The following is a 460,016-nucleotide window of genomic DNA, read 5'->3' on the forward strand; positions in this document are numbered from 1 at the left end:
GTTTATGTCTGGCGGCCATAGCGGTGTGGCACCACCTGAATCCATTCCGAACTCAGAAGTGAAACACACCAGCGCCGATGGTAGTGTGGGGTCTCCCCATGCGAGAGTAGGTCACCGCCAGACTACAAATAAATAACCCCAGCCCAATCGGCTGGGGTTTTTTATTTCTGGTGGTGACCTACTGAGAGTAGGGTGAAGCGGGTTCCCGGTAAAGCCAACCATTTGGCTTTACCCCGCTGAACAGGTTGAGCTCTGCGAAACCTTGTCGAGACTTTCATTCTAAGAAGCCCTCAGCTCACGCTGGGGGCTTTTTTTATGCCTGTTCGGTAGCCTGACGTTCACGTCAGGTGAGATACTTAGCGCCTCCGTACTTAGCTTCCTGCTCAGTTTATAGCAGCAGTGACGCGTGTCGGCCAGGACCCGCTCTGATAATATTCCCCGGGCTTACTCCCCAACCACCTCACCTGATGCAATAGCATCAGGCTACGACACAACAATATGTGCTGGTAAAGTAAGAAGGTGTACTTAGTTTTCGATGGTATATATCAAATCACCACCTTGGCCTTCAGTGGTGGAGGTCGATTCAAAAAGCAATCTTTCAGACAATGTGTAGCGCAGTATGAAAGTAGAGGTTGGTTCTAGTAAACCTATTCCATACTTAATATATAAACGAGGGGAAAGGTATTTACCGATATACAACGAGGTATCATTGACATCACTGGTTTCAGAATCCAGAGACACTTCATCTAAATCAAAAGTATCTTTTATACCTTCGGTTAAAAACTTGGCACTACGGCCACCAACTAATAACGCGGCCTGTAGCTCGAGGTTATTTGCATCTCCTTGACTGCCCGGTGGTTTCCCGAACAAAAGATACGAGAGTATAGTACTGTCCGGAAGAGACGGAGTCGAAAATAGGCTTAATTCAGGCCGGTCTATTGTACCGGTTACGCGGGCTCCTATCTTCTCTGGCGGACGTTGATCTATACCTGTCTGTTCGATATTGCGGGTAACTCTTAGATTCAGAGAAGGGGTATCTAAAGGCCCCCCATTAAAGAGCAAATCACCGCGTTCTATAGCCAATTTTTGTCCGTAAATTTCGTAATCACCAGAGACGACGCCAATACTGCCGTTACCTCGTGCAGCGGAATCAGGTTGTTGTGTAATCTGTAGTTTTCCTTTTAAGTTACCGGCAAACCCCAGGGCCTCGACACGAACTTGCTCTCCTAAACTTACCGTTATATCTGTATTAGTAGAAAACAGGGGAGGGTCTTTCGACTCGTTTTTTAGAGTGACATCAGCGGATTCTGTAACTGCCTGATCTAAATTCACAGGGGTTATGCGAGCCTTTGGTAGGTCTAAATTACCTCTGACAAACACAAGGTTTTTATCAAGCTCTAAAGTTATATCCGGTGAGGCAACCAGGAGAAGATCCGGCGTATCTAAAATTAAGAGTTCTTTACCATTTATGGTTAGGTTGCCTGATCGCTTAAATGCATTGAGCTCACCTTCAATAGTGACATCGCCTTCGCCTATTTTTCCGTTTGCGTTAACTGTGAATTCGCCAACATTTGCGTCCGCAGTTAGTTCTGCATTCAGTTTGGTAATTAGTGTACCACTGGCTAGTACAATGATTCTGTCGGCATTAAGGTTAACTTGTCCCGAAGCTGTTGGGTCATTTAAATTGCCTGCAATATTGAGTTCAGCGCGTGTACTGCCTTCGCCGATATCCACTTGCGGTGCAAATAAGTTTAGTAACTCTAAACTTTTAGAGTTTAATGAGACCTTTCCGGAAAGAGGGCTATCCGGGGCTACTTCTTCGATAGTAATTTGCCCTGATAGATTAAAATCTATTTCCTCAGCAACCGCCGTCATTCCTATATCGATACCTTCGTCATCGCGGTTTTTAGCGGTTACGTTAAGCTGATTTAAAGTCACTTTTTCTTCACCGGCCAGCACTTGGCTGTTATCGGCGTTAATAACTCCGTTAAGCTTCTGCAAGGTCATATTTTCAGAATCGAAAGCACCGGCAACCTCAGCCGATATAGCCCCCGTTAGCTTATAAGCTACGTCGGGTAATACAAGAGCCTGCAGCAAGTCGAGTGGAACTTCGCTGGCATTGGCATCGAAACTTATTACCTTGTCCTGCTGTTCTAACTTAAGGCAGAAGGGATTATCTATCCCTTCGTAAGTTAGACAAACGGGCGTAGTGTTGAACGTGACGTCCTCATAGTTAAAACCCGCTGTTATAGGTTGGTTTAAGCTAACGGTATTGTAGTCAGGGTGCTTGAGGTTAAATTTATTAACGCCTAATTCGAACTCTGGTTGATTTAATTGCCCACTAATATCACCGCTAGCTACAACCTCGCCTTTAACGCCAGAAAGCTCGCTTAAATCTTTAGACGTTACGTGCCAGGCGAGCTTTCTGCCAGGACTAAGAGCACCTTCAGCGATAAGAGACAGCACTCCCCAGTTGGCATTGAACTCATCAACAAATAAGTAGGGCTCTGACAAACGCAATTTCACTTCTGCATTGACCGTCCGCTGTTGATATTCACCCGAAATATCCGTAGTTAAAGATAGGTTGTCTTTCCAACTGATATCAGCCTTGCCACTGACAGTTTCATCATTATGAGTAAGTTCCAGGCTTAAGATACTTAGGCTGTCAGACTTAAGTTTAGCTTCAGTAACAAGCTGTAAGTCTTCTTCCAGTAGGCCAGACAGCTCGTTACTTAAGTTAATTGCAAGTTCATCCAGTTCGCCTTTGGCCTGTAAACGGCCTTCGTGGCTGCTGATACCCTTTGGTTCGTAGGTTATTTCTTCCCAGCTTACTGAAGTATCAATTACCGGAGTCGTAGATAGTGAAGAAACGTTTCCCTGCAAGGTTAACTGTCCCTGGATATCGCCTTTAGAATGCACATTGAGTGGTGCGAAGTTTATTATGTTGTCTTGATAGCTAACGGCTCCGTCGATATCCACTTTCTGCTGGTTAACTGTCACAGTTATGTCGGGCTCTATATTGGCTTGTGTTAATCCGCCTTCGCCACGTATATTTCCGCCTAAACTCAATTCAATCGGGTTAGCTCCGGCACTAGCCAGCCATTGGGCCAGGTTATTCTCCTGCCAACTGCTGTCAAACTGCCAACTAAGCTTGTTCAAAGGGTTATCGATTTTAGTGGTAATTGAACCGACAAGTCCCTCGGACAGCTCACTGTTTGTTGTCAGAGACCGAATGTCGCCAGTTATCTCAGTTTTTACTTTAAGAGAAGGGAAGTCTGGCGAGTGTACATGGGTGTTATTCTCAAGCTCGCTTTTAAAAGGGTAAGATAATTTGGTTTTTCCGGAAATTGCGGTGGTTAGATATTGGTGCTCCATACGAAGCTGTTTAATATTAAGCAGGCCATCAGTGTTAATCCTGGCTGATGCTTTAATCGTTAGTTCCTGAGAAGGGTTTTCTAGAATAAAAAAACGGCTTTCCTTAACCCGCAAGTTACGCAAGTTGACATCTAAAGGCAGCTCAATTTCTATGTCTTCAACTGAGGCTTCAGAATCAGCATCCTGACTCGAATTCTGAGTTGCACGAATACGGAGCTCACCGCCAAGGCTTTCGATTTTATCTATTCGAATAACACCGGACAACAAAGCTAGCGGATCCCAGTTTATGATTAGCTTGTCCGGTGTATAGGAAAACGCCTCGCTTTCAAAATGAAAATCTTCAAACTCAAACTCATTCAACAGGGTTCCATGAAATGTTTTGTACTGGATGTCTACCGGCAAATATTTTTGTCCCTGAGTGAGTATCCAGCGGCTGCCAGCTTCACTGCCAACCAGACTGATAGCCAGTAGTGGAACTAAAACAAGCACAACAAGAACTGCAATGGCTAGCCGACGATAAATGCTCATAAATCGGGGCCTAAAGTAAAGTGCAGGCGCCAGGGCTGATCGGGCTCATCTATTGCCTGAGCCAAATCCAGACGAACTGAACCTATTGGAGAAATCCAGCGAATTCCGAATCCAACACTTTGTTTCAGCTTTTCATTAGGTTCAATCATGGCATTACCAATATCCGTGAATAAAGCGACACGCCAATTTTCCTTAAAGCGATAATCAATTTCCGCGCTGGCAACAGCCAAATAACGGCCACCTAAAATGGTTCCTGTATCGTCTTCTGGTCCTAATTGCTGATAAGCGTAGCCGCGCACGCTGTTGTCCCCGCCAGCGAAAAATCGTAGCGAAGGAGGCAACTGATTAAAATCATCTATATAGGTAGCGCCGGCTTCGGCTCTGGCAAGAAAACGTATATTGTCTGTAACAGGGACAACGGTTTTAAAGCCAAGTTCCACGCTGGCTAAATCGGCATCAGACAAAACTGCTTCACTTGCTGCTTTTAGTGTTACATCAAAACGAAAGCCTTTGTCGATATTCAACCGTCCATCAGCTGTCACATAGTTCCAACTGGCTTGCGGAATTAAAAACTGACTGGTTCCCGAACTTTTACCAATTTCGAAGTCATCACGTTGCCAGTTTAACCCGTACTCGCGTCGCCATTTATCCATTGCAACAACGCTGGATGCGCCAAAGCGATATAATCGGTTAGTTTGTCCTTCATTGTCTTTATCGGAAGCTTCCGCCCGAATCTGGTAGTAATCTGACTGCGGATTTTTGCCCGGAATGATGTAATTTGCGCCAATTCGGCTCTCTACTTCAGATAATTGTGTCATTCCCCGAAGTTGATGCCCCTGCGTATTGACCCAACGGCGGTTGAGACTGGCACTAATACGAGCTCCTGTATCGGTGCCGTAACCCACACCATATTGGTACTGGTTTCTGAAGTTAGGCTCGGAGCTGACAGAGATAGGTACTGTGTGCTCTTCGGCATTTCCCCAGTCCGGACTGACCTGAACTTGAGAGAAATATCCGCTGTCACCTAATGCTACTTGTAATTGACTGAGTTCCTGTGTGCTGTAACCTTCGCCGTGTTCAAAAGGTACAAAGCGATGGAGTAATTCATCGTCAAGTATATCTTGTTCGAAAGTGACCTGACCGTACTGGTAGCGTTTCCCGGAATCAAAAACGACCTCTATATCGGCGGTGTTTTCTGCGATATCAATTTCGACATTGTGCTTTAGAAAGCGAGCATCGTGATAGCCGCGCTGACTGGCTAATGACAGCAACCTGGACTTAATTTGTTCATAATTACTATGAATAAAGCGTTGTTTTTCTTTGAGGTTATTATTCTCTATTATGTTGTCGAACGCCTTGTCTTCAGCGGCATCGCCTTGAATTTCCCACATGTTTTTAGCAATGTGTACCGGGTCATTCAGCTCAATTTGATAGGTGGCTGACCAACCCCCCTCAACGGTTTCTAGTTGAGCATTCACTTCAACCTGATAATATCCGTAAGGGCGAAGTGCTTTTCTAATATCGGCAGAGGCTTGTCGATGCAGATATCGAACTCTGTAGTCGGCGTAACTCTTGTCTTTATCCAGGCGGGCTATTTGCAATAGCGCCATAACATTGGCGTACTCATCTCCCTCAACACCGGAGACCTCAACTTCAACTGAAGCGAGAGCTAGTCCGCTGAAAAGTAAACTACAGCTAAAAAGAATACATCGAAAGTAACGCATTGAAGTGTTATACCAGACAAAAAGTTACGACATAATCGCATGCTTTAAGATTTCATGTAAATCCTTGGTTCAACCCGGAGACTCTATGGCGATAGAAATTACGACGGCAGAAAAACGATTGTTACAAAGAGTGAGTATTCCACCGCGCCCTGAAACTTTGCTAACTGTGAGTCGTGAAGCTAAAAAAAGTGAACCTGATGTTACCGTTATCGCTGAATCTATTTCGGCTGATATGAGTATAGCGGCCGCTGTTTTGCAGGTTGTTAATTCTGCCGCCTACCGCAGAGCAAGAGAAGTCGATTCAATTCAGCAGGCCGTCATGACCCTTGGTTTTCGTCGGGTTTTTCCGATTGTCCGGGCAGTTGCGCTTAAGTCGGCTTTGACATCTGACTATGACCTCAGCGAGTTCTGGCGTTATAACGAGTGGGTTGCCGGGGCCTGTGTGATGATCGCTGAAGCCATCGGGCGACCCGAGTTGAGAGATCATGCTTATATGCTGGGCCTTTTTCAAAGCTCGGGAATACCTGTGATGTTGGCTGAGTTTGATGACTATGCCGACTTACTCAATTCTGCAGAAAGCACACCTTGGCAGCAAGTTCAGGCCAAAGAGCTGGAGCTCTTCCAGACCACTCATACCACTATCGGTGCGCTACTGGCACAACAATGGAAGTTGCCGAAAATTGTAGTTGAAGTCATTTATTATTTGTTTGAAGACAGTTCAATTTTCAACCACTCCAGCGAACTCGACAATTTAACCCTCGACTTATTGGGAATACTAAAGATATCGCGGTACGCAATTGATTTGAGAACCCGTAGTTTGGCCGGGGAAAAAGAATGGCAGTATGTTCAGGATGGCGTACTTGAACACTTTCAAATCGATGAGTTTAAGGTAGATGAGATGCTGCAGATTGTTCATGAGGAGCTTTTTGACGCAGAAACCTAGCCGTAATTGTTTAATTTATCTGCAAACGGTCGGTTAAGCCGTAAATATCGCTTGTCTGAATACTGGGTGTCGGTATAATTCTTCGCTCAAGCGTTAGGGGCGTAGTTCCAATTGGTAGAACAGCGGTCTCCAAAACCGACGGTTGGGGGTTCGAATCCCTCCGCCCCTGCCAGTTTCTAACTGGCTATCCTTCCCAAGCTTGAGTAAACTGCACTTATCTGTTTTCAACGGTAATCGTTATGCTCCCAGAATGGACCAGTCAACAACGCGCCGCATTACAAGTTATGGGTATTCCCGTGTGGGAAAAGAAAAGTGCGCCGGCACCGGTATTTTATTATCGTCTGGGGTCACTCTATTTACGCGGCCAGAATGAGTTGCCTGTTTCTCTGCCCGGTTGGCTGGATGATCTTTGCCTGTATCTCGGGCAACGCCCGGTTGCTATAAAAGCCCCCTCTAAAACTCCAGATTTGTGTTTCGATTACACTGACAGTCTTAACGGTTCCGTTCCGGTTGAAACGAAAAAATCCCTCTGGCAGCAACTGGCACATGCAAAGCTTTAATATTGAGGATTTTCGCCCCAGTGAGCTTGAATTTTCGGTCGAAAAAAGAGCACATAGTACCCCCTGGTCCTGGTCTGTATTTAGCGAAAGTTATGGCGAACAATATCGTTGTCGGCGGCTATTGCACGGCTCTAGGGTTATTGGTTTTACTATTAGCCAGTTAGTTGCCGATGAATTGACGTTGCACAATATTGCTGTGGATCCTGACTTTCAGGGACAGGGCTTTGGTTACAAACTCATGCAGGACTTATTAGACTATGCTGAAAAGAAACACTGCGTTGTGTTTCTGGAAGTTCGTGCCTCCAATGCTGCCGCTATCCGCTTATATGAAGGCAATGGATTTGATACGGTAGGGCGCAGAGTCAATTATTATCCAGCCGTCGACGGGCGTGAAGACGCTTTAGTTATGCGTTGGGAAAGCTAATAACCAAATGGAGTAATTATGCCATCAACACAACAGGTACGGGCACTACAGGCTTTGTCCTTTATGGATTTAACCACGTTGAATAACGATGATACCCGAAAGGTTATTGAAGACTTGTGCCAACGTGCCTCGATAAATAATAAAAGTGTCGCTGCGGTTTGTGTGTTTCCTGAATGGGTGGCATTGGCTCGCCAGTTTCTTAACGAGCAGGGGCTGGATACCAAAGTCGCTACGGTTACTAACTTTCCTGATGGCAGTACCAATGTCGCCCGTGCCGCAGCAGAAACCGAGCGAGCTATAGCGGCCGGAGCGCATGAGGTTGACGTGGTTCTGCCTTATTCCGCTTTATTACAAGGTAATGAAAGCACCCCGGCTGAATTGGTAAGAGAGTGCAAGGATATCTGCGGTGATTCCGTTCAGTTAAAAGTCATTATTGAGTCAGGTGAGCTTCAGCAACACGATAAAATCGTCCTGGCCAGTGAGTTAGCTATTGCTAACGGCGCTGACTTTATTAAAACCTCGACCGGTAAAGTATCGGTAAATGCTACCTTAAAAGCGGCTGAAACCATGCTGGGGGTCATTAAATCCAGTCAAACAGATTGTGGTTTTAAAGCCGCAGGTGGAATCCGGACTTTGGATGATGCAGTGCAGTATATTGAGTTAGCCGAACGGATTATGGGTGAAGACTGGGTTACCGCTGATAATTTCCGCATCGGAGCCAGTAGCCTGTTGCAGGATCTCCAAAGTCTATTGGTTAAGGTTTAAGAATATGTTTTTGGCGCAAGAGGTTATTCGCAAAAAGCGTGATGCTGCGAGTTTATCCGACACCGATATTCAGCAGTTCATTAAGGGAATTTGCGATGACAGCGTCAGTGAGGGGCAAATAGCGGCGCTGGCTATGGCGATTTATTTTCGCGGTATGTCGGCGCAGGAAAAAACGGCTTTAACCGTTGCTATGCGAGATTCCGGCGATGTTCTTGACTGGCAAACGGAAAACTTAAATGGTCCGGTACTGGATAAACACTCAACCGGTGGTGTCGGTGACGTCGTTAGTTTAATGCTGGGACCTATTGTCGCAGCCTGTGGTGGCTATGTCCCGATGATTTCCGGACGAGGTCTGGGGCATACCGGGGGGACGCTGGATAAATTTGACGCTATTCCCGGCTACCAGACCGCGCCGGATAACAGGCGCTTCCGCGACACGGTTAAGCAGGCTGGTGTTGCCATTATTGGGCAAACAGGTCGTCTGGCACCGGCTGATAGCCGCTTTTATGCAACGCGTGATGTGACTGCGACTGTGGAATCTATTCCGTTAATTACGGCTTCTATTTTGGCTAAAAAGCTGGCGGAAGGCCTTGATGGTTTGGTTATGGACGTTAAAGCCGGTAATGGTGCATTCATGCCAGGTTACCGCGAGTCCAAAGAGCTTGCGCAGAGTCTGGTGAGTGTCGGGCGTAAATTGGGAGTGGAGACCACTGCGCTTATTACTGACATGAATCAGGCTTTAGGTTCCGCTGCCGGTAACGCGGTTGAGGTTCAGTTAGCTGTCGATTATTTAACGGGAAAGTGGAGAGATAAACGTCTGCATCAGGTAACAAAAGCGTTATCTGCCGAGTTGTTGGTTTCGGGGAAGTTGGCTAGAAATACTGACCAAGCTGAGGTTATGGTTGAAAACGCGCTTGAAAACGGTTTGGCGGCGGAACGTTTTGCAAAAATGGTCAGTTCTTTGGGCGGGCCTCACGACTTTCTGGAGAAAAGCGACCAGTACCTGCCTCAGGCAAGCCTGATAAAACCCTTAAAGCTTCCCGCCGAGTATCACGGGCAGTATTTATCTGGAGTGAAGACAAGAGAACTGGGAATGGCGGTTGTCTGTTTAGGCGGAGGCCGGCGCAAAGCTGATGACAAACTGGATTTAAGCGTTGGCATGACGGATATCCTGACCGTTGGCTCGAAAGTGGACTCAGAAAGTGTTATAGCGACAGTGCATGCCAACAGCGAGTCGGACTGGCAAGAGGCTGCCGATAGCATACTGAAAGCTTTGAGTTTTTCCTCTAACCAGCCGGAGCCCGACTCTGTTATCTATGAGCGCATAGCCGGAGAGACTGAATGAGCAGAGCTATTGTTCTGGTATTAGATTCGTTTGGTATTGGTACAGCCCCCGACGCTGATAAGTTTGGTGATGAAGGCGCTGATACTTTTGGCCATATTGCTGAATACAGGTATCAGCAGGGGAAGCTCCTGCAGTTACCTAACCTTACCCGGCTGGGTTTAGCTGAAGCCCATAAAGAAGCGACAGGCACCTATGCCAAAGGTTTTCAGGAAGTTGAAACTCATGGTACTTATGCCTGTGCCGCAGAACTCTCGTCGGGAAAAGATACGCCCTCTGGTCACTGGGAGTTAATGGGTGTTCCCGTACATTTCGAATGGGGGTATTTCCTCAATGAAGAAAATAGCTTCCCCAATGAATTATTAACTCAAATTCTCAAGGCCTGCGCACTCGACGGTTATCTTGGTAATTGCCACGCTTCGGGCACTGAAATCCTAAAGCAGTTAGGTGAGCAGCACATTCGTAGCGGTTATCCTATTTTTTATACCTCTGCCGATTCTGTGTTTCAAATTGCCGCGCACGAAGAACATTTTGGTCTGGAGCGTTTATATCAGGTGTGTGAGAAGGTTCGGGCGCTTATAGAGCCATATAATATTGGTCGTGTTATTGCGCGTCCTTTTATTGGTGATAACGCGGGCAACTTTGAGCGCACAGGCAACCGCAAAGACTACTCTGTTTCACCACCTAGGCCAACGGTGTTGGATAAGCTTCGGAGTAAAGGCGGGAAGGTTATTGCCATAGGTAAAATTTCGGATATTTTTGCCGGGCAGGGCGTTTCCGAGTCAGTCAAAGCCTCGGGGCTTAACGGGCTTTTAACGGCGACATTAAAGGCCATGGAGAAAGCCCCGGAGAACACATTAATTTTTACTAATTTAGTAGATTTTGACACCTTATACGGACACCGGCGGGATATTGATGGTTATGCCCGGGAACTGGAAGCGTTCGACCAATGGTTGCCTGTTATTGAATCGGCAATGAAACCGGATGATGTTTTGGTATTAACCGCTGATCATGGCTGCGATCCCACCTGGCAGGGAACCGATCATACCCGTGAATTTATTCCTTTATTACTGTCGGGTCATAGCGTGCAGGCTGGTAATCGTGGAAAACGACACAGTTTCGCCGATTTAGGGCAGACACTGTGTCGTCTATTTGACTTACCTCCGATGGAAGAAGGAAAAGCGATTAAGCTTAGCTAACTCGATACCGCTTAACGTTATTCTCGAGCTGTTCTGCGGTATCGCTGAGTTCTCTCATATGTTCTCCAGCTTGTTGAGTACCATCTGCGGTTTGCTTCGCAATATCGACAATTGCGGTCATATTTTGGTTTATGGTTTCCGAAACCGATGTTTGCTCTTCCGCGGCAGTCGCAATTTGTGCGTTCTGCGTGTTAATGGTGTTTACTGCCTCCAGAACTTTCGCCAAAGCGTTTTCCACTTCTGCCGCCTCGGCGACACTGGTTTCACTGCCCTGTTTTATGGAAGCCATAACATTAGACACTTTTTTACTGCCTTGCTGCAGTTGCTCTATCATGGATTCAATTTCGTGAGTGCTGTCCTGAGTTCGTTTTGCCAGAGTGCGAACTTCGTCGGCAACAACGGCAAAACCTCTGCCAGCTTCACCTGCGCGAGCCGACTCTATTGCCGCGTTAAGCGCCAGTAAATTGGTCTGTTCGGCAATGCCGCGAATAACATCAAGCACGGAGCCAATTTTCGCTGAATGCGCGTTAAGCTGTTCAACTTCTGATGCGCCGTTCTCGACTTTTTCTGCCAGGCCGTGAATGACATTAACGGCTTTGGTCAGCAGGTGATTACTGGAGTGCACCAATTCTTCTGCCTGTTCAGCTGCTGACGATGCTTCGCTGGCGCTACGGGCGACTTCATGAGAGGCCGTCGACATTTCGTTAATCGCGGTTGCCACCTGTTCGCTCTCGGCCTGCTGTTCGGTCACTCCCTCACGAGCGTCGATCAGAACTCTATCCAGCTTTTGGGTGGAACGACTGACTGAGCCTGCGGAGTCGCGAATATTGGTTACCATATCGGAAACCTGGTCGGCAAAATCGTTAAAGGCTTGCCCAAGATCGGCCATTTCATCGTTACTGGTCGTATCAAGGCGCTGGGTTAAATCACCATCGCCTTTTGCAATTCTTTCCATGGCGTTAAGGGCGTTACGCAGTGGACGTGTAATTCCTTTGACCACAAACAACGCCAGAGCGGCAATAATAAGTAATGCAATAATTGAGGCTATGATGGTTTCAATAACAGCATCTGCAAGCGCTTCATCAACATTATTTTCAATTCTGGCGGCTTCCTGCTCCATTCCGGCTGTCCAAAAGCCAGTACCTATCACCCAGTTCCATTCGTTTAGTAGCTTGGCATAACCGAGTTTCGGATTGACTTGCTGTTGAGTATTTTGCCAGTCATATTTGACAAAGCCGCCACCGCCTTCTGCTTCTTCAATAAGCTTTCTGATAAGGTAAACCCCATTAGGGTCCTGAAAGTCGAACAGGTTTTTACCTTCAAGGCTTTGATTAACGCCATGAGCAACACTGACACCCTGGCGGTCATAAACAAAGAGGTAACCCACATCGCCAGAATCATCAAAACGTAATTGCCGTAGTATTTGTTTTGCGCGCTCTTGTCTTTCTTGTAATGAGCCCAGGGAAGTATCTTTTACAAGGTGCTGGATAGAAGTAAATGCTAACTCCAGATAGTTAGAAAGCTCCTCTCGACTGTCTTTTTCCATTTGCGCAGTGAACTCTTCAACCGCGTTTTGGCCGACGGTCGTCGACTGAGACAAGTTATACCAGGTTAAGAATACAGCGATGAGTACCGGAGGTATTAGAGCCAGGGAAAATACTTTAGCTTTTATCGTCAGTTGCATGGGCAGGTTACTCTGGTTGTTCATATCAATTGTGTAGTCTAGTGCAGACTCGGAATCCTATCTCTTAGACGTTAGTAACGTATCTATCGCAGATTATAACGATCCATGGTTTGTGTATCGGCAGCAGATCAGCGAAAATAAGCAATATCGTTAAATTTAACCAATAAGAGTCTTGTTGATGTCTGAATCCAGCTTGCAGAATGAAGTCGCGAAACGTCGTACCTTTGCCATTATCTCTCACCCGGATGCCGGTAAAACCACGATTACTGAAAAGGTCTTGCTGCATGGTCAGCAGATCCAAAAAGCGGGAACGATAAAAGGCAAGAAGTCTGGTCAGCATGCAAAGTCGGACTGGATGCAAATGGAGCAGGAGCGGGGCATATCTGTAACGACTTCGGTTATGCAGTTCCCTTATAATAATGCTCTGGTGAATCTATTAGATACTCCCGGACACGAAGACTTTTCAGAAGATACTTATCGTACCCTGACCGCCGTCGACTCCTGTTTAATGGTTATTGACGGAGCTAAAGGTGTTGAGGACCGAACCATTAAGTTGATGGAAGTCACGCGTTTACGTGACACGCCTATTATCACCTTTATGAACAAACTTGACCGTGACATTCGCGACCCGCTGGAGTTGCTGGATGAAGTGGAAGATGTTTTGAAAATTATGTGCGCACCTATTACCTGGCCGATTGGTTCCGGCAAAAACTTTAAAGGGGTTTATCACCTTCTTAAAGATGAAACGATTTTATATAAAACCGGGCAGGGACACCGAATTCAGGAAGAAACCATTATAAAAGGTCTTGATAACCCTGAGTTGGATGAGAAGTTAGGCGTATGGGCAGATGAGCTACGTGAGCAAATTGAACTGGTGAATGGGGCATCAAACCCCTTTGATAAAGAACTGTTTCTTGCCGGAGAGTTGACCCCGGTGTTTTTCGGGACGGCGTTAGGTAACTTTGGTGTGGATCATATGCTGGATGGCCTGGTCGACTGGGCGCCAAGACCTCAGTCTCGCGAAACCGATCAGCAAGATAGTGTTAGTGCAGACAACAAAGACTTTTCTGGCTTCATCTTTAAAATTCAGGCGAATATGGATCCGCGTCACCGGGACAGGGTCGCATTTTTGCGAATTGTATCGGGCAAATATGAAAAAGGCATGAAAATGCGTCAGGTGCGTACAGGGAAAGACGTGCGTATCAGTGATGCATTAACCTTTTTAGCCGGTGATCGTTCGCACGTAGAAGAAGCTTACCCAGGTGATATCATTGGTCTTCATAACCATGGAACCATCCAGATTGGCGATACCTTTACCGCAGGCGAAGACTTCAAGTTTAGTGGTATTCCGAACTTTGCGCCTGAGCTTTTCCGTCGTATCCGTTTGAAAGATCCGCTTAAGCAGAAGCAATTATTAAAAGGCTTAGTGCAGTTATCTGAAGAGGGCGCCGTGCAGGTGTTTCGTCCGCTTATCAGTAATGATTTGATTGTTGGCGCTGTTGGGGTTCTGCAGTTTGATGTGGTTGTTCATCGCCTGAGAACAGAATACAAAGTCGATGCCATGTACGAAAATATTAACGTCGCGACAGCGCGCTGGGTGAGCAGCAAAGACGAGAAGAAACTGGATGAGTTTCGTCGTAAAGCAGAAGCGAATCTGGCATTAGATGGTGGTGATAATCTGACTTACATCGCCCCGACTATGGTGAATTTGAGCCTGGCAGAAGAGCGTTACCCTGATATTGAGTTTACTCACACACGCGAACACTAAAGCTTATGAATATGCTTTACGACACTCATTGCCATATTGATTTTCAGGCATTTGATGAGGACCGGGAGCAAGTTTTAGAAGTGGCCGCCGAAGCCGGAGTTGAGCGCTTTATGGTGCCGGGTGTTAGTGCTGAGCAATGGCCCCGGCTGCAGCAGTTAGTTAATCAGTTTTCAAGCTGGCGCTTTGCTTTAGGCTTGCATCCCTGGTTTATTCAACAACATAATCTGAACCACCTGCAAGAGCTTGAGCAAGCCTTAGATACTCCGCATGAGCGGTTACGGGCAGTGGGCGAGGTGGGGCTGGATGCTACCTGCGATAATTCCGAACTGCAGCGCGAGCTCTTTATTGAACAGCTGAAATTAGCGACGAGCTATCGCCTGCCTGTCATTATACATCATCGTAAAACTCTGGAGACAACTCATCCTTTAGTCAAACAATATGGCCCTGAGCAAGGCGTTATACACGCTTTTAGCGGCAGCTATGAGCAGGCTATGAAGTTTGTTGATTGTGGTTATAAGCTGGGTGTTGGCGGAGTAATTACTTACACTCGAGCACAAAAAACGCGACAGGCAATAGCCAAAGTACCGCTATCGGCTTTGGTGCTTGAGACGGATTCACCGGATATGCCTATTTGCGGACATCAGGGAGAACGTAATGAACCGGCAAGGATTGCAAAGGTTCTGGGCGTTTTAGCCGAGTTGAGAGAGGTTGATAAAGACTCACTTAGCGAAGCTTTATGGAAGAACAGTTGTGAGCTGTTTAATGATGCTCAACCTGCCAGTAACGATCACGTATCCGGTTAAAGCCAAGCATAATAAACACACCGGCCAGCATCGCCAGAAGAAGTAACAGTTTACCTTGTTGCATCAGGCCGTTATGAGCGGTCTGGCTTTGCTTCAATAATAAATTTTTATCGAAAATGACCTGTAAATAACCACTCACATTGTCTTCCAGGTTAATTTCTTCAACCAGTACCCATGGCTCAGAAGTGTCTTCGCTAGTGGGCCAGTCAATAATGGATGAATTAACACCACTGTGCACGAGCAGTTCACCAAAGCGGTTACGAATAGTTGCCGCCATAATTTCGGGGTGGCTGGCGATATTGTCGGTCAGAGCCGTTAAGCGCTCGGTATTTTGATGTTCAAGCCAATAATGTGCTTCGTGCTCGGCCTGATCCATCATAAGCCGAGTTACCGACTGAGTTTGCGAGAAAATTTGCTGTTGCGACTGGACACTGGCAATATTCCAGACATTAATAATGATTAGCAGTAATCCACCGGCAGCGGCTAAGCGCAGAGCACGTTTCGTCATAATACGAATAATGGCTTTGGTTTTGTTGTTAAGCAAAGTACTTTTTACTCTTTGCCATTGCCTGGATTCTGTTAGTCGCATGAGTTCAGCTCAGGAGTTTCCCGTTAAATGAAACACAGTTCTGGTTTAATTGTTTTCGACATGGATTCTACCTTAATTCATATTGAGTGTATTGACGAAATTGCACGATTAAACAACCGTTATACTAAAGTCTCGGCCATAACGGAAGCGGCTATGAGGGGCGAAATTGATTTCGCAGAGAGCTTAATCCAGCGTGTGGCCTGCCTTGAGGGCATTAAAGAGTCTGATCTGGAAAGTTTATTTTCACCTATTCCATTTAACCCCGGCGCTAAAGAACTTATTCAGGCGCTGCAAGCCGCGGGCTGGAAAACTGCACTGGTTTCCGGTGGTTTCACCTGGTTTGCAAACCGGGTTCAGGCGGCTCTGAATCTGGATGCGGCTATCGCTAACCAGTTGGAAGTAGCCGATGGCTGTCTGACCGGGAAGGTATTAGGTGACATTGTTGACGCTAAAGTTAAAGCTGAACAGCTTCAGCAACTGGCCGGGCACTGGAATATTCCGTCTGACCGAACCGTTGCGGTAGGAGACGGCGCCAACGACGCCTTAATGCTTAAAGCCGCTGCTGTTGGTATTGCTTTTAATGCAAAACCGGCATTGCAGGCTATTGCGGATTATTCTGTCAATTCCAATAACTTACTCGAGATACTAGGCTACCTTAAACAGTCAGAACTTATTGAGCCAGTTATTTAAGCGCTCCTGTTGTTCCTTAATGGCGTCGGTGCCCGATAAGGCAAACTCCAGTAAGCTTTCGGTCACATCAACCGTGTCTGCAATGGCGTATACCTGCCACAAGTCTTCTTCTATTTCCTGTGCTCGGTAAGCGGCATAGCGGCTAATGTAATTCAGTTCGGCCTGAATAAACTGAGTATCAGGGCGTCCTGTTCTGGAAAGAGTCACAGTGACAGCCCGAAAGATAGAATTGGGTATGCTTTGCTCAATAAAAGATTCAATAGCCTGGTTGTCATTACCCTCCAGCCATTGGGTCTGAACTATGTCCTCACCATTTTGACGATATAACCGCAGTAACAGCAATAAAGTGAAAGGTTCCGATGTACGATCCATCTCATTTAACCTGGGGAGAAGTTCTTCTGTTAACGAAGAGCCTCGCAGCAGCGGTTGTAAATTAATAGCACTTGGCTGACTGCCGGGAAATTTAGCTAATAATTTAGCCCATCCGGATGGCCAGTTAGAGAGACCGGCCCTGCGCACAGAAGTTTTACGTTTTTTATTTCTGTACAGAAATACCGGTAATGAGCCCGGAGCGTTACAGTACAAATTGCGCAGACATAGTTCCAGCCCATTTATTGAGGTGTTTTCCACTTGCAGCTTAAGAAGGTCACGCTGTTCACGAATTAAAAAGCGTATGAACTCCGAGCCCATGTGTTGTTCATTGTCACCTTCAATTTTCAAACGCAAGGTGGTGCGGGCATCGTCAACAGAAGCTATGGTGTAAGCTAAATGGTCTAACTTGGCTTTTTTGTAGAGCTTCTTAAAGCCGGTCAGCGAAATGTCGACGTTGTCACCTTTTTCTGCCGGTAAAGGTGTATCAATTTGTACTTGCAGACCGCTGACGGAGAGGTCAATGATCATGCCGTCACGAACCAGCTTGCCAACTTTAACCCGGCAACGACTGCGGTAGCTGAAGCGTTTCTCACTGCGTAAGTTAATAAACTCAAGGCGTGCTTCTTTAGTACGAATAGGTGTGGACGGTGGGTGCGCGAAAGCTTTTAATGATGATAACTGCTCTTTTTCAATACCGGTATTGAAAAAGCCCTGCAAACTATCCGTTATATCGTTGACCACTCCCATATATCGTAAGGGTGCTATCGCTCGTTTAACTTGTGCTGTAGGCGGGTTGATGCGAAACGGAACATTAATGTTCTTCGGTACGCTCTGGGGTTGCCATGCCTGATTCAAATCTACCCGACGTAAATCAATTTGATAAACTCGCCAGGACGCTTTTTTACTGCCAAAGGCAATATAGGTGTCCCATAAACCGGTTTTTTGCAGCTCTTCTGCGGTGGCAGAGTAGTTGTAAATTTTTCCGCGGGCGGTAATAGAAAAGGTCATTACCAGCAACCGAGTTTGCTCCTTTTGAGCTAAGTCGTGCAGTAACCAGCGGCTGCGGCGCAGATTAAAAATAGAACCGAAACTGATTTGATTCAGTTCATTAATCCAGTTACTTAAAATAAAGCGGTTGTTGTCGGTGGTTAATACGTAATCGGCTACCAGTTGTTTGTTTGCCTCAGAAAAGAACACCGGCAACTGCTGCATCCTGGGCAACAGGAATTGCTCGTGTCCTTTATTGAGTATGGTGTTGTAAGTATTATCAATATTAACGCGGTAGCGTTTTTTATAACCATTAATGAATCGATGAAAAAACTTATCCAGTTCGGCTGACTGATAGTCCGGATCTCGATTCAAGCTTAAGTAATGTTTACCGTCTACTTCCTGAACTCCGACAACGCGATAGGGAATTCGTGTTTCGGGGTTTACCGTGAACTCTTTCGCCAACCCGGTAAAATAAAGCGACAGTGAATCGCCGTATTGCAGATTATGTTCGTCGTTAACGCGCACGCGCATCCCGGTAATGGAAATATCAGCTGTTACCGCCTGATAATTTTTTCCTTTACTGTCTTCCAGCCCGACTTCGATGGTAAAATTCATTCGTTCTTCGGCGCGGTAAGGGTACTGGCCAAAGTGGAATGTCTCTAAAAGGTAAGATTCAGCCTCGTTGTCGTTGTTTAAAAATGGTGACTGGCCACTTAAGGGCTCGGCGTTGTGGTTCGCTAAACTTTGTGCGAAGGCTCTTTCTTCTTCGCGAGCCTGGCGTAAATGATTGTCTGCATCCAGTATTTGTTCAAAAGTATCCTGGGTGAAAACGCCTTTATAGGTTTCCAGACCCTGCTCAAAAATTTCAATAGCAACATCGTCAAGCTGATGCCTGCGCCCATTGTATTCGTAAGGACGGCACTCGCCATCGACCTGATTACGCAAATCAACAGTGCGATGACAGGGAGCAGCTAAACGTCTAAGCTCCATTTTAAGCTTGAACTTTGTGGGACCATCTTCGTTTTCAGTTAACGACTGAAATAAGGTGTCAAAGTCAGTATCGTAAACGACGGGTTTTAACTGATCGATAAGTTGGTCAAAATAAAGGTTCGGCATCAAAGTCTAATATTTTTTATAGTTATTCTTGAATAATACCTCATCATAAAACGAGAAGCAGACGAATGGCAAAAGCAAAAAGTGCGTATGTGTGTAATGACTGTGGCGCCGACTTCCCGCGCTGGCTTGGGCAATGCCCGGAATGTAAGGCCTGGAACACGCTAACTGAAATTCGTTTAACATCAAAAACAACTCCTACTTCATCTGAACGGCGGGGCTTCAGCGGTATTACCGAAGGCCGGGTGCAAACCCTGAACGAGGTGGACTTACAGGAAGTTCCGCGTTTTAGCTCGGGCTTTCAGGAGTTTGACCGCGTTTTGGGCGGCGGCGTTGTGCCCGGATCGGCCATACTCATCGGCGGTTCACCGGGCGCGGGAAAAAGTACGTTATTACTGCAGGCCTTATGCAAACTGGCAGAACGCATGCCTGCATTATACGTTACCGGCGAGGAATCTCTGCAGCAGGTGGCAATGCGGGCTCAGCGGCTTAACCTGCCGACGAATAAACTGCGAATGTTGTCCGAAACCTCAGTGGAAAGCATTTGCCAGCTGGCTGATAAAGAAAAACCTGCCATTATGGTCATTGATTCCATTCAGGTGATGCATATGGCGGATATTCAGTCGGCACCGGGCAGCGTATCTCAGGTGCGCGAATCAGCCGCGTTTTTAACGCGTTACGCCAAACAAAAAAATGTCGCCATTATTATGGTCGGACACGTGACCAAAGAAGGACATCTGGCCGGGCCAAAAGTGCTGGAACATTGCATTGACTGCTCTGTACTTCTGGATGGCTCATCAGATTCCCGTTATCGCACTCTGCGTGGCACCAAGAACCGGTTTGGTGCGGTAAATGAACTCGGAGTATTTGCGATGACAGGTGGTGGACTGAAAGAGGTCTCGAATCCATCGGCGATATTCCTGCAACGCGCGGAAGATCAAGGCAATGGCTCTGTGGTGATGGTGATCTGGGAAGGTACCCGACCTTTGTTGGTCGAGATTCAGGCATTGGTAGATTACTCGGCTCTTGCGAATCCTCGGCGGGTTGCGGTAGGACTTGAAGCTACGCGTCTTGCACTGTTGTTGGCCGTTCTGCACCGGCATGGCGGCTTACAGGTATCGGATCAGGACGTTTTTGTGAACGTCGTTGGCGGAGTGAAGGTATCTGAAACCTCTGCGGATTTAGCTTTATTATTAGCTATAGTGTCGAGTTTCAAAGGCGAACCCCTGGCACGTGAGTTAATCGTGTTTGGCGAAGTCGGGTTAGCCGGCGAAATACGCCCGGTACCTAATGGTCTGGAGCGTTTAAACGAAGCGGCTAAGCATGGTTTTAAAAAAGCTATTGTACCTATTGGTAATAAGCCCAAAACCTCGCCCAAGGGTATGGAAGTTATTGGGGTGAAAAATCTTCAGCAAGCGCTGGATGTCATGTAATTCGGAAATAAAAAAGGGGAGCGATAAAGCTCCCCTTTGCTATTCAGCTTATTAACCAATAGGTTTGTATTTAATGCGGTGCGGCTCCATAGCCTGTTCACCGAATTTTTCTTTCATATAAGCTTCGTAATCGCTGTAGTTACCTTCGTAGAATACCACTTCACCTTCGTCGCGGTAGTCCAGAATGTGAGTAGCAATACGGTCAAGGAACCAACGGTCGTGCGAAATAACCATCACAGAGCCCGGGAATTCCAGAATCGCTTCTTCCAGTGCCCGCAGGGTTTCCACGTCTAAATCGTTGGTGGGCTCATCGAGTAACAAGGTGTTGCCGCCGGCTTTTAGCAGCTTGGCTAAATGCACACGGTTACGCTCACCACCAGACAGCTCGCCAATACGTTTTTGCTGGTCGGTACCACGGAAGTTAAAGCGACCAACATAAGCCCGGCCGTTAACTTCAAAGTTACCAATTTTCAGAATGTCGTTGCCGTCAGTAATTTCTTCAAAGACGGTTTTGCTGTCATCCATGTTGTCACGGAACTGATCAACACTGGCTAACTGCACGGTTTCGCCCAATTCAACTGAACCACTGTCAGGTTGTTCCTGCCCGCTAATCATGCGGAATAAAGTGGATTTACCCGCACCGTTTGGACCGATAATACCAACGATAGCGCCTTTGGGGACGCTAAAGCTTAAGTTATCAATGAGCTGGCGCTTGCCGTAAGCCTTGCTTATAGCGTTAACCTCAATAACTTTATCGCCTAAGCGAGGGCCTGGTGGAATAAACAGTTCGTTGGTTTCGTTACGTTTTTGGTAATCGCCACTTTGTAGTTCTTCAAAGCGGTTAAGACGTGCTTTGCTTTTCGCCTGGCGGCCTTTCGGGTTAGTACGTACCCATTCCAGCTCTTGCTTAATAGTACGCTGGCGTGCTTTTTCAGAACGCTCTTCCTGCTCCAGGCGCTTTTCTTTTTGCTCCAGCCAGGAGGAGTAGTTGCCTTCCCACGGAATGCCGTAACCACGGTCCAGTTCAAGGATCCAGCCCGCAACGTTATCAAGGAAATAGCGGTCGTGGGTAATCGCAACCACAGTACCATTGTAGTCGTGCAGGAAGCGTTCAAGCCAGGCCACCGATTCTGCATCCAGGTGGTTGGTCGGCTCATCTAGTAACAGCATGTCAGGCTTCGACAGCAACAGGCGGCAAATGGCCACACGGCGTCTTTCACCACCTGACAAGTTACCGATTTTTGCATCCCACTCTGGCAGGCGCAGCGCGTCTGCCGCACGTTCAAGAATGTTGTCGATATTATGCCCGTCTTTTGCCTGCAACAAGGCTTCAAGCTCACCTTGCTCTTTTGCTAAGGCGTCAAAGTCCGCATTTTCGTCGGCATAAGCGGCATAAATTTCGTCAAGTTTAGCGAAAGCCTCTTTTACGTCGGCCACAGCCTCTTCAACGGTTTCTTTCACCGTTTTATCTTCATCCAACTGAGGTTCCTGAGGCAGGTAACCAATTTGGATGCCAGCTAAAGGACGAGCTTCGCCTTCGTATTCATTATCAACACCCGCCATAATTCGCAGTAAGGTTGACTTACCGGCACCGTTAACGCCTAAAACACCAATCTTAGCGCCGGGGTAAAACGAGAGAGAAATGTCTTTTAAGATAGTTTTCTTGGGTGGAACAACTTTGCTCACCCGCGACATTGAATAGATATATTGCGCCATAGCGACGTAAAATCCTTCTTATCAACAAAAAAGTTACTGCATAGTTTACTGTGATTTACGGACATCCCCAAACTTTGTTGTGCTGAACTAGGCACTCATTTGTGTTTTAAGGTAAAATAGCGGGCAAATTAAGACCATTTAATGATTTGGAGAGCTGTAATGCTGAAATCTGAGATGAACATTGCCGACTTTGACGCGGACTTATGGCAGGCGATGCAGGATGAAGTTGAACGTCAGGAACAACACATTGAGCTGATTGCATCGGAAAACTACACCAGTCCGCGGGTAATGCAGGCTCAGGGGTCACAACTGACCAACAAGTACGCAGAAGGCTATCCGCACAAGCGTTACTACGGCGGCTGTGAGTTCGTCGATAAAGTCGAGGACTTAGCTATTGAGCGCGCAAAAGAATTGTTCGGCGCCAAGTACGCAAACGTACAACCGCATTCCGGCTCTCAAGCTAATACCGCTGCCTTTATGGCTATGATGGAAGCAGGCGATACCTTCCTTGGTATGAGCCTGGCTCACGGCGGCCACTTAACACATGGCTCTGGTGTGAACTTTTCAGGCAAACTATACAATGCAGTTTCATACGGTCTGGACGAATCCACCGGTGAAATTGACTACGCTGAAGTTGAAAAGCTGGCGCAGGAACACAAACCGAAAGTTATCGTCGCTGGTTTCTCGGCTTATTCAGGCATTGTTGACTGGGCAAAATTCCGTGAAATTGCCGATAAAGTTGATGCTTATTTAATGGTTGATATGGCGCACGTAGCGGGTCTGGTTGCCGCTGGCGTCTATCCTAACCCGGTACCTTATGCTCATGTTGTCACGACCACTACGCACAAGACTCTGGCGGGCCCTCGCGGCGGCCTGATTATTTCCGGCAGTGACGATGAAAAGTTACACAAGAAGTTAAACAGTGCGGTATTCCCTGGCAATCAGGGTGGGCCACTTTGTCACGTTATCGCTGGTAAAGCGGTGGCTTTTCAGGAGGCGTTGCAGCCAGAGTTTAAAGACTACCAAAAGCAAGTATTAGTGAACGCCAATGCCATGGTAAAAACCATGCAGGCGCGCGGTTACAAAATCGTGTCGAACGGCACTCAGAACCACTTGTTCCTGGTGGATTTAATTGACAAAGATATTACTGGTAAAGATGCTGATGCGGCTTTAGGTAACGCGTTCATTACTGTTAACAAAAATGCGGTTCCTAATGACCCGCGTTCACCTTTTGTCACTTCAGGTTTGCGTTTAGGCACGCCGGCAATTACTCGCCGCGGCTTTAAAGAAGCGGAAGCTGAGCAGGTCGCCAACTGGATTTGCGATGTGCTGGATGACATTGCTGACGAAAGTAAAATTAATCAAGTTCGCGAGCAGGTAAAAGCGCTATGCGCTAAGTTTCCGGTTTACGGTTAATTGCGAACAGTTGTAAAGCGCACATAAAGGAGTCAGGCAATGCATTGTCCATTTTGCGGCACACAGGATACTAAGGTTATCGATTCGCGATTGGTTGCGGATGGAGCCTCAGTTCGTCGCCGGCGTGAATGTAATCATTGCAAGGAGCGCTTTACAACCTTTGAGACAGCTGAGCTGGTCATGCCCCGGGTTATCAAAACTGATGGTTCCCGCGAACCATTTAACGAAGATAAACTCCGAAATGGACTGCTGAGAGCACTGGAAAAGCGACCTGTGAGTCTTGAGTTGATGGAACAGGCCATTAACAAAATAAAATCCAGCATCCGGGCGACCGGCGAGCGCGAAATAAGCAGTAATTTCGTCGGCAGTCTGGTCATGGAAAACCTCAAGCAGATAGACAAGGTTGCTTACGTTCGTTTTGCTTCTGTTTATCGCTCGTTTGAGGACATTCGCGAATTTGGTGAAGAAATAGCGCGCCTTAATGACTGAATTAAACCCGCAGTACTTTGACCATCAAATGATGCACCGTGCGTTAATGCTGGCGCGGCGCGGACTGATGACGACCAGGCCGAACCCTGCGGTTGGCTGTGTCATTACTCTCGGGACTGAAGTTGTTGGTGAAGGCTGGCATCATCAGGCTGGCGAACCTCACGCTGAAGTACATGCTTTGCGCGCGGCAGGACAAAAAGTCAGGGGCGCAACGGCTTATGTCACGTTGGAGCCATGCAGTCATATTGGTCGTACACCGCCTTGTTGCGATGCGTTAATTGAGGCCGGAGTAAAACGTGTTGTGGTTGCCATGCAGGATCCAAACCCTAGGGTCAGCGGTAATGGTATTCAGCGTCTGAAAGCTGCGGGTATTTCTGTGGACGTCGGTGTACTGCAATTGGCTGCGGAGAGTCTGAATCCGGGGTTTATTTCCCGAATGACACGACAACGTCCATGGGTAACCCTAAAAATGGCAACCTCACTGGATGCAAAAACGGCGTTGTCAGATGGCCGCAGTCAATGGATAACGTCCTCTGCTGCCCGCAGTGATGTGCAGTTTTTTCGGGCACAGGGCGATGCCATACTGAGTGGTGCCGCAACGATTCTGGCTGACGATCCTAAATTGACGGTGCGTGTTGACCAGTGGCCAAAATCAAGGGCACTGCCTGAGCCATTAAAACAGCCGGTACGTATTATTATTGACAGTCAGCACCGGGTGAATGATGAGGCCAGAGTTTTTGACTCTCCGGCGCCGGTTTGGTTAGTGCGCACAACTCCCGGTAAACCCAGTCGCCACCCGCATTGTCATGAATTAATTATAGCCGCAGACCCTAACGGTAAAGTGAGTCTGCCGGCACTTATGGTTGAATTGGCTAACCGCGAAATTAACCAGCTATGGACTGAGTGTGGGGCAAATTTGGCGGGCGCTCTTATTCAGCAGCAATTATGCGACAGATTGATGATTTACAGTTCGGGTCAGTTATTGGGTCATCACGGACGTTCGGTTATCGACATGAACGAGCCGTTGAATTTAGCTTCAGCACCAAGATTTAAAATTATTGATCGTCGGCAGGTAGGCCCTGATCAACGCTTGGTAGCAGTACCTCATACACAAGATTAAAGGGTAAAGCGTTATGTCACTGCATAGCACAGAAGAGATTATCGAAGATATTCGTCAGGGTAAAATGGTTATCCTTATGGATGACGAAGACCGCGAAAACGAAGGCGATATCATTATTGCAGCCGAGTGTGTGACGCCGGAAACCATCAACTTTATGGCGCGTTACGGTCGTGGACTAATTTGCTTAACGCTGACTGAAGAACGCTGCGAGCAACTGAACTTACCGTTAATGGTGGATAAGAACAACGCACCATACGCAACAAGTTTTACTGTTTCGATTGAGGCTGCTGAGGGTGTAACCACAGGTATTTCCGCGGCGGACAGAGCGAAAACCGTGCTGGATGCTGTGAAAAAAGACGCCAAGCCCGAAGATTTAGTCATGCCTGGACATATTTTCCCGTTAAAAGCGAAGTCGGGTGGGGTATTGAACCGTGCAGGCCATACTGAGGCGGGTTGTGATCTTGCGCGTTTAGCTGGTTTTGAACCAGCCTCCGTTATAGTGGAAGTACTGAACGAAGATGGCACCATGGCGCGCCGCGCTGATCTTGAAGCTTTTTCTGAAGAGCATGGTATAAAAGTCGGCACCATTGCCGATTTAATCGAATATCGCTCGATACAGGAAAAAACCATAGAACGGGTAGCTGAATGTAATTTGCCTACGGCATTTGGCAAATTCCGGTTAATCACTTATCAGGACACTATTGATGAACAGGTACATTATGCTCTTGTTCATGGTGACCTCTCGCAAGATAAAGTGACTAACGTACGAGTTCATTTGCAGGACACCTTCCACGATACCTTTTTAACCGAGCGTGCAGCAAAACGCAGTTGGCCAATTCAGAAAGCTATGTCCTATATTGCTGAACACGATGGTGTGCTGGTTATTATTGGTCGTCAGCAGACGCCGGAAAGCATCATCGCTCAGGTATGTGAGTTTGAAGCTCAGGACAAAGGTGAACACAAGCCAACAACGTCGGCGTCAAATGCGTCCCGGAATGTCGGTTTAGGCTCACAGATCCTGGCAGACCTGAACATTCATAAAATGCACTTAATGAGCTCGCCAAAACGTTACTCTGCACTGTCGGGCTTTGGCCTGGAAGTGGTCGACTTTATTGAAGATAAAGACTAACCGCCGTAACTTCGTTGGAATTCATCAAGTAGTTGCTGGTGAGTCGGTGTGGCAAAACCCGCCGTCTTACCAGCGTTAATTAAATAACCGGTTAACTGCTGTATCTCGGTACGCCGTTGTTGTTGAATATCCTGCAGCATTGAAGAGTGGTTTAAGGCTGTTTCCTTTGCTACAAAAAGTACCTCCTTATAGCATTCCTCAGTTGTCAGCGACACGTTTTGACTTTTGGCTACAGCAACGGCTTCTGCCACAAGGCTGTATACTTGTGTCTGCCAGTTTTCTTTCAGTAATTCGCCATTTGCGCACTGATGAACTGCGGTCAGCGGATTAATAACGCAATTAATAATGAATTTTAACCAGCGCCTCTGACTGAGACCTTGTTCCAGAGTAAGCGGAGGAAAAGCCTGTTGCAGCACCAAGCCTGGGTCAAAGTCCGTCGGCTGATTCCGGACTGCAGGGCCAACTTCCAGCCAGCTTCGGCCTGCCCCGCGATGTTCTATACAAAGCTTGCCATTCTCATTTCGGCTTATCACTGCTCCATGAGTTGTCACCAATGGGTGTAAATTAAGTTCTTTTACCGGCTCCGGAAGTTTCACCATACCGTTGTGGCTTATTATTATGGGCATGGTTTTATTAAAGCCATGCAATGTTGTTATGCGGCGCAAGGCCTGAACCACATCAAAGGCCTTAACCGCAACAACGAACACTGCATTCACGGGAAGAGGTTGTGCAATAACCGGAGCACTGCAGTCAGCCTTAAATTGCTTGTGTGTGACTTGCCAGTTTATTTCTCTCGGCCCGCTCTTTCGCGGTAGTACCGACACAGACTGGCCGTGTTCCAGCAGAGCGCCGCCAATAAGCCCTCCGATGGCTCCGGGGCCAAGAATTACCCAGTTCAGGTTAGCCTTCGTCACGTTTTCGCTCCAGCTCGGCTATGGGTTTACGAATTACCCAGAGGAAGATAAGACTGGGAATGACCATTAAAGCGGTTACCACAAAGAACAGTGCCCAGTTACCATCCATATAATCGACAATTTTTCCGCTGGAGGACGACAATACGGTTTTTCCTAAAGCCCCCAATGATGCCATTAACGCATACTGGGTCGCAGTAAAGGTTCGGTTACAAAGTAAACTGATAAATGCAACGAAGGCGACAGTTGACCAGGCACTGGTGAAGCCATCAATTAAAACCGCGCTTAGAAAGAGGTTCGTATCCGGGCCTACCAGAGCAATCCACGAGAACATCAGATTAGAGGAGGCCATGGCTACGCCGCCTATGAGCAGGCCTTTAATTATGCCCAACCGCAAGTTGACAGCACTGCCCAATAGCGCAAAAACAATCGTTACCCACCAGGTAACTAATTTTGAATAGGTGCCGATTTCGGCATTAGTAAAACCAACTTCTTTATAGAAAACAATCGACATTCGACCCAGAAAAGCTTCACCAATTTTAAACAAAAAGATAAAGGCCAGAATTGAAAACGCAAGCTTAACGCCGTTGCGGGAAAAAAATTCACCAATAGGCTGAATAACCACAAGATTGACTCTTTCTTTCATTGCCGGCCAAAAGTGGGTCAGCTTTGTCTTTATGGTTGGATCCTGATGATAAGTGGTACGGCGCACAAAAAGTACGACGGCGGCAAGGACTAACATGATGCAACCCAAACCGAAATAAGCGTGTTGCCATTGCCAGTTTACGCCATCGACAAAAAAGAACGGCAGGGCACCTAAGCCACTGTAACCTGTCCACCACCCTGCGGTTGTCATTGCTGCGCCGGCGCTTTGCAGGCGGCCTTCGGTTTCTGCAAAAGACTCGATTCGGTAGGCGTCAATGGCAATATCCTGAGTTGCAGAACTTATTGCAATGCCCAGCGCAATTATTCCGGCCAGATGCAGGTTGCTGGTGATATCGAGGCTGGCCAATGCGAAACAGCCTCCGGCAATGAGCATCTGGCAGAGAAAGATCCAGCTTCTTCGTTGACCCAGCCAGCGCGTGAGCAGCGGTAGCTTGAAGTTATCGATAAGAGGCGCCCATAAAAAATTTATGGAGTAGGCGCCAAAAACCGCGCCGAAGTACCCAATTACCGAGCGGGTAAGCCCGACCTCCTGCAACCAGGCGGACAGCGCTGAGCCAATCATCACCCACGGAAAACCGCTGGCAAGACCCAGAACAAAAATAACTAAAACACGGGGCTGTTTGTAGACTTTAAGGTCTTGCCAAAAAGTTGGTTTGGTTAAAGCCATTAGTTTTGAGGAACAACCTCTATGCGTTTTAAAATAGGTGGTTCGACAGGTACATCGGCCCAGCCAATTTCATCGCTGTAAGCCTGAGACTCTAGTTCCGCCATAGCTTCCAGTACATCTAAGCCATCCACAATGCGACCAAAAACAGTATATCCCCAGTCACCATCGTCGGGGTCTAAAGAGCTATTGTCATTTAAATTAAAGAAAAACTGGCGGGTAGCAGAATGAGGACCGCGCTCACGAGCCATGGCAACAGTGCCATATTCGTTCTTTAAACCGTTACCAGATTCATTTACAACTTTCTCGTAAGAAGGCTTGTCCTGAAAGTCTTCGTCGTAACCTCCGCCCTGAATGACAAAGTCCGGCACCAGACGATGAAATATGGTGCCGTTGTATTGTGCTTTTTTCACGTAGCGGAAAAAGTTTTTAACGGTTAACGGCGCGGCATCGCGGTTAAGTTCAACCGTAATGTCACCCATAGAGGTGACTAATTTAACCCGGGGGAATGGGTTGTCCGGCTGAATCTCAGCGTGCCCGACGCTGATAAAAAAGGCCGCGGTAATGCCAATAAAGTATTTAAGGAATGTCATGGCTAAAAATCCTCTTGTTCACGTATACGCAGCTTAGGGTCATTGGCAATTTCCGTGAGTACTGAGTTCAACAGTTGATTAAACTGACGTTCTATAGTTGCCTGAGCAGGCTTCAGACCACCGCTCGAATTATAGGTTCCCGAATAAAAGTTACTGTACCGACGGTTCCCTCTGGTTGCCTCTACGCGGATAGTCACACTGTGCTCCAGTTCGTATTTCACTGTATGAAGCGTTGCGTCAATCAGCGCCTTTTCAATGGTGACATGCCAGGTAAGCCCGTTGTTGTCTGAAGCTCCTGTAACAGGCTGTAAAGCCTCTTCGATAATGTCGGTTAAAGGCCTTTGAGCGGGCGCAAACTGGGCCTTATCTTCATCTTTTTTATGACGGTACAGATAAGAGTAGGAACGTCGGTCGTCGACTTTTAGCTGATTAACCTTAGCACTGAGTTTATCAGTAACAGTGTCAGAGCTGATAATTAATGGATCAGGCTGGCTCTGACAGGCGCTGAGAATAAGTAAAAAACCTGCTGCTAATATTGTTCGGAACATTGGAGTTATCCTTTTTTCTGGCGGTCATTCACCTGACGTCGATTCGTGCTATCATACGGTGAAACCGTATTGTCATAAAATACCTTACCATTATGACGATACTAGCCGACAGAAGTAAAAGGTTTTGCCGTGACTAAATTTGCTGAAATTACCGGTTGGGGAAAATGTCTGCCACCGGCTGTAATGACCAATGATGATCTTGCCACTTTCCTGGAAACTTCGGACGAGTGGATTGTTTCTCGAACGGGCATCTCCGAACGTCGAGTAAGCCATGTCGGCACATCCGAGTTGGCGACGGTTGCTGCACGCAATGCCCTGGCTGCTGCCGATTTAGACCCCAGCGAATTGGATCTCATCATTGTCGGTACTTGTACTGCAGATGAACTTATTCCTAACGTCGCTTCTAAAGTACAGCAAAATATTGGCTCAAAAAGTGCGGCAGCGTTTGACCTGAATGCAGCTTGCAGCAGCTTTTTATACGCTATGCATGTTGCAACTCAAGGCATAAAAACCGGCGCACATAAAAAAGTTTTGCTGATAGGTGCTGAGCGCTTAACCCGCGTTCTGGACTGGACCAAACGCGAAAGTGCGGTGTTATTCGGTGATGGTGCGGGTGCTATGGTACTTGAAGCCTCAGATGAAGAGGTTGGTTTGCTGGCCAGCCATATTAGTTGTGATGCCGATGCCCGCGACGTGTTGAGCCTGAATTTTGGCTCAAGCTTTGACCGCTTTAATTTTGACGGCATCATGCAATTTGATTTTGTTGGTCAGGAAATATTTAAACGGGCAGTGAAGGGCATGAGCTCTGCTGTTGAAAAAGTTTTTCAGGAAACCGGCATGACTACCGACGATATCGATGCTCTTATTCCGCATCAGGCGAATAAACGGTTAATCGATTTCTTAGGTAAAATGTGTAAAGTGCCGAGCGAGAAAACCGTTATTAATATTCAGAATTACGGGAATACGTCCTCAGCGACATTGCCTATTGCTTTTGCTGAAGCCGCTGACAACGGTATTATCAAACCAGGCGACAGCATTATGTCAGCCGTGTTTGGTGGTGGACTCACTTGCGGTGCCGGATTGATTAAATGGGGTCAGCGAGTCACGCCAAAACGTCCTAATCAAATGGAACTACCGGCCGGCGATAAGAGTGCGCTGGAACTGATTGTGCCAATGCACGAAGCGACTAAAAAGGCCTGGAAAAATCGCGGTCAGTAATAATTGATGGGAGACAGATTTTGAATACTGAAGAGCTCGTACAAGTTTCGCAGGATAACGGTATTGTTCGCATACGTCTGAACCGACCGGCAAAGAAGAATGCCTTCACTCAGGACATGTACACAACATGTAATGACGCGTTGAAAGCGGCAGACAACGATAGCTCGATTCATGCTGTGCTTTTTGAGTCCAGTGGCGACAGTTTTTCTGCCGGTAACGATTTAAATGACTTCTTATCAATTGAAAACTTAGACGAATCGGCACCCCCGTTTCAGTTTTTACATACGTTGGCGCGTGCTGAGGTGCCTATAGTTGCTGCGGTTAATGGATTAGCAATAGGCATAGGCACGACGCTCCTACTGCATTGCGATATTGTTTACAGTAGTGACGACGCGGTATTTGCATTGCCATTTGTTCAGCTTGGGTTGTTACCTGAAGCCGCTTCAAGTTTGTTGTTGCCGCAAATTTGTGGTTACCAAAAAGCGGCAGAGCTGTTATTGCTTGGCGAAAGTTTTGACGCTCAATCGGCTCAACAGGCCGGGTTTGTTAATCATGTGGTTTCGCTTGAGCGTTTGCCTGTTGTGGTTGACGAAACTCTGGATAAACTGCGTAAGCAATCCAGCAAGTCATTACGAATTTCCAAGCATTTGTTAAAGCAGCCGGCGGAATCAGTAGCGGATCGCATCAGTCGTGAAGCGACGTTTTTTGCAAAAGCGTTAAGCTCAGATGAAGCTCGTCAGGCAATTGCTGCAAAGCTGCAGAAAAAGTAAGCAAAAGATAAACTGTGGGTTGTTTCAGCTGGGTAACTGGTTCATAATGCAGCCCGCTTTGAGTAAAGCGTTTATGGTGACTCTGCGGGTCCCCTCGCAACGCTAACTGGTGAACCCGGTCAGGCCCGGAAGGGAGCAGCCGTAGTCAGGGATGTGTGTGCCGAGGTGTGGCTGGTAGAGTCGCCACCCAATCTTTATTAATCTCCGTCAGGACGTTTTCTTCCTTTTAAAAACTCCAGCGCTTCCGCTATTGCTTTGTGTACCTGCATTTCCATGTCCAGCCGCTTTGACGGTGGTAAAAAGAAAGCCATATCAACTTCGTGACGAATATACCGCGGCGGCAACTGATTAAGTACCAGGCAACTGAGATCAGCAAGAAACTCCTGGCTGTGTTGCTTTTCCAGTTCCAGTTCTTCTATCCGGTCTGCAACTAAGCGCTCATAATAATTGTGAATGTCATCGTCAAACTTCATACCTTTATCCTTCTGTTAGCTCATTCTCAGTATAGACATAATAACTGGCTCTTAGTAGTTGGGCATGGGCTCTGACCAAACGTGGTAAATTACGTTGATACCCGCCGCCGATGACAGCGGCTAGAGGAGTCTGATGTCGTTTAGCAAAGCGTAGTACAGTAAGGTCTCTTTGAAAAATACCCGCCAGGCTAATATTCAGATGACCTAACTCGTCCCGCTGATAAATGTCGACACCGGCATCGTAAAGAATAAGATCAGGTTTGATTTCTTGGTTGATGTGTTCGAGAGTATTTTCAAGAGCAGCTAAGTATTCTTTGTCAGAGGTATGTTTAGCTAAAGGAATGTCCAGATTAGAGCTCACTTTGGAAAATGGAAAGTTGCGCTCTCCGTGTATTGAGCAGGTAAAAACTCTCTCGTCATTTTCGAAGAGCGTGGCGGTTCCGTCGCCTTGATGAACGTCGGTATCCAGTACCACTATTTTTAGCTTTGGGTGGCAAACTAGTATTTCATTGCAGGCTATTGCTAAATCGTTGAGTAAGCAAAAGCCGCTGCCCCAGTCTTTGTGAGCATGATGGTAGCCGCCGGAAAAGTGTATGGCAATTCCCTTCGTTAGTGCCAGCTCTGTCGTCAACAGTGTGCCTCCAGCGGAGGTGCGGGTGCGGTACAATAGTTGTTCTGACCAGGGAAAGCCTATGCGTCGCCAGCTGCTTTTATCCATGCTGTTCTGCCGCAACTGAGACAAATAACCGGGACAGTGCGTTCGCGCTGCCTGTTCCCAGCTAAGCGGCTCAGGTTGATGCCATTGATTATTGGTTGCTCCGTGCTTAACCGCCCAGTTTTTTAGTAGGCGATACTTCTCTATTGGGTAACGGTGTCTGGGAGGTAAATCTAATTCACTGTATAAAGGTGAGTAGATAAAAGGAACGTCAACCTTCTTCATAACGGCTAATCTTTTTCTCCAGAGTATCAATGGCCATTTGGCAACGGTTAAGGCGTTGCTGCGCGCTTTGAATCACGGTTGGGTTATTACCCGCAGCAGCCGTATCCAGGTTTTCTGTCAGTCGCCTTTCGTAGTCACGATAAGTCACTAATTGTTGATGCATCTGCTGTAGTTGGTTTTGCGCAGTAATGCGATGATCTTGCTGCTGTTTAGGTGGTCTATTAGCTCGAAAAGCTGTGTTTAATGCTTCTAGCTGCAGGCTAAGTTTTTCCGCGAGGTAACGTTGAGCCTGTTGATTGTCGCTTTGCCGGAGTTGTCGGAAAAGGTTGCGAGTCTCCGCAACGTAATCGACAGCCAGATTAGAACTCTGACTGAACAAAGAGGAACTAAACCAATTTTCGCTAAGTTGGCGATGTTTCTTTCTGTTTTCCCCATCAATTTCCTCAGCTCGCTCTTGTAAAGTGTTGAGCAGCTGTTCAATATGTTGTATTGAGGTTACATTTAATATCTCTCTCATCCCTCTATACTAAAGGATTTTGAAACTTAGGTCACGAAATTGGGTCTACCATTGCGTATAGGCTGGTAAATTATTTGTTTAAAAAACGTTGAAATTGAAATGTCAGTGTTGTTCGTCGATCAAAAAGTGATACTATTCAGGTAGGAGTAATATCCAAAGTTAGGTATACAAGTGCTGATACTGAGGGTATGAAAAGAGTTGACGACAGGATGTTGTCCGAGAAAACATCTGGAAATTACGCGACTCCAGATCCGTGTTCTGCACTGGATATAACGCGGCAGCTATAGCGCGGTTGACTCAGTTTACTTGGTTGACAGCGTATAGTCATCGTGGGAGTATTCGTTGGTATTGCTGTATTTCTGGCAATAATAATAAAAAGTGTAGAACTAGATCTTTTCGTCATTCAAACAACTGGTGTTTCGCGCCTTAGGCGTTGAAGCGGAAGTTAAGTCAAATTGGTTGGGAACTATGACCAAAGTAATCAAAAGAACCAAACTCGCTGCAACCCTGATGGGTGTGATGGCGTTTGCTGGCACCGGCGTTGCCGCTGCACAGCAAGTAGATGTAGCTAAGCTACAAAACGAAGAGCAAAAGATTTTGAACGCTGACGAACAGTCGCAGAAGAAAGTCGACTCTTTGTTCGAGCAAAGCCAGGATCTTCTTATCGAATATCGTTCGGTCGTTTCTGAGTACGAGAACTTGAAGGTCTATAACGATCACGTTCAAGGCTTGGTTAATGACCAGAACGCTACGCTTGAGTCTCTTCAGAAGCAGATCGACGGAATCGAACGCACGAAACAAGGCGTTGTTCCTTTGATGTATGAAATGATTGACTCGCTTGAGCAATTTGTGAAATTGGACATTCCAATTCACCGTGAAAAGCGTATGGATCGTGTAGAGCGTCTGCGCGATATCATGGATAGCTCAAGTGTTTCTACATCAGAGCAATTTCGTCAAATCATCGAAGCTTATCAAACAGAAATGGACTACGGTTCAGGCTTGATTTCTTATCAGGGCAACCTGGAAATCGATGGTGAAAAAATTGCCGTTGATTATTTTCACATGGGTCGTGTTGCGTTTCTGGCTCAGTCTCTGGACTTGAAAAATGCCTGGATTTACAACAACGAAACCGATGAGTGGACTGCTTTGGAAGACGAGTTTATCCGTCCTCTAACCCAAGCGATTCGTATGTCACGTAAGCAGCTTGCTTACGATCTGGTGAAACTTCCAGTATTCGCAGCGGAGAGTGCAGAATGAATAAATTAGTTAAATCGTTAATGATTGCAGCAGCAGTCAGCCTTTCTGCAGGTACGACTCTCGCTGCGCAAGCTCAGGAGCAATCTGAAGCCAAAAGTTTAGACGAGCTATTACAGCTTGTTGAGAAAAACCGTGTATCTTCTCGTGAATTGAACGCCGAACGTGAGCGTGAATTCACAGCTGCTCGTGCGGATAAGCAAGCTTTGCTTAATCGTGCAGAGAAGCAGTTAGAAGAAGAAAAAGCTCGTGGTAAGCGTTTACAGGAAGAGTTTTCTGAGAACGAAGTTGACCTCGCCAACAAAGAGCAAGAGCTTGAGAATGCTAAAGGCACCTTAGGTGAAATGTTCGGTGTTGTTCGTGGTGCTGCGACAGAAACTATCGGTCGTATTGCGACTTCTATTATCAGTGCAGAATACCCGGGTCGTGAAGACGTTCTGGAAAGCCTGTCTGAAGCAAAAGAACTTCCTACTCTGGAAGAACTTGAAGAGCTTTGGAAAGCCCTGCTGACTGAAATGGTGGAATCGGGCAAAGTGGTTAAGTTCAATACTGATGTAACTTTGCTTGACGGCGGTAGTGAAACTCGTGAAGTGGTTCGTGTTGGTACCTTTAACTTAATTTCTGATAACGAGTACCTGGTATACAACGACACGACGGAACAAGTTCAGCCGTTAGGTCGTCAACCAGAAGGTAGTGCGACTTCGCAAGCTAAAGAGTTTACTAACACTGAAGAAGGTTATGAAGGTGTATTTCTTGATCCTTCAAAAGGTCAGATTCTTAGCTTGTTAACTGGTAAAGCGACTTTGGAAGAGCGTTATCATCAAGGTGGTACTGTTGGTTATGTAATTACTGCAGTATTAATTCTTGGCTTGTTAATCTCTGTATTCAAACTGGTTACTTTGACCGCTGCGGCAGGAAAAATCCGTTCTCAGTTGAAGAACCCAGAGCAACCTAAAGACAACAACGCATTAGGTCGTATTCTTAAGGTTTATCAAGAGAATAAGAATGCAGATGTTGAAAACTTAGAACTGAAACTGGACGAAGCAATTCTACGTGAAACACCTAGAGTCGAAAGTGGCATTAACGTCATCAAGATTCTTGCGGCTATCGCGCCATTGCTTGGTCTGTTGGGTACGGTTGTTGGTATGATTGGTACTTTCCAGTCTATTACACTGTTTGGTACCGGTGATCCGAAGATCATGGCAGGCGACATCTCTATGGCGTTGGTAACAACGGCTATGGGTCTGATTGCAGCTATACCATTGATTTTGGCTCACAGTATTGTGGCTTCTCGCGGCAAGTCTATTGTCCATATTCTGGATGAGCAAGCAGCGGGTATCGTAGCCTCGCATTCGGAGAAGGAGTAACCCATGCTTTACCTGATGGAACTTTGGGAATCTATCAGGGATTTTCTGGCTACCGGTGGCGATGTACTGTACATCGTCATGGGGGTGCTCTTTCTAATGTGGGTACTGATGATTGAGCGTTATTGGTACCTTACAGGTGCTTTCCCTAAACTTCGCAATGAAATTATAGCGAAATGGGATGCCCGTAAGGACACCACCTCATGGTACGCCCATAGAATCCGTGAAGCATGGATTTCCGAAGCGAACGATAAACTGAATGCACGTATTCTGTTGATAAAAACTTGTGTTGCCTTATGTCCGTTAGTCGGGCTGCTGGGTACCGTGACAGGTATGATTGCGGTGTTTGAAATCATGGCAGTACAAGGGACGGGTAACCCTCGTCTAATGGCGTCGGGTATTTCGATGGCTACCATCCCGACAATGGCGGGAATGGTTGCAGCGTTATCCGGTATGTTTTTCGCAACGCGTCTTGAAAGTAGAGTGCGCAGAGCGAAAGAACGCCTTGTTGACAGTTTGCCACATCACTAAGAGAGTAAAACTATGGCACGTAATCGTAATCGAGAAGAGGAAGATGCGTCGATCGACATGACGCCGATGCTCGACATCGTCTTCATTATGTTGATCTTCTTTATCGTAACGACCTCATTCGTCAAAGAAGCGGGTATTCAGGTGAATAAACCTGAAGCCAGTAACACGACCAAGGAACCTTCAGCTAACATCTTTATCGCAATTCGTGATACTGGTGAAGTCTGGATGGATAAACGTCAAGTTGATGTAGAACGCGTAGGCGCGAACATAGAGCGTCTGCTTGCTGAACAGCCAACTGACGTTGTTGTTATCCAGGCCGACAAGAAAGCTGAACATGGTGTCGTTGTAGAAGTCATGGATCAGGTTAAGGAAGCGGGTATCGATAAGATATCCATAGCTGCGGAGAATAACTAATATGGTGCGCTTTTTAGTATCTTTACTACTAGGTGCCGCCGTTACGTTTGCTCTGTTTGCTTTCATGGCTTACTTAATCGGCGGAGGAGCGCAGCGCAACGAAGCGCCGCCTCCAACGCCGGTCATTGACATCGTAACGTCGCCACCGGAGTCTGACGTTCAGGAGCGTCGGCGTACGCCGCCGCCGCCACCGCCGCCACCGGAGCAGCCACCAGAAACACCACAGTCTGAGCCTGATACATCAGACAGTGGTATGAACATGAACATGGGTTTTGATGTTGATGTTGGTGGAGCTGACACTGGACTTTCAGGTCCTGGTGGAGGTTTAAGTTCTGATGGTGACGCAACACCAATAGTTCGTATTGAACCGCGTTATCCGCCGTCAGCTGCGCGAAATGGCACTGAAGGTTGGGTACAACTGCGATTCACTATCGACCAGCAAGGTGGTGTAACTGACGTTGAAGTCATCGATTCTGAACCTCGTCGAGTGTTTGACCGTGAGGCACGACGCGCATTATTGCGTTGGAAGTATAAGCCCAAGGTCGTTGACGGTAAGCCAATTCGTCAAGAAGGTATGACCGTTCAGCTCGACTTCACAATGGATGGGAACTAAGAAATGAAATATACAGTAAAAACATTTGTTAGTGCCCTGGCTTTTGCTTCGGTTATGTCGATGACAACGGTCCAGGCTGCGGCTCAGGACCTTGGTTTCAACATTCCGGATAAAGAGACCGTTGAGGCGCAGAAGAAAGCTCGTGACAATAAAGCTGCTTCGCAGAGCATTGGCCGGGCAATTATGGACGCGTTTGAGCTGTATGAAGAAGAAAAAATCAAGGAAGCAATAGCGGTTCTTGAAGATCAAGATCCTGACCCAGGCTACGATTCAGCGTATCTGGGACGCTTTCTTGGTAACCTTTATGCAGCAGATGAACGCATGGCTGATGCTTTACAAGTTTTGAAAAGCGCAGTTGACCAGGATGTGCTCGGTTGGAGTGACCAAGCGGCAGCGATGAAATTGGTAGGACAAATTAGTCTGCAAGAAGAGAAATATGAGCAAAGCCTTGAATACCTGAAAAAATGGGTTCAATTCACAGGCGAACGCGATTCTCAAGTATTCTTATACATGGCTAATGCACACTACCAGATGAAGAACTTCGCTGAGATCATTCCTTTCGCTCGAGTGGCCTTACAAGAGTCTGATAAGCCTGACAAGAATATCTATAACCTGATGATGGCGTCTTACTATGAACGTAAGATGTACTCAGAAGCAATTGGAGTTCTTGAAGAAGGCTTGAATAAGCTGCCGGAGCAAACAGCATGGTGGCCTCAGTTAGCGCAGTTCTATATGCTGGAAGAAGAATTAGGAAAGTCTCTTCAGACTATGGAAGTGGCGTATTTGGCAGGATACCTGGATAAAGAGAGTCAGTTTAAAATGCTGGTTCAGCTATATGACAATGAAGGTATTCCTTACAAAGCGGCATCGACTATGGAGAAGCATTTAGAAGCCGGTGATATCGAGAAAACCGCTAAGAACTACGCAACCATTGCGAACAGTTACCACCGTGCTAAAGAGTTCGGTAAAGCGGTTTCCTGGTATGAACGTGCTGCTGAGTCAACTGACGATAGCGACGACAAAGGTGAATACTACCGCAAACAAGGTAACTTGATGCTGACAAATGAGCAGTATATTGCGGCAGCAGAGCCTTTGAAAAAAGCGTTAGACTATCTTGAGCGTAAAGATGAAGGTCGTGTGTACATGTCTTTAGCAGAAGCGTATTTCTATGGTGGTGACTATCGCCAGGCAATGCGTTATGTTGATGAGGCTGCAACCTTCGATGGTCAACGTCGCAGCGCTCGTAGCTGGAGAGGTTATATCAAGTCTACGGCAAAACGGAAAGGTATCGATCTCGATTAACCACTTTTCGTTTTTATAACTGCATAGTAAAACCCGGCCACAGTGCCGGGTTTTTGTTTTTTGGGAGAGGAACATGAAATCTCATTCGGTTGGACTTGGCTTAAGAAATGAGTTGCTCGACGCAGCTTTAGCCGGAGATATTGATGCTGACTTTCTTGAGATAGCCCCGGAGAACTGGATACCTTTTAAAGGTTCCCGTTTGGACAAACTCGCCAAAATAGCTGGAAAATATCAACTGACCTGCCATGGGCTATCATTGTCCATTGGCAGCCAGGATTCGCTGAACCAAAGCTTTCTGAAAGATGTGAAACACTTTTTAAGCGACTTTGACATAGGAGTTTACAGTGAGCATTTAAGCTATTGTTCTCATAAAGGCCAGTTATACGATTTACTGCCCATTCCTTTTACAACTGATGCTGTTGCCTATGTTGGCGAACGAATTAAAGAAGTACAGGATAGGTTAGGGCAAGCTTTAATATTAGAAAACGTCTCTTATTACGCCAGCCTCTCGCCGGAAATGACAGAGTTAGAGTTTATTAATCAGGTGCTTGAAGCAGGAGACTGTAAGCTTTTGCTGGATGTGAACAATGTTTTTGTTAACAGCGTAAACCACAGTTATGACCCTTATGAGTTCATCGACGGTCTGCCTTCTGAGCGAATTGTCTACGGACATATAGCCGGGCACCACGAAGAATACGACGACCTTTATATTGATACTCATGGTGCCAGCGTAAAAGACGAAGTTTTCCAGCTTCTGGACTATGCTTATGCGCGGCACGGCGTTTACCCTACTTTGCTGGAAAGAGATTTTAACTTCCCTGCGTTGGAAGAGTTAAACCAGGAATTGAATAGAATAAAAGCGATACAGGCTCGCCATGAGTAAAATAACTTTTAAAGAAATTCAAAATCGCTTTGTTGAACAGTTAAAAGCGCCGGAAAAGTTCGTAGACGAGCCTTGGCTGGATGAGATAGAGGCACGGCGCTTGGCTGTTTATCAGCGATTGTTGCGCAATAATATTTTCCGTTTTATTGATAGTGCCTTCCCCGTACTTAAAAAGTTGGCTGCGGAGACGCAATGGACAGAAACCAAAGAACGGTTCTTTCGTACCTTTTCTTCTCAATCACCATATTTTACTGGTATTGCCGCAAGTTTTGTTGAATATCTGCAGTCTCATGATGAGTTGTTTATCTTTGCGGCTGAACTGGCTCATTATGAATGGGCAGAACTGGCGGTAGAGCAAAAGTCGTGGCCTGAAAATTATATTAATCCGGCAGAGGCGCTTGAAGGTGACTCTCTGATTGCACTTAACCCCACGGCTATCGTCTCGTCATATCAGTACCCTGTTGATGAAATAAGTACTGAGTTTCAACCTCAGGAGCCCTTGGCAGAACCGCGTTTTTTGATCGTGTTTCGCGATAGCAACGATAAGGTTCGCTTTATTCGCATTAATGCGATGACTTTTTTACTGTTAACAGAGCTTCAAAATAGAGAGAGTATTCAATTAAATAGCTTACTCGAGCTTTTACCTGAATTACTCCCTCAATGGCCCAAAGAACAATTACAGCAAGGGGCTGGGCAGACTTTAAACAGGCTAGCCGGGCAGCAATTGATATTGAAGGTAAAGAATTGAATTCAACTTTTATCGTTGTCGAGGATCGAGTATGATCAGCCCCGATTTCATCAAGAGGTAAAAGTTATGTCATCAGAAACCTTTAAAGAACCGGCAGGCAAACGATTTTTGCTTATTACGGCAGTGTTGTTTTTATTCTGGGCCTGTTTACCGCTGGTTCTGCGTTTAACACAAATTCTTTCTTCTTAAATACATCCTCATTAACTATCAGGTAAACGACATTTATGTCAGTCACTTTGCTCGTTGTCGAGGATAAAGACAAAACTCTGGAGTCTATTTGTAGCGCGATAAAGCCACTTGGCTTTGAGGTTACTGTAGCCCGGGATGGTTTAGATGGCTTAAGTAAAGCGAAAAAGAGCTACTTTGATATGGTTTTGCTTGACCACAAAATGCCGGTTATGGACGGCTTGTCTTTACTGAAAAACCTGCGCGATTTAGACGCTTATCACCGCACTCCGTTGCTGTTTATGTCAACTCAGGATTTGGTAGAGATAGAGCCAAAAGCATTAAAGGCCGGTGCAACTCAATGTCTGGCTAAACCTTTGAGCGAAGATTTCCTGTTGGATACGCTAAAATCCTGGGCGGTGCGCTTTGTCGCATAATGATGAGAATAATATTATGGAATCAGCCACGACTGATATAAGAGACTCTATCGGCTCCATTCCGGACTACCCTAAGCCAGGTATTATTTTCCGGGATATAACGCCTTTACTGCAAAACGCTGATGCGTTCAGATTAACCATTAATACCTTAAAGCAACGCTATGCAGGGCAGGGCATAACGCAAATTGCTGCCGTTGAAGCCCGTGGCTTTATTTTTGGTTCCGCATTGGCTTATGCCATGGGGTGTGGGGTCACTTTGTTAAGAAAACCGGGAAAATTACCCGGTAAAGTAACGCGCCAGAATTACGAGTTAGAGTACGGCTCAGACGAATTGCAAATGCATGAAAATGCTTTGACTGAAAACGACAGAGTGCTAATTGTCGACGATTTACTGGCTACCGGCGGAACGGTGGTTGCTGCAAGTCAGTTGATTAAGTCCTCAGGTGCAGACGTTGTTGAAGCCGCTTTTGTAGTCTCTTTGCCTGAGCTCGGTGGTGAAGATAAATTGCAGCAGGCCGGCGTTGCGTGCTATACCTTATGTCAGTTTTAACGAAACAGAGTTAATAATCCATCCTATGAGTTATCAGGTACTGGCAAGAAAATGGCGACCTTCGCAATTTGCAGAAGTTGTCGGCCAACAACATGTTTTGAAGCCGCTTGAGCACGCGTTAGACAAGCAGCGACTTCATCATGCTTATCTGTTTACCGGTACTCGCGGGGTGGGTAAAACCACCATTGCACGAATCCTTGCTAAAGCGCTGAATTGCGAAGAAGGTATTACGGCAACGCCATGTGGCAAATGCAGTGCCTGTCTTGAAATAGAACAGGGACGGTTTGTTGACTTGCTGGAAATTGATGCAGCATCAAGAACCAAAGTTGAAGACACTCGCGAGTTACTTGATAACGTCCAATATCGGCCCACCCGCGGCCGCTATAAAGTGTACTTAATTGATGAAGTGCATATGCTCTCACGGCATAGTTTTAACGCGCTGCTGAAAACACTGGAAGAACCACCGGAGCACGTAAAGTTTCTGCTGGCGACAACCGATCCGCAAAAGCTACCGGTCACCATTTTATCGCGTTGTTTGCAGTTTAATTTAAAAGCCTTGTCGAACGAGGATATTACGCAGCAGCTTAGCTATGTTTTATCGCAGGAACAGGTTCAGGCTGACTCCGAAGCGCTGCCTCTCTTGGCTCGTTCTGCCCGTGGCAGTATGCGCGATGCACTTAGCTTAACCGATCAGGCTATTGCCCAGGGTGGCGGCTCGGTTAGTATCGACAGTGTCAGACGTATGCTTGGCAACGTACCCGTGGCAGATATTGCCGCGTTACTGGAATGTGTTCTCGAAGGGGATGCAGAAGCCGTAATGCAACGTGTGGACAGTATGGTATCCATGGTACCGGATTTGAGTTCAGTTCTGGTTGAGCTACAAAGCTTATTGCATCAGTTGGCATTGGTGCAGCAAGTACCCAGTGCCGCTAACGTGTTCGAAAACAGCGATGTTGTGAAACCATTATTGCGACGCATGCCGGCCGAACTTATTCAGGTTTTCTATCGCACGGTTCTGGAAGGTCGCCGCGAGCAGGCTTACGCTATAGACGCGCGTAGCGGACTCGAAATGACTTTATTGCGGCTGCTGTGTTTCCGTCCGGCAGACAAGGGCGATTACAACATTTCAGAAGCGGACTCGTCTGCTGTTGATATGCCGGAGTCAAAGCTAACGGTTCCTGCGCCGGAAGTGACTGAGACTGAAACCGAGACGGCAGCAGAAGTAACACCGCAGGCAAAAGCAGAGCCGCAGCCTGAAGCGGAACTATCAGAGCCTATGCAACCGTCTTATAGTGAGTATCAAGAGCCTCCTGAATTTCATTACTCTGAACCGGATGATGATGCGGGCTTTTATCATATGGAAGAGGCCGCTAGGTCGGAGCCCGTACCTGAGCCAACAGCAGATCAAACAGCAGATCAAACAGCAGAACCGACGCCGGAGCCGCAGAGCAGTTCTGGCGTAGCCGATCTGTTACGCGTGCGAGAGCAACTGGCTGAAAAAAAAAATCCAGACAATAGCAACAAAACAATAAACAGCTCGACGATGCCGTTAACTGGTCCGGCAAAAGCTGAACCAGAAGCTCAACCCGAGCATCAGCCGGAAACAAAAGACGAATTAAACGAAGAGCTGCCAGAATTAAATGACGATATTCGCGAAGCCGCCGAAGTTGATAAATGGAGTGCGATGATTGCGGGCATGGACATTTCCGGTTTGGCTCGTCAGGTTTTGTTAAACTCCGAACTGCAAAAGCTCGGTGACGACGACTGGCTTATTCTGGTGGCTGAAGAACAAAAAAGTTTATTGAACGAATCAACCAGTCAGGCCGTCAGAGAGTCTTTGGCCGGGTTATTAGGGGCGACCGCAAGGGTAGAGTTTAAAGTTGGCGTACCCAGCCAGCCAACCCCTTTAATGGTGCAACAACATATCAATGAATACCGTCACCAGCGCGCATGTGAAATATTACATGGGGACGCCAGCGTGCAGGAATTACAGCAAAGGTTTCAAGCGCAAATCGATGAGTCATCAATTCAGGCGCGTTAATTTTTTAAAAGCTTAAACGAGGAAGAAAATTATGTTTAAAGGTGGAATGGGTAACATGATGAAGCAGGCGCAACAAATGCAGGAGCGCATGCAAAAAGCCCAGGAAGAAGTCGCCAATATGGAAGTAACCGGTGAAGCCGGCGCAGGCCTGGTTAAAATTACCATGCTGGGTAACCACAACGTAAAGCGCGTAAGCATTGACCCAAGCTTAATGGAAGACGACCAGGAAATGCTGGAAGACTTGATTGCTGCAGCTACCAACGATGCTGTGCGTCGCGTTGAAGAAACCAGCAAAGAGCGCATGTCTGAAATAACCGGCGGTATGGGTTTACCTCCGGGCTTTAAAATGCCTTTCTAAGTAGTAAGGTCAGTTAATGAGTATCAGTCCGGCAATCGATCAACTGGTCGAGAATTTAAAACGCCTACCGGGTGTTGGCCAAAAGTCAGCACAGCGTATGGCGTTCCATTTGCTTGAGCGCGATCGCGGTGGAGCCTCAAGGCTTGCCGAGTCTTTGCAGTCGGCGGTGGAAAAAGTCGGCCACTGCGAGTGTTGCCGGACCTTAACCGAAGAACCCTTGTGTCGTATTTGCAGCAACCCTATGCGACGCGAAAATGGTGTACTTTGCATTGTTGAAACACCCGCCGACGTATTAGCCATTGAACAGACTTCTCAATTTCAGGGACGTTACTTTGTGCTGATGGGACATTTGTCTCCGCTCGATGGTATTGGGCCGGCGGACATTGGTCTGGATGAACTGGAGCGGCAACTGCAGAGCGAGCCGGTGGAAGAAATTGTGCTGGCGACTAACCCAACCGTGGAAGGGGACGCTACCGCGCACTATATTGCCGACATTGCCGGGCAACTGAATATCAACACCACCCGAATTGCTCACGGGGTGCCAGTAGGCGGTGAGCTGGGTTATGTCGATCAAACCACACTGGGTCACGCCTTCAGTGGCCGAAAACAATTTTCCCGATGACTTGAAAATGTCTCCTGCGCCCCCATTGTTATTGCCATAGGTAATAACAGCAGGAGAAATATACTATGGCGGAAGCCGGTCAAATGGAAAAACATGGATTTCAGACAGAAGTAAAACAATTGCTTCACCTGATGATTCATTCTTTGTATTCCAATAAAGAAATTTTCTTACGCGAATTGGTCTCTAATGCGTCCGACGCAGCAGATAAATTGCGCTTTAAAGCTTTAAGCGACAACTCTCTGTACGGTGACGACAGTGACCTGCACGTTCGTGTTTCTGTTGATAAAGACAGCCGTACTATTACCATCAGCGACAACGGCGTTGGTATGACGCGCGACGACGTGATGAATAATCTGGGAACCATTGCCAAGTCAGGCACGGCTGAGTTCTTTGGTCAGCTGTCCGGCGACGAAGCAAAAGACAGCAAGCTTATTGGTCAGTTTGGTGTCGGCTTCTATTCAGCTTTTATTGTTGCCGATGAAGTTACCGTAAGAACCCGTTCAGCATTAGATAAAGACGCTCGCGGAGTTGAATGGCGCTCGCAAGGTGAAGGCGATTTCGAAATTGCTGATATTGATAAAGCCCGTCGCGGCACTGACATTATTTTGCACCTGAAAGATGATGCCGATGAATTCTTAGATGAAAACCGTCTGCGTGGCATTATCAACAAATATTCAGAGCACCTGAGTATCCCGGTTCAAATGTGGAAAGAACCGATACCTGAGTCAGAAGACGACGAAGGCAACAAAGTAGAAGGGCAGCCCGGCGAATGGGAAACCGTAAACTCAGGTCAGGCACTCTGGACTCGTGAAAAGTCCGACATTACTGACGAAGAATACAAAGAGTTTTACAAAACCGTAGCGCACGACTTTGATGAACCACTGCTGTGGAGCCACAACAAAGTTGAAGGCACAACCGAATACACTAACTTGCTGTACATTCCCAAACGCGCTCCGTGGGACTTATGGAACCGTGAACAACAGCACGGCGTTAAGCTTTATGTGAAGCGTGTTTTCATTATGGACGACGCCGAGCAGTTAATGCCAACGTACCTTCGCTTTGTGCGCGGTCTGGTCGACTCAAATGACTTACCGCTGAACGTTTCGCGTGAAATTTTGCAGGATAATAAAATTACCCGTGCAATGCGTAACGGCAGTACCAAAAAAGTACTGCAAATGCTGAAGAAGCTGGCAAAAGACGACAAAGAACAGTATCAACAGTTCTGGGATACCTTCGGCAACGTGCTGAAAGAAGGTCCGGCGGAGGATCACACCAACCGTGAGCGTATTGCCGAACTGCTGCGTTTTGCTTCAACGCACAACGACGGTGCAGTGCAGTCAGTTAGCCTGGACGACTACATTGAGCGTATGAAAGAAGGTCAGGATAAAATTTTCTACATTGTTGCTGACAGCTACGAAGCCGCCAGAAACAATCCTGCGCTGGAAATCTTTAACAAGAAAGGCATTGAAGTGTTGCTGCTTTCAGAGCGCATTGATGAATGGCTTATGAGCCATCTGACTGAATTTAAAGAGAAACAGTTGCAGTCAGTGACTCGTGGTGACCTTGACTTAGGCGAACTGGACGACGAAGAAGACAAGGCCGAGCAGGAAAAAGCCGAAGAAGCCTTTAAAGAAAACCTGGAACGCTTTGAAAAAGCTTTAGGTGATAAAGTGAAGAAGGTTCGTGTCACCAACCGTTTAACCAACTCGCCGGCTTGTATCATTACCGACGACAATGATATGAGCACGCAAATGGCTAAGCTGATGGAAGCAGCCGGTCAGCCGGTTCCTGAAACTAAGTACATCTTTGAAGTAAATCCGGAGCACCCCTTAGTTCAGCGCATGCTGACCAAAGAAGATGATACCTTCAAAGAATGGGCTGAAGTGTTATTAGATCAGGCCACGTTAGCGGAGCGGGGCAACCTGAAAGATCCGGCCTCCTTCGTTACTCGCCTTAACAAATTAATGCTTAACGCTTAATTTCTTACCTACCGCTGTGGGTAAGTCATTGCCTGCAGCGGCTTTCTGCGCTTGTAATAGCCCGCCTGTCAGGGTAAAGTTCGGGGCAGACTTTTGAATCATGCAAAGAGGTTTTCTATGCGCATTATTTTGTTAGGCGCCCCGGGAGCTGGAAAAGGAACTCAGGCACAATTCCTGATGAATACTTTTGGGATCCCTCAAATTTCCACCGGTGATATGCTGCGTTCAGCAATAAAATCCGGATCGGAACTGGGTAAAAAGGCCAAACAAGTTATGGATGCCGGACAGTTAGTGTCGGACGACATCATTATCGAGTTGGTCAAAGAACGAATTGCAGAGCCAGACTGCCAGAATGGTTTTTTACTTGACGGTTTTCCAAGAACCATTCCGCAAGCCGACGCGATGCGTGATAACGGTATTGAAATTGATTACGTGCTGGAATTTGATGTTCCGGACGAAATTATTGTTGATCGCATGAGTGGTCGCCGTGTCCATCCTGGTTCCGGCCGTGTTTATCACGTTGAGCACAATCCACCGAAAGTGGAAGGCAAAGATGACGAAACGGGTGAAGATTTGGTTGTTCGCCCGGATGATCAGGAACAGACGGTTCGTAAACGTCTTTCGGTTTACCACGAACAGACTGAGCCCCTGGTAGAGTATTATCAAAAGCTGTCTGAAGAAGGTAAGACGGAGTATCACAAAATTGATGGTACGCAACCCGTTGAAAGAGTCAGTGAGCAACTGGGCGATTTGCTCAGAAAGTAATTTTTTACTAAAAGGCTCACATGGTGAGCCTTTTTTAATGAAGCAAGGCCCCAACGAATAACAAGAGGCATTCCAATGACATCTCAACTAACAATCACTGGCTTTTATGCGGGCATTTTAACGCTTATTTATCTTGTTCTGGCTGTGAACATTATCCGCTTGCGCTGGAAACATCGGGTAGGTTTGGGCACCGGTGAAGCGGAAGAGCTCAACGTTGCAGTACGCATCCATGGTAACTTTATTGAGTACGTGCCTCTGGCGCTTATTCTGTTTGCTATGATGGAAGTACAGCACGCTCCGCTTGCTCTGCTCCATGGGTTGGGTATTGCGTTAGTCGTTGCCCGCTTATGTCATGCTATTGGGTTAACCCGTAGTGTCGGCGTGAGTTTGCCCCGCACCATTGGGGTATTAACGACTTTTGCCGTTTTATTATTAGCTGCTGGCTTTGGTATCGGTCAGTTTGTTGGTGTCAGTTTATTATAAAGTGAAGCTATGTCTGAATTAGAATCAGGTATCCATCTGTACGGTGAAAAACAAAACCCTCCGGTTGTTTTGTTGCACAGCTCGCAGAGCGCCAGTACCCAATGGCGGGCGTTAATAAAAGAATTAATCAGCACTCACTTTGTTATTGCGGTTGATTTGCTGGGCTATGGGCATGCGGCTAACGTTGAGTTTACGGCAAACTTTCGACTGGAGCAGGAACTGCCCCGTATTATTAACGCGGTTGAGCAACTTGCGTTATCCAGGCCTGTGCAACTGGTTGGTCACTCCTATGGCGGCGCTGTTGCATTAAAACTGGCATTGGAAAAGCCATTTAAAATTACCGATGTGGTTGTCTACGAACCTGTTGCCTTTCACGTGTTACCGGATGACTCTCCCGGAATGCTGGAAATACAGGAGATCAGTCACGCTATGCACGGTAAGGACGCAATAGAATGCACTCGCACCTTTGTCGATTACTGGAATGATGCCGGATATTTTGATGCTTTGCCTGAACGCATTCAGCAAATTATGGTCAGTCAGGCTGCCAAAGTGGCTCTGGACTTCGATGCCTTGCTTAACGAACCCCGACGCCTGGAAGACTACCGCGGCGTAGAGCAAAGCGTCCTGCTGCTACAAGGCGAACACACTCGTCGTAGTGCAAAAGCTGTCGCAGAGGCTTTATCGACGATACTTCCTGATGTCCAACGAGACTCTGTTGGTGCAGGTCATATGGGGCCTTTGACTCATCCAGCTGATGTGAATCAGCGTATCCTACAATTTTTGCGTAAGCAATCCTAACCCAGAGAAAACGCGCGTGAACTGGTGGACGAATAATAAAGGCGAATTTAATAAGCTAGCTAAACTGACCGGCCCTATTCTGGTGGCTCAGTTAACTCAAATGTTAATGAGTGTCGTGGATACGGTCATGGCCGGGCGTAAAGGCGCGGTTGATTTGGCTGCTGTGTCCGTCGGTGGCAGTATTTTTGTGCCGGCAACTTTATTGGTGTTTGGTCTGGCGCTGGCATTAGCGCCCATTATCTCGCACCTGGACGGATCAAATTCACACCGGCGTGTCGCTAACATATTGCAACAGGGGTTCTACGCTTGCGCCATTGTTGGTGTTATTACGTTACTGGGTATGTCATCAGCGCCCTGGTTGCTGGACATCATGGAAGTTGAGGACGACTTTCGCGCCATTACTCTGGACTATTTGTTTTACATCTCCTGGGGCATACCGGGCTTTGTTATTTACGCGGTACTGAGAAACTTCTGTGAGGGCTTGTCGAACACTATGCCGTCGCTGATCATTGGTTTTATTGGGTTGTTGATAAATATTCCGGCAAACTACATTTTTGTTTACGGCGAATTTGGTATGCCGGAGCTGGGTGGGGCCGGCTGCGGTCTGGCAACGGCTATTGTCTTGTGGGGTATGGCACTTTCAATGGTGGTTTATACCTTTACCGCCAAACGTTACAAGCGGTTGCGTCTGCTCCGTCGCTGGTACCGGCCTAACTGGGATGACGTTACCTACGTTATTCGTATCGGTTTCCCGATTTCGATGTCGCTCTTTTTCGAGGTCAGTCTGTTTGCTGCTGTGGCGTTATTAATTGCGCCGCTGGGGCCGACAGTGGTTTCTGCTCACCAAATTGCACTGAACATAAGTTCCTTAGTGTATATGGTGCCGCTGAGTATCTCTATGGCGGTAACTTTACGGGTTGGCTTTGCGCTGGGTGCGGGTAACCCGAAAAACGCCATGTTGAGCTTTAAACTCGCGATGCTGTTTGGTGGCGTGTTTGCGGGCGTTAATGGTTTAATTATGTATCTGGGCGGCGGTTGGTTAGCCAGCCTTTACACTCCTGACCAGGATATTATCAACCTGGCAGCCACGCTGATGGGGCTGGCGGCTATTTTCACTGTGTCGGACACCTTCCAGGCTATTTCTATTGGCACTCTGCGTGGTTACAAAGACACCAAATACCCAATGATATTGGCCTTTATTTCGTATTGGCCATTTGGTTTAACCGTTGGTTATATTCTGGGGCTGACCGACTGGGTCGTGCCGGCCATGGGCGCCGCCGGATTCTGGATTGGCTTTATCAGTGGCTTAAGTGTCGCGGCCGTACTCTTGTCACTGCGCTTACGCCGCGTATCTCGCCGATACGAGCGTAAGCACTTTCGTGAGCAGTTAAACAGCGCCGCTTAACCGCGGCGCTTCGCTAATACCTTCAGCACATCGTCCAGACTAAGCTCATTGGCTCGCAGCGCAACCAGCAAATGATAAAGTAAATCCGCGCTCTCATTAGCCAGCTCGTCTTTATCGGCAGTTGCCGCTGCCAGAGCGACTTCCACGCCTTCCTCCCCAACTTTTTGAGCCACTCGTTTTAACCCCTTAGCAAACAGGCTGGCAGTGTAACTTTCGTTGGTATCTGCGCCTTTACGGCTGGCAATGAGCGAGTCAAGTTCATGCAGCAAGGGTTTAGGTGCCTCGGCAAAACAGCTGCGGTTGCCTAAATGGCAGGTAGGGCCATCGGGTATAGCCTGAACCAGTAATGCATCGTTATCACAGTCTGAATAGATGCCCTCAAGCCGGAGGTAGTTGTTTGAGCTTTCACCTTTAGTCCATAAACGTTCTTTACTGCGGCTATAAAAAGTGGTTTTGCCGGAAGATAAACTTTCTTTAATGGCGTCGGCATTCATGTAAGCCTGCATCAGAACTTCGCCTGTTAAAGCATGTTGCACTGTGCAGGGCAGTAAACCTGACATTTTCTCCCAGGCCAGCTCGTCTATGTTATTCAAATCAATTTTCATCTCGTCTCCTGAAGCGCTTCAATGGGGCGAACCGCAATATCATTGGCGGCCATTGCGGCTTTGACGTCGCTGATACTGAATAGGTTTTTGTGAAACACCGAAGCCGCAAGTGCACCATCTACCTGCGCCTTTTGAAAGGCATCAACAAAATGTTGAATGTCACCGGCACCACCTGACGCGATTAACGGCACAGAGCAATGCTCGCGCAATGCCGACAGCTGTGCAATATCGTAACCTTGACGCACTCCGTCCTGATTCATGCAGTTCAACACAATTTCACCAGCGCCACGGGAAATGACTTCCTGTAACCAGTCTTTTGTCTGCCATGCCGATTTGTGCGACTTGCTCTCGTCGCCGGTAAACTGGTGCACTTCGTATTCACCGGACTGCTCGTTATAAAAGCTGTCTATGCCAATAACAATGCACTGCTGGCCGAACTCTTCAACCAGCGAGTTAATTAAATTGGGGTTAAGCAGGGCCGGCGAGTTAATGGAAATTTTGTCCGCGCCCATAGACAGCATGGTTTGTGCGTGCTCAACCGAACGAATACCGCCGGCAACGGTGAAGGGAATGTTGATTTCCCGGGCAACCCGCTCAACCCAGGACTTATCCACCGTGCGGCCATCTGCCGATGCGGTAATGTCGTAAAACACCAGTTCGTCGGCACCGCTTTCTGCATAGCGTTTTGCCAGCGGCAGAATATCACCAATAATTTCATGGTTACGGAACTTCACCCCTTTAACCACTTGTCCGTCTCGAACGTCCAGACAGGGGATTACGCGTTTTGCCAGCATGCTAATGCCTCCTGCATAGTGAAAACGCCGGTAAGTAAGGACTTACCTAATATAACCGAGTCACAGTTCACTGCTTTCAAATCTTTAAGATCGTCTAAGCAACTGACTCCACCGGATGCCTGCCAGACCACTTGTGGGTAAAGTGCTTTATAGCGCTTGTAGAGCTCGACATTGGTGCCGGTCATGGTGCCGTCTTTACTGATATCGGTACAAAGCACGTGGCGACAACCGAGATCCAGATAGCGGTTTAGAATATCATCCAGTGTATGCGTGCTGGCCTCTTGCCAGCCGTGCGTAGCCACCATTGCATTGCCATCTGCGTCAATATTGACATCCAGAGCGAGGACTATCTTTTCAGGTCCATAGGTCTCGAACCAGCGAGTGACTTTATCCGGATTATTCACCGCAGTTGAACCAATTACAGCACGTTCAATGCCGGCTTCAAATAAGGCTTCCAAATCTGCTGTTGTGCGTATTCCACCCCCTGCCTGACACCGCATACCTGACTCTGAGGCAAGTTTAGCCAACAAGGCCTGTTGTCGTCTGTCAGGATCTTTGGCACCGTCTAAATCAACCAGATGCAGCCATTTTGCACCTGCCTCAGCATAAAGCTGAGCCTGGCCTAAAGGTGTTAAATCAAATTCAGTTTTTTGTGCAAAGTCGCCCTGATACAGACGTACAACTTTTCCATCGATAAGATCCAGAGCAGGGATCAGCATAATTTTAACTCCAAAAAACGTTTCAACAGAGCTTCGCCGGTTTTACCTGAGCGTTCGGGGTGAAACTGCGCACCAAAATAGTTGTTGTGCCGTATCATAGAGGCAAACCGTTCACCGTATTCGCTACTGGCAATGGTGTACTCATCAACGGCTACAGCAAAACTGTGTACGAAATAGCAGTAGCTGTCGTTTGTGTCGACTAACGGGTTGTCCTCGGTTGGCTGCAGTGTATTCCAGCCCATGTGCGGCAACGGAAGACCATACTCGCGAAGGCGTTTGGTTTTCGCCGGAATCAGGTTAAGACAATCAACGTCACCTTCTTCTGAGTGCGAGGTCAATAATTGCATGCCCAGACAAATACCCAGCACGGGCTGGGTTAATTCCCGAAGCGGCTCTACGAGTTGCTTTCGCTGCAAGTTACGCATAGCCGCCGCAGCTGTGCCTACGCCGGGCAAAATGACACGGTCGGCGGCTCTTATTTTTTCTGCGCTATCGGTAATAAGAACCGAGTAGCCCAGCCGTTCCACCGCAAAGCGGACCGATGTCAGGTTGGCACACTCGGTATCGACAATCACCACATTCATGCCAGCATCCCCTTACTTGAAGGCAACTGTTGGTCTCCGGTTTTGGTAATGGCCTGACGCAGCGCCCGGCCAAATACCTTAAACAGGCTTTCGACCTGGTGGTGGGTGTTACCCTCGGTGGTCGATAAGTGCAGGCTCATTGCCATGGCGTCGGTTAACGAGCGGAAAAAGTGTTCCACCATTTCGGTCGATAACTCGCCGACTTTGTCGCGGGTGAAATCAGCTTCCCATTTCAAATAGGGGCGTCCGGATAAATCGATCAGACATTCCGCCCGGCATTCATCCATAGGCAGAGCAAAGCCAAAGCGACCAATGCCGCGCTTGTCGCCAAGTGCTGAGCGCAATGCCTGGCCCAGCGCCAGAGCGGTGTCTTCAATGGTGTGGTGATCATCAATGTGTAAATCACCCTTAACCTTAACCGAAAGCGAGAAACCGGCGTGTGTGGCTATTTGCTCAAGCATGTGATCAAAAAAGCCAATGCCGGTATCAAATTCGCGCGGTGCCTGACTGTCTAAATCCACCTTAATGTTAATATCCGTTTCCCGTGTGGTACGGGTAACTGACGCTGTACGCGGGTTGTCCAGTAGCTGGTGAACAATGGCATCCCAGTTGAGTTCGGTGCGGCTGTAACGCAGGCCTTCAATGCCCATGTTTTCAGCTAGCTGTAGGTCAGTTTCGCGATCGCCAATAACGTAGGAGTTGGTAAAGTCGACACGGCCTTCTTTCAGGTACGACTTTACCAGCCCAAGCGCAGGCTTACGGCAGCTGCAGTTATCACTGTCAAAGTGAGGGCAAATCAAAACATCGTTAAAGCGAATACCTTGTGATTCAAACACCGCCATCATCAAATTATGTGGTGCATCAAAATCGGCTTGTGGAAAGCTGTCTGTACCCAGGCCGTCCTGGTTGGACACCATCACCAGTTGATAACCAGCCTGTTGCAGTTTTAGCAAAGCCGGTACCACGTTCGGTTCAAACACCAGCTTCTCAATGCTGTCCAACTGCTTGTCCGTAACCGGTTCTTCAACCAGGGTGCCGTCACGGTCAATGAATAAAATAGGCTTCTGGCTCATGAAAAATAGTCCTTTAATTGTTGAATCAGTTCGTCATTTTCGGCGGCGCTGCCAATAGTTATGCGAACAACGTTTTCCAGTCCCCGCTGCGCCGACTGATTACGTATTAATAGGCCGTTATCGGCAAGTGTCTTCACTAAACCAGCGGCATCTTCACACTGATACAGTAAAAAGTTCGTGTCACTTTCTGATACCAGAGTCAGTGGGGTTTGCTTTAAGGCTGTTTGCACTCGGTCGCGCTCGGCTAATAAGGTCGCTACCTGTTGCTGAAGTCGTTCAAGCGGACTTGTCTGCAAAGCCTGAACCGCAATTTGCACTGTCGGGTCTGGCAAAGGGTACGGCGCCAGAACTTTCTGCAGTAACTCAATGATGTCGTCATTCGCCAGCAAAAAGCCGCAGCGAATGCCGGCCAGAGCAAAGGCTTTCGATAAGGTACGTAAAACCACCAAATTCGGATAACGTTCCAGCCAACTGACAACGCTGTCACCGGAGCTGAACTCAATATAGGCTTCATCAACTACCACAATAGAACGTGGCGAGTGTTGCAGCACTTGTTCAATATCATCGGTATTCAGCGCATTGCCCAGCGGGTTTGAAGGCGAACACAGGAAAACAACCTTGCACTCAGCGGATGCCTCGATGACGGCTTCAGTATCGAGTTGCCAATTGTCCAGCAAAGGAACCTCAGTAACACCAACCGCAAAGGTTTTAGCCGAAATAGCGTACATACCGTAAGTGGGCGGGCAAATCAGCACCTTGTCCTGCCCCGGCTCACAAAAAGCTCGTATCAGTAACTCGATACCCTCATCCGAACCACGGCTGCTTAACACCTGTGAGGCATCAATTCCGGCGTATTCAGCGTAGGCCTGGTTCAGCGGCTTAGACTGAAACTCCGGGTAACGGTTAAGTTTGCTGTCATCAACAGTGTACGAGTTACTGTAAGGAGATTCGTTTGCGTTCAGCCAGATATTGCCGCCACTCATGCTACGTCTTGCAGAGGCGTATGGAGTTAGCTGCTTCAGGTGCTGGCGCTGTATCTGCTCAACAATGCTCATAGTTTGCTCTCCGTACTTTTAGTCTCTGTACGAATAGTTACGGCACGTTTGTGCGCATCTAAACCTTCAACGTCAGCCAAAGTCGTAATGGCTTCCGCTAACTGGCGTAGTCCGTCCTGGCTGGCTTCCTGTACCGTATAGCGACGGTAAAAATCAACCAGCCCGAGACTGCTGTAATTGCGGGCATAGCCATAAGTTGGCAGCACGTGGTTGGTACCGGTGGCATAGTCACCGCCGGACTCCGGTGTATAATGTCCGACAAAGACGGAGCCTGCACGGGTTAACTTCGGTAGCAGCTCACGCGCGTTATCGGTCTGAATAGAAAGGTGCTCGGGCGCATAGGTTTCGCTAATGGCTATGGCTTCATTCATATCGGCAACCACCAACAGACGACTGGCCTGCAAGGCCTGCTCGGCAATATCGGCGCGACTTAATTGAGCGCATTGTGCAATCAGCTCCTGCCGTACGTTCTCTGCGACCGTCATTGACGGCGTAAGTAAAATAACCTGGGAGTCCGGGCCGTGCTCAGCCTGCGAGAGTAAATCTGCCGCCACATAGGCCGGGTTTGCACTGTCATCAGCAATAACCAACAGCTCTGAGGGGCCTGCCGGTAAATCCATGGCACAACCGCTGTCATTCTGGCTGACTTGTTGCTTGGCTTCGGTCACAAAACTGTTCCCCGGGCCAAACACTTTACCCACAGCAGGCGATGACTCTATGCCGTACGCCAGCGCGCCAATTGCCTGAGCGCCGCCACACAATAGGATGTCGGTAACGCCGCAGCGCTTAGCCGCATAGAGCAGGGCGGCTGGTAATTCACCCTGCTTATTAGGCGGGCTGACCATAACCACACGCTGACATCCGGCAATTTGCGCGGGCACGCCCAGCATTAAAGCAGTGGATGGCAAGGTTGCGCTGCCACCGGGAATGTATAAACCAACCGCATCTAAAGGAGCATAACGCAGCTCACATTGCACGCCGGGTGCTGTTTCAATTCTTAAATTCTGCGGGCGCTGTGCTTCGTGAAAGCGGTAAATGGTTTGATACGCGGTATCTATGGCGCGTTTTACTTTGTCATCTAAACTAGCTACGGCGGCTTCCACTTGTTGATCACTCATTCGCAGTGAGGTCGCATCCGGGTTGTCAAACTGGCGGGTATAGTTCAGCACCGCACGTTCACCGTTATCACGAACGTCACTCAGAATAACTGCAACCTTCTCTCGCAGTGACTCTGCCTGAGCCCGTCCGGGGCGCGCTAAACGTTGAGCTTGCTCCGCTTCTGACAGGCTCTGCCATTGTTCAATGGGTATTTGTAATTCACTCATGATCACCCCATCATTTTTTCTATAGGCAGTACGAGTATCGAACTGCAGCCCATAGATTTAAGATCTTCCATGGTTTCCCAGAATAGCTTCTCGGTGCTGACCATGTGCACGGCAACTTGTTCGTCGGTGTGGCTAAGAGGCAGAATAGTCGGTGTTTCTGCACCGGGTAACAACTCTACGACTTGCTCTAATTTGTTTTTTGGAGCGTGCAGCATAATGTACTTGCTTTCCCGCGCCATTTGCACGCCGTCTATGCGAGGCAGCAACTGATCTATCATGGCCTGTTTTTCTTCCGACAGGCTGTCAGCACGTTGTATTAACTGCGCCTGCGAACGGAATATCACATCTTTCTCTACTAACCCGTTTGCTTCCAGCGTAGCACCGGTGGAAACTAAGTCACATATCGCTTCGGCAAGGCCCGCACGGGGAGCAACTTCCACAGAACCGGTCAGCATAACCGTACGCGCATTCACACCGTTGTCTTTCAGGTAACGCTTAAGCAACTGCGGGTAGGTGGTGGCAACGCGTAAGCCATCTAGATCTTTCAGCGACTGGTACTGGCTTTCTCTGGGAACCGCCAACGACAACCGGCACTGACCAAACTCAAGTCCGCGTAATGGCTGATAGGCCGCGACAGAGTCGGTTGCAATGCGCTCTAACCGGGCTTCTTCCAGCACGTTCTCGCCAACCAGGCCTAAATCAACCACGCCGTCCATAACCAGACCCGGAATGTCGTCATCACGTACGCGCAGTAAATCGATAGGGTGACTGGTGCTGTGCGCAATTAAGCGTGCTTCGTTAACACTAAATTTCACACCGCAGGCATTCAGCAATGCCATAGATTCCTTACTCAGTCTTCCTGATTTCTGTATCGCAATGGTTAAACGGTCAGTCATAACAGCTCCTAAAATGAAAAACCCCCGAAGGTATATGCCTTTCGGGGGTTGTATAGTCAATCGAAAGGCTAGCGTTTATACGGCTAGCCCAAACATTAAGTTCACGGCTAGGCCATACAGTTCCAATGATGATGATGGTGGCTGTGAACAAAACGCATAATTAACACTCCAATAAAAATAGTTTTACTTCGTAAAGTTGTATAGCACTATAACAGCTGACAAATGTAATGCAAGAGTAAACTTATTGGTTATTTAGTCGATATAAGCTTATTATTTAACCAGTGGTTGTATAGTCAAATAACAGAATTCATTCTCTGCGAGGCGAAAGACAACGACAATGGCAAACTTTGATGCAATGGTTCCGTTGATCCCCAAAGACACTCGCGTGCCTGTGGACTTCGCCCGTGAGCAGATGAAAATAAACCAGGTGGAGAAAATACACGAGCTTCGCGCCGCCAGTGAAGAAGAAAACTCGACCATCAATGAAGATAAACAACGAGATGACAATCAGCATCATCAACCACAACAGCAAGCGTCGCCACAAACGGAACCTGAAGAGGCTGCTGACGACGATGAAACTCCTTCTTCAGGGCATATAGACACCTACGCCTGAGCAAACATCTATGTCATAATACGTGCCTATTTCTTCGGCGGTATAGGTTATGGCGACGGTTTTATCAGTATTTAAGCCAACAGGCGAGCTCGCACAAGCAATTACAAACTTCCAGCCACGAGCCGCTCAGCAGCAAATGGCAGAAGCCATAGCGGCTACCGTTAAGAAAAAAGGTGAGTTAGTGGTTGAAGCCGAGACCGGCACCGGTAAAACTTTTGCGTATTTGGCTCCTGTGCTACTGGGCAAAGGCAAAGCGATTGTTTCTACCGGCACTAAAAACCTGCAGGAACAGCTGTTCCACCGCGACTTACCCATGTTAAGAAAAGTGCTGGCGCCGGAAAAAGTTGTCGCTTTATTAAAAGGCCGTTCAAATTATTTGTGTCTGCACCGCATGGAGCAGGCAACCCAACAGGCCGGACAGTTCAGTAAAGACATTCAAAATCAGCTTATTACGGTAAAGCGCTGGGCGACATCCACACGCAGTGGTGACGTAGGCGAGCTGAACGCCTTAGCGGAAGACGCCTCGGTGTTACCGCAGGTAACCAGCACTCAGGACAACTGCCTGGGGCGGGACTGTCCGGTGTACGAAGACTGCCACTTAGTTAAAGCCCGCAAAGAAGCCATGGAAGCCGATATTGTGGTGGTCAACCATCATCTTTTCTTTGCCGATATGGCGCTAAAAGACACCGGTTTTGGTGAATTGATTCCCAGCGTGGATACGGTGGTCTTTGACGAAGCTCATCAAATTCCGGACATTGCCAGCCAGTACTTTGGCGAAACGGTTTCCAGTCGGCAACTGACAGAAATGTGCGAAGAACTGCAGCGTTTATGTATGACTGAGCTGAAGGACTTGTCGCAGGCCAGCGCTATGGCACGTACGTTATTACAGACTCTGAAAGACTGGCGGTTGTTGTTTCCGCGGGACCCTATGCGCGGCAACTGGCGAGACTGGCGCAAAAAACCGGACGTTGCCGAGGTGGCTGAGCGGGTGCAGGAGCGTTTAACCCTGCTGACCGATGTTATGAAAACCGCTATAGGCCGTAATAAAGATTTTGATAATCTACATGAACGCGCTGAACAGCACCTTTATATTTGGCGTCAGCTAATGGATGTCGACCGTACCGGCTACAGCTTTTGGTTTGAAACCACGCCCCGTCACGTCAGCTTGCATCAAACGCCGCTAAGCGTTGCCAAGACTTTCGGTGGCTATATTAAGCGCAACAAAATGAGCTGGGTATTTACCTCGGCTACTTTGGCGGTTAACGGTAAGTTTGACTACTTTACCAAGCGTTTAGGCATAGATGACGCCGATACCTTATTACTGGAAAGTCCGTTTGATTTTGCTAAGCAGGCCAAGCTGTGTTTACCGAGGTATTTGCCCGAAGCGAACAATCCGAATCGGCATCAGATGCTGACCGAAATTGCGGAGCAGTGCGTTAAGGTGAACCGGGGCGGCACTTTTCTGCTGTTTACCAGCCACCGAATGTTGCAGCAAATGGCTGCAATATTACGCGATCGGCTGGATCGCGACATTTTGGTGCAGGGCGAGTCCGGGAAAACAGAGTTACTGGAAACCTTCACCAAAAAAGGTAATGCCGTGCTGTTGGGTACTTCGTCCTTTTGGGAAGGGGTAGATGTGCGGGGTGAAGCCTTGCGTTGCGTTATTATCGACAAACTGCCGTTTGCCTCGCCGGACGACCCTTTGCTGAATGCGCGTGTTGAAGATGCCCGCTTGCGTGGTGTCGATGCGTTCAGCACGATACAATTACCGCAGGCAATAATTGCGCTGAAACAGGGCGCAGGACGATTAATTCGCGATAAAGACGACTCCGGTGTGTTAATTGTTTGCGACAGTCGTTTAGTAACGCGCCAATACGGTAAGCAATTTTTATCCAGCTTGCCTGCTATGTCACGAACCCGGGATTTAAATGAAGCGCTGAGTTTTTTAGCGCAGGTTGCAGAGAAAGATGAAACCAATAATGACGAACTTATTAGCAGTTGATACGTCGACTGAAAATTGCTCAGTGGCTATTCGCTGGCAGGATAATTTCTTTAGCGAAGCAATAGAAAGCCCGCGGGAGCACTCGCAGCGTTTACTGCCTTTTGTTGAACAAATGCTGCAGCAGGCAGAAACCGAATTAAGTCAGTTGGACGGGCTGGTCGTTGGCGTAGGGCCCGGCAGTTTTACCGGCGTACGCATTGGTGTATCTATGGCGCAGGGTCTGGCTTTTAGCGCCGAATTACCGGTATATCCGGTCAGTAGCCTGCAGGCGTTAGCGCAGCAAGCCATTCGTAAACACAATGCAGAAGCGGTTGTGGCCTGTATTGATGCGCGCATGGGTGAAATTTATTACGCCTTGTACCGTAATAATAATGGTCTTGCTGAACAAATAACGGAGCCCGCCGTTGCTGAACCCTCTGCTAGTTTATTCGCAGAGCATAATGTCCAGGGCTTTCATACTGCGGGAACTGGCTGGGACAACTACGCCGGTACTCTGGACCCTAAGCAGGAATTAAAGCACAGCATGGATTGCCGGTTACCGCTGGCGGAAGACATGCTGACAATAGCAACTAAAGGCTGTGTTTCTGCGGTCGATGCAGAGGACTTAGAACCTTTGTATGTTCGTAATGAAGTGACCTGGAAAAAATTGCCGGGTCGATAACTTGTAGAATGGCACTGAACTCGCCATAATAAAATCAGTCTTACTAACAGATGAGTCATCGTTGACGTGCGAATAAATCCGCAAGCGGTTCAGCCGCTAAACAGCCAGCAACAGGGGCCACAAAGGCCTGCGCCGGATGATCAGCAACGCCAGGAGCAGAGCCCGGCGAAAGTTGCTGATACCCGGCAGGTAGTGCCTGATGCCCGGCAAAGTCAGCGGCGCGCAGAACGGTGGGAATCACTTAATACGTTTTACGATGAGCCACCACAACGTTCTCAAAAAGCACTTAATGCTTATCAAAACATAGCGTTAAGCGAGAAAAGAGAGCAAATTACGTCAATGTTTGGTGTTGATGTTTACGCCTGAGTGAGGTCTGTTATGAAAACGATATTTGCAGTGTTAACAACACTGGTACTGGTTGGTTGCTCTTCAGTTCCTGATGAGCTTGCCACCGACAATGAAGAGGCTTTGGTGGGCTATAAGGTTGCCAAGCATCAAGGCGATGAAGTAGCAGGTGAGCCAGCCCGTTGGGGTGGTGTTATAGCCGACGTCCGCAACGCCGAAGATCATACCGTACTTGAAGTTGTCAGTTTCCCGCTAAAACGTTGGGGGCGTCCTGAGGTTAGCGATAACAGCGACGGGCGTTTCTTAGCCGTAGTTAATGACTTTGTTGACCCAGATGTCTATCAGCAGGGCCGGGCAATTAGTTTTGTTGGTACTATTGGTCAAACCCAGCAGGGCAAAATTGACGAATACGTTTATACCTATCCGGTTATTGAAGCAACGGGGTATCACCTGTGGAAGGTTGAGAAACAGAAAAGCCATGTAGAAGTTGACTATTCACCACTGTGGTTCCGCCATAACTTCTATTCACCTTATTATCCTTACCGTTATCCGGTTCCGGTACGTGTTCGTGTGCAGGACAACTCGGGTACTCCGGCTAAAAACCGCAACTAATTCGTCCTTTAATGGATTATCAAGAAGCTTTAGAGCAGGCTACCCCAGTCAGTTATACGCTGGACTGGGGGACAGTTCGGGGTCTGTGCTGGGGCGATCCTAACGACATAAGAGTTATTGCGACCCATGGTTGGTTAGACAACAGCCACAGCTTTTTACCTATAGCCCGGTACTGGTCACCTGACAAAGGTGGGCTTTTAGCGCTTGACTGGCCCGGTCACGGGCACAGTGATCACCGTCCGGTGGGAAACTATTATCATTTTATCGACTATGCTTATGACTTATGGCAGCTGATTCAGCAGCAGGGCTGGCAGAATTTAACCTTGCTGGGTCATTCTATGGGCGGTTTTGTCAGCAATGTGGTTGCGGCATTATGTCCGGAGCGTATTCAGCAATTACTATTAGTTGAAGCCTTTGGGTTGCTGGTGTCTGACGGAACAAATGCGCAGGAGCAACTGAAGCAGGGCTTTTTAAGTCGGAAAAAATTGCAGACACCGCGCTGGCGAAGCTACGCAGACTTCGACTCGGCGGTAGAGGCCAGAGCCGCTCAGGCTGACTTTTCAGCCAATTTAGTCCGGTTAATTGTTGAGCGTGGCTGCGAGCGTGGTGAAGATGACCGCTGGCATTGGCGAGCCGATGCCAGAGTAAAAACAACATCAGCCTATAGGTTACCGAGCTCGGCGGTGGATGACTTGTTTGAAAAATTAACTATGCCAGTGACCGTTGTGCGTGGAAATCGCGGTTATGATCAGTTAGACAGCGCATTTGAGCGATGGCAGGATAAAGTTTCTGGCTTAAGTTGTAAGACATTGGAAGGTGGACATCACGTACATATGGAACAACCTGAGAAAATAGCTGAACTGCTTAAATCGTACGTTTAGCGGCTGGTAACGACTAGGATTAACTGGTCGGATATGCGATGATTGCGCCACTGAAAATAACTATAAATAGTGAGAGGCGGAGCCTTTTATGGATAAAATTTGGTTGGAAAACTACCCAGCGGGAGTACCGGAAACAATTGACCCGGATCACTTTGCGTCGTTGGTTGATATACTTGAACAGTCCATTGAAAAGTACGGCGAGAAAACGGCTTTCGTAAACATGGACTCAGAAATGAGTTTCAAAGAACTGGGTCTGAAAACCCGCGACTTTGCCGCTTACTTGCACAGTACCGGCCTTAAAAAAGGCGACGCTGTTGCGGTTATGATGCCAAATTTGCTGCAATACCCTGTGGCGTTATTCGGTATTTTACGAGCCGGTATGACTGTAGTGAACGTCAACCCACTTTATACTCCGCGCGAGTTAAAGCATCAGCTGGTAGATTCTCAGGCAAAAGCTCTGGTTATTCTGGAAAACTTTGCTCAAACCTATGAAAAAATAAAAGAAGAAGCTCCGCTCGATTTAGTTATTACCACACAAATTGGCGATCAATTACCTTTGCTTAAACGCTATCTGGTTAACTTTGTGGTTAAGCATATAAAACGTATGGTGCCTTCTCATAAGCTAAAAGGCACGGTGAGTTTTAATCAGGCGCTGGCCAAAGGAACTATGGTTGACTATAAACGCCCTGAAGTGACCGGCGATGATATTGCCTTTTTGCAATACACCGGTGGAACAACGGGGGTGGCCAAAGGCGCTATGCTGTCGCACCGCAATATGGTTGCTAACCTCGAGCAAGTTTCCTCGGTTATTACTCCTATAATGAATGACGGCGAAGAGACCATTATTACTGCGTTGCCGCTGTATCATATCTTTGCGTTAACCGCGAACTGCCTTACCTTTATTAAGCACGGCGGCAAGAACGTCTTAATTACCAACCCGCGCGATATGCCTAACTTTGTGAAAGAGCTGAATAAGTATCCTTTCTCAATGATTTCAGGGGTTAACACGCTGTTTAATGGTCTGTTGAACACTAAAGGCTTTAAAGACGTTAACTTCTCTAATTTAAAAATTGCCCTGGGCGGCGGTATGGCGGTTCAGCGTGCAGTGGCCGAAGAGTGGGAGCGGGTAACCAAGTCTCGTTTGCTGGAAGGTTATGGTTTAACCGAGTGTTCTCCGGTGGTTACCGTTAACCCTTACGACATTGAACATTACACGGGCAGTATTGGTTTGCCGGTACCAAGTACCGACATGCGTATTGTTGACCCTGAAACGCGCGAAGAAGTGGCTTTAGGTGAACCGGGCGAGCTGGAAGTGAAAGGCCCGCAAGTTATGGTGGGTTACCTGAACCGTCCTGATGCGACAGCCGAATCAATTAAAGACGGCTGGTTTGCAACGGGGGACATGGCCACTGTTGATGAGCGTGGTTACTTCAAAATTGTGGATCGTAAAAAGGACATGATTTTGGTGTCGGGTTTTAATGTTTATCCGAACGAAATTGAAGACGTACTAGCTGACCATCCTAAAATTCTTGAGTCGGCAGCCATAGGCGTGCCGCACGAGTCGTCTGGTGAAGCGGTAAAAGTCTTCATTGTGGCAAAAGATAAATCACTGACCGAACGTGAAGTTATCGACTTTTCGCGCGAAAACCTGACCGGTTACAAAGTACCTAAACTGGTTGAGTTCCGTGATGAATTGCCTAAATCCAACGTCGGCAAAATAATTCGCCGTGAATTACGCGATGAAGAGGACGACGCTTGACTCTGCCGTTAGAATTACCCGAGTCGGTACAACAATACCGGCTCGTTACCACCACTGATGATTTACAATATCTCTGCCAGCAGGCCGTAAAATGCGGTTGGTTCGCTATTGACTCTGAGTTTGTGCGTGAACGCACTTACTACGCTCAGCTAGGCTTATTACAAATTCACGCTAACGGTACAACGGCTGTTATTGACCCGCTGGCGGATATTGATCTAGAGCCTTTATGGCAATTGATTTCCTGTGATGAAGTCGAAACCGTATTGCATGCCGGTGGCGAAGATATTGAACTGTTTTTTCAGCAAAGCAATGGCCGCCAACCCAAACAAATTTTTGATAGCCAGATAGCCGCCGGTTTTTGTGGCTTGGGTGACTCAATGGGCTATGCTCGCTTGGTCGATGCCTTATTTGACGGCGTTGAGCTGGACAAAAGCTTGTCACGCACCAACTGGCTTAAGCGTCCGTTAAGTGACGAACAATTGGACTATGCCGCTGCCGATGCCAGTTATCTGGCGATAATGTACCCGCACCTTAAAGCTCTGTGTGAAGAAAAAGGTGTGCTGGATATTGTGTACGAAGAGTCGCAAATTCAGGTACGTAAACGCACTCAAAGCTGGCCGGATGATCTGCTTTATTTAGGTGTTGGCAATGCCTGGCAACTGAACCCGCGTCAGTTAGCTGCGCTTAAAATTTTAACGCCCTGGCGTTTGCATAAAGCACGTGAGCGCGACATTCCCTTAGGCTTTATTGCCAAAGACGGGGTCTTGCTTGAACTAGCCCGAAGAATGCCAAAAAGCGACGACGAGCTAAGTCGAATTCCCGATTTGGCGCCTATGTCACGTAAGTATTCGGGGCGCGATATTATTCGCTGTATTCAGCAGGCTGAACAGGTGCCTGAAACGGAACTGCCGAAAACTCTTGAGCGCCTGGACGATATGGACGGTTATAAACCAACCTTTAAGGCTATTAAAAAAGCGGTTACCGAACTTGCTGAAAGCCTGCAGGTTCCGGCGTCGTTAGTGGCTTCGCGTAAGCAAATTAACGACATTATTAACTTTCACTGGCAGTATTCAACTCAACAACAGCAACGTTTGCCGCAACCTGACTTAATGGTGGGTTGGCGCAAGCAGGCAATTGGGGCAGAATTACAGGCTATAATTAGCAAGTAGCCCCATTCAGGAGAACTGCCATGCTGTGTGATGTTTATCGCAGCTCGAAAAAAGCCGATACCTATCTTTACCTGCCTCATGGTAACGAATTTACCGACGTGCCCGATGTGTTGTTGGGCCAGTTTGGTCGCGCCGAAAAAGTGCTGACAATTAACCTGGCCAACCGTGAACAGTTGGCGCGTTTAACGGTCGAAAAGTTACAACAGCATTTGCATAACGATGGTTTCTATTTGCAGTTACCACCGAAACGAGAGGAACTTCAAGTCAATGTTAACAAATAAAATAAAAGTGGCAGGGCTGGCTCTTTGTCTGGCTTCTTCATTTGCGCTTAGCGCACCGGTTTCTGCGTTTCAGGAAGCTGAGGATAAAGCGAAGAAAGAGTCCAGCGAAGAGGTTAATCAACAGTTTGCCACCTACGTTGAAGCTCTGAAAGCCGAAGCCATTGAAAGCGGCTATAAGCAGGACACACTGGATAAAGCTTTTGCCAAAGTTAAGTATTACGAGCGGGCAGTCGAGCTGGATAAAAATCAGCCGGAATTTAAGCTAACTCTGGATACTTACCTGCCACGTGCAGTACCGGACTGGAAAGCCGAAAAGGCACTGGAAAAGTACAACGAACACAAAGAGCTGCTGGAAAAAGTGGGCAAAGAGTACGGCGTACAGCCGCGCTTTATTGTGGCGTTGTGGGGCATTGAAACCAACTTTGGCTCGTTCACTGGTGGCTTTGATGTGGTATCGGCACTAACGACGCTGGCTTTTGACGGACGTCGCGAAGAGTTCTTTAAAAAGCAGCTTTGGGAAGCCTTAACCATTATCGAAGACGGCCACATTGAACCGGAGCAAATGAAAGGTTCATGGGCTGGCGCTATGGGTCAGACTCAGTTTATGCCCAGCTCTTTCATGAGTTACGCCGTAGACTACGATAACGATGGCAAAAAAGACATTTGGGGCAGCTACCCGGACGTATTTGCGTCAGCCGCTAACTACCTAAGCTCTGTTGGCTGGAAAGACGATGTAACCTGGGGACGTCAGGTACAACTACCTGAAGGCTTTGATGAGTCATTATCCGGGCTGGACACCAAGAAAAAATTAGCCGAGTGGGCAGATTTAGGTGTTACACGTTTTGACGGCTCTGAGTTGCCATCGCGTGGCGATATTGACGCCTCAATAGTGATTCCCGACGACAAAGAAGGCCGTGTTTACCTGGCTTATGCCAACTACGACGCCTTAATGCGCTGGAACCGTTCACATTACTTTGTGGCCGCCGTGGGCTATTTGTCCGACCGCATTCGTTTTCCAAGGTAATGCCTTGTCGGTATTAATGAAATGGTATGAGCAGCCGCTGCATACGCTCAGCCATGCACAGTGGGAAGCTCTGTGCGACGGCTGTGGGCAGTGCTGCTTAAACCAATTGCAGGACGAAGAAGACCATCTTTATTCCACCAATGTTGCCTGTCGGTTATTAGACACCGACACCGCGTGTTGCAGCGACTATGCTCACCGAAGCCAGCGCGTACCCGAGTGCGTTACTTTAACCCCCGACAACCTCGACGATGTTTACTTTATGCCAGCCAGTTGCTCGTATCGGCTGCGGGCAGAAGGGCAGCCTTTGCCTGAATGGCATCCGTTAAGGCACGAGGGCAGTAAAGAGCCAATGAAAAAAGCCGGCTATCATGTAGCCGGCCATTGCGTAAGTGAGGCGAAGTTCAAGGGCGACCTGGAAGACAGAATAGTAACCTGGCCCTTGTCTTAGCCCTGGCATTAAAACGGATTATTTGTGGTAAAGCACCAGTCCGTTTTTTTTCGTGAACGACGAAATAATGTGGCAGATAGTCACAATCACACCGATTAATAATAAGCCGGCAAAAATCACCGTCATCCAGCCCGGCATACCTAAGCCCAGCCATTGCCAGTCAATGTCACCGCATAACCCCGGCGCGGCAAACAGCCCCGGCATCCATTCGTGTAGTGGTGCCCAGTCAGGGAAATTAGGCGCGCTTTCACACACGGCAAAGAACGCGTTTTTCGAGGTTTGGAGATCCCAGTGGTCGTAGGCAATTAATAAGCCCTGATAACTGCTGTACAGCCAGCCAATTAAAGCCGCCCAGCGCGTTAACCAAAGCCCGGAACCAAACAGGCCGACAATAGCAGACAAGCCAATACCGGCAACCGCCATACGTTGATAAACACACTTTACGCAGGGCTCTAAGTTAAGAACCATCTGGAAGTAAAGCGCGGCGCCCAACAGGCCTGAACACCCTAAAAATAACAGTAACCAGGCAAAGGGTTTGTTAGGCCACTGACCCACAGACAGCATGATGATTTTCCTTAAGAAACTGTAAAAACGTAGAAACCATACCCAAATAGCGTGGTGTTGTCGATATAAAGGCAGAAGTTATCTTGTCCGACCTCACACAAGGCTGCTAGAATCCTTTTATTAGTTAGTTCACAGGCGGGAATATGATAATAAAAGCTAAAAGTCCGGCGGGTTTTGCCGAGGAGTACATCGTAAAATCTATCTGGAACGGGCATTTTGCGCCCGGCACTATTCTACCCGCTGAACGAGAGCTGTCTGAACTCATTGGCGTAACGCGAACCACCCTGCGTGAAGTGCTGCAGCGTCTGGCGCGCGACGGCTGGCTGACCATTCAGCACGGCAAGCCCACCAAAGTGAATAACTTTTGGGAAACCTCCGGCCTGAATATTTTAGAAACTCTGGCTCGCCTTGACGAAGACGGTATGCCGGAGCTAGTCGACCAGTTGTTGTCTGCCCGCACCAATATTAGCGCCATTTATATTCGCGCAGCTATTCGTCATAACCCTAAGCGAGTTCTGGAGCTACTGGAACCCACCAGCGAACTGGAAGACAACAAAAAAACCTTTGCCGAGTTCGACTATCAGTTGAACCACGACTTAGCTATGGCCTCCGGTAACCCCATTTATGTACTGGTACTGAACGGCTTTAAAGGCCTGTACTCGCGTATTGGACAATATTACTTTTCGTCGTCCGAAGCCCGCCAGCTGGCCCGCGACTACTATGAAAACTTAATAGCCGTAACCCACGAAGGTGACTACAACGAGTCCGTTAATCTGGTTCGCCGCTACGGTTACGAGTCCGCTGAAATTTGGCATAGCCTGCGTGGAGATATGCCGGATGATTTGGTGGGTTGATTAAGCTGGTTTTCCGGCTTTTCTGATAAAAACTGATTTTGTTAATTAATGCCTGATGGCTCTTTTTGAGTTATCAGGCATTTTTTGTTGTTGCTTTTCATTTTTAACCCGTTTAGTGTCAGTTACATACGTGAATTGTAAAGACTGATATTGCGCACTTTAAAATGGCTAAATGAGCATGCTCACTTTGTTTTTGTCTTTTACTGCTATTTTTTTGAGAAAAATTTGATTTATTAAATAGTTGCGAAGAAAAATCAGAGATTTAATGAATTACAAAGTGCGCATGCACAATATACAAATGTTAGGTGCCTTACATGACTACAACTTTAGACATTGTCGATACTGCAGTAAAAATCGGTCTGGGTGCACTTATTGCAGGCATTACCAGTTATGTAATTACTCTGCGAAACCAGGGCTTTGAACGGCAAAAGGAGATTGAAGTAGAGCGGAGAAATCTAAGTAAAGAATTGGCGTTGACGATAGAGAAGACAAATCACTTGATAGATGAATCAGCGTTTCATTTTCACCAACTTGATTACCAAGAATCTAAAAAATGCATAATTTCGGCTGAAAGAGAAATTAGTTCAGCCGGCGCACTCGCTAACCTTCTTGGCAGCGATGATCTCGTAAACGCCGTAGATGAAATGGCCGAATTGGTATTCGATATCTACAAAGAATTTAATAAAGATAGTCCAGATGAAGGCAGGCTTCACGATTTGGATAATGATATCAAGGAGAAGAAAAAGCTGGTCTACCCTCATATAAGAGATGCGTATTGTGCGGCCAGCACCTAACAAGGCGTTGCAGTGGACGACCAACACTCCGTGCCTTCATGCGCAATGTGCTTCGCACATTTTATCGCGCAAGTCGGCACTCCATTCCGGCCGCCACTGAACTTGGCGTTATAAATAGGAGCAGCAGTGATAGATCTTGTGGAATCGTGGATTGACGAAACGAATCATTCCTATCGGAACAAACGCAGATCCTGCTCCACTTTTGAGCAGGTTTTCAAAGGGTTTTATTCCCCTAAGTTTTTAAGCTCATCATATTTCGTTGTTGTGGACAGCCTTCCCACACCTGATTTTCAGCAGCTTCGGGATGAGGGGCTTGGCGACTTTCTTGATGGGGATTTTGACGGTATAACTTACAAGGACACGTACTATCTTCTTCCACATGCCGCCGAGAACATAAACATCCATTTTCACGAGCTTGTCCACGTCATTCAGTGGAGAGAGCTTACCGCCAAGGGATTTATTCAACGGTATATCAGCGAAATGCAGACATACGGCTACGGGAGGCAAGCACCTCTTGAGGGTATGGCATATGGCTTGGAAGATCATTTCAAAGACGGACGACCACCCTTGGATATTGAGAGGCACGTCCCGAGCAATTTATAACAAATTGTTGTAGTTCGTTTCGGCCTGCGGCCTCCACCGGACGCCCCTGTCGGGGCGCCGCTAAACAAAAGCGTTATACACACTTACTACGCACCAATGTAGGATCATAATTACAATGACTGATAATTCTGTTAATGATGTTCTATTGTTCAATGAAAAGGCTGAATTATTGGGGAATTCGAGCTTTGCCAAAGCGATGCTACAAGAGGACTCAGGCGTTCTCTTTGAGTGCAGCGCGGAACGGGCTTATGAGGTTGTTTTAGTTGGCGCAGAGGGGGAATCTGTCGACGCGGCATTTTTAACATTGCGTATGTTCCTACAGAACAATGACAGAATATCGATCCATAATATTTCCAAAATATATGCTAATAGCAATGATTTTTCTTCCCATCGTACGGAATTCGAAGCTGTTCGAATCCAAATAAACAATTATCTAGATTCCCCTAATGGAATAGATTTCTTCGGGGAAAACTATACTAATAGAGAAATAATCGAACTATTACTGTACGGTAGTAAAGGTCACTCGAATCGAGAGAAAGAAGCTGATTTGAAAACTTTAATGGCCTTTGAGCCAGTAGCGAATATGTTTTTAAATCAGGTTAATGCAGCATCAGCGAATCTGGTTAAAGGAATTTTACTCCTTTCTGAAATTAATAAGAAAGTTTTGACTATTATCAGCAGTCAAAGTGTATAACAAAGCCATCAAGATTGACGCCTTTTCCGTTGTTTGGTTTATGGCTTAACGCTACGCTACCACAATCCAATCAACTCCAAAGCCGCAACTTATGGCGGCGTTATACGGACGACGGTGGGCGTAGCAGGCCGAGCGCATGAGTATTTATTTTTCAACCATTGCAGGAATGCCTGCGGCTAAAACCTTCTCTAAGAAGCAATACAATCCACCGAGCTGGTTATGAAGAGTAAGCGAGTATGGAAAACCGAAAATATTTCAAACACAGAATAGTTGAACTCGAAGCCGTTTATGAAAGTGCTGATGGCAATTTCGCAGTTCTTGAAGAGCTGGAAGAAGAATTGGCGCATAGATCAACCCAACGTGCTCGCAAGCTCCTAAAAAGTGTTCAAGATAGCCTCAGCGGTGAAGTGGTAAACTTTAGTGAGGTAAAGCCCGCTAATCCAATAGCTTCAACAACCGTCTCAGCTAATGAAGCTATTAGCGATGACAAGCCGATAGATTGGGATAAAGTAATCTCATCAGCTCCAGATGTGGTCGCCAATCTGAGCGATGAGGAATTGGAGCAAAAGCCACTCAATAATAATCCGCTAGATATTCTCAGTACTTGGACTGCTCTAGAAGCACTCTCTCCTCAATCATACAAAAAGCCGAAAGATTTAGTTGTTGGCAGAGGATCTGTTGCTTATTTGCGGCCCGGGCAAGAGCCTTGGCTTAAAGGCGAAAAATCGATTCCTAAAAATAACTTATATTATCTTGTCTATCTTGGCGCGGTTGATATGGAGAAGGCGACAGCTCAGTTGCTCAGCGTCTACCAAGACAAGCGTATAGAAAAGCCGCAAGTGAAAGGGCTTGCTGCTCTAGGCGTGATTTTACTCGATAAAAAAGGCGTGCCCGTTCCAGATACCGGTTTAGCCATCTCTAGTTTTGGCTGGGCTTATATGATGGCAATGAAGCAACGGCTGAGCGAGCTAAAATATTGGGACGTTGCAGAAACCTCGTTAAAAGAGGGTTTGGAAAAGATCATTTACAAGCAGAATGAAGAGGGAGAGGTTTTACCTTTTTCACTAGATAAGGCTCAGCAAGCTTTCAACTGGATTATTAGTAACTGTGAAATTCCAGAAAGTGAGTGTGTTGTTCCAAGCTTTGCTATCCGTTTGTATCAGCCGTTTAACAAAGGCGAGCCGGAAGCGCCTTTGCTAAATAGTTTTTATCTCGATGATTTGCAGCGATCGAAACAGGCTGTCGAAGCCGGATTATGTGGAAATGCTCTCTCACAGTTACTGGGCATAAACGAGCCTGAAGCAAAGCACGATGTATTAGAAGATAAAACGTATATTGAAAAAGCGCTTCAGCCTAAAAATATGCCTCTTGCTCGGTGGCCGGGGAAAGGTCGTCACTCACTTGTCCTTTTACAGCAATCGGCTGTTAATCTTGCTTTGCAAGAACTTGAAGATGACGGGCTGTTCTCTGTGAACGGCCCACCTGGGACAGGAAAAACGACTCTGCTTCGTGACGTGGTTTCAGCCGTGCTTATTAAACGGGCAAAAGCGTTGGTGAAGTTCCAAAATGCGGAAGATGCATTTGAGCATGCAGGGAAAATGAAGCTAGGCGCTAGCTTCCTGCATCTTTATAAGCTTGATGAATCACTGCGAGGTCATGAAATTCTTGTGGCTTCGTCAAATAACAAAGCCGTAGAGAATATCAGCAAAGAATTACCATTAAAATCACAGGTAGCTGAGGATATTGGTGATCTCAACTACTTCAAAACAATCAGCGATACTTTGGCTGGTGACGGCGAGGATAACGAAACATGGGGTGCAATTGCTGCCGTTCTTGGAAACTCGAAAAATCGAGGCGCTTTCGTTGATGCTGCTTGGTGGGACAAAAATTCAGGTTTGCAAAATTATTTTAAGTACATCACTGGGCAATTGAATTTTGAGGTCGATGATGATGGAAATGATATTATTCCAAAGATCATCAGTGAGTGTGACCCTCCACAAAATTTAGAAGAAGCAAAAACTAGGTGGGAAAAGGCAAGGAAAGAATTTAGTGCAGCTCTCGACGCTTCTGAAGAAATGACCTCTTCTGCGCAGGGTGCTTATGAGAACTATCATCTAGCCGGAAAATTAAAGGATGATCTTGCAAACAATAAAATCAAGCAAGCTGAATTGCAGGAGTTAATCTCTGGCGCAAAAGAACAAGAGACTGTTTTGTCTTCTGATCTTAATTTAGCTAAAGCTGATGTTCGTTCACAGGAAGATCAAGAAAAATTATCTCTATCTAAAAAGCCCGGTTTCTTTAAGCGAATATTTTCTCGGTCAGATTGGCGATCATGGAAGGAATATCATCACGAAGTTTTGTCCAGGCTCGCCTTACTAAGGCAGGTATATAAAGATATATTGGTTAAGTGTGAAGAGGCGGCACAAAAACTGAAGCAGCTCGAAACGCAGTTCGTGGAAGCGCAATCAAAAGAGAAGTCGTTAGAAAGAAAATTAAGCGATGCGCTATTAGAGCTAGAAAAATACTCCAGCATTTGTGGCGGTAAATTGGTTGCACCAGATTTATGGCTGCACTCTCACGAAGAGCAACAAGTATTTACGCCTAACTTTACGGATCAAGCGCAGCGTTTGCGTGATGATGTTTTTGTCGCCGCAGTTAAACTACACAAAGCTTTCATTGATGCTTCAAGTAAAAAGCTTCGCCAAAACTTGGCGGTTTATTTTGCGTGTTTAAAGGGTACTTCGCTTCCCGAAGACAGGCAGCATTTGTTATCTCATCTATGGTCGAGCGCGTTCTTAACTGTTCCTGTGATGTCTACCACCTTCGCGTCAGTAGGACGAATGCTGGAGCGTTTGCCTAAAGAAAGTTTAGGTTGGCTGCTGATAGATGAAGCAGGACAAGCCCCGCCTCAGCAAGCGATTGGGGCAATCTATAGAGCGAAGCGCGTAATGAGCGTTGGCGATCCTCTGCAAATTGAACCTGTCGTTATGCTTCCGCCTTCCATTGTTGAAAGCATATCGAAACATTTAGGTGTAGATCCTGATGATTGGGCTGCGCCTGAAGCCTCCGTTCAAACATTATCGGATGCAGCTAATATCTATGGCACAACAATTCCGAGGGATTTAAGTGAAATCAGAATTGGAACGCCGCTACTTGTTCATAGACGCTGTGAAGATCCGATGTTTTCAATATCAAACAAATTGGCCTATAGCGGTTTGATGGTTCATGCAAACGTCAGAAAGGAATCCGAGATTACAGACCTTTTTGATAGCCAGAGCGCTTGGTTCGATGTAAGAGGTGGGGCGCAAGAAAAGTGGTGTCCTGAAGAAGGTGAGCACGTATGCAAGATGCTCCTGCAAGCATGTGAGCACTTTGCGAATGATCCCGACATTTTTGTTATTACGCCGTTCAAAATCGTTGCTGAGAAAATGCGTTGGCGGATGGAAAATGAAAAAGACACGCTTGCCCAATTAGGCATTAGTGAACCGAGTGATTGGATTAGTTACAATATCGGTACAGTGCATACTTTTCAGGGGAAAGAAGCTAAAGCCGTTATTTTACTGCTTGGTGCTCCTAGTCCTGCTCAAGATGGTGCTAGACGCTGGGCAACGGGTAGTGTGAATTTATTGAACGTCGCAGTGTCCAGAGCAAAGCAAAACTTTTACGTGGTCGGAAATAAAGCTCTTTGGGGTGAGCTTGGATATATGAAACAGATAAGCCGATATGTGAGTTGATAATATAGAAGGCTTATTGAAAATTTATTTTTACGATGTCGGTGGGTTAGTTTTAGCTGATAGCACCTTTCGACAGTTTTATTTTCTGAATGCCCGCTTCTGGCCGAACTTGGACATAGAGAATATGGTTCAGGTCACGTATAACAAGCGCAAGCATTCGGAGCAATTTTCCACTTCGCTCCAAATTGCCCGGTGTTGCGAGCGTTAATTTTTTTGCTGATCCTCGTTGCTTATGCTGTAATACAATGTAGTCATCGGAATTGGAGGTGCAATCATGGGCGTCACTACCGTTCGTCTTCAGGCAGAAGTTGAACAACACTTGGAAGCAATCGCCGGCAAACTTCACCGGAGTAAAGGCTGGGTAATCAATCAGGCACTATCAGAATACATTGAAAAGCAGCAACGTGAGCAGGAACGTTGGCAGCAAACGCTCGGGGCAATGGAGTCGGCTGCCCAAGGAAAGGTAGTCGATGCCAGCGAGGTCCATGGTTGGCTCAATAGCTGGGGAACCGAAAACGAGCAGGATGCGCCGAGGTCAGCTAAGTGAAACTGGTTTACACGGATGAAGCCATTGAAGATTTGAAACGTCTCAGGGAGTTTATCGCAGTTTACAATCCTCCTGCGGCAGGCAGGATAGCCGCAGAGCTGGTTAGCAAAATTGGATTACTACCAGACTTCCCCAGAATGGGAGCACCGGTTGAATTGGCGCCGATACCTGATTCCATCCGTGACATGATTTTTGGCAAGTATGTTGTCCGCTATTCAGTACATGTGAGTGCTATCATCATTTTACGGTTATGGCATGAGCTGGAGGGTGAACGGTAGCAATTTAACCAAGCCGCTGTTGACGGACAAATTTTCCATCGCTGCGTGGTTCCTAAATTGCCGCAAAGCTTTGCGTTGGTATGACTTCTTTTACCAACTCTGAGCGAGTACAGTCCTGAACTGGGGAAAATATGGCTTTAACTGAATTTGAGGTTAAGAAAATAGAGAAGGCTGGAGAAGCATTCCTTGCTAAGCACAGGCCACCGGCAAGTATAAGAAGTGAGCTAGATATTGGCTGGTGCGTGGAAAAGCAATCTATTTTTATTTTTGAAACTCGACCAGTTTGGAATAATCCATCGGAATATCAGAATTTGGATATCGCGAAATCAACCTTTGTTCGCAGTCAGGGTGTCTGGAAAATTTACTGGATGCGGAGTGATTTAAAGTGGCATGCCTATGAGCCCAAAAGCCAGGTAAAAACAATTGACCAGGTCTTTAAAGTTGTAAGTGAAGACGAGTTTTGTTGTTTTTTTGGATAAGCCGTATAGTAAACCGCTAAGTTCTCCATTAAACAAGGCCATCATGGGAGGATAATCTATGGCAATTGACGAAGATAAAATCGACGAGTCCGTTTTGGCTTTGCTATATCTAACACTGCATGATGGCAGTCGAGCTTGGAAGTCTTTTGATTGGGATGCAATGAACCGACTTCATGAAAAAGGACTTATTGGTAATCCGGTCGGTAAGGCAAAGTCTGTTGTGTTCACCGAGGAAGGGTTAAAAGAGTCAGAGCGTTTGTTTCGGGAGTTATTTAGCGCTTAATTACTAAATGTCCACTAAGTGTCCACCCGTATGTTCAAAGGTTATGAGTTAAGGAGCTATTATTGAACTCAATGGATCTTAAACGGGCGGAAAAACTGTCTTTCAACTTACTCTTAGCCTCCGCAGCATTGGCTGTTGTTATTTTTCTAGTAGTAAGTTTGACTGGTGACGGTTGGGCTAAAATTGCTGGTTTTTTTATGGGATTTTGTGTTGGCGGCTTTTTGGCTGTAGTTCCAGCCCTATATTCTGGTTATATTCTAGTAAAAACGAATGCGAATTCAGCTAACCTAAGGTCAGTTTTAGCACTCTCAGTTGTGTGGTTTATGACAGTATGCGCCTTATATGTCTTTTAGAAGATAACAAATTATGACAGCCCTTATAGCCGTAATTGTTGTTTTGGTACTCGTAACAGCTGTCTACAAGCTGGAGGCGCGCAATGTCAGAAATAGATGAAACACACCTGAAAGTATCAAACGCTTGCGCCGAGACACAAGCCAAATTTGCTTCCTACCCGGTAGAGGCACAAAGGCAGCTTGAAAATGTTCGCAGCCTAATTTTTTCAGTAGCCGAAGAAAATGCTTTGGGCGCGGTTGAAGAGACTCTCAAGTGGGGTGAGCCTAGCTATCTAGTGAAGGGCGGTAGTACCATTCGAATGGACTGGAAGCCAAAAGATCCCGATGTCATTAGGGTTTACTTTCATTGTCAGACTGTCTTGGTCGAAACCTTTAAAGAGATCTACCCGGATGAATTCCAGTACGAAGGAAAAAGAGCTATTGTCATCCCCTTAAGTGCGTATCCTGCGAGCGGACCATTAAGTCATTGCCTCCAGATGGCGCTGAAATACCATAGCTTGAAGCAACGACCATTACTTGGAGCTTGAGTTGGTGACACTCGCAGTAGTATTAAATTTCGGGAGGTTTCGGTGATTATCAGGAGAATGGAAGAGAGGGATCTTGAAGCTGTAAGCGCTATCTGCCTTGCCTCGTTTCTTCAATCTGTAGCTGATACCTTGTCTGATGAGGGCAACAAAAAAGAAAAGGAGTATCGAATGGAGTATTTTTACTTACTAAGCTTATTAGGGCCGCTTTCATTAGTTGTTGTTCTCTTTATGCTTCGCTCATCGCGTTTAAATAATCCCGAACATGTTTTGCAAGAAACGGGAGACTCTGTACGGATTCTTCATACTCCTTTGGCCAGGGTCGTGCCTTCGCTGGGGAAACTCATTAACAAACACAAGGTAGCTCGTATTCAGAAAGCTGACAGAATTGTGACCGTTTTCAATCAAAGCTCAAATGCAATTGATATCACTCTGTCGAAAAAGCATACCGACGTGGTGTTTAACCGAGCTGGCTCGTTATTTCCAAATGCTGAGAAAGTGGTTATCAATAGCTAGTAGTGAGCATACTTGGGCTGGTCAATGCTGCTCTGGAAAAAGATTAAACTTTAACCAGTAGCTGCCGTTAACAAGTTACGGGCTATACTAAAATCAAGCTATAGCCGAACTTTTCAGGAGCAATATTATGTCAATTACTACAGGTAATAGCACCTCTGTAACGGGCTCTGGTAAGCAGAACAGCACTGCAAAAACCGACGATAACCGTAACAGCATGAAAGAGATGGCAGCGCAGTCTAAGCAGGCAAACAACGCCGGCATTTTGCGTGCTCATGAACGGGTATCGCTGAACAGTAATAATGACTCGCTCAGCTTACTGTATAAAACGGCGCTGGAAGGCATTAACGCCGAGCTAGAACCAGTAATGGGCAAAAACGCCACGCAGAAAATTTACGATTCCGGTGTTGATACTTCTTCTGAGGCTACGGCTGATCGCATTGTTTCTTTTGCCACCAATTTTTATGGTCGTTACAAAGAAATGAACCCGGGCGAATCGGAAGAAGACACTCTGAATAACTTCATGGAAGCTATTACTGGCGGTATTGAAAAAGGCTTTAGCGACGCCAAAAATATTCTTACAGGCTTACAAGCGTATGAAGGCGAAGTCGAAAGTGGTGTCGACAAAACCTACGATTTAGTCATGAAAGGCCTGGACAATTTCCGCGAGAAAATGCTGGAACAGACGGCTAAGTCAGAAGAGTCTGATAACAGCGCTGAGAACTAACCTCAGCGCTTTGCTCCCCGAATACACCTCTGCTAAGTACTTTCGATAAGTTCAGCACCTAACCCTTGAATTGTTGATATAAAGAGTCATCAAGTTAAGTAAAGGTGCTGGTAATGTTTTAATTTCAACAGGTAAGATAGTCCCCTTCGACTCTATGGAATACAGAGGACATACCGTTGACGCCCCCTGAGCACAACACAGATATTGTAGGAAAGTTTATTGATGTGTCTTTGTATCGGGAACTTGCAAAAACAATACCGGATAAAAATCTGAAAATTATTGAACAGATTCCCCAGAAAGATAAAGAGCAGATAGTTAATGCTTACAAACCCTACCTTAATGGCATGGAGCTCAACCCTTTTGCCGTCACCTTAGGCGATAACGTGCTTTTTACAAATTCCGTTGGTACTGTTTACTACGTTGATTTTGACTTTGGTGTTTTCGATATAGGCAGGTCTCTCGATGAGTTTGTCGCTGAGTTGAAGAGTAGGTTATGAAACACGAACTATGGACTGAAGGTGAAAAGTCACAGACGTTTTGTCTTTCCGGCCGCCGTGGTGACAGTGCCCGTGGCTTGTTAGAGCCTGGAGCGAAACTTACCTGGACCTGTGAAGCCGCATCTTACTTTGAAGCTATGACCAAATATTACGAGTATATGGGCTGGGGAGAATACATAAGTGGCTTTCCGGAGCAGGATAAAAAGACATATAAAGAGCTGGGCTGGGAATGAAACTGAGTATTGGAATAATCATCGCTATTTGCCTGGTGATATTGGGTCTATGGGCTGCCGATATTGCTAGTGATCGCGGCAATAAAGTAAAAATTACGGAAGCTGTCTCGGCATACAGCAATTGGGAATGTGGCTACTCCAATAAGTCGGCATGCAACGTTGTATTCGATGTTCCGGCCGGAACTGCTCATGACGTTAAACGTATACGATACGGCAAAGACTTTATGGCCATTCAGATTAACCAGGATGGTTTAAGCGGCTGGGTATTTTCAGGGACAGGAGTGCAAACCTTTGCGAAACCAAGTAGTTAATCAATTTCACTATTGCGTTTCTGTTCAACGTCGAGGACGCCATGTTTAAGCGATTACGTAATTGGTTTGAGAACAGACGCATTAGAAAAATGGGTTTCACAGAAAGTGAATGGGAGTCAGCGGTAGCAGACTGGCCGGTAATGGCGCGCTATCAAGGGGCGGAGCGCGATGCTCTGCGAGATATGGCGTTCCGTTTTCTGGTTCGTAAAAACTTTGCCTCAGGCGGGGATTTTCAGTTCACCGATGCGATGTGCCTAAAAATAGCGACCATGGCCTGCGTACCTGTTCTGCACCTTGGGTTAGATTGGTACGATCATTTATATAGCATTATTCTTTATGAAGGGGACTTTGTTCCTAATCGTCCGTATCGTAGCGACGACGGCGTTGTTCACCCTCAAAGCCCTGGGTTAAGCGGTGAAGCATGGCTGCGTGGTCCGTTAATTCTCTCCTGGCAGTCGGTATGTCAAACAGGGCCTCATGCTCGTCATGGAAAAGCCAGTAATGTTGTTATTCATGAGTTTGCTCATAAACTCGATATGTTGCGCGATGGTGCTAACGGTGCGCCGCCTATGCATCCGGATATGAAGCCCGGCGAATGGCACGATATTTTTTCGGCGGCCTGGGAGAGGTTGCAGAGCGATTCTATCCATCATAGGCCGTTACCGCTTGATGGCTATTCGTTAACCAGCCCGGCTGAATTTTTCGCGGTATGTAGCGAAACCTTTTTTGAAGACCCTCAGAACATGAAAGAGCACATGCCCGAGGTTTACCGGTTGTTATGTCAGTTCTATCGACAGCGTCCTTGCTGACGAATATTGCTGTGCTCCAACAGCGCGGGCGGCTTAATCCGTTGTAACAGCAAGTTCCATGGCAATCCGTTCGCCTTCTACTGAATCGACTTCCTGAGGCTCTCTAATACGCACCCGGTCAGCAGATATACCGCTCTTAGGATTGTTGACCAAAGCGTCGCGTACAGCCTCTGCACGTGCATTTGCAATGGCTTTGAACTCCTCATTTGTAATCGACTGCGCTGCTATAACCTTTTCAGCTAAGTGGTTTCGATAGGCCAGTGCATCGAATTTCGCTTCATCGGATGATTCACTTTGTTTTTCAGTGAAACGGTCTTTCAGGGCTTTGAGTTCTGTGTCCGGATAATGAGAGGAAAATATTGCCTCCATAGCGTCCTGACTCGACTCGCTTGTCAGGCTTGGCTCCTCTACCTCTCTTCCTTCTTCCGCCAGACGTTGCTGTAAAACTTTCGTTGCTTTATCTTCTTTCAGAGCCGGAGCATCGAAAGCCCGGTTGAATGGACCGGCTAGTTCGAGAGCCAGAGCAGGACGTTCATTGAGGGCCTCACGAAGCTTAGCGAGGCGTTCACGCTGGGGAGGGAGTAAATTGGTACGCCCCTCCGGAAACTCGACTTTACCCATTTCTTCTGAGTCCGCGCCCACAAGGTTAGCCAAAAAGCTGAAAGGTGCGGTAACGACGGACTTAATAGCGTCCCCAACGGCCTGTTGAATAACTTTGCCAAAGTCGAACTTCGGGTTGCCAACATCCCCACTCACCGGAAGGTTTAGGTCAATGACACCGTCGCTGTCCTGCAGCAATGCAATGGCGAGGTCCAGGGGGAGATCCATCGCGTCGCTGGATTCCATTTTTTCGCCCAGTTTCAGGTCATGTAGCACCAAGTTATTTTGTCCGTCTAGCTTCTCCTCATTAACGGTGTAGTCGAGATCAAGATCCATCGTGCCGTCTGCTATTTTTCGGCCAGCGAAGTTCACGGTATAAGGAGAGTACTCCGGGATCTGAAGGTTACGGAATCTGACATTAATAGTCGTCTGGCGCGTTGGATGCCAGGCGTGAACGGTACCGTTTACCTGTGCCAGGCCATATTCTGCAACCTCACCTTCAAGCTTCACCCGTGCCGGCTCAGACGAATCGGAACTCAAAGTCGATACCTCTCCGCTTAGTGTGTGAATACTTGTAGAGAAGGGCAGCGGCAGAGAGTTATCGGAAAACTGAATGTCGCCGTCAGACAGCTCAACACCTTCTATAGTGATACCGAACGGTTTGGTTTCCTCGCTTTTACTCGTATCGTCTTTTGTGTCGGCCGGCGCATCAACGACAAGTTGTCCGAAGTTAGTGGTTTTGTCCTGGTTAATGACCACCCGACCGGACAAGCCTTTAACGACAATGGGCGCTGTTTCAATCTCGTTGTTTGCTATGTTCAAATCAAACTGTTCGGTTTTAAGGCTATCCCATCCAAGGAGAGTCTCGTCGTTAGAGGCTTCTTTGATGTTCAGTGTATTAATGCTGGCAGAGCCTTTAAAAGCAAAAGGTTGTTGTGCATTGGTACTCATTTTCCCATTCAGGGTCAGTGTTCCGTTTTCAAGCTGCACGTTCATAAATTGCTGCAGGTAAGGGGCTGCCTGCTTAAACGCCAACTCGTTAATTTCGGCATTTCCTTCCAGAGCTGGGCTCGGCAATAATTGAAAAGTTCCGTTGAAGGCGAGTTTACCGCCCTTTGTAAGCTGACCATTCAGGCGTATCGGGAAGCTCGCGTCATTTTGTAGGGTGAAATCTTTTACGGAAAGGCCTATGTTCTGCAGAGCCAGTGACACCTGTTTGGGTTCGGCATCGTCAGCAGCTGTTACGTCTTTTAGATTGTCAGCAAAACGCAGAACACCGTTCTCCAACTTAAAGTCTCTGATGCGTAAGGCAGGCATTTCCGCAGATTCTTTTTTCTCCGATTTTGGGCCAGAGCGTTCGGCGGTGAGACGGGATAAGCGCGTTTCACCTGAGGCAAAGCGTTCTTCCTGAATCATTAGCTTGTCTATGCGAATTGTTTCGAAAGTCCAGGTTTGGTCAATAATGCTCGACCATTCCAGGTTGACGAACAGATTGCCCCAGCCAAGTAACTGCCGGTCATCTTTGTCATTTAGCGTAACGCCGTTCATTCTAAGCGTTAGTGTATACGGGTTAGTGTGCACCGACTCTATGCGCAACTCACGGCCAAAATCTTCTTTAGCAGTATTCACCGCAACGTACTGGATTACCCAGGGTAGGGCAAAAAAGCCCAGCAAGGTGTAGAGAATAATCAGTACCAACAGCCAGAACCGAATGCGACGCGGGGAGGCCCATTTTTCTCGCAGATAGTTGCCGATTTGACCAAGTGAGCTGCCGTGCATAATAGAGCCTCCGTTAAAGCGAGTAATAATGCACAGTGTAGCCGCCCGAGCGGCCAGCGTCACTTTCGTGTAACGTAAATTTTATTGCGGTACTCTTGCTGGCTATGGTGTAGTAAATAGTTGTGGAAGCCAAGGACTGTCGAAGCACCATTTCCACAGATGCCCGTTAATTAAGCCATAGAATAAAAACGCAGCGCCAGACCTTTTGGAGACAACATGAAAATTAGCTTACTCGTGCTTTTTATATTGAGCTTTGCCGTTCCCGTTTGTGCGGAGACTCAGGAGCGCTCTGATTGGGGAAGCGTATTTGAAAAATATGAAGTCCAGGGCACCATTGTCGTAGTCGATGGACGTGATAGCGAGCAGACGACTCTGGTGTTTGATAAAGAAAGAGCTGCAAAACGGTTTTCGCCAGCCTCAACATTTAAGATCCCACACACACTTTTGGCCCTTGATGCTGGCGTCGTTCAGGATGAGTTTGAGGTGTTTAAATGGGATGGCGTGGAGCGAAATTTTGCCGGACATAATAGTGACCAGAACCTGCGCTCAGCTATACGTAACTCGACTGTTTGGGTTTATCAGCAGTTTGCGGAGGATATTGGAGCCGAAAAAGCGAAAAGCTACTTAAAGCGCATTGATTATGGAAATGCAGACCCGTCTGACGATGTCCGTAATTATTGGCTGGATGGTCAGTTGGCTATTTCTGCCAATGAACAGATTGCCTTTTTGCAAAGGCTCTACCGTAACGAGCTGCCTTTTGCGGCAGAACATCAACGGCTAATAAAAGATCTGATGATTGTTGAAGCTGATCGGAACTGGATTTTGCGAGCAAAAACCGGTTGGGAAGGCAGTTTTGGCTGGTGGGTAGGCTGGGTGGAATGGCCTGAAGGTCCGGTGTTTTTCGCATTGAACATAGACACACCGAACCGGATAGCTGATCTTGCAAAACGCAAAAAAATCACACGTGAGATTTTGACTTCTATTAATGCCTTACCGGGCCGTACAGCTGAAAAAAATAGTCAACTTCGTTGAAGTGGCGCAACAGAAAAAGTATAAGAAATGAAATATGAACATTGAAATTGAAAATTACTATGAGTTGTTGGCCTTACATAAGACGCTAATGGCAGTTGAAGACCCTGATCGAAACAGTGACGATTAAAATTTAAACTAAGGACTTGCACATGCGTACCTGGATTTATACCGTGTTTACCGTTTTTCTATTCGGGCTGACAGCCTCAGCTACTGCTGACGAGCACGCCCCGAAATACGACGCTCGCTTAAGTAGTTATTCTTACCCTTTTGAAGTTCATACCTTTGAATTTGACAGCCAGCGACAGAAACTGGAAATGGCTTATATGCACTTACCGGCGAAAGGCGAACAGCCGACGGTTTTGTTGCTGCATGGAAAAAATTTCGCAGCCGATTATTGGGAAAAGACCGCTAATTATCTTCACGAAAAAGGCTACGGGGTACTTATGCCGGATCAAATCGGTTTTGGTAAGTCCTCTAAACCGGAGCATTATCAGTTTTCCTTCGAAGCTCTGGCAGATAACACTAAAGGGTTAGTGGAGTCGCTTGGAATCGATAAGCTTGTTGTGATGGGTCATTCCATGGGCGGCATGCTGGCTACCCGCTATGCCCTGAACCACGCCGACAATGTCGAGAAACTGGTGTTGGTTAACCCGGTTGGCCTGGAAGACTATTTGCATTATGTGCAATACAAAGATCCGGCCTTCTTTTATGAGAACGAGCAGGGCAAAACCATTGATAAAGTTCGGGCCTACCAGAAGAAAAATTACTATGACGGTAAATGGTCAGAGGATTACGAAGCGTTAATTAAAATTCACGAAGGCTGGATAAACGGCGATGACTGGGATCTGGTAGCCTGGAATAACGCGTTGACTTACGACATGATTTTTACCGGTAATGTATCTAACGAGTTTGACCAATTAACGGTACCAACGCATTTAATTCTGGGAACCCGTGACACCACCGGCCCCGGGCGTGGCTGGAAAAAAGACGGCGTTGATTATAAGCTGGGCCGCTACGACCAATTAGGCGAAATAGTGGTTGAGCAAATTCCTGATGGTTATTTGTATGAGCTGGAAGGCCTTGGTCATATGCCGCAGTTTGAAGCGTTTGACCGTTATCGCGAGCAGTTGGATAATATATTTTAGTAACAAAAAAGGCGCCAAACGGCGCCTTTTTTAATCATTCACAAGTTTGCCTTAAGCAAAGTTCTTGTTTACGAAGTCCCAGTTTACCAGCTTCCAGAAAGCTTCTAAGTAGTTAGGACGAGAGTTACGGTAGTCGATGTAGTAAGCGTGTTCCCACACATCAACAGTTAACAGTGGCTCTACGCCATCGTGCGCAACTGGGGTATCTGCGTCGTCTGTGTTGAACAGGTCAACAGAACCGTCAGATTTTTTCACCAGCCATGTCCAGCCAGAACCGAAGTTGCCGGCAGCGCTTGCGTTGAACTCTTCTTTAAATTTGTCGAAAGAACCGAATTTAGCGTTAATTGCGTCAGCAATCGCGCCTGTTGGTTCGCCGCCGCCGTTCGGGCTTAGGCAGTTCCAGTAGAAAGTGTGGTTCCATACCTGTGCAGCGTTGTTGAACAGGCCGCCTTTTTCAGACTTAATAATGTCTTCCAGAGACTTGCTTTCAAGGTCGGTACCTTTAACCGCATCGTTCAGTTTGCTCACGTAAGTTGCGTGATGCTTACCATAATGGTATTCCAGAGTTTCTTCTGAAATGTGCGGCGCCAGAGCGTTTTTCTCGTATGGAAGAGCCGGTAGTTCAAATGCCATAATTTTTTCTCTCCGTTCTTTATGAGTGCAAATGTGCGACCTGCACGTTAACTTGTGCAGGTTCTTTCTTGTTATACCTTACGATATATAGGGCTGACTGGATTGCTTTTCAAGGAAATCTTCCAATTTAGGACAAAACTTTATAGGCTGTGTTAAAATACCTGAGTGTTTTAATCAACCATTATATTAAGCAGAGGTGTTATGGAAACGGTTGACAGAATTAAGCAGCAAATCGAAGAAAACCCAATCCTGTTGTACATGAAAGGCTCTCCGAAGTTGCCTAGCTGTGGTTTCTCTTCACAAGCATCACAAGCCTTAATGGGCTGTGGGCAGGCATTTGCTTACGTTGATATCCTGCAAAACCCGGATATCCGTGCAGAACTGCCTAAGTACGCAAACTGGCCAACTTTCCCGCAGCTTTGGGTTGAGGGTGAACTGGTCGGCGGTTGTGATATTATTATGGAAATGTTTCAGAACGGCGAACTGCAAGAATTGGTTTCTGAAGTTGCAGAGCGTCATCCGGAGCCTTCAGCGGAATAAGTAGCCTTCAGCTGAATAGAATTTAAGCAAATAGTAGACAGTCTGTAGTGAATGTCGTGAGTGACCTTGTTTTTTCATTGAGGCACCCCCATCACTACAGGTGAAGATTTAACACACTCAACATTAAATGGAGAGAATCGATGTCTGTATTAGTAGGTCGTAAGGCACCTGATTTTACTGCAGCAGCAGTATTAGGTTCAGGTGAAATTGTTGAAGATTTCAAACTGTCAGATGCCATCAAAGGCAAAAAAGCAGTGGTTTTCTTCTATCCGTTGGACTTCACTTTCGTATGTCCTTCAGAGCTAATCGCATTTGATAAACGTTTAGACGAATTCAAAAAACGTGGCGTAGAAGTCATCGGTGTATCAATTGACTCTCAGTTTACTCACAGCGCATGGCGTAATACGTCAACCGACGCTGGTGGTATTGGTCAGGTGAAATACCCGTTGGTTGCTGACGTTCGTCACAGCATTTGTAAAGCGTATGACGTTGAACACCCACAAGCTGGCGTTGCGTTCCGTGGTTCATTCTTAATTGATGAAGAAGGCATGGTTCGTCACCAGGTCGTTAACGACTTGCCATTAGGCCGTAACATCGACGAGATGCTGCGTATGGTTGACGCACTGAACTTCCACGAGAAGCACGGCGAAGTTTGCCCAGCAGGCTGGGAAGAAGGTAAAGAAGGCATGAAAGAAAACGCAGAAGGCGTAGCTTCTTACTTGTCTAAAAACGCTGACAAACTGTAAGCGTTTACTGAATTGAGAAAGCCGCTCGTTTGAGCGGCTTTTTTATGTCTGAATTTTGAGTGTACAGTTAACTTTTATCCTGACGTGATTCCGGCGGCCAGCCACCTAACTCCTTCCAGCGGTTAATCATCCAGCAATAGAGCTCTGCGGTGCGTTCGGTGTCATATAAGGCTGAGTGTGCTTGTTTACCGTCGAACTCAATACCGGCGGCCTGGCAGGCTTTAATCAGTACAGTTTGCCCTAAGGTCATTGCCGCCAGCGACGTGGTATCAAAACTAACAAAAGGATGAAACGGGTTACGTTTTAAATTGGCACGCTCAGAGGCGGCCATCATAAAGCCGTGATCAAAGTTTGAGTTATGTCCCACTAAAACACTCCGCTGACAACCTGCGGCTTTCTGTGCTTTTCGTATAGGCTTGAAAAGCTCACGCAGAGCTTCACCTTCCTCTACGGCGCCGCGCAAGGGGCAGTGCGGGTCAATACCGTTAAAGTCGATAGCCGCCTGTTCAATGTTGGCACCTTCGAAAGGTTTTACGTGGTAATGAACCGAATCGACCGGTTTGAGTATTCCGTCGTCATCGAAATCCAGCAAGACGGCAGCTATTTCCAGTAACGCATCGGTTTTTGCGTTAAACCCCGCTGTTTCGACATCGACGACTACCGGCATGTAGCCGCGAAAGCGTTGTTTCATAAGCGAGTTAGAGCTGTCTGACATAGAATTTCCGTAGTGAATAAAACATAACGCCATTATGCCAAAGATAACGGAGTTCTGCTTGCAGAAATACTAAAGCAACCGCAATGCTTGCCGATAACAGACTTATCAGAAATAAATCAGGGGCGCTTATGAAAAATTGGCCGATGTTGACTGCTGTTTCAGCCTCGCTGCTGCTATTAAGCGGGCAGGCACAAGCAAACTCAGTCAGGCACTACAGTGCAAACCTGGATAACTCCGCCTGGCAGATCAGTGAAAAGAACCGCTTAGCCTGTGAGATGGAACATGAAATTCCTCGCTACGGTAAGGTGCGGTTTCAAAGTGAAGCGAGTAAAGAACTTAACCTGCGCATGAAAATGGAGATGCAGAAGTTACCGGACAGCTATGGTGTGTCTGCTATTGAGTCGGTGCCTCCGCGCTGGCAGCCCGGTGAGTCCAGTTACCGCATTGGCAGTATGCAGCTGTACAAGCAATTTGACGGTGAGTTACGTAAGCAGCTTGCATGGACCTTGTTGAGCGAGCTGGATAAAGGTCGGTATCCTACGTTTTTCTATGATGACTGGTACAACAACCGTGATCAGGTGGCGGTGTCTTTGTCGTCGGTGAACTTTCGTCGTACTTATGATGACTTTATGAGCTGTGTAAATGCGCTATTGCCGTTTAGCTTTGACGATATTGCATACACGGTGCTGAACCATGAAGCCGACAGCGAAAAACTGACGATGGCTTCGCAACGAAAGCTTAAACAGATTAGCGACTATCTTCAGGTGGATAATGAGCTGGAACTGGTTCTGGTAGATGCTTATACCGATTCGCTTGGTGCACGTGGGCCAAACCAGGAATTAACCGAACAGCGCGCGAAAGAAATTCAGCAGTTTTTTATTGAGCGTGGCATAGACGCCGAGAGGATTAAAACCGTCGCTCATGGTGAAGATCGTCCGGTTAAATCCAACGACAATGAGATAAACCGTCAGATTAACCGCCGGGTTATTGTACAACTGACTAAACCGTCGTCGATTGAGCTGTAATAAGCTCAATCGCTGGTTTTTTCTTTAAACTCGCATAAGTCTTCAATAACGCAGGAACCACACCTTGGCTTGCGGGCTATGCAGGTGTAACGGCCATGCAGAATTAACCAGTGGTGTACATCGACTTTAAATTCCGTCGGCACCACTTTTATCAGCTTTTCTTCTACTTCTTTGACGTTTTTCCCCGGTGCCAGTTTGGTTCGGTTAGACACCCGGAATATGTGCGTATCCACGGCAATAGTCGGCCAGCCGAAGGCGGTATTTAAGACCACGTTTGCGGTTTTACGACCAACACCGGGCAGGGCTTCCAGCGCCGCTCTGTCTTCCGGTACTTCGCCACCGTATTGCTCGACCAAAATTTTACAGGTTTTGTAGGCGTTTTCGGCTTTGGAATTAAACAGGCCGATGGTTTTTATATATGCTTTTATGCCATCCACACCCAGAGCCAGCATTGTTTCTGCGGTAGGCGCTGCGAGAAAGAGTTTACGAGTGGCTTTATTAACCCCAACGTCGGTAGCCTGTGCGGATAACAAAACCGCAATCAATAACTGAAAAGGGGAGTTGTACTCCAGCTCTGTGGTTGGATTGGGGTTGTTGTCCCGTAGTCGGCTTAAAATTTCGTAACGCTTGGTTTTATTCATAATAAGTCATTTGTTGTTATATTTTTCAGGCAGTAACCCGTGCACGGGTTACGGTTTTCTTTTCAGCGCGGGCGCTGCGTACTGCATCTATTTTATTTTTCAACGCAATAATAAAGCCCATACCAATAAAGGCTCCGGGTGGCAGTATCGCCAGCAGTAATGGGTAATTCACCGTGAATAGCTCAATGCGCAACTGTGAAGCCCAGTCACCTAACAAGAGTTCTGCGCCATTAAACAGCGTGCCGTTACCTATAATCTCGCGTATTGCCCCGAGTACCACGAGCACTAAGGCAAAGCCTGCGCCCATTGCCAGTCCGTCGAAGGCGGCGCGTTGCCATGGGTTTTTCGAGGCGTAAGCTTCTGCGCGGCCAATAATGGCACAGTTGGTGACAATAAGCGGAATGAAAATACCCAACGACTGGTACAGCTGAAAGACGTAGGCGTTCATCAGTAATTGAATAATGGTAACAAAGGTGGCGATAACCATAACAAAGACCGGAATACGAATTTCCGATGGCACAAAGTCGCGCACCAGAGACACGGTAACGTTAGAGCCAACCAGAACAAACAAGGTGGCCAGTCCAAGACCCAGGGCATTGGTCACCGAAGCGGTAACCGCTAATAATGGGCATAAGCCTAATAGCTGAACTAACGCTGGGTTATTGTCCCATAAGCCTTGCTTGGTTAAATGTTTGTATTCATTCATTCCTGAACCTCCTGACAGTGAGGTAAGTCGGCATTAAATAGAACGTCAGCTTGTTGCTGAAGTTCTAAAGTCGCCCGTTTTACTGCCGAAACCACGGCGCGGGGTGTAATAGTGGCACCGGTAAATTGATCAAACATGCCGCCGTCGCGTTGTACCGCCCAGCGGTCGTCGTCTGCGCCGCGAACTTGCTTCTCAGCGAAGCTTTTTATCCAGTCGCTTTTTTCAACTTCAATTTTGTCGCCTAAGCCGGGAGTTTCCTGATGACGCAGAGTTCTTACGCCCAGGACTTCACCGCCGGGTTTAATGGCCACTAATAAACGAATGGCGCCGGAGTAGCCGTCGGGTGCAATAACTTCAGCGGCCAGCGCGGTCGGCTCTTCGTTAGCCCAGGCGCGGTACAAGGGTTGTGGCTTGCTGCTGCCTAATGCCGGGTTCTCCAGTAAACGACAGGACTGATACAAGTCGTTGTCGTGCATGGTTGGTGGTATCAGTTGGTTCAAAGTGCGCAATACCTGCTGTTGCTGCTGCATGGCAATTTTGTCTTCGGTCAGCACCTGCACACCAATAACCAGAGACGTGGCAACAACTGCGAATGCCGCCAACAATAAACCGTTTTTTTGCATACTGTTCAACGTCATTTCAGTCTCCGTGTCCGTAAACAACAGGCCGCGTATAACGGTCTATAAGCGGTACGCACATATTGGCAAGCAATACAGCAAAGGCGACTGCATCGGGGTAGCCGCCCCAACTGCGAATAACAAAAATTATGAAGCCAATAAGCAAGCCAAATATAACCCGTCCACGATTCGAGGTAGCGGCAGATACCGGGTCGGTGGCAATAAAGAAGGCACCTAACATTGTTGCTCCGCTTAAGGCGTGAACGATAGGTCCGGGCATCAGATCCGGGGCAAATATATGTGCGATAAACGCGGGTATGCAAAGACCACCAAGAAAGCCGAGTGGAATGTGCCAACTGATAATACGTTGCTGAATTAAGAGTAACCCACCGACGGAAAAGCCCAGGTTTATCCACTGCCAGCCGGCACCGGCAAAGTAACTGAATTCTGAGCGTTGATAAATTTCAGTCAAGGTATAACCCTGAGTCAGTCCGGTTTTTATACTGTCGAGCGGGGTTGCCATGGTGACCCCATCAATACCGGAGCGCAGCTGTTCAACGCTATAGCCTGCAGGCGTGTATTCAAATAATATGGTGTGCAACGTCTGCCATAAGTTAAGCGAATGCTCACTAAGGGCTGAAACCGGTAACCAGTTGGTCATTTGTACCGGGAATGACACCAGAAGAAGCACGTAACCAGCCATGGCCGGGTTAAATAAGTTTTGCCCCATGCCGCCATAAACATGTTTCACGACTACAATGGCGAATAACGTCCCTATAACAATGATCCACCAGGGCGCTAATGACGGAATGCTAATGGCCAGTAAAACGGCGGTAACTATGGCAGTATTGTCGCGCAATGCTGAAAATGCCGGGCGCTCCCGGGCTACAGTGCAGGCCATTTCGGCGGCAATTGCAGTCACCACGGCCAGAAGAATTTGAAACCAGATACCGGAGCCAAAAAAGTAGCTGTGCAACAGTACGCCGGGAACCAGTGCATAACAAACCCAGCGCATCATCTCGCTGGTGTTGCGCTGGTTATGCCCATGAGGGGACGATGCAATTCTGAAACTCATGACTCACTTCCTTTGGCTGAGTTGCTTTCTTCCGGGTTTTCTTTAGCAGCCTGAGCGGCCTTTTTAGCTTTAGCGCGGGCAATAGCGGCGGCAACCGCAGCTGATTTACCGGCCGGTTTCTCAGTGCCTTCGTCTGCTTTACTTTCCGGTTCGTCGCTGTTTTTCTGCTGCGCTTGTTGTTGCATTTCCTGCTGCATTTTTTTGCGTTCTTCGGCGGCTTTTCTGTGACGCTCTAAGCGTTCTTCTTTCTCACGCTCCAGCCGTTCCTGCCTTGCTTCGAAACGTTTACGGGCTTGTTCTGCCTTAGCCTTTTCGCGAGCAATATTACGTACTTCGGCTTTGGCCTTTCGGTAATAGTGCACCAGCGGTATCTCGCTGGGGCAGACATAAGCGCAGGCACCGCATTCAATGCAGTCGAACAAGTTGTGTTTTTCCAGAGACTCGTAGTCTTTGGCCTTGGCCAACCATTGCAATTGCTGCGGCTGCAATGTTGCCGGGCAGGCGTCGGCACAGGCGCCGCATCGAATACAGGCCAGTTCAGGTCCGGGAGAAGGAAGTTCCTTCTCCGTAGGTGCCAGAACACAGTTAGTGGTTTTTATGACCGGGACTTCCGTAATGGGAAGGGTGAAGCCCATCATTGGCCCGCCCATAATAATGCGTTGCTTTTTCTCCGGGGTAAAACCGGACTCATCCAGCAAATGCTGAATTGGCGTCCCTAATAAGGCCCACACGTTGCCCCGTTGTTTAAGAGACTCACCGGTCAGGGTAACCACTCGCTCTAATAATGGCTCACCATGAATAATTGCCCGTTTAACGGCATAAGCTGTGCCAACGTTTTGCATCAATAAACCGATATCCATCGGCAACTTGCCACTCGGTACCTGATGCCCGGTAAGCAGTTCAATCAGTTGTTTTTCCCCACCCGAAGGGTATTTGGTGGGCACTACCTTAAGCTGTATTTGCGGGTTGTCGTCAATGGCTTCTGCCATGGCCTTTATGGCCTCAGGTTTATTATCTTCAATAGCAAGCAGAACCGAGTCACAACGGGTTATGTACTGCAAAATGCGAATGCCGGCAACAATGTCATCGGCGTGTTCCTGCATTAAGCGATCGTCTGCGGCAATGTAAGGTTCGCACTCAACACCGTTTATAATAAGGTGTTTCAGAGGTTTTTGTTGCGCCAGTTTTTGAGCGGTAGGGAAACCTGCACCACCTAAACCGGCAATACCAGCTTCCTGAATCAGCTCCAGCAAGCGTGAAATTTCAACATCATGATAATCGGGCAGTGCATGCTTATTGCCCCAGCGGTCTTCGCCGTCCGGGTGAATGACAATAGCCTGTTCCGGCAAGCCCGATGCATGTGCCGTAGGGCGCTCCTCAATGGCGGCAATGGTGCCGGATGTTGGAGCGTGCAAGGGTAACCCCTGGCTTAATCCGGCTTCAGTTAAACGCTGACCTTTATCGACGCGCTCGCCGACCTTAACCAAAACCTTACCAGAAGGGCCGATGTGCTGGCGCACCGGCAAAATGAGTTCTTGCGGTAATGTAAGCTTGCGAATGGGCTGGCTGCTGGCCGGCTGCTTGCGCTCAGGAGGATGAACACCGCCAGGGAAGTGACCTATCACATTGGCGTTAAAGTCATGTTTGTTTGCCTGCACGTCGCTCATTCCACCACCTTAACCGGAATGCTATTGGCTTTTATGTTCTCTTTCACGGTATCCAAATCCCATTGCCAGGTTTCGGGTTTTGCTTTTACTTTCACCATGTCGATACAGTCGACCGGGCAAGGTTCAACACAAAGATCGCAGCCGGTACATTCATGTTCGATAACCGTGTGCATTTGTTTTGCTGCACCTAAAATGGCATCGACCGGGCAGGCTTGAATACATTTAGTGCAACCAATGCACTCGTCCTCGCGAATAACCGCGACTTTTTTAACGTCTTCTTCGCCATGAGCATCATCCAGAGGCTTGGCTTCTACGCCCATTAAATCGGCTAACTGTTTTATGGTCGCTTCGCCGCCCGGCGGGCATTTGTTAATGTCGTCACCGTCGGCGATGGCTTGTGCGTAGGGGCGGCAACCGGGGTAACCGCATTGGCCACATTGCGTTTGTGGCAGAATTTCATCAATTTGGTCGACAATAGGATCGCTTTCGACGCGGAACTTAACCGCGGCAAAGCCAAGAATCACTCCGAATATCAGCGCTAATATACCCAGCGCGATAACTGCTCCGAATAAACTCATTAAGCGCTCACCAATCCGCTAAAGCCCATAAAGGCAAGAGACATAAGCCCTGCGGTTATCATCGCAATAGCTGAACCTTTAAACGCTACCGGCACGTCGGCGGCAGCTAAGCGCTCACGCAGAGCTGAGAATAAAATAAGTACCAGTGAGAAACCAATAGCGGCCCCTAAGCCATAAACAATAGACTGCACAAAGTTGTGTTGCTCGTTGACGTTAAGCAGAGCAACACCCAAAACGGCACAGTTGGTGGTAATTAGAGGCAGGAAAATACCCAGTAACCGGTACAGCGTCGGGCTGGTTTTGTGTACCACCATTTCTGTAAATTGTACGACCACTGCAATAACCAGGATAAAGCTGAGCGTTTGCAGCGACATTAAGTCGAGCGGCTCAAGCAGGTATTGATTTACCAGGTAGCTACAGACAGAGGCCAGAGTCAGCACAAAGGTGGTCGCTGCTGACATGCCTATTGCCGTGTCCAGTTTGCCGGAAACGCCCATAAAGGGGCACAACCCCAGGAACTTCACCAGTACAAAGTTATTAACCAGCACGGTGCCTATCAGTAGCAGTAAGTAATCGGTCATTTACCTTTCCGGATACTGTGTTTAACAAAGACCGCATATTATCGGTGTTTTGGTCGCCATAAACAACAGACAGAGGGCATGTGTTTTGGAGAAAATTTGTGCATTGTCATACTTTCTTCACGAAACTGCTCATTTAGTGTCATAAAGGCTTGGCAAGGTAGCTACAACTGAAGCCAAAATGGGTTTTAAACCACATGGTACTCATCAGTTATTTACAACGTTTTGATCGCTATTGTTATTGTTTGTTTTCTGGTTTGCGGGCTAAGGATTTGCCCGGACAAATTGCACTGCTGACGTCGCGCAGTGGTGACGGTTACGGTTACCTGGTTATTGCGCTAATGGCCTGGCTTCTGGACGAATCCGGCGACGACTATTTTGCCCACCTGTTACTTGCCTTTGCACTTGAGCTACCGGCTTACTGGATAATGAAAAACAGTTTTCGGCGTCAGCGACCCAGTGAGTTGAATTTATCTTTTGCTGCTTTGGTTGTCGCCAGTGATAAATTCAGTTTTCCTTCCGGCCATACCGCAGCGGCTGTTCTGTTTTCTACAGTAACCTATCAGTATTACCCAAATCTTGGCTTAGTCTGTTTTGGCTGGGCTGCTGCTATTGGTGCCTCCCGAGTTGTGGTTGGCGTCCATTATCCCAGCGATATTGTTGCCGGCGCTTCGCTGGCTATTGTCGTATCGGAGTTCGTTATATGAAAATTCTTTATGGTATACAGGGCACGGGTAATGGTCACCTGAGTCGCTGTCACACCATGGCAAAGTCCCTTGCAAAATATAATGTTGATATTGATTATCTGATATCGGGACGTGATGTTGCCGGTTTATTCGATATGGATGTTTTCGGCGATTATCAGTGGCAGCAGGGTCTGTCTTTTGTCACTGAAAAAGGTCGGTTAAGAAGACGTAAGACATTACTGAACAATGACTGGAGTCAGTTTTGGCAGGATGTAAAAAAGTTACCGGTAAAAGATTACGACTTAGTGATCACAGATTATGAACCCGTAACTGCCTGGGCTGCTAAAAAAGCCGGAGTGCGTTGTATTGGTTTAGGTCGTCAGTATGCTTTTCAGGAGCCCGAATTGTTCCGGCGCTTGTCCTGGTGGCAGAAAAAGCTGATATCTTCATTTGCGCCCTGTTCAGAGCCTGTCGGTATGCACTGGCTTTCAACCGGAAATGCTATTCCCCCCGTGGTCAGGCATGAAGAAAATAACTGTGGTGGCTTAATGCAGCGTGTGGTTGTGTATTTACCTTTTGAAGACCCTCGGCATGTAATTGAACAATTGCAGCCTTTAGATAACTACGAGTTTTCTTTTTTTCATCCCTTGGCTAAGCGCGAGTCTCTCGGTCATATCGAGTGTTACCCACCCTCGAGAGCGGAGTTTGCCGCTCACTTCAATAAGGCGTCGGCTATTTTGTCTAATGCGGGGTTTGAAACCAGTTGCGAGGCTCTGAGTCAGGGCAAAGCGCTTGCAGTAAAGCCTTTAACTGGTCAGTTTGAGCAAAAATGGAATGCGCAGATACTGCAGGAGCATGGGTTAGCGCATGTCCTTAAGCGAATCGACAGTGTATCAATTGATAGTTGGTTAACCCAACGTAATCCGCAACGGTTATATTGGCCTAATGTTGCAGATGAATTAGCTCAGTGGATATCTAAAGGCGCTGAGCAGCCTGTTACTGAGCTGAGTGCAGGGCTGTGGTCCAGAAACGAAAAAACCGCCGTATAGGCGGTTCTCTCTAAATGTGGCTCCCCAGGTTGGATTCGAACCAACGACACATGGATTAACAGTCCACCGCTCTAACCAACTGAGCTACTGGGGAATTGAACAGGTTGGATGTTGCTTGGCTCCCCAGGTTGGATTCGAACCAACGACACATGGATTAACAGTCCACCGCTCTAACCAACTGAGCTACTGGGGAACAACATTCAACGGCTGCGAATATTAAAGCTCATACGCAGGGGTGTCAACTATTCTGCGAAGGTTTTTAAAGGAAAACGGTTCGGTTGTCGAAAAAGTCGACAAAATAGCTTTTTTAATCATATTAGCGCTAAAACATACGCCAATCGCTGTCGATGACAATGTCAAGTAACTGTAAAATATTCATCTATAACATAAGTACTATGTTTATCGCTGATCTCATTATCCACAGATATCTGAATGTCGCAGTAGATAACGGCTACATGATCTTATCCACGGAATCTGTGGATAACCTTGTGTTTAACTCTGTTAAGTCGTAAGAGTCATGCGGGTTTGAAGGCATTTTTAGGTCTGGTTAAAAAATAACGCAGTGATTTAATTTCTATAAAATACAATGGGTTATGTTATTTTGATGAATAAACACTCATGTTGGTGATTACGTCACCAACCAATGCCTGAAGAATCAGCAACTTGTGTATTTCTTAGTGAATTTGACTAAAAAACGCGCCAAAAAATCTTTCTAGAAATAAGTTGATCGGGCTTGACATTGCTTAAATTGATCGGGATCTGATTGACTTTATCTGAGGTGAACTTTTAGTAATTTGTAATAAAACTATCAAAATAGAAAAGGGCAATATTGGCGTGATTTGAGCTGGAATGACTGTTCAATTAATAGGGTTTTGGCGCTCATTCAGGAAAATGGCGCCAAAACCTTTATTTTATAAACTTTCTGAGAAGTCTTTAATTCTCTTAACCGCTTCTTTTAATACATCCATGCTGGTCGCAAAGGACAGGCGGCAATAACCATCGGTACCGAAAGCTGAGCCCGGCACTAGGGCCACGTTTGCTTCGGTAAGTAGTTTTTCGCAAAGTTCAACGTCACTGCTGACCTTAGCTTTAGCCATTAGTTCGTCAACCTGTGCGAACGCGTAGAAGGTGCCGTCACCGGGTACACAGTTAACGCCGTCGATACTATTTAAGGCATCTACCAGGTAGTCGTGACGCTCTTTAAATGCACTTACCATTGTGTCAATGCAGCTCTGGTCACCATTTAATGCCGCCGCCGCTGCATACTGACTGATGCTGGTTGGGTTTGAAGTACTTTGTGACTGCATTTTTTTCATGGCTGCAATAATAGGTTTAGGTCCGGCAGCATAACCGATACGCCAGCCTGTCATTGCATAAGCTTTGGATACTCCGGTCAGGATAACGGTGCGATCTTTAAGATCCGGAGCCACCATAGGGAAGTTAGCAAAAGCCGAATCACTCCAGAGGATATGTTCATACATATCATCAGTGGCGATAAGTACCTTTGGATAGTCACGCAATACTTCAGCCAAAGCTTTCAGTTCGTCTGCTGTGTATGCCGTTCCCGCCGGGTTAGACGGACTATTAATAAACATTAACCGGGTTTTATCGGTCAAGGCTTCGCGCAGTTGTTCTGGTGTGATCTTAAAACGCTGATCAATACCGGCTTTAACAATAACAGGCTCTGCGCCAACTAGTTTGGTCATATCCGGATAAGAAACCCAATAAGGTGCGGGGATAATGACTTCATCACCCGGGTTTAACCAGGCACTGAGCAAATTAAAAATACTGTGTTTGCCGCCGGCAGAGACAATAATTTCTTTGCGCTCGTAGCTCAGGTTATTGTCGCGCTGCAGCTTTTTAATGACTGCATCTTTTAGCTCGTCGATACCATCAACCGCAGTGTATTTTGTTTTACCATCGCGAATCGCCTGAATAGCCGCTTCTTTGATAAAATCTGGTGTATCAAAATCTGGCTCGCCGACGCCCAGACCAATAACATCTTTGCCTTGTTGGCGTAATTCATTGGCTTTTTGAGTAACCGCCAGAGTCGGCGATGGTTGAATCGCATTGATACGATCAGAGAGTTGATAATCCACGTTCAGATCCTGTTTTTCGCAAGGGTTGAAATGCCCATTACTATACGGATCGCAGTGGCTAAAGTCTATTCTCCGTAGCCACAAAGCACAGTCTCATGTACACTATTTGGCTATCGAACTGAGGAGGGATTGAATGGCAGCTGCCGACGCATCAAGAAGTCTTATCAGCGCGCCGGTAGGACAAAAACTCTGGGAAATGACCTGGCCGGTTATTTTCGGTGTGGCTACTCTTATTAGCTTCAATGTTGTCGATACCTTCTTTATCAGTATGCTCGGAACAGACCCTCTTGCGGCTGTCAGCTTTACTTTTCCCGTTACTTTCACCGTTATAAGCCTGGCCATAGGTTTAGGTATAGGCACTTCTGCTGTCATTGCCCGTAAATACGGCTCAGACAGGCCGGAAGAAGCTCATTTTGATGGTTTTTCTGCGCTTTCAGTATCCGCCATACTAGTTGCAGCATTGGCACTCATAGGCTATTTGCTGATGGACCCGGTTTTCAGTTTATTGCAGGCACAGGAACGATTGATGCCGCTGATACGAGAGTATATGACGCTCTGGTATCTGGGGTGCGTGATGTTGGTTACGCCTATGGTTGGGAATGCGGTTTTGCGGGCCGCCGGTGACACACGAACACCATCGCTTATTATGGCTTCCGGTGGGTTGGCAAACGCCATTTTTGACCCAATTTTAATTTTTGGCTGGGGTCCAATACCCGCTATGGGCATTGAGGGCGCCGCTCTTGCCAGTGTTATTTCCTGGTTTAGTGGTGTCTTTTTAGTGTTTTGGTTACTGCGCAGAAACAAGTTGGTTTCTTCCAAACCGCCGGGTGGACGAGCTTTTTTTCAAGCATGGGTTAAGTCAGCCCGCGGTATTTTAAAAATAGGTATGCCGGCAGCCAGCGCCAATATGCTGACGCCATTAGCTATGTCAGTGATGACTGCTATTGTCGCATCTTACGGAGCTCCGGCCGTGGCAGCGTTCGGTGTCGGGTCCCGACTGGAGTCACTGGCCAGCGTCATTATACTGGCGTTGTCCATGTCATTGCCGCCATTAATTAGCCAGAACTATGGTGCGGATCGTATTGATCGGGTGAAAGAAGCCTACCGGACGGCGTTACAAGCCGTGCTGGCCATTCAGGCGGTCATTTATTTACTGATGCTGGTAACCGCACACTGGGTAGCTCAGGTATTTGCTGAAGAGCAGGCGGTTGCGGACATTGTTAAGCTCTTTATTTATATTATGCCGTTGGGTTACGGGTTACAGGGCATTATTATACTGACCAATTCCAGCTTTAATGCTGTGCACCGGCCAATGAACGCGTTGTGGTTAAGTATCATTCGTCTATTTGTTTTATTCGTACCACTCTCATATTTAGGGAGTTTACTCGCTGACTTAACCGGTTTATTCATTGGTGGTGTGGTCGCTAATCTGTTTACTGCTGTTATTGCGTATTGGTGGTTTTCACGCGAGTTGAGGAGAGAACGTGGCTAAGAAATTTGAACTGGTTTCTAAATACAAGCCGGCGGGTGACCAGCCCAAAGCCATTGAGTCGCTGCTCGATAATCTGGACGCCGGTTTGGCGCATCAGGTGCTTTTGGGGGTAACTGGTTCAGGTAAAACCTTTACCATGGCAAACGTTATTGAACGCTCGCAGCGACCTACGTTGATATTGGCGCACAATAAAACCCTGGCGGCGCAGCTTTATGGTGAGATGAAAGAGTATTTCCCCAATAACGCGGTGGAATATTTTGTCTCTTACTATGACTACTATCAGCCTGAAGCTTATGTGCCGACAACCGATACTTTCATTGAGAAAGACGCCTCAATTAACGACCACATAGAGCAAATGCGTTTGTCAGCTACCAAGGCTCTGATGGAGCGCCGTGACGTAGTTCTGGTTGCGTCGGTATCAGCCATTTACGGTCTGGGTGACCCTGAGTCCTACATGAAAATGATGCTGCATTTGCGTCGCGGTGACATTATCGATCAGCGCGACGTTCTGCGGCGTTTGGCTCAGTTGCAGTATAAGCGAAACGACGCAGCCTTCGAGCGCGGTACGTACCGGGTTCGTGGCGATGTGATTGATATTTTCCCGGCCGAGTCGGAAGAAATAGCAGTACGTCTGGAGCTATTTGACAGCGAGGTTGATCGTATTAGCTTTTTTGAACCGTTAACCGGGCAGGTGACGGAAAAAGACGTTGCGCGTGCCACTATTTATCCGAAAACGCATTATGTAACACCGCGGGAAGTGCTGGTTAAAGCCATTGAAAAGATAAAAGATGAGCTGAAAGATCGCCGCGATATTCTACTTAAGCAAAACAAACTGATAGAAGAACAACGCATTAATCAGAGGACTCAGTTTGATATTGAAATGATGCTGGAGCTTGGTTATTGCTCGGGCATTGAAAACTACTCACGCTATTTATCCGGTCGTGCACCGGGCGAGCCGCCACCAACCTTAATGGACTATTTACCTGATGATGCATTGCTGATTATTGATGAGTCGCACGTTACTGTGTCGCAGGTTGGCGCTATGTATAAGGGCGACCGCTCACGTAAAGAAAACCTGGTGGAATACGGTTTCCGTTTACCCTCAGCACTGGATAACCGGCCGCTTAAATTTGATGAGTTTGAGGCTATAGCGCCACAAACCCTATATGTGTCAGCGACACCGGGCAAGTATGAATTAGAGCGCAGCGGTAATGAAGTGGTTGAGCAGGTTGTCAGGCCGACAGGATTGATTGATCCGCAGATAGAAGTGCGTCCGGTTGCCACCCAGGTGGATGATTTAATGTCTGAAATACGCTTGCGGACAGAGTTAGGCGAACGGGTTCTGGCGACAACTTTAACCAAAAAGATGTCGGAAGATTTAGCCGACTACCTGGATGAACACGGTATAAAAGTGCGTTATCTGCACTCAGACATTGATACCGTTGAACGTATGGAGATTATCCGCGATTTACGTCTGGGTAAGTTCGATGTACTGGTAGGTATTAACTTGCTGCGGGAAGGTCTGGATATGCCGGAAGTGTCGCTGGTCGCGATATTAGACGCAGATAAAGAAGGTTTCCTGCGCTCCGACCGCTCGTTAATTCAGACGATTGGTCGTGCCGCACGTAACGTTAACGGCCGCGCCATTTTATATGCCGACCGTATTACCGGCTCTATGCAACGTGCTATGGATGAAACTGACCGTCGCCGCGAGAAGCAAATTGCTTACAACAAAGAGCATGGTATTACCCCGCAGGGGCTGAATAAAGACATTACCGACGTGATGGACCTGGGACAGGGTTCCGCTAAAGCTCGTAAGAGTAAGGCTGAAAAAGCACTGGCTGAAGTCGCCTCGGGGTATGATGCCCGCACTGTGGTTGTAAAAGACGCGAAAGCGGTGATGAAAGAAATCGACGCTAAAGAGAAAGAGATGTACAAAGCGGCGCAGAATCTTGAGTTTGAACAAGCAGGTAAACTGCGCGATGAAGTCGCTGAACTGCGCGAACAACTTAAACGAGCGGTTTAGAGATAAATACCCTGCAACGAACAGGGTTATCGCTTTTATCAATTGGCTGTAACAATCTTAATCGGCAATAATTAGCAAAAGTCGACGCGGGAGATTGTTATGAAAGACGCAGTAAAGACAGTATCATTTGGTATCATGCATTTTACCATCGCCTTTGGCGTAGTCTGGTTAATGACAGGCGATGTCGTGCTTGGTGGTGCCATTGCTCTGATTGAACCTTTAGTGAATACAGTAGGTTATTATTTCCATGAAAAAATCTGGCAGCGAGGCGATAAGCGCCGGGCAGCGATTGGTAGAGAGAGCACGATACCTGGATAAAGAGGGCAGGGCGAGTATCCCGCTCTCGTTGTTGCTGGTGCTTTTATTTGAAATGCGTGGCTATGTTGCCGCCATCATATCTCTGACTTTTTCTGAAGACCGAACTCGATTATTGAAACTCTTCTACACCAGTTCAGAGCAGTTCGGGCTAATGTTACTGATTGGTCTGCCTGCTCTAATTGTTTTGCTGGCAACCACCTTTGTCGGCGAAGACAAACCTAACTGGGCAAATAGATTAATGCGTTTTGCTCAACCTCTGTTATTACTCTCTTTAGTTTTTGATGCCGTACTTATTTCCTGGTTGTTCATTGAGCAACATGGTGCTTTTTCATTTGGACGTGCAGCAATTGTTTTTGGTTGGTTTATTTGTGGTTGGTATTTAATAAAGTCCAGACACTGGCGTTTTTATCGACAGCACCTGATTAATATAGAGTAACTTGAGTAAAGGTAGTTGATTTTTAAGGTTTAACGTTCTTTAATGGCTGTCTGAGAACTGATTCGGGCCGGCATGAACTTCTTAAATAACTTTTTTCTGCTTAAAGACGAAGGAACGTCAGAAAATGGTGTTCCCAATTGGCGAGTCAGCGCACTAAGAATTATTCTTTTCTCGGGAATGATTCTTTGTCTGGTGGTGTTTTTGCATAGCTTTGATGATGCGTTAGAAGCTCAACTTCCCCATATTATTGCAATTACATCCGCTTTTTTAGTTAGCATGTTAGGCTTACTTTGGCTAAGTAAAAATTACTATTATTTCTGTGCCAACTTTTTGCAGATTACTATTATTGCAGCAAGTGTCTCCTGTAATTTATTCCTCGATGATATGAACCTTGCAAAAATAGGTTCGATGTATATGTATGCTTGCCCCCTGATTGCTTTAATGCTTTTAGGTGGCAGGGCTGCAATATTTTACGCGATATTGAATATCGTGCCTTTTTATATTGTTTTTAACAACGTTAATTTGTCTTTCTTCGCTGAACCCAGTGTGCTGTTTCCTGACGCTGCATGGTATATCGCAGGAAACATGTTTCTATTCTTTAATATCTGCATTCCTTTGGCCGTGGCTCGTACCATAGTTGCTGCAAAACGACTGAATCAGGAAACGCAGAAGTCTAATGATTACTTAAAAGGCAAGAATTCGCTGTACCGGGTGTTTTTCGCCGAGTCCAGAAGACCTAAAGTTATTGTTAGTGAAGACGGAATAATTACTGATTTTAATAAGCAAGCCGGTGAGATTTTTGGTTTAGATGAGCCCGCGAGAAGTGGTTATCAGTCTATTTCTAACTGGTTTCCCGATATAAACCATGCCAAATTACCCACGGGTGGCAAGATTATTCGGCATGAGCATACATACCAACAAGTTGTGAGGTTAGAAGCTCCGGAAGCCAGCTCTTATGTTTATGAGTTTGTTGATTGCACACAAGAGAAAACGCTGGAGAGCAACCTGACGTTTTTAGAGCAGGAAAACCGCCGTTTGCGTTACCTGGATACTCAGACAAACTTACCGAACAGTGACTGGTTTGAGTTGCAATGCAACAAGTTAATTTCCAAGTCAGATCGTGAGTTCTTTGTGGTTGTCGCACAAAGTGAAAGCGAAGATTACCTCAGATTAAAATATGGTGAGAGTGTTATCCGAAAGCTTTTAGCGTCCTCATACAGTCGCTTGAAGAAGCACAGACAGCATCCACGTTTAACGGCGACTATTGCGTTAAATAAGCTGGTGTTTATTTTGCCAAAAACGGTAGAAAATGAATTAGAAGACGTTTTACTGGATATTAAAAACACTCTCGACAAAGAGTACACCTTTCAGGGGATTAAATGTCAGCAGTCTTTTCAGTTTGGTGTGGCCAGGTTTCCTAAGCATGGTGAAACCGCTGACGTTGTTGTTTCCCGTGCGTTGGAAGCAAAAAAATTCGCTTCTGTGAACCAGTTTTATCATCTTTATGATACTGAAAACTCAGAAGAGTTTATGGAACGCCATGAAATCTCAATTCTTTTGGATGAAGCCATACAGAACGACGAGTTGGATGTTTGTTTTCAACCGAAAGTGACTGCCGATGGCACTTGTGTCGGGCTTGAAGCACTTGCCCGCTGGGACAGCCCTGTACTGGGTTCCATTTCTCCGGCTATTTTTATTCCAATTGCAGAAGAGTACCGAATGATAAGTCGCTTAACCGATTTAATTGTTCAGAAAGTCTGTGCTCAGATATCGCTGTGGAAGAAGAATGATTTCCTGCTGTTACCCGTAGCCATAAACATTTCACTACTGGACTTTTCTCAGCCCGATTTTATTTCGAAGCTGGTCAAATATCTGGCTGACTTTTCGGTTAAACCCTCACAGATAGAGCTGGAGTTAACAGAAACCTGTCTGGAGTCGGATAGGGTCAACTCCTTAGAGCTTATGAATGAATTGAAGTCCTGGGGCTTTAAGGTCTCGGTTGATGACTTTGGAGTCGGCTATTCCAGTGTTACCCGGTTGGCTTATTACCCGATTGATAAGTTAAAGCTGGACAGAGCGCTGCTTCGCGGCATAAAAACCTCCGGGCGACAATACAGCTTAGTTAAGGGTATTTTTAATATTTGCTCTGAATTGAAAATTAAATGTGTCGTTGAAGGTGTAGAAGAAAAGTCTCAGTTAACAAGGTTAACCGAAATTGGCTTTTCAGAGTTTCAGGGGTTTTACTTTTCTAAGCCGTTAACGGTAAGTCGCTATGAAAAGCATGTTAAAACCCACGGTCTGGTCTTTTTAGATAAAACTGGTCAGCGACTGTCTTAATTTGTCTGGCCAGTTAAGTAATACCACTTGCCATCTTCGAAGATAAAATCAGATTTTTCTTCCATAAAAGCAATATCATCTCCGTCACGATAAAATGCGCGGAAATGCACCTGTCCTTTATTCTGATCTACGCTGGAAGAAATAACCTGCAGTTTAAGCCAGTTTGGTGAGTCGCTTAAATCGAGAAATGCGGGACGGTAGCTGCTATGCCATGTCGCTTCTAAGTAGCCTGCTAAGCGTCCGACAAAGGCACTGTAGCGTGAACGCATTAAGGCTTCAGGCGATGACGCAAGTGATTCTCCATTATGATATGGATAGCAACAATGTTGATAGGTTTTATCGAGGCCGCAAGGGCAGGGTTCAGATAGTTTCATAGCGCGAACTTTACCAGCACGCGCGCTGATTTCAACTGCAATTTTTAATCTGTTTTGCCGGAGTGATTTTTGCCCAGGCCCCCACTTATTGTTAGTTGCAGGGCTTCGGCAGGCTTCATCGTTAGTGACTCAATACAATCCGCCGGCACTATGACCATATAGCCGCCGACGTTATAACTCATGGGCAAGAATACCGCTACCTGGTCGCCTTCCATCAATTCCGACAAGCGGTCACCCTTAATGCCGCTTTTCTTGGTGACGATACCAATAAGCCGCAGTTTGCTGCCGGGCAGGGTGACTAATACAACAGACTCTTCAGCGAAGTTTTTGCCCGACATCATTTCAAAGACATCGTTAATGGTACCGTAAAGACTGCGCAGCAGTGGCAGCCGGTTGATGAGCTTTCCGGGAAGCTGCCAGAGAGAATCAATGAAGTTCCAGCGAGAGCTAAAGCCAATAAGCATAGCGATAGCTAAAAAGCTGATAAAGGCGAGGCCCGGGAAGTATGAAGACTCTCCCAATAAGGTTATCCATATAGGCTTAAGCCAGGTTTCAATGGTAACTAGCAGCCATTGCAGTAACGCAAAGGTCACAACAATGGGCAGTAAAATGGCTAACCCTTTAAATAAATACTGCAGCGTTCTTTTCATTATTTAATAAGTCTTTTGGCACAGAGTTAGCCGCATTGTGAAGCGAATAGATCAATCGGACAAGTAATATTCTATGGTGGATACAACCCTTACATTTTTCAGATGAGGGTTATGTCGGTCGCGAGCACTAATGCTAAACTGCCCCTGACGCGCCTGTTTGATTTTTCCCAGTTGAGAGTTCGAGTCTATAGCGAACTTTTCTGCTACTTCCCGTGCTTTCTTGGTGGCCTCTTCTATCATTTCAGGCTTTACCTCATTCAACCGGGTAAATAAGTATTCTGGTTGCGCCTGATAATCGTCGCTACTGAGGACAATACCTTCTTTACCCAGGTCGGCAAGGTCTCCCATAACGCTGCGAACCTGCTCAACTTTATTGGAGTAAACCGTAATGGCCTGTGTGGCGGTATAACGAAATTCTGCCGGTTGAGATGAACCGTAACGCTGGGCTGATTTATCGGTAATAGAAGGGGCTGACGAGGATATTTCATCCGGCTCGATGCCTTTTTCCCGTAAGAAGGCGATGACCTTTTTATTGGATGCTTCCATAGTTTCATAAATTTCTGATAAATCGTTGCTGGCCGCGGTAAATTGAATAGGCCAGATAACGGTGTCGGCAAGATATTCTCTTTCAGACAAGCCTTTTACGGTCACACTGCGCTCCATCGATTTATGCTCAAGCACGGCATTTGAGCCGATGATGCCAATAACGACAAAGCTAATGATTAGAGAGATGCCTAATATCAGAGTATTTTTGGTTGAGCTCATCAAAATCCCCAGAATTGTTTGAAAAAAGTGGCTTGCGGTAACGTACAGTCGTACGAGTATTTTCTCATTCTATTTATAGGTGACCAGCGGTAATTTATCCAGTGGGAATTTGCCCCCGCTGCCGTTCAGCAGCAGTGGGCGACAGTTCAGCGAATTAAAATGAATAGCGGACAGTTGCGCTTAAGCTGTCAACATCCAGATCCTGAGTTTCTCTATGAGTTTCATAGCCAAGACCGAAAGAGAAGTTTTTCGTAACGTGATAGAAAGCGGAAAGGTTAAAGCGAACAAGTTCTTCGTCAAATGCTACATAATCAAGTTTTGCGTCAACTTCAACGTTCGGAGTCAGCATAGAACGAAGTCCAATGCCTACACCCCAGGCATTCTCAGATGCCGATGCAGAAAACTCTTGGACAGAACCTGAAAATTTTGCTCGCTCAAAAGACGCCGTCGCGTATAAATCCGTTGTTTCCGTTAAGTGTTTGTACGAACCAACACCTGCGGACAGAAAATCGATGTCTAAATCGAAACCTGAGTCATCATTGGAGACAGAGTCGAAATCTGCAAATACGAAAAGGTTATCTAAAACGACCAGATCCGGGTTAATAGCAGCCGAACCGCCGACTCTGAATCCGTCGAAAGAAAGATCGCCAACTCCGTCAACGCCAACATCGGTATCAAGATAGGACGCATCAACTTTATTCCAGTTAGGGGATTGGGCCAGAACAGCGCCAGGTAAGGTCAGCATTGCCAATGCAACAACCGCTTTTCTCATAAATCTCTCCTTGGTTGAGAAAAGCGGGCAATATACCTTTAATAGCTAAGTGCTTCAATTGCTTTATATTTAACCTGACAGGAGATTGACGAGCGCCTATTCTCCTACGCTGTATGACAGAATTCGCGATAAATGACTGTAAGGTAACTGGGTCTGCTGATGCCAGTGGTTAAACGCACTTTGAGCTTGTTTTAACCCTTTTTGACTGGTGGGAGAAGCGTCTATCAGCTTGTAGTTGGTCAACGCGGTGATAACATCATTGGAAAGAATAAAACCGTCCCAGCCAAGCTCGCGCAAAACATACTGTGGGGTAACGCCGCCTAATCGCGAACCGTTCTTTTTAAGATAATGCAACAACTCCGCTTGTTGGCTCGATGGCCATTGAGCCAGAAACTGACCAAAACTGCCGTATTCTTCGGCTACTTCCACAATCATTCGTGCGTTAGCGGGCACGGTGTTTATTTTTTGCTGGTTGCGGACAATACGTTCATCTTTGGAAAGTGCCTCTAAGACTTCTGGGGGCACTTGTTGCCAGTAAAGAGGCACAAAGCCTTTAAAGGCTTCTTCAAAGCCCGGCCACTTCGCTTCAATAATGCGCCAGACAAAACCGGCGCGGAAAATACAACGGGTAATGGTTGATAAAATGACCCGGTCATCCAGCTGTTTCAGCTCGCTTGCAGGTGTAACTTTTGGCATGCGTGAGAGCATAGCGTTTTCGCCGCCTTTGCGTTGACAAGCGCGCTCATAAAATTGAGAAAAGTCTGTGGTTAGGTCTGTCATGGTTAACCTGCTCTTATTTCAACATCCAGTCGGCAATAGCCCGGCAGTGCAGTTCCGTGGTATCGAATAAAGGCAAAGCCGAATGCTCCTGCTGAACCAGTAAACCTATTTCTGTGCATCCCAGAATAACACCTTGCGCGCCTCGTTCGGCTAACGAATCAATAATGCGAAGGTAATGCTCCCGGGCTTCTTCAGTGAACTGGCCGTGACAAAGTTCTTTAAAAATGATGCTGTCGACGGTAATGCTGTCCTCTTCCTCTGGTACCAGAACCTGTACACTGTTTTCTTCCAGGCGCTCTTTATAGAAAGCTTGTTGCATGGTGAAACGGGTACCAAGCAGTCCAACGTTATGGACATTATTTTGTTTGAGATGAGAGGCTACTGCGTCGACAATATGCAGTAAGGGTATGGTTACGGCAGCTTCAACCTGAGGCGCCACTTTATGCATTGTATTTGTTGCTATAACAATACACTCGGCACCCGCGGACTCAAGTTGCCTGGCTTTGCCAATAAGAGCCTGCGCGGCTGCGTCCCAGTCGCCCTGGCTCTGCATTTTTTCAATAGGCGCAAAGTCAACGCTGGCAAGCAGGAGCTCTGCGCTATGTAGGCCACCAAGTCGTTCATTGATTAGCTGATTCAGGCGTCGGTAGTAAGTGCTGGTTGATTCCCAGCTCATGCCACCAATAATGCCGACTGTTTTCATTAAAACCTCCGCTCCGCAATAGGCTATTTAAAAATAGCCTAGCGCAGTTTGGACGTTAAGTTAACGGTGATATTAGATGAAAACAGTCTAGCTTATGTTCAGCCCCCAGTCGTCGTAGGCCGCTTTAGCCAGTTCTTCACGGAATTTAGGGTCGGCTATATGGATAAGCTCCCGCGCGCGCTCACTCATGCTTTTGGCTCGTAAATTCGCGATACCGTGCTCGGTCACAATGTAGTGAACGTGCGCACGAGTTGTTACGACTCCGGCTCCCGGTGCCAGCAGAGAACTAATACGGGAAACGCTTCCGCCACAAGCGGTTGACGGTAGCGCAATAACTGAGCGACCGCCTTCGGATAAGCTGGCGCCGCGAACGAAATCCATTTGTCCACCTACACCAGAGTAAATTTTTGTGCCAATTGAATCAGCACAAACCTGACCGCTTAAATCAACCTGCAGTGCGCTGTTAATCGACATAACCTGTTTATTCTGACGAATAACCGAGGTATCGTTTGTGTATTCAACATCAAGGAAAAACACTTCCGGGTTGTCATCCACAAAGTCATATAATGCCTGAGATCCCATCGCAAAGGTGGTGACAATGCGTCCTCGGTGTTTACGCTTGCGACTGTTATTAATAACGCCACGCTCAACTAAAGGCAGCACACCATCTGAAAACATTTCGGTATGAATACCTAAGTTTTTATGATGATGCAGACAAGCCAAAGTCGCATCGGGTATCGCTCCAATGCCCATCTGTAAACAGTCACCGTCGTTAATGAGTCCGGCAACTTGTTCACCAATTTTTTGAGTAACAGGGTTTTGTTGCGGTTGTTTATGCTGGGGAATCGTTGCCGCTTCTTCAAAATAGCGATCGAAGCGTTTAAGTTGAACCAGGGCATCGCCATGGGTGCGTGGCATATTCGGGTTTATCCAGGCTATAACCTTCTTTGCAACTTGCAGGGCGGCTCGCGTTGCTTCTACCGAAATACCTAAACTGCAGTTACCGTGTTTATCTGGCGGCGATACTTGAATAATAGCTGCGTCCAGCGGTTGCTCGCCTGAACGAAACAGCTTTGGAATTTCAGACAGGAAAATAGGAACGTAGTCGGCCAGACCCTGATTAACGGCCTGGCGGGTTGATGCTCCGACAAAAAATGCTCGTTGCCTGAGATGCCCGTTTAATTCCGGATCACCTAAAGCTTCGCTGTATTCCGTATGCAATTGCAATAGCGTTAAGTTTACACGCTGTTTGGCAACTTCCTTCAGACCCTCTAATAATTTGTAGGGAGTGGCCGCCATCGACTGACACCAAATAACATCTCCATCGTTCAGAATTGATAACGCTTGTATTGCCGAATTAACTTTCATTACTGCATCCTGTTTTGAGCTTGGTGCGATTATAACTGGTTCTGAAATAAGGGTATTTACCCAGTAAGTGATACCTCTTACTTTGACATAGCGTGTCGCTTAGCTAAAGTTGTTAACAAAATAGATCATTGCAGAACATTTGTTCAATGACTATTATTTCGCCAGTTTCTAAACATGGGCTTACCTTATGTCAATTCGCAATAAACTTCTCTCTGTCGGTGCGGTAACAACGGCTGCCTTTATCATACTACTAATGCTGATGATGTTTTTTCAGTCTCAAATTAGTCAGCTGCATCGCGCCAGTGAATTGCGGGAATCTGTACATAACGGTTTGTTACAAGTGCGTCGTGCCGAAAAAGATTTCTTTTTGCGAATGGATGAAAGTTACGCGGATAAACTACAGCAAGAAGTTAGTGTAACGATTGAAAGGTTAGAACAGCTTAACCAACTGGTTGCTGATGAGGGCTCTACGCGACTTATTGATGGTCTTGCTGAGCAGGTTTCAAAATATGAAGAAAATTTTAATAGTTTAGTTGCTGCGTTTAAGCAACGAGGACTGGATGAAAATAGTGGGGCCTATGGCGCGCTGCGGGCGGCGACGCATGAGCTGGAAGAAGCTATTGATACAGCCAACCGAACCGAATTGTTGGTAACTCTGTTGCAGATACGCCGTAGCGAAAAAGACTTTATGCTGCGTTTTGACGACAAGTACCTGGGCCGAGTTAACAATTTACTGGATGAGTTGAAAGCCGAGCTATCGGCATCGCCGAATCTGGCTTCCAAAGTTGACGCTTATCGTCGTGACTTTGGCCGTTACGCCAGCTTGTCGAAAGAAATTGGCCTGGATGAAGAGTCCGGGATTAAAGGCGAAGTAAGAACGATTGCAAGTGATATGGAGAGTTCGTTAGCTGAGTTGGATGAGAACCTCAATGTGTTGCTTCAGTCACGTCAGGCAACCATGAAGTGGGTTCCTATTGTGGTCTTTGCAGCAATTGCATTTATCGTCGTTGCTATGCTGTTCTGGGTTATTCGCTCAATTAATCAGCCGTTAACTCAGTTACGTGAAGACATGAAGAAAGTCCAGGGTAGCAATGATTTAACTCTTGTATCAGAAAAATTCCGTAGTGATGAGCTGGGTGATTTAGTCGATAGCTTTAATGAGTTGTTGAGTTATTTCCGTAACGTTATTAAGCAAATTAATGAATCAGTCGAGACGGTTAACGGGTTAACTCAGCAGGTGTCTGATACTGTTACTCATACGTCTGAGAATCTGGACATGCAGTCGCACGAAGTTGATCAGGTTGCAGCCGCTATCAATGAGATGGGCAGCACGGCTCATACTATTGCGAATGATGCAGAAGATACCGCCGAGCAGGTAAACAGTTTGTCCGACCAGGCTAAGCACGGGAGTACGTCGGTACAGGCTGGTGTTGAAAAGGTTCGTTATCTTGCGGAGCGTTTAAACAGCAGTGTGAGCGAAGCAAATACCTTAGCGGAACGCAGTGCGTCTATTACTCAAATTGTCACCGTCATTAACGGGATCGCGGAACAAACCAATTTACTGGCACTGAATGCGGCTATTGAGGCTGCCCGAGCCGGAGAGCAGGGACGAGGCTTCGCAGTTGTTGCTGATGAAGTCCGGACGCTGGCATCACGCACGCAACAATCTATTGGTGAAATTGAGTCTATTACCAGTCAGTTAAATCAGCAGACACAGGTCATTGTCACCACATTGCAGGAATGTAATGAGCTGGGTGAAGAGAGTGCTCAGCATTCATCGGAGTCGGATGAGTTATTTAATCGTATTCATATGGAGCTTTTAAAAATTAACGACCGCTCTGCGTCTATCGCAACGGCAGTTGAAGAGCAATCTGCAGTGGTAGATGAAACCGCCAGAAATATTACCCGTGTTCGGGATGCGGGTGTGGAAGCCGCGAATGACGCGCAGTCAAATGCCGACGCAGTTGCCCAGGTTCGTAAACAAACCGAGCAATTGCGCCAGGCGGTTATCAAATTCCGCGTGTAATTGATGTAGCCTGATGTTCACATCAGGGCGGTGTCCCACCTGACATAAATGTCAGGCTACGTCGGTGGTGTATCAAGCCGTTAAATACTTCGCATGGAAGCGAAGCTGGGCTTCAATAAATGAGGATATAAAGTAATAGCTGTGGTCGTAACCGTCGTGTAGGTGAACGGTACCGCCACCCTCTACTTCAGCAATGGCTTCTTTAAGGTTTTCAGGTTTCAGCTGTTCCTCTAAAAAGCCATCAGCTAAGCCTTGATCTACCCGAATTGGCAATGGCTGACCTTTCGACTTAATAATCTCAACAGCGTCGTACTGCTTCCATTGTTCGCGATCATCGCCTAAATAAGCACTAAAAGCTTTTTCACCCCAGGGGCACTGTGTTGGATTAGTAATAGGCGAAAAGGCAGAGATGCTGCTGTAGCGGTCGCTGTTACGCAAGCCAATAACCAAAGCACCATGGCCACCCATGGAATGACCTGCAATAGCGCGCTTGTCGTTAATTGGCAGTTCCGCTTCGACCAGTTCCGGAAGCTCTTTCACGATGTAGTCATACATCTGATAATGGTTTTTCCATGGCTCCTGAGTGGCGTTGACGTAAAAACCGGCGCCTAAGCCTAAGTCGTAAGCCCCGTCCGGGTCATCAGCTACGTTATCTCCACGCGGGCTGGTGTCCGGTACAATTAAAGCAATACCGAGTTCCGTTGCTACCCGCTGCGCACCGGCTTTGGTGGAAAAGTTTTCATCGGTGCAGGTTAAGCCCGATAAAAAATAAACCGCCGGAACTTCTGCTTTTTCTGCGCGTAATGGCAAAAAGACACTGAACTGCATAGCGCAGTTCAGTACTTCAGAGTCATGTTCAAAGCGTAACTGGCGTCCGCCGAAACAGCGGGTTTCGCTAACTTGTTTCATTACAGACTCCATTAATAATGAATAACTGAACGAATCGACTTACCTTCATGCATTAAGTCGAACGCTTCGTTAATCTCTTCTAACGGCATGGTATGGGTGATAAAGGTGTCTAAATCAAATTTCCCGTCCATATATTGTTTTACATAGTCGGGCAGTTCGGTACGACCCTTAACGCCACCAAAGGCACTACCACGCCATACACGGCCAGTAACCAGCTGGAAAGGGCGGGTAGAGATTTCTTCACCGGCACCGGCAACACCAATGATCACGGATTCACCCCAGCCTTTGTGGCAGCACTCTAGCGCGGCGCGCATAACGTCGACGTTACCAATGCATTCAAACGAGAAGTCGACACCACCGTCAGTCATATCGACAATAACTTCCTGAATAGGCTTGTCGTGTTTAGTTGGGTTCACAAAGTCGGTTGCGCCTAGCTCTTTGGCAATCGTCTGTTTGTCGTCGTTTACATCAACGGCAATAATGCGCGAAGCTTTGGCTTGTACGGCACCAATAATAACGGCCAGGCCAATACCACCTAAACCAAATACCGCAACTGTGTCGCCTTCCTGGACTTTGGCGGTGTTTTTAACCGCGCCCATGCCGGTGGTGACACCACAACCTAACAGACAGACTTTTTCTAAAGGAGCGTCTTTTGGAATTTTAGCCAGTGAAATTTCTGGTAAAACGGTGTATTCAGAAAAAGTTGAAGTGCCCATGTAGTGATAAATGGTCTCGCCGTCTTTTGAAAAGCGGCTGGTACCGTCCGGCATTAAGCCTTTACCCTGAGTGGCACGAACGGCCTGACACAGATTCGTTTTACCCGAGGTACAGAATTTACACTCACCACATTCCGCGGTGTACAGAGGAATAACATGATCACCCACTTCAACTGAGGTGACACCTTCGCCGACGGATTCAACAATACCGCCACCTTCGTGACCTAGTACAGAAGGAAAAATGCCTTCAGGATCTTTACCGGAAAGTGTGTAAGCATCGGTATGGCAAACACCTGTTGCTATAATGCGAACCCGCACTTCGCCTTTTTTCGGCGGCGCAACGTCAATAATTTCTTCTTTCAGTGGTTCGCCCGGGCCCCAGGCAACCATAGCGCGTGACTTAATGGTTTCCATAATAATTCCTTATAGTCTTGGATTTTCATTTTATTAGATAAAAGCGTAGCGTAAGTTTAACTTTTTCTCATTAGCAGGTAATCTACTGTTTTTACAAATTACTTTTTCATAAATGAAATAATAGGTGCAGAATGAAGCCATGGCAGGGGATCAGTGAGTTTGCGGCAGTGGCTGAGCAACAGAGCTTTACTGCGGCAGCCCGGCAACTCAGGTTATCTGTGGCGCAGGTTAGCCGTAATATAGCAGCGCTTGAGCACCGGCTGCAGATGCAACTGCTGTACCGCTCAACCCGCAGTGTCAGTTTAACGGAAGAGGGGAAGCTTTATTTACCTCATTGTCAGCACTTGGTTGCCAGCTTAAGAGACGCCGATCAGGCCATTCAGCAGCGAACGCAGCAGCCGCAGGGGCTGATTCGCATTACGGCACCGGTTTATTATGGTGAGCGTTTCATAGCACCTCTGTTGAATGATTTTTTACACATTTACCCAGAATGCCGGCTGGATTTTCAGTTAACCAACGAGCAGGTCGATTTAATAGAGGGCAGTTACGATGTTGCCATTAGATTAGGGCAGTTGGGTAACCCTCGGTTACGTGCCCGCAAACTAGGCTCGCGCCGACATTTCGTCGTCGGCTCTCCTGCTTATTTTGAAGAGTTTGGTCGGCCGCAAGATATTAACGCACTGGATGCGCACCGCTGTTTTACCGGAACGGTCAGGCAATGGCGCTTTCAGGTTGAGGGTAAACTGGAAACGGTTCGTCCGGAATCCTACCTGCATTGCAACAATGGTCTGGCGCTTCGTGACGCCGCTATGAAAGGTCTGGGGCTGGCTATGCTGCCGGACTATTATGTAACGGACTCATTGGCTAACGGACAGCTGGAGGAAGTATTAGCGGACTACCGGCAACCCGATGATGGTATATGGGCATTGTATCCGGAAAACCGTCAGGTGATTCCAAAAGTACGGGTATTACTAGACTATTTGTCAGGAAATTTATCAGGAAAATTTAATACTGGAGAAATAGAGAACTGAGAGAGTAAAAAAGTGGTGGTTGCTACTGGGCTCGAACCAGTGACCCTCGCCTTGTAAGGGCGATGCTCTCCCAACTGAGCTAAGCAACCATCCTGAAGGTCTGCAATTGACGGAAGAAGAGAAGTGGTGGTTGCTACTGGGCTTGAACCAGTGACCCTCGCCTTGTAAGGGCGATGCTCTCCCAACTGAGCTAAGCAACCATTTTCACTGTGACACTTCTGCGTCGTTGCGAGGTGGCATTATAGGGCGCAGATCTAAACTGTCAAATAAAAATTGCCAACTTGTGTTCGTTTGCTGACATTTTAATCATTTCGAATAGCAGATGCGTCAGGCGCTCAGTCTTGATAAACTTGCGCTCATAAAATTGACTGGTTTTAAAGAAAGGAACAAACATGAGTGTGGTAACGCGTTTCGCCCCCAGCCCGACTGGGTATTTGCACGTTGGTGGTGCCCGTACGGCATTGTATTCATGGTTAGTCGCAAAAGCGCAAGGCGGCGAGTTCGTACTGCGTATAGAAGACACTGACCGTGAACGTTCAACTCAGCCCGCTATTGATGCCATTTTAGAGGGGATGGAATGGTTAGGTTTAAGCTGGGATCGCGGACCTTATTATCAGACTCAGCGTTTTGAGCGCTATAAAGAGTTAATTGACAAATTACTGAAAGAAGACAAAGCCTATAAATGCTATTGCTCAACCGAACGTTTAGAAAAAATGCGTGAAGAGCAAATGGCTGCCGGTGAAAAACCTCGCTACGATGGCCATTGTCGCGACAACCCGGATGTTGGCGGTGATAAGTACGTCGTTCGTTTTCGTAACCCGCAAGAAGGCAGTGTTGCGTTTGATGATCACATTCGAGGACGCATTGAATTCGCTAATACTGAACTGGATGATTTGATCATTGCCCGTACCGACGGCACACCAACTTATAACTTCTGTGTGGTGGTTGATGACTGGGACATGGATATTACGCACGTGGTGCGTGGTGAAGACCATATCAATAATACCCCGCGTCAAATTAATATTCTGAAAGCTCTGGGCGCACCGGTACCGCAATACGCTCACGTGTCGATGATTTTAGGTGACGACGGTAAGAAGCTGTCGAAACGTCATGGCGCAGTCAGCGTTATGCAATACCGCGATGACGGCTACGTACCGGAAGCGGTCGTGAATTACTTAGCTCGTTTAGGTTGGTCTCATGGTGACCAGGAAATATTCAGCCGCGATGAACTGGTGGAATACTTCAAGCTGGATGACGTTAATAAAGCGGCCTCTGCGTTTAATACCGAAAAGCTGAACTGGCTAAACCAGCATTACATGAAAACGTTGCCTGCGGAGCAAGTTGCACCGCAATTACAATGGCAGTTTGACCAAATTGGCGTGGGCACAAGTGATGGTCCCGCGCTGGAAAAAGTCGTGTCGCTGCAGGCTGACCGGGTAAAAACCCTGAAAGAAATGGCGTCCATTAGCCGTTACTTCTTTGAGTCTGTTGATGAGTTTGACGAAAAAGCTGCGAAAAAGCATTTGCGCCCGGTAGCCAAAGAGCCGCTGGTAAAAGCCAAAGAACTGCTCGGAGCAATTAGTGACTGGAATGCTGCTACTATTCAGGCGGCAATTAACCAGACAGCAGCCGATTTGGATGTTGGTATGGGCAAAGTTGGCATGCCACTGCGTGTTGCTGCGACTGGTGGCGGTAACTCTCCATCATTAGATGTGACTCTGGAATTAATTCCACAGCAGACCGTTCTGGCGCGTATAGACCTGGCGTTAGAATTTATCTCTCAGAGAGAACAGGGGTAACCTGACATTTATATCGGGTGAGATCTGTTCCTGACGTAGAACGTCAGGTTATTTGGAATAAATAATGGCAGATATAAAACATTTGATTGCAAACAACAAAGAGTGGGCGGAGCAACAGGTAAAGAACGATCCTGATTTTTTCAAACGCTTAGTAGGGCAGCAATCCCCGCAATATCTATGGATAGGCTGTTCCGATAGTCGGGTGCCGGCGAACGAGATTGTGGGGATGGCTCCGGGTGAATTGTTTGTACACAGAAATGTCGCCAATCAAGTCATCCAGACTGATTTTAACTGCTTGTCGGTTATTCAGTTTGCCATTGAAGCGTTGAAAGTTCGGCATATCCTTGTGGTGGGTCATTACGGTTGTGGTGGTGTAAAAGCGGCACTTGAGAGTAAACCTCATGGGCTGGTTGACCACTGGCTGTATCCAATTCGTGATGTGTACCGCGAGCATGCCGAAGAGTTGGAACAACTGGGCGAGACTGAGCAGATTGATCGTTTGTGTGAACTGAACGTGATTGAACAGGTTAAAAACCTGGCCAAAACCAATATGGTGCAGGAAGCCTGGGACAAAGGTGAGTCATTGACAATACATGGTTGGGTCTATCGTTTAGATAATGGTTTGGTTAATGATATGAATGTATCGGTTTCAAGCCGGGAAGGCATGGAGCAGGTGTATCATGTTTACCACCAAAAGTTGCCGAAAGGCGGTTAAAGTTAAGATTTGATGAATTACTGAGCAAACTGGCATAAAAACGTTCAAACAGAAGTATTTTTAGAAAAAATAGTTGACACATTAGCTCAGGTCACAATAGAATGCGCCCCGCTGTCAAGGCAGTCTGCGACTGTCAGGTGCGGGGCTATAGCTCAGCTGGGAGAGCGCTTGCATGGCATGCAAGAGGTCAGCGGTTCGATCCCGCTTAGCTCCACCAAGTTGTTTTGGTAAAGCACTATTTGGCAGTAAGTATTTGGTTGTTGCGTCCCCTTCGTCTAGTGGTCCAGGACACCGCCCTTTCACGGCGGTAACAGGGGTTCAAATCCCCTAGGGGACGCCATTCAAATACAAACATGTAAGAAGTAATTTCTGCGTCCCCTTCGTCTAGTGGTCCAGGACACCGCCCTTTCACGGCGGTAACAGGGGTTCAAATCCCCTAGGGGACGCCATTACTTTTCTGCATATATTAAATTAAGTTCCATGGGTCCCCTTCGTCTAGTGGCCTAGGACACCGCCCTTTCACGGCGGTAACAGGGGTTCAAATCCCCTAGGGGACGCCACTTAAATCAACCGCCCGCAGGCGGTTTTTTTGTTTCTGGCTTTTACTACTTTGCCAACTCCAGTAAATAAGGTTCCAGAAAGTCTGCTATCTTCGGCTGGGCTTCCGCGGTGGGGTGAATGCCATCATCCTGCACATAATCGGCATTTGTTGCTATTTCTTCCATAAAGAACGGTATGAGTGTCACATTCTCTTCTTTTGCAACTTCTTCAAACATTTTTCGGAACTGTTCAGCAAAACGCTGGCCATAGTTTGGTGGCACCATAACCTGACTTAAACCGACTTTAACGCCTTGTTGCTGCGCCTGGTCGATGATTTGTTTCAAATTTGAACGAACTGTGTTTAGGTCAAATCCACGAAGTCCGTCATTACCCCCCAGCTCAATAAATAATGCATCGGGTTTATGGCGCTCTAAAACGCCTTCTAAGCGGCGCAAACCACCACGAGTGGTCTCGCCACTAATGCTGGCGTTAATAATGTTAATATCGGGATGAGAGCTCTCCCAGCGACGATCTAACTCGGCAACCCAGGTTTGTTCCTGAGAAAGCCCATAACCGGCGCTTAAGCTGTCACCTAAAACGACAAGTGAGACATTTGCGGAAACGCTGCGTATAACCAACAACAGCGCTAAAAATAAACACGTTTTCAAAAGGAAGTTTTTCATTTTATGCTCATTCAAGCTCAACAACTGGAAAAAACCGTAGACACCTCTGAGGGTCCATTACAGATTCTGCAGCCAATTAACGTCAGTATCAATGCCGGTGACACCGTTGCCATTGTCGGCGCTTCCGGCTCAGGTAAGTCGACGTTATTGTCACTACTGGCGGGTTTAGACCTCGCATCCTCCGGAGAGGTTCTTATAGAGAACGAAAAATTAAGCGAATTGGATGAGGAGCAACGGGCAAAAGTTCGTGCCGACAAAATCGGCTTTATTTTTCAGTCGTTCCTGCTGGTACCCAGCTTAAGCGCCTTAGAGAACGTCATGCTGCCAGCTGAATTGGCCGGGCACAAAGGGGCAGAAAAAGAAGCCCGGGAACTGTTGGCGAAGGTGGGACTAGGAGATCGCTGGCACCATTATCCGAACCAATTGTCTGGCGGTGAACAACAACGGGTCGCTATAGCCAGAGCTTTTGTTGGACAACCCAAAATTCTGTTTGCCGATGAACCCACCGGTAACCTTGATGCGAAAACCGGCGGCAAAGTCGAGGAACTGCTTTTCGACCTAAACAAGGATTATGGCACGACACTTGTTGTGGTTACTCATGATCAAAGGCTGGCAGAGCGTTGTCAGCGCGTGCTGCAAATGGATGCAGGCCAGTTATCGGAGGCAGCTCAGGATGTGGCATAAGATTTCATTTCGTCTGTTAAAGCAGGAGCTGAGGCGCGGTGAACTGACCATTATGGCACTGGCTATTATCTTGTCGGTGACCGCCGTGCTTTCGTTGTCCATTTTCAGTGATCGCCTGCAGGCCGGACTGACTGAGCGCAGCAGTGAATTTTTGGCAGCCGACCGAGTGCTAAGTTCCAGACGGGACATACCTCAGGAATGGCTTGATCAAGCCGGGCAAATGAACTTGAAAACAGCCTGGAAAGTGGTTTTCAATTCCATGGCTTTTGCTGACGGAAACATGACCTTGGTAGATGTTAAAGCGGTGGGTGACGGTTATCCGCTGCGCGGCAAGCTGGAAATAGCCGATCAACCCTTTGCCCAGGGGTATGTCGCTGACGGGCTTCCCGCAGAAGGTGAAGCCTGGGTGGCATCGCAGCTGTTTCAGGCGCTGCAGTTAGATATTGGCGACGATATTGAAGTGGGTAACAGCAGCTTTAAAGTCACTAAGGTGGTTACTTACGAGCCCGACGTTGGCTTTTCAGTTTTTACCGACAGTCCGAATGTACTGATTCGCCATTCGCAGCTGGAAGAAACAGGCCTGGTTCAGCCCGGCAGCCGGGTTCGTTTTAATGTGCTGATGGCTGGTAATAACAGTGATATTAATGCCTACGAAGACTGGCTGCTACCGCAATTGAATGACGATACGCACAGCTGGCGCAGCATAGAAGATGGCGACAGCCCGTTGTCACGCTCGCTGAACCGCGCTGAGCGCTTTATGATGCTCGCAAGCCTGTTGGGTGTGGTTCTGGCTGCAACCGCCGTTGCGGTTGCAGCACAGCGTTACTGCCAGCGAAATTACGATGTGGTCGCCATATTCAAAACCTTAGGCGCAAGCCGTCAGCAGATTCGTCGTATTTTTATGCTGCATCTGTTGCTACTAACCGCCGCGAGTGTGGCCATAGGTATGGCGCTTGGCTGGGCTCTTCAGTATTTGGTTATTGAGTGGGTCGCGCAAAAACTCGATGCGACCTTACCTCAGGCTGGCTGGCAGCCTTATGTTTTAGCCGGGGCTACCGGTGTTATCAGTGCCGTTATGTTTACTCTGTATCCGTTATTCCGGCTGGTCTCTATTCCGCCGCTGCGCGTGCTGCACCGTCAGTTAACGGCGGGTAACGCGGTACGTTGGCTACAATGGGTACTAAGTGGCGGAACCATATACGCATTGCTGGTTATTTACAGCCAGCAGTGGTGGTTGTCGACAGCCTTATTTGCAGGTGGTGCGGTTGCCGCTGTGCTGCTGCTTGGATTAGGGCGCTTGTTTATTTCTGCCAGCCGTAAAGCGGGTATGCAAGCAGGCAGTAGCTGGCGTCTGGCTATGGCGGGCTTACAAAGAAGAGCTGCCGCCAACAGTGTTCAAATGCTGAGTTTTTCAACAGCCATTATGCTGTTGTTGCTCGTTATTGTTTTGCGTAACGACTTACTGGAAGACTGGAAAAATCAGTTACCAGCGGATGCGCCAAACTATTTCGCCATCAATATTGCAGAAGACAAAGTCGATGAGATGCAGACGATGTTTGAGCGGGAGAACATTCCGTCGACTGATCTGTATCCCATTGTACCGGGGCGTTTAACCCATATTAATGGTGAGAAGCTGCTAGACGAAGTTACCAAGGAAGATCGTGACGACGATGAAGCTGAAGGCCGCGAAGGTGTTGGACGAGAGCTGTCGCTGACCTGGCGAGACACCTTGCCACCTAACAACGAACTTACCGCTGGTGAGTGGTGGGGCGACAACGCTGAACCTCAGGTCTCTGTTGAATTAAATGTATCCGAACGACTGGATATAAAAGTGGGTGATGAACTACGCTTTAACTTAGGTGGCGAAGAGTTCACTGTGCCGGTAACCAGTTTGCGTAAAGCCGACTGGAATACCCTGCAGCCAAACTTTTACATGATCTTTAATACCTCGACACTGGAAGATTTTCCGGCAACTTACATCACCAGTTTTAGACTGGGTGAAGACCGAAAAGACGAATTGTACCAATTGTTTAAACCTTTTCCGCAGACGTCGTTGATTGATCTGGACGCTATGATTAATCAGATTCGCGAGGTGATTGGGCAGGTCAGTTTAGCCATTGTTTTTGTATTAGTGCTGGTCATTATTGCCGGAGCTTTAGTGTTGGTTGCGCAGGTGCAGGCCAGTATGGAAGAACGGCAGAAGGAACTGGTGATTTTACGAACCCTGGGAGCGCCGGGTAAATTATTGAGTCGCAGTATTACTTATGAGTTTCTGGTGCTTGGGGCAATTAGCGGGCTAATAGCAACCTTAGCCATGGAAGTCTCGCTATTTATATTGCAAAACCAGGTATTCAATATGACGCCAGTGATTCATTGGAAACTTTGGTTGTTAGGACCGGTATTTGGTGCTGTTGTGGTGGCTGTTTTAGGTCGTTTATCCTGCCACCGGCTCATTCAGAGAAATACGGCGCAGCTTATACGTAAGCTGGCCTGATGGAACATAAAAGAGGTGACCGATGAACATTTTAATGACAGGTGGTACCGGGCTTATTGGCTCAGCGTTTATTCATAAGTACCAGGACACGCATCAGTTTACGGTCACCACTCGCAGCAAGGAAAGGGCGAGAAAAAAGCTGGGCGACAATGTAACTTTGCTGTCTTCGGTCGATGAAATTGTGGATATTGGTCAGTTTGATGCGATTATAAACTTACAGGGCGAAGGTATTGCTGATAAACGTTGGTCTGATTCTCGTAAGCAAGCCCTGAAAGACAGTCGTTGGCAGGTGACAGAAAAGCTCGCCGCCATGATTAATAAAGCAGAAAAGCCACCTAAAGCCTTTTTGAGTGGCTCGGCCATTGGCTATTATGGTCCGCGTGATGCAGAGCCGGTTAATGAAGACCATGTCGCTGAGCATAAGGACTTTGCTGTTACTTTGTGTCAGGAGTGGGAGCGACGGGCTTTGGCAGCAAAAGATGCAACTCGTGTAGTTTTGCTGCGTACCGGTGTCGTTTTGGCAAAAGGAGAGGGAGCATTAGCAAAAATGCTGCCGCCTTATAAGTTTGGTTTAGGTGGTCCGTTGGGTGAGGGCAATCAGATGATGTCCTGGATCCAGCTGGACGATATGATTCGAGCCATTGAGTATCTGTTGGAGCACGATAATTTGTCCGGGCCCGTTAATATGACAGCTCCCGGACCAGTGACTAACGAAGCCTTTAGTCGTACCCTGGCATCGGTCATGAATAAACCGCACTTTATGAGAGTACCGGCGTTTGTCCTTAAGTTAGGCTTGGGTGAAATGTCGTCGATGCTACTTGAAGGGCAAGCTGTGGTGCCGGATAAACTGCGCAATCATGGCTTTCAGTTTGAGTATCCGACAGTGCGTGAAGCTTTTAAGGTAAGTGTATAATTTTTTACACGTCTTTTGGGTTTCTTAACGGACAGTGTTTTCGGAACTCAGTAAAATTGAGAAATGAAAACAAAAAACCAGTATCCACTTAAACAATTAACCCTTGGCGTTGGCATTTTTATGCTGGCGCTTACCGGGTGTACTTCTATTCCCGCTGAAAGCCCTCAAAACTTAGTTGGTACTAGAGAGTCTGGTAAAGCCTCCTACTACGCCATGAAGTATCAATTTAGAACAACCGCAAGCGGTGAGACTTATAACCACTTTTCCAGCACCGCAGCGCACCGGACACTGCCGTTCGGAACCAAAGTGCGCGTCACCAATATTGCTAACAACAAAAGTGTTGTGGTGAAAATTAATGATCGTGGGCCGTTTATTGATGGCAGAGTGATTGATTTGTCACGCTCCGCTTTTGATAAAATAGCTGATCTTGATTTAGGTGTTATCAAAGTGACTACTGAGGTTATCAGGTAATATCAGAGCTCGTGCCTTAGTGTTACAAAAACTAACAATTTAGCGCGTGACCTCTTAACGTATTGATATTAGCTTTCTTGTTTTAGTTAAACTTTAGAGGTGGGATGCCGGTGTCAATGTTTAGGACTTTAGTTTCAGTAAATACTTTGGCATTGCTAACACTGGTATTAACAGGTTGTAGCGCAAATTCTGTAACAACAATAGAAAAGGAATCTCAGCCAACTAATGAGAAAACCGAGCGCTTTCAAAACCTGGACGCGGGTAAGAAGAGCTATCCGTTAACCTGTAGACAAGACTGCTATAAGCCTCGTAGCGATATTCAGTGTGGTAGCGATGGGTTGTGTCAGTACACTGGAAATAAGAAGGCTTTCCTCGGGGGAACGGATTTCTCTGTTAAATGGCTGGGTCACGCAGCTTTTGTCATTAAAACCTCAAGCGGAGAGACGTTTTTAACGGATCCAGTCTTCAATGACTTTGACTGGCCAGTTAACTGGCTGTTTTCACTTGTTGGAGGTGAACAGCGAAAGGTGAATGTGGAGCCAGATCCAGAGCTGATTGATGCCACCGATGCGGTATTATACTCTCATATTCATTACGATCATTTTAATAAGAGCGATATTGAAACCATAGGGCGCAAGCCCGAATACTTAGTGCCATTGAATCTGGCCGATCACTTTCCATCCATTGGAGCAAATATAACTGAACTCGGTTGGTTTTCTTCGAAGAAAATAGGTGACTCTCTGGTGACTGCGGTGCCTGCTCATCACTTTAGTAGCCGCACCTTGGTTCCCTTTATTTACGAAGATAACAATAAAGACTCCTGGAATGCCTGGTTAATCGAAAACAAGGGGAAGACGTTGCTTTTCGCCGGAGATACCGGTTATTCAGAACACTTTAAAGTAATAAACAAGCGCTACGGTGATATTGATGTGTGTCTGTTGCCGATAGCGTCTTATTACAGTGAGGAGTCACCTGAATGGTACCGCTACGTTCACTTGACTCCGGAAGATGCTCTGACGGCAGCCGCTGAACTTAATTGCAAAGTATTTATCCCCTGGGGTTACGGCAACGCCAGCTGGGGGATGGGAGATCTATCCTCTCACTCGGCACTAACTCGTTTTCTGAATATGGCAGAGAAATTTGGCACATCAGCTGAAATCGTGATTTTAAACCAAGGGGAAAGCTTGTAGCTTTCCCCTTATCTATTTTTATGAAGACTTACTCATAAGCTGCTCAATAACGAGCTTTAAGTCACCGATAAGATCGTCGCTGTTGCGGAAGCCATTCATCAGAATTTTGTATTTTCCGTTCACAATCAACGTTGGAGTACCGGTAATGTTTTTATCGCGGACGTCTTTTTCCATTTGTTTGGCGCGAGCTTTGACTGAGAAGTTATTGAATCCTCGTTTGAACTCGCTTTCCGAAACGCCTGCCTGAACAAAAATATTTTTAATTTTCTCCTGTGTATCAATTGACTGGCGTTGTCCAAATTGCTGTTCGAAAATACGCTCGCTAATAGCTTGCTCTTTATTCAGCATTAAGGCCAATGAGTAAGCTTGAGTCATTTTGCTGCCCATGCCCGGTTTAGGGCTCAACCCTGAGGTGTGTGACTTCTTAAATGCGTCGGGAAAGGCAGCGGCAAGTTCTTTTGCGATGGGCTCGAAACGGTAACAGGCCATGCAATAAAAAGAGAAGTACTCAATAATTTCAGGCGTTGTCGAAGCCGGGTTATCTAGAACCTCGTAGTGTTCGTTCTCGCTAAACTCTTTAGCCTGCAGTGTTACTGCTATGAATAGTGCGCAAACTAACGTCGTGATTCTTACTAACATAGTGAACTCCTTTTCGTTGTTCTTGGGCATTGAAGTATTGCAAGTAATGATTTCAAGAACAAGCAGTTACCATCCAGTAATGCGTTGCCAGGTGTTATGCGAACCGTCACTCATTAGCACATGGTAAACGGGATGCATGGCGGCAGTGGCACAGGCATGGTTGGGCATAATGCGTAGTTGATGACCAACGGGAAAGTCTTCTAATTGGTAAGCTTCGGTTAATTCAATAACACCGTGCTCTTGAGAGGTACTATTAACACAAAGGCCATCAAGCACAGAACCGTCTATTTTACATACTTGTCCATAGCCAAAATCACGGTTCTGATCCGCTGTTCCACGATCACGCGACAGAGCCATCCAGCCGCTGTCGATCAGCAGCCAATTCTTCTCTTTGTTGTGGCCGATTACTGTGGTTACGACGGACATGGCTATGTGCGAGAAGTCGCACACACCGATGTTTTTCATGACTAAGTCAAAGGTGGTGTAAACGCCGGCTCTGACTTCACTAATGTCACTAAAGTCTTCGCCAAAATGAGCTGTCGGCGTTGAACCAACGCTGGTTATAGCGCAGTGAATACCGGCGGTTTCCAGGTTGTTTCGTGCTATTCGAACGGCATCGCATTCTTGTTTGGCGAAGTTTTTTAAGCCTTGTTCCGTATTGCAGGCGTATGAGCCACCGGCATGGGTCATTAAACCGGTGAAATGCTCGCCAAGTGTTTTTGCAATGGTTAACAATTTTGAATCGCTTGGCTTAATACCACCACGGTGATCGTCACTGTCTATTTCAATAAAAACGGAAAAGTCTTGCCCAAACTCAGCAGCATAATCAACAACCGCTTGTGCCTGCGTTATATTATCTAAAAGAATATGCAGATTAATGCCTTGCTGTCTTAGTGCGGCTACACGCTTTAGCTTTGCCGGCGCTATGCCAACAGCATAAAGTAAATCGGTATAACCTGCCTTCGCGTAGGCCTCGGCCTCAGCTAACGTTGATACTGTGGCCGGAGCACTCTTACTATCGAGTAGATACCCAGCCGCCTCCAGAGTACGCAGGGTTTTTAAGTGCGGGCGTAAATGACTGCCAAGGGACTCAACCCGTTGCTTAAGATAGTTAATGTTACTCTTCAATTTAGCTTCATCGATGAGCAAATAAGGTGTATCCGGATGTGCAATCCAGTCAGGAGCTGATTTCATAGTGGTTGTCCTGCGTTTGTGATAATTAAAACTGCCAAAAGGCGTAAAGCAAGCCGGGAATAACGCTTAAAATCATGTAAACAGCGTAACGATAGTGCAATTTAATACCGGCGACAGAAGCGAACATAATGCCTTTAAGCAGAGTATTACTGACACAGGCTAAGATAATTCCCGTAGCGGCTACCTGGCGCGAGAGTTCGCTCTGAGCTGAGCGTGATAGTGACAAGGTAATAGCGTCAACATCCATCAGACCGGATATTATGGAAAGGCCGTATATCCCGGCATCACCAAACCAGTTTTTCATTGCCTCTGCCAATAACAAAATAACTGCTAATAAAATACCAAACTGGATAGCAGTGGTCAGTTGCAGTGGGTTATTGATGGTAATCTCTCCGGTTTCGGAGGGAGGATTACGTTTATGTTGTCTGTACATGAGTGTCATGACAGTTAATAACCCGGCGAACATGAGAAGAATAGGCGGCCACAATAATGGTAAAAGTTCACGGTTAACCACAAAGACCTCAATAAGAACTCGCGGGAACATAATGCTACAGGCGAGCAGCATGCCGCTGGCGTAAATTACGCTCTGAGAGTTTTTTTTCGCAAAACGAGCTATAGTTAGGGTAACGGCTGTGGATGATGCGAAACCTCCGGCGATTGCGGTAATCAAAGTGCCGCGCCTCTCTCCCAGCAGTTGGGTAAACAGATAGCCAATAAAAGACAGACCCGAAATTAAAACGACCATCCACCAAAGCCAGTAGGGGTTCAACGCCTGCCAGGGGCCGTACCCTTCATTTGGCAGCAAAGGCAGAACCACCACAGATATCAATAGTAGTGTGATACCTGAGTAAAAGGCCTTAGGTGAAATGCATTTAAGCAATTTGTGCAGACTTTTTTTATGGCCGAGAAGAGCAACAACTACCGCACCGCAACTGAGCGCAGGTAGAGGATCACCAGAGGCAGCCCAAATTGCCAGTGCAAAAGTCAGCAGCATTGAGAATTCGGTGGTAATACCTGCGTCATCGGAGAGCTTGCTATAACTTATATAAGACGATGCAATGAGTATGGCAACAACAATGAAACCGGTAACGATAAGCCATACGCCCCATTGTTGAGCTAAAATAGCAAAAACACCGCCGCTAAGACCTATTAGGCTGAAGGTTCGTACGCCGGCAACACGAGTGCCCTCATCACTGTCCCTGCCGCTCCAGCCGCGTTCAATGCCTATCATCAAGCCTAACGCCAGAGCTGCCAGTAAAGATAACGCCAGTTCGATTTGGTAGTGCATTGCGAAGCGCCTTTATTAATTAGACTGATTCTATAACGACTTTAATTGACCTGCAGTGCGTCTAGCAAGCTTTTACGCCAGAGAGACTCTTTGAATTGACTGCGAAAGAAGTTGAAATGCCCGATACCTTTGCTTTCGGTTATTTCAGGGTTCAAGTCGTTCAATATCTTATCTGCGTTAGGGTAGTGCGCCAGCAGGTTTTCGATGTTGGAGCGTCGCAACAATTCGTCGTCAGTAATATGAAAGGCGCTGATGGGTGCCGAAAATACTTTATACCGGGCTTTCTGTTCATTGCTAATATTATCAAACAAATAGTCCTTACTGCGGCACCAACGACTCCATTGTTTCATTGCAGCGGCAGGCATATCTCCTACCATATTTAATCGCTTGCCGGGAAAGTAGCCTGCAATAGGTGTGCTAATAGGAGCTGCAAAATACCAGAGTAACCATGATGTCCAACGGACCTGCTTGCTGGCTTTTAACCAATAACCGGTGCCGCTGGCTATGGTCACCATCTTATCTATCTTGTTGGCATTCTGCGCCATGGCGACAATTTGGCCGCCCAGGCTATGTGCTAGCCAAATTAAGGGCTCACCCCTTTGGCAGGACTGAGCATAGTCAATCACGGCGGTCATATCGAGCTCGGCCCATTCGATAATATCAGACTTGATTTGTTTCAACGGTTTATCAACGGACTGACCAATACCGTAGTAGTCAAAGGTAATGACCCGGTAACCCTGTTTGCTTAGCCAGAGGGCTATGGGTTGATAAAAACGTTGTTTCACACCTAACGCAGCAGCTATAACAACAGTGGCCTTAGCGGTCGACTCAGGTTCAAAACGGATACAGTGCAGGTAGCGATTATTAGTGGTAAGTTCGACGCTCTGCATAGTCACTGATTAACCTGATTAGTTAGGTAAAACGGCGTTAAATGGCTTAACCGTTGCTTTTTTATAGACACCGGCTTGCCAGTAGGGGTCGTCGTTAGCCCATTGCTCTGCTTCTTCCTGAGTCCCAAATTCAGCGATGACCACAGAGCCGGTAAAACCAAGCACGCCCGGGTCTAGCTCCGCTATGGCCGGGCAGGGGCCGGCAACCAGCAGACGACCGTCATTTTGTAACGCTGTTAAACGTTCAAGATGAGCAGGACGTGCCTGCTTACGACCTTCCAGTGAGTTTTCATTGTCTTCCGCGAAAATAACAAACCACATTAGTCCTGGGTCTCCTCATCAATGGCGTGATGGTACATGTAGAATCCGGTGCCAATTGTGAATACGAGCGAAATACCAAGTATGCCGAATACTTTAAAATTAACCCAGGCTTCCTGGCTCCAGAATTCCGCAATATAGAGGTTTACTGCTGCCAGTGCCAGGCAGAATATGATCCAGGCATAGGTTAAGCGCGACCAGGCTTTATCTGGCAGCTTTATATCTTTACCCATCAAGGCCTGAATCGGGCTGCGTTTTTTCCAAACTAAGCCGCCCAAAAGCAGAAGTGCAATAGCCAGGTACACAACCGAGACTTTCATTTTGATGAACCAGTCGTCACGCAATAACAGTGTTACTGCTCCAAATAACATAACGACGACTAAGATCACCCAGTGGCGAGTTGTTAACGGTTGCTTCAGCAGTTTAAGACCCAATAACTGCACCACGGTCCCCGCCATTAGTACGCCGGTAGCGACGTAAATATCGGCCATTTTGTAAAACACAAAAAAAGCGATTATCGGTAAATATTCTAACAACAGGGCCATTAACTACTCCGGTGGCAACTCTACGACAATTGGGTTGCGGCTTTCATGCCTTTTACAAAAGCCTTTAAGTCCGCTACTTGCTGCGCGTTATTGTCGAGGTTTTTCTCAATAAGCGCAACCACAGCCGAACCACTAATGGCACCGTCTGCGCCTGCTGCTAAGGCTCGCTGAACATGTTCAGGCTGGGATATACCAAACCCAAGCAACGTGGGCGGTGCGCCAGCTTCTTTCAGTTTATTAATCAGTTCCGAAGCGGGTGCCTGCATTTGTGTGTCGGCACCGGTAACCCCTGAACGACTCAGTAGGTAGACATAACCCGCACATTGCTTCGCGATATCAATTAACAGCGCATCACTGGCATCTGGTGGCGCAATAAACACCGCTTCAATTCCAATTTCTTTGGCAATTTCGGCGAAGCGCCTCGCTTCTTTGGTCGGAACATCAGCAATAAGTACTGAATCTACGCCAACATCTTTCATTTGCTGGTAAAAGTTTCGAACACCTTTAGCGTAGATAAGGTTTGCGTAAACCAACAAACCTATCGGTATCTGCGGTGAATAGTCTCTAACTTCTTTTAAAATATCTAAAATATGCTTAAAGGTTGTTCCCGACTCCAGGGCCCGTAAATTTGCCCGCTGGATCATGGGACCATCGGCAACCGGGTCTGAAAATGGCAGGCCGAGTTCCAGTGCATCGGCACCGCCATCAATAAGAGCCTTGATAACCTCCACACTTTGCCCGGGAGTTGGATCACCAAGCGTGACAAAAGGCACGAAGGCACCCTGGTTATTAGTTTTTAACTGTGCGAAACAGGTTTCATACCGGCTCATTCTTGTTCTCCTTTCGCGCTAACTTCAGCATTTTTCTGAGCACTAAAAATACGACGTACGTGGTCAATGTCTTTATCGCCGCGGCCGGATAAGTTAAGTAATAATATTTCGGGAGCATCCGGTTCAGCGGCTCGTTTTAGCGCGTAAGCCAGAGCATGGGCAGGTTCCAGCGCAGGAATAATACCTTCATGGCGCGAGAGCAGTTTAAAGGCTTCCAGTGCTTCTTCGTCGGTTACTGATTCGTATCGCGCGCGACCAATAGCTTTTAGATGCGCATGTTGAGGGCCCACACCAGGGTAGTCCAGACCGGCTGATACCGAATAGGACTCCTCAATTTGTCCTTCGTCGTTCTGCATTAGAAACGACAGGCAACCGTGCAAAATACCGGGTTTACCTGCTGCCAGTGTGGCGCCGTGCTGCTTGGTTTCCACGCCTTTACCTGCGGGCTCAACACCCACTAGATCAACACCTTCCTCGTCGATAAAGTCGGCGAACATGCCAATGGCGTTGGAGCCGCCGCCGACACAGGCAATCACTTCGTCCGGTAAGCGGCCCGCCTGCTCAATAATCTGGGCTTTAGCTTCTTCACCAATCATACGGTGAAATTCACGCACTATAGTCGGGAAGGGGTGTGCACCTGCGGCTGTTCCTAATAAGTAATGGGTGTTGGGGTAATTTGCAGTCCAGTCACGCAGAGCTTCGTTGACCGCGTCTTTTAAGGTGCCGCTGCCGGTATCTACAGGTACCACTTTCGCGCCCATCAATTCCATACGGAAGACATTGGGCTGTTGGCGCTCAACGTCTTTTTTGCCCATATAGATAATGCATTCCAGGTCCAGCAGTGCGCAGGCCAGAGCTGTTGCCGTGCCGTGTTGTCCGGCTCCGGTTTCGGCAATAATGCGCGTTTTGCCCATGCGCTTAGCCAGTAACGCTTGTCCCAGCACCTGATTGGTTTTGTGGGCTCCGCCATGAAGTAAGTCTTCACGTTTAAGGTAAATTTTGGTTTTATTCGGGCTGTTCAGCGGCAGGTTACGGCACAAACTCAGTGGTGTCGGTCTGCCTAAGTAGTTTTTCAGCAAGCCGCGAAACTCGGCCTGAAATTCTTCATCCTGCTGCGCTTCAATAAAGGCCTGTTCCAACTGCTCTAATGCGGGTAGTAAGATCTCAGGAACGAACTGGCCGCCGAAATCGCCAAAATAAGCGGGTAATGACTGACTCATACAGCCTCCTGTTGGGTCTTCTTATTTAAAATATGTTTTTTTGAAAAACGGCCATAATGGCGGATTTTCGTGAATGTTTGAGCTACTTTGTGGCTATTTTTAATGCCGGGTCTCCATTCGGTTTGAGAGTTAATGTCCATTCCGGCAAAGCCTAATTCAATTGCACTGCTGATGCTTTCTGGACCAATGCCTCCAGCCAGCAAACAGCGTTGACGCTCTTCAGTACTTAATGGCTCCAGCAACTCCCAGTTAAAAGCCTTGCCGCTACCGCCTCCGCGGTTGTCCAGAACAAAGGCATCAACCGGAAGGTCAGGCAACTGTGCCGGGCTTTCAATAGCTAAAGCTTTCCATATTTTTACTGTTTCCATGCCTGCCTGACGCAATTGCTGAGTTAACTGAACAACATAGTCGATATCTTCATGGCCGTGCAGTTGAATAGCTGATAGCCCCACGTTTTTAGCTGTATCAATCAAGCTTTCTAAAGGTTGGTCGGCAAAAACACCCACATACTCAAGCCCCTTTGCTTCAGTTGTTATTTGCTTTGCCTGCTTCAGTGTCACACAACGAGGTGAGCGCTCAACGAATATCAGTCCTCCGAATATTGCCCCCTGGGAACGTGCGTTTATGGCATCTTCAGCGCGAGTCAAACCGCAAACTTTATTTTGCCCAAAAAGCAGTTTGCGGCAGGCCAAATCAACGTCTGGCTGGGCGCTCAATGCGCTGCCGATAAGAAAGCCGTTAACAAAAGGGGCAACCCGGCGAATGTCAGCGTGTTTGGAAAAACCTGATTCTGCAATAAGTAACGCATTTGGGGGAGCGAGCGGAGCTAACTGCGCACTACGGTTCGGATCAATGCTCAAGTCCGTCAAGTCGCGGTGGTTAATACCAATAATGTTCGCGTCCAGTTTGGCGGCACGTTTCATTTCTTCTTTGTTGGCAACTTCAGTGAGTACATCCATCGCAAGCGACTCAGCGATATCGCGCAGGGCAATATATTGCGTATCATCCAGCACTGATAGCATAAGCAAAATAGCATCCGCACCAAAGTAACGGGCACGATAAACTTGCTCTGCATCAATAAAAAAGTCTTTGCATAAAACCGGCTGAGTGACTTGTCGGCGCACGGCGGTCAGGTAGTCCAGCCGCCCTTGAAAAAACTCAGGCTCGGTTAATACGGAAATGGCCGCGGCATAGGGCTGGTAGCTTTTTGCCAACAGCGGCGCATCAAAGTCAGCACGGATTAGACCTTTTGACGGGGAGGCTTTTTTACATTCCAGAATAAAGCCTGCCTGCTCGCCACTTAAGGCTTCATATAAGCTGCGGTCACTGGGCCTGAGCTGAGACTTTATTTCACTCAGGGGCATGAGCTCGGTCTGAGCTTTGTTTTGCTCAACTTTGCGATCGACTATGGTTTTCAGTACATTCTTTTTTAAGCTGATGCTGTCAGACATGGTAAGTCTCCTGAGCGTCTTGTACGCGACGTAAATGCAAGAGTGCCTGGCCAGTATCTAAATGCTCCAGCGTTGCTGCGGTTGCGGCTTTCATATCGTTGTATTGTCCACTTAAATACAGCAAAGCAGCAACGTTCATAGCAACTGAGTGGCGCTGAGCAGGGCTACCGCCTCCGGCAAGAATGTCTTCCAGAATACGGGCGTTAAAATCAGCGTCGCCGCCTTTTAATTCGTCAAGCGGGGCGCTGGGAACACCAAAGTTGTCAGGAGTAACCTGGTACTCGTTCAGCTCGCCGTTGCGCAGCTCAATGACTTGTGTTGGGCCGTGCAGCGCCAGTTCATCCAGTCCGCTTCCGTGCACGACCATAGCACGTTTAACCCCCAGTCGTTGCAGGGTTTCAGCCATTGGTCTTACCCACTCCTCGCTATAAACGCCGAGCAGTTGAGCATCGGGGCGTGCGGGGTTAACTAAAGGACCTATCAGGTTGAATAAGGTGCGGGTTTTCAGCGTTTGTCTTACCGGCATAGCGTGTTTAATGCCCGGGTGATAATGCGGTGCAAATAAAAAGCAAAAGCCGTTATCGGCTAACTGGGCAGAGGCATCCGATGGATCCAGATTAACGCGAAGTTTAAGTGCTTCGAGTACATCAGCTGAGCCTGAACGTGAAGACACACTGCGGTTACCATGTTTGGCCACAGCCAGACCCATACTGGCCGCAATTAAAGCCGCTGTCGTAGAAATATTGATGGTGTTGCTACCATCGCCGCCGGTACCACAACTGTCAATAACCGTGGTATCGGGGCGTAAGAATGGCTTAGCTGCGGATAATATGGCCTCTGCGGCGCCAGCTAATTCAGCGGGCGTTTCGCCTCGCATTTTCATGGCGATAAGCACGGCGGACACCTGAATATCGTTGAGCTCGCCTTTAATTAAGCGCTGGAAAAACTCACGGGTTTGATCTTGTGTCAGAGACTCACCAGACATCAGAGTTTGTAGGGCTTTCATGGCTTTGCTCCTGTTAATAAGTACTGAATACTGTTGCTAAGTAATTGTTTTCCCTTTGGCGTTAGAAGCGATTCCGGGTGAAACTGAAAACCAATGGCATTGGTGTTGTTTTCTTCTTTACTGAAGAATTCAGCAGCCATAGGAATACTACCGTCAGGGCCATCCAAACTGGCAATTATGCTCACTGTGGAGGGCAGGTTATAACCGCTAAGCGAGTGGTAACGAGCCACAACGCATTGGTTGTTGTCTGTCGCGCTGACAAACACCGGGTGTGGCACGGTGTCTATTTTTGCGGTTTTGCCATGAACAATCTCACCGCAGGTATCCACGCGGCCACCGGCGTGTTCAATTAGCGCCTGAAAGCCCAGGCAAATACCCAGCATGGGTATGCGACCACTGCAGTATTGGATCACTTCCATCAGGTTGCCGGCGTTCGCCGGGTGTCCGGGTCCTGGTGACAAGCATACCAGTTGAGAGCCACTGTAACTTTCCAGCTGTTCAATCACATCGGCTGCTGCCAACTGGTTACGGTAAACGACCAGCGGAAAGCCTAACTGGCGCAACTCATCCACCAGGTTGTACGAGAACGAGTCGACGTTATCTATCAGTACGATACGAGCTGACTGAGTCATTATAGCGCCTCCTGGTCGGGTAAAGTGTGAGCCTGCTGAATTGCCAGAATAACGGCCTTAGCTTTATTCTCGGTTTCGGCTACTTCGCTGGCTGGATCTGAGTCGTGCACCACGCCGGCACCGGCTTGCACTATGGCTTCGTTGTTCTTAACAAAAGCCGAGCGAATAACAATACAGGTATCCATGTCGCCATTCCCGGCCAGATACCCAACAGCGCCGCCGTAGCTGCCGCGGCGTTGTTTCTCTACCTGACGAATTAGAGTCGCAGCGCTAACTTTGGGGGCTCCCACTAAAGTGCCCATATTCATGCAGGCGCGGTAAGCGTGAAGGGCATCGCAATCGTTTCGTAGTTTTGCTACTACGCGTGATACCAAATGCATCACATGAGAATAACGGTCAACCTGAAGTAGATCGGCAACGTAGCGAGTGCCAGTTTCGCTAATACGGGCTAAATCGTTGCGGGCTAAATCAACCAGCATTAAATGCTCTGCCAGTTCTTTTTGATCAAGCCGAAGTTCCAGTTCCATGCGGCTGTCGAGGTCAGGGTTAATGCTGCCGTCGGCGCTCTTACCGCGCGGGCGAGTACCGGCAATAGGGTAAAGTTCTACCTGATTGGTCTCCTGCTGATATTTTAGTGCGGATTCAGGTGAAGCACCGAACAGACAAAAATCCGGGTGACTCATAAAAAACATATAGGGTGAGGGGTTATTCTTTTTCAATTGCTGGTAAGCGGCTAACGGGTCAGGGCATGGCATTTTAAAACGTCGGGATGGTACCACTTGAAAAATATCGCCCGCGACAATGTTCTCTTTTAATCGGGTCACAATGCCTGCAAATTCTTCCGCTGAGGGCGTGGCTGTTACCTGCACATCAACCGGCTGCGGCTGAGGTTTTATTACCGGCAATTGACAACGTGCGGCCAGTTCTCCAACACGCTGGCTTATAGTCTGATAACGTTGGTCGTGGCTCTCACCGCTGAACACGCTGCCAAGCAGCTCAGTGGTCTGCTGTTGGTGATCAATAATTAGCAAGGTTTCCGCCAGGTAAAAGACATAGTCAGGGCAGTTGTTTTCGCCTTCATCAACTTGCGGTAGTTGCTCGTAGCTGGCGACGAAGTCATAGGCAAAAGCACCACCGAGGAAAACCGAAAACGGATGTTGCTCTGCTGTGTTGTTGGCTTTATTGAGCTTTTGTTGGAGTACTCGCAGCGGCTCCATGTTACTGATTTGACGTAAACGGGAGTCTTCGTCAATCGGTGTATTTGCTGCACTGAAAGTTAACCTCAGTTGTTCAGGCGTTCTTTCAATGGCGGCACTATCTTTGAGTTGCTCTTCAATCCAGCTGAGCAGAACAGCACCGTTATTGGTCAGGGCAATAATAGTGACTTGTTGGTCGTTACAGGTAATTCGTAACGCCGCATCAATCAGAAGCAAGCTCTTTACTTGTTGCTTGGTGCCGATATCAGCTGAGTCCAGCAGTAAATGTTCACCTTGTGTGCTGCAAGTATTCTGAAATACTTTTAGTGGCTCCGCCTGATAAGGCAGCGACACTCGTAGTGTTTCTAAATTGCCGTTTTGTTCAGTTGTCAGGTTTTTCACCTCAGACCTCGTATTCTCTTGTTGTTGTTCAAACCTGCTCCAGTGAAACGGCAATAAAAAACCCGCTCAAAGGAGCGGGTTTCTTAAAGTGAAGCTATTTACGTTACACGCACAACTACACCACCCGCTCGTTTGGGAAGTGCCACCACCAATGTTGTGTTGTTGTGCGTAAAAACATAAGTTGTACAGCTCTCTTAATTCAATTTAATGCTGACAAACTAACGTTTGCGCGAAAGTCTGTCAATAGTTGTTTTTCTTTCAGTTTATACTTTTTATTTATATTCTGCCGGTTTGCCTTTTGAATCAGACTTACGAATAAACTCGCGTAAGTCATCATTCGCCTTCTCCAGGTCAGCACGGCGCAGATACATCATATGACCGCTACGGTAACCTTTAAAGTCAATGCGATCAGTCATCTGAGTACTTGGATCCAAATGCCAGGTTGTGTACTTCGCATCGAAATAGTTGGTTGCACCGTCAAAGTAACCTGACTGTACTAACACGTTCAGGTAAGGGTTTTGTGCCATGGCCTGGCGCAGTTGTTTACCGGTGTTGTTGTTGGTGCGATCCCATGGATGAACCGGGCCAAACATGTTGTATTTAATGTCGGTAACAAAATTTAATTCTTCACGCAGGTAGTAGTTAATTGCCGGTGTGAACGAGTGTAACCATGAAGTCAGTTCGGCGTTAAAGTCAGGACGGTCACCAGCGCGCTTTTCATCAAGGCCAAGGTAACGCGAGTCTAAACGGCCAATGGTACGGTCGCGGTCACGCAGTAACTCTTTCCAGAAATACCAGGTGCTCGGTGCCAGGTTGTTATCCAGTACAGCCTGCTTAGATAGCCCCGAGTATTTCGCCACTTGTTCAGCCATTTGCTCACGCTCGCTTTCCGTAAGCATGGCACCTTTGGCTAATGCAGGTAGGTATTGATCCAAAGTGAAACGCTCCACTTCAGGCAATAATTCGTCTAAATCTTTACTCTGTAAAGCTTCTGGCAGTGCGTCGTGATACCAGGCGGCGGCTGCAAAGTAAGGTAATTGGTTCGCTTGTTTTACCGGTCCGTCACGGTCAATGCCAATATCGGTTGGTGAAACCAAAACAACACCGTTCAAATACATCCACTGGCTATTCTGAAGTTCTAGTGCAAGACCTGAAACCCGTGTTGTGCCATAGCTTTCGCCAATTAAGTACTTAGGTGACTGCCAGCGATTCATGCGCGAGGTAAAGGTATTCATCCACTCCGCCAGATATTTAACGTCGGAGTTTACGCCGAAGAATTTCTCTTTTTGTTCTGCACGCGAAGGCATTTCACCTTCTTCATTTGGCAGTACGCGCGAATAGCCGGTGTTAACCGGGTTAATGAAAACAATGTCAGCAACATCAAGAATTGAGTGCGGGTTGTCCTGCACGCCATAAGGCTGAACCGGGTAACCTTCATCGCTCAGGTTTAGCACTTTTGGACCAGTGTAAGCAATGTGCATCCAGACCGATGCCGAACCCGGGCCACCGTTAAAGGAGTATACAATCGGACGAGATTCGCGGTTATCAACATCCTGACGTTCATAATAGGTGTAAAATAGTGATGCGGTCGGATTACCCTCATCATCCCACACTGGCTGAGTACCGGCGGTGGCAGTGTAATCTACAGTTTCGCCTTTAATTTCTACGCTGTGCTCAGTAACGACTTCGGTGTCTACCGGAAGCATGCGTTTATGGTTATTCGGGGCTTCTTCTGCAGTAACAGGGGCAGAAACGATTGAGCAGCCCATTAAAGATAAAGAGGCAACTAAAGCGAGACTCTTGTGCATAAGATTGTTCTCCGTTTTTATAATCTTGCCTCAGATTAACAAATAATTACTTTAAAGAGTCAAAGGTTATGCGATTATTGGGTTTATTCCTGCGACTGGAACCTATTTGAATGAGGTCATCAATGAAATTTACAACTATAACGCGGGCGGCTTTTTGGTTGTTCTTACCCCTGCTGAGCTTCTCCGTTGCGGCTCAGAATTTGTCTGATGCGATGAAAGAGGGGTTGCAGGCAATGGCCTCGGAGCAGTTAAATGCCGATCTGGAAGTTGGCGAGCTTGAGGTTAACTCACTGACGGATGGTCTGACCGCAAGTAATGTTCGTTTTGCGACCCGGGTCAAAGCCTTGTCGGAGCCTGAAAATCAACTTCTGCTTGCTAAGCAATTAATGCTAACCGGTGACTGGCAGGCACTTGGTAGCAGCCGTGTGGATATTTCTAAAATTGAGATGTCCGGCGCTCAGTTAACTGTCGCATATTACGATACCGGGCGCTCAAACTTGCATGAATTTCTAAAGCAAATGAGTGGTGTTAAAGTTCAAAAGGTGAATTCGGTGCCTTTAAACTGGCGGGTTGATGAGTGGTTAATGGAAGACGTTACCATTAACTTATTTGATAAAGGTGAGCCAATTTTAAGTGTGCATGTTGACCAGCTTAAATTGAAAGACCTGCAGTCAATGCAAGACGCAAATGATCAGGTACAGGAGCTGCTGTGGCCGATTTTTGAGCAGGTCTCGAAACAAGTGCGCAATGGAAACCCGAATGTACAAGTAGATAGCATGGCGCTTTCGCGGTTTTTATTGCGTGAAGCTATGGCGTTCTGAGCTTGAGTTAAACGGGTTTAAGCAGTAAAGTTAGGAAAAATTAAACACCCGTTTAAAATAAGAGGTTGGCGTGGAAAAATCATATCCAAATTTACTGAAACCCCTGGACCTTGGTTTTACGACATTGAAGAACCGGGTCTTAATGGGCTCAATGCATACAGGCCTGGAAGAAGAAAAAAATGGCTTTAGTAAATTAGCCAGCTTTTATGAAGAGCGCGCCAAAGGTGGTGTGGGGCTTATTGTCACCGGCGGTATCAGCCCTAACTTTCGTGGGCGTTTGGCGCCTTTTGGTAGTGAAATGTCCAAACCCTGGCATGTGGGAAAACACCGTCAGGTAACCGACGCCGTTCACAAATATGGTAGTAAAATATGCCTGCAGCTTTTGCATGCCGGGCGCTACAGTTATCACCCTTTTTCTCTGGCTCCCAGCGCCATAAAAGCTCCGATAAACCCGTTTAAGCCAAAAGCCATGTCGGAACGCCAGATTAAAAATACCATCAAGCATTATGCCCGCGGCGCAAAGCTGGCGCAGAAGGCTGGCTACGATGGTGTAGAAATCATGGGCTCGGAAGGTTATTTAATTAACCAGTTTTTGTGTCCAAGAACCAACAAACGTGATGATAACTGGGGCGGCAGCTTCGAAAATCGTATGCGTTTTCCCCTGGAAATTGTCAAAGCTGTGCGCGCGGCTGTGGGTGAAAAATCGATTATTATTTTCCGGTTGTCGATGCTGGACTTAGTTGAAGACGGCCATCAGCTGGATGAAGTCCTGCAACTGGGTAAACTGCTGGAGCAGGCGGGTGTTACTATTATTAATACGGGTATTGGCTGGCACGAAGCCCGGGTACCGACCATTGTTACCTCGGTACCACGCGGCGCCTTCAGCTGGATAACCGAGCGCGTGCGCCGGGAGTTGTCGGTTCCGGTCGTTGCGGTTAACCGTATTAACACGCCGGAAATTGCTGAGCATATTCTGGAAAGCAACCAGGCTGACATGGTGTCCATGGCTCGACCGTTACTGGCTGACCCGGAGTTTGTGAAAAAAGCGGAACAAGGCCAGTCTGAACGTATTAATACCTGCATTGCGTGTAATCAGGCTTGTCTGGACCATGTATTTGAGAATAAAAGGGCGTCTTGTTTAGTTAACCCCCGAGCCTGCTTTGAGCAGGAGTTGGTAATGAAGCCAACCGAAAAGAAGAAGCGCATTGCGGTAATTGGTTCTGGCCCGGCAGGGTTAGCCTTTGCCTGTAATGCTGCAGAGCGCGGTCATCAGGTCGATTTGTACGACAAGTCTGAAGAAATTGGCGGTCAGTTTAACTACGCTAAACAGATTCCGGGTAAAGAAGAATTTTATGAAACCCTGCGCTACTTTAAATACCGCATTGAAGACTCTGGGGTTAATTTGAAGCTTGGAAAAGAGCAAACCTGCGAAGGGTTGCTGGCAGAAAAATACGATGATGTGGTTCTGGCAACCGGCGTCAGTCCTCGTCAGGTTGATATTCCGGGTGTCGATTTGCCGCATGTGCTGGGTTACTTAGATGTCTTACGCGATCACAAAGCTGTGGGTAAAAAAGTGGCTGTGATTGGTGCCGGTGGTATTGGTTTTGATGTATCCGAATACCTGACCACCGAAAAGTCACTGACACTGGATGAACCAGAGTGGTCAGAGCGTTGGGGTATTGATAAAGGTTACAGCGATCGCGGCGGTCTGAAACCGCAGCAGCCAGAGCAGAGCCCGCGTCAGGTTTGGTTACTTCAGCGAAAAGAGAGCAAAGTCGGTAAAGGCTTAGGCAAAACCTCTGGTTGGGTTCATCGTAATGAGTTAAAAAGTAAGTCTGTGAATATGTGGAGTGGGGTGACTTATCACCGCATTGTGCCGGAAGGTATTGAAATAGAACGTGAAGGTGAAAAACAATTACTGGAAGTTGACAATGTGATTATTTGTGCGGGACAGGTACCACAACGGTCATTACACGATGCGCTGCAGTCGGCCGGCCAGACTGTACACCTAATTGGTGGTGCTGATGTTGCTGCCGAGCTCGACGCCAAACGCGCGATTCGTCAGGGTACAGAATTGGCGGCGGAGATTTAATGCCAGTTTACGATTTGCATTGTCACAGCACCTGTTCTGATGGCTCTTTGTCAGTGTCGGAACTTCTGCATCGGGCTTGTGAGCAGGAGGTGGACGTACTGGCAATCACCGATCATGATTGCGTTGATGGTCTGCCTGAAGCGAACAGCCTGATTGCTCAGGAAAGCCTGCCTATTAAATTGATTAACGGTGTTGAAATCAGTTGTCGCTGGCACAGTTTTGAGATTCATATCGTCGGGCTCAACATTGATCCTGAAGAAGCGCAGTTGCAAACTTTATTAAGTGAACAGCAGCAACGTCGTTATAATCGTTTCGATGCAATGCTTGAAAAGTTATATCAGCGCGGTGTCAGTTTATCGGCCGAAGAATGCCAAACGGAAGGTATGCCAACACGTAAGCACATTGCCGACGCTATGGTACGAAAAGGTATTGTCAGCAACCCACAAAAAGCTTTCGATCGCTATATTGGCAAGGGTAACAGCGCCTATGTCAATCCCGAATGGTGCGATATTCCCACTGCGATAGAAGCCATCCACAGCGCCGGAGGTAAGGCGGTACTGGCACATCCTCATGGTTATAAAATGTCGAATAAATGGCTGCGCAAGCTGTTAATAGAGGGCAAAGAGTGGGGACTCGATGCCATGGAAGTCAGTTTGTGTCAGCAGTCTCCCGGTCATCGTGATGCTCTGGCGAAAATGAGTCAGGAATATGGCCTGCTAGCCTCGCAGGGGTCGGATTTTCACTATCCGGGGAATTGGCGCGAACTGGGTAAAAATCTTTGTCTGCCAGCGGACTGTGTGCCAATATGGGAGCATTGGTCACAGTAGAAGGATTGAGGTGAGATTATGAGTCAATATTTTGAAATTCATCCGGAAAATCCTCAAGCACGTTTAATTCAGCAATCGGTTCAGATTATTCGTAAAAGTGGGGTGGTGGTTTATCCTACCGACTCGGGTTATGCCATTGGTTGTCAGATTGGTGATAAAGCAGCGGCTGACCGTATTTGTCAGATCCGTGAAATAGACAAAGAGCACAATTTTACTCTAATGTGCCGGGACTTATCTGAACTTGCGACTTATGCGCGGGTTGATAACGATGCCTTCCGGTTACTGAAAAATAACACTCCCGGACCTTACACTTTTATTCTGAAAGGAACGAAAGAGGTTCCCAAGCGGCTGTTGAACCCTAAACGTAAAACTATTGGTATACGGGTTCCGACGAATCGTATCGCCATGGCTTTGCTGGAAGAATTAAATGAACCATTAATGTCGACCAGTTTGATTCTCGGCGAAGGAATGTTGGCTGAATCTGATCCGGAAGAAATTCGGGATAAGCTGGAAAAGCTGGTTGATTTAATTATCGATGGTGGCCATAAAGGTGAAGAGCCAACCACGGTTGTGGATTTATCTGAGGGAGCACCGACCATTCGTCGTGAAGGTTCCGGAGACGTAGAACCTTTTGATTTTTAGTCAGTTAGACAGGCATTCGGTTTAGTTATGGCGGAACAACAGTCACTGCCTTTAGGCTTTGTTCGCGGCGAACCGGTTATAGAAAAGCCTGAAGACCTCTATATACCGCCGGATGCACTGGAAGTTATACTCGACACTTTCAGTGGTCCGATGGATCTCTTGTTGTATTTAATTCGCAAACAAAAGCTCGATATTGTGGACATGCCTGTTCTGGCCATTACCCGGCAATATGTTGAGTATGTGGACATGATGCAAGAGCTGAAGCTGGAGCTTGCCGCCGATTACTTAGTGATGGCGGCCATTCTGGCCGAAATAAAAAGCCGTTTGCTGCTACCCAAGCCGCCTCAGGAAGAGGATGAGGAAGAAGACCCTAGAGCGGAGCTCATAAGACGCCTGCAGGAATACGAGGCGATACGCCAGGGGGCTGAATATATTGATCAGCAACCACAGGTGGGGCGGGACATTTTATTGAGCGAAGTAGGCAGTAATGCTCGCGAGTGGGTAACAGCTGCGCCTCCGGAAGTGACTCTTGAAGACTTAACTCTTGCTTTTAGTCGGGTGTTACAACAAGTGGAGTTAAAAGCTCACCACCAGATAAAGCGCGAGCAACTATCGACACGCGCGCGGATGAGTCAGGTACTGGAGCTGTTGAGCCATAAAAAATACGTTTCTTTTAGCCAGCTCTTTACCCGAAAAGAAGGTCGCGCCGGAGCTGTGGTCAGTTTTTTAGCAATTTTGGAACTTGTGAAAGAATCAATGGTAGAATTGTCACAAGTAGAGCCTATGAGTGATATTCGCCTGAGTTTGAGACAGCACAATCAAGATGAATCCGTTACAGCTTAAACAACTTATTGAAGCGGCCTTGTTTTCGCACCCTCAGCCATTGTCGGCTGAGCAGCTGCACCAGTTGTTGCTGAATGAAGGAGAGGCCTCGCTGGCGGCTATAAGGCAGCATCTTAAAGAGTTGCAGTCAGACTATCAGGAACGTGGTATTGAGTTGGTGAAAGTGGCTTCCGGTTACCGTTTTCAAACCCGGGCCGAGCTGGGGCAGAGGTTAGCCGGGCTTTGGCAGGAAAAACCACCGCGTTACTCAAACGCTTTGCTGGAAACTTTGGCGTTAATTGTTTACCGGCAGCCTATTACGCGTGGCGAAATTGAACAAATACGCGGTGTTAGTGTCAGTAGCCAAATAATGAAAACATTACAGGAACGAGGCTGGGTTAAGGTTGTAGGGCACAAAGAAGTGCCGGGAAGACCTCAGCTTTATGCCAGCACTAACGATTTTTTAGATGATTTTAATTTAAGTGATTTATCAGAATTGCCTGATATCGACACACTTAATGAAGATGATGAACGTACCGCTGAGACAGCGACTAACGAGAGAGATGATTCGTAATGACCGAGAAATTACAAAAGGTTTTAGCCCGATCTGGACATGGTTCACGCCGCGAAATTGAAACAAAAATTTCTGCCGGCCGAATTCGTGTGAACGGCAAAGTAGCACAATTGGGTGAACGTATTGATGCCGACGCAAAAGTACGCATTGATGGCCACGAAGTTCAGATTAAACCTGAAGAAGAGGTCATTTGCCGAGTTCTGATATACCACAAGCCTGAGGGTGAATTGTGCACCCGCAAAGATCCGGAAGGGCGGCCGACCGTTTATGACCGCCTGCCAAGAATGAGCGGTGCGCGTTGGGTCGCTGTGGGGCGCCTGGATGTAAATACCTCCGGCTTGCTGTTATTTACTACCGACGGTGAGCTTGCTAATCGCCTGATGCACCCCAGCCAGCAGGTTGAACGTGAATACGCGGTACGGGTGTTTGGTGACGTGGATGAAGCCATGATGCAACGCCTGAGAAAAGGCGTGCAACTGGAAGATGGCCCTGCGCATTTCAATAGCATAAAGCCTGCCGGTGGTGATGGCATGAATCGCTGGTTCCATGTAACCATCAGTGAAGGCCGTAATCGGGAAGTTCGTCGCTTGTGGGAGTCGCAGGAAGTGCAGGTCAGTCGCCTTATCCGTGTTCGCTACGGCGATATTCCTCTGGAACCTGGTTTGCCGCAAGGTGGCTGGGCGGAAATGTCATTGCCTCAGGTCAACGCGTTAAGGGCTCAGGTTAACTTACCGGCGGAGAAAGAGTCGTTCCTCGACCCTCGTCATGAAGAGTCTAAACAGCGTCGTTTTGCGAAAATTCGTAAAGCCACCGCCCGCCACAGACTGGATAAAAAACAGAGTAAACGACGGGGTAAGTAAGTGACCACTACTGCGCGCTGGTTACCTGATTTTATGGAAAACCAGCGCTTGTTGCTGGCCTGGCCATACCGGAGTGATGTATGGCGTAAGCATGCCGCTCCAGCTCGTGACGCTCTCCTAAAGCTAATAAAGCAATTGCCTGACAATACGCCGGTTTCGCTCGTTGTTCCTGCCAGCATAAGCCACAGTGTACCCGAGGCACTTAAAGCTGTTCAGCGCATTGAAATTGATTATGACGATATCTGGCTACGCGATACTACGCCATTTTGGCAGTTAAACAGCGACGGCCAGCTGGCGGCGTTGTCTTTTGATTTTGATGGCTGGGGTGGTGTCCAGAACGATATTGCTGCTGATAAAGTTTTTAGTCAGAGTCTGTGTTCTCGCTTGATGCGTCCAGTAACAAATAGCCTGCTTATTGCGGAAGGCGGCGCTTTTACGCACAACGGACAGGGTGACTGGCTCATTGGCCTGGCTTGTATTAAGCAGCGAAACTCGGCAATGACAGAGCTGCAGATAAAGTCGTTATTAGGTCAGTTGTTGCCCGGGCAGCGTTTGCACTTTTTTGATGGCGCCTTGGTTGCTGATGAAACGGGCGGGCATATAGATAATATGGCGTTATTCGTTGATGCCAATACTTTGTTGTATGCGGCCACGGATAATACCGCGCACCCCGATTATAAAACCTGCCAGGAGCTTAAAAATCAACTGGATAAACTGCCGGCTTATATTCAAACTATTCCATTACCTTTGCCGCTTCCACAACGGCCTGCTAGTGAAGAAAGAGAGGGAATTGAGCTGACATCGTCAAGCTTAAAACGTACCGCTGAACTGCCTTTACTGTGCAGTTATGTGAATGTTTTGCAAACGAGTAAGCTGGTTGTAGTACCTCAGTTTGGTTTAACCACAGACGTTCAAGCCTTGCTGACTGTTCGCGAAGCTCTTCCGGAGCGTAAGGTTATTGCCGTTGACGCACGTGAATTTGTCTTAGGGGGCGGCGGTTTGCACTGTATCAGTCATAATTTGCCTGAATGTAAGACAGATGAGCTTTAATCAGTGATGATTAGGCGCTCCCGGCCTTTATCCTTAGCTTCGAACAAAACATCATCCGCACGTTTATAAAGAGAATCAAAGCTATCTTCCGGGTGAGCGTTGGTGAAGCCCATACTGAAGGTAATGCGGTAGTCTTCCGGCAAACCGGTAATGGGCTTGCTGTTCATTTTTGCGGTAATGCGCTCAAAGATGTTTTTCGCGTCCTCTTTACTGACATCGAAAAATACCAGTAGCCACTCTTCGCCTCCCAGGCGACCAAAGTTGTCCTGATCACGCAGACTGAGTTTGGCAACTTCTGCAAAACGCTGTAAAACGCGGTCACCAACGTCGTGACCGAACTGATCATTTATTGCCTTAAAGTAATCGAAGTCGACAACGGCCAGGGCTAACTGACGCTGCTGCTCACGAGCCTGCTCCAGACCTTTTTTGCAAATACGGACAATAGCACGTCTATTCGGCGCATTGGTTAAGTCGTCTTTTAATGCCAATTCGGCGAAGTTTTTACGAGCTCGCCATTGCTGATACAGAAAAGCCGAAACAATAATAACCACTAAAAGGCCTGAAATAATGATCCACACCAGCAGGTAATAGGAGGTTTGCTGCTCCTGCAGTTCTAACTGCTGCAACTGATTTTCTTTTTTAAGTAATTCATTGGTGGTCTCCTGCTCTTTAATTTCCAGGCGCACCATAATTTCCTGTACTTGCTTATCTTGAGTTTGCTCCCGCACTTTTTGCATATAATCGACAGAAGTCTTATAACTTTCCAGAGCTGCCTTGTAATTATCTTTACTCTGATAATACTCAGACCAACGCTCATTAAGGGTTTGATATAGCTGATTATCGGTCAGTGTGTTAATGACCGAACTGGCAGCTTCTAGTTGAGCGAAGGCTGTTTCAAGTTCGTTGGTACCTAAATAAGCCGACACCATAGCTAGCCGACTCTGTGCTTCCATAGGGTGGGCGCCGGCCGACTTAAATTGCGGCATAGCTCTGTTGAGGCGTTCTAAGGCCCGTTGATAATTTTCGTTTTTGACATCAATTGAGGCCATTTGGAAAAGGGCATAAGCGACGCCAAGATCATCGTTAATGGCTTTACTGATTTCTAAAGCCGTCTCGAAATGCTGCCTGGCTTTTTCATCATTTTCGGCGGCTTGATAGGCTGTGGCTAAATTGTACTCGAGTACCGAAACATCCCATTGACCTAAATGTTCTCTGCTGATGTCGAGCGCATTCTGAATGTGCTCTAAACCAATATCGTTTGCCCCAACATCAAGATAAATAGAACCAATTAAAGCGTGAAATTCTACCTGCAACCTGGGGTGTGCCGTGTAGGCATTACGATTGAGCTGCTCAAGAGTTTGCAGTGCATGGGCTATATCCCCTGTATTCTGCATCACTTGCGCGTGAAGTATGTCTGCTTCTATTTGTAAATCGCTATTACCTGAGGCCTTGGCGTTTTCTCTTGCATAGATAACGCTGGTGTTGGCCTGGCGAAGTTGACCTCGTTGTAAGAAATACCATGTTTGGTTAATTCTCAGCAGAGTTTTTGCTGTTTTTGAATCGGCTAATTCAGCAAAGCGCAGACCTTCATCTATGGCTGCATGCGCTTTACTCTCGTGGCCGGAATATCTATAGGCTTCAACTTGCAGTGCGTAAGCCATTGCCAGTTCTTCATACTGGCGCTGGTTATCGTACTGCTTTATTAATTCAGAGGTCTTTTTTATCCAGGCATCCGGGTTGCTACTGGCATCTATACGTTGCTGCTGCCACTCCTGAGCCGAAACTAATGAAGTGACAGCTAGCAAGGTAATCAATAAAAAACTCTGAAATTTTCGGAACAAAATGACTCTTTCTGTTATAAAAACGTTAATTAGTAAGCCATTTTACTCCGAGTACTCAACATAGCAACGATTTAATTGTCCGAGCCCGACTGAGTTTTGGTTGAGAATATAACCTCTACTTGTGCATCAATGGTTTGCTGACCAGGTAATGACACTTTATCTGAGCGGCTGCTCATTTCTGCCATTTGCATAACCACTGGACGCGACATAGAGCGTTCCGCGATACTTAATGTTCCCGTCAGTTCGAGACCCGCAGCAGTAGCCAAACGCTTGGCCTTATTTTTTGCTTGCTCATAAGCGTTAATCAATGCTTGTTGATACAAACCCTGCTGATCACTAATTTCAAACTTGACCTGGCCAACACGAGTGACGCCGCGCGCTAGCGCCAAGTCTATAATACTGTCGTAGTTCTCAGGCTTTAACAAAGTGACCTGCACTTCGCGTTGTACCACAAAGCCATCTTGCTCTGTTTTCCCGTCATCGTTTTGTTCATAGCGAGGGTAAATTTGTAATTGGTAAGAACGAATATCTTTGTCTTCTACACCTTTACGATTCAAATCTTTAATTAAGCGGTTGGTGGTGTCATCAACCACCGACTTTTGTGAGCTGAGTTTATTCCCGCGTTCTTCTATCCAGAAAGTCAGTGACATCTGATCAGGAATAGCAGAAACACTGCCGCTGCCGGATATTGATAAGGTACGCTCGTCTGCTTGAGCGAAAGTGGTAAATCCTGCCGTGAGAAAGACAAGACAAATGAAGAGAAACCTTGATTTTGAATTACTCTGAGTCATATTAAGCATCCTTAGACCAAATTCCATAGTTAGGTGTTGGAGTATAGACCATGGACGAAAGTTCAGAGTATGACGAAAAAGCACTGCGTGACAGTGCTTTTCGGTTGCTGGCAATGCGGGAGCAAAGCAGAACTGAATTAAAGCGTAAATTAATCCAGAAGCAATGGCCTGCAGAAATGGTTAACCGCGTTGTTGACGAACTTAAACAGGAAGGCTGGCAGAGTGATGAACGCTTTGCCGGTAGCTTTATTCGTGAAAAAGTAGGGCAAAAACAGGGGCGATTAAAAATCATGGCGCAGGCCACTCAACAAAAAGGCGTTGCTACGGAAATTGTTGAGGATGTGCTCGAATCCATGGAAGTCGACTGGTTTGAATTGTGTGCAGAGCTGAAGCAGAAAAAGTTTGGCGATGATGACCCGGCCGATGAAAAAGAGTGGAGTCGGCAGGTTCGCTTTTTGCAGCAGCGAGGCTTTACCCCGGAGCAAATTTTCGCTTGCGTCAATCGACCACGACGCTAGGCTAGACGGCTACTTCGTGATAGTCTTAGAGCATTAAAACATTGACCTAAAGTCACTCAGTTAAGAAAAGTAGGACTCAATATGAGCATGAACAGTGCCCAAATTCGTGATGCATTTTTAAATTACTTTGCTGAGCGAGGACACGAAAAAGTTCCGTCAGCATCAATGATCCCCGGTAACGATCCCACCTTGTTATTTACCAATGCGGGTATGGTTCCATTTAAAGACGTTTTCCTGGGTACTGATAAACGTCGTTATGATAAAGCCACGTCGGCGCAGCGTTGTCTGCGTGCCGGTGGTAAACATAACGATTTAGAAAATGTTGGGTATACAGCCCGTCATCATACTTTCTTTGAAATGATGGGTAACTTCAGTTTTGGTGACTACTTTAAGAAACAAGCTATTCAGTACGCCTGGGACTTTTTAACCAAAGAGTTGAAACTGCCTGCTGAAAAGCTCTGGGTTACGGTGTTCACCGAAGATGATGAAGCCTACGACATCTGGGTCAAAGATATTGGCGTACCGGAAGACCGTATTTCGCGCATTGGTGAAAAAGATAACTTCTGGTCTATGGGTGATACCGGGCCTTGTGGGCCATGCTCTGAAGTGTTTTATGACCACGGTGAAGAAGTATGGGGCGGCCCGCCGGGAACCCCTGAAGAAGACGGTGATCGGTACATCGAGATTTGGAACCTGGTCTTTATGCAGTATAACCGTCAGGCTGACGGTACCCTGGAACCCTTGCCTGATCCCTCCATTGATACGGGTATGGGGCTGGAGCGTATTTCTGCCATTATGCAGAACGTTCACAGTAACTATGAAATTGATTTGTTCCAGGCGCTGATTAAAGCGGCAGCTGAAATTATTGGCACCAATGACCTGGATAATAAATCATTGCGAGTTATTGCCGATCACATTCGTTCATGCTCCTTCTTGATTACCGATGGTGTTATGCCATCAAACGAAGGCCGTGGTTATGTTCTGCGCCGTATAATACGTAGAGCTGTGCGACACGGGCACTTACTGGGCGCTAAAGACACTTTCTTTTTCCGTTTGGTAGACGAATTGGCTCGCCAGATGGGCGAAGCGTATCCTGAGCTGGAGCAGAAAAAGCAAATTATTAAAGACGCCCTGGAACGCGAAGAGCAGCAGTTTGCGCGCACGCTGGAGCGTGGTTTGGCGATTTTGTCAGACGAAATTGGCGAGCTAAAAGGTAATGTTATACCGGGCGACGTGGTCTTCAAACTCTATGACACTTATGGCTTTCCGGTTGACTTAACCGCGGATATTGCCCGTGAGCAGGAATTGACAATTGATGAGCAAGGCTTCGAACAGGCGATGTCAGAGCAACGTCAGCGGGCTCAGCAGGCTTCTCAGTTTGGCATGGATTATAATCAACAGCTTAAGTCTGACAATAAAACCGCATTTACCGGTTACGATGACGTTGTCGGGCAGGCAAAAGTGGTCGAGTTATTTAAAGATGGTAAGCCAGTAGAGCAGTTGCAGGCGGGCGAAAACGGCATTGTGGTTTTATCAGAAACTCCATTTTATGCAGAAAGTGGTGGTCAAATCGGTGACAAAGGTGTTTTGGTTGCCAACGGACCAGCATTTGAAGTGACCGATACTCAGTATATTGGTAAAGCTATAGCGCACCACGGCGTAGCGAAAGCTGCGGTTAAGCTCAGCGACAGCGTAAAAGCCGAAATTGATTCTGAGCGTCGTGAGAATATTAAACGCAACCACTCGGCAACGCATTTGCTGCATGCAGCGCTTAGAAATCTGCTGGGCGAGCACGTTACACAAAAAGGTTCTTTGGTCGAAGCGGACAAAATGCGTTTTGATTTCTCGCACTTTGAACCAGTGACGACAGAGCAATTGGCTCAGTTAGAGCGTGAGGTAAATGCTCAAGTTCGCGCTAATCTGCCACTGCAAACACAGCTTATGGCCATTGATGAAGCAAAAGAAGCGGGCGCAATGGCCTTGTTCGGCGAAAAGTATGACGAGCAAGTACGAGTTGTGCGCATGGGAGACTTCTCCATGGAGCTTTGTGGCGGTACTCATGTCAAAGCTACAGGCGATATCGGCTTATTCAGAATAACGTCGGAGGGCGGTATTGCTTCGGGTGTGCGTCGTATTGAAGTGGTAACCGGAGAAGCAGCCGTACGATATACTCAACAACAACAAAGTGTATTGCAGCAAATTGCCGGAGAGTTGAAAACAGAACCAAGTTCTGTGGCCGAAAAAGTCCAGCAGTTACAGCATAAGTTCCGTGAATTAGAGCGTAAAAACGAGCAACTGCAACAAAAGCTGGCACAGCAGGCCGGTGGTGGATTAATCGCTCAGGCTGTTGATATTAATGGGGTTAAAGCAATCATTGCAGAGTTAGATCAGGCAGACCCGAAATCTTTGCGCGGATTAGTTGATGATCTGAAGAACCAAATGGGCTCAGGTATCGTATTATTGGGAACTGCAAACGGTGATAAAGTCAGTTTAATTGCTGGCGTTACTACCGATTTAACGTCTAAAGTTAAAGCAGGAGATATCGTGAATCAGGCTGCAAATGTCGTTGGAGGCAAAGGCGGAGGTCGTCCTGATATGGCGCAGGCAGGTGGTTCACTCCCGGAACAGCTAAATGAAGCGTTGGCTACTGCGACGACTTGGTTACAGCAACAGCTTTAGCTGTCTCTGTAAGCGATCAAAACACAACGAAGAAATATGCGCTTCGTTATAGTGTAATCACTCTCAGTGTTGGTAGACTGCTTACGCCAATCAGGGAAAAGTTCGATATTCGCGGTAAGAATCGGAACAGTATTGAAGGAGCAATCTATGCTAATTTTAACTCGCCGTGTAGGTGAAACATTAATGATAGGTGATGATGTTTCGGTCACCGTTCTCGGCGTTAAGGGAAACCAAGTACGTATTGGTGTTAATGCCCCGAAAGACGTTTCCGTTCATCGCGAAGAAATATACATGCGCATTCAGTCTGAGAAAGACGATGAGCAAGATAAAGAATAAGTGATTAGACAAGACCGGCGAAAGCCGGTCTTTTTTTATGTTTTTGAGCATTCTGAAGAAAAATCACGCGAGATGGTCAATTATCCCACACTTAAACCCTAGTTTTTAAAAAAGCGATTGACATTATTGCCAACATCGCTAGAATTCACGCCACAACGATTTGGAGAGGTGGCCGAGTGGCTGAAGGCGCTCCCCTGCTAAGGGAGTATAGGGTTTGTAGCCCTATCGAGGGTTCGAATCCCTCCCTCTCCGCCAGTCGTTTACAGTAACAATTACGCGCTCGTAGCTCAGCTGGATAGAGTACCTGGCTACGAACCAGGCGGTCGGAGGTTCGAATCCTCCCGAGCGCGCCATATTGTTACTAACCTGAATACGCGCTCGTAGCTCAACTGGATAGAGTACCTGGCTACGAACCAGGCGGTTGGAGGTTCGAGTCCTCCCGAGCGCGCCATTCTTCTTTATATCTTCCCCCCCCTTAATTATCTTCTTTGCATATTAATCCTTTTGAATATTTTTTAATCTCATTTAAATCCTGAATACCCACTATTTACTGCTGTATCTCCTTGCGTGACTTGCTACCATGGTATTTAATAATTTTATAACAATACCTTAGCAACCAATCAGGAGTGCTTCGTGTCAGAATTGCTCAGTCAAGCTGCGCAACTCATGCTGGTCGGTATGGGCGCAGTCATCATCTTTCTTTGCTTACTGGTCGTTGCCATGAGCGTTATGAAACGCCTGATCCCAACACCAGAGCCTGTTGCCAGCACCCAGCCATCAGTCAAAGATAATAACTCTGATGCAGCAACTCCTGCGGTACTGGCTGCAATTTCTGCTGCGGTACACAGCTACCGTCAAGGCAAAAAAGCAGCGAATAACAAGGAGAAATCATAATGAGTAAACCCCTGTTACTAACAGAGTTGGTACTTCGTGACGCACATCAGTCACTACTCGCAACGCGTATGCGCCTGGACGACATGCTTCCCATTGCTGAAAAGCTCGACAGCATCGGCTACTGGTCAATGGAGTCCTGGGGTGGAGCGACTTTTGATTCTTGTATTCGCTATCTTGGAGAGGACCCATGGGAACGCATTCGCGAACTGAAAAAAGCCATGCCGAATACTCGCCAGCAAATGCTGCTTCGCGGGCAAAACCTGCTGGGATATAGGCATTACGCCGATGACGTGGTGAAACGTTTTGTTGAACGCGCAAAGGAAAACGGTGTTGATGTTTTTCGTATTTTTGATGCGATGAACGACGTTCGTAACTTAAAGACAGCGATAAAAGCAGCAAAAGACGTTGATGGTCATGCGCAGGGTACTCTCGCTTACACTGTCAGCCCGGTTCATACCTTGGATAAATGGGTGGCAATGGCACAGGAATTGGAAGATTTAGGCTGTGATTCGTTATTCATTAAAGACATGGCTGGCTTGTTAAGACCTAACGATGCCTATGAACTGGTTAGCGCGTTGAAGAAAAATACTGACTTGCCGATTGCCATGCAGTGTCACGCAACAACGGGCTTGAGTGTGGCAACCTACCAAAAAGCTATTGATGCTGGCATCGATATGTTGGATACCGCCATTTCCTCAATGAGCATGACTTACGGCCACTCGCCAACAGAAACCCTGGTTGCCATGACCGAGAATACAGACCGGGACACAGGCTTGTCTTTACCTGACTTAGCGGAAGTCGCCAGCTATTTCCGCGACGTGCGCAAGAAATACGCTAAGTTTGAAGGGTCTCTCAAAGGTGTTGATGCGCGCATTCTTCTGGCGCAGGTGCCGGGCGGTATGCTGACCAATATGGAAGGGCAGTTAAAAGAGCAAGGCGCGCTGGACAAATTCGATGAAGTTTTAGAAGAAATTCCGAAGGTGCGTGAAGATCTTGGTTTTATCCCTCTGGTTACGCCAACCTCACAAATTGTAGGAACCCAGGCGGTTCTGAACGTGTTGAGCGGTGAACGTTACGAGAATATCTCTAAAGAAACAGCTGCGGTTCTTAAAGGCGAATATGGAGCAACTGCTGCGGAAGTTAATAAAGACTTGCAGAAGCGTGTTCTGGACGGTGAAGAGGCTATTACCTGTCGCCCGGCGGATTTACTGGATAATGAACTGGATGCGCTGACTAAAGAACTAAAAGATAAAGCGACAGATGAAGATATTCGTTTAGCGGACGATGTTGTTGATGATGTCTTAACTTATGCACTGTTTCCGCAAATTGGGCTTAAATTCCTGAAGAACCGTGATAACCCGGATGCTTTTGAGCCGGTGCCCGGAGAAGAACCTGAAGAGAAAACGGAATCTAAAGAGCAGGTAGCTCCAAAAGCAACCGGAGATGTTGAGCAATACGAAGTTGAGGTTGAGGGCAAGCGTTATAATGTAAAAGTTGGCCCAGCGGGTCAGCTCGATTCTGTGAAGTCATCGTCCTCAGCAGAGTCTTCGCAATCATCACCGGAGCCATCACCGGAGCCATCGCAGGACTCATCAGGTGGTTCAGGCGAGGGTGAAACCATAAAAGCGCCATTAGCCGGTAATATTTTTAAAGTTGTAGCCAAAGAGGGCGCGGCAATTAAAGCTGGTGACGTTGTCTTAGTGATGGAAGCCATGAAAATGGAAACCGATATTAAAGCACCAAAAGACGGTACTGTTCAGTCTCTTCATGTAAAAGAAGGCGACGCAGTAACCGTAGGTGATGCTCTGGTGACGGTAGGCTGATATGGAAAAGCTGCAGATTTTATGGGAAACCACCGGCATTGCTGCAATGACATTTGGCCAGTTCAGCATGATTCTGGTGGGGGGATTGTTGTTGTATTTAGCAATCTCAAAGAAATTTGAACCTTTATTACTATTACCTATTGGTTTTGGCGCGATACTGGCAAATATCCCCTTAGGCGGCTTCACTGAGCCAGGCGGGGTTCTTTATTACGTGTATAGCGTTGGTATCGATACCGGTGTGTTCCCTTTGCTTATTTTTATGGGCGTTGGGGCGTTAACCGATTTTGGTCCTCTTCTGGCAAACCCTAAAATGCTGTTTTTAGGTGGGGCAGCTCAGTTCGGTATCTTTGCTACCTTGTTTGGTGCTATTGCTCTGAATGGCATACCCGGCATTGAGTTTTCGATGTCCGATGCGGCGGCAATTTCAATTATCGGCGGCGCTGATGGTCCCACGGCTATTTTCCTGGCGTCGAAGCTGGCACCGGATTTATTGGGCGCTATTGCTGTTGCGGCCTATTCTTATATGGCGCTGGTGCCTATTATCCAGCCGCCAATAATGAAACTGCTGACAACTCAGGCCGAGCGTGAGATTAAAATGGAGCAGTTACGGCCGGTAGCTCGTCGTGAAAAGCTTTTCTTCCCGCTAATAGCCATGGGGCTAACGCTGCTGTTTTTGCCTTCAGCAACGCCTCTGGTCGGCATGTTCTGCCTGGGTAACTTAATGCGTGAATCTGGTGTAGTGGAGCGCTTAACGAAAACCACTCAGAACGAGCTGATTAATATCGTGACCATCTTTCTCGGTTTGGCTGTGGGCTCAAAACTGCAGGCGGATCAGTTCCTCAGTTTCCAGACGCTGGGCATTTTGGTATTAGGTGCGGTTGCATTTGCCATAGGAACCGCCAGTGGCATTTTAATGGCGAAATTAATGGGTAAATTCAGCAAAGACCCGATTAACCCGTTAATTGGTGCTGCCGGAGTCTCCGCTGTACCTATGGCAGCAAGGGTGGTTAATAAGGTTGGGTTACAGGCTAATCAGCAAAACTTCCTGCTGATGCATGCTATGGGGCCTAACGTAGCCGGAGTATTAGGCTCAGCCGTTGCAGCGGGGGTTTTACTGGCATTGGTTTAACGTCCGGTCAAAAACATCATCGCCGTGTAAAAAGCGGCGATGACAGCGCTTATCACCGCAATATACACAAAGCCTTTGTAACCTTGTTTGATACTCCAACCATTAGCGCGTAAATACAGCAACCAAATCAGACTGAGTAGTAACGGAATAATAAAAAAATAGCGGATCATAGTAATTCCTCAAGACTGATGTTGTTGAATGGCTTCTAAGTCTACAGCCGCCTGATGCGCATAGCGTAAACGTTTTTCCAGCTCAGTGATCTGGTCAGCAACTTTATCAATATTACCTTCAGCCATAAATTGCTCTAAGTCAGCGGCTTTGCTTTGTAATTGAGTAAAGCCAAGATTCGCGGCGGCTCCCTTTAATGAATGGAAATAGCGGCGCGCACTTTCATGCTGACCCCGGGTAATAAAGTCAGAAACCTTTGTCGCGCTGCCCTGATAGGTTTCATACAACTGTTCTACTAACTTGATATAAAGCTCAACATTGTACTGTAAACGTTTTAAAGCCGCTTCAAACTCAATACCCTTCACTTGTGGGATGCGAACCGGCGGTTTAGTAACCTCTTCCGGCGTGGGGTCTGGTAATGTTTCTGGTTGTTGGTTATTGGTGTAGTCACCCGGGACCGCCCATTTAATAATGGCTTTAATCAGTTGTTGTTCATCAATTGGCTTAGCAATATGTCCTTGCATACCCGCGGCAAGTGAACGCTCCTCGTCACCACTCATAGCATTGGCTGTCATTGCCAGAATAGGAAGCTGCTGATAATTGAAGTCGGCGCGGATTGTTTGCGCAGCTTTCAGCCCGTCCATGACCGGCATTTGAATGTCCATTAATACCAGCGAATAATTTTTGTTATGAACGGCTTCTACTGCTAGCTGCCCATTTTCCACTATATCCACTTTAAATTTGTGGCTTGAGAGGATTTCTCTGGCAACTTGCTGGTTAATCTCATTGTCCTCTACCACCAAAATCGGCGCTCGCAAAATACTTTCCGGAATGCTGTCACCACTGTCAGCATCGTCCGCATCGGAGAGCTCTCGCTGAAATAACGTTGAGGTCAGGCTTCTACCTAGGGTTGACGCGGTAAAGGGTTTTGAAATGATGTCATTGACGCCTGCCTGTTTCGCCTTTTCTGATAATTCTTCAGCATAATAGCCTGTCGCCAGCGTCATTTTCGGCCGTATGTCCTCTGCATAACGTTCGGTTACCTTCTGGCAAAATTCGAGGCCATCCATACCCGGCAAACGCCAGTCAACCAAAACCAGTTGATAAGGATTGTTGTCCTCGACAGACAGCTGAAAAACTTGCAGGGCTTGTTCCGCCGTGCGGCACACTTTTACGTCAACCTGATAACTGCGCAGCATTTCATACAGCATTTCGCGGGTACTTAAGTTGTCATCAATGGCGAGAATTCGAACGCCTTTAAGTTTCTGCAAAAGGTACTGATGATGACTGTTGTCCTGCTCTGTCTGTAACGGCAGTTCTACTTCTATGTAAAACGTTGAGCCCTGACCGGCGGCGCTGGTTACGCCGATATCACCGCCCATTAATAAAATAAGACGTCGGGAAATAGCTAAGCCAAGGCCGGTACCGCCATACTTACGGGTTGTCGAAGTATCTGCCTGAGTAAAGGCTTTAAAGAGGTTAGCGCGCTGCTCTTCGTCCATACCAATACCGGTATCGGTAACCGATATCCGTAACAAAACATTATCCCGGGAACTGTCCAGCAGGTTAACGGCAACATTGATTTCACCGTCTTCGGTAAATTTAATAGCATTACTGATCAGATTAACCAGCACCTGATTCAAGCGCAGCGGATCGCCAATTAAACGCGTGGGTATATTGGCCGGTAAATTAATAATAAACTCGAGGTCTTTATCGTAAGCCCGGTAAGCAAACATGTCGGCCAGTGAGGTCAGAACATCCTGCAAATCGAAAGGAATGCGCTCGACAGTTAACTTACCCGCGTCAATTTTTGAAAAATCGAGAATGTCATTAATAACGCCCAGTAAAGCCTGTGAAGAAGAGTCGATGACTTTGATGTAGCGTTTTTGTTTTTGGGTAAGTTCAGTTTTCAGGCAAAGGTTTGCCATACCCACAATAGCGTTAATTGGTGTGCGAATTTCATGGCTCATATTTGCCAGGAATTCACCTTTTGACTGATTGGCACGCTCGGCGGTTTCTTTGGCTTTTTCCATTTCTTCCGCAACTGATTTAATGCCGGATATATCGTAATAGCTGCCGAGAATGCCGATAATATTGTGGTCGTCATCGTAAAGCGGAACACTGGAATGCTCGACCCACTGGCTTTTACCGCTTACTTTCAGTTCGATTTCTGCATTAACGGAAGGGGCTTGCTGACTATAGGTTTTTCTGTCGCGATCCAGTAATACGTCATTACTGGCAAGGGAATCAATTTCTGCATCCGCTTTTCCGGCCAGAGATTCAGGGTCAATACCAAAGTCATTAGCAAAAGCACGGTTGCCGCCTAACAATTTTAGTTCGGGGTCGCGCCAGTAAACCCGGGTTGGCAGGTCATTAAAAACTTGTTCAAACAGTTGTAACGAGTCTGACGATAAAAAGGGTTGCCGAAAAGGCGCTGTCAGTGCGTTGCGCCGGGACCACCACCAAATGACAATGCCAATAATCAAACTGAACAGAATCATCGCGACTAATACAGTGTCACTCCAGGGGGCAGGTAACAGGGCATATAACGCAAGACTGGTTACCTGAAGAATGACAAAAATGAGCTGTAAAAATGTCCAGAATGAATTCATGGTTGGTCCGTAACCGAAAGGTTATATAAACAGCAGCTAGTCTGCCACGTTGAGCCGTAATCGCCAAGTTATGTGGTCAAATTAAGAGTGACAACCATAGACCTTTTAGCGAATTACCAGTAAGCTTAGCGGCAGAAAACCTTCCGTCTCAGTGAATGGAGTTGTCTTTTGCAAGCAACATTTCAAGCAGTTATCGAAAAGCTTAAGCAATCGGGTAAAACAGCAGTTTGGCAGGGCATTAAGCGTGGTATTGAACGTGAAGCTTTGCGTATAAAAGAAAATGGAACGCTGGCACCGGGTGACCATCCTCAGGAACTGGGGAAAACTCTGACGCATCCGACCATTACAACCGATTACTCAGAGAACCTACTTGAGTTTATTACTCCGGTTGCCTCCGATATTGACACAACGCTGTCACAGCTCCGTGATATTCATCGGGTGGCTTATAACGCCATAGATGACGAATTGTTGTGGCCAATGAGCATGCCTTGCTACATTGGCTCAGATGACGATATTCGTATCGCTAAATATGGTGACTCGCACTCGGGACGCATGAAAAGCCTTTATCGCCGAGGATTAACCTATCGCTACGGCGCCACTATGCAGGTTATTGCCGGCGTGCATTATAATTTTTCTGTGTCCGATGCAATGTGGGAAGAATTAGCGGAGATTGAGGGTGTCAGTAATAACCAAAGTTTCCGTACCGAACGCTATTTCGCTCTCATCCGTAACTTTAAGCGCGTGGCCTGGGTTATTCCTTACTTGTTTGGCGCTTCCCCCGCTTTGTGTAAATCGTTTTTCAGTCAGACGAAAAACGAAGAGATTCTGAAAAAATGGGATTTTGATACGGTAGGTAAAGGTACGGTATTTTTGCCTTATGGTACGTCGTTGCGAATGAGCGACTTAGGTTATACCAATAAAGAACAGGCAACGCTGAAAATTACTTATAATTCATTGGATGAGTATGTGACAGGCCTGCGTCGCGCAATTACAACGCCATCTCAGCAGTTTTCGAAAATCGGTGTAAAAGTAGGCGACGATTATCGTCAGCTTAACGATAATATTCTGCAGATAGAAAATGAGTTTTATTCGCCAATTCGCCCTAAACAGACAGCCCGCGATGGCGAAACGCCAAGCCAGGCCCTAGAGCGTGGTGGGGTAGAGTATGTAGAGATTCGTGCACTGGACGTGAACCCGTTTAGTGATGTGGGTATCACGGCGCAGCAAATGCATTTTCTGGACTTAATGCTTTTGCATTGTTTATTACAACCAAGCGAAGAAATGAGCTGGGAACAGCAGCAGCAAGCCGACAAGAATTTTACTAAAGTGGTTATGCAGGGACGTGATCCGCGCTTAAGCTTGCAGCAAAACGGCATTGATCGCCTAATGGCCGACTGGCTGGAAGAGCTTTTTGCAGATTTCTCCTCAATTGCTAAAGCACTGGATAGCAGTTCAGACAATAAAATTTATCAGAATCATTTAGCGGATTTGTACGAGTGGGTATTAAATCCGGAAAGTACGTTATCGGGTCAAATTTTACGCTTGCTCAAAGAAGAAGACCGCGATAACAGCAATTTAGGTATGCAGTTAGCTAAGCAATACCGCGAGCAAATGAAAAATGAGCCGCTCAGTTACTATCAACAAGACGACTTTGCTAAATGGGCGGCCGAATCAGAGCAAGCGTTTGAAGAACGTTATCAGCAAGACAATAACGTCGACTTTGATACGTTTCTGGCAAATTATTTCAAACAGGCGGCACGCTCTGGTCAGCTAGCTGATTGATAAACATAAAAAAACGCAGCCCAAATTTGGACTGCGTTCAATAAAACGTTCAGGGGATGAACATGAATGCATTTATCAGCTACAACATGTGTTCAATTACTGAGAGTTTAACGAGTGAATAAAGTTCAATGGCGATAAAACTTTTTTTCCCTATTCAATCGAAAGTACTGATAAGTGCTTTGTTTGTCGCGACTCTCAGTGGTTGCGCAACACCCCCTCCTGCGAACCCTGAAAATGTCTGTCATATTTTTGAAGAGCACCGTGACTGGTATCATGCGGCCGCTGACGTGCGTGAACGCTGGGGCGTACCTATTCATGTACCAATGGCGATGATGTATCAGGAGAGTTCCTTCAAGCATAATGCTTTGCCTCCCAGAGACTACCTTTTAGGTTTTATTCCATGGGGGCGGGTAAGCTCAGCTTACGGTTACTCGCAAGCGAAAACGATGACCTGGGAAGATTACCAGCGTGAAACGGGTAACGGTTGGGCGAGCCGCGATGATTTTGAAGATGCGATTGATTTTATGGGTTGGTTTATAGCAAAAACCTATAAAATTAATGGGGTATCTAAATGGGATGCTTACGGACAATACCTTAACTACCATGAAGGCTGGGGTGGTTATCAGCGTAAGTCTTATTTAAAGAAACCCTGGCTGGTAAAAGTATCCAGGGTCGTAAAAAGTCGCTCTATGACATACGCCGCGCAATTGAATAAGTGTGAGGAAGATTTAAAGCACGGCTGGCTATGGCGTTTATTCTTCGGTTAGTCATTGGCCTGGTTGTCGGGTTTTTGGTAGAGCTCAGGAAACACTCTAATTTGTTTTATCATGGTGTCACCAATTTCAACAAGCTCTACCGGATAACCGCCTAAACGCAGTGACAACCGGGCATCAGGAATATCTCCGAACTGTTCAATAATAAGACCGCTTAAGGTTTTTGGGCCATCAGTCGGAAAGTCCCAATTCATTTCTTTGTTCAATTCGCGCAAGTTAGCTGAGCCGTCGACTAAAAAGCTGCCGTCAGTTTCCAGTGTGACAGATTCGCTGGGTGCAGGTGCCATAGAGGTAGTGAAGTCGCCGACAATTTCTTCCAGAATATCTTCCAGAGTAACAAGCCCCTGAATGTCGCCGTATTCGTCGACAACCAGTCCGATGCGTTCTTTACGACGCTGAAATTTCAGCAGCTGAACATTCAGCGGTGTGCCCTCGGGAATAAAGTAGCTGTCTCTTGCCGCGCGAACTAATATGGATTTATCTGCAGTAAACTGGTTCTTGCTCATCAGGCGCATAATATCGCGGGCATGCAAAAATCCGATAGCATCGTCTATTTCATTGCGATAAAGCAGTACACGGGTATGCTGACCATTTGACAGTTGTTTAACGATAGATTTCCAGTCGTCACTAATATCGATACCCACGATTTCGTTACGGGGCACCATGACGTCTTCTACAGTAACTTTCTCGAGATCTAAAATACTGACCAACATTTCTTGGTGCGACGTAGGAATTAAGTTTCCGGCTTCGTTAACCACTGTGCGCAGCTCGTCGGAGCTTAACGCGTCAGCCATTTGTGACTGCTTCGGGTTAACCCCCAGCAGGCGCATGAAAGAATTGGTGATGAAATTCATACCAATAACGATAGGGTACATGACTTTCAGCAAAGGCATCAAAATTAAGGAGCTGGGGAAAGAAATACGCTCCGGATGCAGTGCCGCTATGGTTTTCGGCGTAACTTCAGAAAAAATCAGAATAATTAAGGTTAAACCAAAAGTAGCGATAACAATTCCTGCGTCACCGAACCAGCGCAGACAAAGGATTGTTGCGATAGCCGATGCACCAATGTTAACCAGGTTATTGCCAATAAGAATAAGGCCAATTAACCGATCGGGACGATCAAGCAGGTACTGGACACGCTTAGCTCCGGGATGATTGTTTTGTACCAGATGGCGCAGACGGTACCGGTTGATAGACATCATGCCAGTTTCGGAGCCAGAGAAGTATGCGGATAAAAATAACAGTACGGCTAAAATCACGAGCAACATGCCCGTTGATATCTCGTCCAACGGTTTATTCCTTAATTATACTGTGAATGTGACAATGTAGAGTTCTCAGCTATGAAGTCAAGTGTCATTCAGGATAAGAGAAAATCTTTCACGAACCGACTGCCAAAATACCCTAAGGTTAATAGGGTGCTGGCAAGTACGGTAATGACCACAATAATGCGTCCACGTAAGCCTGATGTCCGGTGTAGGACAACCGCCAAAAGGTAAAGCAAAGCCGCGACGCTGGTTAAAATGGTTTTGTGTGCTTGCTGTTGAGCGAGCATATCATCGAGGAAAAGAAACCCTGAACCCAGAGCGAGAAACAGCACAAAAGTGCCCAGCGCCAGAAGGTTGAAGAAATATTTTTCGACAGTCATTAATGGTGGCAGTTTGCTCAGCAGAATATGACCTTTGCGGTTTTTTAATACACGGTTTAAGTAACTGGTTTGTAACGCGTAAAGTGTGGCTAATGCCAGTATTCCATAAGCGACCAGCGACAGGGTAATATGAAAAACCAGTCCGTGTCCGGTGCTTATGTCTGCGCCCCAGTTAACCGGAGTAAACACAAGTAACAGTGTGGTAAGCGCTGAAAATAGATAAATAACCGGCTTCAGGAATAAGTTACTGGCCTGATTATTTTTTACTACGGTTAAGGCGGCTATCAGAAAAGCGACAATAGCCAGACTGGATGAGATATTAATGTGGTCGAAATCATCGTTAGAAAGTTGTATTAAAATGAGCCAGCCATGCGCAGCAACCGCCAAAGCAGCTGGTACAATCTGATAAGCTGGGTGAAGCACTTTGTTTTTTAATATATTTTGTAGAATAACAAAAGCGCTGGCACTGTAACCCAATAAGCTGATTAGCAACAATAAAGAGAGCATCACGCGCTCGACTTCCCTGATTCCTGTTGTTCGTGCCCTGAGTATACGACGTCAGTCGGCTAAACCCAATACTTACGGGGCGAAACTTTCTTGCAAATCAGATATACTGTCCCCATTACTATTAACGTCAGAAATCGCAATATAAGAGACGATCGACATGTTTGAGAATTTATCGGAACGCTTGTCGCAAACGCTACATTCTATTGGTGGCCGGGGCCGACTGACCGAAGACAATATTAAAGAAACCTTGCGCGAAGTTCGCATGGCGCTGCTTGAGGCCGATGTTGCCTTGCCTGTGGTCAAAGACTTTATTGCTAAAGTTAAAGAACGGGCAGTGGGTACAGAGGTCAATAAAAGCCTGACGCCGGGCCAGGTTTTTGTGAAAATTGTCCAGTCTGAGTTGGAAGCGGCAATGGGTGAGGCGAATGCGCCCCTGCAATTAAATACCCAACCGCCGGCGGTTATTCTGATGGCAGGTTTGCAAGGTGCAGGTAAAACCACCAGTGTGGGCAAACTGGCTAAATATTTAACTGAGCGCCAGAAGAAAAAAGTCATGGTAGTCAGTGCCGACGTTTATCGTCCTGCCGCTATTAAACAGTTGGAAACGCTTGCCGAGCAGGTAGGGGTGGAGTTCTTCCCTTCCACCACTGAGCAGAAACCAGTTGATATTGCTAATGCTGCTATTGCTCAGGCACGTAAGCAGTTTATTGATGTGGTGTTAGTGGATACCGCCGGTCGTCTTGCTATTGACGAAGATATGATGCAGGAAATCCAGCAACTGCACTCAGCCATAAACCCAGTTGAAACTCTGTTTGTCGTTGACGCGATGACGGGTCAGGATGCGGCAAATACCGCCAAAGCATTTAGCGAAGCGTTGCCTTTAACGGGTGTTATTCTGACTAAGACCGATGGTGATGCTCGTGGTGGTGCGGCTCTGTCTATTCGCCATATTACCGGTAAGCCCATTAAATTCCTGGGCGTTGGTGAGAAAAACGATGCGCTCGAGCCGTTTCACCCTGACCGTGTAGCCTCCAGAATTCTCGGTATGGGCGACATGCTTTCTCTGATTGAGGAAGTAGAACAAAAAGTCGATAAAGAGAAAGCGGAGCGAGTGGCGAAAAAAGTCATGAAGAAAGGCCAGTTCTCACTGGAGGATTTTCGTGATCAGCTCGTACAAATGCGTGAAATGGGCGGCATGATGGGATTAATGACTAAAATGCCGGGCATGGGGAAAATGACTGAGCAAATGAAAGGTCAGATGGATGACAAAATGACCTTGCGCATGGAAGCCATTATCAATTCCATGACCCCCAAAGAACGGCTACGTCCCGATGTAATAAAGGGCTCGCGTAAGCGCCGTATAGCGACCGGTTCTGGTACTCAGGTACAGGACGTGAACAAGTTGCTTAAACAGTTTACTCAAATGCAAAAAATGATGAAAAAAATGAAAGGTGGCGGCATGCAGAAAATGATGCGCGGCATGGGCGGAAAGATGCCACCAGGAATGTTCCCCGGACGCTAGGAAAAAGCGCGTCAAGCTTGCATTTGCAGTAAAAATCAGTAGAATTGCCGAGCCTTCCGACTCTGTCGGAGGGCTTTGCTATTTTTTACATTTACAAAACAGTTATATTGAGGAACGCAATGGTAACCATTCGTTTACAACGTGGTGGCGCTAAAAAACGCCCCTTCTACCAAATGGTAGTTGCTGACAGTCGCAATGCTCGCGACGGTCGTTTCATTGAGAAAGTAGGATTTTTTAACCCTGTAGCTCGTGGTCAGGAAGAAAAACTTCGTGTTGATGTTGACCGCATCGAGCATTGGGTAAGCAAAGGCGCTCAGTTATCTGATCGTGTTGCTAAATTAGTTAAAGATGCAAGCGCTGCGGCGTAAGCATTAACAGATTCAGGTAGGTAAATTAATGCAGCAATCAGAGCAAATCGTCGTTGGTCGCATCGGTGCGGTGTATGGCGTAAAAGGCTGGTTGAAAGTGCAGTCATTTACCGATGATCCAGAATCGATATTTGAATACAGCCCTTGGTTACTCAGCCAGAAAACTGAGCGCGAATTGAAAGTTGTCGAGTGGCGTCGCCACAACAACGGACTTATCGCCAGGTTAGAAGGCATATCCGATCGCGATGAGGCTGCACGCCTTACAGGTGCGGATATTTGCATTACTGCAGATGAGTTACCGGCATTAGCTGATGACGAGTTTTACTGGCGCGACCTTATTGGTATGCGTGTAGTGAACACCAACGGCTATGATATGGGTGTGGTTGAACAAATTATGCCCACCGCATCGAACGATGTGTTGGTCGTAAAAGCAAACAGCAACGATGGGTTCGGGAAATCTGAACGTTTAATTCCTTTTATCCAAAGTGAATATGTTACTGCGGTTGATAAGGAAGCCAAACAGATTCAGGTTGAGTGGCCATCGGACTTTTGATGAGCAAACCATTGCAGGTTGGCGTCATCAGTTTGTTTCCTGAAATGTTTTCGGCCGTCACCGATTACGGTGTTACCGGCAGAGCAATAAAGGAAGGTTTGCTGACTGTGAGTGTCTGGAATCCGCGTGATTTCACTCATGATCGCCACAGGACTGTTGATGACAGGCCTTATGGCGGAGGTCCGGGTATGTTGATGATGGTGCAGCCACTTGTGGATGCTATCAATGCAGCAAAACAAAGCCTGGGTGAGGATACTCCTGTTATTTATTTGTCACCGCAAGGGCAAAAACTTGATCACAGCGGAGTGCAACAGCTCTCCAGCAATGATCGAATGATTTTGATTGCTGGCCGTTATGAAGGCATTGATGAACGTGTTATTAAGCAATACGTTGATGCAGAATGGTCGATAGGGGATTACGTATTAAGCGGTGGTGAGTTGCCAGCAATGGTGCTTATTGACGCGGTATCACGGTTAATTCCCGGAGTATTGGGACACCAGGATTCAGCAGCAGAAGACTCTTTTGCCAGCGGGTTACTGGACTGCCCTCACTATACTCGACCGGAAACTTATAATGAGCAGCAAGTACCGCCGGTTTTATTAAGCGGTGATCATGAAAAGATACGTCGCTGGCGTTTACAGCAGTCTTTGGGTAAAACCTGGCTGCAACGACCAGAGTTAATTCATAGCCTAGCTCTGACTGACGAGCAGGAAACATTGTTGAACGAGTTTATCGCAAAGCAATCATCCGGCGAATAAAGTACAGTTTACCTAGGATAGGAGATACGAAAATGGCAAAAGTTAGCCAAAGCATCATTAAGGCTCTTGAAGAAGAGCAGATGAAACAAGATTTACCTGAGTTTGCACCAGGTGACACTGTTGTTGTAAATGTAAAAGTAAAAGAGGGTAACCGCGAACGTCTTCAGGCGTTTGAAGGTGTTGTTATCCGTGTTCGTAACCGCGGTCTGCATTCAGCGTTCACAGTACGTAAAGTATCGAACGGTGAAGGCGTAGAGCGTACTTTCCAAACGCACAGCCCATTAGTTGACAGCATTAAAGTCAAACGTCGTGGTGCGGTTCGTCGCGCGAAACTGTACTACTTGCGTGAGCGTTCTGGTAAGTCTGCACGTATCCGCGAGAAGCTGTCTTAAGCTTCTAGCAAACAAACGAAATAGCAAAGAAAAACCCAGCCTTGTGCTGGGTTTTTTGATCGCTTCCGCTATTATGTAGTACTTGCACTAAAAAATAGTCATATAGAAAATTAAAATTTTTTTCATGACTATGCGTATCCCTTCTTCCTTAAAATGGCTCGTCAGTAATCGCCTAAATGGTCAGCGTGAGGAACTGAAATTCCAACTCCAAGACTTAAGCCTAGATCTTAAACTAGTCGAGGCAAAGCCTTGACCGACAGATGAGGTTGCCATTTGCCCTCCTCTATCTCAGGTATACATTTTAAGGATATAGATGACTATACGCAGTTTAGAACTAGCATCAGATGCCGTTTAAAAGGCCTGATCGGAAAAGGAATTCTAAAGTCGGTAAAAGCTCATGAAGACAAATATAAAGTTAGCCCGCCCAATAATCTCCTGTGACAGTTTAAAGATTACTTTGAAATAACACCTTTTAAGACAGGGAGCGTAGCTTCTTGGTTAAGAATAAAAAGCTATGGACTAAGAGGCTGGTTTTCTTATGGACTTTCTAATTTGGAAATTATCTTTAAATTGCAGTGAGTATGAAATGGAATTATGAATGACGAATTGCACTGGTGCTGGTATTACTTTGGCCGTATTGTTTCCCCTGTTCCTGCGGATTGACTAGGTCATGAGTTAGTATTAGAGCGCGATGCGCCCCGTATTAAGCTAGCAATCCTGCAAGTTATTCAAATTATTTTTGCTGCTTGGAAGTTCAAACAAGCCTTGCAGCAAGTGTCCACCAAACGCCTAGCGATTGTTCCATGGTACGTTACCTCGACTAAGTACATAACCATCATGGCCATGTTGAGGCGCGCATGCAGACTGTATTGGTACCAGTCTTTTATCGTACAGAGGCTAGTAGGTAAATGAATCGAATCAGTATGTCGACTTAAGAAAATATAAAGAATCTCATTATGTTGATAATTTGTTTTTAATATTGGCTCATGATACTACTATTAGCATGGTGTTTTGTTTTTTATTTTTAACAAACGAGGGTTTGCATGGTTGAAAATCGAACAAAAGGTTTGCTGACTATATTAGGGGTTTTAATTATCTATATAGCGGCATTCTTCGCTTCAAAACTTGAGGGTATTCCTAACTACTTCTGGCTCTTATTTGTTCACATGGGGTTCGTGCATATTGGTACTGTAACTGCTGTAGTTGCATGGCGCTACTTTACTGTAAAGAAGATCTTTTTCTCGATTAGTTTGGGTTTTGCATCGGCAGCCTTGATTGTACTGGGATGGGAAGGGATTCTAGGTTTACTTAACTTTTATTAAAATTTAGGGATAATTTTCATGATGAATAGCATGTTTAAATCTTTATCTTTATCTTTTTTTGTTTTCTCTGTATCAGTTAATGCAGAATCTACTGTTTCTAGCTATGGAGTAACCACTGATGGTAATAGGTATACCATTGAATCCCGTGACGGCGACCGAAATGTCAATGTCCTGATAGAAGATTTTGAGTATAATAATCAGTTAGTAGATGTATCGTACTCGTTTAGTGACACAGGCAATGGGCGAACCGTTTCTATAGTTGTAGGGAACTCAAAATTAAAGTTTGACAGAACGGTTTCGGTATCTGCTAACGGGCAGGAAGATTTAATTTATCAGTCAATCGGGGGGGAGGATAATGAGGGTCGAACGAACCTTATTAATTTAGCGGAGTGCGATACTTCGGTTGCTTCACGGCTATCTATTTCTGGTGATGCGCTGCTTGTCTTTGCTAGTGTTGAAAAGCAACTTAACTCTGTTTTTGAAGAAGAATCAAGACGAGGAGTAGAATTTTCTGTTGACTCGATATTTCAGATAACTCGTTTGTCAGCATTAGACCATACTTCTTTTGAATCTTTTTCATTAACTGGGCTTAACACTTTATCGCCATCAAGTGATTTGGTTGTTGCCCAATCCGTAGGCTGTTGGTCTACTTGCCTTTCTTTGTTGGGGACTGGGGCAGCAGCGGTAATGTCAGGTGGTACGTTAGCTCCAATATCATATCTTAATGCAGCGGCTTGCGGAGTTTGTTCAGGAATTGAGTTCAATAGCGGCGGCGGAGCCAGTCGTTCGGGTTTAATGGATTCGATTCATGGTTCAGGTAATTGGATTTGTATCGAGGAAAGCGATGGCTCAGCGACGTGCTATTCAGTGGATACCGGTCGAAATGAAGCAGGGATATTCCCCCATTAAGCCGACTGTCTTGATAAAAAGCCGCGAAGTAGAATTGTTATTGTGTTATTTAACAATTACTCATGTCACTTAATTACTCCGATATTGCTTGTGTTGATTAAAGGTGTCTGAATTCAGATAATAACCAATACTCTCATGGGAAGAGGTAGATCGAAGGGAGATCAACTACCGACATGTAGTAGGCTTATTTTTTGACCAGAAAATGAGATTACACGTGATTTATCGGCAGTTTATCTAGGGCTACAATATCAGATTTCGGCGTTTCTTTCAGCGGAATTTTCACAGTGAGATTGCTAAAAAATTGAACATTGCTTCCTCGACCGTACATCGAAAATTGCGATGTAATAGAGATATAGCAGGGGCATACGATCCTGAAGAGGCCCAGCAGCGCAGGTTATAACGCCGGTTAAAGTTAAAGCTCGAGCGACAGTAGAAATGCTAAAGCCCTTTAAGGTTTTAGTTCACAGCATTACCGCCGATAATGGTTTAGAATTTACTGACCATGACTTTCTGGTTTGCGAACTGGGTGCTGACGTTTACTTCGCAGATCTATACCCTTTTTATCAGCGCGGAGCGAACGAAACCCCCGGTGGATTGCTGCGACAATACGTGCCAAAAGGCACTGACTCACGTATGTTGGCAAGTGTGCAGTTCTGAAAATACGAGAAACGGTTGAACTTACGACCTAGAAAATTACTTGGGTTTATTCAGCTAAACATAATTTTTAAAGAGCAATTGCAACAGGCTATGAGAGGGAAAGTTAATAGTTGAATTCAGGATTGAATAAAATCACTAGCACTATCAGTACACTAATTTTTATCATAGTGATAACTCCAATCTTGGTTTTACACTGCTCCTGAACTAGAGAAACTTCTTAGATACTATCAGTATGAAAGTAATTAGAACCTGTTTTTTCAGTATTTTATCCTGAGCAATAATGTATTGGTTAATTGCTCTTAGTTTAGTGTCATTGGACCTTTTATCTGAAGTAAAACCTTATTTTCAATGATATTTCAGTTTCTATGCCATCTATTTTTCTTACTCAACGGGCGTTAAATGATTCAATCAACTATGAGATCGAGCGGTATGTCGTGCAGTCGAATAATATCGTCAATACTTTTAAGCTTTGCCTCGATTAATTTAAGATCCAGACTTAAGTCTTGGAGTTGGGATTTCAGTTTCTCGCGCTTAATATTTAGTCGAGCACGTTTACTGACGAGCCATTTTAATGAAGAAGGGATACGTGTAGTCATTAAAAGAATTTTAATTTTCCATATGACTATTTTTTAGTGCAAGTACTACATAATAGCGATAGTGTTTTAGAATGAACGAAGATATCGAAATATTAACCCAGATTTTAGCTGAAAATTTGGATGCTCAGCACCACTGGACTGAGCATGAACTGATTGCGTCTTTGCAGCGGCCGCCTTATGAGTTCTTTGATAAAGAGGCTCTGCGTGACCCTCTGACGCTGTTTCAGACGCATTTCTTATTGTTTCACTGCCTTTATAAGTTGCGGGAACGCTGGCGGGAAGAAAAAAAGTACGAACTTTTTATTCATACCCTGAATATTGAATGTCAGCCATGGCAACGCGGGGTTTCTGCATTGGCAGAAAAGGACGCGTTAGCAGAATATTATTTAGATCTGAATCAACTGGGCTCGACATCCGGCGCTGATGTTGAATCTATGCTGGATGATTTTTGGCGGCGCATGGGGCATTCTTCTTCTAAAGTGGAAACCAGTATGCCCGTAAATGATGCCTGGCAGATTATGGAAGTTGAACCGCCGGCAGGCCAGGCCTTTATTAAAAAGCAATATCGTAAACTAGTACACAAGTACCACCCCGATAAAGGCGGAAGTGTGGCTAAAATGCAAAAGATTCAGAAAGCCTACCATCGTGTTATCGAAGCCATAAAAGAGGAATAAAATAACAGCTCATGAGCCATGACCCGGACCAACAATTATCAGAATTGCGTAATGCAATTGATGCCACTGATAACGAATTAATTGAAGTAATTGCCCGGCGAGCAAAGTTAACTGCTGCTGTCGGAGAAGCCAAACGTTCGTTGAAACAACCTCTTTACGTTCCAGAGAGAGAGCGCTCTTTAATAAGAGCGCGCAGAAGCAAAGCTAAAGAGGCGGGCTTGTCGGAAGACTTAATCGAAGATGTTATTCGTCGTATTATTCGAGAATCGTATCGGACGCAGACGGCGCAGGCTGCTGCAACTTCGACTCAACTTGAACGACCGGTTTTTGTATTTGGCGGTAAAGGGGCTTTGGGTGCACGTTTGGTCAGTCAATTACGACAGACAGGCTATTCGGTAACAACCATTGATAAAGACGATGACTGGCCAGATAAGGACGATTTAAACCAGGCGCAGTTGGTCTTGATGAGTGTGCCGGTGAATAAGACCGTTGAATTGATAAAGCAGTTGCCACCTCTAGCGGAGGACTGTGTTCTGGCCGATGTAACCAGTATTAAAGCGGCTCCTTTGAATGCCATGCTGGAACAGCATAGCGGGCCGGTTGTTGGATTGCATCCAATGTTTGGTCCTTCTGTGCAGAATTTGGCGAAGCAGCTGGTGGTTGTTACTCATGGTCGCCAACCGGAGCGTTATCAATGGTTACTGGATCAGTTTGTTAACTGGGGCGCCCACTTACACGAAGTTAATGCCGATAAACATGACGATGCCATGGGCTGGATCCAGGCGATGCGCCATTTAAGTACCTTTGCTTACGGTGTTCACCTGGCTAATGAAGGCGTCGATATTAAAGATCTGTTGGAATTGAGCTCGCCTATTTATCGGATGGAATTGATGATGATAGGTCGTTTGTTTGCGCAGAATGCGGAACTTTATGCTGATATTATTGCTGCGAACAAAGAAAAATTTGCGTCTATTAGACGCTATCTGCAGCAATTCTCAGCGATCATTGATGATATAGAAAAGGGTAAAAAGTCGGATTTTATCTCGCTTTTCGATGAGGTTAGCCAGTATTTCGGTGAATTTTCCGGCCAGTTCCTGAAAGAGAGCGAATCTTTGGTGCAGTTGGCAGACGACCAAAGATTCAAGCATCAATAATTGTTGCTGGCTACAAGTTTTATAGGTATTCAGCCATTAACTCACTAAGCGCTTCTGGTGAAACCGGCTTATGCAATGTCGCATTCATGCCTGCTTCACGGCAAGCGCTCATCTCGCTAGCGCTTTGATGGCTGGTAATAGCGATAACCGGTGTGTTCTTGTGCATATCGCTTTGTCGCAACTCCTGGCAGACTTCAGCTCCTGACATGTCCGGCATTTCGTAATCCAGAAAAATGAGATCCGGAGCCTCTTCAGCCAAAGTCAGGGCTTCTTCTCCTGTCATTGCTGTTAATATACTTACCTCAAAATTGGCAAGCATCGCTTTTAACACTTCAAGGCTGATAAAGTCGTCGTCAGCAATAAGAACTTTGCGCATAGTCACTACCCATTTAATGGAATTAATTATACCCTAGCACTTAGCTTTTTATATTCCCAGTAATTTGGAGCTAACAACATGAATCAGAAAGGAAATTCTATAAAAGTTTGGGATAGCTTTATTCGGGTGTTTCACGGCTTGCTTATCGTTCTTTTAGGCGGGCTTTGGTGGACCGTCGAAAATGGCCGTATGGAGCTGCACAAGGATATTGGTATTGCCTTACTTGCATTACTTTTAGTAAGAATTTGCTGGGGAATATTTGGCAGCGAAAATGCCCGCTTTAAAACCTTCTTAAAGTCGCCTAAGGCTATCTTTAAGCATCTGCATAATGTTTTTAAAGGGCGCTATGAAGCAGAAAATACTCACAGTACGGCTGGTGGCTGGGCTGTCATTATTATGCTTGGGTTGCTGTTAAGTCAGGTTATTACGGGGTTATTCTCAACCGACGGCATTTTATTTTCGGGGCCATTATCTAATTGGCTATCTTCGGATGGGCAAAAAGCGGTAACCAACTGGCATAAAACTCAGTTCGACGTGATATTAATTGTTATTGCCGTGCATATTCTGGCAGTGCTTTTTTATCGCGTTAAAGGAACACCTTTAGTGGCTTCCATGGTGCATGGTTACAGAACCACCAGTCAGCAAGCGCCAAATCTGAAGCCCGGTTGGCAGGGGCTTATTTTAGCGGTTGCTGTCTGGTTAATTTTAATGTTGCTGTTTAATTAGTCTTTATATTCGTCGTGGCAGCCTTTGCAGGTTTTTGCGGCATCCATGAAAACGGGTTTTATCGAGTCAATAGAACCTTCTTGACTAACCTCGGCCAGTTTGGCAGCGTACTCTTGCAAGTCATTAGCGCGCTGCTGAAAGTCATCCCAGTTATCCCATATGGCGGTTAATGCATCAGAGTTATTGCCTGGCATTGCGCCTTCAACACCGAAACCGGCCCATGGAATACCTGACATTTTTTCAAAATCATCTGCACGACGTTGGAAAAAATCGGCGTTGTATTCAACTTCGCCTTTAACCATTGCAGCCATAGCGGCAAAGTTTTGCTGCATAACAGATAACGCTTTTTGGCGATATTCCACGGCTTTATCGCCATCATTAAAAGCGTTCTCGTTAGCCGTTGCATTGAATGACAGAGTCATCAGGCCAGCTATAGCTGTTGTTATTAGTTGTTTTTTCATTGAAATACTCCGTTTGTTAAATTCACTGATCGTTAATAATACACGATCTGTCGGTTAATGCTTGTCACCCCTATGTATAACAAAGTAACTTATCTAATGAGATAACTAAATGACAAAAATAAGTCAAAATGGGGACAATTCATGAAAAAAGTGCATCAGCTCAGTGCTTTGACGTTAGCGGTAACGTCGGTACTGACCGCCTCGGTTGCTGCTGATCAGACTTCCCGAACAAACGGGATGCGGGATAACACGCCAAGTCTGACGGCAATTCAGAATGCAACAATTATTACTGAGCCGGGAAAATCTATTACTAACGCCACTTTGGTTATTGAAAATGGCGCCGTTCAGTCAATTGAGCGTAATAATCGGGCTCCTACCGGAGCGCGGGTGATTGACGGGACCGGATACACGATTTACCCGGGATTCATTGACCCCTACAGCAGCTATGGAATTAACGTTAGCAATCAGCAGGAACGTTCAGATACGCCAGTTTATAACAATGAACGTGAGGGTGGTAACGCGGCAAATGACGCGATTCACTCGCAAAAACACTGGTTCAGTGAGTTTAAGACCAGCTCTGAAGATGCAAATAAATGGGTGTCACAAGGTTTCACCAGTGTGCAGTCAGCTAATTTAGACGGTATTTTTCAGGGACAGGCGGTAACAGTTTCGCTGGCGGACAAAATACCTAACGACGTTATTTATCAAAGTGAAGGAAAGCAGTTCGGCTCGTTTGATAAAGGTTCTTCACAGCAGCAGTATCCGTCATCTTTAATGGGCAGCATTGCGCTGGTCAGACAAACCTTATCTGATGCTAACTGGTACGAAAACTCTTATGGAAAGCAGTCGCATAATCAATCGGTCGAGTTTAATGCGGCGCTTGATTCACTGACGGATATTGAGAATACCGGGATTGTTTTTAAGGTGAGCGATGAGAAATCATTGTTACGCGCCGATGATCTTTTCGACCAGTTTAAGGTGCCGTCGGTTTACGTTGCCTCAGGCTATGAATACGCGCGCTTAGATGCAGTAAAAAATGCCGGAAGTGACTTAATTCTTCCGCTTAATTTTCCGGCTGCACCAGATGTTGGCGATGTTGATGGGCACCTCGATGTCGATTTAGCAAAATTGCGTCATTGGGAGCGCGCTCCGTCTAACCCGGCAATGTTGGCCGAAGCCGGAGTCAATTTCGCTCTGACTTTGCACGACTTAGAAAAGGCGGACAGCTTCTGGCCTAACCTGCGTAAAGCCGTGAAGCATGGCTTGAGCGAAGAAAAGGCTCTTGCCGCGTTAACGACTATTCCGGCGAAAATTGCCGGGGTAGACGACAAAGCAGGGAAGCTGGCTCAGGGTTACAAGGCTGACTTTGTTATGGTCAAAGGCGATTTGTTTGCAGATGGCACCATTCAGTCAGTTTGGTTGCAGGGCGAAGAAAACGAGCTGGTATCCCGGGATAAAGTCGATTTTGTCGGCAATTACAGCATGAAACTGAATAACCAGGATATCGAAATTGCGGTTAAGCCTGGTGCTGCGCTAAGCGGTGAAGTTAAGGCAAATGAAAAGACCAGCGCTTTACGTCACGTGCAGTCGGGTAATGAGTCTTTGTCTTTTGTTGCCGACCTCGAGGCAGAGCCCGCAGGAAGCTGGCGCTTTAAGCTGGAACCGGAAGCTCAGGGAACATTTTCAGTAACAGCGGTTTCTCCAGAAGGTGAAGAAGTCAGGTTACAGGCTCAAATGGATTCAGCTGAAAACGAGACTGAAACAAATGCTGAAGCAGAACCAGTGGAATATGTTAGCGAGCTGACGCTCCCGAATGTGGCTTACGGGCTGGACGGTTTGCCGGAGCGTCAGGATGTTCTTATCCGCAACGCGACGGTCTGGACTGCAACTGACGACGGTATTCTTGAAGAAACGGATGTGCTGGTTCGAGATGGTGAGTTTGCAGCCATCGGCAAAGACTTGTCAGCACCTTCTGGTGTGACTGAAATTGATGGTGCAGGAATGCATTTGACTCCGGGCATTATCGACGAGCATTCACACATTGCTATTGAAGGTGGTGTTAACGAAGGTTCTGAAGCGGTGACATCTGAAGTTCGGATTGGTGATGTGGTTAATCCGGATGATATTCACATTTATCGTTCGCTGGCGGGCGGGACTACCATGGCACAGTTGCTTCATGGTTCGGCTAACCCCATCGGCGGTCAGGCGCAGGTAATTAAGTTACGCTGGGGCGCCGACGCTAATGTCATGAAGTTCGATGCAGCCCCTGAGTCTATCAAGTTTGCATTGGGTGAAAACGTTAAGCAGAGTAACTGGGGCGACAACATGACCGTTCGTTACCCTCAAACTCGTTTGGGCGTTGAAACTATTGTACGTGACGGTTTCCAGGCGGCGCTTGAGTACCAGCAGCGGAAACAGGCATATGAGCGTATGAGCCGTTCAGAACGTAAAAAAGCTGCAGCTCCACGGCCGGATTATCGTCTGGAAACGCTACTGGAAATTCTGAACAGCGAACGCTTTGTTCATGCGCACTCTTACGTTGCGTCAGAAATTTTGATGTTAATGGAAGTTGCCGAGGACTTTGGTTTTACTCTGGATACCTTCACTCACATTCTGGAAGGCTACAAGGTAGCTGACGAAATGGCAGAGCATGGCGCCAGTGGTTCAACCTTTGCGGATTGGTGGGCTTATAAGTTCGAGGTTTATGATGCCATTCCACACAACGCGTGCCTGATGAGCGAACGAGGTGTGCTAACCAGTATCAATTCTGATAGTAACGATTTACAACGTCGTTTAAACACTGAAGCCGCTAAGTCTGTTCGTTATTGTGGTATGGATCCACACGAAGCATTGAAAATGGTCACCATTAACCCGGCTAAACAGTTGAAAGTGGATAGTTATGTAGGGTCTGTTGAAAAAGGCAAACACGCCGATTTCGTACTTTGGAGCCATTATCCGTTAAGTGCTTATGCGCGAGCAGAGCAAACCTGGATTAACGGCCGTAAGTTCTTCGACCGCGAACTGGATAAACAACGACAGCAGGCGGTTAAACAAGAAAAGAATGCACTTATCCAGAAAGTTTTAGCGGCAGGTGATGATGCAAAAATAGGGGCTAAAGACGGTTATAAATCGGATCAGCCTACCTGGCACTGTGATACTGAACACGACTTTTGGTTAGATCACTTTACCGGTAAAGGGCATCAGCACGGAGGACAACACTAATGAATAAATTACTTACAACCGTTAGTGCCGCATTAGTCAGTGCGCTGACGCTTAATAGTGCTGCGGCACATGATGAAATTCCGGGCGAAAAGCAAAGCAACCCTATTGTACTTCAGGGTGGCACCTTGCATACCGTTTCTGACGGAGTGCTTACCAACTCAGACTTGGTGTTTGAAAACGGTAAAATCACCGCTATTGGGCAGGATGTCAGTATCCCGGACGGCGCTGAAGTTATCGATATTTCCGGTCAGCACGTGTATCCGGGAGTTATTGCCATGGATACCACTATTGGCCTAAATGAAATTGAAGCAGTACGGGCAACCCGCGACGCGCGTGAAGTGGGTGATGTGCACCCGGAAGTTGCCGGTCACATTGCCTTTAATGCTGATTCGGAAATTATCCCGACGGTACGTTATCATGGCATTACACACGCTCAGGTAGCTCCTGAGGGCTCGCTGGTAGCCGGTCAGTCATCTTTAATGAACTTAGACGGCTGGAACTATCAGGACGCTCTGGTCGCCGGAGAAATAGGTGTGCACGTTTCCTGGCCGCGTACATATGTAGTAAATACCTGGTGGGAAAGACGTTCACCTGAAGAACAGCGTAAAGCGAACGAGGAATCCCGTCAGCAACTAATGAAAGTCTTCGCTGATGCAAAGGCTTACTACGATGCGAAGCAGGCCGATCGTAAAATTGATCTGGATCAGCGCTGGGAAGCTATGACGGGCTTGTTTGACGGCAGTAAGAAGCTGTACGTACACGCAGACGACAAACGTCAGCTGGAGCAGGCCATTGATACTGCTCAGGAGTATGGCTTTGAGCTGGTGCTTATGGGAGCCAGAGATGCCTGGTGTATTGCCGATAAGCTAGCTGAGCTTAATGTTCCTGTTGTTTTTGGCTCGCCTTACGGTCTGCCGGCACGCAATGATGAAGGTTATGATCAGGACTTTGCTTCACCAGCGCGTTTGGCTGAAGCAGGAGTTAACTTTGCTATTTCTTACCCGGGTTACTGGGACGTACGTAACTTACCTTTTGCTGCCGGAAACGCGGTTGCTTTTGGCCTGGATCAACAGCAGGCTCTTGCAGCTATTACATTGAAGCCGGCTGAGATTATGGGAGTTGCCGATAAGCTGGGTTCACTGGAAGTGGGTAAAAGTGCCTCACTGAGTGTCTCTGAAGGTGATTTACTTGATCCAATTGGACAAAAGTTAACGCATCTTTATATTGATGGACGCAAAGTAAGCTTAAGCAGCCGACATACTGAGCTTTACGAGAAGTATCGTCAGAAACCATCTGAATAGCCGCTCTTTGGCTAAGTCTAAAACGAAAAAGCCCCTGTCAGTTCAACTGGCAGGGGCTTTTCATTTTAACGGACAATATTAATTCTTAAATTCAGGCTCAACTGTTTAATAAACGGGCGATGAGTTTTCTTAGCGTTGCCGGTTCAAAGGGTTTGTCGGTTAAGGCATCGACACCGCTTTGTTTTACGTTAGCAAGTTGTGGCTCATTGGCGCGTGCAGTCACCATCAGTACCGGAGTGTGAGCATGTGCTGAGCTATTGCGAATGTATTGGGTGAGTTCACTGCCGTTTACCTCCGGCATATGAAAGTCGGTGACGATCAAGTCAAATTGATGTTCCACTAAGATATCAATTGCCTGCTGACCATTTTCTGCTTCAACAAAGCTCTCCACACCCAGATTTTCAAATACACGTCTTAAGACATGGCGCGAGGTCATGCTGTCATCAACAATTAATACCCGCAAATCCTCGACATCATAAAGCTCAAGATGAAGTGGCTCGGGTTCCATCATGTCCATGGTAGCGGTAATAGCCCGCTGGAGCTGATCCGGCGTAAAAGGTTTTGGTAAAATGGCAATAATACCCGCTTGTTTGAATTGCTCCAGCTGATCGGCACGATGTTCGGATGACACCAACATAAAATGTAAAGTATCTTTTAAGTCGTTACTATTAATGAATTCAATGAGTTCATGTGAAGTGCCGTCAGAAAAATACATAGCGCTGGTGACAATATCGGGTTGCCAGCGAAGTATTTCTTCTTTTGCTTCAGCAATGGTTGAAGCGCCACGGGTATGTTGAATGCCCGCCTGGTTCAGGTGCTGAGTAATTACTTTTCTTTGCACATCGGAAGGTTCGATAAGCAAAATACGGAGTTCGTCAAAGGCTATTGCCATAATCACATAATTAGGATTTATTGTGACCGAAAGAGTAGGGTATTCAGCAGATAAACTCAATCAGAAAATCTGTGTTATGCTCATTAAAAAAAGAGGTGAGTATGAACGTTAGTCGCGACTTTTCAAATGATGGTAAGCAGTTAGTTATTGCTATTAAAGGGAAATTTGATTTTAGCCTGGTACAGGAATTCCGTCAGGCCTACAGTCATATTGGTGATTCACAACCAACCGTAATTATCGACCTGAGGGAAACCGATTATCTGGACAGCTCGGCGCTCGGTATGCTGCTCAACATGCGTAAGTCTTTAGGCAGCAGCGTTAAAGGTATTCAACTGATTAATGCTAAACCGGATGTGCGTCGTATTCTCGATATATCCCGCTTTGATAAGATGTTTGTTATTGCCTGATGAAGGTACTGATTGTCGATGATCAGCCTGCTAACCAGGTGATGCTGAGTGGCCTGATTAAACGCTTTGGCCATCAGGTCACCTGCGTTGACAACGGCATTGAGGCTATTGATATTTTCGCCAGTCTGGCGCCGGACGTGGTGCTACTGGACGTTATGATGCCGGTTATGGATGGCTTTCAGACCGCTCCCAGGCTAAAAGCCCTAAGCGGCGATGTCCATTTGCCGATTTTGTTTATTACGGCACTGGATGATCAGGAAACCTTATTGAAATGCCTTGAGGCTGGAGGGGACGACTTTATTAGTGTGCCCTTCGAACCGGTTGTCTTGCAGGCCAAACTCAATGCTCACGCGCGGGTTCGCGAGTTGAGCTATTCCCTCAAAGGGAAAAATGAGACTCTGGCTTACCATTCTAACCGAATGGAGCGAGAGCAGAACGTTGTCAGACACATGCTGGCTAACGCGCTGCAGGAAAACGAAACGGAATATCCATTCTTAAAAACTTATCTTGCACCGGCTAGTGAATTTAACGGTGACTTAGTTCTCTCTAAAGCGGGTCCTCTGGGAAATTTTTACCTGTTTGTTGGTGACTTCACCGGCCACGGGTTAGCTCCCGCCACAGGTGCTCTGCCGGTTGCTCAAACCTTTTTTGATTTAGCCGAAAAAGGGCTCTCAATAGCGAACATGGTGGAAGAGTTTAACCGGAAGCTGGTTAAGCTGTTACCCGACGACATGTTTTGTGCCGCTTTTGTTGCTGAGTTGTCTGCCAATGGTGAACGCTTAACTTATTGGAATGGCGGTATTCCTGATGCGCTGTTGATAAATGAAGCCGGAGAAGTCGAGAAGCGGCTGGTGCCTGAGCATATGGCATTGGGTATCTTGTCGCCGGAAGAGTTCAGTAGCCAGGTTAGCCACTGTTTTGTTGAGAAAAACACCCGGCTGATAACCTATACCGACGGTGTGGTAGAAATGACCAACAAGGCAGACGAGCGATTGTCAGAACGGGGGTTCGAGGCTTTGTTGTTACGTTATGCCCGCGAGCGGGACTTCGAAGGACTGGTTGGTTCATTCCAGACTTTTCAGCAGGGACAGGAGCAGTTTGATGATATTTCGTTGGTGTGCCTGGATTGTGAAGCCACCAATTTACCTGTTAGTCAGGCCGATACCAACGTCACTCATTTACCTTTTCGGTTAGTGGTTTATTTAAAAGAAAACGAGATTAAAGGGCGCGATCCAATTATTAAACTGGTGGATTCCTTAAGTCATCTTGAAGGTATTCGCGCGCATAAAACAACCTTGTATTTATTGTTAGCTGAAGCTTTTAACAATACTCTGGAACACAGCGTTTTGCAGCTGGACTCGGGAATTAAAGAAACCGGGCAGGGCTTTGATGAATACTACCGGACACGGGAAGCGCGTTTGGCTGTTTTAGAGGGTGTAGAGATAGAAATTGATATTGAATACAAACCGGATAATAGCTTGCTTTCGTTTAGTATTTCGTCGAATAGCGAAAACGGTTTTTCTGAATATCAGCAAGTATCGGAAGATGACGAACAACAAGCTTTTGGTCGTGGATTACAGCTGATCAGAAACTTTTCAAGCCATGTTGAGTGGCGTGACGACGGCCGACGTTTATATATTGAATACGACCTTAGCCGCCCGCACGCTTAACTTTATAGCCTTCCTTTTTCAACCAGCTCTCAATACTGTCGCGCTGGTCACCTTGTAGTTCTATTTCGTACTCTTTAACTGATCCACCAACACCACAGAGCTGCTTGAGTTTTTTAGCTATTGCCTTTAACTCTGACTGTGGTTTATCCAGTCCGGTAACAATGGTTACTCCTTTGCCTTTTCGACCTTTGGTCTCCCGGCGTAGGCGAACAATTCCATCGCCTTCAGGAACTTCCTCCGGTTCAGGTTCCGGGTCAATACGTCCCGAGTCTGTTGAATATACCATTTGGCTCAGTTGGTCTTTCCAGTCCGGCATTCTATCTACCATTTTCTCTTAGGTTGGAACAGTTCTTCTAAATCGTCTTCTTTTTTATCTTTTGCTTTGTCGCGCGCATGAGCATCTTTCAACTCTTGTGCAATTTGTTCCAGCGCTTTCTTAATTGATTGCTGGCGTGACGTAGTGTAGTCGTCGCTAAAGCTCTGGTCTTCTATAGTACGTAACGCTTTTTCATAATACTGTCGGGCGGAACCTAACATCTGGCTTTCGTAAGCATGACGGCCCCGGCGTATTAAGGTTTCAATACTAATTTTCAGTTGCAACTTGGTCAAACGCTGATCTTCAACACTAAAAACATTGCTGTCGACCCGACCGCGGGAATGCTCATTGCGTAAAGTAGAACGTAAACGCTTGAGACCATTGATCATTGCTATGATTTGCTTGTTGTTTTCCGGGATCTCAAAGTCTTCACTGATTAACGAGGTGTCGTTACGGTCAACACTTTGTATGCGCTCTTCGTAATCCTGTATTCGCGCCTTATAGTCTTTTGACGGCGATGCTGCGTTCATACCTTTAAGTATTTCTAACGCACGGCTATTAAGAACCACCAGCATGGATTTACCTATAGGGAAGAAGCTCGACATATGAATGAGATCTTCGATCTGTTCAAGCGAACTGCGAAAGCGCGCCAACTTCTTACGCCGCTCTAGTTCTAAACGCTGTCTGTTCTGTTGTACCGCACCAACTATAATTGCCATTATTATTAGTAATATAATCAATGCGATGACAATGGTGTAAATCATATTACGCTCGTTAAGTTATAATTATTTTTCAGGGTAATGTTAAAGAGAAAACACCACCACCTAAGTGTCCATTATTTTTCAGCTCGATAAAACCTTTTTTATTATTTCGCTCATGGGCACTGGCTATCATCTGAGCAAAGTATAGACCTAATCCCGTCCGGGATTGCTGAATATTCAGTTGCTGTATCGGCATCGCGGCGTTTTCCAGCATACTAGCAGGAAAACCGTCGCCATTGTCGTGAACCATAATACGACATCCACCATCTTCGGTTATCTCTACTTTTATAAAGAGCTTATCGGCTGTGTAGCGCATTGCATTAATGATGATGTCATTAAGCAGATTAAAGATTAGGTCCCTGTCGAACCAGCCTGTTACTGTCTCATCAATGTCGGTGCTGACAGTAATGTTCCGTTGCTCAAGGTAGAGCTCATTGTTTAGCAACAGCTCTTCGACAAGTTCGTCGACGTGGTGCTGGTCGCTATTGAGTGGTAAAGCGTTATTGTCGTTGCGATAAAGCGTGAGCATTTGCATCAAATTTGAATTGATACGCTGAGCCTCATAATGGACTTTCGCCATTTTTTCTGTTGCACTGCTGTCAGCGACCTGTTCTGATACTTCTTCTATCATCTGAATGAGTAAGCACAGTGAATTTTTCATGTCGTGCACGGAAGAAGCCAGGACGGTTGAAAAATCAAATGCGGGTTGGGTCATAGATGACAGTTCCTGTGGTTCAAATAGAAGCCTGGGCAAAATACTGTTGCGATAGCTTTTATATTTGTCATAGTTATCAAGATTATTATAGTATTTTCTTATATCACATTTAGCAAACTAGAGTGGCACGTTCCTCAATGAAATTACAGCAGTTACGTTACATTGTTGAAGTAACAAATCATAACCTGAATGTTTCTGCTACGGCTGAAAGCTTATTCACCTCGCAGCCGGGCATTAGTAAACAAGTCAGAATGCTGGAAGACGAGCTGGGCGTGCAGATATTTGGCCGGACAGGCAAACACCTGACTCACATAACGCCTGCAGGTAAAGACATAATAGCGGTTGCGCAGCAGGTTCTGGATAACGTTCAGTCGATTAAGACGGTTGCTGCAGAGCATACCTTGCCGAACCAGGGCAAGCTCAACATTGCGACGACCCATACTCAGGCTCGTTATGCCTTGCCGTCCGTTATTCAGCGATTTATTCAGCAATATCCAAAAGTCTCATTGCATATGCATCAGGGCTCTCCGGAGCAAATTAGTGAAGCGGCTGCGAAAGGGCGGGCAGATTTTGCTATTGCGACCGAGGCGCTGCATTTGTATCACGACCTTATTATGTTGCCTTGTTATCACTGGAACCGGTCTATTGTTGTGCCTAAATCACACCCGCTGACGCAACTGAGTAAGCTAACTATTGATGATATCGCTCAGTTTCCTTTGGTTACTTATGTGCATGGTTTTACCGGACGTTCCGAGTTAGATAAAGCTTTTGCCGATGCCGGGCATGAGCCTAAAATTGTATTTACAGCAACCGATGCCGACGTGATAAAAACCTACGTCAGAATGGGATTGGGTATTGGGGTTCTGGCGAGTATGGCTTACGACCCGAAAGAAGATACCGACTTAGTGGCGATACCTGCAGAGCATATGTTTGCTCATAGTACGACTAAGATAGGTTTCCGGCGCGGAACATTTTTACGTACCTATATGTACGACTTTATTGAGAATTTTGCACCGCACTTAACGCGCGATAGGGTGCAAAAAGCTACTCAGCTAAAAAGTCAGGATGAGATTGATAAACTCTTTGATAGCTGTTCACTGCCGATGCGCTAAGCATCGGCAGCAGTACCAACCGGTTAACATTCAATAATATTGACTGCCAAACCGCCGCGAGCGGTTTCTTTGTACTTGGTTTTCATGTCGTTGCCGGTGTCCCACATGGTTTTAATCACTTTATCCAGAGACACTTTATGATCGCCTTCACCACGCATGGCTAAGCGGGCGGCATTAATGGCTTTAACCGAGCCCATGGCATTTCGTTCAATACAGGGTACTTGTACTAAACCGCCCACCGGGTCGCAGGTTAAGCCGAGGTTATGCTCCATACCTATCTCTGCCGCATTCTCGACTCTTGACGGGTCACCGCCCATAAATTCGGCCAGGGCACCAGCGGCCATTGAACAGGCAACACCCACTTCACCCTGACAACCGACTTCAGCACCTGAAATTGAAGCATTTTTCTTATAAAGAATACCGATAGCAGCTGAAGTCAGTAAAAAGCGCACGACTGCATCTTCGTCCAGAGTTTCGATGAATCTGTCAGCGTAGCTCATTACCGCAGGAATAATGCCCGCGGCTCCGTTAGTCGGGGCTGTTACGATGCGCCCGCCTGCGGCATTTTCTTCGTTAACGGCTAAAGCGTATAAATCGACCCAGTCCATGACCTGCATGGCATCGCTGGATTTCTCTTTTTTCAGTCGCTGATATAAAGAGGACGCGCGGCGACGCACTTTAAGTCCACCCGGCAGAATGCCTTCGGTAGTAATACCGTTTTTGATACTTTCCTGCATGGTGCGCCAAATCTTCATTAACCCGGCCCGAATATCCTCTTCACTGCGGAAGACTTTTTCGTTAGCCATCATTAATGAACTCATGCGCATGCCGTGCTCTTTGCAATGCCCGAGAAGGTCTGCAGCACTGTCAAACGGATATGGAATAGGTTTAGACGACTGCTCTATCGCTTCTTCCAAAGTCTCGTCAAAATCTTCATCGCGGACAATGAAGCCACCGCCGATGGAGTAATACAAGTCGCTGTAGATGATCTCACCGTCTTTTAGCAGCTTGAGTTCCATGGCGTTGGCATGTTTGGGCATGGTTTTGCGGCGGTGGAAAGTAATTGCGCCCTCGCTGGGAAAGGAAACTTCTTTTTCGCCAAGCAAATTCAATTTTTCAGTTTTACGTGTTTGCTCCAGAAAGTCTTCCACGCTGTCAGTGTCTACTGTTTCGGGAGTCTCACCGACCAGTCCCAGGATAACAGCTTTGCCGGTACCATGACCTTTACCCGTTTGGCCAAGTGAACCGAACAGTTCGACTTTTATGCCATCGGCGTTATTTAGATGCCCTGATTTCTTTGCGGCATGCAAAAATTCATAGGCTGCTTTCATCGGCCCTACAGTATGAGAACTGGAAGGACCAATACCAATTTTATAGATATCAAAAACGCTGATCATATTTATCCTTACCTGTCGCGCATGCGTATTCTGTTTATTATAGTATTGTCGCATGATTCATGTGGGGGGAAGCAAGTTTTAAGCAAAAATAAGTGGTCAGTTCAGTGGTCTGAAGTAATTTTTGCCGTCGGGTTGTAACTGTTCTGATAATTCACGCAAGATACCGGCGGTTGCGCCCCAAATATTCCGGTGCTGCCAGGGAATAAAATACACGCGGTCGTAGATAAATTTCCGAATACGATAAACGTAGTGGTTTCCGTGGTCGAGAATATCAGCCAGCGGTACTTCAAAAATCTCAGCGACTTCACTTTCCTGGGCAACCAGCGGCTGTTGCGGTGAGACAAAAGCCACATAAGGGCGAATCATAAAATAAGACAGCACCGGGTAGTCGTGTAAACGTCCTATGACTTCGACCTGACTGCGGGGCAGGCCAATCTCCTCTTCGGTTTCCCGCAGAGCCGTGTCCAGTAAGTCGTTATCGGTTTCGTCAAAGCGACCTCCGGGGAAGCTGATTTGACCCGCATGCTTGCGTAATTTGCTGGATCTCCGGGTGAGTATTAGAGACAGTCCATGCGGACGCTCAATAATTGGAATTAACACCGCTGCAGGACGCAAACGTTTGCGCAAAGGCTCATCAATTCTGCGCTCAACCGGCGGTGAAGGGTAAAGACTAAAGCGTCGAATAAAATCAGCGCGAGTATTAATGGTCATTAGGCTAGTACCGGCAATATGCGTGACACTTTGTCTTTGGTTTCCTGATACTCATCTGCTGCTGTTGAATCAGCAACAAGACCGCCACCCGCCCAGCAATATAAGTGATCATTTTCGGCAAGCAGCGTGCGAATGGTAATGCTGGTATCACTGCGACCGTGCTGAGAAAAGTAGCCCATACTGCCACAATAAATATTACGCCGATGGGGCTCCAGCTCTTCAATAATCTGCATTGCCCGAATTTTCGGTGCGCCAGTAATAGAACCGCCCGGGAAAGCGCCGTTAAACAAACTTAATGCGGTACGGTCGGGTTGTAGTTTGCCAATAATGGTCGATACCAGGTGGTGAACCGCCGGAAAACTCTCTATGGCAAACAAGCTTGGTGTTTCGATGCTGCCCGGCTCACAGTTTTTACTGAGATCATTACGCAGTAAATCCACAATCATCAGGTTTTCTGCCCGATCCTTTTCTGAGGTTAACAGAGCCTGCTGACTAGCCTTGTCTTCGCGCGAATCTTCAAACCGCGGACGCGTACCTTTAATGGGTTTTGTTTCTACCTGCCCCTTGGCGTCGGTTAGCAGAAAGCGTTCCGGCGACAGGCTCAGAATAGCGCTGCCGGGAAGGCGCATAAAGGCAGAAAACGGTGCTGAATTCGCTTGTCGTAATTTAAGGTAAGCGGACCATTCACTGCCTCGATAACGGGCTGAATAGCGTTGCGCTAAATTAATTTGGTAGGCATCTCCGGCCAGCAGGTAGTTTTGCACGGCCTTAAATTTCTCGGTGTACTGCAGCTCGTTCATATTGCTTTGCCAGTCACTTAGCAATTGAAAAGCGTCAGGCTTTTTTGTTGCTACTGGCTGTTCCCAGAATTCTCGAAGCTCTTCTGACCCTTCTATTGGCGCAACTAACCAGACCGCGTTGCTCTGCCGGTCGATAATCAACGCCTGACTATAGTAGGCCAGCACGGCATCGGGAGACTGATAGGTGTCTGCATTAAACTCAGGGATGACTTCCAGCGAACGGCCATGGTCATAGCCGACAGCACCAGCAAAGCCACCCTGAAAAGGCAGTTTAGCAGGCCCCGAATAATGACCTGATAACTGATTCAATTGCTCGGCATAACGGCAAAGCTCGGCTGCGTTTTCGGGGGCAGGCGGCAGTTCTAAAGGAGCGTCTGTTGCTACATTTAACTTGCCTGCTTTGCTGCTTAAAACCAGATCTGGTTGTCGGAAGATAATATCGTAGGCACAGTTCTCGTGGCTTTGTGCGGCAGAGTCCAGTAATAGAGCGTAGCTTTCATGCTGACAACGCTGAAACAACTCAAAAGCTGAGGCTTCGCAATCAAGTTTTATCGCACAGAGATCCGGGAAAACACTCACATCATGCTCGCAATTCAGGCTAGTTATTCATTACCAATATACTACCACAGCAAATATTCGCCGGTCAGTGGCACTGGTCAGTTGTTAGTGAAAACGCTATTATAGCGCCACGCAAAAGTTAACCAAGAGGCAGTTCCATGACCACCATTCGTCAGGCCGATTTTATTGACAGTATTGCAGATGCGTTGCAGTACATCTCTTATTATCACCCACTGGATTTTATTAAAGCTCTGGATGAGGCATACCAGCGTGAAGAGAGCGAAGCGGCGAAAAACGCTATTGCTCAGGTGCTGACTAACTCGCGTATGTCTGCGCAAGGGCATCGTCCAATTTGCCAGGACACCGGTATTGTCACCTGTTTTGTGAAAGTGGGCATGGGCGTGCAATGGGATAAAACCGACCTGACCGTTCAGCAAATGGTGGATGAGGGTACTCGCCGTGCTTATAACAACCCGGACAACCCACTGCGTGCTTCTATAGTGGCAGACCCAGCGGGAGCCCGTAAGAACACCGGCGATAACACGCCAGCTGTGGTGCATATTGATATGGTGGCGGGCAACGAAATTGAAGTGATGATTGCCGCTAAAGGTGGTGGTTCTGAGAACAAATCGAAAATGGCTATGTTGAACCCCAGTGACTCTATTGCCGACTGGGTTGTTGAAACTTTGCCCAAGATGGGCGCTGGATGGTGCCCGCCGGGTATGCTGGGTATTGGTATTGGCGGTACAGCTGAGAAGTCAGCGGTATTGGCAAAAGAATCGCTGATGGAATCTGTTGATATCCATGAGTTGATTGAGCGTGGCCCGCAAAATGCCGAAGAAGAGTTGCGTTTAGAAATTTTTAATCGCGTGAATGCCTTGGGTATTGGTGCTCAGGGCTTGGGTGGTTTAACGACGGTGCTGGATGTGAAAATTAAATCCTTACCAACCCACGCAGCCTCTAAGCCGGTGACCTTAATTCCGAACTGTGCAGCCACCCGTCACGTTCACTTTACGCTAGACGGCAGCGGGGCGGCTGATTTAATTCCGCCGAAACTGGAAGACTGGCCGGATGTGACTTTTGAGCTGGGTGATGATGCTCGTCGTGTAAACCTGGATGAAGTGACCAAAGAAGACATTCAGGACTGGAAAATGGGTGAAACTGTGCTCTTGTCCGGTAAGTTACTCACTGGTCGCGATGCCGCTCACAAGCGCATTAAAGGTATGTTGGATAACGGTGAAGAGTTGCCGGTTGATTTCAACAACCGCTTTATTTACTACGTAGGACCGGTAGACCCTGTGGGTGATGAAGTTGTTGGTCCGGCAGGTCCTACAACCTCTACGCGTATGGATAAATTTACGGACCAGATGCTGGAAGAAGCCGGTATTATTGGTATGGTCGGTAAAGCAGAGCGTGGCCCCGAAGCCGTAGAAAGTATTCGTAAGCACAAAGCCGTTTATCTGATGGCCGTTGGCGGCGCGGCTTACTTAGTGGCTAAAGCTATTAAGAAATCTCGTGTGGTGGCCTTTGAAGATTTAGGTATGGAAGCCATTTACGAATTTGAAGTGGAAGACATGCCGGTCACTGTTGCTGTGGATAGCGATGGTCAAAACGCGCATACTCAAGGTCCTGCTATTTGGAAAGCGAAAATTGCTGACCTTAATGAAAAATTAGGAGCTTAATGATGTCGCTGGCACTGTGGCAATGGATGGCAATAATTGGAGTGCCGGTTGTGACTGTCGTTACGGCGTTGTTGTTGCTTTGGCAACAGCAGCGCCGTTTGCGTTTACAGGCAGAACAACAAAATGCGGCACTGGAGCAAGAGTCGGACATTCTTCGCGAGCGCATTGATGAACTTCAGCACGATGTGTATGAAAAAGACAGCCGCTTGCGTGAAACTTTAGCTCGGGCTGAGCATGAGCAGAAAACCGCGGAAGAGAAGCTGAACTTGCTGAAGGTTAGCGAAGAACGCCTGACCCAGCAGTTTGAAAATTTAGCCAACCGTATTTTTGATGAGAAGTCCAAAGGGCTGCAGCAACATCATCAGCAGTCTTTGCAGGCAACGTTGGAGCCATTCAAACAGCAAATTGATGCGTTTAAAAAGCAAATCACCCAGCAATACACGGATGAGACCAAAGAGCGTTCGGCACTTAAAAATGAAGTGATGTCGCTTAAGGACTTAAATCGCCAAATGGCGTCTGAGGCTGAAGCTTTAACCCGTGCATTAAAAGGCGACACCAAGCAACAGGGTAACTGGGGTGAAGTGGTACTGGAGCGTATTCTGGAGCAGTCCGGGTTACGTGAAGGGCACGAGTATCAGACACAGGAGCATCACCGCGATGAAGACGGTAAGTCGTTCAAACCGGATGTGATTGTGCATTTGCCGAATAAAAAAGATGTGGTTATCGACTCAAAAGTCAGTTTGTCGGCCTACGAGCGGTATTTTAATTCTGACGACGATGCAGACCGCGAACGGGCATTAAACGAGCACGTTCAGTCGCTTAAACAACATATAAAACAGTTGGGTAAAAAGAGCTACCACCAGTTGGAAGGGCTGCGCACGCTGGATTATGTGTTGATGTTTATTCCGATTGAACCGGCGTTTTTGCTGGCGGTTGACCGTGATCCGGAGCTTATCCGGCTGGCGCTGGATAACCAGATTATGCTGGTCAGCCCAACTAATTTGCTCGTTGCTCTGCGTACGGTGCATAACATCTGGCAGTATGAGTATCAGAACCAGAATGCTGAGAAAATAGCGACTGATGCTGCACGCTTATACGACAAGTTTGTGGGCTTTGTAGAAGACCTGGAGAAAATTGGTAACGGCTTACAAACTTTGGATAACCGTTATCAGGAAGCCATGAAGAAGCTGAGCACAGGACGCGGTAATCTCATTGGGCGGGTGGATAAATTCCGCCAAATGGGTGTGCAAACCAATAAACGGTTAAACCCGGATTACCTCGATTCCGACGAAACCAATCCGGAAGGCATAGAATCTGATGGTGCAGATAAGAAAAACGACTGAGCCCAGGCTCAGTCATCTGCTTTTATCAACTTAATGCGCTGCGACGATAATGGTCGACCCATAACGAAGTTGCTCCACAAACCGCCAGCGGCATAATAATCAGATTAATTAGCGGTATCATGGTCAGCACGGTTACCCCGAATCCAAACCCTAAGGTTTTACTGCGTTGTTGGTGCAATTCAGACCGCATACGCGGAAACGACAGTTTGTGATTATCGAACGGGTAATCTAAGTATTGTATCGACATCATCCAGCAGACAAAGACATACCAAAGTACCTGCCCAATAACCGGAATAACGAGCGATAGCAAAAAGAAGCCGAGCGCCCGCGGAATGTAGTACATAAGTTTTTGCATTTCGCGTTTTAGCGTGCGCGGAATATCTATAAACAGCCCCAGAAAACCCTCGTCGCCTAAGCTCTCGCCACTTTCATAACGTTCCACTTTTTCTGCCAGAAGCCCGTTAAAAGGAGCTGCAATTAAATGCATGATGGTACTAAAAATAAACGAGAAGAGCGCAATAATGGTAATAACCGCCAGTGGCCATAAAATAAACTCCAGCCATTGGAAAAAGTCGGGCAACCAGCTCATAAAGCGGTTCAACCAATAGTCGACTTCGCCATACAGCCAGGTGAAAGCAAGCGAGAACAGGATAAGGTTGGTCAGAATAGGCACCACAACATAGCGCCGAAGACCTTTGGTTCGGATAAGTTCTAAACCGCGTCCTATGTAAGCTAATCCCGAGTTGCTGTAGGCTGCTTTTTGCATGAAAACTCCAGAGGTTTTAATTTGCTTAGTATAATAAGGCAATACAATGGCAATGTGCGGGCTAAATTGTTACAAATGGCTACCGGATCTGCTAGAGTCTTGTGATAATAAACCGTCGTATTAAATTGATAATAAAAACAACTGAATGCGCCTAAAACACATCAAATTAGTTGGCTTCAAATCCTTTGTGGATCCAACCAAAGTTCCCTTTCCTGACCAAATGACCTGTGTCGTCGGTCCGAACGGCTGTGGCAAATCCAATGTGATTGATGCCGTGCGCTGGGTGCTGGGTGAAAGTTCGGCCAAAAACCTGCGTGGCGATGCCATGAGCGATGTGATTTTTAATGGCTCCAGCGCCCGTAAACCGGTTTCTCAGGCCAGTGTTGAACTGGTTTTTGATAACAGTTCGGGGCGTATTCAGGGGGAGTATGCGGCATTCAATGAAATTTCGGTTAAGCGTCTGGTGACCCGCGACGGCCAGTCTAATTACTTTTTGAACGGCAGTCGTTGTCGTCGCCGTGATATTACCGATTTATTTCTGGGAACCGGGCTGGGTCCGCGCAGCTACGCCATTATTGAGCAGGGCATGATTTCCCGCCTGATTGAATCACGTCCGCAGGAACTGCGGGTGTTTATTGAAGAAGCCGCAGGCATTTCAAAATACAAAGAACGTCGCAAAGAAACCGAAAACCGAATGCTGCATACGCGCGAGAACCTTGAGCGCCTGAGTGACGTTCGCGAAGAGCTGGGTCAACAGCTGGAGAAGCTGGAGCGTCAGGCGGCGGCTGCCATTCGTTATAAAGAACTAAAGGCCAGTGAGCGTAAATTTAAAGGCGAGTTGCAGGCCTTACGTTGGCTGAAACTGGATAATCAACGACAGCAGTTGCAGGCGCAATACGCCGAACAGCAAACCGAGCTTGAACGCTGGCAGGCACAGCAAAGTGGTGATGAGCGCGGTGCTATTGAACTGAAAGAGCAGGCAGAAGAAGCGCGCGACAGGGTTGAACAGTCGCAGGAAAAGATGTTCTCGGTAGGTAATGAAATAACTCGTATTGAACAAACCCTGAAACATCAGCAGGAACTAAAAGAGCAACGCAGCCAGCGACAGCAGCAGTTAAACGAAGAAATAGAGCAGCTTAACGAGCAACTGGCGGATGACCGCCTGCAAAGAGAGCAACTGGAAGAACAGCAACTGATGCTGGAGCCGCAACTGGAGCAGGTTGAGGAACAGCTGGAAAGCGTGACTGAACAGTCTCAGCAAGCTAATGAGAAATGGCGTCAGTGGCAGCAACAACAACGACAGCAGCAACAGCAGCAACGCGATGTCGAAAAACAGCAACAGCAGGCGCAACTTAAACTGCAGCAGCTGAAACAAAGCCAACAGTATGCGTTGCAACAAGTGGAACAATTTCACAGCCAGCAACAAGAGTTGCAGCAACAGGAACAAGCATTAGCTGTTGACGAGAACGAACAGGCTCTGGTGGAGTTAAAACGTCAGCTGGAGCAGGAAGAAACTCGGTATCAGCACAGTAAGCAGCAACTACAGACTCTGCAGCAAGCATTTAAAGATCAGCAGCAACAGCACCGACAGAGTCAGCAGCAACAAGACAAAGCTCAGGCTCAGTTAACCGCCATTGAGCAACTGCTGGAAGGGAAGCAAAATAACGACAGCCGTAGTGAACAATGGTTACAGAAAAACTATCCAGACAGCTTGAAGGTAAGGGAATTACTTCAGGCTGAAAGTGGCTGGGAAATGGCGGTTGAACAGCTGGCTTTTGACTGGCTGGATGCCGTGGTTCTGGAACACGCTCCGCAAGAATTAGAAGCGGTTTCCGGGGTGAAGCTGGTGTGGCCTGTAAGTGAGCAAGAGCCTGAAAGCTGGTCTCTGGCCAGTAAAGTCAAAGGTCCGTTACGCTATTGGGCACCGCTACAGCAGTGTCTGGCTATTGAGCATGATGCTAATGCGGAGCAGCAATTACAACAGAGCAACGCCAGTTTTGCGGTATCGAAAACCGGTAACTGGTATTGGCAGGACGGTTTTATTGCGGCTCGTGTTGATGAGGATAACAGTGTTCTTCATCTGCAGACACAGCGCCAAAACCTTCTAGAGCAGCTGCAGGTTCTGGCTTCCAGGCTATCTGAAAGTGATACGCAGCTGGAGCAAACTCAGACGCAGGTTGAACAGGCGCAAGAGCAGTTGGAGCAAGTTCAGGAACAGGTTCAGCAGATTCGTAACCAGCAGAGTAAAGTTGAAGAGCGACTGCAGTGGAACCTACAGCAGGCTGAACAACTACAGCAGCAGCTAACGAGCCTGCAAGATAAACAGCAAGAGCAACGACTGCAGGCGGAAAATGCTGCTGAGCAGCAACAGCAGGTTGAAATGCAGTTGGAAGAGTTTGAACTGCTACTGGAGCAAACGGAGCAGGTTGATGAAGACTACGGTGAGCAACTGGAGTCTAAAGTTCGTGCCGAAGATGAACAGTTACAGCAACTGCGTAGCCAACAGCAGCAGATGACAATGCAACAGCAGAATTTACAGGCTCAGGCTGCACAGTTACAGAAATTACTGCAGCGCAGTGAACAACGTTACCAGCAACTTTTGCAGGAACGAAGTGAGCAGCAGACTGCAGACACGGATGAAAATGAAACTGCACTCGATGAACAGTTAACCGAGCTGCTGGATAAGCGCGGTGAAGTTGCGGAACAATTGCAGGAGCAACGCCAGCAATTGTCGCGGTTAGAGCACGACTTGCAGCAAATAACTCAAGGACAATCTGCAATTCAGGTCAAAATAGGCCAGGCCAAAGAGGCTATGCAGAGTACTGAAATTGAGCAGGTTAAATTGCAGGAACGTAGTCAGGCTGTGCTGGAAACTCTGGCTGAAACAGGCCTTACATTGAAAAATATACTGGAAGAGCTCTCTTCCGACGCTGATGAGAAGCAGTGGCTGCAAGAGCTGGAGTCAATACAAAATAAAATCAAACGCTTAGGCGCTATTAACCTGGCGGCAATTGATGAAGCCGAAGCGCAAAGAGAACGTAAACAGTACCTCGACCAGCAAGTGGATGATCTATCATCGGCGTTAGACACTTTAGAAGCGGCGATTCGTAAAATTGATAAGGAAACGCGACATCGGTTTAAAACCACTTTTGACGCGATAAACCATGATTTACAAATTCTGTTTCCGAAAGTTTTTGGTGGTGGCAGCGCTACGCTCGAACTTACCGATGATGACTTACTGGAAACCGGGGTTACCATCATGGCAAGACCACCGGGCAAGAAAAACAGTACAATTCATTTGCTTAGCGGTGGAGAAAAGGCACTGACCGCATTATCATTGGTATTCGCGATATTTCGCTTGAATCCGGCACCTTTTTGCCTGTTAGATGAGGTTGATGCTCCTTTAGATGACGCTAACGTAGGACGGTTTTGTCGTCTGGTGAGTGAAATGTCGGAATCAGTACAATTTATTTATATCAGCCACAATAAAGTGGCAATGGAAATGGCTACCCATCTGGCAGGGGTAACAATGCAGGAAGCGGGCGTTTCGAGATTGGTAGCGGTTGATGTTGAACAGGCTGTGGCGATGACAGACGCCGGATAACAAAATAAGCTTGATGGAGCAAAAATGGGCAGTTTACAAATAACCCTCAGTATTCTTGGGATCCTGGCAATAGCAGGTATTGTTGCGCATGGTGTATGGAAGATACGTAAAGGTAACCAGCAACAACGGCAGCGTGAACAGCGGGTTGCAGAGAACCGTCAGCAGCAATCGTCCGGTTTTGATGACGACGGCATTGGCGAAGTCCGGATTTTAAAGAAAGAGAGTTCAGATGACGGCTACAACCATGACCAGGCCGTTGAGCCAAAAGCAAAAACATCGTCGCACAGTAATGTGAGAACACAAGACAATGATGCCGACGCTGTCGAGCAAATGTCGATGGACCTTAGCAATGATGACGATATGTCTGACTCATTACCCTCGATGCGTGTCAGCAATGATGAAGCCGTTGAAGTAGAGCAAACTGAGCTTAAGTTTGATGGGGATGTTCCTTCAGAGCCGGATGACTCTTATAAAAGTGCCGCCGAACAGAGCTCTGTGCAAGAGTCGGAGCAGGAGCTTGAGCAAGAACCTGAATCCGAACCAGAAGTCAGTACAGATACGAATGATGATTTTGAGTCAGCTCCGGAAGAAGTTATTGCGTTACACGTTAAAGGGCCAGTACAGGGCGCAGTATTGTTGCAAATGATGACCGAGCTGGGCTGTAAATTTGGAGAACTGGGTATTTTCCACCGCTATGAAAACACCGCAGGCACCGGACCAATGATTTTTAGTGTCGCCAACATGTTCAACCCCGGCACGTTTGACCTGGATAACATGGAAAACTTTGAAACCGACGGCGTCGCGTTTTTTATGGCCTTACCCATGAAATTTGACGGTCAGCAGGCCTTTAATATGATGTTGAATGCGGCTAAAAAACTCGCTACCGAAATTCCTCAGGGGCAGGTTCTGGATGGCCAGCGTCAATTATTGACCCGCCAGTCTATTCACGAAGCACGCCAGCGTATTCGTGAATTTGAACGTAAACACTCAGCTTAATTACAGGTCACTATGAATCAGTCTGTTCACCAGCGCATGCAAGAGCTGGAACAATTACTTAATCGTTACAACCAGGAATATTATGAAAATGACGAACCGTCAGTGCCGGACGCTGAGTATGATCGTCTTTTCCGGGAACTGAAAACCCTGGAAACTGAGCACCCGGATTTAAAAAGTGCTCAGTCTCCAACTATGAAAGTGGGTGGTAAGCCATTAGGTCAGTTTAGAAGTGTTCAACATGAAGTTCCCATGTTGTCACTGGATAACGCTTTTTCTGTCGATGAATTTGAGGCTTTTAGCAAGCGCGTTGAACAGCGGCTGGATACCAATCAAACTGTGACTTTTTGCTGTGAGCCTAAGCTTGATGGCGCTGCGGTCAGCTTACTGTATGAAAATGGCCTGTTAGTGCGTGGTGCGACCCGTGGCGACGGACAAAGGGGTGAAGATATTACCGAGAACGTTAAGACCATACGTAACGTGCCGTTAAAGCTCTCTGGTAATGTCCCGGAGCGACTGGAAGTGCGCGGTGAAGTGGTTATGCCGTTAGGGGCTTTTGAACGCTTCAATGAACAAGCCCGGCTGCGCGATGAAAAGGTCTTTGCTAACCCCCGAAATGCGGCGGCAGGAAGTTTACGCCAGTTAGACTCCAGAATTACCGCAAAACGCCCTTTGCACTTTTATGCTTACAGTCTGGGGTTAATATCAGAAACCACACAACTTCCTGACAGCCATCACCAGCGCTTGCTGCAGCTGAAAGAGTGGGGGCTGCCGGTGAATATTGAAATAAAGACGGTAGACTCCGTACAGGGTTGTGACGATTACTATGAAGCTATTTTAGCCCGCCGGGATAGCTTAAATTACGATATTGATGGCGTAGTTTTTAAAGTGGATTCTATTCGCTTGCAACAGGACTTAGGCTTTGTCGCACGCGCGCCGCGCTGGGCTATTGCACGTAAGTTTCCCGCACAGGAGCAACTGACAACTATTACCGGAGTTGACTTTCAGGTTGGTCGCACCGGCGCGATAACGCCAGTAGCGCGTCTGGAACCGGTTAATGTGGGCGGCGTTACAGTATCTAATGCCACTTTGCATAATGCGGATGAAATTGAACGATTAGGCGTACGTATTGGCGACTGTGTCAGTATTCGCCGCGCGGGTGATGTTATTCCGCAAGTGGTCAGCGTCATAAAAGATAAACGTCCTGACAGCACTGAGGTAATTGAATTTCCTCAACATTGCCCAATTTGTGAATCCGAAATTGAACGCGTTGAGGGAGAGGCCGTTGCCCGCTGTACCGGTGGTTTGTACTGTGCAGCTCAGCGAAAGGAAGCGATTAAACACTTTGCTTCCCGTAAAGCCATGGATATTGACGGTCTGGGCGATAAAATTGTCGAGCAACTGGTGGAGCGGGACTGGATAAAATCACCGGCCGATCTTTATCGTCTGTCCAAAGCCGAGTTAGCGACTTTGCCACGAATGGGCGCTAAGTCTGCTGAAAATCTACGAAATGCTATTAAAGCCACGCAGGAAACAACCTTAGCCCGCTTTATCTATGCATTAGGTATTAGGGAAGTAGGGGAAGCGACGGCTAACGCGCTGGCGAATCATTTCAAAAATCTGGATGCTTTAATTGCCGCTGAAAGTGAACAGCTACAGGAAGTTCCGGATGTCGGCGCTGTTGTCGCTAAGCACATTGTGTCTTTTTTCCATGAAACCCATAACCAGCAGGTGGTTAAGGAATTACGTGAGTTTATTTCCTGGCCTGAGGGGGATGAGGCAAGCTCCGTGCAAAGTGACCGCTTATCCGGCAATACCTATGTTATTACCGGTACCTTGTCGACCATGACCCGGGATGAAGCGAAGTCTGCTTTAGAAGCCTTAGGGGCGAAAGTTGCTTCCAGTGTTTCTAAAAAGACAACCGCGCTGGTTGCCGGAGAAAATGCTGGTTCAAAACTGACCAAAGCCCAGTCCCTTGGGCTTGATATACTAGACGAGAATGGGTTAGCTGAGCTGCTCAGCGACTAACGTCCTTTTGCGCTCAGGTCTTTCAGAAGGCCTGAGCCATTGATATCGACAATGCCTTTTTCTTCGTCAAACTCGAACCGGATAGTCGGGTGGGTGGTTTCCAACAGAAAACTGCGATCGTCGATTTGTACACGCAAGTGCTTCAAGGGCTCATCTTCGTCAAACTCTTGCCGATGATTAATGCTGACTTTATGGTCTCCAATATTGAGCTCGAAACCTTTGAAAAAACCATTAGCGAATTCTGCTACGTAAACCTGACCTTGCTTATTTACAAACAGGTTAAGGATGTAATTTGGCGGCATTTCTGACGTACGCATTTGCGACTTGCCGGCAGTAAAAATAATGGTGTCATAAACCTTTTTATACTCAAAACCAAAGGTTAAAGGTTCCGTACGACCTGACGGGTAGATAACTTTACCATTACCTTCCGCTTTCCAGTCGGCTAAAGTTTGAGCGCTAAATAATAGCGCTGCAAAGACAAAAAAGTATTTTACGTTGTTCATAGGTTGCCTCAACTACTCACCTCGGTGACATCGACTTTTAATTTAAGCATTTGTCCGGGTTGTAGATAACGATTGCGTTGAATGTTATTCCATTGCTCAATTTGGCGAATGGTGACATTAAATTTATCAGCAATCCTGGCTAGTGAGTCACCGCTACGCACACGGTAGCTGATATTACGCATAATACTGTTAATACTGCTTTGTACCGTTGACGATGGCTCGGCTTCCGTCCAAACCACTAACTCTTGTCCAGGTCTTAAGTAATCGCCCGGCGCCATCGAGTTCCAGCGGGCTAAATCACGCAAATTCACCTGATAGGCGCGACTGAGATCCCAGAGAGTATCGCCAGATTGTACTACGTGCTCTATACGCTTACCTGAGCGTTTTTGATCCTGGCGATTTTCACGGCGCTGATCCTGCGATAACTTATAGTTATCGATATTGAGTGTCGCAACCGGAACTAACAGATGGTCGCCTGCGCGGATGATATCACTGCTGATGTCATTAACCTGCTGTATCACATCAACAGATGTATTGTATTTTTTGGAAATAACGAGCAGGCTCTCACCCGATTTGACCTTATGGCGGGTCCAGCTTAGCCAGTCTTTTGGCTCAGTTTCGTTTAAGGCCTGTTTAAATTTTTCCGCATTTTGATTCGGAAGAAGTAAACGGTGAGGCCCGTTCGGTGCCGTTGCCCAGCGGTTATAACCAGAGTTGTACTGGTGCAGTAAATCCAGTGGCATATCAGCCATGTCGGCGGCTAATGCCAGGTCAATTTGTGCTGGTGTTTCAACAACCTCAAGTTTTGGCTGATTTTCGATTGGGTACCAGGCTATTCCATATTCTTCACTATTAGCGAGTATTTCCGCTAAGGCTAATAATTTGGGTACGTACGCACGGGTTTCGCGCGGTAATGACAGATTCCAGAAGTCGGTTGGCTTGTTCAGACGTTCATTTTTTCGAATTGCGGCAGCAACCCGGCCTTCGCCTGAATTATAGGCTGCCAGCGCGTGCATCCAGTTACCGTCAAAATAACGATGAAGCGCCTGCAAATAATCGAGCGCAGCGTGTGTTGCGGCAAAAACATCGCGACGGCCATCGTACCACCAGTTGATATCCAGACCATATTGACGCGCTGTACCGGGAATAAACTGCCAGACACCGGAGGCACTGCCGTGCGAATAGGCAAAGGGGTCAAAGGCACTTTCCACTATCGGCAATAAGGCCAGGTCAACTGGCATGTTACGCTTTTCCAGCTCTTCAACAATAAGGTGAAGATAAGGTTCGGCACGCTTAGCAACACGGTCTAGATACTCCGGGTGGCTGGCATACCAATTACGCTGGCTTTGTACTCTGGGTACATCAGGCACATGAAAGCTCAATTGCTGGCGAATACGCACCCACAAATCTTCCTGTTCTTGCGGGGTAAGCTTTACGGGCTCACTGACTTTGATTTCTTCTTCGGCGTGCTGACTGATCACTTCTTCCGGAATGACTGTCAGTTTAAGTTCAGCAGGTTCGTTTTTCTTTTTTACCGGATCATTATGACTAAACAGCGTTGTGCTCTGGCAGCCACTTAATGCCAGGCCACTGGCCACTATACAATACTTTAACCATGCGTTCTTTCGCTTGCTGTTTATCATGCGCAATTTACTTCCGATAATTATTAAAATCTTGAGGAGTTTAAAGAATCACGCATTATCTTTCCACTGCCTGATTGTATAAAAAACATCCTCAGGGCTATTTTTTACACTTCCGGCATGCTTATTTGCTGCTTCAATAACACTTTTTTGGTCAAACCGGAGAAAGGGATTAATGGCTAACTCCAGTTGCAGCGTGCTTGGCAGAGTGATCTGCTCTTGTTCTCGTAACATTCTGACCTTTTCAGCGTAACTTTGCAGCACAGCGTTCTCGGGCTCAACTTTTAATGCGAAATTTACATTCGCCTGAGTGTATTCGTGGGCACAAAATACCCGAGTCTCGCCCGGCAGCTTACGCAGCTTTAGCAAGGACTGCGTAAATTGTTCCGGTGTGCCTTCAAACATACGGCCACAACCACCGGAAAATAGCGTGTCACCGCAAAATAAAAAGCCGGGAGTATAAAAGCTGATGTGATCCAGGGTGTGTCCCGGAGTGGTTAATACCTGCCACTGAATACCTCCAACGGTCAGTTCATCGCCTTCGGTAACTGTTTGGGTGAGCGTTTTTATATCAGGGTTTTCCGGGCCTATAACCGGACACGGGGTTTGTTCCAGCAATTCAGCTATGCCACCAGTGTGGTCGTAATGGTGGTGAGTGACTAAAATAGTCTCAATACTTTTATTATTTTGTTCCAGCCATTGTTGAACGGGTTTGGCTTCGCCGGGGTCTACAATAATAACTTTGTCATTATTATTGGTTTCAATTGCCCATATGTAATTGTCGTCGAAAGCTTCAATAGCGTGCACTCGCATGTTAACCCCTATAACGCTAGGATGAGAAACCCAGCGAGTAAGTTGAAGATAGGTTCATAATACAGGAATTAGCCGTGTTAATTAAACCAGCATATTCGAAAATTGATTTAGCGGCTCCCGGGAACTGGCAGCAAATGGCCTGCGGGCACTACATGATGGAGCAGACGGCTGAGTTAATTCGCGCTCATCAGCGACGACTAAAGCCGGGGAAAACGGTGGCTATAGGCTCTTTGAGTCCGGGTCTTAATGAGTGCCTTAAAAATGGGGCTCAGTGGCTGACTGTCGGTACAGGCAGCGAGGTAGCGGTTCGCAGCAAATTAACAGAGCTGGCTTTAAAGGAAGACAGTGTCGATAACCTAATTGCTCCTTTTGTCCTTGAATTTTGTCGGCATCCGCACCAGCTACTTAGAGAGGCAACGCGAGTCCTGGACGACGATGGTGTATTAATACTGACAGGGTTTAACCCCTACAGTCCGGCGGTGGCCAGCGGCTTTTTCATTCGCCATAAAAAGAGTTTCCCATGGTGTGGAAGGTACTTTACACCAGTACGAGTTAAAGACTGGCTGGAGTTGTTGGGGTTCGAAATTCTGGAATCTGAATTTTATGTTTCGAATTTTCTGCATCATAGCGAGCACCGGGGAAGTGACTGGTCAACGAAGCTGAGCAACCTGGTACCAGGGCTGCGCGCAGCTTATTTCATAGTGGCACGCAAACAAACTCTGATTAACAGGTTAAAACCGTCAGCTCAAAGAAAGCAGCTTGCGGTTAATGGAAGACAGGCAGCAACAGCAATGACGACGAAACAGTTTTCAAAGTCGAATAAACAAATAAGAGGTAAATTATGATTACAGCACAAGAGTTATGTGGAAAAGCGAAATTGAATGTCAAAGAAGTGAACACCGAAGAATTACAAAAAGCGATAGAGCAGGGCGCGCGCGTTATTGATGTAAGAGAGCCGGCTGAATATGGACAGGGACACATTCGGCAAGCGGTGAACATGCCCCGTGGTGTTTTGGAAATGCAGCTAAACCAGCATCCTGACGTGGCCGGATATGACAACGCGCTGGAACGCATCGCCGAAAAGCCGTTGTATCTTATTTGCCGAACCGGTGGTCGTTCAGCTCTGGCCGCGGAGAGCCTGCAACGCATGGGGCTGGATAATGTCTATAGCGTAGATGGCGGCATGAATGCGTGGCAGGAGAATAAACTGCCGGTAGTCGCAGGCGAGTAACTTACTCGCCTCCAAACCCTTTATCTTCAAGCATAGGCTCGCGCGTTGCGGCGTCGCGGGCCAGTTCATCACAACGCTCATTCTGTTTATGCCCTGAATGGCCTTTTATCCACTTCCATTCAACTTTATGGCGATTAACTTCTTCGTCCAGTTGTTGCCATAAATCTTTATTCTTAACCGCTTTACGGGCCGATGTGCGCCAGCCGTTTTGCTTCCAGCGATGCATCCACTGCTCTACACCTTGCTTCACATACTGGCTGTCGGTAGTCAGAATAACATGACAGGGGCGTTTCAACTCGCGCAGGCCAGCGATAGTAGCCAGCATCTCCATACGGTTATTGGTGGTCAGACGATACCCCTGGCTTAATTCTTTGTGATGTTTGCCGTATTCCAGTACGGCGCCATAGCCACCCGGCCCCGGGTTTCCCAGACAAGAACCATCAGTATATAAATGAACAGTTTTTGAGTTCGACATGTTACTTGCTACTATATCCGTTGTTTCCAGCGAGTATATCAGGATTTCACCATGCGTCAGGTCGTATTAGATACAGAAACTACCGGAATTGACCCCGCAAAGGGGCACAGAATTATTGAAATAGGCTGTGTGGAGCTTATTAATCGAAAATTAACCGGTAATCATTTCCATGTTTACATTAATCCCGAGCGGGTGGTCGAACAGGAAGCGATTGAAGTTCATGGTATAACCAATGATTTTTTAACCGACAAGCCCGTATTTGCGCAGGTGGTGCAGGATTTCATTGAATTTATTAAAGGCTCTCAGTTAGTTATTCATAATGCGCCATTTGACGTGGGTTTTATGGATGCTGAATTTAGTCGTATTCGCCCGGCGGTTGGCCTGACCAATGATTTTTGCTCGGTACTTGATACCTTGCAACTTGCCCGTGAAATGAGGCCGGGGCAAAGAAACAGTCTGGATGCACTATGCCGCGCCTACGACGTTGATAACTCTGCGCGTGAACTGCATGGCGCCTTGCTGGATGCCGAGATTCTTGCTGATGTCTATTTAATGATGACCGGCGGGCAAACGGCACTAAACCTGGCCAGCCACGGAAAAGACAATCAGGGTGGCTCACAAAAAGTGGAACATCAGCGAGTTACTAATCGTCCCGCATTAAAGGTTTTACGAGCAACTGCCGATGAAGAAGCATTACATCAGGAGCGTTTGGCGCGAGTCAAAGAAGAAGGTGGACATTGTCTGTGGCAAGACTCTTAGCAGTATTATTGGTTTTAATAAGTAGCTCATCAGCCTACGCGGTACAGAGTTTTAGCACGGTTGACTCTGACTCAAAAGAGGAAGTTGAAAAGCGTGCGATGAGCCTTATTGAAGGCGACCTTACTAATAAATTGCCAATTAAAGGGCAAAGCTTTCGTATAGACGAGAACGTCGAAGAAATTACTCTGTTGTTTTTTCGCGAACCGGACAGCAAGCCTCTGGTTCTCATCAAGCCTGACGGGAGTAAATGGTACGACGCCCGTTATCCGGCAGAGAAAGTTACCTGGTACACTGACCCTAATTTTGACATTATCAGGATAAAAGAGCCTCAACCTGGCCCCTGGCAGGCTGCTGGGCGCATTGATGAGGAAAATAAAGCTTTAGTTATTTCTGATATTCGCTTTGAAGCCGAACCTTTACCCAGTCCATTATTTCAGTACGAAGAGCTGAAAGTGGAAGGGAAACTCTATAATGGTGACGAAGTCGTTAAAACATCACGTTTTCGTCAGACAGTGCTACTGGATGTCCTGTTTATCAGTACTAATAACTCGGACTTTGATAACTTTGGTTCGAATCCGTCACGTGTAGCGCAATTTGAAGATGACGGCCGTGGTCATGATGAAAGAGCGGGTGATGGCATATTTACCGGTTTCTTTAATTTGGATGTGGTACCGGGTGAGTGGATGGCCACTTATGAAATGACTACTCCTTTGTATCAACGAGTGTTTGAATCCGGTCCTGTTGTGGTTGAGCCGTTACCGGTTGAATTTGACGTTATTCAGTCAGAGTCTGTGGACGATAATCATCAGTTTGTTATCCGTGTTGATGAAGACCGGATAGATCCGCAGAGCCTGGTGATTAATGGTGAAACCAGCTTCCCGAATGGCGAAGTTCGGAAATTTACGGTTAGCCAGATAGAGAGCTTTCCGCACCGTGTCGACATTGCTAACCTGGCTTTTGGTAAGCATCTTATAGATTTAGATATTTTTGCGACCAGTGCAGGTGGTCGTGAATTTGAAGCCAGAATTGATGATTTTAGTTTTATTGCAAAAGAACCGCCGCCACCTGAACCAACAGCGGCAGAGTTGGCGGAACGGCAACAAATAGAACTGGAGCGTCAGCGCGAACAGGCAAGGCAGGAGCGTGAGGCTAAGCAAAAGCAGGCGATGACGAATCTGATCATTATTGTTGTTGTTAATATTATCCTTATTGCATTAGCTTTAGTCGGGCTCTGGTGGTTTAAGTTTCGCCGGAAAAAAGTTGCGGTTGAGAGCGATGAAGCGGTAGCTGAAAAACCAGAGAAAAGTAGTAAAAAGTGACCTTTGTGGTTAAAAAAACGCAGATCTGAATATAAATCAGACAGTCGGTTAAAATCTTTAAAAAAAGTGTTGACTCATTTGCCCCTCACTCGTAATATGCACGCCGCGTTGAGGGAGACTTCAAAGCAAAGTACTAATGCGGAGTGGTAGTTCAGTTGGTTAGAATGCCGGCCTGTCACGCCGGAGGTCGCGGGTTCGAGTCCCGTCCACTCCGCCATTTAGTACGCCCCAAAGAATTTTTGCGGAGTGGTAGTTCAGTTGGTTAGAATGCCGGCCTGTCACGCCGGAGGTCGCGGGTTCGAGTCCCGTCCACTCCGCCATTATTCTCTCTCTTAGTAATATTCCCCTGTAAAAATCAAATTAATTAATCTTTTTTATTTTCTTTCTTCTGTTTTATTTTTCACCTACTTTAAGTTTTACCCCGAAGATCATGCTTTTTGCCGTTTAGCTCTTGAGCCTGAGGCTCCACAGGGCTAGAGTATTGTCACCAAAATCACAATGACAAACATAGACAACGGGAGATACCCATGCGTAAAACTTTACTGGCTGTAGCTGTAAGCGCGGCAGTATCGTTGGGAGCTTGCAGCGATGCAAATGACTCATCGACAACTGAGAACAAAACAGCTTCAACTGAAACGTCTAAAGACAGCAGTCAACAAGCAACAGAAACGAACCCATTCTTCGAGGCCAGCTCTCTGCAATATCAGGCACCGGACTTTGATGCTATTGAGTTCAAACATTTTGAACCTGCATTTGAGCGCGGAATGGAAGAGCACATGGCTGAAATTGAAGCTATTGCAACGAATTCAGCAGAACCTACTTTTGAAAATACCATTGTTGAAATGGAAAAAGCGGGCGAAATTCTGGGGCGTGTAAGCTCAGTGTTCTATAACCTGTCTTCTTCTAACAGCAGCGACGAAATTCGTGATTTACAGGGCAAACTAGCCCCTGAGATGGCCTCTCACCGTGACAACATCATGCTGAATCCAGACCTGTTTGCGCGAGTTAAGAGCTTATTTGATAACCGCGACTCTTTAGATCTGGATTCTGAGTCTGAGCGTTTACTGGAAGACACTTACAAAGGCTTTGTTCGTGCCGGCGCAGAGCTGAACGACGAGCAGAAGCAACAAATTCGTGATATCAACGAAGAGTTATCCAGTTTAACAACTGAATTCCAGAAAAGCTTAATGGCGCTGACTAACGAAAACGTCATTGTTGTTGATGATAAAGAACAATTGGCTGGACTTAGTGACAGTAAAATTGCGTCGTTAGCCAAAGCGGCAGAGAGCCGTGATATGGAAGGTAAGTACGCTATTACTCTGACTAACACAACTCGTCAGTCTATTTTGACCGATTTAGAAAACCGCGAACTGCGTCAGAAAATTTGGGAAACCTCAGCTAATCGTGGCTCTGGTAATACGGAAACTGATACACGCCCTATGGTTCAGCGTTTAACCAAGTTGCGCGCCGACAAAGCAAAACTTCTGGGCTTTGATAGCTGGGGTGACTATGTGCTGGCAGACAACATGGCTGGTACACCGGAAGCTGCTCAGTCTATGTTACGTGACTTAGTCCCAGCGGTGGTCAGTAACGTAGAAAAAGAAGCTGAAGAAGTTCAGGCAATGATTGAAGCTGAAGGTGAAGACTTTGAGCTTAAGCCATGGGACTGGTTCTACTATGCTGAGAAAGTACGTGAAGAAAAATACGCAATTGACTCTGATGAAGTAAAACAGTACTTCGAGTTTAATCGCGTACTAGAAGACGGTGTTTTCTATGCAATGAATCAATTGTTCGGTATTACGTTTGAAGAGCGTAACGACATTCCGGTTTATCATGACGATGTCGTTGTGTATGAAGTAAAAGACGTTGACGGTTCAAGTATTGGCCTGTTCTATGCCGACTACTTCACTCGTGACAGTAAACGCGGCGGAGCCTGGATGAGCTCTTTCCGTACTCAGTCTGAGCTGATGAATCAGAAGCCTGTCATTTTGAACAACATGAACATCACTAAAGCGCCTGAAGGTGAACCAACCTTAATCAGCTTTGATGAAGTATCGACCATGTTTCATGAAATGGGCCATGCGCTGCACGGGATGTTCTCTGACGTGAAATATCCGTCGCAGGCGGGTACTTCTGTACCGCGTGACTATGTTGAATTCCCTTCAACTTTCCAGGAAGACTGGACGCTGAATCCGAAAGTGATTGCCAAATACGCCAAACACTACGAAACCGGAGAACAAATCCCGGACGAGTTGCTGGAAAAAGTATTAGCTGCGCGTAACTTTAATCAGGGTTTCGATACGCTAGAGTATCTCTCTGCTGCGTTGTTAGATCTTGAGTATCACACGGTAGAGCCTGGGACAGAAATTAAAGATGTTGCAGCGTTTGAACAGGACGCACTGGAGAAAAACGGTGTAGCTATTGAAGCTGTACCACCACGCTATCGTTCAACTTACTTTGCTCACGTATTTGCAGGCGGCTACTCAGCGGGTTACTACGCTTATATGTGGAGTGAAGTGCTGGCAGCCGATGCCTTTAAACACATGGGCAACAACGGTGGTTTGAGCCTTGAAAATGGTCAGGCTTTCCGTAAAGAAATTCTGTCAAAAGGCAGCAGCAAAGATCCTATGCAGCAGTACATCGACTGGCGCGGTCAGGAACCGACTGTTGAAGCTTTGCTTGAACGTCGCGGACTAACGGATCCTAGTATCGACTAAGTCATTCTGAAATAATTTCGACTGAACAGTCGTTATCTAAAGCCACTGGCGTTATCATCGTCAGTGGCTTTTTTATTATCTGCAGATAGGCGAGGCACAAATGCAAGAACGGATTGTAATAGTTGGTGGCGGTGCAGGCGGATTAGAATTGGCGACTATGCTGGGAAGAAAGCTGGGTCGCAAGAAGAAAGCAAAGATAATGCTCATTGACAGAAACAGTACTCACTTATGGAAGCCGTTGTTGCACGAAGTTGCCTCAGGTGCGCTGGACTCGCGGCTGGCTGAACTGGATTACCGCGGACAAAGCGCCCGCGAAGGCTTTCAGTTTTTGGTTGGCACTTTAGAGTCTGTGAATAAAGACGAAAAGTCGATTCAATTAGCCGCAATAAAAGATGAACATGGCCATGAGGTGTTGGCGCCGCGCAGTATTCAATACGATAGATTAATTCTCTCCATTGGCAGTGTTACCGCAGATTTTGGAACTCCTGGCGTTAGCGATCATTGCTATTTTCTGGACTCACTGCGCCAGGCAGATGAATTCCATGAGCATTTACTAAATGAATTTTTACGAGTAAACCAGTCGATCGAAGACGGCGAAAATACGAAATTGTCACTGGCTATTGTGGGCGGTGGGGCGACCGGAGTTGAACTGGCCGCTGAACTTATTCATTCGGTGTCATTGTTGTCTATTTATGGTCTTTCTTTTCTTGATCAAAAGCATTTTGAAGTTCGTTTGGTTGAAGCCGGTAAACGATTATTGCCTGCGTTGCCCGAGCGTTTGTCAGCATCGGTAGAGAAGAAACTGAAATCGCTGGGTGTTGAAGTCATATTGGGTAATCCGGTTACTGAAGTAAAAGAAAACACTTTGGTGTTGTCTGAAGGAGAGAATATCAACGCCAATTTAATGGTTTGGGCAGCTGGTGTCCGGGCTCCCGATTTTGTCAGTGAATGGGGCCTGAAAGTTCGCAAAAACAACCAAATTGAGGTAAATGAGTATCTCCAGTCGGTCTCTGACGAAAGCATTTATGCCATAGGTGACTGTGCAGGTTGCCGCATAGACGATGAACGTTGGGTACCACCAAGAGCTCAGTCAGCACATCAGATGGCCGAATGTTTGTATCAGAATATTGTGCGTGAGTACCGCAACAAACCAGCAAAAGCCTTTGAATATAAAGACCGGGGCTCGCTCGTCTCACTGAGCCGTTTTTCGGCGGTGGGTAATTTAATGCAAAGTAAAAGTCTGTCAATGTCGCTTGAAGGCACTTTAGCGCGTTGGGCTTACGCCAGTTTATACCGCATGCACCAAAGAGCCTTACACGGCTGGTGGAAGATGTTTTTGTTGTTAATGGTGGATAAACTTAACCATGTTGTAAAACCGCGACTGAAGTTACACTGACGATATACTTCAGAGGCTGCTTAAGGCACAATAACGACCCTAAAATGATAACGAAAAAAGCCAGACTGTATCCGTAAAATGACTGCACCGAATTTTGTTCACTTAAGAGTTCATAGCGACTTTTCCATGATAGATGGACTGGCGAAAGTTGGTCCAATTTGTGAGGCTGTTGCTGAAGCGGGTATGCCTGCTTTAGCCATTACCGACCAAATGAACTTTTGTGGTCTGGTTCGCTACTATGGAAAAGCGCATCAATTGGGCTTAAAGCCTTTAATAGGGTGCGACTTCTGGGTGCAGGCTGACTATCCTGAGTCTGAAATCTTCCGCCTGACCGCACTGGCAATGGATAACGAAGGTTATCAGCAAATAACTCAGCTTATTTCAAAAGCTTATTTGCGCGGTAATATTAAAGGCAAGCCGGTTATTGATAAAGACTGGCTGAAAGAGCATAACAAGGGCATTATCTTGTTGTCCGGGAGCCGTCAGGGCGATGTAGGACAAGCTCTAATAAAAGGCCACGACAGGCAGTTGGATGCCGCCCTCGATTTCTATCAGCAATATTTTCCTGACCGCTATTACCTGGAACTGGTGCGCACTGGGCGGCCTCAGGAAGAAACCTATTTACATAAAGCTGTGGCTTTAGCCGGAGAAACTGGCCTACCTGTTGTCGCGACTAATGAAGTGGTTTTCCTGAAAGAAGAAGACTTTGATGCTCACGAAATTCGTGTGGCTATTCACGACGGGTACCAGCTGGAAGACAAACGTCGACCGAAAAAATATTCACCACAACAATATTTGCGCTCCAGCGAAGAAATGACAGAGTTGTTTTCTGACATTCCTGAAGCAATAGAAAATACTGTTGAAATAGCCAAGCGCTGTAATGTCACTGTGCGTTTGGGCGAATACTTCCTGCCTAAGTTTCCCACTGGCGACCTGACCACGGAAGAGTTCTTAATCAAAGTTTCGGAAGAAGGGCTAGAAGAGCGTTTAGAGTTTTTGTTTCCTGACGCGGAAGAGCGAGAGCAAAAGCGGCCAGAGTACGATGAACGACTGAAGCGCGAGCTTGGCGTTATTAACGATATGGGCTTTCCCGGATATTTCCTTATCGTTATGGAGTTTATTCAGTGGAGTAAAGACAACGGCATACCTGTAGGCCCAGGTCGCGGTTCAGGCGCAGGCTCTCTGGTGGCTTATGCACTTAAAATAACGGATTTGGATCCGCTTGAATTTGATTTACTTTTTGAGCGATTCCTTAACCCTGAACGGGTTTCTATGCCAGATTTCGATGTCGACTTCTGTATGGATCGTCGGGATGAAGTCATCGATCACGTTGCTGACCTCTACGGCCGTGAAGCGGTTTCGCAAATTATTACCTTCGGTACTATGGCGGCTAAGGCTGCTATACGAGATGTCGGAAGGGTACTGGCTCATCCCTATGGTTTTGTCGACCGAATTTCCAAGTTAATACCGGGCGATCCGGGCATGACTCTGGCCAAAGCCTTTGAAATTGAGCCCCAGCTTGGCGCCGCGTACGACCAGGATGAAGAAGTTAAAGCCATTATTGATATGGCTCGTATTCTTGAAGGCGTGACTCGTAATGCTGGTAAACACGCTGGTGGCGTGGTTATTTCTCCAACCAAAATAACCGACTTCTCGCCACTGTATTGCGATGATGAAGGTAACAACCCGGTCACTCAGTTTGATAAAGATGATGTTGAGTCGGCAGGTCTGGTTAAGTTCGACTTTTTGGGTTTGAGAACGCTGACCATTATTCAGTGGGCGGTTGATATGGTGAACCGCCGGCATGCTAAGAGCGGTAAAGATCCTATTGATATTACGTCGATTGATTTAACTGATCCGGCGTGTTTTAAACTGTTGAAAAAGGCCGAAACAACGGCGGTTTTTCAGTTAGAGTCGCGTGGCATGAAAGAGCTTATTAAAAAGCTTTTGCCGGACTCTTTCGAAGACATTATCGCCCTGGTGGCGCTATTCCGGCCGGGGCCACTGCAGTCCGGAATGGTTGATAACTTTATTGACCGGAAGCACGGCAGGGAAGAAATTTCTTACCCCGATGCTGAGTATCAGCATGAGAGTTTGCAACCCATACTGGAGCCGACTTACGGTGTCATCCTTTATCAGGAACAGGTAATGCAAATTGCCCAGGTTCTTGCAGGCTACACTTTGGGTGGTGCCGATTTATTACGCCGGGCAATGGGTAAGAAAAAGCCCGAAGAAATGGCTAAACAGCGGGAAATTTTTGCTAAGGGTGCGGCGCAAAATAATATCGACCCTGAACTGGCGACGAAAATCTTCGACTTGGTAGAGAAATTTGCCGGTTATGGATTTAACAAGTCGCACTCGGCTGCTTACGCTTTAGTTTCATACCAGACCTTATGGATGAAAACCCACTTTCCGGCAGAATTTATGGCCGCGGTGATGTCCGCCGATATGGATAACACCGACAAAATTGTCACTCTGGCGGACGAATGCGAACGCATGGGGCTGGACTTGTTGCCGCCGGACGTAAACAAAGGCGAATATAAGTTTACCGTCGATGAACAGCAACGAGTGGTTTACGGTATAGGCGCAATAAAAGGCGTGGGTGAGGGCCCAATTGAGTCTATTATTAAAGCCCGGGAAGAAGGCGGTCCGTTCCGCGACTTATTCGACTTCTGCTGTCGGGTTGACCTGAAGCGAATGAATAAGCGCATTCTGCAGCGCTTAATTCGTGCTGGCGCAATGGACAACTTAGGACCTCACCGTGCTTCATTAATGGCGACGCTGGAAAAAGCCATTCGTCAGGCCGAACAGCATCTGAATGCAGAAAAAATTGGGCAGTCGGATATGTTTGGGGTACTGACCACCGAACCTGAAGCGGTTGAACAGGAGTTTGTCAGCGTACGTAAATGGTCGGAAGCGGTCTGGTTAGAAGGAGAGCGCGACACTCTGGGTCTCTATTTAACCGGTCATCCTATTAACCGTTTTCGTGCAGAGCTCAAGCATTACATTAATAGTACATTGTCCAATGTTACTCCTACCCGTAAAGATGAGAGTATTGCCATTGCCGGACTGGTTATTGATGTGAGAGTACTGACCAATAAAAGAGGTCAGCGTTTTGCTATAGTGACTTTAGATGACAAAACGGCGCGCATGGATGTACGCTTATTTAGTAACGAATACGAAAGTTATCAGGAATTGCTCGAAAAAGACCGAATTTTGTGGATAAAAGGTGAGGTCAGATTTGATAACTTCAGTAATAGCAATACAATGACTGCCAGAGAAGTGATGGCAATTGAGCAGGCTCGGGAAACTTATCTCCGGCATTTAGCAATTACAGTAACGGATGAGCAGCTTGCTAAAGGTCTTGCCGGAAAACTGGAAAAGCTATTACAGCCCTTTGCTGAAGGGACTTGTCCGATAAAAATGCGGTATCAGTCGGAACGCGTTGAAGCCACGTTAAATGTTGGCGCACAATGGTATGTGAATCCGTCTGATGAATTAATATACGAATTACAGAATTTGCTGGGAACTCAGCAAGTTTCACTTGAATTTTAAAGGAAATGACAGCGAATGAGCCTTAATTTTCTGGATTTTGAACAACCTATTGCGGAACTTGAAGCGCAAATCGAGGAACTGAAGTCTGTTGGCAACCGCGGACAACTGGATCTGAATTTAGAAGAGGAAGTGCAGCGACTGACCACCAAGAGTCAGGAACTGACAGAGAAAATCTTTTCTGATTTAGGTGCGTGGCAGGTAGCACAGCTGGCGCGTCATCCTTTGCGTCCGTACACGCTTGACTATATTCGCATGATATTCACCGAGTTTGACGAAATGGCGGGTGATCGCTCTTTTGCTAACGACGAGGCTATTGTTGGTGGTATTGCGCGTTTAGACGGCACTCCGGTTATGGTTATAGGCCAGCAAAAAGGCCGCGAAACCAAAGAGAAGATCCGTCGTAACTTTGGTATGCCAAAGCCCGAAGGTTATCGTAAGGCGCTACGCCTGATGCAAACCGCCGAGCGTTTTAAAATGCCAATTGTTACCTTCATTGATACGCCGGGAGCTTACCCGGGAATTGGTGCGGAAGAACGCGGTCAGAGTGAAGCCATTGCACGCAACTTGAAAGTTATGGCGCGTTTAACCGTTCCTATTGTTTGTACTGTTATTGGAGAAGGTGGTTCTGGTGGTGCTCTGGCTATTGGTGTCGGCGACCGCGTTAACATGTTGCAATACAGTACGTACTCGGTTATTTCTCCGGAAGGTTGTGCTTCTATTTTGTGGAAAAGTGCCAGCAAAGCACCATTAGCGGCAGAAGCTATGGGCGTAACCGCAGAGCGCAGTAAAGAGTTGGGTCTGGTTGACTCTGTAATACCTGAGCCGTTAGGCGGCGCACACCGTCATCAGGAAGAAATGGCCGTACGCCTTAAGCGTCAGCTGATTTCTGATTTAGGAAGCTTACAGGGGTTAAGCCACGAGGAACTGCTGGACCAGCGTTATCGTAAACTCATGTCTTTTGGTTACTGCTAATTACCAATGATGAAAGATGGTCTTTACGACCTGTTTTGTGAAAGCTTAGAGTCTCTTGCATTAAAGCCGGGGCAGCAATTAGTTGCTGCCCTTGGTGGTGGAGCCGACTCGCAAACTATCCTCGACTTGCTGATGCGCTTTCGTCAGCAGAACCCTCAGTATCAGTATTTAGCCATTCATTTAGATCATAGTTTTCACCCCAGTTCAGCTGACTGGTCGTTGACTATTGAGCATGCTGCTAAGGCCTATGGTATAAAAACGGTTTTTGAGCCGCTTAATGTGCCTGTGGAAAATCGTCAAAGCAAAGAGGCCGCCGGGCGTGAAAGCCGTTACCGGAGAATGACCGAGCTGACCGACGATGATGCAGTATTACTGCTTGGACAACACCGCAATGACCAGATAGAAACATTTTTTCTGCAATTAAAACGCGGCAGCGGGCCAAAAGGTTTATCCTCTATGGCCGCTATTCAGTCATGGGTGGGCAACCGTCGTCTCTGCCGACCTTTGCTTAGTGTGAGCAAAGAAGACATTTTAAGCTATGCGCAGCAACAGAAATTAACCTGGATTGAAGACGATACGAATTACGATACTCGTATTGAGCGGAACTTTTTGCGGCATAAAGTGGTGCCGTTATTAGAGCAGCGTTGGCCTCAGTTTGGGAATAGCGTGCTGAGGTCAGCAAAACTTTGTGCCGAGCAACAGCAGGTGATGGATGAACTGCTGGAGGAAAAGCTGCATAAGGCGCAGAAGCACAAAAGTCACTTTCCTTTAAGTTTGCTGAGGGAGCATTCTGCGGCTATGCAGCGAGCGTTACTGCGAACCTGGCTGCAAGAACAAAAATATTCGTTGCCCAGTTACGAGCAACTGGAGCAAATTCGGTTACAAGCTCAAAGCGCAACAGACGATAGCCAAATGCAGGTTCAGTGTGATGGCTACAGTGTGCGCTACTTTCAATACGCACTATGGTGCGACAACGATGTCGGCCAGTTACCTGAAGATTGTTGGTTAGCTGAGGCTAATGTCAATTTGGGTGAATGGGGAAAACTAAGCGTGCCAGATGCATTGCTGACAAATAATAATGAGTTGAGATTAACCTTTTCGTTAACCTCAGAAAAACTGGCAAAACCCGGACGTCAGGGGCGCAAAAAACTGAAAGACTGGCTGAAGCAGGCGGGAATTCCGCCGTGGTTAAGAGCCCGACGACCAATACTTGAGTTGAACGCTCAGTACGTGTGGGTAGCCGGACTTGGCTGGTTCAGCTACCAGGTTATTGAGAAAACAGAATTCGATCGCCTTCAGTTACCTGAGCCAAACTGGGTTAGCTCAGGTGTTGATTCTTACCGGTTACTTTAGCGGCGTAAAGGCGTCTGTCGGCTTCATCAATAATATCCTGCGGGCTATGAAAGCTCTCCATAACCAGGCTACCGGCGCTGACGCCAATATTGAAAGTGGCAAGGCTAATATCGTTATCAAGCGTGTCCCGAATACGCCGGAAAACGTCATCTGCTTGTTCGGGCCTTGTGTTTTCCAGTATTAATACAAATTCATCGCCACCATAGCGAAATACCCTATCCGTATCGCGCAGTTGCTGTTGCAATAAATTACCAAAGAGCTTTAGTACTTCATCACCTTGCTGGTGCCCATGACGGTCGTTGACTTTCTTAAAGCCATCCATATCCAATAGCATGACAATATGAGACTGTTTACTATCGCGCTTTAAACGTGCACTGATGTGCTCAAGCGTTTCGTCCAGTAAGGCTCTGTTGCCAAGGCCGGTTAAATGGTCTCGTATCGCAACTTTTCTTAAGCGCGAAAACTCTATAGCGTTACGCAGAGGGAAAGTCAGCTGTCGGTGCATTTGTTCCAGACGCACTTTATTCACATAGGATGGTTGACGTTTGAATTGGTAAACCATTTGTCCTAAGTATTCTTTATCGGCATAAAGCATTACCGAATATTCGCTCTCAAGGCTTTCGTAGTCACCAATTAAATTAATAATTTGGTCATCAGAGATAAATTGCAGAGCACTTACCGGTAAACGCTGAACCATGTATTCAGCGTAAATAGATAATACCTGATGCAAATCGAGAGATGTCTGCAACCGTTCAGTTAACGGGGTTGATTTGCTTTGCAAGTCAGCCGATGAGGTTAATTGACTGATAATTGCCTGAGTTTTGTTCTCAGTTGCCTTACTCTCAGTTTTTGCTACAGCTCTGTTTAGCATGACAAACCTTTTTGCCTGAATTTGATTATTGAAATTTTATTTGCAAATATTAGGCCAAGAATAGAAAAGCTATATTTTACAAAACGTTATAAGAGATAGTTTTTCTGAAACAAAAGAGTGTTACTATTTTGACACTCATAAAAACAAAGAAATCCAGGAGTTTATGAATGAACGGTACATTTTCCAGCCTTCTGCTTTTATTAGCGGTTGCCGTTATTCTTGTCTGGCTCTTCAGAAGGGTGAAATTGCCGGCAATTTTAGCCTACCTGGTTGCCGGTATTATTGCCGGGCCGGATGTTATGGGCTGGATAGCTGACCCGGATGATTATCATCTGGTTGCTGAGCTGGGTATTGTTTTGCTCCTGTTTTCGCTGGGGCTTGAGTTCTCTTTACCGAAGATGATTGCCATGCGGCGATGGGTATTCGGGTTAGGCGCGGCTCAGGTTCTTGGTTCCTTGTTAGTCTTTTTGCTTATCGGCTTTATCTGGCTGGATGAATGGGCTGCATCTTTGGCTATTGCCGGAGCGTTGGCCTTGTCCTCTACTGCGGTTGTTATCAAGCAATTAAAAGAAAGTGCACAGACTTCAACCCGTCGCGGGCAGATGAGTGTCGCCATTTTGCTGTTTCAGGATATAGCGGTGGTGCCACTGCTTATTATTATTCCTCTGCTGGCCTCCGATAACGGCAACATTGGCTATACCTTATTACTGGCTCTGGCGAAAGGTGCCGCCGTTATTGCTGTACTAATGACAATAGGCAAATGGGTCTTACCTTATTTATTCAAAGAAATAGCCAAGCAAAGAACCGATGAACTGTTTGTTCTGGCGACGCTTCTGGTCGCACTGGTTGCCGGTGGTATGACTCATGTTTTTGGTCTTTCTATGGCGTTAGGTGCTTTTTTAGCCGGAATGATGCTGGGGGAAAGCCAGTATAAACATCAGCTGGAAGCCGATATTCGCCCGTTTCGCGATATTTTAATGGGCTTGTTCTTTACGACCATAGGCATGCAGCTTCAGCTTTACGGCTTCGTCCATAATTTTCACTGGATACTGGTGGCTTTGATTGTAATGGCTGTGATTAAAATTGCGTTAATTAGCTCAGTAGCACGTTTTATGGGCGAGCGGGACGAGGATGCCTGGGGCAGTGGTATTTCACTATTTCAAATGGGGGAGTTTGGCTTTGTTATCGTCGCGTTAGCAAGCTCTCACGGCTTACTGAGTAAAGAAATAGTCACCAGTATGATAGGTATTGGTGTATTGAGTATGGCGATAACACCTATTGTGATTCATCGTCTGAAACCTTTAGTGAGTCTGCTTGTTCGACACCCTGATCCTCTGGTCGATATTGAGAAGCAGCGAACCTCTGTTAGTGAAGGATTAGAGAATCAGGTGCTTATTTGCGGCTTTGGCCGGGTCGGTCAAACCATGAGTCGGTTTTTAGACGCCGAGGGAATTACTCACATAGCTGTCGACAACGACCCCATGCGAGTTCAGGAAGCCGTTGCCGGCGGTGCCCGGGTCTACTTCGGTGATAGCGCACGGAAAGACATCTTGCGGGCGGTAGGAGCCGAGAGTGTCGATCTGATTATTATCAGCTTCGCTGATGATTTGCGCGCACTTGAAGTACTAAAAGAGCTTCGCCAGTTAAACCCCGAAGCCTACATTATTGTACGGAGTCGTGACGATACAAGATTGACTCAGTTACAGGAAGCCGGTGCATCGCAGGTGGTACCGGACACACTGGAAGCAAGCTTAATGCTTATTTCTCACGTGCTCAGTCGTAGTGGTATTCCAATACGTCGTATTCTTGCGCGGTTAGATAAAGAAAGGCGTAACCACTACGGTGAAATGCATGGGTTCTTTCAGGGGAATGAAACTGAAATTACACCGGAACTGGCTGACAAACTTGAGTTTTTACGTGCTTTAACCTTACCGGAAGGTGCCTGGGCGACGGGCAAACGCATTGATGAATTAGACTGGGACAAGCATCAGGTGCAATTGAAAGCTTTACGGCGCGACGACGAGGAAATTCCGGAGCCTGATAGTGATACCGAATTACAACCGCAGGACGTGGTCTTGCTGGTGGGTAAACCGCGTTATGTTGAGGCCGCGGAACGGTGGTTACTTGAAGGCTGAAACAGTCAGTTACAACTTAGTGCCGGAATCACACAACTGGCAACAGTTAACGTCTAACATTTTACATTATTAACAGCAATAATAATGCTGTGAGTTAACCAATTATGAGAACAATAAAAAATGAAATTTAAAAAACGAGCCTTTATTCCGCCGTTAATTATTGTTGGAGCTATCGTTTTATCGATACTTGCAAGCATGTCTGCGGAGCCGCCAAAACAGAAAGATACAAGTAAACCCGCTGCGATGGTTGAAATTCTGGAAGTGAGCCCTCGTGACATGACCTTTATCGTTGATTCTCAGGGAACGGTAAAACCAAAGCACTCTACCACACTGGTTGCAGAAGTGACCGGACAGATTGTCGACGTTGCTGAGAATTACCATGCCGGTGGCTTCTTCAAAAAGGGCGACATGCTGGTTCAGGTTGATCCTTCTGATTATGAAGTTGCAGTCCAGCAAGCACGTGCTGCTTTGTTACAAGCTCAGTCTGAGCTAGAACAAGAAAAAGCACGTGCCCGTGTCGCTGAAGAAGAATGGTCGGCATTTAAAGAAGGTAAAGCGCCAGAGTTGGGGTTACGCAAACCGCAACTGGCCAGTGCCATTGCTGCAGTAGAGTCAGCCGAAGCTAATGTCGCCAAAGCCGAGCGTGATTTAGAGCGGACCACCATAAAAGCTCCTTACGACAGCGTACTTCGCAGTAAAGAAGCTAACCTGGGACAATTTGTGTCAACGGGCAGCCAAATAGCCCTGGTTTTTGATACCCGCACCGCCGAAGTCCGGTTACCATTAAGTGATCTTGATATGACTTACATTCTTGATCCGGCTGTTGCTGAAGAATCGCCCCGAGTGCAGTTAGAGTCTATGGTTTCCGGAAAGTCGGCAACCTGGCAGGGGCGTCTGGTTCGTACAGAAGGCGTTTTAGATGAAAACAGCCGGGTTATCTATGGTGTCGTAGAAGTCTCTGACCCTTATAACCTGGGGGAAGAGACACATCCTATTCCTTTGCGCTATGGGCGTTTTGTTCAGGCAAAAGTTGAGGGCACTGCGGCTCAGGGAGTTATCGAAGTTCCTACCTATGCACTGAATCCTGATGGGTCTGTCTGGATTGTTCCTGAAAGTCGCGAGCTGGAAAAACGTGATGTTGAGGTTGTGCGAACTCAGGGCAATACAAGCCTTATCAGCTCCGGACTGGAAAGTGGAGATAAAGTGGTGCTGACGCAGCTGAAGAATGCGTTACCGGGTATGAAGGTACGTTTGCCCGGCGACCCACTACCGGAGCAAATGGAAACAACGGCTAAGACAGATGAAGACGGCGAGAAAAAAGCCGAAGACTCTGAAAATGTAGGCGGGTAAACATCATGACGACTGAAAAACAAACCGGTCTGATTGCGTGGTTTGCACGCAACTCGGTAGCCGCAAATTTATTGATGATCATTATTCTGGTTGCAGGTGCGCTATCAGTGTTCACCGTACGCAAGCAGATGTTTCCGGAAATTGAACTGAATATTATCAGCATTCAGGTACCGTTCCCCGGTGCTGCGCCACAGGAAGTGGAGCAAGGCGTTATTATGCTGATAGAAGATGCCATTGAAGATGTTGATGGTATTGAAGAAATGACCTCTCAGTCGCGGGAAGGCGGCGGTAGTGTCACTTTGGAAGTTGAGCCTGACTATGACGTACAAGTTGTCATGGACGAGGTAAAAATGCTGGTGGATGCGATTCCTAACTTTCCCCAGCAAATCGAAAAACCGAATATTTACCGGGTAAGACCACAACGACAAGTTATCTGGATGTCGGTTTACGGTGACCTGGATGAACGCTCCCGTAAAGAGCTGGCAAAGGAAGTTCGCGATGAGCTCAAGACTGTCGGCGGCATAACCAAAGTTGATGTTGTCGGTAGCCGTGATTATGAAATTTCGGTTGAGATTTCTCAGCAGGATCTTGAACGCTACGGACTGACCTTTTCGCAAATTGTAGACGCGGTTCGTGGTACCTCAATCGATGTTGCGGGCGGCTCAATTAAAACGCCCAACGGTGACATTTTATTGCGCGCTAATAACCAGGCCTACGTTGGCGGTGAGTTTGAGAAAATTGTCTTGTTAAGCCGTGCTGACGGTACGCGCTTGACCCTGGGCGATATTGCCAAGGTAGAAGATGGTTTTATTGAAGAAGAGTCTTATACCCGCTTTGACGGTAAACCGGCAACTTTTGTCCGGGTGCAGTCAGTGGGCGATCAGAACGACCTTAAGATAGCAGAGTATGTCCGTGGTTATACGGAAAGAAAAAATGAAGAGCTGCCCGACGGCGTTCAGGTAGCACAATGGGGAGATTCGTCTTATTACCTGCAAGGCCGTTTAGACTTGATGCTGAACAATATGTGGATGGGTGGACTGTTGGTATTCCTCATGTTGTCGCTGTTCTTACAGCTGCGCTTAGCGTTCTGGGTCATGATAGGCATTCCGGTATGTTTCCTGGGTACTATCGCTTTAATGCCGCTGCCGATGTTTGATATCTCTATTAATATGATATCGCTGTTCGGCTTTATACTCGTGTTAGGGATAGTGGTGGATGATGCAATAGTCATAGGGGAGAGCGCCTATACCGAAATAGAGGAAAACGGTAAAAGTATCGATAACGTTATTGCCGGAGCCAAACGAGTCGCTATGCCGGCTACCTTCGGTGTATTAACAACCATGGTTGCTTTTATACCGATGTTGACGGTTGAAGGCGGCATGGGGGCCATTTGGGAGTCTATTGCCTGGGTCGTTATTCTTTGTCTGGCGTTTTCTTTGGTGGAGTCAAAACTCATATTGCCGGCACACATCGCCAATATGAAGTACTCCAAAGAAAAAGGTGAAAAAGCCAATGCGTTTCAACGCTTCCGTAATAAATTTGCAGGTGCAATTAAGTCATTTGTAGAGAACTACTATCGACCATTTCTTAAGAAGTGTCTGCATTATCGCTATACGACTTTAGCCAGTTTCGTTGCATTACTGATACTAATGGCTGGGTTGATGAGTGGCGGTATTGTGCGCTGGGTATTCTTTCCCGATATTCCCAGTGACTTTGTGCAGGCTAACGTTGAGATGCAGCCCGGAACGTCAGAAACTCGTACCATTGAAGTTCTGAACAGTGTTGAAAAATCACTCAACGCAGTAAACAGTAGAATAAAAGAAGAGGATGGCGAAGCTGTTGTCCGCCATACCAATATCTGGATGGACGGTAATACTGCTGGTACTGTTTTTGTTGAATTGAAAAAAGGTGAAGATCGCCAGATAGACGGGTTTGAAATTGTGAACCAGTGGCGTGAAGCTGTTCCTGAACTGGCCGGAGTGCGAGCTCTTAATTTTCAGGGAAGCATGAGCGGCGGTAGTGGCTTTGATATTGAATTTCAGTTAGTGGGTGAAGACCTGGACGAACTGAAAGCCGCAGCTGATGAGTTGAAATTGGAACTGGCTGACTACGACGGTGTGTTCGATATTGAAGATACCTTTGGTGACGGTAAAGAAGAGATTTTGCTGCAGACTAAGCCTTTAGCGACAGCTATGGGGATTAATCTGGCTGAATTGGCAACGCAGGTACGCTACGCATTTTACGGTGCCGAGGCACAGCGTATACAACGAGGCGACGAGGAAATTAAAGTGATGGTTCGCTATCCTCGTGACCAGCGTGAGTCGGTTGGCAATTTACAGGATATGAAGCTGCGCGCAGCGGATGGTTCTGAAATTCCGTTTACTGAGTTGGCAGATATTGAATTTGCCGAAGGCTACAGCACCATTACCCGTATTGACCGCCAGCGCTCTGTGAATGTTCGTGCGCGTGCCGACAAAGACAAAGTCGAGCCTTTCCGGGTCGTCAAAGAGGTGCGTGAAGAGAAAATTCAGCCAATTCTGGATAAGTACCCAAGCGTTAGCTTTCAATTGCAGGGCGCTACTCAGGACGAAGCTGAAGCAACGGGCTCGCTGGCAATTGGTGGTCTGCTGGCAATGTTTGCTGTCTATGCGTTAATGGCTATTCCGCTGAAATCCTATAGCCAGCCATTAATTATTATGTCGGTGATACCTTTCGGTATGATTGGTGCGGTTATTGGCCACTGGGTTATTGGTATGCCGGTCAGCATTTTGAGCTTGTTTGGTATTATCGCGTTAGCCGGGGTTGTGGTGAACGACAGTCTGGTCATGGTTGATTACGTTAACCGAGCCCGGGAGATGGGGACGGATTTGCGTAAAGCGGTGCTGGATGCCGGTTGTCGCCGCTTCCGCGCAATAACCTTAACCTCGTTAACGACTTTCTTCGGTTTGCTTCCGATAGTGCTGGAGAAGAGTCTGCAGGCTAAGATAGTGATACCAATGGCAATATCGCTGGCCTTCGGTATTATTTTCGCAACGATTATTACCTTGCTGTTAATACCTTGCCTGTACTTGATTTTGGCTGATACTAAGCGAGGGCTGCGCACCATGTTGTCCTGGTATGGGCTGGCAACACCGCCTGAACCTAAAGACATGAGTACTAAAGAGGCACTGGAACACTACTAAGTGTCTGAGCAAATGAAAGAAAGCCGGAGCTAAGTCTCCGGCTTTATCGTATGGTTCGTCATAAACTGGTAAACTAACTATTCTAAACTGTTAAATTATTAATAACCGAAAACTCCAGAGGAAACGCTGACATGTTGCTGTCGCTTCTTGATCTTGCCGCATTGCTATTTTTCTTTTTCTGCTGGATAGGCTATTCATTGTTTGCCCGCAAGCGAGCCCGAACCACGCATTGTCTGTCGAGTATTTTGTGCTCGTTAAGAATTGACTGGTTTACCACTGTCATGCACAAAGAGAATCAAGTTGCTGACGCGTCACTTATTGGTAATGTCGAGCGTACTGTAACCTTCTTTGCTTCCTCTACCATTTTAGTTCTGGCTGGTGTTATTACGGTCTTAGCGCATGCCGATGAAGTGGTGTTAGTGCTAAATGAAATTCCGATGAGTCCAGATACCAGTTCTATTTTGGTGCAGTTCAAGCTGTCGGTGTTAGCCATTATCTTTATCTACGCCTTTTTTAAGTTTACCTGGTCTATTCGTCAGTTCGGTTTTGTGTCCGTCCTGCTGGGAGCCTCGGTCGAGTATCACCAGGGCAATAAACCGGAAGAAGAGCGTCAGCGTTTTGCTATGCACGCAGCAAAAGTACTGGATCAGTCCGGGCATGAGTACAATAAGGGTCTGCGCACATATTATTTTGCTTTGGCCTATTTATCCTGGTTTCTGCATCCCGTCATCTTAATTGCTTCAAGTGCTGTGGTGGTCGCAGTGCTTTATCGTCGTGAATATCGCTCACGAGTATTACGTGAATTGTTGGCAACGAAAGGCTATGTGCCGGGAAAAAAATAGGAGAAGGTTGTGAATAAGGTATTTTCTGATTTTCTGGCCTGGACTCGTGAACATGAGTGGGGTTGTAGCGAGAGCCATGACTTAACACTGGGCAATGGCACGAAACTGTCGGTCTGGGATAGCGGAGTGTTAGAAGTTTCACCGGCTAATCCGGGACACAAGGATATTGTGTTATCCTGTGCGGTGCATGGAAATGAAACGGCTCCTATCGAAATATGCCGGGATATCATTAATGACATTATTAATGAAAAACAGACAGTAACGCACCGCACGCTGTTTTTAATTGCAAACCCCGCCTCAATAAACAAAGGTGAGCGGTTTGTTGAAGAAAATATGAACCGGCTGTTTAGTGGTGAGCACAGTAAAGGCAGTACGCAAAATAAAGAACGCGAGCGCGCAGCAAAGATAGAAAGCTATGTGGAGCGTTTTTATCAATTGGCTCCGGAAGGAACCCGCGAACGTTTTCATTATGACTTACATACTGCTATTCGCGACTCAAAACGTGAGAAATTTGCGGTTTATCCGTTCACTCACGGCGCACCTTACAGCCGCCAACAGCTTCAGTTTTTGCTATCTTGTGGTGTTGATACGGTATTATTAAATCAGGCACCGACAACGACATTTTCATATTTTAGCGCGCGTCAGTTTAACGCCCATGCGTTTACCGTTGAGCTGGGTAAAGTCCGTCCATTTGGCGAAAATGACAGGGCTAAGTTTGCCGCAGCGGAAACCACCTTGCGCGACTTAATTTCGCAAACTGAGCTGGATTTTGGTCCCTTTGAACCAGAACAACACTATGTGTTTAAGGAAGCTCAAACCATAAACCGCACACAACCTGACTTTGAGCTAAACTTTGCGGATGATGTGGCTAACTTCACCTCTTTTAATAAAGGGGAGCTACTGGCCAGAGACGGTGACAAGGCATGTTACGCGCAGCATGACGGCGAACATATTATTTTCCCTAATGCCAAAGTGGCGCTGGGGCACCGGGCGTTGTTAACTGTGGTTAGAGTACCCACAGAGTCGCTCGATTTAGTCTGAAATTATTGAGCCTAAGTTACCGAACTTTGTTAAGACTGTTCGTTTCTATTTACACTTAGCGCACTCAGTTTTCATTAGGGAGTGGTTTGCATGTCACTTTACGTAAAGGTAAAGTAGCGGCAATTTCCAACCCAGCTTAAAACCGAAAGAGAAGGTTATGGTCAAGGATAAAAAACACGACACAGAAATTGTGACGAAACCGAAATGGTTTGATAAAGACTCAGTCACAATTCCAATGCTGCAAATCTTAAAAGAAGATGGCAGTTTTCATAAAGATGCGGACATGCCGGAGTACGATAAAGAGCTGATCGTGAAAATTCACGACACCATGCAATTTATCCGTATTCTTGATGAACGCATGATTGCCGCACAGCGTCAGGGCCGTATCAGTTTTTACCTGGCTTCACGAGGTGAGGAAGCCGAGAGTGTGGCGTCTGCCGCCGCGCTGGATGCTGGTGATATGATCATGGGCCAATATCGTGAGCAGGGCGCATTAGCTTACCGTGGCTTTACCGTTGAACAGTTTATGAATCAGCTGTTTTCGAACGAAAAAGACTTAGGTAAAGGTCGCCAAATGCCGGTTCACTACGGTTGTGCTGACTTAAACTTTATGACTATTTCTTCGCCGTTGGGAACACAAATTCCACAGGCAACAGGTTATGCGTTTGGTCAGAAAATGGATAAAACCGAGAAGTGCACTATCTGTTACTTCGGTGAAGGTGCTGCCTCTGAAGGTGATTTCCACGCGGCTCTGAATATGGCATCGGTTTATAAAGTGCCAGTCATCTTCTTCTGCCGTAATAATGGTTACGCTATTTCTACACCGGCGCAAGGCGAACAGTATGCCGGTGACGGTATTGCCCCGCGTGGTATAGGCTATGGCATGAAAACCATACGCATAGACGGTAACGATGTTTTCGCTGTACTCAAAGCGACACAGGAAGCTCGTCGTCTGGCTGTAGAAGAAAACGAACCTGTTTTAATTGAAGCCATGTCTTACCGCATGTCTGGTCACTCGACCTCGGATGACCCTACTGGTTACCGTACGCGTGATGAAGAAGCGGGTTGGCAGGCGAAAGATCCGCTTGAGCGTTTACAAAAGTGGATGATGAACGAAGGCTGGTTGGATAAAGACCACGTTGAAGAACATCATGCTGAAGTTAAGGCGAAAGTTCTGGCGGCGTTAAAAGAGTCAGAAAAAGTGCCGGTCCCGCACATTGATGAGCTGATCAATGATGTTTACGACGAACCGACTGACATGCTGAAAGAGCAGTTAGACGAGTTGAAAGAGCACATCCGTAAATACCCGGATGCCTATAGTAAAACGTCGGGGAGACTGGACTAATGGCTAAAATGAATTTACTACAGGCCATCAACAGCGCGCTAGACCTGGCGATGGCTAAGCATGACAACGTATACAGTTTTGGTGAAGATACCGGTGGCTTTGGTGGTGTATTCCGCGCCACTTCAGGCTTGACTGAAAAATACGGCAAGCACCGTAACTTTAATACTCCACTGGTAGAGCAGGGGATTATTGGTTTTGCCAATGGCCTGGCGTCACAAGGCAGCTATGCCATTGCCGAAATTCAGTTCGGCGACTACATCTTCCCGGCGTTTGACCAAATTGTGAATGAAACGGCCAAGTTCCGTTATCGTTCAGGTAATGAATTTAACGTTGGTGGTTTAACTATTCGTACCCCGTACGGTGGTGGTATCGCCGGTGGTCATTACCACTCGCAGTCTCCGGAAGCTTACTTTGCGCATACGCCGGGTATTAAAATAGTGACCCCGCGTAACCCGTACGAAGCAAAAGGGTTACTGCTGAGCGCTATTTTTGATAAAAACCCGGTCTTGTTTATGGAACCTAAGCGGTTGTACCGCGCGTCAACAGGCGATGTTCCGGAAGAAGAATACACCATTCCATTAGGCAAAGCCGACGTAGTCAAAGAAGGTAAGGATATTACCGTTCTTGGCTGGGGCGCGCAGATGGAAATGATTGAAAAAGCGGTGGAAAAATCCGAAGAAGACGGCGTTTCGTGCGAAGTCATTGACTTGCGTACTATTTCTCCATGGGATGTTGAAACCGTTACAGAATCGGTTTTAAAAACCGGTCGTTTGGTGATTACGCAGGAAGCACCGATTACCGGTGGTTTCGCCAGCGAAATTGCGGCAACCGTTCAGGACAAATGCTTCCTGTACCTGGAATCACCAATTGGCCGAGTGTGCGGTATCGACGTACCGTATCCGCTGTGTCACGAAAAAGAGTACATGGCTGATCACTTGAAGATTTATGAAGCGATCAAACGCTCAATGAACTACTAAGGACCCATCGACATGAGTAAAGACTTTATTCTGCCCGATATCGGCGAAGGGATCGTAGAGTGCGAAATCGTTGAGTGGCTGGTTGCCGAAGGTGACGAAGTTAAAGAAGACCAACCCGTAGTTGAGGTCATGACCGACAAAGCTATGGTTGAGATCCCGGCCAAAGACGACGGCATTGTGGAAAAACTGTATTACCAGAAAGGTGATATTGCCAAGGTTCACGAACCGTTATTTGCAATAAAGCCAGCTGACGGATCTTCTGACGAGGCACCTGCCAAGGAAAAAGACAGCGCGCCTGCTAAAAAAGAAGAACCGAAAACAGAGGAAAAACAGACCTCGACTGACGGTGATACAACCGACTTTATTTTACCGGATATCGGTGAAGGTATTGTTGAATGCGAAATCGTTGAATGGCTTGTGTCTGAAGGCGATGAAGTGAAAGAAGATCAGCCGGTTGTTGAAGTGATGACGGACAAAGCAACGGTTGAAATTCCGGCTAAAGACGACGGTACCGTAGTTAAGCTGTATCACAAAAAAGGTGATATCGCGGAAGTACACAAGCCGTTGTTTGCGTTGAAGCCAGTTGGTGGCGTTCAAGAATCGGGTTCAAATGCTCCACAGAGCCATGTTGACCCCGACGCTAAGACTTCGCCATCGGATTCCAAAGCAGAAGCGGAGCCACCCGCGAAGGCGCGTCAGGGCAAAGCTATTGCCAGCCCGGCTGTGCGTCGTCTGGCACGTGAGAGCGATATTAACATTGCTGAAGTACCAGGTTCAGGTAAAAAAGGCCGGGTTCTGAAGAAAGATATTGAAGCCTTTAAATCGGGTGAGCAGAAGTCAGCCGCATCAAGCGATAGCCAGCAACCGCAGAAAGCCGCGGCTACTAGCGGTGGTACTCGTACTGAAGCTATCCGTGGTGTGAAAGCGGCTATGGCTAAGCAGATGATGAGCTCGGTCAGTACGATTCCACATTTCACTTACGCCGATGAGTTCGATGTTACTGACTTAATCGCATTGCGTGAAAAGCTAAAAGAGCAATACAAAGAGAAGGGTATTCGTTTAACTGTTATGCCATTCTTTATCAAAGCTCTTTCGCTGGCACTGAAAGAATTCCCTGTGATGAATGCACAGGTGAATGAAGACTGTACTGAGATCACTTATTTTGATGATCACAACATTGGCATGGCCGTTGACACCAAGATTGGCCTGTTAGTACCTAACGTAAAACAGGTACAAAACAAAAGCATCATTGATGTAGCCAATGAGGTCACTCGTCTGACTCAGGCATCGCGTGAAGGTAAGTTGCCACAAGCCGATATGAAAGGCGGTACCATCAGCATTTCAAACATTGGTGTTATTGGCGGTACGGTGGCAACTCCTATCATCAACAAACCTGAAGCCGCGATTGTCGCTTTAGGTAAGGTGCAGGAACTGCCGCGCTTTGATGCCAACGGTAACGTGGTAGCCCGTAAAATAATGACGGTAAGCTGGTCAGGCGACCATCGTATTATCGATGGCGGCACCATTGCCCGTTTCAACAAACTCTGGCAGGAATACCTCGAAGACCCAACCAGCATGCTGGTTAACATGGTCTAGTCAGAAACAAAGAGTTAGATAAAGCTTCGGAACACGCCGTAAACCCATCCTTGGCGTCACACAGCTCCCGGGGGACTTTTAGTTTCGCTAGGAGTTAAGACCCTCTACTACAGGAGACGCGACGAGCTCATCCATGAGGGCTTGACGAAGGCCATCCATGGCCTTCGACACTCCTGTAGTAGAGGGCCTTAACTCTTACCGCTTCACTAAGTCCCGCCGGGAGCTGTAATGAGCAGAGGGTTTTGACTCCAAGCGGAGCGCTCTATCCGTAGGAGCGTTAACACTTCCTTTCACCTTATCCTTTGCAGCTGTGCTATTGTTTTCTTATCTGAGAAGTATTGAGAGTCAGCATGTTTGAAGTCATTTATCTTTCCTTAGCGGTATTACTGTTGGTGCTTACCCTGGCGCCATTGTCCCGAGCGCAAGTTTGGTGGATACGTGGTTTGGATTTTCCGCGTTTGCAGCTGTCGGTGTTATTAGCTGCCCTTCTCATAGTAGGGTTGGTTGTTATACGCGACTGGAATTCAATTAACGCGGTAACGCTGGGTCTGATTATTGGTTGTCTGGTCTGTCAGCTCTGGTGGGTTGTGCCTTATACCTTTTTCTTTCCTAAGGAAGTTGAAGCTGTCCGGCCGGGTAATGCTAACGGGCGCTTGCGCATTATGACCGCGAATGTTCTTACTCCTAACCATAATAGTGATGGCTTGCTAAAGCTTGTTCATGATTTTACGCCAGATGTGCTGGTCACACTTGAGTCTGATGACTGGTGGCAGGAGAAGCTGGATGCGATTGAATCGGATTATCCGCATACGGTAAAGGTACCTTTAGATAACCTCTACGGCATGCATGTGTATTCTCGTTATGCTTTGTCTGATGTCAGTGTTGAATATCTGGTTGAAGACGATAAACCGTCGGTACATTGTTTTATTGAGCTGCCTTGTGGACAGAAAGTAAAAGCGCATTTTGTGCACCCTGCGCCACCCAGCCCTTCTGAAAATGAAGAGTCGGCAGAGCGGGATGCTGAACTGGTGCTGGTTGCTCGTCGGGTTGAGCCGGAGAAATATCCGACTATAGTCACTGGAGATTTGAACGATGTTGCCTGGTCGCGCACGACGCTTCTTTTCCGCAAGCTTAGTGGCTTGTTAGACCCCCGTATCGGGCGTGGTATGTTTAATACTTTCCACGCGGAGTACTGGTTTGCCCGCTGGCCGCTGGATCATATATTTCACAGCCACCATTTTGCTCTGGTTTCAATGACACGTTTACCGGGTTTTGGGTCAGATCATTTTCCATTACTGACGGAACTTGCTTTAGCACCGGGAGAAAATGGTGTGGATGATGGTCCGTCACCAGATGAAGATGATAAGGAAGCTGCTGATGAGATTGTTAATAAGGCTATGGCTTAAGCTTACGCCGAAAGTGAATACGTTGAACTAACAGCCCGAAAATAATAAGCATAAGCCCAACCAGCGTACTTGGATAAATGGTTTCGCCAATCACGACTGAGAGCAGCAACAGCGAGATAAAGGGCGAAATAAAAATTAAGTTGCTGATAAGTGCTGTATTGGTGGCTGTTTTCATGGCTTTTAACCAGAATAGAAAGGTTATTCCCATTTCGAACAGGCCTACGTAGCTTACCGCTGCCCAGCCTTGCCAAGGTATTGCAGACCAGTCACTCCATATGAAGCTGGCGACAATAAGTATGGGTAAGGCCAAGCCAAAAGAAAGTACTAAGCTAACAACTGAATCGGCGTTTCGGCGCGTATTCAGGATCCAGTAGCCAGCCCACAAGAAAGTGGAAATTAACGCCAGCGTAACGCCCCAGGGGTCGCTGAAACTGAGCTCCAGCACATTACCTCGTGTGGCAATAACCAATACTCCGAAATAACCTAAGGCGCAGGCAACCCAGTCGCGACGGCGTATGCTTTGTTTTAAAAACAGAGCGGCCATAATGCTAAGGGCAATGGCCCAGGTGTAATTGAGTGGTTGAGCTTCGGAAGCCGGCAGCAGTTTATAAGCCTGAAAAAGCACCAGATAATAAATAAGTGGATTAATAAGCCCCATGAGCAGGTAATACAAGGGCATTTTACGTAGCTCGAGTATTAATTCGCTGGTTTTTTTCTGAATAAGGCAGACCAGCGCGAGAATGACAAAAGAAACACTACTGGCAGCAGTAACCATCTGCAATGGGGTCATGTACTGCAGGGTTATTTTGAATGCGGTAGCCACCGTTGACCATAACAGTACGGCGATGATCGCATAAACAAAGGCTTGTTTATCAGCGGCTATGGTGTGATGGCATGGTGACCCCTTAACTCATACGTCGATGAGTACTGCTGCTTGTTGGTATTCAATCCAGACCAGGGCATTTTGCTGGTACTCTCGTGCGAGGTCAATGGCTGTTTTCTGGTTGAGGCCTAAGACCATAAAACTGGCTTCCGGGGGCCATTGTTTGTCGCGATCCTGACCTTCTCCTGAAAAACAGTGAATTTCAGCCATTTGCTCTAAACGAGTCGCTAATTGCTTATTTCTGCTTTTATTTTCGTTCTTTGTAAGCAGTTGGCTTTGTGGGTTACAGGCTGTGATAAAGCTGCCTGTAGTTTGACCAAGGCGCTCACATAAACGGTCAAAGGCATTATTCTTTTGACCTATAGTCAAAGTGATTGTCTTTTCTCCAACTGCGAACCAATAATCTGTATTTTTATAGCTGTTTAGCAGTTCTTTATCCATGTTTTGACCCGAGTATCGATGCTATGTAGAGTACATAGCAAGAGTTTAGCGTTAACCGTGAAGAGGTTCTATGAACCCCAGTATTAGTGTGATCACTCTAGGTGTTGATGACCTTAAACGTTCACTTATATTCTATCGGGACGGCCTGGGTTGGGAAACCGATGGCATTATAGGTGACGAGTTTGAGCATGGCGCCGTGGTTTTCTTTAAATTACCCAGTGGTCTCAGACTGGCTTTATGGCCACGTAAAAGTATTGCTGCAGAAATGGGCGTTGAAGTTGCCCGTGCAGCGAATGAAGTGTTGTTAAGCCATAACGTCAAGTCGCGCACTGCGGTTGACGACGTTATGGTGGAAGCGGAACGGGCCGGAGCCGATATTCTAAAACCTGCAAAAGACCTGTTTTGGGGTGGTTATGGGGGCTTCTTCAAAGATCCGGATGGGCATATTTGGGAAGTAACCCGGAACCCTGCCTGGAGTGCATAGCAAAAGTAAAAAAATTCATTAGCGAGCCATTGATATATTTAGATTTATCTAAATTTCCACTCAACAAAACGTTCAACAATGATCCTGAATCATTTTGCTGAGCGTATCTTCTTATAATATTTTTTTATTTATTATGAGTAGGAAAGCCCCATGTTTGGCTCAAAAACGAAGTATCAGCTTGCGCAAACCTATAAAGAGCTGAGTGAATACGAGCAACTGATAAACGCCATTGATGGTAATATCGCCCGGATTGATTTCACCCCTCAAGGGTATATTTTAAATGCTAATAACCTCTTTTTGGAAGCCATGGGTTATCGGCTTGACGAGATAGTGTCAAAGCATCACAAAATCTTTTGTGATAACGAGTATGCGTTAAGCACAGCGTACCAGAGTTTTTGGAATAAACTGGCTCAGGGTCAGTCCCATCATGGACGCTTTAAAAGGTTTTGCAATGATGGTAGTGCTATTTGGTTAGAAGCTTCTTACTTTCCGATCAAGAACTCGGAGGGGCAGGTCGAATATATTACCAAAATTGCTAAAGATGTGACCCACGAAGCTTCAGAATTAGAACATCAGGTTGCTGTTAGTACTGCTATTGACAAGTCTATGGCAACAATAGAGTTCTCTCCATCGGGCAAGATTCTTCGCGCTAATAAGAACTTTTTAGATACATTAGGTTACCGGGCAGACGAAATAAAAGGGCGCCATCACAGCTTGTTTTGTGAACAGACGTTTTATGATGAAAACCCCGGCTTTTGGAAAGAACTGAGTAATGGTCAGTTTAAAACAGGGCAATTTAAACGCCTGAGTAAGCATGGGGAGGCGATTTGGCTTGAGGCCAGCTACAACCCCATTTTTGATGAAAACGGGCAGGTGACAAAAGTCATTAAATTTGCCAGTGACGTAACGGCCAGTGTGGTGAAAGCTCAGCAAACTGCGGAAGCCGCTGCGGTGGCTTATTCTACCTCTCAGCAAACGGCTGCCATTGTCAGTGACGGTAAAGCATCGATAGAGGTTTCTGTAGAAACCTCGAATGAGATTTTGTCGAGAAGTAATAAAACCGATGAAGTTATTGAACAACTTCATGAGCAAGCCCGGAGTATTGAAGACATTGTGAAAACGATTAACGGACTGGCAGAGCAAACCAATTTATTGGCGCTGAACGCAGCTATTGAGGCGGCCAGAGCCGGGGAACACGGACGAGGATTCGCTGTTGTTGCAGATGAAGTGAGAAACTTAGCGTCTCGTACGACACAGGCAACCAGTCAAATTTCCGGTGTTATGGAACGCAGTTCTGAAGTTTCGCACGCGATATCGACTTCGATAGATGATATTCAAAAGATGGCTGAACTGAGCAAAGAGCAAATTGAAAAAGTGAAAAACTTGATAGAAGAGATAGACGAAGGTGCGACGAACGTTGTAAATGCAGTGAGCCACCTTTCATAAGGTGACTCACTGGTTTTTCACATGAGTTTACACTTAGACATTTAGCCCGCAGGGTAAACGTAATTTGCCTGAATACCCAGAGGAAAGCCAAGAGTCCAGTAGAGAATAAGGAAGGCAGACCATAGTATTAAGAGCGCTACAGTATATGGCAGCATCATTGCCACTAAAGTACCTATGCCTGTACCTTTAACATAGCGCTGACAATAAAGAACGACCAGCGGGAAGTAGGGCAGCAACGGCGTAATAATATTACTGGATGAGTCACCGACACGATACGCCGCCTGGGTTAAGTCGGGTGAATAACCTAACTGCATTAGCATAGGCACAAAAATAGGGGATATCAGGGCCCATTTAGCCGATGCTGAACCGACAAATAAGTTAATAAAGGCTACTAAGAAGACGATACCGACCATAGTGACCCCACCGGACAACTCCAGACTGGCCAGGAAGTTAGCGCCTTTAACGGAAATTAAAGTGCCGAGTTGTGAGTCTCCAAACGCTTTTATGAATAAGGCACAGAAGAACGCCATAACCATATAGTAGGCCATGCCTTCCATTGACTTAGTCATTGCGCCGATAACGTCCTGGGAGTTGGTAAAGTTACCGGAAACATAACCGTGAACAATACCTGGGATAATAAACAGCAAGAAAATTAGCGGTACAATCATACCCATAAGAGGTGCTGAGTAAGATGCCAATTCACCGGTTGCCGGGTCAGCCAAAGGAGTATTTTCAGCCGTTGCTGAGAAATACAACAGAGTCAAACCTACCGCCATGGTAATTACGCCAGCATAAAATGCTTTGCGGTCTCGTGGGGAGACGTCGTCTAACGCAGGCATATCTTCGGCGTCACCATCAATTTCGGCACCGCGTAACCGGGGCTCAACTACCTTGTCCGTCAGGAACCAGCCAATGGCAACGACGACAATTGACGATGCGGCTGTAAAGTAATAGTTATTCAGTGGGTTTAACTGCATGTCGGCGTCAATAATTTGCGCGGCACTTTCAGTAAAGCCCTGCAGTAATGGGTCGATTGCCGAAGGTACGAAGTTGGCACTGAAGCCGCCGGAAACACCAGCAAAGGCTGCAGCAATACCCGCCAGCGGATGTCTGCCGGCCGCGTAGAAAATAACACCGCCTAAAGGAATAACCAGAACATAGCCAGCATCAACTGCCGTATGGCTGACTATAGCAACCAGAATCAAAACCGGCGTCAGCAACATTTTCGGCGTAACGTTCAACATGAGTTTTATGGCAACATTAATAAAGCCCGAGCGTTCGGCTACACCCACACCCAGCATAGCTACCAGCACAACCCCCAGGGGTGCAAAACCCATAAAGGTATCAACCATATTGGCAAGAAAAGCCGCAAATTCGGTGCCGCTTAATAAGTTGATGACGCCAATAGAGTCACCCGTAAGCGGGTGCTTCTCATCAAAACTCACGCCGGACAACAGCCACGACATTACCCAGACAATGATTAATAAGCCAAAGAACATGACGGCCGGATCGGGCAGTTTATTACCGACCTTTTCAACGCCGTCTAAAAGGCGATTTAACAGACTGTCCGGTTTTTCTTTTTGCGAACGGTCTGGTTGTGGAGATTGAGCCATGGTGAAACCCCTGGTTGTTATTTTATTGGTCTAATTATTATGCGCAGGTATCATAACCATTATTGTAAGGTGGAACAAAGCGAACAAGGTGAAAAAGTGTCAATGATTTGTGGTACAGATGAAGCGGGTCGCGGACCTATTGCCGGGCCGGTTGTGGCAGCGGCTGTCATTTTAGACCCGGATAACCCAATTGAAGGGCTTAACGACTCAAAAAAACTGAGCGAGAAGAAGCGTGAAAAATTGAGTCTGGAAATAAAAGAAAAGGCACTTTACTGGGCTATTGCTCAGTCTGACCCCGACGAAATAGAAGCCATTAATATTCTCTGGGCGTCGATGAAAGCCATGCAGCGAGCTGTGGAAGCACTGCCGGTCAAACCCGATATGGTGCTGGTGGACGGCAACCGGGTTCCGGAGTTGAATGTACCGGCAAAAGCCATTGTTGGCGGCGATGCCAGCGAACAATGCATTGCTGCTGCTTCAATTTTAGCGAAAGTGGAGCGGGACAGACAGATGCTCAAGTGGCATGAATTGTACCCACAATATGAATTTGATAAGCACAAAGCTTATGGTACGCCCAAGCACCTGGAATTATTAGAAAGATACGGACCTTGTCCTATACACCGTAAAGGCTTTAACCCGGTTAAGCGGCTCCTTGCTAACTTGTGATTTAACCCGAAAATTCATACAATAACGGCCTGTTCATTAAGCTCTTTCAGGAAGTTGGAATTCACCATGCAGTCTATCCCGCACGTTGATATGCGCCGTTATCAGAATGATTTTGATGCTTTTACTCAAGATGTCGGTAATGGTTACGAAAAATACGGTTTTATTGCCTTAACCCAGCACGACGTCGATACCGCGCTTATTGAACGGGCACTGGATACCTGTCGTGAATTGTTTGCATTACCTGAAGATGTAAAAAAACAATATCACCGCCCGGGTCAGGGTGGCGCCAGAGGCTACACGCCCTTTGGTACTGAAGTGGCTAAAGACGCCAAACATGTCGACTTAAAAGAGTTCTGGCATGTGGGTCGTGAAGTTGAAGGGGAGCCCGCATACCCACAACTATTGCCAAACGTCTGGCCACAAGAGTTGCCTAAATTTAAAGACGATATGCTAGCTATTTATGCGGCTTTGGATAACCTTGGTAATCAGGTGCTGGAAGCTCTGTCAGTTTATTTGGGTCAGCCGAAAGACTTTTTCCGCAATAAAGTGAATAACGGCAATTCAATTTTGCGGCCTTTACACTATCCACCTATTATTGATGAAGATACGCCATCGGTTCGTGCCGGTGCGCATGAAGACATCAACGTTCTGACACTATTGGTGGGGTCGCGTGAACCGGGGTTAGAAGTGCTGGCGAAAGACGGCACCTGGGTGCCGGTAACCATTATTGAAGGTGCTATTATTTGTAACGTGGGTGACATGATGCAGCGCTTAACGAATCATGTGCTGCCATCGACAACGCATCGGGTGGTTAATCCGCCGGCACCATTTAATGAAAAATCGCGTTACTCAATACCTTTCTTTTTACATTTTAATCCGGATGTGATGATCACACCGCTGGAAAGCTGTATTTCGGATGAAAATCCTCAGCGAGATGAACCTATTACGGCTGATGACTATCTAATGCAGCGCTTACGTGAAATTGGTTTGATAAAAGACTAAAAGGAACAGCTGGTGAAAACAGGCGAGTTTAATCTAAAACGCATAGTTCGGGGTGTGGCTGCTGTCACTGTTTCTGCATTATTAATCAGTTGCGCATCTGCTCCGCAGGAGCCTGAAAGCAATGAGTTTCGGTTGACGTTGCTACACATTGATGACCACCATTCTAATTTGGATGCTAAGCGGCAAACCTTAGTGTGGGGAGAGCAGGAGTGGCAAGTTGAAGCCGGCGGTTTCCCGCGTGTAGGCGCGCAAATTAAAAAGCTCCGCGCGGCTAACGAAAATGTGCTGACATTGCATGCCGGTGACGCTCTGACAGGCAGTTTATATTTCACTTTGTTTGGTAGTGAAGCCGACGCCCGCATGATGAACAACGTCTGTTTCGATGCCTTCACTATTGGTAACCATGAATTTGACACCGGTGACGCCGGCCTTGCCGAGTTTCTGCAGGCATTGGGGACTGAAAGCTGTCCTACCGTAAAGCTCGGAGCTAATATAAAACCCAAAGTTGGTGAGTCGCCGTTAACTCCGAACCGCGAATGGCAAATGTTTCAGCCCTACACAATAGTCGAGCGTGGCGGTGAAGAAATAGCCATTATTGGTCTGGATATTGCCAGTAAAACCAAGAAGTCATCGCAGCCTGATGAATCCACTGAGTTTTTAGACGAGCTGGAAACGGCGCGCAAGTATATCGCGGAAGTTCAACAGCAGGGTATCGAGAAAATAGTGCTTCTGACGCACATTCAATACGAGCGGGACAAAGAGCTGGTGCAGCAGTTGCCGGGCGTGGATATTGTTATTGGTGGTGATTCGCATACGCTGTTAGGCGATTTCAGTGATTTTGGTATGGAGTCTGACGGGCCTTATCCAACCGAACTGAGCAATGCCGACGGCGACAAAGTTTGTATTGGCCATGCTTATCAATATTCATTGGTAGTTGGCGAGATGCAGGCGGTATTTGAAGGTGACAAAATTGCAGAGTGCGGCGGGCGTCCGCATTATCTTCTGAGTAACGACATTCAGGTCAGCGACGGCATTGTGACAACTTACGAGCCGATTAAAACCGCACTGGAAGAAAGTGACGTATTCAGCTTTGTTGAACCTGACGCTGAGCTGCAAAGCATGTTGCAGGAGTATCAAGGCAAAGTTGAAGAGTTTTCTGCCGAAGTGCTGGCGCAGGTGCCACAGCAAATTTGTAGTCAGGAAATTGATTTGCCGAGACGCGATGGTTGCGCTGACATTATGAGTTCTGGTGCTCACCGTCTGGTTGCTGAAGCCTTTTTGAGCTCAGTGCCGGAAGCTGACTTTGCTATTCAAAATGGTGGTGGTGTCCGCTCTGGCATTAGCCAGGGGGACTTTACCGTGGGCGACGCTTTCAATGTACTGCCTTTTGCGAATACTCTGGTTAAGCTGGAACTGAGCGGCTCTGAGTTCAAACAGGCAATGGAAGAAGCACTGGCCTATTCCATTTCTGATGGCGGCTCAACCCGAGCTTATCCCTATGGTGCCGGTATTCGTTATTCGGTGGACTTAACCAAAGAAAAAGGCAGTCGTGTGTCTAACCTGCAAGTGTGGGATAAAGGCAGCAGCAGTTGGCAGCCAATGACCGCCAGAGCAACCTACGTGATGGTGACAAACAGCTTTATTGCAGGCGGTCAGGACGGTTATGACACCTTTTATCGTGTCAGTGAGCGCGGACGAGCCCGTAATACCGGAATAGACTATGCTCAGTCGCTGGTGGATTATGCCAGAGAGCAGGAGGTTCTGAAGCGTCCGCAAGAATTTGCGACGCAGTCGTATGTTCCTGTGGGAGATAAATAATGGCTCGACCATTCGAGCCAGCCCCTGTTTCCGATAACGCCAGATTCGATTTTATAGTTGTTATTCTGGCGTTATTGACGGCCTTTGCGCCACTTTCCATTGATATGTACCTCCCGGCTTTCAGCGCTATTGCGTCGGACTATGCGACCGATACACACCACGTTGAACTGTCGCTGACGGCATTTTTCTTCGGTCTTTTTATTGGACAACTGCTCTACGGTACAGCGACCGATAAATTTGGGCGTAAAAACCCGCTTTATATCGGTTTAGCTATTTACGTGGTGACATCCATTGGTTGTGCTTTTGCGCCGGATATTCAGTGGCTTATTGCTTTACGTTTCCTGCAGGCTATAGGAGCTTGTGCCGGTATCGTTATTGCACGGGCTGTGGTGCGTGACTTATATACACCACAAGCGTCGGCCCGTGTGTTTTCATTCCTCATATTGGTAATGGGAGTTGCGCCTATTCTGGCGCCTCTGTTTGGTGCCTATGTAACCGAATGGATGGGGTGGCGTGCTCTGTTCTTAATTGTCGCCGGTTTAGGTGTGGCCTCCGCCGTGACTATCCACTTTGTGTTGCCGGAAACCCGCGGGCGCCGTTATGACGTGCGTATGCGAAATACCGGCAGCACTTACTGGGCTGTTTTGCGAGATCCTTCATTCCTGCGTTATTCGTTAACAGGTGCTATTGCTCAGTCTGGGTTGTTTGCCTACATCACAGGTTCGCCAAAAATGTTTATTGAGGTTTTTGGTCTTGAACCCATGCACTACAGTTGGCTGTTTGGATTAAACGCTATTGGTATTATTGGCTTTTCGCAGCTTAATGGATGGTTGCTGAAATACCACTCCTCACGCAAGATCCTCAACGTTTCCTTACCGATATTAGCCGTGGTGTCCATTGTCATGTGCGTTATGGCGTATTTTAATGCCGGTTTCTGGGGAATATTGCTGCCGTTATTTGCCTATATTTCGACTTTAGGCATGGTTTTCCCGAACGCTATGGCCGGGGCTTTGGCTGAACAGAAAGAACGCGCAGGTTCGGCGTCTGCCGTAACCGGTAGCTTACAGTTTTTAATTGCGGGTTTGGTTTCTGCCGGGGTGAGTCAGGCTGGCTCATTCACTGATTACGCCATGGCCTGGGTCATAGGTGTGGCCGGCTTACTCGCGGTAATTGCATACCGCGTAATGCGCCGGCCTGAATAAGCTTCTTAGTTATAATAAGTCGGTGCGGCTGGTCCTACAGGGAGTCCAAAGACAAAGACCCAAAGGAAGAAAAGCACCGACCAGCCAATAAAGAAGAACATAGAATAAGGCAGCATCATGGCAACCAGAGTACCAATACCTAAATCCTTCTTGTATCGAGCCGCAACCGCCAATATTAAGCCAAAGTAACTCATCATAGGGGTAATAACGTTGGTGACTGAATCACCAATGCGGTATGCCGCCTGAATGACTTCTGGTGAGTAACCGACCAGCATCAGCATCGGCACAAAAATAGGAGCGGTAATAGCCCACTGCGCAGAAGCTGAGCCCAGCATCAGGTTTACAAAGCCGCAGACCATAATGAAGAACAGGAAAATGATAGGGCCGGTCATGCCAATATTGGTCAGGAACTCTGCACCATTAATGGCAAAAATAGTCCCGAAATTCGTCCATTTAAAGAAGTTAACAAATTGCGCCGCAAAAAATACCAGCACAATATACATACCCATGGTGCTCATGCTGTGCGACATCGCGTCGATAACATCGCGATCGTTCCGCATGGTCTCAACCGTGCGACCATAGACAAAGCCGGGAATGGCGAAAAAGAAGAAGATGTAAACAACCACGCCTTTCAGGAATGGCGAACCTTTAACATCACCGGTTTCCGGGTGACGTAAAATACCCCACTCAGGTACAACGGTTAATGCCAGAATACCGGCAAGAACCAGAACGCTTAACCCGGCGTAAATTAATCCTCGTTTTTCCTGTTTGTTCAGAGGGTCCATTGAGGATTGATCGGACAAATCAATAGAGGCTTCGTCTTTGTTGTATTTACCGAGTTTAGGTTCGACAATTTTGTCGGTTATCAACGCGCCCATAATGGCAATTAAGAAGGTACTGACCATCATAAAATACCAATTGGCTTCTGCGCCAACGGTATAGGCTGGGTCAATAATTTTAGCGGCTTCTTCAGTAATACCCGACAGTAAAGGGTCTACTGTACCAATTAGCAGGTTGGCACTGTAGCCTGCGGAAACCCCGGCAAAAGCGGCCGATAAACCGGCTAAAGGGTGACGCCCCAGACCGTAGAAAATCATGGCAGCAAGTGGTACCAGTACAACATAGCCCAGTTCTGCTGCTGTGTTAGAAATAACACCGGCAAAGACAATGGTTACGGTTACCAGGCGCCGCGGGGCTTTCATAACCAGTCCCCGCATAGCCGCAGAAATTAAGCCTGAGCGCTCAGCAACACCAACACCTAAAAGAGCAACTAACACAGTCCCTAAAGGCGTGAAGCCGGTAAAGTTGGTGACCAGGTTAGTGACAATGCGTTGTATTCCCTCAGCATTCAGCAAGCTGACCGCTTTGATAACAGTTTCACCATCTCTGGGGTCTACTGCGCTGACACCAAAATAAGCAGCGATGCCACTAATGAAAATAATGAATAAGCAGAAAACTGCGAATAGGGTAATAGGGTGGGGTAACAGGTTACCAAGCCACTCAACGCCATCGAGAAAACGGGTAAACCAGCCTCGTTTGCTGGTAGCGTTATAGTCATTATTGGGAGACTGCATAACTCGCGCCTTTATTATAAGTTTTAGACCAGCGCAAGATTCTAGCATAAAAAAACGGCGCCGCTGAAATCAGGGGCGCCGTTTGTAGGTTAACCTTCAGCTGTTATGCAGCTTCATCTTTCTTAAGGTTTTTCAGAGCATAATCGAATGCTGCCTGACCGGCTAATAAATCTTCCGGAGCAAAGTCATCAACGTTTATGGTACGCAGGCGACCAACTTCCGTGCGCTCAAGCAGAGCAACTTCGTCGTCACTCAATACACCCAGCTCTTTACCTTTAGCGGCCAGCTGGTCTAATTGAGTAAAGCTGAAGCGTTTACCGGCTGCTTTACAAACTTTGTCGTACAGTGGCTCTGAGGCAATCACGTTTTTCAGGGTTTCTTCAAGGAAACCAAAGTGACCTTCAGGGCTCAGGAACTGGCCTTCACCTAAACGTGTACGGACGTCGTTTGGTGACATTAGCATACGGGCAATTTCATGATCGTTTTTATCTGTAGGACGTTTAGCAATACGGCCTAACGGATACATAACGGCGCGCATGAAGCTACCCACACCACCAAAGTTCGCCAGCATTTCCAGCTGCGCTTCCTGAAGCTTATGCAGAGTATCCTGCATAGCCCAGTGAACTAACGGCAAGTCTTCTTTAATGCGACCCTGGTCATGATAACGCTTCAGTACACAAGAACCGATGTACAAGTAGCTGAGCATGTCACCTAAGCGCGCAGAAACGCGCTCTTTACGTTTAAGGCTACCACCCAGTTTACCCATGGCAATGTCTGACAATAACGCCATGTTGGCACTGAAGCGGTTCATCTGCTGGTAGTATTTACGGGTTTCGTCGCTAGCCGGAACAGAGCTCAGGCGGTGACCACCAAAACCATAGAACAGTGAACGAACAAAGTTACTGATGGCAAAGCCAATATGACCAAACACGGCTTTATCAAATTTCTTCAAGGCATCCGGGCCTTTTTCAGCCGAGGCTTCCATTTCTTTCAAAACAAATGGATGGCAACGAATAGCGCCCTGGCCGTATATCATCATACTGCGGGTAAGAATGTTGGCACCTTCTACTGTAATGGCGACCGGAACACCCTGGTAACCACGACCAAGATAGTTATTCGGTCCTAAACAGATACCTTTACCACCGTGAACGTCCATGGCGTCGTCCATGCAAGCGCGTAGCTTCTCAGTCATGTGGTATTTCGCAATGGCACCGATAACGCCAGGCTTCTCGCCTAAATCAATACCTTTGGTGGATAACATAGTCACCGCATCCATCAGGTACGCGTTACCACCTATGCGAGCCATTGGCTCTTCAACACCTTCCATTTTACCAATAGGTAGTTTGAACTGACGACGGATGCGTGAGTAAGCACCAGTTGCCAGAGCCATTTGTTTAATGCCACCGGCACTGTTTGAAGGCAAGGTAATTGAACGGCCGACTGACAGGCATTCAACCAGCATACGCCAGCCCTTACCGGCCATTTTCTGTCCACCAATAATGTAATCTAATGGAACGAATACGTCGTTACCGCGAATAGGGCCGTTCTGGAACGGAACGTTCAGCGGGAAGTGACGGCGACCAATTTCAACGCCTTTGGTGTCACGAGGAATAAGCGCACAGGTAATACCCAGCTCTTCTTCTTCACCAATAAGGTTGTCAGGGTCGTACATTTTAAATGCCAGACCTAAAACAGTAGCTACTGGTGCTAAGGTAATGTAGCGCTTGTTGAAATTCAGTTTAATACCGACAATTTCTTCACCGTTCCACTCACCTTTACAAACCACACCTGAGTCAGGAATAGCACCTGCGTCAGAACCGGCTTCAGGGCTGGTTAGAGCAAAGCAGGGAATTTCGTCACCGTTGGCTAAGCGTGGCAGATAATGGTCCTGCTGCTCTTTCGTACCATAATGCTGTAATAACTCGCCCGGGCCTAATGAGTTAGGAACGCCGACGGTTGAGGCCAGCACGGTGCTAACACCGGCAAGCTTTTGTAAAACACGAGACTGCGCGTAGGCAGAGAACTCCAGGCCACCGTATTCTTTCTTGATGATCATGGCGAAGAATTTCTCGTCTTTCAGGTATTGCCAGACGTGCTCAGGCATGTCCGTTAATTCGTGGGTCACTTCCCAGTCGTCCAGCATTTTGCAGACTTCTTCACAAGGCCCGTCCAGAAAGGCTTTTTCTTCAGCCGTTAACTCGGCTTTAGGTACCTTATGAAGTTTTGACCAGTCAGGGTCACCACTGAATAAATCGCCGTCCCACCAGACCGTACCGGCTTCCAGTGCATCACGCTCGGTATCAGACATTTCTGGCATTACTTTGCGATATGCGCTAAGAATAGGCTTAGTCAGCAGGTTTAAACGAATTGGCGCTATGTTAAGCGGAACCAGAACAATTGCCAGAATAGCCCAAAGCACCGGGCCAACAATGTCGATTGCGCTACCAATAGCGAACATAATAACCAGACCGGCACTGAACATAGCCAGGCTGGCTCGTTTGTAGATTAATGCAGCCGCGACTATAACAGTAGCGACAATCCAAAGTGCAATACTCATAATGTAATACTCCGATTTGGAGGTCTGACCAGTGATACTGTGCAAGTTAGATCAACCGGAGTATATTTTCAAGGAAAAATTGAACGGGCGTTTGAATTTTGTTGTCAATATAAACGTCCAGTAGTGAACAGAAGGGGAGAAGTGAAAGTGAAAAGGACCGTCAGTTGGCTGGTATCCAGCGTATTATTAAGTGGCTTGGCAATGAATACCGCTGTTGCAGATAGTCAGCAGAAAGCCGGGCAACCCATCGAACAATCAATGAAGCCGTATCAGGCTGACTACGTGATCACGCGTGGTGACAGCGAGTATGGGGAAGGTTACCGTTATCTTGAGGTGTCGCCGGAGGACGAATGGCAACTGCGAACAAAGTCGGATATTTCCTGGTTTATTTTGTCGGACACCCGTGAAGCTCGTTCAGTATTTATTGTGGATGAAGAGAATAGCCGGTTGGAGCCTCGCGAATTTATTTACATGAGAACCGGCACCGGATCGGATAAGTCCTTTCATGGTGAATTCAAACCGAATGAGAAAAAGGTTCGTAATGTGGACACCGGACGCATGCTGGGTGTGAACTGGGAAGACGCGTTATTTGATGAAGCCAATGTGACCGAACAATTACGTGTAGATTTGGCCAGCGGAGCTGAAACTTTTAAGTACCGGTTGGTTGATGAAAAAGGTCAAGAAGACGAATATCGTTTTGAGGTGCTGACAACAGAAGAGTTGTCGTTGCCTTACGGTGAGGTTGAAGCAATAAAAGTCGGGCGTATAAGGGATAATAACCGGCGCCAGACCTTTTTCTGGTTTGCGCCGGAGCTAAATTACGTGATGGTGAAAATGAAGCAGTTTAAAGAAGGTGACGAGCAAGCGACCATGTCGCTGAAAAGCTTGTCTATGTAATCTGGTATTTATGCAATCGGTATTTATGTAGCCTGACATTTATGTCAGGTGAGGTATTGGACATTGGACCTGACATAAATGTCAGGCTACGCAATTATTCGGTTGCGTAGCCTTGAGCGCCCAGAACTTCTCCGTCTAGTGTAACGCGACCGCCTTGCAGCTTAAGACGCTCCTGACAAAACCAGTTAACCACCAGCGGATAAATACGGTGTTCCTGCTCGTGCACGCGAGCCTGAACTTCTTCCACTGTGTCGCCCTCAAAAATAGGTACTTTAGCCTGCAATACCACGGGACCACCATCGAGTTCTTCAGTGACAAAATGCACACTCACGCCGTGTTCTGTATCGCCCGCGTCTAATGCGCGCTGGTGCGTATTCACACCTTTATATTTAGGCAGAAGAGAAGGGTGAATGTTGAACATGCGGCCTTCATAATAGCGCGTAAAATCACCTGTCAGAATGCGCATAAAGCCCGCCAGAACCACTAAGTCGGGCTGGTAACTATCAATCAGCGATTTTAGTTCGGCGTCATAAGCCTCGCGAGAGTCAAACTCTTTATGACTCAATACCTCGGTATCAATGCCTTTAGCAGCCGCTTTTTCCAGGCCTTTAGCCGAGGCTTTATTGGAAATAACCGCAACCACTTCACCGGCTACTTTTCCATCTTCGCAGGCCTGTTGAATGGCCTGCATATTACTACCGGTGCCTGAAATTAGTACAACAATACGCTTCATTAGTGAGTCTCGTCGGCCAGAATGTCGACTTGCTCTTCACCTTCAGCCGCGTTGGCAATACGGCCAATTTTCCATGCGTCTTCACCGGCGTCTGTCAGAATTTGAATGGCTTTATCTGCTTGCTCGTTAGGTACGGCGATGACCATACCCACACCACAGTTAAAGGTGCGGTACATTTCTTTCATGCTGACATTGCCGTTTTCTTTTAACCAGTCAAAAATAACCGGCCAGTCCCAGCTATTGCCGTCAATAACGGCTTTACTACCTTTAGGCAGTACGCGAGGGATGTTTTCCCAGAAGCCGCCGCCGGTAATGTGTGACAACGCGTGTACCGGCACGTGTTTAATCAGTTCCAGAACCGACTTAACGTATATGCGGGTAGGTTCTAATAAATGATCAGCCAGTGTTTTGCCTTGTAAGTGAGATTCTAAATCAGCACCGCTAACTTCAATAATTTTGCGAATAAGCGAGTAACCATTTGAATGAGGGCCGCTGGATGCCAGCGCTATTAAAGCGTCGCCGTCGGCAACTTTGGTACCGTCAATAATTTCAGACTTTTCCACCACGCCCGTACAGAAACCGGCTAAGTCATAGTCGCCGCCTTCGTACATGCCCGGCATTTCTGCGGTTTCGCCACCGATAAGAGCACAGCCCGACTGTTCACAACCGTCGCCGATACCGGCAACCACGTCAGCTGCTACGTCAACGTCCAGTTTGCCGGTTGCGTAGTAGTCAAGGAAAAACAGCGGCTCAGCGCCTTGTACAATAAGGTCGTTGACGCACATAGCAACTAAGTCGATACCTACACCACGATGACGCTTAAGGTCTATAGCTAAACGCAGCTTGGTACCCACACCGTCGGTGCCGGAAACCAAAACCGGCTGTTTATAACCTGCCGGAATTTCACACAGAGCACCAAACCCACCAATGTTACCCATGACTTCAGGCCGGTGCGTGCGCTTGGTAACGCCTTTAATACGTTCAACCAATGCATTACCAGCGTCAATGTCGACGCCCGCGTCTTTATAACTTAAAGAAGGTTTTTTATCGCTCACAGAATAATCCCGACTGGCAAAATTTGCGCGCAAGTTTAACACGATTTAGGCTGCAAAAGGTAGCTTATGACCACACTATTGTGTCAGGATTTCTCTGCGATAAACCGGTAGCCTACACCGGGTTCTGTTTCTATATACTTTGGCTGTGCCGGGTCATCTTTGAGCTTTTTACGTACTTGGCTGACAAAAATACGCAAATAGTGGGTGTCTTCCTGGTGCGTTCGGCCCCAAATTTTCTCCAGCAACTGTTGCTGAGTAACGAGTTTTTGCGGGTGGCTGACTAAGAAATCCAGTAAGGCGTATTCTTTACGGGACAAGTTAACTATTTCGTTTTGCAGAAACACTTTGTGCTGCTCGCGGTCGATGAGTAACTCACCAAAACGAAGCTGGGCTTCTGCTGTGGGTTGTTGATCGGAGAGGTCGCGCAATAAAACATGAATACGCGCCATAAGCTCCCGAATACCAAAGGGTTTGGTCAGGTAGTCGTTAGCACCGCCTTCCAGTAGTTTCACTTTCTGCAGTTCGTCATCACGCGCTGTCAGCACCAGTACCGGCACCTGGCTCCATTCGCGCAGCTGTCGCATAACCTGATAGCCGTCAGCATCAGGCAGGCCTAAGTCCAGAATAACCAAATGCGGGTTCTGGCTGGTAATCTGCTTTATCCCTTGCCCGGCTGTCGCCGCTTCCAGGTAGGTATAACCTTCGGCGGTGAGCGAGGCGCGCATAAAGCGTCGTATCTGTGGTTCGTCATCAATGACTAAAATGCGGGGGCCGTCGGTGCGGGCTTGTGCATTCATGAGACTTCCTCTGTGATGTTTGCGCGTGGTAATTTAATTCGGACAAGGCAGCCATCAGAGCTTTCTTCAATACTTATTTGGCCGTTATGAATGTCGATTATTCCTTTAGCAACGGACAGGCCCAGACCGGTTCCGCCAGTGCCTGAGTCTTTCTCGCGCGACGAATAAAAAACATTAAATACAAGCGAGCGCTTACTGGTTTCTATGCCGGGTCCCTGGTCTTGTATGTCGATGACAACAAACTCGTCGGCCTCTGACAGAGTTAAAGTAACGGGAGCTGTGTCGCCGGAAAAGCGCATCGCGTTATCAATAACATTAAACAGTGCCTGCTCCAGCAGCGAGGACTGAACCTCAACCATAGCGTGCTGTAAATTATCGTTAACCAGTAACCGTTCTTGTGAAGCAAAGCGCGACAGGGTTTTACGGATAACCGGACGAATATCCTGTACTGCATGAATCAGACGAATTTCGCCGTGCTGAAGCCGGGTGGCCTGTAACAGGTTTTCGATATAACGGTGCAGGCGGTCACTTTCATCGAGTGCCCCCTGTAACAGCTCGGCCCGCTCTTGTTCCGGCAAGCGTTCCTGATACGCCTGCAATGTACTTAAATTACCAATGACGCTGGCGAGCGGAGTTCTCAGGTCGTGTGAAACCGACAGTAAAATGTTTGAGCGCAACTGAGCCTGACGTAAGCTTTCTTTCTGGTTTCTGAACGAGGTAGCTAAGTGGCTGGTAATAACGCCCACGGCAATAAATACAATTGCAGTAACCATTTCGTCTATGTCGGTCATGTGCAGCGAATAGCGCGGTTCTGTAAATAAAAAATTAAACAACAGCAGGGCCAGAACAACACCAAGTAGAGCCGCGCGAAAATTGGTTAAAAATGCAATAAGCAACACCGCCAGTTGCAGAATGAGTACCGTGCCGGAGGTGGGCAATAACCAGTGATCGAGCAGGTAAGCAAGACCCGCCGCGGTGCCGGTGATGGCAACGGAGGCCAGGTAACCTAACCAGGGCTGTTTACTCATGTTCTAATCTCATGTGCTAGTCCCGCCAGAATTGAGGAAGTAACAATGTTAGCAAAGTAAAGTATTCAAGGCGTCCTAAAATCATTGCTAACGTCAGTACCCAGGTTCCGGTGTCTGATACCGGAATAAAGTTACTGGAAACTTCGCCAAAACCCGGACCAAGTACGTTCAGACACGCCGAAACGGCGGTAAATGCCGAGAAAAAATCCAGCCCGGTCAGCATCAGTATGAGGGTAAGCACCATGGAACTAATTGCGACCATTAGCATAAAGCTCATTACCGCCTGAATCACGTCGTTAGTCACCGCTTTTCCCTGATACACCACTTTCAGAATGGCACGCGGGTGGATGGCCTGCAGCATTTGGTGTTTCAGGATGCGTAAGGTAATGACATTACGGATAAATTTGTTGCCTCCGGCAGTTGACCCGGCGCAGCCGCCCAGGTAACTGGCTGCCACTAAAAAGCCAGCGGTAGCCGCAGGCCAGGCAGAGAGGTCATCGGCACCGTAACCGGTACTGGTCATAAAGGAAACGACATGAAAAACCGCCTGATTCAGAGACTCCCCGAAGGAATGGTGAGTTTGAGCGTTGAATGCCAGAGCGGTAAGAATAACGCTGAAAACCGCCAGCGCAATTAAGAACCAGCGGGTCTCTTCGTCCTGCCAGTAGCCACTTATGGCTCTGGTTGTAAATAGTTTATGGTGCAGGGCAAAACTGATAGCCCCCAGAATCATAAACACATCGGCCACTATAAGAATAATTGGTTGCTGAAAGTGGCCCATACTGGCGTCGTAGGGCGAAAACCCGCCGGTTGATACGGTCGTCAGACTATGAGCTATGGCATCGAAAGGAGACATTCCGGCCAACCAGTAACTGCCGGCACAGCCTATTGTCAGGCACAGGTAAACTAACCAGAGGTAACGGCTTGTACTCGCAACACGTGGTGCTAACTTCTCATTTTTAATGGGACCCGGAGTTTCAGCCTTAAGCAGGCGCATGCCACCCACGTTTAGCATGGGAAGAATGGCGACTACAAAAATTACGATACCGAGCCCGCCCATCCATTGCAGAAACTGGCGGTACAGTAAAAAGCTTTTGGGCATTTCATCAAGGCCGGTGAGAATGGTGGCACCGGTGGTGGTCATAGCGCTGACCGACTCAAATACTGCGTCGGTAAAGCTAACCCCGGTAACAGACATAATGGGTAATGCTCCCAGAACGCCTATTAAAATCCAGGTGAATGAAGCGAACGCCAAGGCTTCGCGGAAAAAGATTTTCTTTTGCCCGCCGTTATTAGTGCGTATGAATAGAAAGAGCGCGAGAATAAGGCAGAGCAAAGAGGAATAAATAAAGTCGGTAAAGGTTTTGTCCCTAAAGACAAAAACCGAAAGCAAACCAAAAAAACACTGAATTGAGGCAATCCAGATCATAGGCCAGGTTAATAGGCGCAACGTTGCTTTTAGATTCACTGTAACCTCATACGAAGAACCGACTTTTTCTATTGCTAAGGTTAATTCTGCAGGGCGTAAAATCTCTATACCGAAAGCGTCTTTAGGCGTAAAATCTGCGTAAAATTAAGGGGTTTTATTTTATGGCCAGTATTCAACCGGCACGTAATGAGCATTTAGACGCTGTAGCGGCACTAGAAGCTGTCACTTTCCCCGAAGATGCGATCAGTAAGCGTAGTTTTCGGCGGTTTATTGAGTCGCCTAGTGCGGATTTTCAGGTGTTACTGCTGAACGAAAAGGTCATTGGTTATACCGTTGTCCTGTACCGAAATAATACAAATCTGGCTCGACTCTATGCTTTGGTTGTCGAAAAGGAACATCGCAGTAATGGCTATGGTCGCCGTTTGTTGCAAACTGCAGAAGACCTGGCCGATGAACGACACTCCCTGTTTTTACGTACCGAGGTAGCAACCTCTAATACAGTAGGGCAACAGCTGATGAACAGCGAAGGCTTCCGTGCAATAGAGCTGCGCGAAGCCTATTTCCCGCCTTCTGCATCGCAATCGACAGATGCTCTGGTTCTGCAAAAACTGTTGCCTCGTTACGAAATGGGCGAAGATGCGGGTGTGGGAGCAACCGAAGAATACGTTCCTATGCTGACCCAGTCGACGGAGTTTACCTGCGGCCCCGCAAGCCTGCTAATGGCTATGGACTACTTCGGCAGGCCCAGTAACGACCCACAAGCCGAAGAGCTGGAAATTTGGCGCCAGGCCACTACTATTTACATGACCTCCGGGCACGGCGGCTGCGGTCCTCATGGGCTTGCGCGGGCGGCGTTTCAGCGTGGCCTGAAAGTTCGGGTGGAAGTGAATACCGACCAGCCATTATTTGTGGATTCGGTCCGTCAGGAGCAGAAAAAAACGGTTATGCAGCGCATACAGCAGGCCGATATGACGTACCTGAAAAAGCATGGTGTTCCTATTGTTGTGCGTGACTACGACGTAACCTTAATAAAAGAAGATTTAAGCCAGGGCTGTCTGGTTATGGTGCTTATCTCTACTTATCAATTTGATGGTATTAGGGCGCCGCATTGGGTCTTAATTTGCGCAGCGGACGATGACTTCATTTATATCAATGACCCCGATTACGACACCTTACCCTGGGAATCTCCTACGGAACGTCAATATTTACCTGTGCCTATAAGTACCTTCAGCAAAGCCTTTGGTTACGGCGGTCGTAAGCAAAAAGCAGCGGTTGTACTTTCAGCTGATTTAATAACAAAGTGATCAATTCCCCTTGAATTCTGCGTAATTATGCTCAAAGTCATATAACAGTATTGGATGAAAAAGGAATTCCGTATGAGTTCAGCATTTGATGATTTTGAATTAAAAGGCCACAAGCTTGAAAACCGTTTTGTTGTGGCTCCCATGACACGAACCAGTGCCGACAAGAAAGGCAAGCCAACTGAGTTAATGGGCGAGTATTACGAGCGTTTCGCGAAAGGCGGCTGGAGCATGATCATCAGCGAAGGCGTATACACAGATCGGCAGGCAAGCCAGGGGTATGAAAATCAACCGGGTATTACCGACGCACCACAAACCGATGCCTGGAAAGAAATTGTCGAACGAGTACACAAGCATGACTGCAAGTTTATTATGCAGTTGATGCATGCTGGCGCTCAGTTCCAGCATAATGAATACACAGACACACCCATTGCGCCCAGCGAAGTAAAGCCTAAAGGTGAGCCGCTGGATTTGTATGGCAAAACCGACGGCTGGCCCGAAGTGAAAGCCATGGATGAAACGGATTTTGATGCCGTCATGAACGGTTTTGTCGGTGCCGTAAACCGGGCTAAAGAGGCAGGTTTTGACGGGGTTGAGTTGCACGCAGCTAATGGTTACTTACTGAATGAGTTTTTAAGTGACTACTTTAACCAGCGCCCTGACCAGTGGGGCGGAGAAATGGCAAAACGCATGCATTTTCTGGAGTTAGTGGTTAAGGCTGCGAAATCCGCCGCAGGCGACGACTTCATTGTCGGTGTACGTTTAAGTCAAATTACCGTAACGGACTCTGATTATCAGTGGCCGGAAGGCGAAGACGCCATGATAAAAGTGGTTAAGGCGATGGAAAAAGCCGGTGTGGATTACATTCACACAACAGATACAGACGTAATGCGTAAGCCGTTTAAAGGCGGCAGTAATAAGTCGTTGGGCGACATTGTGCAGGAGTTTTCGGACATTCCGTTAATTGTAAACGGCGGTATTAGCGAGAAAAACTATGAGCACGTCGCGGGGCATTATCCTAATGCTTTGCTTGCTATGGCGAAAACGTCATTAGCGAACCCAGACTTTCCAATTCGCATTAAGTCTTCCGAGCCAATACGTCAGTTAGATTTTGCCATGCTACAACCAACCGCTACACTTGAGAATGAGTGGAAGTGGCGCGACGAGAACGACGCGCACATTGAACTGGATTAAAGCGAATTTTAAGTAGCGGACAGGAGGTTTCGACTATGAAAAAAGTAGCAGTTATTTTATCCGGCTCCGGTGTTTTTGACGGAGCCGAAGTTAACGAAGCTGTTTTAACCCTATTGCACATAGCAAAGCAGGGTGCCAGCTACGAGTGCTTTGCACCGGACATTGAGCAAATGCACACCATTAACCACCTTAAGGGTGAGGAAAGCGGTGATAAGCGCAATGTTCTGGAAGAGGCGGCGCGTATTACCCGCGGTGAGGTAAAACCCTTAACCGACTTAGATTCGTCAGAATTTGACGCATTGATATTACCGGGCGGTTTTGGTGTTGCAAAAAACTTCTGCGATTTTGCCGTTAAAGGTGCTGATATGACGGTAAACGACCAGGTGTTGAAAGTTGGTAAAGCCTTTGTTGAGGCGAAGAAGCCAGCAGGCTATATGTGTATTTCCCCTGTCTTATTGCCACACATATACGGAAAGGGTGTGAAAGTCACCATTGGTAACGACGGTGAAGTGGCCAGTGCCATTAACAAAATGGGCGGCGAGCATGTGAACTGCGGTGTTCGCGATATTGTTGTTGATGACAAGCACCAGTTAGTGACCACACCGGCCTATATGCTGGCTGAAAACCTGCCGGATGCGGAAGAGGGCATTAGTAAGCTGGTTGAAAAAGTTTTGTATATGGCGGCCTAATACCTAACTTGAAGCGCAATAAATAACCGCTTAGGTGCGGAACTTATAGCACTTAAGCGGTGTCTGAGTTATAGTACACAAGTTACGTAAGTAATAGCTTTGGGGCTGATCTGGATTCGACGGGATACACGAAACCCAAGGTGCATGCCGAGGTGAGGCAGGCCTCGTAAAAAGCCTCAACCTAATAGTTGCAAACGACGACAACTACGCTCTAGCGGCTTAATAACCCGCTAAGCCCATCCCCCGGCGCTTTGTCTGCGAGACCGGACCAGGATGGCTCAAACTAATGTAGACTCGCGTGGAGGCTTTGTCCGGAGCTGAAGCGTTAAAACCAATCGGACTCGTCAGTTGTGAAGCCTGTCAGTCGGCGTCACACTGATTAACTAAAAGACTGACTAAGCATGTAGGACCGAGGATGTAGGTATTGCGGACGCGGGTTCAACTCCCGCCAGCTCCACCAATTCCATATAAAAAGCCGCTCATTCGAGCGGTTTTTTTTGGTTTCTTTTCCTATGCGCAGCTGCTTTCATGCGATTCCCACACAATGCCATGCTACACCACCGCCGTCTGTGAGACTTCGTTTGGTCATGAAACATCAGTACGCAATCATCTGCCTCGCACTGTTTAACTAAACTGAAATCCAACTCAGTTAGCAAATGAAGAAACGCATGAGCTACTGGCTGCAAAAGTGCTTCGGGTGTGAGTTTTGCGTAGTGGTAATTGATGACAAATTTTTTCTCATTTTCCTGCCAGGCTATCTGCGGGTAGGGTGATGCCGTCTCCAGAATAGAGTTGGTGCATTTTGTTTCATAACCTATCCCTTCTTTAGCGTGAGCTATTGTCTGGTTCATTTCAGCGCGGAGCTGTTTCGCCAGAGGCAACAAATTAGGTAAAGCTTCAGGCTGCTTTGTGCTGATGAGGTTAGCGGCATGAAGCCATTCAAATACGTTTTCTGCGCTTTCAAGTTTGTCTGAATATTGCTCGCCAACTCCAACTTCAGTGTTTACAAAATCCAGAGCTAAATTGTTAGCTAAGAATATAAACTGCTCTGATTCCATAAATAGCCGCCTCGAAATAATAACCGTTAAAATTATATTTGACAGGTTATCATTTTATTTCGTAACCTTCAAAGTGATATTTTAATGGTTACGGAGGTTTTATGAATAAGAAGTCCATTCCTGAAACAGTTTTAGCTGCAAGTTTAACCGCTGGAGCTTCCGGCGGTGAGGTTGTAAAAGTACACAGTGAGGTAGCCTTTAAGTATGAACAGGTAGATAGCGTGAGAGTCTTTTATCGCGAAGCGGGTGACGAAAATGATCCCACAGTATTGATGCTTCATGGGTTTGCAGCTTCGTCATTTATGTGGCGTGACGTTATAGACGCGCTTGCCAGTGACTACCATGTTATAGCACTAGATTTACCCGCCTTTGGCTTTACTGAGGTATCGGATGAAGCTGCATACAGCTATACATTCGCAAATTTAACTGAAACCGTAGAAAAGTTTATTGAGCAAAAGGAGCTAACGAAATTTGCTTTGGCAGTGCACGATTATGGAGCACCTGTTGGCTGGCGGCTGGCTGTTGATAATCCAGAAAAAATCACTGCTATCATTTCTCAAAATGGTAACGCATACGAAGAAGGTTTGGCAGATGGGTGGAAACCCATTAAAAAATATTGGAATAACCCAACGCAGAAGAACCGGGAGGCTTTGAGCGACTTTCCTACACCTGAGTCCATTAAGTGGCAATACGAAGAAGGGGTCTCTGATTTAAGTAATGTCTCTCCGGACGGGTACACACTTGAAGGACTTCACATATCTAAGCCTGGCATGGCGACTATTCAACTCGATTTGCTGCTCGACTATGCGTCTAATGTAGAGCAATACCCAGAATATCAGGCGTACTTTAAAAAGCATCAGCCACCACTTCTTGCTGTCTGGGGGAGAAATGACCCGTTTTTCTTACCCGAGGGTGCCAAAGCCTGGAAACGGGATATTCCTGATGCCGAAATACACTTGTATGACACAGGGCACTTCGCACTTGAAACACATCACTCTGTCATTACTCCCGTTATAAAACAGTTTCTGGACAAGAATCTGAAATGATACAACGGGTTTATAGTTAATCAGAGTGATGCATCAGGCAACTATTGGTTTCTATATTGGCTTTTCTAGCAATCCTGAAGCCAATAGTCGAAATGCTTCGATCGCTTTTGGGGTGACCTCCTGAGGGGTAGAGCTGGCAGCGATCCATAGCGCTGCATTGAGGGCAGAGCCACTCAGCAGCCTGGCAGCTGCCTCCGTGTCGACCTGTTTCATAACGCCTTGAGCTATCAGTGCCCCTACCGTTTGTCTGGTCGCTTCGAGGCAATTGCTCTGGCTAGGCCATTGTGACGGGTCTCCCAGCACTGCCGGTCCATCAAGCAACACAATACGTTGCACTTCAGGATCAAGTGCCATACGTATATAAGCTTCACCTTCTGCAAGTAGCCCCTCCCATACATTCTCGGCCTGTGAGCCAATTTCTTTCGCACGTAGTGCCATTTCTGTGTCAATTTGCTCTACAACTGCAGCGAGAAGTCCGCGTTTGTCACCAAAGTTGTGATACAAGGCTCCTCTTGTTAAACCGACTTCGGCGGTTAATTCATCCATCGAGGCCGCCGTGTAGCCTTTCTCAGCAAAGGCTTTTCTTGCTGCTGAAATAATCTTTGCACGGTTTTCTGCCATTGTCTTTGTGCGTTGGTTCAACTGTTTATCCTTATTTCTATATACGCCATGTATATTAAATTGACATACGGCGCGTATAATTGTAGTTTACATACATGGCGTATATTAACGTAATCCAGTAACGCTTTGTACCGAAATCGCTGCCATTTGTGGCGTTCTGATAGCTAGTTTTAGCGGCTATTAGCTACTGTTAACTCAATGAGGTAAGAAATATGAACCAGCGTGAAGCAGTTTTCCCTGCCAATAGGCATAAGCTTTATGAAGAACACGGCTACTCAGCAGCTATTCGCTCGGGCGATTTGCTATTTGTGTCAGGACAAGTAGGAAGTCGTGAAGACGGTAGCCCTGAGCCTGAATTTGAGTGCCAGGTTGAGCTGGCTTTTGAAAATCTGCAGGCGACATTAACCGCAGCAGGTTGCACACTAGATGACCTAGTGGATGTAACAACTTTTCATACAGACCCTGAGAATCAGTTCGATACCATCATGAAAGTAAAACAAAAAATGTTTAGCTCACCTCCCTACCCAAATTGGACAGCAGTAGGCGTGAATTGGTTAGCCGGTTTTGACTTCGAAATAAAAGTTATCGCTCGCATTCCTTAAACCTTATCGTTTTCCGTTACGAAGAAAAACGTGATTAAGTCTTTTGTATTCCTTTTACAAAAGACTTTTTTGTGTCTGCTGCTCGCGCAGCTTGATGTATCTTAACTTAGAATAAAACTCTCCTTGATATTCTTAGTTAAAGAATTTATTTTAAATTAAATTCTTCTATAGAGAATATGAATGGATATCGAATCCCTTAAAATTTTTTGCAGTGTTGCTAGCGAATTGAGCATTACGCGTGCTGCCACCCGCTTAGGTAGAGTTCCTTCGAATGTCACGACCCGAATTCAACAGCTTGAAGCTGAAATTGGAACCCACTTGTTTGTGCGTATTAATAAACGTTTATCACTATCCAGTGCCGGCGAGCGCTTTTTGGATTACGCAAAACGTCTGATTGCGCTGGAACAAGAAGCAAAGCAAGTGGCTTCGGGAACCTCAAACGGTGGAAGTTTACATATTGGTAGCATGGAAAGTACGGCGGCTAGCCGGTTGCCACTCTTGCTTGCTGATTTTAGTAAGCGTTTCTCAAGTACTCAACTGACACTAAAGACAGCGCCTTCACGCCCGCTTATTGATGAGGTACAGAAAGGGTTGCCCGATTGTGCCTTTATTGCTCTGAACACCAATAAAATTGACAGTAATGAACTAGATGACAGAGGCCTCAATTCGTTTCCTGTGTGGCAAGAGGACTTGGTTCTATTGTTACCGCCCTCCGATTCCGGTAGTCGCCATGTGAACGAATTAGAAACACGTACGCTAGCCGCCTTTGCACAGGGTTGCACCTATCGTTCGCTGGCAGAAGAGTTCCTGGGTATTCACGGGAACTCCGAATGGCGCGTGCAGGAGTTTAATTCGTACCACACTATGATTGCCTGTGTCGCTGCGGGTCACTGCGTTACCTTATTGCCTAAAAGCGTATTAGCATTAAGTCCGGCAGCAAACAAGCTGGAGTCGTTGTTTTGCGAAAGCCTCAATACCTACCTGATATGGCGGCAGGGCTATCATACACCGGCGTTTTCAAACTTAATGGACGTTATTAAGGAAGATTGCTGATGGAACAGACTCTGGAAGTTAAACAGGACTCAGGAATTCGCAGCGCTTTAGAGGCTGCACTGATTCTTGCTGTTGGAATGGGCTTTGGTCGATTTGCCTACACAGCTATTTTACCTCACATGGTGGAAGAGGGCGTGTTAAGTGTTTGGGCGGGGAGTGTGGCGGCGACACTCAATTATGGTGGTTATTTAGCGGGCTCTTTATTAGCTATTTATATTAAGGCCCACAATGCAAACCGAATGTGTTTATGGTCAATTATTGGTACTGCAGTATTTATGGCTTTACTGGCACTGCCATTACCTTCACTGGTTATTATTGCTGTACGTTTCATTGCTGGAGTGTTTAGTGCTTTTTCTATGGTTGCAGCCTCACTCTGGTTACTTGAGAGTCGAGGGCATGCTCATCACGCGCCTTTACTATTCGTCGGTGTTGGTTTTGGCATTGCGTTGTCAGCTGAACTAATTGTATTGGCTGACTGGCTGCAGTTGAGTAGCTTTAAAATGTGGTTAATGCTGGCATTGCTCGCGCTAATTTTAGGAGTCATTGTTTTCAATGGTTTGTTCCGTAATAACTCTTTAGTTGGCTCCCGCCATAAGGCTCAAACCAGTAATAGTCGGTCTGTTATTTCTATCAAACCACTCATTTTTTGCTACGGGTTAGCTGGCCTGGGGTACATTATTACCGCAACTTATCTGCCATTTTTAGTGCATCAGGTTTTACCAGAAATAGACTCCTCACATATCTGGGCGGTATTTGGTATTGGCGCCATGCCCTCATGCTTTATTTGGCATAAAGTCCATCAACGCTTGGGAACTCAACTTGCCCTACAAATTAACTTAGGAATACAGGCTCTGGGTGTGGCGCTGCCAGCTATGGGCTCATCCGCATTTCATTTCTTGCTTAGTGCAGTTCTGGTTGGTGGTACTTTTATGGGAACCGTGACAATTGCAATGTCAGCGGCTCAGGGCGCAGCTCATAGAACGCGTTTCAATTTACTTGCGATAATGACCTTTTCTTACGGAGTAGGTCAAATTGTAGGTCCTTTGTTGGCAGAAATGCTGCGTGCATACAGTCAAACGTTCACCAGCTCTTTGATAACCGCCGCTTTAGCTTTGCTGTTGGCGGGTGCCATAGTCATTGGGTTGGTAAAGCAACCGTCTTAGTTTGGGCTTTTAGGGAGTTAACAGAGTTTTAACAGGTCATATCGAACCAGTTTTGATTTCTCAAAAAGCTTATCAGTTCTTCCCTGAATCGTTTCGCCCGAGCTGAGAGTGTTCGCTTCTGCGGCCAAAGAAGAGATATTTCCCGCGGTACACCGTTCCAGGAGGGGAAAACACGCTTTAATTCACCACGTTCAATGTCGTTATAAACGATACTCATTGGTAGAAGAGCTATTCCGGCACCTGCTTTAACTAAGTTTAGTGTTACGTTCATATCGTTACTTATATGGTTGTGTTTTTTAGAGAAAACGTACTTTTCATTGCCGTTAATTAAAGTCCAGTCGTTGAACAGTTGAGCCGCAATGCTCGGATAAGACTCTAAATGATCTATCGTCTCAGGCAGGTCGCTCTTATCGGTTGATGAAGTGACTAATATCGGGGTGATGGTGCCTAGTTTTTTCTGGATGAGAGATGAATTTTGCTGTGGACCAGATCGAATAGCGATGTCAACTTGGTTAGCAATGACATCATCATCTGGGTTACCTAAAGTAATATTTAACGAAATGCCGGGGTTATTTACCACAAAGGAGCGCCAGAACTCATCTAACGGGCCACTGCCGATATTTGTGGGAGCCATTACTTTTAGTTCGCCATTCAGACTATGCAGAGAGTTATCCAAGTTTAAGAGTCGTACATCCAATTCATGGATAAAGCCAGAGGTTTCCTCGTAGTATGACTGGCCTGCAGGAGTTAAAGTCAGTCCTTTGTTCGAGCGATGGAATAACTCGCATCCGAGTTCTTTTTCCAGCTCGTGCACACGTCTCGATACGGTAGCAATCGTCATCTCTAGCTCTGCTGCGGCGTTAGTCAGACTCTTTTGCTCTGCGGCAGTAATAAAAACCTTAAAATTATCCAGCATCGTATTTACATATTTGCAAATGGCACTATCAATATTGCATCTGTACCGCATAACTGCAAGTAGATAAGTTATCCCTCGTGCTCATAAAACTAGGGGAAGCCAGAAATGAAACACAGATTTATTTTCGCCATATTAATGTCATTAGTACTTACGTTTTTTATGTCCGCCTGGGTTACTTTTATTAATGTAGGCTTTATAGATAACTTTATTGATTATTGGATGTCGGCATGGATTTTGGCCTGGCCAGCAGCAGGGGTTATATCCTTTGTTTGCGGCCCTCGGGCTCATCAGCTAGCTCACGAAATATCTAAAAAGTTTTGAATTTTGGTACAAGAGTTGAGCTGCGCTAGAGAAAAAGATACTAACAAGGTTGAATAAAGCGAGCTGCAAATTCATTAAATTAAATGTAATTTAAACAGTATGTTATTTGAATTTTCAAACTCCCGCCAACTTCACCTATTCCGTTGCGCCTGCTATTATCGCGGACGAAATTCCTGGTACAACATAGGAGCCATGAACATGGCCTGGATATACCTAATCATAGCCGGACTGCTCGAAATAGGCTGGCCTGTTGGCTTAAAAGTATCGCAGGAGCCGGAGACTCGCTGGCTCGGCATCGGTATTGCTATTATTTTTATGCTGTTTAGTGGCCTTATGCTCTGGTTAGCCCAACGCGAAATACCCATAGGCACTGCTTACGCAGTATGGACGGGCATAGGAGCTGCCGGCACTTTTCTGGTCGGCGTGCTCTGTTTCGGCGATCCATCCTCCATAGCCCGCTACGCAGGTGTAGCTCTGATAGTCGCCGGCGTAATTGTCCTTAAACTTGCCAGCTAAACCTTCGCCATTCGTTTTCTAAAATGAGATGTTTACTAAATCAATGCCGATTTACTTTGATCCAATTCCCCCAAATAAGAACTACAATTGAACACACACTCTAGTTAAAGGATTACCAACATGACTGAGAAGATTAAAGCGCTACGGCTCAAAAAACCGTTTGGCCTGGATAATATTCAAGTAACCGAAATGGACGATCCGGGCCAGCCTGGTCCGGGAGAAATTCGCGTTAAAGTTAAAGCCAGCTCGCTTAATTTCCATGATTACGGGGTTGCGGCCGGCTTTATTCCAACAGAGGACAGGCGCATTCCTATGTCTGACGGAGCCGGCGTTGTGGAAGCTGTTGGTGATGGTGTGGAAGAGTTTGAAGTAGGGGATAATGTTGTTTCAACCTTTTTCCCTTATTGGCAAAGCGGACCGGCGCCAGTGGGCGACTTCCGCAATACGCCGGGTGATGGCATTGATGGTTACGCCCGCGAAGTGGTGGTGCGTCCAACTCAGTTCTTTACTCACCAGCCGAAGGGTTATAGTCATGCGGAATCCGCTACTTTGACCACGGCTGGACTAACGGCCTGGCGTGCTCTGGTTGTTGACGGTGGCATTAAACCGGGCAACACGGTGCTGGTGCTCGGCAGTGGTGGTGTTTCTGTATTTGCCTGCCAATTAGCGAAAAGCCTGGGGGCGACTGTATTTGCGACATCCTCGTCTAATGACAAACTCCAACAGTATAAAGAGCTTGGAGCGGATCATCTGATTAACTACAAAGAAGACCCAGAATGGGGCAAAACGGTTCGCAAACTCACCAACGGCCGTGGTGTCGACCATGTAATTGAAGTTGGTGGTCCGGGTACCTTGCCACAGTCTATTAACGCAGTGGCGATAGCGGGACATATTGCGTTAATTGGTGTGCTAACCGGAAGTGAAGGTGAGGTTCCAACGGCTAAACTAATGGCTAAGCAGGCACGACTACAAGGGTTAATTGTTGGCAGTTGCGACAACCAGAAAGACTTTGTGCGTGCCTTAGAAGCCAATGATGTGAAGCCGGTAATTGATAAAACCTTTGCTCTGGAAGAATTAGCGGATGCGTTCCGTTATGAAGAGTCTGGCAAGCACTTCGGAAAAATTTGTATAGAGTTTTAACTTTTTGAAAAATATTTTAAGAAAATGTGCATTCTCATACTAATATCAGATAGGTAGCCTAAGGCGATATTTGATTGATATGGGAAACTCAAAATGATGAATGACTCTAAAGCGCGTTATGGTTCTATAACGCGCTTCTTCCACTGGTCGATGGCCATTCTGGTTGGCTGGCAATTTCTAAAATTCTTTGACCGTATAAACGATGGTGAACACTGGGTGGGTGAAACGCTGGTTCCCTGGCACATATCCATTGGTTCACTGTTATTGGTACTTATTGTTTTACGCTTAGGTTGGGCAGCAAAAGAAAAGGGAAACCGGTCCGAACATGAATCTATTATTGGTGTTCTGGCAAAAATTGGTCACGGTTTGTTGTATGCGGCGTTGGTATTGATGCCGGTGACCGGAATTTGCTACATGGTGGGTAACGGCTATGGGCTGAGCGCATTTAACCTTGAAATTATTGCAAAAGGTGAGGAAATTAGCTGGCTGATAAACATTGGTAATCTGCACTCTTACATAGCCTGGGGCTTATTGTTTCTAGTTGCAGGTCATATCGGTATGGCTTTTATTCATCAGTTTATTATAAAAGACGGAACACTAAAACGGATGGTGTAAAAGCATTGTTGCTTTGATTTTGCCGTAACGGGCTCACTATAACAGTTAAAACAATAATCTGTTATTATTTAGCTCGTTCAGTTCATCAGGGGTTCTACCCTGTTTTCACGGACGGTTTAGTAAAGACGTAAAAAACACAAAATTCAGTATTCAGTCTGTTTTCGCATCGCATTTACTCGCTGTCATTGTCAGTCTAGCCAAGAGTATACAATATACGGATAGGGCTATATGTGGATAAAGCTAATATCAATTATCACACTACTTTTCGGCTTGCTGTTGTCGGGGTGTGCTGTGCATAACATGGCGTCTAACATGGGGAATGATCGTAGCATGCCGGATAATGTCGGTAACAGCCAAGTTGTTTATCAACAACAAGGAATAATGCTGCTGTTCATTGACGAGCAACATTTCAGTCGATTAGCGCAAAAAAATCCCGAGCGATTGCAGCAGTCGATTAGTGCGCTGAAAACCGCTGCTGGTGTATCTGAACAATTCGATTACTTCATCAAGCAATTCTTAAACAGCCGCGTGTTTTATGGTGACCGTTGGCCTGATTACATGGCGAGTAGCTTACGCTTTTATGTGGAAGGCGATGGTTTTGATACGCCTGGCTTTATGACTAAGTATCACGTATTGACGAGCGATAATCACAACGTCTACCGTGGCTTCAATTACTCAAAAGGTGATCATGCCCTGACAATCAGTCTAGCCGATGAGATATATACAGATGAGCTCGAGTTTATCTTACCGCTACCCAACACTAAACATAAAAAAACGCGCCCCGATATCATCTTTAAGCTACCAGCAGACGCGGTTACGAAAAGCCTGAGCCGAGGGTCAGATTGATTCTAACCCTGTTCTTCTATTTTTGCCTAACTGTCACGTAACCCCACGATACGAATAAAAATGGGCAAGGCAAAGAATAAATAGCTAAAGGCATTAAGTTCCCTGTATTCACAAATCCTTCATCGATTCTTCACAAAAATTCTTGTCTGCTTTTGAGGTTTCCCGGCTCTTTATAGGTGTCCCTGTTTTTTGGACTGAACGTTTTTCGTCAACCTATAACGGAACCAACATGAACCACTCATTTAGAAAAACAGTTTTAGCGACAGCCATCGTCAGTGCTTTTGGTTATTCAAATACGGTACTAGCTCAGGAGCAGGCCGTAGATGAAGAAGCAATGGAAGTCATTGAAGTGACTTCGTTCAGAAGCTCACTAATTAAAGCCAAAGACTTTAAGCGCGAAGCGATTATTTCTCGTGATTCAATCCTTGCGGAAGACATTGCCGATTTTCCTGATTTAAACCTTGCCGATTCATTGCAACGCGTTCCGGGCATTAGCATTACGCGTGAAGGTGGTGAAGGGCGTCAAATTTCACTGCGTGGATTAGGTCCTGATTTCACCCGCGTTCAGGTCAATGGTATGGAGGCCATGGGCACATCAGCGTCGGCTATGGATGCCAAAGGCGGAGCGAGCCGCACGCGTAGTTTCGACTTTAATGTTTTTGCTTCTGAGCTCTTCAACCGCATTGATGTGAACAAAACCTATTCGGCCGATCAGGAAGAGGGCGGTATCGGCGGTACCGTTGGTCTTTACACAGCTAAGCCCTTTGACTATGACGGTGCTAAAAGTGCAATTTCGTTAAAAGGTGGTTACAACGACAATAGCGAAGAGACAGACCCGCGCTTTGCCGGTTTAATTTCTAATACCTGGGGTAATTTTGGCGCACTGGCTTCAGTTGCTTACAGTGAGCGTTCAACCACTGAGTATGGTACCAATACCACACGCTGGCGCCGGGAAGGCGGAAAAACAGCCGCTGATCCAACCGACACCGAATTACAGGCAGAGCTGGACTCGGGTGAGTTATGGTTTCCCCGTGGGCACCGTTATTCACTGTGGAATAACCAACAAAAACGTTTAGGTATTACGACAGCGCTTCAGTTTAAACCCAGCAAAGAACTCAGTTTTTCATTTGATTTAATGCATTCTGAACTCGAAAATGACTACGACGAGCATCATTCTGCCGTTAAAGATAACGATATTGTGAAAGAGCTTGAATGGATAGAAAACGACAAACACAAAGAAGTTCTTTACGCGAGCTACGAAGATGCAACCTGGCGTAACGAAAATACCCGTCGCCGTAACGAGTCTGAATTTAACCAGTACACCTTAACCATGGACTGGTCGTTAACGCCTGACTTCAGCATGTCAGCCATGGTTGGTACCAGCTCGTCCGATTTTGAGCAACCTCAGGTTCTTAAATCTAATATTCACGCGAAGAATAAAGTCGACATTATGACTGACTTCCGCGGCGATCGTTTTTATGGCATTAGCACCTCGCCGAACTTTGATGTAACCAGCATGGAAGGTTTTGAAGTTAAAGACATTTACATGCAGGAAAACTACATTACGAATGATTTTGATATCGCTAAAGTTGATTTCAGCTACTTTATTGGCGACACCGGTGAATTAACCTTTGGCGCTAACTATAAGAAGTTTGAGAATAGTGCTTATCAGCTAAGCAGAAGTAATGCGCAGAACGAAGCACCACAAAATGCCGGTGAGCTGACGTTAACCGATGATTTGGTTAACATATTTAACCAGCACCCGGACCAAAACTGGATCCAGGCGGATTTAAATAATTTGCTGGCTTACTATGGCCTGCAGGAAACCCGTCTGGATGATTCTGACTTGTCAGAAAACGATAAGTCGCCGGTAACGGAAGAGACCAACGCGGTTTATGCTCAATATGGTTTTGAAAGCAGCGTTGCCGGTCGTCCGTTACGCATAAGCACTGGCTTACGCTATTTTGAAACTGAAATTACATCAGCTGGTGTCTCAGGAGGGGTAGATATTGAGACAGCCCGCACTTACTCCGATGTTCTTCCAACCCTGAATATGGTTTATGAACTGAATCCGGATCTTTTATGGCGTTTTGCTGCGACTAAGAATGTTACCCGTCCTTCACTGGGCTCGTTGAGTTATAACGCCTCGGTCTCGCAAACCTCGGGGGAGGCGATTACCAGTGTATCCATGGGCAACCCGAATCTGGATCCGTTTGAATCAACTAACTTAGACACTGCTATTGAGTGGTACTTTGAAGATGTTGGTTATGCGTCTGCGGCCATATTCCACAAAGACATCGACAATTTTATTGTCGGTACGACCACCGAAGTGGTTTATTCAAGCCTGGGTCTGCCGGAAGAACTGTTGCCGGCAGATAAAAACATGGACAGTATTTTCTATCTTGAACGTCCGGAAAATGTCGATTCGTCGACCATTAAAGGTGCTGAACTGGCATTTTCAAGAGACTTAGACTTTCTTCCTGCGCCATTTAACAACTTAGGTGTTATCGCTAACTACACCTACGCGGATGGTGAATCTCTTTACCGTAACATTTATGGTATTGAAGGAAATGATCAGGTTAAACCGTTCTCGGGTCTGTCGAAAAACAGCTACAACTTCACTCTGTATTATGAAGTAGAAAACTGGGGCGCTCGTGTATCGGCGGCTTATCGCAGTCGTTATGGCAGCGGCGCGACATCCAGTGCAGACCAGGATGAAAGCGGCTATCACGGCACAACCTATGTCGACTTTTCATCGTTCTATCAGCTGACGGACAATGTGAAGCTGAGCTTAGAGGGTATTAACCTGACTAACGTTCGTGAAGAGTCTTACAGCGACTCTCATGACCGCGCATACAACACTATTACCAGTGGCAGAACAGTGATGCTGGGCATTACTGCACAGTTCTGATTTTCCTTACCCATGTTACCGGGCTCGGTTGAGCCCGGTTTTTGCTTTAAAGAGAAATAAGATGTCACGAGTAAAAAATATTATAAGTACCACCATAGCGCTGACGTTGTTATCGGCCTGTGCAAAGACGATTTCAACATCCGATAACTATGATTTTAAGCCTGCAGGTAATAAACAATGGTTGGCGGGTGACCACCATATTCATGGCAAGTTTAGTGCAAAGTGGGACACTAGCACGCAACCGCCTACGCCCATTTTATTTGGTGACGCTCATTATTTTACCGCGCTGAATGCGCAAATGGCTAAACAGCATGGCCTGCAATGGATGGTAACCACTGACCACGGCGGTCCGAAGCATAGCCGGGTCAATTTGGAGCAGGCTTATCCCGAACTGGTTGCGTCCCGTAAAGCGGTGCCGGGTATTTTGCAGTTTTACGGAATGGAATTCGATACCCCCAATGCGCGCCACAGCACCTTAATTATTCCTCATACCGATGAAGAAGCGCAGCAGCTCTACACCATAGAAAGCCAGTTTAACCGACGCGAGGCTTTTCCTAATGAGTTTGAACGCGATACCGAAGCCTTCATGTTAAAGACGCTGAAAGCTATGCAGGCGATGAGCCCGCGCCCGGTATTATCGGTGAATCACCCGGCTCGTCAGGCGGATGAATTGGGGCGTTTTAAAAAAGTGACGCCTGAAAAAATGCGCCTGTGGCAGGATACCGCTCCGGATGTCATTACGGGCATGACCGGTATTCCCGGGCATCAGGCCGCGACAATTAACCCGGACGGATCAATTGACCCTGAGGGAACTCGTGCAGAATATTATGGGTATCCGACGCACGGCGGTACTGACCAGATGACGGCCATTGTCGGCGGCGTGTGGGACAGCTTTTTAGGCGAGGGACGACGCTGGAGCATTACCGCAGTTTCTGATAGTCATGCGCATTACACCGAAGGCCGTACCGACTTCTGGCCGGGCGAATATGCCAAGACCTATGTCCATGCTCAGCAGGGCTATGACAGTGTTTTAGACGGTTTACGCGGTGGCAAGGTGTTTGTTACTACGGGAGATCTTATTACCGAACTTTATGTTTCAGTGTCACAGTCGGAAAAAACCGCCAGCATTGGTGAGACACTGGTTGCTGACAATCAACCCTCCACGGTCATTATCGCTTTTTTAGACCCGGACACACCAAATTATCACGACGATAACCCCTCGGTGGGGCGCGTCGATCTCATTTATGGTGAAGTGCACGGCAAAAAGGAGTTCGCCGCAAACAATGTAAACCCGACCACTGAAGTTATTAAGCGTTTCTACCCGGACGACTGGACTCGGCAGGGTAATTATCAGGTGATGACGTTTGAATTACCGGCATCAGAATCAGCGGGTTATATACGAGTTCGGGGAACCAACCGTGCCAAGGAGCTGGAGCCACAACCCGATGTTAAAGGCGAGAACCCGTGGACCGACTTATGGTTTTACAGCAACCCTGTTTATATCGACAAAGCAAAATGATTTCGGTGCCCCGACGCGAACGAGATCCACAGAACTGTCATAATGAAGGTGTACCCTTGGCTATCTCAGCAAAACGCCAGGGTGCACCAGCAGCTGATATGTCCAATAAAACAAACAACAGTAAACTCTACGATTGTTTAACCAATAACGCCCAGTTGCGGCGTTACCTCTCCGGCCGGACGCGGTGTAGTGAAGAGGCTGCCGACATTTATCAGGAGTCTGTGGCGCGGGTACTGGAACAATCCCGGAAAAGTACCATCAACAATCCAATAGGGTATGCGATTCGGGTGGCTCGTAATCTGCTGACGGCACGTCCTGTAGACTGCGATGACGATATCGATAACCTTGATTCACCAAAAGCAAACCCGGAATATTTGTTGGAGGAAGCGCAACGTATTGAGCTGATTTCTCAGGCGCTCGAAAACATGCCTGAGCAACGGCGGCGGGCGTTTGAGCTGAGGCGGCTGCATGGTGAAAGCCGCAAAGCCATTGCGGAACAACTGGGAATTAGTATGGAAACCGTTACCCGGCACATAACCCGGGCACTGGCCGACATTCAGCGTTACATAGACAGTAAGACAAAATAGATGCAAGAGACAGTCAATAATACCTCACAAGACAGTATTTACACTGAAGCCGCGGAATGGATGGATCGGCTTTCTGACGGTGAACTCAATACCCTTTGCCGAAAGCGCTTTATTAAGTGGTTAGAGGCCGATGTTCAACATCAGCAGGTATTTGAGTCCATGTTGGCTACCTGGCAGGACCCTGCGCTGGAGCAGTCTTTCGAACAACTGAAAAAGCGACAAAAACGCCCGGTGAAAAAAGCATCTCAATGGGGAATGGGCTTAGCTACAGCCTGTGCGTTGGTTGTTGCTATTACCGTCATGTTGCCCGGTCGCTTTAATGAAACTTCGGAGCCGACAGTGTTTACTGCGCAGTCGCCAATGGAAAATACGCATCAGTTATCCGACGGCAGTGCATTACAACTGCAGCTTTCAAGTGAAGTTATGGTGAACTACTCCGAGCAGCAGAGAGACCTGCGCATAGAGTCAGGGCAGGCGTACTTTTCTGTTGCTAAGGACAAGAAACGTCCTTTTGTGGTTAGCGTTGGTGATGCCAGTGTTACGGCGGTCGGCACGGAATTTAATATCGACCGGGGCACGGATCAGATTGATGTCACCGTTTACGAAGGTATTGTTGAGGTTCAGGCTGAGCAGGAAAGCTTCCCGGTGTTATTAAAAGCCGGAGAGAAGATGCGCTTATCCCGTGGGCGTTTTGGCGTGGTGCAAAAGGTTGATGTGAACAACCTGATTGACTGGCGTTCGGGCTGGATAGAAATTAGCAATGAGAACCTCACTTATCTGATTGAGAGACTGAACCGCCACAGTTCAACGCCTATTGTGCTGGCTGATCCGAACCTAGGTTCGCGGAAGGTGGCAGGGCGCTTTCGCCTGAATGACACGGAACAAACTTTAAAGCTGTTGAGTCAGATGTATGCGTTAAACGTTGAGTATTTGCCTCAACAGATTCGTTTAACACCATGAATTATGTCATCTGAAAATGCGTAGATTTAGCTGGCTACTACTTATTTCCAGTTTAACCCTGGCCGCAGAAGGCACGAAGTTCGATGTGACTTTTGCGGCGCAACCCTTAAAAGACGCATTAACTCAGTTTTCCCGCACAACCGACCAGACCATATTGTTCGACCCTGCTTTAGTTTCTAATGAACACACTGAGGCACTGAAAGGCTCGTTTACAGCTCAGGACCTGCTGCAAGAGCTGCTGAAAGACAGCAATTTATGCGCGAGTAATGTCGCTTCCGGCTGGTTGGTTGAGATCTGTCAGGACAATGTAGTTAAGTCCCCGGAGCCTGCAGCAGAAAGCAAACCAGTTAACCAGGTTATTGAAGAAATTACTGTTACCGGATTCCGCGATTCTTTATTTAAAGCGCGGGAATATAAGCGTCTGGCAATGGTGTCACAGGACTCGATACTGGCCGAAGATATTGCCGATTTTCCGGACTTGAACTTAGCTGACTCACTGCAGCGCGTGCCCGGTATTTCGATTACCCGGGAAGCCGGTGAAGGGCGTCAAATATCGCTGCGCGGGCTGGGACCGGACTTCACCCGTGTGCATATCAATGGCATGGAAGCGTTGGGAATAACATCATCGCCAATGGATGCCCGCGGTTCAGTTAGCCGTAGCCGGGCGTTCGACTTTAATATTTTTGCCTCTGAACTGTTTAATCGAATTGATGTGAAAAAGTCTTACTCGGCGCGTATGGAAGAGGGCGGTATTGGCGGCACGGTAGAGTTATTTACACCAAAGCCCGCAGACTACAAGGAGTTTACTTCAGCTTTCTCCTACCGACAGGCCTACAATTCCAACAGCCAACACTACGACCCCCGTGTGGCCGGAATGATAGCGAATACCTGGGGGAGCTTTGGTGCGCTGGTATCAATGGCCTACAGTGAACGGCACACAACTGAATATGGAACCAACACCACGCGCTGGCGTAAAGAGAATAAAACTTATGTTGGGCCGGATAATCCCGCGCTGTCAGAGAAATTAGCTAACGGCGAATTCTGGTTTCCCCGGGGGCACCGCTATTCGCTCTGGAATAACGACCAGACCCGCTTGGGAATTACCGCTTCTCTGCAATATCAGCCGAGTGAGAATTTTATCAGTACAGTTGATATTTTATTGAACCGACTGACCAATGACTTAGATGAACACCATATTGCGGTAAAAAATAATCGTCAGGTAAAAGCTCTGGAATGGGTGAATAATGACAGCGAAAAAGAAGTAGTTTATGCCGAATACAAGGACGCGACGTGGCGAGCTGAAACCCGGCAGGACTATAACGAGTCTGAGTTTAAGCAAATAACCTTTAATTCATTTTGGCAAACGAGTCCCGATGCTTCGTTTAATTTTTTACTCGGGGTTAACTCGTCTGACTACCGTCAGCCTAAGCTGAACAAGGTCAACATCATTACCGACGGCGTGGATATTATTACCGACTTTAAGAAGGATCGCTTTTATGGCCTTAGTCGTTCGCCTGAATTTGATACTACCGACCCAACAGCGTTTCGGGTGAAAGACCTCTACTTTCAGGAAAACGAGATTTCTTCGGACATGCTTACGTTTAAAGCTGATTTCGACTACCGGTTAATGCCCCAAAACTCTCTGAAGCTGGGTGTCAGCCATAAGAAACTGTCAAATGACGGGCATGAACGAGTACAGGGAGACTTTCCGACCAACGGCCTGACGCCCAAAAACGAAGGTAATTTGTTTTTACCGCCTGAGTATACGGATGTTTATACTCAACACCCCGACTTCAACTGGTTGCAGGGCGATTTAGCTCAGCTTCAGCAACACTTCGGTTTAGCGGGCTACAGATTGGGTGAAGAGTCTATTATTGATACGTCTAATTATTCTGTGGAGGAGGAAACTGACTCTGCTTATTTTCTTTTCGATCTTGATACGCAAATGTTTAGTAAAACGCTGCTGTTGAGTACCGGCGCGCGTTTTTTCGAGACAACTCTGTCTTCTGCGGGTATCTCAAAAGGTATTTACACGGAAATAGAGCGGGACTATTCCGATTGGTTACCCAGCCTGAATATGGTTATGGATATTACCGATAATGTTTTATGGCGCTTTGGAGCGAGCAAAAATATTACCCGGCCTTCTATAGATAAATTGTCCTTTTCTGCGAACGTATCGCAGGCCTCGCGCGATGACGGCGATATTGGTTCAATAGGATTAGGGAACCCCTTTCTGCAGCCGTTCGAATCGATAAACATAGACACTGCTATTGAGTGGTATTTTAATAAGCAAGGGTTTATATCCTTAGCGCTGTTTCATAAAAACATTGATAACTTCATTGTCGAAAAAACTGAGCTGTTACGTTACGGCAGTTTAGGGCTTCCCGAAGCCTTGCTGCAGGAAGGGGAGTCTGTAGACGACTTATTTATTGTCACCACACCGGAAAACTCCGATTCTTCTGTTATTCAGGGCGCAGAGTTTGCGTTCTCGCGGGATTTTGACTTTCTGCCTGAGCCCTTCAACCGACTCGGCATGATTGCCAACTATACCTGGGCAGACGGTGATACGCTGTACCGAGACGTGCAGGGCACCGGTGAAAATCAGGTAAAGACCTTTGCCGGATTGTCGAACCAAAGTTACAACCTGACCTTTTATTATGAAGCTGACGACTGGTCAGCGCGTATCTCTTCGGCCTACCGAAGCGACTATATTTTGTCTGTGCAGGCAGGCAATACCGACCAGGATGAATCCGGCTACCATGACACCACCTACGTTGACGCGGCCGCTCACTACCAACTGTCTGATAACTTTAAGTTAACCCTCGAAGCTTTGAATCTGACCAATGTCCGCGAAGAGCTTTACAGTGATTCTAGTGACCGCGCTTACAACACAACCTCTAATGGGCGGACGTTCTTGCTGGGGGTAAGCGGGCAGTTTTGATGATGATTTAAGGGGCTGATAGCGCGACTACTAAGCCTTGGAGTGGGTAGGAGCATGAACCAATAGAATTTTGAAATTTTTGGACATCAACAGCTTTTACCGTCCAGCACCATTCGTACTCGGAAGCCCCAAAAGCACCTTCAACTTCTGAACCTAGATCTTGCCTGAGTATTACTTTCTTCTTTTTGAATATTCCTGACATTCTTGGGTTATCTCATTATGTACTTAACGGCGCTGTGCCGTGGCGAGCGTAGAGAGTCCGACGCGCCGGCAGGCGCGAACTGCCACGGCTTGTTATGTGCTTTCGTGCTTCGAGGCATAGACATCTTGGAGAACAAGTTTCAATAATAAAGAGCAACCACCAAGTACACAAATTGGCGAGAGTAAAATCGACAAAGTGTCGTAATTGTTTGAAGAAAAATATGCAATAAGTTGGATAAAAACAATGGGAGCAAGAGCCACCAAAAGTGCTTGACCGAAATGTCTCTTTACTGATTTATCGATTTTCTTTTTCATGTCGACACCTTTCATTTTTTATCCTCTTTCTAAGCTGGAACACATAACCCCTCAATAACCGGCGCAGCTTTACTACGTTCGGCGTCTGAAAGGCGCGAAGCTGATTGGTTTGTTAGTGTTCTTCCACTAAAAAATATACTGGTTTATATCGCATACCAAAGAAACCAGCCGGCAGCACATAACGAGTTTCCCGTATGAACTCCTCAAGACTCTCCATGGTATGGACTTCTCCCCTTGATACAGAAGCAATAACATCTTTATCGGTTAATCGCTTACCACCTAGGCAATTAATATTTTCTAAATAATCGTAATAACCATCTGCATCTATCCATGCACACTCATCGCAAGTCGCCAATTCCCGGAGGTTGGTAGCATTAGGGCATCCAGCAAGGACCGTTATTCCGTGTTTCAGAGCAATTTCTTTGTATACGGATAGTTCGCTATTTATTGTTACGAGAACATCGCCTTCATCAGAGATCTTTGGTCTTCTGGGAAAGAGAGCTAAGATATAAAACCCCGAGAATCCGTGAGAGCTTTTTGCCTGATTTCCGAACTCTCGTGATAGCCAAGGAAAAATCGGTACGACAATTGAAAACCTCTTCTCCAAGAGGGCTTTCATACTCGGAACCAATACAAATTCAGCTGAGTGCTCGCTTATAAAACTTGTTGCCAAAATTCACTCCTTGAACACTAACGGCTTGTTCAGAGGCAATAAAGTAGTTGGCTAAATTAGCGACGAAGGAGCAAAAGCCAACTGTTTTTTGTCCTTGTTTATTTTCTTGTTATGTTGCGCTTGTAACCATTGTTTGATTTTTTTAGTGTAAAAACAACAATACAACCTGTAATTACTACAGCAACCAAATCCTGCCAATCAAAAACACCTGTCCCTAAAGTGGGCTGCATGACCTCATACATTACGCAACCAACCATTACCCAGAATGCTGAAGCGGGAGCTTTTGTGAAAGATTCTTTTGATAGTCCTATTAAAAGAAAAATCGCAGTAATAGTCCCAGTAATACTTGGTAAATAGTTTACCAAACCAAAGTCAGCTATTTGATTGGTATACACCCAATCACGATAATATGTATCACCGATATGAGTTAGAATTAGAAAAACAACTCCAGTTATAATAAATACTATTCGAATATTACTCATACTTTCCTTAGCAACATAACGCTCAAAGCAGCGGCGCGTTTACGCGTCCGACTGCCTTTGCTTGTTAAATTCAAAATCGTCACAATTTAGAAGCAGCAGCCTTGGCGGTTCTGACATGAATTCCCCCTCATAATCCGATTCTATTTGCCCAAGTAAATCCCTCGCCAATACGGATTCATTATTCGTCATCTCGATATGACTATACAAAACTGCACGCAACCAGCCCCTAAAATTATTTCTATAATTTTCGTCTTTATTATTCACACAATTTTTGGGCTCTATAGGAGTACCAATTTCTAGGCGATACAATGCTTCTGCAAAGGTAGGCAAACAACAAGCATAGGTACATTCAGTGTAGCCATTCACAGTTCTAGAACGACTATTTGTCTTGGTTTTCAGCTTGGCATATTTTCGAGTTGGAGAGTTCATAGGCACTGCCAAATCTGCGACCACGTAAAAGAAGCCGTAGTCTTTCCCCGAGTATCTATGGAATACCCCTAATGATCCAATCGAAGGCAAAATTGCACCACTAAGAATTTCTGGGTGGCAGTCAAAAGGTGGGTATGGGAGTACATTCGGCCTGCGAGACAATAAATCCCACTGCTCAAGATTAGCTTTGAAGTCTGTATAGGGGATTGTATTGGAGAACCCCGAACACAAATTTGAATGTTTCTCGTTAGATTTTTTTGCTTGTAATAAAGTAGCTCTAGCTTGGAATTCAGGGCTTTTTCTGTACGAAATTATCAGCAGGTCGGATATCTCACATCTTGCAGATGGACGCCCCCAACTACCTTTTCCGTTAAATACAACTTGATGTTTCATTCCATGAAACTCTTCAATCTTGAATGGCTTCTTTAAGGAGCCAAAACTTCTCATTAAAGCTCTAAATTGTTGAACTTCTGAAAAATTTGATTGGCTAGACTCCCTACTCCAAGCTTTTGCCAATTCATGTGCGAATAATGCAGATTGCACTCAATTCTCCCTTTGAATTTAACATTTATATATTGTGCATTCGCATTTAGCCTTTCATTAAATTGCTGCTTTTTCTTCGCAACCCTTTAATAACTCAATTTATTTTTCAAAAAAGCAGGCCAAAAACAGGCAAACCAATTCGAGCATACTCATTTTCATTCTAACGAGTGCACAATATCTAACTTTTCGTTTTTACTATGTAATTGACCTTAAACGAGTTAAATACACAACACAATAATAAAGTAAGCAATATTGCGGAGTTAAGTGAGCATCAAAACTGCCGGCCACTATTCGGTTAGTTTGAGAAAGATACGATTTTTGTTTCTGGAACAATGCAGAATTAGCAGCTAACGTGAAAGACTATTCATTAGGTGTGCTAAGCGTTTTTATACCGCAAAGGTCAACTCGCTTGAGGAGCAATAAGTAATGAGACTATTTCTGACTCTGGCTTTATGGTTCAGTGCTTGCACTACGGTAATGGCAGCTGACTACGCTATTGAAAAGGTTAAGGGCAATGTCTATCGGTTTTCGGCGGGTCATTATCATTCGGTATTTATGGTGACCGAGCAGGGCATTTTTGTTACTGACCCAATCAACAAAGACGCGGCTCAATACCTTAAAAAGGAGTTATCAGAACGCTTTGATCAGCGAGTGCGTTACCTGGCTTATAGCCATAACCATGTTGACCATACGTTAGGTGGTGAGGTATTCGTTTCTGAAGGTATTGAGGTTATTGCGCATGAATACGCAGATGAGGATTTGCGCTGGACTAAAACACCAACTGCACTGCCGACAACGACGTTTAACGACGAGCTGACTATTAAGCTTGGTGAGCAATCGGTTCAAATGAAATATTACGGGCCAAACAATGGGCGTGGTTCTGTCAGCATGCGGTTTATGCCTGAGAACGTACTCTTCGTGGCCGACTGGATTGTGCTGGGTCGCATGCCTTACCAAACGCTTCCGGGGTATGACATTCATGGAATGATACGTTCGACAAAAGCCGTGTTAGAGGAAAAGCCATTTGATGTGTTTGTTGGTGCTCATGCGGATATAGGAACGCGTAAAGATGTTGAACGCTATTTAAGCTATCTTCAAGCCTTATACGCTGAGGTTCGCGACGGCATGTTGGCTGGCAAAAGTTTGGAAACACTTCAGCAGGACATCAAGCTTGATGAATTTTCCGATTTAAAAATGTATAACGAGTGGCTGCCGCAGAATATAGAAGGTGTTTATAAAACGCTAAATGAGCAGTCTTATTTTGACCGACGTTAGACAGAGTTAAAGCCGCTCATTTTTCGCCTTCTCTTTACGCGCTTTCCACCAGTGGTAAAGCGATGAAATAAGTAGTGCTATGAGAAAATCTTTGAATTCTGAACTGTGTAGAGTGAATTCACCCACTTGAAATGACTTAATGATGGTTCCACCAACAAGGCCTGCGCCAATAATAACCAGCGCCAAGTATATGGTCGAAAGTATTTTATTATCTGTTTTCATATCTGCAACTCATGCCGTTTCAGTGTTTCTGAAACCATCCTCGCATGACAGCCAGTGCTGAGTCATCAATGCTGTCGCCATTTTCTTTTCGCAGGCCGTGGTCAAGTTCTTCAAAGTACCGATAGTCAACATTCTCCGAGTTACTCAGATTTTCTATCATTACATGAGTTTGCTCTGGATCTACTGAATCGTCCTGTCCCGATTGAACAATAAGCAGAGGTGTTTTTCCGCGTTCTACGATTTTGGTTTGCTTAAGGGTAAGCATCTCCTTCCACCACTTGTAGCCATGCTGGCTTGAGTTAACGGCAAAGGGTTCTTTTGATGCTTTTATTTGCTCTGCAAACTCGCGAAACTCGGCAAGTACCGATGCTGTAACCTCTGCGGGTGTCGATGCTTTTATATTGTGCTCAATATCGTCCTGAAACGAATTACCGCCACCATTAAATGCGATAGTGGCGGTAATGCCGGGGAACGCTTCGCGCAGCATGACGGCAATGACGGCGCCTTCGCTACCGCCGAGAACGTAAACTGACTGATAACTTTTCGTTTCGTTAAGGTGTTTCAGCACCTGCCTGGCATCATTTACTCGCTGTGATGGCGAATCATTGTCGATGTAAGTTTGCGGGCATTCGTTGGTTTCTGGTGTCAGTCCCCATTTCTCAATGAGCAGAACATCGGCGTCGAGTCGTACTTTGGGTAAAACTTCTTTAATAGAATGGTTTTTTAATGCACTCCGGCAGTCAGAACCTTGCAATATAAGCAGTAGAATATTTGCTGGCTTTGCTCTTGAACCAAGGTGATAGGTGATTTTAGAGTCAGCTGGTGACGGACGTTGCAGTGCCTGTGTTTCAAACGTCAATTCTGATGCAGCCATTGAATAGCCGCTGAAAATTAAAGATATAAGAGTGAGAAATAGATTAAAGCTGCGCATGAATTAAATACCGGTTAGTTTTCCATTACAAAGGAGATTATCCGCTAAACGACAACTTTTGGTAACATGCTTTCAAAGTATTTTAGTAACCTTAAGCATTGGAATAAACTCAAATGACCATAAAGTCGGGTATTTATGAACACTACAAAGGCGGACGTTACCGCGTTATTGATATCGCACGTCATAGCGAAACTGAAGAGTGGATGGTGCTTTATCAACCCCTGTATGGGGAACAGGAACTTTGGGTTCGCCCCTTTGACATGTTTGTGGAAACGGTGAACATAGACGGCAATGACGTACCCCGATTCTGTTTTATTGGCAATGAGTAAGGGAAGACAATGAACGAAATCGATAACAAACTCTTTCTAGTTTATATTGGCGGCACGGCGCCTGGTGCCAACATTGAGTTGCATGATATCCGCTTTGTAGTGGGGCAGAGCATGGAAGAGACCTATCCGGCTATTCGAAAAGGGTGGTTCGGTACGCAAAAAGGGCTGCACCTGGATAGCTTTGTTCATTTGCACCATGTGGATGGCTACCGCATTCATCTTACCTCTAAAGCACCTTATGAACCTGCGCAAAAACGCTTGTACTTCGTTAATTTTGGTGGCTATTTTCCGAACAAGCTGGCCGAGTATCATGACTTTACTGTGGTGGTCGCAGACTCACCGCAATCTGCAAAACAACTGGCTCGCGCTCAAGTCTCCAAAGCCGGCTTAGCGGACGCTGAGCAAATCCATAAAGACGATTTACTGGCAGTGGATGACTGCTTGTGTGTCGATTTGGTGGATAACCACTATGTGACGCTTGAATTTGACGGTAAAAAGCAGCCGCTGGTGCCGGACTGGAAAGGGTATCAGCCACTGCCTTAATTTTTTGTCGGTAAAGTTGTTATTTTTGTTTTATATAGTAAGTTGTTAATTGTTTGATTAAAAATAACACTAAACTCAAGGACAGAAAAAATGACAGGAATAATAAAGAAGTCTCTGGTTTTTAGTCTGTTAGCCGCTGTTAGTTTTGCCGTGGCACCAGTTAAGGCCGAACCTAACGTTAAACTCATGAATACCAGGGACTGCTTTACTGGAGACTTTGCCAGTTATGATAGCTGGATGAAGATGATTTCTGGTGGCAGCAGTGATAAGGCTGATGATTTTGAGGAACGCTTAAAGAGAAATAGGGCGTTTTTTAAGAAAGAAGAATTTGAAGATTATCAACAGAATCTGGAATGCAAAAATATTATTTATAAAGTTGATGATGCCGTTGTTAACGGTTTTTATATAGCGCCCGAAGGTCAGTCAGATTTACCTGTTATTATTTATAACCGAGGTGGCAATGGTAGTTTTGGAGCTTGGATCTTTGGCCGTGTTTACCTAAAGCTTTTCAGCTTAGCTAAAGAAAATAATGTCGCCATCTTTGCCTCAAATTATCGTGGTACTTTTCCCAAATTTCCCGGTAAAGATGAGTATGGTGGTGCCGATGTGAATGACGTGGTTGCTTTACCACAGTTGTTTGAACATTTTCCTAATGTTAATCCCGAAAATGTCGGCCTATTCGGGTCCAGCCGTGGCGGCATGCAATCACTTTTAGCGGTGAAGCAGGGCTTAGACGTTGATTCTATTGTTCTTTATGCCGGAGACTATGATTTCTTCGAGGGATTGAAGCATCGCCCAGAAATGGAGAAACTTTATAAAAAGCGGATTCCCAACTACGACGAAGAAAAAGAAGCCGAATTAAGAAAACGCTCAGCTGTTTTCTGGATGGACGAAATTGATAACGACATTCCAATTTTATTGATACATGGCGACAAAGACGAACGTGTTTCAGTTGAGTCCAGTATTGCGCTGGACAAAGTGCTTGAGAAAGAAGGGTTCACTCATAAACTTTCAATATATGAAGGGCTAGGACATCGTTCTTTCCCCAAGAAAAAAGAAATAAGAAGTGAAATGATGTCTTGGTTCAGAACGCACTGGGAATAATATGTTGCGGTAGCAGGACTATTTGCCGGTTGTGTGTATTACTAACGCACAACCGGTACATAAAGCCTGTTTGTCACCACGCTGTCACCGTTAACAACAACCTGAAATAAGTCACCGTAGTCATCTTCTTCAAGTGTTTTGGCGTTTCCGCCTGCGGCTTTTACTAACTCCGATACCGTGTTGCTGTGACCGATAATGAGAGCATTCTTTTTCAGGCCTTTGATGCTGGCTATTATTCCATCAAAGTCTTTAGAAGGGTAACTCTGAACGGATAGACCAAGATGCTTCGCGAGAGCTTCTCCTGTCTGTTTTGTGCGTTTAAAATTGGTAGAAAATATAGCCTCAATATTACTGTTCTTTAGAGTTTGAGCCAGCATGAGCGCCCGTTGCTGCCCTGCAATACTCAGCTCGGGGTCAGTTTTTTCATCGGTTTTCTCCATGTGACGAGTAAAGTAAAGAGTATAAGTGTCTGCAAATGCCATATTAGGAAAAGTACTAACGAAAATTAAAAGACAAAGTAAACGACGCATAAGCTTTAAAGGTTATAGTTTGTGTTTGGTTTTTGAGAGTAAAACATAACTTTATGTTTATTTCAGGACAAGCATCAAAAACAAGATAAATATAAATGATAACGATTCGTAGTTGTGTTATCTTTTGCTCCTTACTAACAGCGAAGGAGTACATGGGGTATGAACGCACGTGTCGTTCCGCTTGCAGCAGCTATCGCAATGGCATTAAGTCCACTCGCAGCGACTGCAGCACCACAAAATGCGGATAAAGAAAAATCGGCGAACGATGAAAATCTTGAGCGGATTAAAGTAACTGGCAAATATACCGTCAGCCAAACGTTAGATACCGCAACAGGTCTTGGTTTAACACTGCGTGAGACGCCTCAGTCGGTCAGTATTATGACTGATGAAAGAATGTTCGATCAGAATATCGACACCGTGCTTGAAGCCGTAAATAACGCGGTGGGTGTTTCTGCGTCGGAAATGGACAATGTTCGTAATACTTTTTATGCGCGCGGGTTTGAGATTGATAACTACCAAATTGATGGCGTACCTACCTCATGGAGTCTGGCCGGAGATGCTGGCGAAACCGTAGCCGATGTTGCCATTTATGAACGGATTGAATTTGTTCGCGGTGCAACAGGTCTGTTGACTGGCGTGGGTGACCCGTCAGCGTCAGTAAACCTGGTTCGTAAACATGCTAATAGCAGAGAGCTTGAAGGATACATTAATGTCTCGGCAGGTCGCTGGAATAGCAAACAGATAACTGCTGATGTTGGCAGCGCATTGAACGAAAGCGGCAGTGTTCGCGGCCGGGCGGTTGTAAAGCTGCATGACAGTGATTCACATGTTGATTATTTAGAGGAAAACAAAGAGATTTTCTACGGTGTTATGGAGGCGGACTTAACACCCTCAACATTACTACGAGTTGGTGGTAGCTATCAGCATAACAACCCTAAAGGCGCAACTTGGGGGTTGCTTCCAGCATTCTTTGATGACGGAACTCAAACCGACTGGGATGTTTCTAAAACAACTGGTGCGGATTGGACGCGTTGGGAAACCACCAGTACTAACTATTTTATTAACTTGAATCATACCTTTAATAACGGTTGGGAAATTATTGCCAACTACAATCGTCTGGATGCCGATAAAACCTCCAAGTTACTTTATGTGTATGGAACGGTTGATAAGGAAACAGGCGCAGGATTAAACGCCCAGCGCTATCACAGTGATGGCGAAAACAGTCAAAATAGCTTTGATCTGCAGTTAAAAGGGCAGTTCTCGAGCTTTGGTCAAATGCATGATGTAGTTATTGGTGCTTTATACAGTGACCAAGATGCTTTCGCACATACCTTTACGCCAATTGGCGGAGACATGAGTGGTGGGTTTGACCGGGTCGATGTCGATAACTTTTACGAGTGGACTGACTTGCAGGAACCGGAGTGGGAAGATGAACCCAGCCCCGGAGAAGACACGACTACCGAACAGAAAGGAGTTTATGCGGCTACAAGATTAGCGCTTAGTGATAATTTGAAGTTTATTGTTGGCGGCCGTGTATCAAGTTGGGATCGTGATGGCGTAAGCTATGGTACTCAGGTTAGTTATGGTGACTCAGGTGTTTTTGTTCCATATACTGGCGTGCTTTACGATTTAACCGATAAGCACCGTATTTACGCCAGTTATACTGAGATTTTTAAGCCACAAAACTCTAAAAATGCGAACGGTAACTTTCTTGATCCTCTGGACGGAGATAGTAAAGAAATTGGCCTGAAGAGTACATTTTTAGATGACAGACTGCACACCTCTATTGCTGTCTTTAAAATATCACAAGACAACCTGGCCGAAACTGACCCTAATTACGTTCCGACACCAGAACAACAAACCGCTTATATTGCGGCTCAAGGCACAGAAAGTAAGGGCTTTGAAGTTGAAGTTGTTGGTCAGCCTGTCGATGGTTGGAATATATCGTTAGGATACTCTCAATTTGACGCTGAGGATGCTTCGGGAAGCCCGGTTAATACTGATACTCCGAATAAGCAGTTCAAGTTATTTACCACTTATCAGTTCATTGAACTAATGCCTCAGTTGACTATTGGGGGAGGTGTAAACTGGCGGGATGAGGTTTACTCAACAGGCCGTAATCCTGGTACAGGAGAAATGGAGAGGTTTACGCAGGACGGCTACTCGTTAGTGAACCTGATGGCGCGTTATGAGTTGTCCGAGAGTATGAGTCTGCAACTTAACATGTCTAACGTGTTCGATGAGAAGTATTACAGTCAAAAAGGCTTCGTAAACGGTTACCGTTATGGCAAGCCACGCGATTACACTTTGAGCTTTAATTACAAGTTTTAAGCGGCTGAATATAATAAGCCGGTGCCTTCAAAAGCACCGGCTTTTTTTATGCCCTGCGTTTACGTTGCTGGCGTAAGGCTATTAGAGCAGAAATAAACAGTGAGGCGAAAGTCAGAATACCAAACCAGACCAGTATTCCGTCTACAGGGTTTGGCATTAAACTTGTGCAGGCGAGAGCAAGACCGAGCAATATAAAGCCTGCAATTTTATAGATCCGCTCGGCACGCTGGTTTAACGGTTTTAAATTAAATAACTTACGGTGGCGCGCTGTAACAATGCATAAGAGCCAAAAGCCCGCTAAGCTAAGCAACCAAATGACAACTGATATCATGGTGTCACCTCGGTTTCCGCTGGTTTCCCTGCGTTATGAGACTGCAGCTGGATAAAACTAAAAGACAGGGCAACTCCGCATAACAGCAGTATCAGGCTTGTTTTTAGTAGTTTCCGGGTGGCGACAATCCACATAACCAGACCGCAGTAAACACCGAAGCTCAGGAGCATCATCCACATTAGGCTTGTGGCTTTGTTCCAGCCAAAAGCCCATAAAAGCAGTTCAGGCGTGAAGACTGTAACAATCAATGTGAAAATGAACCCACCGACAGTCGCGAGCAAAAGTCGATAACTTATTGTCAGTTTGGATGGCGCATTGGCTATTTTATCTTTCAACATCATTTTGCGTCTCCTTTGAATTCCATTTGCGAAACAGGTACCAAGTGAGTCCTAAAAACGCGGCTGCCGTTAAAATGAAGCTGATATCCATGCCAAATAAAGGCCAGTCGCGCGGGTACTGATAATTCAGAAGGTGCCGGTCGACAGTAATAAAGCTGACAATGGGCAAGCTCAGGTAGGCAATGGCATTAAGCAGTGCGCCGTCTCGCCAGGTTTTTCGGGCGCCGCGAAGCAGCGGATAGCAGACCATTAACAACCAGCCAAAGAAGAACCAGGCAATTTCAAGTTCAGCCCGGTTATCGGCCGCTACGGGCAGTAACCGATTACTCAGAAAGTAAGTGGCAACGGCAAGTGGAAGGCCCATAATAAAGCCGGCATTTAATCCGCTGACTAGATAATGGCCGAATGACAGGCTTCCGCTGTCTTGCAGTTTCTTTCTGCGTTTCTCAAACCATAAAACCAGACCTGTGGCTATCATCAAGGTGCCCAGAATTCCTAAAAAGAAGTACAACCAACGCAGTTGGGTGTCTGCAAAACGTCCGGCGTGCAGGCCTATCATGGTGCGCCGTGTCAGTTCTGCGCTATTTTCTACGGGCTGGGCATGCAACTGCTCACCGCTAACAGCTGAATAAGTCAGTGTTGTATAATCTGACATAAGTGACTGGGTCGGTGCTTCGTAAAAAGTGACCGCGGCGTTCTTGTCTCCGGGGTTACTAATTTGCGCTAAACGAATAGGATTACCCTTTATGTCTTCCCGCGCTTTAAAATAAACCTCCTGCAAGTCAGCTAAATCTGCGCTTTCGCCACTAGCCTGTAGTGTAGGGGGTTGGGACTGTAGGTCGTTAAAAAAATCACCTCTGTCGCCATAGCTTAACGACACGGCTGAGGACATATACATTAGCATTAATGTGACTAAGCCGGTGTAGGTGATCATAAAATGGAAAGGTAAAGCTAATACCGAGGTAATAGTATGCCCGTCGAGCCAGCTGCGTGGCCCTTTACCGGGCTGAAAAGTGAAAAAGTCTTTGAATATTTTTTTATGTATGACCACACCGGTAACTATGGCTATCAGCATAAGCATGGCGCATATGCCAACCAGCCAGCGGGCGATAAATACTGGCATATAGTGAAGATCAAAATGAAAGCGATAAAGGAAGTTGCCGCCGCGGGTTTCACGTTGCTCAATTCTTTTACCATCACCATCAAGAACGGCGAATTCAAAACCACGACCATTACTGGCATTCGGGTCACGCCAAAAAATTGTGGTAATGGGGGAGCGCTCATCGGGCAAGGTAATAGACCAGCCCGGTGAGTCAGAGGCTTGTTTTTCAAGGTAGTCTTGCGCTTGTGCAACTGCCTTTTCGGGAGTTGCGTGTTGCTTTACATCGGGCAGCATCCATTGTGTAATCTCGAACTGGAAATAGGCTAATGTTCCGGTAAGAAAAACCGCAAACAGTATCCAGCCTACAACTAATCCAGCCCACGTATGGAGCCAGGTCATACTGTCTCTGAATCGTGCTTTCATAATAGTAAAGGTGATTTGTTTAGTTTTTGTCAGAGCCGTATTAAACCACAAAAAATGCATTAATGAAAACCATTATCATTTGCGTTATCGGTGTTTAACTTAACTTTTTGGAGACTTTAAATGGTTGCTAAAGCGAACGAGGTTCTCGAGTTCTGGTTCAATGAGCTGGCGCCAAAGCAATGGTTCGTCAAAAGTGACGAGCTGGATAAATCGATTAAGAAACGATTTTCTTCCACCCTGGAAGCTGCTGAAAAAGGGGAGCTCTGGCATTGGCGTGGGACTGAAAAAGGGCGTTTAGCCGAAATTATTGTACTCGATCAATTTTCACGAAATATCTATCGGGATACCCCGAAAGCCTTTGCACAGGACGCTATAGCTTTGGTGCTGGCGCAGGAAGCTGTAGCTCAGAGCGCAGACGAATCCTTAGAGCCCCAGGAGAAATCTTTTTTATACATGCCCTATATGCACAGTGAGTCGAAGTTTATTCACAAGCAGGCTATTGAGCTTTTCGACCAACCAGGCCTGGAAAACAACTATCAGTTTGAAGTGAGACATAAAGAAATTATTGATCGTTTTGGCCGCTACCCGCACCGAAATGCCATATTGGGTCGTGAATCTACCGCTGATGAGGAAGCCTTCCTTAAGCAACCGGGCTCCAGTTTTTAACTTTGTCGCCAGATTTAGCCTTTTGCTCTCAAATTTTAACTGTGAGCGATTTCTGTAAGGTAAACTGCGAAAAATTTTGAGAAGGGATAACTCCGTCAATGAAGACTTTTAAGCTCGCATTTCTTTCTGTGGTTGTTTCAGGTGCTTTGTTTAACTCTACGCAGGTAGAGGCGCACGATGGTATTGAACGAATATTAGTTTCTGGGCATCAGGCGAATTTGCTGGGGCAGGCCATGTCGGCTTCTGAAGGTGTGCTGGGGCAACCTGAAATAGAAATTCGGCCTATGTTGCGCACCGGCGAGTTAATGGAGCTTATTCCGGGAATGAGTGCAACTCAGCACAGTGGCAGCGGCAAAGCGAACCAGTACTTTTTACGTGGCTTCAACCTTGACCACGGCACCGATTTCGCCACTTATGTTGATGGTATGCCGGTGAATATGCCAACTCATGGACACGGTCACGGCTATACCGATATTAACTTTCTTATTCCTGAGCTGATTGAACAGGTGACCTATCAGAAAGGTTCTTATCACGGTGATGTGGGCGACTTTTCCAGTGCCGGTAGCGTGGGTTTCAGCACCCAAATGAACCGGAAAAAAGGCCTTGCAAAAGTAAGCCTGGGTGAAGACGCTTACCAACGGGTGTTGCTGGCTGACAGCGTTTCTCAGAACCGTACTAACACGACATTATACGGGCTTGAATATCAGACTTATGATGGTCCCTGGACAGATATTGACGAGGACGTCGATAAAATCAATGCGGTAGTACGTCATAGCATCCGTACTTCTGAGGGTGTTCTTACCTTTGGAGCTATGGGTTACGAGAATGAGTGGAACAGTGCTGACCAAATTCCTGCGCGAGCGGTTAACCAGAGTATTATTGATGAGCTGGGTTCAATTGATGACACTCTAGGCGGCAAAACCCATCGCTACAGTGTTAATGCCATATACACGACCGCCGATTACGCGCTAACCGCCTATGTTATCGACTACGAATTGTCGTTATTCTCAAACTTCACGTATTACCTTGATGAACCTGTTCTGGGTGACCAGTTTGAACAGGTTGATGACCGAAAAATTTACGGAGCATCAGGTAGCTGGCATCCGGATAACAACCTGACTTTGGGCTTCTCAACTCGCTATGACGACATTGGCGAAGTTGGCCTGCACAAGTCGCAGCAACGAGAACGACTGGGTACAGTAAGAAGCGACCAGGTTAACGAATGGAGCACCGGCGTTTATGCCAGTTACGACTATCAGTGGACCAGCAGGCTGAGAACCAACCTTTCATTGCGCTATGACTACTTTGATTTTGGCGTTAACTCTTTAGTTGATGCCAATATCTATAACGTGGCACTTACTCCGAACAACGGTCAAACTTCGGATGACCTCTGGTCTTTTAAAGGAAGTGCGAACTACTTATTAACTGACGATGCGGAGTTGTATCTGTCAGCCGGGCAGGGTTTTCATTCCAACGATGCAAGAGGCACGGTAACGATTATTGACCCGAATAATGGTGACGCTGTTGATTCGGTTGATCCGTTGGTCAGAACCTTTGGTTACGAAGTGGGCGTGCGTTGGCGGCCTAATGCCAAATTTAACAGTTCACTGGCACTGTGGTCATTAGAACAGGACAGCGAGTTATTGTTTGTGGGAGACGCTGGTAATACAGAGGCCAGCCGTCCATCAAAACGCCAGGGCATCGAATTGGCTGCTTATTACAATTACAGTGACCAGCTAAGTTTTGATCTTGAATACGCTTATACCGATGCTGAGTTTGATGACAGCAATGTGCTTGAACAGGAAATACCTGGTGCTATGGAAGACATTCTTCAACTGGGCGTGACAAAACGCTTTGATGACAACTGGTTTTCAACGGTTCGTCTACGCTACTTGGGAGAGCGTCCGTTGGTTGAAGACAACTCAGAGCGTTCCGATAGCTCGACGGTTGTAAACTTCATGGTTGGCAAGAAATGGAACGCTTGGGCGATGGACCTGCAGGTTCTTAATCTGTTTGATAGCAATGATCACGACATAGACTACTTTTATGCATCGCGGTTGCCGGGCGAGTCGGCAACCGGTGTGGAAGACTTGCATTATCATGTAATGGAGCCAAGAACCGTTCGCTTTGAACTGTCGTACGAGTTTTAAACCTTATTTTATATTTTCAATCAGCTGTGAAAGCGAGCTTACGGTAATGGTAGGCTCGACTCCCCATGGGTCAAACTGAGCCTCTTTAGTCCGTTTTACCCAGGCGGTTTTCCAGCCAGCGGCGTTAGCCCCAATAATGTCAAAACTGTTACTGGAGATAAGCCAGGTGCTATCAGCCTGACCGTCCGTTTTATCAAGAAAGTATTGATAAACTTCCGGGTCAGGCTTGAAGCTCTTAATGTCTTTGCAGCTTATAACCTCATTAAAATAGCTGCTTAATTCGGCTTTCTCCAGTAACCCAGAAACGGCCTCCTGGCTGCCGTTGGAAAAAGCAAAGCAACCCATGCCCGATAAGCTCAACTTGCTAAGCGCCGCCCTGGCATCATCAAATGCGGGTAGATGCGTATAGGTATCGAGCAAGTCTTCTTTTTGCTCTTCATTTAAAGGTGAACCGTATTCGTTGTTGGTAAACTCCAGGGCTTCCTTAGTGCAAATTGCAAAGTCCTGATACTGCCGCATAAGTCCGCGACGAAACGAATACTCTAATTGCTTATCACGCCAACGACCGGAAAAACTCTCTGCTTTGTCTGTGCCAAGGTATGAACTTAATGTTGAAACCACACCTTGTGCGTCGATAAGCGTGCCATAAACGTCAAAAGCCAAATTCGTCAAAACTACACTCCAGATACTTTAAATACAGGTTCTTCTTCTACGAAAAAAATGAGGATTTAGCTCGCTTTTGTTTTTAGTAATGCGAATTGTTGTTATTTGTATTTACATTTGTAAACAGCATGGGTAGCATACGCAACCGCTTAACTCACACATTTAAGGATAAACAGAAATGGATAAACTTGTACCCAGTTCACTGGCAATACTTATTGCATCGGCTCTAGGAAGTAGTGCCTTGGCAGACGAATACACGGTTCCTGACGATATTGAGCGTATTGTCGTAACAGCCGCTGGATTTGAGCAGAAAATTACCGAGGCACCTGCAAGTATTTCTGTTATCTCAAATGAAGAAATCCGCTCGCGTTCTTTCACTTCGCTGCTCGATGCGGTGAAGTATCAGGAAGGTATCGATATAGGAACCAGCCGCGATAAAACCGGCCAGGGCAGTATCAGTATGCGGGGGTTAACCGGCGACTACACGTTAATACTGGTGGACGGTATACGACAGAACAACCATGGTGATATTTATCCGAATAACTTCGGTGGCAATGCTTTTAACCATATTCCGCCACTGGAAACCATTGACCGAATTGAAGTTATCCGTGGTCCGGCTTCCACCTTATATGGCGCCGATGCGCTTGGCGGTGTCATTAACGTCATTACTAAAAAGCACACGGAGGACTGGTCAGGTGCTGTAACCTTCGGACGTAGTCTGCAAACGAACGACAATTTTGGTGATGACTTTACAACGGACTTCAGTGCCACAGGTCCGTTAATTAAAAATGTTTTAAGCCTGGGAGTACGTGGCAGCCTGTATGACCAGCAGGCGTCTTCTCCAGAATTTGAGCCAGCAGTTGACCCAAATGGCACGGTACATGTTCGTCAGCTGGGTTTTGGCAGTGGCGGGCGTACTGTTGACAACAAAGACGAGCACTACGGGTTCTCCTTGTCTTACACGCCAGCAAAGAATCATCATATAAAATTTGATTACGATGACTCACATCAGTCATACGACAACACGCCTTCTTATGATGTTGAAAATGACACTATTACTTATCCTCTGGGCACCAAAGACAGTATAGAAGCTCTTTGGCAGGCGCGTGGAGGAAATGTAAACCCTCGTGCAGGTTATGCGGCGGATCAGACTTTTGATCGTACCTGGTGGTCAATCGCGCATGATGCGGACTGGTCGTTTGGTACCAGCATGATTTCCTTATCCTATGTAGACACACAAAATAATGGCAGAACTTTGCCGTTAAGCGTGGATGAGCGTTTGTTATTGCAGGAAATGTACGATGGCACCGGTGAGTATGCTGGCTTGGGCGAAGATGAGCGGCGCTCAATTGCAGAAGAAACTTTCTTGCCACGGCCGGCTCGTCAGTTAGACAGCAGTCAGTATACCGTTGATGCACGACTGGACATTCCTGTCTCTGGTTTTGCCGGACATCATAACTTTGTTATTGGCGGTCAGCTTATTGATGGTGAGCTGGAAGACGGTGTATTTGGTTTAGAGGAAGGCAGTGCTGGCGCTATTCAAGAGCAGAAAATGTACTCTTTGTTTGTGGAAGATAACTGGATGCCAATTGCTGACTTCACCCTGACCGGCGGTGTTCGTTACGACAAACACGACGTTTTCGGAAGTCAGGTATCGCCGCGCCTTTATGCGGTTTATAACCTGAGTTCCGCATGGACGCTGAAAGGAGGCGTTAGCACCGGTTATAAAACGCCGAAAACCACCGACTTGTATGATGGCATCGTTGGGTTTGGTGGACAGGGAACCATGCCTTTTGCCGGTAATCCGGAGCTACAGCCTGAAACCAGCGTAAACTCTGAAATTGCACTTTACTGGAATTCAGATAACGGCGATCACAACTTTAACATCACCTACTTTAATACGCGCTTTGAGGACAAAATTGCCCGTGGCGATACAGTTTTAAGCTGTGAAGCAACCGACAACGTGCGTCCTTGCGTTAACTTAGGTGAATATGAGCAGCTCGGTTATGACTCATGGGCGCAAAGTATTAACATTGACGAAGTCGATGTGCAGGGCGTTGAGGTGGCCGCGCGTTACGCAATAAGCGAAGCCTGGTCACTACGCGGTAACTATACATGGACAGACAGCGAGCAGAAAAGCGGTAGTCAGATTGGTCAGCCTTTAACGAATACAGCGGAGCACATGGCCAATTTATGGCTGAACTGGAGTGCTTCGGATGATCTTTCTATCTACTTACAAGGTGAGTTCCGTTCCGATCGCTACCGTGGTTATGACAGTGTTACCGAACAACAACTGTACTTTGAGAACTACAGCTTGTTTAACTTAGGCGCTAACTACAAGTTAACGGAGTCGGTAGACTTGAACTTGCGCATCAATAACTTATTGGATCGCGATTTCACAACCTACTCAACAACTTATACTGACCTTAACGGTGATGGTGAGTTTGAATACGTTACCGGACGAGGTGCCGTTAGCGAAGTTGTTTTCACCGATGATTACAATGTGAAAGATAAAGCCAGAAACTTCTGGTTTGGTGTTACCATTAGCTTCTAAATTGCCAGCAGGTAAGGCACTATTATTCAGTGCCTTACCTGTTCTGAATTCTCTGGGTTGAAGATATGGACATCAAAACGTTTGCAAAGGAACTGTGGTTATTTGGTGTAAAACAAGCTTACGCCTGTGTTTTCGGTGGTTTTTTACTGGCACTCATGTTGATAACCAAGTTCTGGTATCCGCTGGAAGCATTACATCGTTACGACTTCATTTTTCTGGCCGCCATCGGCTTTCAAATTCTTCTTTTAGTCTTCAGGCTTGAGACTCTGCGTGAATGCGTTGTCATTCTGGTGTTCCATATTGTAGCAACGGTTATGGAGTTGTTTAAAACCTCAGACGCAATAGGCGCCTGGGTTTATCCGGAAGATTATGTCTTTGGTATTGCCAACGTGCCTCTATTTACAGGGTTCATGTATAGTGCCGTCGGAAGTTATATTGCCCGGGTCTGGCGCATCTTCGAATTTGAATACTCTTATTATCCGCCCAAGAGCCTCACTTTGGTGTTAGTAACTCTGGTTTATATCAACTTTTTTAGTCACCACTATATTTGGGATATGCGCTGGGTTTTACTGGCTTTTACATTCTTTCTGTTTTATCGGACAGCTATTTATTACAAAATCAACAGCACACATCGTAGTATGCCTCTTTTACTGGGATGGTTCCTGGTTGCGCTATTTATCTGGTTTGCTGAAAATATTGCCACTTATGCCAATATCTGGATTTATCCGAACCAGTCTGGCGAGTGGCAGATGGTGCCGATTGCCAAATTAAGCTCCTGGTTTTTATTAATGCTACTGAGCTTCGTATTAGTGGCTTCAATTAATAGAATTAAAATACGCAGAAGAAACGAAGCGATATAAACAGACCACAAAGGAAGTGCCATGAGGTTTTCCATTTCTCATATTATGGCTGGGGCGACAGCGGTTTTTGTTGGTTACAGCAGTGCGGTTGTTTTAATTCTGGAAGCCGTAAAAAGCCTCAATGGCTCGGTTGAGTTGCAGAGTTCCTGGTTGCTCGCCTTAGGTTTAGCTATGGGGCTAAGCAGTATTCTTCTCTCGTGGCGGTACAAAGCCCCGATACTGACGGCATGGTCTACACCGGGTGTTGCCCTGCTCATTATTGCCCTTGCCGGTGTTTCAGTCGCCGAGGCGGTCGGCATTTTCATTTTTTCATCGGGTTTAATTTTACTTAGTGGCCTAAGCGGTATTTCTGACCGGCTATTAAAATACATTCCGGTCGAAATAGCGGCTGCTATATTGGCCGGCATTTTACTTAAGTTTGTGTTGGCTTTAGTTCCGGCCTTTGATAATCAGCCTTTAATTACTGCAACTTTAGTCATTGTTTATTTTGTGATGCGGAAGCTGACACCTAAGCTGGTTTTTTTCTGGGTGTTGCTGGCTGCAGTGGGCTTGCCGGTGCTGACAAAGCAGTTTGATGCAAGCCAGTTGATTGTCTCCGCCCCCGATTGGGTCTGGGTATGGCCTGAGTTTAACTTCTCTTTACTGGTTGGAATTGGGATTCCTTTATATGTTGTCACTATGGTTTCCCAGAACCTGCCGGGCATTATGATGCTGCGCAGTAATGGCTATGCGGTGCCACTGTCGCCGCTGTTACGGGTGACCGGATTATTCGGTGTCATTATGGCTCCGCTTGGGGCTTTCGCAATAAACCTGGCCGCAATTACCGCCGCTATTTGTCAAACCGCAGATGCCGATACCGATCGTAGTCAGCGTTACAAAGCAGCTATGGCGGCCGGCGTCTTCTATATCATTGCCGGGCTTGCCGGGTCATTAATTGTTGGGTTGTTTCTGGCTTTACCAACCGAAGCGACATCGGCTCTGGCTGGCTTAGCTTTGTTACCGGTGCTTGCTGTTAATTTCCGCCAGGCATTTAGTCATGAAGAGACTTTGCTGGCTTCGGTTATGGCTTTTATTGTTACAGCATCCGGCGTCAATTTCTTAGGTATTAACAGTTCATTCTGGGGCTTATTAATTGGTTTGGCCGGTTATTATTTTCTGAGTAATGTAAGCAGGGAAAAGTAGATGAAAAAATTTATGTTATTAAGTGTATTCATATTATCTGGTGCAGCATTTGGAGATACGCTGACAACAGAACACTATATTGTTGAAATTGAGCGTCACTGTCAGGAAGGCTCTGTCACATGCGATAACGTGAGTTATGTCGGAGTCTCGAAAATATCAGGTAACCGCATAGAACTTAAAGGCAAAACACTGCATTCACTTTGTGCTGACGGAGTGACTCCTTGCCGTTTTCAGGGATATCAATTCAAAAACGGAAATACGACTTATAAAGTTTTTGAATCAGGTTTGCTTCAGGTTATTCAAAATAATGAGACTGTATTGGTGGAAGAACAGGGCGACTGGTCATATTAAGTAATCACCTAATTGAGTTATCAGTGTAAAGAATCTGTTAAGGCCAGAGGACTGTATTGAGCCAAAATTTAATACTGCTTATCATATGACTTTATTCATATTCATTTATAAATTTTAAGGAAGCTTATGTTAGGGCGTCTATCATTCGTGGCTTTTTCAGCTCTTCTTGTTGTAGCTTGTTCTGAAAGCGGCCCTCCAAAGATCTTATCGTTTAACCCCGATGACGGTGAGCAGCGACGGTATCAAATGTACTCGGATACCAACATCAAGGTTGAGAGTAAGCATTATGGCAACCGTTCAGAAAGACTCAAAACTATGATGTTACTGGACTATGAAGTGTCCGATAAACCGGATATCTACAGTATAAGAATGAGACCCCAGTATATGAGAATGGAATTTCCTCAGGGTGATTTCACGAGCTTTGAAGATGACGGTCGTAGAAGTTCTGGCGATAGCATTCGGAAAATGATGGATGCCGGGTTCACGGTTGATATTGATAAAGACACCAGTGCAATGGTGGACTTTACTATTCATGAAGAGCCTGAGGACTTCCGCAAGCAGGGAATAGACCCTTTGCAGGAAATATTAAATGATGAGTTGGGGCGTCCGGGTTTTATTAATGACTTAAAAGTTGAAAAAGGCGCGACTCAGGTTTTAGAACTCAAAAGTCCTTTACCTGAAATTACCTTTACGGTTGAAGACTTTACTGACAGCACGGTGACCTTATCTGCTTCAGGTGAAAATAATGAGGCAAAAGTGTTCGGCTACGTTGTGCTGGAACGTGAAACTGGCTGGACTCAGCGTTTAACCATGATTATGGATATGCCTCTTCCTGAAGAAGCTGCGGTATCTGATGGCTCAATGCGAATGGTGACGTCAATTTTCCCGGAAGACTGGCTGTATGGTCAGAACCTCGAGCATTTAGGTTATGACGAGCCTTTTACCATCGATAATACAGACTTTAGCGAACTTAACTCAAACAACAAAGCGACCGATGCAGAAGTATTAGCTAATGACTCAGGAAAAATGGATTTTTACGGCGGTCGTATTTCTTTGACATATAGCCATCCAGGGGTAAGTTTTGAAAGTATGGGCTCTATGTCGATAAAAGTGAAAGACCTTATCGCTAAAGACAGTGAGGGGAACGCTCTTGATATTAAGCTTCATGAAAACGGGGTTTTCACCTATACAGACAGTCGTAACGAAAAATCAGAAACGTTAATACATTTACTCCCTTTGGGCTGGACTGATGTCGTTGATGATCTTGAGCAAATGACATCAATAGAAGCGACTCTGGAACGCTATGAAACAAGCTATGAAATTGTTGAGTTTCCAATAGATAAAGACGGCTCGAGCATAGAAATGCATGGCGCCAAAGCGATTTTGACTCCCACTAAAAAGGACAAAGAGTTTGAACTGAAATTAACGGCCACTAATGACTCTTATTTCGATAGTCAGATAAATGGGGTTAGCCGGGCAGTTTTAAATTACGACACAGATGCATCGGCACCTAACTGGGTATCTAGTGCAGAGAGCCGCGCTTTAGCTATTGCCAAACGAGGCGACTATGCGGTAACTCTGAGAATAGCTTTTGAGGACGAATTGCCTGAGACAATTGAACTTAAATTCAACCGTGTTACAGACAATAAAACTTCTGAGAAGAAAATTGTTTTTTATGATGAAGAAACGCTTAGAAGTGATACCTCAATTGCCCCGGTTGATACCGTTCCTTTGTTCAAATCGGATGAGATGGCAGTCTCAGTTAATGACCGGGATCTTGAGTTCTCGACATCGACATTGGATGAATTAGAGCCTACCAGTTTTGACCGAGCTCAGCTGTACTTAATTCTAAGCCCTGAACAGGCGGGTGTTTGTGAGTTGAATACCGAGGCTAAAAGTAAGGGAAATAAACACAAGCTGGTCATGAGAGAAAACGCTGATCCCAATAGACGTAATGTTGTTTCGCATTTAAAAATGCCGAAAAAAGTGGTCTATCAATTAATGACAGACGATGGTGTACAGCGCTTTTTTTATGATACTGAAGTGGCCTTAAAACTTCGTTGTGACGGGCAGCCTGAATGGCAGCCAGTCGATATTGCCTTAGGTGAAAAGAGCTGGATGATTCCGGTTGAATCTCTATTGGGTGAAGACTGGGATGAACAGCAAGCTGAAGTTGCTATGAGTGAGTTCTTAAGAAAGTATCGTTTTTTGAACGCTAAAGGAAAGGCGTTAGCAGTCCTGCCACAGAAAGATGGGGGCTATTCTGTCGACTACTTAAATACAGAGTTTAGTGAATTTGTGTCCGATGACGGTTTTTTACGCATTGGTGGGCGAGTAGACAAAGTTGAGCAACTTGTTGCTAAAGGTGACCCGGTAACAAAAGAATGGACCCATCAACTGCCCCCTATGCCTGATTTTGAATCTTTACAGGAGGCCAATTAATGACTTTCAGTAAAGTACTTTTTGCTATCGCTTCCAGTTTAATTGTGTCTAATGCCTTTGCTTTTTCTGCCGAGCAAAGCGGGCAGAATAACGAAGCACCAAAAACAGTGGCTGAAGCTGAGAAGTCAATTAAATGGCTGGATGATGAATTACAGCCAACAGATGACAGAAGTGAAGCCGAATATTTATTAGATAAAGTAGAAAAGACAGACGACGGTTTTCGCCTGTATATCAACTACATTGATGGCGGGCCTTATTATGAAACCGGTGCTGATTCCCTTAATTTTGCTGAGGCCATAGCGATTGGGCCGTATAAAACCTATTTTGAATCTGGTGTTTTAAGATCGGAAGGTCAGCGGGATACTAATGGTGAACAGCAAGGTGAAACCACCGTTTACTCCAAAAATGGTCATAAAAAACGTGAGATGACCTATAAAGATGGTGAGCTCAATGGACCTTACAGAACTTATGCGTCGACAGGTTACTTATTGACCGAAAAAACCATGAAAGACGGTGAACGTAATGGTTTGATGCGTCATTATTATGAAAATGGTCAGGTTAAGTATGAAGCTGAATATAAAGATGATGTTGAGCAAGGGATAGGAAAACGTTGGGACTTTGAAGGGAATTTGGTTAAAGAATCCTTTTATGAGGACGGTGTGCTCAATGGTTTGTCGACGGACTATTATGAGGATGGTTCGGTTAAACGAACGCAAGAATATAAAAATCGTAAACGAGTAGGCGAAACTAAGCTGTATTACGAGAACGGCGAGCTAAGGCAATATGAAAAGCGTAACGACGATGGAAAACTGCTTACATCCCGTAGCTATGATGAAAGCGGTCAGTTAACACGCTCAATGGAACATGTTGAAACCGCTGAGCATGGTTTAGTCGAAGAGAAAAAATGGTACAACGACTCGGAGCAACTGACTCGCTTAAATCGTCAAGCTGTTGATAATAGTTGGCGGTTAAACGAAAGCTATGACGAAGATGGAAACGTGCGAGACCGCCGCGAGTTTAAAGGCTACGATCTGCATGGCCTTTATATTTCCCGATATGGAAATGGTCTGGAAAAAGTTCGTTTCGTTGAAGGTAAACGGCATGGGCCTTATACGATAACGGATAAAGACGGAAAGGTTACGACGTCCGGTGAATACGACCATGGTAAGAAAGTCGGTGAATGGGTTTCAAAAGACAGCTACGGTGAGATAAACGAGCATTACGACCAAGAGGGTAAGCTTGATGGTGTCCGTGAAGTCTATGGTGAAAATGGCGACTTGCGTTTACGCGAGCACTATAAAGACGACTTGTTAGACGGGGCTTACCAGGAATACGCCGACGGTGAAATCGTTGTTGAAGGCAAGTATGTCGAGGGTAAACGCGAGGGAGAATGGCAAGTTGCGCTTGGCTATGCGCCTTATGAAATATCCCGGGGAAGCTATGAAAACGGCGTTAAAGTAGGGGAGTGGCGTACTTACTCTCCACAAGGTTACTTGCGTGGCGTTGAGTCCTTCGATAGTGAAGGCTACCTGGACGGTATTGTTGTCAACTTCACAGATGAAGGCGCATTGTTCAATATCAGCGAGTATAAAAGAGACAGGCGACATGGAAAAAGCTGGTCTTATACTCAGTCAGGGCAACCGTTTTCAATCTCGGTTTACGAAGATGGCCGGTTGAAAGAGGAGCGCTTTGAGGATGAATTTGAACTGAGTGAATTTCCCTAAACGAAAGCGCTTATTAACCTTGACTAATACGTGTTGGCAGCGTGCAAATAGCTGCCAACACATTAATATTTCGAAAGTTAACTCAAGTTTTAGTTCTTTCCCTGAATACTCTGAATATTTTCTGCAGTAAGCTCCACAATACGCTGCCGTGCTTCAGGTGATGTCCAGGCGTTGTGAGGCGTGACAATCAGGTTTAACCCTTCGTTCATCGCATCCAACAAGGGGTTGCCATCTTTAGGTGGTTCCTGAGGCAGAACATCAGCGGCAACACCGCCAATTTTTCCCGCTCGTAGCGCTTCAGTTACATCCTGTTCATTGATAACACCACCTCGGGCATTATTAATAATCAGAGCGTCTTTTTTACAAAGTTTGAGATTATCTGCGTTAAGCAAATTTTTGGTGTCATTCGTTAACGGACAGTGAAAAGAGATGACGTCTGCAGAAGGTAGTAGCTCATTTAGTGATGGACGCGGGTCATCTTTCTTTCCGGGGCGTGCTGAGAACTCAACGTGCATCCCCAAAGCTTCTGCCATAGTTTTAACCTCCTGGCCGAGCTCACCAGAACCAACAATAACTAACTTCTTGCCGGCCAGTTGAATAATGGATGGGTCTAACAGGCAGAACATGGAGGAACTTTGCCAGTCACCGGCGGCAACGCGTTTTTGCATAACGGGTTGCTTAGTCGCCAGCGAAAGCATCATCATCAAAGTATGCTGAACCACGCTTTGTGTACCGTAAGCCTCAACATTTCTAACCGGAATATTCAGCTTTTCTGCTGCAGCTAAGTCGATATTGTTCATTCCCGTGGCTAACACGCAAATTAGCTTTAACTGTTCAGCGGACTCAAGGGCCTGTTCATTAATAACGACTTTATTTGTGATAACAATTTCAGCATCGTTAATTCGCTCATTAAGCTGTTCGGTCGTTGTTGAATCATATAAAACCAGTTCGTCGACGGACTTTTCAATAGCGGAGAGATCAATTCCCTTGCCCAGGGTTTCTGCATCGAGTATGACAGCTTTCATTAATTACCTCTTAATGGCGTCTTTATTTGCATAGGAGCTAAGCATCTTAGCAGAAATTATAAAAGCGCATTTAGTTAAGCTTAATTTTTTAGCGCCATTTACACTCATAAAATGAGTCTGTTAAGGGCTGGTTTTACAAATATTAACTGGTATCGAAAAGACCGAAGCATTAAACTGGACACCTATTTTTAACTAATTCCTATGTTGATTGCTGTGCTCTATCAGAAAAACAACAAAGCCCTTATTGAATTGCTAAAGCGCACTGAAACGCAGGCGCATAACAGTCGTACCCGAGAGAATCTCGATGTGGTTATTGATGATCTGAAAGCTTTTTCCGGAAGCTACCAGTTTAATATGAAAGCTTACTGGATAGCTTTTGCCGTGTTCTTGTTGGCAACCGCCGCCTTAACTTACTGGGACTGGTCTCAGTGGCAACGCTTTCAGCAAAGTACCTGGATTATTCTGGCCGTAGGTAGTGTTTTAACTTTGGTTGCCGGAATAACCGCTTTTTACCCGGGTAGGCTTATGACCAAGGCGTCGCATGCTTTACTGCAACGCGATGGTTTACTGGACAACGACTTGTCGCCCGCTGTATTTGAGGGCAGAGCGACGTCAAATGATTTCCAGCAGCGCTTCAGCGATTTTAACCGGGGTAATTATAAACGTGAAATTCGCGCGCTTTACGATGGAAGCTACAGCGGCAGTGAGTATTCTTTTAAGTACCAGTACTACCATTTTCATTATGTTGACGAACGAATAGTTACAGAGACATACACAGACAGTAGAGGCAACGTAAAAACCCGAAGAAAGAAGGTCTACGATCATTATGATCGCTACGGGCTTATTTTGCCTTTCGGTTTGTTACGTAATGTTGCTGTTGTAGGTTTTGGCCTTCCGGGAGCAGGAAAAGCAACTTATAAGCCAGCGTCCAACCGGTTTAACAAAGAATTTAAAGTGGTCGCTGCCAGTGAACTAGAAGCTGCAAAAGCAATGAAACCGACCGTGGTTATTGCTTTTGAGGAGTTCTCTGAGGTGCTGTCGCAAGTGAACTTCGAGGTGAATGACGCCGGCGATTTGTGTCTTTCGTTTGCGGACAAAGACCTTATTGCCACAACTAAAGACGCTAAGATATGCGACTATGAAGCCTTTATTGAAGCTTTAGAAGGCGAGCAGGAATTTGCAAAGTTAAAGGCATCGCTTGATTTCATCCACTATGTAATGACCAAACTGGACAGTAACTTTTAGGAGTAAAACAATGACAGGAACATGGATAGCTATTGGCATAGCCCTTGTTTTAGTAATAGCCGTTATTGCTATATATAACGCCATTATTAGCCGCGCGAACGCTGTCGAGAGAGCATGGGCTAACGTTATTACACAAGAGCGTCAAAAAAATAAAATTATTCCGCACTTAGAAGATGTCGTGAAAGACTATAAAGAGTTTGAGCAGGGCACTTTAACCAAAGTGACCGAACTGCGTAGTGCTCTGCAGGGCTTGGATAGTGGTAAAGTCGATACGGCTAAGCTTGAGCAGGCGGAAGCCAGAACTGGCGAACTGCTTAAAAGCCTGAACGTTACTGTCGAGAACTACCCGGAACTAAAAGCTTCAGAAACTTATCAGAAATTGATGAGAGAAATTACCGACCAGCAGGAAAACATTGGTGCGGCAATTCGTATCTTTAACCAGAACGTAGAAGACTTTAACAACGGTATTGAAGTTTTCCCAAATTCATTGGTTAACTCTATGCTGAACCATAAAGAGAAAATAAAAACCTTCTCTGACTCGCAGGCTGAAGAAGGTTTTGAGTATAAGCCGAATATTTAATCCTCTTGCTCTCCCCAAAAGCCCGTTAATTTCATAACGGGCACTTAACTCGAAAGAATAACAGCTTCTGGTTCATGCCAGTACGTCCTTTATAGAGCAGTTCAGTTTTAAAGTTGCCAGCTCATCGGCTCGTGTTTTCCCCAGAGTTAACAGAGCAACAGGTTGATTGTTTTGGTGAGCCTGGCGGGCAAAGCGATAACCCGAAAAGACCATAAGCGAGGTGCCAATAGCGAGTAGGGCGTTACTCTCCTCTAGCGCCTTTTGAGCTTCTTCAACCCGCGGGCGTGGCACGTTGTCACCAAAATAAACGACATCGGGTTTTAGAATACCACCGCAGTTCCGGCAGTCGGCGACTTCGAATTGTTCAAAGTCGGCTTCAAGGTCTGCATCACCATCCGGTGCGGCGGTTGCCTCTAAAGCCGCAAAGTTCGGGTTCAATTTCAGACTGCGCTCATGCATATCTAACCGGGGGGTAATTTCCCCACAGCTCATGCAAACCATGTCGTTGGCGTATCCATGTAAGTTAATGACACGAGTGGCTCCGGCTTTTTGGTGCAGGCCGTCCACATTCTGCGTGATAACACAGCCAATAAGCCCTTGCTGTTGCAATTTGGTTATCGCGTAATGGGCTGAGTTAGGCCTGGCGTGATAAAGCACTGGCCAGCCAAACAAGCTTCGCGCCCAGTACCTTTTTCGTACCGCTTCGCTGCGCATGTAATCCTGATGCTGAACCGGAGGCGTGCGCTTCCATTCGCCATCATTATCGCGGTAGTCGGGAATTCCTGAGTCTGTACTTATGCCGGCACCGGTAATGACTGTTACGGGGGCATTGTCTCGCAAGAATGTCATTAGGGCCTTACGAGCCTCGGTAGGGTCAGTTATTGTCATATAAATGGAAACGCATATGTGAGTTACTACTTTTCTTATAAGTTATCACTGCTGGGCATTAAGAGAAAATAAGTTAAGTAAAAAATCTGCAAATCTTATCAGAGACTATACTAAAGCATGCTAGCTTTTGGGCATTCACTGTTTTGATGGAGTTAGGGTATGAAAAAGTTAGTTTTGACTATGATGTTCTCTTCGTTAGCACTTGTGGGGTGTGAAAATATGAGTAACACCCAGAAAGGTGCGTCTATTGGTGCTGTCACTGGTGCTTTGCTGGGTAAAGGCACGGGCGACCATGATAAAAGCCGGTATGTCTGGGGCGCTGCGGTTGGTGCCTTAGCCGGAGGTGCTATAGGTTCTTATATGGATAAACAGGAAGAAGAGTTCAGGGAAGAACTGGCTGACAGTGGTGTTAAAGTGATACGCGACGGCGATAACCTGCGTTTGCAATTGCCCAGTAACATCACCTTTGCTACCGGGAGTGCGAATATTTCTCAAAGCTTCAACCCAGTATTAGATGATGTTGCGCGTGTGCTGAAAAAGTATGAAAAAACTACCATGCTGATAGAAGGACACACCGACAGTACAGGTTCTGCGGAATACAACCAGCAACTGTCGTTAAACCGTGCTAATGCCGTGCGCAATAACTTAGTGGGTAATGGCGTGGACTCACGCAGGGTAACAACCGAAGGTTATGGTGAGAGTATGCCGGTTGCAGATAACGATACCGAAAGCGGGCGTCAGTTAAACCGTCGGGTAGAGTTACGTATTGTTCCTAATACTAAATAACGGATCTTAGCTTTTGTTAGCCCTTGATTGATAAAGGGCTAACGTGAAAATTCCAGCAGCTGGTTATTAGCCGGCAAAGGGTGCATCTTTTTCAGCTCAAAGCCTTGCTGATTGGCCAGCTCTGCAATCCATTGCCAATCGCGTATTCCCATGTCGTTGTTACGCGACTGCAGCGACTGGTGAAAGCCACGATTACTGTCGCTGGTAAAATGACCGTTGTCGTTAAAAGGTCCGTAAATACATAAACATTTCACACTACTAAGACTGTCTCCCAAATGCTCGAAGAGCCTTTCAACCCCCTCTTTGGGCATAATATGGCAGGTATTGGCGGTGAAAAGAGCGTTGAATGTTCCCTCTGGTGCGTCTGCAAATACATTAAATTCAACCGGTAATGGCTGGTTAGTTACGCCTTCCTGTTTTATCCGCGCTGTTACTCCCGGTAGGTACTCTTTTTGATCACTGGCTTGCCAATGAATATTAGGCAGCTGGCTGGCAAAGTACACGGCATGTTGGCCTGTACCACTGCCTACTTCCAGAACACGAGTGCAGTCTGAAAATGCCGTTTTAAGAACCCGGAGTATAGGGTCTTTGTTGTTTTCACAGGCTTGCGAGAAAGGTAGTTCCATATTACATCCAGGACTTTTTTAATGCTTCCACCTGATAAAGACAGGTGTCTATGAGTTCTTCACCGATTCTAGTATTAATAAAAGGCAGAGTCTGACCACCAGAGGCTAGTACAAATTTTACTGAACACAACTGAAAGCGGCGCATAAACCAGCTTTGCGAAAACTTTGTCTGCTGAACTTTATGAATAGGGAAGCAGCGGTAATTAACCCCAATCAGGCCTTTTCTGAGATAAATAAAGTTATTATCAATTGCATAGCCGCGGCGCTTCCAAGCCAGAATGATAAAGCCGGTAGCTAGCACAAAAGCAGTAATTGAAGCTGCTGCCAGCTCTGTTTTTTCAAAATAAGCAAGCACGGAAGCAAAAGGAACAAACAGCCAAAACGCGATGAGTGTGTTTCTAATAGCTAGTCGCTTGCTGACCGGGTTATAGCTTATGCTGCTTAATTGATTATTGGGCCAGGTTTCTGTTGCCAGGCTATGTGCTTCTTCGAGAGTAACCGATGGCACAATAATTTTGCCACCTGAAGTTCCTGCGGACTGGCGTTCAAAGTTGGCGTTGAGCTGCTCGAACTTTAAGTTAACTCTTTGCAGTAAGCGATCAAGCCAGTTTTGTTGTAACGCAATCATTTGCAGTCGTGACAGTTTCATAACGACTTCGTGACGGGTAAAAAGTCCGTTGCGGCGAATATAACGATCGTCGCTGCGAGTTAACTTAAAGTCGTAGAAGGTGATGACAGAGCCTAAGACAGAAATTAATGCCATTAGGGCAATAACAATAAAGGCGATAGAAAAGAAGAATAATATGTATTGCCAGAAAGCGTATTGTGAAGAGGCCATAAGCGCATCAACATCCACTCCGAAGCTTTCTACGCTTTCAACAACCTTGTCTGAAAAGGAGTTAAAGAAAGGGGCTAACGCACCCAGCACAATCCAGATACGATTACTGGCCAGGCCATGAATAACTAAGTCTCGCATGGAACGGGAATTTAGCAGGCGTTCTTCATTAAACTGAGCTTGGTGATCTGTTGTTTCATGAGTATCTTCGGTTTTATAAGCGAGTATTTCTTGTTTTAGAGACTCGGCTACGTTTTTGGGTAAAGCAATAATTTTTGCTTCGAGTTTATTGGAACCGGCCGTGTCCAGAAGCATGCAGACATGATTCGTCGGGCGGTAAAAAATGGGTTGTTCAAAACGGACATTCTGTATGCGCTCGAAGGGAAGGTCTATATGCGTTTTCTGGAACACGCCGGAATGAATCTGAACTCGACCTTCGCTCAACCGGTACTGATAGAAATAAAATTTGAGCAAAGCGGAGATGGCGACAAAGACTAATAGAGCGCCAAGCCCGGACAGTATTATCAAGGCATTTTCTGAAAACTGATTGTAGCCAACAAAAATAGCCGGCAGTAAATAAAATAAGTTGTTACCAATGGTTTTGATGAACTGAACAGCGAAATAAATAATCGCTACAGGTGATAGCTTCAGCCATTGGTTCTGGTAACTAGTCATTGGCTGCGATGTCGCTATGGGTCAGTACGTAGGAACGTATTTCGCGAGCCTTCTCTTCTGGTAAGCCCGGTATTGCGAAAGTGTGCATGGCACCGCCGGCACTGAAAATCTCCAGATTGGACAGTCCAAAGTGTCGGTCAATCGGTCCGTGTTTTAATTCAACATGCTGAATACGTAAAATAGGCTGACTGACTACTGACTGGAATATAACACCACTACGATAGCTAAAGTCGTGCTCACGTATGGCATACCCTTTGTTTTTGTCAGCTAAAATGCCATAAGCCGAACTTAATAAACCAAGCCCTCCGGCAGCTAATTGTATCTGAGGTAAATAAAGTTCCATTAGCTTGGGAAGAGCAATCCAGGGCTGCCAATAAGTAATTAATAGAGCACTTACTACCACTAACCAAAAAACTAATCGGCACATTAGATTGACCTTTATATAGGTGTTACTTAGTGGCGTAAAGTATTGAGCGCTCGCCTGCGGAAGCTCTTCAGGTGTTATGGGGTGATTGCTAAATGCATCTTGTGACATAGTTTAAATTCTTATTTTTGTTCTGTCTTAAAGTTATCAGTAATCTACTTGGTGTTCTAGTTTTAAGGGTATAAAAAAAGCGGCTTAGAAGCCGCTTTTTATCAGGGAGTATTAAAAAAATAATTAATCTTCTTCGCGAACCTGAATATCGTTTTCGATGTCTTTAACACCTTTAACTGTAGCAGCCAGATTCTCTGCAGTATCGATATCGGCATCGCTTTCAACGAAACCTGACAATTGAACAATTCCGTTGTTCGTTTCAACATTGATATCCATGCTGCTCAGGTTATCGTCCTCGAAGATAACTGCTTTGACTTTAGTGGTGATGACAGCATCATCAACATATTCACCAGCGTCTTCAGCTTTTTCTTCAGTGTAGCTTTTTGCTTCCTGAGCTTTGTCTTCAGTCTCTTGCATCGCGTTTTCAGTTTTATCTTCAGCTTGCTGCATAGTCTTTTCAGCTTTTGATTCCGCTTTTTCGGTTTCAGCGTCACTGCAGCCCGAAAGAGTCAGCATTGAAATTGCGATTAAACTTGCTGGTAGTGCCATTTTAAAGTTCTTCATGGGTAACCTCCTGTTATTAAAAATCATTACCACACTCACTATAACTTGAACTGCGTGAGTTTACGGTTATCTTTACAGATGTTTTGCAAAACTGCTGGCACTTTGTACACCAGCAATTAACCTCAACACTTTAATTACTGCATTTGTAGTGGATTTTTTCTCGCCGGAAGACTTTGTCTGCTTTTTCGGCCTATTTGCCATTTCTCCGATAAAGAAACCTGCACCCGCGGCAACACAAAGAGCCGTGGGAGAGGCTAGCTTGTCATGAGTTGTCGAAATAACGCCTTGTGAACGAACCTTAACAGCTAATTTACGAAGCTGAAGGTCTTTTTTCGTTTGCGCTATTTGATAATCAAGATTTGATGCCATAAGCCCTCCACTTAGAGACTGCTACTGGTTTCTGCAAACAGCAGATCGCGACTTCTTCGTTTTATATATCTGACAATATAAAAAGCCGCTGCCAAATGAGCGACGGCAACAATGATTAATGCTGTTGTTAAAGATATTACACTACTATTTACAACCGCTATTACAGCAGCTGTAACTAAAACGGCCCACGCCGTAAAAGCTAAGCAAGCGGCCAGCACAGCGAAAGCGACCATACGCACAAAACTCTCCCCAGCTCTACGGGTTTCCATACCCGCGAGCTGCAGTTGAGCTTTAACAACACCACGAACTTCGCTTTCCAGAGCCTGAACTTGTTTAAGCAGGCTTTCCGTTTCGTCCGTATCGGTTTGATTATGAGCGGTCACTGAACAGCCTGCTTAATAAATAACCACTTGCAGCCGCAATACCTAACGATTTAATTGGGTTATCTTTAACGTAATCAGTTGCAGTAGAAAGCCATTTTTCCTGAGTTGCTTTAAGGTCTTGTCCTTTTTCACCCAGATTGTCAGAGGCATGTTTAGCTGCGTCCGCCACTTTATCGATGGTGTCGTGAGCTTTATTTGCTGACTTGTTTACCGCGTCTTCTGCTTTTGCTTGATTGTTACTCATAATACCCTCGGTTTTTAATGAATGTACCTATAAGGAAAGACGTAAATTTGAATATACGCAAATTTTTTTACACTGCTTTACAAACTGTAAAGATGAATATTTTTAAGGAATTTTATAGGAATAAACGGAAAAGCCCTTAAAAAGATCAGTGTTATTCCTGTTATTGATTGGGATCAATATCGCCATTGTCAAGTTTGAATAAACTGAAATCAAGAATTCAAACAGGGGAATAACCATGAGTTTATGGCAAGAGTTTTTTAAAGATCCGGTCATCTTTTTTTCATTTACAGGCTTAGCTATTGTTATTGGTATGTGTGTTTTTTACGCTATTTTCTTTTACTTAAAAATGGTTAAATCAGAGAATAAACGTAAGTAGCGCTAAAAGAGGAACTATGAAGTATATTTTTCAGGTTCGTATCAAAGAAGGTCGTACGGCAGAGGAGTATGCAGAGGCCTGGATAAAAGCCAGTGAAATAATCCAGCAAGCGCCGGGAGCCCGAGGTACCGAGTTACACCGCAAAATCGATGATGACAAAACGTTAATAGCCATAGCGTCGTGGGACAGCAAGGAAAAACGTGACGCTATGGAAGGACAGCATAACTCCGAAGTGGCTAAGATTATTCGCAGTGCTGCCCCATTTTGTGAAATAACACCTTTAGGTGAATTCGAAGATCCTGAATGGGTGGTAAGGCCGCCTAAAGGTTAGATTTTAGTTAGCCAACCGTGTTTATCTTCCGCTTTGCCCCACTGAATATCATTCAGTGCTTTACGTAATTTCAGTGTGGTAGCGCCTGAGTTTCCGTTACCGACAGAAAACTCTTTTCCGTTATGAATTAATGTACCAACTGGTGCAAGTACCGCTGCGGTGCCGGATAAAGCCGCTTCGCTATCCGGTTTTGAGGCACGCTCCAGCAGTTCACCTACACTAAGCTCTCGTTCAGACACCGTCATTCCCATATCGCGCGCAATGGTGAGAATGGAATCCCGGGTTACGCCATGCAGAAAGCTGCTGTCCAGTGCTTTGGTGATAATTTCATTACCGTCAATAAGCAAGAAGTTGGCGGCCCCAGTTTCCTGTACATCGCCATTAGGGCAGAACAGAACTTGATCTGCATTCACGGATTCCCGTGCCTGAAGAATGGGCTGTAACGCACTGGCGTAGTTGCCGCCGCTTTTAACCATACCCATGTGAGCCGCGCAACGTGAACCGTCTTCCTCGAGCAACAAACGCAGGGTTTTATCGCCGCCGGAAAAATAATCACCGACAGGCGATAACAACACATAAAGCATTGATGAGCTGGTTGGCGAGGCGGCCTTGCCAATAGCCGCTTCGGTACCAATGTGAGTAGGGCGTATGTACATTGAACCCGGTGGTTCCGGAACTTCATCGCTGAAGTGCTTCACAACATCTGTAATCATTTTTTGCAGCAAGCTGGCATCAAATGCCGGTAAGGAAAGCAAACGGCTGCTTTGTTGCATGCGCTCAATGTTGCGGTTCATACGAAATAGATTGATGGAGCCATCGTCATGACGAAACGCCTTTAATCCTTCGAAACAGGTGCTGGCGTAATGCAGAACATGAGCTCCGGGGTGTAACTGTATTGCGTCAGAAGAGACTAATTCAGGTTTGCTCCAGTCTGAATTCTTGAAAGTTGCCATCGTCATTTGTGGCATAAATACGGTGCCAAAGGCTGCCATAGGATTGTCCTGATCTAGAAAATAATGCGCAGTAATATACCATAATTTTTAACATTCGGATGACTCTGGCGGTTTGCTTCTTTTGCATCATGCTCGTACATTGAGGAACTGTGATAAAGAGCCAACAGGTAAGTGATAAATGAATAAGACATTAAAAATAACCCTGGCCAGCATGTTGCTGGCGGCTGGGTACACTCAGGCTGAAGAAACTGAAACAACCTTAAATGCATACGCCGCTGGTTATACTGCGGGTTTTACCTGTAGTGCTGTGTTTAATGCTAATAAGTCTATGGCGCAAGTTCGGGAGCATGAACTTAGTGGAATTTATTCTTTAATTGCTGAACGCGTAAAAGGTATGACCCCTGAAGTTGATAAAGAAAATAACTGGGTCAGGGTACCTTACGATGAAGGGCGTCGGGAGCGAATTTCGGTCTGGCGATCAAAACTAGGATGCGTCGATTTACCGGTAGGAGCGACCGTTGATGACGCTAAATTTGTTGCTGATCCTTTTCGTGGGGATAAAGCAGCGGATAAGGACAGTGGAGCTCCTTGGGGGAAACGCGCAGAGGTTAATGCAACAAGTGATAATGCTCAGTTAGAATCCGTACTAAAACAGGCCTTTACCAAGAAGTATGGCTCCGGTTCGCGTACCTCGGCAGTATTAATTGTGACGCCGGATGAAATTATTGCTGAGCGTTATCTTGAAGGCTTTAGCCCTGAGACGGCACAGCGTACCTGGTCCGTCGCAAAAAGCATTGGTGCCAGCGTTATTGGTGCGGCTATACAGCAAAATAAAATAGAGCTGGATGCTCCTGCCGGTATTTCTAATTGGTCACATCAGCTCGACCCGCGAGGGCATATTACCTTAGAAAATCTGTTGCATATGGCGTCGGGTTTAGACAGCAATAACGCAGGGAATCGCACAGACCGGGTTTATATGGGTGGGGGACTTGTAAGCGACACGGCAACAGAAACGGCACTTGAAGTGGCTCCCGGCAGTCGTTGGAAGTACGCTAATAACGACACTATGTTGGCTTTAAGAGCACTGCATGAGCGTTTTGATACAACTGAAGAGTATTTACAATTCCCGTATAAAGCTTTGCTGGAAAAAATAGGAATGCAGCATACTTTTCTCGAAACTGACTGGCGTGGAGACTTTATTTTATCGTCTCAGGTTTGGACGACGTCTCGTGACTTAGCTCGTTTGGGTGTTTTGCATTTGCAGGAAGGGCAATGGCAGGGAGAACAAATTTTACCGAAAGGCTGGTTGGGTTATATTAGTATGCCAGCGCCTGCTCAGCCGCCGGAAGATGCTCCGGGTTACGGTGCGCAGTGGTGGCTCTATAATGAACGCTTTCCTGAGTTACCTGACGATACTATTGCTGCCCGTGGCAACCGGGGACAGTTTTTGGTTGTTATCCCGTCAAAGAATTTAGTGGTGGTTCGTCGCGGTTATGATATTGCTGGTGAACAAGGATTCAACGAGCATGACTTTGTACGGGATGTATTAAAAGCCCTATAAAAACTCCCTCAGGGTGAGCTGAACAGTGGTAGACTGTTGTCACCATACGGAAGTATACAGAGACCTTATTATGAACGAAGAACAGCAAGTGACTCAAAGCAAACATACTCAACAATACAGTGCTGACGGTAAGAGTGTGGAAATTGATATTTATCGTACCGAAGACAGTGGCTGGATTCTGGAAATTGTTGATGAAAATAATAATTCAACGCTTTGGGAAGATGCGTTTGAGAACGAAGACGATGCGCTTGCTGAAGCCCTTGACGCTTTGAAAGAAGAAGGCATAGATAACTTTATCCAGCCTGCTGAGTGATGTGGGTAAAATCGTTTAATTTTATCGGTCATAAAGAGAAAGATGATTCAGATTTCACAACGAGTTGAGTTAGCAGATAGCGAAATTGAATGGCAGTTTATCCGTTCTAGTGGAGCGGGTGGGCAAAACGTGAATAAAGTAGCAACTGCGGCTCAACTCATTTTTGATATTCAGGCCTCTTCACTTCCCGATTTTTATAAAAGCCGATTACTGAAAAAATCTGACCACCGCATTACTCAAAGCGGAAAGGTGATTATCAAGTCTCAGGAAACTCGCAGTCAGGCACGTAATAGAGAGTTGGCACTTGAGCAACTAATTGACTTAATTCGCAGTGCATCTCAGGTTCAGAAAAAACGTATTCCGACGAAACCCAGCCGCTCGGCTAAAGAAAGACGACTAACCACTAAAAAGCAGCAGGGACAGAAAAAAGCCCTTCGAAAGAAAGACTTCTAACCGTCGAAGTTCTGCAAAGAGCCGGAACAGTTTATTCTGGCACATTCAAGTATTAACTGTTTAAGCTCGCACTGACTGCCGTAATCACTGCAACGAATATCACTGGCCACTAACTTTTGCTCAAGCAGCAGCTTTTTAAGTTGCTCTTTACTCATTGAAAGTTGCAAGCGTTCAGGTTTGTTCATGCGCATAACCGGATTCCTCTAATTGTTGCATACAGTGCCCCAGGCAACGAGAATGCTGACAACCGGTAATTAAGAGTTGATAGCAGTAACGACACAACTCTTCTAGTGGTTGAGTTTTAGCCTGATTAAGCCATGACGTTAGTTGCTCAACACTCTCTTGTTGAAACTCATACGCCTGCAGCTTTTGCTGGCAGCGAATATGGGTAGCAATTAACAAAATAGAACAGGTTGTAAAGCTTTGGATGGCATTACCCGCTAGTACAGGTTCATTGAAAGCCCGTTTTGCTGAGTCGCGTGCCTGGCTGAGAAATGTTGTTGCAGCGCGGTAATCTTTTTGGTTGAGCAGTGAGCTCGCTATTTTTAGCTTTTCCTGAGAGTTAAAGTACTCTTGATAGGCGTTAGTCATTATGCATCCTTTATTCTGGCTTTGATTAAACAAGCTAACGCAAATGATAATAGTTCGCAATAAGTTATTTGTAAACGATCGTAATTGCGAAATAAAACGTATAGATAGCCGACAAAAATAAACTGGAGCTTTAATGAAAACCTACAAACAGCAAGATTTAGCGAAAATGAATGACCGCGATCGGGCGCGTTTTGTGAATTGTTTATCCGGGTTTAAAAGTGCCAATGTTATTGGTACCCGGGACCGGCATCAGCAAAACAATTTAGCCATAATAAGCTCTGTTGTTCACCTGGGAAGTAACCCGCCTCTGTTGGGTTTTGTTATGCGCCCCCAGTCGGTTACCCGGCATACCTGGGAAAACATTGAAGAGAGTGGCGTTTATACTATTAACCAGGTTAACGAAAGTTTTTTCCGTCAAGCACATCAGACCTCGGCGCGGTATCCCAGAGAAACTTCAGAGTTCGAAGCCTGTGGCCTGACGCCTGAATTTGTCGATGGTTTCCATGCGCCTTATGTGGCAGAAAGTTCGCTCAGAATTGGTATGCAACAGGTTGAAATTATTCCGATACAACATAACGACACGGCGTTAATTGTTGGGGAAGTTCGTTGGGTTGAAGTTAAAGAAGAGGCGGTAAAAGGCGATGGTTTTATCGATATAGAGTCACTTGGGGCAATGACTATTTCAGGGCTTGATGGGTATCATCGCACTCAGCGGGCTGCGCGTTTGGCTTATGCGAAGCCCGATGAGGAGCTCAGTGAGTTAGATGCAGAGGGCAAGCCTAAAGACTAATGATGTTGGGTGCTCTGCGACTGTGCTTTTTAGTGACCCAAAATAATAGCAGGCCGGCCAGCGACAGTGCGCACCCAACCCAGCCGGTTCCTTGCCAGCTAAGTGGAGAAATAATAGCAAGACCACCCAGCCAGGCACCTAAGGCGTTAGCCGCATTAAAAGCGGAGTGGTTTAGCGATGCTGCTAAAGTCTGAGCTTCTCCGGCAACATCCATTAAACGTACCTGCAGAGCAGGAACCAGCGCGGCAGAACTACCAAGTAATAACACCATAGGCATCACCGTCCAGAGACTCTGCAGTGTTAAGGGAAAAATTGCCAGCACAATTGCCGACCATACCAAAGAACCGCCAATGGTTAATTTCAGATTTCTGTCGGCAGCCCAGCCGCCGACCAAACTACCGGCCAGGGATCCCAGTCCGTAGATAAATAAAGCAACAGGTATCCAGTGAGAATCCAAACCGGTGGCGTTTATTAGTGTTGGAGCTATGTAGCTCAGTACCGCAAACATGCCGCCGAAGCCAATGGCTCCTATGGCTAAAGTCAGCCAGACTTGAGGGTTTTGTAATGCCTGCATCTCGCCACGGGCAGACGTTTTCTTTTCATTCGGGTGTTTAGGTACCACAATGAAAATCATGACAAAAGCCAGTAAGCCTAGAGCCCCCACGGTATGATATACGGTGCGCCAGTCAATAAGCTGCCCTAACCAGGTGGCTAAAGGGTTTCCGACCAGAATCGCTACTGTGAGTCCCATCATCACCATAGTTACTGCCATACCACGTTGATTTTTACGAACCATATCGGCCGCAACCAAACAGGCAATTCCGAAGTAAGCACCGTGAGGCAGGCCAGTTAAGAAACGTAACACCTGAAGTAATGTGTAATTGTCTGCTGAGGCACTGGCGAAGTTGCCCAGAGAAAATGCCAGCATTAGTGCCAGTAACATAGGTTTGCGTGGCAGCCTGGCAAATAAAATGGTAATAAGCGGAGCTCCGATAACCACACCAAGCGCATAAAGACTGATTAAGTGGCCCGTTTCCCGGGTGTCGGTATTAAAGTCTGCGGCGACGTCGGGCAGCAGCCCCATAATGACAAACTCACCAATACCAATGGCAAAGCTTCCAATTGCCATTGCAAAAATGGCCAGTAGAACTTGTATTTTTGAGAACTGCATAGGGCGGATTTACTTCCTGTCGTAACGAAGGGCTTTTAAGAGTGCGCAGTTTAGCGAATGCTACAACTATTGCAATCTATCTCACTTTACTGTACAAATAAACAGTATATTTACACATCAGCAAAGGACCATACCATGGCTGTAGTAACCCAATATGTAGTTATTCGCGACGGAGCCGAGAAAATGACCTTCACTTCAAAAGCCGAAGCCGATGCGCACGATAAAATTCTGGATATGGCGGAAGCGCTTAACCCATTAATTAAAAGTAGCGAACTGTTCACTGACGAGCAACAGCTTGAGGATATGGCTCTGTTTTTAGCGAAAGAGCGTGAAAATATACTTATTGCATTAGGGGCTAAAAAGCCCAAAAAACCTAAGATCGAAAAAACATCGACAGAAAAAGCCGAAGTGTCTAAGCCTGCGGATAAAGAATCGACCAAAGCGGCTTAGTTACCGGTATTTCATTTGGTGCCGGCAAAGATTTTGCTAATATAGCAGCCTTGTTTTAAGTGAATAGGATTAAAATATGACGCAACAAACGATTTATCATATTGGAACACCGGGCACCCCCTGGGGAGCGACAGAAAAAGCTCAGTGGCTGGCCGAGCAAACGAAAAAGCGCTCTTACTTCGATGATGTGGTTAGTAAGATTGAAACCTTTAAAAGCGATTTCGATGTAGACCAATACGGTGAACTTGCGTACGACAGCGGTACTTATCCTTTATTTGTGGTCAGAACAAAAAACTGGGATAACTCGAAGCCAACGGTTTTGGTTACCGGCGGAGTACATGGTTATGAAACCAGTGGTGTCCATGGTGCGTTGCGTTTTATTGAAACCCAGGCGAAAGATTATCAGCCACATTTCAATGTGGTGATAGCGCCGTGTTTGAGCCCCTGGGGCTATGAAACTATCAATCGTTGGAATCCGGCAGCTATTGATCCTAACCGCTCTTTTGTCGCTGATTCTCCAGCCGGGGAATGCGCGCACATTATGAATTATGTTGCTGGCTTAGGCGTAGATATTCTGGCCCACATAGATTTACACGAAACAACGGATACCGATAACAGCGAGTTTCGTCCAGCTAAAGCGGCGATGGATGGAAAAGTGAATACGAACTGGAATATTCCAGATGGGTTCTATTTGGTTGGAAATTCAGAAAAGCCTTATCCTGAATTTCAGAAGGCGGTGTTAGATTCGGTGGAAGAGGTCACTCATATTGCCGATGCCGACGACGAAAATAAACTGATAGGCGAGGATGTTGCTCAGCGTGGCGTTATTTTATTGCCAACAGCGAAAATGGGATTGTGCATTAGCTTTAGCAAAGCAGAATATGCGACGACTACAGAAGTGTACCCCGACAGCCCGAAAGCAACGCCAGAACAGTGTATTCAAGCTCAGGTTGCTGCGGTAACCGGAGGACTGGACTTCTTAAAGTAAAGCCCGGTCCTGCTGGTCTGCGGTAGAATTTAACGTCGTGTGTCCGGGCGCTTTGGGCGAGGCGCACGACGAGAGTTTTGAGGACGCCCTGATCGAGGCTTCTGAATCGGCTCCGGCTTTATGCTGGGGTCTGGTTCAAAACCCGGAATAACTTCCCTGGGTATCTCATTTTTAGTTAGCTTTTCTATATCGCGTAGCAATTTATGCTCATCAACACAGACTAAAGAAGCCGCTTCACCTTCACTTCCTGCACGGCCTGTACGGCCAATACGGTGTACATAGTCTTCAGCAACCTGAGGCAGTTCAAAGTTAATAACGTGTGGCAATTCATCAATATCAATACCGCGTGCAGCGATATCTGTTGCAACCAATACTCGTAATTTACCGGCTTTAAACTGCGCTAAAGCCTTGGTTCTTGCACCCTGACTTTTGTTCCCGTGGATTGCCATAGCGGGGAGGCCATCATCAGTCAACTGTGTTGCCAGTCTGTTAGCACCATGCTTTGTACGCGTAAATACCAGCACTTGTCGCCAGTTACGGCTGCCAATTAAGTAACTGAGCAGCTCTCTTTTACGTTTTTTATCCACCGGATAAACACGTTGCTCAATGGTATCAGCTGCGGCATTTTGGCGTGCTACTTCAATCAGCTTGGGTTGCTGCATAAACTGCTGAGACAGTGCCTTAATTTCACTAGAAAAAGTCGCTGAAAACAGCAGTGTCTGGCGTTTTTCAGGAATGAGTTTCATGACCTTTTTAATGTCATGAATAAAGCCCATATCCAGCATGCGGTCAGCTTCGTCCAGAATCAGTACGTCAATTTTACTTAAATCAACGGTTCCCTGACGGCTGTGATCCAGCAAACGCCCGGGTGTCGCAACAAGAATGTCGACACCACGACGCAAGGCACTAATTTGTGGGTTAATACCAACTCCACCAAAAATCACCAGAGACTTAAGCCCGGTATATTTTGCGTAGGTATTCAAATTGTCTTCAACCTGTGCCGCCAGCTCTCTGGTTGGGGTAAGGATTAAGGCCTTAATAACAGGCTTTCCGTCGGTCTTTGTTTGCGACAGTTTGTGCAGCAAAGGTAGCGTAAAACCAGCTGTTTTACCGGTACCCGTTTGTGCGGCGGCTAATAAGTCGTGGCCGGCCATAACGGTCGGAATGGCTTGCTGTTGAATTGGTGTCGGGGTGGTGTAACCGCATTCAGTAACGGCTCGTAAAATATCGTCGCTCAATCCGAGTGACTGGAATGAGGATGGTGTTTGTTCTGTGGACATGAAGCTCCGGGAATTATGATAGTAGATACCGCGCTAATGTGCGGCTTTTCTACATTGTATCACAAAGGAGGCTAAACCTTTATTTAGAAAAGCACCCTGAAGCTGAAGTTTTTCTTGATCCGCTGAAAAAGCGGGCGCATCATTTCCGCAAAATGTCATTTCGCAGTAAGGCGTTTCATTGTCACTTATAAAATCAGGTAAGGCTCGTTCCTGTTGGCTTATTATTGCTGTTGTGGCAGGGTTTGGGCTGGTACTTCTGGGTATCAGTTATTTATTGGAACAACGGCTGGTCTGGTTTGATGAAAAAGGTGAGCTGCTGGAGCTTAGCAACAACGAAAAGCTGGAACCGCAGCTAGTGGCTGAGCTCACGCATCTGGGGTATTCCCTTGCTGGCAGCGTTTTTCATATTACTTCCGGGGACTGTTCTTGTAACTGGCGAGCGTCCGGGCATATGGCCAGTGTAAAAAGAAAGGTAGCGGAATCTGAAGGAGAAAACCGGATTATTGATATCGATCAATATCCAGCCTTAAAGCGCTTCGTTCCGGCAACGCCTGCGATTATCATGTTCAATAAATCATCAAAGCTGATTTACATTGGCCCATATTCCGATGGTGCTTTTTGTACTACTGAGAGTAGCTTTGTAGAAAAGCTGATACCTTCAGTTGCGAAGGAATCAGCGGCTCCTAAATGGGTTAATACCGTTGCAAAAGGGTGTTATTGCAAAGTTTAATGCGGCAGAACAGTGGAGCCACATAACGATGAAAGTAAAACAAACCTTTATTGAGTTCCTTGAAGTGATACCGGACGGTGCAATAGTTGTTAACTCTCAAGGGCTCATAGTTGGTGTTAACCAGGCTGCTGCGGCAATGTTTCGCTACTCCTCGTCATCTATGCTTGAACTGCATCTTAATGAACTGTTACCTGAAGGTATGCGTGAAAAGCATGACCAGCACTTAGAAAAGTTTTTTAAGTACCCGGGCAGGCGCTCTATGGGGAACGGTTTGATTTTCCCCGCAATTCGTCGGGATGGTTCAACTTTTTATGCCGATATTATGCTGAATCAATTGGATATCGAAGACCAGCTGTATGGCATAGCGATAGTGCGGGATTACACTTTGCAGAAAAAGTCGGAAGATAAAATTCGTCTCGAACTGGAGTTTGAAAAGCGTCAGGCTCTTACCGATCACTTAACCGGAATAATGAACCGACGCGCGTTTACCGCGCAATTACAAGATGAAATAAACCAACTGGAAACCCATGGTACGCCCTTTGCTGTGAGTTTTATCGATTTGGATGACTTTAAAGAAATAAACGATGAACATGGACATCACTTCGGCGACCTGGTTTTGCAAAAGATAGCCGATTTAATTCGTTTGCACAGTCGGCATACCGATTATGTTGCCCGTATTGGAGGTGACGAGTTCGCTACCATTCACCCTATGATTTCCGCTGAAGACGCCAGGCTCATGATGCACCGTTTACGTTGTCAGTTAGTGAGTGGAATAGGGCATGCCGAGTTACCGGTCACGCTGTCTATCGGCCTTTGTCAATGCGATAAGCCCTCAGAGCATTACACCATTGAAGGCATTATGGCTCGGGCAGACAAAGCCATGTATCAGGCAAAGAGCGAAGGTAAAAACGCGGTCGTGCTGACAAGTTAAGTGTAATGAAGCGTAATTAAGTTTGATTGTCGCTTAAGGTCTGCTCTAAAGTGGTTCAGGGCTTTTAAGGAGAGACCATGGCAATATTCACTTCCTACCTACGAATTATTCTGCTGATTTCAGGCGTACTTGCCGGAATACAATTGCCCGGTTTTGTTGATCAGTACGGTAAAAGCTTGCAGGCTCATATGATTGAGTCAGAGCGCAACCTGAACGAGTTTCGTGATGAAGCCGAAAAATTTTTCGATGGTAGTATTGAGGAACTAATTGCTCACTATCAGGCCAGTGACGACAGAGTGTTTCAGGAAGGCGGGCAAAGCATCAGTGCCATTTATCAACGTAATCAATTGTTGGAACAAGCCTATCGTAGCTTCAGTAAAAATGCCTGGAGTGCTTATCAACAGGCATTTTTTACCCCCGTTGAGGACATTCAGCGCGAGGTTCGCAGCAGCTTTTCTTATACTGTAAAACTCAACCCCGGCGCTATTTTGTTTGGTTTAGTTTCAGGCTTGTTGCTGGCGGTATTTGGCGAACTTATTGTGCGTCTGCTGGCGAGGCCCTTTCGACAATCGCAGCACAATTAAGCCCTGTGGGTAATGTGCCATAATTGAGTCCGGTATTTGCTGCTAAACGACTGGCACAAAAAGCATCGGCAACGTCGGTGCTGGCATGTTGAACTAATAAAGCGGCTTGTAACCCAACGGCCATGTTGTCCGTTATACTGCGTGCACGATACTGAAGCATATTTCTGTCCGTAAACTCACTTTTCAACCGCATAATAAACTGGTCGAGTCGTTTATCTGCACCTTGTGCCCGTTGCAGTTCGGCAAAGTAGACATCGAGAACTTCTGGTTGTTTTTCTATTGCTCTGTGAACATCCAGACATTGAATATTACCGCTGCCTTCCCATATGGCGTTGACCGGCGACTCTCGGAATAATCTCGGCATAATGTGGTTTTCCATAACACCGCTACCGCCAATCACTTCCATAGCTTCATAAGCATGATTCGGTGTGCGTTTACAAATCCAGTATTTGCCTATGGGTGTGGCAATTCGGGACAACAGCTTTTCATGCTCGTCGTCCTGGTTATCCATTGCCCGTGCTATGCGCATCATGTAAGTCATGGCGGCTTCGCTTTCAATGGCTAAGTCCGCCAGCAAATTTTGCATTAGCGGTTGTTCACTTAATTTAGTGCCAAAAGCTTCGCGGTGGCTGGCGTGGTGAATGGCCTGAACCACGGCTTGCCGCATGCCGGAAGAGGAGCCAATCATGCAGTCGTAGCGGGTAGTTGCCACCATTTCTATAATAGTACGAACGCCTTTACCTTCTCGACCTACCATCCAGCCCAGCGCACCCCTTAACTCAGTTTCGCTGGAGGCATTGGCCACGTTCCCCATTTTTTGTTTCAGCTGTTGAATCTGAATTGGGTTCTTTGAACCGTCTGGACGCCAACGTGGTACCAGAAAGCAGGATAACCCGCTGGCTGTCTGAGCAAGCACCAGAAAAGCATCGCACATTGGTGCTGACACAAACCATTTGTGACCAACCAGTTCGTAAGCCTGGCCTGAACCTTCTTTGTCTATTGGGTAAGCGCGAGTGCTGTTCAGACGCACATCCGAGCCACCTTGTTTTTCGGTCATTGCCATACCAATGGTCACGGCACTTTTTTCGGTATGGGGGATGTTCCTGGGGTCGTAATGCCTGGCGGTAATTTTTGGCCCCCACTCTTTGAACAAATCGGGTTGGTGTCTTAGTGCGGGGATAGAGGCAAAGGTCATGGTAATAGGGCAGCCATGAGACGCTTCGACCTGAGTATGCAGATAGTATTTTGCTGCCCGTGCAACATGAGCTCCTAGTTTTGGCTCGCTCCAGGGGCTTGCGTGTAAGCCGTGTTCGATAGCTGTCGACATAAGCTGGTGATAGCTCGGGTGAAAATCGATGAGATCGATACGATGTCCGTAACGGTCATGGGTTCTCAGTTCAGGCTGGTACTTGTTTGCCTGAAACCCCTGTTCGATGCTTTCAGCCTTGCCAGCCAGTTCGCCAAAGGCAATAAGATCGGAATAAGCCCAACTGGCACCTTCGCGCTCAACGGCTTTTCGTAGTGCTTTATCAGCCAGATAAAGATTATAGTTTTCCAGCGCCGGTGGCTGATTCTCAACCTGGTGGGTGCTGGCCATAAACTGATCGGCTCGGGGATATTTATGAGTCATGTTCTTACTCCTTATCTTAATTGAGTGAAGCAAGATTATTTATGATCGTCAATGCACGAATAGTTGTCTTTCGTCTATTTTTCTACGACAGTGAAGTGAGATACTTTGTTGTCGGCTTAAATAAGGACATGCAATGAGAGTTGTATTTTTAGGTGGAGCGGAAACGGTCACCGGTTCCAAATATTTAGTTGAAACAGAATCTACCCGAATTCTAGTAGACTGCGGCCTTTTTCAGGGTTACAAGTGGTTGCGGCGACGTAATTGGCAGCCTTTGCCAATGGGGATTAATCAGGTTGATGGCGTCGTATTAACCCATGCTCACCTTGATCATTCTGGGTTTGTTCCTGTTCTATTTAAAGAAGGCTTCCGGGGGCCTGTTTTCGCGCATCACGCAACATCTGGTTTGTGCGATATTCTGTGGGCCGATAGCGGAAGGATTCAGGAAGAAGATGCTAAATACCTCGGCAAACATAAGCTAAGCCGCCATGAAAAACCAGAACCTTTGTATGACGAAGCAATGGCTAAGTCAGCCATAGGGTTGCTTCAGGGCGTTGAGTTTCATCAGCAATTTGAAATTGGCGATATTAAACTGACTTTGCAGCCCGCCGGTCATATTCTGGGCGCTTCAAGCGTTATTATTGAAGCTGAAGGTAAACGCGTTGGTTTTTCCGGTGATATCGGGCGTCCGCAGGATATTATGATGTATCCACCTGAACCTCTACCGGATCTGGACTTGCTACTGCTTGAGTCAACTTATGGCAATCGGCTTCATGCTAAGACCGAAAACGCGGAAGAACAGTTGGCAGAAGTGGTCAATGAGACGGCTCAGTCCGGCGGTGTTTTATTAATTCCGAGTTTTTCAGTTGGCAGAGCACAACTGCTGCAATATCTGTTAGTTAGATTGATGGATGAGGGGCGGGTACCTAAACAACCTATTTATTTAGATTCTCCCATGGCTATTAATGTTTCAGGGCTTTACCAGCGCTTTCATAGCCTTCATAAACTGACGGACTCAGACTGCTCCCGAACCTTTGCAAGGGTTGAATACACGCGTTCTGTCGACGAATCAAAAGCTATTGCGTCTCAGTCGGGGCCTCATATTATTATTGCCGGCAGCGGTATGGCGACAGGCGGGCGAATTCTGCATCATTTTAAACGCTGGTTGAGTGATCATCGTGCGACGGTGTTATTCAGTGGACACCAGGCCGGAGGGACTCGTGGTGCTAAAATGCTGCAAGGTGTGGAATCGATAAAACTGCATGGCCAATGGTTACCGGTAAAAGCTCGAGTCCGTTCTTTAGAAGGACTGTCAGGACATGCTGACTACCAGGAAATTGCTGAGTGGCTAGAACAATCCAGTTTAAAACCAAACACTCCAATTCAATTGGTTCATGGTGAGTTAGATGCACTGGAAACCTTCCGTGACTATTTAATGCAGAACACCTCTTATAATGTCGATGTTGCTGATTACCAAGGGGTATATCACCTCTAACAGAGTCTGGTAAACTACTCTCACTTAGGGTTACCAGATTAATAAGGAAGTCGCATGAAGTTTTTGAAAGCTGTTTTATGTGGTAGTACGCTTTTATTTGTCAGTGTGTTTGCCCAGGCGCAGGACAGTGGCTACTACGGTGCTGCATCTTTAGCTCAGTTGAATGTTGATACCGAGCTTGAGGGCGCTCCGTCATTTACCCCTCATGCGATTAACCTGATGCTGGGTTATCGTTACAGCAACAGCCTGTCGGCAGAGGCACGCTATGGTTTCGGCGTACACAGCAGCAGTGATAACGGCACCAAGTTTGAAACCGATTACACGGCCAGTATTTTAGCTAAGCCTCGTTTGTATTTGTCACCCGATGTCGCTTTGTATCTTACCGGTGGTTTTTCGCGCGGAAAATTTACGGTAGGCGGTCAAAATACAACGCTTAACAGTCTCAGTTACGGCGGCGGGGTTCAGTATGATCATAACCCCAGAACAACTTACTTTATTGACTGGATAAAATTGATTGATAAAGACGAATACACAATTAATGCGTTAAATATAGGCGTAACCTATCGATTTTGATCAAACTATCTGTGGTAACAGGCTGTCATTATTGAGGCAGATTCGGTACATTACAAAAAAGTAACATCTAATTTGTTGACCTTGACTGAGCAGGCATTAATGCGTAACCCTTTTTTATTAAAGCAGTATATAAATACGTTAGAGTCTGCTGCAATATGTGCGCGCTTGTCGCCGGACGGTAATATTCGCTGGATGAGTGAGTCGCTGCATAAACTGTTAGGAGTTCACTATCTAAAACGCACAACCGCATTCTCTGAGTTTCTCCACATTGACAGTAGCAACGATGTGACTGGTGAGATAAACGAAGCCGCCGCTAATGGTGAAGTCTGGAATGGCCGACTTTGCCTGACAAGTACCAACCGCAGGCGCTGGTGTCGCTGTATTGCAATTCCCTTATATGAAACTGATGGCTTTTTAACTGAGCAAATATTGTTGTTCCAGGATATCTCACGAGAGATTCATCTTGATGAATTGCTACAGGAAGCGCGCTTTGATCAGGTAACCGCTCTTCCTACCCGAATTGACTTGCTCAAAGACCTTAAGCAGGTAGGGGCTCAATGTCTTGCCGTACTGGATATCCGTAAATTTCGAAGTTACGCCGATTTCTATGGTTTAGAATTTGGTGATGCATTACTGCGTGAATTTAGTGACTGGGCTTCGGCGTTTTTGAGAACTAAACACATCAATATTTACCGTTTGCATGGCGATAAATTTGCGTTAATTCCAGATTTCAGAATGATCCCCAGTTTATTTGAGAGACAATTGCTTAGCTTTTATAAGGCGTTGTCGTTACACAAACTCAAAGTAGAAAGTAGTGATGTCACTCTGGATGTCGCGATAGGCATGGGTGTTGGGCGTAAAAAGCAGTTACAGCTTGCGGAAAGCGCTTTGTCGAAAGCGAAAGCCATTTATTCCGGCTACAAAGTGGAAGTGGTTTATGAACGTGAGTTGCTGGACGAGAATAAAGTGAACTGGCTTCCTAAAATTCAGTCAGCGCTGGTTGATCACCGTTTTGTCAATTACTACCAGCCTATTCAAAGTACCAACAAAAATCAGCCCAGCTATTACGAGGCGCTAGTCCGGTTAAGAGATAACAATAAGGATTTAGTGCCGGGGCTGTTTTTAGATGAAGCAAAGACAACACGTTATTACTGCGAAATTACCCGCTCTGTTATTGAACAGGCGGTACTAACATCCGAGCAATACCAAGTCGCGATATCCGTGAATGTCTCCATTGAAGATATTTTGAATGAAGAGACAGTCAGTTTTATTCATTATGTGCTGTCAGAGCATAAAAAAGCGCAGCTTATTTTTGAAATTACGGAAACCGAATCGACCGAAGATTTTACCAAGGTTCAGGCTTTTGCCAGAGATGTCAGACGGTTAGGTGGACAAATTGCGATAGATGATTTCGGTGTCGGTTATTCAAACTTCTCGCGCCTGATAAGTCTTCGCCCGGACTATTTGAAGATTGATGGCAGCATAGTTCAAAACGTATTACATGACCCGACAAGTGCCAGTATTCTGAATGGCCTGATCAGTATCTGTAAGGAGTTACATATTCCTATCGTGGCTGAATTTGTTGAGAATAAAGAAGTGAACAGCTATTTGTGTGACCAACAAATTGAGTACTTGCAAGGCTATTACATTGGTAAGCCATCGCCGGAAGTCAGTCGCGTATTGAATTAATTTTTTAGCATGTTATCCCGGTCAAACCTATAGCTATTGGAAAGAGTCATTTTTATGAATGATTTCATCGAAACCTATGATAACGCTTTACCGCCCGAACTATGCCAACAGTGCATTACGGTTTTCGAAAAGTCGCCGCATACTTTCCAGGGGCGTACCGGAGGTGGTGTAGATGTGAGTAAAAAGTCGAGTACGGACCTGGCCTTGAACGCTCACCCGAAGTACCAGAAGCTGCTGCTGGAAATACAGCAGATCACAGCCCGACATGCGTTGGAGTATTTTAAAAAATATCATTTTGCCTTGATAGCGCCAGTCGCGCTAACGTTGCAGCATCCTAAAACTCAGCAGCCAGCCGCTTTAACACATGATACTTTTGATGAGATAGCGAAAGGCAAAGAAATGGCAATTATGCAAAAGCTGTTTCGTGTCGGTGCAATACAAATGCAGCGTTATCGCAAAGGTGAAGGAAATTATAATTACTGGCACTGTGAAGCTTTTCCTCAGAAAGGTTCGACTGAACCACTGCATCGGGCTTTGTTGTTTATGTATTACTTAAACGATGTAGACGAAGGTGGCGAAACGGACTTTTATTATCAGGAACGGTCGCTAAAACCCAGAGCGGGTCAAATGGTTATAGCGCCAGCTTACTTTACTCACACGCATAGAGGCAGAATACCTGTATCAAATGATAAGTATATTTTAACCAGCTGGATCCTTCATAGTCGCGCAGAGCAATTATTTGGTGAGTAATGAGAGAGAAATTCCCCCAGTCAGAAAGACTGGGGGAGACGATGTTACTTCACGTCGCTTTCTTTTAGAATGGTCACTTCACCTAAATTCAGTGAACGTACTTTATCTTCAATTTCAGCCAGGTCACCAACGATAACCCAGGTCATAGCGTCAGGTTTAAGAACCTTGTCTGCATTATCCTGAATGTCGTCAAGCGTAATGGCGTTTATGCGTTGACCATAGTTTTCGAGGTACTCAACATCTTTGCCTTTATTAAAGGTGCTGACTAAACCGCTAAGCAAGCTGCCTTTGGTTTCGTAGGCGCCAGGTAATTTAGCCGTTTTATTGGCTTTTACTTTTGCCAGTTCGTCTTCGGTTGCAGGCTTGTCACCTTCGTACTGAGTAAACTCTTTAATAATTTCCTCAATCGACTCTTTGGTTTTATCCGTTTGAACCGGAGCAAGAGCAACGAGTAAACCAGGGCCTTCATTATCTAACCAGATAGAGCGTGCACCATATGACCAGCCTTTGTCTTCACGTAAGTTCATGTTCAGACGACTGGTGAAACTGCCACCAAGAATGGTGTTCATTACGTCAACAGTATCAGCATTATCGACTTGGCCAGAAGGGGCTAACTGACCCGCTATTATCACTGACTGAGGGTTTCCTGGCTTATCAATCAGGAACACGCGACTGGTTCCAGAAGCCATTGAAGCATCAAGTGTCTTTTCTGGCTTATCAGAAGCTGGTGCCTGCCAGCTGGCAAACTGCTCTTCCAATAAAGACTGAGCTTGTTCAACGTTGGTATCACCCACAATCACGAGTTTTGCGTTGTCCGGGCGTAACCAGGTTTGAGCATGCTGAATTAAGTCCTCACGAGTTAATGACTTAATGGATTCAGGTGTACCTGAGCCTGTTAATGGCTGGCTGTAGGCGTGTCCTTCGCCAAACATTAAGCCCGGCAATACGCGTAAAGCCTGAGTTTGAGGGCGAGCTTCTTCCTTGCGAATGCCTTCTATCCAATTTGAACGTTTGCGTTCAATTTCTTCTTCAGAAAAAGCCGGATTCTGCAGCACATCATTCATCAGTGCTAAGCTCTCGGCAAAGTTAACGCTGAGTGTGTCCATGTTAATGCGTGAGCTATCCAGACTAGCGGATGCGTTCAAGTTGGTTCCTAAAGACTCTAAACGCTCATTTAACTCTAGTGCGCTAAGGTTTTCAGTACCTTCTTTTAGCATCGACATGGTGTAACTGGCTGTACCCAGCTTACCGCCAACATCCGAGGCATAGCCGCTGTCGAACACCAGGCTCATTTCTACTGTTGGTGTGTCGCTGCGCTGAGCCAGGTAAACTTCTAAACCATTAGATAAGGTGAATGTTTTAACTTCAGGTAATTCCAGCTGAGGTAAGTCGCCGACATGAGGCAACTGTGAACGGTCAGCGTCGGTTTCCTGAGCTGCATAGTCAGGCTGTGGTACAACATTAAGAACGAAGTCGCCATCGCTCAGCCATTTTTCAGCGGCATTTTGCAGGTTGTTAACGGACGCTTCTTTAGTCCACTTCATTTCTTTTTCGTAAAAACCAGGGTCGTTATGGTAAACCGCTCCCGAAGCCAGAAGGTCTGACTTACCACCAAAACCTCCGACTTTTTCAGCGCGACGAACAAAGTCAGCTGTGGTGCTGAATTTGGTGCGTTGCAGTTCTGCAGCCGTTGGACCTTCCGTAATTAAGCGCTCAAGCTCTTCGTCGATAATTGTTTCAATTTGCTCAAGCTCAACACCGGGTTTGGCATCAGCTGTAATAAAAAATTGACCGGAGAGTTTACGACCATACTGGAAAGCACCGACAGAGCTGGCGATTTGCTCGTTGTATACTAAACGCTCGTATAGACGCGAGTTTTTACCGTTAGCCAGAATATCAGCCAACAAGTTCAGGTACTCAGAGTCTGCCGTTCCCATCTGTGCGGTATTCCATACCTTATAAACTCGCGGAGCCGGAACGCGGTCTTCCATAGTAGAGCGTTTTTGCTCGTCACGTTTAGCAACCCAGGCTTCCTGTTTTTGCAATGGTTTGCCAGGGCCTATATCAGCAAAGTACTTGGTCACTTTTTCTTTCGCGGTTTCAACATCAATATCACCGGCTAAAACCAAAACTGCGTTAGCTGCACCATAGTAATCTTCAAACCACTGGTGAACGTCGTCAAGAGACGCCGCGTTCAAGTCTTCCATAGAGCCAATAACCGACCATGAGTACGGATGTCCTTCGGGGAAGGTCTGTTCGGCGATATAACTCCAGGCCTTACCATACGGCTGAGCTTCACCCTGGCGCTTTTCGTTTTGCACAACGCCGCGCTGCTCGTCGAGTTTGTCCTGAGTTATGGCTCCTAACAGGTGACCCATACGATCAGACTCCATCCACAAGGCCATATCCAATGCCGGTGTCGGAACATTTTCAAAATAGTTGGTACGGTCATTGTTGGTGGTGCCGTTCATTTCTGTTGCACCAGCGCGTTCAAAAGGACCGAAGTACTCGTCATCGTAGTTTTCGGTACCGTTAAACATTAAGTGCTCAAATAAGTGGGCAAAACCCGTTTGGCCCATTTTTTCGTCTTTAGAGCCAACGGCGTACCAAACATTAACCGCAACGATAGGCGCTTTGCGATCTTCATGAACAACAACCGTTAAACCGTTATCCAATGTAAATGTCTCGTAGTTGACCTTTACTTCGGGGAATTGTGACTGGCTGACAGCCTGTCCGTTATCAGCCGATTGAGTTGTCTGACAACCGCCTAGTAACACCGTGGCTACGGCAACGGCAGTTAAAGTTTTCATCATTTTCATAGTGGTTCCTGGATTATTTTTTATTCAGCGAACTTACTATAAGAGAGGGGGCACTGATATGCATGCTTATGTTCAGGCTAAATTGTAACGAAATTAAACATATGAGGGATTATCGGCCAAAGTTATGACAATAAAGGTGTCAGTCAAGTCTTTTAATTACGCAGACAATCAAGGATAATTGCGCGCGGTTTGCAGCAAATAGAAACGGAAGCTTGTGAGTAAAATAACAGTTATAGCGATAGCTGGCGCCTCAGCGTCAGGAAAAAGCCTGTTTGCCTCCACGGTGTATCAGGAGTTAGTGGCTGAATTAGGAACTGACGGCATTGCTATTCTGGCCGAAGACGCTTACTACCGTGACCAGAGTCATATGACCATGGAGCAGCGGGTGTTAACTAACTATGATCAGCCTGCTGCTTTCGAACACGATTTGCTGATGCAACATTTGCGGCAGTTAAAAGCCGGTGAAGCGGTCGATATGCCACAGTACAGCCATACTACGCATACCCGCCTGGAAAAATCTATACGGGTTGCTCCGGCAAAAGTCGTAATGGTTGAGGGTATTTTGCTGTTAACCGACGAAAAGTTACGTGAACAGTTTGATATCTCGGTATTTATGGACACGCCATTGGATATTTGTCTGCTGCGCCGTATCAAGCGCGATATTGAAGAGCGTGGACGTACGTTGCAGTCGGTTACTGAACAATATGAGCAGTATGTTCGTCCCGCATTCTTTGACTTTATATTCCCGTCTAAGCAGTTTGCTGATCTTGTTGTCACTCGCGGTGGTCAAAACGAAATCGCCATTGATATTATAAAAACAAAAATACGTCAGTTGCTGGCGGAATAAAATTGGTTCTTCTATGAATAGTATTCTCGGCATTGCCGTCATCTTTATCGTTGCCTATTTAGTTTCAACGGATCGCAAAGCCATTCGTTGGCGAACGGTTCTCGGAGCCTTCGGCATTCAAGTAGGGTTAGCGTGTATTGTACTCTACACCACTGTAGGAAAAGAGTTACTACTGAGTTTTGCGGCCGGGATTTCCGAGGTCATTGGGTACACTCAGGCAGGCATCAACTTTTTATTTGGTGGATTGGCATCAGAAGAGTTTGGTCTTGTTTTTGCCATTCAAGTTTTGTCGGTCATTGTTTTCTTCTCCTCTCTTATTTCCGTTTTGTACTACTTAGGCATTATGAAATGGATTATTCGCATTTTAGGCGGAGGGCTGCAAAAGCTGCTGGGTACCAGTCGCCCGGAATCCATGTCGGCGGCCGCCAATATTTTTGTCGGACAAACCGAAGCACCCATGATGGTCAGGCCGTTTATCGGTACTATGACTCGTTCTGAACTGTTTGCGGTTATGGTGGGCGGGATGGCCTCAGTATCTGGCTCTGTGCTTGCTGGTTTAGCTGAAGTTGGAATCGAGCTCAAGTATCTTATTGCGGCGAGCTTTATGGCTGCGCCTGGCGGATTCTTAATGGCTAAAATGATGATTCCCGAATCAGAGAAGCCGCGTAACGATCTCAACGAAATTGAAGTGGAAGATAATTCCGCAAATGTCATTGACGCAGCAGCTCAAGGGGCATCCAGTGGCCTGCAGTTAGCAATGAATGTTGGTGCTATGTTGTTAGCCTTCGTTGCGCTTATTGCACTGGTTAACGGCATTTTTGGCTGGGTTGGCGGTTGGTTTGGGTATTCTGAACTGACCTTACAGCAAATTTTTGGTTATGTATTTCAGCCTGTTGCCTACGTATTAGGGGTCAGCTGGGATGAAGCGAATCTGGCCGGAAGCTTTATTGGTCAGAAACTGGTTATTAACGAATTCGTAGCGTTTCTCGATTTTGTCAATTACAAAGATCAGTTAAGTGAAAACTCGCAGGTTATCATTACCTTTGTGCTTTGCGGGTTTGCGAACTTTTCGTCTATTGCTATTTTGCTGGGCGGGTTAGGCGGTATGGCGCCCAGCCGACGCCATGACATTGCTCGTTTAGGTATGCGGGCTTTATTAGCAGCGACTTTGGCAAACATGATGAGTGCTGCAATTGCCGGTTTCTTTGTTTCTCTGACCTAATCAGTAAACGTCAATACGCCCTAATATCGGGATCGCGTTTAACCGCGGTCCCGTATAACACCTTCCTGAATTGTTGAGGCAACCAATACGCCGTCACGTGTGAATATTTGCCCACGAACTAAACCGCGCTGACCACTGGCAGAAGGGCTATCTATTGCGTAGAGCAGCCAGTCATCCATACGGAAATCGCGATGGAACCACATGGCATGATCAACGGTTGCAACCTGCATATGGGGTTGAGCAAAGCTAACGCCATGAGGCTGCAGTGCTGTCGGTAAAAAGTTAAAGTCTGACGCATAAGCCAGCAAGTATTTGTGCACACGCTGATCGTCCGGCATGTCGCCGTTAGCTCTGAACCAGACATAACGGCGAGGCTCGTCTTTTTCAGGTTTAAATGGGTTATATGGGGTAACAAAGCGCATTTCTATGGGCTTGTCGCAAATGAACTTTTTGCGTAATGGTGCCGGTATTAACTCTTCGTGTTCACGATAAATATCCAAGTCTGAAACTAAGCCTTCTGGACCGGGCACTTCAGGCATGGTGTCCTGATGCTCAAAGCCTTGTTCCTGTTGCTGGAAAGACGCAGTCATGTAGAAAATGGGTTTACCATACTGTATGGCTTTGACTCTGCGTGCTGAAAAACTTTTACCGTCGCGTATGGTTTCAACGTCATAAACAATGGGTTTTTTGGCGTCACCCGGACGTAAAAAGTAACTGTGAAACGAATGGCACACTCGCTCCTGAGGTAAAGTTTCTTTAGCCGCCGACAGCGCCTGTCCAATAACCTGACCACCAAAAACAGCGCCAAAGCCTAAATCCTGACTTTGTCCACGGTAAAGACCGTCCTCAATGCTTTCCAGGGTTAGCAGGTTGAGTAAATCATCGAGTACCTGACTCATCCATTATATCCTTATTTTATTCGCTAAGACTGATGTCTGATTGATCTTAAACACTTTTTACAGACTATGTAATATAAACACAATTTATAATAAAAATAGTTGCTTAACTGACTACTTAACCAGCAGTTAATTGGCACAAACTTTTGATTTATGTTTTCATCAATATACACATTTGATGGCTGAAACGGTTCTGTTTGTCTATATTTAAGAAACCGTTTAGTTCACAACGACGCTTTGGAAGCGAATGGGAGAGAATCTATGTCAGGCAAAGACAGTCTGAAAACCTTAAGTTCGTTAGATGTTAAAGGAAAAACCTTTCATTATTATAGCCTGCCTAAAGCAGAAGAAGCCTTAGGAGACATTTCTAAACTTCCTGCTTCAATGAAGGTTTTACTCGAAAACCTATTGCGTAATGAAGATGGCGAAACCGTCACGAAAGACGATTTGCAAGCCATGGTCGACTGGTCGAAGAAGAAAAAAATTGACCGTGAAATTCAGTACCGCCCTGCGCGGGTTCTGATGCAGGACTTCACCGGTGTTCCGGGTATTGTCGATTTGGCGGCAATGCGTGATGCCGTGGCGAAAGCCGGGCATGACCCTGAAGTCATTAACCCGTTGTCGCCTGTCGACCTGGTCATTGACCACTCGGTAATGGTAGACAAATACGCAACCGAGGGTGCATTTAAGGAAAACGTCCGCTTTGAGATGGAGCGTAACAAAGAGCGTTACGAGTTCCTGAAATGGGGGCAGGGTGCCTTTGAAAACTTCCGCGTAGTGCCGCCGGGTACCGGTATTTGTCACCAAGTGAATCTGGAGTATTTAGGTAAGAGTGTCTGGACGAAGGAAGAAGACGGCAAAACCTTTGCTTATCCTGACACTTTGGTTGGCACTGACTCGCACACCACCATGATCAACGGTATTGGCGTATTAGGTTGGGGTGTTGGCGGTATTGAAGCCGAAGCTGCAATGCTGGGTCAACCGGTTTCTATGTTGATACCAGAGGTTGTCGGCTTCCGTATGACCGGCGCGCTGAAAGAAGGAGTAACCGCGACAGACTTGGTATTAACCGTTACTCAAATGCTGCGTGAAAAAGGCGTAGTAGGTAAATTTGTTGAGTTTTATGGTCCGGGTCTGGACAACTTACCATTAGCTGACCGCGCAACCATTTCAAATATGTCGCCGGAATATGGCGCAACCTGTGGTTTCTTCCCGGTAGATGATGAAACCCTGCGTTATTTCCGCTTGTCAGGTCGTGATGAAGAAACTATTGAGTTAGTTGAGAAATACTCTAAAGCTCAGGGTTTGTGGCGCGACAATGACAACGAACCTGAGTACACCGATACGCTGGAATTAGACTTAAGCACCGTAACAGCCTCGCTTGCCGGTCCGAAACGCCCGCAGGATCGAGTAAACATGGAGCAGCTTGGCAGTAATTTCGATCTGATACTGGAAACTAACGGTAAATCGGGCGAAAAAGATAAAGAAGTAAAAGTTAAAGGTAAGGACTATTCCTTATCGCACGGTGATGTTGTCATCGCTGCTATAACTTCTTGTACCAATACGTCAAACCCAAGCGTCATGATGGCAGCCGGTTTACTGGCTAAAAAAGCAGTGGAAAAAGGCCTGGTTCGTAAGCCATGGGTGAAATCGTCACTGGCTCCGGGTTCTAAAGTCGTTACTGATTATTTCGCAAAAGCCGGTTTAGACGAGTACCTTGATAAACTTGGCTTTAACTTAGTGGGCTACGGTTGTACTACCTGTATTGGTAACTCCGGTCCACTGGATGATGAAATAACGGAAGCCATTAATGAAGGTGACCTGACGGTATCTTCTGTGTTGTCAGGAAACCGTAACTTTGAAGGCCGTGTTCACCCTGAAGTTAAAGCGAACTGGCTGGCGTCACCACCGCTAGTGGTTGCCTACGCGCTATCAGGTACAACACGTACCGATTTGAGTAAAGATCCTTTAGGTAAAGACTCTGACGGTAATGATGTATTCCTGAAAGACATCTGGCCTAGCAGTTCAGAAATTGCTGAAGCTGTGAAAATGGTTGATAACGAGATGTTCGGCAAAGAATACGGAGAAGTCTTTGAAGGTGATGAAGAATGGCAGTCAATTAGTGTTGCCAAAGGCAATACCTATAACTGGCAGGACGACTCTACTTACGTTAAGAACCCGCCGTTCTTTGAAGGTATTGATAAGCCACTGCAGGCACCGAGCGACATTAAAGACGCTAACGTGTTGGCGGTATTTGCGGACTCAATTACGACGGATCACATTTCACCGGCAGGTTCTATTAAGCCAGATTCGCCAGCAGGTAAGTATCTGCAGGAAAATGGCGTCGAAATTAAAGACTTTAACTCTTATGGTTCGCGTCGTGGTAACCACGAAGTCATGATGCGCGGTACTTTTGCCAATATTCGTATTAAAAACCAGATGCTGGATGATGTTGAAGGTGGTTACACCAAGTACATTCCAACTGGCGAGCAAATGGCCATTTACGATGCCGCCATGAAGTATATGGAAAATGACACGCCGTTGGTTGTATTGGCCGGTAAGGAGTATGGTACCGGTTCAAGCCGTGACTGGGCTGCCAAAGGTACAACGCTTTTAGGTGTTAAAGCCGTACTGGCTGAAAGTTACGAGCGTATTCATCGTTCTAACCTGGTGGGTATGGGCGTTCTGCCGCTGCAATTTGTTGAAGGTGAAGGTGTTAAAGAACACAAGCTGACTGGCGAAGAGCAGATATCGATTTTAGGCCTTGATGATAACCTCAAGCCTGGACAAATGCTGAAAGTTGTTGCTAAACGCAAAGACGGAAGCGAAATCGAGTTTGAGGTTAAGTGCCGTATCGATACTGGTAATGAAATGAGCTACTACAAAAGTGGTGGTATCTTACATTACGTATTGCGCGGAATGCTTAAATAAGAGTCGCTATAGTGAACTGAAACCCGGCCACCGTGCCGGGTTTTTTTATATCATTAAGCCGCGACCGCCGTCGACTTTAATGGACTCGCCCGTAATAAACGGGTTGTCGCGTAAAAAGCGAACGGTTTCTATCATTGGCTCTAAACCCCCTTCAACCCGCAATGGTGTCTCATCCAGAACCTGCATACGATGTTCTTTATCGTGCTCTGGTAAAAATAGAATAGGGCCTGGCTGAATGGCGTTGACTCTTACTGATGGCGCTAAGCTTTTAGCAAAGGCCTGGGTCATGTTGGCGAGCCCGGCTTTCGCTGCGCAATAAGCAATATAGTCTGTAGACGGGCGGTCAGCGTAGATGTCCGTAATATTAATAATCAGTCCATTCCCGGAATGGCTTAATTGCCGTTGCAAGCCGCTTATAAGCAGATAGGGTGCCATTCCATGTACCTGGAATACCGCAGCTAACGCGTTGTTGTCGTTATCAACAGTTTCGTTGTCGAAAAAACAGGAAGCGTTGTTAACCAATAGATCGACAGAGTCCGTAGCGCTGCTAATAGTACGAACCATGGCCTGAATACTGTCTATGTTGGTGAAATCTGCTTGTACGCCCTGAGCGCCTAGTGCTTCCAACTCGTCAATACCGTCACGCGAGCTGTTGTAGTGAGCAAATAACTGATACCCCTCAGTCAGCAATGCTTTGGCCAGTTCAAAACCAAACCGTCGTCCGGCGCCTGTAATAACTGCTGTTTTCTTCATGAGGTAAGTCCTAAATCTGGTAATAGTGAGGTTAAATATTCCGGTACCTGAGGTTTCTCTTCAAGCCGACCCAGGATATCAATATCTATGGTGCGATCTTTAAAGCTTCTTTGCGGATCTGAACGGTCGCGCCCCATAGCCTCTTCAATAGCATTAAATTTTTGCTTGAGTTCATTCGCAGACATAGGCGTACGAATAATAAATAAGGCGTTCAGAAAGTCGTTATTCGTTTCCATATCTACTGGTGAAGTCGGTATATTTCGTGAAAAGCGTATATCGTCCGATAAAGCTTTAAGGGCCACTTGTGCCTGAGGAAAATGAGTTTCAGGCTTTATGTTTGAACCAAGACTGCATAAATACTTTTGCATTGAATGACTGACCACTAAACGTAAATAATATGTTGAACTGATTACGGGCAATAACAGTAAATAGATGACTATTTTAAACAGTTGAAATTAAAAAATTCTGCTGCTAGCCTGAGATTTCAACTAATGCTAATGAGCAGAAGTTTTAATGACGACGCAAGAAAACGGCTTTAACTATTGCTATATTTTGTTTGCTTTATGTTTGTTGGTAATGTTGCCAACAGCCGCGCATGCGAGCTCGTTAAAACTGAGCGGGCCGGACTCCGTTGTAAAAGAAGGCTACTTTACCGTTTCTGTCAGTGCTCCTAATTTTGACGAGCTTAACAGAGTTACTATCGAAGTTGCCAGCAATTCAGAGTTTGCCAAAAGCACTCGTCAGTTTCCCACGTTAGGTGACTTCCAGGATATTTCACTGACCGGTTTTAGCAACGGAACTTATTATCTGCGCGCTCGAGCCGAAGGTCCTGATAACGAAGTTCATACCAGCAATACTATTGAGATAACGGTACAACATTATCCGCTCTGGCAATCTCTGACTTTATTCTTCGTCGGCCTGGTTATTTTCATTACTCTGGTAGCAACCTTATTATTGCTTCATAGGCAGTGGATCCACTCCAGACAAGAGCGCCATGACTGAGTTCGCACTGGATACGAGTACCGGCATCACGATTATCGTCCTGTTCGGGGTGTTCTGGGTAGCCTTTGGGTATTGGCTGGGGCGGAAGAACCGCAGCCACGAGGACTTTGCTCTGGCTGGGCGGAATGTTGGTTTTGCGTTTGCCGCAGCAACAGCTATGGCAACCTGGGTGACCAGCAACACCACGCTGGTTGCTCCGCAGTTAACCTATCAATTCGGCATTTGGGGCATGATAGGGTATTCCTTTGCTGCTCTGGGCTTAGTGCTGTTTGCACCTATGGCTAAACGCATTAAGGAACTGCTTCCAAACGGTTATACATCGGGCGACTTTGTGCGTTTGCGTTATGGTAATCTGGCCTGGCTTGTCTTTATCATCATTTCTGTGGTTTATGCTTTTGGCTGGTTAATTAGTCTGGGTATGGCCGGTGGTATTTTGCTTGAATCACTCAGTGGGCTCGATTATCACATTGGCATGACCACCATACTGGTAATTTGTGTCGGCTATACACTTTTTGGCGGAATGCGGGCGGTTATTGCTACCGACTTTATTCAGGCTTTAATCATCATTGTTGGTGTCAGTTTTATCGCTTACTGGATAATTGACAATGTTGGCCTGGAGAGCATTCACAGCAACCTGACAAGCGAACATCCGCAGCTGTTGGATATGTTGTTTCCGGCCGCTGTCATGTTTTTGTTTAACAACATCTTCTTCGGCCTTGGGGAAATTTTTCACTCCAATGTCTGGTGGTCACGGGCTTTGTCTTTTAAAAAGAATGTGGCCTACAAGGCGTATTTAACCGGTGGCTTATTATGGTTGCCCATTCCTATTGTTACCGGGTTCATTGCGTTAGCAGCACCTCAGCTGGGAATTTTCCCGCCAAGCCCCGATATGATTGGTCCTACCGTTGCCGCGGCTGTACTCGGTAAAGCCGGAGCCATTATTGTTTTTATTGTTATTTTTTCCGCGTTGGCGTCCAGCCTGGACTCGTTACTGGCAGCGACCTCAGATTTAGTCACACAGGATATTTTCCATAAAAAACTGAAACCTAAAGCCAGCGACAAAACATTAATGCGCTTTAATCGCAGTTGTATCCTAGGCTTAGGAATCGTTACCTGGTTATTGTGCCTGCCGCGCGTTGCAACCTTAGGTGCTTTATTGAATTTTGCCGGAGCTTTTGTTGCCAGCACCATCTGGCCAATAGTACTGGGGCTGTATCATCGTCGGCTGACAGGAACATACGCGGCGTGCGCTATGGCGTTCGGTACGGCGTTTGGTATGCTGAGTTATTTTATTGTCGGCTTCTATGTCGCCGCTTTGGTGTCATGTGCGGTTTCCGGTCTAATATGTCTAATAGGCATTTTACGCAGTCGCGAAGAGTTTGACTGGGACGGGCTAAATGAGAAGGAGCAGCCAAATGCTGATCAGTGAACTGGCTTTTGAGTGGTTAATTTCTCTGGCGCTAATAATGACTTGCTTAGCTCCGGTTTTGTTACTGGGGCTTTTTATTAAAGATTTTATTTCTAAAACCATATGGTAATTGTATGACTATAAAGGATGTCTCCTTTGAACGAGAGCGCCCCGATGTTTGCGGCGATGCTCATCCAAAGGCGTTATTAAAAGCAATTCAGGAAGATGGTGATTACTTGCTGAACTTGTCGAATCAGCATGTAGTGTCTGCTGATCAGTTTTCGCAGCTGGGCATGCTGCAACTGTTCCGGCTTGCTGCAAAGTACGAGGCTAATCCTCGTCGTTTTAGTACCTCATTACAGGGCAAAATTTTAATCAGCGCGTTTTACGAGCCAAGTACTCGTACTCGTTTGTCATTTGAAAGTGCCTGGCACCGTCTGGGCGGCGATATTATGTCAATTACGGATCGTTCTACTACCGGCATAGCCAAAGGCGAACGTTTAGCCGATGTGGCTGAAATGTTTAATAACTATGGTGATTGCGTGGTGTTGAGGGACAATAATGAAACCTCACTGGAAGAGATGATCGATTCGCTGCGCATTCCCATTATTAATGCGGGTAATGGTTCAGATGAACACCCGACTCAGGCGCTTACGGACATGTATGCACTGTTTAAATGGCGTCCCGATTTAGTCACGGACGAAGCCGATAAAGCGCCGATAAAAATTGGCATTATTGGTGTGCCAAATAAAATGCGCACCGTGCGTAGCTTTATTAAATGTTTAGTAAAGTTTCCAAAAGCAATTGATGAAATTGTCATTATTCATGACGAGGAATCGTCGACTCAGCTGTTTGGAAGTGAGCAACGAGAACAGATTGAGCAAGCCGGAATAAAGATTCGTACGACCCGGGATTTAGAGCAGGTACTACCAGAGCTCGACGTGGTTTATATCAACGCGATTTCGTGGGAAGGTGATACCTTTAGTACTTATGGCAGTGAGTTTCACTTAACGGCGCAGTCTCCGCTAAAAGACAGCGCTATTATTTTACACCCTTTAGCGCGCGGTGAAGAATTATCCGCCGATCTCGACCATACGCCTCATAACTGGTATTTCAGCCAGGCACGGGGTGCGGTGTTTTTACGTATGGCGCTACTGACCTGTATGGTACAGCGAGCTGAACGCGTCATTGATGTCGTCTGATACGAGGAAAAGCAAAGAATGTGCGGAATTGCTGGCGTTTTTCATCATCAAACGGAAAGAGCGATTGAACCCCAAATCTTAGTGAATATGGCTGCGATAATGCATCATCGTGGCCCCGACGGGTTTGGTTATGAAGTACAACAAGACTATGGCGTTGGATTTAGTCACGCCCGTTTATCCATTATCGACCTGGATGAAAAGCGAGGTCGGCAACCTTTTATATCAGCCGATAAAAGACTGATGCTGACCCATAACGGTGAGTTTTACGACTTTAAACGCATACGTGCGGATTTAACCGCTCGTGGCGCACGGTTTAACAGTAAAAGCGACTCTGAAATTGTTCTTCACCTGTTTGAGCGTTACGGACTGGAGGACACCCTAAAGGAGCTTCGTGGAGAGTTTGCTTTCGGCCTGTTCGATGCCGAAGACGAAAGCCTTTACCTGGTGCGCGACAGATTTGGAATTAAGCCTTTATACTGGACGGAAACCGAGCACGGTGTGGTGTTTGGCTCTGAGCTGAAAGTGTTGTTTGCTCACCCGGACGTTAAACGGGAGTTTTCGGCAGAGGGCTTATACCACCAACTGATTCAAGTGATGGTGCCGGGCTCTACGGCTTTTGAAGGGATTAATCAGGTTCAGCCGGGTTATGTGGTTAAGTTGCAGCGTAAAAATGGCAAAGTGGTTGCAACAGAACATAAGTACTGGGATGTCGATTTTCCGCCGGAAGAGAGCTATCCGGGCGCCGATGTTGACGAAGAATCTTATATTGAAGGGGTTCGCGCTAAGCTACTGGAAGCCGTTCAGCACCGAATGACAGCCGACGTACCTGTCGGTTGCTATTTGTCCGGTGGTATTGATTCATGTGCCATTCTGGGACTTGCATCCGCCTCAACCCAGACTTCGGTAAAAGCCTTTACCATAGGTTTTGATTCTGCCGACTACGATGAGACACCTATCGCCGAAGAAATGGCTGAAGCCACTCAGGCTGATCACCATATTATGCGGCTGAAAGCCGATGACCTCTATGACCATTTTGTGAAAACCTTATGGCATACCGAGCGAACAATATACAACACTCTGGGTGTAGCCAAGTACTTAATGAGTAAAGAAGTACACGAGGCGGGTTATAAAGTTGTGATGACAGGTGAGGGTTCCGATGAGCTCTTTGCCGGTTACCCGGCTTTTAGAAAAGACATGTTCCTGCATGGACTCGACCATTTACCGGAAGTAGAGCGGGTTGAATGGCAGGAGCTGTTGGAGAAAAACAATAAACTCTTTAAAGGCGCTATGTTGGCTCGCGAAGAGTTTGTCAGCGAAGCTTTTAACCAGAAAATGGGCTTCACTCCAAGCTGTGTGCAGCCGTGGCTGTCGTGCTCATCGGTTGCGCTGCCGCTTATGTCGGAGAACAAGCGAAAACAGGTTGAAGGCTATGACCCCAGCCTGGCTATTGCCAACACGCTTGATAAAGACATGCTGGATGGTCGGCATCCGCTGGACAGAGCTCAGTATGTCTGGATTAAAACCATGCTTGAGGGGCAAATTCTGACCTGGGGCGGCGACCGGGTGGATATGGCTAATTCAATGGAGGCGCGCCCGGCATTTTTAGATCACCACTTGGCGGAATACGCTTTCACTGTGCCGCCGCACCTGCGTATTAAAGGCAATAAAGAAAAATATGTGTTGCGTGAAGCCATGAAAGGCTTGTTGCCGGAAACGCTGTATAAACGTGAGAAGTTCGCTTTTATGGCACCGCCGGCGCACACCGACCCGGAGAAGTGGAAAGCTGTTGAGAAGCTGGCGGAGCAATTCCTGAATGCTGAGGCAGTTAAGTCAGCCGGTTTGCTTGACTACGACGAAGTGGTGCGGACCTTTGAACGGCATCAGGATGAGAATGTTCCGAATGAAGAGCGTGTGCAGCTTGATGCCGTCATCAACCATATGCTTGGTGTTCAGGTGCTGCACCATCATTTTGTAGCTACTGATGTGCCCGCGCAGGCTCAGCAGCGTGCTACTGAGCTGGGCTGGACAGCCTAATTATTTTTGCTTAGCTAATCACCGGTGACTGCAGGAATGTAGTCACCGTACCCTTCTTCCTCCATTTCTTCTAAAGGAATAAAGCGCAGCGCCGCCGAGTTCATGCAATACCTTAAACCGGTAGGCTGAGGGCCATCCTTAAAGACATGGCCTACATGAGAGTCTGCTTTGCGGCTACGAATTTCAGTACGGGTGTAGAACCAGCTGCTGTCATCCTTTTCTACTACCGCGTCTGGGCTTATGGGCTTAGTAAAACTTGGCCAACCGGTACCCGATTCGTATTTATCTGCTGAAGAGAAAAGTGGCTCACCACTTACTACATCTACATAAATACCCTTGCGATCATTGTCCCAGTAGCGGTTATCGAAGGCGGGTTCCGTTTGGTCTTCCTGAGTCACAGCATACTGAATATCCGTTAGGCGTTTTTTCAGTTCGCTGTCACTAGGTTTAACGAAGCTTTGCTGCTCAGATGTACCTGTCGGGTTGTCATTCGTAAATTGCTGATAGTCAACGTCCGAGGTATCGCCCCAATGCTTCTCGACAAAGTCGTAACGCCCCGAGTTGTAGGTATAAATACGGTAGCGAACGGGGTTCTTGTCGTAATAGTCCTGATGGTATTCTTCAGCTTTGTAGAAGCTCTTAAAGGGTGTTATTTCAATAACCACCGGGTCAGGGAAGGGGCCATTTTTATCCAGCCATTCGCGCGACTCCATAGCTATGCGCTTTTGTTCATCATTATGATAAAAAACAGCGGGGCGATACTGTTTACCGCGGTCAACAAACTGTCCGTCGTTGTCTGTCGGGTCACTGATACGCCATAACTTCTGAAGTAATGCCGCGTAGCTTACGACATCCGGGTTGTAGTATATCTGGGCTGCTTCCGTATGCCCGGTTTTACCTGCTGAAACCTCTTCGTATGTCGGGTTGACTTCGTCACCTCCGCTGTAGCCAGAAATGACTTCCCGGACTCCGGGCATTTTCTCGAAAGCTTCTTCAACACACCAGAAACAGCCGCCGGCAAAAGTCGCGACTTTTTCATTTTTTTGCTTTGTTGGCTCGCTATTCTGTGCCATGCTGAAACAAGATACTAACAAACCGACAATAACAATTATAAGGCGAAACGACATAGTGTTCTCCAACCAAAGGTGGTGTTTAGTTATAGACCGTTCAATATGAAAAAGATTACTTGGTTAGCTTTTATTTTTAGTCTTGGTTGCCAGTCAGCTACAGCAGCTCAACAAGCTGATGAAGAAGATGGTATGTGGCTGGACAGTTTCCGCAGCGGGCTTGGAACCTCGGTAGATGCAACCGCGCGTTGGTTTGACGGCTTGTTCGGAAATGAAAGCATTAATCAATATGAACGTTCATATGGGCGGCTTTCGGTTGCGCCGCAATGGGATCAGTACGATGGCTTTGAAGTTAAGTCGCGTTTTAGAGCCCGGGTAACCTTACCTAAGCTAAAAGAAAACGTTTCAGCTTTTATTGGCCGGGTGGATGAAAATGAGTTTCTGGATGATGACTCTACCGGTCGGCCTTCAGTTATTCGTTCTCCACAGTCAGACGAAGAATGGCTAGTGGGCTTAGGTTTCGACCCTGAAATTAACGAAGCGCACCGAGTGTCCTACAGTATAGGGATACGTGGTGGGTTAAGGTTTGACACTTATGCCAGAGCCCGCTATATGACAGGTTTTGTTTTTTCAGGCAATCAGCAAGTTCGTATGCAGTCTTCAGCTTTCTGGCGCGACAGTGACGGCTTTGGTGTTGCACAGAGAGTAGATTATGAAGCCACATTAACTGATACATGGTTATTACGGTGGGCTTCTAAAGGTACTTTTGCAGAAGAAACAGACGGTATTCGCTGGAACAGTACTGCGCGTTTATATCATTTGTATGGGCAGGAAAAAGCCTGGGCGACAGAAACCTGGATAGAGGGCAATACTGACCATGAAGTGCCTGTTCAGGACTATGGATTGCGCTTTCTTAATCGTCAGCGATACTTACGGGAATGGTTTTTTGTGGAAACCTGGGTTGGGTACCACTGGCCTCGCAATCTTATGACGGAACAGCGTAGCGGCCAGTGGTTGGTTGGTGTTGAGTTCGAGGTTCACTTCGGAACCAATAATGCCTACATGCCAGAGCCGGAAAAAACTAAGTCCAGTACTAATGGATCATGGTCAGAAGAGCGGAATGGACCTTCTGCAAAGTATGCCTCATCGCGGTAATCATATAGCTCGGGTTCGTCAGCATTAAAGGGTAGGTGATACACCTCCTGAATCGCGTCTTTAAGTGAGTCGGCAACAAAAACGTGATCTAAAGCCCCGGCCTGACTGTCATAAACGTAAGAATAGTCTTTTGCGCCTGAAGGGTTATAAAAACCATTGTCAGCAAAATAACGCACCGGGTCTTCCTGATAATAAGCGTTAAAGTCACCCAGTAATACCGGGTTTGTTAAAGACTCGCTCTGAATCCATTGCGTTAATTCCCGCGAGGACTGAAGTCTTAAATCGTTCCAGCACGCCTGCCCATCATTTTGATTACTGTTTGGGCTTTCAGAGTCCTCCGGACAACTGCCCTTCGACTTGAAGTGGTTTACCACAACACTGAATTCTTGATCGGTGTTGGTGGCGATAAAGCTTTGCGCAAGAGGAGGGCGACTTCCCCAGGAGAAAGGCCCCTGACGTGTAAATATCGCGTGAGAACTTGGCTTTACACGCTTGGGTTGATAAATAATACCGACAGTAATTTGGTCTGTTCCGATTTTTTCTGCACGCGGCTCAGCTATTGCGTAATCTTTTCCTGACGCTTTCTCCAGTGCCTTGACCAGTTGCATTATTGCGCTGCGCTCACCAAATCCGTCATTCTCAATTTCCATTAAGCCAATAACATCAGCATCAATAGCCGTTAGTGCGGCAACAATTTTTTTCTGTTGTCGTTGCATTTGCTCAGGCGTGTCGGCTCCTCTGGGAGTCGGAAAACCTTGTCCGGCGCCGTTTCCATTAAAGAAGTTCAGTACATTAAAACTGGCGATGCGCAGAGCCTTCTTTGACTTCTCCGCGAGTTGCGGTTGCACAGACGGTGTTTCCAGTTCTAAGTCGTCGGTTGGCTGAATTCGGTAACGGTTATTGAACTGGCTGATAATACCGGAGAAGCTTTTTATGGTAGAGCCGGAACGCAAACTGCTTTGTTCACCATGCTGAAGCTCGGAAAAAGGCAGCGGACGTGGTTCGGTGACATTGCTGTTGTCATCAACCTGCAAGCGATTCAATTCGTTTTCCTGTGCCTGAAGTTTTGCATCTTTTCCCGGCATAACGATTTGAGTCGGCGTCCATAAGCGGCCGCCGGAAATATCGAAAAAACCGTAGCGAGGGTAATTGTAATTGCCTGAAACCGTCAGGCTCTCGCCTTTACTCGCGGATAAAGTGACAGGCATACCTTCTAAGGCTTCAAGCTGGTCAAGTGATTCAACCGGGAGTTTCAGTTCATTTGTCGCAGGAAGTGTTTTTGCTTCACCACAGGTTGTTATATTGGATACCTCAATTAACGAGGTTAATTCCGAACGCTCTTCAACTTGTCCTGCCACTCTTACCCACTCACCATTATTAACTTGTGAATGTTGCTTATTAGTGACTATAAATAAACCTTCTGAGGTGGCGGAGTTTTCATCCATATCCTCAGGCAAACTGTGAATAAAAAAGCCGCCAAGTTGTTCAGATGGCTGCCAGCTCGCCGTAACAATACCGCGCACGGTTACTTGCTTACCAACCTTTGGAGACTGTTCACTGTCTCCCTGCACCTGTGAAATAGGAATAATCTCTTTGTCACTTCCACAGGTTTCTGCAATTGCAGCTCCCGATAAAAGCAGAGCTGGTAATAAGCTAAGTAGTCGTTTATGCATGTTAGTGGTCCAGTTTATGGTAGCTTCCAACTTCAAGTACGGGCGCGGCGTCGAGACGTTCCGCATCCATCATATTGGCAATTCTTTGCATTGACGAGAGCAGCAACGACTGCTCCCATTCATCCAGTGCCTGAAACTTTTCGATAAAATCTTCCTGTAACGGCTGTGGTGCCTTTTCCAGAAGACTAAGCCCCTGTTCAGTCAAATAAAGAGACACACGGCGTTTATCCTGTTCACTGCGGTGCCTGTGGATTAACTGCCGATGTTCAAGGCGCTCGATGACATTAGAGACGGTTGCCGGGCTTAGGTTGATATTTTGTGCAACCTTACTGGCGGTTATACCGTTTGCAGCATTTATTTCACGCAAAATTAGTAACTGAGGCGCGGTTAATCCGGAATACTTATTTAGCTGCTTAGAGTATAAGTCGATGGCGCGAATAACTTTTCTTAAGGCCAGTAGCAGTTCTTCGTACTTTTCCATAATTGCCTCGTAACTTATTAGTATCTTGGAGCCGATAAGTCAGTACGGCGAATTTGAACGACAACCCCGAGTTTGGGGTGATCAAAGTAATGTGTTTCGTGACTTATGACGCGCCGTAACTGAGAAAAATAATAGCTACGTAAATAAGGTGTTTGTTTACTCGCTCCATTAAGAGCATACGCCGCCTGAGTTTCTAAGTTGTTGGCAATACGTTTGATTTCATCTTGTTCGCGTAAGTTGAACTCACCGTCAATATGCAGATAGTTACCGACCAGAAAAATATGCATTAAGCCATCAAATTCCCAGGCGAGCTGAGGGTTCCCGGCTGCCGTGAGAGGCGGGCGAACCGGGGTGTTATCTTTCGGGCTGATAAAGGGAGCGGTGCCGGATTCAATAAGGTTGAACAGGCGTTGGATATTATCCATGCGCTGCTCCTGACCGGCACTGGACAGCGGTGTATCGAGTGGTTCCTGCTCTTTGGGAAAACCATTATAGAAGAAGTCCTTGCCATAGTTTTTGCCGCCAAATAAGCGCATTTTACGACCGACACTCCGGGTAAAAACTGGTTGTCTCCAGGCTAGATGCAACAGCGATTTAGCCTGACCTTTGCGCTCGAGTTCGGTTCTGACTGGAGATAGTTCAAGGGCATCTGCAGGCATCAGGAACGGCTGCGAGGCCTGCTCTATATCGCCACCGGGGCCATCGATAACAACCTCAGTAGAGGCCATTTCAGATAACTTGTGTTCCGGTGCGAATGGGTTACCAGCAATAGGGATCCATTGTTCTTCGTTGTCATACTGACAGGCAATATCAATTTGCCAGTTTTGTTCAGAGAATGCTTCGCAAACAGGCAGAGCGCTGCGAAGAGAGCGATTTTGTCGGCTGTAGTGAGGGGTTAATAAATCCCGGCTTTTATTAACCGCAATAGGCTGCATGGTTAAAGAAAAGTTTTCACCGGACTGATCGGTAGCGGTTTGTTTGAAGACCAGAACTTCAACTTCAAACCAGCGCCAATAATCTTTATTTGCCTGGGCCATAGCATTTACAGACACTAAAGCCGTTAATGCGGTTGCTAAACCCAGTATCGATTTTACACCCCGATGTACCAGCGCCATTTATTCACTCCTGTGTTACGCCGCCTGAGATTGCTCTGCAAACTCGTCTAGCAGAGACTCTACCAGTTTTAAGCGGCTTTGAGTATCTTCCAGTGGTTGACTCAAACGTAAACGGTTTGGCCCGTCCAGCTTATAATAGCTGGGCGCTTTTTGAATTAACCCAATAATTATCTCGGGGTTAATCTTCGTGTCGTCGGCAAACTCAATAATACCGCCCTGGTTACCAATATCAATTTTGCGTATACCTAACTGTTCAGCATTATTGCGAAGCTGTGTCTGTCGAATCAGGTTTTTTGCGGCGTCCGGTAACAGGCCAAAACGATCAATCAATTCAACTTGCAGGTCATCAAGCTCTTTGCTGGTTTCGCAGTTGGCTATTCGCTTATACAAACTTAAACGATTATTGACGTCTGGTATGTAAGCTTCAGGTAAAAGTGCCGGCAGTTTTAAGTCAATTTCAGCACGTTCGTGCAGCAGCTGCGCAAGCGCGGGTTCTTTGCCTTCTTTTAAAGCTTTAACCGCTTGCTCCAGCATGTCCATATATAAAGTAAAGCCAATGCTTTCAATCTGACCACTCTGATCATCGCCCAGCAGCTCGCCGGCACCACGAATCTCCAGGTCGTGAGTTGCCAGCATAAAGCCGGCACCCAGGTCTTCCAACTGAGAAATCGCTTCAAGTCGCTTGTGTGCGTCTTTGGTCATACGTTTAGGGTGTGGCGTCAATAAGTACGCATAAGCCTGATGATGAGAACGTCCGACGCGACCCCGCAACTGGTGCATTTGCGCCAGACCCAGATGATCGGCGCGATCCATAATAATGGTGTTGGCGCTGGGTATATCGATACCGGTTTCAATAATGGTGGTACAGACCAGCACATTAAAACGCTGATGATAAAAATCCGACATAATGCGCTCAAGGTCACGTTCACGCATCTGTCCGTGAGCAACCACAACCCGCGCTTCCGGAACCAGAGCTTCAATATCGGCCGCAGTTTTTTCAATGGTGTCGACATTGTTGTGTAAGAAATAAACCTGACCACCGCGCAGAATCTCACGCAATATTGCCTCACGAACCGTTGGCTCGTCGTATTCGCGGACAAAGGTTTTTACTGCCAGTCGCTTAGCTGGTGGCGTGGCTATAATTGAAAGGTCACGAATGTTGTTCATGGCCATATTCAGGGTTCGCGGAATAGGTGTTGCTGTAAGCGTCAGAATATCTACGTCAGCGCGCAGGCGTTTAATTGTGTCTTTTTGTCTTACACCAAAGCGGTGTTCTTCGTCGACAATGAGCAGACCTAAGTCATGACACTTCACATTGTCCTGTAGTAACTTGTGGGTACCAATAACAATATCGACTTTGCCGTTGGATAAGTCTTCAAGAATGCCTTTTGACTGTTTGGCGGTTTTAAAGCGCGATAGTACTTCAACCCGAATGGCCTGATCAGCAAAACGATCACTGAAGTTTTCGTAGTGTTGCTGGGCAAGTAGGGTGGTAGGAACCAAGACCATAACTTGCTTGCCTTCATTAACCGCAATAAAGGCTGCGCGCATAGCCACTTCGGTTTTACCAAAGCCCACGTCGCCGCAGACCAGTCTGTCCATAGCGCGGGGCTGTTGCATGTCCTGCTTGACCGCATCAATTGCACTCTGCTGATCAATGGTTTCTTCAAACGGAAACCCAGCGGCAAAACGTTGGTAGTCTTCTTCGTTAATGTTAAATGCATAGCCGGGTTTCGCTTCGCGGCGGGCATAAATGTCGAGCAGTTCTGCCGCAACATCACGGACTTTTTCTGCCGCACGTTTTTTGGCCTTGTCCCAGCTGTCGTTCCCCAGTTTGTTTAACGGAGCATGGCTTTCTTCACCGCCACTGTAGCGGCTTAAAACGTTCAGGTTGGCGACCGGAACATAAAGTTTTGCGCCACCTGCGTACTCAATGGTGACAAATTCGGTGGTGACATTTCCGGCATCTAAAGTTGTCAGCCCCTGATAACGACCAACACCGTGGTCCAGGTGAACAACGGGCTGACCGGCTTGCAGTTCTGCTAAATTGCGAATCAGTGTATCGGCACTGACAGTGGCTTTTTGCTGACGTCGACGGCTTTGCACCACTCGGTTACCAAATAATTCGGTTTCGGTAATAAACCAAAGTTTGGCATCGGGTAAATAAAACGAATTAATAATGGGGCTAATGATTAAGCCAATCTGTTGGGTTGGGCATTCATCCAGCCCGGAGCAAAGTCTTACCTGAAAGCCAAGCTTGCTGACAATTTCCCGCAAGGCTTCGCGGCGGCCTGCGCTTTCGGCTGACAGAAGAACTTTTTCACCCTCTGCCAAAGCCTGTTCCAGTTTTGCCTTTAACTTGGCAAACGGCTGTTTTTGCTGATGGTCAGCTGCAATTTCCGTTACAGCCTGTGTCAAAAATGGCGTCGGACCGGGTTGGGCCATTTCTGCCGGTACATTGGCGCGTACCCGACGATATTGTTTGAAACCGGCGTGAATATTATCGACCGGAAGAAACAGCTCATTGGGGTGCAGTAACGGCCGTAAAGGGTCAAACTGACGCTGATCGTAGCGGTGATTAATATCCTGCCACAGCCGCTCCAGGCTCGCCTGAATATTGCCGAAAGTAACCAATACGGTGTCGTCCGGAAGGTAATCAAACAAGCTGGCAGTTTCTTCGAAAAATAACGGCAGATAGTACTCTATGCCACCGGGTAACTGGCCTTTACTGACTTGCTGATACACTGATTCACGCTCAGTGCTTGCCTCAAAGTGCTCACGATAATTTGCGCGAAAGCGTTCGATCGCCGTTTTTGTCAGTGGGAACTCGTGAGCGGGAAGCAAGTTAATGCCGTCTATTGGATCTTTTGATAGCTGAGTCTCAGGGTCAAACGGCCGAATGGTATCGACTTCATCGTCAAAAAAGTCGAGCCGGTAAGGTGTCTGACTGCCCATAGGGTATAAGTCTAAGATTGAACCGCGGGCGCTGAACTCGCCGTGTTCCATTACCTGATTAACATGACGGTAACCGGCATTTTCAAGCTGTTGTCGCAGCTTCAGGCTGTCGAGCTGCTGGCCTTTTTCAATTTGTAACGCCTGCCCCTGCACAAAAGAGGTGGGTGCAATGCGGTGCAACAGGGTGTTGATGCTGACAATCAGTGCCCCGCGCTTGGCATCGGGAAGGCGTGCCAGCACGCTGAGTCGGTCAGAAATAATGTCCTGATGCGGCGAAAAGCTGTCGTAAGGCAAAGTTTCCCAATCGGGGAAAAGCGTAATGTCGTCATGGTATTCGGTGTGCTCACCGGCAAAGTATTTCACTTCCTGTTCTAACCGGTGTGCCTGGTTAGCATCTGCGGTGACAATTAAAACCCGCCCTGGCGTGGCGTCAATTAGCCTCGCTATCGCCATTGCCGGCGAGCTGCCATGCAACTCCTGCCAGGTAAGGTCTTTGTTTGCTGCCGGAGGAAAAGGGGGTCTTAATACAGATGCCTTAGTCATGACTACTCAACTGGTTTGGAAAAACGTCGGTATTATACCGAAATCAATCAGGATTTGGATGACAGGTTGTCGTTTTGTTTTTCTTCGCGGCGTTGTTTGGAACGCTCTTTAAGCTGGCGACTCTGGGCATGAAGACTGGCCCGAATCAATAACTCCTGATCTTCCTCGCGAATTTGAGCAAAGCTGAGAGTGCAACGATAAGTCTCACCTTCGTCTTCTGGTTCTGAGTTTTCAGCTGTCAGATAACAGTAAATTGCCAGAGCTTCCTCTTTAAAAAAAAGTTTTGCCTGAAATGTCTGACCTTCGGTTAGTGGCGACTCATTTATTATGCGAATACCGCCGCCGCCGTATTCAACGCCTTCAAAGCGGTGAGCCGGGTCATCTTCGTTGCGGAGCATGTAGCCCAACAATATGTTCATACGCTTATGTTGCTGCTCTAGAAAAGCGACCAGAGCACTGCCTGACGACTGTTCAACTTTAATGCTTTGCAGTTGTTGCTGATCGCTTTCAGCCATACTGGACGCAATAGTAAATAGTTCCGGAATCTCGGCAATAAACGCGTCTTCGTCAGGGATACTGCCAGCCGAATCCAGCGCAATTAAATTGACCGGGAAACGATCTCTTACGGTGAAGAAATCTCCGATTGGTGATGTCATTGATGTCTGCGATTGCGTCATTGTGTCGGCTTTTAGTTGTCAGGCTCAATACAACTCATTATCCTTGCTCGTTATGAATTAGCAACCATCAAATAATTGAGGGTATATGTTTCAGCCGGTCGTGCTGTTTATTGGCCTGCGTTATAGTCGGGCAAGGCAGGGGTCTGCGTTTACCGCCTTTATCAACCGCTTTGCCTTTGCCGGTATTGCCCTTGGGGTTATGGCTCTGGTGGTGGTCATGTCGGTTATGAACGGTTTTGAAGGCCAATTAAAAGAGCGCATTCTGGGCGCGGTTCCTCAGGTAACGCTAACCGATGCTGACAGCACGACGGAACTGACAGACTGGCGTAAAACCCAGGGACAACTGCCTGAATTAAAAGCTATTAAAGGGTCAATGCCGTATGTGCAAACGCAGGGTATATTGCAGTTTGCAGAAAAGATGTCGGTAGCCAATATACAGGGCATTTACCCGGATGTGGGCGAGATACCTCTTTCGCTTGAAGATAAAATGGTGGTTGGTGACTGGCTCAGTTTAACCTCGGGCAGTTACCACTTGATAATAGGTCAGCGACTGGCGCAAAAACAAGGAATAACCGTTGGCGATAGCATTCGAATTATCGCCGCTCAGGGCGGGGTTTATACTCCTTTTGGGCTGGTGCCGTCGCAGCGCCGCTTTGTCGTTACCGGCTTCTTTTCTATGGGCTCAGAGGTCGATGAATCGGTTGTTTTTGCCCATGGAAAGGACCTGGCTCGTTTAATTCGCTTACCTGAAGGAAAAGTGAGTGGGCTGCAGTTATTTTTAGATGACGCTTTTAAAGCTCCCCAAGTGGCAGAAAGTCTGCGCAATAAAACGCAATTAACGACCAGCGACTGGCGACAAAATTATGGCCAGTTATTTGAAGCTGTGGGCATGGAAAAGCGAATGATGTGGTTAATGCTGGCGCTAATCATTGCGGTTGCTGCGTTTAATACTTTATCGGCCCTTATTATGGTGATAAATGACAAACGACACGATATCGCCATATTACAAACGTTGGGTTTATCTAACGGACGTATACGCACGGTATTTTTATTGCAGGGACTTTATAACGGCGTGCTGGGGTCATTAATTGGCGTTATTCTGGGGCTGGTATTGAGCTGGTATTTGAATGATATTCTGGCTTTATTCGGTGCACAGATCTTCGCCGGATCAGATGAAGGTCTGCCAATTATTATTAACGTGTCTCAGGTTATTATTACCGCGGTTGCCGCAATTACCTTAACTTTGGTGGCAACCTTATATCCCGCATCACAAGCCGCACATGTTCAACCCTCGGAGGCATTACGCTATGACTGACGCGCTGTTGCGTTGCAAAGAATTGAGTAAATCTTATCAGGACGGGGGCGACCAGGTTACCGTTTTAAAAGACATTGATTTTGCTCTGCAAACCGGAGAGATGGTTGCCGTAGTCGGAGCGTCAGGTTCGGGTAAAAGCACCTTGCTGCATTTGTTAGGGGGGCTGGATAAACCCTCATCGGGCCAATTATTTTATAAAGATCAGGAAATGACGCCCTGGAAAGCTGACAAGTTGGCACAGTGGCGTAACCAGAACCTTGGTTTTGTGTATCAGTTTCACCACTTATTACCGGAGTTTTCAGCGTTGGAAAATGTCGCTATGCCGCAACTGATAGCTGGTAAAAGTCCGACGGAAGCTAAACAGCAGGCTGAGCAGCTTTTAGTACGCGTGGGGTTAGAGCATCGGTTGTCGCATCGTCCGGCACAGCTCTCCGGCGGTGAACGTCAACGGGTTGCAATAGCCAGGGCTTTTGTGAATAAACCACAGGTTGTGCTGGCTGATGAGCCAACCGGTAACCTCGATGGTGAAGCGGCTGAGAGTATTTATCAGTTAATGCTGGAGCTGAACCAGGAAATGGGCACGGCTTTTATTGTGGTCACTCATGACTTACAGCTGGCTGAGCAACTGCAGCGCGTAGAAGTTTTAAAAAATGGAATTTTGTATAAGGAGCAAGGCTAATGCAGCTTGCCTGGTTAATAGCCCGACGCTTTCGTAAAGGTATTGCGAAACAGGGCTTTTTGTCGTTTATATCGGTCTCATCCACTATTGGTATAGCGCTTGGTTGCGCGGTTTTAATTGCGGCTTTGTCGATGATGAACGGGTTTAATCAGGTGCTGCAAGAGCGGTTACTGGCGGTTGTTCCGCAGGTCGAGTACAGTGCCGTCGAGGGCGCACTGGAAGACTGGCAGGAGGTTGCGGAAATTGCCCGGCAGCATCCGGAAGTTATAGCGGCGGCTCCGGGAATTAATTCCACCGTCATGGTGCAAACCCAGTCAACTTTTCATGGTATTCAGGTTCGGGGAGTATCTGCAGAGCAGGAACAAAACGTATCGGCCTTATCTGATTATGTAAGCAGCGAAGACTGGCAACGCTGGCAGCAGGAAGGTGGTTTGCTGTTAGGGGCGGGGCTAGCCGATAAGCTGAATTTAGCTGTTGGCGATTCTGTTTCCTTACTTACCCCGGAAAAGTCTGAGCGAGGTTTCCGCTCGCCGGAACGGGTGCGACTGGAAGTCACTGGGTTGTTTAAATTTGGCGGACAAATTGACTATCAAAATGCCTACGTCTCTCTGCAAACGGCTAAGAATGAGTTGAGTTTTGCTAGCGATGTCAGCTCGGTACGCTTGCGGTTAAAGGATGTTTTTTCGGCTCCTGCGGTTGCCCGGGAAATAGGTAACCAGTTGCCAGAATTGGTCTATCTGGATGACTGGACCCGAAGTCACGGTCATTTATATCGCGATATTGAGTTGGTGCGCTGGGTAGTGTATCTGGTTTTGATTCTGGTTATGGCTGTAGCCTGTTTTAATATTGTTTCAACACTCATTATGACGGTAGCGAAAAAGCGCAGCCAAATTGCCATGTTGAAAACCCTGGGTATGAAAGACAAGTCCTTACTGCAATCCTTTGTGTTGCAGGGGTTAATGAATGGTCTTTATGGGGTGGTTATTGGTTGTGCCTGTGGAATACTTCTGGCTCAGTTTTTACCCGATATTATGCTGACACTTGAATCCTGGTTTCACTTTAAAGTGCTTTCCAACGATATCTACTTTGTTGGTGAGGTGCCTTCCGAATGGGCTTGGGGTGACGTTATTCTAGTGGCCAGTGTGGCATTGCTAATGAGTTTGCTCGCCACTATTTATCCAGCCTGGCGGGCGGTCAAAGTGGAACCCGCCAAAGCCTTGCACGAAAGTACTTAATTGCCTTCAGGGTTGCGACGGCGCCAGGCTTTGACCACAGACTGGCGCCAAAGTAAGCGAATACCGATATAACCAATAAAGCTGGATAACGTGCCAAGAATCAAACATCCAAGCAGTAATGCTGGACCGATGGTCGAAATGCTGTGCATTAACCACTCCCAGCTAAGTTCAAAAGCAAAGGGTTGTGGTGGCTCTGCCAGCAGGGCATTGCCGACTAAATAGCACAGATAGAACATTGGCGGCATAGTAATAGGGTTTGAAACCCAGACAAGCCCAACCGAAAGTGGCAGGTTAACGCGAAAAGGAATTGCCGACGCTGCCGCTAATAACATTTGAAAAGGAACCGGTATAAAAGCGCAGAATAGACCGACTGCAAATGCGCCTGAAGCTGACCGTCGGTTTAAGTGCCATAAGTTTGCGTCGTGCAGAAGGCTGCCGAATAAGCGAATCGCTTTGGATTCGCGCACTTTTTGATGATCAGGCATTAAGCGTTTAATGAAGCGTCTGGCCATAATATGACGTTTATTACCTATCCGGTTACTGCCCCAGGGAAGGAGCAACGATGGATCGTTGGTTACTGGTCTTTATCGGCGGAATATTGTCCGCCTCGTTACACTCTGACATTAAATTTTGGCTAATTGTTTCAACTATCGCTCTACTACTTTTGGCGATAGCTTATGCTTTTTTGTATTTTAGACAGAGGGAAGTAAAACAGCGAACCATCGTACTACTAATGATGGTGTTATTTTGCGGTATTTTATGGGCTAATGCCAACCTTTATTGGCAAAATTTACGCGCTGTACCTGACCGGTTGATTGACCGGGAAACTCAGCTAACGCTTGTTGTAGATGAAATATCGCGTCGTTACCCTTTTCATATACGTATGACAGGCCGGGTAGAAGTTCTGTCTGGTAAAATTTTACCATTCTGGCAGCAACCCCGGGTTCAACTGAACTGGTATAACAGCCAGCATAAACAGGTGCCGAAAGCTGGTGAGCGTTGGCAACTGGAAGTGAAGTTGAAACAGGCAACTGACTATCGCAACCAGGGGAGTTTTCGATACCGGCAATACTTACTGCGCAATAATATTTATGCCTTAGGAACAGTTAAAGGCGGCGAAAAATTGACCCGTTCAATAAGTTTTAGACAAAAAATTTTCAATGGCATAGAACAAGCTGACTTATCTGAACCGGGTATATTGGCTGCATTAACGATTGGCGAACGCAGCTTGTTGACCTCCGCCACTCGTGAAATTTGGCAAAAAACGGGGTTAGCTCATAGCCTGGCCATTTCCGGTTTACATTTGGGGATGGTCGCCGGAGCCGCTGTCTTGTTCTTTCGTTTTTGTTTTTACTGTTTTCCCATCAGCTTACAAACCAGAGAGCGGCTAAACATCCGACTGTGGTCGCTAGCCTTCGCGGCAATGGCGGTAACTGGTTATGCCGGCCTGGCAGATTTCTCAATATCGACTGTCAGAGCGTTAACCATGTTTCTGGTGGTTCTTCTGCATATTGTGTTAAATCTCAAATTAAATCCGCTAAGTTTATTGTTGCGAGTGGTGGCAGCAGTATTAGTGGTTGATGTTTTTGCCTGGCAGGATCCCGGTTTTTGGTTATCTATTACTGCCGTTGCCGCACTTTTTCTTGTCAGTTGGCGATGGAGCAAAAGTCGTGGTCGTTTCTCCGCGGTAAAAAGCCTCTGGTCAATTCAGTGGCTGCTGTTGGTGGTGATGTCTCCTTTATCATTTTTATTATTTGGTGGTTTTTCGCTTTTTGCTCCCGTCGTCAATTTGTTGGTGTTACCTGTTATCAGTTTTTGGTTATTGCCGCTGTCTTTAATAGGAACGGTTTTGGTGTTGTTTGATTCTGGTTTCGCTGTCCTTTTTTGGCAATTGGCTGAATTTCCCGTTAGCTATTTGAACCCACTATTAGAAGCTGTAGCGGGGCACCCGGCTAATTGGCTGGAACTGAACCAATGGCCAATAACCCGTGCAGCGCGGTTTGCTGCTTTGTTCGCACTTGCTGCGGCTTTGTTGTTGCCGGTAAGCCGCGGCTGGCATCGGTTAGGTCTATTACTGTGTTTGCCTGTTGCTGCTTTTTTATTTTTTAATCAACGGGACGGGAAACTGCGTCTTCATGTTCTGGACGTGGGCCAAAGTCAGGCTGTGGTGCTAGAGAAAGACGGTAAAGCCATGCTAATTGATACCGGTATTGAGTTTAACTCCGGTTTCAGTGTTGCAGAATCTGTTATTGAACCTTTTCTTAATTACCATGGTTTGCGCCCTGAGCTGGTTTTTATCAGCCATGGCGACAGAGATCATAACGGCGGCAGAGATTTTCTTAAGCAAAGGTATCCTCAGCTAGAGTGGCGCGGGGATGCTAGTGATAAACCTTGTCGCGCCGGTGATACAGGTGAATGGAACAGCACGCGATGGGAGGTTTTGTGGCCAACGCCTGCGTATCAGAATACAAATCGGTTAAGTAAAAATAATCGTTCATGTGTACTACGCATCAGTTATAAAAACTTCAATATGTTTTTGCCCGGTGACATTGAAATGACGGCAGAGCAATTATTGCTGAAGTCTTTACATAAACAGTCAGAAGCTAACTCTAATGTTCTGTTAATTCCACACCATGGCAGCAAAACATCGACCAGTTGGCCTCTGTTACAGGCGGTTAATGCTGACGTCTATCTTATCAGCTACGGTAAGCATAGTGGCTATGACTTTCCTCACCGCTATACACTGGAAAGGCTCTCCCGTACTCAAAAGCCTTGGTTTGGAACCAGGGACAGCGGGCAACTGACTATTGTTAGTGACGGCAACACATGGAGTTTGGAGTTACCCTTTGAAAACAGGTAGAATGGCAAAAGTGTTAATGACTTATTTGAGACTACATGGATTCTCAGCTAAAAAAGAAGACGACCTTTAAACGCTTATTAGGTTATATCAAACCTTATAAGGCAGCTTTTATCGCTGCTATCCTGTGTATGATTGGTTACTCTGCCATTGATACATTGTTCTTATCCCAAATTGAAACGTTAATAGATGATGGGTTAACAGAGCAAGACTCTAATATATTGCTTTACGGTGCCCTCTTTGTTCCTTTTATTTTCATCCTTCGTGGTTCTTTGAATGTTGCTTCCAGCTATTTCCTGCATTGGGTGGGGTTTAAAGTCGTTACTAAAATGCGGCAGCAGCTTTTTGACCATATGATGAAACTGCCGGTGGGTTTCCATGACCAGCATTCAACCGGTGACTTGATTTCAAAAATAACTTATGACACTCAACAGGTGGCGGAAGCGAGTAGCCGGGCCGTTTTGGTCTTGGTGAAAGAAGGCGCGTTCGTCGCCGGTTTATTGGGTTTGATGTTTTATCAAAGCTGGCAATTATCATTGGTATTTTTGGTGATAGGCCCCTTGGTTGCAAAAGTTGTCGGGGTTGTTTCACGTCGTTTCCGTAAAGTAAGTAGTCGTATTCAGACCGCTATGGGTAATGTAACCACAACTGCAGAGCAGATGATCAACGGCCATAAGGTTGTGATCATGCATCAGGGGCAAAAAGGTGAGTCGACACGTTTTTCGGAAATAAATAATATTACCCGTAACCAGAATATGAAGCTGGTGAATACCCGGGCTATCAGCACTTCAGTTATTCAGTTTATAGCTTCGTTAAGCCTTTCTATGGTCCTGGTTATTGCCAGTTTTCCAGAAATGCTGGGTGAGCTTTCGGCCGGTGCTTTTACTACGTTACTTACCGCTATGATCATGTTGCTGCGCCCGTTAAAGCAGCTGACTAACGTTAACAGTGATTTCCAGCGTGGTATTGCGGCGGCAACCAGCGTGTTTGCAATTCTGGACGAGCCGATTGAAGTTGATAAAGGTTCGCGAGTGGTTGATCGTGCAGCAGGTGATATTGTTTTTGATGATGTGACCTTTTCTTATCAAAAAGATGATGAACCTGCGTTAGAGCACATTAATTTTAAAGTTGATCAGGGCAAAACTGTGGCGCTGGTGGGCCGTTCAGGTAGTGGTAAGTCGACAATATCGAACTTGCTTACGCGGTTCTACGATGTAGAGCAGGGCAGCATTCTGCTTGATGGCCACAATATTAACGATTATAAACTGAAATGCCTAAGGCGTCAGTTTGCGCTGGTGTCTCAGCATGTAACCTTGTTTAACGACACCATAGCAAACAACATTGCTTACGGCGCTTCAAAAGATGTATCACGTGAAAATATTATTAAAGCCGCTGAACAAGCATACGTTACTGAATTCACCGACAGCATGCCGAAAGGCCTGGATACTATGGTGGGCGAGAATGGGGTGATGTTATCCGGTGGTCAGCGTCAGCGTATAGCCATAGCCCGTGCGCTATTACAAGACGCGCCTATTCTGATACTGGATGAAGCGACATCGGCGTTGGATACTGAGTCCGAGCGTCATATTCAGGATGCCCTGGGAACCTTACGTAAAAACCGTACAGCTATTGTCATTGCACACCGTTTATCAACCATTGAAAATGCTGATGAAATTTTAGTTATGGACAATGGTGAGATTATTGAACGCGGTACACACCAGCAATTGCTTGATCAGGAAGGCGCATATTTTCAGCTGCATAACTTACAGTTTAGTGGAGGCGCCTAATGTGGCTTCAAAAGCAGTGGTATAAAGCCAGGCTGCACCCTTTACTGTTTTTGCTCACACCACTGTCGCTGGTGTTTTGGCTGGTAACAAATTTGCGTCGCAGTTTTTATGCTTTTGGCCTAATGTCTCGCTATAAAGCCGATGTTCCGGTCATAGTGGTGGGGAACATTAGCGTGGGCGGCACTGGCAAAACACCTATGGTTGTGGCCTTAAGCCAATGGCTCAAAGATGAGGGCTGGAATCCGGGCATTATCAGTCGTGGTTACGGTGCAAAAGGGCCTTTTCCTTACGAGGTTTTAGAGAGCGACTCTCCGGAAAAAGCCGGTGATGAACCTTTGCTCATGCGTCGTCGCACTGGCTGCCCTGTTGTTATTGCGCCCAAGCGTGCTCAGGCCGCAAAACTTATGGCGGAACAACACCCCAAAGTAGACGTTATTATTTGTGATGACGGGCTACAGCATTACGCACTCAAACGCGACATTGAATTAATTATGATAGACGCTGAACGAGGAACCGGAAATGGATGGTTATTGCCTGCGGGCCCATTACGGGAAGGCCCATGGCGTCTGAAAGGTGCGGACTGGGTTATTTCTAACTATGGTCGCCATGCATTCGCCCGGCATGTAGTGGACGTCGAGCCTGGCAACTGGTACCGGGTTGATAATAACGAGCAAGTTGAATTAAAAACCGAGAGCAAATTTAATGCCGTGGCTGGTATTGGTTATCCGCAGCGATTTTTTAACTCGCTAATTGAACAGGGTATTGAACTGGAGAACAGTCAGGGCTTTGCGGATCATCACGCTTTTAGCCAACAGGACTTTTCTAACCTGACCAGTAACCCTATATTAATGACAGAAAAAGATGCCGGTAAATGCCACTCTTTTGCGCAAGCTGACTGGTATTACCAAACAATTGAAGCGAAGCTGCCCGAAGTGATGAAAACTAACTTATTGGCAGAGCTGGAAAGGAAGAAAAATGGCCATCGATAAAACGACATTAGCAATATTGGCGTGTCCAAAGTGTAAAGGGAAACTGACCTATTACGCCGATAAAGACGAGCTAGTATGCCGCGGAGAACGCCTCGCATACCCAATAGACGAGAATATTCCCGTGCTTATAGCGGATAAGGCTCGCGAGTTATCTTCAGAAGAGTTAGAAAAGGTTCCTTCATGAGTTTTACCGTTGTCATTCCCGCCCGTTACGGTTCCAGCCGCTTGCCGGGCAAACCTTTAGCCGATATTGCCGGTAAGCCGATGATTCAGCATGTGGTTGAGCGAGCTGAGGCTAGTGGCGCTGCCGAAGTCATAGTTGCTACCGATGATATGCGGATTAAAGAGGGTGTTGATAAGTTTGGTGGTCGTGTAATGATGACCTCAAGTGAGCACTCCTCGGGTACGGAACGTTTGGCTGAGGTTATCGAACAATTAGCTCTGGCAGAAAACGAAGTGGTGGTTAATGTACAGGGTGATGAACCTTTTATTCCGCCTGAGATTATTCGACAGGTTGCTGATAATTTAGCGAATCAACGGCAGGCACCTATGGCGACGCTGGCCGTGCCTATTACCGACGCTAAAGATATTTTTAACCCGAATACGGTAAAAGTGGTTACCGATGCTGCGGGTTATGCGCTGTACTTTAGCCGCGCCGCAGTTCCCTGGGACAGAGAGCATTTTTCTGCAGACCGGACGACAAATGTGGTTACTGAGCATTATCATCGTCACATTGGTATTTATGCTTATCGGGCAGGTTTTGTCAGACGTTATGTTGAATGGGAGCCAAGTCCTATTGAACAGCTTGAGTCGTTAGAACAACTGCGGGTGCTTTGGCACGGAGAGCGTATTCATGTCGCTGAAGCTATTCTCGCACCGGCTACAGGTATTGATACTGAAGAGGACCTGCAGCGGGCACGAAAACTGGCAGGCGATGGTTAATCCATCGCCGACATTTTTGAATACTCATCTTCGAAAAAGAATTTTTCTTCACCAAAAGCTGGTTTTAAGTGATGCAGCCAGGTGGCATCTGGGTCATATTTAGCGAAGAAGGGACGTTGTACCCAGTCCGGATTGCGCCCCTGGATAAAGCGTAAGGCAAAGACTTTCTCACCAGCAATTTCAGTAACACCCTGAACTTCTACTTTCCCCGGGCCGGCACTCATCGAGGGGCCTCGCACGGTACGAGCTATACCTGAAACCTGCTGGTACGCTTTCTGGAAAATTTCCCAGGTACGCTCCAGCGGTACTTCAAAGTAACGTTTTGCTCCGGTATCCCGCTCGACAAACATATAATAAGGGATTAATCCGAGTTGTACCTGCTTCTCCCACATAGAAGCCCAGACATCCGGGTCGTCATTAATGTGCTTGAGTAAAGGAGCCTGACAGCGGATTTGAACACCTGTAGCGCGCAGGCGACGAATGGCCTCCTGACATACTTCAGTGCGTAATTCATTCGGGTGGTTTAAATGCGCCATTATCGACACATGCTTGCCACCATCAACTAAGCGCTCTAATAAACGCAGTAAATCGTCCGCGTCGGGGTCGGTGATAAAGCGATATGGCCAGAAGGTTAATGATTTAGTGCCAATGCGTATGGTTTTAATGTGCTCGAACTCAGGTTGCAGTAAACCCTCTAAGTAATGGGCCAGCTTGCGCGTGCGCATAACCATAGGGTCGCCGCCGGTCACCAGCAAGTCAGTAACTTCTTTGTGCTGAGCCAGATAGCGGTGCAATTGATCCGCGTCATTTGAATTAAAGCGGGTAGCTTTACCGACAAATTGCGCCCAACGGAAGCAGAAAGTGCAGTAAGAATGGCAGTACTGCCCCTGAGCCGGGAAAAAGAGCACCGTTTCGCGGTACTTATGCTGCATGCCCGGCAAAGGCTCACCGTCAACATGCGGCACATTCATTTGCATTTGTCCGGCAGGGTGAGGGTTCATTTCATCGCGTAGCTGAGTCGCCAAATCAAACACTTCATTGGTGGTGTGCTTGCCTGACATTAGGTCTGCCATGCGCTGGTACGCAGAAGGCTCCAGCATATCTTTTTGCGGGAAAGTTAGCTGAAACAGCGGGTCATTGGGTACATTTTCCCAGTCAATCAGTTCGTTAAATACATATTCATTAACTCTGAATGGCAGTACATTAGCGACGACTTTCATTTCAAAACGCATGTCATCAGGAACTTTCTTTAACGCCTCAATTTTATCTAACTGGCGATGCTGATATACCTTGAATTTACGTGGTGTAATGATGGGTTGTTGTACATTGACTACTTGCTGCATAAGCCTCTCTGTAATTATCTGCAACCTGCTAAAGCACGTTGAAAATGAATTTGTCTGTCAGCTCTCTCTTTGGCGACCAACGAAATGCGACGTAGTATAAAGAATTTAAGGCTTCGTTGCACGTTCTGTAAGGTGTGAAAAGCAATGTACTCAAACTAATTAAGAGCGGGCATAAAAAAAGGCGCTCAACCGAGCGCCTTCTTAACTCAAACCAATTTATTTTTTAATTGGTGAAAACTCGCGTTTTGTATAACCAGTATATAACTGACGAGGACGACCAATTTTCTGGTTTTCTTCGCCCATCATTTCGTGCCAGTGAGAAACCCAGCCGACAGTACGTGACAGCGCAAAGATAACGGTGAACATATTGGTAGGAATACCAATAGCTTTCAGTACGATACCTGAGTAGAAGTCAACGTTAGGGAAGAGTTTCTTTTCAATGAAGTAGTCGTCTTCCAGAGCGATACGCTCCAGTTCCATTGCGACGTCAAGTAATGGGTCATCACGATCCAATTCTTTCAGTACTTCGTGGCAAGATTCACGCATTACCGTTGCACGAGGGTCGGTGTTTTTGTATACACGGTGACCAAAGCCCATTAGGCGGAAAGGATCGTCTTTGTCTTTTGCTTTCTCGATGTATTTCGGAATGTTTTCAACCGAGCCAATTTCAGCCAGCATACGTAAGCAAGCTTCGTTGGCACCACCGTGAGCAGGTCCCCATAAAGATGCAACACCCGCAGCGATACATGCGTAAGGATTAGCACCTGAAGAACCAGCAAGGCGTACGGTTGAAGTTGACGCGTTTTGCTCGTGGTCAGCATGCAAAGTAAAAATGCGATCCATAGCGCGAGCTACCGCAGGACTTATTTTGTAATCTTCCGCAGGAACCGAGAACATCATGTTCAGGAAGTTTTCTGCATAACCTAAGTCGTTACGTGGGTAAACGAAAGGTTGACCAATACTGAATTTATAAGCCATTGCTGCAATTGTTGGAATTTTAGCAATCAGGCGGTAAGCACTGCGTAAACGTTGGTTTTCATCATGAATGTCTAAGTCATCGTGATAAAACGATGATAAAGCACCTGTTACGGCACACAACATTGCCATAGGGTGAGCATCGCGACGGAAACCATTAAAGAAATTGTGAATTCCCTGATGCACCATAGTGTGTTTAGTAATGGTGTTTTTGAATTCATGGTATTGCTTTTCGGTAGGAGCTTCGCCGTGCAACAACATGTAGCAAACTTCTAAGTAATCTGCTTTAGTTGCTAACTCACCAATAGGGTAACCGCGGTGCAGTAAAACGCCGTTTTCACCATCTATATAGGTGATAGCCGACTCGCAAGAGCCTGTAGCCAGAAACCCGGGGTCAAAAGTAAAATAACCATGTTTTCCCAGAGTTCGGACGTCAACTACATCCTTTCCTGCCGTTGGTGATAGTACCGGCAATTCAATGGATTGGCCGTCAATCTGTAAAGTGGCTTTACGATCAGCCATAAGGAATTCTCCTCGCTATCTACTTTGAAAAAGTGCGCTAATTTAACTCGATCATGCCCGTAAATGTCAATTTTAATCGGGGAACATGAACCAATTATAGCGAAATATACGTAATAAACATGACGAAAAGATTACTCAGATTGAAGAATTATCTTGTTAGGTTAGACTTTAGTAGTAAAGCGTATTTTAGTCAGCGTTCAAATCTGAGTTTGTCGTTGTAATTAATAGCTTGGCTAGATATACTTTGCGCCGTATTGGTGGCATGTTTCTGTGTCGCGCAAACGAAAATTGCATTTCTTTTGTGCTTTATTAAAAGGCAATCTATCGTGAAAAAAGAAAGACCTGTTAATTTAGACTTATCAACTATCAAGCTTCCTGCCGCTGCCAAAGCATCCATACTGCATCGTATTTCCGGTGTTGCTATGCTGTTCTCTCTGGCTTTTCTAATTTGGGCTTTTGCCGTGTCACTTAGTGGCCCTGAAGGCTTTGCTCAAATCGAGAGTATCATGACCAGCTTTATCGCTAAATTTATTGGCTGGGGTATTTTGACAGCGCTAGGATTTCACTTAATCATTGGTCTGCGTCACTTAGTAATGGACATGGGCTACTGGGAAGAACTCGATTCCGGAAGAATCAGCGCAATTGTCTCAATTGCTCTTTCTGTGATCTTTTCCGTATTAGTAGGAGTTTGGCTATGGTAACAGCAGCAGCTACTTTTGGTCGTAGCGGTTCTCATGACTTTATTTTATTGAGAGCCAGCGCGATTGTAATGGTTCTATATTCACTGTTCATGGCTGGGTTCTTCCTTTCTACGCCAGATGTAACTTATCAAGTGTGGAGTGGGTTGTTTGCCAACATTTGGATGAAAGTGTTCACTATGCTGGCTTTATCCTCTGTGTTAATTCACGGCTGGATTGGCATTTGGCAAGTATCAACAGACTACGTGAAAGCGTCCGGTCTCAGAGCTTTTATTCAACTGGTTTTCAGCGTTGGTCTGATCGCTGTTTGGCTCACTGGCTTATTCGTACTGTGGGGTGTTTAAGTGACTGTTAAAACTTTAGAATATGATGCAGTGGTGATTGGTGCTGGCGGTGCCGGCATGCGAGCAGCACTGCAAATTTCCCAAGAGGGATTGAGCTGCGCGTTGATGTCCAAAGTGTTTCCAACACGCTCTCACACAGTTTCTGCTCAGGGTGGTATTACCGTAGCATTAGGTAATGCGCATGAAGATAACTGGGAATGGCACATGTTCGATACCGTTAAAGGTTCGGACTATATTGGTGACCAGGACGCTATCGAATACATGTGTAAAGCTGGCCCTGAAGCTATTTTAGAAATGGAAAACTTAGGTTTACCATTCTCGCGTTTTGAAAACGGCAAAGTTTATCAACGTCCATTTGGTGGTCAGTCGAAGAACTTTGGTGGCGAGCAGGCTGCTCGTACTGCCGCTGCAGCTGACCGTACCGGTCACGCTTTGCTGCATTTGCTTTATCAGCAAAACGTGAAGAAAAAAACCACCGTATTTTCAGAATGGTACGCGCTGGATATCGTTAAGAACCAAGACGGCGAAGTTTGTGGTGTAACCACCATGGATATCGAAAGCGGCGAAGTTTACTTTGTTAAAGCTAAGGCCGTTGTTCTTGCTACCGGCGGTGCGGGTCGTATTTATTCTTCAACGACCAATGCTCATATCAACACCGGTGACGGTATTGGTATGGCACTGCGTGCCGGCGTTCCTGTACAAGATATGGAGATGTGGCAGTTCCACCCAACCGGTATTGCCGGAGCGGGCTCGCTTGTTACAGAAGGTTGTCGTGGTGAAGGTGGTTACCTGCTGAACAAAGACGGTGAACGCTTTATGGAGCGTTATGCGCCAAACGCGAAAGATTTGGCATCACGCGACGTTGTTTCACGCGCTATGATGACTGAAATCCGTGAAGGACGTGGTTGTGAAGGCCCATGGGGTACTCACCTTAAACTGAAACTGGATCATCTGGGTAAAGAAACCCTGGAAAGCCGTTTGCCGGGTGTTTGTGATTTATCACGTACATTCGCACACGTTGACCCGGTGAAAGAGCCTATTCCGGTTATTCCTACCTGTCACTATATGATGGGCGGTATTCCGACGGACGTTAATGGACAAGTCCTGACTGTCGGTGACGATGGTCAGACATCTCACGTTAAAGGGCTGTTTGCTTGTGGTGAAATTGCTTGTGTATCCGTACACGGTGCTAACCGCTTAGGCGGTAACTCACTGCTTGACCTGGTGGTATTCGGTCGTTCAACTGGTATGCACCTGGGTGAAACGCTTGCAGCTAACGTAGAAGCCCGAGAAGCAAGTAGCGACGACATTGACGCGGCACTAGCGCGTTATAATCGTTGGGAAAACACTCAAAAAGGCGAAGATCCGGCACAAATTAAGAAAGACCTGCAACAGTGCATGCAACTTAATTTCTCGGTTTTCCGCGAAGGCGATTCAATGAAAGAAGGGCTTGCTGAGCTGCGCGAAATTCGCGAACGTCTGAAAAACGCCCGTCTTGATGACACCTCTAAAGAGTTTAATACTCAGCGCGTCGAGTGCCTTGAGCTAGATAACTTGATGGAAACGGCTTACTCAACTGCAGTTGCTGCCAGCTTCCGTACAGAAAGTCGCGGTGCTCACAGCCGTGCAGACTACCCGGATCGTGATGATGAGAAGTGGTTAGTACACACTGTTTATCGTCCTGAAAAGGAAGATATGGTGACGCGGGAGGTCAATATGGCACCTAAACTGCGTGAAGCTTTCCCTCCGAAAGCTCGTACCTACTAAGTTGGAGGGTAATATGAAAAAGTACACATTTTCAATTTATCGTTACAATCCTGATGTCGACAACGCGCCTCACATGAAAGAGTACACGTTGGAGATGGAAGACAGTCAGGACTTGATGGTGCTAGAAGCACTGATCAAATTGAAAGAACAAGATCCATCGCTGGCATTCCGCCGCTCGTGCCGTGAAGGTGTTTGTGGCTCCGATGGTATGAATATTAATGGTAAAAATGGTTTGGCTTGTATCACTCATTTGTCTTCTTTGAAATCAGACAAAATTGTGATTCGTCCGCTACCAGGCTTGCCTGTCATTCGTGATTTGATTGTTGATATGAGCCAGTTCTATCAACAGTACGAGAAAATCAAACCGTACCTTATCAACGATGACAAAACGCCACCAGCGCGTGAACGACTGCAGTCGCCGGAAGACCGTGCTAAGCTTGATGGTCTTTACGAATGTATTTTATGTGCATGTTGTTCATCTTCGTGCCCGTCGTTCTGGTGGAACCCGGATAAATTTGTTGGGCCAGCTGGTCTGCTGCACGCTTATCGTTTCTTAATTGATAGTCGTGACACAGCAACGGACGAGCGTCTGGACGAACTTGATGATGCCTTTAGTGTATTCCGTTGTCACGGAATCATGAACTGCGTTAACGTATGTCCAAAAGGGTTGAATCCAACAAAGGCTATTGGACACATCAAATCGATGCTTTTGAGTCGCGCTGTTTAACTCGTTAAATTGTCGCGCCAATTTGAACGGTTGATGTTGTGGATGGCCATCCCACAAAGGATGGCTATTTTTTTATAAAAACGGTTTATCTATTCAGGTGAAGGAAACGCAATGCAAGATGGTGTAATGCGTGAATGGTTAGAAACATCGCATCTAGCCGGTGGTAACGTTGCCTACATTGAACAAATGTTTGAGGCGTATCTGGATGATCCGACGGCAGTCAGTGATGAATGGCGTCAAATGTTCGATGCGTTGCCGAAGGATAATCACATTGTTGATACTAAACTCAGCGATGTCCGGGAGCAGTTTCGCCAGGCCGCTAAGAATAAGCTCAAGCAATCTCAAACAGGCAGCACGACTGCCGCAGATCAGAAGCAAGTTAAAGTTTTACAGCTCATTAATGCTTACCGATTCCGCGGCCATCAGCACGCCAACCTTGATCCTCTTGGTTTATGGAAACAGGAAACCGTTCCAGACCTTTCATTAAACTTCCACGATTTAAGCAAAGACGACTTAGAACGCGAGTTTAATGTCGGCTCTTTAGCTGTTGGCAAAGACACAATGAAGCTGAGTGATATTCACGAGGCGTTGGAAAATATTTATTGTGGCTCTATTGGTGCCGAGTACATGCACATTGTTTCAACCGAGGAAAAACGCTGGATTCAGCAACGGTTGGAGGGTGTTCTTGGAAAGCCCAAGTTTGAAAAAGAACAGCAGACTAAAATTTTAAAAGAGCTGATAGCCGCTGACGGACTGGAAAAGTATCTTGGGTCAAAATTCCCGGGAGCTAAGCGCTTTTCATTAGAAGGTGGCGACAGTCTGGTTCCGTTGTTGAAAGAACTCATTTCACGCTCTGGTGAGCAAGGTGCCAAGGAAGTCGTTATTGGTATGGCTCACCGAGGTCGTTTGAACGTTTTGGTCAACGTTCTGGGTAAAAAACCACAGGACTTATTTGACGAGTTTGCCGGCAAGCATGACAGCACAAAGGGCTCAGGTGATGTTAAATATCATATGGGCTTTTCTTCTGATTATGCGACCCCGGGCGGCGACGTCCACCTTGCATTGGCCTTTAACCCGTCGCACCTTGAAATTGTAAACCCGGTTGTTATGGGATCGGTTCGTGCGCGCATGGACCGCCTGAAAGACCCGGAAGGCAAAAAAGTGCTGCCTATTACCATTCACGGTGACGCTGCTGTTGCCGGTCAGGGTGTGGTACAAGAAACGTTTAATATGTCGCAGACACGTGCTTACCGTGTAGGCGGCTCTATCCGTATCGTGGTGAATAACCAGGTTGGTTTCACTACATCTAAACAGGAAGATGCGCGCTCTACTCAGTATTGTACTGACATTGCCAAGATGGTGCAGGCGCCAATTTTCCACGTTAATGCGGATGACCCTGAAGCCGTTGTTTTTGTCACTCAGTTAGCGCTTGATTACCGTAATGCATTTCAGCGCGACGTGGTTATTGATTTGGTTTGTTATCGTCGTCATGGACATAACGAAGCCGATGAGCCAAGTGCAACACAGCCGCTGATGTATGCAAAAGTTAAAAAACAACCCGTTGCCCGCGAGCTTTATGGCAAGCGTCTGATAGAGAAGTCGATAGTAGATGAAGACACAGCTAAGCAGTGGATGTCTGACTATCGTGATGCATTAGATAAAGGCGAAGTGGTGGTTGATGAACACCGTCCTATGCGTCAGCACTCTGTTGACTGGTCTCCCTATATTGGAAACGACTGGGATGTAGAGTACGACTACAAAGTTTCAGCAGACAAACTGAAAAACCTGGGTGAAAAAATCACTCAGTATCCGGAAGAAGACAAGCTGAATTCCCGTGTTGAAAAAGTTTATCAAGAACGTCTGAAAATGGCGAAAGGCGATAAACCAATGGACTGGGGTTTCGCTGAAACCTTGGCTTATGCCACCTTAGTTAACGACGGTACTCATATTCGTTTGACCGGTCAGGACAGCGGCCGTGGTACCTTCTTCCACCGCCACGCGGTATTGCATAACCAAAAAGATGGTTCTACCTATATGCCACTGAACAACTTAGGTTCAGATCAGGGGCAAATTGAAATTTACGACTCGGTTTTATCAGAAGCCGCGGTTGTGGCCTTCGAATACGGTTACGCTACGGCTGAACCGCAGTCTTTGGTTATGTGGGAAGCTCAATTTGGTGACTTCGTTAACGGCGCTCAGGTGGTTATTGACCAGTTCTTAAGTTCTGGTGAACAGAAATGGGGACGTTTATGTGGTTTAACATTGTTATTGCCACACGGTTACGAAGGCCAGGGTCCAGAGCACAGTTCAGCCCGTCTTGAGCGTTTCCTGCAATTATCAGCTGATCACAACTGGTCAGTCTGTGTACCGACAACGCCTGCACAGGTTTTTCATATGATCCGTCGTCAGCACTTACGTCCGGTTCGCCGCCCGTTAGTTGTTATGACGCCTAAGTCATTGTTACGTCATCCGTTAGCGGTTTCAGAAATGGATGATTTAGCGGATCATGGATTCCAGAACGCGATTGGTGAAATCGATGATCTGAATCCGAAAAAAGTAAAACGCGTGGTATTCTGCTCAGGTAAAGTCTACTACGATTTACTGAAAGAACGCCGCGAGCGTGAACAAGAAGATGTTGCCATTATTCGTATCGAACAGTTGTACCCGTTCCCTGCGGAGGAAGTGGCAGAAATTATGCAAGATTATCAGCACGTTAAAGATTTTGTCTGGTGTCAGGAAGAGCCTCAGAACCAGGGTGCGTGGTATAGCAGCCAGCATCACTTCTGGGCCGCAATTCCGAAAGGAGCTCAGTTGTCTTATCGTGGTCGTAGTGCGTCAGCCGCACCGGCGGTCGGATACATTTCAGAGCACAACAAGCAGCAGCAAAACCTTGTTGACGAAGCGCTAACCATTAAATAGGTGAAGATGAACCATGGCGATTGATATTAAAGTTCCTCAATTACCCGAGTCTGTTGCAGATGCAACAATTGCAACATGGCACGTAAAACCTGGCGATAAAGTGTCTCGCGACCAGAATCTGGTTGACATCGAAACCGACAAGGTAGTGCTGGAAGTGGTTGCGGAAGCAGACGGTGTCTTAGGCGAAATTACTGCCGAAGAAGGCACAACCGTAACAGCTGAAGAAGTTATCGGAAAAATTGAAGAAGGTGACGGAGCGTCGGCATCTGACAATAAATCAGACGATAAAGATTCAGGCGATGACAAGAAGTCAGAGAAGAAAGAGTCTTCTTCCGAAGACAAAGGTTCTGACAAAAAAGGTTCCGGCGAGAAGATGGAAGTTAAAGTTCCTCAACTGCCAGAATCTGTTTCTGATGCCACTGTTTCTACTTGGCATGTTAAAGCCGGTGATGCGGTAAAACGCGACCAGAACCTGGTTGATATTGAAACCGATAAAGTGGTTCTGGAAGTGGTTGCCCCGGCTGACGGTGTTTTAGCTGAAATTAAGCACGAAGAAGGTGCGACAGTCGGTGCTGATGACGTGATCGGCATAGTAGAAGCGGGTGGCTCTGCTAGTTCAGGCTCAAGCAAGTCTGACGACGGTAAATCTGAGTCTTCTGCAGAAAGCAAAGACGATGAGGGTGACAACGAAGTAGCGGGCCCAGCGGTTCGTCGTTTACTTGGCGAGCACGGCCTCAAACCAAGTGACGTTAAAGGCACGGGCAAAGGCGGACGAGTCACCAAAGAAGACGTTGAAAAACACGTGAAAGCTCAGTCTTCTAAGTCTTCAGACAGCAGCAAACAGCAGTCTTCACAGCCTGCGGTTTCAGGTGACCGTGATCAAAAACGTGTACCTATGACACGTCTACGTAAGCGTATTGCTGAGCGTCTGTTGCAGGCGAAGAACGACACAGCCATGTTGACTACGTTCAACGAAATCAACATGAAGCCAATTATGGACTTACGTAAGAAGTACAAAGACGTGTTTGAAGAAACGCACGGCACGCGTCTTGGTTTCATGGGCTTCTACGTAAAAGCAGTAACCGAAGCACTTAAACGTTTCCCAGATGTAAACGCATCCATTGATGGCGACGATATTGTTTACCACAACTTCTTCGATATCAGCATTGCAGTATCAACTCCTCGTGGTCTGGTAACCCCAGTGCTACGTGACACCGACCGTTTAAGCATTGCGGATATGGAAAACGGTATTCGTGACCTGGCTATCAAAGGCCGTGACGGTAAGTTGACTATGGATGAAATGCAGGGTGGTAACTTCACCATCACTAACGGTGGCGTATTTGGTTCACTGCTTTCAACGCCAATTTTGAACCCACCACAAAGCGCAATTCTGGGTATGCACAAAATCCAGGAGCGGGCGATGGTGGTAGACGGTAAGATTGAAATTTTACCGATGATGTACCTGGCTCTTTCTTATGACCATCGAATTATTGATGGTAAACAATCGGTAGGTTTCCTGGTTACCGTGAAAGAGCTATTAGAAGATCCTCAACGTCTTATCCTGGATATCTAAAGACGCTGAGAACCAGCCGCAATGCAATTTAGCTTGCGGCTGTTAATTATGCGCCGAGCAGGTTAAAATTCGGCGCGGTATTCGGGTAGGCAGCACTTTAGCTGCTTAAGTTGTTTCAACGAATCGGAAGAGCATCATGAATTTGCATGAGTATCAGGGTAAACAACTCTTTAAAGAGTTTGGTTTGCCAGTATCTGAAGGTTATGCCTGCGACACAGCTGATGAAGCGGTAGAAGCGGCAAAACGTATTGGTGGCGACATTTGGGTTGTCAAATGTCAGGTTCACGCTGGTGGCCGCGGTAAAGCGGGTGGCGTGAAATTAGTGAAAAGTTTAGACGACGTTCGCGCATTCGCTGAGCAGTGGTTAGGTAAAAACTTAGTAACTTTCCAGACCGACGAGAAAGGTCAGCCGGTTGCTAAGATTTTAGTTGAAAGCTGCACTGACATTGCAGACGAGCTTTACTTAGGTGCAGTTGTTGACCGTGCTTCACGCAAAATCGTGTTCATGGCATCAACCGAAGGCGGCGTAGAAATTGAAACCGTTGCTGAAGAAACACCTGAGAAAATCTTGAAAGCTGAAATTGACCCTACGGTTGGCGCGCAGCCATACCAAGGTCGCGAACTAGGCTTTAAACTGGGTCTGACTCCAGACCAGGTTAAGCAGTTCACTAAGGTCTTCATGGGCCTGGCGAAAATGTTCGAACAGTACGACTTAGCACTGTTAGAAATTAACCCATTGGTTATTACTGACGAAGGCAACGTTCACTGTCTGGATGCGAAAGTTGGCATCGACAGCAACGCATTGTACCGTCAGCCTAAAATCCGTGAAATGCACGATCCGTCACAAGACGACGCGCGTGAAGCAGAAGCGGCTAAATGGGAACTGAACTACGTAGCACTAGACGGCAACATTGGTTGCATGGTTAACGGTGCCGGTTTGGCGATGGGTACTATGGACATCGTTAAACTGAGTGGCGGCGAACCAGCTAACTTCCTTGATGTTGGTGGCGGCGCGACAAAAGAACGTGTTTCTGAAGCGTTCAAAATTATCCTGTCTGACAGCTCAGTGAAAGCCGTATTTGTTAATATTTTCGGCGGTATCGTACGTTGCGATATGATTGCTGAAGGTATTATCGGCGCTGTTGAAGAAGTGGGTGTTAAAGTACCAGTTGTTGTTCGCCTTGAAGGTAACAACGCTGAACTGGGTACCCAGAAATTGAACGAAAGTGGCCTGAACATTATCGCTGCAGAGAGCTTATCTGATGCTGCCGATAAAGTGGTTGCTGCGGCAGGAGGTCAATAATGAGCATTTTGATCGATAAAAATACCAAAGTTATCTGCCAGGGCTTTACTGGCGGTCAGGGTACTTTCCACTCTGAACAAGCTATTGCTTACGGTACACAAATGGTTGGCGGTGTTACACCTGGTAAAGGTGGTCAAGAACACTTAGGCCTGCCTGTATTCAATACTGTAAGAGAAGCTGTAGAAGCAACTGGCGCAACTGCTTCAGTTATCTACGTACCAGCTCCTTTCTGTAAAGATTCAATCATTGAAGCAGCAGACGCTGGTATCGAACTGATTGTTTGTATTACTGAAGGCATTCCTACACTGGATATGCTGTACGTTAAAGAATACCTGACGCACAAAGGCGTGCGCATGATCGGTCCAAACTGCCCGGGTGTTATCACTCCGGACGAGTGCAAAATCGGTATCATGCCTGGCCACATCCACAAGAAAGGTAAAGTGGGTATCGTGTCTCGTTCAGGTACATTAACGTACGAAGCAGTTAAGCAGACTACTGACGCTGGTTTTGGTCAGTCTAGCTGTGTTGGTATCGGTGGCGACCCTATCCCGGGTTCTAACTTCATCGATATTCTGGAACTGTTTGAAAAAGATCCAGAAACCGAAGCTATCGTAATGATCGGTGAGATCGGCGGAACGGCAGAAGAAGAAGCGGCAGAGTACATTAAAAACAATGTATCTAAGCCGGTTGTTTCTTACATTGCTGGTGTTACTGCTCCTCCTGGTAAACGTATGGGCCACGCTGGTGCCATCATTGCCGGCGGTAAAGGTACTGCTGACGAGAAATTTGCTGCACTAGAAGCAGCAGGCGTTAAAACTGTACGCAGCCTGGCCGACATCGGCAAAGCTGTAGCAGAGAAAACTGGCTGGTAATAACCCGCCAACGCTTAAACAAAACCCGGCCTTCGTGCCGGGTTTTTTGTTGCTGGCTTTGAGTAAGGTCGAAATAGCAGGTCGCCGGTTGGATGTTGTAGCCTCACCATGTCGGGGGCGCTACGAGCACGTCCGTGTGGGCTAGACGAAGGCCATCCATGGCCTTCGACACCCCGACATGGTGAGGCTACAACATCTGGCACCAGCTCTCAGCTATTTCGCCTTTCTGGCTCAGCAACAATCACAGCGGCGACTCTTTTTCTGAGGATTAAATTAATACGGAATTGAACAGCAGGGCAGGCATAAAAAAGCTGAAGGAAAGAGCCATTGAGCCCGTAAGGGCAAGCGCGGCGCAGCAGAATGTTGCCTGGGTAATAAACACAGATGGTTTGGTCGACGCGCTTTGCGTGAACGACAAATAAGCTGTAAAGAGTTTAGCTTCTAGTTCGCTGTATTTAGCCTGGAGCCACAGCAAAGTGGGTTTGAGGTACAAAAGTAAAAATGCGAAAGCGACTTCAATGCCACCAAATTGAACCAGCATGGCAAACTCGGGAGCAAGCAGTGCTAAAGCCATTAGAACAACGCCAGCTACCGCCTTTTGTAAAAAGGTTAAATCTTCCCACTTTTTCTTCATAAAATCCCTTTAATAAACAGCCTACTATGGCTGGAATCCTTATCTGATAATTATTTTAAGTTACACTAAACTTTGTGCATTGTACAGATAGCGTCCGTTTGTAGATTTAGTGTTAATGAGTAAGTTTACTCTGGGTAGTTAGAGTTTCTGGTTTTAAGCTGTTCAAGCTGCGGCGAAATTGACGTGGAGATGTTGCTGTAGTCGTCGAAGACAACGGTAGTGTAGATAAGTGCCGCAACGCTTAGTACAAGTGATAAGCTGCCGGTAATACCCAGCCATTTGGCGGTGTTTGGGTCGCGTTTTTGAGTCCGTAAATAGTGCATTCTCATTCCGCCTGCAACTAATGCCACTAGAATAAGCCCGAAGAAGGCGTAAATAAGTTTTACGGTCAGTCCGGAGAAGTCACCAAAGTGGAGTGGATCGGCTGTATCAGAAATTCTGGCGACAACACCTAAATTTCCGGCGTACTGAGTTGCTGCAACCTCTCCGGTAACTGGGTCAAGATATACTCGATTAGCGCGGTCACGCACCAGTATTGAACCATTTTGTCCGGTAAAGGACATGGGCTGGTTGTATTGGTGCGGATAGTAGAATCGGGTAATGTCCATATCTGGTCGGGCGGCTTGCGCAATACTAACGAGTTCAGTGAGTGAAAGCGCGGGCTGTTGCTGTTGCGCTTTGGTATGCTCAACTTTTGGTGCTGCCGGGTAATGTTCAATGTCAAAATTGAACATCATATGTTCGGCTAAATACCATATTCCTGTAATTGTAATGGTCGCGATGAACCACCAACTCCAAAGCCCCATCCATTTGTGCCAGGAGGACCATTCCGTTCGTTTTTTCCAACTGAGCTTACCGGGTTTTGAGAGAAATCCGCGCCACCATTTGCGGTAAACATAAAAGCTGGAAACAAGCGAAATAAGAAGCAGGAGGCTGGTGAGGGTAACAATGTATTTACCGACGCCACCCATAGACAAATACATGTGAATATCGCGTAAGTAGCGTGAAACTTGCCCCCAGCCACCTTCACCCAGAAGTTGTCCGCTGGCTGCGTCGAAATAAACAAAGCTCAAGCCATTTGGGGTCATTAAACGGACTTCGCCAGCGAGGTAGTCTTGCGAGTGCACCTGCGCCCCTAAAATATGGCTCTCAGGGTAGCTTTTACTCAGGTTAGACTCTAGTTCTTTCCAGGCTACCGGACCTTCACGTTCTTCTAAAGCCCGGTATTTTTCGTCACTAAGGTATTGAATTTCGTAACTCAGAGTAGCTAAAACGCCAGTGATACAAATAAGCAGCAAAAGCCCCGCAAAGGCAAAACCAGCCCAGGAATGAAATTTGAACCACTGGCGGTTAGTCATTGAGCAAAGTCCTTAAAAACGATATTTAACCGATGCGTAAATGCGACGAGGTTCGCCCGGGAAGTGTCCGGTACGGGTTAAGAAGCCGCTTGACGCATATTCCTTATCAAATAAGTTTTTGATATTAACCTGAACTAACCACTGGTCAAACTCAGTTTGCCAGCTGACATCAAACACGGTGTAGGGCTTAACTCGTTGAGCTGGGTTCGAAAAGCTTATTTGCTCGCTCACGTAATCCATACCACCGCTGATAGAGGAGTTAAGTGCAGGCAAGTCATAGCGCGTCCATAAACCCATTTGGTGCATGGGAGCGTTTGCGAACTGGTCACCGACTGCGTTGGTAATACCCTGGCCAGGTACGGTTTCTACCACTTTTGCGTCGTTGTATGCATAGTTAGCATTAATAACCCATTGGTCGGTAATGTCGCCCAGCACATCAATTTCAAATCCACGGCTGCGCACTTTGCCTACGTTGCCTAAAACATTGCGACCGTCCTCGCTGACTTCATCGGTTGCCTGCAAAATGTTTTCGCGGTTAATTTCGTAAACCGCGGTGCTGACGCGAATACTGTCGTTAACCAATGACCAGCGGGCCCCCAACTCCTTAATGTCAGACTGTTCCGGCTCGAAAGGACCGCCAACCTCTGATTCCTGATCACCCGCAGACTGTGGTGAGAACCCTGTACCGTATAACGCATAAGCCCGAACCCAGTCGGCAAATTCATAGGTTCCACCAATACGGTAGGTTAAGTCGCTGTCATCAAAATCTGCCGCATTGGTCTCGTCTTCAAACTGGTCGTAACGCAAACCCAGTAACAAGTTCGCTTTTTCGTTAAAAGAAATTTGATCCTGCAGGTAGAAGCCGTCGCGTTGAGTTTTGGTAACTCTTGGGGTCGCATTTTCTAATGCGGTAGAGTAGGGGCCAGAAGTCAGTCCGTAAACTGGGTTATGGATCTCTAAATTGGGAACTTCGTCAGGGTTTGCGTTGTTGCCAATAAAGGTGTTGTCAGCCGTATAACTTTCGGCGCCCATCAACACGGTATGTTCCAGACCGGAAATATTGAGTTCACCAATTAAGTTACCGGTAACGCTGGTGGCTTCGTTTTCACGATACTGGTTACGGAATTGACGCTGACTGTAAACCGCCTCTTTCGGGTCGTCCACAGGATTTAAATCGGCATCAAGCAGGCCGCGAGGCTCATGGTAATTCTGACGCTCGGTGTTCTCATAATGACGAACGGTTAAGTCGCCGCGCCAGTTAAGCGAGAAGTCGTGATTAATACGAGCCTGATAAACGGTAGCTTCTAATCTCTGGAAGTCGCTCGCTTCGTTATGGTTCCATTTACGGTCGGTGACAAAATTACCGTCATTATCAACCGGCACACCGCGAAGGCGAGCGCCCTGGTAGTCTTGCTCATAGTCGGTTAACTGAAGAATGATCTCGCTGTCGCTTCCTAGATCAAAAGCGTAACCTAAATCGAGAATTTTATTGGTTTGCTCGGTGTTATAGCGAAACGGTTTTTCGTTGTCGTAGTAGTAACCAGCGCGATAACGCTGAGAAGCATCTTCTGTGAGCGGACCGCTTAATTCAACAGAGCCGCGTTTGTAGTCGTAATTTCCGAGCCCCAGCTCAATGGAACGCTCCGCTGTTGCTGTTGGCTTTTTAGTCACATAGTTGATAACGCCGCCGGGCTGGCCGCTACCGAACATGGCGCCACTAGGCCCTTTTAATACCTGAATTTGTCCAATGTTGAATAACTGCGGAACGGCGAATCCGTTAAAGGGGTCACCGCGAACACCGTCATAGAAAATGTCATCCTGACGGAAACCGCGGAAGGTAATGGTGGAGTAACTGAATGAATTCACACCACTAATACTGCGGTACAAATCGGTTATTTGGCGGGCGGCCTGATCTTTCATGAGTTCTTCGGTCAGCACCTGAACGCTTTGTGGAATTTCTTCAATGGGCGTATTCGTGCGTGTAGCAACACTGCTTGAGTCCTGACGGTATAGCGTTTGGGCACGACCCTTAACGTTAATGTGCTCAATGTTCTCGTGAGCCTCAGTTGTGTCAGGTTTTGTTGTTTGTGTCTCTTGTGCCAGTAGTGGTGTGCTTGTCATACCGGCCAGAGTCAGTGCGATAAAGCATTTTGTCAGTTTCATTGATACCCCCGTGAAATGTCGGAGGAGGATCATAAATGAGAATGATTTGCGTTTCAATATAAAGCTAAAATAAGTTTTCAGTTTATTTGTATACAGTGGTGTGCGGGCTTTGGAGTGTGTTGAAGGTGGCCTTAGTAAAAAAAGTTCCCTAGCCGAAGCTAGGGAACAAATTTGCACTTCCAGAGAGAGGAAAAGCAAAGACCTGTAAAAGCAAAACTTAAGAGTGCTTAAGTAATTGCGGGGAGGATCATAATGAGAATTATTACTATTTGCAAGTTTGTTTTAGATATTATTAATGGGGAGTGGGTGCATAGATTTCAGAAGCCAATATTTTGTAACAAATAGGTTAGTGAGAAACCTGACCGGGACTGCTAGTGTAAGGCACAAATAATACACAGGGAACGAACATGAGAATAGCCTTTTTGCTCTCTATTTTATTTCTTCTGCCAGGTGCCGCTATTGCCCAGAGCCCGGGAAACTTCGCGCAATACGATACCTCAGCCGAGTTTGATATTGAGTCTGGGGAGTTGAAAGTAACGACAGAGTTAACGATTCCGGCGTCGGCTTTAACGAGTAATGAGGCTCGGTTATTTCTCAATAAGAGTTTTACTATTGCTGATATTTCAGGTGAAGGCTTAAAAAGATACTCGGTTAATCCTTCGGAAAAAGTACCGCCATGGAACGAAATTGCTTTGGCATTTGAAGAATCCTCAAAAACACACGAAATTACGCTTTCTTATGCTGGTGTAGTCGACAATACCGGTGGGCATGGCAACTTTATTACTGAGGACGGTATTCATCTGAGTATAGATTCTGCCTGGCACCCGTTCTATACGAATTTCGCAACACCTATGCAGGGCGAACTTGAAGTGAAATTACCGTCTGATTGGAAGATGTATGGCCCCGGAACTGTTGTTCAGAATGGCAACCAATACAGACTAAAGAGTACAAAAGGCTGGATTGATGTGTCTTTTTACGCGACTTCAAGCGGTAGCGAGTACAACGACGGGAGTTTCTCTGTTGTTTATGACAAAGCAAATGAAGAGCACGCCAGACCACTGGCAGCATTAGGTAGTAGCTGTCAGGCCTCGTTGAACCAAAAATATGGTCAGGAAGACAAATTGGAGTCAGCTACTTTAGTGATTTTAGATCGTGACGGCCCCAGCTTCGCGCGCGGAAATTATTTGTCAGTCAGTAGCCAACGGCTGCAATCAAAGCAACAGAGTTATCACTATATTTGTCACGAGCTTTCTCATAACTGGACAGCATTTGGCGATGCCATGTCGCATGATTACTGGATGATGGAGTCCTTTGCCGAATACGTGGCTGCCCAAGAGGTGAAATCAAGTTTTGGCGTTGAGGCATACGAGCAAATACTGGCTGAGTGGAAAGCACGTGCAAAAGGGCAGAGCTATGTCTGGCGTGCTGACACTGAACAACGAGCTTCTTTCAAAGTGAATTACGGCCTTGGCCCGCTTATGTTGAAAAAGTTAAAAGACAGAATTGGTGAGGAGAAATTTGAGCAGTTACTGCATTGGTATATGACAGAACCCGTAACCGAGACTGAACAACTTCTAGAACACTTAGAACAGGTGACCAGCAATGAGAACGAAGAGTGGTTTAAGCTATTGCTGGAAGGACGGTAGGCGAAAAGTGGGTTGCCAGTTAGCAACCCATAACCTTATTTATTCTGGCTTTCCAACGCCTGAATCTTGTTCCAGAGTTCGTCTGCTTGTTGGCTGATATGCGAACTATCGCGAATGTTTCCGTTACGCTGCATTTCCATGGCTTTTTCTTGCAGCTGCTTTAGTTCTTTGCGCATTTTCTTCGTAGGGTCTGACTTAAAAAGTCCAAGCATTAATGACTGCCTCAAATTATTAAATGTATCTAGCAATACGACAAAACTGAGTTAAAAGTTTTGGTAGAAAATGAAAGAGGCTTGAGGGAGATGGCTTAAGTAAGGAAACTCGTGTTTGTGAGGGACGCATTGGCGTTGTTTGGTAGACAGTTGTGGCCCATAAGATCAAAGCTCATCTGAGCTTTGATCTTATTTTTTAGACGAATTAGTATTAACGAACCAGTATAATTTTACAGCAATGGTAATGAAAACACCTGAATATCATCTAAGAATGGACCCGAACCACCGGTATTACCGCCAATAACAAATGCTTCGTTGCCAAATACAACAGTGGCGTTATGACGACTCGCGCGATAGGGGATGTTAATATTTGACCAGGTATTCTCTGAGAAGTCGTATATCAAGACCTGATCAAGGTTATCGTAATCACCAAAAACGTATAGCTTGTCATTGTGAACAGCCACTGAATGAGCACTTATGGCCGTGGGGGCATCCGGCATTAACTGCCATTTTCCGGTGGTTGGGTCGTAGCAATCAAATACAGACCATTTATGAAAGCCGTCGTAACCGCCTACAGCACAAACTTGCTCGCCAGTGGTGAATGCTCGTGTGCTTCTGGCCGCAGATAAGTTGGCTACTCGAGACCACTTTTTAGTGTTTATATCAAAGGCGGTTACTAGCGATGTAGCGCGTAAATCATATCCTCTTTCAACTGCTTTTGGATAGTAAACAGAGCCGCCCAATACGTAAATTTTATCGTTTAATAGTACGGCGCTGTTAAACCGACGGGGCACTCGCATGGGTGTGGTGGTTGTTACTTTTTGTGTGCGCGTATTAAAAATTTCTACTGTTTTTTCTTGCCAAAAACCACCGTCCTGTTGGCTGATACCGCCAAATATATAAATCGATTCTTTTCCATCCCACACTGCGGTTAAATAGCGGCGAGGTATTATTTTATCTTGCAGAACTGTCGTTTCCTTAGTTTTAGGATCGATAATTTCTATACTGGATAGAAATCCGCTTTTATTTGCACCACCAATGATATAGATACTTTCATCATCAGTTACTGCGGCGTGACCATATCTTGGTTTATCTAAGGTCGGAGCGGATGAATTGATTGATGGTTCATTTACTGTGTTGTCCGGAGCTGATGCACACCCAGCAAACAAAGTAATGGAAAACAAAACGGGTACTAATCTAAACGTAAAATTAGAGGAGGGCATTCTTAACATCCTGTGTCAGAAATTAAAATGAAATTGTAAGGTATATGATTATTATGACAAATTTAAGTCCAAACTATCGGTTAATATCTATTGTTCGCATTTGTCGCTTAGCGATTTGAACTTTAGGCGAGTCCATATAATGGTGGTTATCGGAATCAATACCAAAAGACAGAGGCCGAAGAATAGCCAACTGGTATTAGCCGTCCAGGCACCTTGTTCTTCTTTGTATGATGCAAATATACCCGCACAGAAGCCCATAATGAAACAGGCTATTGTGATGCTCTTCCAAAGCTTCGGGGCGACAATTTTCTTTTTACAGTTTGGGCATTTGTAGTTCCACGGGTTAATGTTTTTAAAGCTTTGCAGGAACGTCATGCTCTCGTTGCACTCAGGGCAAATCGGTCGTTTATTCATAGCTTGTCTATCCTTGTAATTTTTATCGTTAATTTAACAATAATTAGAACTTGATGTCATCACCGCTGCTATTTGCTATAAATTTATATAGTTAGTTATAAAAGAACTAATAACAATATTTTGAGTCAGATAACATTCCATCGCTATCACGCGAATCACACTTTAAATTATGGCAATATGAGACTGAAAAATGATAAGGAACATCACAAAATTAGCTTTAATATTTATTCCGTTAATATTTTCAGACAGCTCATTGGCGAATGAATCTGGCGATATTCTTAGAGAAAAAAGGTGCCTCGGGGATACTTATGAAGAGGCCAAGCACTCAAGAATAAACAAAAAAGAGTTCCTGGATTTAAAAGCTAATTTTACCTGTAAGGTCATTGTCTACCAAAGCGGCCAGTATCCTGTTGGCGGAATACTGTTAACTCCGAAAATCGAGAACGACGAGAAAGTCCCCGTGGTTATTTTCAATCGGGGAGGTAATGGCCGCTTTGGGGCTCTAAACTATTCCAATATTTTTCTGCATTTGAAACCGATGGCTGAAATGGGAGTTGCTGTGTTAGCCACTCAATACAGAGGTGGAATGGAGTTAACGGATGGGCCGGACGAGAGTGTTGATGAGTTTGGCGGGAACGATGTGAAAGACGTTATTAATATTGTCCGACTAGCCTCTCAGCTGCCATACGTAGATGAAAATCAAATGCATATGATTGGGTTTAGTCGGGGTGGAATGTCGGCTTTTATCTCACTCAAAGAGCTGAATAATATAAAGTCACTGACAGTGCTCGGTGCGCCCTCTAATTTATTCAAAACAATTGAGGAAAGGCCTGAAATGGAAAAGGTCTTCGATTATAGAGTACCGAATTTCACGAGCAACAAAGAGTCCGAATTAAGAAAGCGCTCCGTAGTGTATTGGTTAGACGAACTCCCTGATGAATTACCTATTCTCATACTTCACGGAGCTAAGGATAAAAGGGTTTCTGTGGAGCAAGCAAAGGTCTTAGTGGATAAGTTATCCGATATTAATCATCCCCATAAGCTGGTTATTTATGATGATTACCACGGTTTACCGTTTTCGCAAGGCCTAATGTTTAAAGAGATAAAAGCATGGATAACGGGAGAGCCTAAGGCAAAATAAAACGGTAAGCTAAGGGTGCAACGGCAACCGTGCTGTTTTTAACAGGAACTTGGGCTAGTAGTCGAGCAAGGTGTATTAAGAGTAGGTATTGGGAAGCCGTTCGTGGGTATGTGTTTGAATTGCCGTTTTAATTCGTTTAATGTCAGTTACATAACGAAATTAAAATTAGCGTTATCGGTGCGTTGCAGAATGTCGTCAGTAATTGGTCGAGTTACTAAGTACGTATGCACACTATATAAATATCAGGCACCCAATGGACTACGAAGAACAGCTCAAAAAATGGATAAAAGAAGACTCGGAACGCATGAAGGCACTTTATTTGGCGGCTGAACTGCGCTTGCCAGACTGGTGTCTCGCTGCAGGCTTTGTCCGCAACCTCGCCTGGGACAAGATGCATAGTTTTTCATCTGCAACGTCGCTTAACGACATAGATTTAATCTACTTCGATCCGAAAGATATCGCCAAGACTAGAGATCGCGGTATAGAAGAGAAGCTCAACGGCATTTCTGATTTTCCCTGGTCGGTAAAGAATCAAGCGAGAATGCATGAGCGGAACTCGGATAAACCATATACGTCAGCTTCAAACGCTATGAGTTACTGGATTGAAGTGGAAACAGCTGTCGGAGCTAGATTGGATGACAGTGGGGAGGTCACCATTGTTGCCCCTTTCGGCGTCGAGCTTCTATTTAATTACTCCATTACGCTGAATAACAAGAGGCCCAAGCCAATTGATTTTAGAAAGCGCATAGCTGAAAAAAGATGGTTGGAAATTTGGCAGAAACTAACGGTGAAAAGTGCTTAAGCAAACGCAGCTTATAACACTCCAGTGAGTGCAGTATTAGCACTCTATAGTAAGGAAACACGGTGCAAAAACTAATAGTTATTTCTCTTTTCATCTTTCTGAGTGCTCAGGCAGGTGCATCATCCATGATAGAAGTGGATGGCGGTCGTATCGAGTATGAGATAAAAGCAGGTGGCGACACTATCGTTCTGTTTGATGCGGGAGCGTTGTCAGGATTGGCAGGCTGGGACTCAATCTGGAGTGATTTGCCAGAGGAAATAACCGCCGTACGGTTTTCCCGGCTGGGTGAGGGTAACTCCGACCCCTGCACAGGACAGCGGAGTATTTCAGACTACGTGAATGAAGTTGACCAGTTGCTTACCAAGTTGAATATAGACAGACCTTTCGTTTATGTGAGTCACTCTCTTGGTGGAGTAACAGCGAGAAACTTTGCGGCTAAGCATAAGGGCGATGTCTCGGCACTACTGATGATTGACCCTGCAAACCCTCGCGATGTTGATATCGTTACAGAGCTGAATCCCTCAGGTGGCCAGGATGAAATCGATGCAATTAAAAAGAACGATTACGAGATGGGCGAGGGGAAATGGTGCTTTTTGGATGTGATTTGGGATAAATCTGAGGCTGCAGGTTTTTCAGAGATTGGTGATATACCTGTCACCTTGATAGCAGGTGTTAAGGTGGCAGAACAACCATCAAACGCATTTGAGACAGCGCGAGGTCGTGAACTGTGGGGACAATATCAAAGCGAGTGGGTGAATCAGTTCCCACAAGGTGAAGCGATTCTGACAGAGAATAGCGGCCATTTTGTTCAGGTCTATGAGCCTGAGCTTGTGCTGAATGAATTAATTAAGCTTTTAGGCAAATTATAAATTTAACGTCTATTTTTCCTGGAGCAGCGTCCGTGCGATAAGCAGACATAGATTTTAAATCGTAGTACAGTTAAAAAACACGAAATCAAATCGTAAAGGACTATAATTTGAAACTCCTCATATTACTCGCAGGCTTATTGTTCAGCTCATTTAGCTATGCCAACAACACGGTTTACGATGAGTCCAGAGACAGAAATATTCCTATACAAATCTCGTATCCCACTTCTGAAGAACAGTGTAGTGAAGCTCAAAAATGTTCGGTAGCTTTTCTTAGTGCTGGTTACGGAGTTTCGCATACCAAGTACAGTTTTTTATCTAAGCAGCTGAATCAGTTGGGTTATATGGTTGTGGCTATTGGCCACGAATTAGAGAGTGATCCTCCGTTGTCTGTGTCGGGTGACCTTTATGAAACCAGAAGCGAGAACTGGAGCAGGGGAGCTAAAACGCTGGATTTCGTTAAACACAACCTCGAGCCAACTTACCCGAAATATAATTTTAATGACTTGCTGCTGATTGGCCACTCAAACGGCGGCGATATCTCGTCCTGGCTTGCGAATGAAGGCAAGGATTACATAGAAACTGTCATTACGATTGACCACCGGCGCGTTCCACTTCCACGCAATAAGGATATTGGTGTGCTCTCAATTCGCGGCAGCGATTACCCTGCAGACGACGGGGTGTTGCCGTCACAGCAAGAGAGTGAGAAATACGGTATATGCGTTAAGAAAATACCAAAGTCCCGGCATAACGATATGGCGGACTACGGGCCTGCGTGGCTCAAAGACGAAATTAACCGCACTGTCGAGAGCTACTTGAAAGGGTTGGGGTGTGAGAAAGTGTAATGGTTAATTCAGCCAAAAGAAGCGCCTTTCAGGCTTTAAAAATCACAATTACGGCAATAATGTTGTGTGTGTTCTGCTGGCTGTTTTTCAGTAACCCGGACTCGACAACAAATACTAAGCTCGTCGTTGCCGATACGCCTGTTACGTCCCAGGCAAATGACGACACTGCTGTCTCGGCTTCACCATACTCAAGCGCGAGTCAGTTTGAACACCATAAACAGTCGGCAAATTGGCAATTCGAGCGCATTGATGAAACTAAGTTCAGCGTTGCCGTTGCTAATATCTATCTGCTCACCGAACCTATTCTTGTCGATTGGTTTTTAATAAAGCCATCAAGTCGTTTCCACCTGTCCGGGTGGAAAGACGTTGGCATGCAATTCAAAATAAAAAACGCCTTTATCTGAATCCACTAGTTCCTAAACGAATAACAATTATTGGACTGGTTCAAGCCAGCCCTTACTAATGGATTTTTAAAGGTAAACTCATGAAAAGTTTTTTATTTAGATCGTGCAGACTCGTTGCTCTGCTACTTTTGCTTATTTCTATGCTGTCCAATTCGGAGCTATCTCAGGCCGATGAGAACAACCTGTCGCCAGAACAGGTTCGTCAGCTGATGACTAAAACGTTCGATGTTATGCAGGACAACTACATAGAGCCGGAAGTGGTTCCCGAGCTAAAACAGCTATTTCTTAACAAGCTGGAGTTGGGGCAATACGACTCGCTGACGTCTCTGGAGGACTTCGCGCACGTACTGGGACAAGATTTACGAGCGGTTACAGGCGATAACCACCTTAGTTTGTATACCGTTAACCCAGACGAAGAGATTACCCATATATTGACGCATAAAGAAGGGAAGTTAACCAACAACTATGGTTTCGAGGAAGTGCGTTACCTGAGCGGTAACATTGGCTATGTGAAGTTTAATAAGTTTTCGCCGGACAAGCAGGCCAGAGACGCCGTTGACGCAAGCTTCAACTTTCTGGAGCAGAGCGACGGTATCATTATTGACTTGCGAGATACCGTTGGCGGCTCGCCCGATTTAGTTCAGTACATGCTGAGCTATTTTCTGCCCGACGAAACGCCTCTTTGGTATGTGCTTGATTCTGTAAACGAGAAGACGGCAGAGATTTCAGCATCTGATACGGCAGCTCACCAAGGCTTTCGCGGTGATTTCCCGGTTTGGGTATTAACCAGTCGCAACACAGCCAGTGCTTCTGAAATTTTCGCTGGTGTCTTGCAGGCTAATTCAAAGGCCGTACTGGTTGGTGATACCACCGCTAGTGCCGGCTTTTATGTCGGAGTACGCCGAATTACCGACACGCTTGCGTTTCGCATATCACTATTTAAACCAATAATAACGGCAACCGGGAATAACTGGGAGCGCACGGGAATTATTCCGGATATTGAAGTGCCAGCTATGGATGCTTTAGATCATGCTCACGAGTTGACTAGCAAAGCCGCCCGTTAAAAACTTGGATTGTTAACCGCTTTATTTGGACGGGTATTTTATACGGGGAAGGCTCTAAGCTTGAGAGCCACTCCGTATTTTTAAATACTGCCGTATGGTGCATAGCTGTATGAATTGAAGCCTGACATTCGTTAATCGTTTTTCAGGTTTACAACTTATTTATTTCTATTATTGTCGACAAAATATTGGAAATAATCCTTATTTATTTCAAGAGGTTCATATTTATAGGTATATTGTCGACAAATTAACTTTCATCGAGCGCTATGCTTTTCAAGTTCTTTGGTACTTTAAACTCAATTTTGATTGTGGTCAGCTTGGTTGGTGTTTTCTCACAGGTGAGAACCGTTTGGGCGCGAAAGAGGGACAGTGAGACCGGAGCAACTGAAGTCCTTTCTCTCAATAAGTTCTTCGTTAGTTTTTTGGCTTATTACTCATTTTTTGTTTACGGCATGTCTATCGAGCCTTTTAACCACTTCATTGTCTGGCCGAGACTGGCTGCTGCTCTTTTAGTAGCTGTCCTTTTGTATGAAATATGGTTCGACCGAAAAGCAATAATCCCTCTAACTTTATTTATTTTAGCCGCGCTTCTGCTTGTTTCAGGTATTGTTTTTGGTCTGGTGGCTGGCACATACGAAGATAACGGACGTCAGTTAATGACTGTAATGATTGTTGTGATAACGGCCTTTCTTGCTCAAGGTTACACTCATCAAATTATGCAGGTATTGAAATTAGGCGATACCGGCGCACTGGATATTAAAATGAGTCAGTTCATTTTGCTGATGGATGTATCGACAATCGCATTCGCATTTACTATGGGACTGGAAGACGGCTGGCCGTTATTGCTGCTGGCAGTAGTGAGCGCCTGTACCAAACTCGTTATTCTATATCTGTTTCGATGGACTAGAACGAGCTTAGCAGCGGAGAAAAAACGCGAGGCTGCTCGTCAAGAAAATATCGGTAGTTACCAGAGTTGATTACTCAATGTATAACGTAATAAGGAAACTCAATGAAGATAGCTGTCATATTAGGAACTTCTCGATCAGACGGAAATACTCGATACATGGCCGAAGAGTTTGTCGCTCAGACTAATGCCGTCTTCTTCGATTTAGCGGACTACGATATTTCGGTTTTCGATTACATGCATGAAAATAAAAACGATGACTTCTTATCATTAATTAGTGAGCTTATTGAATTTGATCATTTAGTGTTTGCCTCTCCTGTCTATTGGTATTCGATGTCGGCACAGATGAAGACTTTTTTCGACCGTTTTTCAGATCTTATAACGATAGAAAAGGAGCTCGGTCGTAAGCTAAAAGATAAGTCTATTTCGGTTATATCAACAGGCTTTGACTCTGAATTCCCCGAGTGTTTTATAAAGCCTTTTGAATTGACCGCTAGCTATATGCAACTAGCCTATAAAGGTTGTGGCTACGTCTCTATACAATCAGAGTCGGATCTAACACGCGTGACGGAGCGTGTTGCCCAAGCTGTCAATAAGCTGAAGGGTTGTGGAGTTTAAAAACTAGCCACATTAAAACGGACGCGGTGATTTAACTTAATGTATTTCTCTGATTTATCTGGGTACCTATTGGTACTATGCTTTTTACTGTCTCGCCTTTAGGCTGAATCGTTCCAGTGAGCGTGACGTTGGCAATGCTCTACAACTCATGCTGCTGAATCCTCTCGCCTATAAGCTCTTCAATGGCTTTCAGCGCTTCAGCGTCCTCGTCCGTTACCAACGATATAGCATGACCGGTTTGGCCTGCGCGGCCAGTGCGACCAATACGGTGTATGTAGTCTTCCGCAACGTAGGGGAGGTCGTAGTTGATAACGTACGGCAGCTTTTCAATGTCGATGCCGCGTGATGCGATGTCGGTGGCGACAAGCACCTGCACTTTGCCGCTTTTAAAGTCAGCCAATGCTTTGATACGGGCACCCTGGCTTTTGGCACTGTGAATAGCCGCTGCCAGAAAGCCGGCTTTATCCAGCTGTTTGACTAACCGGTTTGCGCCTTGCTTGGTGCGCGAAAACAGAAGTACCTGGGGTAAGTTAAGGCTTTTCAGTAGTTTTAATAACAGCCCTAACTTTTGACTTTTTTGTACTTCATACACTGTTTGCTCAATAGGCTCGGCTGTGGAGTTGGGTGGTGCCACGGCAATTTCTACCGGGCTTTTCAGCAAGCCTTTAGCCAGCGTACGAATGTCATCGGAAAAGGTAGCCGAGAACAGAAGTGTTTGGCGCTTAGCCGGAAGTAACTTAATAATTTTCTTTATGTCGTGAATAAAGCCCATGTCGAGCATGCGATCGGCTTCATCCAATACGAGCACTTCTAACTTAGGGAAGCGAACCGCGTTTTGTTTGTATAAATCCAGCAAGCGGCCGGGAGTGGCGACCAGAATATCCACGCCTTTACGAAGCTTCATCATTTGCGGATTAATTTTCACACCACCAAACGCCACCGCATAATTCAGTGGCAGACCCGCACTTAAGTTCGCAACGTTTTCACCCACCTGAGCCGCTAATTCGCGAGTCGGCGTTAAAATGAGTACGCGAGTTGTGTTTGCCTTTGCACGCTCGTTGCTTTTGAGAATGTCTAAAATCGGTGCGGTAAAAGCGGTTGTCTTTCCCGTACCCGTTTGCGCCACCGCCATGACGTCTTTCCTTGCAAGCACCAAAGGAATAGCCTGAGCCTGAATGGGAGTAGGCTCGCCGTAACCCTGACGTGCAAGGGCAGCAAGAGTTTCAGAAGAAAGTCCGAGATCAGAAAAAGTCATGTATTAATAAGCAACTAAATGGTGATGATTATTGGCATTCTACCTGAGAGCCCTAGGTGCTGCATTCCATTTAACTCTTGAGTAAGGCGTGAGTTCAATAGAGGTTCTCGCTCAAGTTAAATGTTTTATATCTGGGTTGCTTTATTGTTGTAAAAGAGTAGTTTAATTGGTTGATAATTAATCTAACCAGGGAACGGCATGTAATGAAACTTTCCAATGTCCTATCTACCGTTAACCAATTTGAAAAGTCTAAGTTCATTAATTTTCTTGATCGTATATGTACGGAAGCCAGTTCGCACGACAAAGAGGTGGCGAAACAGTTCAAGAATATTGATGGTCAAATTAAAAATGCTTCCAGTGGTGAAGTCACTCAATTATTTAAGCTTGCGCAGTCGTTATTTCAAAAAGAAGTTAAATCGCAATTAGCACTCAGTGGGGCTCAAGCCGCACTCTTGGTGAATATACTTAGTCGCGACGGGAACTGTGTCGCGCGAGTCTCCTGGATAGAGCAGTTGTATGAAAAAGAATGGAAGCAAATTGATGCTCAAGCTAAAAGTTTAAAATCAGTTTTCGTTGAGGCTGAACAAACAGAAGTTTATGACGAACCTAAACGGCTGGGAATTTACTACGCGTGTTTGTATGAAGCTCTCCATAATGACGAACGCTCGAACCGAGAAGGTAAAATCACCGATGAAGAGCGTGGAATACTAAATGTTCTTGCTCAGAAACTTGATGTTACCGCTGATAACCGAGTTGCCATTGAACACTTAATTGACCCTATTCCTAAAACGGGTGTTTCAGACTGTCTGAATCAACTTCGTGAAATCGGTATTGTTTTTGTCTCTAAAAAGCATCAAACCGTTTACGTGCCTGATGAAATTGTCGCGTTGCTACACCGCATTCAATCTAAAGAGCTCGCCGATAAACACCTTTTAAGAATTCTCCGGACATTTGCCGATGCTGAGCTATCGAATATTTTGAAAAGCCATGACAAGCGCATTCGTGGTGTTAGTCGCGATGAGAAAATTGAAACTGTCTTTAAAATGGGATTATCGGTAAGTCAGATTCTTAGTAAGGATATGCATGGAGAACAGCAAGGCGTTACTGAGAAGAAGGATCGTTTGAAGTCACTTATTGATGATTTGCAGCTCTCGCTGGACAAACTTGGAACAACTTTAGAGGAACGCTGCAGTTTAATTATTGGGGCGCTGAACTCTTCAGCAGAGCATGAGTTCAATATTCTTTCAGCGACGGGCTACAAGTCGTTATTTGAAACACTAAGTCAGCATATGTCGGTGCTACCGAAAATGCTAAAAGACGAGTTTGAGCTTGAACCTAATCAGGACATAGACGTTGAGAAGTTACGAGCTCTTGCCATAACGCCATACGACATCTTATTTATGCTATCGAATGAGCAGGTGAAGAACTTGAAGTCTGACATGGGTATTACGCGTCGCGGCGATCCTCGACAAATGATTCTAGAAAGCTTCGCCGATGCGACAGACAAGTTGGTCGAGAACTACGAAGCCTTGGCAAAAAGGGATTTAGCTGCGTTGAAGCAAAAGAATGTTGATATAGCCGAAGCTGATATTGGCGTCAAGTTTGAGGAAGTAACCAAAGCTATCTTTGAGGAACTTGGCTTAACGGTTGACGAGGATTTACGCCGCGACATCAACACAGCCAAAGACAAAGCTGACATCCTGCTATCGTTAAGTGAAGACGATATTATTATCGGCGAAGCTAAAACCTCTAAGAAAGGGGATTTCGCAAAATACTCTACTACATCCCGACAGGTAAAAGCTTACGTCACGCGCTGCGAAGCAGCAGGTAAACGCGTTGCCCAGGTACTCATCGTCGCTCCCAGCTTTTCCAATGACTTTGTTGAGTCTGCGGAGATGGATACCGAAGTGAACATTTCACTGTTGGAAGCCGCTGGCTTGAAGAAAATACTGGAAGCCTACAAGTCGCGCAGAAACCCTAAATTCTCAGCCAAGCTGTTTACCAAAGGAGGGCTTTTGAAAGCGGATTTGATTGCTAAGAATATTTAGGAACACGTAACGCTTGTAGGCGAGCTTGAATGAGTGCGCGAGGGCTAGGCACACTTGGTGTTAGCAAGGCTGCTTGTTTGTGGTTGTACTGAAAAATTAACTTTTTTAGAATCAATAACATACTAAAAATAGTGGCGATTCAAACGAGCATGCTTAATTTGCTTTTTTCAATTACCGGCTTTAAAAACCAATAAAATTATTTATTATCAGCTAGTTAGTGTTTTTTACGCGTAGTAGTAAGCCGGTAAAGAATGAGTATGCTCAATATATAAATGTTAGGTGGCTTGTGTAGTCTTATATTCATACATTTAGTTGGAGTACCAAAATGTCCAAAATTTTGCCGTTTAAGAAGAAAACCCAGAAAGTTAGACCTCCTACTAAAGGTCCAACGATTTCAATGAAAGGTTGTCACTTTGAGAAAAATGGAATTGGAATGCTATTGGGGGAAGGTGTCGAAGTTGACATGAAAACCACTAAGTTTACTGATAATGGCATTGGGATCGTTGCTGGCGAATTAGATGAGCAATTCTTACAAATACTTAAATCGGCAACGGCTGCTGAAAGGTTTAAGTATGCTCAAGAAGTTGGTGATATAGCTAAATGTGAAAATTCAGAGAAAAGGTCTAAACTTATTGCTAACTCATCAATAGGCCAAAAGTTAGCAAATATAGCTAATGTCGCAACAGCAAGCACATGGCTAACAAATGTGATTGATGGTGCATCAAAAATAGATTTGGATAAGCTAATTCAAACAATAATGGGTTAATTTACCACCTAACAAGGTCGTAAACGCGGACAAAAAACTTGTTGGCTGTTACGCTTCGCTTCACATTTTAGCCAACAATTTTTTGCCGGCTACAACGGCGTTAGCTCGCAAGGATCGGTATGAGTATTAATCAAAAGATTCAAAGCTTATATAGAGAAAAGTGGGAGAGCCTTCAATCTAGCCTCGAGCCTTTGGATCGTCGCCAATACACAAATCCATTTTTGATTGCTTTCGACGAAGACTTACTAAATAAATCCGATTTAAAGGTTATGATCTTCGGTCAGGAAACAAAGGGGTGGGGCGATCAATTTGGAATGCTTGACACTCCTGAAGCCGTTGTCGCTATGTATGACACGTTTTTCTGTCAGAAGAACTTTTACGGAGGTTATGGAAAAAGCTCATTTTGGAAAGCCTTTAGATACTTTGAAAAGCATCTCCAAAAAGCACACCCAGAGAAGTCAATTTATTTCAGCTGGAATAATATTAACAAAATAGGAAAATCTAAGGGGAAAACAGGTGTGAGTAAAGAAGCTCGCTCCGTAGAGCGAGCTGCATTCTCGGTGGTTGCTTCTGAAGTGCAAGCCTTTCACCCAGATATTGTAATATTTCTAACTGGGCCAAATAGAGATGGTGATATAAAACATCACTTTAATGATTCTGAATTTCACTTAGCCGACTCCACAGTCAATAAAAGGGCTTTGGCTAGAGTTAGCTCTGATAGTTTACCTACGAAAACTATTCGTATGTATCACCCATCCTACTATGGAGGGTTCAATAAAGTTCGTGGAAGTGCGTTGAACGCCATAGTTAACAAAGTTGCAAGCTAACAATCGCAGGCACAGCGACAGCTTTTTCGTTGCGGCTTCGCCTTCACTACAAAGCTGCGCGTGCTGCGGGCGTTATGTCTCAAGGAGAGTTTGATGATTACATATCAGTTGATCACCATTACCACCGCTAAAGGTCGCCAACTGCATGTTCATTTGGATGAGCGAACCAGCGACCTGTATAAGTGCTTGATTAGCGAGCTCAGTCTTGACCCTACTCCTCCGGGAGCAGCAGTATTCGGTCCTTTCACCGAGGGAGGAAATGCCGAGCAGGCCTTTGAGGAAATGATAAATGGCGTTCAGAAGTCACTTTCTAAGATGGACCCTGATGACACCATCTCCGAAGTCGATTCTGATGGTGACTATCTGATTAGGAAAGATACCCAAAGTAAGTATCTGCCGCTTGAAGTCCTAATAAAAGTGTATGGTGAATAAAGACATAACCAAGTAATTAACTACGCGCCTGCGGCGCTGGAAGCTCGTATCTAGCGTCGGTTATTGCGGGCGTTAGCACCTTACAAGGATCTTAGTAAACGATATGTATGTATATTTAGACGAAACAACATTTGGTGAAAATGATGAGTACAGTGGATATGCAAGCCTTATCACAAAATCTCGCATTGAAAATTTAGTAATTGTTGAAGCTCTAAATAATTTGAGAACCGATCCTGATATAGACAAAGAGAAGTTTAAAGAACACGACGGCAGAACTTTGGATCGGGAATATTTTCATGCTGCAGATGATAGCCAAAACGGGCACTCTCATCTTTGCAGCTCAATTAATCATAATATTGTCGGTAAATTTAGTTCTCACTACTTTAAAACCAAGGAATACAATTTTAAGAATACAGAAGAGGCTTACGATCTAGCTTCTAAACTATCTATGCTAAGTGTTTTATCTGAAAGTGAAGAGGTTACGTTCGTCTTTGAAGAACGAAACGATCTTACTGGAACACATATTGAGAAGTGGTGGGATTCGCTTTGGCTAGACCTTTTTAAAAGCCAATATACTCACCCTTATATCAGAACGTATTATCCAATTCTAAATTTTGAAATATGCTCTAAGTCTGATCCTGGGTTACAAGTTGTAGATTTTATTTTATGGGCATCGACAAGGCAGGTAATTGGTAAAAAATGTCCTTGGTTTGATAGATTAAAATGTTGCTTTAGAACTGAAATTAAGCCAGAAGGTGAAACTTGGGGTGGTCATTCATTATCTTTTGGGATGAATGAAAAAGACAATAAAGAAACATATACCATAACAGACTATCAGCATGACAACGGGAAGCTAAATTCATTAGAGTATTTAGCCCATTATATTGTTAATACTCAGAAAGTGATCAACTTGGTCGCTAGCTTAGGGTGCCAAAATGGTGTGGGGCATTTCTGGGGAGAAATTGAATTACTTAATGATACGAGAATTCAAAAAGGTAATGCTGAGCATATCGAAAAATTAGCCAAGTGCTTTTTAAAATTATTTGATAACGTCACCCTGATTAATGATGAAACCTCTAAAGAAGATAAAGCATTTTGGTTAATGTGCCGCAAATGCCTAGCATATGCGCTGCATACACACGATGTCGGCGGTCGAATGCATTCGATTCGATTGTCCGATATTAGAAATCAGATCATAGAAAATGATGCAGAAGCTTTACAGCAATGCTAACAAGCGCATTTTATCGGACTGGTTTTCCGCTGCTCCCTAAATGAGCCGCAAATGCGAATATTGTACGGCAGTGAGGTAGCGGATGAATATTCCTAAACCGATAGGTCATGGCTCATGGCAAGTAGAAGAATTTTCAGCCTATCGAGCAAGGTTAGGTCAGGAGTTCGACAGTATCCCAGACATAATAATTGAGTCTTGGTTTCATCGTCATTGGAATGACCTACAAGATTGGTTGATACTGGAGCCTTTAAAGTGGGACTACTCTTTAATTTCTATGCCGTCCGATGAAATCTTGAGGATTAGTCATGTTGGTGACTGGCCGAATACTCTAAGTTACTGGGGAAATGACTTGCTCGATGGAAATTTCAGACGTTCAACATGGCTAGGAGATTACATGTTAAGACATGGGACTACACCCACGCCAATAATTGCTGCGGTTGATGCTGGAAGCGTAGTGCACCCACGAGAGCGAGGCCGCTTTATGATGGAGCCATATCAATTGATTGAAGGGCATCTTCGATTATCATACCTCCAGGCTATGATTAGGCGAAATCACGACTCCGTAAAAAATTCTCATGAGGTATGCATTGCAAAACTACCGTCCAACAAGTCGCTTGATGGGACGTGTTATTAGAGACGCCCTTGAGCTCGGCTTTAGGCTACGAGTTAGAACGATATTATGGCATCAGGCACATCAAATAAATTAACAGGGCAGGTTGGCGAACATCTGGTGTCGGCAGTACTGGGTACGTTAGGTTATTATGCTTCTCCGTATTCTGGGAATGTGCCTGGGTTCGATGTTACAGCCGTGCATTCCGAATCGCTAAAATCGTTTCCTGTTCAGGTTAAAGCGAGTACTAGGGGAGCTCTGGTTCAGTCCACAATCGATAAGTGGTGCAATCACAGTATCGAAGAGGGTAACCGTCAAATGCTAGGGGAATTGACACCTCTCAAGCACCCCAGTTTGATCTGGATTTTGGTGCGGCTGCCCGACTCGGAAGTCAGTGGAGCAAGATTCTTTATCTGTACTGAGCGTGATATCAAGAAGAAAATTGTCGATAGGTACGTGGCTTTCATGGAAAAGCATGACTACCCCCGTCCTAGGGGCGGGGCTTCACCGCAAGCTATACTCAATATCAAAGACGTCGCTGAGTTTGAGGATAACTGGGAAGTTCTTTCGGGTTATCAATAACGGTAGATACGAAAAAGCTTCATGAAAATAAGCCAAGTAAGCCACCCTATGAGCCCGGAGAAAACATTCATATGAAAGTAGTCTGTGAAACTAAGCGGTTGGTTATCAGGCAGTTTGAGTTGAGCGATACTGTTTTTATTATTCGGTTACTCAACGATGACTTGTTTATCCGGTACATAGCCGATAAAAACGTTCGTACGCACGAAGACGCAATTAATTATCTTAAACAAGGCCCTATGGTCAGCTATGAGAAGCATGATTTTGGGTTGAACTTGGTTTGCTTAAAAGGAGCCAACACTCCGATTGGAATGTGTGGCTTACTGAAACGAGAAGAATTGAAAAATCCGGATTTAGGATACGCCTTTTTGCCTGAGTACAGCGGTAAAGGTTACGCGAGAGAAGCGGCGGAAAATACGCTAAAAACCATTATTAAAACCTGTTTACTCGATACGGTCGTTGCTGTCACTCTCCCCGACAACCTCAGATCAAATAAGCTGTTGGAAGCAATTGGTTTCAGCTTCAAAGAGACAATAGAATTGTACCGTTCTCAGAATAATTTATACGAATACCGAAGCTTATAAGCCGCAGCGCCCTCAACTCTGGTTGTACCACCAGCCCTTTCATGTCTACAATGCTGTTTAACGTTGGCTGGGAGCGGGTGTTATGGATTTTTCCTACAGTGCGAAAACAAAGGACTACTTAGCGCGGTTAGATGCCTTTATGCGCGAGCATATTGAGCCGTATGAAAACCAGTATCAGAAAGAGAATTATCGTCTGAACAGCACGCCGCATTGGCGTGAATGGCAGGTGCCACCGCGGGTGGCTGAGCTTAAGCAAATGGCGAAAGAGCAGGGGCTTTGGAACCTGTTTTTGCCGGACGAAGAGCTTGGTGCTGGTTTAAGCACGCTGGAATATGCGCCATTAGCTGAGCGCATGGGTCGCAGCCTGTTAGCACCCGAGGTCTTCAACTGCAACGCACCTGACACGGGTAATATGGAAGTGCTCTATCACTTTGGTGATGACCCGCAGCAAGAGCAGTGGTTAAAACCGCTTTTGAACGGCGACATTCGCTCGGTGTTTTGTATGACCGAGCCCGATGTCGCGTCTTCCGATGCCACCAATATGCAAACCACCATTGTTGCCGACGGCTCAGACTGGGTTATTAATGGCCGCAAGTGGTGGAGTACAGGTTTAGGTCACCCGGACGCTGAAATTGCCATTGTTATGGGTCTGACCGACGAGGACGCCGACAAACATCATCGCCATTCCATGGTATTGGTGCCGTTAAACACGCCGGGCGTGAATATTGAGCGTATGTTACCTGCTCTGGGCGAGTACGACGCTCCTTATGGCCATGGCGAGGTGGTGTTCGATAACGTGCGCGTACCGAAAGAGAACATCATTGTTGGCCCTGGTGCGGGTTTTAAAATTGCCCAGGGGCGTTTAGGCCCGGGCCGCATTCACCACTGCATGCGGGCTATTGGTGCGGCTGAGCGTGCGCTGGAGCTATTTATTGAACGGGGCGTATCTCGCATTGCGTTTGGCGAACCGTTAATGAAGCTGGGAGGCAACACCGAGCGCTTAGCTGACTTACGTGTAGCCATTGATCAGGCAAGGTTACTGACACTGCACGCGGCCTGGCAAATAGATAACGTTGGTGCCATGAAAGCCATTAAAGAAATATCGGCCATTAAGCTGGTGGCGCCTAGTGTCCTGCAAAAAGTGGTGGATGAAACCATGCAACTGTTTGGTGGTGCTTCTATGTGTCATGACACTCCACTGCCGGGCTTATTAACCGTTGCGCGTTCGCTGCGCATTGCCGATGGACCCGACGCGGTGCACCGTGCGACTATTGCTAAAACAGAGTTAAAACAGTGGGAAAAACAATGGAAAGGGCGCTCTAATGACTGATCCATCATCCGCCGTAGTCGATCAGGCGAGTGACGTACGCGAAGAAGAAACTTTGCCCGTAGAGGCATTAGATAATTGGCTGGCGGAGCACATTGGTGACGAGCTACCCGAAGACCGAGGTGCTTTGCGTATTACCCAATATACCGGTGGTGTGTCGAACTGGACTTACCGTTTAGATTACAACGGCCTGGCACTGGTGCTGCGTCGCCCACCAGACGGCACAAAGGCCAAGTCAGCCCATGACATGGGTCGTGAATTCCGTCTGCAAAAACGCCTGAGACCGGCGTTTCCTCATGTGCCCCGAATGCTGGCGTATTGTCGTGACGAGTCGGTTATTGGTGCTGAGTTTTATGTGATGGAGCACGTGACCGGCATTATTCCGCGCCGACGCTTTCCAAAAGGGCTGGAGTTAAGCTCTGAGCAAGCGAAGCAGTTATGCACGAACGCGCTGGATAAACTGATAAAGCTGCACCAGGTGGATTTAGACAGCACCGGACTACGCAAAATAGCCAAAGGTAAAGGTTACACCGAGCGTCAGGTAAGTGGCTGGTGTGGCCGTTATGAAAAAGCAAAGACCTGGAATGTATTCGGCGCGGGTTCGGTTATGCGTTGGCTTAAAGAGAACCAGCCGCAAAGCGAGAAAATTTGTCTGGTTCACAACGACTTTCGCTTAGACAACCTGATACTCAACCCGGATGACCCAACCGACATTATCGGTATTCTGGACTGGGAACTGGCGACCTTAGGCAATCCGTTAATGGATTTAGGTAATTCGCTGGCTTATTGGATTGAAGCGGGCGATGACAAAGTGGCGCGTGCGACTAAACGCCAGCCGAGCGACTATCCGGGCATGCTGACCCGCAAAGAAATTATCGATTACTACTGTGAACGCACCGGTACTAAGGTAGAGGACTTTGCCTTTTATGAAGTGTTTGGTTTATTCCGTTTAGCGGTGATAGCCCAGCAAATTTATTATCGGTACCACCATAAGCAAACCACCAATAAAGCCTTTAAGAACTTCTGGTTTTTGGTGAACTACTTGCTGTGGCGTTGCCGCCGTCGTATTGCCAAAGCTTAAAAAATACGAATAAAAAACAATAACAATAAAGAGAGCTCAATAATGTCTCAAGAAAGGAAGACCATTTTAATTACCGGTGCCAGCTCTGGTCTGGGGCAAGGTATGGCTCGCGAGTTTGCCGCTCAGGGTAAAGACCTATGCCTGTGCGCACGTCGGCTAGACCGGCTGGAAGCCTTAAAAACCGAATTGGAAGAAAAGTATTCCGGCATAAAAGTGAGCATTAAAACCCTGGATGTAAATGCTCATGAAGACGTATTCCGCGTGTTTCAGGAGTTTAAGCAAGAGCAGGGGAAAGTTGACCGTTTTATTATTAATGCGGGCATGGGTAAAGGTGCGGCGCTTGGCACTGGCTACTTTGAAGCGAACAAAGCTACAGCTGAAACCAACTTCGTAGCCGCGCTGGCGCAGTGTGAAGCGGCTATGGAAATTCTACGAGAGCAAAAGCAGGGGCACCTGGTGACTATTTCGTCCATGAGTGCTTTCCGCGGTATGCCGCGGGCTATGACGGTTTATGCAGCTACCAAAGCTGGGTTGGCATCATTAACGGAAGGCATTCGTGCAGACTTAATGAAAACCTACGGCAGCAACAGCCCAATAAAAGTCTCGACTATTTACCCGGGCTATATTCGTTCGGAAATTAACGAGAAGGTGAAAAACACACCTTTTATGGTGGACACCGAAACCGGCTGTCGCTTATTAGCAAAAGCCATTAATAAAGAGCCAGTGAAAGCGTATGTCCCTTACTGGCCCTGGGCATTAATGGCGTTTTTAATGAAGCGTTTACCGTTAAAGTGGGTGTTAAAGCTGGCTTAACTTTCGGTTATTCACCAGAGTCAGAGCACACGGCGTCGCCACGGGTAGACACCTGCACCGACAGAGACTGGCTGACGCCTTGTGCATCGTTAAACAAAAATACCGGTTCGACTAAAAACATGTCGCCGCGCTTGCCATCGTGGTTTATTTCCAGCCGCTGATCCGCCAGTTCCAGTTTAATGCAGCCGTCGTGTTCTGTGGTCATAATGCGCTGCCATTTATCAGGTTGTGGTTCGTGCAGCCAAATTTCGTGGCCCTGCCAACTTTGATTTTCACCCCGTTCGCACCAGTAACTATGAACCTCCAGCGCGCCGTCTTCACTGGTTTCCAGTTGGCGTATGTCGCATTCATCTTCATGCGGTAACTCCGGCTCCATGGCGGTGTACTGGTACACAACAACACTGACAAAAATGACGAGAAGGGTGACGGCCGAAGCGCCTAACCAGATAAGAATTTGCTTTAACATATGGCTCCAGAACCTGATACAGTATAAGTTCTTAGTATAAAGACAATAATTATAAGAACAATGATTTGGGGGAAGTATGTGGCAACGTGTTTTGGCATTACTGATTCTTATTGTGGGCTTGCTTTTGGCCGTTCTGGGTGTGGTCAGTGACAACGATACTCCTGTTAGGCTAACCGGCGCGGTTCTGATGCTAATTGGTATTATCTGGCTGTATAAGCAGCCGACTTTGCAGTCGCTTAACCGCACGGACAAACCCATTTTGAAATGGTATCAGTCTCCAATTATCTGGATCCCGATTATAGCTATTATCCTCTTTATTATCAGTCTGTTCATGTAGGAATCTAATTAATGAATATAGCAAAACGAATTGTTATTTTGGCCGGCGCGGTGGGTCTGTTCTTTTATACCGCAGAGCAGGAAGAGCTGATTACGCTAATTGCGAACTTTAATCTGAGTTGGTACAAACTGGGTGTTCCTGTTGCCTGGGGCTTAGTCATTGGCGGGCTTTGCGCGCTGTTAAAATTCCGTTGGCTGCTGTCCTGGATGGCACCTGTTACCCTAGTTGCCAGCGCAATAACGACTATGGGTCTCACTGGTGCAGCAGCGGTATTTGTGAAACATCAACTGGTGGTGCTTTGCTTGCCGCCGTTACAACTCGCCGCCGTAGGTGTTGGTCTGTATTTATTTGCCGTGGGTCTGGTTAAGCTAATGGGAGACATTGAAGCCAGAAAATCGGAAAAAGGTGAGGAATGAGTCGTAAAAGTAGCCAGAGAATTACATTAAACAGCGATATTGGAGAAAGTTTCGGTGCCTGGAAAATGGGCGCTGATGACTTAATTATGCCGCACATCGACTGCGCTAATGTAGCTTGTGGTTTTCATGCGTCAGACCCTCTAACTATGCTGAAAACAATCAAGTTAGCTAAGCAGCATAACGTGACAATAGGCGCGCATCCTGCGTACCCCGATCTCGTTGGTTTCGGTCGACGTCATATGGCATTAAAACCTGATGAAGTCACCGCTTTAATTCAGTATCAGGTGGGGGCGTTACAGGGCATTTGTGCCGGTCAGAAAACCGAAGTGAAATATGTGAAGCCACACGGCGCACTTTATAACGACATGTTAAGCGACGGTCAGCAATTCGATGCTGTTTGTCAGGCCATTGCCGCTTTGCAGGACGACAGACATGAACCCCTGCCCTTGATGGTTATGGCAACTCCCGAAAATGATGCCTGGCGCCACCGCGCGCAGCAGTTTGGTGTTGAATTATGGTTTGAAGGTTTTGCCGACCGCGCTTATGACGACAATGGTCAGTTGCGTTCGCGCAGTAACCCTGACGCCGTGCACGGTGATGTTGAAGCTATGTATGCTCAGGCTGAGGCTTTTGCGACAGGCCGTGCTATTGAGAGCGTGTCGGGCAAGTCGCTGCAAATTGAAATTGATTCTCTTTGTGTTCACGGAGATAACCCCAAAGCGATAGAAACCGTAGAGAAGCTGCGGAGTATTGTTCGGGAAGCTAACAAATAAACTCAGGAATGACTAAAGTTCAGTTATGAAAGAAGAGTCTGATTTTCCAAAACTCGTTTCAGCCGGCGCCGATGCCGTTATAGTCTATTTAGGCGAGGGCATTAGCGTGTCAGTTAACCAGCGTGTTCTGGCTGCGGTTAAGGCAGTAAAAGACCAACTGTCTGATGTTGTGCTGGATTTAGTGCCGTCCTATAACTCCTTAATGGTTTACTACAACGTGCTGAGCATTGACGAGCCTGAAATACGTGAACGCTTGCGTAAAGCTTTAGCTGACCTCAACTCTGATATTAACGAGCAGAGTGGCAAGATGCATCGCATTCCGGTTTTTTATGATGAAAGTGTCGGGCCTGACCTTGCCCGCATTGCTGACATGAACAACTGCTCTGTGGATGATGTAATAAAAACACACACCGAGCAAACGTACCGCGTGCACGCCATGGGTTTTGCGCCGGGCTTTGCTTATTTAGGTGAAGTAAGTGAGAAGATCAGAACGCCTCGTTTAGATAACCCCAGAAAACGCATTACCGCAGGCAGTGTTGCCGTTGCTGAAAATCAGACCGCGGTTTATCCGTCAGCATCGCCCGGAGGCTGGAATATTATTGGCCGTACTTCCACCCAGCTATATGACCCGTCATCGGGGACTATCAGCCCGCTGAACGTAGGCGATGAAGTAGAATTTTACGCGGTAAGTAAAGAGCAGTTTATTGAGGAAGGCGGCGACACGGAGGCCTTGTCATGATGCGTATTATTGAGCCGGGTATGCGCTCAGCCGTTCAGGATTTTGGGCGCTTTGGGTATTTGTCGAAAGGCCTGACCCGTGGTGGCCCTATGGATGAACACGCGTTTTTATGGGCTAATCGGTTGCTGAGTAACCATTTTAATGCCGCTCAAATAGAAATTACCCTGGGTGGCTTTGAGGTAGAATTTGACCGAGACTGCCAGTGTGCTGTGACCGGTGCTGACGTTCAATTGACGCTGGACGACGAGGTGTTAAATACCTGGCAAAACTTTAAAGTGCGCGCGGGTCAACGCCTGAAAATGGGGTACGCCAGTGCTGGTGTCAGAGCCTATTTAGCGGTGCAGGGTGGTTTTCAGGTGGAACCTAAGTGGGGCAGTTGTGCAACCGTTACTCGCGACTCAGTCGGCGGCCTGCACGGTGATGGCTCGTTTTTAAAAGCGGGTGACGAACTGAGTTTTAATGAGCAGAATTATCAGGTATCGCGGCGCGTGGGCTGGGCCTACAGATCCGACTATCAGAAAACTCCGGTTATTGGCTTAATACCGGGCTTTCAGTACGACGCCTTTCCCATGTCTGCAAGAGAAGCTTTCTGCTACGAAGATTACGAAGTGACTAAAGACAGCGACCGCATGGGCATTCGCTTGTCCGGTAAAGCGTTGGAATATAACGGTGAGGGTTTGGTGTCTGAAGGCGTGAATGTGGGGTCTGTACAGGTGCCCGCAAATGGCCAGCCTATTATTATGATGAACGATCGCCAGACCTTAGGCGGCTACCCAAAACTGGGCACCATTAACCCGTTCGATTTAGGCCGGCTGGCACAATGCCAGCCGGGTCAGACCGTTCGTTTTACCCGCATTGAGGGTAAAGTTGCACAGCAGCAATTGCGCCGCTTTTATCAGTTTTTTAATGTTCGCTTAGCTTGTCAGGCTGGCGATAACCTGCGATCATAGCCGCTTCATATTATCCGGTGTTGATTTTGTAGCGGAGACAAAAGGTTCATGGCAGATACTGACTCTCGTCCCAGTAATTTTATTCGTCAAATCATTGATAAAGATTTGGCCAGTGGTAAGCACGCAACTGTACACACCCGTTTTCCTCCGGAGCCGAATGGTTACCTGCATATTGGCCATGCCAAATCGATAGTGCTGAACTTTGGTATTGCCGAAGACTACAACGGCACCTGTAACCTGCGTTTTGATGATACCAACCCACTGAAAGAAAAAGTGGACTATGTGAACTCCATTAAAAAAGACGTGGAGTGGCTTGGGTATCACTGGGAAGGCGAACCGCGTTATTCCTCTAATTACTTTGATCAGTTGCATGCGTATGCGGTTGAGTTGATTGAAAAAGGCCTGGCCTACGTTGATTTCAGTTCGCAGGATAAAATGCGCGAAATGCGCGGTACGCTGAAAGAGCCGGGCGTAAACAGCCCTTACCGTGATACTTCTGTGGAAGAGAACATAAAGCACTTTGCTGACATGACAGCAGGTAAACACGAAGAAGGCACCGCGGCATTACGGGCAAAAATTGATATGAGCTCGCCGTTTATGTGTATGCGCGATCCGGTTATTTACCGTGTGCGCTTTGTACACCATCACCAGACCGGTGATAAATGGTGCGTTTACCCAATGTATGACTTTACCCATTGTATTTCGGATGCACTGGAAGGCATTACACATTCACTGTGTACGCTGGAATTCCAGGACAACCGTCGCTTGTACGACTGGGTATTGGATAACATCAGCATTGACTGCCATCCACAGCAAATTGAATTCTCGCGCCTTAACTTACAATACACGGTAATGAGTAAGCGCATTATTAATACGCTGGTTGACGAAAACAAAGTCAGTGGCTGGGATGACCCACGTATTGCCAGTATTGCTGGTTTGCGTCGCCGTGGTTATACACCAGAGTCAGTTCGTGAGTTCTGTCGCCGTATTGGTGTGACCAAAATGGATAACCAGGTAGAAATGAGCATGCTGGAAGCCTGCATTCGTGATGACCTGAACGCCAATGCACCACGCGCTATGGCGGTGATGGATCCGGTAAAAATTGTTATTGAAAACTACCCTGAAGGCGAACAGGAACTGCTGGATGCGCCGAACCATCCGAATGATCCTGAAATGGGCTCGCGTCAGGTGACTTTTAGTCGCGAAATTTGGATTGAACGGGAAGACTTCCGTGAGTCAGCTAACAAGAAGTTTAAGCGCCTGGTGCTGGATAAAGAAGTGCGTTTGCGTAATGCCTACGTTATCCGTGCCGATCGGGTAGAAACCGACGAAAACGGTGAAATTCAGACCATTTACTGCCATTACGATGCCGACACTTTGGGTAAAGACCCGGCGGATGGTCGTAAGGTGAAGGGTGTTATTCACTGGGTGTCTGCAGAAACCGCAAAAGAAGCAGAATTCCGCGTGTATGACCGCTTATTCCAGGTGCCTAACCCGGCAGCCGAGGAAGACTTGTTCTCAACTCTTAACCCTGAGTCTTTGATTGTTAAAAAAGGCTTTGTGGAGGCTAACTTAGCGAGTGCGAAACTGGGCGAGAACTTCCAGTTTGAACGTCTGGGCTACTATTGTCTGGATCAGGACGCTGAGACTGAAGGCCGTTTAATATTCAACCAGACCGTTGGTTTACGTGACAGCTGGGCGAAAATAGAACAGGAACAAACTACTGGATCTTAAACTGGTCCAGTAGCTTAGCGCCGTACAAACGTGAGGGGGTGTAAAAGCCCCCTGACTGTTTCTGGCTTAAGGTATGAATAGCAACCTCAACAGCCCCTTCGGCAGTTAGCGAATAGCCGTTTTTCACTTTTACCCGCATACTTTTCTTATTGCCTTTGGCATCGCTGATTTCACCCCAAACGTAAGTCGGGTTATTCTTCCGTTCTTTTTCTTCAGGACCAGCAGGCTGTGATTCCAGCTTTTTCTTCAACTTAGCCTGAACCCATTTCCACTTAAATACCCAGCGGAACCAGTTCATCCGGCGCATCTTTTTCACTGAGCGTGGGCTGGCCGGTATATAAACCTCAATGTTGGGTACTTCCGTGGTGTAGTAGGCGGTAGAGACATCGCCCCAGGGAATGGTCATGGCATATTTTTCGCCATTACCAAAATCTATCCAGCGAGAGTGCCAGGCATGCGGAACATCGGTAATTTGCCCGTTAATACGGGCTGCGCCACCACGACCTAAGCGCTCTATGCTGGTTCTGGCTGTGCCACGACTCATGCGTGAACCTGAATCGAAACCTAAGGCCAGGTGCGTTGCTTCCGGCATCTGGGCATTGAGTCGCGCGGCAATACAGTCGGTGGGAATAACGTCAAACCCAACGCCCGGACATATGACAATGCCGGCTTCGCGCGCGGCTTTGTCCATAGAGTGAGCGTATTCAAATACGTCTATCTCGCCGGTAATGTCTAAATAGTGGGTCTTGGTATCAATACAGGCTTGAATAAGGGGAACGGCGGTCTGGCTGAATGGGCCGGCGCAATTAATGACTAAGTCTACGTCTTCTAATTGCTTTTGAACTTCATCAATACTGTCGAGCGAGAATGCCCTGTATTGAAAGTCTAAATGGCGTGCCACTGGCTCAAGGGCGTTTTCGTTACGGCCGGCTAAAATAGGTTGGTAACCGCGTTTTTTAGCCTGATGGGCAATCAGTTTGCCCGAATAACCGTATGCACCGTAAATGAGCCAGCGCAGTGCCATATATTATTCTGCCTCAGCGGCAGCTTTGTATTCGCAGCCTTCACCACGCTGACATTCACCGTAAAGGTACAGGCTGTGGTTAGTCAGTTTAATTTTATTTTCTGCGGCTACTTTTTCCTGACGCTCTTCTATTACGTCATCTTCAAATTCAAAGACGTGGCCACAGGTCAAACACACCAGATGATCGTGGTGGTGTTTTGCACTCAACTCAAATACCGAACGCCCACCTTCAAAGTGGTGGCGAGTAATAATACCAGCGTCATCAAACTGGTTTAGTACCCGGTAAACGGTAGCCAGGCCAATTTCATCTTTTTGTTCCAGCAGTATTTTATAGACATCTTCGGCACTGATGTGTTGATTATCTGGTTTTTTCAAAATCTCCAGAATCTTCATCCGTGGGGAAGTGACTTTTAGTCCTGCTTTTTTCAGCTGTTCGTCGTTACTCGCCATAATAATTCGTATCTCAGTTAAACATGTATAACAGCATACCCTGTATTAGCTGTCACTTGCCAGTTCTGCCAGACACATTTCTTCATAAACTTGCTGGCACCATTTGCTAACGCGTTCTTTGGTTAACTCTGGCTGACGGTCTTCATCTATGCCCAGACCGACAAAATGTGTGTCGTCGGCCATGCCTTTAGAGGCTTCAAAATTGTAGCTCTCGGTAGGCCAGTGCCCGACAATAATGCCGCCACGAGCTTCAACAATGTCACGAACCATGCCCATGGCATCAAGAAAGTATTCAGCGTAATCTTCCTGATCGCCACAGCCAAAAATGGCAATGAGCTTGTCCGTAAAATCGATTTCTTCCAGTTCGGGGAAAAAGTCATCCCAATCGCACTGAGCTTCGCCGTAATACCACGTCGGAATACCGAACAATAGTAAGTCGTAATTGGCAATATCTTCTTTACTGGATTTGGCGATGTCTTTTACATCAACGAGCTTTTTACCAAGCTCTTTCTGAATCATCTGTGCGACGGCTTCGGTGTTACCGGTGTCGCTTCCAAAGAAAATTCCAACAGTTGCCATAAGTCAATTTTCACCTGATTATACGAATAAACAGTACTGAATGGATTGTCATTCAGCGGCGTAAATTATCAATTGGGTTAAACTCCGGACTCCCAGAGCACCTGAATAATACCTTTAGCGATAAAACCAAAACAGCCAAGAAAGAGCACCATCCAGACAATAATCTGACCAAATTTAGGTACTGCAGAACGTTTTAACACATCCCGAATGGCTAAGCCTATTAGTAAGAATAGTATGCCCAGCGTAAAATTGGTGGCCAGAACTTCAATTTGTTCGTAATACTCAGCTAACATACTGCTTAACCTCGCTGGTACTTAACCTAAGAATGCTTAATGCGGTCTTGACTGTTTTTTATGGCGCTTAGATTACCATAAAGCAGGGCTGGTGGCGAGATTACTGCGCTATAAACTCAATGACCAGCCGGTTAAATATTCTGGGTTTTTCGGCATGTAGCCAGTGGCCTGCACCTTCAATAACTTTTACCGAGGCATTGCTAAATCGCGCTGCCACATCTTGTTGATGCTTTTCTGTGAGGTAGTTTGAACTTCCTCCTTTAATGAAAAGCACCGGGCCTTCATATTGGCCTTTACTGACGGCCGCTGAAATTTGCTGATAATTTTCTCTTAAAGCTTTTAGGTTAAGTCGCCACTGGTAACCGTCGTCAGTTTTTTTCAGGTTTTTAAGCAGAAACTGGCGTACACCTTTTTCCGAAATTGTCTCAGCTAACTGTTTGTCGGCGTCGCCGCGGCTTTTTACCTGGTCTATGTCCAGGTTAGAAAGAGCGTCTAATATGCTGTCGTGGGTACCGTCGTAAGCGGCGGGTGAAATATCAGCAAATATTGCCGCTTGAATTCGTTCAGGGGCTTTTATGCAAGTTTCCATTGCTATTTTGCCCCCCATGGAATGACCGACTAAATAAAACTTTTCCAGGTTCAGCGAGTCAGCCAGTTTTATAATGTCTTCTGCCATGTCCGGGTAAGTCATGCTGTCGCTGTGAAACGATTCACCATGATTACGGGCGTCGGGCAAAATGCAGTAGTAGTTTTCTGACAGTTCACGGGCAAGACTTTTTAAATTGTCTTTATCGCCAAACAGACCGTGAATAATGATGATAGCCGGATTGCTATCCGTACCTAATGTTTCGTGATTCAACAATGAAGAGTCTGCCATCGAACTGCCTTTAGTGATAAACTTTGGTCTATATTTTCAAGGCTTTGTCGGGGTGTTGCAAGTGACAAAGCGCAACCTTTCAATTTTTAGAGGTAGAAAGTCAACAATGAAGCGGATTGACATTGACGATGACTTATACACGTACATTGCAAGCCATACCAGACAAATAGGCGAGAGCGCATCGGATATTCTGCGTCGTTTGCTTGACGTGAATAGCAGTGAACCTGAAGCCGACAGCAAAAGCGAACTCACTGAGTCGGTTTTTAACCGTTTGAATGAGCAGGATGTGCGTATTCAGAAAAGCGTAGTAGCGCGCTTTCTGTATATTTTAAGCATGTTGTACCGCTGCCACCCGAGCGAATTTTCGCAAGTGCTGGATATTCGCGGTCGTGATCGTCAATATTTTGCCCGCTCAGAAGAAGCTTTACTGACATCGGGGAACAGCACGAACCCGAAGCAGATTCCGGACTCTCCATTTTGGGTAATTACCAATACCAATACGACTAAGAAAAAAGCCATGCTGACTCAGGTAGCAGAAAAACTGGGTTATCAATCGGCCGATGCAGAAAAAATTAGGGACTTTTTATAATGGCGGATCACGAGCGAGCAGGCCAGTTGGCGCAGGCCAGCGACTTGACCAATATAGCGCAATTGACCAGTGCGTATTATGTTTATGAGCCGGACCCACGCAAAGCGGCTGAAAAAGTCAGTTTTGGTACCTCGGGTCATCGAGGCAGTTCATTGAAGCGTTCCTTTAATGAAGCGCATATTCTGGCTATTGCTCAGGCTATTTGTGCTTATCGCGAGGAGCAGGGCATTACCGGACCTATTATGGTGGCTAAAGACACTCATGCGCTGTCTGAGTCTGCTTACATTAGTGCGTTAGATGTTTTTATTGGCAATGGCGTAGAGGTTCAGGTTCAGACTGAGCATGACTACACACCAACTCCGGTTTTAAGCCGCGCGATTATTGAGTGGAACCGTGAGAACACAGCTAAAGCCGATGGCGTGGTGATTACACCCTCGCATAACCCACCAGAAGATGGCGGTTTTAAATACAACCCGTCACATGGTGGTCCGGCAGATTCTGACGTGACCCGAACCATAGAGAAATACGCAAACGCGTTACTGTCTTCAGGACTTGTCGGCGTGAACACCTGTGAGAGTGAAGACGTATTACAGCACCCGAAACTAACCTTTGTTGATTGGCGCACGCAGTATATTAGCCAGCTTGATGATTGCATTGATATGTCGGCTATTCAGGATGCGAAACTGAGACTGGCGGTTGATGCCATGGGTGGCTCGGGCGCTAAGTACTGGACGCAAATTGCAGAGCATTACAACTTGTCGATTGAAGTTCGTAATGCTGTGGTCGACCCGACATTCTCTTTTATGCCGTTGGATAAAGACGGAAAGATTAGAATGGATTGCTCGTCGCCTTTTGCCATGGCCAGCTTGCTCGAGCTGAAAGACAATTACGATTTGGCTTTTGGTAACGACCCGGACTATGACCGTCACGGCATAGTGACTCCGACACACGGTTTACTGAATCCGAATCATTATTTGTCTGTGGCAATAGATTACTTATGTAAGAACCGCGACTGGGATAGCAGTATTGCTATTGGAAAAACTCTAGTGTCCAGTGCCATGATTGACCGCGTGGTGGGCGCAAACGAGCGACCATTGATGGAAGTACCGGTGGGTTTTAAATGGTTTGCTAAAGGGTTGTTTGAACGTTCAATTGCGTTTGCCGGTGAAGAAAGTGCCGGTGCTACTTTACTTGACCGTAAAGGCAATACCTGGACGACCGATAAAGACGGCATTGTCATGGCACTGCTGGCGGCTGAAATACTGGCGAAAACCGGTAAAAACCCCGGCCAGTATTACGATGACTTATGCCAGCAACATGGTACGGCTTATTATCGTCGCGTTGATACGGCTTCCAGTGTGCAAAAGAATGCGCGCTTTAAAGACATTCGTGCCTACAAAGTAAAGCTGCCTGAACTGGCGGGTGACAGTGTGTCTGATATTTCTACCAAAGCGGCAGGGAATGACGCCCAGTTTGGTGGGATAAAAGTGACTACTGATAACGGCTGGTTTGCTGCCAGACCTTCAGGCACAGAGCCTGTTTATAAAATTTACGCAGAAAGCTTTGTCAGCGAGCAACACTTAGATGAGATTCTGGAGCAGGCCACCACCTGGGTGAATGACCTGCTGTCAGACTAAGTAGTTAACGAAGGACGGCGTTGGATTCCATTTCTTCGTCGTCCTCTTCTTCTGTTTCCGGGGCTTCCTCAGCCATTGACGTTAAAAGCTCATCAGAAGTTTGTGACGGTGCCAGTATGGCAAAGTTGCTGTGCAACTGGTCTTCTGCTTTTGCCCGACGTGTAATGCGGTACAGAGAGTAAAAACCAACACAGGCCGTAAGCGCCGCTAAGAGTAAAAAGAAGTAATTAATGGCGCCAAACTGCATTAACGCAGCTACCGCAGGAGCACCAATAATAGAGCCCGCTCCACCAATTTTGATGATGGCACCTGTTGCTCCTACCATTTGGTCACGTTCCAGATAATCATTGGTGTGCGCCATACCCAGTGAGTACAAAGGCAGTATAAAGGCGCCTAAAAGTCCCACATTTAAGTAAATGAAGATGGCGTTTGATGCATCAAGCTGCGATAAAGCTATAGCCGTAAGAGTTCCGCCGGCGGCGCAAATGGCAATAACGAAACGACGGTCTAGTCGATCTGATAAAAGTCCAAATGGTGCCTGTGAAACTAAACCTCCGGCAATAAAGGCGGCCATGAAAAAGGTAATTTGCAGAACACTAAGGCCTATATAGGAAGCATACATTGGCCCTATACCGTAAAACATGGCGTAGCAGGCTTGCATTATAAACGCATTAATTACGCCCAGCGGAACGGTTTTCAGCAGCAGTGAAATGGGGACTTTACGGTTTTCGTGTGTTGTCGGCTCTGCCGTAACGCTGACCAGAATGGGAATAAGCGCTAAGTTAATGAGCAGAGCGACAATTGCGAAAGCAACAAAGCCGGCCGGGTCGGCGACACCGAGAATCAGCTGACCGACAATAAGCCCGCTATAAATAATGACCAGATAAACTGACAGCAGGGTACCGCGGCTACGGTTGTCGGCCATGGTATTAAGCCAGCTTTCAACAATGACGAAAATACCAGAAATAGCGAAGCCGGTTATAAAGCGCATGACAAACCAGACCACCGGATCAACCCAGATTGCCTGCATCAGAATACTAAAGGCAGCCAGCGCGGCAAGACCGCCAAATGAACGAATATAACCCACCCGGCGAATATCTTTTGGCGCGCGGGTCGAGCCAAATAAATAGCCGATAAAATAAGCCGACATGATAAAGCCGGTAACCAGGGTACCAAAACCTTCAATGGTAGCACGCAAACTTAACAGGGTACTGGTCATGCCGACACAGACCCCAATTAAACTGATACTTCCAAGCAGTGAGCTGATACCGCGAAGTTGTTGTTTTAGCATGCCTTTGTCACCCTTCGTTCGTTTGTCGCAATACTACCGTTAGTGGCTTTGTTTTCCTAGTGAAGATTCCCACAAGCTTATCCACAAGTTGTTACTTGCTGTTCGCTACCTGGCTGTTTAATATGCTCTCAAAGTCTTATTTGGATAATGACATGTCAAAGTCGCAGATTCTTTACTTCGCTGCCAGTTTATTTTTTCTGTTTAGTCTTTTTCTGGCTACAGAAGCCGAAGCGCGGTTGATTGAAAATTTATATTCAGCAGAAGTGGAAGTGACTTCGCAAAGTTCGTCTCATCGGCAGCAGGCAATAGGGGAGGCGTTTGACCGTGTTATTACAAAATTAACCGGGCAGGCTGAATTGGTCGGGCATGACGCGATACAACGGGCAAAACGTGATGTAAATAATTACCTGGTGCAATACGGTTACAGCGAGAATGAGGGAAAGCGAACCTTAACGGCGACATTTGATGGGCGCAAGTTGCGCGCGTTGCTGGCAGAGCAGCAGTTACCCTACTGGGGTAGTCGGCGACCGCAACTGATGCTTTGGATAGCGAAGGAAAACAACAATGGGCAGCGCGTGATTATCGACAGTAATAGCGAGTCAGTATTTACCCAACAACTGAGGTTCTTTGCACAGCAGTACAGTATTCCAATTCAGCTGCCTTTAATGGATTTGACCGACAGCTTCACCATAAATGCAACCGATGTCTGGGGGCGCTTTCTAGACCCGGTTAGAACCACTACCGAGCGTTACGGTACCGATGGTCTATTGGTCGGTCGTATGATTCGTCAGGAAGACGAGGAAGAACCCTGGAGTTTAAATTGGTTTGTTGAAGTTGGAGACGACCGTTTTTCCGGTGAAGTTACAGCAACCAGCCCGGACTGGCTTGCCGAGCCTCTGGTTGAGCAACTAATGGCGCAGTTGGCGAGGCAGTATAGTGTTACGGCTGGTGATGAAAATGTTCGTAATACCTTAATGATTAAAGTTGAGAAGTTAAGTAGCTTAAACCGTGTTTTAGAGCTGGAGGCGTTTTTGGGTAGCATTGTCTCTGTTCGCGAAGTTCGCTTACTTGAATACTCGCAAGCTATGAGCGAATTCGAGATTGTGGTTAACGGTCCGGTCGACCAGATACTGCAGGCTATTAATCTGGATGGCCGTCTGGCATCACAGGAAGTGGGCCCCTTTGTTGCGGCGCAGCAAGCTGAAACTCCTGTGTACCGCTGGAATGAGAACCGCTGATGTCACCACAGCAATTACCGTTAGCCGTACAGTTGCCTGATGACGAGATATTTTCTACTTTTCTTGCGGGTGACAACTTAACCTTATTAAGTTGGCTAGAAAGCTTGCCCGCAGCCGAGCCTCCGCTAAAAAGAAACCAGCAATTGACCTGGCTGTCGGGAGCGAGTGGGGTAGGCAAAAGTCACTTAATGCACAGCGTCATCGCCTCGGCCGGGTCACAATATCGCATTGCGTATTTACCTTTGCGTGAACTGGCTAAAGCCGATGCATCTGCGGTTTTGCAGGGAATTGATCAGGCTGATCTTATTTGTCTGGATGATATTGATACGGTAACGCTTGAACAGAATTGGAGTTTTGAGTTGTTCTCGCTTATTAATCGCGTAACCGATAATGAGTCGGCGCGTTTGGTCATGACGGCCAAACAGTCGGCTGCTCAAACTAAAGTTCTGTTACCGGATTTACAATCGCGTTTCCAGTGGGCAACGGGTTTTCAGGTTCAGCCGCTGAATGACGAAGAAAAAAATAATGCGTTAATTTTGCGGGCGCAGTGGCGCGGACTGGAGTTGCCGAACGATGTCGCAGCTTTTATGACTCAACGGTTGGGTCGTTCCATGCGAGATTTAATGAAAGCCTTAAATGAGCTTGATAAAGCCTCTATTACTTACCAACGCCGCTTAACAATTCCTTTTGTTAAGCAGGTTCTCGAAATTTAGTCGTAGTCTTTTAGTTTTTTCAGTCCCAAACCCTGGGCTCTTCCCTGATAGCGGGCATAACCTGTTGCACCAATAAATGCACCGGTGGTAAATATCAGTTCCAGTATTGACCACACGCGTTCATCCGGGTGGGTGTAGACCACCGTTAAGCCATGCAGAAAGTAAAACATTAAAACAAAGTTAGTCCATGCGTGGGTATAGGGTTTGCCTTTAACCAGCCCATGCAGCGGGAATAACAACGGCAGCACCCAGAGGAACAAAGCAATATAAGCTGGCAATGTTCCCGGCGCATCGGTGGGCATACCGTGCCACAGTGCAACTAAAATAAGCAGTGGCCAGTAACAAACTTGTGTTAACCAGCGATAAAAGCGTGGAGAAGTCGGCATTGATAATTCCTATGATGAGAGCTTAGAAGCGGTTTGCGTGACTCGTTTACCCAAAGCGATTGCGCATTGCTTTTCATGGTCAGTTAACTTATTGCTGTGCTCATGATGGCTGGCGCCATAAGGTGAACCGCCGGATTGAGTCTGATGCAGAGCCGGTTCAGAATAAGGAATGCCAACCAGCATCATACCATGGTGCAGCAGCGGTAAAGCCAGAGTCAGCAGAGTGGATTCCTGCCCCCCATGCAGCGAACTGGAGGAAGTGAATACTGCACCGGGTTTGTCGGTTAACGTAGCCTGTAACCATTCGCGCGAGGTGCCTTCCCAGAACTTTTGCAAGCTTGAGGCCATATGACCGAAGCGAGTCGGACTGCCCAGAATAAGAGCATCACAGCTTTCAAGGTCAGTGTTTTCAATTTCCAGGTCGCGGTCACTGACGGCATCGCTGCCGTGCCCGGTGCTGCGTAAAACTGCTTCGCCTCCAGCCGCCGTAACGCCTTCTGCTATCGCGTCAGCAAGCTGTTGAGTAGCGCCATTACGGCTGTAATAAAGAATAACGACGCGGGTCATTATAAGATATCCAGTACAGCTTCAGGAGGGCGGCCAATGGCTGCTTTATTACCCTGAATAACAATGGGGCGCTCAATAAGCTTAGGGTTGTTAACCATTGCAGTAATCAATTCATCTTCGTTATTGATACCGGCCAGACCAAGTTCTTTATAAACGTCTTCTTTTTTGCGCATTAGCTGATCGGCAGAAAGACCTAATTTTTCCAGAATATCTTTTAACTCTGCAGCATTAGGTGGAGTTTTAAGGTATTCAACAATTTCCGGCTCAACGTCATTTTGCTTGAGCAATTCAAGAGTCTGTCTTGATTTTGAGCAACGCGGGTTATGATAAATTGTTACTTGGCTCATAAGTATCGTACCTTGTAGTATCTGATGATTAGGTAAGTATAAGTTAATAGTAACGTAATTGAGGTAAGGAATGAAACTGAGAACGCTAGTGTGCGCGGCATTTGCTGTGCTGATAACAGCTTGTTCGCAAGAGCCGGATGTGGTTACCGACACCGACAATGAGTTTCGCTGGAGCAACCTGGGCGAAAAAACGGTGGTGGTAAACTACTTTGCTGAGTGGTGCGCTCCTTGCTTAAGAGAATTACCGGAGTTAAACGAATTTAACCAGCACAAAGCGAAGAACGTTGAGTTAGTGGGTGTCAGTTTTGACCCAATGTCTAACGCTGAACTGGCCGAGTTGAAACAGCGCCATGGCATTGAGTTTCAGTTGGCGTTGATGGAGCCAGCGCCGAAGTTTCCGTTTCAGCGTCCGCAGATGTTACCGGCTACCTACGTCATAAAGCCCGATGGCAGTGTCAAAGGGCCATTAATGGGTGAGCAGGATCTAGAATCGCTGAAAAATGCAGTTAACTCACATTAACGACTTTATTTGCTGCTCTAAGCTGCGCATTTGATCAATACGTGCGTTCAGACGTTTATGCGTCAAATCGTTATCTGTATGGTTATGCGCAGTGTGCAACTGGTCAATGGCCAGCCGGAAGTTTCCTCTTAACGCCAGTGCTTCGGCGCGAGTTTCGTACATAGCGGCTCGCTTACCACTGCGCTCATAAACCTGAGTGAGAAGGTCAAGCGCCAGCGCATGCTTTGGTTGTTTTAATAAAAAATCGCGCAGAAGCTTTTCGGCTAAGTCTGTGTCTTTTGCTTTGAGTGCGGCGTTAGCAAAGTTAAGAGTAATGACAGGCTCGGTCGGCTGCTGAATGTATTTACCACGCAACCAGTCCAAAACCGTCTCGTAATCTTCTTGCGCTAACAGAATGTCTGTCTGAACATCAATATAGAACGGATCATTAGGATAGTGCTCAAGTAGTGGCTGCATGAGTTTGTAGGCTAAGTCAATTTCGCCACTGTCCAGCGCTCGTATGGCTAAACCATATTGTCCGGCTTGTTGGTTGATTGAATTGCTGCTGGAGCGCATAGATTCAAAATCGCTGTTGGTGGTGTTACCAATATACCGGGCCTGAACTCTGGTTTTAGCCAGGGCAAAGTCGAGGCTGGGAGCCACATCTACCCGTTGCATATTTTCAGCGCGTGCACGTGTGTCGGCTATGCGTGACTCGGGTAATGGGTGAGTCATAAGCATTTCCGGGGGCTTGCTGACATAACGGTATTTTTCTGCTAACCGGCCAAAAAAGTCAGGTGCGCCACGGGGATCAAAACCCGCAGCTAAAAGTGTAGAGAGACCGATGCGGTCGGCTTCCATTTCATACAGCCGAGTGTAATTAATTTGCGACTGACCAGCCATGCCCATTGTGGCATAAAGACCTGCAGCACCGGCTTCAGGGTTAGCCATACCCACCAGAATAGAGCCAATGATACCGGCTATGGTCATGGGCATACTGCGTTGTTGTTCCTGCATCCGGCGCACCATGTGACGCTGCGTAATGTGCGCAACCTCGTGTCCAAGTACCGCCGCGAGTTCTGACTCGGTTCTGGCTTCGTTAATTAACCCCGTATGCACACCCACGTAGCCACCCATGAAAGCGAAGGCGTTTATTTCTTTGTTATTTATCCAGAAAAAGTTAAAAGGATAGCGTACACCGCCGGTATGCCTGACCAACCGCTGGCCCATGCTGTTTAAATAACTGTCTAATACCGGGTCGTGGATAATAGGCGCTTGTGAGCGCACCTGGCGCATGTAGAAGTCGCCGACAACACGTTCGCGTTCAATACTCATGAAAGCAGCGCCGGTGGTTCCAATTTCAGGCAACCGTCGACTATCCTGCGCAGCACTGCTTGCAGCACTAAAGCTGATTGCAAAGGTAAGTAAGCAAGAGACAAAAAGGTGTATTATTTTGGTGGACATCAACTACTCATAGGCTAAATGAAACGGACTTAATCTTCTCTTAAGAGCAAAATTCTTATCTTTAGTTCCTTTTTACTCTATGGGGTTATGGAAAGATTGCAAGGACTGATATTATCATCTCAACAAAGGTTAAGAGATAGTCATTATGTGGGAATACATTCAACAGTGGTACCAACGGAAGTTTTCTGACCCTAATGCAGTAACTTTATTTCTGTTATTGGTTGTTGCGGTATTGGTCATTGTGTTTTTCGGTAGCTTAATTGCACCGTTGTTAATTGCTATTTCTCTGGCCTATTTGCTGGACTGGCCGGTAATGCGACTGATGGGGCTTGGTTTATCCCGTTTAACCGCAACAGTTATTACTTTCTCATTATTTCTGGCAATAATGATTGTTACTTTGCTGACTCTGGTGCCGGTTATATGGCAGCAAAGCACCACTTTGATTCAGGAAATGCCGGATATGGTCACGAACCTGCAAATTTGGCTGCATAAACTGCCTGAAATGTTCCCGACTATTGTCGATGACAGCCAAATTACTGAGTTCACTCAGGAAGTAAAAAGACGAGCCGTGAGCTTAGGGGAAAGCCTGTTAACGGTTTCCCTGACCTCTATTGTGAATGTCATGGCCATGCTGGTGTATCTCATTATCGTGCCGCTTTTAATCTTTTTTATGCTAAAAGACCGCGATATATTGATTGCTCATTTCAGCCGTCTGCTGCCTTCAAACCGTCAGTTAATTTCGCAGGTAGGGCAGGAGATGAATCTGCAAATTATGAACTACATTCGCGGCAAAGCGATTGAAGTGGTGGTTGTTGCGATAGTCACTTTTGTCACCTTTAGTTTATTTGGATTGCGCTACTCGGCGCTGCTTTCCATTATGGTTGGTTTATCGGTTTTAATTCCCTACGTTGGCGCTGCGGTCGCAACTATTCCGGTGGTGTTAGTGGCGTTATTCCAATTTGGACCAACGGCAGCATTTGTTTGGGTCACCGTAGCCTACCTGGTTATTCAGGCGCTGGATGGTAACTTACTGGTACCGCTATTGTTTTCAGAGGCAATAAGTCTAAACCCGGTTTACATTATTGGCGCGGTATTAATTTTTGGCGGCATATGGGGTTTCTGGGGCGTGTTTTTTGCTATTCCGCTGGCCAGCCTGGTCAAGGCGGTATTGACAGCATGGGACAGTGGCACCGGAGAGAACGCAGAAGAGCAAACACCGCTTTAACGCGGTGTTTGCTCTATAGAGCTTAAGCTTGCTTAAGGTGCTCCAGCACCACTTCGTGATGCTCTTTAGTTTTAAATTTATTGAAGACTTTTGAAATGCTTCCGTCCTGTTCTACTAAAAAGCTAATGCGGTGAATACCGTCGTATTCTTTACCCATAAACTTTTTCAGGCCCCATACGCCAAAGTCTTCAGCCACTTTATGGTCTTCGTCGCTTAATAAAGTGAAATTCAGTTCATCTCTGTCAGTAAATTTTGCTAAGCGCTTAGGCGCATCCGGGCTTATACCAACAGAGACAACATTAAATTCCTCAAGCTGTTTGCGGCTGTCCCGTAAGTTTTGCGCCTGCACTGTGCAGCCTGGTGTCATCGCTTTCGGATAAAAGTAGACCAGTACCCGGTTCTCTTTCAATAACTCCGATAAGGTCACTGAGTTCTCGTTCGCATCGGGTAAAGTAAAGTCAGGTGCTTTATCGCCTTGTTGTAGTGTCTGCATTGCATTCTCCTGGAACTTAGTTAACAGTGCCAACATCATAGCGGACAGATGCCGTCTTGGAAAATGCCATACTGGCAAAAGTTTACGGAACCTTCTTGGCAAGTTACGTTCCTATCACTTGTGTTTCGTCAGGGCTGGCATTACCATTGGAGCCCCAATTTAGGACTTGGAGAATGTATGCTTAAGGGCAGTATTGTCGCTTTAGTTACCCCTTTTACAAAATATGGCAATGTTGATTACAGTGAACTTGAGTTTCTGGTCAACAAACATTGCGAAGCGGGTACCGACGCTATTGTAGCGGTTGGCACGACAGGGGAGTCAACAACCTTAACGCATGAAGAACATATCGCTGTCGTTAATGCCATGGTCGAGCTCAGTGCCGGCCGCATCGATATCATTGCTGGAAACGGTTCAAACTCGACCAGTGAAGCCGTGCAACTGACAGAAAAAATGACCCAGGCGGGTGTAAGTGGTTTCTTAAATGTTACGCCATACTACAACAAGCCTTCTTTAACAGGCTTAATTGCACATTATAAGGCTTGTGCTGATGCCTCTGATAAACCCCAGATTCTATATAATGTTCCGGGGCGTACCAGTCTTGATATGACACCTGACATGGTCGAACAGTTGGCAAAAATTGATAACGTTATTGGTATAAAAGAAGCCACCGGTGACGTGAGTCGGGTGCAGGAACTTAAAAAACGCTGCGGCGATGACTTTATCTTATTAAGCGGTGACGACCCTACTGCACGCGAATTTATGTTTGCCGGTGGTCATGGTGTTATCAGTGTCACCGCTAATATTGTTCCTGCCAAAATGAAAGAGCTGGTAACGGCGGCACTTGCTGGTGATAAAGAAAGTGCAAACCAAATCGATGCTGAGCTGGAACCATTGCATAATATGTTATTTGTTGAATCCAACCCCATTCCGGTAAAATGGTCGCTCGCTTTAATGGGCTGGGTCAGCGCAAATTATCGTCTGCCACTGACACCTCCGGAAGAGAGTAATCAACAGTTGATTGAGTCAGTGTTACAGAAAGCAAACCTACTGAATATTCAGGAGTCGTAATGAAATTGTCTCGCCTTGCGTGGATGGGCGTAGCTGCCGTAGTTGTAACAGGTTGTTCGTCGGTAGAAAAAGAACGTGCCAGCGGCGGGTTTGAATATGTGAACATTCAACCTACTGCCACACTGAATATTCCGGATGGCCTGCAAAAGCCGGAAAAAGGAACTCAGTATCAAATTCCGGATACCGACATTGCACCGGCACCAGTCGGTTATAAAGTCAATATCATGGCTCCTCAGCAGGTTCGCCCTATTGGGTTGGGTAGCCGGGTTTTAGAAACCGAGACCGAAACCCGGGTGTATTTCGATATCGTCGATGGCATGGGCGATTCAGTAACCGAATTTGTTCGTCAGGCGGCATTTGATGTACTGGAAAGACGCGACATTGAATGGGAAGAAGCTGGTGATAACCGCTGGCTTACTGAGCAAATGACGGTTCAGCAGACCATTGAGGGCGACAGCGGCTTTTTTGGGTTTGGCGGAGAGAGCGACAGCGATCTGGAAAGAACCTTTCGTTACGAGCTGACTCAGGAAACTGAGTCGCATCAACGCAGCACCGGGTTACGAGTTGATATTAACGACTTTACTCAGGTTGTTGGTGGTGAAGAGCAAGAAGTAGCACCTTTGATTGTTCGCAATCTGGAAGCTGACTTACTCAATGCGATTATTTCGGAAGTTAACCGGAAACAACAACTGGCAGTAGCTCGTGAAAAAGCCGCCGGTATTGAAACTAGCTTGTCAAAAGCTGCAGAAGGGCATTCAGTTTTCATTGTTGAAGACAATTTTGAGCAAGCATGGCCATTAGTTAATTTGGCTCTTCAGAATATTGGTTTTGAGGTTGAAGATTTAAACCGCGAGACAGGAACCTATTTTGTTGAGTACAGCGAACCCGGTAGCGGCTTCCTGTTCATTGGTGGTGATGACTACGAAGACCTGGGTATTGCCGAAGGTGAATACGAATTCCGGTTACTGGAAGACGGTGAAAATACCTCGGTAACGGTTTACCAGGGTGAGGAAATTGTTTCTGACGAATGGATTAATCAAGTATTTGAAGCCTTTAAAAACGCTGTTAAACAGCAAAGCCAACTTTAACTTAAGCGCGAGTGGAACGATTCATGGAAAAACGCAGTGAACTGTATCGGGGAAAAGCAAAGACGGTCTACCATACCGACGATCCTAACCGCCTGGTGCTGGAGTTTCGTAATGATACTTCAGCGTTCGACGGCGAAAAGGTTGAACAGCTTGATGACAAAGGCATGGTGAACAACAAGTTTAACCATTTTATTATGTCGAAGTTGGAAGAAGCTGGTATTCCGACTCAGTTAGATGAGCGTTTGAGTGATACCGAGTCTTTGGTTAAGAAATTGGACATGATCCCGGTAGAATGTGTTGTCCGTAATGTGGCCGCTGGTTCTCTGGTGCGTCGTTTAGGTGTTGAAGAAGGTAAAGAATTAAACCCACCGACCTTTGAGTTTTTCTTAAAGAACGATGCGCTGCACGACCCTATGGTCAATGAATATCATATCCAGGCCTTTGGCTGGGCAACAGCAGAGCAAATTGAGAAAATGAAAGAGCTCACCTTTAAAGTGAACGACGTTCTAAAAGCTCTGTTTGCTGATGCTGGTCTTCTGTTGGTGGATTACAAGCTTGAGTTTGGTGTGTTTGACGGCCAGATTATGCTGGGTGATGAATTCACTCCAGATGGCTGCCGCCTTTGGGACGCAGAGACACGCGAGAAGCTCGATAAAGACCGTTTTCGCCAGGGCTTAGGTGGTGTTGTTGAAGCCTACCGTGAAGTTGCTAAGCGCCTTGGCGTAACGCTGGATTAGTCTTTATTTTTAGTGTCCTGGTCGGAGTCATCTTCGGTTTTAGATGATTTCGTACCAGGCCATTTAAACTTAGCGGTATACTTCAGCACCATTAGGTTACTCAAAACCACACCGACTACCAATAATATTATTAGCCACACCAAATAGTTGTCCATCCGTCATCCTCCGTTATCGTATCAATGTACTGATTTTTTATTTGAGCCAGATTCTCCAGAATAATGGATTTTCCCTCGATGGCTAACGAGTCTATGGTTTCTGCTAACAGCTCAAGGCTCAATTGCTTATGGCATGGCTGTGAGAGGGCCCGGTAGCTCATGTGCCAGGGTTCCTGTGCAACACCGCCCTGATAGCGTGCATAGGGAAAGAAAAAGCCACTTTCGTGGGCATGCCGGGTTAACCATTGCCAAAGTTCATGGCAAGGCCCGGATTCGTCAATGTACTCGCCTGGAACTAATTGCAATTTCAGTTCACTGTCCTGAAAAGGGCGGGGGTCATAAATATCGAAATCACTTCCCCAATGATGACGACTACTTCCCGGTAACGCAGACCAATGCAAAATTGCATGCATTTTCTCAACGTCGTTTAAGTTTGCTACATCCAGTAGTTTGCCCTCTTTGGAGCGAAGGGGCAGCTTACCCCGCCATTTTCTATTCCAGATAGACAGTTGCCTGTCCAGTGAGCGGAAACCACTGGCTATAGCCAGTTTAATACCCTCAGCCGCTGCTGCTTTTTGCATGGCGAGATAAGCTTCTGCTGTATCAGGATGCAGTTTATGCCCATCTAATGCCGTTAAGTGTGTTTCGCAGGCACCTGTCAGTTCTGTGCTGCTTAACATAAAAGCTTCTCCAGACAGCGGTAATAGACATCACTGAGTTTATCCAAATCACTGGCTTTAACGCATTCGTTCACTTTGTGAATGGTAGCATTTACGGGGCCCAGCTCAACGACCTGAGCACCGGTTGGTGCAATAAAGCGCCCGTCGGACGTGCCACCTGCAGTAGAGAGGGTAGTTGAAAACCCGCATTCGTGTTCAATTGCCGCCTGCACGGCTTCAACTAATGCGCCTGATTCAGTTAGAAAGGGTGGTCCGTTAAGCTTCCATTGCAGGTTGTATTTTAACGAGTGCTTATCGAGAATGGCTTCTACTCGTGCCTTAATTTTTTCGGCTGTGAGCTCTGTCGAGAAGCGGAAGTTAAACTGAGTATCAATACGTCCGGGTATAACATTACCGGCACCGGTTCCTGCCTTAATGTTAGATACCTGAAAGGTGGTTGGCGGAAAACTGGCGTTACCTTTGTCCCACTCTTCATTAATTAGCTCACTGAGCGCAGGTGCAAGATCATGTACCGGGTTTTTTGCTAAATGAGGGTAAGCAACGTGACCCTGTATGCCTAATACGGTTAAGTCTCCGGTCAAGCTGCCTCGGCGCCCGTTTTTAACTATGTCACCCAGGTTGTCAGTACTGGAAGGCTCTCCGACAATACACCAGTCTATGTTTTCTTTGCGTTCCTGCAGCGTTTCAATGACACGCTTGGTGCCGTTAATAAACGGGCCTTCCTCGTCACTGGTTATTAGAAAGCCTATGTCAGCATCCACATTCGGGTAGTCTTTAATAAATCGCTCAGTGGCAGTTATCATCGCCGCCAGGCTGCCTTTCATATCAGCGGCTCCGCGCCCGTATAAATACCCTTCGTGCGTGGTAGGTTCAAACGGCGGGAACTGCCAGTCATTGATGTCGCCGGGCGGAACAACGTCGGTATGGCCAGCAAAGCAAAACAGTTTACGGCCTTGCCCGCGGCGAGCCCACAAGTTAGTGGTGTCTTCAAATATCATAGACTCAAGGTTAAAGCCCATAGCCGCAAGCCGTTCACCGATAAGCTGCTGACAGCCTTCGTCTTCCGGTGTAATGGACGGGCGGGAAATGAGCTCACGGGCAAGCTTCAATGTCTCTGAACTCATAAGTAGCGTTCGCTCCAGAGTTTCTCATTAAAACCACAATGAACAGCCTGACCGGACTCCACTAACGGACGTTTAAACAGGGTTGGTTGTTCGGCAACTAATTCCGCTATGGCATTAGCGTCATTAACAGATTTTTGCTCATCTGACAGGTTCCGCCAGCTGGTGCTGCGCTTGTTCAATAAAGATTCCGCCGGTAGCTTTTGTAACCAACCGCTAACGGTTTCTTTTTGCAGTGGCTGCTGGCGAACATCAATAAATTCGTAATCGACTTCGTTTTTATCTAACCATTTAAGTGATTTTTTAACGGTGTCGCAGTTTTTAATGCCATAAACGCGCAACATAGGTACAGCTCCTGTCGATGTTAATAAGTAATAAGTGGACTGTCTTTCGCAGTAATAAGTCCTGGGTTTAGCCATTCGGGTGATTCGCTATCGTGCCCCGAATTCAATGAACAAAGCAAAACAGCAAGGCGTTGTTGTGAAGATTTCAAGCTGCGCAGTAATGACTGGTTAATCTTAACCAGAGGATCACCACACTTAACCTCTGTCTGTTCGCGACAAAGCACAGTTAAAGCGGCGTGGTTGCCGAACGCATCGCCGGAACCTATGACTAACTGTAGGGAATAGGTGTCGTTTAAGCGTAACGACAAGTAATCGCCACTACTGCTGATATGGGTTAGCGAGCCATCAGCCGGGGAATATAGCGTGCTGCCGGTCATCTCTATGACAATGCCTTTGCCAAGCAGGCCATGCTGGCATACTGCAGCTGAAGGTTGTGCTGCTATGATGCGACCGGTAACCGGTGCATAAAGAGAAGGAAGCTGACTTGTTGTCACTGCTGACACCATGCGACTGACTAATTCAGGTAGTATAGTGGCAAAGCTAAAGCTTAGGTGCAACTGTATCCACATTAACTGTGGATATCTTTGTGAACTACACGGTTGTAACAGTGTAACAGATTGAAAAATAAAGATAATATTAAAAGTGTGAATATCGTACAATAGCTCAGTAATCGATTATAATTACAGCAGGTTTGTCTAAGAGGTCACCATGAGTCGTTCATTTTTTGCGGTTTTAAGAGATGGAAAGAGGTATGCCGATAAATGGCCTCATCATTCAGTTGTTGCCGCAATGGCAGAGTCGCGAATTATCCCCATAACTCGCAAAGCCATTAGCTGGACTCCGGGAATAGCGGTACTCAATGCTGCGCTGACCTGGCAGTTTATGCCTCAGGAGCAGTTAGCCCCAGGGCTGATGTTGTCACTCATTATGTTGAGCTTACCCTTGCAGGGCTTGTACTGGCTTGGCTGGCGTTCCAGACAACAGTTAAAGCCAATGTTACGGAGTTGGTATAAAGAGCTGAGAGATAAACTGAGAAAGCAGGGCGTTGAGTGTCAGCCTCAGGGTGAAAAAGGCCCTGAATATATGGATTTGGCGATTATTTTGCGTAAAGCACTGGAAACATTGCCGCCGGAAGAGCATTAAGGCCAGCCGACGGCAAAATAATTATTAGTCTTTGAATGTAGACCAGACGGGGGCATGATCAGAAGGTTTTTCTATGCCTCTGAGTTCATAGTCTATACCGCTGTCTTCGCATTGCCCGGCAAGAGCTTTAGTGGCAAGAATAAGGTCGATGCGTAAGCCACGGTTGTCATCAAAGCCACGTGAGCGGTAATCAAACCAACTGAACTGGTTATCCACATCCGGGTTCAACTGACGGTACGTATCAGTAAAACCCCAGTCCATTAATTTTTGTATCCATTCCCGCTCTTCCGGAAGGAAGCTGCATTTCCCGGTTTTAAGCCAGCGTTTGGCGTTGTTCTCGCCAATGCCAATATCTAAATCGATACGGGATATATTCACATCACCCATAACAATCACTGGCTGCTCCGGCGAAAGATCGTTATCCAGATAGCTCATTAAGTCCTGATAAAACTTTTCTTTAGCTGGAAATTTCGTAGGGTGGTCACGGCTTTCGCCCTGCGGGAAATAGCCATTTAAAATACGTACATGGCTACCGTCCGCTAGCGGATAATCACCCATTATCATGCGCCGCTGTGCTTCATCATCGTCGGTAGGGAAACCAAACTGCGGGTTTTCCAGTGGCTTTTTACTGAGCATGGCCACGCCGTAATGACCTTTCTGACCGTGGTAAATAACGTGATAACCCATGGCTTCCACGTCTTTTAGTGGAAACTGGTCGTCGTGCACTTTGGTTTCCTGCAGGCCGATAACATCGGGCTGGTGTTTATCAATTAATGCCTGTAACTGATGCAGTCGCGCTCGTATACCATTGATATTGAATGAAATGATTTTCATGAAATGTCCTGTAAATAAGCTTCTTTATGGGGTTAGGATAACACAGCAAAGCGCAAACTTGGGATGCGAAAACGACAGAAAATTCGTATACTCGGACGATGCTTTTCAGAGGGGTACTAGCGTGCAGAATGTGTTGAATAATCTGGGCATGATGATCCGCCCACATTTTTACGAACTGGCTATGGCGATCATTGCCACACTACTGGTTATTTATGGTGCTGAAGTAAACCGCATGGTGAAAAGGCAAGTGGCGCACTGGCACTTTGTGTTCAGAACCTTAGTCTTCATTGTGGTGTGTGCTTTTGGTTACGGTTGGCTAACCGTCTGGTTTACGCCGGTTTTGGCGGGTTGGTTAAGTCTTATTCCCTTGCATTTACTGGCAGTCAGTACCATTGGAATACTCTTTTTCTTAGGTTTTCTTGCGGAAAGAAAGCGGCAACTGTAAGACAGGGATGTTGTATGACAGATTGGATTAATATAAAGGCCGGGTCATTGGCTTATCAGCATATTCAGGAGCAGGGGCTAAAGGCCGACGACATTGGTTTGCTATTAGGTGCTTCCGGCGGACCGAAGTGGTTTGTGCTTCAGGGGCTTGATAAATGGATGTTCGGTGAATTCTTTAAAGACAAGAAAGAGCCGCTGAATACCCTGGGGACTTCCGCAGGTGCCTGGCGCTTCGCAGCATTGGGGCAGCAGGACCCGGTTGCCGCCAGTGATTTATTTTGTCGTTTATACAGAACCCAGACTTACAGCGCGAACCCCGACCGGAATGAAATTACCAGTGAAGCTAAAGCCTTGCTGGCTAAGTACGTTCCTGATCAGGCGGTAACAGAAATACTGGGGCAGTCGGCGGTAAGACACCATTTTATTGTGGCGCGTTGCCGCGGTTGGACAGCTGCCGAAACGAAAAAGCAAATGCTGGGGTTGTTAAGTTCCGCTTTTGCTAACAGTGTGAATCGCCGTTGGTTAGGCCGCTTTTATGAGCGTGTTATCTTTCATCACCCGCAGTCAGACTTAAGCTTTACAAAAGGCTGGAACGATTTACCGACACATCATGTTGAACTGACCCAAAGTAACTTTCAGCAGGCGTTGCTGGCGACCGGTTCAATTCCTTTGGTACTGGACGGTGTGGTTGATATTCCCGGAGCACCGGAAGGCATTTATCGTGATGGCGGTGTTACCGATTATCACTTTGACCTGGACTTCTCTGACGTGAATGGTTTGGTGCTTTACCCTCACTTTCATAAAGAAGCCATTCCTGGCTGGTTTGACAAACGCTTGAGTTGGCGCAGAACCACCGGTAAGAAATGGCCCGGCGTGGTGTTTATTACGCCGTCGGAAGACTTTATTCAGTCACTACCTTACGGGAAAATTCCCGATCGCACCGACTTTGCTAAACTGGATGCTGCAACTCGTATTGATTACTGGGAAAAAGCGGTGGATGCAGGAAAACGTATGGCGGATCAACTTCAGGATTGGGTTGCTACCGGAAAAATACGAGAAAAAACAAAATTGTGGTTACCTTAAATTACAACCCATGTATGTCAAAACTGGCGTCGCAAATTTGTTCAAAGCGCTCGGCGGCAAGCTGGCGGGCGCTATTTAATTGTCTTGCCGTCAGCTTGTGTAGAAAACCATCAATGATTTTAGCGGCTTCGCTTTCACCGGCCCGGTCCGCTAAGGTTAGCCAGCAGCACGCGTGAAAAATGCTCTCTGGTAAGTCCTTACCTTGTAAAAACATTTGCCCTAAGTACAACATGGCCTTGCTGTGGCCAAATAACGCCGCACGGCGAAAGTGCTTGGCGGCTTCAAATCCTTGATCGGCTTTAAGTAAGTCTGCGGCTCGCACGTAATGATGCTTGGCAAAACGTTGCCAGTATTCAGGCCCACGAATCGTTGGCTTTTGTCGACCGGGCAAACGGGTTTGCGCCAACTCTATGAGTTGATCAACTTGTGTTAGTAGTGCGGTTTGCCATTCATTGACGTTTGCCTGGGTCATCCGAGTTTCGTTGTTTTTATGTTATTGTTTTTGCCAGTGTACACCAAGTTGCTACTGCGGCAAACTGGTTACGATAAAGCCTTTAAAGTGAGTCCGAATAGATGACAACACGTATTTCCAATGAAAATCTAGCCGCTTTGCTGAATGTCGGAAGTCATTTAAGTCTGTTTATCTGGGAAGATGCTCAGGGATGGCCAGTACGTTTTGTTTCAGACAACATAGAAAGTCTTTTAGGCTATAAAAAAGCGCGTTTAGAAAGTCATGAAATTCAGTACCGGGATCTTATTCATCAGGACGATTTGCCGCGCGTAATGGAAGAAGTTAATTCACTTCTCAGCAACGAGTCAGGAGCATCTTTATCGCATGAAGACTACCGGGTAAAGCATGCCAACGGGCATGACATTTGGGTATCTGACACCACGATACTATTACGTTATGAAGATGGTAAGAACCATCTTTATGGTTATCTAATTGATGTGACTGAGCGCAAGCAACTGCAAATTGCGCTTGAAATGGAACGCAATCGGTTACAGCTTATTTTAGATGCGACCCGCTTAGGTACCTGGGAATGGAATCCGCAAACCGGCGTTACTATTTTTAACCAACGCTGGGCGAATATGTTTGGCTGGGACGCCCGCGAGCTGGAAACTAATGTAGAAAGCTGGTCGAGCCGGTTACACCCGGAAGATTACGATGACGTATGGCAGGCGATTAAGAATCATCTGGACGGAGTAACGCCTTTTTATGAAAGTCTTCATCGCATAAGGCACCGTGATGGTCATTGGGTTTATGTATTGGATCGCGGAAAAATCATAGAGCGGGACAACGAAGGCAGGGCCATTCGCTACACCGGAACGGTCACCGATGTGACGGAACAGAAAAAAGCTGAGTTAGATGCGTTAAAAGCCGCTCATGCAAAAAATGTGTTCCTGGCGAATATGTCACACGAAATCCGGACGCCACTACACGGTATACTGGGTATTGCGTCTGTGCTGGAGTCAACTGACCTCAACCCCTATCAACAACAATTGCTGAGCACAATAAAGAACAGCGGCGATTATCTGCTGACAACGTTGAACGACGTGCTCGATTTAACCCAGGCCGAAGAGGGGCAGTTAAAAGTCAAAAGAGGCGTTCACTCGCCGACAAAAGTGTTAAACCATGTTATTCAGCTATTTAACCAGCCGGTAAAAGATAAAGGTCTGGAATTTATTATTGATATTGCGGCCGATATCCCGGAGCGAACCTTAATGGATCGGGCTCGTATTGCTCAGGTGGTCAGTAATTTAGTCGGCAATGCTTTAAAGTTTACCGAGCGAGGCTCCATAACGATTAAAGCCTGTTGGGAGGCTAACAGCGAAAAGCCAGATGAGGGCGACCTTGTTGTTAAGGTTCAGGATACCGGAGTTGGTATTTATGATACTCAACGTATTTGGCAACTTTTTGAGCAGGAACAGGACGGGTTGAATCGCCCGGAAGGAGGCAGCGGACTCGGGCTTGCCATAGTACGTAACCTGGTGCAGTTATTAAACGGCACTATTCAGGTGGATAGCAAACCTGAACAGGGTTCCTGCTTCACGCTTTGTATACCAATGAGCGTTAAGCCTGAAAGTGCACACCAGACAGAGCAGAATGATGTACCCAGGCTATCGAAAAAACAGGTTCTGGTCGTTGATGACAATAAAATCAACCAACTGATAATAAAAGAAATGCTGCTATCGCTTAACCAATATGTCGATTTGGTAAGTGATGCTCATAATGCGTTAAAGATGATGCAGGCCAGAGACTACGACGTGCTGTTTATGGATCTTCATATGCCGCATATGGACGGTATGGAGGCGACCAGAACGTTGCGGGAAATGCACATTCACCAACCTTATGTGATTGCGCTTACTGCGGATGCCTACCCTGAGACACGAACCGAGGCGTTGCGTTCCGGCATGGACGATTACGTGACAAAACCCTTTGTCAAAGCCGATATAGCCAGAGTGCTTGAGCGCTTCGATATGCTGTTATCCAGAAAGCCCACTGATTAGCACCGCCAGAGTGTCTGTTGTACCATAGGCTTAGTTTTAAGCTTAATGTAAGGGATATGGAATGGATTTTAGCAGTAGCTCTCAGTATGTCGTGTCGCAAGAACTGGCGACAGCCGTTAACGCCGCCGTAACACTGGAGAAACCATTATTACTAAAAGGTGAGCCGGGCACGGGTAAAACTCGTCTTGCCGAAGAACTGGCAAATGCTTTAGATACCGAGCTGCTGCAATGGTCAATTAAGTCCACTACGAAAGCGCAGCAGGGTTTGTATGAGTACGACGCTGTCTCTCGTTTGCGTGATAGTCAGCTGGGCAGTGAAAAAGTACACGATATTAGTAACTACATTCGACCGGGCAAATTGTGGCAGGCGTTTACCGCGGAAAAACGTCCCGTTCTGCTCATTGATGAAATCGATAAAGCGGATGTTGAGTTTCCGAATGACTTATTGCACGAACTGGACCAAATGGCGTTCCACGTTTATGAAACCGGTGAGCAGATTAAAGCCGAGCAGCGACCCATTGTACTTATTACCTCGAACAATGAAAAAGCCTTGCCCGATGCGTTTTTACGCCGCTGCTTTTTCCACTATATTCAGTTTCCCGACAGTGACACATTAAAAGCCATTGTCGATGTCCATTTCCCGAATTTACACCGTGATTTACTGGATACCGCGCTAGCGCTGTTCTTTGAGTTGAGAGATGTGCCCGGGCTGAAGAAAAAGCCATCGACATCGGAGTTACTGGACTGGCTGCGCTTATTACTGGTAGAAGATATTGATGCCAATGAATTGCGCAAAAGCCGAGAACAAGGCGGTTTACTGCCGTTATCCGGCGCCTTACTTAAGCACGAACAAGATGTGGAGCGCTTAGCTGAATACGCTCGCATTCAACGGCGCTAATTCACGCTATGTTTATTGATTTTTTTCAAACCCTGCGGCGGCACGGACTAAAAACCAGTATTACCGAATGGCTGGATTTACTTAGTGCTATGAAAGCAAACTTAGCTTTTGCCGATGTAGAGCAATTTTATTATTTATCGCGGCTTATTCTGGTAAAAGATGAGTCCCAGTATGACAAGTTCGACCGTGCTTTCAGCGAGTATGTGGATAAAGTTGCTAAGGTTGATGTGACTGAGAAAATCCCGAAAGACTGGTTAGAGAACGCGCTGAAACGCAATCTGAGCGATGAAGAAAAGAGTAAGGTTCAGCAGCTGGGCAGTCTGGATGAGCTCATGAAAACCTTTCAGGAGCGCTTAAAAGAACAACAAAAGCGTCACCAGGGCGGCTCAAAGTGGATAGGCACCGGCGGAACTTCGCCTTTTGGTGCGTATGGCTATCACCCCGGCGGCATTCGCATTGGACAGGACGGCAATCGGAACCGCAGCGCAGCTAAAGTATGGGACAAGCGCGAGTTCCGAGATCTGGACGATAATGCCCGGCTTGAGCAGCGAGGCTTTCAGGTGGCACTCAGGAAGCTGCGCCAGTTTGCCCGCACCGGTGCCGCGACTGAGCTCGATTTAAACGGCACCATTGAAGCCACCTCAAAAAAAGGCGGTTTACTTGATTTGAAGTGGCAGTCCGAACGTCATAATGCGGTTAAAATTATTCTGCTGTTAGACGTTGGCGGTTCAATGGACGACTACGTGTACCAGTGCGAGCAGTTGTTCAGCGCATTAAAAAACGAGTTCAAGCATCTGGAGTTGTTTTACTTTCATAACTGCGTGTATGAAGGCGTGTGGCGGGAGAATTCGCGCCGGCGTGAGGAGCAAATTTCGACTGAGCAGTTAATTCAGACTTATGGCGAGGACTATAAGCTGCTATTTGTCGGCGACGCTACTATGGGGCCGTACGAAATAGCGTATCCGGGGGGCAGTGTCGAGCACTGGAATGAAGAGCCCGGCGAAGCATGGATAAACCGGCTGACTCGTCATTTTGAAAAAGTCGCCTGGCTGAACCCGCAGCCAGAGGAGCATTGGCGTTATTATATGTCGGTAAGAATGATTCATGACTTAGTGGGTGGAAGAATGTATCCATTGACTCTCGATGGACTTGAAAGGGCGATGAGCAGACTGCGATGACACCTTTACTGCCGGCATGCCCGGACAATCAGTTTCAATTATTAGGCAATGCTCACCGGGCGCTGGTTGAACGAGTGAGGTTAATACGCCAGGCCCGGCACCATATTGCGTTACAGTACTATTTGTGGCGCCCTGACAGCAGTGGTCTCACTATGCTGAAGGAGTTACTGGATGCAGTTGAGCGTGGTGTTCGGGTTGATCTCCTGCTGGATGATTTGCACAGCAAACCATTAGAGCCATTATTACGGGACTTATCTTCCCGCACTAATTTTAATATAAAGTTTTTTAACCCTTTTAAACACAGACGCTGGCGCTGGTTAAACTGGTTAACCGACTTTAAGCGCATGAACCGACGAATGCACAATAAATCCATGCTGGTAGATTCTGAAGTGGGTATTGTCGGCGGACGAAATATTGGTAACGAGTATTTCGGCACCCATGCCGGACAATTGTTTTATGATCTTGATGTTATTGCGAAAGGTAAAATTGTTAAAAGGTTACTTGAGGACTGGCAGCAATACTGGGACTGCGCTTTATCGATTGGGGTTAATGCAATAAGGTCGTCGGATAAACCCAGATTGTTTAACGACATTTGGAAGGGTTATCAAAAGCAACCGGAACTTAGAGATTTGCACCAGTTTGTGCTTTCCGATGAACACCTCACTGACAAGCCCGAAAGTGACACCGAAACCTGGTATCAGGCAAGCGCAACGGTTGTCAGCGATGATCCTCTAAAGGCTCAGCCTGATAGCAAACCCAGCCGTCTGGTAACGCAGCAGCTGGCACAAACCCTGGGTTTGGCAAAGCAATCTATTGTTATGGTCTCTCCTTATTTTGTGCCGACACCTGCGGGTGTTAAAGAGCTGGAGAATTTATCGGAGCAAGGCGTAAAAGTTCGCGTGCTGACGAATTCACTGGCTGTGACTGATGTTCCGGCCGTGCATGCGGGCTACCAGCGACATCGACGTCGTCTGTTGTTGTCAGGTGTAAAACTGTTTGAACTGAAACGAACAGAGGAAAAACCTTTACGCAAAAATGTGCGTCCTTATTTTAGGCGTTCGGCGTCTAGCCTGCATGCTAAAACGGTGACAGTGGACAATGAAAAAGTTTTTGGTGGTTCATTTAATTTTGACCCGCGTTCAGCGCAAATTAATACAGAGTCAGGGCTTCTAATTGAGTCGGTGGAAATGGCGAAAAGAATTAACGCAATGTTTGAGCACGAATTGCCATTACGAACCTATGAGGCTCGAATCAACCGTTTTTATAAGCTGTACTGGCTGGATAAAAGTAAAATACCGGCGTTACGACTGTATAAAGAGCCGGGAGCCGGTATTTGGCGACGTCTGGCGGTTTGGTTAACCGCCCGGTTACCGGTTGATCATTTACTCTAGTTTAGAGTTGTTGGGCAACCCAACGTTTCACCTTACGCTCAAGCACAGTAAGCGGAACGGCGCCGTCTTCTAAAACCACACGGTGAAAGGCTTTGATGTCAAAGTTTTTACCGAGCTTTCTTTCTGCTTCGCGGCGCAGCTCACTAATTTTTAGTTGCCCAATTTTGTAAGCCAGTGCTTGTCCGGGCAGTGCCATAAAGCGTTCCGCTTCAGATACAGCCCTTGCTTCGGCGACCGGTGCGTTGTCGTACATGTAATCCAGCACCTGCTGGCGGCTCCAGCCTTTTGCATGAATGCCGGTATCAACCACTAGCCGAATAGACCGCCACAGTTCGGCCGCAAGCTGACCAAAACGTTGGTATGGGTCATCATAAAGCCCCATGTCGTAACCCAGAGCTTCCGAATAGAGCCCCCAGCCTTCGGTATAGGCGGTTTCCCGCCCAAATTTACGAAACTTGGGTAAGTCTTCCAGCTCTTGTTGTATAGAAATTTGGAAGTGGTGTCCGGGAGCAGCTTCGTGCAGAAACAAAGCGGTTTTAGCCCAGCTGGGACGAGACGACAAGTCGTAAGTGTTCAGATAAAAAATGGCCGGACGTGAATTATCTGTAGGGGCTGCCTGATAAGACCCTGAGCTCGCCGATTGTTCGCGAAACTCTTCAACTTTACGAATTTCGTATTCGGCTTGAGGGAAGATATCAAACAATTTATCCACGGTATTATCAACGGAACCGCGTAAAGAACGGTAATCCTCCAGCATTTCATTTCTGCTTTCGTAAATGAATTGCTTGTCGTTGGTCATGAAATCGAAGAACGACTGTAAATCGCCTTCAAATTCCGTTTCTTCCATAATGTCACGCATTTCATCATGAATACGGGAAACTTCGTCTTTACCTATTTTATGGATGCGATCAGCACTGAGCTCTGTCGATGTATTGGCTTTTATTTGATAGTCATACCAGCCCTTGCCGCCGGGGAGTTGCCCCAGACCAAAGCTCTCGGTGCGAGTTTCCGGCAAGTACTCGTTACTCAGGTAATCGCTCAGCTTCTGGTAAGCGGGGATGACCGTATTGGTAATAATGTCCCGGTACTGTTTACGAATAGCCTCGGCATCGGTGTCTGCAATGTCGTCTGGTAACTCAGCAACAGGTCGCCAGAAAATACTCTCGGTGACATCCTCTGTAATTTGAGCCTCAATTTGAGGAATGGCTTTTTCAATTAACACCCGGGGTTGAACAATATCCTGTTCAACGCCTTTTTTCATGTTCTCAATGGCCTGATCAAACAGTCTGGGTATTTTTTCCATGCGACTGGCCCAGGCACGATAATCTTCCGTAGTATCGAAGGATTGTGCCGAGGTGCCAGACGCCAGCATCGCGAGTCGTCCGGCAATATTGTAAAACTGATTAATAGGTATCAGATGATCGGGATATTGAGCACTTTCAACAGCCAACTCGCGGTTACGCTTAAAAATTTCGTAGCTAATTCGTTCAGAGCGGGGCAGCTGTTCAGCGTTAATATTCTTAATTTGCTCTAAATAACGCGTTTCTAACTGCAGAGATTTATTCCGGTGTTCTTCGGAGTAGAAGTTAGGTAGCAAATTGTTGTAGCGGTTATCGCCAATGTAAGTGGCTAATAAAGGGTTCAGTTGCAGTTTTTCATCAAAATAGTCGTTATAAATTTCCTGCAATTGGTCGGTTTGAGACGACTGCTTTATTGAACTTGTTTGTGATTCTGAATTTTTGTCTGTTTGCTGCGGTTGTCCACAACCGGCGATAAGCAGCGACAATGAAATAGCGAGAGTGGTTTTCTTTATCATGTTAAATACCTGCTATTGATTATAAGCGATTCAGTGGAACCTTCAGATAAACAGTGCCGTTATCTTCTGCAGGCGGGAGCTGTCCGGCGCGAATGTTTACCTGAATTGATGGAATAATGAGTCGGGGCATATTCAGTGTTGCGTCGCGCTCTTCACGCCATTTCACAAACTGTGCTTCCGTGGCTTTGCCACCAACATGAATGTTATTTCGCTTTTGATCCGCTATCGTCGTTTTGCATTGATGCTGACGTCCTTCTGGCGGATAGTCGTGGCAAATATACACCTCGGTGGTGTCTTCCAGTTCAAACAGTTTCTGAATAGAACGGTACAGGGTACTCGCACTGCCACCCGGAAAATCACATCGGGCAGTGCCAACATCGGGGTTAAAAAGTGTGTCACCGACAAACACTTTGTTTTCATTAATTACGTAGGCAATATCTGCGGGTGTGTGTCCCGGTGTATGTATCACCCGAATTGTCATTGAACCAAGGTGAAAGGTTTCACCGTCTTGCAGAAGTTTGTCAAAATGTTCGCCGTTAGGGAGAAACTCTTTATCCAGATTATAAACCTGCTTAAACGTTTTCTGCACTTCTGTAATGTGTTCACCAATAGCAATAGGTGCCTGAAGATGTTCTTTTAAATAAGGCGCCGCGCTTAAGTGATCAGCATGAGCGTGAGTTTCTAATAACCAGGCAACATTAAGCTTATTGCTTTTTACAAACTCGATAATACGGTTAGCACCTTCTGTATAGGTTTTCCCGGAGGCATAGTCAAAGTCTAGTACCGGATCAATAACAAGGGCATCTTTACTTTCTGAGTCGTAAACGACATAGCTGAAAGTTTCGCTGTCGTTATCTAAAAGCGCCTTAACCTGAATTTTCTCTACTTCACTCATGGTTTTGACTCCACACGGTTGCGGCCTTCACTTTTGGCCTGGTACAGAGCTTTATCTGCAGCAACTAGTAAACTTGAATGATCAGCATAGTCGTAGCTGCTGGCTACACCAATACTAACGGTAATCTTCATATCTTCAACCAAGTCATCAAAGCGGGTTGTAGCAATACGCTCGCGCATTCTCTCACTGGCTTCTCTGGCAATTTCCAGTTCAGAGTTGGTAATGAGAACCGCAAATTCTTCGCCACCCCAGCGGGCAACATAGTCTATGTCTCTTATTTCATCATTTAAAATGTCGGCCAGACGAATAAGCACTTTATCACCGATAGTATGCAAATAGCGGTCATTAACTTCTTTAAAATAATCGACATCAAGAATGGCCAGACTTAAATAGGTTCCGTCGCGTCGACAACGATTAAGTTCATGCTGCAACCGCTCATCAAAGGCCCGACGGTTACCCAGATTGGTCAGCGGGTCTTGTCGAGCCATGGTTTCCAGGTCGGCGGTTTTCTCTTTGACCATTTGTTCGAGTTGCAAACGGGTTCTGTTGTATTGATTAAGGCGCGCCCGAACGATAATCAGAACCAGCAGGGCAGTGATTAAAGAGGCTATAATCCAGAACCAGGGTTGCATCCAAAAATGAGCGGACTGCCGAAATGAAAAGTAGTCGGGCTGACTCCACTGGCCTCCGGGGTATCTTGCTCTTACCTGAAAAACGTAGTCTTTGGCCGGCAAAGTCGTGTATTCAACTGAATTGAATGAGTTTTTATCCACCCAGTCTTCATCAAAACCTTCTAAGCGTACCTGATAATCAATGTGCTCAGCCATAAGGTAACCGGGAGCAACAAATTCAAATACAATGCGATCAGTATCTGCGCTTAATTCTTCGCCAAAAATAACGGTTTCATTGTCCGCCTTTACCGATTCAATATTGACCTCCGGAGGGAGGTTACCAATTTTGGTAATGGTATTCGGGTCAACGACAGAGACGCCTTTACTTGTAGCAAGCCAGATGCGGCCATCGGAGCTTTCGAGAATTGAGGGGCCACCGGTATTAATTTGGGCACTTTCAAGACCATCAACTTCGGTATAACGTTGAAAGTCCAGCGTGTCTGCCTGCCCATTTAAAACCTCTGTAAATGAGTCATGTTCGACCATGATAGGCCCCCGGCTGGAGCCAAGCCAAAGGTTTCCATCGCCGTCAAAGGCAACGGACATAAAATTATCGAAAGGAAGTCCGGTATCACGATTAAAAATTTGCCAGCTATTCTTATCGATATTATGAACAATAAGCCCACGGTCGGTTGCCATCCAGAGATAATCGCCCCGCTCAGTGATATGAAAGGCGAGCTGTGCATTATTAAGATGGGTTAAATCAATGGGGTTAATTTGATAGTTAAAACCTTCATCTTCGGCAATAACTTCTATTTGCGCGACTCCGCCACCGGAGCTCACCCAAAGCTTCCCATGCTTATCCAGATACAGCGCCATAACAAAGTCATTCGACAGCACATCTTTTAAGGGAATATGCTGTGATACCCAGGTGTTTTCTGCATTTTTGTACAAGTGGGTGACACCATTGGGTGTGGCCAGAAAAACTCCCAGTTGCGCATTGAGCGCTATTTGCCGCACTTCATTCGATTGAAGCAAGTCGTCACTAGTGAAATGTCGGGTAACTTTTTTACCGTTCCAGATATAGAGACCGTCCGTATAACTGCCGATATAGAGCTTTTGCTCGTCGTCATAAGCCAGAGACAATACGGACAAGTCGCTTAATGCGGTGTTAGCAGCCAGTGGGGTAATATCAAATTCATCAATAACAGAGACTCCAACGCTGGAGCCAACAATAATTTCGCCGTTTTTATTTTCAGCTACGGCTCGGACATAGTCTCCCGTGAGCCCATTTTTAGTGGTATAAGAGGCAAATAAGGAATCTCTGAACTGTACCAGACCGCCGTGCGTTGCTACCCAAAAACTGCCTTCTTTGTCCTGAATAATGTCGAGCACGTGATTATTCGGTAAACCCTGTTTGGTGCTGAATTTTTCGATACCCGACTGGTTTATTCTTATCAAGCCATCCTGGTAGGTTCCTAGCCAGATTTGGTTGTCGGCAGTCTGGAAAATAGTACTTATTCTGCTGTCAATTTCAGGTTTAAAAGCTTCAAACTCGGTATCATTAACCTGTTTATAAAGGCCTTTCTCTGTACCGACGATTAAATGGTTATCGTCTAGCTCGAATAAAGTGATGATAACGTCCTCTGGAATCGTTGTTATATCGATAAACTTCGACTTACCTGCTTTTTTTACCTGTAGACCTTTATTTGTCGCCGCCCAGAGGCTGCCGTCGGAGTCCACAAGCGAGTCAAAAATGAACATAGAATTCAGCCCATGCTCAGTAGTGAACTGAGCAATACGTTCATTATTTTTATAAACCAGTATTCCCAGCGTTGAAGTCGAGACCCAGAGATTGCAGTTACTATCAATGGCTAAATCGTTAACAAAAGGTGGCGCTGACTGAAGTGTTTGCCAATGGCCATCATAAAAACGGGCTATGCCTCCACGGTTACCGGCAACGTATATGCTGCCATCGCAAGGGCTATAAGCTAAGGTATACATACCTATATCGGGTAACCCTGTCTCGCGTAAATTATCGTAGATATCAAAACGACGACCGTTAAAGCGGGTTGGTCCCTGCCAGGTTGCAAACCACAAATAGCCTTTATTATCTTGAATAATTTCATTGATAGAGTTGTGAGGCAAACCGTCGCGGGTTTCCCAGTGTCGAATCAAATAGTCGCTCAGTGGACGTATTTCATTTTCTGCACTATTTTCATCAACAAAAGCTGCCGCCACTGATACCTTCAGAGACAGAAACAGGGCTACCAGCAGTAAGGAAAAATGATACTTCATAGATCTTCAATTATTGAACAGCATTTTTGAATGGTATGTTGTCCCTGACTGGGTTGCAATAACTCAAAAGGACTACAATCTAAAAAATGAATTGATGAGTACATTAGTGTGATAAATCAAATTAAAGGAGCAACAAATGACGAAAGCCTATGCCGCACAATCAGAAACTTCTGAGTTAGCCCCTCACCCAATAGAACGTCGTGAATTGCGCAGCGACGATGTTGCTATAGATATCACTTACTGTGGCGTATGCCATACAGATATTCATTATGCAGAAAACGACTGGGGTGGAACCATTTATCCGGTCGTGCCGGGGCATGAGATTATCGGTAAAGTCACGGCTGTCGGCGACAAGGTTAAAGGGTTTAAAGTAGGCGACTCGGTTGGAGTTGGCTGTATGGTCGACTCCTGTCGCGAGTGCTCTTCATGTGAGCAGGGGCTGGAGCAGTACTGTCTGAATGGAATGGTTCCAACTTACAACGGTGAAGACTTGCACGATAAAAGTGTGACTTACGGCGGCTACTCAGAAAAGATAGTGGTCAGCGATCGTTTTGTGGTGCGAGTGCCGGAAAAACTCGACCCGGCAAAAGCGGCACCATTATTGTGTGCGGGCATTACAACTTACTCTCCGTTACGTCACTTTGGTGTGAAAGAAGGGCATAAAGTTGGGGTTATTGGTATGGGTGGCCTGGGTCACATGGGCGTTAAGTTCGCCAAAGCCATGGGTGCCGAAGTCACTATTTTTACTCGTTCGGAAAGTAAAGTTGCTGAAGCAAAACGACAAGGCGCAGATAATGTCATCATCTCAACCGACGATGAGCAAATGGAAGCGGCCGTTGAGACTTTTGATTTCTTGTTGGATACCGTACCGGTGCAACATGACTTAAACCCTTATATTAACTGCCTTAAAGTTGATGGGACTCATATTCTGGTCGGTTTACTGGAACCTGTTGACCCAGCGTTGCAAGCCGGAGCACTGGTAATGAAACGCCGTGTACTGGCAGGGTCTTTAATTGGCGGTATTCCTGAAACTCAGGAAATGCTGGACTTCTGTGCCGAGCACAATATTCACTGTGATGTGGAAATGCTTGATATCCAGAATATTAACGAAGCCTTTGTACGTATGAAAAAAGGTGATGTGAAATACCGTTTCGTTATTGATATGGACACATTAAAACAGTCTTAAATCGCAAATGAATTGACCGCGCTTTATTTGGCGTGGTCTAATTCATGCCGAGAAGAGGTGCGTACATCAGGGACTTTTGAACTTAGGCCGCCAAAGCCAGATTTAAGTTGAAAGAGAGGGGATGTCACGCCGAGGTAATATTGTCATTTTGGCGCAATGTTGCCGGTTGCAGGGTTTGAACACCCGCGACTGTCACCTTTAAGGTGGAGAGCTTCTGGTGTTTGCATCCCCCATTAGTGGCTAAATCCAGCTACTGATATTTTTTCTGCAAAGCCTAAGTTCTCCGAACACTTTTGTTGTCTTGTTCGGGAGAAATCTGTGACTTTTACCGTTGCAAAGTTCGGAGGTACAAGCGTCGCTGATTACGCTTCAATGCTCCGTTGTGCTGAAATTATTCAAAGTAATCCATCTATCCGTCTGGTGGTTGTCAGTGCCTGTGCGGGTGTGACTAACCGTTTAGTAGCGATAGCAGCCCAACAGGGAATGCAGGTAGAAAAGCTATTAAATGAGATCTACGAGATTCATTTCGCTATTCAGAAAAAGCTCAAAAATGCCAGCCAGGTGCAAAAATCATTAGAGCAACTGCACCATAAACTCGCGCTTCATTGCCAAAAAACCACAGAAGGCCGAGCTTCATGGCGAGATGAGTTGCTGAGCTTTGGTGAACGTTGCTCAAGCCTGTTATTTTCCTCATTACTTGTTGAGCAGGGACTGCGCTCCAGTACTCTCGATGCCCGGCAGCTACTTAAAACCAACAGTGATTTTGGCCGCGCTCAGCCAGATGAAGTGACTACAAAATCTCATTGTCTGGAGCAGAAACAAAAGCTTGAGTCCGGATGTGTGCGGGTAACTCAGGGATTTATTGGTTCTGATGAAAATAACCAGACAACGACTCTGGGCCGCGGTGGAAGTGACTACAGTGCGGCGCTTTTAGCGGCAGGCTTTAATGCAACGGATTTACAAATTTGGACCGATGTTGCGGGCATTTATACTACCGATCCCCGAATCTGCCCCAGTGCACGTGCTATAGCGGAAATGAGCTTTTCTGAAGCAGCGGAGCTGGCCACCTTTGGGGCAAAAATATTGCACCCATCAAGCCTGGCTCCGGCAATAAAAAACGACATTCGCGTATTTATCGGTAACAGTCAGGATGCGCTTTCTGGGGGGACCTATATTTCTGCCAGTCCGACAAGCCGGCCCGATGTTCGCGCTATTGCGCTGCGCCGTGACCAGACTTTAGTGACTGTTCATAGCCTGAATATGTTGCATGCAAGCGGCTTCCTCGCAAGGCTTTTTGAAATACTGGCTCGGTATAACGTGAGTGTTGATTTGGTTACCACCTCAGAAGTTAGCATTGCGTTAACTCTGGATGAAGGCGGCAGTGCAGCGAATGGGCAGGCTTTATTACCGGCAGCAGCCCTGGAAGAACTGGAGCAATTTTGTCGGGTTGAAGTGGAAACAGGTCTATCTCTTGTTGCTATTATTGGTAACGGCATTGGGCGAGATGCACACATTAGTCAGCTGACTTTTAACACCGTTAATGATTATGCAGTGAGGCTCATATGTCAGGGAGCCAGCGAACATAACTTATGCTTTCTTGTCGCAGACAATGAAGGCGAGAATGTAATCCGCACTTTGCACGACAGAATATTGCGTTAATAATGTGTAAATAATTGTCTATTTATTGTAAATATAAACTACAGTTAAAAAGATTCTGGCAACCAAATTCAGGTGATTATTATGAAACAACTGACATCGAAAACTCTGGCAATTACATCGGCTCTTTCCGTCGCTTCAGCAATGAGTATGGGGGCTGCTCAGGCAAATCCCTTTGAAGCCACCGAACTGTCGTCTGGCTACGAAATGTCTCAACCACAGGAAATGAAGTGTGGTGAAGGTAAATGTGGCGAAGAGAAGAAAGAAAAATCTGAAGAGATGAAAGATAAAAGAGATATGAAAGACAAAGCTAAGGAAGGCAAGTGTGGAGAAGGCAAATGCGGCGAAGGAAAGCGTGGTGACGAAATGAAACATGAAAAGTCTGAGAAAAAAGGTGAAAAGTCAGAAGAAGGTAAATGTGGCGCCTAATCGCTTAATGTTACTTTCGTTCTAAGGACGAAACTGACTATAATGCTCGCTTTCTATTTGAGCAGAATGAAGGCGAGCATTTTTAATGGATTTCTTACAATCGATCATCCTGGGCATTATCCAGGGAATAACCGAGTTTCTTCCAATATCCAGCTCTGCTCACTTAATTTTAATGCCTATACTTACCGGCTGGGACGATCAGGGTGTAGGCTTTGATCTTGCTGTTCATGTCGGTACTTTACTCGCCGTAATTCTGTATTTTCGCAAAGATGTCAGTGAACTCTTTATTGACGGACTTCGTTCTATTGCGGCACGCCAGCATGTTGGACAAAGCCGATTAGGTTGGGCTGTTGTTATCGGAACTATACCTGCCTGCATTGCCGGAATATTGTTACTGGATTACATAGATACTGCGCTAAGGGCCGTAGGAGTTATCATAACCACTACGGTTGTGTTTGCTGTACTTTTGGCTGCTGCAGATAGATTCGCCCGGGGCAGCAGAACTTTGCAGGATATTGGTTTCAAAGACGCGATTATTGTTGGTCTTGCTCAGGCTGTAGCGCTTATTCCGGGAACCTCTCGCTCTGGAGCAACCATAACCGCCGGGTTGTTTTTAGGGCTAAACCGGGAATCAGCTTCAAAGTTTTCATTTTTTATGGCCATTCCAATTACGGCGGCGGCGGCTTTGGTAAAGTTATTAACCATAGCTTCAGAGTCTATAGCCGTAGATTGGTTAGGTTTTTTAGTTGGCGGCATTGTGTCTTTTTTAACCGCCATTACGGCTATTCACTTTTTCCTTAAGTGGCTGAATGCCTTTGGTATGTGGCCTTATGTTATCTACCGGCTGGTGCTGGCGGTTGTGTTGTATTTTCTATTTTTCTGAGTCGATAATTTATGTACGAAAACCTCAAAAAGCAGTTATTTCGGCTTAAAAGCAACAAAACATTTGAAGCGTTAGTGGTCGCCGTAATCATTATATCGGCGTTGGAAATTGGAGCAAAAACCTACGAATTACCGGCTTTTGCTAATAGCCTGACGTACGGTTTAGATCTCTTTATCACGCTGTTCTTCTTAATTGAGATTAGCATTCGCTTCATCGCTGAAGACAATAAGAAAGCGTTTTTCAAAGACGGTTGGAATGTGTTTGATACTCTGGTTGTAATCATGAGTCTCATACCTATAAATGATTCTGAACTGGCTCTGCTGGCGCGATTGGTTCGGATATTCCGGGTACTGAGAATGATATCAATTATTCCGGAGCTGCGAACCTTAATAAACTCCTTGCTCAAAGCGCTTCCGCAGATGGGATATGTCGTCCTGCTGATGTTTATTATCTTTTATATCTATGCGGCTGTTGGCAGTTACTTATTCGCCGATATCAATCCGTTCTTATGGGACAACATCGCCACTTCAATGCTCACGCTGTTCAGGGTGATGACTTTTGAGGACTGGACAGACATTCAGTACGAAACCATGGAAGTGTACGGCTGGAGCTGGATTTACTATATGACCTTTATTTTCCTGACCGCTTTTGCGTTCTTGAATATGGTTATTGGTATTGTGATTAACGTCATGGATAAAGAGAGCCGGAAAATTGAACTTACTGAGGACGGCTTGGGTGAGGGCTTCGTGGACAAAGAACCTACTATAAGCGATCTGCAACAGGAAATTCGCGAATTAAAACAACTGATCGTGGCTCAGCAAGATGTCGAAAGAAAGTAAAAGCCTATACAGCGCAAAACTTCTTATTAACGATATTCCTGTTACGGTTAAAAGTAAGCGCATAAAAAATATGTATTTAAGGGTGCGTGCGCCTTCAGGCGATGTTGAAGTCTCAGCTCCTAAGCAGTGCTCGCTAAATGAAATTGAACGCTGGCTGTTTGAACGTCACGATTGGCTGATAAAGCAACGTGAAAGAGTTGCTATGCAGCCAAGTCCACCAGAACTTCAGTTTGTATCAGGAGAGGAACACAAGCTTTGGGGTAAAAGTCACACACTGGATGTTGCAGTTAAAAAGCGCGGAGCCTCAGTGAAATGTGAGGGTGAGCAGTTACAACTGGTTTCTCTGCCACATTACAATGCTGATAAACGTAAAAAGATTATGGATCGCTGGTATCGTGACCAACTTAGCCAGGAAATTGAAGCCTTACTCAATATTTGGCAACCGCGGATGGGAGCATACAGTAACAGCTTCGGCATCAGAGCAATGAAAACCCGCTGGGGTAGCTGTAATATACGAAGCAAAAAAATATGGCTCAACCTGGAACTGGTTAAAAAGCCGGTGGAATGTCTGGAGTACGTGCTAGTTCACGAGCTAACACACCTCTTTGAGCGTTATCATAACGCACGCTTTTACGCTTTAATGGATGAGTTTCTTCCGGACTGGCGCGAACGAAAGAAGCTGACCAACCAGTTTATCTAAGCTCTTCACCTAGCTGATTCTGCGCAATTAGTCTGAATACATACGCCACTTTAAATAGACCGGCTAAGATCACTTGTGATAAATGCAAAAAAACAAGCAGCATCAAAGGTAAGTTCTCTTCCTGAAACCAGGCCAGATAAAAAACAACGATTGAAAGCAATAAAAACACCCCCATAGAGGCATTAGAGGTTTGTAGAAGTTTACGTGGTTTCATCAGAAGCACTCCTAATGCATTTCAATACATGCATATTAAATGCATCTTTAATTTAAATCAAGAAAAGGTTGGAAAGTGAACAAAATATTGATGAACCATTGCAGGCGTCCTATCCGTACTTTGAAGCGAAGAGTGTGTCGATCTTATTGAGCGTGGTGCAGAAGCTCTAATTGAACAAACAGGAGATTAGCGGTGCAATATTTACATACGATGGTGCGTGTACATGATTTAGAACAGTCTTTAAATTTCTACTGTGATTTACTCGGTTTGCAGGAAGTCAGCCGCAAGGAGGTAGAAAAAGGGCGTTTCACCCTGGTTTTTTTAGCAGCGCCGGCTGACATTGAAAGAGCGAAGAAAGATCAGGCTCCCATGCTGGAGCTTACCTACAACTGGGATCCACAAACTTACCGCGGCGGCCGTAATTTTGGCCATTTAGCTTTTCGGGTTGAGAATATATACGAGCTTTGCCAAAAGCTGATGGATAACGGTGTCATTATCAACCGGCCGCCGCGAGACGGCCATATGGCCTTTGTGCGTTCACCGGACAATATCTCAATTGAGCTACTACAGAAGGGTGACAACTTACCGCCGGAAGAGCCGTGGACCTCTATGGAAAACATTGGCGAATGGTAATTAAAGGGCAGATCCTCTATAATCTGCGCCACAAAACTATGTAAGTAAATGAAGCAATTTTTACTTTGGTCCAATAAATAGGAATGACTATGTCGACTGATAAAGCAAAGATTATTTATACTGAAACGGACGAGGCGCCACGTCTTGCAACCTATTCGTTTCTGCCTTTTATTGAAGCATTTACTAAAGCTGCAGGTGTTTCAGTTGAGACTCGTGATATTTCTTTGGCTGGTCGTATTATTTCGCAGTTTCCGGAGTACCTGACCGAAGAACAACGTCAGTCAGATGCTTTAGCTGAACTGGGCGAAATGGCGAAAACCGCAGAAGCCAATATTATTAAGCTGCCAAACATCAGCGCGTCTATTCCGCAAATGACAGCCTGTATTAAAGAACTGCAAAAACAGGGCTATAAACTGCCGGATTACCCGTTTGACCCGCAAACCGATGAAGAGAAAGACGTTCGTTCACGTTACGACAAAGTGAAAGGCAGTGCGGTTAACCCGGTATTACGTGAAGGTAACTCTGATCGTCGCGCACCAAGCGCTGTAAAAAATTACGCGAAGAAGCACCCGCACCGTATGGGTGAGTGGTCTAAGGACTCCAAATCACACGTTGCTCACATGAATGAAGGTGATTTCTACGGTAGCGAAAAGTCTGTGACGTCTGCCAGCGAAGATACCTTCAAGATTGTTTTTGAAAGTAATGGTGAGCAAAAAGTACTGAAAGAATCTGTACCAGTATTGGCTGGTGAAGTAGTTGACGCGGCTACTATGAGCAAAAAGCAACTGCAGGCGTTCTTTGAAAAAGAAACGGTAGCGGCAAAAGAGCAGGGCGTATTGCTGTCACTGCACTTAAAAGCCACCATGATGAAAGTCTCTGACCCAATCATGTTTGGTCATGCGGTACGTGTTTTTTATAAAGATGTTTTAGAAAAACACGCCGATTTAATGAAAGAGATTGAGTTTGACCCAAGCAACGGTATTGGTGACCTTTATGGCAAGCTGGACAAACTGACAGCAGAGCAGCGCGACGCTATTGAAGCAGACATGAACGCGGTTTACGCGAAGCAGCCTGAACTGGCTATGGTCAACTCGCATAAAGGCATCACTAACCTGCATGTTCCAAGCGACATTATTATCGACGCCTCTATGCCGGCGATGATCCGTGACTCTGGTAAAATGTGGGATACCAACGATAGCCAGCAAGACGCAAAAGCAATGATCCCAGATCGTAGCTACGCGGGCGTTTATCAGCAAACCATCGACTTCTGTCGTGAAAACGGTGCTTTTGATCCGGCAACTATGGGTACAGTGCCTAACGTTGGTTTAATGGCGCAAAAAGCAGAAGAGTATGGTTCGCACGATAAGACCTTTGAAATTCCCGCCAACGGCGTGGTGAAAGTTTTCAATAAAGCCGGTGATGTCGTTTTCGAACATAACGTGGAAGAAGGCGATATCTGGCGCATGTGTCAGGTGAAAGACGCACCGATTCGCGACTGGGTTAAGCTGGCGGTTAATCGTTCACGCTTAAGCGGTATGCCGGCGGTATTCTGGTTAGACAGCAACCGTGCTCACGATGCTCAGTTGATTAAGAAAGTGGAAGAGTACTTAAAAGAGCACGACACTGATGGTCTGGACATTCAGATCATGGCGCCGGTTGAAGCGACTCGCCACACGCTACAGCGTGTGAAAGAAGGCAAAGACACCATTTCTGTTACCGGTAACGTATTGCGTGACTACCTGACTGACCTGTTCCCAATTCTGGAACTGGGCACCTCAGCGAAAATGCTGTCAATTGTTCCGTTAATGAACGGCGGTGGTTTGTTTGAAACCGGTGCCGGCGGTTCAGCGCCTAAACACGTACAGCAGCTTGTTGAAGAGAACCACTTACGCTGGGACTCTTTAGGTGAGTTTTTGGCGTTAGCCGCGTCTCTCGAGCACTTAAGCCGTACCTTTGATAATAAACGTGCTTTAGTGTTGGCCGACAGCTTAGATGTTGCAACAGCTAAGTTCCTGGAAGAAAACAAATCACCATCGCGTAAAGTGGGTGAAATTGATAACCGTGGTTCACACTTCTACCTGGCTATGTACTGGGCAGAAGCACTGGCTAACCAGAGCGATGACGCTGAGCTGAAAGAACGTTTTAGTAAGTTGTTTGAAAAACTGTCTGGTAACGAGCAGGCGATTATCAATGAACTTAACGAAATTCAGGGCGTTAAAGTGGATATTGGCGGTTACTATCAGCCAAATACCGATAAGGTGTCAGCAGCAATGCGCCCTTGTTCTGTATTAAACGAAACGCTTGCCAGCTTATAATTTACATAGTGTAAACTAAGCTGTAAGTTTAAAAAGCAGGCTGCGGCCTGCTTTTTTTATTAGGGCGTGTTGACGTTTGCTGATTAGATTTTGTTCGTCTGGCGGAGCTTTGATCGCGAAACGAGGAGTGCGGTTTAGTTATTCTAAATAAGCGACGAGTGACAAAGAGCGAAGCTCCGCCAGACGAACCCTTCGGGCAGCGTGTGGCTGGCATTTCAACTGCGTTATCGCTTGTTCATGTAGAATAACTACACATCACACGCTCTGCCTTGTATAAATACCAGCCACTCAGCTGCAAAAACAATCAGCAAACGTCAACACGCCCTAGCAAATTGTACCCAACCTATTTGGAGTCAAGATTTTGGCCAGTAGCAATTACCTTATTAATTTGTACGAACGCTGCTTAAAAATGCCTTTTGGGCGTAAGATTTTCTCCGCAATGTTTGCCCGGAAAGCGCCTTACTTTAAAACAATTAAGCCGCTTATTACTGAGTTAAAGCCTAATTTCTGTCAACTGACGTTTAAGAAGCGAAAGGCGGTACAGAACCACATTGGCACTGTGCACGCTATTGCTGTGTGCAACGGTATGGAAATGGCGATGGGAGCTGTAGCAGAAGCATCCATTCCTAAACATCTGCGTTGGCTACCGAAAGGCATGAACGTGCAGTATCTGGCGAAAACTGACAGCGATGTGACCATAGAAGCATCCAGCTCAGAGTCTACCTGGCAACCGGGCGATCAGCCTATATCCGTAGAAGCAAAGCGGAGCGACGGCACCGTTGTAGCCGCCGGGCACATTACTATTTATGTTTCAGAAAAGCCTAATCGATAAGATGAAAGGACTGTTGTCTGCCGTTTAAGTAGCTAACCCCGTCACCATCAAAAAATGCATCCTCTTCCAGCATGATGGTGATGGTTTTATCCTCGAATGTGGTTTTGTTATTAAGCTCTATAGAATAGGCCGTATTAGAAAATAACGGGTATTCTCCTCCACCTGGTATCGCGTGCTGTTTGTCCCACATACCAATAGTGGGCCCTGATCCATGGCCGTAATAACCAATAGGGTGAGTATAAATCATGGGCTTCAGACCTTCGCTTCTGGCTTCTTCTAATGCCGCAAGCAAAATATCATTGCCTGAACGTGCCTCTTCAAACTGTTTGGTCAAAATATCCTGTAGCTGATTAGCATTGGCTAGTGCTTGTTTTAGAGCTTCAGGAGCGTCTGACTCACCTTCTTTTAAAACATAGGCATGTTGCTGAGTATCGGTATTTAAACGTAAATACGTAATGCCAAAGTCCACGTGCAGTAAATCGCCGGGCTGTATGGTAACGCCGGTTGAGCGTGGGTGTCCTGGTTGAGGGTCATCGAGACGCTGTACACTTACGGAAGGATGGAACCAAACGGGCAGGTTCTCCTTTGCCGCACGTTCACGGAACCACCATTGAAGGTCTTCTGTGGTGGTTTCACCAACCGAGATCACTTTGTTTGAAAACCCCTCTGCGATAATTTGGTGCGCAAGCTTAACAGCATTACGATAATAGGGCAGTTCGGCTTCTGTCCGTTTTTCAAGCCAGGAGATGGCGAGCGGTTCAGCACTGACAATTTTATTTTTTAAATTGTCGGGTAAAGCGGCCATGAAAAGCTCTTTATCCGTTGCGGTAATCCCGTCGGTCTGAGCAAAGTCTTGCGACTGATTAATCGCAATAGAACCAGGGTTACGCTCTGTAATGACTTCCGTCAGACGTTGCCACTGATTAGGCTGTTGCTCTGGGTTCCAGGCGCTTTTAAACACCTCACCGACGTTATATCGGGCAATTGCTAAGGTTTCCAGGTTCTCACCATTGCCCGGGTTGTGTATAACTAAGATGGTTCTTCGTCTTGCAGATAACCAGTTGCTGGGCAGAAAGGTTTTCAGAATTGGATCTTCGTTGTACTCGCGACTTATTAATACCCACATATCAATATCAGCTTGTTGCATCAGATCCGGAAGCAGTTGCCGCACACGTTGCTGCAGAAGGTTATCAACAGCCTCTGCACGTTGTTTAAGGGGCAGGGGACTTATATTCTCTGCAAGTAAGTTAACAGAAAAAACAGTACAGCAAGCTAGGTTGGCCAGGAGAATCATTTGTTTTAGCATAAACGCTACCAATATTAAAAAAGGGACCCGAAGGTCCCTTTCTAGCAGCTTTTCACAAAGAAGTGAATTATGGTTTGCCGACTGGCTCGTTAGCGTCGATGACGGCACTCGGGTGCTCGTCTTCACCATCGTCCGGCGCCAATTTCTCCCATTTACGCGTAAACAGAGCCAGCACGAAAACGACCGCACCAACGCTGACACCAAACAAGAAAATAGTCCAGTAAAGCTCAGGCATTGCCTGTGGATCATTCGGATCAAGACCACCTGCTATTCGGCCGGCAACAACGTTACCGATTGAGTAGGTCAATACGAAGATACCCATCATTTGGCCTGCCATGCGTTTTGGCGACAATTTACTGACCGCACTTAGTGCTACCGGGCTTAAGCAAAGCTCACCTACAGTGTGGATAAAATAAACTGCGACTAACCAGTATGGAGCCACTTTCATGCCACTTGCCGCTGCTTGCGAGGCAAAGAACATAACAATGAAGCCAGTTGCCATAATGATTAGGCCAATCGCACTTTTAAAGCCATAAGATGGATTAATCATGCGTTTGCTGAGGTTAATCCAAAGTGCTGCGAAGAAGGGTGACAAGGCAACTAAAAAGAAAGAGTTTAGCGATTGAAACCAGGTAGTTGGAATTTCAAAATCGCCAACCATACGGTCAGTTAGGTCGCGCGCAAACAAGTTGAATGAAGAGCCTGCTTGTTCGAATCCAGCCCAGAACATGGTTGAGGCAACACAGACTAAGAATAACGCTCCCAGCCGTTTCATTTCATCGCGGGTTAACTTACCGAAAAGGAAAACCGATAGGTAAAACAAGAAAAAGATGACGGTGAAGATAATGGAAACGCTTTCAGCGGCAGCGACCGGGTTAATGCTGACATAGCCATTGAGTGCCAGAAATGTGTAAACAGCCAAACTAGCAAGTAAAAACCAAATGATTCCCCAACTGCGCTTTGCCGCTTTTGGCCCTAAAGGCTTGGGCGGTTTTTCACCAACGCCCTTCAATTTAGGTAAAGTCAGCCTGTACTGAATAAGGCCGAATGCCATACCAACAGCTGCCGCGCCGAAGCCCCAGTGGTAACCTGCATTTTCCATCAGGTAACCGGTAACGATGTAACCGATAATAGAACCGATGTTGATACCCATATAATAGAGGGTATAACCTCCGTCGCGACGGTCATCGTCAGAGCTATATAGTTGACCAACCATGGCGGTGATGTTGGGCTTCAATAAGCCGGTACCCAGTACCACCAAAATCATACCAATGAAGAAACCTGCTTTACTTGGTATGGCTAAGACAATGTGTCCCAGCATAATAATGATGCCGCCGTACCAGGTGGCGCGCTGTCCGCCTAATAATCGGTCAGCTATCCAACCACCGGGCAAGCCCATAAAGTAAACGGCACCGGTGTATAAGCCGTAGATGGCTGTTGCCGAGGCTACGGTGAATGCTATGCCGCCTTCTTGTAAGCTTGCGGTCATAAAAAGAACCAGCAATGCGCGCATACCGTAGTAACTCATGCGCTCCCACATTTCGGTAAAAAACAGGGTTTGTAAGCCCCCTGGTTGTCCGAAAAAACTTGCGTCTTTGTCGACTATTTTTGTTGGATCCATTGTTATTATCCGTTTAGTTATTGAAACTTTGGTCCTGTTCGACTTTGGTCTAAGTCAAAAAAAGTGGCGTTACTTTACTAGCGACCGCCGTGAAATAAAACCGAAAACGATGAAATACTCAATTTTTGGGGTGTTTATCCTCTGATATGTCCTTGCGAAATGCCACTGGCCTATGGCTTTAGGCATGCTAATTCACTCGAACATGTTGCTCCCACAAGCCTTAATAAGGCGTTGGGGCTATATTGAAAGGTATTCGTGATAAAAACAATACATTTTGGATTGTCGACAATCTTTCTATCGCGACCTTGCAAACATCGGTTTTTTCATGGAAAATAGCTAAATCAATAATTACTGTCGACAATTAATGCAAATAGTCAGCCCTTTAGAACGTTCCGCCATTACTTCATCAGACCGCGTTTTGTTTGAAATACAGCGCGCTATTGTCGAAGGAGATATTGCGGCGGGTTGCAAAATTAGCGAACCGGAGCTTGCCCGACGTTTCAATGTCAGCCGTGCGCCATTGCGAGAAGCTTTGGCCAGACTTGAGCGTTGCCATCTTATTGAACGAATTCCCAACGCTGGTGCCAGAGTGGTTACCTTGTCTCTGGAAGGATTAATTTCCTTATATCAAATTCGGGAAGAGCTTGAAGGCCTGGCTTGCCGTTTAGCGGCAGAGCAAATGCCCGACAATGAAATTGACGAGTTGAGGCTGCTTTTAGATAAACACCTGGAAACTCAGCGGGTTCGTGAAGGTGAAAGTTACTATCAGGAAGCCGGTGATTTAGATTTTCACTATCGCATTATACTCGGCAGTAAAAATCAGTATTTAATTAATATGCTTTGCGACGAACTCTACTATCTTGTCCGTATGTATCGAGTACAGATGGGTATGAATGGTCCGAGAGTCTCGCGCGCCTTCGATGAACATAAAGCCATTATTAACGCTATTGCTAATCGCGATGGTGAATTGGCCGATCTGCTAATGCGCCGCCATATTGGCGCGTCTCGTAAAAATATTGAATTACGGTTACAAACAGAAAAGGAAACATCATGACTCATATGACAAGCCCGGGTGCTAAGTTGCGCCAAGCTATTGCCGACGAAAATCCTTTACAGATTGTTGGCACCATTAACGCCTATACAGCAATGATGGCAGAAAAGGTTGGGCACAAAGCGCTATACCTGTCTGGCGCTGGTGTGGCAAATGCGTCTTTCGGTTTGCCTGACTTAGGCATGACGTCGTTGAATGATGTTTGTGAAGACATCCGTCGTATTACTGCAGCAACCGACTTACCGCTATTAGTAGATGCTGACACTGGCTGGGGCGGGGCATTTAATATTTCCCGTACGGTTAAAGAAATGACGCGTGCCGGTGCTGCTGGTATGCACATTGAAGATCAGGTGGCTCAAAAACGTTGCGGACATCGTCCAAACAAAGAAATTGTGACTCAGGAAGAAATGGTTGATCGCGTTAAAGCGGCGGTTGATGCGCGTATTGATGACCAATTCCTGATTATGGCGCGTACCGACGCATTGCAACAGCAGGGGCTGGAAGCCGCTATTGAACGTGCACAGGCTTGTGTGGATGCCGGTGCTGACGCCATTTTTGCAGAAGCGGTTCATACGCTGGACCAGTATAAAGCCTTCACCGAAGCCTTGAATGTGCCGGTTCTGGCCAATATCACTGAATTTGGCGCTACGCCATTGTTTAATAAACAGGAATTAGCTGACGTTGGGGTGGAAATTGTTCTTTACCCTTTAAGTGCATTCCGGGCAATGAACAAAGCCGCACTTAACGTCTACAATAGTATTTTAGAGAACGGTGATCAGAAAGCCGTTGTCGATGACATGCAGACTCGTGCCGAGCTGTACGACTTTTTGAACTATCACGATTTTGAAGAAAAGTTAGACCAATTATTTAAAAAGTAGCCTGACATTTATGTCAGGTGAGATATCGTTCCTGACGTAAACGTCAGGCTACGAACGATGACAGAGATCAAATACAAGAAATCAAGAAGGGAACAACATTATGGCAGAGAAGAAACTAAGTGGCGCAGGTTTGCGCGGACAGTCAGCCGGCGAAACGGCATTATGTACTGTTGGTAAAAGTGGCTCAGGTTTAACCTACCGTGGCTATGACATTTCTGAACTGGCAGAAAAAGTCAGTTTTGAAGAAGTGGCTTACCTTTTAGCGAAAGGTGAGTTGCCGAATAAGCAACAGCTAACAGACTACAAAAAGCGCTTGAAGTCACTACGTACCTTACCTCAGGAAGTCAAAGACGTACTTGAGCGTATTCCAAAGTCAGCGCATCCAATGGACGTTATGCGTACCGGTTGTTCAATGCTGGGTAATCTGGAAACGGAAGAAAGCTTTGATGAGGCAGATGATCACATCGAACGTCTGTTGGCGACTTTCCCGGGTATCGTACTGTACTGGTATCGCTATACTCACGACGGCGTTCGTATTGATACCGACTCTGAAGAAGAGTCTATTGGTGCACACTTCCTGCGCTTGTTACATGACAAAGCGCCTTCAGAACTGCACGCAGCAGTAATGAATACTTCATTAATTCTGTATGCTGAGCATGAGTTCAACGCATCAACCTTTACCGCTCGTGTTTGTGCTTCAACCTTGTCAGACATTCACTCCTGTGTAACCGGCGCCATTGGTTCTTTACGCGGCCCACTTCATGGTGGTGCAAACGAAGCGGCAATGGAGCTTATTGAAGGCATGAAAGATGTTGATGACGCTGAACAGAAGCTGAAAGGCATGCTGGAACGCAAAGAGAAAATCATGGGCTTTGGTCATGCTATTTACCGTGATTTTGATCCGCGTAACGACGTGATTAAAGCCTGGTCTAAGAAATTGTCGGAAGAAGTGGGCGATAGCCGCTTGTACGACGTGTCTGTGCGTTGTGAAAAAGTCATGTGGGACGAGAAGAAACTGTTCCCGAATGCGGATTTCTTCCATGCATCGGCTTATCACTACATGGGTATTCCAACCAAATTGTTTACGCCAATCTTTGTTATGTCGCGTGTTACCGGCTGGACAGCTCATGTGAAAGAGCAGCGTGCAAACAACCGTATTATCCGCCCAAGTGCCGATTATACAGGCCCTGAGCCGCGTAAAGTTCCGGCTTTAGAAGAGCGTTAATCTGTTCTTCGACTGATAAATAGTACAGGAGCAGTCATCTACTGCTCCTTTTTTCGTTTAACCATGACGATAAGTGGTAACTCATGACTTCATACCGTAAAAAACTCGCTGGTACTACGCTCGAGTACTTTGATACTCAAGCTGCTGTAGATGCGATTGAACCGGGTGCCTATGCGCGCCTGCCTTATACTTCCCGTGTATTAGCTGAAAACTTAGTCCGTCGCTGCCCGCCGGATATTCTGACGCAATCGTTAGAACAGTTGATTTACCGCAAAAAAGAACACGATTTCCCATGGTTTCCGGCACGCGTTGTCTGTCATGATATTTTAGGTCAGACAGCCTTAGTGGATTTAGCCGGATTGCGTGACGCCATTGCTGAAAAAGGTGGGGACCCCGCCAAAGTGAATCCTGTGGTGCCAACCCAGTTGATTGTTGATCATTCACTGGCCGTTGAGCATGCAGGTTTTGATAAAGACGCTTTTGAAAAAAACCGGGCTATTGAAGACCGTCGTAACGATGACCGTTTTCACTTTATTAACTGGACTAAAACGGCGTTTAAAAACGTTGATGTGATTCCTCCCGGCAACGGCATTATGCACCAGATCAATCTGGAGAAAATGTCTCCGGTAGTTCAGGTACGCGACAATGTCGCTTTTGTGGATACCTGTGTGGGTACTGACAGTCATACGCCAATGGTTGATGCCTTAGGTGTTATCTCTGTGGGCGTTGGTGGTCTGGAAGCGGAAAGCGTTATGCTGGGACGTGCATCTTACATGCGCTTACCTGACATTATTGGCGTTGAGTTGAGCGGTAAGCTGCAACCGGGTATTACCAGTACGGATTTAGTACTAGAAATGACCGAGTTCTTGCGTAAAGAGCGTGTGGTCGGTGCCTACCTGGAGTTTTACGGCGAAGGCGCAGAAGCCTTAACTGTGGGTGATCGTGCCACCATTTCTAATATGACACCGGAATACGGCGCGACTGCGGCCATGTTCTATATTGATGATCAAACTATTGATTATCTGAAACTGACCGGTCGTGATGATGATCAGGTTGAATTGGTTGAGCATTTTGCCAAAGAAACCGGGTTGTGGGCTGACAGCCTCAAGTCAGCAGAATATGGTCGGGTGCTTAAGTTCGATTTATCGAAAGTTAAACGTAATTTGGCCGGACCTTCTAACCCGCACTCGCTGTTACCGGCATCGGAGTTATCTGAACGTGGCGTAGCTAAGCACATTGAGAACCCGGAAGAAGGCAAAATGCCTGACGGTGCTGTTATTATTGCAGCTATTACCAGTTGCACCAATACCAGCAACCCACGCAATATGATTGCGGCGGGCCTCATTGCCCGCAACGCGAACAAACTGGGGTTAACCCGTAAACCATGGGTAAAATCATCGCTGGCTCCGGGGTCAAAAACGGTCAAAATGTATCTGGAAGAAGCTGAATTGTTGCCTGAACTGGAAGATTTAGGTTTTGGCGTGGTGGCGTTTGCCTGTACCACCTGTAACGGCATGAGTGGTTCTTTAGACCCGAAAATACAGCAAGAGATCATTGACAATGACTTGTTCTCCACAGCGGTGTTATCTGGTAACCGTAACTTTGATGGCCGCATTCACCCCTATGCTAAGCAGGCGTTTTTGGCCTCGCCACCATTGGTCGTAGCCTACGCCATAGCGGGTACCATTCGCTTTGATATTGAGAAAGACGTATTGGGAATAGACCCTGACGGTAACCCGGTAACGCTGAAAGACATTTGGCCAAGCGATGAAGAAATTGATGCCATTGTTAAACAGAGTGTTAAGCCTGAGCAATTCCGTAAAGTGTATGACCCAATGTTTGACCTGTCGGTTGATTACGGCGAGAAAAACAATCCGCTGTATGACTGGCGTCCACAAACTACCTATATTCGTCGTCCGCCATATTGGGAAGGCGCATTAGCTGCAGAACGCACCATGGAGGGTATGCGTCCGTTAGCCGTGCTGGGTGACAACATCACCACCGACCACTTGTCACCGTCAAACGCCATTATGGCTGACAGTGCGGCGGGTGAATATCTGGCGAAAATGGGCGTTCCGGAAGAGGACTTTAACTCTTACGCAACGCACCGTGGCGATCATTTAACAGCGCAACGTGCGACCTTTGCTAACCCGAAACTGTTTAATGAAATGGTGAAGGACGAAGACGGCAAAGTGATTCAGGGGTCGTTGGCACGCATTGAACCTGAAGGTAAAACTGTGCGCATGTGGGAAGCCATTGAGCACTATATGGAAAACAAGCAACCGCTAATTATTGTGGCTGGTGCTGACTATGGTCAGGGCTCGTCTCGCGACTGGGCGGCAAAAGGTGTGCGCTTAGCGGGTGTTGAAGTCATTGTTGCCGAAGGCTTTGAGCGCATACACCGTACCAACCTCATTGGTATGGGCGTATTGCCGCTGCAGTTTGAAGAGGGCACAACCCGTAAAACACTGAATATTGACGGTACTGAAACCTTTGATGTGAAAGGTACGCCGGAAGCTGGTGCAAGACTGACTTTAGTGATTCACCGTGCCAATGGTGATAGTGAAGAAGTACCGGTACAGTGTCGTTTAGACACTAAAGAAGAAGTTTCAATTTATGAAGCCGGCGGTGTACTGCAACGTTTTGCGCAGGACTTTTTAGAAGCAGAAGCAAGCTAAGGAGTTCTAAAATGATACATAAACCACAAATTAAAATTCCCGCCACCTATATGCGTGGCGGGACATCGAAAGGGGTCTTCTTTCGCCTGCAGGACTTACCTGAACCGGCGCAGCAGCCGGGCGCTGTGCGTGACGCTATATTGATGCGCGTAATTGGCAGCCCGGATCCTTATGCAAAGCACACGGACGGTATGGGAGGTGCTACCTCCAGCACCAGTAAAACCGTAATTGTCTCTAAAAGCGAGCAACCAGGCCATGACGTAGACTACTTGTTCGGTCAAGTGTCTATTGATAAGCCTTTTGTCGACTGGAGCGGGAACTGTGGGAACTTATCCTCGGCGGTAGGGCCTTTTGCTATTGCTAATGGTTTAGTTGACGCAGAGCGTATACCTGAAAATGGTGTGTGCGAAGTCCGCATCTGGCAGGCCAATATTGGCAAAACCATTGTCAATAAAGTGCCTATGGTTAATGGTGAAGTGCAGGAAACCGGTGATTTTATTCTGGATGGCGTCACTTTCCCGGCGGCTGAAGTTCCGGTGGAGTTTATGGATCCATCAGCGGATGGTGAGTCGATGTTTCCCACGGGAAATTTGATTGACGATCTGGAAGTTCCGGGCATTGGCACATTAAAAGCCACGATGATTAATGCGGGCATCCCGACCATTTTTCTTAATGCGGAAGAAATTGGATACGACGGCACTGAGTTGCAGGAAGTCATTAACGGCAATCCGGAAGCACTGGAGCGCTTTGAAACCATACGTGCCTATGGCGCGGTGAAGATGGGCTTGATTGATGATATTGCTGAAGCGGTTAACCGTCAGCACACCCCAAAAGTGGCTTTTGTGGCAACGCCAAAAGACTACACAGCATCCAGTGGTAAAGCCATTAAGGCCAACGATATTGACTTACTGGTAAGAGCGATGTCTATGGGGAAATTGCATCACGCCATGATGGGCACTGCTGCTGTTGCTATCGGCACTGCTGCAGCCATCCCCGGTACCACAGTTAATCTGGCTGCGGACGGTAAAGACCGTACCATGGTGAATTTCGGCCATCCTTCAGGTACCTTGCAAGTAGGTGCTGAATGCAAACAAGTAAATGGTCAATGGACTGCCATTAAAGCCATTATGAGTCGCAGTGCCCGAGTGTTAATGGAGGGGCAGGTGCGTATTCCGGGAGACGTTCTTTAAGTGGAAAAAGCCACGCAAGTCAAGTTACTCAAAGCTGCCATGATTACCGGCATTACCCTGATTTTATTAGGTCATGTTGTGCTGGCTGTGACTATTGGCAACGATGCTATTGATTTTCGTGGTTATATTTTGGGGGCAGCGATGAATGCCGTTGGCGTTATTCTTTCGCTGCCCACCAAAATTTATCTGACTCTGGTGCTAATGGAAAAGGAAGAAAAAAATAATAAAAATACGCACTGGAGCGATATTAATTAGCTTTAACTTTGTCGACCTTAGTCTGTGTATCCCCATGGAGTCGCAGGTGTTTCAACTGGCTCTGTTAAGTCAAAATCCACCCGAAACTCTCGCCCCTCTCTAACCAAACGATAAGTAAAGGTTTCGTCGTGAATGTACATTTCCCAGGTGTTGGTATTTGATTGCGGGACGCCAAGTTCAATAAATAACTCTTTAGAATAGGCATCAACAGGAAAGGATTGTGCGGTTGCATAACCTTTGTCGGTTGTGTGTCCGCCATACATAGTTAAAGGATCATAGTTGCCGTCAGGTTTACGATGGTCGTGTTTTAGGCTAATACCTGAACCTGTTTGCGTTAGTATCCAGGTGCGTGAGTGGTTGTCTCCAACATGAAAAGGGATTTCGATTCGTTGCTCACCACACTTACGCACGTGCATCACCAATTCACCTTCAAACCCTTCTGACTTTGGCGTGTCGACCGTTACTTCGCCTGCATAAGAATTACCGCAAAGCTCGTTTATAGCCGCAAAAAATTCAGCCTGAGCCTGAGTTGAAACTCTGGGGGCGGGTTTAATCACTTGCTCCTGGGCGATCGAGATATGAGATAATGCTGTTCCTAAAAGTAAAGTAAGAATGGAAAGCCTGATTTTCATTGTGGTTACCTTTTTGCTTTTTATAAGACCAATTTTGATGCGATTTTTCCTGAAGCTAAGGGAACAAGGGTGATATTAATTGGTGCCAGAGTCCAGACTTTTTACTTAACTTCACACGCAATCAGTGCCCAACGGTAGATCAAGGCAGCCAAATCTCACCAAGTGGGGTATCTGGCTCAAAGTGATGGGCTATCTGAGCCTGCAAAAGTTCTGCGCATGCCAGTGCGTCAGTTAAAGCATTATGCGGGGGATAAAAGGGCAGGTTATAGCGGGTACGGCTGTCTGCCAGACGAATAGACTCTTGTTTTTTGCCAAACAGTTTTTGCCAGAAGGATAACGGTTTACGGTGGAATCGAGCTTCAATTTCCATGGTATCAATAAGCGGAAACTGGATATTTTCATGCAGGCGTTCTTTAATCCCCCGTTGCAGGAAAGGGCGCTCAATGCCGTGGTAATGAACAACCCAGACTTTTCCGGCGACAAGCTCCAGTAGCTCATCAATAATACTTTCTAAATCGGGGGCGTGTTCAATTTCGCTATGAGTAATACCATGTATAACGACGGATTCATCCGTAAGACTGCGTCGTGGTTTAACTACCCAACTTTTTGCCTCTGAAAATAAAATTCGCTCTGTGGTCATAGGTATTGCGGCGATGCTGACTATGCCATGCTGTTCAGGATCCATACCTGTCGTTTCAAAGTCGACGGCAACCATAGGCGTTTTATTAATGGGCGTATCCGGCGAACTGATGCCCTGACTGTAATACCGTTTAAGCGCCTGAGAGTGGCAGAGCTGCTCTAAGGTCTCAAATTGTTTAGGCCAGTCAATGTTCTTAGATTTTCTGGGCTTTTGTTTTTGTTTGTTTTCCGGGGCGAGATAAAGCATTGCCTAGCCTCCCGAGTAACGGTAACGCAAATATTTTTGTGCGTTACTTAGAATTTGAAAGGCGTCTTTTAAGTTTTTACGCTCAAAATGAGATAAGTCTTCCGGAGCAACGTTATTGTCAGGCACTTCACCAGCTGAAATAGCCAACGCCTGGTGTCGAATTCGCACCATAGAAATCAGTTCCAGAGCATCACGTAAATCTGGTCCGCGACCTTGCGGCAAAATTTGTGAATCAATAATGTCTTCAAGACGAGTAAAGGAATTGCGCTGTGATGAACCAATGGCCAGAGCATGAACACGGATCAAATCAGCAACCGGGCCGGTGCCGCGACGCTTGGTATTGATGCTGTCACGGTGTTTGCCATCTTTTTCCATGACAAAGTCTTTAAAAAAGCCCAGAGGCGGAGTTCGGTTTAATGCGTTACGTGCCATAGAGCCTAAAAACCGTTTATTGCCTTTGGCTTTTTTTCGTATCAGTGAATTGAGTTCATCGGCGAATTTTTGTTGTCCCCAGACACCGTCCAAATCGAAAAATATGGAAGAGTGCAGCAGCTTTTCCGGTGACGGGTTTTCAATCCAGTCGGTAAAGTAATTTTTCCACACTTTTAACGGTTGTCGCCAGGCATCGGTGGTGGCCATGATGCCACCAGTACAATAGGTATAGCCGCAGGCATTTAAACCGTCGGCCACAAAGCCTGCTAATTCTTTAAAGTAGGCATCGTGCTGTTTGGGATCAAAGTCGTCGTGTAAAACCATAGCGTTGTCCTGATCCGTGACAATACTTTGCTCGTCACGTGCCATTGAGCCCAATGCCAGAAAACAGTAGGGCACCGGCGGCGGTCCGAATTTCTCCTCGCCAAGCTCTAAAAGCCGCTGTTTGAATGAACGACCAATGGTGGCCATTGCCGAACCTATCATTCGCGAGTTCGCATCTTCGTTAACCATGCGCACAAAACTGGCGCGGACACTTTCTGCAAGTTCGGTTAGCTCTTCAATAGAGTTTTGCTTAAAAATACCACTGACAATAAACAGAGTACTTTTTGACTCATGCTGTGCCACATCCGATAAAGCGATGACGCCTACAACCTGACCTTTCTTCAACACCGGCAAATGGTGAAGGTTGGTTCGCATCATTATCAATAAGGCTTCGAATACGCGGTTATTATGCTGAACAAATGTTAGGTTCTCGGTCATTATAGAAGAAACGGGGTGGGTACTGGAGCGGTTTACGGCCAGAACACGCTTGCGTAGGTCTTTGTCCGTTATAATACCCACAGGAAGATGCTGTGTTTCATCGATAATAAGTAATGACGATACTTTTTCATCTGTCATTTTAGCGGCTGCATCATGAATACTGGCGTTCAAATCAATAGAAACCGGCTCGCGGGTAATGATTGTATCAACGGTCGCTGAAAGCGATTCATTACGGTTTTCCTGCTCTTTTACCGCCTGATTTACGCGCCGATGTCCTTCAACTTCCACTGCGTCGGCAAAGCTGTCGTATTCATCGAACAAGCGATTAAACAAACTGCCGGGAATAAAGTAGATAAGCGTATCTTCTAATGCTTTGACAGGATATCGAACACGACCTTTACGCAGTAAACCCGCTTCACCAAAAAAACCACCTTCGCTCAAACGATTAAACAGGTCACCGTTACGATTGTAGGTTTCTACTGAACCGTTCCTAATGACGTGTAAATCGGAAATCGATTCATTATATTCAAGTACTTGTGAACCTGCTTTGAAGTAGCTGATAGCAGTGTTTTTGGCAAGCTCAACGAGCTCTTCTTCAGGTAACTCGTTGAAGGGAGGGAAACGACGTAAAAAATTCAGAATTTCCAGATGTTCGGCTTCCATAATTGTACCTGTTATAGCAAAAGCGGCGCTAAAGCGCCGCTTTTAAATGGGTAAAGAACTTACGCGAATCGCTACTTCGCAGATTTACCAACTCTTGGTTCGGATCGCAATCCCTGAACGACTGCAAAACAGGCTGCCAATAAAACAATGGTAAACGGTAAGCCTAACGATAAGGACATTGCCTGCAGGGCAACGAGGCCACCGCCAAGTATCAGCGCAATTGCAACCAGTCCTTCAAACGTACACCAGAATATACGCTGAGGTACCGGTGCTTCAACTTTACCGCCAGCGCTTATGGTATCGATAACCAGTGAGCCTGAATCAGACGAGGTAATGAAAAATACCATCACCAGAATAATACCCACAAACGAGGTTACTTCTGTCCAGGGCAAGCCTTCCAGCATAATAAACAGTTTGAGTGAAAGTTTTTCACTGGCTATTTGCTCGGCCCCCGCAACGAATTGCTCTATTGCTGCGGTACCAAATACTGTCATCCAGAATACGCAGGCCAGAGAAGGTATTAATAGTACCGAAATTAAGAATTCACGTACGGTACGACCTCTTGAAACGCGGGCAATAAACATGCCGACAAAAGGTGACCATGCAATCCACCATGCCCAGTAAAACGATGTCCAGCCTTGAGAGTAACCCAGGTCTTCTCTTCCAACCGGATTAGACAGGGCAGGAAGGTTAACAATGTAATTGTAAAGGTTTTCCGCGAAACCGGTGAAAATAGCCACGGTTGGGCCGACAATAATGACAAACAGCATAAGAATAGCCGCCAGTGACATATTCACTTGCGATAGTCGCTGTACACCTTTTTCCAGCCCTGCAAGAACTGAAATTAATGCGATAGCGGTTATCCCCATAACCAGCAGCACATCGGTGGTCTCACCTTCAGCCCAGCCGAATAGAAAGTTGAGTCCTGCTGCCGCCTGAGAAGCACCCAGTCCAAGTGATGTTGCCAGACCGAATAAGGTTGCCAGTATTGCAATAATATCAATTATATGACCTGGCCAGCCCCATACGCGCTCGCCCAGAATTGGGTAAAAAATGGAGCGTATAGTTAAAGGTAAGCCTTTGTTAAAAGAAAATAAGGCTAAACCTAAGGCAAGAACGGCGTAAATAGCCCAGGGGTGCAGAGCCCAGTGGAAAATGGTTGCAGCCATGCCTAATTTTATTGCCGCAGCTTGGTCACCGCCAGCCCCGCCAAGAGGTGCCGAGTCGGTACGAATGCCATCTGCGTTTAACTCAGTTCCACCAAATGCAGCACTAAAATGGGTGATCGGCTCAGAGACACCATAAAACATGAGTCCAATACCCATGCCTGCGGCAAACAGCATTGAAAACCAGCCCAGGTAAGAGAAGTCGGGGGTTGCTTCAGTACCGCCTAAACGCACGTTACCTAGTGGTGAAACAATTAAAAATAGACACAGAAGCACAAAAATATTTGCTGCCCCAATAAAGAACCAGTCTAAATTAGCCGTTAACCAATTTTTTGTACTTGTGAATACCGGTTCCGCCTGATTCTGGAACATTAAAGTAATCACCACAAAGGCGACAATCGCAAGTCCGGAGATAGCGAATACGCGGTTATGGAAATCCAGACCAAAAGGTCCTACTTTCATAACAACGTTATCTTGTCCTACTTGATAATCTGTATCTATTGGATTGACTTCACCGTCAGGAATCATTGGGTCGTCAGCTTTGCGCTCGCGCTCGAGATCTTTGTCTCCGCGGAGCACTTCCTCTTCTTTTTTATTCATTTGCTCTCCCCTGTATAAAAATAGGTATTTTTACGCTTTGATTTTAAGCGTTTATTCTAAATTTACTAATAGAGTATAGAGAGCTACGAAGGTTTCTTAAAGTTAGATCGGCTTTTTGCCGAAAAAATAATGAATTAGAGAAGTTTAAAATGTTGGATTGATGTGCTGGCATGTCTCTATAGAAGTTGACACGCCAGCGTTTAAGCATTCAGTCTAAGAGTTAGAAACTGTACCGAACAGTTGCGGCGACAG

The 460,016-nt window shown here is 46.5% G+C and carries 440 protein-coding genes, 14 tRNA genes, 1 rRNA gene, 2 other RNA genes, 1 riboswitch and 1 other annotated feature (1 of these 459 running past the window's edge); of the genes, 288 read left to right on the forward strand and 169 right to left on the reverse strand.

The window, feature by feature from the left end:
- Positions 1–7 precede the first annotated feature (7 nt).
- Positions 8–123 (forward strand): 5S ribosomal RNA (gene rrf, locus ACN0RF_RS00005).
- Positions 124–525: 402 nt separating this feature from the next.
- Here rrf and ACN0RF_RS00010 read toward each other — a convergent pair.
- Both ACN0RF_RS00010 and ACN0RF_RS00015 read right to left on the reverse strand, forming a co-directional pair.
- The gene (locus ACN0RF_RS00010; RefSeq protein WP_417437598.1) at positions 526–3,903 is read right to left on the reverse strand and encodes a translocation/assembly module TamB domain-containing protein; all 3,378 of its coding nucleotides are present in this window, start codon (positions 3,901–3,903) and stop codon (positions 526–528) included.
- Entirely contained in the window at positions 3,900–5,627 is a 1,728-nt protein-coding gene (locus ACN0RF_RS00015) for an autotransporter assembly complex protein TamA (RefSeq protein ID WP_417437599.1), read from the reverse strand. Before ACN0RF_RS00015 ends, ACN0RF_RS00010 begins: the two co-directional genes overlap by 4 nt.
- 85 nt (positions 5,628–5,712) lie before the next feature.
- Here ACN0RF_RS00015 and ACN0RF_RS00020 point away from each other — a divergent pair, with 85 nt between their 5' ends.
- The 7 genes from ACN0RF_RS00020 to ACN0RF_RS00050 all read left to right on the forward strand — a co-directional run bounded on the left by ACN0RF_RS00020 (position 5,713) and on the right by ACN0RF_RS00050 (position 10,860).
- Positions 5,713–6,570: an HDOD domain-containing protein gene (locus tag ACN0RF_RS00020; RefSeq protein WP_417437600.1), complete on the forward strand. Its 858-nt coding sequence runs from the start codon at positions 5,713–5,715 to the stop codon at positions 6,568–6,570.
- A gap of 95 nt (positions 6,571–6,665) precedes the next feature.
- Positions 6,666–6,742: transfer RNA gene (locus tag ACN0RF_RS00025), tRNA-Trp, on the forward strand.
- A 67-nt stretch (positions 6,743–6,809) separates the two neighbouring features.
- Positions 6,810–7,130: a hypothetical protein gene (locus tag ACN0RF_RS00030; RefSeq protein WP_417437601.1), complete on the forward strand. Its 321-nt coding sequence runs from the start codon at positions 6,810–6,812 to the stop codon at positions 7,128–7,130.
- On the forward strand, positions 7,117–7,554 hold the full coding sequence (gene rimI / locus ACN0RF_RS00035) for a ribosomal protein S18-alanine N-acetyltransferase (RefSeq protein WP_417437602.1): 438 nt from the start codon (positions 7,117–7,119) through the stop codon (positions 7,552–7,554). Before ACN0RF_RS00030 ends, rimI begins: the two co-directional genes overlap by 14 nt.
- Positions 7,555–7,572: 18 nt before the next feature.
- Positions 7,573–8,319, forward strand: a complete 747-nt coding sequence (deoC, locus tag ACN0RF_RS00040; RefSeq protein ID WP_417437603.1) for a deoxyribose-phosphate aldolase — start codon at positions 7,573–7,575, stop codon at positions 8,317–8,319.
- A gap of 4 nt (positions 8,320–8,323) precedes the next feature.
- The gene (gene deoA / locus ACN0RF_RS00045) at positions 8,324–9,664 is read left to right on the forward strand and encodes a thymidine phosphorylase (protein WP_417437604.1); all 1,341 of its coding nucleotides are present in this window, start codon (positions 8,324–8,326) and stop codon (positions 9,662–9,664) included.
- Positions 9,661–10,860 carry a phosphopentomutase gene (locus ACN0RF_RS00050; RefSeq protein WP_417437605.1) on the forward strand — a complete coding sequence of 400 codons (1,200 nt, stop codon included), beginning with the start codon at positions 9,661–9,663 and terminating at the stop codon, positions 10,858–10,860. Before deoA ends, ACN0RF_RS00050 begins: the two co-directional genes overlap by 4 nt.
- On the opposite strand, the gene ACN0RF_RS00055 is transcribed toward ACN0RF_RS00050, so the two are convergent.
- Entirely contained in the window at positions 10,853–12,544 is a 1,692-nt protein-coding gene (locus tag ACN0RF_RS00055; RefSeq protein ID WP_417437606.1) for a methyl-accepting chemotaxis protein, read from the reverse strand. The genes ACN0RF_RS00050 and ACN0RF_RS00055 overlap by 8 nt on opposite strands.
- A gap of 178 nt (positions 12,545–12,722) precedes the next feature.
- Here ACN0RF_RS00055 and prfC point away from each other — a divergent pair, with 178 nt between their 5' ends.
- Complete coding sequence (gene prfC / locus ACN0RF_RS00060; protein WP_417437607.1) at positions 12,723–14,312, forward strand: peptide chain release factor 3; 1,590 nt, start codon at positions 12,723–12,725, stop codon at positions 14,310–14,312.
- 11 nt (positions 14,313–14,323) lie between these two features.
- The gene (locus ACN0RF_RS00065) at positions 14,324–15,115 is read left to right on the forward strand and encodes a TatD family hydrolase (RefSeq protein ID WP_417437608.1); all 792 of its coding nucleotides are present in this window, start codon (positions 14,324–14,326) and stop codon (positions 15,113–15,115) included.
- Here the strand turns inward: ACN0RF_RS00065 and ACN0RF_RS00070 are convergent.
- Positions 15,072–15,704 carry a YtjB family periplasmic protein gene (locus ACN0RF_RS00070; protein ID WP_417437609.1) on the reverse strand — a complete coding sequence of 211 codons (633 nt, stop codon included), beginning with the start codon at positions 15,702–15,704 and terminating at the stop codon, positions 15,072–15,074. The genes ACN0RF_RS00065 and ACN0RF_RS00070 overlap by 44 nt on opposite strands.
- A 27-nt stretch (positions 15,705–15,731) precedes the next feature.
- Here ACN0RF_RS00070 and serB point away from each other — a divergent pair, with 27 nt between their 5' ends.
- On the forward strand, positions 15,732–16,394 hold the full coding sequence (gene serB, locus ACN0RF_RS00075; protein ID WP_417437610.1) for a phosphoserine phosphatase SerB: 663 nt from the start codon (positions 15,732–15,734) through the stop codon (positions 16,392–16,394).
- Here serB and ACN0RF_RS00080 read toward each other — a convergent pair.
- Positions 16,368–18,872, reverse strand: a complete 2,505-nt coding sequence (locus tag ACN0RF_RS00080) for a PilZ domain-containing protein (RefSeq protein ID WP_417437611.1) — start codon at positions 18,870–18,872, stop codon at positions 16,368–16,370. The two genes, serB and ACN0RF_RS00080, sit on opposite strands and share 27 nt — an antisense overlap.
- 65 nt (positions 18,873–18,937) lie before the next feature.
- Here ACN0RF_RS00080 and radA point away from each other — a divergent pair, with 65 nt between their 5' ends.
- Positions 18,938–20,302, forward strand: a complete 1,365-nt coding sequence (gene radA, locus ACN0RF_RS00085) for a DNA repair protein RadA (RefSeq protein ID WP_417437612.1) — start codon at positions 18,938–18,940, stop codon at positions 20,300–20,302.
- A 51-nt stretch (positions 20,303–20,353) separates the two neighbouring features.
- Here radA and ettA read toward each other — a convergent pair whose 3' ends face one another.
- A complete protein-coding gene (ettA, locus tag ACN0RF_RS00090; RefSeq protein WP_417437613.1) occupies positions 20,354–22,018 on the reverse strand; it encodes an energy-dependent translational throttle protein EttA in 1,665 nt (554 codons plus the stop codon).
- Positions 22,019–22,177: 159 nt separating this feature from the next.
- On the opposite strand from ettA, the gene glyA reads away from it, so the two are divergent.
- Genes glyA through ribBA form a run of 4 tightly spaced genes read left to right on the forward strand, consistent with a single transcriptional unit; the run spans position 22,178 to position 26,172 of the window.
- Positions 22,178–23,434, forward strand: coding sequence for a serine hydroxymethyltransferase (glyA, locus tag ACN0RF_RS00095; protein WP_011235104.1), 1,257 nt, complete (start codon positions 22,178–22,180; stop codon positions 23,432–23,434).
- A 39-nt stretch (positions 23,435–23,473) separates the two neighbouring features.
- Positions 23,474–23,923 (forward strand): transcriptional regulator NrdR, encoded by a 450-nt coding sequence (gene nrdR, locus ACN0RF_RS00100; RefSeq protein ID WP_011235103.1) that lies wholly within the window; start codon positions 23,474–23,476, stop codon positions 23,921–23,923.
- Entirely contained in the window at positions 23,916–25,043 is a 1,128-nt protein-coding gene (gene ribD, locus ACN0RF_RS00105; protein ID WP_417437614.1) for a bifunctional diaminohydroxyphosphoribosylaminopyrimidine deaminase/5-amino-6-(5-phosphoribosylamino)uracil reductase RibD, read from the forward strand. The genes nrdR and ribD overlap by 8 nt, the downstream gene beginning before the upstream one ends.
- Before the next feature lie 13 nt (positions 25,044–25,056).
- The gene (ribBA, locus tag ACN0RF_RS00110; protein WP_417437615.1) at positions 25,057–26,172 is read left to right on the forward strand and encodes a bifunctional 3,4-dihydroxy-2-butanone-4-phosphate synthase/GTP cyclohydrolase II; all 1,116 of its coding nucleotides are present in this window, start codon (positions 25,057–25,059) and stop codon (positions 26,170–26,172) included.
- Here the strand turns inward: ribBA and ACN0RF_RS00115 are convergent.
- Genes ACN0RF_RS00115 through ACN0RF_RS00130 form a run of 4 tightly spaced genes read right to left on the reverse strand, consistent with a single transcriptional unit; the run spans position 26,169 to position 29,554 of the window.
- The gene (locus ACN0RF_RS00115; protein ID WP_417437616.1) at positions 26,169–27,086 is read right to left on the reverse strand and encodes a ketopantoate reductase family protein; all 918 of its coding nucleotides are present in this window, start codon (positions 27,084–27,086) and stop codon (positions 26,169–26,171) included. The two genes, ribBA and ACN0RF_RS00115, sit on opposite strands and share 4 nt — an antisense overlap.
- Positions 27,073–28,416, reverse strand: coding sequence for an AmpG family muropeptide MFS transporter (locus tag ACN0RF_RS00120; protein WP_417437617.1), 1,344 nt, complete (start codon positions 28,414–28,416; stop codon positions 27,073–27,075). Before ACN0RF_RS00120 ends, ACN0RF_RS00115 begins: the two co-directional genes overlap by 14 nt.
- A complete protein-coding gene (locus tag ACN0RF_RS00125; RefSeq protein WP_417437618.1) occupies positions 28,416–29,006 on the reverse strand; it encodes a peptidylprolyl isomerase in 591 nt (196 codons plus the stop codon). Before ACN0RF_RS00125 ends, ACN0RF_RS00120 begins: the two co-directional genes overlap by 1 nt.
- A gap of 2 nt (positions 29,007–29,008) precedes the next feature.
- Complete coding sequence (locus ACN0RF_RS00130) at positions 29,009–29,554, reverse strand: YajG family lipoprotein (protein WP_417437619.1); 546 nt, start codon at positions 29,552–29,554, stop codon at positions 29,009–29,011.
- Between the two features lie 129 nt (positions 29,555–29,683).
- Here ACN0RF_RS00130 and ACN0RF_RS00135 point away from each other — a divergent pair, with 129 nt between their 5' ends.
- The 3 genes from ACN0RF_RS00135 to ffs all read left to right on the forward strand — a co-directional run bounded on the left by ACN0RF_RS00135 (position 29,684) and on the right by ffs (position 31,722).
- On the forward strand, positions 29,684–30,772 hold the full coding sequence (locus ACN0RF_RS00135; RefSeq protein ID WP_417437620.1) for a ketoacyl-ACP synthase III: 1,089 nt from the start codon (positions 29,684–29,686) through the stop codon (positions 30,770–30,772).
- A gap of 20 nt (positions 30,773–30,792) precedes the next feature.
- A complete protein-coding gene (locus ACN0RF_RS00140; RefSeq protein WP_417437621.1) occupies positions 30,793–31,542 on the forward strand; it encodes an enoyl-CoA hydratase in 750 nt (249 codons plus the stop codon).
- Positions 31,543–31,625: 83 nt separating this feature from the next.
- Positions 31,626–31,722, forward strand: an RNA gene (ffs, locus tag ACN0RF_RS00145) — signal recognition particle sRNA small type.
- A 17-nt stretch (positions 31,723–31,739) separates the two neighbouring features.
- Here ffs and ACN0RF_RS00150 read toward each other — a convergent pair.
- Genes ACN0RF_RS00150 through priC form a run of 3 tightly spaced genes read right to left on the reverse strand, consistent with a single transcriptional unit; the run spans position 31,740 to position 33,472 of the window.
- A complete protein-coding gene (locus tag ACN0RF_RS00150) occupies positions 31,740–32,015 on the reverse strand; it encodes a late competence development ComFB family protein (protein WP_011235094.1) in 276 nt (91 codons plus the stop codon).
- Positions 32,016–32,019: 4 nt separating this feature from the next.
- The gene (locus ACN0RF_RS00155) at positions 32,020–32,955 is read right to left on the reverse strand and encodes a histone deacetylase (protein WP_417437622.1); all 936 of its coding nucleotides are present in this window, start codon (positions 32,953–32,955) and stop codon (positions 32,020–32,022) included.
- Positions 32,942–33,472 (reverse strand): primosomal replication protein PriC, encoded by a 531-nt coding sequence (gene priC / locus ACN0RF_RS00160; protein ID WP_417437623.1) that lies wholly within the window; start codon positions 33,470–33,472, stop codon positions 32,942–32,944. Before priC ends, ACN0RF_RS00155 begins: the two co-directional genes overlap by 14 nt.
- Before the next feature lie 468 nt (positions 33,473–33,940).
- Here priC and ACN0RF_RS00165 point away from each other — a divergent pair, with 468 nt between their 5' ends.
- The 19 genes from ACN0RF_RS00165 (at position 33,941) to ACN0RF_RS00255 (ending at position 50,184) form a co-directional block, all read left to right on the forward strand.
- Positions 33,941–34,729: a DUF3450 domain-containing protein gene (locus tag ACN0RF_RS00165; RefSeq protein WP_034823071.1), complete on the forward strand. Its 789-nt coding sequence runs from the start codon at positions 33,941–33,943 to the stop codon at positions 34,727–34,729.
- On the forward strand, positions 34,726–36,093 hold the full coding sequence (locus tag ACN0RF_RS00170) for a MotA/TolQ/ExbB proton channel family protein (protein ID WP_417437624.1): 1,368 nt from the start codon (positions 34,726–34,728) through the stop codon (positions 36,091–36,093). The genes ACN0RF_RS00165 and ACN0RF_RS00170 overlap by 4 nt, the downstream gene beginning before the upstream one ends.
- 3 nt (positions 36,094–36,096) lie before the next feature.
- Entirely contained in the window at positions 36,097–36,621 is a 525-nt protein-coding gene (locus ACN0RF_RS00175; protein ID WP_417437625.1) for a MotA/TolQ/ExbB proton channel family protein, read from the forward strand.
- A gap of 12 nt (positions 36,622–36,633) precedes the next feature.
- A complete protein-coding gene (locus ACN0RF_RS00180) occupies positions 36,634–37,035 on the forward strand; it encodes an ExbD/TolR family protein (protein WP_417437626.1) in 402 nt (133 codons plus the stop codon).
- Between the two features lies 1 nt (position 37,036).
- Positions 37,037–37,648, forward strand: coding sequence for an energy transducer TonB (locus tag ACN0RF_RS00185; RefSeq protein WP_417437627.1), 612 nt, complete (start codon positions 37,037–37,039; stop codon positions 37,646–37,648).
- Positions 37,649–37,651: 3 nt separating this feature from the next.
- Positions 37,652–38,950, forward strand: coding sequence for a hypothetical protein (locus ACN0RF_RS00190; protein WP_417437628.1), 1,299 nt, complete (start codon positions 37,652–37,654; stop codon positions 38,948–38,950).
- 73 nt (positions 38,951–39,023) lie between these two features.
- Positions 39,024–39,833: a DUF692 domain-containing protein gene (locus tag ACN0RF_RS00195; protein ID WP_417437629.1), complete on the forward strand. Its 810-nt coding sequence runs from the start codon at positions 39,024–39,026 to the stop codon at positions 39,831–39,833.
- Positions 39,826–40,581 (forward strand): DNA-binding domain-containing protein, encoded by a 756-nt coding sequence (locus tag ACN0RF_RS00200; protein ID WP_417437630.1) that lies wholly within the window; start codon positions 39,826–39,828, stop codon positions 40,579–40,581. The genes ACN0RF_RS00195 and ACN0RF_RS00200 overlap by 8 nt, the downstream gene beginning before the upstream one ends.
- A gap of 66 nt (positions 40,582–40,647) precedes the next feature.
- Entirely contained in the window at positions 40,648–40,770 is a 123-nt protein-coding gene (locus ACN0RF_RS00205; RefSeq protein ID WP_255801606.1) for a hypothetical protein, read from the forward strand.
- 35 nt (positions 40,771–40,805) lie between these two features.
- A complete protein-coding gene (locus ACN0RF_RS00210; protein WP_034823018.1) occupies positions 40,806–41,183 on the forward strand; it encodes a response regulator in 378 nt (125 codons plus the stop codon).
- A 16-nt stretch (positions 41,184–41,199) separates the two neighbouring features.
- Positions 41,200–41,733 (forward strand): adenine phosphoribosyltransferase, encoded by a 534-nt coding sequence (locus ACN0RF_RS00215; protein WP_414019115.1) that lies wholly within the window; start codon positions 41,200–41,202, stop codon positions 41,731–41,733.
- A gap of 25 nt (positions 41,734–41,758) precedes the next feature.
- A complete protein-coding gene (gene dnaX, locus ACN0RF_RS00220) occupies positions 41,759–43,774 on the forward strand; it encodes a DNA polymerase III subunit gamma/tau (protein ID WP_417437631.1) in 2,016 nt (671 codons plus the stop codon).
- Positions 43,775–43,805: 31 nt separating this feature from the next.
- Positions 43,806–44,132 carry a YbaB/EbfC family nucleoid-associated protein gene (locus tag ACN0RF_RS00225; RefSeq protein ID WP_034823014.1) on the forward strand — a complete coding sequence of 109 codons (327 nt, stop codon included), beginning with the start codon at positions 43,806–43,808 and terminating at the stop codon, positions 44,130–44,132.
- A 16-nt stretch (positions 44,133–44,148) separates the two neighbouring features.
- A complete protein-coding gene (gene recR, locus ACN0RF_RS00230) occupies positions 44,149–44,754 on the forward strand; it encodes a recombination mediator RecR (RefSeq protein WP_034823012.1) in 606 nt (201 codons plus the stop codon).
- A 65-nt stretch (positions 44,755–44,819) separates the two neighbouring features.
- The gene (gene htpG / locus ACN0RF_RS00235) at positions 44,820–46,733 is read left to right on the forward strand and encodes a molecular chaperone HtpG (RefSeq protein ID WP_417437632.1); all 1,914 of its coding nucleotides are present in this window, start codon (positions 44,820–44,822) and stop codon (positions 46,731–46,733) included.
- 117 nt (positions 46,734–46,850) lie between these two features.
- Positions 46,851–47,498 (forward strand): adenylate kinase, encoded by a 648-nt coding sequence (gene adk / locus ACN0RF_RS00240; protein WP_011235077.1) that lies wholly within the window; start codon positions 46,851–46,853, stop codon positions 47,496–47,498.
- Positions 47,499–47,573: 75 nt separating this feature from the next.
- Positions 47,574–47,981 (forward strand): MAPEG family protein, encoded by a 408-nt coding sequence (locus ACN0RF_RS00245; protein WP_417437633.1) that lies wholly within the window; start codon positions 47,574–47,576, stop codon positions 47,979–47,981.
- A gap of 9 nt (positions 47,982–47,990) precedes the next feature.
- Positions 47,991–48,779 (forward strand): alpha/beta fold hydrolase, encoded by a 789-nt coding sequence (locus tag ACN0RF_RS00250; RefSeq protein WP_417437634.1) that lies wholly within the window; start codon positions 47,991–47,993, stop codon positions 48,777–48,779.
- A gap of 16 nt (positions 48,780–48,795) precedes the next feature.
- Positions 48,796–50,184, forward strand: a complete 1,389-nt coding sequence (locus ACN0RF_RS00255; RefSeq protein WP_034823007.1) for an MATE family efflux transporter — start codon at positions 48,796–48,798, stop codon at positions 50,182–50,184.
- Here the strand turns inward: ACN0RF_RS00255 and hisIE are convergent.
- Genes hisIE through hisG form a run of 8 tightly spaced genes read right to left on the reverse strand, consistent with a single transcriptional unit; the run spans position 50,181 to position 57,235 of the window.
- Positions 50,181–50,789, reverse strand: a complete 609-nt coding sequence (hisIE, locus tag ACN0RF_RS00260) for a bifunctional phosphoribosyl-AMP cyclohydrolase/phosphoribosyl-ATP diphosphatase HisIE (protein WP_417437635.1) — start codon at positions 50,787–50,789, stop codon at positions 50,181–50,183. The two genes, ACN0RF_RS00255 and hisIE, sit on opposite strands and share 4 nt — an antisense overlap.
- Positions 50,786–51,583, reverse strand: a complete 798-nt coding sequence (gene hisF, locus ACN0RF_RS00265) for an imidazole glycerol phosphate synthase subunit HisF (RefSeq protein ID WP_417437636.1) — start codon at positions 51,581–51,583, stop codon at positions 50,786–50,788. The genes hisIE and hisF overlap by 4 nt, the downstream gene beginning before the upstream one ends.
- The gene (gene hisA / locus ACN0RF_RS00270) at positions 51,565–52,302 is read right to left on the reverse strand and encodes a 1-(5-phosphoribosyl)-5-[(5-phosphoribosylamino)methylideneamino]imidazole-4-carboxamide isomerase (protein WP_417437637.1); all 738 of its coding nucleotides are present in this window, start codon (positions 52,300–52,302) and stop codon (positions 51,565–51,567) included. Before hisA ends, hisF begins: the two co-directional genes overlap by 19 nt.
- The gene (hisH, locus tag ACN0RF_RS00275; RefSeq protein WP_417437638.1) at positions 52,296–52,886 is read right to left on the reverse strand and encodes an imidazole glycerol phosphate synthase subunit HisH; all 591 of its coding nucleotides are present in this window, start codon (positions 52,884–52,886) and stop codon (positions 52,296–52,298) included. Before hisH ends, hisA begins: the two co-directional genes overlap by 7 nt.
- Positions 52,883–53,959, reverse strand: a complete 1,077-nt coding sequence (hisB, locus tag ACN0RF_RS00280) for a bifunctional histidinol-phosphatase/imidazoleglycerol-phosphate dehydratase HisB (RefSeq protein WP_417437639.1) — start codon at positions 53,957–53,959, stop codon at positions 52,883–52,885. The genes hisH and hisB overlap by 4 nt, the downstream gene beginning before the upstream one ends.
- The gene (gene hisC, locus ACN0RF_RS00285) at positions 53,956–55,014 is read right to left on the reverse strand and encodes a histidinol-phosphate transaminase (protein WP_417437640.1); all 1,059 of its coding nucleotides are present in this window, start codon (positions 55,012–55,014) and stop codon (positions 53,956–53,958) included. Before hisC ends, hisB begins: the two co-directional genes overlap by 4 nt.
- Positions 55,011–56,339, reverse strand: coding sequence for a histidinol dehydrogenase (gene hisD / locus ACN0RF_RS00290; protein ID WP_417437641.1), 1,329 nt, complete (start codon positions 56,337–56,339; stop codon positions 55,011–55,013). The genes hisC and hisD overlap by 4 nt, the downstream gene beginning before the upstream one ends.
- A 2-nt stretch (positions 56,340–56,341) precedes the next feature.
- Positions 56,342–57,235, reverse strand: coding sequence for an ATP phosphoribosyltransferase (gene hisG / locus ACN0RF_RS00295; protein ID WP_011235066.1), 894 nt, complete (start codon positions 57,233–57,235; stop codon positions 56,342–56,344).
- A gap of 337 nt (positions 57,236–57,572) precedes the next feature.
- On the opposite strand from hisG, the gene ACN0RF_RS00300 reads away from it, so the two are divergent.
- The 11 genes from ACN0RF_RS00300 (at position 57,573) to ACN0RF_RS00350 (ending at position 67,030) form a co-directional block, all read left to right on the forward strand.
- Entirely contained in the window at positions 57,573–57,848 is a 276-nt protein-coding gene (locus ACN0RF_RS00300) for a hypothetical protein (protein WP_414019119.1), read from the forward strand.
- Positions 57,849–57,897: 49 nt separating this feature from the next.
- A complete protein-coding gene (locus ACN0RF_RS00305; protein WP_417437642.1) occupies positions 57,898–59,850 on the forward strand; it encodes an ATP-dependent DNA helicase in 1,953 nt (650 codons plus the stop codon).
- Positions 59,828–60,511, forward strand: coding sequence for a tRNA (adenosine(37)-N6)-threonylcarbamoyltransferase complex dimerization subunit type 1 TsaB (tsaB, locus tag ACN0RF_RS00310; RefSeq protein ID WP_417437643.1), 684 nt, complete (start codon positions 59,828–59,830; stop codon positions 60,509–60,511). Before ACN0RF_RS00305 ends, tsaB begins: the two co-directional genes overlap by 23 nt.
- A gap of 66 nt (positions 60,512–60,577) precedes the next feature.
- Positions 60,578–60,877, forward strand: a complete 300-nt coding sequence (locus tag ACN0RF_RS00315) for a hypothetical protein (protein ID WP_272988857.1) — start codon at positions 60,578–60,580, stop codon at positions 60,875–60,877.
- Between the two features lie 12 nt (positions 60,878–60,889).
- Complete coding sequence (locus tag ACN0RF_RS00320) at positions 60,890–61,468, forward strand: Slp family lipoprotein (protein WP_417437644.1); 579 nt, start codon at positions 60,890–60,892, stop codon at positions 61,466–61,468.
- An 11-nt stretch (positions 61,469–61,479) separates the two neighbouring features.
- The gene (locus ACN0RF_RS00325) at positions 61,480–62,349 is read left to right on the forward strand and encodes an alpha/beta fold hydrolase (protein WP_417437645.1); all 870 of its coding nucleotides are present in this window, start codon (positions 61,480–61,482) and stop codon (positions 62,347–62,349) included.
- 88 nt (positions 62,350–62,437) lie between these two features.
- Positions 62,438–64,108 (forward strand): long-chain-fatty-acid--CoA ligase FadD, encoded by a 1,671-nt coding sequence (gene fadD, locus ACN0RF_RS00330; RefSeq protein ID WP_153850271.1) that lies wholly within the window; start codon positions 62,438–62,440, stop codon positions 64,106–64,108.
- A complete protein-coding gene (gene rnd / locus ACN0RF_RS00335) occupies positions 64,105–65,277 on the forward strand; it encodes a ribonuclease D (protein WP_417437646.1) in 1,173 nt (390 codons plus the stop codon). Before fadD ends, rnd begins: the two co-directional genes overlap by 4 nt.
- A 20-nt stretch (positions 65,278–65,297) precedes the next feature.
- Positions 65,298–65,558, forward strand: coding sequence for a YcgL domain-containing protein (locus ACN0RF_RS00340; protein ID WP_011235057.1), 261 nt, complete (start codon positions 65,298–65,300; stop codon positions 65,556–65,558).
- A complete protein-coding gene (locus ACN0RF_RS00345) occupies positions 65,545–66,582 on the forward strand; it encodes a lytic murein transglycosylase (protein ID WP_417437647.1) in 1,038 nt (345 codons plus the stop codon). Before ACN0RF_RS00340 ends, ACN0RF_RS00345 begins: the two co-directional genes overlap by 14 nt.
- 4 nt (positions 66,583–66,586) lie before the next feature.
- The gene (locus ACN0RF_RS00350; RefSeq protein ID WP_417437648.1) at positions 66,587–67,030 is read left to right on the forward strand and encodes a YcgN family cysteine cluster protein; all 444 of its coding nucleotides are present in this window, start codon (positions 66,587–66,589) and stop codon (positions 67,028–67,030) included.
- An 18-nt stretch (positions 67,031–67,048) separates the two neighbouring features.
- Here the strand turns inward: ACN0RF_RS00350 and dsbB are convergent, their stop codons facing one another.
- On the reverse strand, positions 67,049–67,594 hold the full coding sequence (dsbB, locus tag ACN0RF_RS00355; RefSeq protein WP_417437649.1) for a disulfide bond formation protein DsbB: 546 nt from the start codon (positions 67,592–67,594) through the stop codon (positions 67,049–67,051).
- A gap of 143 nt (positions 67,595–67,737) precedes the next feature.
- Here dsbB and fadR point away from each other — a divergent pair, with 143 nt between their 5' ends.
- The 17 genes from fadR to ACN0RF_RS00440 all read left to right on the forward strand — a co-directional run bounded on the left by fadR (position 67,738) and on the right by ACN0RF_RS00440 (position 79,827).
- Positions 67,738–68,448, forward strand: coding sequence for a fatty acid metabolism transcriptional regulator FadR (fadR, locus tag ACN0RF_RS00360; protein WP_417437650.1), 711 nt, complete (start codon positions 67,738–67,740; stop codon positions 68,446–68,448).
- A gap of 314 nt (positions 68,449–68,762) precedes the next feature.
- The gene (locus ACN0RF_RS00365; protein ID WP_417437651.1) at positions 68,763–69,242 is read left to right on the forward strand and encodes a hypothetical protein; all 480 of its coding nucleotides are present in this window, start codon (positions 68,763–68,765) and stop codon (positions 69,240–69,242) included.
- Positions 69,243–69,368: 126 nt separating this feature from the next.
- The gene (locus ACN0RF_RS00370; RefSeq protein WP_417437652.1) at positions 69,369–69,845 is read left to right on the forward strand and encodes a hypothetical protein; all 477 of its coding nucleotides are present in this window, start codon (positions 69,369–69,371) and stop codon (positions 69,843–69,845) included.
- Between the two features lie 115 nt (positions 69,846–69,960).
- Complete coding sequence (locus tag ACN0RF_RS00375) at positions 69,961–70,539, forward strand: hypothetical protein (protein WP_417437653.1); 579 nt, start codon at positions 69,961–69,963, stop codon at positions 70,537–70,539.
- A gap of 236 nt (positions 70,540–70,775) precedes the next feature.
- Positions 70,776–74,273 carry a DEAD/DEAH box helicase gene (locus ACN0RF_RS00380; RefSeq protein ID WP_417437654.1) on the forward strand — a complete coding sequence of 1,166 codons (3,498 nt, stop codon included), beginning with the start codon at positions 70,776–70,778 and terminating at the stop codon, positions 74,271–74,273.
- Positions 74,274–74,547: 274 nt separating this feature from the next.
- Complete coding sequence (locus ACN0RF_RS00385; RefSeq protein ID WP_417437655.1) at positions 74,548–74,820, forward strand: CopG family ribbon-helix-helix protein; 273 nt, start codon at positions 74,548–74,550, stop codon at positions 74,818–74,820.
- Entirely contained in the window at positions 74,817–75,098 is a 282-nt protein-coding gene (locus ACN0RF_RS00390) for a type II toxin-antitoxin system RelE/ParE family toxin (protein ID WP_417437656.1), read from the forward strand. Before ACN0RF_RS00385 ends, ACN0RF_RS00390 begins: the two co-directional genes overlap by 4 nt.
- A 131-nt stretch (positions 75,099–75,229) precedes the next feature.
- Positions 75,230–75,577 (forward strand): DUF3024 domain-containing protein, encoded by a 348-nt coding sequence (locus ACN0RF_RS00395; protein ID WP_417437657.1) that lies wholly within the window; start codon positions 75,230–75,232, stop codon positions 75,575–75,577.
- 58 nt (positions 75,578–75,635) lie between these two features.
- The gene (locus ACN0RF_RS00400; RefSeq protein ID WP_417437658.1) at positions 75,636–75,860 is read left to right on the forward strand and encodes a DUF6429 family protein; all 225 of its coding nucleotides are present in this window, start codon (positions 75,636–75,638) and stop codon (positions 75,858–75,860) included.
- 62 nt (positions 75,861–75,922) lie between these two features.
- Positions 75,923–76,213: a hypothetical protein gene (locus tag ACN0RF_RS00405; RefSeq protein WP_417437659.1), complete on the forward strand. Its 291-nt coding sequence runs from the start codon at positions 75,923–75,925 to the stop codon at positions 76,211–76,213.
- Positions 76,214–76,296: 83 nt separating this feature from the next.
- A complete protein-coding gene (locus tag ACN0RF_RS00410) occupies positions 76,297–76,740 on the forward strand; it encodes a DUF1801 domain-containing protein (protein WP_417437660.1) in 444 nt (147 codons plus the stop codon).
- Positions 76,741–76,797: 57 nt separating this feature from the next.
- Entirely contained in the window at positions 76,798–77,253 is a 456-nt protein-coding gene (locus ACN0RF_RS00415; protein WP_417437661.1) for a hypothetical protein, read from the forward strand.
- Positions 77,254–77,380: 127 nt separating this feature from the next.
- Positions 77,381–77,977, forward strand: a complete 597-nt coding sequence (locus ACN0RF_RS00420) for a DUF5610 domain-containing protein (protein WP_417437662.1) — start codon at positions 77,381–77,383, stop codon at positions 77,975–77,977.
- Positions 77,978–78,153: 176 nt separating this feature from the next.
- A complete protein-coding gene (locus ACN0RF_RS00425) occupies positions 78,154–78,474 on the forward strand; it encodes a hypothetical protein (protein ID WP_417437663.1) in 321 nt (106 codons plus the stop codon).
- The gene (locus tag ACN0RF_RS00430; RefSeq protein ID WP_417437664.1) at positions 78,471–78,707 is read left to right on the forward strand and encodes a hypothetical protein; all 237 of its coding nucleotides are present in this window, start codon (positions 78,471–78,473) and stop codon (positions 78,705–78,707) included. Before ACN0RF_RS00425 ends, ACN0RF_RS00430 begins: the two co-directional genes overlap by 4 nt.
- On the forward strand, positions 78,704–79,018 hold the full coding sequence (locus tag ACN0RF_RS00435) for a hypothetical protein (protein WP_417437665.1): 315 nt from the start codon (positions 78,704–78,706) through the stop codon (positions 79,016–79,018). The genes ACN0RF_RS00430 and ACN0RF_RS00435 overlap by 4 nt, the downstream gene beginning before the upstream one ends.
- Positions 79,019–79,059: 41 nt before the next feature.
- A complete protein-coding gene (locus ACN0RF_RS00440; RefSeq protein WP_414018945.1) occupies positions 79,060–79,827 on the forward strand; it encodes a zinc-dependent peptidase in 768 nt (255 codons plus the stop codon).
- 33 nt (positions 79,828–79,860) lie between these two features.
- Here ACN0RF_RS00440 and ACN0RF_RS00445 read toward each other — a convergent pair whose 3' ends face one another.
- Complete coding sequence (locus ACN0RF_RS00445; RefSeq protein ID WP_417437666.1) at positions 79,861–82,206, reverse strand: DUF748 domain-containing protein; 2,346 nt, start codon at positions 82,204–82,206, stop codon at positions 79,861–79,863.
- Positions 82,207–82,422: 216 nt separating this feature from the next.
- Between ACN0RF_RS00445 and blaOXA the strand changes: the two genes are divergently transcribed.
- Together blaOXA and ACN0RF_RS00455 are read left to right on the forward strand one after the other, a co-directional pair.
- Positions 82,423–83,238 carry a class D beta-lactamase gene (blaOXA, locus tag ACN0RF_RS00450; RefSeq protein ID WP_417437667.1) on the forward strand — a complete coding sequence of 272 codons (816 nt, stop codon included), beginning with the start codon at positions 82,423–82,425 and terminating at the stop codon, positions 83,236–83,238.
- Positions 83,239–83,387: 149 nt separating this feature from the next.
- Complete coding sequence (locus ACN0RF_RS00455) at positions 83,388–84,383, forward strand: alpha/beta fold hydrolase (RefSeq protein ID WP_417437668.1); 996 nt, start codon at positions 83,388–83,390, stop codon at positions 84,381–84,383.
- Between the two features lie 51 nt (positions 84,384–84,434).
- On the opposite strand, the gene ACN0RF_RS00460 is transcribed toward ACN0RF_RS00455, so the two are convergent.
- Positions 84,435–85,016 (reverse strand): superoxide dismutase, encoded by a 582-nt coding sequence (locus ACN0RF_RS00460; RefSeq protein WP_011235038.1) that lies wholly within the window; start codon positions 85,014–85,016, stop codon positions 84,435–84,437.
- Between the two features lie 201 nt (positions 85,017–85,217).
- Here ACN0RF_RS00460 and ACN0RF_RS00465 point away from each other — a divergent pair, with 201 nt between their 5' ends.
- Together ACN0RF_RS00465 and ACN0RF_RS00470 are read left to right on the forward strand one after the other, a co-directional pair.
- A complete protein-coding gene (locus ACN0RF_RS00465) occupies positions 85,218–85,556 on the forward strand; it encodes a Grx4 family monothiol glutaredoxin (RefSeq protein ID WP_011235037.1) in 339 nt (112 codons plus the stop codon).
- Between the two features lie 140 nt (positions 85,557–85,696).
- Positions 85,697–86,302 (forward strand): peroxiredoxin, encoded by a 606-nt coding sequence (locus tag ACN0RF_RS00470; protein WP_011235036.1) that lies wholly within the window; start codon positions 85,697–85,699, stop codon positions 86,300–86,302.
- 67 nt (positions 86,303–86,369) lie between these two features.
- Here ACN0RF_RS00470 and rnt read toward each other — a convergent pair whose 3' ends face one another.
- Positions 86,370–87,017 carry a ribonuclease T gene (gene rnt / locus ACN0RF_RS00475; protein ID WP_417437669.1) on the reverse strand — a complete coding sequence of 216 codons (648 nt, stop codon included), beginning with the start codon at positions 87,015–87,017 and terminating at the stop codon, positions 86,370–86,372.
- A 128-nt stretch (positions 87,018–87,145) separates the two neighbouring features.
- Here rnt and ACN0RF_RS00480 point away from each other — a divergent pair, with 128 nt between their 5' ends.
- Entirely contained in the window at positions 87,146–88,042 is an 897-nt protein-coding gene (locus ACN0RF_RS00480) for an OmpA family protein (RefSeq protein ID WP_417437670.1), read from the forward strand.
- A 5-nt stretch (positions 88,043–88,047) separates the two neighbouring features.
- Here the strand turns inward: ACN0RF_RS00480 and nth are convergent, their stop codons facing one another.
- The 7 genes from nth to rsxA are packed head-to-tail and all read right to left on the reverse strand — an operon-like array spanning position 88,048 to position 93,907.
- The gene (gene nth / locus ACN0RF_RS00485) at positions 88,048–88,683 is read right to left on the reverse strand and encodes an endonuclease III (RefSeq protein WP_417437671.1); all 636 of its coding nucleotides are present in this window, start codon (positions 88,681–88,683) and stop codon (positions 88,048–88,050) included.
- A gap of 25 nt (positions 88,684–88,708) precedes the next feature.
- Positions 88,709–89,389 carry an electron transport complex subunit E gene (locus ACN0RF_RS00490; protein WP_273025003.1) on the reverse strand — a complete coding sequence of 227 codons (681 nt, stop codon included), beginning with the start codon at positions 89,387–89,389 and terminating at the stop codon, positions 88,709–88,711.
- Positions 89,386–90,027: an electron transport complex subunit RsxG gene (rsxG, locus tag ACN0RF_RS00495; protein WP_417437672.1), complete on the reverse strand. Its 642-nt coding sequence runs from the start codon at positions 90,025–90,027 to the stop codon at positions 89,386–89,388. The genes ACN0RF_RS00490 and rsxG overlap by 4 nt, the downstream gene beginning before the upstream one ends.
- 1 nt (position 90,028) lies before the next feature.
- The gene (rsxD, locus tag ACN0RF_RS00500) at positions 90,029–91,081 is read right to left on the reverse strand and encodes an electron transport complex subunit RsxD (RefSeq protein ID WP_417437673.1); all 1,053 of its coding nucleotides are present in this window, start codon (positions 91,079–91,081) and stop codon (positions 90,029–90,031) included.
- Positions 91,078–92,748 (reverse strand): electron transport complex subunit RsxC, encoded by a 1,671-nt coding sequence (gene rsxC / locus ACN0RF_RS00505; protein WP_417437674.1) that lies wholly within the window; start codon positions 92,746–92,748, stop codon positions 91,078–91,080. Before rsxC ends, rsxD begins: the two co-directional genes overlap by 4 nt.
- Complete coding sequence (gene rsxB / locus ACN0RF_RS00510; RefSeq protein ID WP_034821885.1) at positions 92,745–93,326, reverse strand: electron transport complex subunit RsxB; 582 nt, start codon at positions 93,324–93,326, stop codon at positions 92,745–92,747. Before rsxB ends, rsxC begins: the two co-directional genes overlap by 4 nt.
- Positions 93,326–93,907 (reverse strand): electron transport complex subunit RsxA, encoded by a 582-nt coding sequence (rsxA, locus tag ACN0RF_RS00515; RefSeq protein ID WP_011235027.1) that lies wholly within the window; start codon positions 93,905–93,907, stop codon positions 93,326–93,328. Before rsxA ends, rsxB begins: the two co-directional genes overlap by 1 nt.
- Positions 93,908–94,101: 194 nt before the next feature.
- On the opposite strand from rsxA, the gene ACN0RF_RS00520 reads away from it, so the two are divergent.
- Positions 94,102–94,611 (forward strand): phosphatase PAP2 family protein, encoded by a 510-nt coding sequence (locus ACN0RF_RS00520; RefSeq protein ID WP_034821880.1) that lies wholly within the window; start codon positions 94,102–94,104, stop codon positions 94,609–94,611.
- Positions 94,608–95,639 carry a glycosyltransferase family protein gene (locus ACN0RF_RS00525; protein ID WP_273025008.1) on the forward strand — a complete coding sequence of 344 codons (1,032 nt, stop codon included), beginning with the start codon at positions 94,608–94,610 and terminating at the stop codon, positions 95,637–95,639. The genes ACN0RF_RS00520 and ACN0RF_RS00525 overlap by 4 nt, the downstream gene beginning before the upstream one ends.
- Positions 95,640–95,656: 17 nt before the next feature.
- On the opposite strand, the gene ACN0RF_RS00530 is transcribed toward ACN0RF_RS00525, so the two are convergent.
- The 3 genes from ACN0RF_RS00530 to ACN0RF_RS00540 form a co-directional block, all read right to left on the reverse strand.
- Positions 95,657–95,733, reverse strand: a tRNA-Asn gene (locus tag ACN0RF_RS00530).
- Between the two features lie 22 nt (positions 95,734–95,755).
- A tRNA-Asn gene (locus tag ACN0RF_RS00535) sits at positions 95,756–95,832 on the reverse strand.
- Between the two features lie 718 nt (positions 95,833–96,550).
- The gene (locus tag ACN0RF_RS00540) at positions 96,551–97,738 is read right to left on the reverse strand and encodes a pyridoxal phosphate-dependent aminotransferase (protein ID WP_011235024.1); all 1,188 of its coding nucleotides are present in this window, start codon (positions 97,736–97,738) and stop codon (positions 96,551–96,553) included.
- 133 nt (positions 97,739–97,871) lie between these two features.
- Here ACN0RF_RS00540 and ACN0RF_RS00545 point away from each other — a divergent pair, with 133 nt between their 5' ends.
- The 5 genes from ACN0RF_RS00545 to ACN0RF_RS00565 all read left to right on the forward strand — a co-directional run bounded on the left by ACN0RF_RS00545 (position 97,872) and on the right by ACN0RF_RS00565 (position 104,347).
- Complete coding sequence (locus ACN0RF_RS00545) at positions 97,872–99,230, forward strand: MATE family efflux transporter (protein ID WP_417437675.1); 1,359 nt, start codon at positions 97,872–97,874, stop codon at positions 99,228–99,230.
- Positions 99,223–101,256, forward strand: coding sequence for an excinuclease ABC subunit UvrB (gene uvrB / locus ACN0RF_RS00550; RefSeq protein WP_417437676.1), 2,034 nt, complete (start codon positions 99,223–99,225; stop codon positions 101,254–101,256). The genes ACN0RF_RS00545 and uvrB overlap by 8 nt, the downstream gene beginning before the upstream one ends.
- A gap of 99 nt (positions 101,257–101,355) precedes the next feature.
- On the forward strand, positions 101,356–101,574 hold the full coding sequence (locus ACN0RF_RS00555; protein WP_011235021.1) for a DUF2061 domain-containing protein: 219 nt from the start codon (positions 101,356–101,358) through the stop codon (positions 101,572–101,574).
- On the forward strand, positions 101,504–102,010 hold the full coding sequence (locus ACN0RF_RS00560; protein ID WP_417437677.1) for a DUF2919 family protein: 507 nt from the start codon (positions 101,504–101,506) through the stop codon (positions 102,008–102,010). Before ACN0RF_RS00555 ends, ACN0RF_RS00560 begins: the two co-directional genes overlap by 71 nt.
- A gap of 72 nt (positions 102,011–102,082) precedes the next feature.
- Positions 102,083–104,347: an EAL domain-containing protein gene (locus tag ACN0RF_RS00565; protein ID WP_417437678.1), complete on the forward strand. Its 2,265-nt coding sequence runs from the start codon at positions 102,083–102,085 to the stop codon at positions 104,345–104,347.
- On the opposite strand, the gene ACN0RF_RS00570 is transcribed toward ACN0RF_RS00565, so the two are convergent.
- The 7 genes from ACN0RF_RS00570 to ACN0RF_RS00600 form a co-directional block, all read right to left on the reverse strand.
- Complete coding sequence (locus ACN0RF_RS00570) at positions 104,344–104,721, reverse strand: YchJ family protein (protein ID WP_051018775.1); 378 nt, start codon at positions 104,719–104,721, stop codon at positions 104,344–104,346. The two genes, ACN0RF_RS00565 and ACN0RF_RS00570, sit on opposite strands and share 4 nt — an antisense overlap.
- Positions 104,722–104,765: 44 nt before the next feature.
- Positions 104,766–105,371 (reverse strand): DUF502 domain-containing protein, encoded by a 606-nt coding sequence (locus tag ACN0RF_RS00575; RefSeq protein WP_417437679.1) that lies wholly within the window; start codon positions 105,369–105,371, stop codon positions 104,766–104,768.
- A 51-nt stretch (positions 105,372–105,422) separates the two neighbouring features.
- Positions 105,423–106,136, reverse strand: a complete 714-nt coding sequence (locus ACN0RF_RS00580) for an SIMPL domain-containing protein (protein WP_417437680.1) — start codon at positions 106,134–106,136, stop codon at positions 105,423–105,425.
- 154 nt (positions 106,137–106,290) lie between these two features.
- Positions 106,291–106,908, reverse strand: a complete 618-nt coding sequence (locus ACN0RF_RS00585) for an outer membrane protein (protein WP_417437681.1) — start codon at positions 106,906–106,908, stop codon at positions 106,291–106,293.
- Between the two features lie 96 nt (positions 106,909–107,004).
- Positions 107,005–107,688, reverse strand: coding sequence for a DNA-3-methyladenine glycosylase I (locus ACN0RF_RS00590; protein ID WP_011235013.1), 684 nt, complete (start codon positions 107,686–107,688; stop codon positions 107,005–107,007).
- Positions 107,689–107,701: 13 nt separating this feature from the next.
- A complete protein-coding gene (locus tag ACN0RF_RS00595; RefSeq protein WP_417437682.1) occupies positions 107,702–108,391 on the reverse strand; it encodes an aspartate/glutamate racemase family protein in 690 nt (229 codons plus the stop codon).
- A gap of 87 nt (positions 108,392–108,478) precedes the next feature.
- Positions 108,479–109,759, reverse strand: coding sequence for an acetyl-CoA hydrolase/transferase family protein (locus tag ACN0RF_RS00600; protein WP_417437683.1), 1,281 nt, complete (start codon positions 109,757–109,759; stop codon positions 108,479–108,481).
- 187 nt (positions 109,760–109,946) lie between these two features.
- On the opposite strand from ACN0RF_RS00600, the gene ACN0RF_RS00605 reads away from it, so the two are divergent.
- Positions 109,947–111,785 carry a methyl-accepting chemotaxis protein gene (locus tag ACN0RF_RS00605; protein ID WP_417437684.1) on the forward strand — a complete coding sequence of 613 codons (1,839 nt, stop codon included), beginning with the start codon at positions 109,947–109,949 and terminating at the stop codon, positions 111,783–111,785.
- A 72-nt stretch (positions 111,786–111,857) separates the two neighbouring features.
- On the opposite strand, the gene fghA is transcribed toward ACN0RF_RS00605, so the two are convergent.
- Together fghA and ACN0RF_RS00615 are read right to left on the reverse strand one after the other, a co-directional pair.
- Positions 111,858–112,694, reverse strand: a complete 837-nt coding sequence (gene fghA, locus ACN0RF_RS00610) for an S-formylglutathione hydrolase (RefSeq protein WP_417437685.1) — start codon at positions 112,692–112,694, stop codon at positions 111,858–111,860.
- Between the two features lie 11 nt (positions 112,695–112,705).
- Positions 112,706–113,824 (reverse strand): S-(hydroxymethyl)glutathione dehydrogenase/class III alcohol dehydrogenase, encoded by a 1,119-nt coding sequence (locus tag ACN0RF_RS00615; protein ID WP_417437686.1) that lies wholly within the window; start codon positions 113,822–113,824, stop codon positions 112,706–112,708.
- Positions 113,825–113,955: 131 nt separating this feature from the next.
- On the opposite strand from ACN0RF_RS00615, the gene ACN0RF_RS00620 reads away from it, so the two are divergent.
- Positions 113,956–114,855 carry a LysR substrate-binding domain-containing protein gene (locus tag ACN0RF_RS00620; protein WP_224797194.1) on the forward strand — a complete coding sequence of 300 codons (900 nt, stop codon included), beginning with the start codon at positions 113,956–113,958 and terminating at the stop codon, positions 114,853–114,855.
- A gap of 13 nt (positions 114,856–114,868) precedes the next feature.
- Here the strand turns inward: ACN0RF_RS00620 and ACN0RF_RS00625 are convergent.
- Positions 114,869–114,944: transfer RNA gene (locus ACN0RF_RS00625), tRNA-Val, on the reverse strand.
- Positions 114,945–114,979: 35 nt separating this feature from the next.
- A tRNA-Val gene (locus tag ACN0RF_RS00630) sits at positions 114,980–115,055 on the reverse strand.
- Positions 115,056–115,247: 192 nt separating this feature from the next.
- Between ACN0RF_RS00630 and gltX the strand changes: the two genes are divergently transcribed.
- From gltX to ACN0RF_RS00660, 6 genes are all read left to right on the forward strand, one after another.
- Entirely contained in the window at positions 115,248–116,654 is a 1,407-nt protein-coding gene (gene gltX, locus ACN0RF_RS00635; RefSeq protein ID WP_417437687.1) for a glutamate--tRNA ligase, read from the forward strand.
- A 64-nt stretch (positions 116,655–116,718) separates the two neighbouring features.
- Entirely contained in the window at positions 116,719–117,369 is a 651-nt protein-coding gene (gene can / locus ACN0RF_RS00640; RefSeq protein WP_011235005.1) for a carbonate dehydratase, read from the forward strand.
- A 141-nt stretch (positions 117,370–117,510) separates the two neighbouring features.
- A tRNA-Ala gene (locus ACN0RF_RS00645) sits at positions 117,511–117,586 on the forward strand.
- A 47-nt stretch (positions 117,587–117,633) separates the two neighbouring features.
- Positions 117,634–117,709 (forward strand) — tRNA-Glu (locus ACN0RF_RS00650).
- 33 nt (positions 117,710–117,742) lie between these two features.
- A tRNA-Glu gene (locus ACN0RF_RS00655) sits at positions 117,743–117,818 on the forward strand.
- Positions 117,819–117,853: 35 nt separating this feature from the next.
- A tRNA-Glu gene (locus tag ACN0RF_RS00660) sits at positions 117,854–117,929 on the forward strand.
- A gap of 45 nt (positions 117,930–117,974) precedes the next feature.
- Here the strand turns inward: ACN0RF_RS00660 and ACN0RF_RS00665 are convergent.
- Positions 117,975–118,592, reverse strand: coding sequence for an arylesterase (locus tag ACN0RF_RS00665; protein WP_417437688.1), 618 nt, complete (start codon positions 118,590–118,592; stop codon positions 117,975–117,977).
- 3 nt (positions 118,593–118,595) lie between these two features.
- Between ACN0RF_RS00665 and ACN0RF_RS00670 the strand changes: the two genes are divergently transcribed.
- The 5 genes from ACN0RF_RS00670 (at position 118,596) to ACN0RF_RS00690 (ending at position 124,344) form a co-directional block, all read left to right on the forward strand.
- Positions 118,596–119,276: an ABC transporter ATP-binding protein gene (locus tag ACN0RF_RS00670; RefSeq protein WP_417437689.1), complete on the forward strand. Its 681-nt coding sequence runs from the start codon at positions 118,596–118,598 to the stop codon at positions 119,274–119,276.
- Complete coding sequence (locus ACN0RF_RS00675) at positions 119,266–121,770, forward strand: ABC transporter permease (RefSeq protein WP_417437690.1); 2,505 nt, start codon at positions 119,266–119,268, stop codon at positions 121,768–121,770. The genes ACN0RF_RS00670 and ACN0RF_RS00675 overlap by 11 nt, the downstream gene beginning before the upstream one ends.
- Before the next feature lie 22 nt (positions 121,771–121,792).
- Entirely contained in the window at positions 121,793–122,683 is an 891-nt protein-coding gene (locus tag ACN0RF_RS00680) for a TIGR01777 family oxidoreductase (protein WP_110013867.1), read from the forward strand.
- Between the two features lie 63 nt (positions 122,684–122,746).
- Positions 122,747–123,154, forward strand: a complete 408-nt coding sequence (locus tag ACN0RF_RS00685) for a septal ring lytic transglycosylase RlpA family protein (RefSeq protein ID WP_287797365.1) — start codon at positions 122,747–122,749, stop codon at positions 123,152–123,154.
- Positions 123,155–123,270: 116 nt separating this feature from the next.
- Positions 123,271–124,344: an MBL fold metallo-hydrolase gene (locus tag ACN0RF_RS00690; RefSeq protein ID WP_417437691.1), complete on the forward strand. Its 1,074-nt coding sequence runs from the start codon at positions 123,271–123,273 to the stop codon at positions 124,342–124,344.
- A gap of 18 nt (positions 124,345–124,362) precedes the next feature.
- Here ACN0RF_RS00690 and ACN0RF_RS00695 read toward each other — a convergent pair whose 3' ends face one another.
- From ACN0RF_RS00695 to ACN0RF_RS00755, 13 genes are all read right to left on the reverse strand, one after another.
- Positions 124,363–124,983 (reverse strand): thiol:disulfide interchange protein DsbA/DsbL, encoded by a 621-nt coding sequence (locus tag ACN0RF_RS00695; protein WP_166635833.1) that lies wholly within the window; start codon positions 124,981–124,983, stop codon positions 124,363–124,365.
- Positions 124,984–125,049: 66 nt separating this feature from the next.
- Positions 125,050–126,177 (reverse strand): DSD1 family PLP-dependent enzyme, encoded by a 1,128-nt coding sequence (locus ACN0RF_RS00700; protein ID WP_417437692.1) that lies wholly within the window; start codon positions 126,175–126,177, stop codon positions 125,050–125,052.
- Between the two features lie 25 nt (positions 126,178–126,202).
- Positions 126,203–127,465: an MgtC/SapB family protein gene (locus ACN0RF_RS00705; protein WP_417437693.1), complete on the reverse strand. Its 1,263-nt coding sequence runs from the start codon at positions 127,463–127,465 to the stop codon at positions 126,203–126,205.
- Between the two features lie 41 nt (positions 127,466–127,506).
- Positions 127,507–128,355: an alpha/beta fold hydrolase gene (locus ACN0RF_RS00710; RefSeq protein WP_417437694.1), complete on the reverse strand. Its 849-nt coding sequence runs from the start codon at positions 128,353–128,355 to the stop codon at positions 127,507–127,509.
- 18 nt (positions 128,356–128,373) lie between these two features.
- Positions 128,374–128,676: a YciI family protein gene (locus tag ACN0RF_RS00715; RefSeq protein WP_417437695.1), complete on the reverse strand. Its 303-nt coding sequence runs from the start codon at positions 128,674–128,676 to the stop codon at positions 128,374–128,376.
- Positions 128,676–129,218, reverse strand: a complete 543-nt coding sequence (locus ACN0RF_RS00720; RefSeq protein ID WP_417437696.1) for an inner membrane-spanning protein YciB — start codon at positions 129,216–129,218, stop codon at positions 128,676–128,678. The genes ACN0RF_RS00715 and ACN0RF_RS00720 overlap by 1 nt, the downstream gene beginning before the upstream one ends.
- A gap of 20 nt (positions 129,219–129,238) precedes the next feature.
- Positions 129,239–130,048, reverse strand: a complete 810-nt coding sequence (trpA, locus tag ACN0RF_RS00725) for a tryptophan synthase subunit alpha (protein WP_417437697.1) — start codon at positions 130,046–130,048, stop codon at positions 129,239–129,241.
- Positions 130,045–131,268 carry a tryptophan synthase subunit beta gene (gene trpB / locus ACN0RF_RS00730; RefSeq protein WP_417437698.1) on the reverse strand — a complete coding sequence of 408 codons (1,224 nt, stop codon included), beginning with the start codon at positions 131,266–131,268 and terminating at the stop codon, positions 130,045–130,047. Before trpB ends, trpA begins: the two co-directional genes overlap by 4 nt.
- Entirely contained in the window at positions 131,265–132,719 is a 1,455-nt protein-coding gene (gene trpCF / locus ACN0RF_RS00735) for a bifunctional indole-3-glycerol-phosphate synthase TrpC/phosphoribosylanthranilate isomerase TrpF (protein ID WP_417437699.1), read from the reverse strand. Before trpCF ends, trpB begins: the two co-directional genes overlap by 4 nt.
- Positions 132,712–133,725 carry an anthranilate phosphoribosyltransferase gene (trpD, locus tag ACN0RF_RS00740; protein WP_417437700.1) on the reverse strand — a complete coding sequence of 338 codons (1,014 nt, stop codon included), beginning with the start codon at positions 133,723–133,725 and terminating at the stop codon, positions 132,712–132,714. Before trpD ends, trpCF begins: the two co-directional genes overlap by 8 nt.
- Entirely contained in the window at positions 133,722–134,357 is a 636-nt protein-coding gene (locus tag ACN0RF_RS00745) for an anthranilate synthase component II (RefSeq protein ID WP_417437701.1), read from the reverse strand. The genes trpD and ACN0RF_RS00745 overlap by 4 nt, the downstream gene beginning before the upstream one ends.
- Complete coding sequence (locus ACN0RF_RS00750) at positions 134,357–135,955, reverse strand: anthranilate synthase component 1 (RefSeq protein WP_417437702.1); 1,599 nt, start codon at positions 135,953–135,955, stop codon at positions 134,357–134,359. Before ACN0RF_RS00750 ends, ACN0RF_RS00745 begins: the two co-directional genes overlap by 1 nt.
- A 52-nt stretch (positions 135,956–136,007) precedes the next feature.
- Positions 136,008–136,112, reverse strand: a sequence feature (Trp leader region).
- Between the two features lie 115 nt (positions 136,113–136,227).
- Positions 136,228–137,763 carry a S10 family peptidase gene (locus ACN0RF_RS00755; protein WP_110013854.1) on the reverse strand — a complete coding sequence of 512 codons (1,536 nt, stop codon included), beginning with the start codon at positions 137,761–137,763 and terminating at the stop codon, positions 136,228–136,230.
- Positions 137,764–137,885: 122 nt separating this feature from the next.
- Between ACN0RF_RS00755 and ACN0RF_RS00760 the strand changes: the two genes are divergently transcribed.
- The 8 genes from ACN0RF_RS00760 to ACN0RF_RS00795 all read left to right on the forward strand — a co-directional run bounded on the left by ACN0RF_RS00760 (position 137,886) and on the right by ACN0RF_RS00795 (position 145,451).
- Complete coding sequence (locus tag ACN0RF_RS00760; RefSeq protein ID WP_243734991.1) at positions 137,886–138,584, forward strand: hypothetical protein; 699 nt, start codon at positions 137,886–137,888, stop codon at positions 138,582–138,584.
- Positions 138,585–138,654: 70 nt separating this feature from the next.
- Positions 138,655–140,676, forward strand: a complete 2,022-nt coding sequence (locus ACN0RF_RS00765) for an FAD-dependent oxidoreductase (protein ID WP_417437703.1) — start codon at positions 138,655–138,657, stop codon at positions 140,674–140,676.
- Positions 140,676–141,503 (forward strand): PHP domain-containing protein, encoded by an 828-nt coding sequence (locus ACN0RF_RS00770; protein WP_417437704.1) that lies wholly within the window; start codon positions 140,676–140,678, stop codon positions 141,501–141,503. Before ACN0RF_RS00765 ends, ACN0RF_RS00770 begins: the two co-directional genes overlap by 1 nt.
- An 18-nt stretch (positions 141,504–141,521) precedes the next feature.
- Entirely contained in the window at positions 141,522–142,145 is a 624-nt protein-coding gene (locus tag ACN0RF_RS00775) for an L-threonylcarbamoyladenylate synthase (protein ID WP_110013851.1), read from the forward strand.
- Positions 142,146–142,172: 27 nt separating this feature from the next.
- Positions 142,173–142,988 (forward strand): segregation and condensation protein A, encoded by an 816-nt coding sequence (locus tag ACN0RF_RS00780; protein ID WP_417437705.1) that lies wholly within the window; start codon positions 142,173–142,175, stop codon positions 142,986–142,988.
- Positions 142,969–143,541 carry an SMC-Scp complex subunit ScpB gene (scpB, locus tag ACN0RF_RS00785; protein WP_417437706.1) on the forward strand — a complete coding sequence of 191 codons (573 nt, stop codon included), beginning with the start codon at positions 142,969–142,971 and terminating at the stop codon, positions 143,539–143,541. Before ACN0RF_RS00780 ends, scpB begins: the two co-directional genes overlap by 20 nt.
- A complete protein-coding gene (gene rluB / locus ACN0RF_RS00790; protein ID WP_011234979.1) occupies positions 143,541–144,401 on the forward strand; it encodes a 23S rRNA pseudouridine(2605) synthase RluB in 861 nt (286 codons plus the stop codon). Before scpB ends, rluB begins: the two co-directional genes overlap by 1 nt.
- Entirely contained in the window at positions 144,402–145,451 is a 1,050-nt protein-coding gene (locus ACN0RF_RS00795; protein WP_417437707.1) for an agmatine deiminase family protein, read from the forward strand.
- Here ACN0RF_RS00795 and ACN0RF_RS00800 read toward each other — a convergent pair.
- Together ACN0RF_RS00800 and ACN0RF_RS00805 are read right to left on the reverse strand one after the other, a co-directional pair.
- Positions 145,448–147,265 (reverse strand): diguanylate cyclase, encoded by a 1,818-nt coding sequence (locus tag ACN0RF_RS00800; protein WP_417437708.1) that lies wholly within the window; start codon positions 147,263–147,265, stop codon positions 145,448–145,450. The two genes, ACN0RF_RS00795 and ACN0RF_RS00800, sit on opposite strands and share 4 nt — an antisense overlap.
- 98 nt (positions 147,266–147,363) lie before the next feature.
- Positions 147,364–148,083: an SIMPL domain-containing protein gene (locus ACN0RF_RS00805; RefSeq protein ID WP_417437709.1), complete on the reverse strand. Its 720-nt coding sequence runs from the start codon at positions 148,081–148,083 to the stop codon at positions 147,364–147,366.
- Positions 148,084–148,133: 50 nt separating this feature from the next.
- On the opposite strand from ACN0RF_RS00805, the gene ACN0RF_RS00810 reads away from it, so the two are divergent.
- The 9 genes from ACN0RF_RS00810 to ACN0RF_RS00850 all read left to right on the forward strand — a co-directional run bounded on the left by ACN0RF_RS00810 (position 148,134) and on the right by ACN0RF_RS00850 (position 155,462).
- On the forward strand, positions 148,134–148,601 hold the full coding sequence (locus ACN0RF_RS00810; RefSeq protein ID WP_011234975.1) for a regulatory protein RecX: 468 nt from the start codon (positions 148,134–148,136) through the stop codon (positions 148,599–148,601).
- A gap of 81 nt (positions 148,602–148,682) precedes the next feature.
- Entirely contained in the window at positions 148,683–151,280 is a 2,598-nt protein-coding gene (gene alaS / locus ACN0RF_RS00815) for an alanine--tRNA ligase (RefSeq protein ID WP_011234974.1), read from the forward strand.
- A 147-nt stretch (positions 151,281–151,427) separates the two neighbouring features.
- Complete coding sequence (gene csrA, locus ACN0RF_RS00820; protein ID WP_011234973.1) at positions 151,428–151,616, forward strand: carbon storage regulator CsrA; 189 nt, start codon at positions 151,428–151,430, stop codon at positions 151,614–151,616.
- A 162-nt stretch (positions 151,617–151,778) separates the two neighbouring features.
- A tRNA-Ser gene (locus ACN0RF_RS00825) sits at positions 151,779–151,871 on the forward strand.
- Between the two features lie 21 nt (positions 151,872–151,892).
- Positions 151,893–151,969: transfer RNA gene (locus ACN0RF_RS00830), tRNA-Arg, on the forward strand.
- Positions 151,970–151,990: 21 nt separating this feature from the next.
- Positions 151,991–152,067: transfer RNA gene (locus ACN0RF_RS00835), tRNA-Arg, on the forward strand.
- Positions 152,068–152,249: 182 nt separating this feature from the next.
- Complete coding sequence (locus ACN0RF_RS00840) at positions 152,250–152,510, forward strand: oxaloacetate decarboxylase subunit gamma (protein WP_342488029.1); 261 nt, start codon at positions 152,250–152,252, stop codon at positions 152,508–152,510.
- On the forward strand, positions 152,510–154,333 hold the full coding sequence (oadA, locus tag ACN0RF_RS00845) for a sodium-extruding oxaloacetate decarboxylase subunit alpha (RefSeq protein WP_417437710.1): 1,824 nt from the start codon (positions 152,510–152,512) through the stop codon (positions 154,331–154,333). Before ACN0RF_RS00840 ends, oadA begins: the two co-directional genes overlap by 1 nt.
- Position 154,334: 1 nt before the next feature.
- Positions 154,335–155,462, forward strand: a complete 1,128-nt coding sequence (locus ACN0RF_RS00850; protein ID WP_417437711.1) for a sodium ion-translocating decarboxylase subunit beta — start codon at positions 154,335–154,337, stop codon at positions 155,460–155,462.
- On the opposite strand, the gene ACN0RF_RS00855 is transcribed toward ACN0RF_RS00850, so the two are convergent.
- The gene (locus ACN0RF_RS00855) at positions 155,459–155,632 is read right to left on the reverse strand and encodes a hypothetical protein (RefSeq protein WP_011234969.1); all 174 of its coding nucleotides are present in this window, start codon (positions 155,630–155,632) and stop codon (positions 155,459–155,461) included. The two genes, ACN0RF_RS00850 and ACN0RF_RS00855, sit on opposite strands and share 4 nt — an antisense overlap.
- A 9-nt stretch (positions 155,633–155,641) precedes the next feature.
- Complete coding sequence (locus tag ACN0RF_RS00860; protein WP_417437712.1) at positions 155,642–158,242, reverse strand: response regulator; 2,601 nt, start codon at positions 158,240–158,242, stop codon at positions 155,642–155,644.
- Between the two features lie 168 nt (positions 158,243–158,410).
- Here ACN0RF_RS00860 and gshA point away from each other — a divergent pair, with 168 nt between their 5' ends.
- Positions 158,411–160,024: a glutamate--cysteine ligase gene (gene gshA / locus ACN0RF_RS00865; RefSeq protein WP_417437713.1), complete on the forward strand. Its 1,614-nt coding sequence runs from the start codon at positions 158,411–158,413 to the stop codon at positions 160,022–160,024.
- A 128-nt stretch (positions 160,025–160,152) separates the two neighbouring features.
- Positions 160,153–160,791, forward strand: a complete 639-nt coding sequence (locus ACN0RF_RS00870; RefSeq protein WP_110013842.1) for a hypothetical protein — start codon at positions 160,153–160,155, stop codon at positions 160,789–160,791.
- Here ACN0RF_RS00870 and ACN0RF_RS00875 read toward each other — a convergent pair.
- Together ACN0RF_RS00875 and ACN0RF_RS00880 are read right to left on the reverse strand one after the other, a co-directional pair.
- The gene (locus tag ACN0RF_RS00875; RefSeq protein WP_417437714.1) at positions 160,788–162,086 is read right to left on the reverse strand and encodes an HlyC/CorC family transporter; all 1,299 of its coding nucleotides are present in this window, start codon (positions 162,084–162,086) and stop codon (positions 160,788–160,790) included. The two genes, ACN0RF_RS00870 and ACN0RF_RS00875, sit on opposite strands and share 4 nt — an antisense overlap.
- A 68-nt stretch (positions 162,087–162,154) precedes the next feature.
- Positions 162,155–162,949: a cytochrome C assembly family protein gene (locus ACN0RF_RS00880; RefSeq protein WP_417438318.1), complete on the reverse strand. Its 795-nt coding sequence runs from the start codon at positions 162,947–162,949 to the stop codon at positions 162,155–162,157.
- A 157-nt stretch (positions 162,950–163,106) separates the two neighbouring features.
- On the opposite strand from ACN0RF_RS00880, the gene ffh reads away from it, so the two are divergent.
- From ffh to tyrA, 10 genes are all read left to right on the forward strand, one after another.
- A complete protein-coding gene (gene ffh, locus ACN0RF_RS00885; protein WP_317498585.1) occupies positions 163,107–164,471 on the forward strand; it encodes a signal recognition particle protein in 1,365 nt (454 codons plus the stop codon).
- A 119-nt stretch (positions 164,472–164,590) separates the two neighbouring features.
- Entirely contained in the window at positions 164,591–164,839 is a 249-nt protein-coding gene (rpsP, locus tag ACN0RF_RS00890; protein ID WP_011234962.1) for a 30S ribosomal protein S16, read from the forward strand.
- Positions 164,840–164,867: 28 nt separating this feature from the next.
- Entirely contained in the window at positions 164,868–165,392 is a 525-nt protein-coding gene (gene rimM / locus ACN0RF_RS00895; protein ID WP_253620293.1) for a ribosome maturation factor RimM, read from the forward strand.
- Complete coding sequence (trmD, locus tag ACN0RF_RS00900; protein ID WP_417437715.1) at positions 165,392–166,150, forward strand: tRNA (guanosine(37)-N1)-methyltransferase TrmD; 759 nt, start codon at positions 165,392–165,394, stop codon at positions 166,148–166,150. The genes rimM and trmD overlap by 1 nt, the downstream gene beginning before the upstream one ends.
- A gap of 32 nt (positions 166,151–166,182) precedes the next feature.
- Positions 166,183–166,542: a 50S ribosomal protein L19 gene (rplS, locus tag ACN0RF_RS00905; protein WP_011234959.1), complete on the forward strand. Its 360-nt coding sequence runs from the start codon at positions 166,183–166,185 to the stop codon at positions 166,540–166,542.
- Between the two features lie 1,043 nt (positions 166,543–167,585).
- The gene (locus tag ACN0RF_RS00910) at positions 167,586–167,864 is read left to right on the forward strand and encodes a hypothetical protein (RefSeq protein ID WP_417437716.1); all 279 of its coding nucleotides are present in this window, start codon (positions 167,586–167,588) and stop codon (positions 167,862–167,864) included.
- A gap of 18 nt (positions 167,865–167,882) precedes the next feature.
- Positions 167,883–168,773: a hypothetical protein gene (locus ACN0RF_RS00915; RefSeq protein WP_417437717.1), complete on the forward strand. Its 891-nt coding sequence runs from the start codon at positions 167,883–167,885 to the stop codon at positions 168,771–168,773.
- A 435-nt stretch (positions 168,774–169,208) separates the two neighbouring features.
- The gene (locus ACN0RF_RS00920) at positions 169,209–169,430 is read left to right on the forward strand and encodes a hypothetical protein (RefSeq protein WP_417437718.1); all 222 of its coding nucleotides are present in this window, start codon (positions 169,209–169,211) and stop codon (positions 169,428–169,430) included.
- A gap of 667 nt (positions 169,431–170,097) precedes the next feature.
- A complete protein-coding gene (locus tag ACN0RF_RS00925; protein ID WP_417437719.1) occupies positions 170,098–170,700 on the forward strand; it encodes a DNA-J related domain-containing protein in 603 nt (200 codons plus the stop codon).
- Positions 170,701–170,711: 11 nt separating this feature from the next.
- On the forward strand, positions 170,712–171,854 hold the full coding sequence (gene tyrA, locus ACN0RF_RS00930) for a bifunctional chorismate mutase/prephenate dehydrogenase (protein ID WP_417437720.1): 1,143 nt from the start codon (positions 170,712–170,714) through the stop codon (positions 171,852–171,854).
- 19 nt (positions 171,855–171,873) lie between these two features.
- Here tyrA and ACN0RF_RS00935 read toward each other — a convergent pair whose 3' ends face one another.
- Positions 171,874–172,230 carry a response regulator gene (locus ACN0RF_RS00935; protein WP_286822904.1) on the reverse strand — a complete coding sequence of 119 codons (357 nt, stop codon included), beginning with the start codon at positions 172,228–172,230 and terminating at the stop codon, positions 171,874–171,876.
- Between the two features lie 78 nt (positions 172,231–172,308).
- On the opposite strand from ACN0RF_RS00935, the gene ACN0RF_RS00940 reads away from it, so the two are divergent.
- Positions 172,309–172,956: a cytochrome b/b6 domain-containing protein gene (locus ACN0RF_RS00940; RefSeq protein WP_417437721.1), complete on the forward strand. Its 648-nt coding sequence runs from the start codon at positions 172,309–172,311 to the stop codon at positions 172,954–172,956.
- Here the strand turns inward: ACN0RF_RS00940 and ACN0RF_RS00945 are convergent.
- Positions 172,953–173,417 (reverse strand): c-type cytochrome, encoded by a 465-nt coding sequence (locus tag ACN0RF_RS00945; RefSeq protein ID WP_417437722.1) that lies wholly within the window; start codon positions 173,415–173,417, stop codon positions 172,953–172,955. The genes ACN0RF_RS00940 and ACN0RF_RS00945 overlap by 4 nt on opposite strands.
- Before the next feature lie 141 nt (positions 173,418–173,558).
- Between ACN0RF_RS00945 and ACN0RF_RS00950 the strand changes: the two genes are divergently transcribed.
- Together ACN0RF_RS00950 and ACN0RF_RS00955 are read left to right on the forward strand one after the other, a co-directional pair.
- The gene (locus tag ACN0RF_RS00950; protein ID WP_417437723.1) at positions 173,559–176,639 is read left to right on the forward strand and encodes an amidohydrolase family protein; all 3,081 of its coding nucleotides are present in this window, start codon (positions 173,559–173,561) and stop codon (positions 176,637–176,639) included.
- Positions 176,639–177,940 (forward strand): amidohydrolase family protein, encoded by a 1,302-nt coding sequence (locus ACN0RF_RS00955; RefSeq protein WP_417437724.1) that lies wholly within the window; start codon positions 176,639–176,641, stop codon positions 177,938–177,940. Before ACN0RF_RS00950 ends, ACN0RF_RS00955 begins: the two co-directional genes overlap by 1 nt.
- A gap of 97 nt (positions 177,941–178,037) precedes the next feature.
- Here the strand turns inward: ACN0RF_RS00955 and ACN0RF_RS00960 are convergent, their stop codons facing one another.
- Positions 178,038–178,832: a response regulator gene (locus ACN0RF_RS00960; protein WP_011234951.1), complete on the reverse strand. Its 795-nt coding sequence runs from the start codon at positions 178,830–178,832 to the stop codon at positions 178,038–178,040.
- A gap of 101 nt (positions 178,833–178,933) precedes the next feature.
- Here ACN0RF_RS00960 and ACN0RF_RS00965 point away from each other — a divergent pair, with 101 nt between their 5' ends.
- Positions 178,934–179,239, forward strand: coding sequence for an STAS domain-containing protein (locus tag ACN0RF_RS00965; protein WP_011234950.1), 306 nt, complete (start codon positions 178,934–178,936; stop codon positions 179,237–179,239).
- Positions 179,239–180,909, forward strand: a complete 1,671-nt coding sequence (locus ACN0RF_RS00970) for a SpoIIE family protein phosphatase (protein ID WP_417437725.1) — start codon at positions 179,239–179,241, stop codon at positions 180,907–180,909. Before ACN0RF_RS00965 ends, ACN0RF_RS00970 begins: the two co-directional genes overlap by 1 nt.
- Here the strand turns inward: ACN0RF_RS00970 and yciH are convergent.
- From yciH to ACN0RF_RS00985, 3 genes are all read right to left on the reverse strand, one after another.
- Positions 180,890–181,237: a stress response translation initiation inhibitor YciH gene (yciH, locus tag ACN0RF_RS00975; protein WP_417437726.1), complete on the reverse strand. Its 348-nt coding sequence runs from the start codon at positions 181,235–181,237 to the stop codon at positions 180,890–180,892. The genes ACN0RF_RS00970 and yciH overlap by 20 nt on opposite strands.
- Positions 181,231–181,944, reverse strand: coding sequence for a hypothetical protein (locus ACN0RF_RS00980; protein ID WP_417437727.1), 714 nt, complete (start codon positions 181,942–181,944; stop codon positions 181,231–181,233). Before ACN0RF_RS00980 ends, yciH begins: the two co-directional genes overlap by 7 nt.
- Before the next feature lie 73 nt (positions 181,945–182,017).
- Positions 182,018–182,701 carry a sensor histidine kinase gene (locus ACN0RF_RS00985; RefSeq protein WP_287796483.1) on the reverse strand — a complete coding sequence of 228 codons (684 nt, stop codon included), beginning with the start codon at positions 182,699–182,701 and terminating at the stop codon, positions 182,018–182,020.
- 137 nt (positions 182,702–182,838) lie between these two features.
- Between ACN0RF_RS00985 and cysB the strand changes: the two genes are divergently transcribed.
- A complete protein-coding gene (cysB, locus tag ACN0RF_RS00990) occupies positions 182,839–183,813 on the forward strand; it encodes an HTH-type transcriptional regulator CysB (RefSeq protein WP_011234945.1) in 975 nt (324 codons plus the stop codon).
- A gap of 23 nt (positions 183,814–183,836) precedes the next feature.
- On the opposite strand, the gene ACN0RF_RS00995 is transcribed toward cysB, so the two are convergent.
- From ACN0RF_RS00995 to pabB, 3 genes are all read right to left on the reverse strand, one after another.
- Positions 183,837–185,210 (reverse strand): L-serine ammonia-lyase, encoded by a 1,374-nt coding sequence (locus ACN0RF_RS00995; RefSeq protein ID WP_417437728.1) that lies wholly within the window; start codon positions 185,208–185,210, stop codon positions 183,837–183,839.
- 96 nt (positions 185,211–185,306) lie between these two features.
- Positions 185,307–185,921, reverse strand: coding sequence for a CoA pyrophosphatase (locus ACN0RF_RS01000; protein ID WP_417437729.1), 615 nt, complete (start codon positions 185,919–185,921; stop codon positions 185,307–185,309).
- Positions 185,921–187,300: an aminodeoxychorismate synthase component I gene (gene pabB, locus ACN0RF_RS01005; RefSeq protein WP_417437730.1), complete on the reverse strand. Its 1,380-nt coding sequence runs from the start codon at positions 187,298–187,300 to the stop codon at positions 185,921–185,923. The genes ACN0RF_RS01000 and pabB overlap by 1 nt, the downstream gene beginning before the upstream one ends.
- Before the next feature lie 137 nt (positions 187,301–187,437).
- On the opposite strand from pabB, the gene ACN0RF_RS01010 reads away from it, so the two are divergent.
- Together ACN0RF_RS01010 and rmuC are read left to right on the forward strand one after the other, a co-directional pair.
- Complete coding sequence (locus tag ACN0RF_RS01010) at positions 187,438–188,961, forward strand: fumarate hydratase (protein WP_417437731.1); 1,524 nt, start codon at positions 187,438–187,440, stop codon at positions 188,959–188,961.
- Positions 188,961–190,304: a DNA recombination protein RmuC gene (gene rmuC, locus ACN0RF_RS01015; RefSeq protein WP_417437732.1), complete on the forward strand. Its 1,344-nt coding sequence runs from the start codon at positions 188,961–188,963 to the stop codon at positions 190,302–190,304. The genes ACN0RF_RS01010 and rmuC overlap by 1 nt, the downstream gene beginning before the upstream one ends.
- Before the next feature lie 25 nt (positions 190,305–190,329).
- Here rmuC and cysZ read toward each other — a convergent pair whose 3' ends face one another.
- A complete protein-coding gene (gene cysZ / locus ACN0RF_RS01020; protein WP_417437733.1) occupies positions 190,330–191,070 on the reverse strand; it encodes a sulfate transporter CysZ in 741 nt (246 codons plus the stop codon).
- A gap of 145 nt (positions 191,071–191,215) precedes the next feature.
- Between cysZ and smc the strand changes: the two genes are divergently transcribed.
- Genes smc through ligA form a run of 3 tightly spaced genes read left to right on the forward strand, consistent with a single transcriptional unit; the run spans position 191,216 to position 197,695 of the window.
- Positions 191,216–194,674, forward strand: coding sequence for a chromosome segregation protein SMC (smc, locus tag ACN0RF_RS01025; RefSeq protein WP_417437734.1), 3,459 nt, complete (start codon positions 191,216–191,218; stop codon positions 194,672–194,674).
- A gap of 24 nt (positions 194,675–194,698) precedes the next feature.
- Complete coding sequence (zipA, locus tag ACN0RF_RS01030; protein WP_417437735.1) at positions 194,699–195,670, forward strand: cell division protein ZipA; 972 nt, start codon at positions 194,699–194,701, stop codon at positions 195,668–195,670.
- Between the two features lie 12 nt (positions 195,671–195,682).
- Positions 195,683–197,695: an NAD-dependent DNA ligase LigA gene (gene ligA / locus ACN0RF_RS01035; RefSeq protein WP_417437736.1), complete on the forward strand. Its 2,013-nt coding sequence runs from the start codon at positions 195,683–195,685 to the stop codon at positions 197,693–197,695.
- On the opposite strand, the gene ACN0RF_RS01040 is transcribed toward ligA, so the two are convergent.
- Genes ACN0RF_RS01040 through gloB form a run of 3 tightly spaced genes read right to left on the reverse strand, consistent with a single transcriptional unit; the run spans position 197,692 to position 200,651 of the window.
- Positions 197,692–198,198, reverse strand: a complete 507-nt coding sequence (locus ACN0RF_RS01040) for a hypothetical protein (protein WP_286822886.1) — start codon at positions 198,196–198,198, stop codon at positions 197,692–197,694. The two genes, ligA and ACN0RF_RS01040, sit on opposite strands and share 4 nt — an antisense overlap.
- 8 nt (positions 198,199–198,206) lie before the next feature.
- Positions 198,207–199,841 carry a LysM peptidoglycan-binding domain-containing protein gene (locus ACN0RF_RS01045; RefSeq protein WP_417437737.1) on the reverse strand — a complete coding sequence of 545 codons (1,635 nt, stop codon included), beginning with the start codon at positions 199,839–199,841 and terminating at the stop codon, positions 198,207–198,209.
- A 48-nt stretch (positions 199,842–199,889) separates the two neighbouring features.
- Positions 199,890–200,651 carry a hydroxyacylglutathione hydrolase gene (gene gloB / locus ACN0RF_RS01050; RefSeq protein WP_417437738.1) on the reverse strand — a complete coding sequence of 254 codons (762 nt, stop codon included), beginning with the start codon at positions 200,649–200,651 and terminating at the stop codon, positions 199,890–199,892.
- Between the two features lie 74 nt (positions 200,652–200,725).
- Between gloB and ACN0RF_RS01055 the strand changes: the two genes are divergently transcribed.
- Together ACN0RF_RS01055 and ACN0RF_RS01060 are read left to right on the forward strand one after the other, a co-directional pair.
- Positions 200,726–201,496 (forward strand): class I SAM-dependent methyltransferase, encoded by a 771-nt coding sequence (locus tag ACN0RF_RS01055; protein WP_417437739.1) that lies wholly within the window; start codon positions 200,726–200,728, stop codon positions 201,494–201,496.
- Positions 201,493–201,882 (forward strand): rhodanese-like domain-containing protein, encoded by a 390-nt coding sequence (locus ACN0RF_RS01060; RefSeq protein ID WP_417437740.1) that lies wholly within the window; start codon positions 201,493–201,495, stop codon positions 201,880–201,882. The genes ACN0RF_RS01055 and ACN0RF_RS01060 overlap by 4 nt, the downstream gene beginning before the upstream one ends.
- A gap of 1 nt (position 201,883) precedes the next feature.
- Here the strand turns inward: ACN0RF_RS01060 and rnhA are convergent, their stop codons facing one another.
- Positions 201,884–202,357, reverse strand: coding sequence for a ribonuclease HI (rnhA, locus tag ACN0RF_RS01065; protein WP_286822881.1), 474 nt, complete (start codon positions 202,355–202,357; stop codon positions 201,884–201,886).
- 51 nt (positions 202,358–202,408) lie between these two features.
- Here rnhA and dnaQ point away from each other — a divergent pair, with 51 nt between their 5' ends.
- From dnaQ to tilS, 9 genes are all read left to right on the forward strand, one after another.
- The gene (gene dnaQ, locus ACN0RF_RS01070; protein WP_417437741.1) at positions 202,409–203,116 is read left to right on the forward strand and encodes a DNA polymerase III subunit epsilon; all 708 of its coding nucleotides are present in this window, start codon (positions 202,409–202,411) and stop codon (positions 203,114–203,116) included.
- The gene (locus tag ACN0RF_RS01075) at positions 203,101–204,435 is read left to right on the forward strand and encodes a TIGR03503 family protein (protein WP_417437742.1); all 1,335 of its coding nucleotides are present in this window, start codon (positions 203,101–203,103) and stop codon (positions 204,433–204,435) included. The genes dnaQ and ACN0RF_RS01075 overlap by 16 nt, the downstream gene beginning before the upstream one ends.
- A gap of 140 nt (positions 204,436–204,575) precedes the next feature.
- Positions 204,576–204,652: transfer RNA gene (locus tag ACN0RF_RS01080), tRNA-Asp, on the forward strand.
- Between the two features lie 26 nt (positions 204,653–204,678).
- Positions 204,679–204,755, forward strand: a tRNA-Asp gene (locus ACN0RF_RS01085).
- 207 nt (positions 204,756–204,962) lie between these two features.
- The gene (locus tag ACN0RF_RS01090) at positions 204,963–207,152 is read left to right on the forward strand and encodes a M3 family metallopeptidase (RefSeq protein ID WP_417437743.1); all 2,190 of its coding nucleotides are present in this window, start codon (positions 204,963–204,965) and stop codon (positions 207,150–207,152) included.
- Positions 207,153–207,252: 100 nt separating this feature from the next.
- Positions 207,253–208,548, forward strand: a complete 1,296-nt coding sequence (locus tag ACN0RF_RS01095; RefSeq protein ID WP_417437744.1) for an NAD(P)/FAD-dependent oxidoreductase — start codon at positions 207,253–207,255, stop codon at positions 208,546–208,548.
- Positions 208,549–208,626: 78 nt separating this feature from the next.
- Positions 208,627–212,103, forward strand: coding sequence for a DNA polymerase III subunit alpha (dnaE, locus tag ACN0RF_RS01100; RefSeq protein ID WP_417437745.1), 3,477 nt, complete (start codon positions 208,627–208,629; stop codon positions 212,101–212,103).
- Between the two features lie 15 nt (positions 212,104–212,118).
- Positions 212,119–213,075 carry an acetyl-CoA carboxylase carboxyl transferase subunit alpha gene (gene accA, locus ACN0RF_RS01105; protein ID WP_417437746.1) on the forward strand — a complete coding sequence of 319 codons (957 nt, stop codon included), beginning with the start codon at positions 212,119–212,121 and terminating at the stop codon, positions 213,073–213,075.
- Between the two features lie 6 nt (positions 213,076–213,081).
- Positions 213,082–214,428: a tRNA lysidine(34) synthetase TilS gene (gene tilS / locus ACN0RF_RS01110; RefSeq protein ID WP_417437747.1), complete on the forward strand. Its 1,347-nt coding sequence runs from the start codon at positions 213,082–213,084 to the stop codon at positions 214,426–214,428.
- On the opposite strand, the gene ACN0RF_RS01115 is transcribed toward tilS, so the two are convergent.
- Positions 214,394–215,299 carry a GGDEF domain-containing protein gene (locus tag ACN0RF_RS01115; protein WP_417437748.1) on the reverse strand — a complete coding sequence of 302 codons (906 nt, stop codon included), beginning with the start codon at positions 215,297–215,299 and terminating at the stop codon, positions 214,394–214,396. The genes tilS and ACN0RF_RS01115 overlap by 35 nt on opposite strands.
- Before the next feature lie 167 nt (positions 215,300–215,466).
- On the opposite strand from ACN0RF_RS01115, the gene ACN0RF_RS01120 reads away from it, so the two are divergent.
- From ACN0RF_RS01120 to ACN0RF_RS01160, 9 genes are all read left to right on the forward strand, one after another.
- Complete coding sequence (locus ACN0RF_RS01120) at positions 215,467–217,434, forward strand: cation:proton antiporter (protein ID WP_417437749.1); 1,968 nt, start codon at positions 215,467–215,469, stop codon at positions 217,432–217,434.
- A gap of 120 nt (positions 217,435–217,554) precedes the next feature.
- Positions 217,555–218,784, forward strand: a complete 1,230-nt coding sequence (locus ACN0RF_RS01125; RefSeq protein ID WP_342488119.1) for an efflux RND transporter periplasmic adaptor subunit — start codon at positions 217,555–217,557, stop codon at positions 218,782–218,784.
- 5 nt (positions 218,785–218,789) lie between these two features.
- The gene (locus ACN0RF_RS01130) at positions 218,790–221,966 is read left to right on the forward strand and encodes an efflux RND transporter permease subunit (RefSeq protein ID WP_417437750.1); all 3,177 of its coding nucleotides are present in this window, start codon (positions 218,790–218,792) and stop codon (positions 221,964–221,966) included.
- Between the two features lie 131 nt (positions 221,967–222,097).
- Positions 222,098–222,808: a DUF599 domain-containing protein gene (locus ACN0RF_RS01135; protein WP_417437751.1), complete on the forward strand. Its 711-nt coding sequence runs from the start codon at positions 222,098–222,100 to the stop codon at positions 222,806–222,808.
- Positions 222,809–222,817: 9 nt separating this feature from the next.
- Positions 222,818–223,849, forward strand: coding sequence for a succinylglutamate desuccinylase (astE, locus tag ACN0RF_RS01140; protein ID WP_417437752.1), 1,032 nt, complete (start codon positions 222,818–222,820; stop codon positions 223,847–223,849).
- 157 nt (positions 223,850–224,006) lie between these two features.
- On the forward strand, positions 224,007–225,194 hold the full coding sequence (locus ACN0RF_RS01145) for a thiamine pyrophosphate-dependent dehydrogenase E1 component subunit alpha (protein ID WP_110013810.1): 1,188 nt from the start codon (positions 224,007–224,009) through the stop codon (positions 225,192–225,194).
- Positions 225,194–226,171, forward strand: coding sequence for an alpha-ketoacid dehydrogenase subunit beta (locus ACN0RF_RS01150; protein ID WP_011234915.1), 978 nt, complete (start codon positions 225,194–225,196; stop codon positions 226,169–226,171). The genes ACN0RF_RS01145 and ACN0RF_RS01150 overlap by 1 nt, the downstream gene beginning before the upstream one ends.
- 12 nt (positions 226,172–226,183) lie before the next feature.
- The gene (locus tag ACN0RF_RS01155; RefSeq protein ID WP_417437753.1) at positions 226,184–227,767 is read left to right on the forward strand and encodes a dihydrolipoyllysine-residue acetyltransferase; all 1,584 of its coding nucleotides are present in this window, start codon (positions 226,184–226,186) and stop codon (positions 227,765–227,767) included.
- 350 nt (positions 227,768–228,117) lie between these two features.
- The gene (locus ACN0RF_RS01160) at positions 228,118–229,173 is read left to right on the forward strand and encodes an endonuclease/exonuclease/phosphatase family protein (RefSeq protein ID WP_273025355.1); all 1,056 of its coding nucleotides are present in this window, start codon (positions 228,118–228,120) and stop codon (positions 229,171–229,173) included.
- Here the strand turns inward: ACN0RF_RS01160 and ACN0RF_RS01165 are convergent.
- Together ACN0RF_RS01165 and ACN0RF_RS01170 are read right to left on the reverse strand one after the other, a co-directional pair.
- Positions 229,163–230,056, reverse strand: coding sequence for a DMT family transporter (locus ACN0RF_RS01165; protein WP_063219823.1), 894 nt, complete (start codon positions 230,054–230,056; stop codon positions 229,163–229,165). The genes ACN0RF_RS01160 and ACN0RF_RS01165 overlap by 11 nt on opposite strands.
- Positions 230,057–230,083: 27 nt before the next feature.
- Complete coding sequence (locus ACN0RF_RS01170) at positions 230,084–230,497, reverse strand: DUF3293 domain-containing protein (protein ID WP_034821621.1); 414 nt, start codon at positions 230,495–230,497, stop codon at positions 230,084–230,086.
- A 70-nt stretch (positions 230,498–230,567) separates the two neighbouring features.
- Here ACN0RF_RS01170 and ACN0RF_RS01175 point away from each other — a divergent pair, with 70 nt between their 5' ends.
- Both ACN0RF_RS01175 and ACN0RF_RS01180 read left to right on the forward strand, forming a co-directional pair.
- Positions 230,568–230,981, forward strand: a complete 414-nt coding sequence (locus tag ACN0RF_RS01175) for a VOC family protein (protein ID WP_034821619.1) — start codon at positions 230,568–230,570, stop codon at positions 230,979–230,981.
- Between the two features lie 150 nt (positions 230,982–231,131).
- Positions 231,132–232,427, forward strand: coding sequence for a PAS domain-containing methyl-accepting chemotaxis protein (locus ACN0RF_RS01180; RefSeq protein ID WP_417437754.1), 1,296 nt, complete (start codon positions 231,132–231,134; stop codon positions 232,425–232,427).
- 41 nt (positions 232,428–232,468) lie between these two features.
- On the opposite strand, the gene ACN0RF_RS01185 is transcribed toward ACN0RF_RS01180, so the two are convergent.
- Positions 232,469–234,040 carry an AbgT family transporter gene (locus ACN0RF_RS01185; RefSeq protein WP_417437755.1) on the reverse strand — a complete coding sequence of 524 codons (1,572 nt, stop codon included), beginning with the start codon at positions 234,038–234,040 and terminating at the stop codon, positions 232,469–232,471.
- Here ACN0RF_RS01185 and rnhB point away from each other — a divergent pair.
- From rnhB to ACN0RF_RS01205, 4 genes are all read left to right on the forward strand, one after another.
- Positions 234,032–234,706, forward strand: coding sequence for a ribonuclease HII (gene rnhB, locus ACN0RF_RS01190; RefSeq protein ID WP_417437756.1), 675 nt, complete (start codon positions 234,032–234,034; stop codon positions 234,704–234,706). The two genes, ACN0RF_RS01185 and rnhB, sit on opposite strands and share 9 nt — an antisense overlap.
- Before the next feature lie 66 nt (positions 234,707–234,772).
- Complete coding sequence (locus tag ACN0RF_RS01195; protein ID WP_417437757.1) at positions 234,773–235,708, forward strand: isopenicillin N synthase family dioxygenase; 936 nt, start codon at positions 234,773–234,775, stop codon at positions 235,706–235,708.
- Positions 235,709–235,720: 12 nt separating this feature from the next.
- On the forward strand, positions 235,721–237,526 hold the full coding sequence (locus ACN0RF_RS01200; protein ID WP_417437758.1) for a bifunctional metallophosphatase/5'-nucleotidase: 1,806 nt from the start codon (positions 235,721–235,723) through the stop codon (positions 237,524–237,526).
- Positions 237,526–238,728: a multidrug effflux MFS transporter gene (locus ACN0RF_RS01205; protein WP_253620244.1), complete on the forward strand. Its 1,203-nt coding sequence runs from the start codon at positions 237,526–237,528 to the stop codon at positions 238,726–238,728. Before ACN0RF_RS01200 ends, ACN0RF_RS01205 begins: the two co-directional genes overlap by 1 nt.
- A 5-nt stretch (positions 238,729–238,733) precedes the next feature.
- On the opposite strand, the gene ACN0RF_RS01210 is transcribed toward ACN0RF_RS01205, so the two are convergent.
- Complete coding sequence (locus ACN0RF_RS01210; protein ID WP_417437759.1) at positions 238,734–240,302, reverse strand: AbgT family transporter; 1,569 nt, start codon at positions 240,300–240,302, stop codon at positions 238,734–238,736.
- A gap of 103 nt (positions 240,303–240,405) precedes the next feature.
- A complete protein-coding gene (gene fadE, locus ACN0RF_RS01215; RefSeq protein WP_417437760.1) occupies positions 240,406–242,859 on the reverse strand; it encodes an acyl-CoA dehydrogenase FadE in 2,454 nt (817 codons plus the stop codon).
- Positions 242,860–243,006: 147 nt separating this feature from the next.
- Here fadE and ACN0RF_RS01220 point away from each other — a divergent pair, with 147 nt between their 5' ends.
- Positions 243,007–243,756, forward strand: coding sequence for a DUF3108 domain-containing protein (locus ACN0RF_RS01220; RefSeq protein ID WP_417437761.1), 750 nt, complete (start codon positions 243,007–243,009; stop codon positions 243,754–243,756).
- A 94-nt stretch (positions 243,757–243,850) separates the two neighbouring features.
- Here the strand turns inward: ACN0RF_RS01220 and purN are convergent, their stop codons facing one another.
- The 5 genes from purN to ACN0RF_RS01245 all read right to left on the reverse strand — a co-directional run bounded on the left by purN (position 243,851) and on the right by ACN0RF_RS01245 (position 248,837).
- Positions 243,851–244,489, reverse strand: coding sequence for a phosphoribosylglycinamide formyltransferase (gene purN / locus ACN0RF_RS01225; RefSeq protein ID WP_417437762.1), 639 nt, complete (start codon positions 244,487–244,489; stop codon positions 243,851–243,853).
- Positions 244,489–245,544: a phosphoribosylformylglycinamidine cyclo-ligase gene (gene purM, locus ACN0RF_RS01230; protein ID WP_110013902.1), complete on the reverse strand. Its 1,056-nt coding sequence runs from the start codon at positions 245,542–245,544 to the stop codon at positions 244,489–244,491. Before purM ends, purN begins: the two co-directional genes overlap by 1 nt.
- A gap of 83 nt (positions 245,545–245,627) precedes the next feature.
- A complete protein-coding gene (locus tag ACN0RF_RS01235) occupies positions 245,628–246,341 on the reverse strand; it encodes a response regulator (protein WP_417437763.1) in 714 nt (237 codons plus the stop codon).
- Positions 246,338–247,369: a DUF4118 domain-containing protein gene (locus ACN0RF_RS01240; protein ID WP_417437764.1), complete on the reverse strand. Its 1,032-nt coding sequence runs from the start codon at positions 247,367–247,369 to the stop codon at positions 246,338–246,340. The genes ACN0RF_RS01235 and ACN0RF_RS01240 overlap by 4 nt, the downstream gene beginning before the upstream one ends.
- A gap of 16 nt (positions 247,370–247,385) precedes the next feature.
- Positions 247,386–248,837 (reverse strand): TrkH family potassium uptake protein, encoded by a 1,452-nt coding sequence (locus tag ACN0RF_RS01245; protein WP_417437765.1) that lies wholly within the window; start codon positions 248,835–248,837, stop codon positions 247,386–247,388.
- 122 nt (positions 248,838–248,959) lie between these two features.
- On the opposite strand from ACN0RF_RS01245, the gene ACN0RF_RS01250 reads away from it, so the two are divergent.
- From ACN0RF_RS01250 to ssrA, 4 genes are all read left to right on the forward strand, one after another.
- On the forward strand, positions 248,960–250,102 hold the full coding sequence (locus tag ACN0RF_RS01250) for a peptidase C39 family protein (RefSeq protein WP_417437766.1): 1,143 nt from the start codon (positions 248,960–248,962) through the stop codon (positions 250,100–250,102).
- A gap of 72 nt (positions 250,103–250,174) precedes the next feature.
- A complete protein-coding gene (locus ACN0RF_RS01255) occupies positions 250,175–251,293 on the forward strand; it encodes an NADH:flavin oxidoreductase (protein ID WP_417437767.1) in 1,119 nt (372 codons plus the stop codon).
- Between the two features lie 35 nt (positions 251,294–251,328).
- Entirely contained in the window at positions 251,329–251,982 is a 654-nt protein-coding gene (gene elbB, locus ACN0RF_RS01260) for an isoprenoid biosynthesis glyoxalase ElbB (RefSeq protein ID WP_011234892.1), read from the forward strand.
- Positions 251,983–252,083: 101 nt separating this feature from the next.
- Positions 252,084–252,442: a transfer-messenger RNA gene (gene ssrA, locus ACN0RF_RS01265) on the forward strand.
- A gap of 19 nt (positions 252,443–252,461) precedes the next feature.
- Here ssrA and ACN0RF_RS01270 read toward each other — a convergent pair.
- Entirely contained in the window at positions 252,462–253,040 is a 579-nt protein-coding gene (locus ACN0RF_RS01270; protein ID WP_417437768.1) for a CGNR zinc finger domain-containing protein, read from the reverse strand.
- 101 nt (positions 253,041–253,141) lie between these two features.
- On the opposite strand from ACN0RF_RS01270, the gene ACN0RF_RS01275 reads away from it, so the two are divergent.
- Entirely contained in the window at positions 253,142–254,086 is a 945-nt protein-coding gene (locus ACN0RF_RS01275; protein WP_417437769.1) for an alpha/beta fold hydrolase, read from the forward strand.
- 51 nt (positions 254,087–254,137) lie between these two features.
- Here the strand turns inward: ACN0RF_RS01275 and ACN0RF_RS01280 are convergent, their stop codons facing one another.
- The gene (locus tag ACN0RF_RS01280; protein ID WP_417437770.1) at positions 254,138–254,728 is read right to left on the reverse strand and encodes a TetR/AcrR family transcriptional regulator; all 591 of its coding nucleotides are present in this window, start codon (positions 254,726–254,728) and stop codon (positions 254,138–254,140) included.
- Positions 254,729–254,919: 191 nt separating this feature from the next.
- On the opposite strand from ACN0RF_RS01280, the gene ACN0RF_RS01285 reads away from it, so the two are divergent.
- The 3 genes from ACN0RF_RS01285 to ACN0RF_RS01295 all read left to right on the forward strand — a co-directional run bounded on the left by ACN0RF_RS01285 (position 254,920) and on the right by ACN0RF_RS01295 (position 257,525).
- Positions 254,920–255,309, forward strand: coding sequence for a RidA family protein (locus ACN0RF_RS01285; RefSeq protein ID WP_417437771.1), 390 nt, complete (start codon positions 254,920–254,922; stop codon positions 255,307–255,309).
- 180 nt (positions 255,310–255,489) lie between these two features.
- A complete protein-coding gene (locus tag ACN0RF_RS01290) occupies positions 255,490–256,362 on the forward strand; it encodes a LysR family transcriptional regulator (RefSeq protein ID WP_417437772.1) in 873 nt (290 codons plus the stop codon).
- Positions 256,362–257,525, forward strand: a complete 1,164-nt coding sequence (locus ACN0RF_RS01295; RefSeq protein WP_417437773.1) for a YbfB/YjiJ family MFS transporter — start codon at positions 256,362–256,364, stop codon at positions 257,523–257,525. The genes ACN0RF_RS01290 and ACN0RF_RS01295 overlap by 1 nt, the downstream gene beginning before the upstream one ends.
- A 28-nt stretch (positions 257,526–257,553) precedes the next feature.
- On the opposite strand, the gene ACN0RF_RS01300 is transcribed toward ACN0RF_RS01295, so the two are convergent.
- Positions 257,554–258,441 (reverse strand): LysR family transcriptional regulator, encoded by an 888-nt coding sequence (locus ACN0RF_RS01300; RefSeq protein WP_417437774.1) that lies wholly within the window; start codon positions 258,439–258,441, stop codon positions 257,554–257,556.
- 135 nt (positions 258,442–258,576) lie between these two features.
- On the opposite strand from ACN0RF_RS01300, the gene ACN0RF_RS01305 reads away from it, so the two are divergent.
- From ACN0RF_RS01305 to ACN0RF_RS01350, 10 genes are all read left to right on the forward strand, one after another.
- Positions 258,577–258,762 carry a DUF2798 domain-containing protein gene (locus ACN0RF_RS01305; RefSeq protein WP_228758011.1) on the forward strand — a complete coding sequence of 62 codons (186 nt, stop codon included), beginning with the start codon at positions 258,577–258,579 and terminating at the stop codon, positions 258,760–258,762.
- 198 nt (positions 258,763–258,960) lie between these two features.
- Complete coding sequence (locus ACN0RF_RS01310; RefSeq protein WP_417437775.1) at positions 258,961–259,278, forward strand: DMT family transporter; 318 nt, start codon at positions 258,961–258,963, stop codon at positions 259,276–259,278.
- A gap of 120 nt (positions 259,279–259,398) precedes the next feature.
- Positions 259,399–260,418 (forward strand): zinc-dependent alcohol dehydrogenase family protein, encoded by a 1,020-nt coding sequence (locus ACN0RF_RS01315; RefSeq protein WP_417437776.1) that lies wholly within the window; start codon positions 259,399–259,401, stop codon positions 260,416–260,418.
- A gap of 93 nt (positions 260,419–260,511) precedes the next feature.
- Complete coding sequence (locus tag ACN0RF_RS01320) at positions 260,512–261,033, forward strand: cytochrome b (RefSeq protein WP_417437777.1); 522 nt, start codon at positions 260,512–260,514, stop codon at positions 261,031–261,033.
- Between the two features lie 330 nt (positions 261,034–261,363).
- Positions 261,364–261,879 carry a hypothetical protein gene (locus tag ACN0RF_RS01325; RefSeq protein ID WP_417437778.1) on the forward strand — a complete coding sequence of 172 codons (516 nt, stop codon included), beginning with the start codon at positions 261,364–261,366 and terminating at the stop codon, positions 261,877–261,879.
- A gap of 229 nt (positions 261,880–262,108) precedes the next feature.
- Positions 262,109–264,790, forward strand: a complete 2,682-nt coding sequence (locus ACN0RF_RS01330) for a TonB-dependent receptor (RefSeq protein ID WP_417437779.1) — start codon at positions 262,109–262,111, stop codon at positions 264,788–264,790.
- Between the two features lie 61 nt (positions 264,791–264,851).
- Positions 264,852–266,309: a phosphoesterase gene (locus tag ACN0RF_RS01335; protein ID WP_417437780.1), complete on the forward strand. Its 1,458-nt coding sequence runs from the start codon at positions 264,852–264,854 to the stop codon at positions 266,307–266,309.
- Positions 266,310–266,407: 98 nt separating this feature from the next.
- On the forward strand, positions 266,408–266,896 hold the full coding sequence (locus tag ACN0RF_RS01340) for an RNA polymerase sigma factor (RefSeq protein ID WP_417437781.1): 489 nt from the start codon (positions 266,408–266,410) through the stop codon (positions 266,894–266,896).
- Positions 266,897–267,856, forward strand: coding sequence for a FecR family protein (locus ACN0RF_RS01345; protein WP_417437782.1), 960 nt, complete (start codon positions 266,897–266,899; stop codon positions 267,854–267,856).
- 16 nt (positions 267,857–267,872) lie between these two features.
- Entirely contained in the window at positions 267,873–270,797 is a 2,925-nt protein-coding gene (locus ACN0RF_RS01350) for a TonB-dependent receptor (protein ID WP_417437783.1), read from the forward strand.
- A 294-nt stretch (positions 270,798–271,091) separates the two neighbouring features.
- Here ACN0RF_RS01350 and ACN0RF_RS01355 read toward each other — a convergent pair whose 3' ends face one another.
- From ACN0RF_RS01355 to ACN0RF_RS01370, 4 genes are all read right to left on the reverse strand, one after another.
- Positions 271,092–271,313 carry a hypothetical protein gene (locus ACN0RF_RS01355; protein ID WP_417437784.1) on the reverse strand — a complete coding sequence of 74 codons (222 nt, stop codon included), beginning with the start codon at positions 271,311–271,313 and terminating at the stop codon, positions 271,092–271,094.
- Positions 271,314–271,425: 112 nt separating this feature from the next.
- The gene (locus ACN0RF_RS01360) at positions 271,426–271,986 is read right to left on the reverse strand and encodes a hypothetical protein (RefSeq protein ID WP_417437785.1); all 561 of its coding nucleotides are present in this window, start codon (positions 271,984–271,986) and stop codon (positions 271,426–271,428) included.
- Between the two features lie 98 nt (positions 271,987–272,084).
- Positions 272,085–272,468, reverse strand: coding sequence for a hypothetical protein (locus ACN0RF_RS01365; RefSeq protein WP_417437786.1), 384 nt, complete (start codon positions 272,466–272,468; stop codon positions 272,085–272,087).
- A gap of 39 nt (positions 272,469–272,507) precedes the next feature.
- A complete protein-coding gene (locus tag ACN0RF_RS01370; protein ID WP_417437787.1) occupies positions 272,508–273,440 on the reverse strand; it encodes a hypothetical protein in 933 nt (310 codons plus the stop codon).
- 426 nt (positions 273,441–273,866) lie between these two features.
- On the opposite strand from ACN0RF_RS01370, the gene ACN0RF_RS01375 reads away from it, so the two are divergent.
- Positions 273,867–274,715, forward strand: a complete 849-nt coding sequence (locus ACN0RF_RS01375) for an MBL fold metallo-hydrolase (protein WP_417437788.1) — start codon at positions 273,867–273,869, stop codon at positions 274,713–274,715.
- A 6-nt stretch (positions 274,716–274,721) separates the two neighbouring features.
- Here ACN0RF_RS01375 and ACN0RF_RS01380 read toward each other — a convergent pair whose 3' ends face one another.
- Both ACN0RF_RS01380 and ACN0RF_RS01385 read right to left on the reverse strand, forming a co-directional pair.
- Positions 274,722–274,937, reverse strand: a complete 216-nt coding sequence (locus ACN0RF_RS01380) for a hypothetical protein (RefSeq protein ID WP_417437789.1) — start codon at positions 274,935–274,937, stop codon at positions 274,722–274,724.
- Between the two features lie 19 nt (positions 274,938–274,956).
- The gene (locus ACN0RF_RS01385) at positions 274,957–275,811 is read right to left on the reverse strand and encodes a serine aminopeptidase domain-containing protein (protein ID WP_417437790.1); all 855 of its coding nucleotides are present in this window, start codon (positions 275,809–275,811) and stop codon (positions 274,957–274,959) included.
- Positions 275,812–275,981: 170 nt separating this feature from the next.
- Here ACN0RF_RS01385 and ACN0RF_RS01390 point away from each other — a divergent pair, with 170 nt between their 5' ends.
- The 3 genes from ACN0RF_RS01390 to ACN0RF_RS01400 all read left to right on the forward strand — a co-directional run bounded on the left by ACN0RF_RS01390 (position 275,982) and on the right by ACN0RF_RS01400 (position 277,844).
- Complete coding sequence (locus ACN0RF_RS01390) at positions 275,982–276,197, forward strand: DUF1653 domain-containing protein (RefSeq protein ID WP_417437791.1); 216 nt, start codon at positions 275,982–275,984, stop codon at positions 276,195–276,197.
- A gap of 9 nt (positions 276,198–276,206) precedes the next feature.
- Positions 276,207–276,740 (forward strand): DUF1543 domain-containing protein, encoded by a 534-nt coding sequence (locus ACN0RF_RS01395; protein ID WP_417437792.1) that lies wholly within the window; start codon positions 276,207–276,209, stop codon positions 276,738–276,740.
- A gap of 90 nt (positions 276,741–276,830) precedes the next feature.
- A complete protein-coding gene (locus ACN0RF_RS01400; RefSeq protein ID WP_417437793.1) occupies positions 276,831–277,844 on the forward strand; it encodes an alpha/beta hydrolase family protein in 1,014 nt (337 codons plus the stop codon).
- A gap of 41 nt (positions 277,845–277,885) precedes the next feature.
- On the opposite strand, the gene ACN0RF_RS01405 is transcribed toward ACN0RF_RS01400, so the two are convergent.
- On the reverse strand, positions 277,886–278,326 hold the full coding sequence (locus ACN0RF_RS01405) for a SixA phosphatase family protein (protein WP_417437794.1): 441 nt from the start codon (positions 278,324–278,326) through the stop codon (positions 277,886–277,888).
- Between the two features lie 207 nt (positions 278,327–278,533).
- Here ACN0RF_RS01405 and ACN0RF_RS01410 point away from each other — a divergent pair, with 207 nt between their 5' ends.
- A complete protein-coding gene (locus ACN0RF_RS01410; protein WP_417437795.1) occupies positions 278,534–280,705 on the forward strand; it encodes a TonB-dependent siderophore receptor in 2,172 nt (723 codons plus the stop codon).
- A 46-nt stretch (positions 280,706–280,751) separates the two neighbouring features.
- Here ACN0RF_RS01410 and ACN0RF_RS01415 read toward each other — a convergent pair whose 3' ends face one another.
- Genes ACN0RF_RS01415 through ACN0RF_RS01425 form a run of 3 tightly spaced genes read right to left on the reverse strand, consistent with a single transcriptional unit; the run spans position 280,752 to position 282,875 of the window.
- Positions 280,752–281,036, reverse strand: coding sequence for a DUF3325 family protein (locus ACN0RF_RS01415; protein ID WP_417437796.1), 285 nt, complete (start codon positions 281,034–281,036; stop codon positions 280,752–280,754).
- Positions 281,033–281,377 carry a hypothetical protein gene (locus ACN0RF_RS01420; RefSeq protein WP_417437797.1) on the reverse strand — a complete coding sequence of 115 codons (345 nt, stop codon included), beginning with the start codon at positions 281,375–281,377 and terminating at the stop codon, positions 281,033–281,035. Before ACN0RF_RS01420 ends, ACN0RF_RS01415 begins: the two co-directional genes overlap by 4 nt.
- Entirely contained in the window at positions 281,361–282,875 is a 1,515-nt protein-coding gene (locus tag ACN0RF_RS01425; protein WP_417437798.1) for a PepSY-associated TM helix domain-containing protein, read from the reverse strand. Before ACN0RF_RS01425 ends, ACN0RF_RS01420 begins: the two co-directional genes overlap by 17 nt.
- Positions 282,876–283,019: 144 nt before the next feature.
- Between ACN0RF_RS01425 and ACN0RF_RS01430 the strand changes: the two genes are divergently transcribed.
- Both ACN0RF_RS01430 and ACN0RF_RS01435 read left to right on the forward strand, forming a co-directional pair.
- A complete protein-coding gene (locus tag ACN0RF_RS01430; RefSeq protein ID WP_417437799.1) occupies positions 283,020–283,565 on the forward strand; it encodes a DUF924 family protein in 546 nt (181 codons plus the stop codon).
- Between the two features lie 98 nt (positions 283,566–283,663).
- Positions 283,664–285,715, forward strand: a complete 2,052-nt coding sequence (locus tag ACN0RF_RS01435) for a TonB-dependent receptor (protein WP_417437800.1) — start codon at positions 283,664–283,666, stop codon at positions 285,713–285,715.
- A gap of 3 nt (positions 285,716–285,718) precedes the next feature.
- Here the strand turns inward: ACN0RF_RS01435 and ACN0RF_RS01440 are convergent, their stop codons facing one another.
- Positions 285,719–286,387, reverse strand: a complete 669-nt coding sequence (locus tag ACN0RF_RS01440) for a haloacid dehalogenase type II (RefSeq protein WP_417437801.1) — start codon at positions 286,385–286,387, stop codon at positions 285,719–285,721.
- 169 nt (positions 286,388–286,556) lie between these two features.
- Between ACN0RF_RS01440 and ACN0RF_RS01445 the strand changes: the two genes are divergently transcribed.
- The 6 genes from ACN0RF_RS01445 (at position 286,557) to ACN0RF_RS01470 (ending at position 295,491) form a co-directional block, all read left to right on the forward strand.
- Entirely contained in the window at positions 286,557–288,932 is a 2,376-nt protein-coding gene (locus ACN0RF_RS01445) for a TonB-dependent receptor domain-containing protein (protein ID WP_417437802.1), read from the forward strand.
- A 65-nt stretch (positions 288,933–288,997) separates the two neighbouring features.
- Complete coding sequence (locus ACN0RF_RS01450) at positions 288,998–289,792, forward strand: DUF817 domain-containing protein (RefSeq protein WP_417437803.1); 795 nt, start codon at positions 288,998–289,000, stop codon at positions 289,790–289,792.
- A 21-nt stretch (positions 289,793–289,813) separates the two neighbouring features.
- Positions 289,814–290,974, forward strand: a complete 1,161-nt coding sequence (locus tag ACN0RF_RS01455) for a benzoate/H(+) symporter BenE family transporter (protein WP_417437804.1) — start codon at positions 289,814–289,816, stop codon at positions 290,972–290,974.
- On the forward strand, positions 290,975–291,325 hold the full coding sequence (locus tag ACN0RF_RS01460; protein ID WP_011234814.1) for a hypothetical protein: 351 nt from the start codon (positions 290,975–290,977) through the stop codon (positions 291,323–291,325).
- Between the two features lie 126 nt (positions 291,326–291,451).
- The gene (locus ACN0RF_RS01465) at positions 291,452–293,767 is read left to right on the forward strand and encodes a hypothetical protein (protein WP_417437805.1); all 2,316 of its coding nucleotides are present in this window, start codon (positions 291,452–291,454) and stop codon (positions 293,765–293,767) included.
- The gene (locus ACN0RF_RS01470; protein ID WP_417437806.1) at positions 293,767–295,491 is read left to right on the forward strand and encodes a hypothetical protein; all 1,725 of its coding nucleotides are present in this window, start codon (positions 293,767–293,769) and stop codon (positions 295,489–295,491) included. Before ACN0RF_RS01465 ends, ACN0RF_RS01470 begins: the two co-directional genes overlap by 1 nt.
- Before the next feature lie 89 nt (positions 295,492–295,580).
- Here the strand turns inward: ACN0RF_RS01470 and ACN0RF_RS01475 are convergent, their stop codons facing one another.
- A complete protein-coding gene (locus tag ACN0RF_RS01475; RefSeq protein ID WP_417437807.1) occupies positions 295,581–296,516 on the reverse strand; it encodes a D-2-hydroxyacid dehydrogenase in 936 nt (311 codons plus the stop codon).
- 201 nt (positions 296,517–296,717) lie between these two features.
- On the opposite strand from ACN0RF_RS01475, the gene ACN0RF_RS01480 reads away from it, so the two are divergent.
- Together ACN0RF_RS01480 and ACN0RF_RS01485 are read left to right on the forward strand one after the other, a co-directional pair.
- Complete coding sequence (locus ACN0RF_RS01480) at positions 296,718–297,761, forward strand: hypothetical protein (RefSeq protein WP_417437808.1); 1,044 nt, start codon at positions 296,718–296,720, stop codon at positions 297,759–297,761.
- A 10-nt stretch (positions 297,762–297,771) separates the two neighbouring features.
- Entirely contained in the window at positions 297,772–298,341 is a 570-nt protein-coding gene (locus ACN0RF_RS01485; protein WP_011234809.1) for a LemA family protein, read from the forward strand.
- A 72-nt stretch (positions 298,342–298,413) separates the two neighbouring features.
- Here the strand turns inward: ACN0RF_RS01485 and ACN0RF_RS01490 are convergent, their stop codons facing one another.
- Complete coding sequence (locus ACN0RF_RS01490; RefSeq protein ID WP_417437809.1) at positions 298,414–299,229, reverse strand: NAD-dependent protein deacetylase; 816 nt, start codon at positions 299,227–299,229, stop codon at positions 298,414–298,416.
- A 159-nt stretch (positions 299,230–299,388) separates the two neighbouring features.
- Between ACN0RF_RS01490 and ACN0RF_RS01495 the strand changes: the two genes are divergently transcribed.
- Positions 299,389–300,015, forward strand: coding sequence for an OmpA family protein (locus ACN0RF_RS01495; protein ID WP_273025122.1), 627 nt, complete (start codon positions 299,389–299,391; stop codon positions 300,013–300,015).
- Positions 300,016–300,053: 38 nt separating this feature from the next.
- Here ACN0RF_RS01495 and ACN0RF_RS01500 read toward each other — a convergent pair whose 3' ends face one another.
- The 7 genes from ACN0RF_RS01500 to ACN0RF_RS01530 all read right to left on the reverse strand — a co-directional run bounded on the left by ACN0RF_RS01500 (position 300,054) and on the right by ACN0RF_RS01530 (position 304,246).
- Complete coding sequence (locus ACN0RF_RS01500) at positions 300,054–300,641, reverse strand: DUF938 domain-containing protein (RefSeq protein WP_417437810.1); 588 nt, start codon at positions 300,639–300,641, stop codon at positions 300,054–300,056.
- A gap of 1 nt (position 300,642) precedes the next feature.
- Positions 300,643–302,151, reverse strand: coding sequence for a PH domain-containing protein (locus tag ACN0RF_RS01505; RefSeq protein ID WP_417437811.1), 1,509 nt, complete (start codon positions 302,149–302,151; stop codon positions 300,643–300,645).
- Complete coding sequence (locus ACN0RF_RS01510; protein ID WP_273025127.1) at positions 302,144–302,686, reverse strand: PH domain-containing protein; 543 nt, start codon at positions 302,684–302,686, stop codon at positions 302,144–302,146. Before ACN0RF_RS01510 ends, ACN0RF_RS01505 begins: the two co-directional genes overlap by 8 nt.
- Before the next feature lie 123 nt (positions 302,687–302,809).
- The gene (locus tag ACN0RF_RS01515; protein WP_417437812.1) at positions 302,810–303,250 is read right to left on the reverse strand and encodes a BON domain-containing protein; all 441 of its coding nucleotides are present in this window, start codon (positions 303,248–303,250) and stop codon (positions 302,810–302,812) included.
- Between the two features lie 72 nt (positions 303,251–303,322).
- Positions 303,323–303,619, reverse strand: coding sequence for a hypothetical protein (locus ACN0RF_RS01520; protein WP_417437813.1), 297 nt, complete (start codon positions 303,617–303,619; stop codon positions 303,323–303,325).
- A gap of 11 nt (positions 303,620–303,630) precedes the next feature.
- On the reverse strand, positions 303,631–304,002 hold the full coding sequence (locus ACN0RF_RS01525; RefSeq protein WP_417437814.1) for a phage holin family protein: 372 nt from the start codon (positions 304,000–304,002) through the stop codon (positions 303,631–303,633).
- Entirely contained in the window at positions 303,989–304,246 is a 258-nt protein-coding gene (locus ACN0RF_RS01530; RefSeq protein ID WP_286822684.1) for a DUF883 family protein, read from the reverse strand. The genes ACN0RF_RS01525 and ACN0RF_RS01530 overlap by 14 nt, the downstream gene beginning before the upstream one ends.
- 235 nt (positions 304,247–304,481) lie before the next feature.
- Between ACN0RF_RS01530 and ACN0RF_RS01535 the strand changes: the two genes are divergently transcribed.
- Positions 304,482–304,622, forward strand: a complete 141-nt coding sequence (locus ACN0RF_RS01535; protein ID WP_081423223.1) for a DUF3149 domain-containing protein — start codon at positions 304,482–304,484, stop codon at positions 304,620–304,622.
- A gap of 16 nt (positions 304,623–304,638) precedes the next feature.
- Positions 304,639–304,953 carry an antibiotic biosynthesis monooxygenase family protein gene (locus ACN0RF_RS01540; RefSeq protein ID WP_417437815.1) on the forward strand — a complete coding sequence of 105 codons (315 nt, stop codon included), beginning with the start codon at positions 304,639–304,641 and terminating at the stop codon, positions 304,951–304,953.
- On the opposite strand, the gene ACN0RF_RS01545 is transcribed toward ACN0RF_RS01540, so the two are convergent.
- Complete coding sequence (locus tag ACN0RF_RS01545; RefSeq protein WP_417437816.1) at positions 304,950–305,945, reverse strand: branched-chain amino acid aminotransferase; 996 nt, start codon at positions 305,943–305,945, stop codon at positions 304,950–304,952. The two genes, ACN0RF_RS01540 and ACN0RF_RS01545, sit on opposite strands and share 4 nt — an antisense overlap.
- Positions 305,946–306,084: 139 nt before the next feature.
- Here ACN0RF_RS01545 and ACN0RF_RS01550 point away from each other — a divergent pair, with 139 nt between their 5' ends.
- From ACN0RF_RS01550 to arfB, 3 genes are all read left to right on the forward strand, one after another.
- Positions 306,085–307,467: a serine hydrolase domain-containing protein gene (locus tag ACN0RF_RS01550; RefSeq protein WP_417437817.1), complete on the forward strand. Its 1,383-nt coding sequence runs from the start codon at positions 306,085–306,087 to the stop codon at positions 307,465–307,467.
- 70 nt (positions 307,468–307,537) lie between these two features.
- On the forward strand, positions 307,538–307,780 hold the full coding sequence (locus ACN0RF_RS01555; protein ID WP_011234796.1) for a hypothetical protein: 243 nt from the start codon (positions 307,538–307,540) through the stop codon (positions 307,778–307,780).
- 42 nt (positions 307,781–307,822) lie between these two features.
- Positions 307,823–308,233 (forward strand): alternative ribosome rescue aminoacyl-tRNA hydrolase ArfB, encoded by a 411-nt coding sequence (arfB, locus tag ACN0RF_RS01560; RefSeq protein WP_011234795.1) that lies wholly within the window; start codon positions 307,823–307,825, stop codon positions 308,231–308,233.
- Here arfB and ACN0RF_RS01565 read toward each other — a convergent pair.
- Positions 308,230–308,424 (reverse strand): hypothetical protein, encoded by a 195-nt coding sequence (locus tag ACN0RF_RS01565; protein WP_273025135.1) that lies wholly within the window; start codon positions 308,422–308,424, stop codon positions 308,230–308,232. The two genes, arfB and ACN0RF_RS01565, sit on opposite strands and share 4 nt — an antisense overlap.
- Entirely contained in the window at positions 308,405–308,824 is a 420-nt protein-coding gene (locus tag ACN0RF_RS01570; RefSeq protein WP_273025136.1) for a hypothetical protein, read from the reverse strand. The genes ACN0RF_RS01565 and ACN0RF_RS01570 overlap by 20 nt, the downstream gene beginning before the upstream one ends.
- Positions 308,825–308,957: 133 nt before the next feature.
- Between ACN0RF_RS01570 and ACN0RF_RS01575 the strand changes: the two genes are divergently transcribed.
- Entirely contained in the window at positions 308,958–309,614 is a 657-nt protein-coding gene (locus tag ACN0RF_RS01575; RefSeq protein ID WP_417437818.1) for a flavin reductase family protein, read from the forward strand.
- Here ACN0RF_RS01575 and ACN0RF_RS01580 read toward each other — a convergent pair.
- The gene (locus tag ACN0RF_RS01580) at positions 309,604–310,785 is read right to left on the reverse strand and encodes an MFS transporter (RefSeq protein ID WP_417437819.1); all 1,182 of its coding nucleotides are present in this window, start codon (positions 310,783–310,785) and stop codon (positions 309,604–309,606) included. The genes ACN0RF_RS01575 and ACN0RF_RS01580 overlap by 11 nt on opposite strands.
- 135 nt (positions 310,786–310,920) lie before the next feature.
- Between ACN0RF_RS01580 and ACN0RF_RS01585 the strand changes: the two genes are divergently transcribed.
- Positions 310,921–311,235, forward strand: coding sequence for a YebG family protein (locus ACN0RF_RS01585; RefSeq protein WP_417437820.1), 315 nt, complete (start codon positions 310,921–310,923; stop codon positions 311,233–311,235).
- A 76-nt stretch (positions 311,236–311,311) separates the two neighbouring features.
- Positions 311,312–312,223: a M14 family metallocarboxypeptidase gene (locus ACN0RF_RS01590; RefSeq protein ID WP_417437821.1), complete on the forward strand. Its 912-nt coding sequence runs from the start codon at positions 311,312–311,314 to the stop codon at positions 312,221–312,223.
- 29 nt (positions 312,224–312,252) lie between these two features.
- Here the strand turns inward: ACN0RF_RS01590 and ACN0RF_RS01595 are convergent, their stop codons facing one another.
- Complete coding sequence (locus ACN0RF_RS01595; protein ID WP_417437822.1) at positions 312,253–313,503, reverse strand: DEAD/DEAH box helicase; 1,251 nt, start codon at positions 313,501–313,503, stop codon at positions 312,253–312,255.
- 178 nt (positions 313,504–313,681) lie between these two features.
- On the opposite strand from ACN0RF_RS01595, the gene ACN0RF_RS01600 reads away from it, so the two are divergent.
- The 3 genes from ACN0RF_RS01600 to ACN0RF_RS01610 all read left to right on the forward strand — a co-directional run bounded on the left by ACN0RF_RS01600 (position 313,682) and on the right by ACN0RF_RS01610 (position 315,748).
- Complete coding sequence (locus ACN0RF_RS01600; protein ID WP_417437823.1) at positions 313,682–314,233, forward strand: DUF6436 domain-containing protein; 552 nt, start codon at positions 313,682–313,684, stop codon at positions 314,231–314,233.
- 28 nt (positions 314,234–314,261) lie between these two features.
- A complete protein-coding gene (locus ACN0RF_RS01605) occupies positions 314,262–315,164 on the forward strand; it encodes a diguanylate cyclase (protein WP_417437824.1) in 903 nt (300 codons plus the stop codon).
- Between the two features lie 77 nt (positions 315,165–315,241).
- Positions 315,242–315,748 carry a DUF2937 family protein gene (locus ACN0RF_RS01610; protein WP_417437825.1) on the forward strand — a complete coding sequence of 169 codons (507 nt, stop codon included), beginning with the start codon at positions 315,242–315,244 and terminating at the stop codon, positions 315,746–315,748.
- On the opposite strand, the gene ACN0RF_RS01615 is transcribed toward ACN0RF_RS01610, so the two are convergent.
- The gene (locus ACN0RF_RS01615) at positions 315,699–317,378 is read right to left on the reverse strand and encodes an isovaleryl-CoA dehydrogenase (RefSeq protein ID WP_417437826.1); all 1,680 of its coding nucleotides are present in this window, start codon (positions 317,376–317,378) and stop codon (positions 315,699–315,701) included. The genes ACN0RF_RS01610 and ACN0RF_RS01615 overlap by 50 nt on opposite strands.
- Before the next feature lie 133 nt (positions 317,379–317,511).
- On the opposite strand from ACN0RF_RS01615, the gene ACN0RF_RS01620 reads away from it, so the two are divergent.
- The 4 genes from ACN0RF_RS01620 to ACN0RF_RS01635 all read left to right on the forward strand — a co-directional run bounded on the left by ACN0RF_RS01620 (position 317,512) and on the right by ACN0RF_RS01635 (position 321,882).
- Positions 317,512–318,870, forward strand: coding sequence for an MBL fold metallo-hydrolase RNA specificity domain-containing protein (locus ACN0RF_RS01620; protein ID WP_417437827.1), 1,359 nt, complete (start codon positions 317,512–317,514; stop codon positions 318,868–318,870).
- A 54-nt stretch (positions 318,871–318,924) separates the two neighbouring features.
- Entirely contained in the window at positions 318,925–319,443 is a 519-nt protein-coding gene (locus tag ACN0RF_RS01625) for a porin family protein (RefSeq protein WP_417437828.1), read from the forward strand.
- Between the two features lie 99 nt (positions 319,444–319,542).
- On the forward strand, positions 319,543–321,132 hold the full coding sequence (locus tag ACN0RF_RS01630) for an EAL domain-containing protein (protein WP_417437829.1): 1,590 nt from the start codon (positions 319,543–319,545) through the stop codon (positions 321,130–321,132).
- Positions 321,133–321,186: 54 nt separating this feature from the next.
- A complete protein-coding gene (locus tag ACN0RF_RS01635; RefSeq protein ID WP_417437830.1) occupies positions 321,187–321,882 on the forward strand; it encodes a 2OG-Fe(II) oxygenase in 696 nt (231 codons plus the stop codon).
- Between the two features lie 44 nt (positions 321,883–321,926).
- Here the strand turns inward: ACN0RF_RS01635 and ACN0RF_RS01640 are convergent, their stop codons facing one another.
- On the reverse strand, positions 321,927–324,701 hold the full coding sequence (locus tag ACN0RF_RS01640) for a M16 family metallopeptidase (RefSeq protein ID WP_417437831.1): 2,775 nt from the start codon (positions 324,699–324,701) through the stop codon (positions 321,927–321,929).
- A gap of 214 nt (positions 324,702–324,915) precedes the next feature.
- Here ACN0RF_RS01640 and udk point away from each other — a divergent pair, with 214 nt between their 5' ends.
- Both udk and ACN0RF_RS01650 read left to right on the forward strand, forming a co-directional pair.
- Positions 324,916–325,548: a uridine kinase gene (gene udk, locus ACN0RF_RS01645; protein ID WP_011234778.1), complete on the forward strand. Its 633-nt coding sequence runs from the start codon at positions 324,916–324,918 to the stop codon at positions 325,546–325,548.
- A 13-nt stretch (positions 325,549–325,561) separates the two neighbouring features.
- Entirely contained in the window at positions 325,562–326,770 is a 1,209-nt protein-coding gene (locus tag ACN0RF_RS01650; RefSeq protein WP_417437832.1) for a NupC/NupG family nucleoside CNT transporter, read from the forward strand.
- A 38-nt stretch (positions 326,771–326,808) separates the two neighbouring features.
- Here ACN0RF_RS01650 and tesB read toward each other — a convergent pair whose 3' ends face one another.
- Positions 326,809–327,669 carry an acyl-CoA thioesterase II gene (gene tesB, locus ACN0RF_RS01655; protein ID WP_417437833.1) on the reverse strand — a complete coding sequence of 287 codons (861 nt, stop codon included), beginning with the start codon at positions 327,667–327,669 and terminating at the stop codon, positions 326,809–326,811.
- Positions 327,670–327,927: 258 nt separating this feature from the next.
- Here tesB and acnA point away from each other — a divergent pair, with 258 nt between their 5' ends.
- Complete coding sequence (gene acnA / locus ACN0RF_RS01660; protein WP_417437834.1) at positions 327,928–330,597, forward strand: aconitate hydratase AcnA; 2,670 nt, start codon at positions 327,928–327,930, stop codon at positions 330,595–330,597.
- Between the two features lie 45 nt (positions 330,598–330,642).
- On the opposite strand, the gene ACN0RF_RS01665 is transcribed toward acnA, so the two are convergent.
- Together ACN0RF_RS01665 and folK are read right to left on the reverse strand one after the other, a co-directional pair.
- The gene (locus ACN0RF_RS01665) at positions 330,643–331,350 is read right to left on the reverse strand and encodes an SDR family NAD(P)-dependent oxidoreductase (RefSeq protein WP_417437835.1); all 708 of its coding nucleotides are present in this window, start codon (positions 331,348–331,350) and stop codon (positions 330,643–330,645) included.
- Positions 331,347–331,718: a 2-amino-4-hydroxy-6-hydroxymethyldihydropteridine diphosphokinase gene (folK, locus tag ACN0RF_RS01670; RefSeq protein WP_417437836.1), complete on the reverse strand. Its 372-nt coding sequence runs from the start codon at positions 331,716–331,718 to the stop codon at positions 331,347–331,349. Before folK ends, ACN0RF_RS01665 begins: the two co-directional genes overlap by 4 nt.
- Before the next feature lie 145 nt (positions 331,719–331,863).
- Between folK and ACN0RF_RS01675 the strand changes: the two genes are divergently transcribed.
- Genes ACN0RF_RS01675 through asnB form a run of 5 tightly spaced genes read left to right on the forward strand, consistent with a single transcriptional unit; the run spans position 331,864 to position 336,996 of the window.
- Positions 331,864–332,352: a hypothetical protein gene (locus ACN0RF_RS01675; protein ID WP_417437837.1), complete on the forward strand. Its 489-nt coding sequence runs from the start codon at positions 331,864–331,866 to the stop codon at positions 332,350–332,352.
- Positions 332,345–333,781: a sodium:solute symporter family protein gene (locus ACN0RF_RS01680; protein ID WP_417437838.1), complete on the forward strand. Its 1,437-nt coding sequence runs from the start codon at positions 332,345–332,347 to the stop codon at positions 333,779–333,781. The genes ACN0RF_RS01675 and ACN0RF_RS01680 overlap by 8 nt, the downstream gene beginning before the upstream one ends.
- Complete coding sequence (locus ACN0RF_RS01685) at positions 333,768–333,890, forward strand: hypothetical protein (protein WP_255801631.1); 123 nt, start codon at positions 333,768–333,770, stop codon at positions 333,888–333,890. Before ACN0RF_RS01680 ends, ACN0RF_RS01685 begins: the two co-directional genes overlap by 14 nt.
- A 4-nt stretch (positions 333,891–333,894) precedes the next feature.
- Entirely contained in the window at positions 333,895–334,962 is a 1,068-nt protein-coding gene (locus ACN0RF_RS01690; protein ID WP_011234770.1) for an aspartate/ornithine carbamoyltransferase family protein, read from the forward strand.
- A gap of 18 nt (positions 334,963–334,980) precedes the next feature.
- Positions 334,981–336,996: an asparagine synthase (glutamine-hydrolyzing) gene (gene asnB, locus ACN0RF_RS01695; protein WP_417437839.1), complete on the forward strand. Its 2,016-nt coding sequence runs from the start codon at positions 334,981–334,983 to the stop codon at positions 336,994–336,996.
- A gap of 14 nt (positions 336,997–337,010) precedes the next feature.
- Here the strand turns inward: asnB and msrB are convergent, their stop codons facing one another.
- Positions 337,011–338,123: a peptide-methionine (R)-S-oxide reductase MsrB gene (gene msrB / locus ACN0RF_RS01700; protein ID WP_417437840.1), complete on the reverse strand. Its 1,113-nt coding sequence runs from the start codon at positions 338,121–338,123 to the stop codon at positions 337,011–337,013.
- Positions 338,124–338,168: 45 nt separating this feature from the next.
- Between msrB and ACN0RF_RS01705 the strand changes: the two genes are divergently transcribed.
- A complete protein-coding gene (locus tag ACN0RF_RS01705; protein WP_417437841.1) occupies positions 338,169–339,218 on the forward strand; it encodes a hypothetical protein in 1,050 nt (349 codons plus the stop codon).
- Here the strand turns inward: ACN0RF_RS01705 and ACN0RF_RS01710 are convergent.
- Genes ACN0RF_RS01710 through ACN0RF_RS01730 form a run of 5 tightly spaced genes read right to left on the reverse strand, consistent with a single transcriptional unit; the run spans position 339,122 to position 346,641 of the window.
- The gene (locus ACN0RF_RS01710) at positions 339,122–340,891 is read right to left on the reverse strand and encodes an ExeM/NucH family extracellular endonuclease (RefSeq protein WP_417437842.1); all 1,770 of its coding nucleotides are present in this window, start codon (positions 340,889–340,891) and stop codon (positions 339,122–339,124) included. The two genes, ACN0RF_RS01705 and ACN0RF_RS01710, sit on opposite strands and share 97 nt — an antisense overlap.
- A gap of 1 nt (position 340,892) precedes the next feature.
- A complete protein-coding gene (locus tag ACN0RF_RS01715; RefSeq protein ID WP_114981205.1) occupies positions 340,893–341,372 on the reverse strand; it encodes a MarR family winged helix-turn-helix transcriptional regulator in 480 nt (159 codons plus the stop codon).
- Between the two features lie 17 nt (positions 341,373–341,389).
- A complete protein-coding gene (locus tag ACN0RF_RS01720; protein WP_417437844.1) occupies positions 341,390–342,487 on the reverse strand; it encodes a peptidoglycan binding protein CsiV in 1,098 nt (365 codons plus the stop codon).
- Between the two features lie 15 nt (positions 342,488–342,502).
- Positions 342,503–345,985 carry a transcription-repair coupling factor gene (gene mfd / locus ACN0RF_RS01725; protein WP_417437845.1) on the reverse strand — a complete coding sequence of 1,161 codons (3,483 nt, stop codon included), beginning with the start codon at positions 345,983–345,985 and terminating at the stop codon, positions 342,503–342,505.
- 47 nt (positions 345,986–346,032) lie between these two features.
- Positions 346,033–346,641 carry a PilZ domain-containing protein gene (locus ACN0RF_RS01730; protein WP_417437846.1) on the reverse strand — a complete coding sequence of 203 codons (609 nt, stop codon included), beginning with the start codon at positions 346,639–346,641 and terminating at the stop codon, positions 346,033–346,035.
- Positions 346,642–346,747: 106 nt separating this feature from the next.
- Here ACN0RF_RS01730 and ACN0RF_RS01735 point away from each other — a divergent pair, with 106 nt between their 5' ends.
- The 3 genes from ACN0RF_RS01735 to ACN0RF_RS01745 are packed head-to-tail and all read left to right on the forward strand — an operon-like array spanning position 346,748 to position 349,891.
- Positions 346,748–347,977 carry a lipoprotein-releasing ABC transporter permease subunit gene (locus tag ACN0RF_RS01735; protein ID WP_417437847.1) on the forward strand — a complete coding sequence of 410 codons (1,230 nt, stop codon included), beginning with the start codon at positions 346,748–346,750 and terminating at the stop codon, positions 347,975–347,977.
- Positions 347,970–348,656, forward strand: coding sequence for a lipoprotein-releasing ABC transporter ATP-binding protein LolD (lolD, locus tag ACN0RF_RS01740; RefSeq protein WP_034821302.1), 687 nt, complete (start codon positions 347,970–347,972; stop codon positions 348,654–348,656). The genes ACN0RF_RS01735 and lolD overlap by 8 nt, the downstream gene beginning before the upstream one ends.
- Complete coding sequence (locus tag ACN0RF_RS01745; protein WP_417437848.1) at positions 348,656–349,891, forward strand: lipoprotein-releasing ABC transporter permease subunit; 1,236 nt, start codon at positions 348,656–348,658, stop codon at positions 349,889–349,891. Before lolD ends, ACN0RF_RS01745 begins: the two co-directional genes overlap by 1 nt.
- Here ACN0RF_RS01745 and ACN0RF_RS01750 read toward each other — a convergent pair.
- Entirely contained in the window at positions 349,888–350,403 is a 516-nt protein-coding gene (locus ACN0RF_RS01750) for a DUF2062 domain-containing protein (protein ID WP_011234758.1), read from the reverse strand. The two genes, ACN0RF_RS01745 and ACN0RF_RS01750, sit on opposite strands and share 4 nt — an antisense overlap.
- A 50-nt stretch (positions 350,404–350,453) precedes the next feature.
- Here ACN0RF_RS01750 and ACN0RF_RS01755 point away from each other — a divergent pair, with 50 nt between their 5' ends.
- The 5 genes from ACN0RF_RS01755 to kdsB are packed head-to-tail and all read left to right on the forward strand — an operon-like array spanning position 350,454 to position 356,466.
- On the forward strand, positions 350,454–352,751 hold the full coding sequence (locus ACN0RF_RS01755; protein ID WP_417437849.1) for a DNA internalization-related competence protein ComEC/Rec2: 2,298 nt from the start codon (positions 350,454–350,456) through the stop codon (positions 352,749–352,751).
- A gap of 35 nt (positions 352,752–352,786) precedes the next feature.
- Positions 352,787–354,535 (forward strand): lipid A export permease/ATP-binding protein MsbA, encoded by a 1,749-nt coding sequence (gene msbA, locus ACN0RF_RS01760; protein WP_034821296.1) that lies wholly within the window; start codon positions 352,787–352,789, stop codon positions 354,533–354,535.
- The gene (gene lpxK, locus ACN0RF_RS01765) at positions 354,535–355,524 is read left to right on the forward strand and encodes a tetraacyldisaccharide 4'-kinase (RefSeq protein WP_417437850.1); all 990 of its coding nucleotides are present in this window, start codon (positions 354,535–354,537) and stop codon (positions 355,522–355,524) included. Before msbA ends, lpxK begins: the two co-directional genes overlap by 1 nt.
- A complete protein-coding gene (locus ACN0RF_RS01770; protein ID WP_011234754.1) occupies positions 355,511–355,708 on the forward strand; it encodes a Trm112 family protein in 198 nt (65 codons plus the stop codon). Before lpxK ends, ACN0RF_RS01770 begins: the two co-directional genes overlap by 14 nt.
- The gene (gene kdsB, locus ACN0RF_RS01775) at positions 355,705–356,466 is read left to right on the forward strand and encodes a 3-deoxy-manno-octulosonate cytidylyltransferase (RefSeq protein ID WP_417437851.1); all 762 of its coding nucleotides are present in this window, start codon (positions 355,705–355,707) and stop codon (positions 356,464–356,466) included. Before ACN0RF_RS01770 ends, kdsB begins: the two co-directional genes overlap by 4 nt.
- Here the strand turns inward: kdsB and ACN0RF_RS01780 are convergent.
- Entirely contained in the window at positions 356,463–357,809 is a 1,347-nt protein-coding gene (locus tag ACN0RF_RS01780) for a KamA family radical SAM protein (RefSeq protein WP_011234752.1), read from the reverse strand. The two genes, kdsB and ACN0RF_RS01780, sit on opposite strands and share 4 nt — an antisense overlap.
- Positions 357,810–358,025: 216 nt before the next feature.
- Positions 358,026–359,306, reverse strand: a complete 1,281-nt coding sequence (gene gltA / locus ACN0RF_RS01785; RefSeq protein WP_273025061.1) for a citrate synthase — start codon at positions 359,304–359,306, stop codon at positions 358,026–358,028.
- A gap of 326 nt (positions 359,307–359,632) precedes the next feature.
- Here gltA and sdhC point away from each other — a divergent pair, with 326 nt between their 5' ends.
- The 8 genes from sdhC to sucD all read left to right on the forward strand — a co-directional run bounded on the left by sdhC (position 359,633) and on the right by sucD (position 369,509).
- Entirely contained in the window at positions 359,633–360,007 is a 375-nt protein-coding gene (gene sdhC, locus ACN0RF_RS01790) for a succinate dehydrogenase, cytochrome b556 subunit (RefSeq protein ID WP_011234750.1), read from the forward strand.
- Positions 360,001–360,348: a succinate dehydrogenase, hydrophobic membrane anchor protein gene (gene sdhD, locus ACN0RF_RS01795; RefSeq protein ID WP_011234749.1), complete on the forward strand. Its 348-nt coding sequence runs from the start codon at positions 360,001–360,003 to the stop codon at positions 360,346–360,348. The genes sdhC and sdhD overlap by 7 nt, the downstream gene beginning before the upstream one ends.
- Complete coding sequence (gene sdhA, locus ACN0RF_RS01800) at positions 360,349–362,115, forward strand: succinate dehydrogenase flavoprotein subunit (RefSeq protein ID WP_011234748.1); 1,767 nt, start codon at positions 360,349–360,351, stop codon at positions 362,113–362,115. It begins immediately after the preceding gene.
- 13 nt (positions 362,116–362,128) lie between these two features.
- The gene (locus ACN0RF_RS01805) at positions 362,129–362,842 is read left to right on the forward strand and encodes a succinate dehydrogenase iron-sulfur subunit (RefSeq protein ID WP_417437852.1); all 714 of its coding nucleotides are present in this window, start codon (positions 362,129–362,131) and stop codon (positions 362,840–362,842) included.
- A gap of 111 nt (positions 362,843–362,953) precedes the next feature.
- Positions 362,954–365,761 (forward strand): 2-oxoglutarate dehydrogenase E1 component, encoded by a 2,808-nt coding sequence (locus tag ACN0RF_RS01810; protein ID WP_417437853.1) that lies wholly within the window; start codon positions 362,954–362,956, stop codon positions 365,759–365,761.
- Positions 365,762–365,774: 13 nt separating this feature from the next.
- The gene (odhB, locus tag ACN0RF_RS01815; RefSeq protein WP_273025064.1) at positions 365,775–367,334 is read left to right on the forward strand and encodes a 2-oxoglutarate dehydrogenase complex dihydrolipoyllysine-residue succinyltransferase; all 1,560 of its coding nucleotides are present in this window, start codon (positions 365,775–365,777) and stop codon (positions 367,332–367,334) included.
- Between the two features lie 136 nt (positions 367,335–367,470).
- On the forward strand, positions 367,471–368,637 hold the full coding sequence (gene sucC, locus ACN0RF_RS01820) for an ADP-forming succinate--CoA ligase subunit beta (protein ID WP_417437854.1): 1,167 nt from the start codon (positions 367,471–367,473) through the stop codon (positions 368,635–368,637).
- Positions 368,637–369,509 (forward strand): succinate--CoA ligase subunit alpha, encoded by an 873-nt coding sequence (gene sucD, locus ACN0RF_RS01825; RefSeq protein ID WP_011234743.1) that lies wholly within the window; start codon positions 368,637–368,639, stop codon positions 369,507–369,509. Before sucC ends, sucD begins: the two co-directional genes overlap by 1 nt.
- Positions 369,510–369,777: 268 nt before the next feature.
- Here sucD and ACN0RF_RS01830 read toward each other — a convergent pair whose 3' ends face one another.
- The 3 genes from ACN0RF_RS01830 to ACN0RF_RS01840 form a co-directional block, all read right to left on the reverse strand.
- Positions 369,778–370,083, reverse strand: a complete 306-nt coding sequence (locus ACN0RF_RS01830) for a hypothetical protein (protein ID WP_417437855.1) — start codon at positions 370,081–370,083, stop codon at positions 369,778–369,780.
- A 185-nt stretch (positions 370,084–370,268) separates the two neighbouring features.
- Positions 370,269–371,501 carry a PepSY-associated TM helix domain-containing protein gene (locus ACN0RF_RS01835; RefSeq protein ID WP_417437856.1) on the reverse strand — a complete coding sequence of 411 codons (1,233 nt, stop codon included), beginning with the start codon at positions 371,499–371,501 and terminating at the stop codon, positions 370,269–370,271.
- Positions 371,502–371,513: 12 nt separating this feature from the next.
- Positions 371,514–373,664, reverse strand: coding sequence for a TonB-dependent siderophore receptor (locus ACN0RF_RS01840; protein ID WP_417437857.1), 2,151 nt, complete (start codon positions 373,662–373,664; stop codon positions 371,514–371,516).
- A gap of 407 nt (positions 373,665–374,071) precedes the next feature.
- On the opposite strand from ACN0RF_RS01840, the gene ACN0RF_RS01845 reads away from it, so the two are divergent.
- Positions 374,072–375,310, forward strand: a complete 1,239-nt coding sequence (locus tag ACN0RF_RS01845) for a M1 family aminopeptidase (protein WP_417437858.1) — start codon at positions 374,072–374,074, stop codon at positions 375,308–375,310.
- Between the two features lie 35 nt (positions 375,311–375,345).
- On the opposite strand, the gene ACN0RF_RS01850 is transcribed toward ACN0RF_RS01845, so the two are convergent.
- Positions 375,346–375,522 carry a DUF6435 family protein gene (locus ACN0RF_RS01850; protein ID WP_114981222.1) on the reverse strand — a complete coding sequence of 59 codons (177 nt, stop codon included), beginning with the start codon at positions 375,520–375,522 and terminating at the stop codon, positions 375,346–375,348.
- A 230-nt stretch (positions 375,523–375,752) separates the two neighbouring features.
- The gene (locus ACN0RF_RS01855) at positions 375,753–376,745 is read right to left on the reverse strand and encodes a Kelch repeat-containing protein (RefSeq protein ID WP_417437859.1); all 993 of its coding nucleotides are present in this window, start codon (positions 376,743–376,745) and stop codon (positions 375,753–375,755) included.
- 604 nt (positions 376,746–377,349) lie between these two features.
- Here ACN0RF_RS01855 and ACN0RF_RS01860 point away from each other — a divergent pair.
- From ACN0RF_RS01860 to ACN0RF_RS01895, 8 genes are all read left to right on the forward strand, one after another.
- Positions 377,350–378,300: an alpha/beta hydrolase family protein gene (locus ACN0RF_RS01860; protein WP_417437861.1), complete on the forward strand. Its 951-nt coding sequence runs from the start codon at positions 377,350–377,352 to the stop codon at positions 378,298–378,300.
- A 253-nt stretch (positions 378,301–378,553) separates the two neighbouring features.
- Entirely contained in the window at positions 378,554–379,102 is a 549-nt protein-coding gene (locus tag ACN0RF_RS01865; RefSeq protein WP_417437862.1) for a nucleotidyltransferase family protein, read from the forward strand.
- A gap of 62 nt (positions 379,103–379,164) precedes the next feature.
- Positions 379,165–379,971: an alpha/beta fold hydrolase gene (locus ACN0RF_RS01870; RefSeq protein WP_417437863.1), complete on the forward strand. Its 807-nt coding sequence runs from the start codon at positions 379,165–379,167 to the stop codon at positions 379,969–379,971.
- A 107-nt stretch (positions 379,972–380,078) separates the two neighbouring features.
- Positions 380,079–380,813, forward strand: coding sequence for an alpha/beta hydrolase (locus ACN0RF_RS01875; protein WP_417437864.1), 735 nt, complete (start codon positions 380,079–380,081; stop codon positions 380,811–380,813).
- Complete coding sequence (locus tag ACN0RF_RS01880; RefSeq protein ID WP_417437865.1) at positions 380,813–381,217, forward strand: hypothetical protein; 405 nt, start codon at positions 380,813–380,815, stop codon at positions 381,215–381,217. Before ACN0RF_RS01875 ends, ACN0RF_RS01880 begins: the two co-directional genes overlap by 1 nt.
- A 140-nt stretch (positions 381,218–381,357) precedes the next feature.
- A complete protein-coding gene (locus tag ACN0RF_RS01885; protein ID WP_417437867.1) occupies positions 381,358–382,281 on the forward strand; it encodes a S41 family peptidase in 924 nt (307 codons plus the stop codon).
- 263 nt (positions 382,282–382,544) lie between these two features.
- Complete coding sequence (locus tag ACN0RF_RS01890; protein WP_417437868.1) at positions 382,545–383,255, forward strand: hypothetical protein; 711 nt, start codon at positions 382,545–382,547, stop codon at positions 383,253–383,255.
- Positions 383,256–383,287: 32 nt separating this feature from the next.
- Positions 383,288–383,800 (forward strand): flavodoxin family protein, encoded by a 513-nt coding sequence (locus ACN0RF_RS01895; RefSeq protein WP_417437869.1) that lies wholly within the window; start codon positions 383,288–383,290, stop codon positions 383,798–383,800.
- A gap of 139 nt (positions 383,801–383,939) precedes the next feature.
- Here ACN0RF_RS01895 and ACN0RF_RS01900 read toward each other — a convergent pair whose 3' ends face one another.
- Positions 383,940–385,055: a DEAD/DEAH box helicase gene (locus ACN0RF_RS01900; RefSeq protein ID WP_417437870.1), complete on the reverse strand. Its 1,116-nt coding sequence runs from the start codon at positions 385,053–385,055 to the stop codon at positions 383,940–383,942.
- A 203-nt stretch (positions 385,056–385,258) separates the two neighbouring features.
- Between ACN0RF_RS01900 and ACN0RF_RS01905 the strand changes: the two genes are divergently transcribed.
- The 10 genes from ACN0RF_RS01905 to ACN0RF_RS01950 all read left to right on the forward strand — a co-directional run bounded on the left by ACN0RF_RS01905 (position 385,259) and on the right by ACN0RF_RS01950 (position 395,353).
- Positions 385,259–387,103, forward strand: coding sequence for a hypothetical protein (locus tag ACN0RF_RS01905; RefSeq protein ID WP_417437871.1), 1,845 nt, complete (start codon positions 385,259–385,261; stop codon positions 387,101–387,103).
- A gap of 325 nt (positions 387,104–387,428) precedes the next feature.
- Positions 387,429–387,869 carry a hypothetical protein gene (locus ACN0RF_RS01910; RefSeq protein WP_417437872.1) on the forward strand — a complete coding sequence of 147 codons (441 nt, stop codon included), beginning with the start codon at positions 387,429–387,431 and terminating at the stop codon, positions 387,867–387,869.
- 119 nt (positions 387,870–387,988) lie between these two features.
- The gene (locus ACN0RF_RS01915) at positions 387,989–388,696 is read left to right on the forward strand and encodes a hypothetical protein (protein ID WP_417437873.1); all 708 of its coding nucleotides are present in this window, start codon (positions 387,989–387,991) and stop codon (positions 388,694–388,696) included.
- Positions 388,697–388,786: 90 nt separating this feature from the next.
- Entirely contained in the window at positions 388,787–389,128 is a 342-nt protein-coding gene (locus tag ACN0RF_RS01920) for a hypothetical protein (RefSeq protein ID WP_417437874.1), read from the forward strand.
- 103 nt (positions 389,129–389,231) lie between these two features.
- Entirely contained in the window at positions 389,232–390,359 is a 1,128-nt protein-coding gene (locus ACN0RF_RS01925) for a hypothetical protein (RefSeq protein WP_417437875.1), read from the forward strand.
- A 679-nt stretch (positions 390,360–391,038) separates the two neighbouring features.
- Positions 391,039–391,551, forward strand: coding sequence for a hypothetical protein (locus ACN0RF_RS01930; RefSeq protein ID WP_417437876.1), 513 nt, complete (start codon positions 391,039–391,041; stop codon positions 391,549–391,551).
- A 71-nt stretch (positions 391,552–391,622) separates the two neighbouring features.
- Positions 391,623–392,132: a GNAT family N-acetyltransferase gene (locus ACN0RF_RS01935; RefSeq protein WP_417437877.1), complete on the forward strand. Its 510-nt coding sequence runs from the start codon at positions 391,623–391,625 to the stop codon at positions 392,130–392,132.
- An 82-nt stretch (positions 392,133–392,214) separates the two neighbouring features.
- Positions 392,215–393,462: an acyl-CoA dehydrogenase family protein gene (locus tag ACN0RF_RS01940; protein ID WP_417437878.1), complete on the forward strand. Its 1,248-nt coding sequence runs from the start codon at positions 392,215–392,217 to the stop codon at positions 393,460–393,462.
- Complete coding sequence (locus tag ACN0RF_RS01945; protein ID WP_417437879.1) at positions 393,455–394,540, forward strand: phosphotransferase family protein; 1,086 nt, start codon at positions 393,455–393,457, stop codon at positions 394,538–394,540. Before ACN0RF_RS01940 ends, ACN0RF_RS01945 begins: the two co-directional genes overlap by 8 nt.
- A gap of 42 nt (positions 394,541–394,582) precedes the next feature.
- Entirely contained in the window at positions 394,583–395,353 is a 771-nt protein-coding gene (locus ACN0RF_RS01950) for an SDR family oxidoreductase (RefSeq protein WP_417437880.1), read from the forward strand.
- A gap of 7 nt (positions 395,354–395,360) precedes the next feature.
- Here ACN0RF_RS01950 and ACN0RF_RS01955 read toward each other — a convergent pair whose 3' ends face one another.
- The gene (locus tag ACN0RF_RS01955; protein ID WP_417437881.1) at positions 395,361–395,819 is read right to left on the reverse strand and encodes a hypothetical protein; all 459 of its coding nucleotides are present in this window, start codon (positions 395,817–395,819) and stop codon (positions 395,361–395,363) included.
- Positions 395,820–395,895: 76 nt separating this feature from the next.
- Between ACN0RF_RS01955 and ACN0RF_RS01960 the strand changes: the two genes are divergently transcribed.
- From ACN0RF_RS01960 to glnS, 6 genes are read left to right on the forward strand one after another with little or no spacing between them, the layout of a single operon-like run.
- Positions 395,896–396,156 (forward strand): hypothetical protein, encoded by a 261-nt coding sequence (locus tag ACN0RF_RS01960; protein WP_417437882.1) that lies wholly within the window; start codon positions 395,896–395,898, stop codon positions 396,154–396,156.
- Between the two features lie 11 nt (positions 396,157–396,167).
- Positions 396,168–396,572, forward strand: a complete 405-nt coding sequence (locus ACN0RF_RS01965) for a hypothetical protein (RefSeq protein ID WP_011234728.1) — start codon at positions 396,168–396,170, stop codon at positions 396,570–396,572.
- Positions 396,569–397,345: a 5-oxoprolinase subunit PxpA gene (locus ACN0RF_RS01970; protein ID WP_417437883.1), complete on the forward strand. Its 777-nt coding sequence runs from the start codon at positions 396,569–396,571 to the stop codon at positions 397,343–397,345. The genes ACN0RF_RS01965 and ACN0RF_RS01970 overlap by 4 nt, the downstream gene beginning before the upstream one ends.
- A gap of 25 nt (positions 397,346–397,370) precedes the next feature.
- Positions 397,371–398,084, forward strand: coding sequence for a 5-oxoprolinase subunit PxpB (gene pxpB / locus ACN0RF_RS01975; RefSeq protein WP_417437884.1), 714 nt, complete (start codon positions 397,371–397,373; stop codon positions 398,082–398,084).
- Positions 398,081–399,034 carry a biotin-dependent carboxyltransferase family protein gene (locus ACN0RF_RS01980; RefSeq protein WP_417437885.1) on the forward strand — a complete coding sequence of 318 codons (954 nt, stop codon included), beginning with the start codon at positions 398,081–398,083 and terminating at the stop codon, positions 399,032–399,034. The genes pxpB and ACN0RF_RS01980 overlap by 4 nt, the downstream gene beginning before the upstream one ends.
- A gap of 48 nt (positions 399,035–399,082) precedes the next feature.
- Complete coding sequence (gene glnS, locus ACN0RF_RS01985) at positions 399,083–400,768, forward strand: glutamine--tRNA ligase (RefSeq protein WP_417437886.1); 1,686 nt, start codon at positions 399,083–399,085, stop codon at positions 400,766–400,768.
- Here glnS and ACN0RF_RS01990 read toward each other — a convergent pair.
- The 5 genes from ACN0RF_RS01990 to ACN0RF_RS02010 form a co-directional block, all read right to left on the reverse strand.
- Positions 400,755–401,792 carry a saccharopine dehydrogenase family protein gene (locus ACN0RF_RS01990; RefSeq protein ID WP_417437887.1) on the reverse strand — a complete coding sequence of 346 codons (1,038 nt, stop codon included), beginning with the start codon at positions 401,790–401,792 and terminating at the stop codon, positions 400,755–400,757. The two genes, glnS and ACN0RF_RS01990, sit on opposite strands and share 14 nt — an antisense overlap.
- A 3-nt stretch (positions 401,793–401,795) precedes the next feature.
- On the reverse strand, positions 401,796–402,242 hold the full coding sequence (gene fur / locus ACN0RF_RS01995; RefSeq protein ID WP_417437888.1) for a ferric iron uptake transcriptional regulator: 447 nt from the start codon (positions 402,240–402,242) through the stop codon (positions 401,796–401,798).
- Between the two features lie 45 nt (positions 402,243–402,287).
- Positions 402,288–402,821 (reverse strand): flavodoxin FldA, encoded by a 534-nt coding sequence (fldA, locus tag ACN0RF_RS02000; protein ID WP_011234721.1) that lies wholly within the window; start codon positions 402,819–402,821, stop codon positions 402,288–402,290.
- A 77-nt stretch (positions 402,822–402,898) separates the two neighbouring features.
- Positions 402,899–403,114 carry a DUF2788 domain-containing protein gene (locus ACN0RF_RS02005; RefSeq protein ID WP_417437889.1) on the reverse strand — a complete coding sequence of 72 codons (216 nt, stop codon included), beginning with the start codon at positions 403,112–403,114 and terminating at the stop codon, positions 402,899–402,901.
- A 100-nt stretch (positions 403,115–403,214) separates the two neighbouring features.
- A complete protein-coding gene (locus ACN0RF_RS02010; RefSeq protein ID WP_417437890.1) occupies positions 403,215–403,991 on the reverse strand; it encodes an alpha/beta fold hydrolase in 777 nt (258 codons plus the stop codon).
- Between the two features lie 106 nt (positions 403,992–404,097).
- Here ACN0RF_RS02010 and ACN0RF_RS02015 point away from each other — a divergent pair, with 106 nt between their 5' ends.
- Both ACN0RF_RS02015 and pgm read left to right on the forward strand, forming a co-directional pair.
- Positions 404,098–404,580 carry a replication initiation negative regulator SeqA gene (locus ACN0RF_RS02015; protein ID WP_110013252.1) on the forward strand — a complete coding sequence of 161 codons (483 nt, stop codon included), beginning with the start codon at positions 404,098–404,100 and terminating at the stop codon, positions 404,578–404,580.
- Positions 404,580–406,217, forward strand: coding sequence for a phosphoglucomutase (alpha-D-glucose-1,6-bisphosphate-dependent) (gene pgm / locus ACN0RF_RS02020; RefSeq protein WP_417437891.1), 1,638 nt, complete (start codon positions 404,580–404,582; stop codon positions 406,215–406,217). The genes ACN0RF_RS02015 and pgm overlap by 1 nt, the downstream gene beginning before the upstream one ends.
- Positions 406,218–406,221: 4 nt before the next feature.
- Here the strand turns inward: pgm and ACN0RF_RS02025 are convergent, their stop codons facing one another.
- Positions 406,222–407,508 (reverse strand): MFS transporter, encoded by a 1,287-nt coding sequence (locus ACN0RF_RS02025; RefSeq protein WP_034821227.1) that lies wholly within the window; start codon positions 407,506–407,508, stop codon positions 406,222–406,224.
- Positions 407,509–407,660: 152 nt separating this feature from the next.
- Here ACN0RF_RS02025 and ACN0RF_RS02030 point away from each other — a divergent pair, with 152 nt between their 5' ends.
- Both ACN0RF_RS02030 and hda read left to right on the forward strand, forming a co-directional pair.
- A complete protein-coding gene (locus tag ACN0RF_RS02030; RefSeq protein ID WP_417437892.1) occupies positions 407,661–408,746 on the forward strand; it encodes a DUF2066 domain-containing protein in 1,086 nt (361 codons plus the stop codon).
- Positions 408,746–409,459: a DnaA regulatory inactivator Hda gene (gene hda, locus ACN0RF_RS02035; protein WP_417437893.1), complete on the forward strand. Its 714-nt coding sequence runs from the start codon at positions 408,746–408,748 to the stop codon at positions 409,457–409,459. Before ACN0RF_RS02030 ends, hda begins: the two co-directional genes overlap by 1 nt.
- Here hda and ACN0RF_RS02040 read toward each other — a convergent pair.
- Genes ACN0RF_RS02040 through arsC form a run of 3 tightly spaced genes read right to left on the reverse strand, consistent with a single transcriptional unit; the run spans position 409,456 to position 410,759 of the window.
- The gene (locus ACN0RF_RS02040; RefSeq protein WP_417437894.1) at positions 409,456–409,845 is read right to left on the reverse strand and encodes a DUF2069 domain-containing protein; all 390 of its coding nucleotides are present in this window, start codon (positions 409,843–409,845) and stop codon (positions 409,456–409,458) included. The two genes, hda and ACN0RF_RS02040, sit on opposite strands and share 4 nt — an antisense overlap.
- A gap of 9 nt (positions 409,846–409,854) precedes the next feature.
- On the reverse strand, positions 409,855–410,412 hold the full coding sequence (gene wrbA, locus ACN0RF_RS02045) for an NAD(P)H:quinone oxidoreductase (RefSeq protein ID WP_417437895.1): 558 nt from the start codon (positions 410,410–410,412) through the stop codon (positions 409,855–409,857).
- Entirely contained in the window at positions 410,412–410,759 is a 348-nt protein-coding gene (gene arsC / locus ACN0RF_RS02050) for an arsenate reductase (glutaredoxin) (protein ID WP_417437896.1), read from the reverse strand. Before arsC ends, wrbA begins: the two co-directional genes overlap by 1 nt.
- Positions 410,760–410,829: 70 nt before the next feature.
- On the opposite strand from arsC, the gene ACN0RF_RS02055 reads away from it, so the two are divergent.
- Complete coding sequence (locus tag ACN0RF_RS02055) at positions 410,830–411,279, forward strand: TlpA disulfide reductase family protein (protein ID WP_417437897.1); 450 nt, start codon at positions 410,830–410,832, stop codon at positions 411,277–411,279.
- Here the strand turns inward: ACN0RF_RS02055 and ACN0RF_RS02060 are convergent.
- Positions 411,271–412,593, reverse strand: a complete 1,323-nt coding sequence (locus tag ACN0RF_RS02060; RefSeq protein WP_417437898.1) for a M48 family metalloprotease — start codon at positions 412,591–412,593, stop codon at positions 411,271–411,273. The two genes, ACN0RF_RS02055 and ACN0RF_RS02060, sit on opposite strands and share 9 nt — an antisense overlap.
- A 274-nt stretch (positions 412,594–412,867) precedes the next feature.
- Between ACN0RF_RS02060 and ACN0RF_RS02065 the strand changes: the two genes are divergently transcribed.
- Positions 412,868–413,947: an AI-2E family transporter gene (locus ACN0RF_RS02065; RefSeq protein ID WP_417437899.1), complete on the forward strand. Its 1,080-nt coding sequence runs from the start codon at positions 412,868–412,870 to the stop codon at positions 413,945–413,947.
- A gap of 22 nt (positions 413,948–413,969) precedes the next feature.
- Here the strand turns inward: ACN0RF_RS02065 and bcp are convergent, their stop codons facing one another.
- Positions 413,970–414,440 carry a thioredoxin-dependent thiol peroxidase gene (gene bcp / locus ACN0RF_RS02070; protein ID WP_011234707.1) on the reverse strand — a complete coding sequence of 157 codons (471 nt, stop codon included), beginning with the start codon at positions 414,438–414,440 and terminating at the stop codon, positions 413,970–413,972.
- Positions 414,441–414,617: 177 nt separating this feature from the next.
- On the opposite strand from bcp, the gene dapA reads away from it, so the two are divergent.
- From dapA to purC, 3 genes are read left to right on the forward strand one after another with little or no spacing between them, the layout of a single operon-like run.
- On the forward strand, positions 414,618–415,508 hold the full coding sequence (dapA, locus tag ACN0RF_RS02075; RefSeq protein WP_272988459.1) for a 4-hydroxy-tetrahydrodipicolinate synthase: 891 nt from the start codon (positions 414,618–414,620) through the stop codon (positions 415,506–415,508).
- The gene (gene bamC / locus ACN0RF_RS02080) at positions 415,508–416,596 is read left to right on the forward strand and encodes an outer membrane protein assembly factor BamC (RefSeq protein ID WP_417437900.1); all 1,089 of its coding nucleotides are present in this window, start codon (positions 415,508–415,510) and stop codon (positions 416,594–416,596) included. The genes dapA and bamC overlap by 1 nt, the downstream gene beginning before the upstream one ends.
- A 23-nt stretch (positions 416,597–416,619) precedes the next feature.
- Positions 416,620–417,333: a phosphoribosylaminoimidazolesuccinocarboxamide synthase gene (gene purC / locus ACN0RF_RS02085; protein WP_342487729.1), complete on the forward strand. Its 714-nt coding sequence runs from the start codon at positions 416,620–416,622 to the stop codon at positions 417,331–417,333.
- Here purC and ACN0RF_RS02090 read toward each other — a convergent pair.
- From ACN0RF_RS02090 to ACN0RF_RS02110, 5 genes are read right to left on the reverse strand one after another with little or no spacing between them, the layout of a single operon-like run.
- A complete protein-coding gene (locus ACN0RF_RS02090) occupies positions 417,330–417,488 on the reverse strand; it encodes a DUF2897 family protein (RefSeq protein WP_342487730.1) in 159 nt (52 codons plus the stop codon). The two genes, purC and ACN0RF_RS02090, sit on opposite strands and share 4 nt — an antisense overlap.
- On the reverse strand, positions 417,464–418,168 hold the full coding sequence (locus tag ACN0RF_RS02095; RefSeq protein WP_342487731.1) for a M15 family metallopeptidase: 705 nt from the start codon (positions 418,166–418,168) through the stop codon (positions 417,464–417,466). The genes ACN0RF_RS02090 and ACN0RF_RS02095 overlap by 25 nt, the downstream gene beginning before the upstream one ends.
- Positions 418,162–419,292 carry a succinyl-diaminopimelate desuccinylase gene (gene dapE, locus ACN0RF_RS02100; RefSeq protein WP_417437901.1) on the reverse strand — a complete coding sequence of 377 codons (1,131 nt, stop codon included), beginning with the start codon at positions 419,290–419,292 and terminating at the stop codon, positions 418,162–418,164. Before dapE ends, ACN0RF_RS02095 begins: the two co-directional genes overlap by 7 nt.
- The gene (locus ACN0RF_RS02105) at positions 419,289–419,633 is read right to left on the reverse strand and encodes an arsenate reductase (protein ID WP_342487733.1); all 345 of its coding nucleotides are present in this window, start codon (positions 419,631–419,633) and stop codon (positions 419,289–419,291) included. Before ACN0RF_RS02105 ends, dapE begins: the two co-directional genes overlap by 4 nt.
- A gap of 20 nt (positions 419,634–419,653) precedes the next feature.
- The gene (locus tag ACN0RF_RS02110; RefSeq protein WP_417437902.1) at positions 419,654–420,127 is read right to left on the reverse strand and encodes a PTS glucose transporter subunit IIA; all 474 of its coding nucleotides are present in this window, start codon (positions 420,125–420,127) and stop codon (positions 419,654–419,656) included.
- A 214-nt stretch (positions 420,128–420,341) separates the two neighbouring features.
- On the opposite strand from ACN0RF_RS02110, the gene yfbV reads away from it, so the two are divergent.
- Positions 420,342–420,776 (forward strand): terminus macrodomain insulation protein YfbV, encoded by a 435-nt coding sequence (yfbV, locus tag ACN0RF_RS02115; protein ID WP_253620055.1) that lies wholly within the window; start codon positions 420,342–420,344, stop codon positions 420,774–420,776.
- A 24-nt stretch (positions 420,777–420,800) separates the two neighbouring features.
- Here the strand turns inward: yfbV and xthA are convergent, their stop codons facing one another.
- Positions 420,801–421,610 carry an exodeoxyribonuclease III gene (gene xthA, locus ACN0RF_RS02120; protein ID WP_417437903.1) on the reverse strand — a complete coding sequence of 270 codons (810 nt, stop codon included), beginning with the start codon at positions 421,608–421,610 and terminating at the stop codon, positions 420,801–420,803.
- Between the two features lie 121 nt (positions 421,611–421,731).
- Between xthA and ACN0RF_RS02125 the strand changes: the two genes are divergently transcribed.
- Both ACN0RF_RS02125 and ACN0RF_RS02130 read left to right on the forward strand, forming a co-directional pair.
- On the forward strand, positions 421,732–422,055 hold the full coding sequence (locus tag ACN0RF_RS02125) for a DUF3392 domain-containing protein (protein ID WP_253620053.1): 324 nt from the start codon (positions 421,732–421,734) through the stop codon (positions 422,053–422,055).
- A 14-nt stretch (positions 422,056–422,069) separates the two neighbouring features.
- Complete coding sequence (locus tag ACN0RF_RS02130) at positions 422,070–423,137, forward strand: alpha/beta hydrolase (RefSeq protein WP_417437904.1); 1,068 nt, start codon at positions 422,070–422,072, stop codon at positions 423,135–423,137.
- Position 423,138: 1 nt separating this feature from the next.
- On the opposite strand, the gene ACN0RF_RS02135 is transcribed toward ACN0RF_RS02130, so the two are convergent.
- The gene (locus tag ACN0RF_RS02135; protein ID WP_417437905.1) at positions 423,139–423,609 is read right to left on the reverse strand and encodes a hypothetical protein; all 471 of its coding nucleotides are present in this window, start codon (positions 423,607–423,609) and stop codon (positions 423,139–423,141) included.
- A 101-nt stretch (positions 423,610–423,710) separates the two neighbouring features.
- Between ACN0RF_RS02135 and ACN0RF_RS02140 the strand changes: the two genes are divergently transcribed.
- The 4 genes from ACN0RF_RS02140 to ACN0RF_RS02155 all read left to right on the forward strand — a co-directional run bounded on the left by ACN0RF_RS02140 (position 423,711) and on the right by ACN0RF_RS02155 (position 429,112).
- Positions 423,711–425,645 carry a PAS domain-containing protein gene (locus ACN0RF_RS02140; RefSeq protein ID WP_417437906.1) on the forward strand — a complete coding sequence of 645 codons (1,935 nt, stop codon included), beginning with the start codon at positions 423,711–423,713 and terminating at the stop codon, positions 425,643–425,645.
- 61 nt (positions 425,646–425,706) lie between these two features.
- Positions 425,707–426,543: an AAA family ATPase gene (locus ACN0RF_RS02145; RefSeq protein ID WP_273025188.1), complete on the forward strand. Its 837-nt coding sequence runs from the start codon at positions 425,707–425,709 to the stop codon at positions 426,541–426,543.
- 8 nt (positions 426,544–426,551) lie between these two features.
- On the forward strand, positions 426,552–427,721 hold the full coding sequence (locus ACN0RF_RS02150) for a vWA domain-containing protein (RefSeq protein WP_417437907.1): 1,170 nt from the start codon (positions 426,552–426,554) through the stop codon (positions 427,719–427,721).
- The gene (locus tag ACN0RF_RS02155) at positions 427,718–429,112 is read left to right on the forward strand and encodes a phospholipase D family protein (protein ID WP_417437908.1); all 1,395 of its coding nucleotides are present in this window, start codon (positions 427,718–427,720) and stop codon (positions 429,110–429,112) included. The genes ACN0RF_RS02150 and ACN0RF_RS02155 overlap by 4 nt, the downstream gene beginning before the upstream one ends.
- A gap of 1 nt (position 429,113) precedes the next feature.
- Here the strand turns inward: ACN0RF_RS02155 and ACN0RF_RS02160 are convergent, their stop codons facing one another.
- From ACN0RF_RS02160 to ACN0RF_RS02170, 3 genes are read right to left on the reverse strand one after another with little or no spacing between them, the layout of a single operon-like run.
- Positions 429,114–430,928 carry a DUF885 domain-containing protein gene (locus ACN0RF_RS02160; RefSeq protein ID WP_417437909.1) on the reverse strand — a complete coding sequence of 605 codons (1,815 nt, stop codon included), beginning with the start codon at positions 430,926–430,928 and terminating at the stop codon, positions 429,114–429,116.
- A 19-nt stretch (positions 430,929–430,947) separates the two neighbouring features.
- Positions 430,948–431,823: an MBL fold metallo-hydrolase gene (locus ACN0RF_RS02165; protein ID WP_417437910.1), complete on the reverse strand. Its 876-nt coding sequence runs from the start codon at positions 431,821–431,823 to the stop codon at positions 430,948–430,950.
- Positions 431,820–434,732, reverse strand: a complete 2,913-nt coding sequence (locus tag ACN0RF_RS02170) for a ligand-binding sensor domain-containing protein (protein ID WP_417437911.1) — start codon at positions 434,730–434,732, stop codon at positions 431,820–431,822. The genes ACN0RF_RS02165 and ACN0RF_RS02170 overlap by 4 nt, the downstream gene beginning before the upstream one ends.
- Before the next feature lie 136 nt (positions 434,733–434,868).
- Here ACN0RF_RS02170 and ACN0RF_RS02175 point away from each other — a divergent pair, with 136 nt between their 5' ends.
- The 6 genes from ACN0RF_RS02175 to ACN0RF_RS02200 all read left to right on the forward strand — a co-directional run bounded on the left by ACN0RF_RS02175 (position 434,869) and on the right by ACN0RF_RS02200 (position 440,425).
- On the forward strand, positions 434,869–435,918 hold the full coding sequence (locus tag ACN0RF_RS02175) for an NAD(P)-dependent alcohol dehydrogenase (RefSeq protein ID WP_417437912.1): 1,050 nt from the start codon (positions 434,869–434,871) through the stop codon (positions 435,916–435,918).
- Between the two features lie 44 nt (positions 435,919–435,962).
- A riboswitch (Lysine riboswitch) is annotated at positions 435,963–436,140 on the forward strand.
- A gap of 96 nt (positions 436,141–436,236) precedes the next feature.
- A complete protein-coding gene (gene lysC / locus ACN0RF_RS02180) occupies positions 436,237–437,577 on the forward strand; it encodes a lysine-sensitive aspartokinase 3 (protein WP_417437913.1) in 1,341 nt (446 codons plus the stop codon).
- A gap of 81 nt (positions 437,578–437,658) precedes the next feature.
- The gene (locus ACN0RF_RS02185) at positions 437,659–438,003 is read left to right on the forward strand and encodes a hypothetical protein (protein ID WP_011234684.1); all 345 of its coding nucleotides are present in this window, start codon (positions 437,659–437,661) and stop codon (positions 438,001–438,003) included.
- An 85-nt stretch (positions 438,004–438,088) separates the two neighbouring features.
- Positions 438,089–438,886 (forward strand): undecaprenyl-diphosphate phosphatase, encoded by a 798-nt coding sequence (locus tag ACN0RF_RS02190; RefSeq protein WP_417437914.1) that lies wholly within the window; start codon positions 438,089–438,091, stop codon positions 438,884–438,886.
- Positions 438,887–438,897: 11 nt separating this feature from the next.
- On the forward strand, positions 438,898–439,725 hold the full coding sequence (locus tag ACN0RF_RS02195; protein WP_110013234.1) for an ion transporter: 828 nt from the start codon (positions 438,898–438,900) through the stop codon (positions 439,723–439,725).
- Positions 439,709–440,425, forward strand: coding sequence for a M48 family metallopeptidase (locus ACN0RF_RS02200; RefSeq protein WP_417437915.1), 717 nt, complete (start codon positions 439,709–439,711; stop codon positions 440,423–440,425). The genes ACN0RF_RS02195 and ACN0RF_RS02200 overlap by 17 nt, the downstream gene beginning before the upstream one ends.
- Here the strand turns inward: ACN0RF_RS02200 and ACN0RF_RS02205 are convergent.
- Entirely contained in the window at positions 440,418–440,639 is a 222-nt protein-coding gene (locus ACN0RF_RS02205) for a hypothetical protein (RefSeq protein ID WP_153849176.1), read from the reverse strand. The two genes, ACN0RF_RS02200 and ACN0RF_RS02205, sit on opposite strands and share 8 nt — an antisense overlap.
- A gap of 192 nt (positions 440,640–440,831) precedes the next feature.
- On the opposite strand from ACN0RF_RS02205, the gene ACN0RF_RS02210 reads away from it, so the two are divergent.
- The 3 genes from ACN0RF_RS02210 (at position 440,832) to ACN0RF_RS02220 (ending at position 444,419) form a co-directional block, all read left to right on the forward strand.
- Positions 440,832–441,272, forward strand: a complete 441-nt coding sequence (locus ACN0RF_RS02210; protein ID WP_417437916.1) for a VOC family protein — start codon at positions 440,832–440,834, stop codon at positions 441,270–441,272.
- 89 nt (positions 441,273–441,361) lie between these two features.
- Complete coding sequence (locus tag ACN0RF_RS02215) at positions 441,362–443,587, forward strand: NADP-dependent isocitrate dehydrogenase (RefSeq protein ID WP_417437917.1); 2,226 nt, start codon at positions 441,362–441,364, stop codon at positions 443,585–443,587.
- 409 nt (positions 443,588–443,996) lie between these two features.
- Complete coding sequence (locus ACN0RF_RS02220; RefSeq protein ID WP_417438319.1) at positions 443,997–444,419, forward strand: hotdog fold domain-containing protein; 423 nt, start codon at positions 443,997–443,999, stop codon at positions 444,417–444,419.
- Here the strand turns inward: ACN0RF_RS02220 and ACN0RF_RS02225 are convergent.
- Entirely contained in the window at positions 444,409–445,725 is a 1,317-nt protein-coding gene (locus ACN0RF_RS02225; protein WP_417437918.1) for a M24 family metallopeptidase, read from the reverse strand. The two genes, ACN0RF_RS02220 and ACN0RF_RS02225, sit on opposite strands and share 11 nt — an antisense overlap.
- Before the next feature lie 67 nt (positions 445,726–445,792).
- Positions 445,793–447,346, reverse strand: a complete 1,554-nt coding sequence (locus ACN0RF_RS02230; RefSeq protein WP_417437919.1) for a peptide MFS transporter — start codon at positions 447,344–447,346, stop codon at positions 445,793–445,795.
- A gap of 364 nt (positions 447,347–447,710) precedes the next feature.
- On the opposite strand from ACN0RF_RS02230, the gene ACN0RF_RS02235 reads away from it, so the two are divergent.
- From ACN0RF_RS02235 to ACN0RF_RS02260, 6 genes are all read left to right on the forward strand, one after another.
- Positions 447,711–448,400: a GntR family transcriptional regulator gene (locus tag ACN0RF_RS02235; RefSeq protein ID WP_417437920.1), complete on the forward strand. Its 690-nt coding sequence runs from the start codon at positions 447,711–447,713 to the stop codon at positions 448,398–448,400.
- The gene (gene prpB, locus ACN0RF_RS02240; protein ID WP_253620033.1) at positions 448,397–449,275 is read left to right on the forward strand and encodes a methylisocitrate lyase; all 879 of its coding nucleotides are present in this window, start codon (positions 448,397–448,399) and stop codon (positions 449,273–449,275) included. The genes ACN0RF_RS02235 and prpB overlap by 4 nt, the downstream gene beginning before the upstream one ends.
- Positions 449,276–449,375: 100 nt before the next feature.
- The gene (gene prpC / locus ACN0RF_RS02245) at positions 449,376–450,500 is read left to right on the forward strand and encodes a bifunctional 2-methylcitrate synthase/citrate synthase (RefSeq protein ID WP_417437921.1); all 1,125 of its coding nucleotides are present in this window, start codon (positions 449,376–449,378) and stop codon (positions 450,498–450,500) included.
- Positions 450,501–450,583: 83 nt separating this feature from the next.
- The gene (gene acnD / locus ACN0RF_RS02250; protein WP_417437922.1) at positions 450,584–453,178 is read left to right on the forward strand and encodes a Fe/S-dependent 2-methylisocitrate dehydratase AcnD; all 2,595 of its coding nucleotides are present in this window, start codon (positions 450,584–450,586) and stop codon (positions 453,176–453,178) included.
- Positions 453,179–453,189: 11 nt separating this feature from the next.
- Positions 453,190–454,368 carry a 2-methylaconitate cis-trans isomerase PrpF gene (prpF, locus tag ACN0RF_RS02255; protein ID WP_417437923.1) on the forward strand — a complete coding sequence of 393 codons (1,179 nt, stop codon included), beginning with the start codon at positions 453,190–453,192 and terminating at the stop codon, positions 454,366–454,368.
- Positions 454,369–454,623: a hypothetical protein gene (locus ACN0RF_RS02260; protein WP_417437924.1), complete on the forward strand. Its 255-nt coding sequence runs from the start codon at positions 454,369–454,371 to the stop codon at positions 454,621–454,623. It abuts the gene before it with no gap.
- Positions 454,624–454,640: 17 nt separating this feature from the next.
- On the opposite strand, the gene ACN0RF_RS02265 is transcribed toward ACN0RF_RS02260, so the two are convergent.
- The 5 genes from ACN0RF_RS02265 to ACN0RF_RS02285 form a co-directional block, all read right to left on the reverse strand.
- The gene (locus ACN0RF_RS02265) at positions 454,641–455,255 is read right to left on the reverse strand and encodes a hypothetical protein (protein WP_417437925.1); all 615 of its coding nucleotides are present in this window, start codon (positions 455,253–455,255) and stop codon (positions 454,641–454,643) included.
- Between the two features lie 139 nt (positions 455,256–455,394).
- The gene (locus ACN0RF_RS02270) at positions 455,395–456,141 is read right to left on the reverse strand and encodes a 3'-5' exonuclease (RefSeq protein WP_417437926.1); all 747 of its coding nucleotides are present in this window, start codon (positions 456,139–456,141) and stop codon (positions 455,395–455,397) included.
- A 3-nt stretch (positions 456,142–456,144) separates the two neighbouring features.
- Positions 456,145–457,998: a DUF294 nucleotidyltransferase-like domain-containing protein gene (locus tag ACN0RF_RS02275; RefSeq protein WP_417437927.1), complete on the reverse strand. Its 1,854-nt coding sequence runs from the start codon at positions 457,996–457,998 to the stop codon at positions 456,145–456,147.
- Between the two features lie 71 nt (positions 457,999–458,069).
- On the reverse strand, positions 458,070–459,692 hold the full coding sequence (locus tag ACN0RF_RS02280; protein WP_417438320.1) for a BCCT family transporter: 1,623 nt from the start codon (positions 459,690–459,692) through the stop codon (positions 458,070–458,072).
- A gap of 292 nt (positions 459,693–459,984) precedes the next feature.
- Positions 459,985–460,016, reverse strand: the 3' end of a protein-coding gene (locus ACN0RF_RS02285) for an outer membrane protein (protein WP_011234663.1). The gene runs 577 nt beyond the window's last position; the window shows 32 of its 609 coding nt (coding positions 578–609); its start codon lies beyond the right edge, outside the window; the stop codon is at positions 459,985–459,987.

The sequence above is a fragment of the Idiomarina sp. genome, from assembly GCF_048260185.1.
Taxonomy (GTDB): domain Bacteria; phylum Pseudomonadota; class Gammaproteobacteria; order Enterobacterales; family Alteromonadaceae; genus Idiomarina.

Bases quoted from the DNA above. Each gene is read 5' to 3' on its own strand.
- alaS (WP_011234974.1), top strand. From the start codon at position 148,683: ATGAGCATGAACAGTGCCCAAATTCGTGATGCATTTTTAAATTACTTT.
- ACN0RF_RS00345 (WP_417437647.1), top strand. From the start codon at position 65,545: ATGTTAACAAATAAAATAAAAGTGGCAGGGCTGGCTCTTTGTCTGGCT.
- can (WP_011235005.1), top strand. From the start codon at position 116,719: ATGGCAGATATAAAACATTTGATTGCAAACAACAAAGAGTGGGCGGAG.
- serB (WP_417437610.1), top strand. From the start codon at position 15,732: ATGAAACACAGTTCTGGTTTAATTGTTTTCGACATGGATTCTACCTTA.
- ACN0RF_RS00010 (WP_417437598.1), bottom strand. From the start codon at position 3,903: ATGAGCATTTATCGTCGGCTAGCCATTGCAGTTCTTGTTGTGCTTGTT.
- hisH (WP_417437638.1), bottom strand. From the start codon at position 52,886: ATGAATGTGGTGATTGTCGATACCGAGTGTGCCAACCTGACATCGGTC.
- ACN0RF_RS00150 (WP_011235094.1), bottom strand. From the start codon at position 32,015: ATGAAGTTTGACGATGACATTCACAATTATTATGAGCGCTTAGTTGCA.
- ACN0RF_RS00935 (WP_286822904.1), bottom strand. From the start codon at position 172,230: ATGCGCAAAGTTCTTATTGCTGACGACGACTTTATCAGCCTTGAAGTG.
- ACN0RF_RS01945 (WP_417437879.1), top strand. From the start codon at position 393,455: ATGACTGATCCATCATCCGCCGTAGTCGATCAGGCGAGTGACGTACGC.
- ACN0RF_RS01405 (WP_417437794.1), bottom strand. From the start codon at position 278,326: ATGGCATTTGCAGACACTTATACTCTTTACTTTACTCGTCACATGGAG.
- ACN0RF_RS01620 (WP_417437827.1), top strand. From the start codon at position 317,512: ATGAGAGTTGTATTTTTAGGTGGAGCGGAAACGGTCACCGGTTCCAAA.
- glyA (WP_011235104.1), top strand. From the start codon at position 22,178: ATGCTGAAATCTGAGATGAACATTGCCGACTTTGACGCGGACTTATGG.
- ACN0RF_RS01300 (WP_417437774.1), bottom strand. From the start codon at position 258,441: ATGCTGGATAATTTTAAGGTTTTTATTACTGCCGCAGAGCAAAAGAGT.
- zipA (WP_417437735.1), top strand. From the start codon at position 194,699: ATGGGCAGTTTACAAATAACCCTCAGTATTCTTGGGATCCTGGCAATA.
- ACN0RF_RS00950 (WP_417437723.1), top strand. From the start codon at position 173,559: ATGAAAAAAGTGCATCAGCTCAGTGCTTTGACGTTAGCGGTAACGTCG.
- ACN0RF_RS02105 (WP_342487733.1), bottom strand. From the start codon at position 419,633: ATGTTGCGCGTTTATGGCATTAAAAACTGCGACACCGTTAAAAAATCA.
- ACN0RF_RS01970 (WP_417437883.1), top strand. From the start codon at position 396,569: ATGAGTCGTAAAAGTAGCCAGAGAATTACATTAAACAGCGATATTGGA.
- ACN0RF_RS01850 (WP_114981222.1), bottom strand. From the start codon at position 375,522: ATGCTTGGACTTTTTAAGTCAGACCCTACGAAGAAAATGCGCAAAGAA.
- ACN0RF_RS01755 (WP_417437849.1), top strand. From the start codon at position 350,454: ATGGATCGTTGGTTACTGGTCTTTATCGGCGGAATATTGTCCGCCTCG.
- ACN0RF_RS02015 (WP_110013252.1), top strand. From the start codon at position 404,098: ATGAAGCGGATTGACATTGACGATGACTTATACACGTACATTGCAAGC.
- ACN0RF_RS00700 (WP_417437692.1), bottom strand. From the start codon at position 126,177: ATGAAATCAGCTCCTGACTGGATTGCACATCCGGATACACCTTATTTG.
- ACN0RF_RS01355 (WP_417437784.1), bottom strand. From the start codon at position 271,313: ATGAAAAAGAAAATCGATAAATCAGTAAAGAGACATTTCGGTCAAGCA.
- ACN0RF_RS01040 (WP_286822886.1), bottom strand. From the start codon at position 198,198: ATGAACAACGTAAAATACTTTTTTGTCTTTGCAGCGCTATTATTTAGC.
- acnA (WP_417437834.1), top strand. From the start codon at position 327,928: ATGTCAGGCAAAGACAGTCTGAAAACCTTAAGTTCGTTAGATGTTAAA.
- ACN0RF_RS01890 (WP_417437868.1), top strand. From the start codon at position 382,545: ATGCTTTTCAAGTTCTTTGGTACTTTAAACTCAATTTTGATTGTGGTC.
- ACN0RF_RS00055 (WP_417437606.1), bottom strand. From the start codon at position 12,544: ATGCAACTGACGATAAAAGCTAAAGTATTTTCCCTGGCTCTAATACCT.
- hisA (WP_417437637.1), bottom strand. From the start codon at position 52,302: ATGCTGATCCCTGCTCTGGATCTTATCGATGGAAAAGTTGTACGTCTG.
- ACN0RF_RS01475 (WP_417437807.1), bottom strand. From the start codon at position 296,516: ATGAAAGCTGTCATACTCGATGCAGAAACCCTGGGCAAGGGAATTGAT.
- ACN0RF_RS01150 (WP_011234915.1), top strand. From the start codon at position 225,194: ATGGCTAAAATGAATTTACTACAGGCCATCAACAGCGCGCTAGACCTG.
- dapE (WP_417437901.1), bottom strand. From the start codon at position 419,292: ATGAGTTCAGAGACATTGAAGCTTGCCCGTGAGCTCATTTCCCGCCCG.
- arsC (WP_417437896.1), bottom strand. From the start codon at position 410,759: ATGAGCCAAGTAACAATTTATCATAACCCGCGTTGCTCAAAATCAAGA.
- ACN0RF_RS01880 (WP_417437865.1), top strand. From the start codon at position 380,813: ATGGTTAATTCAGCCAAAAGAAGCGCCTTTCAGGCTTTAAAAATCACA.
- purC (WP_342487729.1), top strand. From the start codon at position 416,620: ATGGAAAAACGCAGTGAACTGTATCGGGGAAAAGCAAAGACGGTCTAC.
- lolD (WP_034821302.1), top strand. From the start codon at position 347,970: ATGACTGACGCGCTGTTGCGTTGCAAAGAATTGAGTAAATCTTATCAG.
- ACN0RF_RS00440 (WP_414018945.1), top strand. From the start codon at position 79,060: ATGTTTAAGCGATTACGTAATTGGTTTGAGAACAGACGCATTAGAAAA.
- ACN0RF_RS02090 (WP_342487730.1), bottom strand. From the start codon at position 417,488: ATGGACAACTATTTGGTGTGGCTAATAATATTATTGGTAGTCGGTGTG.
- blaOXA (WP_417437667.1), top strand. From the start codon at position 82,423: ATGAAAATTAGCTTACTCGTGCTTTTTATATTGAGCTTTGCCGTTCCC.
- ACN0RF_RS01665 (WP_417437835.1), bottom strand. From the start codon at position 331,350: ATGAAGAAAACAGCAGTTATTACAGGCGCCGGACGACGGTTTGGTTTT.
- ACN0RF_RS01570 (WP_273025136.1), bottom strand. From the start codon at position 308,824: ATGACTAACGCCTATCAAGAGTACTTTAACTCTCAGGAAAAGCTAAAA.
- glnS (WP_417437886.1), top strand. From the start codon at position 399,083: ATGGCAGATACTGACTCTCGTCCCAGTAATTTTATTCGTCAAATCATT.
- ACN0RF_RS02195 (WP_110013234.1), top strand. From the start codon at position 438,898: ATGTACGAAAACCTCAAAAAGCAGTTATTTCGGCTTAAAAGCAACAAA.
- ACN0RF_RS00675 (WP_417437690.1), top strand. From the start codon at position 119,266: ATGTGGCATAAGATTTCATTTCGTCTGTTAAAGCAGGAGCTGAGGCGC.
- ACN0RF_RS00470 (WP_011235036.1), top strand. From the start codon at position 85,697: ATGTCTGTATTAGTAGGTCGTAAGGCACCTGATTTTACTGCAGCAGCA.
- ACN0RF_RS00210 (WP_034823018.1), top strand. From the start codon at position 40,806: ATGTCAGTCACTTTGCTCGTTGTCGAGGATAAAGACAAAACTCTGGAG.
- ACN0RF_RS01120 (WP_417437749.1), top strand. From the start codon at position 215,467: ATGAACGGTACATTTTCCAGCCTTCTGCTTTTATTAGCGGTTGCCGTT.
- ACN0RF_RS01275 (WP_417437769.1), top strand. From the start codon at position 253,142: ATGAATAAGAAGTCCATTCCTGAAACAGTTTTAGCTGCAAGTTTAACC.
- ACN0RF_RS01400 (WP_417437793.1), top strand. From the start codon at position 276,831: ATGACAGGAATAATAAAGAAGTCTCTGGTTTTTAGTCTGTTAGCCGCT.
- ACN0RF_RS01010 (WP_417437731.1), top strand. From the start codon at position 187,438: ATGACCACCATTCGTCAGGCCGATTTTATTGACAGTATTGCAGATGCG.
- ACN0RF_RS01460 (WP_011234814.1), top strand. From the start codon at position 290,975: ATGAAAAAATTTATGTTATTAAGTGTATTCATATTATCTGGTGCAGCA.
- ACN0RF_RS00925 (WP_417437719.1), top strand. From the start codon at position 170,098: ATGAACGAAGATATCGAAATATTAACCCAGATTTTAGCTGAAAATTTG.
- ACN0RF_RS01510 (WP_273025127.1), bottom strand. From the start codon at position 302,686: ATGTCACAAGATGCATTTAGCAATCACCCCATAACACCTGAAGAGCTT.
- deoA (WP_417437604.1), top strand. From the start codon at position 8,324: ATGTTTTTGGCGCAAGAGGTTATTCGCAAAAAGCGTGATGCTGCGAGT.
- ACN0RF_RS00565 (WP_417437678.1), top strand. From the start codon at position 102,083: ATGAACTTCTTAAATAACTTTTTTCTGCTTAAAGACGAAGGAACGTCA.
- ACN0RF_RS01235 (WP_417437763.1), bottom strand. From the start codon at position 246,341: ATGAATGCACAAGCCCGCACCGACGGCCCCCGCATTTTAGTCATTGAT.
- ACN0RF_RS01905 (WP_417437871.1), top strand. From the start codon at position 385,259: ATGAAACTTTCCAATGTCCTATCTACCGTTAACCAATTTGAAAAGTCT.
- ACN0RF_RS01160 (WP_273025355.1), top strand. From the start codon at position 228,118: ATGTTTGAAGTCATTTATCTTTCCTTAGCGGTATTACTGTTGGTGCTT.
- ACN0RF_RS01205 (WP_253620244.1), top strand. From the start codon at position 237,526: ATGGCTCGACCATTCGAGCCAGCCCCTGTTTCCGATAACGCCAGATTC.
- ACN0RF_RS01595 (WP_417437822.1), bottom strand. From the start codon at position 313,503: ATGTCCACAGAACAAACACCATCCTCATTCCAGTCACTCGGATTGAGC.
- ACN0RF_RS02270 (WP_417437926.1), bottom strand. From the start codon at position 456,141: ATGCTTTATCTCGCCCCGGAAAACAAACAAAAACAAAAGCCCAGAAAA.
- folK (WP_417437836.1), bottom strand. From the start codon at position 331,718: ATGCAAAAGTATTTATGCAGTCTTGGTTCAAACATAAAGCCTGAAACT.
- ACN0RF_RS02030 (WP_417437892.1), top strand. From the start codon at position 407,661: ATGTCAAAGTCGCAGATTCTTTACTTCGCTGCCAGTTTATTTTTTCTG.
- dsbB (WP_417437649.1), bottom strand. From the start codon at position 67,594: ATGCTGTCTGTGGGTCAGTGGCCTAACAAACCCTTTGCCTGGTTACTG.
- ACN0RF_RS00305 (WP_417437642.1), top strand. From the start codon at position 57,898: ATGGCGACGGTTTTATCAGTATTTAAGCCAACAGGCGAGCTCGCACAA.
- ACN0RF_RS01980 (WP_417437885.1), top strand. From the start codon at position 398,081: ATGATGCGTATTATTGAGCCGGGTATGCGCTCAGCCGTTCAGGATTTT.
- ACN0RF_RS01840 (WP_417437857.1), bottom strand. From the start codon at position 373,664: ATGAAACTGACAAAATGCTTTATCGCACTGACTCTGGCCGGTATGACA.
- ACN0RF_RS01650 (WP_417437832.1), top strand. From the start codon at position 325,562: ATGAATAGTATTCTCGGCATTGCCGTCATCTTTATCGTTGCCTATTTA.
- ACN0RF_RS01485 (WP_011234809.1), top strand. From the start codon at position 297,772: ATGACAGGAACATGGATAGCTATTGGCATAGCCCTTGTTTTAGTAATA.
- ACN0RF_RS00325 (WP_417437645.1), top strand. From the start codon at position 61,480: ATGGATTATCAAGAAGCTTTAGAGCAGGCTACCCCAGTCAGTTATACG.
- ACN0RF_RS01185 (WP_417437755.1), bottom strand. From the start codon at position 234,040: ATGGCTCAATCTCCACAACCAGACCGTTCGCAAAAAGAAAAACCGGAC.
- dnaQ (WP_417437741.1), top strand. From the start codon at position 202,409: ATGCGTCAGGTCGTATTAGATACAGAAACTACCGGAATTGACCCCGCA.
- ACN0RF_RS01780 (WP_011234752.1), bottom strand. From the start codon at position 357,809: ATGCAGCAAGTAGTCAATGTACAACAACCCATCATTACACCACGTAAA.
- ACN0RF_RS01935 (WP_417437877.1), top strand. From the start codon at position 391,623: ATGAAAGTAGTCTGTGAAACTAAGCGGTTGGTTATCAGGCAGTTTGAG.
- ACN0RF_RS01125 (WP_342488119.1), top strand. From the start codon at position 217,555: ATGAAATTTAAAAAACGAGCCTTTATTCCGCCGTTAATTATTGTTGGA.
- fur (WP_417437888.1), bottom strand. From the start codon at position 402,242: ATGGCGAGTAACGACGAACAGCTGAAAAAAGCAGGACTAAAAGTCACT.
- ACN0RF_RS00745 (WP_417437701.1), bottom strand. From the start codon at position 134,357: ATGACTCAGTCAGCTCGTATCGTACTGATAGATAACGTCGACTCGTTC.
- ribBA (WP_417437615.1), top strand. From the start codon at position 25,057: ATGTCACTGCATAGCACAGAAGAGATTATCGAAGATATTCGTCAGGGT.
- ACN0RF_RS00125 (WP_417437618.1), bottom strand. From the start codon at position 29,006: ATGACATTCCTTAAATACTTTATTGGCATTACCGCGGCCTTTTTTATC.
- fadD (WP_153850271.1), top strand. From the start codon at position 62,438: ATGGATAAAATTTGGTTGGAAAACTACCCAGCGGGAGTACCGGAAACA.
- ACN0RF_RS00960 (WP_011234951.1), bottom strand. From the start codon at position 178,832: ATGGCAATAGCCTTTGACGAACTCCGTATTTTGCTTATCGAACCTTCC.
- ACN0RF_RS01455 (WP_417437804.1), top strand. From the start codon at position 289,814: ATGAGGTTTTCCATTTCTCATATTATGGCTGGGGCGACAGCGGTTTTT.
- ACN0RF_RS00120 (WP_417437617.1), bottom strand. From the start codon at position 28,416: ATGGCTTTAACCAAACCAACTTTTTGGCAAGACCTTAAAGTCTACAAA.
- hisB (WP_417437639.1), bottom strand. From the start codon at position 53,959: ATGAGCCAGAAGCCTATTTTATTCATTGACCGTGACGGCACCCTGGTT.
- ACN0RF_RS02145 (WP_273025188.1), top strand. From the start codon at position 425,707: ATGGATTTTAGCAGTAGCTCTCAGTATGTCGTGTCGCAAGAACTGGCG.
- kdsB (WP_417437851.1), top strand. From the start codon at position 355,705: ATGAGTTTTACCGTTGTCATTCCCGCCCGTTACGGTTCCAGCCGCTTG.
- ettA (WP_417437613.1), bottom strand. From the start codon at position 22,018: ATGGCGCAATATATCTATTCAATGTCGCGGGTGAGCAAAGTTGTTCCA.
- ACN0RF_RS00250 (WP_417437634.1), top strand. From the start codon at position 47,991: ATGTCTGAATTAGAATCAGGTATCCATCTGTACGGTGAAAAACAAAAC.
- asnB (WP_417437839.1), top strand. From the start codon at position 334,981: ATGTGCGGAATTGCTGGCGTTTTTCATCATCAAACGGAAAGAGCGATT.
- ACN0RF_RS02025 (WP_034821227.1), bottom strand. From the start codon at position 407,508: ATGCTAAAACAACAACTTCGCGGTATCAGCTCACTGCTTGGAAGTATC.
- ACN0RF_RS00180 (WP_417437626.1), top strand. From the start codon at position 36,634: ATGGCACGTAATCGTAATCGAGAAGAGGAAGATGCGTCGATCGACATG.
- ACN0RF_RS00945 (WP_417437722.1), bottom strand. From the start codon at position 173,417: ATGAAAAAACAACTAATAACAACAGCTATAGCTGGCCTGATGACTCTG.
- ACN0RF_RS00685 (WP_287797365.1), top strand. From the start codon at position 122,747: ATGAAAACAAAAAACCAGTATCCACTTAAACAATTAACCCTTGGCGTT.
- ACN0RF_RS01805 (WP_417437852.1), top strand. From the start codon at position 362,129: ATGAAAAAGTACACATTTTCAATTTATCGTTACAATCCTGATGTCGAC.
- cysZ (WP_417437733.1), bottom strand. From the start codon at position 191,070: ATGCAAAAAGCAGCCTACAGCAACTCGGGATTAGCTTACATAGGACGC.
- fldA (WP_011234721.1), bottom strand. From the start codon at position 402,821: ATGGCAACTGTTGGAATTTTCTTTGGAAGCGACACCGGTAACACCGAA.
- ACN0RF_RS01615 (WP_417437826.1), bottom strand. From the start codon at position 317,378: ATGACTCATAAATATCCCCGAGCCGATCAGTTTATGGCCAGCACCCAC.
- ACN0RF_RS01550 (WP_417437817.1), top strand. From the start codon at position 306,085: ATGAATAAGACATTAAAAATAACCCTGGCCAGCATGTTGCTGGCGGCT.
- ACN0RF_RS00185 (WP_417437627.1), top strand. From the start codon at position 37,037: ATGGTGCGCTTTTTAGTATCTTTACTACTAGGTGCCGCCGTTACGTTT.
- ACN0RF_RS02215 (WP_417437917.1), top strand. From the start codon at position 441,362: ATGTCGACTGATAAAGCAAAGATTATTTATACTGAAACGGACGAGGCG.
- ACN0RF_RS00225 (WP_034823014.1), top strand. From the start codon at position 43,806: ATGTTTAAAGGTGGAATGGGTAACATGATGAAGCAGGCGCAACAAATG.
- ACN0RF_RS01810 (WP_417437853.1), top strand. From the start codon at position 362,954: ATGCAAGATGGTGTAATGCGTGAATGGTTAGAAACATCGCATCTAGCC.
- ACN0RF_RS00670 (WP_417437689.1), top strand. From the start codon at position 118,596: ATGCTCATTCAAGCTCAACAACTGGAAAAAACCGTAGACACCTCTGAG.
- ACN0RF_RS01750 (WP_011234758.1), bottom strand. From the start codon at position 350,403: ATGGCCAGACGCTTCATTAAACGCTTAATGCCTGATCATCAAAAAGTG.
- ACN0RF_RS00445 (WP_417437666.1), bottom strand. From the start codon at position 82,206: ATGCACGGCAGCTCACTTGGTCAAATCGGCAACTATCTGCGAGAAAAA.
- ACN0RF_RS01605 (WP_417437824.1), top strand. From the start codon at position 314,262: ATGAAAGTAAAACAAACCTTTATTGAGTTCCTTGAAGTGATACCGGAC.
- ACN0RF_RS00300 (WP_414019119.1), top strand. From the start codon at position 57,573: ATGGCAAACTTTGATGCAATGGTTCCGTTGATCCCCAAAGACACTCGC.
- ACN0RF_RS01575 (WP_417437818.1), top strand. From the start codon at position 308,958: ATGAAAACCTACAAACAGCAAGATTTAGCGAAAATGAATGACCGCGAT.
- ACN0RF_RS00590 (WP_011235013.1), bottom strand. From the start codon at position 107,688: ATGACAGACCTAACCACAGACTTTTCTCAATTTTATGAGCGCGCTTGT.
- ACN0RF_RS00980 (WP_417437727.1), bottom strand. From the start codon at position 181,944: ATGGCAATTATAGTTGGTGCGGTACAACAGAACAGACAGCGTTTAGAA.
- ACN0RF_RS01425 (WP_417437798.1), bottom strand. From the start codon at position 282,875: ATGACCTGGCTCCATACGTGGGCTGGATTAGTTGTAGGCTGGATACTG.
- ACN0RF_RS01885 (WP_417437867.1), top strand. From the start codon at position 381,358: ATGCTGTCCAATTCGGAGCTATCTCAGGCCGATGAGAACAACCTGTCG.
- ACN0RF_RS01335 (WP_417437780.1), top strand. From the start codon at position 264,852: ATGTCACGAGTAAAAAATATTATAAGTACCACCATAGCGCTGACGTTG.
- ACN0RF_RS00760 (WP_243734991.1), top strand. From the start codon at position 137,886: ATGAAATTTACAACTATAACGCGGGCGGCTTTTTGGTTGTTCTTACCC.
- ACN0RF_RS01000 (WP_417437729.1), bottom strand. From the start codon at position 185,921: ATGACCATTAATACTCGCGCTGATTTTATTCGACGCTTTAGTCTTTAC.
- ACN0RF_RS01680 (WP_417437838.1), top strand. From the start codon at position 332,345: ATGACTGAGTTCGCACTGGATACGAGTACCGGCATCACGATTATCGTC.
- priC (WP_417437623.1), bottom strand. From the start codon at position 33,472: ATGAGAGAGATATTAAATGTAACCTCAATACAACATATTGAACAGCTG.
- ACN0RF_RS00420 (WP_417437662.1), top strand. From the start codon at position 77,381: ATGTCAATTACTACAGGTAATAGCACCTCTGTAACGGGCTCTGGTAAG.
- ACN0RF_RS00165 (WP_034823071.1), top strand. From the start codon at position 33,941: ATGACCAAAGTAATCAAAAGAACCAAACTCGCTGCAACCCTGATGGGT.
- ACN0RF_RS00175 (WP_417437625.1), top strand. From the start codon at position 36,097: ATGCTTTACCTGATGGAACTTTGGGAATCTATCAGGGATTTTCTGGCT.
- elbB (WP_011234892.1), top strand. From the start codon at position 251,329: ATGAAAAAAGTAGCAGTTATTTTATCCGGCTCCGGTGTTTTTGACGGA.
- ligA (WP_417437736.1), top strand. From the start codon at position 195,683: ATGAATCAGTCTGTTCACCAGCGCATGCAAGAGCTGGAACAATTACTT.
- ACN0RF_RS00205 (WP_255801606.1), top strand. From the start codon at position 40,648: ATGTCATCAGAAACCTTTAAAGAACCGGCAGGCAAACGATTTTTGCTT.
- ACN0RF_RS00580 (WP_417437680.1), bottom strand. From the start codon at position 106,136: ATGAGCTCAACCAAAAATACTCTGATATTAGGCATCTCTCTAATCATT.
- ACN0RF_RS01715 (WP_114981205.1), bottom strand. From the start codon at position 341,372: ATGGAAAAGTACGAAGAACTGCTACTGGCCTTAAGAAAAGTTATTCGC.
- ACN0RF_RS02040 (WP_417437894.1), bottom strand. From the start codon at position 409,845: ATGCCGACTTCTCCACGCTTTTATCGCTGGTTAACACAAGTTTGTTAC.
- ACN0RF_RS01565 (WP_273025135.1), bottom strand. From the start codon at position 308,424: ATGCGCATGAACAAACCTGAACGCTTGCAACTTTCAATGAGTAAAGAG.
- gltX (WP_417437687.1), top strand. From the start codon at position 115,248: ATGAGTGTGGTAACGCGTTTCGCCCCCAGCCCGACTGGGTATTTGCAC.
- ACN0RF_RS01540 (WP_417437815.1), top strand. From the start codon at position 304,639: ATGAAGTATATTTTTCAGGTTCGTATCAAAGAAGGTCGTACGGCAGAG.
- ACN0RF_RS00395 (WP_417437657.1), top strand. From the start codon at position 75,230: ATGGCTTTAACTGAATTTGAGGTTAAGAAAATAGAGAAGGCTGGAGAA.
- ACN0RF_RS01910 (WP_417437872.1), top strand. From the start codon at position 387,429: ATGTCCAAAATTTTGCCGTTTAAGAAGAAAACCCAGAAAGTTAGACCT.
- hisG (WP_011235066.1), bottom strand. From the start codon at position 57,235: ATGACTGACCGTTTAACCATTGCGATACAGAAATCAGGAAGACTGAGT.
- xthA (WP_417437903.1), bottom strand. From the start codon at position 421,610: ATGAAAATCATTTCATTCAATATCAATGGTATACGAGCGCGACTGCAT.
- ACN0RF_RS01830 (WP_417437855.1), bottom strand. From the start codon at position 370,083: ATGGCTTTAGCACTGCTTGCTCCCGAGTTTGCCATGCTGGTTCAATTT.
- ACN0RF_RS00585 (WP_417437681.1), bottom strand. From the start codon at position 106,908: ATGAGAAAAGCGGTTGTTGCATTGGCAATGCTGACCTTACCTGGCGCT.
- ACN0RF_RS02265 (WP_417437925.1), bottom strand. From the start codon at position 455,255: ATGAAAATCAGGCTTTCCATTCTTACTTTACTTTTAGGAACAGCATTA.
- sucD (WP_011234743.1), top strand. From the start codon at position 368,637: ATGAGCATTTTGATCGATAAAAATACCAAAGTTATCTGCCAGGGCTTT.
- ACN0RF_RS01950 (WP_417437880.1), top strand. From the start codon at position 394,583: ATGTCTCAAGAAAGGAAGACCATTTTAATTACCGGTGCCAGCTCTGGT.
- hisF (WP_417437636.1), bottom strand. From the start codon at position 51,583: ATGCTGGCAAAACGCGTAATCCCCTGTCTGGACGTTCGAGACGGACAA.
- mfd (WP_417437845.1), bottom strand. From the start codon at position 345,985: ATGACTAAGGCATCTGTATTAAGACCCCCTTTTCCTCCGGCAGCAAAC.
- ACN0RF_RS01955 (WP_417437881.1), bottom strand. From the start codon at position 395,819: ATGTTAAAGCAAATTCTTATCTGGTTAGGCGCTTCGGCCGTCACCCTT.
- bcp (WP_011234707.1), bottom strand. From the start codon at position 414,440: ATGCAGACACTACAACAAGGCGATAAAGCACCTGACTTTACTTTACCC.
- ACN0RF_RS00600 (WP_417437683.1), bottom strand. From the start codon at position 109,759: ATGAAAGTTAATTCGGCAATACAAGCGTTATCAATTCTGAACGATGGA.
- ACN0RF_RS00410 (WP_417437660.1), top strand. From the start codon at position 76,297: ATGTCAGAAATAGATGAAACACACCTGAAAGTATCAAACGCTTGCGCC.
- ACN0RF_RS00155 (WP_417437622.1), bottom strand. From the start codon at position 32,955: ATGAAGAAGGTTGACGTTCCTTTTATCTACTCACCTTTATACAGTGAA.
- ACN0RF_RS02190 (WP_417437914.1), top strand. From the start codon at position 438,089: ATGGATTTCTTACAATCGATCATCCTGGGCATTATCCAGGGAATAACC.
- ACN0RF_RS00855 (WP_011234969.1), bottom strand. From the start codon at position 155,632: ATGATCCGCTATTTTTTTATTATTCCGTTACTACTCAGTCTGATTTGG.
- recR (WP_034823012.1), top strand. From the start codon at position 44,149: ATGAGTATCAGTCCGGCAATCGATCAACTGGTCGAGAATTTAAAACGC.
- ACN0RF_RS02010 (WP_417437890.1), bottom strand. From the start codon at position 403,991: ATGGCAGACTCTTCATTGTTGAATCACGAAACATTAGGTACGGATAGC.
- ACN0RF_RS02170 (WP_417437911.1), bottom strand. From the start codon at position 434,732: ATGAAGTATCATTTTTCCTTACTGCTGGTAGCCCTGTTTCTGTCTCTG.
- dnaE (WP_417437745.1), top strand. From the start codon at position 208,627: ATGACTGCACCGAATTTTGTTCACTTAAGAGTTCATAGCGACTTTTCC.
- ACN0RF_RS01705 (WP_417437841.1), top strand. From the start codon at position 338,169: ATGAAAAAGATTACTTGGTTAGCTTTTATTTTTAGTCTTGGTTGCCAG.
- ACN0RF_RS00680 (WP_110013867.1), top strand. From the start codon at position 121,793: ATGAACATTTTAATGACAGGTGGTACCGGGCTTATTGGCTCAGCGTTT.
- ACN0RF_RS01835 (WP_417437856.1), bottom strand. From the start codon at position 371,501: ATGACTAACCGCCAGTGGTTCAAATTTCATTCCTGGGCTGGTTTTGCC.
- ACN0RF_RS00385 (WP_417437655.1), top strand. From the start codon at position 74,548: ATGGGCGTCACTACCGTTCGTCTTCAGGCAGAAGTTGAACAACACTTG.
- ACN0RF_RS00455 (WP_417437668.1), top strand. From the start codon at position 83,388: ATGCGTACCTGGATTTATACCGTGTTTACCGTTTTTCTATTCGGGCTG.
- ACN0RF_RS01250 (WP_417437766.1), top strand. From the start codon at position 248,960: ATGGCCAGTATTCAACCGGCACGTAATGAGCATTTAGACGCTGTAGCG.
- ffh (WP_317498585.1), top strand. From the start codon at position 163,107: ATGTTTGAGAATTTATCGGAACGCTTGTCGCAAACGCTACATTCTATT.
- rsxG (WP_417437672.1), bottom strand. From the start codon at position 90,027: ATGACGTTGAACAGTATGCAAAAAAACGGTTTATTGTTGGCGGCATTC.
- ACN0RF_RS00435 (WP_417437665.1), top strand. From the start codon at position 78,704: ATGAAACTGAGTATTGGAATAATCATCGCTATTTGCCTGGTGATATTG.
- ACN0RF_RS02130 (WP_417437904.1), top strand. From the start codon at position 422,070: ATGACAGATTGGATTAATATAAAGGCCGGGTCATTGGCTTATCAGCAT.
- ACN0RF_RS00020 (WP_417437600.1), top strand. From the start codon at position 5,713: ATGGCGATAGAAATTACGACGGCAGAAAAACGATTGTTACAAAGAGTG.
- ACN0RF_RS01505 (WP_417437811.1), bottom strand. From the start codon at position 302,151: ATGACTAGTTACCAGAACCAATGGCTGAAGCTATCACCTGTAGCGATT.
- ACN0RF_RS01685 (WP_255801631.1), top strand. From the start codon at position 333,768: ATGCTGATCAGTGAACTGGCTTTTGAGTGGTTAATTTCTCTGGCGCTA.
- ribD (WP_417437614.1), top strand. From the start codon at position 23,916: ATGACTGAATTAAACCCGCAGTACTTTGACCATCAAATGATGCACCGT.
- ACN0RF_RS00850 (WP_417437711.1), top strand. From the start codon at position 154,335: ATGGAAAAGCTGCAGATTTTATGGGAAACCACCGGCATTGCTGCAATG.
- tesB (WP_417437833.1), bottom strand. From the start codon at position 327,669: ATGAGTCAGGTACTCGATGATTTACTCAACCTGCTAACCCTGGAAAGC.
- ACN0RF_RS00195 (WP_417437629.1), top strand. From the start codon at position 39,024: ATGAAATCTCATTCGGTTGGACTTGGCTTAAGAAATGAGTTGCTCGAC.
- accA (WP_417437746.1), top strand. From the start codon at position 212,119: ATGAGCCTTAATTTTCTGGATTTTGAACAACCTATTGCGGAACTTGAA.
- ACN0RF_RS00215 (WP_414019115.1), top strand. From the start codon at position 41,200: ATGGAATCAGCCACGACTGATATAAGAGACTCTATCGGCTCCATTCCG.
- ACN0RF_RS00805 (WP_417437709.1), bottom strand. From the start codon at position 148,083: ATGACTCAGAGTAATTCAAAATCAAGGTTTCTCTTCATTTGTCTTGTC.
- hisIE (WP_417437635.1), bottom strand. From the start codon at position 50,789: ATGAAAATTGATTTGAATAACATAGACGAGCTGGCCTGGGAGAAAATG.
- radA (WP_417437612.1), top strand. From the start codon at position 18,938: ATGGCAAAAGCAAAAAGTGCGTATGTGTGTAATGACTGTGGCGCCGAC.
- gltA (WP_273025061.1), bottom strand. From the start codon at position 359,306: ATGGCTGATCGTAAAGCCACTTTACAGATTGACGGCCAATCCATTGAA.
- ACN0RF_RS00880 (WP_417438318.1), bottom strand. From the start codon at position 162,949: ATGCTCTCTTTATTGTTGCTAATCAGCTTATTGGGTTACAGTGCCAGC.
- ACN0RF_RS01495 (WP_273025122.1), top strand. From the start codon at position 299,389: ATGAAAAAGTTAGTTTTGACTATGATGTTCTCTTCGTTAGCACTTGTG.
- ACN0RF_RS01465 (WP_417437805.1), top strand. From the start codon at position 291,452: ATGTTAGGGCGTCTATCATTCGTGGCTTTTTCAGCTCTTCTTGTTGTA.
- ACN0RF_RS01240 (WP_417437764.1), bottom strand. From the start codon at position 247,369: ATGAGTAAACAGCCCTGGTTAGGTTACCTGGCCTCCGTTGCCATCACC.
- prpB (WP_253620033.1), top strand. From the start codon at position 448,397: ATGACTCATATGACAAGCCCGGGTGCTAAGTTGCGCCAAGCTATTGCC.
- ACN0RF_RS00555 (WP_011235021.1), top strand. From the start codon at position 101,356: ATGAAAGACGCAGTAAAGACAGTATCATTTGGTATCATGCATTTTACC.
- ACN0RF_RS01860 (WP_417437861.1), top strand. From the start codon at position 377,350: ATGATAAGGAACATCACAAAATTAGCTTTAATATTTATTCCGTTAATA.
- ACN0RF_RS00030 (WP_417437601.1), top strand. From the start codon at position 6,810: ATGCTCCCAGAATGGACCAGTCAACAACGCGCCGCATTACAAGTTATG.
- ACN0RF_RS01145 (WP_110013810.1), top strand. From the start codon at position 224,007: ATGGTCAAGGATAAAAAACACGACACAGAAATTGTGACGAAACCGAAA.
- ACN0RF_RS01580 (WP_417437819.1), bottom strand. From the start codon at position 310,785: ATGCAGTTCTCAAAAATACAAGTTCTACTGGCCATTTTTGCAATGGCA.
- ACN0RF_RS00050 (WP_417437605.1), top strand. From the start codon at position 9,661: ATGAGCAGAGCTATTGTTCTGGTATTAGATTCGTTTGGTATTGGTACA.
- ACN0RF_RS00870 (WP_110013842.1), top strand. From the start codon at position 160,153: ATGGCGATAAAACTTTTTTTCCCTATTCAATCGAAAGTACTGATAAGT.
- rplS (WP_011234959.1), top strand. From the start codon at position 166,183: ATGGCAAAAGTTAGCCAAAGCATCATTAAGGCTCTTGAAGAAGAGCAG.
- ACN0RF_RS00605 (WP_417437684.1), top strand. From the start codon at position 109,947: ATGTCAATTCGCAATAAACTTCTCTCTGTCGGTGCGGTAACAACGGCT.
- rpsP (WP_011234962.1), top strand. From the start codon at position 164,591: ATGGTAACCATTCGTTTACAACGTGGTGGCGCTAAAAAACGCCCCTTC.
- pxpB (WP_417437884.1), top strand. From the start codon at position 397,371: ATGAAAGAAGAGTCTGATTTTCCAAAACTCGTTTCAGCCGGCGCCGAT.
- ACN0RF_RS02095 (WP_342487731.1), bottom strand. From the start codon at position 418,168: ATGTTAAGCAGCACAGAACTGACAGGTGCCTGCGAAACACACTTAACG.
- ACN0RF_RS01515 (WP_417437812.1), bottom strand. From the start codon at position 303,250: ATGAAGAACTTTAAAATGGCACTACCAGCAAGTTTAATCGCAATTTCA.
- ACN0RF_RS01255 (WP_417437767.1), top strand. From the start codon at position 250,175: ATGAGTTCAGCATTTGATGATTTTGAATTAAAAGGCCACAAGCTTGAA.
- ACN0RF_RS01390 (WP_417437791.1), top strand. From the start codon at position 275,982: ATGACCATAAAGTCGGGTATTTATGAACACTACAAAGGCGGACGTTAC.
- ACN0RF_RS02175 (WP_417437912.1), top strand. From the start codon at position 434,869: ATGACGAAAGCCTATGCCGCACAATCAGAAACTTCTGAGTTAGCCCCT.
- ACN0RF_RS01115 (WP_417437748.1), bottom strand. From the start codon at position 215,299: ATGCTAAACAGAGCTGTAGCAAAAACTGAGAGTAAGGCAACTGAGAAC.
- ACN0RF_RS00965 (WP_011234950.1), top strand. From the start codon at position 178,934: ATGAACGTTAGTCGCGACTTTTCAAATGATGGTAAGCAGTTAGTTATT.
- pgm (WP_417437891.1), top strand. From the start codon at position 404,580: ATGGCGGATCACGAGCGAGCAGGCCAGTTGGCGCAGGCCAGCGACTTG.
- hisC (WP_417437640.1), bottom strand. From the start codon at position 55,014: ATGAGCATTGTTGAGCAGATACAGCGCCAGCACCTGAAGCAGCTAACT.
- ACN0RF_RS01770 (WP_011234754.1), top strand. From the start codon at position 355,511: ATGGCCATCGATAAAACGACATTAGCAATATTGGCGTGTCCAAAGTGT.
- ACN0RF_RS01420 (WP_417437797.1), bottom strand. From the start codon at position 281,377: ATGATGTTGAAAGATAAAATAGCCAATGCGCCATCCAAACTGACAATA.
- ACN0RF_RS01270 (WP_417437768.1), bottom strand. From the start codon at position 253,040: ATGGAATCAGAGCAGTTTATATTCTTAGCTAACAATTTAGCTCTGGAT.
- ACN0RF_RS01365 (WP_417437786.1), bottom strand. From the start codon at position 272,468: ATGAGTAATATTCGAATAGTATTTATTATAACTGGAGTTGTTTTTCTA.
- ACN0RF_RS00665 (WP_417437688.1), bottom strand. From the start codon at position 118,592: ATGAAAAACTTCCTTTTGAAAACGTGTTTATTTTTAGCGCTGTTGTTG.
- tyrA (WP_417437720.1), top strand. From the start codon at position 170,712: ATGAGCCATGACCCGGACCAACAATTATCAGAATTGCGTAATGCAATT.
- ACN0RF_RS02185 (WP_011234684.1), top strand. From the start codon at position 437,659: ATGAAACAACTGACATCGAAAACTCTGGCAATTACATCGGCTCTTTCC.
- ACN0RF_RS01520 (WP_417437813.1), bottom strand. From the start codon at position 303,619: ATGGCATCAAATCTTGATTATCAAATAGCGCAAACGAAAAAAGACCTT.
- ACN0RF_RS01325 (WP_417437778.1), top strand. From the start codon at position 261,364: ATGCCGGATAATGTCGGTAACAGCCAAGTTGTTTATCAACAACAAGGA.
- ACN0RF_RS01310 (WP_417437775.1), top strand. From the start codon at position 258,961: ATGGCCTGGATATACCTAATCATAGCCGGACTGCTCGAAATAGGCTGG.
- ACN0RF_RS01990 (WP_417437887.1), bottom strand. From the start codon at position 401,792: ATGGCACTGCGCTGGCTCATTTACGGTGCATACGGTTATTCGGGCAAA.
- tilS (WP_417437747.1), top strand. From the start codon at position 213,082: ATGATGAAAGATGGTCTTTACGACCTGTTTTGTGAAAGCTTAGAGTCT.
- ACN0RF_RS02135 (WP_417437905.1), bottom strand. From the start codon at position 423,609: ATGACCCAGGCAAACGTCAATGAATGGCAAACCGCACTACTAACACAA.
- trpA (WP_417437697.1), bottom strand. From the start codon at position 130,048: ATGAGCCGGTATGAAACCTGTTTCGCACAGTTAAAAACTAATAACCAG.
- ACN0RF_RS01305 (WP_228758011.1), top strand. From the start codon at position 258,577: ATGTCATTAGTACTTACGTTTTTTATGTCCGCCTGGGTTACTTTTATT.
- sucC (WP_417437854.1), top strand. From the start codon at position 367,471: ATGAATTTGCATGAGTATCAGGGTAAACAACTCTTTAAAGAGTTTGGT.
- ACN0RF_RS01290 (WP_417437772.1), top strand. From the start codon at position 255,490: ATGGATATCGAATCCCTTAAAATTTTTTGCAGTGTTGCTAGCGAATTG.
- smc (WP_417437734.1), top strand. From the start codon at position 191,216: ATGCGCCTAAAACACATCAAATTAGTTGGCTTCAAATCCTTTGTGGAT.
- prpF (WP_417437923.1), top strand. From the start codon at position 453,190: ATGATACATAAACCACAAATTAAAATTCCCGCCACCTATATGCGTGGC.
- sdhD (WP_011234749.1), top strand. From the start codon at position 360,001: ATGGTAACAGCAGCAGCTACTTTTGGTCGTAGCGGTTCTCATGACTTT.
- ACN0RF_RS01430 (WP_417437799.1), top strand. From the start codon at position 283,020: ATGGTTGCTAAAGCGAACGAGGTTCTCGAGTTCTGGTTCAATGAGCTG.
- ACN0RF_RS02205 (WP_153849176.1), bottom strand. From the start codon at position 440,639: ATGAAACCACGTAAACTTCTACAAACCTCTAATGCCTCTATGGGGGTG.
- msrB (WP_417437840.1), bottom strand. From the start codon at position 338,123: ATGTCGTTTCGCCTTATAATTGTTATTGTCGGTTTGTTAGTATCTTGT.
- msbA (WP_034821296.1), top strand. From the start codon at position 352,787: ATGGATTCTCAGCTAAAAAAGAAGACGACCTTTAAACGCTTATTAGGT.
- ACN0RF_RS01675 (WP_417437837.1), top strand. From the start codon at position 331,864: ATGACGACGCAAGAAAACGGCTTTAACTATTGCTATATTTTGTTTGCT.
- ACN0RF_RS01095 (WP_417437744.1), top strand. From the start codon at position 207,253: ATGCAAGAACGGATTGTAATAGTTGGTGGCGGTGCAGGCGGATTAGAA.
- ACN0RF_RS01640 (WP_417437831.1), bottom strand. From the start codon at position 324,701: ATGAAAATGATGAAAACTTTAACTGCCGTTGCCGTAGCCACGGTGTTA.
- ACN0RF_RS00955 (WP_417437724.1), top strand. From the start codon at position 176,639: ATGAATAAATTACTTACAACCGTTAGTGCCGCATTAGTCAGTGCGCTG.
- ACN0RF_RS02275 (WP_417437927.1), bottom strand. From the start codon at position 457,998: ATGGAAGCCGAACATCTGGAAATTCTGAATTTTTTACGTCGTTTCCCT.
- yciH (WP_417437726.1), bottom strand. From the start codon at position 181,237: ATGGTAGATAGAATGCCGGACTGGAAAGACCAACTGAGCCAAATGGTA.
- htpG (WP_417437632.1), top strand. From the start codon at position 44,820: ATGGCGGAAGCCGGTCAAATGGAAAAACATGGATTTCAGACAGAAGTA.
- ACN0RF_RS00710 (WP_417437694.1), bottom strand. From the start codon at position 128,355: ATGCAGAGCGTCGAACTTACCACTAATAATCGCTACCTGCACTGTATC.
- ACN0RF_RS00860 (WP_417437712.1), bottom strand. From the start codon at position 158,242: ATGAATTCATTCTGGACATTTTTACAGCTCATTTTTGTCATTCTTCAG.
- ACN0RF_RS01690 (WP_011234770.1), top strand. From the start codon at position 333,895: ATGACTATAAAGGATGTCTCCTTTGAACGAGAGCGCCCCGATGTTTGC.
- ACN0RF_RS00755 (WP_110013854.1), bottom strand. From the start codon at position 137,763: ATGCACAAGAGTCTCGCTTTAGTTGCCTCTTTATCTTTAATGGGCTGC.
- rnt (WP_417437669.1), bottom strand. From the start codon at position 87,017: ATGTCAGACAGCTCTAACTCGCTTATGAAACAACGCTTTCGCGGCTAC.
- trpCF (WP_417437699.1), bottom strand. From the start codon at position 132,719: ATGTCTGACAGCATCAGCTTAAAAAAGAATGTACTGAAAACCATAGTC.
- ACN0RF_RS01895 (WP_417437869.1), top strand. From the start codon at position 383,288: ATGAAGATAGCTGTCATATTAGGAACTTCTCGATCAGACGGAAATACT.
- ACN0RF_RS01155 (WP_417437753.1), top strand. From the start codon at position 226,184: ATGAGTAAAGACTTTATTCTGCCCGATATCGGCGAAGGGATCGTAGAG.
- acnD (WP_417437922.1), top strand. From the start codon at position 450,584: ATGACTTCATACCGTAAAAAACTCGCTGGTACTACGCTCGAGTACTTT.
- ACN0RF_RS01730 (WP_417437846.1), bottom strand. From the start codon at position 346,641: ATGACATCACCAATCGGAGATTTCTTCACCGTAAGAGATCGTTTCCCG.
- ACN0RF_RS02065 (WP_417437899.1), top strand. From the start codon at position 412,868: ATGTGGGAATACATTCAACAGTGGTACCAACGGAAGTTTTCTGACCCT.
- wrbA (WP_417437895.1), bottom strand. From the start codon at position 410,412: ATGACCCGCGTCGTTATTCTTTATTACAGCCGTAATGGCGCTACTCAA.
- ACN0RF_RS01060 (WP_417437740.1), top strand. From the start codon at position 201,493: ATGATTACAGCACAAGAGTTATGTGGAAAAGCGAAATTGAATGTCAAA.
- trpD (WP_417437700.1), bottom strand. From the start codon at position 133,725: ATGAAAGCCCTACAAACTCTGATGTCTGGTGAGTCTCTGACACAAGAT.
- ACN0RF_RS01295 (WP_417437773.1), top strand. From the start codon at position 256,362: ATGGAACAGACTCTGGAAGTTAAACAGGACTCAGGAATTCGCAGCGCT.
- fadR (WP_417437650.1), top strand. From the start codon at position 67,738: ATGATAATAAAAGCTAAAAGTCCGGCGGGTTTTGCCGAGGAGTACATC.
- rnhA (WP_286822881.1), bottom strand. From the start codon at position 202,357: ATGTCGAACTCAAAAACTGTTCATTTATATACTGATGGTTCTTGTCTG.
- ACN0RF_RS00015 (WP_417437599.1), bottom strand. From the start codon at position 5,627: ATGCGTTACTTTCGATGTATTCTTTTTAGCTGTAGTTTACTTTTCAGC.
- ACN0RF_RS00940 (WP_417437721.1), top strand. From the start codon at position 172,309: ATGAATCAGAAAGGAAATTCTATAAAAGTTTGGGATAGCTTTATTCGG.
- ACN0RF_RS02155 (WP_417437908.1), top strand. From the start codon at position 427,718: ATGACACCTTTACTGCCGGCATGCCCGGACAATCAGTTTCAATTATTA.
- ACN0RF_RS01340 (WP_417437781.1), top strand. From the start codon at position 266,408: ATGTCCAATAAAACAAACAACAGTAAACTCTACGATTGTTTAACCAAT.
- ACN0RF_RS01435 (WP_417437800.1), top strand. From the start codon at position 283,664: ATGAAGACTTTTAAGCTCGCATTTCTTTCTGTGGTTGTTTCAGGTGCT.
- oadA (WP_417437710.1), top strand. From the start codon at position 152,510: ATGAGTAAACCCCTGTTACTAACAGAGTTGGTACTTCGTGACGCACAT.
- trpB (WP_417437698.1), bottom strand. From the start codon at position 131,268: ATGAGTCAGTCATTACCCGCTTATTTTGGCGATTTCGGCGGCCAGTTC.
- ACN0RF_RS01345 (WP_417437782.1), top strand. From the start codon at position 266,897: ATGCAAGAGACAGTCAATAATACCTCACAAGACAGTATTTACACTGAA.
- ACN0RF_RS01315 (WP_417437776.1), top strand. From the start codon at position 259,399: ATGACTGAGAAGATTAAAGCGCTACGGCTCAAAAAACCGTTTGGCCTG.
- ACN0RF_RS00245 (WP_417437633.1), top strand. From the start codon at position 47,574: ATGACATCTCAACTAACAATCACTGGCTTTTATGCGGGCATTTTAACG.
- cysB (WP_011234945.1), top strand. From the start codon at position 182,839: ATGAAATTACAGCAGTTACGTTACATTGTTGAAGTAACAAATCATAAC.
- tsaB (WP_417437643.1), top strand. From the start codon at position 59,828: ATGACGAACTTATTAGCAGTTGATACGTCGACTGAAAATTGCTCAGTG.
- rluB (WP_011234979.1), top strand. From the start codon at position 143,541: ATGACCGAGAAATTACAAAAGGTTTTAGCCCGATCTGGACATGGTTCA.
- ACN0RF_RS02160 (WP_417437909.1), bottom strand. From the start codon at position 430,928: ATGATAAAGAAAACCACTCTCGCTATTTCATTGTCGCTGCTTATCGCC.
- ACN0RF_RS00340 (WP_011235057.1), top strand. From the start codon at position 65,298: ATGCTGTGTGATGTTTATCGCAGCTCGAAAAAAGCCGATACCTATCTT.
- ACN0RF_RS01915 (WP_417437873.1), top strand. From the start codon at position 387,989: ATGAGTATTAATCAAAAGATTCAAAGCTTATATAGAGAAAAGTGGGAG.
- rmuC (WP_417437732.1), top strand. From the start codon at position 188,961: ATGATGTCGCTGGCACTGTGGCAATGGATGGCAATAATTGGAGTGCCG.
- ACN0RF_RS01930 (WP_417437876.1), top strand. From the start codon at position 391,039: ATGGCATCAGGCACATCAAATAAATTAACAGGGCAGGTTGGCGAACAT.
- adk (WP_011235077.1), top strand. From the start codon at position 46,851: ATGCGCATTATTTTGTTAGGCGCCCCGGGAGCTGGAAAAGGAACTCAG.
- ACN0RF_RS00400 (WP_417437658.1), top strand. From the start codon at position 75,636: ATGGCAATTGACGAAGATAAAATCGACGAGTCCGTTTTGGCTTTGCTA.
- hda (WP_417437893.1), top strand. From the start codon at position 408,746: ATGTCACCACAGCAATTACCGTTAGCCGTACAGTTGCCTGATGACGAG.
- fadE (WP_417437760.1), bottom strand. From the start codon at position 242,859: ATGAGTATTGCACTTTGGATTGTCGCTACTGTTATAGTCGCGGCTGCA.
- nth (WP_417437671.1), bottom strand. From the start codon at position 88,683: ATGAATAAAACCAAGCGTTACGAAATTTTAAGCCGACTACGGGACAAC.
- ACN0RF_RS00130 (WP_417437619.1), bottom strand. From the start codon at position 29,554: ATGTTCCGAACAATATTAGCAGCAGGTTTTTTACTTATTCTCAGCGCC.
- ACN0RF_RS01135 (WP_417437751.1), top strand. From the start codon at position 222,098: ATGTTGCTGTCGCTTCTTGATCTTGCCGCATTGCTATTTTTCTTTTTC.
- deoC (WP_417437603.1), top strand. From the start codon at position 7,573: ATGCCATCAACACAACAGGTACGGGCACTACAGGCTTTGTCCTTTATG.
- ACN0RF_RS00380 (WP_417437654.1), top strand. From the start codon at position 70,776: ATGGAAAACCGAAAATATTTCAAACACAGAATAGTTGAACTCGAAGCC.
- ACN0RF_RS00810 (WP_011234975.1), top strand. From the start codon at position 148,134: ATGGACGAAAGTTCAGAGTATGACGAAAAAGCACTGCGTGACAGTGCT.
- hisD (WP_417437641.1), bottom strand. From the start codon at position 56,339: ATGAGTGAATTACAAATACCCATTGAACAATGGCAGAGCCTGTCAGAA.
- ACN0RF_RS01855 (WP_417437859.1), bottom strand. From the start codon at position 376,745: ATGCCCTCCTCTAATTTTACGTTTAGATTAGTACCCGTTTTGTTTTCC.
- ACN0RF_RS00620 (WP_224797194.1), top strand. From the start codon at position 113,956: ATGAAGCCATGGCAGGGGATCAGTGAGTTTGCGGCAGTGGCTGAGCAA.
- ACN0RF_RS00720 (WP_417437696.1), bottom strand. From the start codon at position 129,218: ATGGCCCTGTTGTTAGAATATTTACCGATAATCGCTTTTTTTGTGTTT.
- dapA (WP_272988459.1), top strand. From the start codon at position 414,618: ATGCTTAAGGGCAGTATTGTCGCTTTAGTTACCCCTTTTACAAAATAT.
- ACN0RF_RS01410 (WP_417437795.1), top strand. From the start codon at position 278,534: ATGAACGCACGTGTCGTTCCGCTTGCAGCAGCTATCGCAATGGCATTA.
- ACN0RF_RS01735 (WP_417437847.1), top strand. From the start codon at position 346,748: ATGTTTCAGCCGGTCGTGCTGTTTATTGGCCTGCGTTATAGTCGGGCA.
- ACN0RF_RS00480 (WP_417437670.1), top strand. From the start codon at position 87,146: ATGAAAAATTGGCCGATGTTGACTGCTGTTTCAGCCTCGCTGCTGCTA.
- ACN0RF_RS01470 (WP_417437806.1), top strand. From the start codon at position 293,767: ATGACTTTCAGTAAAGTACTTTTTGCTATCGCTTCCAGTTTAATTGTG.
- ACN0RF_RS00770 (WP_417437704.1), top strand. From the start codon at position 140,676: ATGCCAGTTTACGATTTGCATTGTCACAGCACCTGTTCTGATGGCTCT.
- ACN0RF_RS01395 (WP_417437792.1), top strand. From the start codon at position 276,207: ATGAACGAAATCGATAACAAACTCTTTCTAGTTTATATTGGCGGCACG.
- ACN0RF_RS01585 (WP_417437820.1), top strand. From the start codon at position 310,921: ATGGCTGTAGTAACCCAATATGTAGTTATTCGCGACGGAGCCGAGAAA.
- ACN0RF_RS01745 (WP_417437848.1), top strand. From the start codon at position 348,656: ATGCAGCTTGCCTGGTTAATAGCCCGACGCTTTCGTAAAGGTATTGCG.
- ACN0RF_RS00465 (WP_011235037.1), top strand. From the start codon at position 85,218: ATGGAAACGGTTGACAGAATTAAGCAGCAAATCGAAGAAAACCCAATC.
- ACN0RF_RS00570 (WP_051018775.1), bottom strand. From the start codon at position 104,721: ATGAAACTATCTGAACCCTGCCCTTGCGGCCTCGATAAAACCTATCAA.
- ACN0RF_RS01610 (WP_417437825.1), top strand. From the start codon at position 315,242: ATGGCAATATTCACTTCCTACCTACGAATTATTCTGCTGATTTCAGGC.
- ACN0RF_RS01500 (WP_417437810.1), bottom strand. From the start codon at position 300,641: ATGGAACTACCTTTCTCGCAAGCCTGTGAAAACAACAAAGACCCTATA.
- purN (WP_417437762.1), bottom strand. From the start codon at position 244,489: ATGAAGCGTATTGTTGTACTAATTTCAGGCACCGGTAGTAATATGCAG.
- ACN0RF_RS00365 (WP_417437651.1), top strand. From the start codon at position 68,763: ATGACTACAACTTTAGACATTGTCGATACTGCAGTAAAAATCGGTCTG.
- ACN0RF_RS00490 (WP_273025003.1), bottom strand. From the start codon at position 89,389: ATGAATGAATACAAACATTTAACCAAGCAAGGCTTATGGGACAATAAC.
- csrA (WP_011234973.1), top strand. From the start codon at position 151,428: ATGCTAATTTTAACTCGCCGTGTAGGTGAAACATTAATGATAGGTGAT.
- ACN0RF_RS01925 (WP_417437875.1), top strand. From the start codon at position 389,232: ATGTATGTATATTTAGACGAAACAACATTTGGTGAAAATGATGAGTAC.
- ACN0RF_RS00920 (WP_417437718.1), top strand. From the start codon at position 169,209: ATGCTAAAGCCCTTTAAGGTTTTAGTTCACAGCATTACCGCCGATAAT.
- ACN0RF_RS01960 (WP_417437882.1), top strand. From the start codon at position 395,896: ATGTGGCAACGTGTTTTGGCATTACTGATTCTTATTGTGGGCTTGCTT.
- ACN0RF_RS01090 (WP_417437743.1), top strand. From the start codon at position 204,963: ATGCGTAAAACTTTACTGGCTGTAGCTGTAAGCGCGGCAGTATCGTTG.
- rimM (WP_253620293.1), top strand. From the start codon at position 164,868: ATGCAGCAATCAGAGCAAATCGTCGTTGGTCGCATCGGTGCGGTGTAT.
- ACN0RF_RS01480 (WP_417437808.1), top strand. From the start codon at position 296,718: ATGTTGATTGCTGTGCTCTATCAGAAAAACAACAAAGCCCTTATTGAA.
- bamC (WP_417437900.1), top strand. From the start codon at position 415,508: ATGAAATTGTCTCGCCTTGCGTGGATGGGCGTAGCTGCCGTAGTTGTA.
- rsxA (WP_011235027.1), bottom strand. From the start codon at position 93,907: ATGACCGATTACTTACTGCTACTGATAGGCACCGTGCTGGTTAATAAC.
- ACN0RF_RS00780 (WP_417437705.1), top strand. From the start codon at position 142,173: ATGGCGGAACAACAGTCACTGCCTTTAGGCTTTGTTCGCGGCGAACCG.
- lpxK (WP_417437850.1), top strand. From the start codon at position 354,535: ATGTGGCTTCAAAAGCAGTGGTATAAAGCCAGGCTGCACCCTTTACTG.
- ACN0RF_RS00915 (WP_417437717.1), top strand. From the start codon at position 167,883: ATGATGAATAGCATGTTTAAATCTTTATCTTTATCTTTTTTTGTTTTC.
- ACN0RF_RS02225 (WP_417437918.1), bottom strand. From the start codon at position 445,725: ATGCTAAAACAAATGATTCTCCTGGCCAACCTAGCTTGCTGTACTGTT.
- ACN0RF_RS00545 (WP_417437675.1), top strand. From the start codon at position 97,872: ATGGCAGCTGCCGACGCATCAAGAAGTCTTATCAGCGCGCCGGTAGGA.
- ACN0RF_RS00415 (WP_417437661.1), top strand. From the start codon at position 76,798: ATGGAAGAGAGGGATCTTGAAGCTGTAAGCGCTATCTGCCTTGCCTCG.
- scpB (WP_417437706.1), top strand. From the start codon at position 142,969: ATGAATCCGTTACAGCTTAAACAACTTATTGAAGCGGCCTTGTTTTCG.
- ACN0RF_RS01350 (WP_417437783.1), top strand. From the start codon at position 267,873: ATGCGTAGATTTAGCTGGCTACTACTTATTTCCAGTTTAACCCTGGCC.
- ACN0RF_RS00615 (WP_417437686.1), bottom strand. From the start codon at position 113,824: ATGGAAACCATTAAGTCACGCGCTATGGTTGCCTGGGGCCCGGGCGAA.
- ACN0RF_RS00170 (WP_417437624.1), top strand. From the start codon at position 34,726: ATGAATAAATTAGTTAAATCGTTAATGATTGCAGCAGCAGTCAGCCTT.
- ACN0RF_RS01380 (WP_417437789.1), bottom strand. From the start codon at position 274,937: ATGAAAACAGATAATAAAATACTTTCGACCATATACTTGGCGCTGGTT.
- ACN0RF_RS01965 (WP_011234728.1), top strand. From the start codon at position 396,168: ATGAATATAGCAAAACGAATTGTTATTTTGGCCGGCGCGGTGGGTCTG.
- ACN0RF_RS01210 (WP_417437759.1), bottom strand. From the start codon at position 240,302: ATGCAGTCTCCCAATAATGACTATAACGCTACCAGCAAACGAGGCTGG.
- ACN0RF_RS01045 (WP_417437737.1), bottom strand. From the start codon at position 199,841: ATGATAAACAGCAAGCGAAAGAACGCATGGTTAAAGTATTGTATAGTG.
- prpC (WP_417437921.1), top strand. From the start codon at position 449,376: ATGGCAGAGAAGAAACTAAGTGGCGCAGGTTTGCGCGGACAGTCAGCC.
- ACN0RF_RS00065 (WP_417437608.1), top strand. From the start codon at position 14,324: ATGCTTTACGACACTCATTGCCATATTGATTTTCAGGCATTTGATGAG.
- ACN0RF_RS01630 (WP_417437829.1), top strand. From the start codon at position 319,543: ATGCGTAACCCTTTTTTATTAAAGCAGTATATAAATACGTTAGAGTCT.
- arfB (WP_011234795.1), top strand. From the start codon at position 307,823: ATGATTCAGATTTCACAACGAGTTGAGTTAGCAGATAGCGAAATTGAA.
- ACN0RF_RS00775 (WP_110013851.1), top strand. From the start codon at position 141,522: ATGAGTCAATATTTTGAAATTCATCCGGAAAATCCTCAAGCACGTTTA.
- rsxB (WP_034821885.1), bottom strand. From the start codon at position 93,326: ATGAGTTTATTCGGAGCAGTTATCGCGCTGGGTATATTAGCGCTGATA.
- ACN0RF_RS01375 (WP_417437788.1), top strand. From the start codon at position 273,867: ATGAGACTATTTCTGACTCTGGCTTTATGGTTCAGTGCTTGCACTACG.
- rsxC (WP_417437674.1), bottom strand. From the start codon at position 92,748: ATGAGCGACGTGCAGGCAAACAAACATGACTTTAACGCCAATGTGATA.
- ACN0RF_RS00520 (WP_034821880.1), top strand. From the start codon at position 94,102: ATGGTACTCATCAGTTATTTACAACGTTTTGATCGCTATTGTTATTGT.
- ACN0RF_RS01625 (WP_417437828.1), top strand. From the start codon at position 318,925: ATGAAGTTTTTGAAAGCTGTTTTATGTGGTAGTACGCTTTTATTTGTC.
- ACN0RF_RS01545 (WP_417437816.1), bottom strand. From the start codon at position 305,945: ATGGCAGCCTTTGGCACCGTATTTATGCCACAAATGACGATGGCAACT.
- ACN0RF_RS02280 (WP_417438320.1), bottom strand. From the start codon at position 459,692: ATGATTCCTGACGGTGAAGTCAATCCAATAGATACAGATTATCAAGTA.
- ACN0RF_RS00715 (WP_417437695.1), bottom strand. From the start codon at position 128,676: ATGTGGTTTGTTATTTTCGCGGAAGACAATGAAAACTCACTGGAAGGT.
- rsxD (WP_417437673.1), bottom strand. From the start codon at position 91,081: ATGAGTTTCAGAATTGCATCGTCCCCTCATGGGCATAACCAGCGCAAC.
- ACN0RF_RS02235 (WP_417437920.1), top strand. From the start codon at position 447,711: ATGCAAATAGTCAGCCCTTTAGAACGTTCCGCCATTACTTCATCAGAC.
- ACN0RF_RS01170 (WP_034821621.1), bottom strand. From the start codon at position 230,497: ATGGATAAAGAACTGCTAAACAGCTATAAAAATACAGATTATTGGTTC.
- ACN0RF_RS00690 (WP_417437691.1), top strand. From the start codon at position 123,271: ATGTTTAGGACTTTAGTTTCAGTAAATACTTTGGCATTGCTAACACTG.
- ACN0RF_RS02200 (WP_417437915.1), top strand. From the start codon at position 439,709: ATGTCGAAAGAAAGTAAAAGCCTATACAGCGCAAAACTTCTTATTAAC.
- ACN0RF_RS01865 (WP_417437862.1), top strand. From the start codon at position 378,554: ATGGACTACGAAGAACAGCTCAAAAAATGGATAAAAGAAGACTCGGAA.
- ACN0RF_RS00080 (WP_417437611.1), bottom strand. From the start codon at position 18,872: ATGCCGAACCTTTATTTTGACCAACTTATCGATCAGTTAAAACCCGTC.
- ACN0RF_RS01285 (WP_417437771.1), top strand. From the start codon at position 254,920: ATGAACCAGCGTGAAGCAGTTTTCCCTGCCAATAGGCATAAGCTTTAT.
- ACN0RF_RS02005 (WP_417437889.1), bottom strand. From the start codon at position 403,114: ATGTTAGCTGAGTATTACGAACAAATTGAAGTTCTGGCCACCAATTTT.
- ACN0RF_RS01385 (WP_417437790.1), bottom strand. From the start codon at position 275,811: ATGGCTGCATCAGAATTGACGTTTGAAACACAGGCACTGCAACGTCCG.
- ACN0RF_RS00910 (WP_417437716.1), top strand. From the start codon at position 167,586: ATGGTTGAAAATCGAACAAAAGGTTTGCTGACTATATTAGGGGTTTTA.
- ACN0RF_RS02165 (WP_417437910.1), bottom strand. From the start codon at position 431,823: ATGAGTGAAGTAGAGAAAATTCAGGTTAAGGCGCTTTTAGATAACGAC.
- ACN0RF_RS01195 (WP_417437757.1), top strand. From the start codon at position 234,773: ATGCAGTCTATCCCGCACGTTGATATGCGCCGTTATCAGAATGATTTT.
- ACN0RF_RS01845 (WP_417437858.1), top strand. From the start codon at position 374,072: ATGAGAATAGCCTTTTTGCTCTCTATTTTATTTCTTCTGCCAGGTGCC.
- odhB (WP_273025064.1), top strand. From the start codon at position 365,775: ATGGCGATTGATATTAAAGTTCCTCAATTACCCGAGTCTGTTGCAGAT.
- ACN0RF_RS01900 (WP_417437870.1), bottom strand. From the start codon at position 385,055: ATGACTTTTTCTGATCTCGGACTTTCTTCTGAAACTCTTGCTGCCCTT.
- ACN0RF_RS01635 (WP_417437830.1), top strand. From the start codon at position 321,187: ATGAATGATTTCATCGAAACCTATGATAACGCTTTACCGCCCGAACTA.
- ACN0RF_RS01710 (WP_417437842.1), bottom strand. From the start codon at position 340,891: ATGCATAAACGACTACTTAGCTTATTACCAGCTCTGCTTTTATCGGGA.
- ACN0RF_RS02150 (WP_417437907.1), top strand. From the start codon at position 426,552: ATGTTTATTGATTTTTTTCAAACCCTGCGGCGGCACGGACTAAAAACC.
- ACN0RF_RS01180 (WP_417437754.1), top strand. From the start codon at position 231,132: ATGTTTGGCTCAAAAACGAAGTATCAGCTTGCGCAAACCTATAAAGAG.
- ACN0RF_RS00200 (WP_417437630.1), top strand. From the start codon at position 39,826: ATGAGTAAAATAACTTTTAAAGAAATTCAAAATCGCTTTGTTGAACAG.
- ACN0RF_RS00190 (WP_417437628.1), top strand. From the start codon at position 37,652: ATGAAATATACAGTAAAAACATTTGTTAGTGCCCTGGCTTTTGCTTCG.
- ACN0RF_RS01490 (WP_417437809.1), bottom strand. From the start codon at position 299,229: ATGACAATAACTGACCCTACCGAGGCTCGTAAGGCCCTAATGACATTC.
- yfbV (WP_253620055.1), top strand. From the start codon at position 420,342: ATGAGTCGTTCATTTTTTGCGGTTTTAAGAGATGGAAAGAGGTATGCC.
- ACN0RF_RS00375 (WP_417437653.1), top strand. From the start codon at position 69,961: ATGACTGATAATTCTGTTAATGATGTTCTATTGTTCAATGAAAAGGCT.
- ACN0RF_RS01590 (WP_417437821.1), top strand. From the start codon at position 311,312: ATGACGCAACAAACGATTTATCATATTGGAACACCGGGCACCCCCTGG.
- ACN0RF_RS00705 (WP_417437693.1), bottom strand. From the start codon at position 127,465: ATGCACTACCAAATCGAACTGGCGTTATCTTTACTGGCAGCTCTGGCG.
- ACN0RF_RS02230 (WP_417437919.1), bottom strand. From the start codon at position 447,346: ATGGATCCAACAAAAATAGTCGACAAAGACGCAAGTTTTTTCGGACAA.
- ACN0RF_RS01330 (WP_417437779.1), top strand. From the start codon at position 262,109: ATGAACCACTCATTTAGAAAAACAGTTTTAGCGACAGCCATCGTCAGT.
- gloB (WP_417437738.1), bottom strand. From the start codon at position 200,651: ATGCGAGTGCACGCTATTGAAGCTTTCGACGACAATTACATATGGGCA.
- prfC (WP_417437607.1), top strand. From the start codon at position 12,723: ATGTCTGAATCCAGCTTGCAGAATGAAGTCGCGAAACGTCGTACCTTT.
- rimI (WP_417437602.1), top strand. From the start codon at position 7,117: ATGCAAAGCTTTAATATTGAGGATTTTCGCCCCAGTGAGCTTGAATTT.
- nrdR (WP_011235103.1), top strand. From the start codon at position 23,474: ATGCATTGTCCATTTTGCGGCACACAGGATACTAAGGTTATCGATTCG.
- ACN0RF_RS00070 (WP_417437609.1), bottom strand. From the start codon at position 15,704: ATGCGACTAACAGAATCCAGGCAATGGCAAAGAGTAAAAAGTACTTTG.
- ACN0RF_RS00985 (WP_287796483.1), bottom strand. From the start codon at position 182,701: ATGACCCAACCCGCATTTGATTTTTCAACCGTCCTGGCTTCTTCCGTG.
- ACN0RF_RS01535 (WP_081423223.1), top strand. From the start codon at position 304,482: ATGAGTTTATGGCAAGAGTTTTTTAAAGATCCGGTCATCTTTTTTTCA.
- ACN0RF_RS01450 (WP_417437803.1), top strand. From the start codon at position 288,998: ATGGACATCAAAACGTTTGCAAAGGAACTGTGGTTATTTGGTGTAAAA.
- ACN0RF_RS00320 (WP_417437644.1), top strand. From the start codon at position 60,890: ATGAAAACGATATTTGCAGTGTTAACAACACTGGTACTGGTTGGTTGC.
- ACN0RF_RS00575 (WP_417437679.1), bottom strand. From the start codon at position 105,371: ATGAAAAGAACGCTGCAGTATTTATTTAAAGGGTTAGCCATTTTACTG.
- ACN0RF_RS00595 (WP_417437682.1), bottom strand. From the start codon at position 108,391: ATGAAAACAGTCGGCATTATTGGTGGCATGAGCTGGGAATCAACCAGC.
- dnaX (WP_417437631.1), top strand. From the start codon at position 41,759: ATGAGTTATCAGGTACTGGCAAGAAAATGGCGACCTTCGCAATTTGCA.
- ACN0RF_RS01320 (WP_417437777.1), top strand. From the start codon at position 260,512: ATGATGAATGACTCTAAAGCGCGTTATGGTTCTATAACGCGCTTCTTC.
- ACN0RF_RS00525 (WP_273025008.1), top strand. From the start codon at position 94,608: ATGAAAATTCTTTATGGTATACAGGGCACGGGTAATGGTCACCTGAGT.
- ACN0RF_RS01940 (WP_417437878.1), top strand. From the start codon at position 392,215: ATGGATTTTTCCTACAGTGCGAAAACAAAGGACTACTTAGCGCGGTTA.
- ACN0RF_RS00460 (WP_011235038.1), bottom strand. From the start codon at position 85,016: ATGGCATTTGAACTACCGGCTCTTCCATACGAGAAAAACGCTCTGGCG.
- ACN0RF_RS01445 (WP_417437802.1), top strand. From the start codon at position 286,557: ATGGATAAACTTGTACCCAGTTCACTGGCAATACTTATTGCATCGGCT.
- ACN0RF_RS00970 (WP_417437725.1), top strand. From the start codon at position 179,239: ATGAAGGTACTGATTGTCGATGATCAGCCTGCTAACCAGGTGATGCTG.
- ACN0RF_RS00995 (WP_417437728.1), bottom strand. From the start codon at position 185,210: ATGATCAGCGTTTTTGATATCTATAAAATTGGTATTGGTCCTTCCAGT.
- ACN0RF_RS01130 (WP_417437750.1), top strand. From the start codon at position 218,790: ATGACGACTGAAAAACAAACCGGTCTGATTGCGTGGTTTGCACGCAAC.
- ACN0RF_RS01175 (WP_034821619.1), top strand. From the start codon at position 230,568: ATGAACCCCAGTATTAGTGTGATCACTCTAGGTGTTGATGACCTTAAA.
- ACN0RF_RS01555 (WP_011234796.1), top strand. From the start codon at position 307,538: ATGAACGAAGAACAGCAAGTGACTCAAAGCAAACATACTCAACAATAC.
- ACN0RF_RS01530 (WP_286822684.1), bottom strand. From the start codon at position 304,246: ATGAGTAACAATCAAGCAAAAGCAGAAGACGCGGTAAACAAGTCAGCA.
- fghA (WP_417437685.1), bottom strand. From the start codon at position 112,694: ATGAAACAAGTTAGCGAAACCCGCTGTTTCGGCGGACGCCAGTTACGC.
- ACN0RF_RS02140 (WP_417437906.1), top strand. From the start codon at position 423,711: ATGACAACACGTATTTCCAATGAAAATCTAGCCGCTTTGCTGAATGTC.
- ACN0RF_RS00695 (WP_166635833.1), bottom strand. From the start codon at position 124,983: ATGTTAGTAAGAATCACGACGTTAGTTTGCGCACTATTCATAGCAGTA.
- ACN0RF_RS01720 (WP_417437844.1), bottom strand. From the start codon at position 342,487: ATGGCGCTGGTACATCGGGGTGTAAAATCGATACTGGGTTTAGCAACC.
- ACN0RF_RS01415 (WP_417437796.1), bottom strand. From the start codon at position 281,036: ATGATATCAGTTGTCATTTGGTTGCTTAGCTTAGCGGGCTTTTGGCTC.
- ACN0RF_RS02060 (WP_417437898.1), bottom strand. From the start codon at position 412,593: ATGAGTATTGAACGCGAACGTGTTGTCGGCGACTTCTACATGCGCCAG.
- ACN0RF_RS02055 (WP_417437897.1), top strand. From the start codon at position 410,830: ATGAAACTGAGAACGCTAGTGTGCGCGGCATTTGCTGTGCTGATAACA.
- ACN0RF_RS00430 (WP_417437664.1), top strand. From the start codon at position 78,471: ATGAAACACGAACTATGGACTGAAGGTGAAAAGTCACAGACGTTTTGT.
- trmD (WP_417437715.1), top strand. From the start codon at position 165,392: ATGAGCAAACCATTGCAGGTTGGCGTCATCAGTTTGTTTCCTGAAATG.
- ACN0RF_RS00560 (WP_417437677.1), top strand. From the start codon at position 101,504: ATGAAAAAATCTGGCAGCGAGGCGATAAGCGCCGGGCAGCGATTGGTA.
- ACN0RF_RS02220 (WP_417438319.1), top strand. From the start codon at position 443,997: ATGCCTTTTGGGCGTAAGATTTTCTCCGCAATGTTTGCCCGGAAAGCG.